The 456,788-nt window shown below is 71.4% G+C and carries 396 protein-coding genes and 9 pseudogenes (2 of these 405 only partly in view); 209 read left to right on the plus strand and 196 right to left on the minus strand.

The features are described from left to right. A protein-coding gene (locus tag ACFT32_RS09985; protein ID WP_382487765.1) for a peptidoglycan-binding protein crosses the window boundary here: on the plus strand, positions 1-733 show its 3' portion. The gene continues 164 nt to the left of window position 1, outside the view; 733 of the gene's 897 nt are visible here — the last part of the coding sequence; its start codon lies off the left edge, out of view; its stop codon occupies positions 731-733. Between the two features lie 37 nt (positions 734-770). Here the strand turns inward: ACFT32_RS09985 and ACFT32_RS09990 are convergent, their stop codons facing one another. The 6 genes from ACFT32_RS09990 to ACFT32_RS10015 form a co-directional block, all read right to left on the minus strand. Further along, on the minus strand, positions 771-2,021 hold the full coding sequence (locus ACFT32_RS09990) for a glucarate dehydratase family protein (protein WP_382487767.1): 1,251 nt from the start codon (positions 2,019-2,021) through the stop codon (positions 771-773). Next, a complete protein-coding gene (locus ACFT32_RS09995; RefSeq protein ID WP_382487769.1) occupies positions 2,018-2,926 on the minus strand; it encodes a 5-dehydro-4-deoxyglucarate dehydratase in 909 nt (302 codons plus the stop codon). Before ACFT32_RS09995 ends, ACFT32_RS09990 begins: the two co-directional genes overlap by 4 nt. Before the next feature lie 27 nt (positions 2,927-2,953). Then, positions 2,954-3,898, minus strand: coding sequence for a carbohydrate ABC transporter permease (locus ACFT32_RS10000; protein WP_382487771.1), 945 nt, complete (start codon positions 3,896-3,898; stop codon positions 2,954-2,956). Further along, complete coding sequence (locus ACFT32_RS10005) at positions 3,895-4,806, minus strand: carbohydrate ABC transporter permease (RefSeq protein WP_382487773.1); 912 nt, start codon at positions 4,804-4,806, stop codon at positions 3,895-3,897. The genes ACFT32_RS10000 and ACFT32_RS10005 overlap by 4 nt, the downstream gene beginning before the upstream one ends. Further along, positions 4,803-6,131, minus strand: coding sequence for an ABC transporter substrate-binding protein (locus ACFT32_RS10010; RefSeq protein WP_382487774.1), 1,329 nt, complete (start codon positions 6,129-6,131; stop codon positions 4,803-4,805). Before ACFT32_RS10010 ends, ACFT32_RS10005 begins: the two co-directional genes overlap by 4 nt. A gap of 182 nt (positions 6,132-6,313) precedes the next feature. Next, on the minus strand, positions 6,314-6,697 hold the full coding sequence (locus ACFT32_RS10015) for a DUF5997 family protein (protein ID WP_382487776.1): 384 nt from the start codon (positions 6,695-6,697) through the stop codon (positions 6,314-6,316). A 58-nt stretch (positions 6,698-6,755) separates the two neighbouring features. On the opposite strand from ACFT32_RS10015, the gene ACFT32_RS10020 reads away from it, so the two are divergent. Beyond that, a complete protein-coding gene (locus tag ACFT32_RS10020; protein ID WP_382487778.1) occupies positions 6,756-7,529 on the plus strand; it encodes a LysR family transcriptional regulator substrate-binding protein in 774 nt (257 codons plus the stop codon). 45 nt (positions 7,530-7,574) lie between these two features. Here the strand turns inward: ACFT32_RS10020 and ACFT32_RS10025 are convergent, their stop codons facing one another. From ACFT32_RS10025 to ACFT32_RS10040, 4 genes are all read right to left on the minus strand, one after another. Then, entirely contained in the window at positions 7,575-8,342 is a 768-nt protein-coding gene (locus ACFT32_RS10025; RefSeq protein ID WP_382487780.1) for a DUF4142 domain-containing protein, read from the minus strand. 151 nt (positions 8,343-8,493) lie between these two features. Then, positions 8,494-11,316, minus strand: coding sequence for a beta-L-arabinofuranosidase domain-containing protein (locus ACFT32_RS10030; RefSeq protein ID WP_382487782.1), 2,823 nt, complete (start codon positions 11,314-11,316; stop codon positions 8,494-8,496). Positions 11,317-11,452: 136 nt separating this feature from the next. Then, positions 11,453-12,148, minus strand: coding sequence for an HAD family hydrolase (locus ACFT32_RS10035; RefSeq protein WP_382487784.1), 696 nt, complete (start codon positions 12,146-12,148; stop codon positions 11,453-11,455). Positions 12,149-12,192: 44 nt separating this feature from the next. Continuing rightward, positions 12,193-12,669 carry an Lrp/AsnC family transcriptional regulator gene (locus ACFT32_RS10040; protein WP_382487785.1) on the minus strand — a complete coding sequence of 159 codons (477 nt, stop codon included), beginning with the start codon at positions 12,667-12,669 and terminating at the stop codon, positions 12,193-12,195. Between the two features lie 196 nt (positions 12,670-12,865). Between ACFT32_RS10040 and ACFT32_RS10045 the strand changes: the two genes are divergently transcribed. Together ACFT32_RS10045 and ACFT32_RS10050 are read left to right on the plus strand one after the other, a co-directional pair. Continuing rightward, positions 12,866-14,356: an FUSC family protein gene (locus ACFT32_RS10045; RefSeq protein ID WP_382488843.1), complete on the plus strand. Its 1,491-nt coding sequence runs from the start codon at positions 12,866-12,868 to the stop codon at positions 14,354-14,356. 116 nt (positions 14,357-14,472) lie between these two features. Beyond that, on the plus strand, positions 14,473-15,501 hold the full coding sequence (locus ACFT32_RS10050; protein ID WP_382487787.1) for a lactonase family protein: 1,029 nt from the start codon (positions 14,473-14,475) through the stop codon (positions 15,499-15,501). Positions 15,502-15,568: 67 nt separating this feature from the next. Here ACFT32_RS10050 and ACFT32_RS10055 read toward each other — a convergent pair whose 3' ends face one another. Further along, the gene (locus ACFT32_RS10055) at positions 15,569-16,492 is read right to left on the minus strand and encodes a hypothetical protein (protein WP_311129924.1); all 924 of its coding nucleotides are present in this window, start codon (positions 16,490-16,492) and stop codon (positions 15,569-15,571) included. 125 nt (positions 16,493-16,617) lie between these two features. Beyond that, complete coding sequence (locus ACFT32_RS10060) at positions 16,618-17,619, minus strand: N-acetylglucosamine kinase (RefSeq protein ID WP_382487789.1); 1,002 nt, start codon at positions 17,617-17,619, stop codon at positions 16,618-16,620. 116 nt (positions 17,620-17,735) lie between these two features. Between ACFT32_RS10060 and ACFT32_RS10065 the strand changes: the two genes are divergently transcribed. From ACFT32_RS10065 to ACFT32_RS10075, 3 genes are all read left to right on the plus strand, one after another. Continuing rightward, positions 17,736-18,413 (plus strand): uracil-DNA glycosylase, encoded by a 678-nt coding sequence (locus tag ACFT32_RS10065; protein WP_382487791.1) that lies wholly within the window; start codon positions 17,736-17,738, stop codon positions 18,411-18,413. 165 nt (positions 18,414-18,578) lie between these two features. After that, a complete protein-coding gene (locus ACFT32_RS10070; RefSeq protein ID WP_382487793.1) occupies positions 18,579-19,340 on the plus strand; it encodes a LamG domain-containing protein in 762 nt (253 codons plus the stop codon). Between the two features lie 140 nt (positions 19,341-19,480). After that, on the plus strand, positions 19,481-20,077 hold the full coding sequence (locus tag ACFT32_RS10075; RefSeq protein WP_382487795.1) for a sigma-70 family RNA polymerase sigma factor: 597 nt from the start codon (positions 19,481-19,483) through the stop codon (positions 20,075-20,077). Here ACFT32_RS10075 and ACFT32_RS10080 read toward each other — a convergent pair. Further along, positions 20,059-21,021 (minus strand): hypothetical protein, encoded by a 963-nt coding sequence (locus ACFT32_RS10080; protein WP_382487797.1) that lies wholly within the window; start codon positions 21,019-21,021, stop codon positions 20,059-20,061. The two genes, ACFT32_RS10075 and ACFT32_RS10080, sit on opposite strands and share 19 nt — an antisense overlap. 285 nt (positions 21,022-21,306) lie before the next feature. On the opposite strand from ACFT32_RS10080, the gene ACFT32_RS10085 reads away from it, so the two are divergent. Next, entirely contained in the window at positions 21,307-25,695 is a 4,389-nt protein-coding gene (locus ACFT32_RS10085) for an FtsK/SpoIIIE domain-containing protein (RefSeq protein WP_382488845.1), read from the plus strand. A 153-nt stretch (positions 25,696-25,848) separates the two neighbouring features. Here the strand turns inward: ACFT32_RS10085 and ACFT32_RS10090 are convergent, their stop codons facing one another. The 7 genes from ACFT32_RS10090 to ACFT32_RS10120 all read right to left on the minus strand — a co-directional run bounded on the left by ACFT32_RS10090 (position 25,849) and on the right by ACFT32_RS10120 (position 34,994). Next, positions 25,849-30,321 carry a DUF6531 domain-containing protein gene (locus ACFT32_RS10090; protein ID WP_382487799.1) on the minus strand — a complete coding sequence of 1,491 codons (4,473 nt, stop codon included), beginning with the start codon at positions 30,319-30,321 and terminating at the stop codon, positions 25,849-25,851. A 10-nt stretch (positions 30,322-30,331) separates the two neighbouring features. Further along, positions 30,332-31,057 (minus strand): hypothetical protein, encoded by a 726-nt coding sequence (locus tag ACFT32_RS10095; protein ID WP_382487801.1) that lies wholly within the window; start codon positions 31,055-31,057, stop codon positions 30,332-30,334. Positions 31,058-31,088: 31 nt separating this feature from the next. Next, the gene (locus tag ACFT32_RS10100) at positions 31,089-31,403 is read right to left on the minus strand and encodes a hypothetical protein (RefSeq protein ID WP_382487803.1); all 315 of its coding nucleotides are present in this window, start codon (positions 31,401-31,403) and stop codon (positions 31,089-31,091) included. Between the two features lie 75 nt (positions 31,404-31,478). Further along, complete coding sequence (locus ACFT32_RS10105; protein WP_382487805.1) at positions 31,479-31,778, minus strand: WXG100 family type VII secretion target; 300 nt, start codon at positions 31,776-31,778, stop codon at positions 31,479-31,481. 82 nt (positions 31,779-31,860) lie between these two features. Beyond that, on the minus strand, positions 31,861-32,346 hold the full coding sequence (locus tag ACFT32_RS10110) for a YybH family protein (RefSeq protein WP_382487806.1): 486 nt from the start codon (positions 32,344-32,346) through the stop codon (positions 31,861-31,863). A 42-nt stretch (positions 32,347-32,388) separates the two neighbouring features. Next, on the minus strand, positions 32,389-33,834 hold the full coding sequence (locus tag ACFT32_RS10115) for an MFS transporter (RefSeq protein ID WP_382487808.1): 1,446 nt from the start codon (positions 33,832-33,834) through the stop codon (positions 32,389-32,391). Continuing rightward, on the minus strand, positions 33,831-34,994 hold the full coding sequence (locus ACFT32_RS10120; RefSeq protein ID WP_382488847.1) for an FAD-dependent monooxygenase: 1,164 nt from the start codon (positions 34,992-34,994) through the stop codon (positions 33,831-33,833). The genes ACFT32_RS10115 and ACFT32_RS10120 overlap by 4 nt, the downstream gene beginning before the upstream one ends. 155 nt (positions 34,995-35,149) lie before the next feature. On the opposite strand from ACFT32_RS10120, the gene ACFT32_RS10125 reads away from it, so the two are divergent. Further along, positions 35,150-35,755 carry a TetR/AcrR family transcriptional regulator gene (locus tag ACFT32_RS10125; protein ID WP_382487810.1) on the plus strand — a complete coding sequence of 202 codons (606 nt, stop codon included), beginning with the start codon at positions 35,150-35,152 and terminating at the stop codon, positions 35,753-35,755. Between the two features lie 42 nt (positions 35,756-35,797). Here the strand turns inward: ACFT32_RS10125 and ACFT32_RS10130 are convergent, their stop codons facing one another. Then, on the minus strand, positions 35,798-36,379 hold the full coding sequence (locus ACFT32_RS10130) for a helix-turn-helix domain-containing protein (RefSeq protein ID WP_382487812.1): 582 nt from the start codon (positions 36,377-36,379) through the stop codon (positions 35,798-35,800). A gap of 87 nt (positions 36,380-36,466) precedes the next feature. Between ACFT32_RS10130 and ACFT32_RS10135 the strand changes: the two genes are divergently transcribed. Next, complete coding sequence (locus tag ACFT32_RS10135) at positions 36,467-37,093, plus strand: class I SAM-dependent methyltransferase (protein ID WP_382487814.1); 627 nt, start codon at positions 36,467-36,469, stop codon at positions 37,091-37,093. Positions 37,094-37,134: 41 nt separating this feature from the next. Next, positions 37,135-37,635: a DinB family protein gene (locus ACFT32_RS10140; RefSeq protein WP_382487816.1), complete on the plus strand. Its 501-nt coding sequence runs from the start codon at positions 37,135-37,137 to the stop codon at positions 37,633-37,635. Positions 37,636-37,862: 227 nt separating this feature from the next. On the opposite strand, the gene ACFT32_RS10145 is transcribed toward ACFT32_RS10140, so the two are convergent. Further along, complete coding sequence (locus ACFT32_RS10145; RefSeq protein WP_382487818.1) at positions 37,863-39,020, minus strand: WD40/YVTN/BNR-like repeat-containing protein; 1,158 nt, start codon at positions 39,018-39,020, stop codon at positions 37,863-37,865. A 212-nt stretch (positions 39,021-39,232) separates the two neighbouring features. Here ACFT32_RS10145 and ACFT32_RS10150 point away from each other — a divergent pair, with 212 nt between their 5' ends. Continuing rightward, entirely contained in the window at positions 39,233-39,817 is a 585-nt protein-coding gene (locus ACFT32_RS10150) for a hypothetical protein (protein WP_382487819.1), read from the plus strand. Positions 39,818-39,846: 29 nt separating this feature from the next. Here ACFT32_RS10150 and ACFT32_RS10155 read toward each other — a convergent pair whose 3' ends face one another. Together ACFT32_RS10155 and ACFT32_RS10160 are read right to left on the minus strand one after the other, a co-directional pair. Continuing rightward, a complete protein-coding gene (locus tag ACFT32_RS10155; RefSeq protein ID WP_382487821.1) occupies positions 39,847-41,877 on the minus strand; it encodes a HEAT repeat domain-containing protein in 2,031 nt (676 codons plus the stop codon). 151 nt (positions 41,878-42,028) lie between these two features. Further along, positions 42,029-43,705, minus strand: a complete 1,677-nt coding sequence (locus tag ACFT32_RS10160) for an acyl-CoA dehydrogenase family protein (protein ID WP_382487823.1) — start codon at positions 43,703-43,705, stop codon at positions 42,029-42,031. Positions 43,706-43,780: 75 nt separating this feature from the next. Between ACFT32_RS10160 and ACFT32_RS10165 the strand changes: the two genes are divergently transcribed. Continuing rightward, entirely contained in the window at positions 43,781-44,539 is a 759-nt protein-coding gene (locus tag ACFT32_RS10165) for a PaaX family transcriptional regulator C-terminal domain-containing protein (protein ID WP_382487825.1), read from the plus strand. 74 nt (positions 44,540-44,613) lie between these two features. Here ACFT32_RS10165 and ACFT32_RS10170 read toward each other — a convergent pair whose 3' ends face one another. Both ACFT32_RS10170 and ACFT32_RS10175 read right to left on the minus strand, forming a co-directional pair. Continuing rightward, positions 44,614-45,402, minus strand: coding sequence for a pectate lyase (locus tag ACFT32_RS10170; protein WP_382487827.1), 789 nt, complete (start codon positions 45,400-45,402; stop codon positions 44,614-44,616). 45 nt (positions 45,403-45,447) lie between these two features. Continuing rightward, positions 45,448-46,425, minus strand: a complete 978-nt coding sequence (locus ACFT32_RS10175; RefSeq protein ID WP_382487829.1) for a polysaccharide lyase family 1 protein — start codon at positions 46,423-46,425, stop codon at positions 45,448-45,450. A gap of 308 nt (positions 46,426-46,733) precedes the next feature. On the opposite strand from ACFT32_RS10175, the gene ACFT32_RS10180 reads away from it, so the two are divergent. Together ACFT32_RS10180 and ACFT32_RS10185 are read left to right on the plus strand one after the other, a co-directional pair. Continuing rightward, positions 46,734-47,816 (plus strand): non-reducing end alpha-L-arabinofuranosidase family hydrolase, encoded by a 1,083-nt coding sequence (locus tag ACFT32_RS10180; RefSeq protein WP_382487830.1) that lies wholly within the window; start codon positions 46,734-46,736, stop codon positions 47,814-47,816. A 130-nt stretch (positions 47,817-47,946) separates the two neighbouring features. Further along, positions 47,947-49,218: a PHB depolymerase family esterase gene (locus ACFT32_RS10185; RefSeq protein WP_382488849.1), complete on the plus strand. Its 1,272-nt coding sequence runs from the start codon at positions 47,947-47,949 to the stop codon at positions 49,216-49,218. 31 nt (positions 49,219-49,249) lie between these two features. Here the strand turns inward: ACFT32_RS10185 and ACFT32_RS10190 are convergent, their stop codons facing one another. Then, positions 49,250-50,329 (minus strand): NADH:flavin oxidoreductase/NADH oxidase, encoded by a 1,080-nt coding sequence (locus ACFT32_RS10190; RefSeq protein WP_382487832.1) that lies wholly within the window; start codon positions 50,327-50,329, stop codon positions 49,250-49,252. Positions 50,330-50,448: 119 nt separating this feature from the next. Here ACFT32_RS10190 and ACFT32_RS10195 point away from each other — a divergent pair, with 119 nt between their 5' ends. Then, positions 50,449-50,799: an ArsR/SmtB family transcription factor gene (locus ACFT32_RS10195; protein WP_382487834.1), complete on the plus strand. Its 351-nt coding sequence runs from the start codon at positions 50,449-50,451 to the stop codon at positions 50,797-50,799. Here the strand turns inward: ACFT32_RS10195 and ACFT32_RS10200 are convergent. Then, complete coding sequence (locus tag ACFT32_RS10200) at positions 50,796-52,139, minus strand: FAD-dependent oxidoreductase (RefSeq protein WP_382487836.1); 1,344 nt, start codon at positions 52,137-52,139, stop codon at positions 50,796-50,798. The genes ACFT32_RS10195 and ACFT32_RS10200 overlap by 4 nt on opposite strands. A 198-nt stretch (positions 52,140-52,337) precedes the next feature. Here ACFT32_RS10200 and ACFT32_RS10205 point away from each other — a divergent pair, with 198 nt between their 5' ends. Further along, positions 52,338-52,814 carry a DUF6214 family protein gene (locus ACFT32_RS10205; RefSeq protein WP_382487837.1) on the plus strand — a complete coding sequence of 159 codons (477 nt, stop codon included), beginning with the start codon at positions 52,338-52,340 and terminating at the stop codon, positions 52,812-52,814. Between the two features lie 54 nt (positions 52,815-52,868). Here ACFT32_RS10205 and ACFT32_RS10210 read toward each other — a convergent pair whose 3' ends face one another. Further along, positions 52,869-53,522 carry a DUF305 domain-containing protein gene (locus tag ACFT32_RS10210; RefSeq protein ID WP_382487839.1) on the minus strand — a complete coding sequence of 218 codons (654 nt, stop codon included), beginning with the start codon at positions 53,520-53,522 and terminating at the stop codon, positions 52,869-52,871. A gap of 190 nt (positions 53,523-53,712) precedes the next feature. On the opposite strand from ACFT32_RS10210, the gene ACFT32_RS10215 reads away from it, so the two are divergent. Beyond that, positions 53,713-55,215, plus strand: coding sequence for an LVIVD repeat-containing protein (locus ACFT32_RS10215; RefSeq protein ID WP_382487841.1), 1,503 nt, complete (start codon positions 53,713-53,715; stop codon positions 55,213-55,215). Here ACFT32_RS10215 and ACFT32_RS10220 read toward each other — a convergent pair. The 5 genes from ACFT32_RS10220 to ACFT32_RS10240 form a co-directional block, all read right to left on the minus strand. Beyond that, positions 55,203-55,889 carry a TetR/AcrR family transcriptional regulator gene (locus ACFT32_RS10220; protein ID WP_382487843.1) on the minus strand — a complete coding sequence of 229 codons (687 nt, stop codon included), beginning with the start codon at positions 55,887-55,889 and terminating at the stop codon, positions 55,203-55,205. The genes ACFT32_RS10215 and ACFT32_RS10220 overlap by 13 nt on opposite strands. 173 nt (positions 55,890-56,062) lie before the next feature. After that, positions 56,063-56,752 carry an HAD family hydrolase gene (locus ACFT32_RS10225; RefSeq protein WP_382487844.1) on the minus strand — a complete coding sequence of 230 codons (690 nt, stop codon included), beginning with the start codon at positions 56,750-56,752 and terminating at the stop codon, positions 56,063-56,065. Positions 56,753-56,761: 9 nt separating this feature from the next. Beyond that, the gene (locus ACFT32_RS10230; RefSeq protein ID WP_382487846.1) at positions 56,762-57,463 is read right to left on the minus strand and encodes a phosphatase PAP2 family protein; all 702 of its coding nucleotides are present in this window, start codon (positions 57,461-57,463) and stop codon (positions 56,762-56,764) included. A gap of 114 nt (positions 57,464-57,577) precedes the next feature. After that, positions 57,578-58,513 (minus strand): M56 family metallopeptidase, encoded by a 936-nt coding sequence (locus tag ACFT32_RS10235; RefSeq protein ID WP_382487848.1) that lies wholly within the window; start codon positions 58,511-58,513, stop codon positions 57,578-57,580. A gap of 111 nt (positions 58,514-58,624) precedes the next feature. Next, positions 58,625-59,158 (minus strand): DUF5134 domain-containing protein, encoded by a 534-nt coding sequence (locus ACFT32_RS10240; RefSeq protein WP_382487850.1) that lies wholly within the window; start codon positions 59,156-59,158, stop codon positions 58,625-58,627. A 162-nt stretch (positions 59,159-59,320) separates the two neighbouring features. Between ACFT32_RS10240 and ACFT32_RS10245 the strand changes: the two genes are divergently transcribed. The 3 genes from ACFT32_RS10245 (at position 59,321) to ACFT32_RS10255 (ending at position 62,737) form a co-directional block, all read left to right on the plus strand. After that, positions 59,321-60,985 carry an FUSC family protein gene (locus ACFT32_RS10245; protein ID WP_382487852.1) on the plus strand — a complete coding sequence of 555 codons (1,665 nt, stop codon included), beginning with the start codon at positions 59,321-59,323 and terminating at the stop codon, positions 60,983-60,985. A gap of 185 nt (positions 60,986-61,170) precedes the next feature. Further along, positions 61,171-61,704, plus strand: a complete 534-nt coding sequence (locus ACFT32_RS10250) for a MarR family winged helix-turn-helix transcriptional regulator (protein ID WP_382488851.1) — start codon at positions 61,171-61,173, stop codon at positions 61,702-61,704. A gap of 118 nt (positions 61,705-61,822) precedes the next feature. Further along, entirely contained in the window at positions 61,823-62,737 is a 915-nt protein-coding gene (locus ACFT32_RS10255; protein ID WP_382487854.1) for an N-acetyltransferase, read from the plus strand. Positions 62,738-62,739: 2 nt separating this feature from the next. Here ACFT32_RS10255 and ACFT32_RS10260 read toward each other — a convergent pair whose 3' ends face one another. Continuing rightward, positions 62,740-63,132 carry a VOC family protein gene (locus tag ACFT32_RS10260; protein ID WP_382487855.1) on the minus strand — a complete coding sequence of 131 codons (393 nt, stop codon included), beginning with the start codon at positions 63,130-63,132 and terminating at the stop codon, positions 62,740-62,742. A gap of 71 nt (positions 63,133-63,203) precedes the next feature. Between ACFT32_RS10260 and ACFT32_RS10265 the strand changes: the two genes are divergently transcribed. After that, positions 63,204-63,752, plus strand: coding sequence for a GNAT family N-acetyltransferase (locus ACFT32_RS10265; protein WP_382487857.1), 549 nt, complete (start codon positions 63,204-63,206; stop codon positions 63,750-63,752). On the opposite strand, the gene ACFT32_RS10270 is transcribed toward ACFT32_RS10265, so the two are convergent. Next, positions 63,749-64,432 (minus strand): glycerophosphodiester phosphodiesterase, encoded by a 684-nt coding sequence (locus tag ACFT32_RS10270; RefSeq protein WP_382487859.1) that lies wholly within the window; start codon positions 64,430-64,432, stop codon positions 63,749-63,751. The genes ACFT32_RS10265 and ACFT32_RS10270 overlap by 4 nt on opposite strands. Positions 64,433-64,682: 250 nt before the next feature. Here ACFT32_RS10270 and ACFT32_RS10275 point away from each other — a divergent pair, with 250 nt between their 5' ends. The 3 genes from ACFT32_RS10275 to ACFT32_RS10285 are packed head-to-tail and all read left to right on the plus strand — an operon-like array spanning position 64,683 to position 67,947. After that, the gene (locus ACFT32_RS10275) at positions 64,683-66,080 is read left to right on the plus strand and encodes a DUF6421 family protein (protein ID WP_382487860.1); all 1,398 of its coding nucleotides are present in this window, start codon (positions 64,683-64,685) and stop codon (positions 66,078-66,080) included. Positions 66,081-66,130: 50 nt separating this feature from the next. Then, positions 66,131-66,880 carry an SDR family NAD(P)-dependent oxidoreductase gene (locus ACFT32_RS10280; RefSeq protein WP_382487862.1) on the plus strand — a complete coding sequence of 250 codons (750 nt, stop codon included), beginning with the start codon at positions 66,131-66,133 and terminating at the stop codon, positions 66,878-66,880. Then, the gene (locus tag ACFT32_RS10285) at positions 66,877-67,947 is read left to right on the plus strand and encodes a threonine aldolase family protein (RefSeq protein WP_382487864.1); all 1,071 of its coding nucleotides are present in this window, start codon (positions 66,877-66,879) and stop codon (positions 67,945-67,947) included. Before ACFT32_RS10280 ends, ACFT32_RS10285 begins: the two co-directional genes overlap by 4 nt. A gap of 10 nt (positions 67,948-67,957) precedes the next feature. Here ACFT32_RS10285 and ACFT32_RS10290 read toward each other — a convergent pair whose 3' ends face one another. Continuing rightward, on the minus strand, positions 67,958-69,340 hold the full coding sequence (locus tag ACFT32_RS10290) for a hypothetical protein (RefSeq protein WP_382487866.1): 1,383 nt from the start codon (positions 69,338-69,340) through the stop codon (positions 67,958-67,960). Positions 69,341-69,514: 174 nt separating this feature from the next. Here ACFT32_RS10290 and ACFT32_RS10295 point away from each other — a divergent pair, with 174 nt between their 5' ends. Then, on the plus strand, positions 69,515-70,087 hold the full coding sequence (locus tag ACFT32_RS10295; RefSeq protein ID WP_382487868.1) for a transglutaminase family protein: 573 nt from the start codon (positions 69,515-69,517) through the stop codon (positions 70,085-70,087). A gap of 9 nt (positions 70,088-70,096) precedes the next feature. Here the strand turns inward: ACFT32_RS10295 and ACFT32_RS10300 are convergent, their stop codons facing one another. Next, on the minus strand, positions 70,097-70,825 hold the full coding sequence (locus ACFT32_RS10300) for a lysophospholipid acyltransferase family protein (RefSeq protein ID WP_382487870.1): 729 nt from the start codon (positions 70,823-70,825) through the stop codon (positions 70,097-70,099). Between the two features lie 186 nt (positions 70,826-71,011). Beyond that, positions 71,012-71,428 carry a DUF4395 domain-containing protein gene (locus ACFT32_RS10305; RefSeq protein ID WP_382487872.1) on the minus strand — a complete coding sequence of 139 codons (417 nt, stop codon included), beginning with the start codon at positions 71,426-71,428 and terminating at the stop codon, positions 71,012-71,014. Between the two features lie 78 nt (positions 71,429-71,506). Between ACFT32_RS10305 and ACFT32_RS10310 the strand changes: the two genes are divergently transcribed. The 4 genes from ACFT32_RS10310 to ACFT32_RS10325 all read left to right on the plus strand — a co-directional run bounded on the left by ACFT32_RS10310 (position 71,507) and on the right by ACFT32_RS10325 (position 74,531). Beyond that, positions 71,507-71,920 carry a TlpA family protein disulfide reductase gene (locus ACFT32_RS10310; RefSeq protein WP_382488853.1) on the plus strand — a complete coding sequence of 138 codons (414 nt, stop codon included), beginning with the start codon at positions 71,507-71,509 and terminating at the stop codon, positions 71,918-71,920. A 93-nt stretch (positions 71,921-72,013) separates the two neighbouring features. Continuing rightward, positions 72,014-72,505 (plus strand): flavin reductase family protein, encoded by a 492-nt coding sequence (locus ACFT32_RS10315; protein ID WP_382487874.1) that lies wholly within the window; start codon positions 72,014-72,016, stop codon positions 72,503-72,505. 219 nt (positions 72,506-72,724) lie between these two features. Next, positions 72,725-73,513, plus strand: a complete 789-nt coding sequence (locus ACFT32_RS10320) for an electron transfer flavoprotein subunit beta/FixA family protein (protein ID WP_184595137.1) — start codon at positions 72,725-72,727, stop codon at positions 73,511-73,513. A gap of 55 nt (positions 73,514-73,568) precedes the next feature. Further along, positions 73,569-74,531 carry an electron transfer flavoprotein subunit alpha/FixB family protein gene (locus tag ACFT32_RS10325; protein WP_382487876.1) on the plus strand — a complete coding sequence of 321 codons (963 nt, stop codon included), beginning with the start codon at positions 73,569-73,571 and terminating at the stop codon, positions 74,529-74,531. A 57-nt stretch (positions 74,532-74,588) separates the two neighbouring features. Here ACFT32_RS10325 and ACFT32_RS10330 read toward each other — a convergent pair whose 3' ends face one another. Beyond that, entirely contained in the window at positions 74,589-75,494 is a 906-nt protein-coding gene (locus ACFT32_RS10330) for an endonuclease/exonuclease/phosphatase family protein (RefSeq protein ID WP_382487877.1), read from the minus strand. 194 nt (positions 75,495-75,688) lie between these two features. Between ACFT32_RS10330 and ACFT32_RS10335 the strand changes: the two genes are divergently transcribed. Further along, positions 75,689-76,990 carry a DUF6986 family protein gene (locus tag ACFT32_RS10335; protein ID WP_382487879.1) on the plus strand — a complete coding sequence of 434 codons (1,302 nt, stop codon included), beginning with the start codon at positions 75,689-75,691 and terminating at the stop codon, positions 76,988-76,990. A 146-nt stretch (positions 76,991-77,136) separates the two neighbouring features. Further along, complete coding sequence (locus ACFT32_RS10340; protein WP_382487881.1) at positions 77,137-79,017, plus strand: serine/threonine-protein kinase; 1,881 nt, start codon at positions 77,137-77,139, stop codon at positions 79,015-79,017. On the opposite strand, the gene ACFT32_RS10345 is transcribed toward ACFT32_RS10340, so the two are convergent. Both ACFT32_RS10345 and ACFT32_RS10350 read right to left on the minus strand, forming a co-directional pair. Then, entirely contained in the window at positions 78,963-79,781 is an 819-nt protein-coding gene (locus ACFT32_RS10345; protein WP_382487882.1) for a hypothetical protein, read from the minus strand. The two genes, ACFT32_RS10340 and ACFT32_RS10345, sit on opposite strands and share 55 nt — an antisense overlap. A gap of 8 nt (positions 79,782-79,789) precedes the next feature. Next, entirely contained in the window at positions 79,790-80,776 is a 987-nt protein-coding gene (locus tag ACFT32_RS10350; protein WP_382488854.1) for a LacI family DNA-binding transcriptional regulator, read from the minus strand. 230 nt (positions 80,777-81,006) lie between these two features. Between ACFT32_RS10350 and ACFT32_RS10355 the strand changes: the two genes are divergently transcribed. From ACFT32_RS10355 to ACFT32_RS10415, 13 genes are all read left to right on the plus strand, one after another. Next, positions 81,007-81,960, plus strand: a complete 954-nt coding sequence (locus ACFT32_RS10355; RefSeq protein WP_382487884.1) for an ROK family protein — start codon at positions 81,007-81,009, stop codon at positions 81,958-81,960. Between the two features lie 105 nt (positions 81,961-82,065). Continuing rightward, positions 82,066-82,533, plus strand: coding sequence for a hypothetical protein (locus ACFT32_RS10360; RefSeq protein ID WP_382487886.1), 468 nt, complete (start codon positions 82,066-82,068; stop codon positions 82,531-82,533). A gap of 75 nt (positions 82,534-82,608) precedes the next feature. Further along, a complete protein-coding gene (locus ACFT32_RS10365) occupies positions 82,609-83,052 on the plus strand; it encodes a helix-turn-helix transcriptional regulator (protein WP_382487888.1) in 444 nt (147 codons plus the stop codon). Between the two features lie 10 nt (positions 83,053-83,062). Then, positions 83,063-83,476: a VOC family protein gene (locus ACFT32_RS10370; protein WP_215123247.1), complete on the plus strand. Its 414-nt coding sequence runs from the start codon at positions 83,063-83,065 to the stop codon at positions 83,474-83,476. Between the two features lie 97 nt (positions 83,477-83,573). Next, on the plus strand, positions 83,574-86,000 hold the full coding sequence (locus ACFT32_RS10375; RefSeq protein ID WP_382487890.1) for an ATP-binding cassette domain-containing protein: 2,427 nt from the start codon (positions 83,574-83,576) through the stop codon (positions 85,998-86,000). A gap of 50 nt (positions 86,001-86,050) precedes the next feature. Next, complete coding sequence (locus ACFT32_RS10380; RefSeq protein WP_382487892.1) at positions 86,051-86,275, plus strand: hypothetical protein; 225 nt, start codon at positions 86,051-86,053, stop codon at positions 86,273-86,275. 66 nt (positions 86,276-86,341) lie between these two features. After that, a complete protein-coding gene (locus tag ACFT32_RS10385) occupies positions 86,342-86,572 on the plus strand; it encodes a hypothetical protein (RefSeq protein ID WP_382487893.1) in 231 nt (76 codons plus the stop codon). Between the two features lie 147 nt (positions 86,573-86,719). Beyond that, positions 86,720-87,763, plus strand: a complete 1,044-nt coding sequence (locus ACFT32_RS10390; protein WP_382487895.1) for an NUDIX domain-containing protein — start codon at positions 86,720-86,722, stop codon at positions 87,761-87,763. A gap of 327 nt (positions 87,764-88,090) precedes the next feature. After that, on the plus strand, positions 88,091-89,122 hold the full coding sequence (locus ACFT32_RS10395; protein ID WP_382487897.1) for an ABC transporter permease: 1,032 nt from the start codon (positions 88,091-88,093) through the stop codon (positions 89,120-89,122). A 76-nt stretch (positions 89,123-89,198) separates the two neighbouring features. Then, entirely contained in the window at positions 89,199-90,875 is a 1,677-nt protein-coding gene (locus ACFT32_RS10400; protein WP_382487899.1) for an ABC transporter substrate-binding protein, read from the plus strand. Between the two features lie 78 nt (positions 90,876-90,953). Continuing rightward, complete coding sequence (locus tag ACFT32_RS10405) at positions 90,954-91,946, plus strand: ABC transporter permease (RefSeq protein ID WP_382487901.1); 993 nt, start codon at positions 90,954-90,956, stop codon at positions 91,944-91,946. A 27-nt stretch (positions 91,947-91,973) separates the two neighbouring features. Continuing rightward, on the plus strand, positions 91,974-93,065 hold the full coding sequence (locus ACFT32_RS10410) for an ABC transporter ATP-binding protein (protein WP_382487903.1): 1,092 nt from the start codon (positions 91,974-91,976) through the stop codon (positions 93,063-93,065). Beyond that, a complete protein-coding gene (locus ACFT32_RS10415) occupies positions 93,062-94,165 on the plus strand; it encodes an ABC transporter ATP-binding protein (RefSeq protein ID WP_382487905.1) in 1,104 nt (367 codons plus the stop codon). Before ACFT32_RS10410 ends, ACFT32_RS10415 begins: the two co-directional genes overlap by 4 nt. 16 nt (positions 94,166-94,181) lie before the next feature. Here the strand turns inward: ACFT32_RS10415 and ACFT32_RS10420 are convergent, their stop codons facing one another. Beyond that, positions 94,182-95,537, minus strand: a complete 1,356-nt coding sequence (locus ACFT32_RS10420; RefSeq protein ID WP_382487907.1) for a dipeptidase — start codon at positions 95,535-95,537, stop codon at positions 94,182-94,184. Between the two features lie 133 nt (positions 95,538-95,670). Between ACFT32_RS10420 and ACFT32_RS10425 the strand changes: the two genes are divergently transcribed. Beyond that, on the plus strand, positions 95,671-96,912 hold the full coding sequence (locus tag ACFT32_RS10425; RefSeq protein ID WP_382487908.1) for a geranylgeranyl reductase family protein: 1,242 nt from the start codon (positions 95,671-95,673) through the stop codon (positions 96,910-96,912). On the opposite strand, the gene ACFT32_RS10430 is transcribed toward ACFT32_RS10425, so the two are convergent. Next, entirely contained in the window at positions 96,896-97,345 is a 450-nt protein-coding gene (locus ACFT32_RS10430) for a nitroreductase family deazaflavin-dependent oxidoreductase (RefSeq protein ID WP_382487910.1), read from the minus strand. The two genes, ACFT32_RS10425 and ACFT32_RS10430, sit on opposite strands and share 17 nt — an antisense overlap. Before the next feature lie 152 nt (positions 97,346-97,497). Between ACFT32_RS10430 and ACFT32_RS10435 the strand changes: the two genes are divergently transcribed. From ACFT32_RS10435 to ACFT32_RS10445, 3 genes are all read left to right on the plus strand, one after another. Continuing rightward, a complete protein-coding gene (locus ACFT32_RS10435) occupies positions 97,498-98,202 on the plus strand; it encodes a TetR/AcrR family transcriptional regulator (RefSeq protein WP_382487912.1) in 705 nt (234 codons plus the stop codon). A gap of 110 nt (positions 98,203-98,312) precedes the next feature. Beyond that, positions 98,313-99,536, plus strand: coding sequence for a sensor histidine kinase (locus ACFT32_RS10440; RefSeq protein ID WP_382487914.1), 1,224 nt, complete (start codon positions 98,313-98,315; stop codon positions 99,534-99,536). Between the two features lie 37 nt (positions 99,537-99,573). Further along, positions 99,574-100,239, plus strand: coding sequence for a response regulator (locus tag ACFT32_RS10445; protein ID WP_382487915.1), 666 nt, complete (start codon positions 99,574-99,576; stop codon positions 100,237-100,239). Here the strand turns inward: ACFT32_RS10445 and ACFT32_RS10450 are convergent. Together ACFT32_RS10450 and ACFT32_RS10455 are read right to left on the minus strand one after the other, a co-directional pair. Next, positions 100,200-100,393 (minus strand): annotated as a pseudogene (locus tag ACFT32_RS10450) (DUF6332 family protein). The gene ACFT32_RS10445 and the pseudogene ACFT32_RS10450 sit on opposite strands and share 40 nt — an antisense overlap. Before the next feature lie 30 nt (positions 100,394-100,423). Then, on the minus strand, positions 100,424-101,341 hold the full coding sequence (locus tag ACFT32_RS10455; RefSeq protein WP_382487917.1) for an SAM-dependent methyltransferase: 918 nt from the start codon (positions 101,339-101,341) through the stop codon (positions 100,424-100,426). A 114-nt stretch (positions 101,342-101,455) separates the two neighbouring features. Between ACFT32_RS10455 and ACFT32_RS10460 the strand changes: the two genes are divergently transcribed. From ACFT32_RS10460 to ACFT32_RS10475, 4 genes are read left to right on the plus strand one after another with little or no spacing between them, the layout of a single operon-like run. After that, positions 101,456-102,451, plus strand: coding sequence for a branched-chain amino acid ABC transporter permease (locus ACFT32_RS10460; protein WP_382487919.1), 996 nt, complete (start codon positions 101,456-101,458; stop codon positions 102,449-102,451). Positions 102,452-102,461: 10 nt separating this feature from the next. Beyond that, positions 102,462-103,454 (plus strand): branched-chain amino acid ABC transporter permease, encoded by a 993-nt coding sequence (locus tag ACFT32_RS10465; RefSeq protein ID WP_382487921.1) that lies wholly within the window; start codon positions 102,462-102,464, stop codon positions 103,452-103,454. Beyond that, positions 103,444-104,349 carry an ABC transporter ATP-binding protein gene (locus tag ACFT32_RS10470; protein ID WP_382487923.1) on the plus strand — a complete coding sequence of 302 codons (906 nt, stop codon included), beginning with the start codon at positions 103,444-103,446 and terminating at the stop codon, positions 104,347-104,349. The genes ACFT32_RS10465 and ACFT32_RS10470 overlap by 11 nt, the downstream gene beginning before the upstream one ends. Further along, positions 104,349-105,089: an ABC transporter ATP-binding protein gene (locus ACFT32_RS10475; protein ID WP_382487925.1), complete on the plus strand. Its 741-nt coding sequence runs from the start codon at positions 104,349-104,351 to the stop codon at positions 105,087-105,089. The genes ACFT32_RS10470 and ACFT32_RS10475 overlap by 1 nt, the downstream gene beginning before the upstream one ends. A 22-nt stretch (positions 105,090-105,111) precedes the next feature. Here ACFT32_RS10475 and ACFT32_RS10480 read toward each other — a convergent pair whose 3' ends face one another. Beyond that, positions 105,112-106,359 carry an ABC transporter substrate-binding protein gene (locus ACFT32_RS10480; protein WP_382487927.1) on the minus strand — a complete coding sequence of 416 codons (1,248 nt, stop codon included), beginning with the start codon at positions 106,357-106,359 and terminating at the stop codon, positions 105,112-105,114. Between the two features lie 179 nt (positions 106,360-106,538). Next, the gene (locus ACFT32_RS10485; RefSeq protein ID WP_382487929.1) at positions 106,539-108,020 is read right to left on the minus strand and encodes an MFS transporter; all 1,482 of its coding nucleotides are present in this window, start codon (positions 108,018-108,020) and stop codon (positions 106,539-106,541) included. 86 nt (positions 108,021-108,106) lie between these two features. Here ACFT32_RS10485 and ACFT32_RS10490 point away from each other — a divergent pair, with 86 nt between their 5' ends. Continuing rightward, positions 108,107-108,502, plus strand: a complete 396-nt coding sequence (locus ACFT32_RS10490; RefSeq protein WP_382487930.1) for a MarR family winged helix-turn-helix transcriptional regulator — start codon at positions 108,107-108,109, stop codon at positions 108,500-108,502. Between the two features lie 21 nt (positions 108,503-108,523). On the opposite strand, the gene ACFT32_RS10495 is transcribed toward ACFT32_RS10490, so the two are convergent. The 3 genes from ACFT32_RS10495 to ACFT32_RS10505 all read right to left on the minus strand — a co-directional run bounded on the left by ACFT32_RS10495 (position 108,524) and on the right by ACFT32_RS10505 (position 111,707). After that, positions 108,524-109,252, minus strand: a complete 729-nt coding sequence (locus ACFT32_RS10495) for a maleylpyruvate isomerase family mycothiol-dependent enzyme (protein WP_382487932.1) — start codon at positions 109,250-109,252, stop codon at positions 108,524-108,526. 56 nt (positions 109,253-109,308) lie between these two features. After that, on the minus strand, positions 109,309-110,187 hold the full coding sequence (locus ACFT32_RS10500; RefSeq protein ID WP_382487934.1) for an SDR family oxidoreductase: 879 nt from the start codon (positions 110,185-110,187) through the stop codon (positions 109,309-109,311). A gap of 338 nt (positions 110,188-110,525) precedes the next feature. Continuing rightward, positions 110,526-111,707, minus strand: a complete 1,182-nt coding sequence (locus tag ACFT32_RS10505; RefSeq protein ID WP_382487936.1) for an MFS transporter — start codon at positions 111,705-111,707, stop codon at positions 110,526-110,528. 133 nt (positions 111,708-111,840) lie between these two features. Between ACFT32_RS10505 and ACFT32_RS10510 the strand changes: the two genes are divergently transcribed. Continuing rightward, complete coding sequence (locus ACFT32_RS10510) at positions 111,841-113,319, plus strand: glutamate--cysteine ligase (RefSeq protein ID WP_382487938.1); 1,479 nt, start codon at positions 111,841-111,843, stop codon at positions 113,317-113,319. A 19-nt stretch (positions 113,320-113,338) separates the two neighbouring features. Here the strand turns inward: ACFT32_RS10510 and ACFT32_RS10515 are convergent, their stop codons facing one another. From ACFT32_RS10515 to ACFT32_RS10525, 3 genes are read right to left on the minus strand one after another with little or no spacing between them, the layout of a single operon-like run. After that, the gene (locus ACFT32_RS10515; RefSeq protein ID WP_382487940.1) at positions 113,339-114,460 is read right to left on the minus strand and encodes a Gfo/Idh/MocA family protein; all 1,122 of its coding nucleotides are present in this window, start codon (positions 114,458-114,460) and stop codon (positions 113,339-113,341) included. Further along, positions 114,430-115,140, minus strand: a complete 711-nt coding sequence (locus ACFT32_RS10520; protein WP_382487942.1) for a ThuA domain-containing protein — start codon at positions 115,138-115,140, stop codon at positions 114,430-114,432. Before ACFT32_RS10520 ends, ACFT32_RS10515 begins: the two co-directional genes overlap by 31 nt. Positions 115,141-115,191: 51 nt before the next feature. Then, positions 115,192-116,052, minus strand: coding sequence for a class I SAM-dependent methyltransferase (locus ACFT32_RS10525; protein WP_382487944.1), 861 nt, complete (start codon positions 116,050-116,052; stop codon positions 115,192-115,194). Between the two features lie 91 nt (positions 116,053-116,143). On the opposite strand from ACFT32_RS10525, the gene ACFT32_RS10530 reads away from it, so the two are divergent. Continuing rightward, positions 116,144-116,575 (plus strand): helix-turn-helix domain-containing protein, encoded by a 432-nt coding sequence (locus ACFT32_RS10530; RefSeq protein ID WP_382487946.1) that lies wholly within the window; start codon positions 116,144-116,146, stop codon positions 116,573-116,575. Positions 116,576-116,649: 74 nt separating this feature from the next. Here ACFT32_RS10530 and ACFT32_RS10535 read toward each other — a convergent pair whose 3' ends face one another. The 3 genes from ACFT32_RS10535 to ACFT32_RS10545 form a co-directional block, all read right to left on the minus strand. Further along, positions 116,650-117,459, minus strand: coding sequence for a DeoR/GlpR family DNA-binding transcription regulator (locus ACFT32_RS10535; protein WP_382487947.1), 810 nt, complete (start codon positions 117,457-117,459; stop codon positions 116,650-116,652). Positions 117,460-117,526: 67 nt separating this feature from the next. Next, the gene (gene pdxA / locus ACFT32_RS10540) at positions 117,527-118,582 is read right to left on the minus strand and encodes a 4-hydroxythreonine-4-phosphate dehydrogenase PdxA (RefSeq protein ID WP_382487949.1); all 1,056 of its coding nucleotides are present in this window, start codon (positions 118,580-118,582) and stop codon (positions 117,527-117,529) included. Continuing rightward, positions 118,579-119,844 carry a four-carbon acid sugar kinase family protein gene (locus ACFT32_RS10545; RefSeq protein ID WP_382487951.1) on the minus strand — a complete coding sequence of 422 codons (1,266 nt, stop codon included), beginning with the start codon at positions 119,842-119,844 and terminating at the stop codon, positions 118,579-118,581. Before ACFT32_RS10545 ends, pdxA begins: the two co-directional genes overlap by 4 nt. Before the next feature lie 219 nt (positions 119,845-120,063). Here ACFT32_RS10545 and ACFT32_RS10550 point away from each other — a divergent pair, with 219 nt between their 5' ends. From ACFT32_RS10550 to ACFT32_RS10595, 10 genes are all read left to right on the plus strand, one after another. Beyond that, positions 120,064-121,677: an ABC transporter substrate-binding protein gene (locus ACFT32_RS10550; RefSeq protein ID WP_382487953.1), complete on the plus strand. Its 1,614-nt coding sequence runs from the start codon at positions 120,064-120,066 to the stop codon at positions 121,675-121,677. 3 nt (positions 121,678-121,680) lie between these two features. After that, on the plus strand, positions 121,681-122,610 hold the full coding sequence (locus ACFT32_RS10555) for an ABC transporter permease (protein WP_382487955.1): 930 nt from the start codon (positions 121,681-121,683) through the stop codon (positions 122,608-122,610). 3 nt (positions 122,611-122,613) lie between these two features. Further along, positions 122,614-123,528 carry an ABC transporter permease gene (locus ACFT32_RS10560; protein ID WP_382487957.1) on the plus strand — a complete coding sequence of 305 codons (915 nt, stop codon included), beginning with the start codon at positions 122,614-122,616 and terminating at the stop codon, positions 123,526-123,528. Between the two features lie 2 nt (positions 123,529-123,530). Further along, positions 123,531-124,364 (plus strand): ABC transporter ATP-binding protein, encoded by an 834-nt coding sequence (locus ACFT32_RS10565; RefSeq protein ID WP_382487959.1) that lies wholly within the window; start codon positions 123,531-123,533, stop codon positions 124,362-124,364. Then, the gene (locus tag ACFT32_RS10570) at positions 124,361-125,173 is read left to right on the plus strand and encodes an ATP-binding cassette domain-containing protein (RefSeq protein WP_382487961.1); all 813 of its coding nucleotides are present in this window, start codon (positions 124,361-124,363) and stop codon (positions 125,171-125,173) included. Before ACFT32_RS10565 ends, ACFT32_RS10570 begins: the two co-directional genes overlap by 4 nt. Further along, positions 125,170-126,150, plus strand: coding sequence for an aldo/keto reductase (locus tag ACFT32_RS10575; protein WP_382487963.1), 981 nt, complete (start codon positions 125,170-125,172; stop codon positions 126,148-126,150). The genes ACFT32_RS10570 and ACFT32_RS10575 overlap by 4 nt, the downstream gene beginning before the upstream one ends. Before the next feature lie 33 nt (positions 126,151-126,183). After that, positions 126,184-126,978: an HpcH/HpaI aldolase/citrate lyase family protein gene (locus ACFT32_RS10580; protein WP_382487965.1), complete on the plus strand. Its 795-nt coding sequence runs from the start codon at positions 126,184-126,186 to the stop codon at positions 126,976-126,978. Further along, positions 126,975-128,162 (plus strand): exo-alpha-sialidase, encoded by a 1,188-nt coding sequence (locus ACFT32_RS10585; RefSeq protein ID WP_382487966.1) that lies wholly within the window; start codon positions 126,975-126,977, stop codon positions 128,160-128,162. The genes ACFT32_RS10580 and ACFT32_RS10585 overlap by 4 nt, the downstream gene beginning before the upstream one ends. 150 nt (positions 128,163-128,312) lie before the next feature. After that, entirely contained in the window at positions 128,313-129,074 is a 762-nt protein-coding gene (locus ACFT32_RS10590) for a carbonic anhydrase (RefSeq protein WP_382487968.1), read from the plus strand. Positions 129,075-129,236: 162 nt separating this feature from the next. Beyond that, entirely contained in the window at positions 129,237-130,256 is a 1,020-nt protein-coding gene (locus ACFT32_RS10595; RefSeq protein ID WP_382487970.1) for a LacI family DNA-binding transcriptional regulator, read from the plus strand. Here the strand turns inward: ACFT32_RS10595 and ACFT32_RS10600 are convergent. Next, the gene (locus ACFT32_RS10600) at positions 130,253-134,221 is read right to left on the minus strand and encodes a glycosyl hydrolase (protein WP_382488856.1); all 3,969 of its coding nucleotides are present in this window, start codon (positions 134,219-134,221) and stop codon (positions 130,253-130,255) included. The genes ACFT32_RS10595 and ACFT32_RS10600 overlap by 4 nt on opposite strands. A gap of 209 nt (positions 134,222-134,430) precedes the next feature. On the opposite strand from ACFT32_RS10600, the gene ACFT32_RS10605 reads away from it, so the two are divergent. The 3 genes from ACFT32_RS10605 to ACFT32_RS10615 all read left to right on the plus strand — a co-directional run bounded on the left by ACFT32_RS10605 (position 134,431) and on the right by ACFT32_RS10615 (position 138,704). Then, complete coding sequence (locus tag ACFT32_RS10605) at positions 134,431-135,687, plus strand: MFS transporter (RefSeq protein ID WP_382487972.1); 1,257 nt, start codon at positions 134,431-134,433, stop codon at positions 135,685-135,687. A 31-nt stretch (positions 135,688-135,718) separates the two neighbouring features. Beyond that, positions 135,719-137,200, plus strand: a complete 1,482-nt coding sequence (locus ACFT32_RS10610) for an arabinose isomerase (RefSeq protein WP_382487973.1) — start codon at positions 135,719-135,721, stop codon at positions 137,198-137,200. Positions 137,201-137,444: 244 nt separating this feature from the next. Further along, positions 137,445-138,704, plus strand: coding sequence for a cation:proton antiporter (locus ACFT32_RS10615; protein WP_382487975.1), 1,260 nt, complete (start codon positions 137,445-137,447; stop codon positions 138,702-138,704). A 25-nt stretch (positions 138,705-138,729) separates the two neighbouring features. Here the strand turns inward: ACFT32_RS10615 and ACFT32_RS10620 are convergent, their stop codons facing one another. Both ACFT32_RS10620 and ACFT32_RS10625 read right to left on the minus strand, forming a co-directional pair. Beyond that, on the minus strand, positions 138,730-139,386 hold the full coding sequence (locus tag ACFT32_RS10620; protein ID WP_382487977.1) for a response regulator: 657 nt from the start codon (positions 139,384-139,386) through the stop codon (positions 138,730-138,732). Continuing rightward, on the minus strand, positions 139,383-140,348 hold the full coding sequence (locus tag ACFT32_RS10625) for a HAMP domain-containing sensor histidine kinase (protein WP_382487978.1): 966 nt from the start codon (positions 140,346-140,348) through the stop codon (positions 139,383-139,385). The genes ACFT32_RS10620 and ACFT32_RS10625 overlap by 4 nt, the downstream gene beginning before the upstream one ends. A 346-nt stretch (positions 140,349-140,694) precedes the next feature. Between ACFT32_RS10625 and ACFT32_RS10630 the strand changes: the two genes are divergently transcribed. The 4 genes from ACFT32_RS10630 to htpG all read left to right on the plus strand — a co-directional run bounded on the left by ACFT32_RS10630 (position 140,695) and on the right by htpG (position 144,594). Continuing rightward, positions 140,695-140,982: a DUF3040 domain-containing protein gene (locus ACFT32_RS10630; RefSeq protein ID WP_382487980.1), complete on the plus strand. Its 288-nt coding sequence runs from the start codon at positions 140,695-140,697 to the stop codon at positions 140,980-140,982. A 230-nt stretch (positions 140,983-141,212) separates the two neighbouring features. Continuing rightward, entirely contained in the window at positions 141,213-141,764 is a 552-nt protein-coding gene (locus ACFT32_RS10635) for a hypothetical protein (RefSeq protein WP_382487982.1), read from the plus strand. Positions 141,765-141,898: 134 nt separating this feature from the next. Next, complete coding sequence (locus ACFT32_RS10640) at positions 141,899-142,597, plus strand: class F sortase (protein WP_382487983.1); 699 nt, start codon at positions 141,899-141,901, stop codon at positions 142,595-142,597. 86 nt (positions 142,598-142,683) lie between these two features. Continuing rightward, the gene (gene htpG, locus ACFT32_RS10645; RefSeq protein ID WP_382487985.1) at positions 142,684-144,594 is read left to right on the plus strand and encodes a molecular chaperone HtpG; all 1,911 of its coding nucleotides are present in this window, start codon (positions 142,684-142,686) and stop codon (positions 144,592-144,594) included. A 12-nt stretch (positions 144,595-144,606) separates the two neighbouring features. Here htpG and ACFT32_RS10650 read toward each other — a convergent pair whose 3' ends face one another. The 3 genes from ACFT32_RS10650 to ACFT32_RS10660 all read right to left on the minus strand — a co-directional run bounded on the left by ACFT32_RS10650 (position 144,607) and on the right by ACFT32_RS10660 (position 146,177). Next, the gene (locus ACFT32_RS10650; RefSeq protein ID WP_382487987.1) at positions 144,607-144,858 is read right to left on the minus strand and encodes a twin-arginine translocase TatA/TatE family subunit; all 252 of its coding nucleotides are present in this window, start codon (positions 144,856-144,858) and stop codon (positions 144,607-144,609) included. Next, positions 144,846-145,520 (minus strand): hypothetical protein, encoded by a 675-nt coding sequence (locus ACFT32_RS10655; protein WP_382487989.1) that lies wholly within the window; start codon positions 145,518-145,520, stop codon positions 144,846-144,848. The genes ACFT32_RS10650 and ACFT32_RS10655 overlap by 13 nt, the downstream gene beginning before the upstream one ends. A gap of 81 nt (positions 145,521-145,601) precedes the next feature. Next, a complete protein-coding gene (locus ACFT32_RS10660; protein ID WP_382487990.1) occupies positions 145,602-146,177 on the minus strand; it encodes a TerD family protein in 576 nt (191 codons plus the stop codon). Positions 146,178-146,325: 148 nt separating this feature from the next. On the opposite strand from ACFT32_RS10660, the gene ACFT32_RS10665 reads away from it, so the two are divergent. Next, entirely contained in the window at positions 146,326-146,712 is a 387-nt protein-coding gene (locus ACFT32_RS10665; protein WP_382487992.1) for a BlaI/MecI/CopY family transcriptional regulator, read from the plus strand. A 6-nt stretch (positions 146,713-146,718) separates the two neighbouring features. Continuing rightward, complete coding sequence (locus tag ACFT32_RS10670; protein ID WP_382487994.1) at positions 146,719-147,702, plus strand: M56 family metallopeptidase; 984 nt, start codon at positions 146,719-146,721, stop codon at positions 147,700-147,702. Positions 147,703-148,821: 1,119 nt separating this feature from the next. Here the strand turns inward: ACFT32_RS10670 and ACFT32_RS10675 are convergent. Then, positions 148,822-149,808 carry a sporulation protein gene (locus ACFT32_RS10675; protein WP_382487995.1) on the minus strand — a complete coding sequence of 329 codons (987 nt, stop codon included), beginning with the start codon at positions 149,806-149,808 and terminating at the stop codon, positions 148,822-148,824. Between the two features lie 229 nt (positions 149,809-150,037). Between ACFT32_RS10675 and ACFT32_RS10680 the strand changes: the two genes are divergently transcribed. After that, positions 150,038-151,069: a hypothetical protein gene (locus ACFT32_RS10680; protein WP_382487997.1), complete on the plus strand. Its 1,032-nt coding sequence runs from the start codon at positions 150,038-150,040 to the stop codon at positions 151,067-151,069. Between the two features lie 73 nt (positions 151,070-151,142). Here ACFT32_RS10680 and ACFT32_RS10685 read toward each other — a convergent pair whose 3' ends face one another. The 5 genes from ACFT32_RS10685 to ACFT32_RS10705 all read right to left on the minus strand — a co-directional run bounded on the left by ACFT32_RS10685 (position 151,143) and on the right by ACFT32_RS10705 (position 157,882). Then, the gene (locus ACFT32_RS10685) at positions 151,143-153,608 is read right to left on the minus strand and encodes a CBM35 domain-containing protein (RefSeq protein ID WP_382487999.1); all 2,466 of its coding nucleotides are present in this window, start codon (positions 153,606-153,608) and stop codon (positions 151,143-151,145) included. An 88-nt stretch (positions 153,609-153,696) separates the two neighbouring features. Continuing rightward, positions 153,697-154,521: a carbohydrate ABC transporter permease gene (locus ACFT32_RS10690; RefSeq protein WP_382488001.1), complete on the minus strand. Its 825-nt coding sequence runs from the start codon at positions 154,519-154,521 to the stop codon at positions 153,697-153,699. Continuing rightward, a complete protein-coding gene (locus tag ACFT32_RS10695) occupies positions 154,518-155,438 on the minus strand; it encodes a carbohydrate ABC transporter permease (RefSeq protein ID WP_382488004.1) in 921 nt (306 codons plus the stop codon). The genes ACFT32_RS10690 and ACFT32_RS10695 overlap by 4 nt, the downstream gene beginning before the upstream one ends. Before the next feature lie 2 nt (positions 155,439-155,440). Beyond that, positions 155,441-156,772 carry an ABC transporter substrate-binding protein gene (locus ACFT32_RS10700; protein ID WP_382488005.1) on the minus strand — a complete coding sequence of 444 codons (1,332 nt, stop codon included), beginning with the start codon at positions 156,770-156,772 and terminating at the stop codon, positions 155,441-155,443. A 72-nt stretch (positions 156,773-156,844) separates the two neighbouring features. Continuing rightward, positions 156,845-157,882 carry a LacI family DNA-binding transcriptional regulator gene (locus ACFT32_RS10705; RefSeq protein WP_382488007.1) on the minus strand — a complete coding sequence of 346 codons (1,038 nt, stop codon included), beginning with the start codon at positions 157,880-157,882 and terminating at the stop codon, positions 156,845-156,847. Between the two features lie 106 nt (positions 157,883-157,988). On the opposite strand from ACFT32_RS10705, the gene ACFT32_RS10710 reads away from it, so the two are divergent. Further along, entirely contained in the window at positions 157,989-160,121 is a 2,133-nt protein-coding gene (locus ACFT32_RS10710; protein ID WP_382488009.1) for an alpha-galactosidase, read from the plus strand. A gap of 24 nt (positions 160,122-160,145) precedes the next feature. On the opposite strand, the gene ACFT32_RS10715 is transcribed toward ACFT32_RS10710, so the two are convergent. Further along, positions 160,146-160,619 (minus strand): NUDIX hydrolase, encoded by a 474-nt coding sequence (locus ACFT32_RS10715; RefSeq protein ID WP_382488011.1) that lies wholly within the window; start codon positions 160,617-160,619, stop codon positions 160,146-160,148. 204 nt (positions 160,620-160,823) lie between these two features. Between ACFT32_RS10715 and ACFT32_RS10720 the strand changes: the two genes are divergently transcribed. Further along, on the plus strand, positions 160,824-161,216 hold the full coding sequence (locus ACFT32_RS10720) for a hypothetical protein (RefSeq protein ID WP_382488013.1): 393 nt from the start codon (positions 160,824-160,826) through the stop codon (positions 161,214-161,216). Positions 161,217-161,270: 54 nt separating this feature from the next. Here ACFT32_RS10720 and ACFT32_RS10725 read toward each other — a convergent pair whose 3' ends face one another. The 3 genes from ACFT32_RS10725 to ACFT32_RS10735 all read right to left on the minus strand — a co-directional run bounded on the left by ACFT32_RS10725 (position 161,271) and on the right by ACFT32_RS10735 (position 165,439). Next, positions 161,271-162,422: an acyltransferase family protein gene (locus tag ACFT32_RS10725; protein ID WP_382488015.1), complete on the minus strand. Its 1,152-nt coding sequence runs from the start codon at positions 162,420-162,422 to the stop codon at positions 161,271-161,273. A 217-nt stretch (positions 162,423-162,639) separates the two neighbouring features. Beyond that, on the minus strand, positions 162,640-164,271 hold the full coding sequence (locus ACFT32_RS10730) for a cellulase family glycosylhydrolase (protein ID WP_382488016.1): 1,632 nt from the start codon (positions 164,269-164,271) through the stop codon (positions 162,640-162,642). Positions 164,272-164,320: 49 nt separating this feature from the next. Further along, the gene (locus ACFT32_RS10735; protein ID WP_382488018.1) at positions 164,321-165,439 is read right to left on the minus strand and encodes a GDSL-type esterase/lipase family protein; all 1,119 of its coding nucleotides are present in this window, start codon (positions 165,437-165,439) and stop codon (positions 164,321-164,323) included. Positions 165,440-166,191: 752 nt separating this feature from the next. Between ACFT32_RS10735 and ACFT32_RS10740 the strand changes: the two genes are divergently transcribed. From ACFT32_RS10740 to ACFT32_RS10760, 5 genes are read left to right on the plus strand one after another with little or no spacing between them, the layout of a single operon-like run. After that, positions 166,192-167,046, plus strand: coding sequence for an ABC transporter permease (locus tag ACFT32_RS10740; RefSeq protein ID WP_376384944.1), 855 nt, complete (start codon positions 166,192-166,194; stop codon positions 167,044-167,046). After that, positions 167,043-167,930, plus strand: a complete 888-nt coding sequence (locus ACFT32_RS10745) for a carbohydrate ABC transporter permease (RefSeq protein ID WP_382488020.1) — start codon at positions 167,043-167,045, stop codon at positions 167,928-167,930. The genes ACFT32_RS10740 and ACFT32_RS10745 overlap by 4 nt, the downstream gene beginning before the upstream one ends. A gap of 27 nt (positions 167,931-167,957) precedes the next feature. Further along, entirely contained in the window at positions 167,958-169,607 is a 1,650-nt protein-coding gene (locus ACFT32_RS10750) for an extracellular solute-binding protein (RefSeq protein ID WP_382488022.1), read from the plus strand. A 31-nt stretch (positions 169,608-169,638) separates the two neighbouring features. Continuing rightward, complete coding sequence (locus ACFT32_RS10755) at positions 169,639-170,706, plus strand: LacI family DNA-binding transcriptional regulator (RefSeq protein ID WP_382488024.1); 1,068 nt, start codon at positions 169,639-169,641, stop codon at positions 170,704-170,706. A gap of 22 nt (positions 170,707-170,728) precedes the next feature. After that, positions 170,729-172,648, plus strand: coding sequence for a DUF2264 domain-containing protein (locus ACFT32_RS10760; protein ID WP_382488025.1), 1,920 nt, complete (start codon positions 170,729-170,731; stop codon positions 172,646-172,648). Positions 172,649-172,706: 58 nt separating this feature from the next. Here the strand turns inward: ACFT32_RS10760 and ACFT32_RS10765 are convergent, their stop codons facing one another. Genes ACFT32_RS10765 through ACFT32_RS10775 form a run of 3 tightly spaced genes read right to left on the minus strand, consistent with a single transcriptional unit; the run spans position 172,707 to position 175,721 of the window. Then, a complete protein-coding gene (locus ACFT32_RS10765) occupies positions 172,707-174,200 on the minus strand; it encodes a tripartite tricarboxylate transporter permease (RefSeq protein WP_382488027.1) in 1,494 nt (497 codons plus the stop codon). 1 nt (position 174,201) lies between these two features. Next, positions 174,202-174,741 (minus strand): tripartite tricarboxylate transporter TctB family protein, encoded by a 540-nt coding sequence (locus tag ACFT32_RS10770; protein WP_382488029.1) that lies wholly within the window; start codon positions 174,739-174,741, stop codon positions 174,202-174,204. Then, positions 174,738-175,721 (minus strand): Bug family tripartite tricarboxylate transporter substrate binding protein, encoded by a 984-nt coding sequence (locus ACFT32_RS10775; protein WP_382488858.1) that lies wholly within the window; start codon positions 175,719-175,721, stop codon positions 174,738-174,740. The genes ACFT32_RS10770 and ACFT32_RS10775 overlap by 4 nt, the downstream gene beginning before the upstream one ends. A 250-nt stretch (positions 175,722-175,971) precedes the next feature. Here ACFT32_RS10775 and ACFT32_RS10780 point away from each other — a divergent pair, with 250 nt between their 5' ends. After that, positions 175,972-176,721 (plus strand): response regulator, encoded by a 750-nt coding sequence (locus ACFT32_RS10780; RefSeq protein WP_382488031.1) that lies wholly within the window; start codon positions 175,972-175,974, stop codon positions 176,719-176,721. A 185-nt stretch (positions 176,722-176,906) separates the two neighbouring features. On the opposite strand, the gene ACFT32_RS10785 is transcribed toward ACFT32_RS10780, so the two are convergent. Next, positions 176,907-178,448 (minus strand): alpha/beta fold hydrolase, encoded by a 1,542-nt coding sequence (locus tag ACFT32_RS10785; protein ID WP_382488032.1) that lies wholly within the window; start codon positions 178,446-178,448, stop codon positions 176,907-176,909. A 339-nt stretch (positions 178,449-178,787) separates the two neighbouring features. Between ACFT32_RS10785 and ACFT32_RS10790 the strand changes: the two genes are divergently transcribed. The 8 genes from ACFT32_RS10790 to ACFT32_RS10825 all read left to right on the plus strand — a co-directional run bounded on the left by ACFT32_RS10790 (position 178,788) and on the right by ACFT32_RS10825 (position 185,908). Continuing rightward, positions 178,788-179,912, plus strand: a complete 1,125-nt coding sequence (locus ACFT32_RS10790) for a Gfo/Idh/MocA family protein (RefSeq protein WP_382488034.1) — start codon at positions 178,788-178,790, stop codon at positions 179,910-179,912. Beyond that, a complete protein-coding gene (locus ACFT32_RS10795; protein ID WP_382488036.1) occupies positions 179,909-180,835 on the plus strand; it encodes a PmoA family protein in 927 nt (308 codons plus the stop codon). Before ACFT32_RS10790 ends, ACFT32_RS10795 begins: the two co-directional genes overlap by 4 nt. Continuing rightward, positions 180,829-181,590: a cupin gene (locus tag ACFT32_RS10800; protein ID WP_382488038.1), complete on the plus strand. Its 762-nt coding sequence runs from the start codon at positions 180,829-180,831 to the stop codon at positions 181,588-181,590. The genes ACFT32_RS10795 and ACFT32_RS10800 overlap by 7 nt, the downstream gene beginning before the upstream one ends. 74 nt (positions 181,591-181,664) lie before the next feature. Next, on the plus strand, positions 181,665-182,948 hold the full coding sequence (locus ACFT32_RS10805) for an ABC transporter substrate-binding protein (RefSeq protein ID WP_382488039.1): 1,284 nt from the start codon (positions 181,665-181,667) through the stop codon (positions 182,946-182,948). Continuing rightward, entirely contained in the window at positions 182,945-183,883 is a 939-nt protein-coding gene (locus tag ACFT32_RS10810) for a carbohydrate ABC transporter permease (protein ID WP_382488041.1), read from the plus strand. Before ACFT32_RS10805 ends, ACFT32_RS10810 begins: the two co-directional genes overlap by 4 nt. Continuing rightward, the gene (locus ACFT32_RS10815; RefSeq protein ID WP_382488043.1) at positions 183,880-184,740 is read left to right on the plus strand and encodes a carbohydrate ABC transporter permease; all 861 of its coding nucleotides are present in this window, start codon (positions 183,880-183,882) and stop codon (positions 184,738-184,740) included. Before ACFT32_RS10810 ends, ACFT32_RS10815 begins: the two co-directional genes overlap by 4 nt. After that, entirely contained in the window at positions 184,737-185,339 is a 603-nt protein-coding gene (locus tag ACFT32_RS10820) for a hypothetical protein (protein WP_382488044.1), read from the plus strand. The genes ACFT32_RS10815 and ACFT32_RS10820 overlap by 4 nt, the downstream gene beginning before the upstream one ends. 116 nt (positions 185,340-185,455) lie before the next feature. Further along, positions 185,456-185,908, plus strand: a complete 453-nt coding sequence (locus ACFT32_RS10825) for a phospholipase (protein ID WP_382488046.1) — start codon at positions 185,456-185,458, stop codon at positions 185,906-185,908. Between the two features lie 62 nt (positions 185,909-185,970). Here the strand turns inward: ACFT32_RS10825 and ACFT32_RS10830 are convergent, their stop codons facing one another. Next, entirely contained in the window at positions 185,971-186,669 is a 699-nt protein-coding gene (locus ACFT32_RS10830) for a phosphatase PAP2 family protein (RefSeq protein WP_382488048.1), read from the minus strand. Positions 186,670-186,847: 178 nt separating this feature from the next. On the opposite strand from ACFT32_RS10830, the gene ACFT32_RS10835 reads away from it, so the two are divergent. Then, a complete protein-coding gene (locus ACFT32_RS10835) occupies positions 186,848-187,504 on the plus strand; it encodes a class I SAM-dependent methyltransferase (RefSeq protein ID WP_382488049.1) in 657 nt (218 codons plus the stop codon). Positions 187,505-187,534: 30 nt separating this feature from the next. On the opposite strand, the gene ACFT32_RS10840 is transcribed toward ACFT32_RS10835, so the two are convergent. Then, positions 187,535-189,790 (minus strand): heavy metal translocating P-type ATPase, encoded by a 2,256-nt coding sequence (locus tag ACFT32_RS10840; protein WP_382488051.1) that lies wholly within the window; start codon positions 189,788-189,790, stop codon positions 187,535-187,537. A gap of 2 nt (positions 189,791-189,792) precedes the next feature. Next, positions 189,793-190,005 carry a heavy-metal-associated domain-containing protein gene (locus tag ACFT32_RS10845; protein ID WP_382488053.1) on the minus strand — a complete coding sequence of 71 codons (213 nt, stop codon included), beginning with the start codon at positions 190,003-190,005 and terminating at the stop codon, positions 189,793-189,795. Positions 190,006-190,196: 191 nt separating this feature from the next. Here ACFT32_RS10845 and ACFT32_RS10850 point away from each other — a divergent pair, with 191 nt between their 5' ends. Then, a complete protein-coding gene (locus ACFT32_RS10850; RefSeq protein WP_382488054.1) occupies positions 190,197-191,159 on the plus strand; it encodes a hypothetical protein in 963 nt (320 codons plus the stop codon). A gap of 3 nt (positions 191,160-191,162) precedes the next feature. On the opposite strand, the gene ACFT32_RS10855 is transcribed toward ACFT32_RS10850, so the two are convergent. Together ACFT32_RS10855 and ACFT32_RS10860 are read right to left on the minus strand one after the other, a co-directional pair. After that, positions 191,163-192,980, minus strand: coding sequence for a glycoside hydrolase family 15 protein (locus ACFT32_RS10855; protein WP_382488056.1), 1,818 nt, complete (start codon positions 192,978-192,980; stop codon positions 191,163-191,165). A 68-nt stretch (positions 192,981-193,048) separates the two neighbouring features. Further along, positions 193,049-193,828, minus strand: a complete 780-nt coding sequence (locus ACFT32_RS10860; protein ID WP_382488057.1) for a DeoR/GlpR family DNA-binding transcription regulator — start codon at positions 193,826-193,828, stop codon at positions 193,049-193,051. A 117-nt stretch (positions 193,829-193,945) separates the two neighbouring features. Between ACFT32_RS10860 and ACFT32_RS10865 the strand changes: the two genes are divergently transcribed. Further along, positions 193,946-194,827, plus strand: a complete 882-nt coding sequence (locus ACFT32_RS10865; protein WP_382488059.1) for an SIS domain-containing protein — start codon at positions 193,946-193,948, stop codon at positions 194,825-194,827. A 35-nt stretch (positions 194,828-194,862) separates the two neighbouring features. Beyond that, on the plus strand, positions 194,863-195,717 hold the full coding sequence (locus tag ACFT32_RS10870; protein ID WP_382488060.1) for a ketose-bisphosphate aldolase: 855 nt from the start codon (positions 194,863-194,865) through the stop codon (positions 195,715-195,717). 26 nt (positions 195,718-195,743) lie between these two features. Here ACFT32_RS10870 and ACFT32_RS10875 read toward each other — a convergent pair whose 3' ends face one another. Next, the gene (locus tag ACFT32_RS10875) at positions 195,744-196,880 is read right to left on the minus strand and encodes a methyltransferase (protein ID WP_382488062.1); all 1,137 of its coding nucleotides are present in this window, start codon (positions 196,878-196,880) and stop codon (positions 195,744-195,746) included. A 68-nt stretch (positions 196,881-196,948) separates the two neighbouring features. On the opposite strand from ACFT32_RS10875, the gene ACFT32_RS10880 reads away from it, so the two are divergent. Continuing rightward, positions 196,949-197,593, plus strand: coding sequence for an alpha-ketoglutarate-dependent dioxygenase AlkB family protein (locus ACFT32_RS10880; protein WP_382488064.1), 645 nt, complete (start codon positions 196,949-196,951; stop codon positions 197,591-197,593). A 36-nt stretch (positions 197,594-197,629) separates the two neighbouring features. Further along, positions 197,630-198,868 carry an ROK family protein gene (locus ACFT32_RS10885; protein WP_382488065.1) on the plus strand — a complete coding sequence of 413 codons (1,239 nt, stop codon included), beginning with the start codon at positions 197,630-197,632 and terminating at the stop codon, positions 198,866-198,868. Positions 198,869-198,893: 25 nt separating this feature from the next. On the opposite strand, the gene ilvY is transcribed toward ACFT32_RS10885, so the two are convergent. Continuing rightward, positions 198,894-199,739 (minus strand): HTH-type transcriptional activator IlvY, encoded by an 846-nt coding sequence (ilvY, locus tag ACFT32_RS10890; RefSeq protein ID WP_382488067.1) that lies wholly within the window; start codon positions 199,737-199,739, stop codon positions 198,894-198,896. Between the two features lie 88 nt (positions 199,740-199,827). Here ilvY and ACFT32_RS10895 point away from each other — a divergent pair, with 88 nt between their 5' ends. From ACFT32_RS10895 to ACFT32_RS10905, 3 genes are all read left to right on the plus strand, one after another. After that, entirely contained in the window at positions 199,828-201,300 is a 1,473-nt protein-coding gene (locus ACFT32_RS10895; RefSeq protein WP_382488069.1) for a ketol-acid reductoisomerase, read from the plus strand. A 114-nt stretch (positions 201,301-201,414) separates the two neighbouring features. Further along, complete coding sequence (locus ACFT32_RS10900) at positions 201,415-202,314, plus strand: NAD(P)-dependent oxidoreductase (protein ID WP_382488070.1); 900 nt, start codon at positions 201,415-201,417, stop codon at positions 202,312-202,314. A gap of 21 nt (positions 202,315-202,335) precedes the next feature. Next, positions 202,336-202,758: a PPOX class F420-dependent oxidoreductase gene (locus tag ACFT32_RS10905; protein WP_382488072.1), complete on the plus strand. Its 423-nt coding sequence runs from the start codon at positions 202,336-202,338 to the stop codon at positions 202,756-202,758. Between the two features lie 18 nt (positions 202,759-202,776). On the opposite strand, the gene ACFT32_RS10910 is transcribed toward ACFT32_RS10905, so the two are convergent. Genes ACFT32_RS10910 through ACFT32_RS10920 form a run of 3 tightly spaced genes read right to left on the minus strand, consistent with a single transcriptional unit; the run spans position 202,777 to position 204,849 of the window. Next, positions 202,777-203,685, minus strand: coding sequence for a phosphotriesterase (locus ACFT32_RS10910; protein ID WP_382488074.1), 909 nt, complete (start codon positions 203,683-203,685; stop codon positions 202,777-202,779). After that, the gene (locus ACFT32_RS10915; RefSeq protein ID WP_382488076.1) at positions 203,682-204,260 is read right to left on the minus strand and encodes a DUF4865 family protein; all 579 of its coding nucleotides are present in this window, start codon (positions 204,258-204,260) and stop codon (positions 203,682-203,684) included. Before ACFT32_RS10915 ends, ACFT32_RS10910 begins: the two co-directional genes overlap by 4 nt. 10 nt (positions 204,261-204,270) lie before the next feature. Beyond that, complete coding sequence (locus tag ACFT32_RS10920; RefSeq protein WP_382488077.1) at positions 204,271-204,849, minus strand: TetR/AcrR family transcriptional regulator; 579 nt, start codon at positions 204,847-204,849, stop codon at positions 204,271-204,273. A gap of 147 nt (positions 204,850-204,996) precedes the next feature. Between ACFT32_RS10920 and ACFT32_RS10925 the strand changes: the two genes are divergently transcribed. Continuing rightward, positions 204,997-205,287 (plus strand): SHOCT domain-containing protein, encoded by a 291-nt coding sequence (locus ACFT32_RS10925; protein ID WP_382488079.1) that lies wholly within the window; start codon positions 204,997-204,999, stop codon positions 205,285-205,287. A 65-nt stretch (positions 205,288-205,352) separates the two neighbouring features. On the opposite strand, the gene ACFT32_RS10930 is transcribed toward ACFT32_RS10925, so the two are convergent. After that, on the minus strand, positions 205,353-205,886 hold the full coding sequence (locus ACFT32_RS10930; protein WP_382488081.1) for an ATP-binding protein: 534 nt from the start codon (positions 205,884-205,886) through the stop codon (positions 205,353-205,355). A gap of 183 nt (positions 205,887-206,069) precedes the next feature. Beyond that, positions 206,070-206,393, minus strand: coding sequence for a hypothetical protein (locus tag ACFT32_RS10935; protein ID WP_261682162.1), 324 nt, complete (start codon positions 206,391-206,393; stop codon positions 206,070-206,072). A 396-nt stretch (positions 206,394-206,789) separates the two neighbouring features. On the opposite strand from ACFT32_RS10935, the gene ACFT32_RS10940 reads away from it, so the two are divergent. Next, a complete protein-coding gene (locus ACFT32_RS10940; RefSeq protein ID WP_382488083.1) occupies positions 206,790-207,914 on the plus strand; it encodes a PLP-dependent cysteine synthase family protein in 1,125 nt (374 codons plus the stop codon). Positions 207,915-207,953: 39 nt separating this feature from the next. Here ACFT32_RS10940 and ACFT32_RS10945 read toward each other — a convergent pair whose 3' ends face one another. Beyond that, positions 207,954-208,421, minus strand: coding sequence for an SRPBCC family protein (locus ACFT32_RS10945; protein ID WP_382488085.1), 468 nt, complete (start codon positions 208,419-208,421; stop codon positions 207,954-207,956). A 63-nt stretch (positions 208,422-208,484) separates the two neighbouring features. Next, positions 208,485-209,315 (minus strand): DeoR/GlpR family DNA-binding transcription regulator, encoded by an 831-nt coding sequence (locus ACFT32_RS10950; RefSeq protein ID WP_382488087.1) that lies wholly within the window; start codon positions 209,313-209,315, stop codon positions 208,485-208,487. A gap of 291 nt (positions 209,316-209,606) precedes the next feature. Here ACFT32_RS10950 and ACFT32_RS10955 point away from each other — a divergent pair, with 291 nt between their 5' ends. After that, positions 209,607-211,997: a hypothetical protein gene (locus tag ACFT32_RS10955; protein ID WP_382488089.1), complete on the plus strand. Its 2,391-nt coding sequence runs from the start codon at positions 209,607-209,609 to the stop codon at positions 211,995-211,997. Here ACFT32_RS10955 and ACFT32_RS10960 read toward each other — a convergent pair. From ACFT32_RS10960 to ACFT32_RS10975, 4 genes are all read right to left on the minus strand, one after another. Beyond that, the gene (locus ACFT32_RS10960) at positions 211,967-214,402 is read right to left on the minus strand and encodes a right-handed parallel beta-helix repeat-containing protein (protein ID WP_382488091.1); all 2,436 of its coding nucleotides are present in this window, start codon (positions 214,400-214,402) and stop codon (positions 211,967-211,969) included. The two genes, ACFT32_RS10955 and ACFT32_RS10960, sit on opposite strands and share 31 nt — an antisense overlap. A gap of 231 nt (positions 214,403-214,633) precedes the next feature. Then, positions 214,634-215,239: a hypothetical protein gene (locus tag ACFT32_RS10965; RefSeq protein ID WP_382488092.1), complete on the minus strand. Its 606-nt coding sequence runs from the start codon at positions 215,237-215,239 to the stop codon at positions 214,634-214,636. A 178-nt stretch (positions 215,240-215,417) separates the two neighbouring features. Further along, positions 215,418-216,242 (minus strand): MOSC domain-containing protein, encoded by an 825-nt coding sequence (locus tag ACFT32_RS10970; protein WP_382488094.1) that lies wholly within the window; start codon positions 216,240-216,242, stop codon positions 215,418-215,420. A 43-nt stretch (positions 216,243-216,285) separates the two neighbouring features. Continuing rightward, positions 216,286-216,717, minus strand: a complete 432-nt coding sequence (locus ACFT32_RS10975; RefSeq protein WP_382488096.1) for a DUF6643 family protein — start codon at positions 216,715-216,717, stop codon at positions 216,286-216,288. Between the two features lie 296 nt (positions 216,718-217,013). On the opposite strand from ACFT32_RS10975, the gene ACFT32_RS10980 reads away from it, so the two are divergent. Then, positions 217,014-218,312: a TerD family protein gene (locus tag ACFT32_RS10980; RefSeq protein WP_382488098.1), complete on the plus strand. Its 1,299-nt coding sequence runs from the start codon at positions 217,014-217,016 to the stop codon at positions 218,310-218,312. A 22-nt stretch (positions 218,313-218,334) separates the two neighbouring features. Here ACFT32_RS10980 and ACFT32_RS10985 read toward each other — a convergent pair whose 3' ends face one another. Beyond that, positions 218,335-219,528: a glycosyltransferase gene (locus ACFT32_RS10985; RefSeq protein WP_382488100.1), complete on the minus strand. Its 1,194-nt coding sequence runs from the start codon at positions 219,526-219,528 to the stop codon at positions 218,335-218,337. Between the two features lie 39 nt (positions 219,529-219,567). Here ACFT32_RS10985 and ACFT32_RS10990 point away from each other — a divergent pair, with 39 nt between their 5' ends. Further along, on the plus strand, positions 219,568-220,353 hold the full coding sequence (locus ACFT32_RS10990; RefSeq protein WP_382488101.1) for a glutamate racemase: 786 nt from the start codon (positions 219,568-219,570) through the stop codon (positions 220,351-220,353). A 110-nt stretch (positions 220,354-220,463) separates the two neighbouring features. Then, a complete protein-coding gene (locus ACFT32_RS10995; RefSeq protein WP_382488103.1) occupies positions 220,464-221,015 on the plus strand; it encodes a hypothetical protein in 552 nt (183 codons plus the stop codon). A 39-nt stretch (positions 221,016-221,054) separates the two neighbouring features. Here ACFT32_RS10995 and ACFT32_RS11000 read toward each other — a convergent pair whose 3' ends face one another. Next, positions 221,055-222,110, minus strand: coding sequence for an O-antigen ligase family protein (locus ACFT32_RS11000; protein WP_382488859.1), 1,056 nt, complete (start codon positions 222,108-222,110; stop codon positions 221,055-221,057). A gap of 288 nt (positions 222,111-222,398) precedes the next feature. On the opposite strand from ACFT32_RS11000, the gene lnt reads away from it, so the two are divergent. The 4 genes from lnt (at position 222,399) to ACFT32_RS11020 (ending at position 227,429) form a co-directional block, all read left to right on the plus strand. Further along, on the plus strand, positions 222,399-224,006 hold the full coding sequence (lnt, locus tag ACFT32_RS11005; RefSeq protein ID WP_382488105.1) for an apolipoprotein N-acyltransferase: 1,608 nt from the start codon (positions 222,399-222,401) through the stop codon (positions 224,004-224,006). Between the two features lie 67 nt (positions 224,007-224,073). Beyond that, entirely contained in the window at positions 224,074-224,553 is a 480-nt protein-coding gene (locus ACFT32_RS11010) for an NUDIX domain-containing protein (RefSeq protein ID WP_382488106.1), read from the plus strand. 54 nt (positions 224,554-224,607) lie between these two features. After that, positions 224,608-225,408, plus strand: a complete 801-nt coding sequence (locus tag ACFT32_RS11015; RefSeq protein WP_382488108.1) for a 3-hydroxybutyrate dehydrogenase — start codon at positions 224,608-224,610, stop codon at positions 225,406-225,408. A gap of 74 nt (positions 225,409-225,482) precedes the next feature. Further along, positions 225,483-227,429 (plus strand): helix-turn-helix domain-containing protein, encoded by a 1,947-nt coding sequence (locus ACFT32_RS11020; RefSeq protein ID WP_382488109.1) that lies wholly within the window; start codon positions 225,483-225,485, stop codon positions 227,427-227,429. A 72-nt stretch (positions 227,430-227,501) separates the two neighbouring features. Here the strand turns inward: ACFT32_RS11020 and ACFT32_RS11025 are convergent, their stop codons facing one another. Then, on the minus strand, positions 227,502-228,890 hold the full coding sequence (locus ACFT32_RS11025; protein WP_382488861.1) for an MFS transporter: 1,389 nt from the start codon (positions 228,888-228,890) through the stop codon (positions 227,502-227,504). 510 nt (positions 228,891-229,400) lie between these two features. Between ACFT32_RS11025 and ACFT32_RS11030 the strand changes: the two genes are divergently transcribed. After that, the gene (locus ACFT32_RS11030; protein ID WP_382488111.1) at positions 229,401-230,189 is read left to right on the plus strand and encodes a heparin lyase I family protein; all 789 of its coding nucleotides are present in this window, start codon (positions 229,401-229,403) and stop codon (positions 230,187-230,189) included. 32 nt (positions 230,190-230,221) lie between these two features. Here ACFT32_RS11030 and ACFT32_RS11035 read toward each other — a convergent pair whose 3' ends face one another. From ACFT32_RS11035 to ACFT32_RS11070, 8 genes are all read right to left on the minus strand, one after another. Beyond that, a complete protein-coding gene (locus ACFT32_RS11035) occupies positions 230,222-231,280 on the minus strand; it encodes a hypothetical protein (RefSeq protein ID WP_382488113.1) in 1,059 nt (352 codons plus the stop codon). 7 nt (positions 231,281-231,287) lie between these two features. Further along, the gene (locus ACFT32_RS11040) at positions 231,288-233,195 is read right to left on the minus strand and encodes a ferritin-like domain-containing protein (RefSeq protein ID WP_382488115.1); all 1,908 of its coding nucleotides are present in this window, start codon (positions 233,193-233,195) and stop codon (positions 231,288-231,290) included. A gap of 37 nt (positions 233,196-233,232) precedes the next feature. Beyond that, positions 233,233-234,681: a radical SAM protein gene (locus tag ACFT32_RS11045; protein WP_382488116.1), complete on the minus strand. Its 1,449-nt coding sequence runs from the start codon at positions 234,679-234,681 to the stop codon at positions 233,233-233,235. Continuing rightward, positions 234,678-236,096 carry a hypothetical protein gene (locus tag ACFT32_RS11050; RefSeq protein ID WP_382488118.1) on the minus strand — a complete coding sequence of 473 codons (1,419 nt, stop codon included), beginning with the start codon at positions 236,094-236,096 and terminating at the stop codon, positions 234,678-234,680. Before ACFT32_RS11050 ends, ACFT32_RS11045 begins: the two co-directional genes overlap by 4 nt. 37 nt (positions 236,097-236,133) lie before the next feature. Beyond that, positions 236,134-237,363: a Dyp-type peroxidase gene (locus ACFT32_RS11055; RefSeq protein ID WP_382488120.1), complete on the minus strand. Its 1,230-nt coding sequence runs from the start codon at positions 237,361-237,363 to the stop codon at positions 236,134-236,136. After that, entirely contained in the window at positions 237,360-238,622 is a 1,263-nt protein-coding gene (locus ACFT32_RS11060) for a hypothetical protein (RefSeq protein WP_382488122.1), read from the minus strand. The genes ACFT32_RS11055 and ACFT32_RS11060 overlap by 4 nt, the downstream gene beginning before the upstream one ends. Positions 238,623-239,139: 517 nt before the next feature. Continuing rightward, positions 239,140-239,547, minus strand: coding sequence for a VOC family protein (locus tag ACFT32_RS11065; RefSeq protein ID WP_382488123.1), 408 nt, complete (start codon positions 239,545-239,547; stop codon positions 239,140-239,142). Positions 239,548-239,630: 83 nt separating this feature from the next. Further along, positions 239,631-239,990 carry a hypothetical protein gene (locus ACFT32_RS11070; RefSeq protein ID WP_382488125.1) on the minus strand — a complete coding sequence of 120 codons (360 nt, stop codon included), beginning with the start codon at positions 239,988-239,990 and terminating at the stop codon, positions 239,631-239,633. Between the two features lie 530 nt (positions 239,991-240,520). On the opposite strand from ACFT32_RS11070, the gene ACFT32_RS11075 reads away from it, so the two are divergent. After that, complete coding sequence (locus tag ACFT32_RS11075) at positions 240,521-241,543, plus strand: ArsR/SmtB family transcription factor (RefSeq protein WP_382488127.1); 1,023 nt, start codon at positions 240,521-240,523, stop codon at positions 241,541-241,543. Positions 241,544-241,631: 88 nt separating this feature from the next. Here ACFT32_RS11075 and ACFT32_RS11080 read toward each other — a convergent pair whose 3' ends face one another. Further along, complete coding sequence (locus tag ACFT32_RS11080; RefSeq protein ID WP_382488129.1) at positions 241,632-242,009, minus strand: MerR family DNA-binding transcriptional regulator; 378 nt, start codon at positions 242,007-242,009, stop codon at positions 241,632-241,634. A 76-nt stretch (positions 242,010-242,085) separates the two neighbouring features. Between ACFT32_RS11080 and ACFT32_RS11085 the strand changes: the two are divergent. Further along, a pseudogene (locus tag ACFT32_RS11085) lies at positions 242,086-242,828 on the plus strand (SDR family oxidoreductase). A 59-nt stretch (positions 242,829-242,887) separates the two neighbouring features. On the opposite strand, the pseudogene ACFT32_RS11090 reads toward ACFT32_RS11085, so the two are convergent. Then, a pseudogene (locus ACFT32_RS11090) lies at positions 242,888-243,104 on the minus strand (IS630 family transposase); the annotation flags it as partial. A 173-nt stretch (positions 243,105-243,277) separates the two neighbouring features. Here ACFT32_RS11090 and ACFT32_RS11095 point away from each other — a divergent pair. Together ACFT32_RS11095 and ACFT32_RS11100 are read left to right on the plus strand one after the other, a co-directional pair. Next, a complete protein-coding gene (locus ACFT32_RS11095) occupies positions 243,278-243,766 on the plus strand; it encodes a GNAT family N-acetyltransferase (RefSeq protein WP_382488131.1) in 489 nt (162 codons plus the stop codon). A 140-nt stretch (positions 243,767-243,906) separates the two neighbouring features. Beyond that, a complete protein-coding gene (locus tag ACFT32_RS11100) occupies positions 243,907-244,566 on the plus strand; it encodes a hypothetical protein (RefSeq protein WP_382488132.1) in 660 nt (219 codons plus the stop codon). Positions 244,567-244,672: 106 nt separating this feature from the next. Here ACFT32_RS11100 and ACFT32_RS11105 read toward each other — a convergent pair whose 3' ends face one another. Then, positions 244,673-245,530 (minus strand): DUF4394 domain-containing protein, encoded by an 858-nt coding sequence (locus ACFT32_RS11105; RefSeq protein WP_382488863.1) that lies wholly within the window; start codon positions 245,528-245,530, stop codon positions 244,673-244,675. 314 nt (positions 245,531-245,844) lie between these two features. Between ACFT32_RS11105 and ACFT32_RS11110 the strand changes: the two genes are divergently transcribed. Further along, positions 245,845-247,116 carry a PucR family transcriptional regulator gene (locus ACFT32_RS11110; RefSeq protein WP_382488134.1) on the plus strand — a complete coding sequence of 424 codons (1,272 nt, stop codon included), beginning with the start codon at positions 245,845-245,847 and terminating at the stop codon, positions 247,114-247,116. Between the two features lie 27 nt (positions 247,117-247,143). Here ACFT32_RS11110 and ACFT32_RS11115 read toward each other — a convergent pair whose 3' ends face one another. After that, positions 247,144-249,834, minus strand: coding sequence for a SpoIIE family protein phosphatase (locus ACFT32_RS11115; RefSeq protein ID WP_382488136.1), 2,691 nt, complete (start codon positions 249,832-249,834; stop codon positions 247,144-247,146). Between the two features lie 193 nt (positions 249,835-250,027). On the opposite strand from ACFT32_RS11115, the gene ACFT32_RS11120 reads away from it, so the two are divergent. Continuing rightward, positions 250,028-251,155 (plus strand): PP2C family protein-serine/threonine phosphatase, encoded by a 1,128-nt coding sequence (locus ACFT32_RS11120; protein WP_382488138.1) that lies wholly within the window; start codon positions 250,028-250,030, stop codon positions 251,153-251,155. 110 nt (positions 251,156-251,265) lie between these two features. Here ACFT32_RS11120 and ACFT32_RS11125 read toward each other — a convergent pair whose 3' ends face one another. From ACFT32_RS11125 to ACFT32_RS11135, 3 genes are all read right to left on the minus strand, one after another. Continuing rightward, on the minus strand, positions 251,266-252,990 hold the full coding sequence (locus ACFT32_RS11125; RefSeq protein ID WP_382488140.1) for an acyl-CoA dehydrogenase family protein: 1,725 nt from the start codon (positions 252,988-252,990) through the stop codon (positions 251,266-251,268). Positions 252,991-253,081: 91 nt separating this feature from the next. After that, positions 253,082-253,654, minus strand: a complete 573-nt coding sequence (locus ACFT32_RS11130; RefSeq protein ID WP_382488142.1) for a PadR family transcriptional regulator — start codon at positions 253,652-253,654, stop codon at positions 253,082-253,084. 107 nt (positions 253,655-253,761) lie between these two features. Further along, positions 253,762-254,901, minus strand: coding sequence for a PP2C family protein-serine/threonine phosphatase (locus ACFT32_RS11135; RefSeq protein WP_382488143.1), 1,140 nt, complete (start codon positions 254,899-254,901; stop codon positions 253,762-253,764). Positions 254,902-255,263: 362 nt separating this feature from the next. Between ACFT32_RS11135 and ACFT32_RS11140 the strand changes: the two genes are divergently transcribed. Continuing rightward, a complete protein-coding gene (locus ACFT32_RS11140) occupies positions 255,264-256,679 on the plus strand; it encodes an NAD-binding protein (RefSeq protein WP_382488145.1) in 1,416 nt (471 codons plus the stop codon). A gap of 52 nt (positions 256,680-256,731) precedes the next feature. On the opposite strand, the gene ACFT32_RS11145 is transcribed toward ACFT32_RS11140, so the two are convergent. Both ACFT32_RS11145 and ACFT32_RS11150 read right to left on the minus strand, forming a co-directional pair. Further along, the gene (locus ACFT32_RS11145; RefSeq protein ID WP_382488147.1) at positions 256,732-258,519 is read right to left on the minus strand and encodes a SpoIIE family protein phosphatase; all 1,788 of its coding nucleotides are present in this window, start codon (positions 258,517-258,519) and stop codon (positions 256,732-256,734) included. Positions 258,520-258,572: 53 nt separating this feature from the next. After that, entirely contained in the window at positions 258,573-259,256 is a 684-nt protein-coding gene (locus tag ACFT32_RS11150; RefSeq protein ID WP_382488149.1) for a class I SAM-dependent DNA methyltransferase, read from the minus strand. Between the two features lie 74 nt (positions 259,257-259,330). On the opposite strand from ACFT32_RS11150, the pseudogene ACFT32_RS11155 reads away from it, so the two are divergent. Next, a pseudogene (locus ACFT32_RS11155) lies at positions 259,331-259,579 on the plus strand (hypothetical protein); the annotation flags it as partial. Between the two features lie 59 nt (positions 259,580-259,638). Beyond that, complete coding sequence (locus ACFT32_RS11160) at positions 259,639-260,412, plus strand: threonine aldolase family protein (RefSeq protein WP_382488151.1); 774 nt, start codon at positions 259,639-259,641, stop codon at positions 260,410-260,412. Positions 260,413-260,451: 39 nt separating this feature from the next. Here ACFT32_RS11160 and ACFT32_RS11165 read toward each other — a convergent pair whose 3' ends face one another. After that, positions 260,452-262,098 carry an alpha/beta hydrolase gene (locus ACFT32_RS11165; protein WP_382488153.1) on the minus strand — a complete coding sequence of 549 codons (1,647 nt, stop codon included), beginning with the start codon at positions 262,096-262,098 and terminating at the stop codon, positions 260,452-260,454. Positions 262,099-262,344: 246 nt separating this feature from the next. Between ACFT32_RS11165 and ACFT32_RS11170 the strand changes: the two genes are divergently transcribed. Beyond that, a complete protein-coding gene (locus tag ACFT32_RS11170; protein ID WP_382488154.1) occupies positions 262,345-263,007 on the plus strand; it encodes a TetR/AcrR family transcriptional regulator in 663 nt (220 codons plus the stop codon). A 233-nt stretch (positions 263,008-263,240) separates the two neighbouring features. Here ACFT32_RS11170 and ACFT32_RS11175 read toward each other — a convergent pair whose 3' ends face one another. Then, positions 263,241-263,504, minus strand: coding sequence for a hypothetical protein (locus ACFT32_RS11175; RefSeq protein WP_382488156.1), 264 nt, complete (start codon positions 263,502-263,504; stop codon positions 263,241-263,243). Between the two features lie 43 nt (positions 263,505-263,547). Here ACFT32_RS11175 and ACFT32_RS11180 point away from each other — a divergent pair. Next, positions 263,548-264,050, plus strand: a pseudogene (locus tag ACFT32_RS11180) (alpha/beta hydrolase); the annotation flags it as partial. Here ACFT32_RS11180 and ACFT32_RS11185 read toward each other — a convergent pair. Further along, on the minus strand, positions 263,990-265,030 hold the full coding sequence (locus ACFT32_RS11185; protein WP_382488158.1) for a LacI family DNA-binding transcriptional regulator: 1,041 nt from the start codon (positions 265,028-265,030) through the stop codon (positions 263,990-263,992). The pseudogene ACFT32_RS11180 and the gene ACFT32_RS11185 overlap by 61 nt on opposite strands. A 354-nt stretch (positions 265,031-265,384) precedes the next feature. Between ACFT32_RS11185 and ACFT32_RS11190 the strand changes: the two genes are divergently transcribed. The 3 genes from ACFT32_RS11190 to ACFT32_RS11200 are packed head-to-tail and all read left to right on the plus strand — an operon-like array spanning position 265,385 to position 268,475. Beyond that, a complete protein-coding gene (locus ACFT32_RS11190; protein WP_382488159.1) occupies positions 265,385-266,335 on the plus strand; it encodes a carbohydrate ABC transporter permease in 951 nt (316 codons plus the stop codon). Further along, positions 266,332-267,153 (plus strand): carbohydrate ABC transporter permease, encoded by an 822-nt coding sequence (locus tag ACFT32_RS11195; RefSeq protein ID WP_382488161.1) that lies wholly within the window; start codon positions 266,332-266,334, stop codon positions 267,151-267,153. The genes ACFT32_RS11190 and ACFT32_RS11195 overlap by 4 nt, the downstream gene beginning before the upstream one ends. 56 nt (positions 267,154-267,209) lie before the next feature. Next, on the plus strand, positions 267,210-268,475 hold the full coding sequence (locus ACFT32_RS11200) for an ABC transporter substrate-binding protein (protein ID WP_382488162.1): 1,266 nt from the start codon (positions 267,210-267,212) through the stop codon (positions 268,473-268,475). 74 nt (positions 268,476-268,549) lie between these two features. Here the strand turns inward: ACFT32_RS11200 and ACFT32_RS11205 are convergent, their stop codons facing one another. Further along, positions 268,550-269,599, minus strand: a complete 1,050-nt coding sequence (locus ACFT32_RS11205) for a Clp protease N-terminal domain-containing protein (RefSeq protein ID WP_382488163.1) — start codon at positions 269,597-269,599, stop codon at positions 268,550-268,552. 68 nt (positions 269,600-269,667) lie between these two features. Then, on the minus strand, positions 269,668-270,108 hold the full coding sequence (locus ACFT32_RS11210; protein WP_382488164.1) for a hypothetical protein: 441 nt from the start codon (positions 270,106-270,108) through the stop codon (positions 269,668-269,670). Positions 270,109-270,384: 276 nt separating this feature from the next. Here ACFT32_RS11210 and ACFT32_RS11215 point away from each other — a divergent pair, with 276 nt between their 5' ends. Next, the gene (locus ACFT32_RS11215) at positions 270,385-272,166 is read left to right on the plus strand and encodes a sensor histidine kinase (RefSeq protein WP_382488165.1); all 1,782 of its coding nucleotides are present in this window, start codon (positions 270,385-270,387) and stop codon (positions 272,164-272,166) included. A 140-nt stretch (positions 272,167-272,306) separates the two neighbouring features. Then, a complete protein-coding gene (locus ACFT32_RS11220; protein WP_382488166.1) occupies positions 272,307-272,969 on the plus strand; it encodes a response regulator in 663 nt (220 codons plus the stop codon). A gap of 15 nt (positions 272,970-272,984) precedes the next feature. Here the strand turns inward: ACFT32_RS11220 and ACFT32_RS11225 are convergent, their stop codons facing one another. From ACFT32_RS11225 to ACFT32_RS11235, 3 genes are all read right to left on the minus strand, one after another. Beyond that, positions 272,985-274,115 (minus strand): sensor histidine kinase, encoded by a 1,131-nt coding sequence (locus ACFT32_RS11225; RefSeq protein ID WP_382488167.1) that lies wholly within the window; start codon positions 274,113-274,115, stop codon positions 272,985-272,987. Beyond that, a complete protein-coding gene (locus ACFT32_RS11230) occupies positions 274,112-274,828 on the minus strand; it encodes a response regulator transcription factor (protein ID WP_382488168.1) in 717 nt (238 codons plus the stop codon). Before ACFT32_RS11230 ends, ACFT32_RS11225 begins: the two co-directional genes overlap by 4 nt. 66 nt (positions 274,829-274,894) lie before the next feature. Then, a complete protein-coding gene (locus tag ACFT32_RS11235) occupies positions 274,895-275,599 on the minus strand; it encodes a VanZ family protein (protein WP_382488169.1) in 705 nt (234 codons plus the stop codon). A gap of 242 nt (positions 275,600-275,841) precedes the next feature. Here ACFT32_RS11235 and ACFT32_RS11240 point away from each other — a divergent pair, with 242 nt between their 5' ends. Beyond that, positions 275,842-279,204, plus strand: coding sequence for a discoidin domain-containing protein (locus ACFT32_RS11240; protein ID WP_382488170.1), 3,363 nt, complete (start codon positions 275,842-275,844; stop codon positions 279,202-279,204). A gap of 38 nt (positions 279,205-279,242) precedes the next feature. Here ACFT32_RS11240 and ACFT32_RS11245 read toward each other — a convergent pair whose 3' ends face one another. Further along, a complete protein-coding gene (locus ACFT32_RS11245; RefSeq protein WP_382488171.1) occupies positions 279,243-280,280 on the minus strand; it encodes a LacI family DNA-binding transcriptional regulator in 1,038 nt (345 codons plus the stop codon). Positions 280,281-280,510: 230 nt separating this feature from the next. Here ACFT32_RS11245 and ACFT32_RS11250 point away from each other — a divergent pair, with 230 nt between their 5' ends. Both ACFT32_RS11250 and ACFT32_RS11255 read left to right on the plus strand, forming a co-directional pair. Beyond that, complete coding sequence (locus ACFT32_RS11250) at positions 280,511-283,612, plus strand: family 78 glycoside hydrolase catalytic domain (protein ID WP_382488865.1); 3,102 nt, start codon at positions 280,511-280,513, stop codon at positions 283,610-283,612. 128 nt (positions 283,613-283,740) lie between these two features. Next, positions 283,741-284,448, plus strand: a complete 708-nt coding sequence (locus ACFT32_RS11255; protein ID WP_382488172.1) for a GNAT family N-acetyltransferase — start codon at positions 283,741-283,743, stop codon at positions 284,446-284,448. Positions 284,449-284,473: 25 nt separating this feature from the next. Here ACFT32_RS11255 and ACFT32_RS11260 read toward each other — a convergent pair whose 3' ends face one another. Beyond that, entirely contained in the window at positions 284,474-287,311 is a 2,838-nt protein-coding gene (locus tag ACFT32_RS11260; protein ID WP_382488173.1) for a SpoIIE family protein phosphatase, read from the minus strand. A 54-nt stretch (positions 287,312-287,365) separates the two neighbouring features. Beyond that, complete coding sequence (locus ACFT32_RS11265; protein WP_382488174.1) at positions 287,366-288,454, minus strand: ABC transporter substrate-binding protein; 1,089 nt, start codon at positions 288,452-288,454, stop codon at positions 287,366-287,368. Between the two features lie 232 nt (positions 288,455-288,686). Between ACFT32_RS11265 and ACFT32_RS11270 the strand changes: the two genes are divergently transcribed. The 5 genes and pseudogenes from ACFT32_RS11270 to ACFT32_RS11290 form a co-directional block, all read left to right on the plus strand. Then, complete coding sequence (locus ACFT32_RS11270; RefSeq protein WP_382488175.1) at positions 288,687-290,120, plus strand: glycoside hydrolase family 43 protein; 1,434 nt, start codon at positions 288,687-288,689, stop codon at positions 290,118-290,120. Positions 290,121-290,157: 37 nt separating this feature from the next. Next, positions 290,158-290,394, plus strand: a complete 237-nt coding sequence (locus tag ACFT32_RS11275; protein ID WP_382488866.1) for a hypothetical protein — start codon at positions 290,158-290,160, stop codon at positions 290,392-290,394. Positions 290,395-290,402: 8 nt separating this feature from the next. Then, complete coding sequence (locus ACFT32_RS11280) at positions 290,403-290,912, plus strand: GNAT family N-acetyltransferase (protein ID WP_382488176.1); 510 nt, start codon at positions 290,403-290,405, stop codon at positions 290,910-290,912. 9 nt (positions 290,913-290,921) lie between these two features. Further along, positions 290,922-291,632 (plus strand): maleylpyruvate isomerase family mycothiol-dependent enzyme, encoded by a 711-nt coding sequence (locus ACFT32_RS11285; RefSeq protein WP_382488177.1) that lies wholly within the window; start codon positions 290,922-290,924, stop codon positions 291,630-291,632. Between the two features lie 173 nt (positions 291,633-291,805). After that, positions 291,806-292,875, plus strand: a pseudogene (locus ACFT32_RS11290) (MFS transporter); the annotation flags it as partial. A gap of 4 nt (positions 292,876-292,879) precedes the next feature. Here the strand turns inward: ACFT32_RS11290 and ACFT32_RS11295 are convergent. Continuing rightward, on the minus strand, positions 292,880-293,362 hold the full coding sequence (locus tag ACFT32_RS11295) for a GNAT family N-acetyltransferase (protein WP_382488178.1): 483 nt from the start codon (positions 293,360-293,362) through the stop codon (positions 292,880-292,882). 141 nt (positions 293,363-293,503) lie between these two features. Between ACFT32_RS11295 and ACFT32_RS11300 the strand changes: the two genes are divergently transcribed. Then, the gene (locus ACFT32_RS11300; RefSeq protein ID WP_382488179.1) at positions 293,504-294,409 is read left to right on the plus strand and encodes a trypsin-like serine peptidase; all 906 of its coding nucleotides are present in this window, start codon (positions 293,504-293,506) and stop codon (positions 294,407-294,409) included. 98 nt (positions 294,410-294,507) lie between these two features. Here ACFT32_RS11300 and ACFT32_RS11305 read toward each other — a convergent pair whose 3' ends face one another. The 3 genes from ACFT32_RS11305 to ACFT32_RS11315 form a co-directional block, all read right to left on the minus strand. After that, positions 294,508-295,938: an Nramp family divalent metal transporter gene (locus ACFT32_RS11305; protein ID WP_382488180.1), complete on the minus strand. Its 1,431-nt coding sequence runs from the start codon at positions 295,936-295,938 to the stop codon at positions 294,508-294,510. A gap of 111 nt (positions 295,939-296,049) precedes the next feature. After that, positions 296,050-297,003 carry a phosphoglycerate dehydrogenase gene (locus tag ACFT32_RS11310; RefSeq protein WP_382488181.1) on the minus strand — a complete coding sequence of 318 codons (954 nt, stop codon included), beginning with the start codon at positions 297,001-297,003 and terminating at the stop codon, positions 296,050-296,052. Then, positions 297,003-297,146, minus strand: coding sequence for a hypothetical protein (locus ACFT32_RS11315; RefSeq protein WP_382488182.1), 144 nt, complete (start codon positions 297,144-297,146; stop codon positions 297,003-297,005). The genes ACFT32_RS11310 and ACFT32_RS11315 overlap by 1 nt, the downstream gene beginning before the upstream one ends. Positions 297,147-297,529: 383 nt before the next feature. On the opposite strand from ACFT32_RS11315, the gene ACFT32_RS11320 reads away from it, so the two are divergent. Then, positions 297,530-298,384, plus strand: a complete 855-nt coding sequence (locus ACFT32_RS11320; RefSeq protein WP_382488183.1) for an endonuclease/exonuclease/phosphatase family protein — start codon at positions 297,530-297,532, stop codon at positions 298,382-298,384. An 8-nt stretch (positions 298,385-298,392) separates the two neighbouring features. On the opposite strand, the gene ACFT32_RS11325 is transcribed toward ACFT32_RS11320, so the two are convergent. From ACFT32_RS11325 to ACFT32_RS11350, 6 genes are all read right to left on the minus strand, one after another. After that, positions 298,393-299,505: an ABC transporter substrate-binding protein gene (locus tag ACFT32_RS11325; protein WP_382488184.1), complete on the minus strand. Its 1,113-nt coding sequence runs from the start codon at positions 299,503-299,505 to the stop codon at positions 298,393-298,395. 37 nt (positions 299,506-299,542) lie between these two features. Further along, positions 299,543-301,054, minus strand: coding sequence for an aromatic amino acid ammonia-lyase (locus ACFT32_RS11330; protein WP_382488867.1), 1,512 nt, complete (start codon positions 301,052-301,054; stop codon positions 299,543-299,545). Between the two features lie 113 nt (positions 301,055-301,167). Continuing rightward, a complete protein-coding gene (locus ACFT32_RS11335) occupies positions 301,168-302,661 on the minus strand; it encodes an FAD-dependent oxidoreductase (RefSeq protein WP_382488185.1) in 1,494 nt (497 codons plus the stop codon). Continuing rightward, the gene (locus tag ACFT32_RS11340) at positions 302,658-310,700 is read right to left on the minus strand and encodes an SDR family NAD(P)-dependent oxidoreductase (protein WP_382488186.1); all 8,043 of its coding nucleotides are present in this window, start codon (positions 310,698-310,700) and stop codon (positions 302,658-302,660) included. The genes ACFT32_RS11335 and ACFT32_RS11340 overlap by 4 nt, the downstream gene beginning before the upstream one ends. An 82-nt stretch (positions 310,701-310,782) precedes the next feature. Further along, the gene (locus tag ACFT32_RS11345) at positions 310,783-311,304 is read right to left on the minus strand and encodes a DinB family protein (protein WP_382488187.1); all 522 of its coding nucleotides are present in this window, start codon (positions 311,302-311,304) and stop codon (positions 310,783-310,785) included. A 49-nt stretch (positions 311,305-311,353) separates the two neighbouring features. Continuing rightward, positions 311,354-311,962: a DJ-1/PfpI family protein gene (locus ACFT32_RS11350; RefSeq protein ID WP_382488188.1), complete on the minus strand. Its 609-nt coding sequence runs from the start codon at positions 311,960-311,962 to the stop codon at positions 311,354-311,356. A 106-nt stretch (positions 311,963-312,068) separates the two neighbouring features. On the opposite strand from ACFT32_RS11350, the gene ACFT32_RS11355 reads away from it, so the two are divergent. The 5 genes from ACFT32_RS11355 (at position 312,069) to ACFT32_RS11375 (ending at position 317,736) form a co-directional block, all read left to right on the plus strand. Further along, positions 312,069-312,986 (plus strand): LLM class F420-dependent oxidoreductase, encoded by a 918-nt coding sequence (locus ACFT32_RS11355; RefSeq protein ID WP_382488189.1) that lies wholly within the window; start codon positions 312,069-312,071, stop codon positions 312,984-312,986. A 373-nt stretch (positions 312,987-313,359) separates the two neighbouring features. Further along, positions 313,360-314,307, plus strand: a complete 948-nt coding sequence (locus ACFT32_RS11360) for a glutathione S-transferase C-terminal domain-containing protein (RefSeq protein WP_382488190.1) — start codon at positions 313,360-313,362, stop codon at positions 314,305-314,307. A gap of 104 nt (positions 314,308-314,411) precedes the next feature. Next, positions 314,412-315,614 (plus strand): LLM class flavin-dependent oxidoreductase, encoded by a 1,203-nt coding sequence (locus ACFT32_RS11365; RefSeq protein ID WP_382488191.1) that lies wholly within the window; start codon positions 314,412-314,414, stop codon positions 315,612-315,614. A gap of 21 nt (positions 315,615-315,635) precedes the next feature. Further along, positions 315,636-317,033 carry an NtaA/DmoA family FMN-dependent monooxygenase gene (locus ACFT32_RS11370; RefSeq protein WP_382488192.1) on the plus strand — a complete coding sequence of 466 codons (1,398 nt, stop codon included), beginning with the start codon at positions 315,636-315,638 and terminating at the stop codon, positions 317,031-317,033. 277 nt (positions 317,034-317,310) lie between these two features. Next, positions 317,311-317,736, plus strand: coding sequence for a hypothetical protein (locus tag ACFT32_RS11375; RefSeq protein WP_382488193.1), 426 nt, complete (start codon positions 317,311-317,313; stop codon positions 317,734-317,736). 31 nt (positions 317,737-317,767) lie between these two features. Here ACFT32_RS11375 and ACFT32_RS11380 read toward each other — a convergent pair whose 3' ends face one another. Beyond that, positions 317,768-318,169 (minus strand): DUF5958 family protein, encoded by a 402-nt coding sequence (locus tag ACFT32_RS11380; RefSeq protein ID WP_382488194.1) that lies wholly within the window; start codon positions 318,167-318,169, stop codon positions 317,768-317,770. A 24-nt stretch (positions 318,170-318,193) separates the two neighbouring features. Continuing rightward, positions 318,194-318,382, minus strand: coding sequence for a hypothetical protein (locus ACFT32_RS11385; RefSeq protein WP_382488195.1), 189 nt, complete (start codon positions 318,380-318,382; stop codon positions 318,194-318,196). Positions 318,383-318,472: 90 nt separating this feature from the next. On the opposite strand from ACFT32_RS11385, the gene ACFT32_RS11390 reads away from it, so the two are divergent. Beyond that, positions 318,473-319,222 carry a hypothetical protein gene (locus tag ACFT32_RS11390; RefSeq protein ID WP_382488196.1) on the plus strand — a complete coding sequence of 250 codons (750 nt, stop codon included), beginning with the start codon at positions 318,473-318,475 and terminating at the stop codon, positions 319,220-319,222. A gap of 46 nt (positions 319,223-319,268) precedes the next feature. On the opposite strand, the gene ACFT32_RS11395 is transcribed toward ACFT32_RS11390, so the two are convergent. Further along, complete coding sequence (locus ACFT32_RS11395) at positions 319,269-320,777, minus strand: MFS transporter (RefSeq protein ID WP_382488197.1); 1,509 nt, start codon at positions 320,775-320,777, stop codon at positions 319,269-319,271. A gap of 223 nt (positions 320,778-321,000) precedes the next feature. Between ACFT32_RS11395 and ACFT32_RS11400 the strand changes: the two genes are divergently transcribed. Further along, positions 321,001-321,660, plus strand: coding sequence for a TetR/AcrR family transcriptional regulator (locus ACFT32_RS11400; RefSeq protein WP_382488198.1), 660 nt, complete (start codon positions 321,001-321,003; stop codon positions 321,658-321,660). Between the two features lie 7 nt (positions 321,661-321,667). Here the strand turns inward: ACFT32_RS11400 and ACFT32_RS11405 are convergent, their stop codons facing one another. Then, positions 321,668-322,012: a glycoside hydrolase family 97 C-terminal domain-containing protein gene (locus ACFT32_RS11405; protein WP_382488199.1), complete on the minus strand. Its 345-nt coding sequence runs from the start codon at positions 322,010-322,012 to the stop codon at positions 321,668-321,670. A 43-nt stretch (positions 322,013-322,055) separates the two neighbouring features. On the opposite strand from ACFT32_RS11405, the gene ACFT32_RS11410 reads away from it, so the two are divergent. Beyond that, positions 322,056-322,589, plus strand: coding sequence for an AAA family ATPase (locus ACFT32_RS11410; protein ID WP_382488200.1), 534 nt, complete (start codon positions 322,056-322,058; stop codon positions 322,587-322,589). Here ACFT32_RS11410 and ACFT32_RS11415 read toward each other — a convergent pair. After that, entirely contained in the window at positions 322,543-323,502 is a 960-nt protein-coding gene (locus ACFT32_RS11415) for a LysR family transcriptional regulator (RefSeq protein ID WP_382488201.1), read from the minus strand. The genes ACFT32_RS11410 and ACFT32_RS11415 overlap by 47 nt on opposite strands. A 95-nt stretch (positions 323,503-323,597) precedes the next feature. On the opposite strand from ACFT32_RS11415, the gene ACFT32_RS11420 reads away from it, so the two are divergent. Both ACFT32_RS11420 and ACFT32_RS11425 read left to right on the plus strand, forming a co-directional pair. After that, a complete protein-coding gene (locus ACFT32_RS11420) occupies positions 323,598-324,758 on the plus strand; it encodes a nuclear transport factor 2 family protein (RefSeq protein WP_382488202.1) in 1,161 nt (386 codons plus the stop codon). A 1-nt stretch (position 324,759) separates the two neighbouring features. Further along, on the plus strand, positions 324,760-325,191 hold the full coding sequence (locus ACFT32_RS11425; protein WP_382488203.1) for a cytidine deaminase family protein: 432 nt from the start codon (positions 324,760-324,762) through the stop codon (positions 325,189-325,191). 30 nt (positions 325,192-325,221) lie between these two features. On the opposite strand, the gene ACFT32_RS11430 is transcribed toward ACFT32_RS11425, so the two are convergent. Next, positions 325,222-327,408 carry an endonuclease gene (locus tag ACFT32_RS11430; RefSeq protein ID WP_382488204.1) on the minus strand — a complete coding sequence of 729 codons (2,187 nt, stop codon included), beginning with the start codon at positions 327,406-327,408 and terminating at the stop codon, positions 325,222-325,224. Between the two features lie 170 nt (positions 327,409-327,578). On the opposite strand from ACFT32_RS11430, the gene ACFT32_RS11435 reads away from it, so the two are divergent. After that, positions 327,579-329,612, plus strand: a complete 2,034-nt coding sequence (locus tag ACFT32_RS11435) for a glycoside hydrolase family 2 protein (protein WP_382488205.1) — start codon at positions 327,579-327,581, stop codon at positions 329,610-329,612. A 3-nt stretch (positions 329,613-329,615) separates the two neighbouring features. Here the strand turns inward: ACFT32_RS11435 and ACFT32_RS11440 are convergent, their stop codons facing one another. Genes ACFT32_RS11440 through ACFT32_RS11455 form a run of 4 tightly spaced genes read right to left on the minus strand, consistent with a single transcriptional unit; the run spans position 329,616 to position 334,855 of the window. Beyond that, a complete protein-coding gene (locus ACFT32_RS11440) occupies positions 329,616-330,479 on the minus strand; it encodes a carbohydrate ABC transporter permease (RefSeq protein ID WP_382488206.1) in 864 nt (287 codons plus the stop codon). Further along, positions 330,476-331,447 (minus strand): carbohydrate ABC transporter permease, encoded by a 972-nt coding sequence (locus tag ACFT32_RS11445; protein WP_382488207.1) that lies wholly within the window; start codon positions 331,445-331,447, stop codon positions 330,476-330,478. Before ACFT32_RS11445 ends, ACFT32_RS11440 begins: the two co-directional genes overlap by 4 nt. After that, on the minus strand, positions 331,444-332,787 hold the full coding sequence (locus ACFT32_RS11450) for an ABC transporter substrate-binding protein (RefSeq protein ID WP_382488208.1): 1,344 nt from the start codon (positions 332,785-332,787) through the stop codon (positions 331,444-331,446). The genes ACFT32_RS11445 and ACFT32_RS11450 overlap by 4 nt, the downstream gene beginning before the upstream one ends. 28 nt (positions 332,788-332,815) lie before the next feature. Then, positions 332,816-334,855, minus strand: a complete 2,040-nt coding sequence (locus tag ACFT32_RS11455; RefSeq protein WP_382488209.1) for a beta-galactosidase — start codon at positions 334,853-334,855, stop codon at positions 332,816-332,818. A gap of 116 nt (positions 334,856-334,971) precedes the next feature. Here ACFT32_RS11455 and ACFT32_RS11460 point away from each other — a divergent pair, with 116 nt between their 5' ends. The 5 genes from ACFT32_RS11460 to ACFT32_RS11480 are packed head-to-tail and all read left to right on the plus strand — an operon-like array spanning position 334,972 to position 339,315. Beyond that, the gene (locus ACFT32_RS11460) at positions 334,972-335,733 is read left to right on the plus strand and encodes an SDR family NAD(P)-dependent oxidoreductase (RefSeq protein WP_382488210.1); all 762 of its coding nucleotides are present in this window, start codon (positions 334,972-334,974) and stop codon (positions 335,731-335,733) included. Positions 335,734-335,788: 55 nt separating this feature from the next. After that, positions 335,789-336,535: a FadR/GntR family transcriptional regulator gene (locus ACFT32_RS11465; protein WP_382488211.1), complete on the plus strand. Its 747-nt coding sequence runs from the start codon at positions 335,789-335,791 to the stop codon at positions 336,533-336,535. After that, the gene (dgoD, locus tag ACFT32_RS11470; RefSeq protein ID WP_382488212.1) at positions 336,532-337,677 is read left to right on the plus strand and encodes a galactonate dehydratase; all 1,146 of its coding nucleotides are present in this window, start codon (positions 336,532-336,534) and stop codon (positions 337,675-337,677) included. The genes ACFT32_RS11465 and dgoD overlap by 4 nt, the downstream gene beginning before the upstream one ends. A 55-nt stretch (positions 337,678-337,732) precedes the next feature. After that, positions 337,733-338,353, plus strand: a complete 621-nt coding sequence (locus tag ACFT32_RS11475; RefSeq protein ID WP_382488213.1) for a bifunctional 4-hydroxy-2-oxoglutarate aldolase/2-dehydro-3-deoxy-phosphogluconate aldolase — start codon at positions 337,733-337,735, stop codon at positions 338,351-338,353. A 41-nt stretch (positions 338,354-338,394) separates the two neighbouring features. Further along, positions 338,395-339,315, plus strand: a complete 921-nt coding sequence (locus ACFT32_RS11480) for a sugar kinase (RefSeq protein WP_382488869.1) — start codon at positions 338,395-338,397, stop codon at positions 339,313-339,315. Between the two features lie 41 nt (positions 339,316-339,356). Here the strand turns inward: ACFT32_RS11480 and ACFT32_RS11485 are convergent, their stop codons facing one another. From ACFT32_RS11485 to ACFT32_RS11495, 3 genes are read right to left on the minus strand one after another with little or no spacing between them, the layout of a single operon-like run. Next, positions 339,357-340,043: a GntR family transcriptional regulator gene (locus ACFT32_RS11485; protein WP_382488214.1), complete on the minus strand. Its 687-nt coding sequence runs from the start codon at positions 340,041-340,043 to the stop codon at positions 339,357-339,359. Positions 340,044-340,098: 55 nt separating this feature from the next. After that, complete coding sequence (locus ACFT32_RS11490) at positions 340,099-340,809, minus strand: aspartate/glutamate racemase family protein (RefSeq protein ID WP_382488215.1); 711 nt, start codon at positions 340,807-340,809, stop codon at positions 340,099-340,101. After that, a complete protein-coding gene (locus tag ACFT32_RS11495; protein WP_382488216.1) occupies positions 340,806-342,149 on the minus strand; it encodes a dicarboxylate/amino acid:cation symporter in 1,344 nt (447 codons plus the stop codon). The genes ACFT32_RS11490 and ACFT32_RS11495 overlap by 4 nt, the downstream gene beginning before the upstream one ends. Before the next feature lie 105 nt (positions 342,150-342,254). Between ACFT32_RS11495 and ACFT32_RS11500 the strand changes: the two genes are divergently transcribed. The 7 genes from ACFT32_RS11500 to ACFT32_RS11530 all read left to right on the plus strand — a co-directional run bounded on the left by ACFT32_RS11500 (position 342,255) and on the right by ACFT32_RS11530 (position 350,673). After that, positions 342,255-343,751, plus strand: a complete 1,497-nt coding sequence (locus ACFT32_RS11500; protein ID WP_382488217.1) for an aspartate ammonia-lyase — start codon at positions 342,255-342,257, stop codon at positions 343,749-343,751. A 10-nt stretch (positions 343,752-343,761) separates the two neighbouring features. Beyond that, positions 343,762-344,460, plus strand: coding sequence for a TetR/AcrR family transcriptional regulator (locus ACFT32_RS11505; RefSeq protein ID WP_382488218.1), 699 nt, complete (start codon positions 343,762-343,764; stop codon positions 344,458-344,460). 78 nt (positions 344,461-344,538) lie between these two features. Continuing rightward, entirely contained in the window at positions 344,539-344,712 is a 174-nt protein-coding gene (locus ACFT32_RS11510) for a hypothetical protein (protein ID WP_382488219.1), read from the plus strand. Positions 344,713-344,756: 44 nt separating this feature from the next. Next, complete coding sequence (locus tag ACFT32_RS11515) at positions 344,757-344,888, plus strand: hypothetical protein (protein ID WP_382488220.1); 132 nt, start codon at positions 344,757-344,759, stop codon at positions 344,886-344,888. Between the two features lie 294 nt (positions 344,889-345,182). Beyond that, positions 345,183-347,504, plus strand: coding sequence for a Tat pathway signal sequence domain protein (locus ACFT32_RS11520; RefSeq protein WP_382488221.1), 2,322 nt, complete (start codon positions 345,183-345,185; stop codon positions 347,502-347,504). A 24-nt stretch (positions 347,505-347,528) separates the two neighbouring features. After that, positions 347,529-349,418 carry a glycoside hydrolase family 97 catalytic domain-containing protein gene (locus tag ACFT32_RS11525; RefSeq protein WP_382488222.1) on the plus strand — a complete coding sequence of 630 codons (1,890 nt, stop codon included), beginning with the start codon at positions 347,529-347,531 and terminating at the stop codon, positions 349,416-349,418. 19 nt (positions 349,419-349,437) lie between these two features. Then, positions 349,438-350,673, plus strand: a complete 1,236-nt coding sequence (locus ACFT32_RS11530) for a glycoside hydrolase family 88 protein (protein WP_382488223.1) — start codon at positions 349,438-349,440, stop codon at positions 350,671-350,673. Here the strand turns inward: ACFT32_RS11530 and ACFT32_RS11535 are convergent. From ACFT32_RS11535 to ACFT32_RS11565, 7 genes are all read right to left on the minus strand, one after another. After that, a complete protein-coding gene (locus ACFT32_RS11535; protein WP_382488224.1) occupies positions 350,654-352,075 on the minus strand; it encodes an aminobutyraldehyde dehydrogenase in 1,422 nt (473 codons plus the stop codon). The genes ACFT32_RS11530 and ACFT32_RS11535 overlap by 20 nt on opposite strands. Beyond that, a complete protein-coding gene (locus ACFT32_RS11540; protein WP_382488225.1) occupies positions 352,068-353,387 on the minus strand; it encodes a flavin monoamine oxidase family protein in 1,320 nt (439 codons plus the stop codon). The genes ACFT32_RS11535 and ACFT32_RS11540 overlap by 8 nt, the downstream gene beginning before the upstream one ends. Positions 353,388-353,418: 31 nt before the next feature. Continuing rightward, the gene (locus ACFT32_RS11545) at positions 353,419-354,489 is read right to left on the minus strand and encodes an ABC transporter ATP-binding protein (RefSeq protein ID WP_382488226.1); all 1,071 of its coding nucleotides are present in this window, start codon (positions 354,487-354,489) and stop codon (positions 353,419-353,421) included. Positions 354,490-354,492: 3 nt separating this feature from the next. After that, positions 354,493-355,374, minus strand: a complete 882-nt coding sequence (locus ACFT32_RS11550; RefSeq protein WP_382488227.1) for an ABC transporter permease — start codon at positions 355,372-355,374, stop codon at positions 354,493-354,495. Beyond that, positions 355,371-356,264, minus strand: coding sequence for an ABC transporter permease (locus ACFT32_RS11555; RefSeq protein WP_382488228.1), 894 nt, complete (start codon positions 356,262-356,264; stop codon positions 355,371-355,373). Before ACFT32_RS11555 ends, ACFT32_RS11550 begins: the two co-directional genes overlap by 4 nt. A 3-nt stretch (positions 356,265-356,267) precedes the next feature. Beyond that, entirely contained in the window at positions 356,268-357,392 is a 1,125-nt protein-coding gene (locus tag ACFT32_RS11560) for a spermidine/putrescine ABC transporter substrate-binding protein (RefSeq protein ID WP_382488229.1), read from the minus strand. 195 nt (positions 357,393-357,587) lie between these two features. Continuing rightward, positions 357,588-358,763, minus strand: coding sequence for an aromatic ring-hydroxylating dioxygenase subunit alpha (locus ACFT32_RS11565; RefSeq protein WP_382488230.1), 1,176 nt, complete (start codon positions 358,761-358,763; stop codon positions 357,588-357,590). A gap of 326 nt (positions 358,764-359,089) precedes the next feature. Between ACFT32_RS11565 and ACFT32_RS11570 the strand changes: the two genes are divergently transcribed. From ACFT32_RS11570 to ACFT32_RS11610, 9 genes are all read left to right on the plus strand, one after another. After that, positions 359,090-359,509, plus strand: a complete 420-nt coding sequence (locus ACFT32_RS11570) for a hypothetical protein (protein WP_382488231.1) — start codon at positions 359,090-359,092, stop codon at positions 359,507-359,509. After that, positions 359,506-360,729 (plus strand): NADH-ubiquinone oxidoreductase-F iron-sulfur binding region domain-containing protein, encoded by a 1,224-nt coding sequence (locus ACFT32_RS11575; protein ID WP_382488232.1) that lies wholly within the window; start codon positions 359,506-359,508, stop codon positions 360,727-360,729. Before ACFT32_RS11570 ends, ACFT32_RS11575 begins: the two co-directional genes overlap by 4 nt. A 55-nt stretch (positions 360,730-360,784) precedes the next feature. Continuing rightward, positions 360,785-360,976 (plus strand): ferredoxin, encoded by a 192-nt coding sequence (locus ACFT32_RS11580; protein ID WP_376385194.1) that lies wholly within the window; start codon positions 360,785-360,787, stop codon positions 360,974-360,976. Position 360,977: 1 nt separating this feature from the next. After that, positions 360,978-363,032: an acetate--CoA ligase family protein gene (locus ACFT32_RS11585; RefSeq protein WP_382488233.1), complete on the plus strand. Its 2,055-nt coding sequence runs from the start codon at positions 360,978-360,980 to the stop codon at positions 363,030-363,032. A 19-nt stretch (positions 363,033-363,051) separates the two neighbouring features. Beyond that, entirely contained in the window at positions 363,052-364,224 is a 1,173-nt protein-coding gene (locus ACFT32_RS11590) for an acyl-CoA dehydrogenase family protein (protein WP_382488234.1), read from the plus strand. A 37-nt stretch (positions 364,225-364,261) separates the two neighbouring features. Further along, the gene (locus ACFT32_RS11595) at positions 364,262-365,434 is read left to right on the plus strand and encodes an acyl-CoA dehydrogenase family protein (protein WP_382488235.1); all 1,173 of its coding nucleotides are present in this window, start codon (positions 364,262-364,264) and stop codon (positions 365,432-365,434) included. A gap of 34 nt (positions 365,435-365,468) precedes the next feature. Further along, positions 365,469-366,371, plus strand: a complete 903-nt coding sequence (locus ACFT32_RS11600) for a 3-hydroxybutyryl-CoA dehydrogenase (RefSeq protein WP_382488236.1) — start codon at positions 365,469-365,471, stop codon at positions 366,369-366,371. Positions 366,372-366,418: 47 nt separating this feature from the next. Beyond that, entirely contained in the window at positions 366,419-367,030 is a 612-nt protein-coding gene (locus ACFT32_RS11605; RefSeq protein WP_382488237.1) for a TetR/AcrR family transcriptional regulator, read from the plus strand. A 77-nt stretch (positions 367,031-367,107) separates the two neighbouring features. Further along, the gene (locus ACFT32_RS11610; protein ID WP_382488238.1) at positions 367,108-367,845 is read left to right on the plus strand and encodes an SDR family oxidoreductase; all 738 of its coding nucleotides are present in this window, start codon (positions 367,108-367,110) and stop codon (positions 367,843-367,845) included. Positions 367,846-367,855: 10 nt separating this feature from the next. Here ACFT32_RS11610 and ACFT32_RS11615 read toward each other — a convergent pair whose 3' ends face one another. Both ACFT32_RS11615 and ACFT32_RS11620 read right to left on the minus strand, forming a co-directional pair. Continuing rightward, positions 367,856-368,770 (minus strand): RNA polymerase sigma-70 factor, encoded by a 915-nt coding sequence (locus ACFT32_RS11615; RefSeq protein ID WP_382488239.1) that lies wholly within the window; start codon positions 368,768-368,770, stop codon positions 367,856-367,858. 70 nt (positions 368,771-368,840) lie between these two features. Next, positions 368,841-370,520: an NAD-dependent malic enzyme gene (locus ACFT32_RS11620; RefSeq protein WP_382488240.1), complete on the minus strand. Its 1,680-nt coding sequence runs from the start codon at positions 370,518-370,520 to the stop codon at positions 368,841-368,843. Positions 370,521-370,642: 122 nt separating this feature from the next. Between ACFT32_RS11620 and ACFT32_RS11625 the strand changes: the two genes are divergently transcribed. From ACFT32_RS11625 to hypA, 8 genes are all read left to right on the plus strand, one after another. Beyond that, entirely contained in the window at positions 370,643-372,199 is a 1,557-nt protein-coding gene (locus ACFT32_RS11625; protein WP_382488241.1) for a hypothetical protein, read from the plus strand. Position 372,200: 1 nt separating this feature from the next. After that, positions 372,201-373,292 carry a hydrogenase expression protein HypE gene (locus tag ACFT32_RS11630; protein WP_382488242.1) on the plus strand — a complete coding sequence of 364 codons (1,092 nt, stop codon included), beginning with the start codon at positions 372,201-372,203 and terminating at the stop codon, positions 373,290-373,292. 70 nt (positions 373,293-373,362) lie between these two features. Beyond that, on the plus strand, positions 373,363-375,156 hold the full coding sequence (locus ACFT32_RS11635; protein WP_382488243.1) for a nickel-dependent hydrogenase large subunit: 1,794 nt from the start codon (positions 373,363-373,365) through the stop codon (positions 375,154-375,156). After that, positions 375,149-375,700, plus strand: coding sequence for a NifU family protein (locus ACFT32_RS11640; RefSeq protein WP_382488244.1), 552 nt, complete (start codon positions 375,149-375,151; stop codon positions 375,698-375,700). The genes ACFT32_RS11635 and ACFT32_RS11640 overlap by 8 nt, the downstream gene beginning before the upstream one ends. Next, a complete protein-coding gene (locus tag ACFT32_RS11645) occupies positions 375,697-376,293 on the plus strand; it encodes a DUF5947 family protein (protein ID WP_382488245.1) in 597 nt (198 codons plus the stop codon). Before ACFT32_RS11640 ends, ACFT32_RS11645 begins: the two co-directional genes overlap by 4 nt. 42 nt (positions 376,294-376,335) lie before the next feature. Then, a complete protein-coding gene (locus ACFT32_RS11650; protein ID WP_382488246.1) occupies positions 376,336-376,542 on the plus strand; it encodes a hypothetical protein in 207 nt (68 codons plus the stop codon). A 34-nt stretch (positions 376,543-376,576) separates the two neighbouring features. After that, positions 376,577-376,774 carry a hypothetical protein gene (locus tag ACFT32_RS11655; protein WP_261683866.1) on the plus strand — a complete coding sequence of 66 codons (198 nt, stop codon included), beginning with the start codon at positions 376,577-376,579 and terminating at the stop codon, positions 376,772-376,774. A 7-nt stretch (positions 376,775-376,781) separates the two neighbouring features. Next, entirely contained in the window at positions 376,782-377,138 is a 357-nt protein-coding gene (gene hypA, locus ACFT32_RS11660) for a hydrogenase maturation nickel metallochaperone HypA (RefSeq protein ID WP_382488247.1), read from the plus strand. 50 nt (positions 377,139-377,188) lie between these two features. Here hypA and hypE read toward each other — a convergent pair whose 3' ends face one another. The 9 genes from hypE to ACFT32_RS11705 form a co-directional block, all read right to left on the minus strand. After that, a complete protein-coding gene (hypE, locus tag ACFT32_RS11665) occupies positions 377,189-378,259 on the minus strand; it encodes a hydrogenase expression/formation protein HypE (RefSeq protein WP_382488248.1) in 1,071 nt (356 codons plus the stop codon). Beyond that, positions 378,252-379,394: a hydrogenase formation protein HypD gene (gene hypD / locus ACFT32_RS11670; RefSeq protein ID WP_382488249.1), complete on the minus strand. Its 1,143-nt coding sequence runs from the start codon at positions 379,392-379,394 to the stop codon at positions 378,252-378,254. The genes hypE and hypD overlap by 8 nt, the downstream gene beginning before the upstream one ends. Further along, positions 379,391-379,672, minus strand: coding sequence for a HypC/HybG/HupF family hydrogenase formation chaperone (locus tag ACFT32_RS11675; protein ID WP_382488250.1), 282 nt, complete (start codon positions 379,670-379,672; stop codon positions 379,391-379,393). Before ACFT32_RS11675 ends, hypD begins: the two co-directional genes overlap by 4 nt. Positions 379,673-379,675: 3 nt before the next feature. Next, positions 379,676-382,000: a carbamoyltransferase HypF gene (hypF, locus tag ACFT32_RS11680; protein WP_382488251.1), complete on the minus strand. Its 2,325-nt coding sequence runs from the start codon at positions 381,998-382,000 to the stop codon at positions 379,676-379,678. Then, a complete protein-coding gene (gene hypB, locus ACFT32_RS11685) occupies positions 381,997-382,740 on the minus strand; it encodes a hydrogenase nickel incorporation protein HypB (RefSeq protein WP_382488252.1) in 744 nt (247 codons plus the stop codon). Before hypB ends, hypF begins: the two co-directional genes overlap by 4 nt. A gap of 49 nt (positions 382,741-382,789) precedes the next feature. Next, complete coding sequence (locus tag ACFT32_RS11690; protein WP_382488253.1) at positions 382,790-383,377, minus strand: hydrogenase maturation protease; 588 nt, start codon at positions 383,375-383,377, stop codon at positions 382,790-382,792. Then, positions 383,374-385,110, minus strand: a complete 1,737-nt coding sequence (locus tag ACFT32_RS11695) for an enoyl-CoA hydratase-related protein (RefSeq protein ID WP_382488254.1) — start codon at positions 385,108-385,110, stop codon at positions 383,374-383,376. Before ACFT32_RS11695 ends, ACFT32_RS11690 begins: the two co-directional genes overlap by 4 nt. A gap of 77 nt (positions 385,111-385,187) precedes the next feature. Continuing rightward, entirely contained in the window at positions 385,188-386,678 is a 1,491-nt protein-coding gene (locus ACFT32_RS11700) for a family 43 glycosylhydrolase (RefSeq protein WP_382488255.1), read from the minus strand. Then, positions 386,675-389,935: a discoidin domain-containing protein gene (locus tag ACFT32_RS11705; protein WP_382488256.1), complete on the minus strand. Its 3,261-nt coding sequence runs from the start codon at positions 389,933-389,935 to the stop codon at positions 386,675-386,677. Before ACFT32_RS11705 ends, ACFT32_RS11700 begins: the two co-directional genes overlap by 4 nt. A gap of 267 nt (positions 389,936-390,202) precedes the next feature. Between ACFT32_RS11705 and ACFT32_RS11710 the strand changes: the two genes are divergently transcribed. Next, complete coding sequence (locus ACFT32_RS11710) at positions 390,203-391,828, plus strand: glycoside hydrolase family 43 protein (RefSeq protein WP_382488257.1); 1,626 nt, start codon at positions 390,203-390,205, stop codon at positions 391,826-391,828. Here the strand turns inward: ACFT32_RS11710 and ACFT32_RS11715 are convergent. Genes ACFT32_RS11715 through ACFT32_RS11740 form a run of 6 tightly spaced genes read right to left on the minus strand, consistent with a single transcriptional unit; the run spans position 391,791 to position 399,632 of the window. Beyond that, positions 391,791-392,489 carry a TetR/AcrR family transcriptional regulator gene (locus ACFT32_RS11715; RefSeq protein ID WP_382488258.1) on the minus strand — a complete coding sequence of 233 codons (699 nt, stop codon included), beginning with the start codon at positions 392,487-392,489 and terminating at the stop codon, positions 391,791-391,793. The genes ACFT32_RS11710 and ACFT32_RS11715 overlap by 38 nt on opposite strands. After that, positions 392,456-394,462, minus strand: coding sequence for a CocE/NonD family hydrolase (locus ACFT32_RS11720; RefSeq protein ID WP_382488259.1), 2,007 nt, complete (start codon positions 394,460-394,462; stop codon positions 392,456-392,458). The genes ACFT32_RS11715 and ACFT32_RS11720 overlap by 34 nt, the downstream gene beginning before the upstream one ends. After that, positions 394,459-396,207 carry a dipeptide ABC transporter ATP-binding protein gene (locus tag ACFT32_RS11725; RefSeq protein ID WP_382488260.1) on the minus strand — a complete coding sequence of 583 codons (1,749 nt, stop codon included), beginning with the start codon at positions 396,205-396,207 and terminating at the stop codon, positions 394,459-394,461. Before ACFT32_RS11725 ends, ACFT32_RS11720 begins: the two co-directional genes overlap by 4 nt. Before the next feature lies 1 nt (position 396,208). Then, positions 396,209-397,093 (minus strand): ABC transporter permease, encoded by an 885-nt coding sequence (locus tag ACFT32_RS11730; RefSeq protein WP_382488261.1) that lies wholly within the window; start codon positions 397,091-397,093, stop codon positions 396,209-396,211. After that, a complete protein-coding gene (locus tag ACFT32_RS11735) occupies positions 397,090-398,046 on the minus strand; it encodes an ABC transporter permease (protein ID WP_382488262.1) in 957 nt (318 codons plus the stop codon). Before ACFT32_RS11735 ends, ACFT32_RS11730 begins: the two co-directional genes overlap by 4 nt. A gap of 2 nt (positions 398,047-398,048) precedes the next feature. Next, complete coding sequence (locus tag ACFT32_RS11740; RefSeq protein WP_382488263.1) at positions 398,049-399,632, minus strand: ABC transporter substrate-binding protein; 1,584 nt, start codon at positions 399,630-399,632, stop codon at positions 398,049-398,051. A gap of 202 nt (positions 399,633-399,834) precedes the next feature. Between ACFT32_RS11740 and ACFT32_RS11745 the strand changes: the two genes are divergently transcribed. Together ACFT32_RS11745 and ACFT32_RS11750 are read left to right on the plus strand one after the other, a co-directional pair. Continuing rightward, on the plus strand, positions 399,835-400,593 hold the full coding sequence (locus ACFT32_RS11745) for an IclR family transcriptional regulator (protein ID WP_382488264.1): 759 nt from the start codon (positions 399,835-399,837) through the stop codon (positions 400,591-400,593). A 115-nt stretch (positions 400,594-400,708) separates the two neighbouring features. After that, a complete protein-coding gene (locus tag ACFT32_RS11750; protein WP_382488265.1) occupies positions 400,709-401,917 on the plus strand; it encodes a PP2C family protein-serine/threonine phosphatase in 1,209 nt (402 codons plus the stop codon). A 9-nt stretch (positions 401,918-401,926) separates the two neighbouring features. Here the strand turns inward: ACFT32_RS11750 and paaK are convergent, their stop codons facing one another. Both paaK and paaI read right to left on the minus strand, forming a co-directional pair. Then, positions 401,927-403,234, minus strand: a complete 1,308-nt coding sequence (gene paaK, locus ACFT32_RS11755) for a phenylacetate--CoA ligase PaaK (protein WP_382488266.1) — start codon at positions 403,232-403,234, stop codon at positions 401,927-401,929. Further along, positions 403,231-403,644, minus strand: coding sequence for a hydroxyphenylacetyl-CoA thioesterase PaaI (paaI, locus tag ACFT32_RS11760; RefSeq protein ID WP_382488870.1), 414 nt, complete (start codon positions 403,642-403,644; stop codon positions 403,231-403,233). Before paaI ends, paaK begins: the two co-directional genes overlap by 4 nt. A gap of 198 nt (positions 403,645-403,842) precedes the next feature. Here paaI and paaA point away from each other — a divergent pair, with 198 nt between their 5' ends. The 5 genes from paaA to paaE are packed head-to-tail and all read left to right on the plus strand — an operon-like array spanning position 403,843 to position 407,593. Continuing rightward, a complete protein-coding gene (gene paaA / locus ACFT32_RS11765) occupies positions 403,843-404,829 on the plus strand; it encodes a 1,2-phenylacetyl-CoA epoxidase subunit PaaA (protein ID WP_382488267.1) in 987 nt (328 codons plus the stop codon). After that, positions 404,826-405,131 carry a 1,2-phenylacetyl-CoA epoxidase subunit PaaB gene (paaB, locus tag ACFT32_RS11770; RefSeq protein WP_382488268.1) on the plus strand — a complete coding sequence of 102 codons (306 nt, stop codon included), beginning with the start codon at positions 404,826-404,828 and terminating at the stop codon, positions 405,129-405,131. Before paaA ends, paaB begins: the two co-directional genes overlap by 4 nt. Before the next feature lie 10 nt (positions 405,132-405,141). Beyond that, positions 405,142-405,969: a 1,2-phenylacetyl-CoA epoxidase subunit PaaC gene (gene paaC, locus ACFT32_RS11775; protein WP_382488269.1), complete on the plus strand. Its 828-nt coding sequence runs from the start codon at positions 405,142-405,144 to the stop codon at positions 405,967-405,969. Further along, the gene (gene paaD, locus ACFT32_RS11780; protein WP_382488270.1) at positions 405,963-406,478 is read left to right on the plus strand and encodes a 1,2-phenylacetyl-CoA epoxidase subunit PaaD; all 516 of its coding nucleotides are present in this window, start codon (positions 405,963-405,965) and stop codon (positions 406,476-406,478) included. The genes paaC and paaD overlap by 7 nt, the downstream gene beginning before the upstream one ends. Further along, positions 406,478-407,593 (plus strand): 1,2-phenylacetyl-CoA epoxidase subunit PaaE, encoded by a 1,116-nt coding sequence (gene paaE / locus ACFT32_RS11785; protein WP_382488271.1) that lies wholly within the window; start codon positions 406,478-406,480, stop codon positions 407,591-407,593. The genes paaD and paaE overlap by 1 nt, the downstream gene beginning before the upstream one ends. A gap of 33 nt (positions 407,594-407,626) precedes the next feature. On the opposite strand, the gene ACFT32_RS11790 is transcribed toward paaE, so the two are convergent. Both ACFT32_RS11790 and ACFT32_RS11795 read right to left on the minus strand, forming a co-directional pair. Next, positions 407,627-407,929: a hypothetical protein gene (locus ACFT32_RS11790; RefSeq protein ID WP_382488272.1), complete on the minus strand. Its 303-nt coding sequence runs from the start codon at positions 407,927-407,929 to the stop codon at positions 407,627-407,629. Between the two features lie 80 nt (positions 407,930-408,009). Continuing rightward, positions 408,010-409,623, minus strand: a complete 1,614-nt coding sequence (locus ACFT32_RS11795) for a PucR family transcriptional regulator (protein WP_382488273.1) — start codon at positions 409,621-409,623, stop codon at positions 408,010-408,012. A gap of 222 nt (positions 409,624-409,845) precedes the next feature. Here ACFT32_RS11795 and ACFT32_RS11800 point away from each other — a divergent pair, with 222 nt between their 5' ends. From ACFT32_RS11800 to ACFT32_RS11815, 4 genes are all read left to right on the plus strand, one after another. Further along, positions 409,846-411,114, plus strand: coding sequence for an aspartate aminotransferase family protein (locus tag ACFT32_RS11800; protein ID WP_382488274.1), 1,269 nt, complete (start codon positions 409,846-409,848; stop codon positions 411,112-411,114). Beyond that, complete coding sequence (locus ACFT32_RS11805) at positions 411,111-413,978, plus strand: FAD-binding and (Fe-S)-binding domain-containing protein (protein WP_382488275.1); 2,868 nt, start codon at positions 411,111-411,113, stop codon at positions 413,976-413,978. The genes ACFT32_RS11800 and ACFT32_RS11805 overlap by 4 nt, the downstream gene beginning before the upstream one ends. After that, positions 413,975-415,414 (plus strand): NAD-dependent succinate-semialdehyde dehydrogenase, encoded by a 1,440-nt coding sequence (locus ACFT32_RS11810; RefSeq protein ID WP_382488276.1) that lies wholly within the window; start codon positions 413,975-413,977, stop codon positions 415,412-415,414. The genes ACFT32_RS11805 and ACFT32_RS11810 overlap by 4 nt, the downstream gene beginning before the upstream one ends. Positions 415,415-415,606: 192 nt before the next feature. Continuing rightward, a complete protein-coding gene (locus ACFT32_RS11815; RefSeq protein ID WP_382488277.1) occupies positions 415,607-417,574 on the plus strand; it encodes a heavy metal translocating P-type ATPase in 1,968 nt (655 codons plus the stop codon). 5 nt (positions 417,575-417,579) lie between these two features. Here ACFT32_RS11815 and ACFT32_RS11820 read toward each other — a convergent pair whose 3' ends face one another. From ACFT32_RS11820 to ACFT32_RS11835, 4 genes are all read right to left on the minus strand, one after another. Then, the gene (locus tag ACFT32_RS11820) at positions 417,580-418,647 is read right to left on the minus strand and encodes a LacI family DNA-binding transcriptional regulator (protein ID WP_382488278.1); all 1,068 of its coding nucleotides are present in this window, start codon (positions 418,645-418,647) and stop codon (positions 417,580-417,582) included. An 88-nt stretch (positions 418,648-418,735) separates the two neighbouring features. Then, complete coding sequence (locus tag ACFT32_RS11825; protein ID WP_382488872.1) at positions 418,736-421,126, minus strand: beta-galactosidase; 2,391 nt, start codon at positions 421,124-421,126, stop codon at positions 418,736-418,738. Next, the gene (locus ACFT32_RS11830) at positions 421,120-422,886 is read right to left on the minus strand and encodes a beta-galactosidase (RefSeq protein WP_382488279.1); all 1,767 of its coding nucleotides are present in this window, start codon (positions 422,884-422,886) and stop codon (positions 421,120-421,122) included. The genes ACFT32_RS11825 and ACFT32_RS11830 overlap by 7 nt, the downstream gene beginning before the upstream one ends. A 29-nt stretch (positions 422,887-422,915) precedes the next feature. Beyond that, positions 422,916-424,109, minus strand: a complete 1,194-nt coding sequence (locus ACFT32_RS11835; RefSeq protein ID WP_382488280.1) for an MFS transporter — start codon at positions 424,107-424,109, stop codon at positions 422,916-422,918. Between the two features lie 107 nt (positions 424,110-424,216). Here ACFT32_RS11835 and ACFT32_RS11840 point away from each other — a divergent pair, with 107 nt between their 5' ends. From ACFT32_RS11840 to ACFT32_RS11850, 3 genes and pseudogenes are all read left to right on the plus strand, one after another. Next, positions 424,217-424,876: a 1,4-alpha-glucan branching protein gene (locus ACFT32_RS11840; protein WP_382488281.1), complete on the plus strand. Its 660-nt coding sequence runs from the start codon at positions 424,217-424,219 to the stop codon at positions 424,874-424,876. Positions 424,877-424,916: 40 nt separating this feature from the next. Continuing rightward, positions 424,917-425,036 (plus strand): annotated as a pseudogene (locus tag ACFT32_RS11845) (peptidase E); the annotation flags it as partial. Between the two features lie 212 nt (positions 425,037-425,248). Then, the gene (locus ACFT32_RS11850; protein ID WP_184595591.1) at positions 425,249-425,650 is read left to right on the plus strand and encodes an SseB family protein; all 402 of its coding nucleotides are present in this window, start codon (positions 425,249-425,251) and stop codon (positions 425,648-425,650) included. A gap of 30 nt (positions 425,651-425,680) precedes the next feature. Here the strand turns inward: ACFT32_RS11850 and ACFT32_RS11855 are convergent, their stop codons facing one another. The 5 genes from ACFT32_RS11855 to ACFT32_RS11875 all read right to left on the minus strand — a co-directional run bounded on the left by ACFT32_RS11855 (position 425,681) and on the right by ACFT32_RS11875 (position 430,336). Further along, complete coding sequence (locus ACFT32_RS11855) at positions 425,681-426,070, minus strand: MarR family winged helix-turn-helix transcriptional regulator (RefSeq protein WP_382488282.1); 390 nt, start codon at positions 426,068-426,070, stop codon at positions 425,681-425,683. Between the two features lie 90 nt (positions 426,071-426,160). After that, positions 426,161-427,192, minus strand: coding sequence for a LacI family DNA-binding transcriptional regulator (locus ACFT32_RS11860; RefSeq protein WP_382488283.1), 1,032 nt, complete (start codon positions 427,190-427,192; stop codon positions 426,161-426,163). Further along, positions 427,189-428,097 (minus strand): carbohydrate ABC transporter permease, encoded by a 909-nt coding sequence (locus tag ACFT32_RS11865; protein ID WP_382488284.1) that lies wholly within the window; start codon positions 428,095-428,097, stop codon positions 427,189-427,191. Before ACFT32_RS11865 ends, ACFT32_RS11860 begins: the two co-directional genes overlap by 4 nt. Beyond that, positions 428,094-429,020, minus strand: coding sequence for a carbohydrate ABC transporter permease (locus ACFT32_RS11870; protein WP_382488285.1), 927 nt, complete (start codon positions 429,018-429,020; stop codon positions 428,094-428,096). Before ACFT32_RS11870 ends, ACFT32_RS11865 begins: the two co-directional genes overlap by 4 nt. Continuing rightward, positions 429,017-430,336: an ABC transporter substrate-binding protein gene (locus ACFT32_RS11875; protein ID WP_382488286.1), complete on the minus strand. Its 1,320-nt coding sequence runs from the start codon at positions 430,334-430,336 to the stop codon at positions 429,017-429,019. Before ACFT32_RS11875 ends, ACFT32_RS11870 begins: the two co-directional genes overlap by 4 nt. Positions 430,337-430,520: 184 nt before the next feature. Between ACFT32_RS11875 and ACFT32_RS11880 the strand changes: the two genes are divergently transcribed. The 14 genes from ACFT32_RS11880 to ACFT32_RS11945 all read left to right on the plus strand — a co-directional run bounded on the left by ACFT32_RS11880 (position 430,521) and on the right by ACFT32_RS11945 (position 446,333). After that, entirely contained in the window at positions 430,521-432,542 is a 2,022-nt protein-coding gene (locus ACFT32_RS11880) for a beta-galactosidase (protein ID WP_382488287.1), read from the plus strand. A 112-nt stretch (positions 432,543-432,654) separates the two neighbouring features. Next, positions 432,655-434,211 carry an arabinogalactan endo-beta-1,4-galactanase gene (locus tag ACFT32_RS11885; protein WP_382488288.1) on the plus strand — a complete coding sequence of 519 codons (1,557 nt, stop codon included), beginning with the start codon at positions 432,655-432,657 and terminating at the stop codon, positions 434,209-434,211. Positions 434,212-434,369: 158 nt separating this feature from the next. Next, complete coding sequence (locus ACFT32_RS11890; RefSeq protein ID WP_382488289.1) at positions 434,370-434,627, plus strand: ArsR/SmtB family transcription factor; 258 nt, start codon at positions 434,370-434,372, stop codon at positions 434,625-434,627. A gap of 50 nt (positions 434,628-434,677) precedes the next feature. After that, positions 434,678-435,637, plus strand: a complete 960-nt coding sequence (locus ACFT32_RS11895; protein ID WP_382488874.1) for an SMP-30/gluconolactonase/LRE family protein — start codon at positions 434,678-434,680, stop codon at positions 435,635-435,637. Between the two features lie 193 nt (positions 435,638-435,830). Continuing rightward, the gene (crcB, locus tag ACFT32_RS11900; protein ID WP_382488290.1) at positions 435,831-436,304 is read left to right on the plus strand and encodes a fluoride efflux transporter CrcB; all 474 of its coding nucleotides are present in this window, start codon (positions 435,831-435,833) and stop codon (positions 436,302-436,304) included. Then, entirely contained in the window at positions 436,301-436,648 is a 348-nt protein-coding gene (gene crcB, locus ACFT32_RS11905) for a fluoride efflux transporter CrcB (RefSeq protein ID WP_382488291.1), read from the plus strand. Before crcB (ACFT32_RS11900) ends, crcB (ACFT32_RS11905) begins: the two co-directional genes overlap by 4 nt. 100 nt (positions 436,649-436,748) lie before the next feature. Continuing rightward, on the plus strand, positions 436,749-437,585 hold the full coding sequence (locus ACFT32_RS11910) for an undecaprenyl-diphosphate phosphatase (RefSeq protein ID WP_382488292.1): 837 nt from the start codon (positions 436,749-436,751) through the stop codon (positions 437,583-437,585). A 161-nt stretch (positions 437,586-437,746) separates the two neighbouring features. Further along, complete coding sequence (locus ACFT32_RS11915) at positions 437,747-438,424, plus strand: FadR/GntR family transcriptional regulator (RefSeq protein ID WP_382488293.1); 678 nt, start codon at positions 437,747-437,749, stop codon at positions 438,422-438,424. Further along, positions 438,421-439,863: an amino acid permease gene (locus ACFT32_RS11920; protein ID WP_382488294.1), complete on the plus strand. Its 1,443-nt coding sequence runs from the start codon at positions 438,421-438,423 to the stop codon at positions 439,861-439,863. The genes ACFT32_RS11915 and ACFT32_RS11920 overlap by 4 nt, the downstream gene beginning before the upstream one ends. 32 nt (positions 439,864-439,895) lie before the next feature. Beyond that, positions 439,896-440,912: an asparaginase gene (locus ACFT32_RS11925; protein ID WP_382488875.1), complete on the plus strand. Its 1,017-nt coding sequence runs from the start codon at positions 439,896-439,898 to the stop codon at positions 440,910-440,912. 123 nt (positions 440,913-441,035) lie between these two features. Continuing rightward, on the plus strand, positions 441,036-442,445 hold the full coding sequence (gene aspA / locus ACFT32_RS11930; RefSeq protein WP_382488295.1) for an aspartate ammonia-lyase: 1,410 nt from the start codon (positions 441,036-441,038) through the stop codon (positions 442,443-442,445). A gap of 36 nt (positions 442,446-442,481) precedes the next feature. Further along, positions 442,482-443,414 carry a glutaminase gene (locus ACFT32_RS11935; protein ID WP_382488296.1) on the plus strand — a complete coding sequence of 311 codons (933 nt, stop codon included), beginning with the start codon at positions 442,482-442,484 and terminating at the stop codon, positions 443,412-443,414. 160 nt (positions 443,415-443,574) lie between these two features. Next, positions 443,575-444,969, plus strand: a complete 1,395-nt coding sequence (mptB, locus tag ACFT32_RS11940) for a polyprenol phosphomannose-dependent alpha 1,6 mannosyltransferase MptB (protein WP_382488297.1) — start codon at positions 443,575-443,577, stop codon at positions 444,967-444,969. Beyond that, a complete protein-coding gene (locus tag ACFT32_RS11945; protein WP_382488298.1) occupies positions 444,966-446,333 on the plus strand; it encodes a glycosyltransferase 87 family protein in 1,368 nt (455 codons plus the stop codon). Before mptB ends, ACFT32_RS11945 begins: the two co-directional genes overlap by 4 nt. Before the next feature lie 35 nt (positions 446,334-446,368). On the opposite strand, the pseudogene ACFT32_RS11950 reads toward ACFT32_RS11945, so the two are convergent. From ACFT32_RS11950 to ACFT32_RS11965, 4 genes and pseudogenes are all read right to left on the minus strand, one after another. Continuing rightward, positions 446,369-447,253: pseudogene (locus ACFT32_RS11950) on the minus strand (D-alanyl-D-alanine carboxypeptidase family protein); the annotation flags it as partial. Positions 447,254-447,363: 110 nt separating this feature from the next. After that, complete coding sequence (rho, locus tag ACFT32_RS11955; protein WP_382488299.1) at positions 447,364-448,506, minus strand: transcription termination factor Rho; 1,143 nt, start codon at positions 448,504-448,506, stop codon at positions 447,364-447,366. Between the two features lie 277 nt (positions 448,507-448,783). Continuing rightward, positions 448,784-449,610: pseudogene (locus ACFT32_RS11960) on the minus strand (class I SAM-dependent methyltransferase). 25 nt (positions 449,611-449,635) lie between these two features. Then, the gene (locus tag ACFT32_RS11965; RefSeq protein ID WP_382488300.1) at positions 449,636-450,034 is read right to left on the minus strand and encodes a nuclear transport factor 2 family protein; all 399 of its coding nucleotides are present in this window, start codon (positions 450,032-450,034) and stop codon (positions 449,636-449,638) included. 69 nt (positions 450,035-450,103) lie between these two features. On the opposite strand from ACFT32_RS11965, the gene ACFT32_RS11970 reads away from it, so the two are divergent. Both ACFT32_RS11970 and ACFT32_RS11975 read left to right on the plus strand, forming a co-directional pair. After that, the gene (locus tag ACFT32_RS11970) at positions 450,104-450,667 is read left to right on the plus strand and encodes a PadR family transcriptional regulator (RefSeq protein ID WP_382488301.1); all 564 of its coding nucleotides are present in this window, start codon (positions 450,104-450,106) and stop codon (positions 450,665-450,667) included. A 4-nt stretch (positions 450,668-450,671) separates the two neighbouring features. Beyond that, a complete protein-coding gene (locus ACFT32_RS11975) occupies positions 450,672-451,397 on the plus strand; it encodes a methyltransferase domain-containing protein (RefSeq protein WP_382488302.1) in 726 nt (241 codons plus the stop codon). On the opposite strand, the gene ACFT32_RS11980 is transcribed toward ACFT32_RS11975, so the two are convergent. The 6 genes from ACFT32_RS11980 to ACFT32_RS12005 all read right to left on the minus strand — a co-directional run. After that, on the minus strand, positions 451,394-452,140 hold the full coding sequence (locus ACFT32_RS11980; RefSeq protein WP_382488303.1) for a GntR family transcriptional regulator: 747 nt from the start codon (positions 452,138-452,140) through the stop codon (positions 451,394-451,396). The genes ACFT32_RS11975 and ACFT32_RS11980 overlap by 4 nt on opposite strands. Before the next feature lie 130 nt (positions 452,141-452,270). Then, a complete protein-coding gene (locus ACFT32_RS11985) occupies positions 452,271-453,437 on the minus strand; it encodes a serine hydrolase domain-containing protein (protein ID WP_382488304.1) in 1,167 nt (388 codons plus the stop codon). Positions 453,438-453,549: 112 nt separating this feature from the next. Beyond that, positions 453,550-454,518 (minus strand): acetylxylan esterase, encoded by a 969-nt coding sequence (locus tag ACFT32_RS11990; protein WP_382488305.1) that lies wholly within the window; start codon positions 454,516-454,518, stop codon positions 453,550-453,552. 139 nt (positions 454,519-454,657) lie between these two features. Continuing rightward, positions 454,658-455,242 carry a hypothetical protein gene (locus ACFT32_RS11995; RefSeq protein WP_382488306.1) on the minus strand — a complete coding sequence of 195 codons (585 nt, stop codon included), beginning with the start codon at positions 455,240-455,242 and terminating at the stop codon, positions 454,658-454,660. A gap of 277 nt (positions 455,243-455,519) precedes the next feature. Then, complete coding sequence (locus ACFT32_RS12000; RefSeq protein ID WP_382488307.1) at positions 455,520-456,275, minus strand: ferredoxin reductase; 756 nt, start codon at positions 456,273-456,275, stop codon at positions 455,520-455,522. After that, positions 456,268-456,788, minus strand: the 3' portion of a protein-coding gene (locus ACFT32_RS12005; RefSeq protein WP_382488308.1) for a sulfite oxidase-like oxidoreductase. 85 nt of this gene lie beyond the right edge of the window; 521 of the gene's 606 nt are visible here — the last part of the coding sequence; its start codon lies off the right edge, out of view; its stop codon occupies positions 456,268-456,270. The genes ACFT32_RS12000 and ACFT32_RS12005 overlap by 8 nt, the downstream gene beginning before the upstream one ends.

The raw sequence follows: 456,788 nt of genomic DNA on the forward strand, positions 1-456,788 counted from the left end.
CTCCTCCGTCGACATCTGCTACGACGGCTACTCGAATCTGCCCGGCCCGCTGTGCCACGGCGTCATCGACAAGAAGGGGCATGTGCACCTGGTCGGCAACGGCCGGGCCAACCACGCCGGTCTCGGCGACAGCGACGTCCTGCGCGCCGTGATCAACGAGTCGAAGCTGCCGGGCGACAACGAGGCCGACACCGACGGCAACCGGCACTTCTACGGCTTCGAGTGCATCAACCTCGGCAACGGCAAGGACCCGTGGCCCGAAGCGCAGAAGGAGGCCATCGAGAAGGTGTCGGCGGCGATCTGCCGGCACCACGGCTGGTCCGAGCGCTCCGTCATCGGTCACAAGGAGTGGCAGCCGGGCAAGGTGGACCCGCGCGGCTTCACCATGGACGGCATGCGCAAGCGCATATCCGACCGGCTGAAGGGCGCCGGGGGCGGCACCAAGCCGGACCCGGACCCCAAGCCCGCGCCCAAGCCGTCCTACGAGCCGTTCCCGGGCGCCGGGTTCTTCCACGTCGGGCAGCGCTCCCCGATCATCACGGCGATGGGCCGCCGCCTGGTCGCCGAGGGCTGCAGCCGCTACGAGGAGGGGCCCAGCCCCGACTGGTCCGAGGCCGACCGCCGGTCCTACGCGCTCTGGCAGCAGAAGCAGGGCTTCTCCGGCAAGGACGCCGACGGCATCCCCGGCAAGCTCACCTGGGACCGGCTGAAGGTGCCCCGGTCCGGGAAGTGAGAGCGTGCGCCCCTCCCAGCGGAGGGGCGCACGGGTGTCACCAGCGGGGGAGCAGCCGCTCGTACTCCGGCTGGAAGCGCTTCATGTAGCCGGTGTCGTCCCGGCTGCGCATCCCCGACTCCACGTACCGCCGGTGCAGCCGGTCGAGCTGGTCGTGGTCGAGTTCCACACCGAGACCAGGACCGGTGGGCACTTTGACTTCCCCGTCGCGCAGCTCCAGCACGCCCGGCACGATCACGTCGTCCGCCGAGTTCCACGGGTAGTGCGTGTCGCAGGAGTGGTCGAGGTTGGGAATGGCCGCGCCGACATGGGTCATCGCGGCGAGGCTGATGCCCAGATGCGAGTTGGAGTGCATCGACAGGGCGAGCCCGAACGCCTCGCAGACGGCGGCCAGTTCCCGGGTGCGGCGCAGTCCGCCCCAGTAGTGGTGGTCGGTGAGCAGGACCTGGATGGCGTTCTGCTCGACGGCCGGCTTCAGATGCTCCCAGGCGATCACGCACATGTTGGTCGCGAGCGGCATGGGCGAGTCCTTCGCCACCTCCGCCATGCCCTCGATGCCCTTGGCCGGGTCCTCCAGGTACTCCAGCACGCCGTCGAGTTCACGGGCGACGTACTTCGATGTCTCCACCGTCCACGCCGTGTTGGGGTCGAGACGCAGCGGCTGCCCGGGGAACGCCTCCGCCAGCGCCCGGATGGCGGCGATCTCCTCGTCGGGCGGAAAGACACCGCCCTTGAGCTTGAACGACTTGAAGCCGTACCGCTCCCGCATCAGCCGGGCCTGCTCGACGATCCCGGCAGGGTCCAGGGCCTCGCCCCAGTCGTCGGTGATGGCCGGGCGGCCGTCGAGCGCGGGGTGCTCGGCCCACTTGTAGAACAGGTACGCGGCGAACGGCACCGAGTCGCGGACCGTACCGCCGAGCAGATCGCTGACCGGACGGCCGAGCAGCTTGCCCTGTGCGTCGAGGCAGGCCACCTCGATCGCCGAGGTGGTCCAGCCGCGTTCGTGGGAGCTGGGCACGGTCGGCAGCAGGGCCGCGTCGATCGCGGCGGCGAGGGCCGTGGTGTCGAAGACGTCCATGCCGACGACCGTCTTCGCGGCCGTGTGCAGCCGCTCCAGGCGGGCCGTACCGCCCGGCGACTCGCCGAGGCCCACGGTGCCGTCCTCCAGCACCAGTTGGAGGATGATCCGCAGGGCGAGCGCCTCGTGCACACCGTTGGAGTTGAGCAGCGGCGGGTCGCCGAAGGCGATCGGGGTGACGATCAGCTCGCGGATGCGCGTGGAGGTCATGCGGCGGCCACCTTCAGTCCGTGGTCGAGGAGTTCGGAGAGCCGGGCGAGGTGTTCCGGCGTCGGATCGAGCAGCGGCGCCCGTACGCCGCCGACGTCCGGGCCGCGCAGCTTCACTCCGGCCTTGACGAGCGACACGGCGTAACCGGGGACCTCCTCGCGCAGGGCGACCAGCGGGCCGTAGAACTCGTCGAGGAGCCGGGAGACCAGGGCGTCGTCGTTCTCGGCGAGGGCCCGGTGGAAGGCCAGGGCGATCTCCGGGGCGAAGGCGAACACCGCCGAGGAGTACAGCTCGACGCCGATGCCCCGGTAGGCGGGCGCGGTCATCTCGGCGGTGGGCAGGCCGTTGAAGAACTGGAAGTCCTCCGTGTCCGGCACGGCACGCACCGCGCGGACGATGCGGTGCATCAGCTCGATGTCCCCGATGCCGTCCTTGAGTCCGACGACCCCGGGCAGGGCGGCGATCTCGGCGGCGGTGTCCTCGGTGAGCCGGGCGGTGCCCCGCTGGTAGAAGACGACGGGCAGCCCGGTCGCGGCGGTGACCTCCCTGACGTACCGCAAGAGGCCCTGCTGCGGGGCGCTCACCAGGTAGGGCGGCAGCAGCAGGATGCCGTCGGCACCGGCCCGTTCGATACGGGCGGCCTGGTCCCGGGCGACCACCGGCGGTCCGCCGGCGGCGGCGAGGACCGGAACGCGTCCGGCGGTCGTGCGGACGGCGACCTGGGTGGCCCGCTCGATCTCCTCGGGCGACAGCGCGTGGAACTCGCCGGTGCCGCAGGCGACGAACACACCTCCCGCGCCCGCGGCGACACCGGACTCGATGTGCTGGGCAAGCCGTTCCTCGTCCAGTGAGCCGTCCGCCGCGAACGGCGTGACCGGGAAGAACAGCACTCCGTGGAACTTCATGTCTCCCTCAGATGTGGGGGGCGGGGGTCAGCCCTTGGTGGCCCCGGCGGCGATGCCGGTGACCAGCGAGCGCTGGAGGAGCAGATAGACGATCAGGCTGGGGACGAGGGCGATGACCGCACCGGCCAGCACCACCCCGGAGCCGACCTCGGGGTCGGTGCGCAGGATGGACAGGGCGACGGTGACCGTGTAGTCGGTGGGGTCCTTGGCGGCGATCAGGGGCAGCAGGTACTGGTCCCAGATCATGATGAAGCCGAGCACCCCGGCCACGCCGAGCGCGGGCTTGCACAGCGGCAGGACGACCTGCCACAGCATCCGCAGCTCGCCCACGCCGTCGATACGGGCGGCCTCCTCGATCTCGGCGGGGATGTCCTTCATGAACTCGGTGAGCACCATCACCGAGAAGCCCCAGGCACCGAGCGGCAGGATCACACCCCAGACGGTGCCCTTCAGATCGATGCCGACCACGGGTACATGCCCGAGGACCAGGGACAGTGGGATGGCGATGACCTCCTCGGGAAGCATCATCGTCAGCATGAACAGGGTCAGGATCAGGGCCTGCCCACGGAAGCGGTGCCGGGCCAGCGCGTAGGCGGCGAGCGTGCAGACGACGAGCTGGAGCAGCAGTCCGCCGCCCGCGATGACCAGGGAGTTGCCGAAGTAGTCCCAGATGCCGCGCTCGCCCGCCACCTTGAAGTTGAGCAGGGTCGGGTGGTGGGGGAGGAACGACAGGGTGGAGCCGCTGGCCTTCTCGCTGAACGAGCCGGAGAAGACCGTCAGGAACGGCGCCGCGAAGACGCCCAGGGCGAGCACGCAGAGCAGGACGCGCAGCGCCCAGGCGGGGCCCGGCCGGTCGCTCCAGCCGAGGGCCGTGTCGAAGCGGGCCGGGGTGGTGCGCTGCTTCCCGGCGGACTTCCGCGCGGGAGAGGCGGTCACCGGGGTCCGGACGGGGTCGATGGCGGGAGCGCTCATCTCACGTCTCCCCTCTTGCGGAGGTAGTTGACCGTGACGGTGAGCAGCAGCGTCACGCAGAGCAGGACCACGGAGGCGGCCGAGGCGCCGCCGATGTCGTTACGGGTGAAGCCGAGGGTGTAGGCGCGGGTCATCCACACATCGGTGGACCCGGCCGGGCCGCCGCCGGTGAGGACGTACACCTCGGTGAAGACGCGCAGCCCGCGGATCGCGGCGAGGGTGAGGACGATGCCGAGGGCGGGGCGGATCGCGGGCAGCGTGATGTGGCGCAGCCGCTGCCAGAGGGAGACGCCGTCCATCGCGGCGGCCTCGTACAACGAGCGGTCCACCCCCGCCAGTCCGGCGAGGATGATCACCATGTTGTACGGGGCGAGCATCCAGATGCCCATGGCCATCGTCGCCCACAGCGCGGTGTCGGGGTTGTCCAGGTAGGGCACCGGCCCGAGGCCCAGCAGCCCGAGACCGCTGTTGATGAGGCCGTCGGAGGTCGGGTAGTACATCAGCCGCCACATCTCGCCGACCACCGCGGTCGCGGTGACGACGGGCAGGAACACGGCGGTGCGGATGATCTTCAGTGAGCGGGCCTGACCCTCCAGCAGCAGGGCCAGGAGGAAGCCGGCGACGATGCCGCCGAGGGACATCCCGACGCCCAGAAGCAGGGTGTGGCCGATGGCGTCCTGGAAGCGGTGGTCGGTCAGGACCCGGGTGTAGTTGTCGAGGCCGACCCACTTGTCACCGAGGAAGGGCCGCACGTCGAAGAAGCTCAGCCAGACGCCCTTGCCCATGGGCAGGAACTTGAAGACGAGGGCGAGCAGCAGGCCCGGGGCGAGGAACAGCCAGGGCAGTACGGTCTTCTTGCCGAGGAGCCGGGCTCTGCGCGGCCCGGGAGTCGTCACGGTCGCGGTCATTTCAGCAGGTCCTGGTCCTTGAGGTCACCGGCGAGTGTGTCGTTGAGTTCCTTCAGGCCGGAGCGGACGTCGCTGCCGCAGTACGTGAAGATCGCGTTGAGCGCGTCGGCGGTGTCCTGCTTGACCGGGGCGAAGTCGGGGGCGTTGGGGAACTGCACGGAGGCCGTCTCGTACGCCTTCTGCACGACACTCCAGCGCGGGTCGTCGCGCACCTTCGCCGCGTCCAGCGTGGAGTTGACGGGGATGCGCACGACCGGCTGGTGCTCGCCGGTCATGGCGAGCGTCTGGCCCTCGGGGGAGACGAGGAAGGCGGCGAGCGTCTGCTCCTGCTTCGCCTTTCCGGTCTTCGCCCCGAAGTAGACGTTCTCGCCGTCGGCCAGCACGTCGTTGTTCCCGGCCGGGCCCGAGGGCGCGGGCAGGACCTCGTACTTGTCCTTGCCGAGCGCCTTGTCGAACGTGGAGATGTTGTACGGGCCGGTGAGGTACATCCCGGCGTTGCCGTCCTGGAAGTTGGTGGTGTTCGCGGTGACGGAGGTCAGGGCGCTGGGCTGGATGACACCGCTGTCGCCGCAGAAGAGGTTCTTCTTCATCCAGGTGACGGTGCGCAGAGCCGCCGCCGAGTCCATGGCGGGCCGGTAGCCCGTGCCCTCCTTCTCCAGGATCCGCACGCCGCCCTGCCACAGCCAGCTCGAACCCCACCAGGCGACATAGCCGTTCTGGGCGCTGCCGGGGACCACCATGCCGTAGGTGTCCTTCTTGCCGTCCCCGTCCGGATCGCGGGTGGCGAAGGCCTGGGCGAGGGCGAGGGTGTCCTGCCAGGTCTTCGGCTGCGGCAGGCCGAGCTTCTCCCGCCAGTCCTTGCGGACGAACAGGGTCATGGCCTGACGGGAGTACGGGATGCCGTAGTGCCGGCCGTCGCGGCCCACGGTGGAGGACCAGGACTTGGCGGTGATCTCGTCATGTCCGGCGATCGAGGCCGGGGTGATGGGCTTGAGCAGGCCCTGGGCCTGGTAGCTGCCCATCAGGGCGGTGTCGTTGATCATGACGTCCGGCAGGTCCTTGGTGGACGCGCGGCTCTGCAGCTGCTGGTCGAAGTTCATGACCGGCTGGTAGTCGATCTTGATACCGGTCTTCTCGGTGAAGGCGGCGAACACCCTCTGATAGGTCTGGGCGGACTCCGGATCGCTCCGGGTCCACACCTCCAGCGTGTTCGGATCGCCGGCCCGGGCGCTGCCGGAACCGGAGCCGCAGGCGGCCGTTCCGAACAGGAGGCCCGAGGCGGCGAGCGCGGCAGCCAGGCGCGGACTTCGAAGGCGATCCCGCATGGTGGTTGCTCCGTTCATATTCGTGAACGTGTTTCACGAATCTAAATGATCGGCCAAGCTACGGATCGTCTCCTCGCCATGTCAAGACATGGCCGAAAACTTTGACGACATCCAGGGGTAACAGCGACGGCCCCCACCGGATGATCCGGTGGGGGCCGTCCTGAAAGGGAGTGCGCCGGGTGTCAGGCCTGGTGCTCGGCGTTCTTCTTCTTGATGCGGGCCGCCTCCTTGCGGACCTCCGCCTGGGTGGCGCGCTCCCGCTCCAGCCACTCGGGGCCTTCCTGCTTCAGTGTCTCGATCTGCTCGGTGGTGAGGGGCTCGGTGACACCGGCGCGGGCGAGCCCCGCGATGGAGACCCCGAGCTTCGCCGCGACCACCGGGCGGGGGTGCGGGCCGTTGTGCCGCAGGTCCTGGAGCCACTGCGGCGGGTTCGCCTGGAGCTCGTTCAGCTCGGCGCGCGAGACGACACCCTCCTGGAACTCGGCGGGTGTGGCCTCGAGGTACACACCCAGTTTCTTCGCCGCGGTGGCGGGCTTCATCGTCTGGGTGCTCTGGTGCGACGTCATGGCATCAAGCGTATCGAGCGTGTGCACGACCGCTGACCACGGCCGGTAACCTGGCGAGGTGACAGGCTCGGAAACTTCTCCCTCGTTCCGGCTCGTGTACGTACCCGGGGTGATGCCCGGCAAGTGGGTGCGTATCTGGAACGAGCGGCAGCCCGACGTCCCGCTGGATCTGACGCAGGTCGCCGCCGGGGCGGTGGCGGAGCGGCTGCTGGGCGGGGACGCCGACGCGGGGCTCGTCCGGTTGCCCGTGGACCGGACGGTCTTCAGCGCGATCCCCCTCTACACCGAGCAGACGGTCGTCGTGGTGCCCAAGGACCACCTGGTCACGGCGGTCGACGAGGTGTCCCCGGAGGATCTGGCCGACGACATCGTGCTGCATCCCCTCGACGACGTCCTCGACTGGGAGAGCCTCCCCGGACGGCCGGCCTTCGAACGTCCCGCCACCACGGCCGACGCCGTCGAACTCGTCGCGGCCGGGATCGGTGTCCTCGTCGTGCCCCTGTCGCTCGCCCGTCTCCACCATCGCAAGGACCTCACGCACCGGCCCCTCAAGGACGCCCCCGAGTCGAGCGTGGCGCTGGCGTGGCCCCAGGACGCGACGACGGACCAGGTCGAGGACTTCATCGGCATCGTGCGCGGCCGCACGGTCAACAGCACGCGGGGCCGCAAGCAGCCGGACGAGTCCGTGGCCGCCGACCGGGGCGGCGCCCGGCGGAAGCCGGTGCCGGGGAAGCCGGCGGCCGGGAAGTCCGCGGGTGCGAAGCGCACCGGCAAGGGCGGGCGTGGCGCCCCCAAGGGCGACAGGCGCGGCAAGCCCCGCCGCCGTTCCTGATCTCAGGGCCGCCGCAGGAGGGGGCGACCCCGACCCGTTCCTCGCTCAGCCGCCCGACTGAGTCGGCTGCGGCGCCGCCCCGTAGGACGGGTTGGGAGCGACCGTCTGCAGGTCCTTCAGGTTCTCCGGGACCTCCAGTACCCGGACCGGCGCGCCCTGCTGCGGCGGCGGGGGCGTCGTCTGGTCCTGGGGCAGCTTGGGCGGGGAGGTGATCTGGAAGCTGACCTGCTCGTGGTTGATCAGACCGGTCTTCTCCAGGACCGTGATGTGGTCGAGCACGGTGTCGTTGGTCGTGTCGGCGAGTTCCCGCACCATGCTGTTCCGGGTGGTCGCCCGGATCTTGGCGATGGTCGGGAAAATGCCTCCGTGCGCGATGCGCATGAGGGTCACGGCCGTGGACTCGAACTCCCTGCCGGTGCTGCCCTCCGCCGTCGCCACGAACTGCTGCTGCTGCGGCGATGGCTCGTTCGGCAGGGTGATGCCCAGGTCCGTGGAGACCTTGCGGCAGCCCGCGTCGAGCCGGCCATGCCCCACGAGCAGATGCTCCGCGACCTCGATCATCGCCGGCGACTTGCTCCGCTCCATGATCATTTGCCCCAGCGGCTGCTCCCACAGCCCGGCCGCGCGCACCTTTACCACGAAGTCGCGATCCGCCTCGGTCAGTGGCCCGTACTGGGTGTTGGCGATGATGCGGTCCTGGCCCGAAGCTGTGTTCTCCACGCCCAGCATGCTCGGGTATGCGAGCGCGGTGAGCGTCAGGATCATCGCACCGCCCACGAACGCGGTTCCTGCCGTGCTGCGCGAGATGCGCATCGTGCCTCCTGGGGTATGAACGGCCCAACACCGAGAAGTACGGATGCCGGACGCGAAACAATCACCCCTGCCGCAAAAAAGTTCCGGATGTGACGGGGCCCGGTGCCGGATCCGCACAGGACCGGGCCCACCCGAACGCGGCCCGGTCCGCTCAGGGTTCGTACGAGGCCGCTGCCGCCGTGCTCACCACCTTGTCCCCGTCGGCCCTGCTCAGCAGCCCGGCCGTCACCCACGCGTCCACCGTGGACCGCACCCGCGCCACCAGCGCCCTCTTGTTCCGGAAGGGTGCGCCGGCCCATATCTCGTCCAGCAGCGTGGTGCCGTCGGCCTTCGCCGGGTTGGTGACGCCCGAGTCCCGGCCGCCGAAGACGGCCTTCGGCTCCGTACGCCGGAAGTAGGCGTGCGTCGGATCCTCCGTCCCCTCGGAGAACGGCGCCCACTCGGTCCCGTCCAGCGTGAAGTGGAGCGGCTTGCCCGGTACCGGAGTGAGGGAGGCCGTCAGGTCGCCGGACAGACCTGCGGCGCGGTACAGCCCGGCCTTCAGGAACTCCGTCGCGGAGGAGCGGGCGATCAGGTTGACCGGACCGTGGAAGAGGGTCTGCAGGGACGGATCGTCGAGGGCCTTCTCCACCCGCGTCCGGAACGGCAGGGTGACCCGGACGGTGTCGCCTGCCCGCCAGGTCCGGGACACGGCGAAGTAGCTCCCCGGCGTCGGAGTGCCCGGCACCGCACTCCCGTTGACGGTCACCCGGAACCCGGTGGTCGCCCAGGACGGCACGCGCAGCCGCAGCGTGAAGGAGGCCCGAGCGCCGCCGAAGGTGAGCGTGCTGCCCTGCTCCCTGGGATAGCCGGTGGTCTGCGTGACCGTCACGCCCTTCTCGGCCCAGGTCAGCGTGGACGGGCTGTACAGGTTGACGTACAGCGCGCTGCCGTCGGACTTCGCGAAGTACACCGAGTCCTGGTACTTCGTGGCGCTCTCCATGCCGGTGCCCTCGCAGCAGGTCGTGCCCTGCTTGGGTGTGTAGTCACGGACATGACCGGGCGTCAGCCCGATGAAGTACGTGACGAGCGGCTTCTCGGCGTCAGGCTTGTCCTGCTTCGAGCCGAGCACCTGGTTGTACAGGGCCCGCTCGTAGTAGTCCATGTACTTCGGTTCCTGCGCGTGGAAGAACAGGGTCCGGCTCAGCTTGAGCATGTTGTACGCGCAGCAGGTCTCGGCGGTGGTCGCGCTCAGGGTGCCCGCGATCACGTCCCGGGCCTTCCAGAACTCCGCGGTGCTGGTGCCGCCGATGCCGTACATCCGGTGCGGGACGACCATGTCCCAGAAGTTCTTCGCCGAGGTGAGATAGCGCTCCTCGCCCGTCTCGTCGTACAGCCGCACGTACCCGGTGAAGATCGGGATGTGCTGGTTGGCGTGCAGCCCGTCGAGGATGTCGGTGTTCGCGGCGCACGCGTCGATCAGCCGGTCCAGGTCGAACAGCTTGGCCAGCGCGAGGTGTTCGGCCTTGCCGGTGATCGCGTGCAGATCGCAGATCGCCTCGACGATGCCGCCGAACTCCCCGCTGGAGAAGATCCCCCACATCCGCTGGAGCGTGGCCTCCGGCAGCTTGGACAGCCGGGAGTACATCCAGTCGCACATGCCCGACGCGAGGTCCAGGGCCCGGTCGTCGTCCGTGGCGGTGTACGCGTCGAGCAGACCCCTGAGGATCTTGTGCGCGGTGTAGTACGGCGCCCACACCTTCGTGTAGTCGGGAGAGGTCCTCGACTCCAGGTCGATGAACTGCGTCTCCGGGTACGCCGCGAGGAACCCGGGGTGGCTGGGCCCGCCCCAGGTGCGGCGCAGGGTGGCGGTCAGGCCCCGGCCGGAGGCGTCCGCGAAGGTCCCGCCGGCCGTCTCGTCGAAGGCGTACGACGCCAGATCGCCCCGGCCCGTCGAGGCGTCGGCGGCCCGGCGGCTCTGCAACTCGGTGATCTCGGCGGCGGTCAGGGCCCGCGAGAAGACGTTGAACTCCTCGAAGGCGCCCGCGAAGACGGGGTCGGCGGAGTAGTTCGAGCGGCCGAGCCAGTTGTTCTTCAGTGCGCCGAGAGCCGCCGGGGTGAGGCTCATCGCGGTGTTCCGGGCGACGGCGGTGCCGTTGACGTAGAGGGTGCCGGTGCCGCCCGCGATCGTCACCGCCAGATGGCTCCACTGGTTCAGCGGCAGCGGGGCCGTGCCGTCGAGACTCTGCTCGCCGCCCGCTCCTGACGTGGTGACGGCGAAGCGCGGCACTCCCGCCTGGTTGCGGGCGGCCAGATACAGGTACCGCGTGGTGTCGTTGCCGAAGTCGAGGACGCGGGTCCAGTCGGCGTCGTGCGTGGGCCGCACCCAGACGGAGAGGGTGAGCGCCGCGGCCCCGCCGAGCACGGCGGCCGGCAGATCCACGTACTGGTAGGAGCCCCGTACCTGGTCCGCGGCGGTCCCGAACTTCCCGGCGACGCTCAGCACCGCAGGATCTCGCCGCAGCGCCGCCCGCACCTCGGTCAGCGCCCCGACCATGGTGCCGATCCGGTCGGCGAACACCTGCTCCTTCGTGCTCCGGTACGCCTGCGCCAGCATGGTCAGGAAGTGGCCGGTGTAGTGCCCGCGCAGGTTGCCGTTGGCCTCCCCGTCCAGGCCCTCCCAGCCGCCCGGGGCGACCGCGCCGCCCGTGGCGAGACCGGCGTTGGCCCGGAACACCTGGAGCAGCCGGTTCACGTCGTAGCCGCGGGCGTGGTCCAGCATCAACCGCCGCTTGTCGGCGAAGACACCCCGGCCGAGGCTCACGTCCTCAAGACCGAAGGGCCGTACGGTCCAGGAGGCCGGAATGTCGGCGGCGGCCGCGGCCGCCGAGGGGGCCGCGACGGCCCGGCCTGTCGCCGCCTCGGAGAGCGCGGGTACGGCGGCGGCGAGGGTCGCCGCCTGGAGAAGGGTTCGTCTGGAGAGGGGCCGTGCCATGTGTGCTCCTCCACGGGGCCAACGGGTCCACGGACTCGACGCATTCGACCTATTCGATATATCGAACGCTGTGCGAGTGATCGACCAGACCCTAGGGAGGGGACGGGGGAGCGTCAACGGGTCGGGAGAGGCGAGTTCAGGAAAGGCCTGCCGAGCGGACCAGCCAGTCGAACGCCGCCTGTGCCGTGAACTCCTCCTGACCGCCCCGCAGGAGCAGTCCGGCGGTGGTGAACTCCGGGGCGTCCGCCTGCCCCGGGACGTACGGGATCGCGATGCACCGCATCCCCGCCGCGTGCGCGGCGGCGGCGCCGGGGGCGGCGTCCTCCAGCACCACGCAGCCTGCCGGGTCCGCCCCGAGCCGGCGGGCCGCCTCCAGGAAGACGTCGGGCGCGGGCTTGCCGTGCGCGACCTCGTCCGCCGAGACGACGGTCCGCAGGTGGGCGTCCAGGCCCGTGCCGCTCAGGACCGCCTGGATGGCCTCGGGCGAGGACCCCGAGGCCACGGCCATGGGCACGTCCTCGGCCGCCAGCAGCTCGACGAACCCGCGCATTTCGGGGTAGGCGCGCGTGGAGCTGCGGGCGAGCTCGAGATAACGGCGGTTCTTGACGGTGAACAGTTCCTCCACGGAAGCCCGCAGACCGTACCGCTCCTTCCAGTCCGCGACCGTCTCCTGCGTGCTGATGCCGACGTACCGCTCGTGGTCCGCCCAGCTGAAGCCGGGGACGCCGTGCTCGGCGAGGGTCTGCCGGCCCGCCTCGTAATAGTTCGGCTCGCTGTCCACGAGCGTTCCGTCGAGATCGAAGATGACCGATATGCCGCCGAGATTGCTCATGGCGTCAGCATGTCAAAGACCATGATCCAGGGAGCCTGAGGGGGTCAGGAGCGGGCCGCGCGACCGATCGACTCCACCAGCGGCAGCAGCCGCTGGGAGACGCGCTCCCGCAGGGCGATCTCGGTGCGCGTGCGGACGACCCCGGGCAGACTGATCAGCTTCTGCACGACGTCCTCCAGATGTGCGTTGTCCCGCGCCACGACCCGGGTCAGCAGATCCCCGCCGCCCGTGATGGAGAACGCCTCGACGATCTCCGGCACCGCGGCCAGCGCGTCGCCCACCTCGTCGAGATGACCCTGGGTGACCTCGATGTGCACGAACGCGAGCACCGGATGGCCGAGGGCGGCGGGGGAGAGGGCCGGCGCCGTGCCGGTGATCACGCCGTCGCGCTCCAGCCGGTCGAGCCGGGCCTGGAGCGTGCCCCGGGCCACGCCGAGGATACGGGCGTACTCGCGCACGCTCGTGCGCGGCTGCTCCAGCTGCAGCCGCAGGATGCGGGTGTCGAGCTCGTCCACGGGCATGCCGCGCCCTCCTCGTCCGTTGGCTCTGCCGCGGCCGTCCTCCGGCGGCTGTGGCTATACCAATGGCCCAGTCTAGAAGGAGCCAGTTGAGCCAGTGGTGTCCGGGATGCTCCTATGGGGGCGTCGATGGCGCTGCGGACCCCGCGGCGCCTTTTTCATGCTTTCCCATGCCTGCGCGCGAAGGAGGCGGTAAGTGGTGCTGAAGAGGGTGTTCATGGCTCCGGATCCGGGGCGGACGCGGTTGCGGTTCGCCACGCGTGCCGTGCTCGGCATCACGTTCGCGGTCGCCGTGTGCGGCCTCGCCGGACACTCCCTCACGGGGGCCGTCACCGGCGGTCTCGCCGCACTGCTCGCCCTGTTCACCGTCACCGACGCCACCGTCCGCGGCCAGGCGGTCACCACCGCGCTGCTGCCCGTCGTCGGGCTGCCCGTGCTCACCGCCGCTGCCGGACTGCACGACCATCCGGTGGCCCGCGACCTCACCTTCCTCGCCGTGGTCGGCGTGGGCGTGTACGCCCGCCGCTGGGGCCCGCGCGGGCACAGCCTCGGCGTCTTCGCCTTCATGACCTTCTTCGTGGCGCAGTTCCTGCACGCCACCACGGACCAGCTGCCCGAGCTGTACGCCGCGGTCCTGCTGTCCGTCCTCGCGGCCGCCGCCGTGCGCTTCGGCCTGTGGTGCTACGAGCGCCGCCTGCCCCCGCCCGCCGTGCCCGCCCCGCCGGGCGGTACCGGACTGGCCCGGGTGACCACCCGCCAGGCGATCCAGGCCACCGCCGGAGCGGGCTTCGCCCTCTTCGTGGGTCAGCTGGTGTCCGGCCAGCGCTGGTACTGGGCCGTCGGCGCCACCTGGTGGATCTTCGTCAACACCACCTCGCGCGGCGAGACCCTGGTCCGGGGCTTCCGGCGGCTGCTCGGCACGGTCATCGGCATCGCCCTCGGCCTGCTCGTCGCCCTGCCGGTGCACGGGAACCCGGCCGTCACGGCCCTGCTCGCGGCCGTCTGCGTCTTCGGCATCTTCTACACGGCCGCCGTGTCCTACACCTGGATGATGCTCTGCGTGACCCTGCTCGCCGGTCTGCTCTACGGCCTTCTCGGCGTGCTCGGCCCCGGCCTGCTCGCCCTGCGGCTCGTCGAGACCGGCGTCGGGGCGCTCGGCGCCGCACTCGCCGTCATCCTGCTCCTGCCCGTCACCACGCACAGCGTCACCGACGCCTGGATCCAGCGGGCCCTGCGCTGCGTCCACGCCTGCACGGCCGAGACGGCCCGGCGGCTGGCGGGCGCGGTGAACGCCGACCCGGCCCCGCGGGTGGCCGAGCTGGAGCAGCTGCTCGCCCGGGTACGGCTCTCGGTCGCCCCGCTGGTGCACCCGCTGAACCCGATGCTCGGCCGCAAGCGGCGGGCCCGGCATGTGCTCGCCCTCCTCGACGACTGCGCCCGGGAGGTCCGCGGTCTGGTCGCCGTCGCCGCCGACCCGGAGGCCTCCCACGACGCCCGCCTGGCCACCGCCTGCCGGCGCGTGGAGGCCGCGGTCCAGGCGCTCACCGAGGGCGGCGACGTCCTGGTCCAGCCGGACGGACCGTCCGCGACGGAACCGGTCCTGGCCCACCTGCACGGCCTGGAGCGGGCCCTCGCGGAGCTCGCCCGGCCACTGCGGACGCCGTCGGGCTCCCCGTTGGTCGGCGCCTGAGCGACTCGTGGCCGCCTGAGCGACGAGCCGCCACACCCTCTTGACCCTTTGGTCTAGACCGCGCATGATCGACCGCGCGGTCATTCCGGACGGCTCAGGGACGAAAGGGCACAGTGATGGCGGACGGCAGCAGGCGGCGGGCGTTCATCGGGTCGTTCACGGCGGCGGGCGGCCCCGGCGTCGTGACGGCGGCCGTCGATGCCGACAGCGGCGCGCTGACCTTCCTGAGCAGCGTGAACGTCGTCCCCGACCCGGCCTACCTCGCCCTCTCGCCCGACGGGGACACGCTGTACGCGGTCAGTGAGACGGCCGCGGGCGCGGTGGCCGCGTACCGCGTGACGGGGGACAAGCCCGAGCCGGCCGGACCGCCCGTGCCGGTCGACGCCGGCGGGCCGACCCACCTCGGCCTGTACGCCGGACACGTCCTGACCGCCAACTACGGCTCGGGCAGTGTCACCGCCGTCCCCGTCCGGCCCGACGGCACTCTCGCGCGGTCCGCGTCCGGCGTGCTCCAGCACACCGGCGGGGGCCCGCACACCCCGCGCCAGCACGGGCCGCACGCCCACCAGGTGCAGCCCGACCCGAGCGGGCGCTGGGCCGTCAGTGTCGACCTCGGCACCGACTCGGTGCGGGTGTGCACGCTGGCCGACGGCGCCCCGGCCCTGCACCGGGAGACCGCCCTGCGGCCCGGCTCCGGACCGCGCCACCTGGCCTTCCACCCGGAGGGCTCGTACGCCTACGTCGTCAACGAACTCAGCCCCTCCGTCACCGTCTGCCGCTGGGAAGCGGCGGAAGGCGTGCTGACACCACTGACCGAGACCCCGGTCCTGCCGGGCGCACCGGCGCGCGACGCCTACCCCTCGGGGATCGCCACCTCACCCGACGGCCGCTTCGTCTGGACCGCCACCCGAGGCGAGGACGTCCTGTCCGTGTTCGCCGTCGAGGGGGAGGAACTGCACCTGGTCGCCACGGTGCCCTGCGGCGGTCGCTGGCCACGCGCCCTGACCGCGTCCGACGGCTTCCTGTACGTGGCCAACGAGCGTTCCGGCGACGTGACCTGGTTCGCCACCGACCTGCGCTCGGGCGTCCCGCGACGAGGGGGCTCGATGAGGGTGACGGCGGCGTCGTGCGTGGTCATCGGCTGATCGACACCCCAACGGCGAAGGCCCGCCCCGAACCGGAGCGGGCCGTCTCAGCCATGCACAGGGCGCGTCAGCGAACCGGCGTCTGCTGAACCTGCTGCGGCGTGATGCCCAACGCCGTCGTGTACTTCGCCAGCGCCAGCTTCCCGATCGCCGGGTACGGCCCGAGCGACTCCGCCGCGGAGCAGCCCGCCTCCTTGGCCGCCTCCTCGACCAGCCCCGGCTCGATCTCCGGGCCGATCAGATACGGCGCGAGGGCGAGCTGCTGCGAGCCCGAGGAGCGGAGCTGCTCGGCGACGGACGCGATGGAGCCCTCCTGGTCCAGAGCCGCGGCCATGACCGGCACCGCCAGGCGCGCGGCCAGCAGCATGCCGGTGATCCCGGCCGCCTGCACGGCCTCGTCACCGCCCACGGAGGCCAGGATGATGCCGTCCGCGGCGGTCGCCACGGTGAACAGGCGGGCGCGGTCCGCGCGGGCCAGACCGGCCTCGGAGAGCCGCACGTGCAGCGCCTCGGCGAGCAGCGGGTGCGGGCCGAGGACATCGGTCAGCTCCGCGGCGATGTGGCTCTCCATGACGGCCTGGCGGACTCGGCGCAGCAGCGCGCTGTCCGGGCCGGCGAGCAGCGGCACGACGACGGCGACGGGCCCGTCGGGCTCCCTGACGTCCATGCCGGCGGCACGCGCCTGCTCGAAGCGGGCGGTGCGCTCCTCGGCGGCGTGCGCGAGCACGGCCTGGAGCGTGAAGAACTCCGCGTTGTCCCCGTCGAGGTACCCGATCCGGGCGTCGAGGCCGGGCAGCTCGGAGCGGGCGATGCTCACGACCTCCTCGGCGAGGCTGCGCGTGGCGCTACTGGGCGTGCCCGGCACGGCGAGGACGAGCGCGGGCGCGCCCTCGGGAGCCACCAGCGGCTCGGGGCGGCGGTGCCGTCCCGGCTGGCGGGGTCGCGGCATTCGTACTGGCAGGCCGGACTCGGGTCCAGTGGGGGAACTCATGGCGCCGCATGTTACTGGTTTCCTGGGCTCTCCTGTTCGGGGAGGGTGCAGGTGAGCGGTATACGTCCGGTTTTGTCTGATGAGTTACGTACGGATTGAGTTACGTACGGATCATGCGGGTCGGATTATTCACCCGAAAGGGTTGTCACGGACAGCATCTTCCCGTCACCCGGCAGCGTGAGGGGACCGATGCTCAGCTCGGTCGCCAGGCGCACGGAGCCGTGCAGCGGGTCGCCCTCGGCCGGTACCCGCCGCGCGTGCGGGAGCCGCTGCGCCAGTTCCTCGTCCACAGGCCCGAGGAGCGGGTCGCCCAGTTTGAACAGGCCGCCCGTGACGGCGACACGGGGCTCGCCGCCGGAGGGGCACACGGCTGCCGCGGAGTCGGCCATGTGCCGCGCGGCCGCGCGCAGGATGTCCGCCGCGACGGGATCCCCGTCCGCGCAGGCGGCCACCCGGGGTGCGAAGGAGGCGAGGACGGCGGGCCGGTCCGGCCGCGGATACAGCCGGCCGGGCAGCCCGGCCACGGGCCCGAAGACCTCCTCGGCGCTCGCCAGCAGCGAGGCGGAGCCGCCCTCGCGCCCGTCATGGGCGCGCAGCGCCGCCTCGAGACCGGCCCGCCCGATCCAGGCACCGCCTCCGCAGTCGCCGAGCAGATGCCCCCAGCCGTCCGCACGACGCCAGCCGGACAGGTCGGTGCCGATCGCGATCAGGCCCGTACCGCCGGCGATCACGGCCCCGGGACGCGGCCCGAGGGCACCCACGTACGCCGTCACGGCGTCGGCGGCCAGCGCGATCCTCCGTACGCCAAGCTCCCGGGCCAGGGCGCCCGGCAGTTCGGCGCGCAGCGCGTCACCCAGGGAGGCGAGCCCGGTGGCGCCGATGACGACGGCGGTCAACCGCACCGGCCCGGCCTCCGCGATCAGCGCGCGCACCAAGGGCATCAGCTGGGTCATGAAGTGCTCGGGGTCGATGCCCCGGTCGGCCGTGCGGACCGGCTCCGCCGACTCCCGCCGGGCCAGCGGCCCGCGCTCGGCGGTTCCCACCACGGCCCGCAGCCCGGACCCTCCGGAGTCCACGGCGAGAAACCCGGATTCCTCCGACGCCCCGGTCACGGTCACTGGACGCAACGGGCTCCCCTCTCCTTCTCGGAAGGAAGAGAAGAGTAGCCCCGAGGGCGGCGTCCGGGCGTGAGGCATTCTGTGCTTGTGCGGGGACCGGTTGTGTGCCAGTAGGGTGACGCGCTGTGGCACCACGACCCTTGCATGAACTTGTCGAAGCAGGCTGGGCGAAGGCCCTGGAACCCGTGGCCGAACGTATCGCCGTGATGGGGGACTTCCTGCGGGCCGAGATAGCGGCCGGCCGGACCTACCTCCCGGCCGGGGCGAATGTCCTGCGGGCCTTCCAGCAGCCCTTCGACGACGTTCGCGTCCTCATCGTCGGCCAGGATCCCTACCCCACTCCGGGGATGGCCATCGGGCTGAGCTTCGCGGTGGCGCCCGAGGTGCGTTCGCTGCCGGGCAGCCTGGAGAACATCTTCCGCGAAATGCATACGGACTTGGGGCTGCCCCGGCCGTCCAACGGCGATCTGACGCCGTGGTCGCAGCAAGGGGTGCTGCTCCTCAACAGGGCGCTCACCACCGCCCCGCGCAAGCCCGGCGCGCACCGGGGCAAGGGCTGGGAAGAGGTCACCGAGCAGGCGATCCGGGCCTTGGCGGGTCGCGGCAAGCCCCTGGTGTCCATCCTGTGGGGGCGTGACGCGCGCAATCTGCGGCCACTTCTGGGAGACCTCCCGGCGATCGAGTCCGCTCATCCCTCACCGATGTCGGCGGACCGCGGCTTCTTCGGTTCGCGTCCGTTCAGCCGGGCCAACGATCTGCTGCTGCGGCAGGGGAGCGCGCCGGTGGAGTGGCGCCTGCCGTAGGCCGCCCGGGGCGTTGCCGCGCGGTGCGGCGCACACAGGACATCCAGAGGCGCCCACAGTCGTGTTCACATAGGCCTGTCACACTTTGGTGGTACGTCAAACTACTTCCCGAATGGAAATTTGATCACCAGTGACATTCCTCCGCCGCACGGCCCAGGGGGCATCATGACGCGCAGATGGTCACTCATCACCGCGATCGCCGTACTGACCGTCGCCCTGGCCTTCGTCGTCGCCCAACTGGTGCGCGGTCAGGAATCCGGGGCGTCCAAGGAGCAACAGGCGTCGCCGGGTACGCCGGGTACCAGCGCCGAGTCGCTGCGCGGCGTCGGGTGGTGGCCCCTCCACCGGTCCGGCACCGCGAAGGCCGGTGAGGCCGATGCCGTCGTCAGCGGCGATGTGCAGTGGACCGACGACGGTCCCGAGGGCGGCGCCCTGCGGCTGGACGGCAACGGATACGTGGACGCCAGTTCCCGGATCGACACCACCGGCGCGGACTACTCGGTCGCCGCACGGGTGCGGCTCGCCTCCACGAACGGCTTCCACACCGCCGTTTCCCAGGACGGCCTCGGCATCAGCACGTTCTTCCTCCAGTACTCCGGCCAGGACGAGAACTTCGCGTTCAGTTTCCCCGGCGCCCGTACCGTCGCGGAGAAGTCCGAACGACCGCAGGCCGACCGCTGGTACCACCTGACCGGCACGTACAGCCAGAAGGACCACCGGATGCGGATCTACGTGGACGGCAGACTCGCGGGCAGCAGAGAGGCCTCCAGCAAGGAGAAGCCCAGCGGTGACGTCGTGATCGGACGCGGCAAGATCGGGGGGGAGGCGGCCGATCACTGGAACGGCGACATCTCCGATGTGCACGTTTACGACCGGGAACTGACGGCCGCTGAGGTGGACTCGCTTTCCGCCCGCGAACCGGACTGACATCCGCGATCCGGACTGACATCCGCGATCCGGACTGACATCCGCGAACCGGACTGACGCGCCCCGGCCGCCGGAACGACGGCGGTACCGGGGCGCGTTCACCGTCGCCGCCCCACAGGCGACAGGAGAGGAAAAGGCCCTTGTCGGCCAGCACTTCGACCGAAACCCCGACCGAAGACCGAATATCGCGTCCTCCCACCGCGGAACTCCGCCCCGAGGAGTTTCTCAGAGCCTTCTACCAGGTCCACGGCCGCGCGTTGCTGCAGTTCGCCGCCCGGCGACTGCACGGCGACTGGCACCGCGCCGAGGATGTCCTCCAGGAGGTCGCGATCCGCGCCTGGCGCCACGCCGGGGAGATCGACCCGACCACCGACGCGGCGCGGCCATGGTTGTTCACCGTGCTGCGCAACCTCGTCATCGACGACCTCCGGGCCCGCCAGGCCAGACCGGCGGAGACCGGCGACCCGGAACTCGCCCACCCGACGGTGTCCGACGATGTGGACCACATGCTCACCTCCCAGGTGCTCTTAGAGGCGATGTGGGATCTGCGGCCGCCGCAGCGCGAGGTTCTGATGCACGTGCACTACCTGGGGCGAAGCGTCAACCAGACGGCCAGAGTCCTCGGCGTCCCGCCGGGCACGGTCAAGTCGCGGACGTTCTACGCCTCCCGCGCCCTGCGGGAGGCGCTGTACAGCCGAGGGCTGTACGCGGACGGCCGTTACCGCGACGCCGGGTGAGACTCGGCGAGACGCCCCACATGCCGGGTGATCTCCAGGCCGAGCGGGCCGGTGTCGAGCGATCCGCCGTCACCGGCCCGCCAGCGCCACCCGGCGGGCGCGTCGCCGAGCACCAGCAGCGCGTCCCCGCGCCGCAGGCCGTCCAACGCGCCCTCCCGCCGCGGGAGCTGTGAGGCGTCCACGACGAACAGGTGCGGCGCCTCGCCCTGGACGGCGACCTGGCTGCCGCCCTCGATCAGCCGGAAGATCTGGGTGACGTCGGACGACCCGGGCTCCGGCCGGCCCGGGCCCGCCGCGGCCGCCACGGCGAACGCCTCCTCCAGGCTGGCAGCGGTGTGCAGACGCGAGGCCTGCGGCACGTCGTCGGCGATGAGCCCCTCGCCGGCCACCGATCCCACCAGGGTGACCTCGGCGAGAGCCCCCACCGGCCCGGCGAGCGCCTCGGTGACGACGGCCCGCGCCAGACTGCGCACCTCCTCGTCGGGGCCCGCCACGGAAACGGGCCCGGACGCCCGGGAGAGGTCGACCAGCACCCGGTCGGCGCCGTCCAGCCCCACGGTCACCGTCAGCGCGTACGGCAGGGACGGTTCGTCCTCCGGGCCGCGGCGGCGCAGGACGTCGGGCGAGACCGTCCAGCGCTCGCCGTCCGCCTCGGCGGTCCAGGGCGCGGGGGCGTTCTCCTCCGCGTCGGCCAGCAGCAGTCCGAGCCGCTCCTCGGAGTAGACGACGGCGTACATGTCGGGCAGCGACCGGCCGGAGCGCAGGCACTCGCCCGTCAGCCGGCGCAGGCCCGCGTCGACCACGTCCAGCGCCTCCTGCCCCTCGACGGCGGCCGAGGGGGCGACGGGCTTCGGCGGGCGGGGCTGCCGCTCGGTGACGACCAGCGCGGCCACCGCACCGATCAGCGCCAGCCCCAGCACCACGGCCAGGACGTACCAGATCATCTTCTGACTCCTTGTCGGGACCCCGGCGGCGGAGCCGGGACGGTCGAAAGCGAAGGCGAGGGGCGGCACCGCGGCGGAGTCGCGGCACCCTGCGGGCGCCCCGCACCCGATGGCACTACGGGGCGCGGCCACAGACGGTTCACGGGCGCGTGGGCGCAGGCCCGAGAACCGTCCGTGAACCATCCGCGGGCGGGCGCCGTAGGTCCCGTCAGTGGCGCGAGAGCTGCCGAGCACGGCTTGCGCGCCCCCGCAAACACGCTGGCTGGAGGACGTTTCGTGTCGTTGATGTTGACCGTGGTCGATGGGGAGAGTGATGCGTTCGACGTCCACCTCGACGCCGACCCCGACACGCCCGTGGGCGGCGTCGCGGAGGCGCTCGCCGGGGCGGGAGGCGTCCACCGGCCCCCGGAAGGCCTCGGCCTGTACGTCGGCGACCGGCTGCTGCCCGCGGACCTGCCGCTGCGGGACGCGCCGCTCCACCACGCCGCAGTCGTGGGCCTGGGCCGCCCGGCCGGTACCTCGTCGACCGAACCGGACGGGCTGGCGGAGGTCCGTGCGGTCGGCGGTACCGGGGCGGGCGCGGTGCACCGGCTCGACATCGGCGAGTACCGGATCGGGCTGGCATCCGACGGGGCCGCCCAGGTGCTGCGCACCGTACCGAAGCGTCCGATCGCCGTTCTGACGGTGGGTCCCGGAGGACGCTGCCGCGTGGCGCCCGACCCGTCCGCGCCGGACGGCGGCACCCTGCAACTGGACCGCGAGGACCTCGCCGAGGCCACCGCCTGGCCGGCCGGCGCACAGCTCCTCGTCGGCGGCTGCCTGCTCGAACTCGCCCTGCCTCAGCGGCCGGACGCGGCCGTGGAGCCGTCGGAGGACGGCACCGGCTGGGACTACAGCCGCCCGCCACGGCTGCGGCCGGCCGAGAACGCCACCCGCTTCACCCTGCCCTCCCCGCCCCCGCCGCCCGCCGCCCGGCCGCTCCCGTGGCTCGCGGCGGCCGCCCCGCTGGTGATGGCGGTGGCCGGGGCGCTGATTCTCGGCCGCCTGACGATGCTGCTGTTCGGGCTGCTCTCCCCGGTCGTGATCGTCGGCAACTACCTGATGAGCCGGCGCAACGGACAGGAGTCCCACTCCGAAGCGGTCGCCGCCTACGAGGAGAAGAAGGAGCGCATCGAGGGCGACGCGGAGAAGGCCCTGACGGCCGAACGCACCGCCCGGCGCCGTGGCTTCCCCGACCCGGCCGAAGTCGTGCTCACCGCAGTCGGCCCCCGGCACCGCCTGTGGGAACGCCGCACCACGGACGCCGACTTCCTGGAACTGCGCATCGGGACCGCCGACCTGCCCTCCGACGTGGTGCTCCAGGACCCGACCAAGGACGAACACCGCCGCCAGGACCCGTGGACAGCGTACGACGTCCCGGTGACCGTTGCGCTGCGTGAGCACGACGTCCTGGGAATCGCAGGCGAGGGCCCGGCCGCGCGCTCCGTGGCACGGTGGGCGGTCGCCCAGGCCGCCGTACTGCACAGCCCCCGCGACCTCCAGATCCACCTGCTGACGACCGGCGGCCCGGGCCGGGACGGCTGGTCCTGGCTGCGCTGGCTGCCGCACGTGCGGAAGAAGTCCGGCGACACCCCGGCCAGCATCGGTTACGGCACGGAGACCTGCGCCCGCCGCGTCGCCGAACTGACCGCGCTGATCGCCGAGCGCGCCGGACGGGAGAACCGGCGCAGCCGGCCCGCCGGACCCGACGTGCTCGTCGTCCTCGACGGCGCTCGCAGGCTGCGTTCGCTGCCCGGCGTGGCGCAGATCCTGCGGGACGGACCGTCCGTCGGCGTCCGCGCGGTCTGCCTGGACGCCGAGGAGCGGCTGCTGCCCGAGGAGTGCCACGCCGTCGTCGTCGAGGAGCCCGGCGGAACCGTACGGGTGGGGCGCTCCGGGCGGGACACCGTCGGGGGCGTCCGGCCCGACGCGGTGTCCCTGGACTGGTGCCGCTCGCTGGCCCGCGCGATGGGCCCGCTGCGGGACCCGGGCGGGGCCGACGAGGAGGCCGCGGTGCTCCCCGGTTCGGCGCGGCTGCTCGACGTACTCGCCCTCGACCCGCCGCAGGCGGCCGGCGTCCGGGCCCGCTGGACCGCCGGGGGCCGCTCGACCCGGGCGGCCGTCGGCGTCTCCCTGGACGGACCGTTCCATCTGGACCTGCGGCGCGACGGCCCGCACGGACTGGTCGCCGGTACCACCGGCTCCGGCAAGTCCGAACTCCTCCAGACGCTGGTCGCCTCGCTCGCGGTGGCGAACCGTCCGGACGCGATGACGTTCGTCCTCGTCGACTACAAGGGCGGCTCCGCGTTCAAGGACTGCGTGGACCTGCCGCACACCGTCGGCATGGTCACCGACCTCGACGCGCACCTCGTCGAGCGGGCCCTGGTGTCGCTGACGGCGGAGCTCACCCGGCGCGAGCACATCCTCGCCGCGGCCGGCGCCAAGGACATCGAGGACTACGTCGAGGCGCTGGAGCGGAACCCGGCGGACCAGACCCCGATGCCCCGGCTGCTCATCGTCATCGACGAGTTCGCCTCGATGGTGCGCGACCTGCCGGACTTCGTGAAGGGCCTGGTCAACATCGCCCAGCGGGGCCGCAGCCTCGGCATCCACCTGATCCTCGCGACGCAGCGCCCCAGTGGCGTCGTCTCCTCGGAGATCCGCGCCAACACCAACCTGCGCATCGCGCTCCGTGTGACGGACTCCGGCGAGAGCCAGGACGTCATCAACTCCACTGAAGCCGCCGGGATCTCGCAGAGCAACCCCGGCCGCGCATACGTACGGCTCGGCCAGAACTCCCTCGTGCCGTTCCAGTCCGGCCGGGTCGGCGGCCGCCGGCCCGGCGCCGCGGCGACCTCGCTGCCCGCACCCTGGGCGGTGACGGTCGGCTGGGAGCGGCTCGGCGAGCCGCTCCCGCCACGCCCCCGGGGCGCGGTCGCCCCCGCCGAGGTGGAGACCGACCTCACCGGCCTCGTCAAGGCGATCCGCGAAGCGGACCGGGAGATGGGCATCCCCGCGCAGCACAGCCCCTGGCTGCCGCCGCTGCCCGAGAGGCTGGTCACCGGCGAACTGCCGGCGGCCCCGCCCTCGGACTACGACCTCGCGCCCGTCGCCTACGGCGTGGTGGACCTGCCCGCCCAACAGGCCCGGCTGCCCCTGGTGATCGACCCGGCGACGCTCGGACACCTGCACGTCGTCGGCTCGCCACGGCAGGGCCGTTCGCAGACGCTGCGCACGCTCGCCGGCATGCTGGCCCTCGCCCACACCTCGGCCCAGCTGCACCTGTACGGCATCGACTGCGGCAACGGCGCGCTGCTGGCCATGGAGGGGCTGCCGCACGTCGGCGCCGTCACCCAGCGCACCCAGCCGGACCGGGTGGCCCGGCTGCTCGCCCGGCTGACGGCGGAGCTCGCCCGGCGGCAGGAGATGCTCGCCGCCCGCGGCAGCGCCGACCTGACGGAACTGAGGCGCGCGCTGCCCGAGGACGAACGGCCGCCGCACATCGTGCTGTTCATCGACCGGTGGGAAGTCTTCGACAAGCAGCTCGGCGAGTACGACTCCGGAAACCTGCTGTCCGGGGTGCAGACCCTGCTCCGGGACGGCGCGAGTGCCGGCATCCACCTGGTGATGACCGGCGACCGGGCGCTGTTCTCCAGCCGGGTCGGCAACTCCACCGAGGACAAGCTCGTCCTGAAGCTGAACGACAAGTCCGAGTACGGCATGATCGGCGTGACCCAGCGGAAGGTGCCCGACGAGATCCCGCCGGGCCGGGCACTGCGCGCCGCCGACAAGGCGGAGGTGCAGATCGCGCTCCTCACGGACGACCCCGGGGGCCAGGCACAGGCCGCGGCGCTCCAGCGGATCGCCGAGCAGTGCCGTGAAGGGGCGGCTCATCTGCCCGCCGCCACCCGGCCGTTCCGCGTCGACACCCTGCCGGACCGGCTCACCTGGGAGGAGGCTGCCGGGTACGCGCCGCAGCCGTGGCCGCACCCGCGCTGGGCGCCGGCCGGCGTCGGCGGCGACGAACTGACCGCCTTCGGACCGGACTTCTCGGTGACGCCGACCTTCCTGGTGGCGGGCCCCGCCCGGTCCGGGCGCAGCACCGTCCTGGCGACGCTGGCGCGGTCGCTGCTCGCGTCCGGCACCCCGGTCGTGATCGGGGCTCCCGCCCGCTCGCCGCTGCGCGCCCTGGCCGGACGGCCGGGAGTGCTCGCGGTGTTCGACGAGTCCGACATCGACCCGGCGGCGCTGGAGCAGGCGCTGGCCGCCGCGCCCGAAGGGGCCGTGGTGCTGTTGGACGACGCCGACCTGCTGCTGAAGACGAAGGCCGAGCCGGTCCTCACGCAGATCTCCAAGTCCGGTACGGAGACCGGCCGGGGGCTGGTCGTCGCCGGGCAGACCGACCGGCTCTCCTCCGGCTTCTCCGGCTGGCACACCGAGGCCCGCCGGAACCGGTGCGGACTGCTGCTGAAGCCGCAGAACATGAGCGACGGCGAACTGATAGGCGTCAAGGTCCCGCGCAGCCGGCTGGGCGCGGCCCGTCCGGGCCGGGCGATCCTGCACCTGGGCGACGGCGTGCTGCGCACGGTCCAGGTACCGGAGACGGTGATCGCGGAGCCGGACGCACCTGCCTGACCATCGCGCCGGACACACCGTCCGGACACTACAGAGGGCTCCCGCCGACGAGGTCGGCGGGAGCCCTCTCTCCGTGTCGGTCCCCGTCCGCGCGAAGGCGAATTGGTCGCCCGGCGCGAAGTTTGCCGCAAGACCTCCGGAATCGGGTGAACATCAGCGAACGGGCGGATCGAACTGTTTCCCGAACTTGTTGTCTATGTCCGTTGCCTTGTCGAGGAGATCTTGCTTGGTCGTCGGGGTCGTCGTGGGGTTGCTGTTGTAGAAGGAATTCCATTCCTTGCGTATGTCTCGCAGGTGTACCGTGCTGTTGATCTTCTTGGGGATTCCGCGCAGGTTCTCCACGGAGTTGATCTCGTCCTTCCTGAAGACGCCCGGGTACCTCTTGAAAGCCTGCTGTTCAACGGCGTGATGGATCACCAGCGGCTTCCCCTTCTGGGCGGGGTTGGCGTTGAAGAACGTCTTCCGGTAGGTGGACTTGCCGTTCTTGCCCACGGTCGCCGACTTGGACTTGGACTTGGAGCGCGTGCAGACGGCCAGACCCAAGGGGTCCATGGCCGTCCGGGGGGCGTCGACATAGGCGACGGGGTTGGGCGCGGGTGCCAGCCCCAGCGGATCCGGTGACGCGTACCGCCCCGTCTCCGGATCGTAGTGGCGGAAGTAGTTGTAGTGGAGTCCGCTTTCGGGGTCTTCGTACTGGCCGGGGAAGCGAAGGGGAGTGGTGGCGGTGGCGTCGCGGTTGCGGGTGGTGGTGCCCCAGAGGGTGGTTCGGGAGTACCAGGCGATGTGGCCGGTTTCGTCGACGAGTTCGGTGGGGGTGCCCACCAGGTCGGTGACGATCGCGAAGAAACGGGAGTCCCACTCGGCCTGGGTGAGGTCGTCGGCGGGGCGGGGTTTGCGTTCGAGCTGGGTGAGGGGGCAGTGGTCCTCGTAGTCCCAGGTGAGAGTGACACCGGTGGTGGTGTCGGTCTGTTCGGCGAGGCGGGTGCCGTCCCAGGTGAAAGTGACGGCCTCGGCCACCGAACCGTCGGTGTTCATGCGGTACTTGGCGGTGCGGCGGCCCAGCGGGTCGTAGGTGTAGCGCCACAGGACGCCATCGGGGGTGGTGCAGGACAGGAGCTGGTCTTCGGCGTCCCACTCGTAGCGCCATGTGTCGGGCTTCCGCGACAGACGCCGCTTCTGACGCAGCACCATGCGGCCCGCGGCGTCGTGTTCGTAACGCACCGCGCCGGCAGCGTCGATGCGGGTGCCGGTGTAGGAGCGCTCGCCGCGGGCCTCGGGGCGGCCGGCCTTCTCCGGCCAGCTCGCGGAGGTCTGGTTGCCCGCCTGGTCGTAGGCGTAGGACTCGCTCCATCCATCCGCCGTCACCGTCAGCGGGCGCCCGACAGGGTCGAGTTCCATCCGCTGGACCGTGCCGGCCACCGCATCGGTGACGGCCATGAGGTGATCGTCGGCCCGGTAGGTGTAGCTGCGGTCGCGGAGGGTACGGCCGGGGGTGACGAGACCCTGGGAGACGAGGCGTCCCGCCTTGTCCCAGGCAGTCGTCGCTCGCACGGGCGATGCGTCCGTGCCCCAGACGCGGGCCAGTTCCTGGCCGAGGACGTCGTGGCTGAAGTCCAGCCGGTGTCCCTCGGTGGTGAGGGACTCGCGATTGCCGGCTTCGTCGTAGCCGAATTCGGTGACGGCGCCCGTGGGTGTCACACGGGAAGTGCGGCGGCCGAGGAGGTCATAAGTGAAGCGGGTGGTGCGGCCGTCCACTGTCTCGGCCAGGAGGCGGCCCATGAGGTCCCGCTCGAACTCCACCGTCGAGTGGGGGGTAGCCGCTCGGACGAGTTCCCCGCCCGGGTCGTACGTGTACGACGTCTGCGCCCCCGCGACGTCCTTGGCCAGCAGCTCACCGACGGAGCCGTACTGGAAGGTGATCTCTTCGCCCAGGGGCGTGGTGTGGGAGACCACACGGTCCACGGCGTCGTGAGCGTAGGTGATTTCGCGGTCGTCGAAGTCGGACTCGCTGGTCAGCCGGCCAGCCCGGTCATAGGTGTAGTCCCAGCTCAGGCCCTGTGAGTTGAGCACCTGCGTGAGACGCAGCTCCGGGTCGTAGGCGAAGGTGTGGCGGACGCCGTCAGGGCCGGTGCGGGCGGCGAGCTTGTCGAAGTGCGTGTACTCGAAGGTGCTGACGCCGCCCGCCGGGTCGGTGCGCTCCAGGCAGTTGCCCTCACCGTCCCAGGAGAGGTGCTCGCTCCGGCCGTCGGGCGTGGTACGCGCCGATACGAAGCCCTCGACGGTCCACGTGGCGCGGGTGACGGCGCCCAGCGGGTCGGTCATCACCGTGGGCCGGCCGAACGCGTCGCGTTCGATGGTCGCCCTGTGCTCGGCCGGGCCGACGAGTGCCAGGGGGAGACCCGCGCCGTCGGCCTCGTACGTGACCACCGCGCCGGACGGGTCCGTCTCCGAGGCGATCGCGCCGGTGGGGTGATGGGTGAAACGGCTCGTGGTCCCGTCCGGGGCGATGACCGTGGTCAGGTTGCCCCACTCGTCGAACTCCTGCTGCCACGCCGTCCCGTCGGGGCCCGTCGACGAGGTGGGGAGGTTCAGCTCGTTGTACGACGCTGTCGCGGTGCTGTCGTCCGGGAGGTGGATGACGGTCGGATTGTGGGCTCGGTCGTACTCGTACCGGGTCGTGTTACCGAGGGCGTCGGTGTGAGCGAGGAGGTTGTCGTAGCGGTCCCACTCGGAGGTCGTGGTGTTGCCGAGGGGGTCGGTCTCGCCGATGACCTGGTGGAGGTCGTTGAGCTGGTAGACGGTCGTGGCGCCGCAGGCGTCGGTGTAGTGCGTCCGGTGCCGGTCGGGGTCGTAGCTCCAGTGTGAGGAGAGGTAGCCCTCGGGGCCGATGGTCTCCGTGACGCGGTTGTCGTCGTCGTAGACGTAGCGGTACGTGGAGTCGTTCCGATCCGTCCAGGAGGTGATGCGGGACCGGTCGTCATAGCCGAACACCAGCGACTTGCCCGACGAGTTCGCCACATGCGTGAGGTTCCCGGCCGCGTCATGGCTGTACGACATGACCTCGACCGGGCCCTCGGGCGTACTCACCGTCAGACGGGTCAGGACCCCGGCGAGGCAGTGCACGTCGACCCGGTAGCCGCCCGAGTGGTCCAGCCTCGTGGGGGTGCCGTCCTCCAGACGGGAGACGGTGACCTCGTTGCCGTTGCGGTCGTGCCACCCGGTCAGCCAGTACCAGGAGTTCTCGTCGTCACCGGGATGGTTCGCGAAGGCGCGGACGACGCCCGTGTGCGGATCGGTGACGCGGTAGGTGACCTCCCCGGCGCCCGTTTCCGCAGAGGTCAGCGGGAGGCGGGGGCCTTCCTCGGGCCACGCCTGATCGTCCGACCCGGCGGCGGGAAGCCTCGGGTAGGTCAGGATCGAGCCGTCCTCGCGGGCCCACAGCACGCGTCCCCGGCCGTCGACTTCGAGGCGCTCGTCCAGGGCGGAGGCCCAGGACGGGCCGAAGAACTGCCCGTAGCGGTACGTGGAGAGATGCGTGCGGCTGAGGGCCAGCGGAAGAACGCCGGGCAGCTCCAGATCGGTCTGCGTCAGCAGCATTTCACCGCTGGCCACATCGACCGGGTCGGTCTTGCAGGTACGGCTGTTCGCGCCCCGGCTGTTGAAGCGGATGCCGCCCTGCGGATTCTTCATCGAGGAGGGCTTGACTCCCTTGAGAGCCGAACCGATCCCCCCGACGCCCTTGAGGAGCGCGGCCCCGCCCGCGACCATGCCCACGACGCCGAGCACGATCTCGGCGATGTTCCACTCGCCGGTCTCCGCCATGATGGACATGTTGATGCCCAACGACGCCGCACCGGCCACGAGGCTGCCGATCGTCAGGGCGATTCCCAGCCCCTGCAGACCGGGTACCAGCAGGGCCACGACACCCAGCACCGCGCTGATGATGCCGAGTGCCGTACTCAGCGCCTTCTTGATCTTGTCCCACAGGCTGTAGCCCGCGACCGACTCGTCTTTCGCGTCGTCCAGCTTCTGGGCCGCGACGGAGGCGTCCTCCTCGCGCACCTGCCGTGCGTCCTCGGCGAGCATGCGGGCGGCGTCGAGGTCCGCCTGCGCGTCATCGGCCTGCGTCTGCGCCGTGGACTGCTTGCTCTGCGCCTCGTCGACCGCCCGCCGCGTGCTCGCCCGCGCCTCCGCGTCGTCCGGAGGATGTTCGGCCCCGTCCAGCCGGCCGATCTCGACACCGGCGGCGAGCACCACCGCGGTGGCCGACGCCAGCCGCTCCTTGGCCTCCCGCCCCTTCTCCAGCGCGTGATCGGCGTTCCGCTGCTGATCAAGCAGCGAATGGACGTAGGTGTCCAGCGCGCCGGCCGCCTGGTCGTACGAGCTGTGCAGCTTGCGCACCTGCTCGGCCAGGTCGCCCAGCTTGTCCCGGAGCTTCTCCATGGTCTTGCCCTCGCCCACCTGCTGGTTCTCCAGCCCGGAGACGAGGGGGAGGGCTTCGCCCGCGTTGTCCGCCACGGAGCGATAGCTCCTCGCGAGCTCTCCGAGCACCTCCGCATCACCCGGAGTCGGGTCGTCCGAGAACCCGAAGACCGATTCCCACTCGGACACCGCTGGACGCGCCACGTCCGCGACCTCACTTTCCCTTGTCTGCTTCGCCCATGGGGCCTCCACCGGCCGCTTCCGCAGCCGGATCCGCTGCGCCGGACGGGCCGGCCGGGTCTTCGAAGCGGAACGACTCCGCGATCGCGTCGAAGACCTCGTAGAACTGCTCCGCCAGATCCACGTTGGGGGTGGAGCTGGCGAGCACCAGATAGTCCCGGCTGTTCGGCACCGGGATCAGGGTGTGCCGCATCGCGGTGGGGACGGGCGTCCCCTTGTGGTCAACGTCCTCGATCCTGGTGATCCGTCCGGCTGCTCCGACCTGGGGCAGTTCCAGCAACTCCACCTCGCCGGGTGGCAGTCCGGTGCCTTCCGCCTGGGTGCCGAGCTGCATGCCGGCCGCGATGACGAGGTCCGCCAGATCCTCCGACTGCCCCTCGGGAACGGAGATCCGGAGCACGGCCGTCGTGGCGCTGAGCACCAGGGGTCCGCTGCCCGCCTTGAGGATCCTGAGCATCCCCGACGCCCGCAGCGCGCCCTGCGCGTGCGCCTCGCGGGCGATGCGCCGGGTACTGCGGATCAGTTCCTCCACCTGCTCACGGGAGAGCTGCGGTGCCTTCTCCACCTGGGACTCGATACGGCGGCGGATCGACGCGTCCCGGGTGTTGGGGTCGAGGTCGAGATGCCACCAGGAGTCGGGGAACCTCAGTGTGTAGCCGGCGGGCGCGCCCTCGGGCTGCTCCGTGACCGGGTGCGTCATGACGCTTTTCCCTTCCGCACGACGTCTCCTGTCACGCGTCCTTCTTCGACTCGTCCAGCGAGTTGGCGACGTCGTCGTCCGTCTTCGTGAAGTTCTCGGAGATCGCGTCCGCGTTCTCGGAGAACTTCTTCACGTTGTCGTGGACCCGCTCGTGACCCGCCACCCACGCCTTGTCGAACCCGTCGAGAGCCTCCGCGAGCCTGCTGTCGCCGACGAAGCTCTCGAAGTCCTCCCGGCCGCCCGCGGCGTGGAAGAGGGTCGCGCTGTTGCCGATCAGATCCCCGATGTTCTGGAGCTCCCTGGCCGTGTCCTTCAAGTCCTGCACGGGAACGCTGATGCGACCCATCGGCGTCTCCTCTCCTGCTACGGCCGTCCGGCCCCGCCCTCACAGGGAGGGTGGGGCCGGACCGTGCCGGGCACGTCAGCCGATGGAGCCGGACGTCTGGTCGTCGGTGTCGACGAACGCGTCGGCGGCCTGCTTGATGAACTCGCTGACGCCCTGCAGCCCTTCGATCGCCTCCTGGGTGCCGTTCTTGTACTCCTCCCAGAAGGGACGGAACTTGGTCTCGGAGCCCGGCGTCGCGTAGGCCGCCTCGACCATCTCCTCCATCTTGGTGTTGGCCTCGTGGAGGCTCTGCTGCATGTGCTCCTTCTGGTTCTGCAGCCAGGTCGAGGCCTCCTGCATCTCTTCCGGGCTGATCTGGATGTTGCCGCCGGCCATGCCGATTCCCTCCGTCGCTCCGTATTCGCCGCGGCCGTCGGGCCGCACACACCGGGCTCTACGGGGCACCTGCCGGGGTGGTTCACGCCTGTCGCGAAACGGAGTTGCGGCCCGCGCCGGGCAGCGTGTCGTCGAGGGTTCCCGCGGGCAGGACCTTGGTCGAGTTGTGCTCGCGGACGATCCGCCAGCCGTCCGGCGTTCGGCGCCAGACCAGTGAGGTCGTGGTGCGGATGTCCGTGGCGCCGTCGGGCAGGGTGATCCGCGCTACGAACGTCAGGGTGGACGCGGCCAGATCGTGGCCCGCGATGACGTGCGGCCCGTCGTCGACGGCATGATGCGCGGAGACCATCGCGCGAAAGCCGGGCTCCCAGATCGAGCCGTAGCCGGCGGCTGTGGTCGCCACACGCTGATCGGGGTCGAAGTCGTCGTAGAGGCGGACGTCCGGAGAGCCGAAGTCGTAGAGGTCGCCGAAGGTGCGCCGGAAGTCGAACGGCGCGTCCCCCGCGTGGCGTTCCCAGCCGAACACCCACCGGCCGTGCAGGTCCGCGATCAATTGTTCAGCGTTCATGACCCGACGCTAGGGCCGCGGGCGAAAGCCAGGGAGGGTCCGTCACACCCACCCACGTCGTGCCCGCCGGTCGCGTACCAGCATGATCGCGGGCACCGCGGCGAGGACGAAGAGCACTCCCGCCATCGCGACGTAGAGGTACACGCCGGTCGCCGTGCTCACCGGGGCACCGTCGGCGGAGGTCCCGGGAACAACCGTCGCCTTGAGCACCTCGCCCCCGGCGAAGTTGAAGACGACCGAGCCCAGGGCGAGTACGACCGACACCAGACCGGCGATCGTGCCCTGCCGCTCGGGCGCTTCGATGTCCGTCGCCAGGTTGTAGCCGGAGGCGCCGATCGCGCCGGCGGCCATACCCAGCATGGCGCCGCAGGCGACCGCCAGCGGGAGCACTGACACGCCCGCCAGCATCGCGAAGGTCGCCACGGTCCCGACGGCGATGCCGCCGAGGAGGGGCAGCGCGGGACCGAACCGTCCCGCGATCCATCCCGCGCACGTGCCGCCGATCACGATGCCGAGATTGGGCGCGGCGAGCAGCACCGCGACCGCCTCTCCGTCCCCCAGCCCGTACCCGAGCCCCAGTTCGGAGGGGACCTGGGCGATGATGCCCGTCAGTTGCAGCATGCTCCGGAAAGAGCCTGCCGCCAGCACCAGGGCCAGCAGCGTCAGCAGGATCGGGCGGCTGAGGCCCCGGACGTCGATGATGGGTTCGTCGACCCGCAGCGCGAGGAACGCCCAGCCGGCCAACGCGGCGGCACCGGCCGCCAGCAGCGCGAGCATGCCCCCGGACAGCCATCCGAGGTCACCCCCGAGGCTGGTGTAGGCGAGCACCGCGCCGAGGCCGCCGCCGAGCAGGAGCGCCCCGCCCACGTCGATCCGGCCGGTGCCGCGGATCGGCGACTCCGGGATGAAGGAACGCACGCAGAGCGCGGCCGCCGCGGCGAGCAGCGCCGCCACGATGAACACGCTCCGGTAGCCGAACACGTCGATGACGGGCTGCATCAGGAACGGCTCGATGATTCCGACGATCGACGAGCCTGACGTCACGAGCCCGACCAGGGCCATCGCCACCCGCGGGGTGCAGATCTGGCGTGCGAGGGCCACCGTGAGGAAGACCGCGGCGAAGGCGGCGCCTTGGAGGAAGCGCCCCACCAGGAAGATCCAGACGTTGGGGGCCGCGAGGCAGACCAGTGCTCCCGCGCAGGCGAGGAGCAGCGTGGCGATGAGGATCCGGCGCTTGCCGAAGATGTCGGAGCTCTTGGCGAGCAGCGGCGACCAGATGGCCCCGGCCAGCATCGCGCTCGCGTTCAGCCACGCCGCCTGGTCGGTGTCGAAATGCTCCAATAACTGGGGCAGGACCATCATGGGCGAGCCGATGACCACGTCGGCCAGGACATTGGCGAGGGTGAGAACGGCCGCCCAGAGGATGAGCTGCCTGCTCCAGCGTTGCTCCTGGGCGCGAGGGGCGGGCTTTTCCAGTGTGTCTTTCACTCTGCGTTCTCTCCAGCGCGTCGGGGGGTGGTCTGCTGAGGGCCGTCGGGCGTGGTGCGCATCGCTCGCAGCGCCTCGTTGCGGGCGGCGATGGCGGCCCAAGTGGTCGGCAGCATGCGGTCGCGACCGCTGTGGACACGGTTCTGGGCGAACGTGACATACGGACGCTGCCGGACCTCGTACCGTGCGAACGCGGCGGTGTGGTCATCGCGGCACCGGTCGAGTTCCTCGGCGAGGAAGCGGGCGCCGGTGAGCGCGAGTGAGGTGCCCCGGCCGGAGAGGAAGGCCGGGCTGTACCCGGCGTCCCCGACGAGGGCGACGCGGCCGCGGTGCCAGGAGGGCAGGTGGATCTGGCTCGCGGAGGTGAAGTAGAAGCCAGGATCGGCGAGGGCGGCATCGAGCAACTCCGGTATCCGCCAAGACCGGTGGCCCGCGAAGGCTTCGACGAGGATCTTCTTCTGGGACTCCAGGTCGTGGTGGTCGTAGTCGATCGGTTCCGAGCGGAACTGGAAGACCGCTACGGCCCTGCCGTTGTACCGGAAGACGCCCGCCATTCGGCTGGGGACGTTGTAGATCGAGTTGGCGCCTTCGGACAACGCCTCGCCGGGATGGTCGGCGAGGGCGAAATAGACACCCAGGTGCCGGAGATAGTCCTCCTCGGGCCCGAACACCAGTCTGCGTACCGCGGAGTGCTGGCCGTCGGCACCGAGCACCAGGTCGTACCGCCCGATGCGGCCCGACGCGAAGTGCACATCGACACCGGCCCCGCTCTCGCCGCCGTCGGTCAGTGTCTCGATCGAGTCGCCGAAGCGGATCGCCGCGGTGTCCGGGAGTGCTTCGGCGAGGATGCGCACGAGGTCCTCGCGGAGGAGCTCGATGTCGTCGTCGGAGTCGCTGATCTCCGCCATCGGGATCGGGGCCACCGGCTCGCCCGCGCTGTCGACGAACTGGGTGCGCTCGGACATCCGTACCCGTCGCTTCTGGATCTTCGCGAGCAGCCCCATTCTGTCCACGGTCTCGATCGCGTCACCGCGGATGTCGATGGGTGTGCCGGTGAGCCGGAGATGTCGGGCGTACTCGACGACGGTGACGTCGTGGCCGCGGGTGCCTAGCTCAAGTGCGCAGGCGAGCCCGGCGATACCGGCTCCGGAAACAAGCATGTTCACGTGGGCGCTCCAGGTTTCGCTGAGGTGGGCTGCGACTTAAAGAAACAATCTGTCGCTTTTAGCGAGCTTACTTACCACCGGCTTGCACCGCAACGCCGCACCTGACGACAATCGGCACCCGAGCAGAGAAACAGGAGGTGAGCGCGGCGATGGCCGACGGGACCGCTGACCGGTCGCCCGCACGGCGCCCCGGTGGCCGCAACGCGCGGGTGAGATCCCAGATCCTCGCCGCGACGGTCGAACTCGTTGCGCGCGACGGCATCGCGGGCTTCCGTTACGAGGAGGTCGCCGAGTTCGCCGGCGTCCACAAGACCAGCGTCTACCGCAACTGGCCCGACCGTGAGGAACTGGTGGTCGAGGCCCTGGTGCGCTACGCCGAGGAACTCGCCTCGGTCGCCGACACCGGCGACATTCACCGGGACCTGGCGGACTTCCTGCTGGCGCTCGCCGGTGGCCTGGAAACGCCGTTCGGCCGGACACTCGAACAGGCCCTCCAGCCCGCCCGCCAGAGCGCCACCGTCGAGGCTCTGACCAAGATCCTCGACCAGCGTGTGGCCGCCCTGCGGCGACGGGTGGACACCGCCGTCGACCGGGGCGAACTCCCCCCGGTAGACAGTGGCTTCCTCGGCGAGATGATCTCCGGCCCGGTGCACCTCATCGTCAACCGTGGCATGCGCCCGTTCACCCGCGAGGACGCGGAGCGCATCGTCGGTGTCGTGCTCGCCGGCATCCGGGCCACGGCATCGCACGCCTGAGCGCCCGTCATGTAGGTGCTCAGCGCAGCACTTCGAAGTGCCCTATCGCTGAGGGTCGTTGCGCACGTGCGCCCGCACTCCTTGCAGACCGAACAGGATGAGGAGCTCGACCACGCCGCCGTCGGCGCTGCCCAGCCAGTGGGGCAAGGACGTGTCGAACTCGGCTGCCTCACCGGGCGGCAGCGTCAGGTCGCGCTCGCCGATCACGAGCCGCAGGCGTCTGAGCACGTAGAGCCACTCGAAGCCTTCGTGGGTCTGCGGAGTCGGTTCGAGTGGTTCCGGCCGGGCAGGGATGATCATCTTGAACGCGTGCACCCCGCCCGGTCGCCGGGACAGGGGCACGAAGGTCATCCCGAACCGCGTGACCGGCTTGAGGTGTATCCGGGGGTCGCCGGTGCGCGGGGCGCCGACCAGGTCGTCCAACGGAACGTCATACGTACGAGCCAGCGGCAGCAGCAGTTCCAGGCTCGGCCGCCGCAGCCCGCTCTCCAGCCGGGAGAGAGTGCTCTCCGACACGCCGGTCGTCGCCGCGAGGTCGGCGAGGGTGATGCCGCGGGCACGACGCAGCGCACGAAGCCGCGGCCCCACCCCGTCGAGCACTTCGTGGTCCGTCTTGCGATCCATCGGGCCATCTTGCCGTAACCGCAAGAATTCGTGCCAGGTCGTGGGGTGCCTGGCGAGACTGAGCGCATCCCGACACAAGGAGCCCTGATGAGCAGCACCGATGCGGTCGCGTTCTGGGACGGCGTCTACGCGGCCCGGCCGGCAACCGGCGGTCCGCGGCCGAATGTCCGCCTCACCGAGACGGTGACGGGCCTGCCGCCCGGTGACGTGCTGGACCTCGGATGCGGCGACGGCGGCGACGCGCTCTGGCTCGCCCGGCTGGGGTGGCACGTCACCGCCGTCGACATCTCGGCCGTGGCGGTCGAGAGGCTCGCCGGCCTCGCCCGCTCACACCGCCTGGGCGACCGCGTCACCACCGTGCGAGCCGACGTGCACGAATCTTTCCCGCCCGGCGACTTCGACCTGGTCTGCGCCCATTACCTGCACACCCCCTTCGACCTGGACCGGGCCACGGTCCTGCGCTCGGCCGCGCACGCACTGCGCCCGGGCGGACGGCTGCTGGTCGTCGACCACGGCTCGACCGCGCCGTGGTCGTGGAACCAGGATCCCGGCATCCACTACCCGAGCCCGCGGGAAGTCGCCGCGGGTATCGACCTGGCCCCGCGGACATGGACGGTCGAGCGGGCCGACGCACCGCGCCGGATCGCGACCGGACCGGACGGGCGCACCGCCGAGGTCACCGACCACGTCCTCCTCATCCGCCGCACCGCCTGACACCGCGGCCGGCGCCGCCCGACGAAGGAAGGGAGACCACAGTGCCCGGCACCACGCGCCGCAACCGCCGCCGCGACACCCCGCCGCCCCGGACCGGCAGCGACGAGACCGAGGTCCTGCGCGGATTCCTCGACTACCTGCGGGTCTCTGTCGCCGCGAAGGTGGACGGCGCCCCCGAACCGCAGGCGCGAACAGCCGCCGTGCCCTCGGGCACGAACCTGCTCGGTCTGCTCAACCACCTGACACACGTCGAGCGCGCGATGTTCCTCGGGGACCACGTCACCGACTGGCAGGCGACGTTCCGAGCCGCACCGACGGACAGTGCGGCCGACGTCGTCGGCCGCTACCGAGAGGCGGTCGAGCGCGCGAACGACGTTCTCGACCGGTGCACCGATCTCGGCGCACCGGTTCCCCGACCACGGCCGGACCGCCCCGCTCCCAGCATCCGCTGGGCACTCACCCACATGATCGAGGAGACCGGCCGGCACGCGGGCCACGCGGACATCCTCCGCGAACTCATCGACGGCACGACCGGCCGCTGATCCATCGGCGCGCCGGCCGACTCCCTGACTCACAGGAGCCCTCAAACTGTGGTCCAAGGTGGACAGTCCGGACACGACACGGTCGGTCGGCCTCGACCCCGGCGGCGACGACGGCGTCGGTGCCGTCCGGGCCTTCCGAACTGTTCATGCGGGGCATGGCGGAAGGGCTGGCCCGCTACGCCGAGGTGCGCGAGCGGGCTCAGTGACGCCCAGGGCCCCTCCTTGGCTCATCCGACGGTCGCGGCCCGCACGCACAGCACGTCCGGCAGATGCGAGGCGAGCTGCTGCCATGTGTCGCCGTCGTCAGCGGACGCGAACACCTCGCCGTTGCGATTGCCGAAATAGACACCCGCCGGATCGCCGTCGTCCGCGCACATCGCGTCGCGCAGCACCGTGCCGTAATGGTCCTCCTGGGGCAGCCCCGCCGAGAGCGGCTCCCAGCTCTTGCCCGCGTCCGCCGTCCGGTAGACGCGGCACCGGTGGTCGGCCGGGACCCGGTCGGCGTCGGCGTTGATCGGGAACACATACGCCGTGTCACCCCGGTGCGGGTGCGCGACCGCCGCGAAACCGAACGTGGACGGCAGGCCCTCGCCGATGTCCGTCCAGTGCGCGCCCGCGTCGTCGCTGCGGTACACCCCCCAGTGGTTCTGCAGATACAGCCGGTCCGGGCTCACCGCGTCCCGCGCGACCTTGTGCACGCACTGGCCGAACTCCGGGTTCGGGTCGGGCAGGAACACCGCCGAGACACCCGAGTTGGAAGGCGCCCAGCTCGCGCCGCCGTCCAGTGTGCGGAACACACCGGCGGTCGAGACGGCGACCGTCACGGCCTTCGGGTCGCGCGCGTCGGTGAGCACCGTGTGCAGACCCTCACCGCCGCCGCCCGGCACCCACTTCGACCGGGTCGGGTGCTCCCACAGGGGCCGGACCAGCTCGAACGTCTCCCCGCGGTCCTCCGAGCGGTACAGCGCGGCCGGTTCCGTACCCGCGTACACCACGCCCGGCTCGGCGGCCGCCGGGTGCAGCTGCCACACCCGCTCCAGGGACGCCCCCGTGTCCTTGGGGAACTTGACGGCGGGGTGCGCCGGTTCGGTCCAGGTGCGGCCGAGATCGTCGGAGTGGAACACGGACGGGCCCCAGTGCGCGCTGTCGCCCCCGGCCAGCAGCCGAGGGGTCGCGCCCCGGGTGTCGACGGCGACCGAGTACACGGCTTGCGCGTTGAAGTAGGGACTCTCGTCGAACTCCCAGGCGCCACCACCCCGCCGGCGCCCGATGAACAGGCCTTTGCGCGTGCCCACGGCGAGCAGTACCTCGGCCATGCCGATCACCTCCGCGGCGTCGTCTTTGACGCCCTCGTCTCTGACACCGGCCAGTCTGCACCCCACCACTGACAGTCACCTCTGGAACCCGCTCCGATGCAGGTCAGGCGGGTGTCGAGGGCCGCCGCGGGGTTCGGCGGAGCGCGTGCCGGGGGCCGCTCGCAGGGGCCGGACGGCGTGGGGGCCGTCACGTCGGAGTAGGTGCAGTGAGCATCCAGGCGCCGTCTTCCGTATGCAGAGGGCGGCGGGATGGTCATGCGCGCATGAGGAGGATGCCTTCGATGGCGTTACGAGGTCCGAAGGTGTGGCTGTGGCGCTGGCGGCGCAATCCGCTCAAGCGCCGCGCCGACAGGGTGGAGGCCTGGGTCGTGCTGGGCGTGTGGACGCTCACCGCGTTCGTCGGGATGCTGGCAGGCACGACGGTGAGCCGGTCCGTCGAGGACGGGCTGGCCCGGGAGCGTGTCGAGTGGCGGCCCCTCGTGGCCCGGCTGGACGAGCAGGCTCCCGGGAGGGCTTCCGAGAACGGCGGCGTGTCCCGTACCGAGCAGGTGTGGGCGAAGGCGACGTGGACCGCTGTGGACGGCTCCGCGCACTCCGGACAGCTGCGGGTCCCGGCGGGCAGCGCCGCCGGGACACCGGTCACGGTGTGGACGGACCCCGAGGGCCGCCAGGTGACCCGACCCGTCACCGAGTCCCAGGCCCATGTGCGGGCCTTCCTGATCGGCTGCGTGGCGGGCATCGGCGCCGCGGCCCTGCCGCTCGTCGGCGGCCGGGCCCTGCGCCGCCGGCTGGAACGCGACCGGATGGACCAGTGGGACGCCGAGTGGTCCCGCTTCGGGCCGATGTGGGGACGTACGACGGGGTGAGGCCCTGGGAGGCCGTTGACGGATCTCACCTACCCGTGCCCCACCCCGGCCAGCGCCCCCCGGCACACCCGCAGCAACCCCTCGTCCTCGTGGATGTCGTGGCTGCCGTAACCGCGGGCGTCGGCCCGGTGCCGCCGCGGGGACGCGAGTTCCGCTCGGAGCAGGTCGTGCAGAGGCGCTCCCGCGGGCCCCAGGTCCGCCACGCACCCGGCGACCGTCGTCCGGGTGCGCGGGTCCTGAGCCCACGCGGAGCGGAGGACGGGAAGGAGCCGTTCCGGCTCCCCGGCGATCCGCCACACCGCGCACGCGGCTGCGGCCCGCTCCCGTGCGTCGCCGGAGCCGGCCATCCGCCGCAGCCCGGGCAAGGCAGGGTGGGCCGCCGTTCCCAGTCGTGCGAGCGCGTCCGCCGCGGCCGCGCGGCGACGCCGGTCGCCGCCGTTGTCCGTCAACTCCCGGAGCAGCGCGGGCAGCACGGCGTCCGGCTCGCCCGTGATCGACCACAGCGCCTCCGCCGCTGCGACGGCGCGGTCCGTCTCCAGCAGTCCGCGCAGGTCCGGTACCGCCTCGTACGCGGCCCTGCCAAACGCGCCGAGGGCACGGACCGCCGCTCCCGTGACGGCGTCGCGCGGGCGCGGCCCGTCCGGCATGCCGCGCAGGAGACGTAACACCGCCGGTATGGACTCGGCGTCGCCCAGTGCCGTGAGCGCCGACAGCAGGGGAGCGGCCCGCTCGTGGGTGTCGGGGCCGTTGAGCGGAACGCGGGCGAGCCGGCGCCGTAGAGCGGGAGCGAGTGGCGAGGCCGCAGGCCCCAAGTGGGGTATGGCGTAGCCCAGGTCGTCCGGCACGACCGGGCCGGCCAGCACCTCGGACAGCACCTGCGCGGCCCGTGGATCCCCCGTCCTGGCCAGGGCCTTGAGCGGACCGCCCAGCGTCGGCCCGCCCCGCTCCCCGTGCCGTACGCGAAACTCGGGACGGCAGGTCACCAGCGCGTTGAGATGGTCCGCAGCCGGCACGGCCAGCTCGAAGAGCTCCACCAGAACGGCGACCGCCGCATCGTGCAACCGGCCTTCCTCGGCGCCCAGTTGGGCACCTATGAGGGCGACCGGCTCCGCGCCGCCGGTACGCCACTCACGGAACAGCCCGGCCGACATCCACACGGCGTTGCACCGGTCGAGGGGATCCGGGCTGGTCAGCTGCCCGCACAGCAGGGCGACCCGGTCGGTGACCCGGCCTCCTAACGCGGAGTGCAGCGTGCGCATCAGCTGGGAGCCCTCCTCGTCCGAGGGGCGCAGGCGCCGCAGCCGGTCGGCGAGCGTGTCCGGGCCGGGACGGTCGCCCCCGTGGCCGGCGCGGGTGTGCTCCCCGGATCTGTCCCTGAGCAACCGGACGACGGCCGGTACGAGATTGGCGGGAAGTAGCCCCGGCGCGCATCCCGCCAGCTGGCCGAGCGCGGCGAGCCGCAGCCCCGGGCCGTACGGGGGGTTGCTCAACTCAGCCAGCAGGTCCACCGCCCCGGAAGCGTGCTCCTGGTGCCGCTCCACGAACAGGCCCAGGCTCGCGGCCAGGGCGAGCAGGACCCGGTCGTCCCGCTCCACGGTGATCCGCTCCCGGAACAGGGCGAGCACCCGGGCCGGTGGGCCCAGGAACCGCACGAGTGCGCCCGGAGCGGCCCGGCGAACCCCGGCGTCCGCGTCCCCCGCGAGCCGGACGAAGACATCGGCACCCGCGTGCAGCGCGGCACGGGCTCTCGCGGCGTTCTCCTCCGCGGAGGCACCTTCGTCATCTGCGATGTCACCGATGCTGACGAGGAGTTCCACGACCCCCGCCCGGTCCCGCACCTCCTCGCGGACGGCGAGCGAGAGGAGGAACGGAACACAGGCGAGCGTCGCGTCGTACACGCCTCCCTGGTGGTGCACGGCGCCGTACATCCCGTCGAGCGCGCTCTCCCGCTCGGCCGGGTCGGCGGAGGCCAGTCCCCGCAGTAGTCCGGGCACGTCCTCCGCGCTGCCGTACGCATGCCGCAGCGAGGCCCAGTCGACCTCGTCGATCCCCCTGAACACGTTGTCCTCCCCAGGCGAAGTACCAACTGACGGGGAGTCTGCACCACGGCACTGACAACGAAGCGGAATCGGGAGATGACGGTGCGCGATCTGTGCGCCGGTTGGCTGACGACAGCTCAGTCACTCGCCGAGAAGCGGTCGTTCGGTCCGTTCAGCCCTCGTCGGGCAGGGCGCGCTCCAGGATCGCGTCGAGGCCCGCCGTCTCCGGCAGCGTCCCGAACGCCTGCCCCCAGTCGCCCCCGAGCCGGCTCGCGCAGAACGCGTCGGCGACCGCCGGCGGGGCGTGCCGGACGAGGAGGGAGGCCTGGAGCGTCAGGGCCATCTGCTCCACGAGCCGGCGGGCCGTCGTCTGCGACGCCTCGGGCAGCCGGTTCTTGAGCCGGCTCACCGCCGCGTCCAGCCGGGCGTCCGCGCCCCGGGCGAGGTCCAGCTCGCCGAACAGCGCCTCGGCGGTGCCCGGTTCGCGGCTCAGCGCCCGCAGCACATCGAGCGCGTTGACGTTCCCCGAGCCCTCCCAGATCGACAGCAGAGGAGCCTCGCGGTAGTGCCGGGGCATGCCCGAGTCCTCGACGTAGCCGTTGCCGCCGAGGCACTCCAGGGCCTCCGCGGTGAAGGCCGGACCCCGCTTGGTCACCCAGTACTTGCCGACGGCGGTGGCGATCCGGCGGAACGCGGCCTCCGCCCCGTCCGCGTCGTCTCCGCGGACCGCCCGGTCGGCCGCCCCGGCCAGCCGCAGGGTGAGCGTGGTGGCCGCCTCGGACTCCAGCGCCAGGTCGGCCAGAACGTTGCGCATCAGCGGCTGGTCCACCAGCCGGGCGCCGAACGCGCTGCGGTGGCGCGCGTGGTGCCCCGCCTCGACGAGGGACTTGCGCATCAGCGCGGCCGACATCATCACGCAGTCGAGACGCGTGCAGTTGACCATCTCGATGATGGTCTTGACTCCGTGGCCCTCGGGCCCGACCAGCCAGGCCACGGTCCCGTCGAACTCGGGCTCGGAGGAGGCGTTGGAGCGGTTGCCCAGCTTGTCCTTCAGCCGCTGGATGCGGAAGGTGTTGCGGGTGCCGTCGGGCAGCACACGCGGCACCAGGAAGCAGGACAGGCCGCCCGGGGCCTGTGCCAGCACGAGGAACACGTCGCACATCGGCGCCGAGGTGAACCACTTGTGCCCGCGCAGGGTGTACACCCCGGGCTCGGCCGTGGGCGTGGCCGTAGTGGTGTTCGTCCGGACGTCCGAGCCGCCCTGCTTCTCCGTCATCCCCATGCCCGCAAGCAGGCCCCGCTTCTCCGTGGGCACCCGGAGGCCGGGCTCGTACTCCCGGCTCGTCAGCAGCGGCTCGTAGACCTTCGCCAGCTCCGGCTGCCTGCGCAGCGCGGGGACCGCCGCGTAGGTCATCGACGTCGGACAGCCGTGGCCGGCCTCGGTGTGCCCCCAGACCAGTCCGCCGGCGGACCGGGCGACATGCGCGCCGGGCCTGTCGTCAGCCCAGGGCGAGGCGCCCAGTCCCTCCGTGACCGCGGTGCGCATCAGGTGGTGCCAGCTCGGGTGGAACTCGACCTCGTCCACCCGGTTGCCGTACCGGTCGTGGGTGCGCAGCTCCGGCTCGTGACGGTTGGCCAGGTCGGCCCACTCCTGGGCCCGGGCGCTGCCGGCCTGCCTGCCGAGCCGGCGCAGGTCCTCCTCGGCCCACCCGGCGCCCTCCCGCCGCAGCCCTTCCAGCAGGGCCGTGTCGTCGGAGGCGTCGTACGGGGTGAGGGGCGGGGCCTGGTTGGTGACGTCGTGCGTGGCGGGTCCGCCGTACGCATGCTGTTCGTCCAGTGTCGAGACCATACGCCGAGTGTTGCACTCTGGCTGCGACCGCAGCAATACTGCAACACGGAATGCCGCCGCGTACAGTACGTGACCATGCCGATGAACGTCCCGGCGCGGCCCGGCGCGCTCGACCTGCGCCCCCTGTCCGCGCGGTCGGTCGTGCTGAGCCTGCTGCTCGGGACGCATCCCCCCGAACTGACGGCCAGGGAGCTCGTGCGGCTCGTGGAGGGCTTCGACGTCGGCGGCTCCACGCTGCGGGCGGCGCTCAGCCGGATGGTGGCCGCCGGTGATCTGCGGCGCACGGACACCGGCTACCGCCTCAGCGACCGGCTGCTGGAACGCCAGCGCCGCCAGGACGACGCCGTGCACCCTCGTACCCGCGCCTGGGACGGCGACTGGGAGATGGTCGTGATCACCGCGACGGGGCGCGGACCCGCCGAACGCGCCGACCTGCGGGCCCGGCTGGCCGGACTCCGCCTCGCCGAACTCCGCGAGGGGGTCTGGCTCCGGCCCGCCAACCTGGACCGAGCCCTCCCCGGCGATCTGGACCAGGTGTCCCAGCGCTGCACGGCCCGCCCCGACCGGCCCCCGCGCGACCTGGCCGCGTCCCTGTGGCCGCTGGACACCTGGCCTGCCACGGCCCGCGCGCTGCTCGGCCACATCGCCGACGCGCACCGCCCTGCCGATCGCCTGGCCGCCTTCGCCGCCGTCGTACGGCACCTGCTGGCCGATCCGGTCCTGCCGCCCGGGCTCCTGCCCGCCGACTGGCCCGGCGCCGAACTGCGCGTGGCCTACACCGGCTACCGGCAGGAGCTGATCGGGGAGGTCCGCGCGCGCGTGCGGGGCGCATGACGCGGACGGCCGTGCGCGGCGCCCGCCGGGACGCTGCGCACGGCCGCCTTCACCGTGGGGGGCTGTTCGAGGAACTACCTGTAGGTGACGTCCGAGGTGGAGTACAGGCAGTTCTTGCTGTCGGGTCCCGACCCGACAGCGGTGTTGTTGTTGTACTTCTGGCAGGGGACGACCTTGCGGCCGGAGTCGTTGCGGATCGTGATGCCCCGCAGCGTCGCCGCGTCGTTGCGGTTGACGTTGATGCCGACGATCCGCGCGGTGGAGCCCGTGCCGGTCACATCGATGGTGTTGAGGTTGACCTTGCGGGTGTACTGCGTGGAGCAGTCGCCGCAGGAGCGGTAGAGCGTCTTGAACTCCTGCACCGCGAAGTTGGAGATGTTCAGCGTGCCGCCGCCGTTGTGCTGGAAGACCTTGTCCGCCGCCTTCTTGGCGCCGCCGCCGATCACCTGGTACGTGGCGCCGTTGCCGCCGCGGAAGGTGGCGGCGTCCTCGCCGACGTCCTCCCACCAGACGTTCTGCAGCGTGCAGCTGCCCTCGCAGTGGATGCCGTCGGCCGCGGGGGCGCCGAGGATGACGTTCTTCAGCACCGCGCCGTCCGCGAGCTTGAAGATCGGGTCCTGGCCCTCCTCCTGGCCGTCACCGGCCAGGTCCCCGGTCCCGTAGTACCGCTTCATCCCGTAGTCCTTGGTGCCGGACACGGAGATGGTGGAGGAGGTCCCCTGGCTGCCGTTGGGGGTCGGCCAGGTGGCGGCGCTCGCCGTGGGCGCGTTGGTAGTCATGATCATGCCAACCGAGAGGCCGAGGGTGGCCAGTGCTCCGGTCAGTGCGCGCCGCCGGGCGCGCGGACGTGTCGCAGAAGTCATGTCCCGATTCCTTCTGTCGTTTGAGTGAGTGGGGGAGGTGGGGTGTCAGAGCTTTCCGGCGCCCGCACCCGACGTCACCGAGGTGACGACGGACGAGGCCGGCTCCGCCGAATAGCCGTACGGCGGACTGGTGAAGCTGCCCACGCGCGAGACCTCGGTCGCGGCTCCACCGAGATCGTTGCCGCGCAGATTGGCGTATCCGTCGACGTCGCTGCTGCGGTTGGTGGTGACCGCGATCTTCGTCGAGCGGAAGACGTTGTTCTCGACCAGTATCTGGGCGCCCATGCGCGAGTGGCAGGCGGTGTCGGCGCCCTCGACGTAGTTGTTGTAGAAGTGCCCGGTGCCGAAGCGCAGGCTGGGGATGCGCGAGTACACGTTGGCGAAGTGGTTGTGGTGGTACGTCACCTTCAACTTGCCGGTGTCCTCGCTCGCGTTGTTGTCGCTGTGGCCGGCGAGCGAGCCCTTGAAGTGGTTCTTGAAGGTGTTCCAGGACACCGTGACGTTGTCCGCGCCGTGATTGACGTCCAGCAGGCCGTCGTAGAAGTCCTTGTCGTGATCGCGGTCGGCCGAGAAGGAGTTGTGGTCGATCCAGACCTTGGTGGACGCCTCGACGGTGATGCCGTCGGCGGGCGCGACGGGCTTGCTGATGTTCAGGTTGCGGACGACGACGTTCGAGACCTTCTTCAGCCGCAGTCCGCCGCCGGTGAACCCGGACGCCGAACCCACGCCCAGGACGGTCGTGTTGGACCCGATGTCGACCTGACCGCTCAGCGGGATCAGGCCGTTGACCCGGACGACCTTGGCCGCGTTGCCGGTCACCGCCGACTTGAAGGCGCTCAGCGTGGAGACGGTGACCGCCGAGGCGCTGCCGCCGCCGGTCGTCCCCGCGCCGAACCCGATCGGCGAGGTCTCGGCGGCCCCGGCCGGCTGGGGAACGGCCAGGACCGCCATGGTCGCCAACGCGGACGCGGCGGCGACGGCCAGGGTGGATCTGTGTACACGTGTACGTGGGGGAGTACGCATGTGGGGTGCGTCCCTTCGTGGTGCCGTCATGGTGCAGGTCGGTCATGTACATGAATGACGTTCGCCATGTTGTTCACCGCGCGCGCTGCGTACGACTGGCCCGAAGGCCTCGGTCACACTGCTGAACGGAACGTAGGGGGCAAGCGCTTTCTAGTCAACGCCTCGCGCAGAACCCATTCGGCCGGTCCTGGTCAGGGCGGGGGTGTCTCGGGGGTGGCGTGGGAGCGCTTCCATGAAAGCCATGTGCATGTCACCATGCCGACGAACGCTTCCCTTCACGAGAGGGCGGGTCGATGAGGACTCCGCGCATGCGTACGTTCGTCAGTGGACTCGTGTTCATGCTGGTGGCCGTCGGCGCCCTGGCCGTAGCGCCGGGAGCGGCGGCCGCCGGCACGTCGCGGCCCGGCGACGAGAGATCGCTGCCGGGTTCGTTCACCTGGAGGTCCAGCGGCCCGCTGATCAGCCCCAGGCCGGACGCGGCCCACCCGATCCTCTCGGTCAAGGACCCGACGGTCTTCCGCTACCGGGACCGCTGGCACGTCTACTTCACGACCGCCGACACCGCCGGACGCTGGAGTCTGGGACACACGAGCTTCACCGAGTGGTCCGAGGCCGGTTCGGCGCCCCAGACGTTCCTGGACGCCAACCCGAACATCGGTGACCGGTACGCGGCCGCGCCCCAGGTGTTCTACTTCGCGCCCCAGCAGACCTGGTACATGGTCTACCAGACCGGCCCACCGTCCTACTCCACGACCAAGGACCCCTCGGACCCGCTCAGTTGGAGCGCGCCGCGGAACTTCTTCGACAGTGAGCCGCCGATCGTCACCGAGAACAAGGGCGACGGCGCCTGGCTCGACTTCTGGACGATCTGCGACCGGACGGACTGCTACCTGTTCTTCTCCGACGGCAACGGCCACCAGTACCGCTCGCGCACCAGCCTCGCCGCGTTCCCCAACGGCTTCCGCGACACCGCCATCGTGCTGTCCGAGCCCAACCGCTTCGACCTCTTCGAGGGGGGCAACGTCTACCGGCTCGGCGACGGCTCCGGCTATCTCATGCTCGTCGAGGCGCTCGCGACCGGATCCGACTGGCGGCGCTACTTCCGGGCCTGGCGCGCCGACAGTCCGGGCGGCGCCTGGACACCGCTCGCCGACACCGAGGCCAACCCCTTCGCCCGCTCGAACAACGTCACCTTCGAGGCCGGACAACCGGCCTGGACCAGGGACTTCAGCCATGGCGAGATGATCCGCTCCGGTGTCGACCAGACCCTCACGATCGACCCGTGCCGCCTGCGGTTCCTCTACCAGGGGATGGACCCCGCCTCGAGCGGCGAGTACTACCGGCTGCCCTGGCGGCTCGCCCTGTTGACCCAGACCGACTCCACCTGCTGAACCGCCGTACGACGTCCTGCGCGCCGCACCTCACAACGGAAGGGACACGGACGTGCCTGCCACCCCCCGCCCCACGGCGAGGAGACCGCTGCGGTCGTTACTCCTCGCGCTCGTCGCCGCGCTGCTGCCGATGCTCGCGGCCACCGTGCTCACCGCACCCGCGGCCGCCGCCCGTGAGCCGGCCGGGTCCGCCCGCGAGTCCGCCGGCGAGAGGGCGGTGCCCGCCGCGGCCCTCACCGAGGTCACGAACTTCGGTACGAACCCCAGCAATCTGCGGATGTACCTGTACGTGCCGGAGAGCGTCACTCCGAACCCGGCGGTCGTGGTCGCCGTGCACTGGTGCACCGGCTCCGGCCCGGACATGTACAACGGCACCGAGTACGACACCCTGGCCGACCAGTACGGGTTCATCGTGCTCTACCCGTCCGTCACCCGCAGCAGCAAGTGCTTCGACGTCTCCTCGCCCCAGGCGCTGCGCCGCGGCGGCGGCAGCGACCCCGTCGGCATCAAGTCGATGATCGACTGGGTCACCCGCACCTACGACGCCGACACCGGCCGGGTGTTCGCGACCGGCATCTCCTCCGGCGCGATGATGACGAACGTCCTGCTCGGCGACTACCCCGACGTGTTCGCTGCGGGCGCCGCGTTCTCGGGCGTCCCGTTCGCCTGCTTCGCCACCACCGACGGCTCCGAGTGGAACAGCAATTGCTCGGGCGGCACGCTGACCCGCACCCCGAAGGAGTGGGGCGACCTGGTCCGGAACGCCCACCCCGGCTACACCGGTCCCCGCCCGCGGATGCAGATCTGGCACGGCACCCAGGACGACGTCCTGCGCTATCCCAACTTCGGGGAACAGATCAAGCAGTGGACGAACGTGCACGGTGTCAGCCAGACGCCGACCGCCACGGACACACCCCAGTCCGGCTGGACCCGCACCCGCTACGGCGGCACGGGTGACCGGGCCCCCGTGGAGGCCATCAGCCTCCAGGGCGTCGGCCACAACCTGTACGCCAATGGAATGGCCTCCCGCGTGCTCACCTTCTTCGGCCTGGACAGCTCGGGCCCGGCGCCGCAGCCCCAGCCCGGCGCCTGCAAGGTGACGTCCACGGTCAACGCCTGGAACACCGGCCTGACCGCGTCCGTGACCCTCACCAACACCGGTACGACGACCGTCAGCGGCTGGAAACTCGGCTTCACGCTTCCCGCCGGCCAGACCGTCACGGGCGGCTGGGGCGCCACCTACGCGCCGTCGTCCGGGACCGTCACCGCCACCAACGTGTCCTACAACGGCACGATCGCGCCCGGCGCGAGTGTCGGCATCGGCTACCAGGCGAGCCATGGCGGCAACAGCGCCGCTCCGGCCGCGTTCACGCTCAACGGGACGGCGTGCACGGCCGGTTGACGCACCAGGTCCTCCGAGATCCGGGTGCCGGTCAGACCGACCGGTGGTACTGGTCAGGCACCCGGACCTCACCGCCGAGTTCCCGCGCCGCGTGCCGGGCCCACGAGGGGTTGCGCAGCAGTTCCCGGCCCAGCAGGACCGCGTCGGCCTCGTTGTTGGCCAGGATCTTCTCGGCCTGCTCGACGTCGGTGATCAGTCCCACCGCGGCGACCGGCAGGGGGGTCTCGGCCTTCACCCGGGCGGCGAAGGGCACCTGGTAGCCGGGGCCGGTGGGGATCCGGGCATCGGAGGCGTTGCCGCCGCTGGAGACGTCCAGCAGGTCGATGCCGTGGGCCCGCAGGTCGGCGGCGAAGCGGACGGTGTCGTCGGCGGTCCAGCCGCCGTCCGCGAGCCAGTCGGTCGCCGAGATACGGAAGAACAGCGGCTTGTCGTCCGGCCACACCTCCCGTACGGCGTCCACCACTTCGAGGGCGAAGCGGACACGGTTCTCGTACGAGCCGCCGTAGGCGTCGGTGCGGTGGTTGGAGTACGGGGAGAGGAACTCGTTGATCAGGTAGCCGTGGGCGCCGTGGATCTCGGCGACCTCGAAACCGGCGGCGAGGGCGCGGCGGGCGGCGGCCGCGAACTGCCCGACGATGTCCTTGATCTGGTCGGCGGTCAGCTCGGCCGGGACCGGGTGCTTCTCGTCGAACGCGAGGGGGCTCGGTGCCACGGAGTCCCACCCGTACGCGTCCGGGCCGACCGGGGCGCCGCCCTTCCAGGGCTGGTCCGTCGAGGCCTTGCGGCCGGCGTGTGCGAGCTGGATCGCGGGCACCGTGCCCTGCTCCGCCAGGAAGCGGGTGATGCGGCGGAACGCCTCCACCTGTGCGTCGTTCCAGATGCCGAGGTCGTACGGGGAGATGCGGCCCTCCGGGGAGACGGCGGTGGCCTCGACGATGATCAGGCCCGTGCCGCCGGCCGCGCGGGCGGCGTAGTGCGCAAAGTGCCAGTCGTGGGGGGCGCCGGCCTCCGGGCCCTCCGGTGCCGCCGAGTACTGGCACATCGGGGGCATCCACACGCGGTTCGGGATCGTCACATCGCGCAGGGTGTAGGGCTCGAAGAGCGCGGTCACGGCGGACTCCATTTCGTCACAGGGCCGGTGTCGACTCGTACGATAGGCATCGTAGTACGGTGGATGTCAAACTACGAGGGTTCTCGTACTATGGAGGTCCCCTAGGAAGTGGAGTCGCCGTGACGTCCCCCGCCGTGAGCAGCCGCGCCCTGCCGCATCCCGAGCGCGACGAGATCCGGCTGGAGGATGTGCTGCACGCGCTCTCCGATCCCATGCGGTTGCGGATCGTGCGGGAGCTTGCCGCGGTGAGCGGGGAGTTGTCCTGTTCGCACTTCGACCTGCCGGTGACGAAGTCCACGACCACGCATCACTTCCGGGTGTTGCGGGAGAGTGGGGTGATCCGGCAGGTCTACCGGGGGACGGCGAAGATGAACGGGCTGCGGTGGGATGATCTGGAGGGGCTGTTTCCGGGGTTGCTGGATGCGCTGCTCGACGCGGCGGGGAGGCAGGCCGGGAGGCTTGCGCCTTAAGGAACCCTGCTGTGCGCGGCCTCCATCAGGGACCGCCAGTCGGGGAGCTTGACCACTCCGCGTCCGAGTGACGCTCCCAGCTCCGCCTCCGCCCGCTCGATCGACTGCCAGCCCGTCCATTCGACCGGGTCGATTCCCTCCGCCCGCAGGGCCGTGAGCGTGTCCTCGGGGACATCCTTGGCGGCGAGGAGCGGGGCGTCCTCCAGGAGGGATGTCGCCGTCTCCTTCGCACAGGGGCGGTTCGTGCCGATCACACCCGTCGGGCCGCGCTTGATCCAGCCGGCCACGTACTCGCCCGGCGTGACGACACCCTCGCGCAGGACCCGTCCGGCCAGGTTCGGAACAGTGCCGGTCCTGGCGTCGAACGGCAGACCCTCCATCGGCACCCCGAGGTAGCCGACCGAACGCAGCACCAACTGCGCCTCGATGTCCTCGTACCGGCCCGTGCCCGTCATGCCGCCGTGCCCGTCCGGTGCCGTCCGCTCGAACCGCACCGCGCCCACGTGGCCCTGCTCGGCGAGCAGTTCGACCGGGCGGAGGAAGAAGCGCAGGCGGATCCGGTGCGGGGCGCCGGCCGGCGGGGACTCGGCCCAGCCGCGCAGCACCTCCACGTTGCGCCGCTGCGGGGCGGGCAGCTCGGACGGGTCCGTGTACCCCGGGTCCGCCGTCAGCTCCGCCGGGTCCGCGACGACGTCCGTCCCCGGCAGGGTGCCCAGCTCGCGCAGTTCCTTGGTGGTGAAGCGGGCCTGGGACGGGCCGCGCCGGCCCACCATGTGGATCTCGGTCACCCGGCTCGCCGCCAGCGCGGTGAGCGCCGCCTGCGGCATGTCGGTCGGGCTGAGCTCGGCCAGCCCCCGGGCCAGCATCCGGGTGACATCCACTGCGACGTTCCCCACGCCGATGACCACGGCCGACCGCGCGTCCCGCAGGAAACCACCGTCCACGGCGTCCGGGTGGGCGCTGTACCAGGACACGAACTGCGTCGCCGACCAGCTCCCCGGCAGGTCCTCCCCGGGAATGCCCAGATGCCGGTCGGTCGCGGCGCCCACGCAGTACACCACCGCGTGGTAGAGCTCCCGCAGCCGGGCGGCGGGGACCCCGCCGGGGCCCGCCTGTACACCGCCGAGGAACCGGACCCGGTCGTGCTCCAGGACCGCGCGCAGATTGTTCTGCAGCGACTTGATCTTCTCGTGGTCGGGTGCCACGCCGTAGCGGACCAGGCCGTACGGGCACGGCAGCCGGTCCAGGACGTCGACGCGAACCTCGGAGTCCAGCTGGACGAGGCTCTGGGCGGTGTAGCACCCGCTCGGCCCGGAGCCTACGACGGCGACTCGCAGCACGGCGGAACTCCTTACCCGTCAGATCCCGGGGGATCTCAGGAGAGCGCTGATGTCTCCAGCATCGCACCGGCCGGGCTCCGCTGACAGGGTGCAGTGCTCCGACCGGGGCGCGTGTCGGATCTATAGCGAATGTGATCATGCGGTTACGTTCCGTGTGTGCTGGAAGCATCCTTTCTTAATCTTTCTGATCGCTCTTCGGTGGACGGCGCGGTATCCGTGCGGCCCGCGTGGGAAGTGTGGGAGAACGAGGACGCCACGCGGTGGTTCGACGTCCGGCTCGCCTTCACGGACGGCGCCCACGTCGACGCGCTGGCGGTCGTGGCCGGCGGATGCGTCGGGGTCGAGGAGGTACGCGCCCAGCCCGCGCTGTCCCTCGACGACCTGGCGGTGCTCGCCGACTGGTTCGAGGAATCGCTGGCCGAGGCGTGCGGCGCCGGTGCGGGCCCGGACTCCGAGGACTGCGCCGGCCCGGGGCGCCGGGCCCGGCCGGTCTGGCCGCGCGGCGCGGAGGGGCGATGGCTGGTGGCCCAGGAGTACCGCGCGGCCCAGCAGGACGGTGCCGACCCGGTGCTCGCCGTGATGTGCGCGACCGGGCACAGCCGCCGCAAGTCGCTGAGGCTGATCGGCCAGGCCCGGGACGCGGGCCTGCTGGCACCGCGCCGCGCACGGCGCTGAGCGGGCCGGGCCCAGCGGGCCTGCCCGGGGCACGACCGCGGACCGGGAGTCCGCTCAGAGCATGTCCCGCATCCGCGTGATCTCGCTGGTCTGCTGGGCGATCACCTCGTCGGCCATCTCCTCGACGCGGATGTTGTTGCCCTGCCCCTTCACCTCCGTGGCCATGGTGATCGCGCCCTGGTGATGGGTCGTCATCAGGGTCAGGAAGAGGTGGTCGAAGGCCTTGCCGTCGGCCGCGCGGAGCTTCTTCAGCTGGGCCTCGGTCGCCATGCCGGGCATCGTGGCGTGCTCGTGCCGCTCGGCCTCCAGCGGCTTGCCGTGCGACTTCAGCCAGCCCTTCATGGCCTCGATCTCGGGCTTCTGGCCGCCCGCGACGCGCTCGGCGATCCGCTTCACGTCCTTCGACTCGGCCCGCTTCGGGACGAGTTCGGTCATCACCAGGGCCTGCGTGTGGTGCTCGATCATCATCCGGGCGTAGGAGACGTCCGCCGCGTTGGGGGAGTCGTTCTCCGGGTTCTGCTCGGCGGCTTCTTCGGCGGACAGGGTGCGGTTCGCTTCACCCGGCTCGCCCGGCGCGATCACGGCGGGCCCGTCGGCGGCGGCCGGCTTCCGGTCCGGACCGGAGTCACAGCCCCCGGCCGAGAGCACGGCCAGGGCGACCAGCCCCGTCGTGACGACGGACGCACGAGACACGCGGCGGAAGAGCACAACGACCTCCTGTGACGGGCGGGTTGGGACGCACCTCGTGTTGCGGACGGCGTACTGGCACGCTTCCGCGGGTCATTGATCTCAAAACTTCATTGCGATCCTGTTGCCCTCTATTGGTATGTGCATGGCGAAGACGATACTGCGTGGTGCGTGAACCGTTCCGCAGTGAACGGAACCAGGGAGGAAAACAGTGATCCTGTTGAACGACCGCAGAACACGCCGCAGACGCCTGGGCGTCCTCGCGGCCGCCGGTGGACTGCTGGCCGCGCTCCTCACAGCGGCACCGGCAGGGGCCACCCCCGACCCGGGGGACGCGCCGCCCGCGCCGAAGAAGGTCTCCAAGAGCGCCCAGGCCGAGGTCCGTGAGGCCATCGAGAAGGGCGAGATACCCGCCCAGGACGAGATCGTCCACTCCGACAACATCCAGCACCTGGCATTCGTCCCCAAGGACGTGCTCCAGGGCACGAACTCGGACCTCGCCTTCCAGGGCAGGTACGCGTTCGCGGGCAACTACGACGGCTTCCGCATCTTCGACATCAGCAACCCCAAGGCACCGAAGACCGTCGCCCAGGTGCTGTGCCCCGGCTCGCAGAACGACATCTCCGTCTCCGGCAACCTGCTGTTCCTGTCCACCGACTCCTCGCGCAGCGACAGCAGTTGCACCAGCACCACGCAGCCGGCGACCGAGAAGTCCTCGTGGGAGGGCATGAAGGTCTTCGACATCAGCGACAAGCGCAACCCGAGGTACGTCGCCGCCGTCGAGACCGCCTGCGGCTCGCACACCCACACGCTGGTGCCCGAGCGCCGGAACGTCTACGTGTACGTCTCCTCGTACTCGCCGAACGCGGCCTACCCCGACTGCCGGCCGCCGCACGACGGCATCTCCGTCATCAAGGTGCCGCGCAACGCCCCCGAGAAGGCGAAGGTCGTGGGCTTCCCCGTACTGTTCCCCGGTGAGGGGCCGGACGGCGGCGGCAACCCGGGCGGACCCACCAACCCGGGCGTCTCCAAGACTACCGGCTGCCACGACATCACCGTGCTGCCGTCGAAGGACCTGGCCGCGGGCGCCTGCATGGGCGACGGCATCCTCTTCTCCATCAAGGACCCGGAACGCCCGAAGGTCATCGACCGCGTTCAGGACAACGTCAACTTCGCGTTCTGGCACTCGGCGACCTTCAACCAGAAGGCCGACAAGGTCGTCTACACCGATGAGCTGGGCGGCGGCGGAGCGGCCACCTGCAACGCGGAGATCGGACCGAACCGCGGCGCCGACGGCATCTACGACATCGTCGGCAAGGGCGACAAGCGCAAGCTCGTCTTCCGCAGCTACTTCAAGATCCCGCGCCACCAGGCGGACACCGAGAACTGCGTGGCCCACAACGGCTCGTTGATCCCGGTCAAGGGCAAGGACCTGATGGTCCAGGCCTGGTACCAGGGCGGTGTCTCCGTCTGGGACTTCACCGACTCGAGCAACCCGAAGGAGATCGCCTACTTCGACCGCGGCCCGCTGACCACGGACACGATCAAGTCGGGCGGCTCGTGGTCGGCGTACTACTACAACGGCTACATCTGGTCGAACGAGTACGCCAGGGGCTTCGACGTCCTGAAGATCGACGACCGGCGCACGGACCCGGCCCGCAAGGTCCACATGCGCGAACTCAACGTGCAGACGCAGCCGGACTACTTCGACTGACCCTCCGGGCCGTGCCCCGATGCGGCCCCGGTCGCGAAGAACCGTGACAGATCCCTGTCACCCGTCCCGTCGGAGGCTCCGGTCTCCGGCGGGACACCCAGCTCCCAGTCGAGCCGGTAGCGCTCGAACAACTCCGCCCGCAGCACCGGGACCGGCATCGGCACCCCCGGCACCAGCGCCGCGTACACGGCGCCCATCAGCAGGGCGCGCAGCATCGGGTAGTCGCTGTCGACGTCCCGCGACCCGAGCCGGGCGACGGTGTCCCGCAGCAGTTCGGCCAGCCGCCGCTGCTCCGGGCAGGGCACGAAGCCCTCGGCCTGCAGCAGCCCGGCCATGTGCTGGCGCATCAGCACGGGCCGGTCCCCGGCCAGGCCCAGGATCGCGTCGATGGCCCGCGCCATCCGCTCCCGGCCGTCCTCGGTGCGCGGCTCGCGCTCCAGCGCCTCCTCCAGCGTGCGGTGCATCAGCCGGTGCACGGCGGACTGCACGAGCTGGCGCTTGCCGGGGAAGTAGTACGAGACCAGACCGCGCGCCGAACCCGCCCGGTCGGCGATGTCGCCGAGCGTCGTCGCCTCGAACCCGCGCTCGTCGACCAGCTCGACCGCCGCCTGCAGAAGCCGCTCCTTCGAACGTCTCCGCAACTCTTCATTGACCGAGGCGCTGCGCGGGGACATGCTGAAACTCCTGCGTTGACTGGCTGCCAGCCAACTATACTCGGAGCGTCCGGCCGGGGCCGCGCGGTCCCAGCCGGGGATGCCGTCTGCCTCGGGCGACACGGGGGATCGTCCGAGGCGGGCGAGCTGGACCGGATGGTCGCCTCGGGCTGCTTTTTCCGGCGGTGAAACCCTCAGCTCACCAGGTCCAGCACCGGGCGCAGCCCGTCCGGCCGGTCGGTCACCGGCAGATGGTCCACGAAGTGCACCCCGCAGCCCAGAGCCGTGGCACCGCCGTCCGCCCTGCGGTCGTCGCCGACCATCAGCGTCCGGCGGGGATCGGCGCCCAGCGCCTCACAGGCGGCGGCGAACAGCCGCGGGTCGGGCTTCTGGATGCCGTGCTCGTACGACAGGACGTACACGTCGATGTAGGGGTCCAGGCCGTGCGTGCGGAAGACCGGGCGCAGGTCCCAGCCGATGTTGCTGACCACCCCGACCGGGATGCCCCGCTCGCGCAGCGTACGGAGCACCTCGACGGCGTCCGGGTACGGGGCCCACGCGGCCGGGTCCATGTGGCGCTCGTACAGCGCGTCGTGCAACGCCGGGTCGGGCAGCGTGACCTGGCGGGAGACGCCGGTGTAGGCGGCCCGGTGCAGCTCGGCGCTCTGATCCCGGATCTGCCAGGCGTCGGCCAGTTCCTTGGGCACCCGGGCGGGATCGCCACCGCCCGGCAGCGCCCCCGCGGCCTCCAGCGCACGCGCCGCGGCGGCCATCTCCGCCTCCGCGAGCCGGATCGCGGTCCCGGCCAGGGTGCCGCGCAGCCAGGAGTCGGTGGACTCGACACGGAAGAGGGTCCCGGAGAAGTCGAACAGCACGGCGGTCATGGGGTGATCCTACGAGGGCGCTCCTGACTCCCGCGGGTGTTCTCCGATGCCGGCGCGCTGGTGCCCCCACACCGCCAGGGCCACCACCGTCGCGCCCAGCAGCCAGCCGCCCACCACGTCCGACGGCCAGTGGACACCCAGCCAGATCCGGGTCAGCCCGACCCCGACCACGGAGACGACGGCCACGATCAGGGCCGTACGCCACACGGCACGGCTCACACCGTGACGGTGCAGGAGCCACAGCAGGAGGCCGCACACGACCGTGGCGGTCATGGCGTGGCCCGACGGGTAGGCCGAATAGTGGGCCGAGTCGACGGGGTCGGGCCAGACCGGGCGGGGCCGGTCCACAGCCGCCTTGAGGCCCTGCTGCAGCAGTGTGCCCAGCGTGACGGCCAGTGCCAGCCACGCCGCCGTCCAGCGCGCCGCGAGCCGCACGAGGAGCCAGACGACGACCGCCGCGCACAGCAGACGCATCGTCCACGGATCCCACACCCAGTCCGTCAGGATGCGGAACGCCTGGGTGATGCCGGCTTCGTCGACCGCCCAGCGGTGGGTGGTGCCGGAGATGTCCTCGTCCGTGGTGATCAACGGGCTCCATCTGACCGCGACCAGGGTCAGAAGCAGAGCCGAGCACAGGGCCAGGACACCGGCGGAACCGGCGGCGGTGCGGTGCTCGGGACGGGGCGGGGAGTCCACGGACGGGGTGTGCATGATGCGATCCTCGCCGAACCCGGGGCTCCGGATCCAGTGCGGTGGTGATCTTCGGATCCAAAACCACGGACTTCGGCCACATCGAAAGCCTCGCGCCCGTGTCACATGCGCCGGCTATCCCAGCGCCCGCAGCCCCGGTACGAACGCCAGCAGCACCGGCACCACGGGCACCAGCGCGGCCGCCGCCGTCAGCCGCAGACGGTGTGCCGCGGTCAGCCGGTCCGGGGGAGTGAGCAAGCGGTGCACCCGCGCCGGGACATGGGCCTGCGGCGTCGGGCAGGGGCCGAACACACCGCGGTGCTCGTTCAGTTCGACCAGCGCCAGGGCCGTGGTGAGGCGTCCGAAGCGGCGGGAGGCCGTGTCGTCGGCGGCGAGTTCGACCAGGCGGTGCATCTCGTCGCGGAACGCGGCGAACACCGGCACCTGCGGAAAGCCGCCCGCCAGGGCCGAGGAACAGTTCAGCAGCCAGTCGTGCCGGGCCCGCGCGTGCCCCTGCTCATGGGCGAGCACGGCATCCAGCTGCCGTCCCTTCAGCCGGCGCAACGCGGCCGTGGTGACGACCAGTTGAGGCGGAGTGCCGGGCAGCCACCAGGCGTCGGGTCGCTCGCTCTCCAGGACGACGAGCCGGCCGGACAGGGCCACCTCGCCCGGCAGCAGCGGCGCCCCGACCAGCAGATCGGCGCGCCGGCTGCGGCGCCGGGCGCGCGCCCGGCCGACCTCGCGGACCAGCATCGCCGCGCTCCACAGACCTCCACAGGCCAGCGCCACCGCCGTGGTCGCCGCCCAAGGGCCCGCCGTACCGAGGGCATAGGCCTCGACGGCGGCGCTCGGCGCCGTCGCGAAGACATGCCCGCCGACCGCGTGCCAGGCCGCCGCAGCGCTGAGCGTCATGGACAGCGCACAGCACACGAGCACGGCCGCCACCGCGCACTGCCACACCCACAGCGCCACCACCGGCTCACGATCGGGCCAGTTGGCCCGGGCGAGCAGCCGGGGAGCCATCACGGCGGTCAGGGCGCCGAGCAGCAACAGTGCCGCGGGGAGCATCATGGGAGGCAGCCTATGAGCGCGGCGCCGCCCAGGGGTACGACTTGCGCCGCCGAAGTGACGCAGGCAACGGATCCGTACGGCGATCCGCGCGGTGCCACGAGGCGTTCCTGCTCACAGCGTCAGCAGCATGGTCACCATCGCGATCCCCATGGACAGCCGGCAGGCCCGTGCCAGCTCCGGCCGGTCGCCCCACCCGGCGGACCCGCCGCTCGCGGCCCCGCTCCCGGCCACGGCGGGCACCGGCACCAGCCGGACGCCGGTCAGCAGCACGTATCCGGCGAAGTACAGCAGCAACGCCCCCGTCAGCAGCGGAACTCCCGATCCGCCCTGACCGTGCGCGTGTGCGGGAGAGCCAGCCATGACGACGGACATGTAGACCATCGCGGCGGCTCCCGCCAGATGATGCAGATGGTGCGCCCCGGCACGCGCCGCCCACAGCGCGTGGACCGCTGCCGCCCCGAACACGAACGCGTACGCGAGCCACGCCCACGAGGGCGGGGAGAACACCGCCGCCGGAACCGCCATCGCCGCCATCCCGAACCCCATCAGCGCCTCGCCGCCGCTGCGCATCCGCACCAGGCAGTAGGCGCCGGTCGCCGCGCAGAGCGTCACCAGCAGCCAGCCGGACGAAGCCGGTCCGTGCACGCGCACCTCCCCGCTCGACAGTCGGTCATTCGATGCCCGGGCCATGCGGCGCGCACGCGAGCGCAAGGGTGTACACGGGGAGCATTCGACGGAGCACACCAGGTGAGCGCCTATGTCTGATGATTATGTTTCACGAGTAAAACACCTGCTAATCTTGTGGGAATGAGCAGCGCGAAACCCATACCCGTCTCCCCGCACGCCCGGCGACTCCCGCTGGCGGGTGTGCTGCGCGTCGGCCGGCCCTCCGAGATCTGGTTCAAGCCCGCGCTGAGCGTGGTCGCGGCGATCGCCCCGCCCAACCTCACCCTCCTGGCGCTCGGCCGGCTCGACCTGGCGATGTACACGATGGCCGGGTCCCTGTGCGCGCTCTACGCCCACAACCGCCCCTACGCCGCCCGGGCCGGGACCCTGGTGTGGGTAGTGCTCGGCATGCTCGGCGGGCTCGCCGTCGCCCTGGTCGCCGCCTCGCTCACCGGCAGCGCCGTCGTGCTGGTCACGGTCGGTGCCCTGCTGGCCGCCGCGCAGAAGGTGCTGTGCGACGCCACCCGGGTCGGCCCGCCGGGCAATGTCGTCCTCACATTCGTCAGCTCCGCCTCACTGTTCGCACCGCAGACGCTCGACCGGGTCCCCGGCCATCTGGCTCTGGCCGCCGCGACGGGTGCCTGGGCCTGGCTGGTCTGCATGGCGCCCGCACTGGTCCGGCCGCACGGCCCGGAGCGCCGTGCCACGGCCAGTGCGCTGAAGGCCGCGGCCGCCTACGCCGAAACGGGCGGCACGGGCGAGGGCCATGCCCGGGCCCGTGCCGCCGGCTACGCCGCCGTCCAGGCCGCCTGGCAGTCGCTGCTGTCCACCGGCGCACCTTCTCGGACCCGGCGCGCTCTCGAACGGCTCGTCGTGCGGGCCGAGGTCGCCCTCGCGGCACCGACGGAGTCGGATGCCGGCCGGCTGGGCGCGTGGGCCCGCGCGCTGCGCGGTACCGGTCCCGTCCCGCAGGCCGGTCTGCCCCGGGCGGCCGCGGACGAACTGCTCGGTGTGGACGCGGCCCGCTCCCTCTGGGCGCGGCTCGGCCCCCTGACCCCGCTCGCGGTGCGCACAGCGCTCGGCTGCGCACTCGCCGGCTACGCCTCCCTCGCCCTCGGAATCGGCCGCCCCTACTGGGCGCTGGTCACCGCCGCCTCGCTCTACCAGGCCAACATCGCCCTGACCTGGAGCCGGGCCGTCCAGCGGGTCGTCGGCAACGTCGTCGGCGTGCTCGTCTTCGCGGCCGTCGCACCGCTCGCGCACCTGGACCAGGCGGTCCTCGTGCTGTGCTGCCTCGTGTTCAGCTTCGGTGCCGAGGTGCTGATCAGCCGCAACTACTGGCTCGGCAGTGTCTGCGTGACCCCCATGGCTCTGCTCATCACCGAGTTCGCCGGATTCCAGAAGCCCGGCGAGCTGATGACGGAGCGCGTCGTGGACACCGTCGTCGGTGCCCTGGTCGGCTTCGTCGCCGCCGTGGCCGTCACCAACCGGCGCGCGGGCGACCGTGTCGAACGGGCCCTGGCCACCGCGGACCGGGCCCGCGAGTACGCCGCCCGCCTCCTGGCCGAGCCGGACCCCGGCTCCGCCGCCCTGGAGTCGGCCCGCCGCGGCCTCGCCGTCGCCCTGGCCGATCTGCGGGCCACAGCGGACGCCGCGGCCGGCGAATGGTGGCAGCGCGCCCTGCCCCAGGAGCGGGTCGTGCTCGCCGAGCAGTCCGGACACCGTACGCTCGCCGCTACGGCACGACGCCAGGGGCTGCTCCCGGAGCGGGGCACGGGCACGGAGACGGAGGACGCACGGCCATGACGGCGACGGAAGGACCATCGCCCACGGGGGACGACCCGGAACCCGGGCCGCAGCCGGCGTCCGGGGCCCGACGGCCGGGGGACGACCTCGCCGAGGGGCGTACGGCCGACCGGGCGCGGACGGCCGGAGGGGACCTGGCCGCCGGGGCCCACGAGGCCGGGGAGCAGCCTGCCGACGATGTCCCCGTGGTCGAAGGCGACCCGGCCGGTGGCCGGCGGGGCGACACCGTTGCCGGTGTCGTGCGGCAGTGGCAGGCCGTGCACCCCGGGCTCGACACCGGGCCGATGGAGGTCATCGGCCGGATCAACCGCTGTGCCGCCCTTCTGCAGCAGGCCGAGGACGCGCCGCTGCGCCGGGCGGGTCTGAGCCGTCCGGAGTTCGATCTGCTGGGCGCGCTGCGCCGCACCGGGCACGAACTGACCCCGGGGGAGCTGGCCCGGGAGACCTTCTCCTCGGGCGCCGCCGTCACCAAACGCCTCAAGCAGCTGACCGAACGCGGCCTGGTGGAACGCCGGATCGACAGCCGCGACCGCCGCGTCGCCCACCTCCGCCTCACCGACGCCGGACGTGAACTCGTCGACGGCGTCCTGCCCGCCCAGCTCGCCTACGAGACAGCGGCCCTGTCCGGCCTGGACGCCCCCGGGCAGGGCGAACTCGCAGCTCTGCTCGGTGAGTTGCTGAGCCAGCTGGAGGGACGCCTGGGCGCGCTGCGGGCTTGAACGGGACCGGGTGGGGGCGTCTGCCCCCACTGGCGTGCCGCACCGGCCCCGACGTAGCCTCACCCCGTACCGCACCGCGTGGCGGCCTCCAGCTTTTTCACCCGCCCGGAGGTACCCCATGCCCGCACTCGAGGTGCGCCCCTTCCGCCGAGCCGACCGCGACCAGCTCACCGACCTGGTCAACACGCACGTGGCGGCGGTCGTCCCAGGCGTCTCCGTCTCCGTGAACACCGTTCTCGGCGAGCTGGAGCGGCAGCCCGGCGAGTTCATCACCGACCCGTGGGTGGCCGAGCGGACGACGCTCGTCGCCGAGCAGCGCCGGTGCGTCGTCGCCGCGGCCCATCTGCTCCGCTACCGTGCGGACGCCGAGGTCGGCGAGACCTATCGGGACGTCGCGGAGATCAACTGGTTCGTCCACCGCCCGACGGCGTCGCACTGGCCGGACACCGACCGGGCCGCCGACCTGCTGATGCGGGCGTGCCTGGCACAGCTGGCCCGCTGGAACGTCCGCGTCCGGTACGCCGACGGCGCACTGCCCGCCCCGCTCGTCTACGGCCTGCCCCGCAACTGGCCCCACATCCGGGCCGTCTACGAACGCGCGGGATTCCAGCACATCGGCGACACCGAGGTCATCCTGATCGCCCGGGTCGCCGACCTGCCGGCGCACGAACCCCGGCCGGGCGTCACGGTCGAACGCACACTGGGGGAGTGCGGCACCCGATTCACGGCCTGCGCCGACGCGCGCGCCCTCGGCTTCGTCGAGGTGGACACGGCCCTGGCCCGCCCCGAACGGCACGCCCGCGCGGCGGGCCTGGCCGACATCGGCAACCTCCACGTCGACCCCGCGCAGCACGGCACCGGCCTGGAGCGCTGGCTTCTGGCCGAGGCCGCCGACTGGCTCCGCCTGTGCGGCGTGGACCGGCTCGTCGCCTACGAAACGGCCGCCGACAGCGCCAGGCTCGACCTCCTGACGGGCGCGGGCTTCCACGAATTGACCCGTACCGACCGGGGCTGGGAGCACCGCCCCGGGTGACCTCAGATGCCGGGCCGGTGCCGCATGGGGTGGTCCGCCGGGACCTCGACCAGCACGATCGGCGTCCCGTCCGGGTCCGCGATCCACATCTCGACCAGGCCCCACGGCTCCTTCACCGGCGGCCGCACGATCTCGACGCCCTTCGCCCGCAGCTCCTGCTCCGCCGAGGCCACGTCGTCGACCTGGAGCCAGAGCCGTACGGCGGGTGACGGGGGAGTCTCGGACCGGCCCGCGACCTCGAGGAAGCCACCGCCCGTGAAGTAGACCGTGCCGCGCTCGGCACCCGTGCCGAACTCCCGGTAGACGGCGAGGCCCAGCTGTTCGCCGTAGAAGGCACGGGACCGCTCGGGGTCGGACGGGCGGAGCAGGATCCGGCTGCTGAGTACATGCACCATGCACGAGAGCCTAGTGGCGGCGCTACTCTCTTCCCTGCCCGAGCCACGCCCCGAAACGGAGACGTACGCCCATGGACACCGCCGACACCGCCGACACCGGACTGACCTTCCGTGATGCCACCGACGCCGATGTGGACGAGCTGGTCGCGCTGATCGAGTCGGCGTACCGGGGTGACGACAGCCGGGCCGGGTGGACCACCGAGGCCGACATTCTCGAGGGGCAGCGGACCGACCCGGAGGGCGTGCTGGCCGTCATCAAGTCGGCCGACAGCCGGTTGCTGACCGTGGAGCGGGACGGCGGGATCGTCGCGTGCTGCCAGCTCGAGCACCGCGGCGACCACGCCTACTTCGGGATGTTCGCGGTCAGCCCCCGGCTCCAGGGCGAGGGCCTCGGCAAGGTGATCATCGCGGAGGCGGAGGGCCTGGCCCGCGCCACGTGGGGCGTGACGGAGATGCACATGACCGTGATATCCGTACGCGACGACCTCATCGCCTGGTACGAGCGGCGCGGCTACCGCCGTACGGGCCGGATGACCCCCTTCCCGTACGGCGACGAGCGCTTCGGCATCCCCCAGCGCGACGACCTGAAGTTCGAGCTGCTGGTCAAGAAGCTCGGCTAGGCCGTGAAGCGGCCCGTGCGCTTGATGTCCGGGTGGTCGGTGGTCGCGCCGTCCAGGCCGAACGCCCTCACGAGCCGCAGATGGTCCTGCGTATTGACCACCCAGCCGATGATCTTCAGGTCGGCCTTGCGGGCGCGCTCCACGGTCTCCAGGGTGAGCCGCCGGATGTTCAGGCAGACGGTCTCGGCGCCCACCGCGACGGCGCGGTCCACGATGTCGGTGCCGTAGCGGCTGGCGATCAGCGCGGTACGCACACCCGGCACCAGTGGCTTGATCTCGGCGATCGCCTCGTCGTGGAACGAGGACACCTCCACCCGGCCGGCCAGCCCGCGCCGGTTCATCACCTCGGCCAGCGCCCGCGCCGCCTGCGCGTCCTTGATCTCCGCCTGGAGCGGTGACTGGACGGCCTCCAGAACCTCCTCGAACACCGGCACCCGCTCGCCCCGGCCCGCGTCCAGGGCGCGCAGCTCGGCCAGGGTCTTCTCGGCGATGGGCCCGCTGCCGTCGGTCGTGCGGTCCACGTCCGTGTCGTGCATGACGACGAGCGCGCCGTCCTTGCTCAGATGCAGGTCGAGTTCGATGGCGTCGAGGCCGGCCTCCTGGGCGGCGACGAAGGACCGGAGGGTGTTCTCGGGTTCCACACCCATGATTCCGCGGTGACCGATGGTGAGGAAGTTCAAGACGCGACTCTCTTCCGTCGACAGGCGGCACTGGGGGCCTTACGGCCCACCTGGACCGTATCGCCTGTACCCGCCCTCTGCAGAGGGCGAGGGCATGGTCGGCGTACATACGGGCAGAAGCATGACCGGCAGGAAAAAGTGCGGCGAAGCCCAGGGTGAGGCAGGATAATTTTCGGAGACTGCCCTTGCTGGGAGGAACCTCGTGTGTATACGGTCGAGGTACGCGAGATTCTCCCGTGGAAGGTGGGACATGACGGAAATTCTTGTGCAGGTGGGTTCGGAGGACCTGGTTCCTCCCGTGGCCAGGGTGGTGGAGCACCCGGCATGGCCCGTGCTCAAGGATGCCGTGGAGCGGATCCGGCCATGGCAGTCCAAGGACGGGTCGATCGACTTCGACGCCGAGGGCGCGCCGGACCCCGGCGACGCCGAGCTGGCCGTCCGCGGGGCCGCCGACGCGGTACTGGAGCTCTCCCGGCTGCTCCCGCACGACGCCGCCTATCACGAGGCCCTGGTCAAGGACCTGCGCCGGTGGGCCGACGGCGGCTTCCAGGTGCCCGACTTCCTCGACTCCCTGCTGGCCTTCCAGCCCGCCGCGAGCCGCGCGGACGGCCTCCAGCACCTGGTCGTCTTCCCGATGTACACGCAGAACGGCAACCCGGACCGCAACCTCGAAGCGGTCGTGCTGCGCATGGTCTGGCCGGACTGGCTGGCCGAACTGGAGCGCACGCGCTACGACAACCCGCTGTTCTGCGGCATCAAGTTCGAGGACTTCACGGCCGGCTACGACACCAACTCCGCCGTCCTGTTCCCCGAGACCATCGCCGTGCGCGAGGCACCCGAGCGGTTCAGCTGGGGCGGCATCTTCTGCGACCGCGAGGCCGCCCGATTCCGCCGGGTGACCGACGCCGCGGTCGACATCCTGGGCCTCGAGCTGCCCGAGGACGTCGCCGCGATGGTCCACGACCAGAAGCGCTGCGAGGAGGCGTTCGTCCTGTGGGACATGGTCCACGACCGCACCCACAGCCACGGCGACCTGCCCTTCGACCCGTTCATGATCAAGCAGCGGCAGCCGTTCTGGATGTACGGCCTGGAGGAGCTGCGCTGTGACCTCACCGCCTTCAAGGAGGCCGTGAAACTGTCGGGCGAGGGCGTCCCGCAGGCCCGTGACGTGCAGGTCGCGGTGCTCTTCGACCGTATGTTCCGCTTCCCGGTCACCGGCGAGCGCGTGCGCAACTACGACGGCCTCGGCGGCCAGCTCCTCTTCGCCTACCTGCACAAGCACGATGTCGTCCGCTGGACCGACAACAAGCTGACCATCGACTGGGAGCGCGCCCCGCGGGTCACCAACGAGCTGTGCGCCGAGATCGAGCGGCTGTACCGCGACGGCATCGACCGCCCCAAGCTCGTCCACTGGTTCGCCGGATACGAGCTGGTCTCCACGTACCTCTCCCCGCACCCGGGCTCGAAGTGGGCCAAGGGCCCCGAGGCCCTGGATGTGACACAGCCGCCCCGGAAACTCGTCGATGACGTGCTTCCGGACGAGTTTCCGCTGAGCATGTTCTATGAGGCACTGTCCAAGAAGCTGAAGAACGTGATCGCCTCGACCAAGGGCATCACGGCGGACGGCGCCGAGCGGATCGCCGCGTGAGCGGCGGAAACCTCCGCGGAACCGAGAACACTGCTCAGGAGGCGAAGAAGATGGCGGGGAACGGAGCTCTCAGCGGTGCGGTGATCGCGGTGGCCGGCGCGGGCGGGCCCGCGGGCCGCGCGGCGCTGCTGCGACTGGCCGAGGCGGGGGCGACCGTCGCCGCCGCCGACAACGATCCCGAGCGGCTCGCGGAGGCCGTGGACGCGGCCCGCTACGCGTCGGGCGGCGCCACCGTCACCGGTGAGCCCGTCGACCTGCTGGATCTCCAGTCCACCCGGGACTGGGCCACGCACATCGAGAAGGACTTCGGCCGCGTCGACGGCCTGGTCCACCTCGTGGGCGGCTGGCGCGGCAGCGAGACCTTCATCAAGACGAGTCTCGACGACTGGGACTTCCTGGAACTGCTGCTGATCCGCACCGTGCAGCACACGTCACTGGCCTTCTTCGAGGCCCTGCAGCGCAGCGAGCGCGGACGGTATCTGCTGATCAGCGCGGCCGGTGCCACCAAACCGACCGCGGGCAACGCCTCGTACGCCGCGGCCAAGGCCGCCGCCGAGGCCTGGACGCTCGCGCTGGCCGACGCCTTCCGCAAGGCGGGGGGTGCCGAGGGCCCGACGTCCGCCGCCGCCATCCTGGTGGTGAAGGCGCTGGTGCACGACGCGATGCGCGCCGAGCGACCCAACGCGAAGTTCGCGGGCTTCACCGACGTCAAGGACCTGGCCGAGGCCGTCGTGGGTGTCTGGGACAAGCCCGCCGCCGAAGTGAACGGAAACCGTCTGTGGCTCACCGAGAAGCCGTGAACCCGCCGAAGACCGACGCGCGCCGCCATCACGACCCGGAAGTCCGCGGTTTCGCCAGCGACAACTACGCCGGCGCCCACCCGGAGGTGCTCGCCGCCCTGGCCCTGGCCAACGGCGGGCACCAGGTCGCGTACGGCGAGGACGCGTACACCGAGAACCTCCAGAGCGTCGTCCGCAGCCACTTCGGCGCCACGGCCGAGGCCTTCCCGGTCTTCAACGGCACCGGAGCGAACGTCGTCGCCCTCCAGGCGGTCACCGACCGCTGGGGCGCGGTGATCTGCGCCGAGAGCGCGCACATCAACGTCGACGAGTGCGGGGCTCCCGAACGGGTCGGCGGCCTGAAGCTGCTCACCGTTCCGACGCCCGACGGCAAGCTCACGCCCGAGCTGATCGACCGGCAGGCGTACGGCTGGGACGACGAGCACCGCGCGATGCCGCAGGTCGTCTCCCTCGCCCAGACCACCGAACTGGGCACGGCCTACACGCCGGACGAGATACGCGCCATCTGTGAGCACGCCCACGCGCACGGCATGAAGGTGCACGTGGACGGCTCCCGGCTGGCCAACGCCGCCGCCACCCTGAACGTCCCGATGCGGGCGTTCACGTACACCGCCGGCGCCGACCTCCTCTCCCTGGGCGGCACCAAGAACGGTGCCCTGTTCGGCGAGGCCGTCGTGGTCCTGAACCAGGACGCCGTCCGCCACATGAAGCACCTGCGCAAGCTGTCCATGCAGCTCGCCTCCAAGATGCGCTTCGTGTCGGTGCAGCTGGAGGCCCTGTTCGCCCGGGACCTGTGGCTGCGCAACGCCCGCCACTCCAACGAGATGGCCCAGCGCCTCGCCGCGGGCGTACGCGCCGTGCACGGGGTGGAGATCCTCTACCCCGTGCAGTCCAACGCGGTGTTCGCCCGCCTGCCGCACGAGGTGACCGAGCGTCTGCAGAAGCGGTTCCGTTTCTACTTCTGGGACGAGGCCGCGGGCGACGTCCGCTGGATGTGCGCCTTCGACACGACCGAGGAGGACGTGGACACGTTCGTGGCGGCGCTCAAGGAGGAGATGGCCCGCTGACCCGTGCGGTTCACCGGTTGACGACGATCTCCGTCCTGTTGTTGCGCAGGTTCGGGTCGAACTCCCTGATGCTCAGCTCGGGATCGTCGTTGACGGTGACGACCGTGGCGCGTGCCCCGCGCACCACACGGTCGATCCGCAAGGGAATCTCGAAGGTGTACGACGCCTTGTCGTGCAGGTAGACGGGAGTCCGGCAGAAGTAGGTCGTGACGGACCCCTCCTCCGGCTCTTCCGGCTGCGTCCAGCACTTCGCCTCCGGCGGGAGCACGACCGTGGTGCCCTCCGGCGCCCGGAACCTCACCGTGGCCACCGGCGCGCCCACGCCCAGCGACGCCACCCAGGCCGGGCCGCGGTTGTGCACGGTGACACGGGCGGTCACGGTGTCACCGGCGCCACCGCTCACCCTGCTGCCGGTGAGCTTCAGGTCGGCGGTGTTCCGGGCGTCGAGGATGACGGTCCGGTAGTTGTCCTGAGGATCGATGTCGGGATCCGTCGCCGTGGCCCCGGCGGCGGTCACCGGACGCAGGTCGAGCTCGGACCCCGCGCCCCGGGTCCACGTCCACTCGCCGCGCATCTCCGCGAGCGCCTCGTCCGAGTAGGGGTGGACGGAGTGGTCGAACCGCTCGTACATCGCCTTGTGCCCGATGCCCAGTCCGGTCTTCAGCGCGTACTGCTGCCCGGGCGCCACCGACTCGTCCAGCACGCACAGGGCGGACGTGCCGGTCTCGTGCTCCCGGTACTCGCAGTTCGCGTGCCGCTCCATGAAGCGCAGCCCGTACGAGGCGTTGAGCCAGAGCAGGGTGCGCTCCGCGGTGCGGTTGCCGCTGTTGGACAGCGTCGCCCGCACGCTCGTCCGCGAGCCCGGCCTGAGGTCCCGCTGCCAGTCGGCCTGGCTGAGCCCGAGGTCCGGCCCGTTGCCCACGCCCACCCGGGTCTCGCCCGGGTGGGAGGTCGCTTCTCCGGCGGTGGCCGAGTAGCGCACGTACCCCGAAGCGCTGACGTCCGCGCCCGGCAGCGCGCGCAGTTCGAACGTGGCGGCCGGCACGGTGTCCGTCCCCGCGGGCATCGCCGGGACGGCGCAGACCGCCCGCACATCCGACTCGGGCACGCAGTTCGCGGGCCACGACACCCGCGCGAACGAGGCGATCTCGCTCATGTCGACCGTCAGTCGCCCGGCCGGCAGGCTGCCGTCGGCGACATCGCGGCTGACCTGCACGGCCAGGGTGCGCGCCCGAGCGTCACCGTTCGCGTCCGCGCCGGGCAGCACCGTCTCGTACGGTGCGCTGATCCACAGCTGGTTCTCCATGGCGTACGCGGGCACGGCCCCGACTCCGGCCGCCGCCAGGGCGCAGGAGACGAGTGCGGCGCCCAGTAAGCGGTGTGGCTGTTTCATGTCTTCCCCCTAGTCACAGATCTGCGGAGGCCGAGACCGGTGGCGCGGGGGAAGGGTTGTGGTCGGGCAGGTGGTTGCGGCGGTGTTCAGCCGTTCTTCCCATCGGTGCATAGATATACGGACGATAGAAAATGCATTGACTTAGGAGTGATGCCGTTCCTACGCTCTGCCGGTATGCAGCTGATCCAGGAAACCCCAGACCTCTCCGCCTACTTGGCCGCTGACGAGGTGATCGACCATCACCATCCGCTCGTTCGCGCAACAGCGGCCGAGCTGGCCAAGGGTGTGGAGAACTCGTATGAGTATGCGCAGGCGGCGTTCGACTTCGTGCGCGACACCATTCCGCACTCGCAGGACTCGGGCGACCTCCGCGTCACCTGGCGCGCCTCCGACGTCCTGGAACAGGGCACCGGCATCTGCTACGCCAAGTCCCACGCGCTCGCGGCGCTGCTGCGCGCCGAGGACATCCTGACCGCGCTGTGCTACCAGGAGCTGGAGATGGTGCACGGCCTGGTCGCCGTGCGGTTCGACGGCGCCTGGCACCGGCAGGACCCGCGGGGCAACAAGCCGGGTGTGGACGCGCGGTTCTCCCTCGACGGAGAGCGGCTCGCCTTCACGCCGGATGCGGCGGTCGGCGAGAGGGACTGTCCGGTCCTGTATGCCGCGCCTCACCCGGTCGTGCTCGACACCCTCACATCGGCCCGCGACCGGCCCCACTTGTGGGAGACACTCCCCACCGTGCTGTGAGGCACCTGGTCAGTGCGCCTCCGCCGCGCGCACCTGCTCCGGCGTCGGCGCGGTGCCGCCGAGGTGGGCCGGCATCCACCAGGTGTCCTCCGGGCCCTTCGGGCGCACGGGGTAGGCGCGCTGGGCGGCCTCGAGGAGCTCCTGGACGCGCTCGCGCAGCTGACGTGTGATCGCACCCGCGTACTTGTCGCGGGAGGCCTCGATCGCCTCGCCGACCCGGATCGTGATGGGGATGTGGCTGCGCTTGAAGTTGCGGGGGTGGCCCTTGGTCCACAGCCGCTGAGTGCCCCACACCGCCATCGGGATCAGCGGGACTCCGGCCTCCTGCGCCATGCGCGCGGCGCCCGACTTGAAGCTCTTCAGCGTGAACGACTGCGAGATCGTCGCCTCCGGGAAGACCCCGACGATCTCACCCGAACGCAGCGAGTCCAGGGCGTGCGCGTAGGCCGTCTCGCCCTGCTTGCGGTCCACGGGGATGTGCTTCATGCCGCGCATCAGCGGGCCGGAGACCCGGTGCCGGAAGACGGACTCCTTCGCCATGAAGCGCACGAGACGTTTCTGCGGCAGGGCCGCCAGGCCGTCGAAGACGAAGTCCAGGTAGCTGATGTGATTGCTCACCAGCACGGCGCCGCCCGAGCGCGGGATGTTCTCCGAACCCTGGCAGTCGATCTTGAGGTCCCACGCCTTGAACAGCGTGCGGGCGAAACCGACGACGGGACGGTAGACGAGCTCTGCCATGGGCGGGCCGGACCCTTCCTGCTCTGCCTGGGAAGGGATTCCCAGCGGAAAGTTACGCAGCCGTAGGTTTACGGCTTGTCGCAGATCGTGCCCGAAGAACGGCCGGGTAGCCAGTCCTCGTGCCCGCCGGGGACGAGATTCTCGTCACGTCGCCGAGTGATCCCACCTCGTGCTTTTACGCCCGTATTACTCCGCGCGTACCGCCACCCGCCGTACGAGCAGGTACAACTCGCAGCCCAGGCAGTACCCGAACGCGGCGTTGAGGAAGGCCGCCGCGAGCGCCGCGCCGGTCGCCGCGAGTCCCAGCCAGTCGGGCCCCAGGGTGTAGCCGACGAGCCCGAGTCCGGCGAACAGCAGACCCACCGCCTGGGCGAAACGCGGCGGTTCGGGGGCCTCGAACTCGCTCGGCGGCCCGAGCCGCGGCCGTACGGCCTTCCGGAACAGCCAGCCGTAGGGGGACCGGCTCACCCCGCCCGCCGCGCCGAGCAGGAACGCCAGCGTCTGCCAGGCCAGCAGCCAGGCGCTTCCCGTGACCAGAACGACCGCCAGGACGACGGTCGTCACGGCCGCGCCGAAACGCGGCCCTCTTGCGTCGATGTCCATGGGAACCAAGCATTCCGCAACGCGGCCCCGTTGAGGGGGCGGGAATCTTTGCGGTCTCGTGAACGCTTGACGCAGGTGATGACCGGACTGGTGGTGTGTGTACTGGTGCTCGCGGCGGCGAGCGCCTACGGAGTGCTGCAACGGCGGCGGAGCGGGAGAGTGCGGGTGCGCGGGCGGGACGACGGCAAGCGGCTCGATGCGGCGGAGCTGGGCGCGGAACTGGGCGAGCGGGCCACCCTCGTGCAGTTCTCCAGCGCGTTCTGCGCGCCCTGCCGCGCGACCCGGCGGGTCCTCGGAGAGGTCGCCGGCGTGGTCCCCGGAGTGGCCCACGTCGAGATCGACGCCGAGGCCCGTCTGGACCTCGTACGGCGGCTGGACATCCTCAAGACCCCGACCGTGTTGGTCCTCGACGCCGACGGCCGGGTGGTGCGGCGGGCCACCGGGCAGCCGCGCAAGGCCGATGTGATCGCCGCGCTGGGGGAGGCGGTGTGAGGTGTCGGCACGGCCGGAGTGCGTCCAGTGAGCCATCTCCCACATCACGAAACGAACTTGACTGTGCACACCAATTATCGTCAGCCTGACCCCATGCCTTCGGACCTCCTCGCCACGCCCGACCTTCTGCGCTCGGTCTTCCGGCGGCACGCGGCGGGAGTCGCCGTGATCACCGCTCGTGGCGACACCGGTCCGGTGGGCTTCACCGCCACCTCCCTCGCCTCCGTCTCCGCCGAACCGCCCCTGCTGTCCTTCGGCGTCGGCACCGGCTCCTCCAGCTGGCCCGCGATCGCGGCGACCGATCATGTCGGCGTCCACATCCTCGGCGAGCACCAGCAGGAGCTGGCAGCCACCTTCGCCCGCAACGGAGCCGACCGCTTCGCCCCGCCCACCGTCTGGCGGGAGGGGCCCGAGGGCGTCCCCCTGCTCGACGGCGTGCTCGCCTGGCTGGTGACCCGGGTCGTCGCCCGCGTGCCCGCCGGAGACCACCGGCTCGTGCTCGCCGAGGTCCTGCACGGAGACCCCACGGGCGCCGGGCGGCCGCTCCTCTACCACCAGGGGCGTTTCCAGAGACTGCCCGACTGAGGGGCATGCCCCCCGGGCTGCGGGACCGTCGAGTTCCGGTTACGCTGCGTTGCGAAGGTCACAGTTCAAAGCGCTTGCTTAGCGGGAACGAACTAGGTGTACTGACGAGTAATATTTCGCTCGGAGCGTGGGTCGCCCCGACCGGAATCGGCCGCTTGAGGCGCCTATGCTGCCTGCAAGTAGGCAGCCGAGAAATGACGATGCAGTAGGAGAGCCGGCGTGAGCTTGAGGATCGTTGTCACTGTGAAGTACGTGCCCGACGCCACTGGCGACCGGCACTTCGCCGATGACCTGACCGTCGACCGGGACGACGTGGACGGTCTGCTCTCCGAGCTCGACGAGTACGCGGTCGAGCAGGCGCTGCAGATCTCCGAGAACTCCGACGACGACGTGGAGATCACCGTTCTGACGGTGGGCCCGGAGGACGCCAAGGACGCCCTGCGCAAGGCGCTGTCCATGGGTGCCGACAAGGCGATCCACGTCGAGGACGACGACATCCACGGCACCGACGCCATCGGCACCTCCCTGGTCCTGGCCAAGGCCGTCGAGAAGGCCGGCTACGACCTGGTCATCTCCGGTATGGCCTCCACCGACGGCACCATGGGCGTCGTCCCCGCGCTGCTCGCCGAGCGCCTGGGCGTCCCGCAGGTCACCCTGCTGTCCGAGGTGTCGGTCGAGGACGGCACGGTCAAGGGCCGCCGCGACGGCGACGCCGCCACGGAGAGCCTGGAGGCCTCCCTGCCGGCGGTCGTGTCGGTGACCGACCAGTCGGGCGAGGCGCGTTACCCCTCCTTCAAGGGCATCATGGCCGCGAAGAAGAAGCCGGTGGAGTCCTGGGACCTGTCCGACCTGGACCTGGAGGCCGAGGAGGTCGGCCTCGAGGGTGCCTACACCACGGTCGACAACGCGGCCGAGCGCCCGGCCCGTACCGCGGGCACGATCGTCAAGGACGAGGGCGAGGGCGGCAAGCAGCTCGCTGAGTTCCTCGCGGGCCAGAAGTTCATCTGAGCCCGGCATTCGCTGACCGCCCCTCATCTTTCGCAAGCAGGAGAGAAGAAGTCCCATGGCTGAAGTTCTCGTCTACGTCGACCACGTGGACGGCGCCGTCCGCAAGCCCACCCTGGAGCTGCTGACGCTGGCCCGCCGTATCGGTGAGCCCGTCGCCGTCGCGCTGGGTGCGGGTGCCGCCGACACCGCCGCCACCCTCGCCGAGCACGGCGCGGTGAAGGTCCTCACCCACGAGGCCGCCGAGTACGCCGACTACCTGGTCGTACCGAAGGTCGACGCCCTCCAGGCCGCGCACGAGGCCGTGTCCCCGGCCGCCGTGCTGGTGCCGTCCTCCGCCGAGGGCAAGGAGATCGCCGCCCGTCTGGCGCTGCGTCTGGGCTCCGGCATCATCACCGACGCCGTCGACCTGGAGGCCGGCGACGAGGGTCCGGTGGCCACCCAGTCGGTGTTCGCCGCCTCCTTCACCACCAAGTCCCGTGTCTCTAAGGGCACCCCGGTCATCACGGTCAAGCCCAACAGCGCCGCCGTGGAGGCCGCCCCGGCCGCCGGTGCGGTCGAGGCGCTGTCCGTGTCCTTCTCCGCGCAGGCCACCGGCACCAAGGTCACCGGCCGCACGCCGCGTGAGTCGACGGGCCGTCCGGACCTGACCGAGGCCGCGATCGTGGTCTCCGGTGGCCGTGGTGTCAACGGCGCGGAGAACTTCGCGATCATCGAGGCGCTCGCCGACTCCCTCGGTGCCGCTGTCGGTGCCTCGCGTGCCGCGGTGGACGCGGGCTGGTACCCGCACACCAACCAGGTCGGCCAGACCGGCAAGAGCGTGTCGCCGCAGCTGTACATCGCCTCCGGCATCTCCGGCGCGATCCAGCACCGCGCCGGCATGCAGACCTCGAAGACCATCGTCGCGATCAACAAGGACGCCGAGGCCCCGATCTTCGACCTCGTCGACTACGGCATCGTCGGCGACCTCTTCGACGTCGTCCCGGCGCTGACCGAGGAGATCAAGACCCGCAAGGGCTGATCGACCCCGGCTGAAGTAGGCCCCCGTGACCGCGCGAACGGTCACGGGGGCCTCTTCTCATCCCAGGGTCATCGAGGCCTGCACCGGCAGGTGGTCGCTCGGGTACGTCCCGTCCATGCTGAAGGTGTTCATCCCGGCCCAGTGCGTGGTCACCCCGGGCGTGGTGAGGATCCAGTCGATGCGCCGCCCGCCGGGCCTGAGCTCCCGGTAGCCGTGGTGCGTCCCGTACGCCGGGCCCCGCGAGGCCGCCGCGTCCCAGGCGTCCACCAGTCCGATGTCCAGCATGAGGTCGTACACCCGGTTGTCGTGAGCGGCCGCGTTGAAGTCGCCGGTGACGATGACCGGTAATGACCGGTCCCACCCGGAGATCGTCTCGCCGATGAGCCCCGTCGAGCGTTCCCGGGCGTACTGGCTGACGCTGTCCAGGTGGGTGTTGAGGACGTAGAACTCCCGTCTCCCGTGGGCGAGATCGGCGAAACGGACCCAGGTCACCATGCGCAGCCAGTCCGCGTCCCAGGTGTTCGAGGCGATCGTGTACGGAGTGTCGGACAGCCAGAAGTGATCGAATTCGATCGGCTCGAGTCTGCGCGTGTCGTAGAAGACCGCCATGAACTCGTCCTTGCTGCCGCCCCCGCGGCCGGTGCCGATCCAGTCGTAGTGCTCGCCGAGATCCTTCTCGATCGCGCGCACTTGCCGGTAGAGCCCTTCCTGGGTGCCGATGACGTGCGGTCGCTCGCGGCGCAGCAGTTCTCGCATCACCGGTCGGCGTACCTCCCAGCGCGGTGTCCTGTCGACGACGGTCCCGAAGCGGACGTTGAACGTCATGACGTCCAGGGCGCCCGGGTGCTCGCCGGCGGAAGCGGGCTGTGTGGGGCCCGCGGTGGTGAGCAGCGGTCCTGCGATGGCTGCGGCCGCCGCCGCCTTGAGTCCGTGGCGGCGCGTCACTCGGACCTCGTTCGGCACGTGGTCTCCCTCCCCTTGCACGTCAGGATGAAGCTTGCCTTCTGAATACGGAAGATGAGGGCGGGTCGGCAGTGATCAAGGGGGAAGGATGGAGAATCCCACTTCAAGACGGTGTTGACCAGGGCGAAGGTCGGCCGATAACTTCGCTCTACGGATTATTGATTCCGCACAGCGGAAAATAGGAGGGTCTCGGAATGGGTCAGGGCCAGCAGGAGAAGGTGGCGACCAGCCTCGCGGGCGCCATCAGCGAGGAGATCAGCGCCTCCCTCGCGCCGGTCGACGCGGAGCTGGAGCGCCGCTACCCCGGGGACCCCGGCACCCGCCAGCCCGTCCACACCGTCTACGTACCCGGCGACGTCTTCGCCGCCGACACCGTCCGCTCCTGGGGCGACCGTGCCCTGGCGGCCCTCGACGAGCACGCCCCGGACGCCGAGTCCTTCGCCGCCGTCCTCGGCCTCGCCGAGGAACTGGCCGAGCCCGTCCACGCGCGCGTGCGCGCCAAGCTGGAGCGCGAGCCGATCGAGGACCTGCGCGTCGACTTCGAGGACGGTTACGGCAACCGTCCCGACGCCGAGGAGGACGAGGCCGCCGCCCGCGCCGCCCGGCTGATCGCGGAGGCGTATGCGGACGGCACCGCGGCGCCGTACATGGGCATCCGGATGAAGTGCATGGAGGCGCCCGTACGAGACCGGGGCATCCGCACCCTCGACATCTTCCTCACCGGCCTGATGGAGGCCGGCGGCCTGCCCCGCGGACTGGTGCTCACCCTGCCCAAGGTGACGTACGCCGAGCAGGTCACCGCCATGGCGCGACTCCTGGACGCCTTCGAGAAGACCCACGGACTGGAGCCCGGCCGGATCGGCTTCGAGATCCAGATCGAGACCAGCCAGTCCATCCTCGCCGCCGACGGCACCGCCACCGTCGCCCGCATGATCCAGGCAGCCGAGGGCCGCGCCACCGGCCTGCACTACGGCACCTTCGACTACAGCGCCTGCCTCGGAGTCTCCGCCGCCCACCAGGCCAGCGACCACCCCGCCGCCGACCACGCCAAGGCCGTCATGCAGGTCGCGGCGGCCGGCACCGGCGTCCGCGTCTCGGACGGCTCCACCAACGTGCTGCCCGTCGGCCCCACCGAGAAGGTGCACGCCGCCTGGCGCCTGCACTACGGCCTCACCCGACGCGCCCTGGCCCGCGCCTACTACCAGGGCTGGGACATGCACCCCGGCCACATCCCGACCCGGTACGCGGCCGTCTTCGCCTTCTACCGCGAGGGCTACGAGCAGGCCGCCGCCCGTCTCGCCCGCTACGCCAACCGCACCGGCGGCGACGTCATGGACGAGCCCGCCACCGCCAAGGCCCTCAGCGGCTACCTGCTGCGCGGCCTGGACTGCGGCGCCCTCGACATCGGCGAGGTCGCCCGGCTGACCGGCCTGACCCGTGCCGACCTGGAGAGCTTCGCGACGCCCAGGCGGGCGGACCTGACGGCCTCTGCCTGACGGCTTCCCTCCCACGGTCGTGAAGGCACGTACCGGCCCTGTCACAGCCGTCACCGCCGACTTTCGATGTCATCGCCGCCCCGTACTCTGTACGCCACGTACTGACGTGTCGGTGGATCCAGTGGGGTCACAGGAACGGGGCAGCGGTGTCAACGGGGGAGCACGGGCAGACCGAGGGAGCCGGCCGGCTGCTGGCGGGCCGCTATCGCGTCACGGCCCAGCTGGGACGCGGCGGCATGGGCGTCGTCTGGAAGGCCGTCGACGAGGTCCTCGGCCGCGAGGTCGCCGTCAAGGAACTGCGCACCTACACCGACGTGGCCGGCCCTGAACTGGCCGCTCTGCGACTGCGGATGCAGCGCGAGGCGCGTGCGGCGGCCCGGGTGCGCCATTCCGGTGTCATCGCCGTGCACGACATCGCGGAGGTCGACGGCCGGCCGCTCATCGTCATGGAACTGGTCGACGGGCCGTCCCTGGACGACGTCCTGCGCGAACGGGGCACGCTGGACCCGAGCGAGGCGGCGGGGATCGGCGCCAAGGTCATGGACGCGCTGTCCGCCGCCCACCGGGCGGGTGTCCTGCACCGAGACGTGAAGCCCGGCAACATCCTGCTCGACCGCTCGGGCCGCGTCGTCCTCACTGACTTCGGCATCGCCACCATGGACGACCCGGGCGATGGTTCGGCCACCCATCTGACCCGCAGCGGCGAACTCGTCGGTTCCCTCGACTACCTGGCCCCCGAGCGTGCCCAGGGCGCCGACCCGGGCCCCGCCTCCGACATCTGGGCCCTGGGCGCCACGCTGTACGCGGCCGTCGAGGGGGCCTCGCCGTTCCGCCGTACGTCCACGTTCTCGACGCTCACGGCGATCGTCACCGAGCCGCTGCCGGAGCCCGTGCGGGCCGGCCCTCTCGGCCCCGTCCTCCAGCAGCTGATGGACAAGCGCCCCGAGGCCCGCCCGGAGGCCGACCGGGCCCGAGAGCTGCTCCAGTCGGTGGCGGACTCGGGTGGTACGGACACGCCGACCTCTCCACTGCGCGACCCTGCGGCGTCGCCCTCGCCCCCGCGCCCGGAGACGGAGCGCAGTGTTCCGGCGGTACCGCCGGGGTTCGGACCACCGCAGCACGTACAGCCGGGCACCGCCGGGCCCGACGAGGCCCCGGGCACCCCCGGCTCCGGGACGCCCGCGGCCTTCGGAGCCGCCACACCTGCCGGGGCGGCCGGCTCAGGGTCCGGCCCGTACGGCTCGGGACCCGGCCCGCACGGCTTCGGGCCGTCCGACCCGGACAGCACCGCCCCCGGCGCCTCCGCCCCCACAGGTCCGGTGAACTCCGGCCGCCCGTCCCGCCGTAGGTCCCGTGTCCTGCTCGCCGCCGCGGCCGCCACCGTCGTTCTCGCCGCCGCCGGTGTCACGGCCGCCGTGCTCAGCGACACCGGCGACAAGGAAGCGGGCGCCCGGACCGACGCCGCCCGTGCGGATGCCGCGGCCTCCTCCGAGCCGGGTCGCACCGACGACGGCTCGAACGCTCCCCGGCCCACACAGCAGGGCGACGAGAAGGGCAAGGCCCCGTCCCAGAGGCCCGGCGACAAGAAGGACCCCGAGCCCACCGGCCGGGCGGCCACCCCGGCCCCCGCCGAGTCCTCCGCCGGCGCGACGGGAGGGACATCGGGCACCTCAGGAGGCAGCGACACCGGAGGCGGTTCCGGCAATGGCGGGACGGGCGGCGGTTCGGCCACCCCCGCTCCCGAACCGGCCTGCCACGCCATCGGCGGCGGCAAGTACAACTGCCAGGTCTGGAAGACCGCCGACTCCTACACCGCCTCCGGCACCAAGGTCGGTGTCCTCAACGCGGGCACCAACTACTTCTACTGCCAGCAGAACCTGGGCCGCCGAGAGACGGACGGCCGGTGGACCAACGTCTGGTGGGCCAAGACCGACGACGACAGCGGCAACACGGACGTCTGGGTCAGCGATGTCTACGTCAAGGGCGGGGACAACGACGCGCCGGTCCCCGGGCTCCCGGTCTGCTGAGACCCCGTCGGCCCGGAGCCGACGTACCGCTCCAGGCCGGAGGCGGTCACCAGCTTCTCCTCGATGAACAGCCGCGTGCCCCGCTCGCACAACCGCCGGTCACCCCGGGCCCGCGCGCTGAACTCCTCGGGCACCACGCCGAAGAGCTGCCTGAACCGCGGCAGGCCGGAGAGCAGCTCGGTGAGCAGGGCCCGCTGGCCCGGGTGGGTGCGCGGCGCGCCGGTGCCGTCGTGCAGAACCCCGTGCCGGTTGACGTACGCGTACGCGCCCGGCAGCCGGGTGCCGTCCGCGAGGTCGATCCGCACATCGGGCGCGGGCAGCCAGGCACGGTTGAAGTTGCCGCTCGGCACGGGCGCGCCCTCGCTCGCGTCGATCACCGCGAGCTGCTCGTCGTCGAGCCAGAGGACGAACAGCTCCCGCACGGTCTCCGGGGCGCTGACGGGCGAGGCCGACATGTACCCCATGCGGCTCACATGCGCCGAGACGCCCGCGTCGACACCCCGCACCCGGGTCTTCACCATCGGCAGCGGGGACATGATCCCGAACTCGGCCATCTTGTGCCGCAGTTGTCCCGGACACGCGTTGGAGCCGATGGCGAGGACCGGGGTGCGGTCCTCGTACACCAGCCGTTCCAGCGGCAGGAAACAGTCCCCGTCGAGGAGCCCGGAGTCGGCCGGCCACGCGCCCGGATACAGCAACGGATGCTCGCGCGGCGCCTCGGCCAGGCCGAGTGCCCGCAGTGTGCGATCGGTGAGGTGATCCATGGGCCGCCTCAGTCCGCCGGTGGCAGCTCACCGGAGCCGCGGGTGATCAGCCGGGTCGGCAGCTCGATGCGCTCGGGGGTCAGCTGGGTGCCGTCCAGCTGCCGGAAGAGACGTTCCGCCGCGGTGCGGCCGATGTCCGCCGCGTCCTGGGCGACGACCGTGACGCCCGGCCGGAGCAGGTCGGCCAGCTCGATGTCGTCGAAGCCGACCAGGGCGACACGGCGGACGTGCTCGGCCAGCACACGGATCACGGTGACCGTCACCCGGTTGTTGGCCGCGAAGATCGCGGTGACCGGGTCCGGGCCGGACAGCATGTCCCCGGCCGCCCTGCGCACCCGCTCGGGATCGGTGACGCCGAGGGACATCCAGGAGTCCGCCACCGGTATGCCCGCGTCCTCCATCGCGGCCCGGTAGCCGCGCAGCCGCTCGGCGGCGGTGTGGATGCGGGGCATGTCGCCGATGAAGCCGATCCGGCGGTGCCCGTGCGCGATGAGATGGGCGACGCCGTCGCGGGCGCCGCCGAAGTTGTCCGACAGAACCACGTCGGCGTCGATGTACCCGGCCGGCCGGTCCACGAACACCGTGGCGACACCCGCCTTGAGCTCCGGCTCCAGATACCGGTGGTCGTCACCGGCCGGAATCACCACCAGCCCGTCCACCCGCCGCGCGCACAGGGCCAGCACCAGCTCCTGCTCGCGTTCCGGGTCCTCCGCGCTGGATCCGTTGATCAGCAGGGCGCCGTGCGCGCGGGCCACCTCCTCGACCGAGCGGCTCAGCGGCCCGTAGAACGGGTCCGCGAGATCCTCCAGGACCAGGCCGATGCTGGCCGTACGGCCCTTGCGCAGCACCCGCGCGCTGTCGTTGCGGCGGAAACCGAGGGCGTCGATCGCCTCCTGGACGCGCCGCTCCGTCTCCGGGGTGACCCCCGGTTCCCCGTTCACCACCCGGGACACCGTCTTGAGCCCGACTCCGGCGCGTGCGGCGACGTCCTTCATGGTCGGCCGGGTGCCGTAGCGCGTTGCGGATCGGAGGGGGGTCTGGGGCACGGTGCGGTGTCCTGTCCTGTCGTCCACGGGGGTGCGTAGGTCCTGGGTTTGTATGAGGATGTGGCGTCGAGCATAGAGCCTGGACAACGTTGTCAGGCTCGGGGGAGACTGTCCACCGCGATTCGATTCCCAGTATTTCTCGGCGTTTTTCTCATGGTTGACGGGGAGATCCGACACTGATGCACACCGACCTCGTGGCCGCGCTCGACATCGGCGGCACCAAGATCGCCGGCGCTCTGGTGGACGGCCACGGCCGGATCCTGGTCCGCGCCCAGCGGCCGACGCCCGCCCGGGAGGACGGCGACACCGTGATGCGGGCCGTGGAGGAGGTGCTCGGCGAGCTCACCGCCTCTCCGCTGTGGGAGCGCGCCGCGGCCGTGGGCATCGGCAGCGCCGGGCCCGTGGACGCCTCGGCGGGGACGGTGAGCCCGGTGAACGTGCCCGGCTGGCGCGGCTACCCGCTCGTCGGGCGCGTCCGGGCGGCGGCCGGGGACCTGCCCGTCGAGCTGATCGGCGACGGTGTGGCGATCACGGCGGCCGAACACTGGCAGGGCGCCGCCCGCGGCCATGACAACGCGCTGTGCATGGTCGTCTCCACGGGTGTCGGCGGCGGCCTGGTGCTCGGCGGGAGGCTGCACCCCGGGCCGACCGGCAACGCCGGCCATATCGGCCACATCAGCGTGGACCTCGACGGCGATCTCTGCCCGTGCGGCTCGCACGGCTGCGTCGAGCGCATCGCGAGCGGTCCCAACATCGCCCGGCGCGCCCTGGAGAACGGCTGGCGGCCCGGCCCCGACGGTGACACGTCCGCCGCCGCGGTGGCCGACGCCGCCCGTTCCGGCGACCCGGTCGCCGTCGCCTCCTTCGAACGTGCCGCCCAGGCCCTGGCCGCCGGGATCGCCGCCACGGCGACCCTCGTGGAGATCGACATAGCGGTGATCGGCGGGGGAGTGGGCAAGGCGGGCGACGTCCTCTTCACGCCTCTGCGCAAGGCTCTGAGCGCCTACGCGACCCTGTCCTTCGTCCGGCAGCTGACCGTGGCACCGGCCCAGATGGGCACCGACGCCGGCCTGGTGGGGGCAGCGGCGGCGGCGCTCGCGAAGCGGACGGACGCGGCCGCGGCGGGGGTGTGAGACCGGGCAGGAACGTTCAGGCGGTGGGGCCGGAGCGTCTCCGGGGCCCCGGCCGCCCCTGACACGGAAGGAACCACTCCGGCCCGGCGCGGCATCTGGCCCGGCGTGAGTGCCGGGATGATGTTCTTCGGGCTGGTCTTCATGGGCGGGTGGGCGGCGGCTCTCGGGGCGCTGGTGTTCGCCGTCGTCACGCTGGTGCGTGTCCGGCAGCGGGACTGGACACGCCGCCAAGGGGCCCTCGCGGTACGGCTGCTGCTGCCGGCGCCCGCGTTCCTGCGCTTCGACGTGGCGCTCGCCGCGGCGGCCCTCCTGGCCGACCTGTGGTTCGTGTCGGCGGCCATCGTGCTGGGGACGGAGGGCATCTTCACCGAGGACTGGATGGGCTACCCCGGCATGGCCGATTTCACCGGGCGGGGATACCAGGCCGGAGTCGTGAGCGCGCTGCGCGCCACCGCGTGGTGGACCTTCGGGATCGCGGTGCTCGGCCGCTGCTGGATCACAGCGGGCGTGCAGGTGTGCCTCCTGCCGCTCGCGGCATGGTGGATCGGAACCTTCGACACGTACTTCCCCTGACAGGCCCCGGCCCGGGATGCCGGCTCTTCCGGCGAAATCGACCGAATATCCGTGCGATGTGGCACGATCCGGCATGTGAGCAGCAGACCCACCTCGGCGCAGCGCCTGCGTGACCTCGCGCGCCTGCGCCGGGTCAAGGACCGGATCGACCGGGAGTACGCACAGCCGCTGGACGTGGAGGCGCTGGCCCGGGGCGTGCACATGTCGGCCGGGCATCTCAGCCGCGAGTTCCGGCAGGCGTACGGCGAGTCGCCGTACAGCTACCTCATGACGCGGCGCATCGAGCGCGCGATGGCCCTGCTGCGCCGTGGCGACCGCAGTGTCACCGAGGTGTGCTTCGAGGTCGGTTGCTCGTCGCTGGGCACCTTCAGCACCCGCTTCACGGAGCTGGTCGGCATGCCGCCCAGCGCCTACCGGCGCGAGGCGGCGCGGGCGACCGCGGGGATCCCGTCGTGCGTGGCGAAGCAGGTCACCAGACCGGTCAGGAATCGAGAAGCGCCTGCCCCGGGCCGAAACTAGCGTGGTGGCCATGGACCTCAACATTCACGCCAGTTTCCTGCCGCACGACGACCCGGACGCCGCTCTGGCGTTCTACCGCGACACCCTCGGCTTCGAAGTCCGCAACGACGTCGGGTACGAGGGCATGCGCTGGATCACGGTCGGCCCCGTCGGCCAGCCCGGCACCAACATCGTCCTGCATCCGCCGGCCGCCGACCCGGGCATCACCGAGGACGAGGGCCGCACCATCGCCGAGATGATGGCCAAGGGCACCTACGCGAGCATCGTCCTGGCCACCACCGACGTCGACGGCGCCTTCGAGCGGCTCCAGGCGGGCGACGCCGAGGTGGTCCAGGAGCCGGTCGACCAGCCGTACGGCGTGCGCGACTGTGCCTTCCGCGACCCCGCGGGCAACATGATCCGCATCCAGCAGCTGAAGCCGTGACGCCGTAGCAGCGGCCGGCCCCATGCGCATCCCCCGCGCCGCACCCCCACCGGTTCGGTGCGGGGGACAGAACGTCCGAGCGACAGATGGAGACACGATGAGCAAGGCCACGACGACGGACAGACGGTCGCCCGGGCCGCACGCTGCCGACAGCCATGACGTGATCCGTGTGCACGGTGCGCGCGAGAACAACCTCAAGGACGTCAGCATCGAGATTCCGAAGCGCAGGCTCACGGTGTTCACGGGCGTCTCCGGCTCGGGCAAGAGCTCGCTGGTGTTCGACACCATCGCCGCGGAGTCGCAGCGGCTGATCAACGAGACCTACAGCGCCTTCCTGCAGGGCTTCATGCCCAACCTCGCCCGGCCCGAGGTGGACGTGCTCGACGGACTGACCACCGCGATCACCGTCGACCAGCAGCGGATGGGGTCCGACCCGCGCTCCACCGTCGGCACCGCCACCGATGCCAACGCGATGCTGCGCATCCTCTTCAGCCGGCTCGGCACGCCGCACATCGGCCCGCCCGGCGCGTTCTCCTTCAATGTCGCCTCGGTCTCGGCGAGCGGCGGGATCACGGTCGACCGGGGTACCGACAAGACCAAGACGCAGAAGGTGACCTTCAGTCGTACGGGCGGCATGTGCACGCACTGCGAGGGCCGGGGCAAGGTCTCCGACATCGATCTCACCCAGCTGTTCGACGACTCCAAGTCGCTCTCCGAGGACCCGTTCACCATCCCCACCTACACCGGGGACGGCTGGGTGGTGCGGGTCATCGCAGAGTCGGGCTTCTTCGACAAGGAGAAGCCGATCCGCGAGTACACCAAGAAGGAGCGGCACGACTTCCTGTACCGCGAGCCGACCAAGGTGAAGATCAACGGCGTCAACCTCACCTACGAGGGGCTGATCCCGAAGATCCAGAAGACCTTCCTCGCCAAGGACCGCGAGTCGATGCAGCCGCACATCCGGGCCTTCGTGGACCGGGCGGTCACCTTCACCGAGTGCCCCGAGTGCGACGGCACCCGGCTCAGCGAACTGGTCCGCTCCTCGAGGATCGGCAAGGTCAACATCGCGGACGCCTGCGCGATGGAGATCCGCGACCTGGCCGAATGGGCCCGCGGGATCGACGATCCTTCGGTCGCTCCGCTGCTCGCCAAGCTCCGGCACACCCTGGACTCGTTCACGGAGATCGGCCTCGGCTATCTCTCGCTCGACCGCGCCTCGGGCACGCTCTCCGGCGGCGAGGCGCAGCGCACCAAGATGATCCGGCACCTCGGCTCCTCGCTCACCGACGTCACGTACGTCTTCGACGAGCCGACCATCGGACTGCACCCCCATGACATCCAGCGGATGAACAGCCTGCTGCTGCGGCTGCGCGACAAGGGCAACACCGTGCTCGTCGTGGAGCACAAGCCGGAGACGATCGCCATCGCCGACCATGTCGTGGACCTCGGCCCCGGCGCCGGCACCGCGGGCGGCACCGTCTGCTTCGAGGGCACCCTGGAGGGGCTGCACAAGAGCGGGACCGTCACCGGCCGTCATCTCGGCGACAGGGCGGCGTTGAAGGAGACGGTCCGCAAGCCCGCCGGTACGCTCGCGATCCGCGGCGCGACGGCGAACAACCTCCAGAACGTCGACGTCGACATCCCGCTCGGCGTGCTCACCGTCGTCACCGGCGTCGCCGGCTCCGGCAAGAGTTCGCTCGTGCACGGTTCGATCCCCACCGAGGACGGCGTGGTGTCGATCGACCAGACCGCGATCCGCGGCTCCCGGCGCAGCAACCCGGCGACCTACACCGGCCTCGCCGACCCGATCCGCAAGGCCTTCGCCAAGGCCAACGGCGTGAAGCCGGCGCTCTTCAGCGCCAACTCCGAGGGCGCCTGCCCCACCTGCAACGGCGCCGGTGTCATCTACACCGACCTGGCGATCATGCAGAGCGTCGCCACCCCCTGTGAGGTGTGCGAGGGCAAGCGGTTCGAGGCGTCGGTGCTGGAGTACCGCTTCGGCGGCCGCGACATCAGCGAGGTGCTGGCGATGTCCGTGGCCGAGGCGGAGAAGTTCTTCGGCGCCGGTGAGGCGCGCACCCCCGCGGCCCACCGGATCATCGAGCGGATGGCGGACGTCGGGCTCGGCTACCTCACCCTCGGCCAGCCGCTCACCACGCTCTCCGGCGGCGAGCGGCAGCGGCTCAAGCTGGCCACGCACATGGGCGACAAGGGCGGGGGCCGTTCCGTCTTCGTACTCGACGAGCCGACCACCGGCCTCCACCTCGCCGACGTGGAGCAGTTGCTCGGGCTGCTCGACCGGCTCGTCGACGCCGGAAAGTCGGTCATCGTCATCGAGCACCACCAGGCGGTCATGGCGCACGCCGACTGGATCATCGACCTCGGCCCGGGCGCCGGACACGACGGCGGCCGGATCGTCTTCGAGGGCACCCCGGCCGCACTCGTCGAGGCCCGCTCCACCCTGACCGGGGAGCATCTCGCGGACTATGTGGGCGCCTCGGAACAGGCACAGCGGGTCGGCTGAACGGCCCACCCCGGCGCGCGCCCGGTGCCGTCCGCGCGCACCCTGGTGCCATGGCGTCCGTGAAGCCCGTCGTGGTCTACCCGCCCGCCGCGGACGGTGGCCGGCGGGTCCGTGTGGACGACCAGTTCCTCGGGATCGCGTACGGGCTGCTGGACGTCGCCGAGTTCCTGCGGCGGGCGGGGATCGAGGACGCGGACGAGGCGTATGCGGCGGCGTCGGGGCTGATCGAATGGCGCGGCGGCGGGCCCGGGACCTGGAACACCGGTCCCGAGTGAGGCCGTCGCGTCGCCCGAACGGCCCAGTGGCGTGACCCCGGAGCGGGTCCGGCAGTTGAGTCGGTCATGAAGAAGCGCAGCATGCTCGCCATCGCCTCCCTGGCCACCGGCTTCGTCGTCGCGGCGGTCACCCCGTCGCACGCTGTCGGAGAGAAGCTCCCCGGGATCAACGTGGACGAGACTCTCAACACGCTCAACCAGGCCGTCGGCAAGGACGGCCTGTCCGTGGCAGGGAAGGACGGCGTCCAGAAGAAGAAGGGCGTCCAGAAGAAGGGCGTCCAGAAGAAGAAGGGCTGACGAGCCGCTCCGGCCTCGGCTCACGGCGCCGGCGCTCCCCGCGTGAGGGGGGCGCCGGCGCCGTCGTCATGCGCCCTCAACTGGGGCTGGTTTCCGTGGCAGGGTGGAGCGGGCAAGCCTCAGGGGGCCAACAGAAGAGGGGGACCTGTGACCGTCGTCTGGATCAACGGCGCGTTCGGTGCGGGGAAGACCACCACCGCACAGGAACTGATCGAACTGATCCCGAACAGCACGCTCTTCGACCCCGAGGTGATCGGCGGAGCGCTGCGGTATCTGCTGCCGCCCAAGCGCCTCGCCGAGGTCGGCGATTTCCAGGACCTGCCGATCTGGCGACGGCTCGTGATCGACACGGCGGCCGCGATGCTCGCCGAGCTCGGCGGAACCCTGGTGGTCCCGATGACGCTGCTGCGTCAGGAGTACCGCGACGAGATCTTCGGCGGCCTGGCCGCGCGCAGGATTCCGGTCAGCCACATCCTGCTCGCTCCGGCCGAAACGATACTGCGGGAGCGCATCGCGGGCCGCGAGGTTCCGCGGGACCTCCCCGACGGCGAGATACGAATACGGCAGTGGTCCGTCGACCACATCGAGCCGTACCGGGCCGCGCTCGCCTCCTGGCTCGCCGCGGACGCGCACCCGGTCGACACCAGCGACCTCACGCCGTACGAGACCGCCGCCCGCATCGCCGAGGCCGTGCAGGGCGGCTCCGTGCCCGTCTGCGACATCGTGCAGACGCCCGAGCCCACCGCCGAGACGCTCGCCGCCGGTGTGCTCCTCTTCGACGAGCAGAACCGGGTGCTGCTGGTCGACCCCACCTACAAGGCCGGCTGGGAGTTCCCAGGGGGCGTCGTCGAACCCGGTGAGGCGCCCGCGCGGGCCGGTGTCCGGGAGGTCGCCGAGGAGACCGGCATCCACCTCGACGAGGTGCCGAGCCTGCTCGTCGTCGACTGGGAGCGCCCCGCGCCCCCCGGCTTCGGCGGCCTGCGGCTCCTCTTCGACGGCGGTCTCCTCGACTCCGCGGAGGCCGGCCGGCTGGTACTGCCCGGGCCGGAACTGCGCGACTGGCGGTTCGTCACCGAGGAGGAGGCCGCCGACTTGCTGCCACCGGTGCGCTACGAGCGGCTGCGCTGGGCGCTGAGGGCGCGCGAACGCGGAGCGGCGTTCTACCTGGAAGCCGGGGTGCCCGTCGGCTGAGCCGGGGGTGCCCGTCGGCTGAGCCGGGGTCCGCGTGCGTGCCCTTTACCCGGCGCGGGGGATTCCGAGGGAAAAGCGAGAGGAAACGCGCCCGGAGGCAATGCCAATCACCGCCCAAGGAATCGCCCTCATTCCTTCACGCGGCGGGTAATCACATTCCCCGCTCTCGTCAACACTTTTCCATGACCGCAAACAATCCCTTTTCTGGCCCCTGCTCGGCTTGACCGGCCTCGCACGGCATTGCGAAAGTCCGCAATGTCTCACGGCGGCGCTCACGACCGCCACTCAATTTCCTTGCCTCAGGGGCAGATCCGGGATGTCCGTACGATGACCACGCAACACCAGCCGGTCGACACCGGCGGCGGCACCGCGCTGCTGACCGAGCCGTCGACGCAGGACAGCAGACCCGGCGGCCCGGTCGTCGCCGGCCGCTCACCGGCCCGGATGGCCTGGCGACGGATCAGACGGGACAAGGTCACCACGGCCGCACTGGCGGCCACCGTCCTGTTCATCGTGATCGCCCTGCTCGCGCCGGTCCTCACCGCGCTGACCAGCTGGGGACCGATCACCCCCGACAACAGGGCGATCAACCCGGACACGGGCAACTTCCCCTACGGATCGCTGGGCGGCATCAGCGCCCAGCATCTGCTCGGCGTCGAACCGGGCACGGGCTACGACCTGTTCGCCCGCATCGTCTACGGTCTGCGCACCTCCCTGTACGTGGGCTTCGCCTCGGCCGTGCTGTCCACCGTGGTCGGTGTCGTCGCGGGGCTCGCGGCCGGCTACTTCGGCGGCTGGGTCGACTCCCTGCTCTCCCGGATCATGGACGTGATGCTGGCGTTCCCGCAGCTGCTGTTCATCATCGCGCTCACCCCGGTGATCCAGAACGCGCTGCAGACCAACACCCATGGCGGCACCGACGAGAACCTCCGCCTCCTCGTCCTGGTTCTCAACATCGCCGTCTTCGCCTGGGCGTACACCGCCCGTCTGGTGCGCGGACAGGTACTGTCCCTGCGCGAACGGGAGTTCGTCGACGCCGCGCGGCTGATGAGCGCTGGCCGGCGGCACATCCTCTTCCGGCAGTTGCTGCCCAACCTGTGGGCGCCGATCCTGATCTCCTTCGCGCTGGCCGTCCCGCAGAACATCACCACCGAGGCGGCCCTTTCGTACCTGGGCGTCGGCGTCATCCCGCCCAACCCCGACTGGGGAGCGCTGCTCTCGGACGCCTCCCAGTTCTTCCTCCAGGACCCGATGTACCTCTTCGTGCCCGGCGTCCTGCTCTTCCTCCTGGTCCTGGCGCTCAACCTCCTCGGGGACGGCGTCCGGGACGCCCTGGATCCCCGCGCCCGGCGCGGCTGACAAAGCCACCCCCCGAGTATCGGCCCGGCGGTCCCACGAACGGCCGCCGCGCCCGTAGCAAGAAGGAGTTTCCTCAATGACGCGCAGCACGCGCAGATCGCGCACGGTCGCTCTCACGGCCTCCGCCGTGGTGATCGCCCTGGGGGCCACCGCATGCGGAGGTTCCTCCAGCGACAGCAGCAGCGGCGCCCCCGGAAAGGGCGGCACCCTGACCATCCTGAACAAGGCGGACTACGACCACCTCGACCCTCAGCGCGTCTACACGACCGAGGGTCAGAGCATGGACCAGGAGATCGTCCGGACCCTCACGGGCTGGGACGAGACGGGCCCCAAGCCGAAGCTGGTCGGCGACCTGGCCACCGACACCGGAACGCCGAGCAAGGGCGCCACGGTCTGGACCTTCCACCTGCGGCACGGTGTCAAGTACCAGGACGGCACCGAGGTCACCGCGGCGGACGTCAAGTACGGCGTGGAGCGCTTCTTCTCCTCCGACATCAACGGCGGCCCGCCCTACGCCTCCCAGTGGCTCGTCGGCGGGTCCGACTACAAGGGTCCCTACCAGGGCAAGCAGCTCGGCTCCATCCAGACGCCGGACAAGTACACCATCGTCTTCCACCTCGACCAGCCGGTGGCCGACTTCAACGAGACCACCACCATGACCGGCTGGTCCGCCGTGCCCAAGGCCCACGACACCGGCTCGACCTACGACACCAAGGTCTGGTCGGACGGCCCGTACATGATCAAGTCGTACACCAAGAACAAGGAACTCGTCCTCACGCGGAACACGCGCTGGTCGCAGTCGACCGACCCGATCCGGCAGCAGAACGTCGACGGGATGGACGTCAAGTTCGGCCAGGACGAGTCGGCCATCGACCAGCAGCTCAAGGCCGACGCCGGCGCCGCCCAGACCTCGATCCAGCAGTGGCCGATCGCCGGATCCGACCTGGCCCAGATGGCCAATGACCCCTCTCTGAAGGGCCGTTACTACAAGATCCCCGCGCCCGGCATCAACTACCTGGCGATCAACACCACCCGCGTCAAGGACCTCCGGGTCCGCCAGGCCATCGAGTACGCCATCGACAAGACCACAGTCCGCGGCGCCTTCGGCGGCTCGGCGTACGGCGACTACGCCACCACCATGCTGAGCCCCGGCATCGGCGGCTACCAGAAGTTCAACCAGTACAGCGCCAACCCGGCCGGCAACCTCGCCAAGGCCAAGGCCCTGATGAAGCAGGCGGGCAACCCGAAGCCGGCCATGTCCATCGCGGTGGAGAACACCCCCACCCAGGAGCACTTCGCCGACGCGGTGAAGACCGCGCTGGGGCGCATCGGCATCCACGTCAACATCTCCCCGATCGACGCGTCGAACTACTTCAGCACCATCAACAACACGAAGAACCAGTACGACCTGACCTGGGGCGACTGGATCGCCGACTGGCCGAACGCCTCCACGGTGCTGCCGACTCTCTTCGACGGCCGGCTGATCAAGAAGAATCCACAGGCCAATCAGGACCTGTCGTATCTGAACGACCCGAAGGTCAACGCGCTGATCGACAAGGCCGCCAAGCTGTCGGACGTCAAGCAGCGCAACGCCGCCTACGGGCAGATCGACCAGCAGGTCCTGAAGGACGCCGCCGTGGTCCCGCTGATGTACATGAACTTCACCGAGATGTCCGGCTCCAAGGTCGGCGGTGTCATCCCCGACACGATCGTGGCCGAGCCGAGCCTGGTCCACGTCTACGTCAAGCACTGACGGACGCACTCCCTCTGAACCCCGCCGGCGGCCCGGTCCGCCGGCGGGCTCCCCTCTCACGTCAGGTCCCGGCACCCCATGTTTCGTTACCTCATCAGACGCCTGCTGGCAGCGGCCGTGATCATGCTGGTGATCACCACGATCACCTTCTTCATCTTCTTCGCGCTGCCGTCCGACCCCGCACTCCTGGCCTGCGGCAAGACCTGCTCCCCCTCCCGTCTCGCGGAGATCAAGCACTCGCTGGGCCTGGACCAGAGCTACCTGACGCAGTACTGGGAGTTCCTCAAGGGGCTGTTCACCGGCCGCGACTTCGGCGACCAGAGCGTTCGCATCCACTGCGGCGCGCCCTGCCTCGGCGTCTCCTTCCAGACGGACACCCCGGTCCTGACCACGCTGCTCCAGGACTTCCCGGCGGACCTCTCCCTCGGTCTCGGCGCCGCGGTGGCGTTCCTGATCCTGGGCGTCGGCCTCGGCACCGTCGCCGCCGTCCGCAGGGGCAGGGCGGCCGACAAGGCGGCGGTCGGACTGGCCCTGTTCGGCGTGTCGGTGCAGATCTACTTCATCGGCCTGCTCCTGCTGTACCTCTTCGTCGACAAGTTCCAGATCCTGCCGACCTCCGGCTACACGCCGATCACCGAGGACCCGGCCGGCTGGTTCCAGGGGCTGATCCTGCCGTGGACCACCCTGGTCATCGTCTACCTCGCGATGTACACCCGGCTCACCCGCTCCTCCATGCTGGAGGTCTTCGCCGAGGACTACATGCGCACCGCCCGCGCCAAGGGCCTGCCGGCCGCCACCGTCGTCCTCAAGCACGGGCTGCGGGCCGCCATCACCCCGATCATCACCATCTTCGGCATGGACGTCGGCTCCCTGATCGGCGGTTCCGCGGTCATCACCGAGTCGGTCTTCGGCATCAACGGCATCGGCAAGCTCGCCGTCGACTCCGTCCAGAACTCCGACCTGCCGGTCATCCTCGGCACCACACTCTTCGCCGCGACGTTCGTCGTCCTCGCCAACGTCGTCGTCGACCTGGTGTACGGCCTCGTCGACCCGCGCGTACGCCTCGCCTGAGCCCTTCTTTCGTCCTTAGGAACATCCGTGTCCGTTCAGACCTCACCGCAGCCCGCGGACGTCACGCCCGCGCCCGCACCCTTCCTCGACGTACGCGACCTGAGGGTGCACTTCCCGACCGAGGACGGCCTCGTCAAGTCCGTCGACGGTGTCTCCTTCACTCTGGAGAAGGGCCGGACCCTCGGCATCGTCGGCGAGTCCGGTTCCGGCAAGTCGGTGACCTCGCTGGCCCTGCTAGGACTGCACAAGGGCACCCGCGCCCGGGTCTCCGGAGAGATCCGGCTGGAGGGCAGGGAACTCGTCGCCCTGCCCGAGGCGGAGATGCGCGAACTGCGCGGCCGTACCGTCTCCATGATCTTCCAGGACCCGCTCTCCGCGCTGCACCCCTTCTTCACCGTCGGCGCCCAGATCGCCGAGGCCTACCGCGTGCACCACAAGGTCTCCAAGAAGGAGGCCAGGGAGCGGGCCGTGGAGATGCTGAAGCGGGTCGGCATCCCGCAGCCCGAGCGCCGCGTCAGGGACTATCCGCACCAGTTCTCCGGAGGCATGCGGCAGCGCGCCATGATCGCCATGTCCCTGGTCTGCGACCCCGCCCTGCTCATCGCCGACGAACCCACCACCGCCCTGGACGTCACCGTCCAGGCGCAGATCCTCGACCTGATCCGCGACCTCCAGGACGAGTTCGGCTCCGCCGTCGTCATCATCACGCACGACCTTGGCGTGGTCTCCGACGTCGCCGACGACATCCTGGTGATGTACGGCGGCCGCCGCATCGAGTACGGCACCACCCGCGAGGTGCTCAAGCAGCCTCAGCACCCCTACACCTGGGGCCTGTTGCAGTCGATGCCGCACCTCACCGGCGACGTCGGTGAGCGGCTGAACCCGATCCCCGGCACACCGCCGAGCCTGATCAACCTGCCGGACGGCTGCTCCTTCAACCCCCGTTGCGCCTACAAGGGCTGGGTGCCGGAGGGGCGATGCACCGTGGACCGGCCCGAACTGCGCCTCGTCTCCGGCACCGCGGGGCACCTCGCCGCGTGCCATCTCACCGACGAGGCCAAACAGGAGATCCGCGGCGGGGCCGACGGGGACGAGCTGACGAAAGGGAGCAAGCCGTGAGCACCACCCAGCCCCTCACCGGGCAGACCACCGAACGCCCCACCGGCGAGAACCTCCTCGAAGTACGCGGTCTGCAGAAGCACTTCCCCCTCCGGCAGGGCATCATCTTCCAGCGGCAGATCGGGGCCGTACGAGCCGTCGACGGCATCGACTTCGCGGTCGGGCCCGGCGAGTCGCTGGGCCTGGTCGGCGAGTCCGGCTGCGGCAAGTCGACCACGGGCCGTCTGATCACCCGGCTGCTCGAACCCACCGGCGGCTCCGTCCTGTTCGACGGCGAGGACATCACCCACCGGCCCGCCGCACGGATGCGGGAAGCCCGCCGCAACCTCCAGATGATCTTCCAGGACCCGTACTCGTCGCTGAACCCCCGGCACACCGTCGGCACCATCATCGAGACGCCGATGCGGCTCAACGGCATCAACCCGCCCCAGGGCCACAAGCGGCGCGTCCAGGAACTCCTGGAGACCGTGGGCCTCAACCCCGAGCACTACAACCGCTACCCCAACGAGTTCTCCGGAGGCCAGCGCCAGCGCATCGGCATCGCCCGCGCCCTCGCCCTGCGGCCGAAGCTGATCGTCGCCGACGAACCGGTCTCCGCGCTGGACGTCTCCATCCAGGCGCAGGTCGTCAACCTGCTCCAGGACCTCCAGCGGGAGTTCGGCATCGCCTTCGTCTTCATCGCCCACGACCTCGCCGTCGTACGGCACTTCTCCGAACGGGTCGCCGTGATGTACCTCGGCAAGATCGTCGAGGTCGCCGACCGCGAGTCGCTCTACACCCGGCCCCGGCACCCCTACACCCACGCGCTGCTGTCCGCCGTGCCCGAGGCCGACCCGGACGCCACGGAGCGGCGCGAACGCATCCGGCTGGCCGGGGACGTGCCCTCCCCGATCGCCCCGCCCTCCGGCTGCCGCTTCCGCACCCGCTGCTGGAAGGCCCAGGACAAGTGCGCCGCAGAGGAACCGCCGCTGGTGCGCGTCGAGGGCAGCCCCACGGGCCATCTGACCGCCTGCCACTTCCCCGAGGAGCCGACGGTGGCCGCGCGCGCCGAGGACATCGTTCTGGACCCGGCGCTGGCGGAGCCGAAGGAGGGGTACTGACCGCAGGGCAGAGCGGTCAGCTCGACGCGTAGGTGCGCAGGAACAGCGCCTCGGCCACCGACAGCCGTTCCAGTTCCTCGGGGGACACGCTCTCGTTCACCGCGTGGATCTGTGCCTCCGGCTCGCTCAGCCCGATGAGCAGGATCTCCGCACTCGGGTAGAGGGAGGCGAGGGTGTTGCACAGCGGGATGGAGCCGCCCTGGCCCGCGTACTGCATCTCCTGGCCCGGGTACGCCACCGCCATCGCGGCGGCCATGGCCTGGTAGGCCGGGCTGGTGGTGTCGGCGCGGAAGGGCTGGCCCTCGCCGATCTGCTCGGTGCTCACCCGCGCGCCCCACGGCGTGTGCGCCTCCAGGTGCGCCTGGAGCAGCTTGGTCGCCGCGCCCGCGTCCACGCCCGGCGGCACCCGCAGGCTGATCAGCGCGCGGGCGCTCGACTGCACCGACGGGGTGGCGCCGACGACGGGCGGGCAGTCGATGCCGAGGACCGTGACGGCCGGGCGCGACCAGATACGGTCGGCGACCGTGCCGGAGCCGATCAGCTCGACGCCGTCCAGCACCTTGGCGTCCTGCCGGAACTGTTCCTCGTCGTACTGCAGTCCCTCCCAGGCCGAGTCCGAGGCGAGCCCCTCGACGGTCGTCGAACCGTCCTCGGCGCGCAGTGAGTCCAGGACGCGGATCAGGGCGGCGAGCGCGTCGGGCGCGGCACCGCCGAACTGGCCCGAGTGCAGATTGCCCGCGAGCGTGTCGACGCTGACGCGGACGAGGGTCATACCGCGCAGCGTGGAGGTCACCGTCGGCAGGCCGACGCGGAAGTTGCCCGCGTCTCCGATGACGATCGTGTCGGCCTCCAGCAGGTCCGGGTGTTCCTCGGCGTACCGCTCGAGACCGCCCGTGCCCTGCTCCTCCGAGCCCTCGACGATCACCTTGACGTGGACGGGCACGCCGCCGTTCGCCTTCAGCGCCCGCAGCGCCAGCAGGTGCATGATCACACCGCCCTTGCAGTCGGCGGAGCCACGCCCGTACCAGCGTCCGTCGCGCTCGGTCAGCTCGAACGGCGGAGTGGTCCAGCCGGCCTCGTCCAGCGGCGGCTGCACGTCGTAGTGGGCGTAGAGCAGGACGGTCTTCGCATCCGCCGGGCCGGGGAGGTAGCCGTAGACCGACTGCGTCCCGTCGGGGGTGTCGAGCAGGGCCACGTCCTGGAAGCCCTCGGCGGTGAGCGCGTCCGCGACCCAGCGGGCGGCTCCCTCGCTCTCGCTCCTCGGGAACTGGTCGAAGTCCGCCACCGACCGGAAGGCCACCAGATCGGTGAGCTCCTCCTTCGCCCCCGGCATCAGTGAGGCGACGGTCTCGGCGACCGGATTCGACGACATGGGCACGCTCCTTGTGGGTGCGACGTTGAAGAGTTGAGTGCTGTAGATCCTCCCACAGCGGGCCCTGACCAGGTCCGCCGTAGGATGCGGGAGACAGCAGGGCAGGCGGCTTGATCGGGAGCAGTAGACCATCGTGAGCAGCGAGAACTCTTCGGCGGACGACGTGCGGCAGGTGTGGGACGTCGTCGTGGTGGGCGCGGGACCCGCGGGAGCTTCGGCCGCGTACGCGGCGGCGGTCGCCGGGAGACGCGTGCTGTTGCTGGAGAAGGCGGAGCTGCCGCGGTACAAGACGTGCGGCGGCGGCATCATCGGCCCCTCGCGCGACGCCCTCCCGCCCGGCTTCGAGTTGCCGCTCAAGGACCGGGTGCACGCGGTGACGTTCTCGCACAACGGCCGTTTCACGCGGACCCGCCGGTCCAAGCAGATGCTGTTCGGGCTGATCAACCGGCCCGAGTTCGACCAGCAGCTCGTCGAGCACGCGCAGAAGGCGGGCGCCGAACTGCGTACGGGCATCACCGTCCAGCGGGTCGAGCAGCACGGCTCGACGGTGCCGGACCGGCGCACGGTCGCCGTCGTCCTGCAGGGCGGCGAGGTCGTGCTCGCGCGGTCGGTCGTCGGGGCGGACGGCAGCGCCAGCCGCATAGGGGCGCATGTCGGGGTCAAGGTCGACCAGGTGGATCTCGGCCTTGAGGCGGAGATCCCGGTGCCGGAGACCGTCGCCGAGGACTGGAAGGGGCGGGTGCTCATCGACTGGGGCCCCATGCCCGGCAGTTACGGCTGGGTCTTCCCCAAGGGTGACACGCTGACGGTCGGGGTGATCTCGGCCAGGGGCGAAGGCGCCGCGACGAAGCGGTACTTGGAGGAGTTCATCGGCCGGCTGGGCCTCGCCGGCTTCGAACCGAGCATCTCCTCCGGGCACTTGACCCGCTGCCGGGCCGATGACTCGCCGTTGTCGCGCGGCCGGGTGCTGGTCTGCGGTGACGCCGCGGGGCTGCTGGAGCCGTGGACCCGCGAGGGCATCTCCTTCGCGCTGCGGTCCGGCCGGCTCGCGGGGGAGTGGGCGGTGCGGATCGCCGAGGCGCACGACGCCGTGGACACCCGCCGGCAGGCCCTCAACTACGCGTTCGCGGTCAAGGCCGGGCTCGGGGTGGAGATGAGCGTCGGCAAGCGGCTGCTGACGGTGTTCGAGCGTCGCCCCGGTCTGTTCCACGCGGCGGTGACGGGTTTCCGTCCCGCCTGGAAGGGGTTCAAGGACATCACGCGGGGCGCGACGTCAATGGGCGAGATCGTCCGCACCCATCCGATGGCCCAGCGGGCCCTGACCGCCATGGACCGCCGTCCCGCGACGGGCGGCGAGGTCAGCTCGTCACCGTGATCTCGAAGACCGGGTGGTCAGGGGCGATCCGGCGCAGTTCGTCGTCCGGGGAGTCCGGCCCCACCCCGTTGAAGAAGACCCCGACCTCCGCCTTCCAGCACTTGAGGTAGGCGCGCAGGATCGGGGTCTTGTCGTCGTCGGCCACCTCGGTCGCGGTGAATGTATCCACGTGCTTGCCGAGGTGCAGCTCACCGCCGCCCGAGGCGCGCATGTTGTGCGTCCACTGGACATGGCCGCGGGGCGCGACCAGGTACTGCCGGCCGTCCAGGGTCATCAGGTTGACCGGGGTGGTGCGCCACTGACCGCTCTTGCGGCCGCGGACGGCGAGGACACGGGAGCCCCAGACGCTGATGCCGCGGCGGGTCATCCAGGCCACGAAACGGTTGAGGACGTTGACGGTGAGCCAGCCGGGCTTCTGGACGTGTGTGGACATGGGGTCCCCCTGTTTCCGATGGCGGAGCAGTGCACTCTTTTGTGAGCACTGCTCTCTCTCGCTGGGTACAGTCTGCCCGCGTGGGTGCCCCAAAGCAAGAGCACTGCTCTCGTTTGTGTGCACTGCTCTGCTTCCATGGCACACTTTTCCACATGAGCACCACACACGGCGCCCGGGCCCGGGCCAGGATCGAAGTCACCGCGGCCATCAAGGACGAGGCCCGCAGACAGCTCGCGGCCGAGGGCGCCGCCAGGCTCTCCCTGCGGGCCGTGGCCCGCGAGCTCGGCATGGTCTCCTCCGCGCTGTACCGCTACTTCCCCAGCCGTGACGACCTGCTGACCGCACTCATCATCGACGCCTACGACTCCCTCGGCGAGCGGGCCGAGGCGGCCCATGAGCCCACGGCCGACCCCTTCGGGCGCTGGATCGCGGTCTGTGAGGCGGTGCGGGGCTGGGCGCTGGACCACCCCCACGAGTACGCGCTGATCTACGGATCGCCCGTGCCCGGCTACACCGCCCCCGACACCACCGTCCCGCCTGCCGCCCGCGTCGGCCTCCTGCTCATCGGCATCGCGCGCGACGCCCACCACGGCTCCGGCCTGGCCGGACCCTCACTGCCGTCCGAGCTGCGCCCGGAGGCCGAACGGATCACCGCCGACCTCGCGCCCGACCTCCCCCCGGAGGCGGTGACAGCTCTCGTAGCGGCCTGGGCCCAGCTGTACGGCCTGGTCGGCTTCGAGCTGTTCGGCCAGTTCCATCGGGTCGTGGAGGACCGGGAGGTGTTCTTCCGGCACGCGGTGGGGCAACTCGCGCAGGGGGTGGGACTGGTGTCTCCGCAGCGCGGGCCGGCCTCATAGAGCCCGACTGGGGTCCGAGGCCCTGAGGCCTTCGTACTTCCCCAGGAGTACGCGTGATCACCACGCCTGGGTGACGCCGCTCCGGGCGGGCGGCGTCTAGCGTGGCCGGTATGGACGAGCAGCGCGCGCGGGGCGGTCCGCCGCAGTGGTGGCGCCACGGTCCTCCGTGGTGGGAGCGGTGGGGGGAGGGGGAGCGTGCGCCCCGGTGGCCCTGGCGGTCCACCGTCGCCGTCACGGTCTTTGTGCTGGTCGGTTCGAACTTCGCCGCCCACGGTCAGGAGGGCGAGCGGGCGGACCTGGACCTCTTCGCACGCGTGCTGCTGCTGGTGGCCGGGGGGCTGCTGCTGTGGCGGAAGCGGTATCCGGTGCCCGTGGTCTTCGGCACGGCGGGCGCCGTCATGCTCTACCTGGGGGCCGGTTATCCGTACGGGCCGGTGCTCTTCACCGTCGCTCTGGCGTGCTTCAGCGCGATCGTCGCCGGGCACCGCTGGGCGGCGTGGGCCGCGATGGGAACCCTCTGGGCCGGGCACGTCCTGGTGGCGCACTGGCTCTATCAGTGGCTGCCGCCGTCGGGGGACTCCGCCGTCTCCTGGGGCGAGGAGATCGTCGTCGCCACCTGGGTGGTGGCGATCGCGGCGGTGTCGGAGCTGTTCCGGGTCCGCCGCGAGCAGTGGGCCCGGGAGCGGGCCGAGCGTGCCGAGGCCGCGCGGCGGCGGGCCGACGAGGAGCGGCTGCGCATCGCGCAGGAGCTGCACGACGTCCTCGCGCACAGCATCTCCGTGATCAATGTGCAGGCGGGGGTCGGCCTCGCGCTCCTCGACTCCGACCCCGAGCAGGCCCGTACGGCGCTCACCACGATCAAGGACCAGAGCAAGGAGGCGCTCGGCGAGGTACGCCAGGTGCTCGACACCCTGCGCGCTCCCGGTGCAGCGCCCCGCGCTCCGGCGCCCGGGCTCGACCGGCTGCCCGAGCTGGTGGAGCAGGCGGCGAGCGCGGGTCTCACGGTCGAGGTGGAAGGCGAGCCGCCGCGCCTCCCGCCCGGCACGGACCTCGCCGCCTTCCGGATCGTCCAGGAGGCCCTGACCAATGTCGTACGGCACTCGGGTTCGCGGCACGCGCGCGTGCACCTCGCGCACGACGCGGACGCGCTGCGGCTGCGGGTCGACGACGACGGGCCCGCGACCGGCGCCGACGCGGGCGGTAGCGGCAACGGGCTGGTCGGTATGCGGGAGCGGGCCGCCGCGCTGGGTGGCACCATCGAGGCGGGGCCCCGCCCGGACGGCGGTTTCCGGGTGCTCGCCGTACTGCCGCTGACGGCGTCCGCCGGCACATGAGCCGCAAGCGGACCGGAGGACGACGCAAGGAGGACCGGTGATTCGGGTACTGCTCGCCGACGACCAGTCACTGGTCCGGGCAGGGTTCCGGGCGCTGCTAGACGCGCAGCCGGACATCGAGGTGGCCGCGGAGGCCGCCGACGGTGAGGAGGCCGTGCGCCGGATCCGCGAACTGCGGCCCGACGTCGTCCTGATGGACATCCGCATGCCCGCACTCGACGGCCTGGCCGCGACCCGGCGGGTCACGGGGGACGCGGGGCTGAAGGACGTCAAGGTGGTCATGCTCACCACCTTCGAGCTCGACGAGTACGTCTTCGAGGCGATCCGCTCGGGCGCCTCCGGCTTCCTGGTCAAGGACACCGAGCCGGACGAACTCCTGCGCGCGGTAAGGGCGGTGGTCGCCGGCGACGCATTGCTCTCGCCGGGGGTGACGCGTCGGCTGATCGCCGAGTTCGCGGCCCGCTCCAAGGAACCCGCGGCGGCCGATGCCCTGGCGGGACTCACGGAGCGGGAGCGGGAGGTGATGGCCCTGGTCGGCATCGGCCTGTCCAATGAGGAGATCGCCCGCCGTCTGGTCGTCAGCCCGCTCACCGCGAAGACCCACGTCAGCCGCACCATGGTGAAGCTCGGCGCCCGCGACCGGGCCCAACTGGTGGTGCTCGCCTACGAGTCGGGGCTGGTGCGGCCGGGCTGGCTGGGCTGAGCCGCAGACCGGAACCGGACCAGCACACTGACGACCCGGGCGAAGAAGAGCACGGGCGCGAGCACCGGCCCGGCGCGCGGCAGCAGGGTCTCCCGGCCACGGCCCCGAAGACGACCGCCGCCGCGAAGGCCGCGCTGCACAGCGCGTACCCGATCTCGACGGTGACCGCGTCCGGCCCAGAGCCCTACCTGGGGGCGACGTCGGCGAAGCCGCCCGCGGGTTTGTCGAGGACGTACGTCGTGTAGCGAAGGACGCGCCCGATGGCCCGGTGAGCTCGAACGACGGCGATGACCTCGTCCCAGTCCTGTGCGTCGAGTGTTCTGAGGCCGGGCCACCGCACGCACAGGGCCTGTCGGCCGGCCCGGGTGGACGCGGTGCCGGCGAACACGGCACAGAGTTGGGCGGCCCTGTGGAGTACGGGGGTGGTCCAGTCGAGGATCCGCCGTGTGGTGAAGCCGGCGGCGGAAGCCGCCAGCGGGTACCGCTCGTACGGTTCGATGGAGTCGAAGCGCCAGGTCCCGCGCACGAGGCCGTCCGGGTCGAGGGTCTCGATCGGCTGATCCGTACGGGACGTGACATCGACGAGGACGAGCCGGCCTCCTGGGCGGAGCAGCCGGAAGCTTTCGCTCAGGAACGACCTACGGCCCTCATGGCCGAAGTGGAAGGCGGCCTCCAGGCAGTGCACTCGATCGAAGGAACCGTCCGTCAGCGGGATCTCCGCTGCCTGGTCCGGCAGAGCCGTGGCGTCGGCGACGGCGAAACGCGCGCTGTCGCCGAAGCGGCGACGTGCCTGGTCGATCTGTGCGGGCTGGAGGTCCACCCCCAGCGCCCGGCATCCCGCGGCGCCCAAGCGCGCCGTGGTGTCACCGCGACCGCATCCGGCGTCCAGGACGAGCTGTCCCGGCCGCGCGTCCAGCAAGGCCAGTGACCGGCGGGCCAGGCGGCGCTGAAAGGGCACCGGCCCGGCCAGGACCACGAGGGGCAGGGTGGGCAGCGTGAAGTAGCCGATGTCGACCAGGCTGTCCCAGCCGAGGTGTCGCAGCACCCGGAAGAGCACGCTGTCGTCGTTGTACGCGCTCGCGAGGTCCCCGCTGTCAGCCATCCCGCATCCTCCGCTGTCCGTGGGCACCCACACCGGGCTCACTGTCCGTGTCACCGTCCCGACCTGCGCTTACACTGAGTGCATAAGGGACGTTCGTGACGTACCGGAACCACCGTGCGCTATCAGCGGATGCTCGTGACGGCCCTCGCCCTGGTCCTCGTGATGGTGCCCGCGATATCCACGCGTGCACAGGGTGAGGAAGTCCCGCGCGGCCCCACGTTCGCCGCGCGCGCTCTGCAGGCGCTGATCGACGGTATCCAGTTCGGGGTGATCATCGCGATCACAGCGGTCGGGCTCTCGCTGATCTTCGGCACCATCCACCTGATCAACTTCGCGCACGGTGAGTTCGTCACGATCGGCGCCACCTTCGCGTTCTTCCTCAACGTCTCCGCGGCGGGCCCGGGCTGGCACCTGATTCCCGCCGCCCTCGCCGCGGTGGTCTTCGGCGCCCTGCTGGGCGGGGCGGTCGAGCGCGGCATCTGGCGCCCGCTGCGGGCTCGGGGCACCGGCCTGATCAACATGTTCATCGTCACCATCGGGCTCTCGCTGCTCCTGCGCCACGTCGTGCTCGTGCTGTACGGAACCCGGCCCGCCTCCTACGCCCAGTACGACATCCAGAGCACGATCGGCCTCGGGCCGGCCGGCATCACCCCACGGGACCTCACCGTCACCCTGCTCTCCGTCCTGGTGCTGCTCGGCATCGCCGCGCTCCTGCAGAAGACGCGGATCGGCACGGCCGTGCGGGCCGTCTCCGCCAACCGTGACCTCGCGGAGGCGTCGGGCATCGACGTGCAGCGGGTGGTGCTGTTCGTGTGGATGCTCGCCGGCGGACTGGCCGCGCTCGGCGGGGTCTTCTTCGGCCTGGTGGAGATCGTCACCTGGGACATGGGCTTCAAGCTCCTGCTGCTCATGTTCGCGGGGATCATCCTGGGCGGTCTCGGCTCCGCCTACGGTGCGATGGTCGGCAGCCTCGTCATCGGCGTCGTCGCCCAGATGTCCACCCTGTGGTTCCCGGTCGACCTGCAGTACGCCTGGGCGCTGCTCGTCCTCATCCTCGTCCTCCTCGTCCGGCCGCAGGGCATCCTCGGCCGGGCCGAACGCGTCGGGTGAGGGGTGCGCCATGGACTTCTCGGCCATCCTCTCCGACGCCCTGCGCTCGGGAATCGGCCCCATCGCCGCCGTCTACGCGCTCGCCGCGATGGGGCTGAACCTGCACTTCGGATACACGGGGCTGCTGAACTTCGGCCAGGTCGGATTCATGCTGGTCGGCGGTTACGGGCTCGCCATCACGGTGTCGACGTACGACGGCCCGATGTGGCTCGGCCTCCTGGGCGGAATCGCCTGCGCGATCGTGCTGGCCCTGCTCCTCGGCCTGCCCACCCTGCGGCTGCGCGCCGACTACCTCGCGATCACCACGATCGCGGCGGGGGAGACACTACGGCTGTTCTACCGCTCGAGCTGGGCCGAGCCGGTCACCGGCGGGGTGTTCGGGCTGCAGAGGTTCGCGAACGACTTCTACGCGCTCAGCCCCATCGAGCCCGGCACCTACGGTGTGTGGCTCGTGAGGTTCAGCTCCCGCGACCTCTGGGTGATGATCGTCGGATGGGCGCTGGTGCTCGTGGTCGGAAGTCTGCTCGCGCTGCTGATCCACAGCCCGTGGGGCCGTGTCATCCGGTCGATCCGTGAGGACGAGGTCGCCGCGCGCAGCCTCGGCAAGAACGTCTACGCGTACAAGATGCAGAGCCTGGTGCTCGGCGGCGTCATCGGGGCTGTCGCGGGCATGATGCAGGCGATCCAGGTGCAGTCCGTGAACCCGGACAACTACGACCCGGCCGTCACGTTCTTCCTGTACACGCTCCTCGTGCTCGGAGGTGCCGGGCGGATCCTCGGGCCGGTCGTCGGCTCGATCCTGTTCTGGTTCGTCCTCAGCTTCCTCGACAGCGCGCTCCGCCAGGCCATCGACGCCGAGTACATCTCGCCGGACCTCATCAGCACGTCGGAGGTCGGCGCGGTGCGCTTCGCCCTGGTCGGGGTCGCCCTGATCCTGCTGGTCGCCTTCCGGCCACAGGGCATCCTCGGCAGCCGGAAGGAGATGCTGCTCAGTGGACGCTGACCGTGTCGTGTCCCACCCGGACCGGCTCTCCGCGATCGATCCCGAGCCGGGGGTGCGCAAGCCCGACCCTCTGCTGGTCCTGGACCAGGTGACCCGCACCTTCGGCGGCCTGGTCGCCGTGCGGGTCGAGCACCTGGAGGTGCAGCGCGGGGTCATCACGGCGCTCATCGGGCCCAACGGCGCCGGAAAGACCACGTTGTTCAACGTGGTGAGCGGGTTCGACCGGGCCGACGGCGGCAGGTGGTCGTTCGAAGGGCAGCCGCTCACCGGCTCCCCGGCACACCGGGTGGCGCGGCGGGGACTGGTCCGTACGTTCCAGCTCTCCAGGGCGCTCGCCCGGCTCACGGTGCTGGAGAACCTGCTGCTCGCCGCGCCCGGGCAACGCGGCGAGCGGGTGCTGCCCGCGCTGCTGCGACCGGTGTGGCGCGGTCAGGAGCGGGAGCTCGAGCGCCGGGCCGACGAACTGCTGGACCGGTTCCGGCTCGGGCCCCTGCGCGACGACCATGCCGGCACGCTCTCCGGAGGCCAGCGCAAACTGCTGGAACTGGCCCGCGCGTTGATGGCACGGCCGGTCATGCTCCTGCTCGACGAGCCCATGGCCGGGGTGAACCCCGCGCTGACCCAGTCGCTGCTCGGACACATCACCCAGTTGCGCGACGAGGGGCTGACGGTGTGCTTCGTGGAGCACGACATGGACGTGGTGATGGGCATCAGCGACTGGGTGGCCGTCATGGCCGACGGGCGCCTGGTGGCCGAGGGCCCACCGCACACGATCGGCCGGAACGCCGCCGTCGTGGACGCCTACCTGGGCAAGCGGCACGACGAACCGGATGCGACCGCAGAGAACGAGAAGGAGAAGGAAAACGAGAAGGGGAGGGGGAAGGAGGAGCAGTGATGTCCGCCGAGGAGCAGGCACCGGTGCTGACGGCTGACGACATCGTCGCCGGCTATGTCCCCGGTGTCGACGTGCTGCGTGGATGCAGCATCGAGGTGCGGCCGGGCGAGGTGGTCGGCGTGATCGGCCCCAACGGCGCCGGCAAGTCGACGCTGGTCAAGGCCGTCTTCGGGCTGCTGCGGGTGCGCGGCGGGACCGTGCGTCTGCGCGGTGAGGACGTGACCGGCCGGCCCGCGCACGAGCTGGTCCGGCGGGGCGTGGGCTACGTACCGCAGCTGCAGAACGTGTTCCCCACGCTGACCGTCGAGGAGAACCTGCGGATGGGCGTGTATCTGCGGCCCAAGGACCACGCGCGGCGGGTCGCGGCGGTCGAGGAGCTCTTCCCCGTGCTGGCCGACCGCCGCAAGCAGAAGGCCGGCGCGATGTCCGGCGGCGAGCGCCAGATGCTCGCGATGGCCCGCGCGCTGATGATGGAGCCGCAGCTGCTGCTGCTCGACGAGCCGTCGGCCGGCCTCTCACCGCTCCATCAGGACCACGTCTTCGACCGGTGCAGAATGATCAACAGCGCGGGCGTCGCCGTGCTCATGGTCGAGCAGAACGCCCGCAGGTGCCTGCAGCTCTGCGACCGCGGTTACGTCCTCGACCAGGGCCGCAACGCGTACACCGGCACGGGTACGGCCCTGCTGCACGACGAGAAGGTGATCGAGCTCTACCTCGGCACGCTCGCCCGTGTCCGTTGACTTCCGTTGTCGATTCCTCCGGTCACTCCTCGGCCGTGCTGGTCTCGGTACGCAGGGTCTGCAGCTTTCCCTCGTCGTTGTAGCCGTACACCTCGATCGTCGCCTGGCCGGGTTCGCCCTTGTCGGTGAAGTCGAGCGGCCCGCTCACACCGTTGTAGTCGATGTCCCTGCCGTCGGCGAGCAGCTCCTTGCAGGCGGCGAACGAGTTGCACTTCTCGCCGTCCTTGGTGATCCCGTTCATCTCCTTCACGTACTCGCCGGGGTCGTCGGACTCCGCCTTCTCGGCGGCGAGCGCGATCGTCGTCACGCAGTCGAACACCTGCGGTGCGAACTGCAGCTCCTTCAGATCCGGCGCGAATTCCATGAGGTCCTTCACGTACTGCTCGTTCGACGCCGACGCCGGCGCTGTCCCCTTCATCCCGGAGAGCTTCTCGGGCTGGCCGGGGGAGACCAGGGAGGGCAGCTCCTCGCTGCGCAGCCCGTCGGCGCCGTAGACGCCGATCCGGTCGGGCCCGAGTCCGGACTCGATCATGCCCTGCAGGATCTGGGTGCCTTCCTCGAAGGCGATCACCACGGCGGCGTCCGGCCTGGAGTTCTCCATCTGCTGGACGACCTGGTCGAAGTTGGTCGCCTTGGGGTCGTAGGTCTCGGCGAGCGTCACCGTCGCACCACGTTCCTCCAGCGTCTTGCGGGTGGCCTCCATCAGGCCGCGCCCGTAGTCGTCCGCCCGTGCGACCAGGGCCACCCGGTCGTGGCCGTCGTCACGGACGACGTCCGCCAGGATGGGCCCCTGCAATGCGTCGCTCGGGACGGTACGGAAGTAGAAGCCGTCGTCCTCGTAGTCGGTGAAGGTGGGAGCGGTGTTCGACCCCGAACACTGCACGACGCCCGCTCCGGTCACCCGGTCGATGAACGCCAGCGACATGCCGGAAGCCGCGGCGCCGACGATCGCGTCCACTCCTGCCGCGAGGACCCGGTCCGCCGACTGCGCGGCAACGGCCTCCTGGCCCGCCTCGTCACTGGAGACCACAGTGGGCACGGGCTTGCCCAGGACCCCTCCGGCGTCGTTGATCTTCTCTATCGCGAACTTCAACGACTCGATCTGGGGCGGGCCGAGGTAGGCCAGCTGTCCTGTCTCCGGCAGGACGTAGCCGAACTGAAGCTCACCATCGCCCGGCTCCGCCCGGGCAGTGCCGGTCGAACCGCAGACGGCAATCACAAGAGCAGCCGCGCTTGCGAAGATCGCGGACCGCCGTATCGACGCTTTCATCTCCGCCTCCGCTCGTTACAGGCCGCGGAGGGTCGACTGGCCGGCCCTCCGCCCGCCATCTGTACACGAGCGTAGAACTCTTTCGGAGTCCGGAAAAGTATGAAACGTACACTTTTTCGATTGATCGCGCGTGTGCGCTGCGGTCACGCGGGCGTCTTGATCGAGACTGACGACGCTCGCTAATCGCGTACGGTGACCCGCTCCACCTCCCGGGGATTGGACTTGGCGACCACGACGGACGGCCGGTCCCGGCGGGTCCGAAGGCCCGTGAGGGTGATGAGCAGGCCGGCGAGGGCGATGAGGGTCACGACCATGAGACCGGGCCGGTAGCTGTCGAGGACGGCCTGCGGGGTGGCGGCGCCCTTCGCCGGGCTGTTCGCGGTCACCACCGCCGTCACCACCGCGAGGAAGATCGCGCCGCCCACCTGGACCGAGGTGTTGAGCAGCCCGGAGACCATGCCCTGCTCGTGCTCGTCGACGCCGTTGGTGGCCTGGACGTTGAAGGACGGGAAGGTCAGTGCGAAGCCCGAGCCGACCAGCAGCATCGTCGGCAGGATCACCGACGCGTACACGGGGTTCAGGTCGATGCGCAGGAACAGGACGTAGCCGGTCACCATCAGGGCGAAGCCGAGCACCATCAGCCGGGCCGTGCCGAACCGGTCGATGACGGCGCCCACCTTCGTCGCGGACAGCGCCACCAGCGCGCCCGCCGGGAGGAACGCAAGCGCCGTGTGCAGTGCCGACCAGCCGAGCAACTGCTGCATGTACAGGGTGACCAGGAACTGGAAGCCGATGTAGCTGCCGACAAACGTGAACGCGCCCAGCTGGGCCCGCACTTGCGGCCCTGAGCGCAGCACTCCGAGCCGGATCAGCGGGCTGGGACTGCGCCCTTCGACGGCGACGAAGGCCGCCAGCAGTACGGCCACGGCGGCGAAGGACAGGACGGTCCGGGCCGTGGCCCAGCCCACCTCGGGCGCTTCGACGACGGTGAAGACGAGCAGCAGCATCGAGGCGGTGCCGAGGACGGTGCCGGGGATGTCGTAGCCGCCCTGGCCGCGCTCGCGCTCAGTGCGCGGCAGCAGCTTCAGGCCCACGAGCAGGGCGATCAGCGCGATCGGGGCGGGCAGCAGCATGGTGAGCCGCCAGCTGGCCTCCGTGAGCAGGCCGGAGAAGACGAGGCCCATCGAGTAGCCGGTGGCGCCGCAGGTGGTGTAGATGGCCAGGGCGCGGTTGCGCAGCGGGCCTTCGGGGAACGTCGTGGTGATGATCGACAGGCCGGCGGGGGCCGTGAAGGCCGCGCTCAGGCCCTTGATGAACCGGCTGGCGATGAGCAGCGGCCCGGAGTCGACGAGGCCGCCGAGCAGCGAGGCCAGCGCGAAGACGCCCAGCGCCACCAGGAAGACCTGACGCCGGCCCAGCAGGTCGGCGGCCCGTCCGCCGAGGAGCAGCAGACCGCCGTAGCCGAGGATGTAGCCGCTGACGATCCATTGCAGTGCCGAGGTCGACAGGCCGAGGTCGGCACCGATGGACGGCAGCGCGACGCCGACCATGGACACGTCCAGGGCGTCCAGGAACATCGCGGCGCAGAGCACGAGCAGGGTGCCCCAGAGTCGCGGAGTCCAACGTCCGTCGGACGTGGGGGCGATGAGCGGAGAGGTCATGCCCGAGACACTACATGCGCATGCATGAGATGCAAGTGCACTTAATTCAGGTGCAACGAACTCGGCTCTCTGTTACGGTGCGGCCCATGGCGGCGAAGCAGGCCGAGCAGGCGCTCGTGGAACAGTGGCGGGACATTCTGGCGCTGCACGCGCGAACACAGTGTGAACTCGACCGTGCTCTGCACGGCCACGGGCTGTGCGCCAGCGACTTCGAGGTGCTCGACGTCCTCGCCGGGTGCCGGACGCCGAAGGGCACTCCGTCCTACCGTGTGCAGGAGATCTCCGAGCGGGTCCATCTGAGCCAGAGCGCGCTGTCGCGGCTGATCGCCCGGCTGGAGAAGGAGGGGCTCGTGGAGCGCTGTATGTGCTCCGAGGACCGGCGGGGCGTGCAGGTCGCGCTCACGGCGAAGGGACGCGCGCTGCACGGCGAGGTGCTGCCGGTGCAGCGCGCGGTGCTGGCGCGGATGCTGACGGAGGACTGAGCCGCTCGGGGCGCAGGGCCGTCAGACCCCGGACGCCTCCCGCCACAGTGTGGCGAGCGCCTGGTCGCCCGTGACGTTCGGCAGGGGAGCCCGGTTCCACAGGGCCAGGTACAACTGCTCCGCCGGGCCGGACAGTTCGCACTCCGCCTCGTCCGTCGCGCCCCGCGTGGTCACAGGCGGTTCCGAGGACAGCCGTACGGTCCACACCGCGTCGGTGTCTTCCGTGCGCACACGCAGGACGCGTGGCTCGGGGGTGCGCACCCGGCTCCTGGAGCGGGCGTGGAAGCCGCGCAGCAGTTCGTCGATGCCGTCGGTCGCGAAGTCCGGGGCGACGGCGGACGGGGCGCCCCCGCGTGCGGACTCGGCGTCGATCCGGTGCACGGCCGTCTCGTGCGCCTGCCGCCGGGTCCAGAAGGCCAGCGGGGACGGCGCGGGCAGGAAGGCCCAGCACTCCACGTCGGGCGAGGCGCCGGCCAGGGTGCCGACGAGGTGGCGGTGGCTGTCGCGGTACCAGGCCACGAGCTCCGCACCGTCGAGGTCCGGGGCCTCACCCAGCGGGCGGCGCTCGGTGTGCCCCTCGGCTACGTACGACGCGGCCCAGCGGTGCACCGCGCCCGTGTGCCGCACCAGGTCGCGCACCTGCCACTCCGGGCAGGTCGGCACCTTCGCGTCCGTCCCGGCCTCCTCGGCGGCCGCGGCCAGCAGCAGGCCCTCTGACTCCAGTGCGCGCAGGAACTCGGCGGTCTCCATGACGCCGAGTCTGCCGCATGGAGTGCGCTCAGGGCCCGGGATATCCCTGGGGCGCGTCACGGCAGCGGTGTACCGCCCGTGGCGTTGACGATCTCGGCCGTGATGTACGACGCCTCCTGGGAGGCGAGGAAGACGTACGCCGGAGCCATCTCGGCCGGCTGTGCGGGCCGTCCGATCGGCGCCTGCTTGCCGAACTCCTGGGTGTCCGGCAGCGTCGCCGGGATCAGCGGTGTCCACACCGGGCCCGGCGCCACCGCGTTGACGCGGACGCCCCGGTCGATGAGCATCTGCGCCAGCCCCTGGGTGAACGTGACGATCGCGCCCTTCGTCGTCGCGTAGTCCAGCAGGTGAGGGCTGGGCTTGTAGGCCTGCACCGACGCGGAGTTGATGATGCTGCCGCCCTCCGGGATGTGCGGCAGGGCCAGTTTGCACAGCCAGAACATGCCGTACAGGTTGGTGCGCAGCACTCGGTCGAACTGCTCGGTGGAGATCGCCTCGATGCCGTCGGGCTGCGACATCTGGTATGCCGCGTTGTTCACCAGGACGTCGATCCGGCCGAACTCGGAGACGGCGCGGTCGATCAGCGCCCGGCAGTTCTCCTCCTCCCGTACGTCGCACGAGACGGTCACGGCACGCCGGCCGGCCTCCTCGACCAGCCGGGCCGTCCCGGCCGCGTCGTCCTTCTCGTCGTCCAGGTGGGTGAAGAGCACGTCGGCCCCCTCACGGGCGTACGCCAGAGCGACCGCACGGCCGATCCCGGAGTCCCCGCCGGTGATCACGGCCTTGCGGCCGGCCAGCCGGCCACTGCCCCGGTAGGACTCCTCACCGTGGTCCGGGGGCGGGTCCATCGGCCCTGTCCAGCCAGGATGCGGCTGCTCCTGGGAGCGAAACTCGGGGGTCGGGTGGAGTTCGCCGGGGTGCTGCTGTTCGCTCACGGGTCTGCCTCCTCGTCCATGAAGTACGCCCCGACGATCGCGACGGGCGTGGCCACGGGTACCCCGGAACACGGCAGTGCCGATCGGTCGGCTGCGGACGATCGACCTCCGACGCCCCGGGCGCTCGGCATCCGGTCGAGCCGTTGCCATCGGGTGGCCGCGCCCGGCTTCCGCGTCACAGCGAACGACGAGGCGTCACGAGCAGGACGGCACGTCCGGCTACCGGCGCCTTGGGCGAACGGCGAGGGCGTGACAAGTGCGGCGACGCGTATGCCGCCCCGGCATCCGGCCGGATGGGACCAGCGGCTTGGCCCGGGGGGTCGAAGCGGGCCGGAGCCTCAGCCTCCGGCCGCCCGCCGGGTCGTCGCCCCCACGAGCGCGCCGACCGCCGCCGCCATCGCCGCGAGCAGCGCCACGCTGGTCAGGGCGGTCGGCAGGGTGAACCAGTCCGCCATGAAGCCGATCGCGGGCGGTCCGAGGAGCATGCCGCCGTAGCCGAGGGTGGAGGCCGTGGCGACGCCGCTGGGGCCGGCGAGTGCGCCCGCGCGTTCCACGGCCACCGGGAAGAGGTTCGCGAGGCCGAGGCCCGTGACCGCGTAGCCGAGCAGGGCCGCCCACAGGGAGGGGGCGAGTGAGCCGAGCAGCATTCCGGCCGCAGCGGTGGTGCCGCCCGCGACGACGGTCCGGGTCCGCCCCAGGCGCTCCAGGAGCGTGGTGCCGGTCAGCCGCCCCACCGTCATGGCGAGCGCGAAGCAGGAGTAGCCGACGGCCGCGGCACCCGGCGAGGCGTCCAGGTCCTGTTCCAGATGCAGGGCGCCCCAGTCGGCCAGCGCCCCTTCGCCGTAAGCGGTGCAGCCCGCGATCACGCCGAAGACGATCACCAGTCCCCGGGTACGGCCGTCCAGCCGGCGCGGGGCGTCCTTCGCGGGGCGTTCCCGCTCCGGCGGCGTCGGCGGCTCGTGCCGCAGGAGCGTCGGTCCCGCCAGGGCCGTCACCAGCAGTCCGACGACGGTGAGCAGCAGCAGATGCCGGGTGGGGGAGAGGACCCCCGCGAGCAGCCCGCCCAGACCCGCGCCGATCATGCCGCCCAGGCTGAACGCGGCGTGGAAGCTGGGCATGATCGGCCGCCGCAGCGCGGCCACCAGCTCGACGGCCGCGCTGTTGAAGGCGACGTTGATCCCGCCGTACGCGGCGCCGAAGAACAGGAGCACGAGGCCGAGCGCGAGGACCGAGTGGGTCAGCGGGGGCAGGGCCACGCTGAAGGAGAGCAGGACGGCGCAGACGACGGTGACCTGGTGGTTGCCGTAGCGGCGGCACAGGCGTCCGGTGAGGGTCATGGTGATGACGGCACCGGCCGAGACGCCCAGGAGGGCGAGGCCCAGGGCGCTGGCGGAGGCGTTCGTCTGTTCCTTGATGGCGGGGATGCGCACGACCCAGCCGGCGAAGACGAAGCCGTCGAGGGCGAAGAAGACGGTGAGCGCGATACGGAGTCGGGTGAGGGAGCTGCCGTCGCCCGGCACGGCACTGTGCGTTCGGGGTTTGTTTATTTGCGGCACAAACTCAGGTTAGGTGGGTGCGGGGGCGGCGACAAGGTGCGACTCTGGGACGAGAGGCATCCGCCGAGAGGGAAGCCGAGGCGACTCGGGAGGACGCATGGGACGTGACGTGCCGGCCCTGGTGTTCACACGGGAGGACCGGCGTCGCTACCGGCAGAAGATGCACACCGACCTCGAGGTCCTGGCGCGGATGCTCCGCGAGTCGGGCTTCGAGAGCGAGCGGCCCCGCGTCGGGCTGGAGATCGAGCTCAACCTGGTGGACGACGAGGGACTGCCCGCGATGCGGAACACCGACGTCCTCCAGGCGATCGCCGACCCCGCCTGGTCGAGCGAGCTGGGCCGCTTCAACCTGGAGATCAACATCCCGCCCCGGGAGCTCACGACCGGCGGCCCCGGGGACTGGGAGCGGGAGATCCGGGACGCCCTGAACCACGCCGAGGACCGCGCCTCGGCCGTCGGCGCGCACCTGATCATGGTCGGCATCCTGCCGACGCTGGGGGAGACGCATGTGAGCGAGACCGCCCTGTCCGGCGACCCCCGCTACCAGTTGCTCAACGAGCAGATCTTCGCGGCGCGCGGCGAGGACCTGCGGATCACGGTCGACGGTGTCGAGCGCCTGGCGACGTACGCCGACACCATCACCCCCGAGGCCGCCTGCACCAGCACCCAGTTCCACCTCCAGGTCGCCCCCAAGGAGTTCCCGCACTACTGGAACGCCGCCCAGGCCATCGCGGGCGTGCAGATCGCCCTCGCGGCGAACTCGCCCTACCTCTTCGGCAGGGAGCTGTGGCGCGAGACCCGTATCCCGCTGTTCGAGCAGGCCACCGACACCCGGCCCGAGGAGATCAAGGCCCAGGGCGTACGGCCCCGGGTGTGGTTCGGCGAGCGGTGGATCACCAGCGTCTTCGACCTCTTCGAGGAGAACGTGCGCTACTTCCCGGCCCTTCTGCCGCTGTGCGACGACGAGGACCCGCAGCAGGCACTCGACGGGGGCGGCGTTCCGGAACTGGGCGAACTGACCCTGCACAACGGCACGATCTACCGCTGGAACCGCCCGATCTACGCCGTCACCGACAGCGGTCCGCATCTGCGCATCGAGAACCGGGTGCTGCCCGCCGGCCCCACCGTCGCCGACACCATCGCCAACGGTGCCTTCTACTACGGACTGACCCGCGCCCTGGTCGACGAGGACCGGCCGGTGTGGACGCGGATGTCCTTCTCGGTCGCCGAGGAGAACCTGCACACCGCGGCCCGCGACGGCATCGACGCCCGCCTGTACTGGCCGGGGGTGGGCGAAGTGCCGGTCACGGAACTGGTGTTGCGGCGCCTGCTGCCGCTCGCCCACCGGGGCCTGGAGCTGGCCGGCATGGACGACGCGTGGCGCGAACCCCTGCTCGGCATCATCGAGCAGCGCTGCGTCACCGCCCGCAACGGCGCCCTCTGGCAGGCCGAGACGGTCCACCATCTGGAGAAGGCCGGCATCTCCGACCGGCGCGAGGCGCTGCGGCAGATGACCAAGACGTACATGGACTACATGCACATGAACGCGCCCGCTCACACCTGGCCCGTGGACTGACCCCCGCGGCATCGCCCGGTCACGCCCGGCCGGGAGCGACCGGGCCCTGCCAGTCCCCGGCGGCCGTCCACGGCACCGGATCGGGCGCCTGCGCCGAGGTCGTCAGCTCGATCCGCCGTCCCTCGGCCGACGAACGGAGCAGGGCCGTCATCGTCTCCAGGACGTGCAGGGCGAGTTCGCCGTTCGCACGCGGCGCCCGCCGCCCGTCGGCGGCGATGAAGTCGAGCAGTCCGACGCCGCGTGCGCCGTCCTCGTAGCCCGCCGACACCGGCAGGGTGTGCCACCGGGTGTCGCCGAGCGCGTGCAGCCGGACCTCGCCGTCGAAGCGGTTCGGATCGGGCACCGAGAGGGTCCCCGTCTCGCCGTGGACCTCGATGGGCGCGGCCGTGGTGGCCACACCGTCGAAGCTCGTCGTGATCGTCGTCAGCGCCCCGCCCGCGTGTTCCAGCACTCCGGAGACATGGCTGTCCACCTCGACCGGGATCCGCTCGCCCGTGCGCGGCCCGGAACCGATGATCCGCTCGGCGCGCAGCCGGCCGGCCGCCCCGATCACGGCACGCACCGGGCCCAGCAGGTGGATCAGGGACGCGAGGTAGTACGGCCCCATGTCCAGCAGGGGACCGCCGCCCTCGGTGTAGTAGAAGTCGGGGTGGGGATGCCAGCGTTCGTGGCCCGGCGTGACCATCACGGCCGAGGCGAACTGGGGACGTCCGATGCTCCCCGCCTCCACGGCCGCCCGTGCCGTCTGGACCCCGGTGCCCAGGACGGTGTCCGGAGCGCACCCCACACTCACGCCCGCCTTCGCGGCGGCCTCCACGACGGCCCGGGCGTCGGCGAGCGTGGCGGCCAGCGGCTTCTCCCCGTAGACGTGCTTGCCGTGACCGATGGCGCCGAGGGCGATCCCGGCGTGGGCGGCCGGGGTGGTGAGGTTCAGCACCGTGTCCACGTCGGGGCTGCCCAGCAACTCCTCGACCGTCAGGGCCTTGACGTCGGGCAGTTCGGCCGCGACCGCGGCCGAACGGGAGGCGTCGAGGTCGGCGACCGCGGTGACGCGCACGGCGGGATGCCCGGCGAGCGTGTCGAGGTACGCGCGGGAGATGACGCCGAGTCCTACGACGCCGATGCGGTGCGCGTCGCCCACAGCATGCCCCTCTCGATGATGGTGCGGACGTCGGGGTGCTCCAGCACGTCGAGGCTGTGCCCCGGTGTCGTCACCAGGACGCGCCCGGCACCCCACCGGCGGGTCCAGACCGCCGGCGAGGTGACCGGCCGGTGCCAGGGCTGCCACGGCCGGGCGGGATGCGTGGTGGTGGCCAGGACGTCGATGAGGTCGTCGTGGAGCACCCAGTACTGCTCGGTGTCCAGCTCGAAGTCCTCGATGCCCGCCGTGACGGGGTGGGCGCGGCCGGCCTCGGTGAGGGTGATGGTGTGGGGCAGGAAGTTGTCCTCCGCCCCGCCCCGGCGCTCGCACGGTTCCTTGCCCGGGTGGGTGGCGAACTGGCCGCCGACCAGGTGGAGATAGTCGGCCGAGGCGCGGAAGGAGTCGGCGATGCCGCCGTGCCAGCCGGTGAAACCGGTGCCGGCCACGACCGCCGAACTCAGTCCGGCCACCTGCTCGCGCGTGATCTCCGACATCGTCACGCACTGCACGACGAGGTCGGTGCCCGCCATCTCGGCGGTGTCGGCGTAGACGTCGGTCGATTCCTCGACCCGGACGGCGTATCCGTTGTCCCGGAGGAAGGGCAGGAACAGCTCCGTCGCCTTGACCGGCTCGTGGCCTTCCCATCCGCCTCGGACAACCAGGGCTCTTTTCTGCGTCATCGTGATCTCACTATGCGCGGGGCGCCCGTGCTCCGAAAAGAGGGCCGGGCCTCACGAAAGTTTCGCGGCCGAAGCCCGGGCACCGATGGTCCAGCAGGCCGCGGTGAAGCGGACTTCCGAGCCGTGCACAAAGGGATCGAAGGCGGCGCGGACCGTCTCGACGACCCGGACACGCGTCTCCTCGTCCACCTCTGGCAGGAACATGCCGACGGCGCCGAGCCGGGTGAAGTAGCGGACCAGGTCCTTCTCGGGCATCGTGCAGACGATGTCGATCGGCCGGATGTCGATATCGGTCCACCCGCTCTCCGCCAGGATGCGGCTGACCTTGTCCTGGTCCGCGAAGGCGAACTGTCCCGGCTCGTCTGGCCGTCGGACGGGCAGGCCCGGAAGCAGAGGTGAGGCGGCGCGCTGGGCCGTCGTCATGAACGGGTTCTCGGCGGGGTCCCGCCAGACGACCGACCGGAGGGCGGCGTCGTCCCGGGCGGCGCTCCGGAGATTCGCGAAGGCCCGGACCGGGTCGTCGAAGAACATGACGCCGAACCGCGAGACGACGGCATCGAAGGTGCCGGGCTCGAAGGTGTGCTCCTGCGCGTCGGCGCGGAGGAAGGAGGCCGGTACGCCCTCCCGCTCGGCGCGCTCCCGGGCGGTGTCGATCAACGGTCCGGAGATGTCGACGCCGACACAGTGGCCCCCCGGCCCGAGCCGTCGTGCGACGGCCAGCGTGGTGCCGCCCGTCCCGCAGCCGACATCGAGCACGTGTTCCGCGCCTTCGGCGGACACGGCGTCGGCGAGCAGCTCCTCGATGGGCCTGAACATCTCGTCCAGCACCGGCTGGAGATCCACCCAGGCGTGACCGGCGCGCCCGTTCCAGCGGGCGGTCTGTGCTTCGTCGTTCCTGCGCTCGGCGTCCATGCTCGTCGGCTCTCCTTCTGCTTGCCTGCGTCTTGCCTTCGTCGGGGCGAGATGACAGCGTTCTACTTCAAGCCGACTTGAGGTCAAGGGAATGACGGACCTGGACATCGCCGAAGTGGCCCAGCGCGCCGGGGTGCCCGCCTCGACACTGCGGTTCTACGAGGAGAAGGGGCTGATCGCCCCGACCGGCCGGCGGGGGCTGCGCCGGCAGTTCGATCCCGGCGTACTGGAGCGGCTGGCGCTGATCGCGCTGGGGCGGACGGCCGGGTTCTCGCTCGACGAGATCGCGCACATGTTCGGGCAGGACGGACCGCCCCGGATCGACCGGCGCATGCTGGCGGACAAGGCGGAGGAACTGGACCGCAGGATCAGCGAACTGGGCGTGCTCCGCGACTCCCTGCGGCACGCCGCCGCGTGCCCCGCGCCGAGCCACATGGAGTGCCCCACATTCCGCGGCCTTCTCGACGCGGCGGCGTCGGGCGGTGGCCCCACGCCGAGAAGGCGGACGCCGCCCGGCGGCTAGCGGCCCGCTGGGACTCTTGCCGATCGAGGACCGGCGACGGGCGGGCCCTGCCCCCGCGCGCCGGGCAGGCGGCTCTACGCGGTGTCGCCGTGCGGGCCGGCCGTCACCCGCTCCGGCGTCGTGGCCACGGTCGCCACCCCGCGCGCCCGCAGCTCCGCGAGGACGGCCGGGTCGGCGGTGTCGTCCGTGACCAGGGTCCAGCCCTCGCACAGGGCCGTCCAGGCGTGGAAGGGGCGGCGGCCGAGCTTGGCCGCGTGGGCGAGGACGTAGACGTGGTCGGCGCGGCGGGCCATCAGCTCCTTGAGGCGGGTCTGGCGCAGATCCGCTTCGCAGATGCCCAGTTCGGGGGAGATGCCGTCCGTGCCGAGGAAGACCCGGTCGAACGTCATACGCTCCAGGGCGGCTTCCGTCAGCGGCCCGACGAAGCCCTGGCTGAGCGGGCGCAGGGTGCCGCCCAGGCACTCGACGTGCACCGTCTCGACATCGGACAGCGCCTGCAGGGCGGTGAGCCCGGTGGTCGCCACGGTGAGGTCCTCGGCCGTGCGCAGCTCGTGGGCGAGCGCCCCGACCGTGGAGCCGGCGTCGAGCAGCAGCGTCTCGCCGGGCCGCACCTGGGCCGCCGCCCAGCGGGCGATGGCCTGCTTGGCCTCGAAGGCCTCGCCCACGCGTTGCCGCAGGGACGCCTCGGGGTGCGCTGCCAGCGCCATGGCCCCGCCGTAGGTGCGGGCCAGACGCCCGTCGGTGGTGAGCTTGGCCAGGTCGCGGCGGATGGTCGAGGCCGTCACGCCGAAGAGCTGCGAGAGCTCCTCCACGCTCGCCAGGCCGGTGGTGGTGGCGAGGTGGACGATGCGGTCGCGCCGCGCCTTGGATCCGGTCACAGACATAGGTTCTTCATGTCCTCAATAGTCCTGGGCCGTCCTGGGTCGCACACGTGCCTGCCGCGAACCGCGGTCAGCGGGCGGCCGGAGCGGTCGACATCTCGGCGGCCTGGCGCAGAGCCTCGACCATGCTACCGGGCTCGGCCCGGCCGGTTCCGGCGATGTCGAAGGCCGTGCCGTGGTCGACGGAGGTGCGGATCACCGGCAGTCCGACGGTGAGGTTGACCCCGGCCTCGATGCCGAGGACCTTGACGGGGCCGTGCCCCTGGTCGTGGTACATCGCGACGATGAGGTCGTAGTCGCCGCGCGAGGCCAGGTAGAACGCCGTGTCCGCGGGCAGCGGGCCGCGCGCGTCGATGCCGTCGGCGCGGACCGTCTCCAGCGCCGGGACGATCTTCGTCTCCTCCTCGCCGTAGCCGAACAGGCCGTTCTCGCCCGCGTGCGGGTTGATGCCGCAGACACCGATCACCGGGTCGGCGGTCCCGGCCCGGACCATGGCCTCGTGGCCGCGGCGCACCGTGCGCTCCACCAGGCCGGGCTCGATGCGGTTCACGGCGTCGATCAGCCCGATGTGGGTGGTGACGTGGATGACCTTCACCCGGGGGGTCGACAGCATCATCGACACCTCCTCGACGTCCGTGAGATGGGCGAGGAGTTCGGTGTGGCCGGGGTAGAGGTGGCCGGCCGCGTGCAGGGCCCCCTTGTTGAGCGGGGCGGTGCAGATGCCGTCCACCTCGCCGCGCAGCGCGAGTTCGGCGGCGACCCGGACGTAGTGGTAGGCGGCGTCGCCCGCGACGGCCGACAGCTCGCCCCAGGGCAGGTCGGCGGGGAGCAGCCCGAGGTCGATCACGTTGACCCGGCCGGGCGTGAACTCCGCCTGGGCCGGATGGTCGACGGGCGCGATCTCGCAGGTGATGCCAAGGATGCCGGCGGCCTGCCGCAGGCGCTCGGCGTCGCCCACGACGACGGGGCGGCAGTCGCGGAGGGTGTCGGGGTGCAGCAGCGCCGGCACGATGACCTCGGGCCCGATGCCCGCGCCGTCGCCCATGGTCACCGCGATGACCGGGAGCGGCCGGGGGGCCGCGGAGGTCTGGCCGGCGGTGGCGGCGGAGGAGGGGGCTGCGTTCACGGGGCTACTCCTGTGGGGTCGGTCGGAACGTGGCGTACGGGTGCGGGGCGCAGGGCCCGGACGATGCGCCGCAGGGAGTCGGCCTCGCCGTAGCTGCCGGGCCGGGTGACGACCGAGCGGCCGTCGGGCGTGCGGGACAGGACCGCGCCGTGGTGGATCTGGCCCACCGGGCGCAGGTCGGTGACGCCGAGGGCGTCCAGGACGCGGCGGGCGGTCTCGCCGCCGGTGAGGACCAGGTCGCAGTCGTGCGCGGCGTCGGCGACGGTGTCGGCGAGCGCGGCGACGAGACGGCGCGCGAGGGCGGGGCCGGCCGCTCCGGTGATGCGGACGACCGTGACGGCGGCGACGGGAGGCGCGAGCCGTCGGGGGGAGTGCAGGAGTTCGCGGGTGCTGAGGGAGATCTGGTGCGCTCCGTCCGCCAGGAGATGCGCGACCTGTTCGCGGGCGGACGGCTCGGCAGTCCCTACGACGATCAGCAGCGGCCGGACGACGTCCCCGGGGGTGAAGGCGCTCTCCCCGGTCGCCCAGGCATCCCCGCTCTCCCCGGCCGTGCCCAGGAGCCGCCCCACGGCGCCCGCGAGTCCGCCGGTGCCCAACAGCCCTATCCCGGGACCCAGTTCGAGGGCCGCAGCGGCGATCGCGTCGAGGTCGGTCTCGGTCTCCGCGTCGCACACCGGATGCCGTCCCTGCGCGAAACACGCACGCAGCGTTTCCCGTAGCGCGCCGGGTGCGCCGCGTACGTCCGTGAGCGGCACCGGAGCTGACGGCAGGTCACCGAGGGCGGCGGCGACCGAGGTCGGGGCGGGCCGCGCCTCGGCACGCCAGGCGTCCGTCTCGTGCAGCGGCACTCCGTCGAGGTGGACGACCCCGCCCCGGACCGTGCGCCGGGCCGCCGGCAGCGCGGTCGCGATCACCACGCCCCGGCCGTCCCGCGCGTAGGCGTCCGCCTCGGCGGCGAGGTTGCCCCTGAGCAGCGAGTCGACCTTCTTGAAGAGCACCGTTCCGGCGGGCACCGCGTGCGTGACGTCCCGGACCGCCCGCGCCGCCTCGGCGCCGGGCAGCTGCCGTGAGTCGAGGTCGAGCACGAGGGACTCGCCGGGCGCGGACGCCACCGGCGCGGCGACCGGCGCCAGCAGGATCCGGGCGGGTGAGCGCAGCGCCACCGCGGTCTCGGCGGCACCGGACAGATCGTCGGCGAGAGCGAGTACGGGCCGGTGGGCGGTCTGGGCATGGCCGCCGGGGCCGGCTGCGGAGAGGGACACGGGTACCTCCTCGGGCGGCCCGGTCGGGCTGCCTCGGGAACCGATGATGACATGAGTTGCGCGAAATGCGCGAGACCTCTTGCGCACTTCGCGCAGTCGTGCCACCTTTTCCGGCGCGACACCTGTTCGTATCCCGCCGGCCGGGCCCCCGACCGGGCCGCGGCGAGAGCCGCACGAACACCACGAGCCGGTCGCCCCCGGAACGCGAGAAGGTCGACGATGACCCCAAGCCCCTATGACGCACCCCCGGACCACCGCCCCCAGCGGGAGCCCCTCGGCCGCCCCGTCCACCGCCGCACCCTGCTGCGTCTCGGCGCGCTCGGCGGCACGGGTCTCGCCCTCGGTCCCCTCTCCGCCTGCGCCGGACCCACCGGAGCCCCCGGCCCCGGCACCCTCACCCTCGGCCTGAACCGCTCCCTGGTGAGCCTCGACAACAAGCTGAACCAGTTCGACGCCGCCGTCACCGTGCAGCGCGCCGTCCGCCAGGCCCTCACGAGCATCGGCCCCGGCATGCGCGTCCAGCCGGTCCTCGCCGACCGGTTCGCGATGACCGGGCCGACCGCCTGGAGCGTGCGGCTGCGCGAGGGTGTGCGCTACTCCGACGGCAGCCCCGTCACCGTCGAGGACGTCGCCACCGCCCTGGAGATGTACGGCAAGGTCAACGGCTCCTTCCTCCTCGGCCTCTTCCCGGAGCTGCCCACCGTCGAGAAGACCGGCGAGCGCACCTTCGAGCTGCGCACGAAGCGCCCGGTGCCTGTGCTCGACCGCCTCATGGCCAACATCCACATCACCCCGGCCGCCGCCAACCGTCCCGAGGAACTCCAGAGCGGCGTCGGCTCAGGGCCGTACAAGGTGATCGAGGCCAACAGCGGCGCCGGCGAGTACACCCTCGCCCGCAACCCCCGCTACTGGGGCCGCCCGGCCCACGTCGACACCGTCCGGGTGCGCTTCGTGCCCGAGGAGTCCAGCCGGGTCATCGCCCTGCGCAGCGGCGAGCTGGACGTCGTCGACACCCTCACCCCTGACTCGGCCGAGCAGCTCACCGGCCTGCCGGGCGTCACCGTCGAGGAGAGGGCCGGCGCGCGCATCAACCAGCTCTTCTACAACTTCCGCAAGAAGCAGGGCGAGCCCCTCGCCGACCCCCGTGTCCGCCGCGCCCTCACCTACGCCGTCGACGGCGACGCCCTGGTCAAGGACGTCCTCACCGACTCCGCCGAAGAGGCCCAGGGTGTCGTCCCGCTCGCCCTGGAGGGTGCGATACGCACCGGCGGGTACACCTACGACCCGAGCAGGGCGAAGGCCCAGCTCAAGGCGCTGGGCGCCGAGGGCCTGCGGATCCGGATCATCTGGGAGTCGGGCGAGTTCGCCGCCGACAGCTCCGTCATGGAAGCCGTCGCCGACATGTTCCGCGACATCGGCGTCCGCGCCTCCCTGCTCCAGTTCGAACCGGGTGGCGACATCCTGAAGTGGCGCCAGGGCCGCGGCGGCGACTGGGACGTCATCGGCAACGGCTTCCCCGGCACCACCGGCCAGGCCCTCACCTCTCTCCAGGGCATGTACGGCGGCACCCCTGAGCGGGAACGCACCCGCGACACCTACATGGGCTACGTCATCCCGGACATCCAGCGCCGCCTGGAGGACGCCGCCACCGAGACCGACGCCGCCGCCCGCGACCGCAAGCTGGCCGCCGCGCAGCACGCCGTCTGGAACACCTGGCCCAGCCTGTGGGCCTTCGCCCCCAAGACGCTGCTCGCCCGCCGTGAGCGCGTGCACGACCTGGGCCTGCTCCAGCTCAACTCCTACGACCTGTCCGCCGTACGGCTGGAGGGCTGAGCCGTGGCCACCTACCTCGCCCGCCGCATCGGCCAGAGCCTGCTGGCCGTCTTCCTCACCCTCACCACGGTCTTCCTGCTGCTGCGCCTGGCCCCCGGCGACCCGGCCGCCGCCTACGCGGCGCCCAGCGCCACGGCAGCCGATCTCGCCCGCATCCGCGCCCAGTTCGGCCTCGACGAACCGCTGATCACCCAGTACGGGATCTTCCTGCGGGACCTGTGCACCGGGAACCTCGGCACCAGCTACTCCTTCCACGATTCCGCGTTCCAGGTGGTCATGGACCGGCTGCCGTACACGATCACCCTCGCGGTCTCCGCCATCGCGGTCACCACCGTCGTCGCCGTACCGCTCGGCGTGTGGATGGCCCGGCGCGCCGACACCAAGCGGGAGCTGGGCGCCAACGTCCTGACGATCACCGGGCAGTCGATGCCGGACTTCTGGACCGGCGTGATGCTGCTGACCGTCTTCGCGGTGCTGCTCCCGGTGCTGCCCGCCTCCGGGTTCACCTCCTGGAGCGGCCTGATCCTGCCCACGGTGACCGTGGCCGTCCTCCAACTCGCCCTGATCTCACGCCTGGTACGCCGCGAGATGAGCACCGCGCTCGCCGCTCCCTACACCACCGTCGCCCGCTCCCGCGGCGTCTCCGAACGCACCCTGACCTGGCAGTACGGCCTGCGCAACTCCGCCGTGCCGCTCGTCACCGCCCTCGGCACCCGTTTCGCGGCCCTGCTCAACGGTGTCGTGGTCGTCGAGGTCGTCTTCGGCTGGCCGGGCGTCGGCTCGCTCGTCGTCCGGGCGCTGGAGACCCGCGACTACCCGCTCATCCAGGCCACCGTCCTGGTGACGGCCACCCTCGCGATCCTCGTCCAGCTCCTCGTCGACCTCGCCTACCCGCTGTTCGATCCGCGCGTACGACTCGGAAAGGCGGCCTGACCCATGGCCGGTGTCATCTCCACCCCGGTCGCCGGTACCGAGCGGCCCAGCGCCGTCAGCGCCCGCGACCTCGCAAGGGCCACCGCGACCCGGCAGCGGCGCGGCTCGCGCTTCAAGATCTGGGCCGGGTCCGTGTGCACGGCCCTCGTGGTCCTGCCCGTCGCCCTGGCGAGCCTGCTGCCCCTGCCGGAGGCCAACGCGCAGGACCTCTCGGAGCGCAGGCTGCCGCCGCTCAGCGCGGGGCATCTGCTCGGCACCGACCAGCTCGGCCGCGACCTGCTGTCGCGCATCCTGCACGGCGGTCAGGTCTCCCTGTCGGTCGGTGTCCTCGCGGTGCTGGTGTCCGGGCTGATCGGCATCGTCGCCGGGTCGGCCGCGGGCTTCTTCGGCGGCTGGGTCGACGCGCTCGTCTCCCGCTTCCTGGAGGCCCAGCTCGCCCTGCCCCTGCTGATGATGCTGCTGCTCGTGGTTGCCCTCTTCGGGCCGTCGGTCACCGTCATCACCTGTGTGATCGCCGTCGCCCAGTGGCCCGAGGTGGCGCGGCTGACTCGCTCCCTCGTCCTGGTCGAGCGCGAGAAACCGTACGTCGCCGCCGCCCGCGTGCTGGGCCTGCGCGGCTGGCAGATCCTCACCCGGCACGTGGTGCCCAACGTCGTACGGCCGGTGAGCCTCGTCGTGCTGCTGCTGCTCGCCCAGGCCGTGCTGCTGGAGAGCGCGCTGAGCTTCCTCGGCGCCGGTCCGCAGCGGCCCTTCGCCACCTGGGGCCGGATCATCTCCGACGGCCAGGCCTACATCACCACCTCGTGGTGGCTGGTCACCCTGCCCGGCCTGGTCATCGCCCTCCTCGTGGTCGGGGTCAACCTGCTGGGCGACGGACTGCGGGACCGCACCCGCCGCCGGAAGGGAGCGGGAGCATGAGCATGAGCACCGATACACCCCTGCTGGACGTCCGTGACCTCCAGATCGAACTCATCACCGCGCACGGCGTCGTCCGGGCCGTCGACGGTGTGAGCTTCACCGTCGGCCACGGCGAGACCGTGACCCTCATCGGCGAGTCCGGATCCGGCAAGTCGACCACCGCGATGGGCGTACTGCGTCTGCTGCCGGAGGGCCTTGCCGTGCTGTCGGGCAGCGTCCGCGTCGGCGGCCGGGACGTCGTCGCCGATCCCGGCGCGGCCCGCGCGATACGCGGCCGGACGGTGTCCCTGATCCCGCAGGACCCGATGACCGCCCTCAGCCCCGTCCACACCATCGGCCGGCAGCTCGGCGAGGCGATCCGCCTGCGCCACCCCGAACTGTCCAGGGCCCAGGCGCGCGAGAAGGGCGTCGAACTGCTCGCCCAGGTGCGCATCACACGCCCCGAGACCCGCTGGAAGTCCTACCCGCACCAGTTCTCCGGCGGCATGCTGCAACGCATCCTCATCGCCATCGCCCTGGCCGGCGATCCGGAACTGCTGGTCGCCGACGAACCCACCTCCGCCCTCGACGCGACCGTGCAGGCCAGCGTCCTGGACCTGCTGATGGAACTCCAGGAACGCACCGGCATCGGCATGCTGATGATCACGCACGACCTGGGCGTGGCCCGGCTGGTCTCCGACCGCATCCACGTCATGAAGGACGGCCGCTTCGTCGAATCCGGCCCGGCCGAACGCATCGTCGACCAACCCGCCGAGCCCTACACCCGAGCCCTCCTCGCCGCAGTGCCCCGTCTGGGCGCCTGGGACGAGTCCGTCGTACCGGGAGCCGCCACATGACTCTGTTGTCCGTAGAGGACCTGGTCGTCGAATACCCGACCCCGAGCGGCCCCTTCCGAGCCGTCGACCAGGTCGGCTTCCAGCTCGACAAGGGCGGCTCGCTCGCGGTCGTCGGCGAGTCCGGCTGCGGCAAGTCGACCCTCGCCCGTGCCCTGGTCCGGCTGCTCACCCCACGCTCCGGCCGCATCGTCCTCGACGGCACGGACATCGCCACACTCCCGGAGCGCAGACTGCGACCGCTGCGGCGCCGCGTCCAGATGGTCTTCCAGGACCCCTACGGCTCCCTCGACCCCCATCTGACCGCCCAGCAGATCGTGGCCGAACCGCTGCGCCTCGGCGGTGTCCCGGACCGCGGCGAACGGGCCCGCCGTGCCGCCGAGCTGCTCGACCAGGTCGGCCTGCCCCCGTCCGCCCTGGAGCGCCGCCCGGCCGACTTCTCCGGCGGCCAGCGGCAGCGCATCGGCATCGCCCGCGCCCTCGCCTCCCGGCCCGACCTGCTGGTGTGCGACGAGGCGACCTCCGCGCTCGACGTCTCCGTACAGGCCCAGGTGCTCGCGCTGCTCAGGGAGTTGCAGGAGGAGACCGGCATCGCCTACCTCGTCATCGCGCACAACCTGGGAGTGGTGCGCCAGATGAGCACGGACGTCGTGGTGATGCGGGCCGGCCGGGTGGTCGAGGCCGGGCGGACCGAGACCGTGCTCGCCGCTCCGTCCGACCCCTACACCCGCGCCCTGCGCCGTGCCGCACTCGACCCGACCGCCATCCGCGGTGTGAAACCCCGCCGCGTACTGGAAGGAAGCTCCTCGTGACCACCGGCCTCACCCTGCCGAACGCCTCCGTACCACTGTCCCGTCTCGTCCTGGGCACGATGACCTTCGGCGACACCGTCGACCGCGGGGGAGCGGCGGCCATGCTCGACGCCGCGCTCGACGCCGGCATCACGGGCGTGGACACCGCCAACGGTTACGCGGGGGGTGAGAGCGAGCGGCTGCTCGGGGAGTTGCTCCCGGGCCGCCGGGACCGGATCGTGCTGGCGACCAAGGCGGGCATCCCGCACCCCGACCAGGGCGGTCACGCGCCGCTGTCACCCGCCGGGCTGCGCGCCGCGCTCGAGGGCAGCCTGAAACGGCTCGGCACCGACCACGTCGACCTGTTCTACCTGCATCAGCCGGACCGTGCGACGCCGTCGGCCGAAACCCTGGCGACCGTGGCCGAGTTCGTCGCCGAGGGGAAGATCGGCGCCCTCGGCGTGTCCAACTACGCCGCCTGGCAGATCGCCGAGCTCAGCCGTGTGGCCGACGAGGTGGCCGCGCCGCGCCCGGTGATCGCCCAGCAGCTGCACAATCTGCTCGCGCGGCGTATCGAGGAGGAGTACGTCGAGTACGCGGCCGTGACGGGCCTGCGCACCATGGTCTACAACCCGCTCGGCGGCGGTCTGCTGACCGGTCGCCATACCTTCGAACAGGCCCCGGACAGCGGCCGTTTCGGTGATTCCAAGCTGGCCGCGATGTACCGGCAGCGCTACTGGAACGAGGACCTGTTCCGCGCCGTCACCGACCTCACCCGTATCGCCTCCGACGCGGGCCTGCCGCTGACCGATCTCGCCCTGCGCTGGCTGCTGGAACGCCCCTCCACCGACGCACTGCTCCTCGGCGGCTCCAAGGCCGAGCACCTGCTCGCCAACATCGCGGCCGCCGCCGACGGCCCGCTGCCCGCCGACGTCACCGCGGCCTGCGACGAGGTCGGCGCCCGGCTGCGCGGCCCGATGCCCGCCTACAACCGCTGACCACGCCACGCCCCCCAGTTACGGAGACCTTCCATGGCAACCGGCCGCACCCCAGCCGAGTTCACCGCCGCCCTGCGCACCCGCGAGCAGCTCATCGGCTACTGGTCCCTGCTCGACTCACCCGTCGCCGCCGAACGCCTGGCCCGCCTCGGCTACGACTACCTCGCCTTCGACGCCCAGCACGGACTCTTCGGCTACCAGGGCATGCTCAACAACCTCCTGGCCACCGACACCAAGGGCAGCACCGCCGTCGGCATGGTGCGCGTGGAGGCCAACGACCTCACCTACATCGGCAAGGCGCTGGACGCCGGCGCGACCGCCGTCATCGTCCCGCTGATCGACAACGCCCAGGACGCCGCCGACGCCGTCGCCGCCGTCCGCTACCCACCGCTGGGACGCCGCTCCTACGGACCCATGCGCGCCCAGCTCCGCATCGGCCCCAACCCCGCCGACACGCACGCCCAGACCGCCGTCCTCGCCATGATCGAAACCGCCGACGGCCTCGCCAACGTCGAAGCGATCTGCGCCACCGACGGCCTCGACGGCATCTACGTCGGCCCCTCCGACCTACGCCTGGCCATCGGCGGAGCCACCTCCACCGACCCCTCCGTACAGGAGGAGTTCGAGCAGGCCCTGACCCGCATCAGGAAGGCTGCCGAGGCGGCAGGCATCGCGGCCGGCATCCACAACGCCGACGGTGCGAGCGCCGCCCGCCGTCTCGCCGAAGGCTGGACCTACGTCTCCATCGCCGCCGACGTCGTCCACCTTCAGCAGATCGCCGCATCCCACCTCGACGCCGCGCGTCAGGAGGGAGGAGAGTCCCGATGACCACCTCCGACGGCACCCTGCGCCCCCACCCCACCGAACCGGGCCGCGCCGAGACCCACCTGGCCGCCCCCGCCGTGCAGAACCACGCCGCCAACCTCACCGTCCTGCCCGGCGGCGACCTTGGCTGCGTCTGGTTCGGGGGCACCCAGGAAGGCGTCGCGGACATCTCGGTGTGGTTCTCCCGCCTCGCCCAGGACGCCGACACCTGGTCCCTCCCCGTGCGGCTCTCCGCGGACGACACCCGCTCCGAGCAGAACCCGCTCCTGTTCCCCGCTCCCTCGGGCGAGCTCTGGCTGCTGCACACCGCACAGCACGCCGGCCACCAGGACACGGCCGAGGTCCGGCTGCGCGTCAGCCACGACGAGGGCGCCACCTGGGGCCCGCCCCGCGTCCTGTTCCCGGCCACCGAGCAGGGCGGCGTGTTCGTACGCCAACCGGTCGTCCAAGTGCCGTCCGGCGAACGGCTGTTGCTCCCCGTCTTCCGCTGTGTCGCCACCCCCGGCACCTCCTGGTCGGGCGACCGGGACACCAGCTCCGTCATGATCAGCGACGACGGCGGACGCAGCTGGCGCGAACGCCCCGTCCCGGGCAGCACCGGCCTCGTCCACATGAACATCCGCCCGCTGCCCGACGGTTCACTCCTGGCCCTCTTCCGCAGCCGTCGCGCGGACGCCGTGCACAGCAGCGTGTCATCCGACGGCGGCGAGACATGGAGCGAACCGCACCCCCTGGACCTGCCGAACAACAACTCCTCGATCCAGTACACCGTGCTGGCCGACGGCAGGCCCGCCCTGGTCTACAACCACAGCAGCGCGGCCGACGCGGTCGCCCGCAGGGTCTCGCTGTACGACGAGATCGACGACGGGGGAGTGGCCGGGACACCCGCGGCACCTTCGGCAACCGCCCCCACGGGGGACGCGTTCTGGGGCGCCCCCCGGGCCCCGCTCTCCCTGGCCCTCTCCCCGGACGGCGGACGCACCTGGCCGCTGCGCCACGACCTCGAGACCGGCGACGGCCACTGCCTGACCAACAACTCCCGCGACGGCCTCAACCGCGAGCTGTCCTACCCCTCCCTCGCCCAGACACCGGACGGCACCCTCCACATCGCCTACACCCACCACCGGCGCACCATCAAACACATCCGTCTGGACGGCGACTGGCTGAAGCGGGAGTTCCCCGCCTGATCACCGAGAGTCCGGACCTCGGTGCGCTCCGCGTTTTGGATCAGCCCTTCCCCAGCCCTTCCCCTGCGCTGTACGGGCGCTAACCGGCCGCCCGCGACAGTGGCATCACCGGCTCCCACCAGGGGAGCGGCGACCACAGGGGACGGCAACATGGGTACCGCCGGAGCACCACAGCGCAGGGCCATACTCACCGGAGGGCTGGCTGCCACCACCGCGGCTCTGCTCACCGCCTGTTCATCGAAGACGGACTCCACGAGCAAGGAGCCGGCCGCAGGCACTTCTCCTTCTCCCGTCGCGGCCGCGCGACCGGACTCGCCCTGGGCGGCGTTCGCGCGGCTGATGGACGGCAACAAGCGCTGGGTGGACGGCAGGCTCCAGCACCCCGACCGCGACCCGAAGCGGCGCCAGTTCGTCGCCGAGGAGCAGAAGCCCTACGGCGTGATCCTGTCGTGCATCGACTCCCGGGTCCCGCCGGAGCTGCTCTTCGACACCGGGCTCGGCGACCTCTTCGTGATGCGCACGGGCGGACAGGTCGTGGGTCCGGTCGTCGTCGGCTCCGTGGAGTACGGCCCGATGACGTCGGGCACCCCGCTCATCGTGGTCCTCGGCCACCAGCGCTGCGGTGCCGTCAAGGCCGCGTACGAGGCGCTGCGCGACGGCAAGGCACTCCCCGGCAACCTCCAGTCGATCGCCGATGCCCTCAGGCCGGCGTACGAGGAGACGGCCAAGGGCAAGCACGCCGACCCGGTCGACGCCATGACCCGCGTCCACATCAACCGGACCGCCGCCGACCTGCGTTCCAACAAGGACCTCGCCCCGATGGTGAAGAAGGGCGACCTGGCCGTCGTCAGCGCCTACTACTCGCTCGACACCGGCCGGGTGGACGTCCTCACGGGCGCGCCCTCCGCCTGATCCGGAGCCTGCTTCGGAACCCGATTCGGAACCCGATTCGGAACCTGATTAGGAGACAACGGAGACCGGGCGGGAAAAACGTTCCACGCCCGGTCACGTTATACTTGCGGCGCTCAAGGAGGCCGCCGTCGTGCCTGGTCGCACGGCCGCAACAGCGAGGGGGTGGACGCCATTCCGGCACGCCCCGCCCGCATCCAGGACGTCGCGGCCGCCGCCGGCGTCTCGGTGTCCACGGTGTCGAACGTGCTCAACCGGCCCGAGCGGGTCACCGCACGGACCGCCGAGCGCGTCCGCGTCGCGGTCGCCGAACTCGACTACGTCCCCCACCCGGGAGCGGCGGGTCTGCGCACCGGCCACTCCTCCGCCATCGGGCTCGTGCTGCCCGACGTGACCAACTCCTTCTACGCGCGCATCGCACGCGGCGCGGCCGACGCGGCCTACGACCACGGCTACTCCCTCGTCCTCTGCCACAGCGGCGACGCCCCGGAGCGGGAGCAGGGCTACTTCAGCATGCTCGTCGAGCAGCGGGCCGTCGGCGTGGTCGTCGTGCCGCTCAGCGCCGACCCGGGGCGTCTGGCCCGGCTGCGCGAGCGGGGCATCCCGCTGGTCCTGGCCGACCGTGCGATGACCGACCGGGAGGGCTGCTCGGCGTCCGTCGACGACATCGCGGGCGGCCGCATCGCCGTACAGCACCTCCTCGACAGCGGGGCGCGCGACATCCTCGTCGTCAACGGCGAACGCGGCATACGCCAGTGCGCCGACCGCTACCAGGGCGCCCGGCAGGCCGTCCGCAGCCGGCGCGAGGCACGGCTGGACCAGGTCGTCGCCGAGCGGATGACCGTCGCGTACGGCACGCAGATCGCGCGCGAACTGGAGCAACTGCCCGACGGGGTCTTCTGCACCAACGACTTCCTCGCGGCCGGCCTGTGCCGGGGCCTGACCGAGCGGGGCGTGCGCGTCCCCGAGGACGTGCAGGTGGTCGGCTACGGCGATCTCGACGTCGCGAGCTTCGGGGCGACGACCCTGACGACGGTCCGGCAGCCGGTCGAGGACCTCGGCCGGGCGGCCGTGGAGATGCTGCTCGACGAGATCGAGGCCCGCGCGGACCACCTCCACGAGACCCGCGTCTTCGCGCCCGGCCTCGTCCTGCGCGACTCCACCCGGCCGCCCGCGGGCAACTAGACGTCGGACGGCACCCGCAGCGTCACCGGACCCAGCAGCCCCGACGACAACTGGGAGTCGAACGCCCAGGCGGTCGGTGTGGCCTCCGCGAGATACGGCGCCAGCGTGCCCCGGACCGTCACCTCCACCCGGACGGTACGCCCGGCGGCACCGCGCAACGGGAAACGGTACGGCGCGCAGAAGGCCTCACCGGCGAACTCCCCGTCGACCGACACCTCCACACTGCCCCGGACCCGCCCGAGATCCAGGACGGGATCGGGCCCCGGCGGCACCTGAAGCGCACGCGCGTACGTCACGCCGCCGCTCCAACTGCCCAGTCCCAGCTCACGCCAGTCGCCGAGCGGCAGCGGCGCCGGTACGGTCCGCACGCGCACCGGCCCCCGCCAGGCCGAGCCGCCCCGCAGGACCGCCGTCGGCTGGGTGACCACCTCGACCGGCGTGGGAGCCAAAAGTGGTTGACGCAGTGTCAGCCGCTGGTCGTCCAGGGGTGATTCGGGGCCGTCCCCGACGCGCACGCTCGCGGGAAGCGCCAGCGGCAGATCGAGCGACACCGTGCCCGCCGGCACGGTGAACCGGAAGCGTTGCGGGGCCGCGTGGACGTCGTCCGTGGACCGTGACGGCCATACGGTGCCGGAGAGCCCCGGCCGGCCGGTGAGCCATCCGGTGTCCGGCAGCGGATGCGGCCGTACCACGGCGTGGCAGTGCCGCAGCTCGCCCCGCCTGCGCTCGTCCTCGACGGTCCGCCCCCGCCACCCGCCCGTCCGGGCCTCCCAGCCGGCGCCGCTGACCAGGGCCGTCACCTCGGCCCCGGACCGCACCACCAGATCGACGAACACCGCGTCCCGTGCGTCGGCACTGTCGGACACGATCTCCAGGGTGTGCTCGCCCGCCCCGAGCACCGGTTCGTGGCGGAAGAACTGCGGCACGGCGCCCCAGTCGGCCTCGTAGTACTCCACCTTCTCCTGTCGCGCCACGACGTCCCCGTCGAGCAGCACGGTGACCCCCGAGGCGGCACCCACCACGAGCACCGCCCGCGCGCCCTCGCCCGGGATCCGCAGCCGCGCGCGGTACGTCACCCCGCCGTCCGGCCGCACACCGTCCGGCGGGCGCATGAACCGCGGACGCGGCCCGAGCCCGTCCGGCGCGGAGAGACAGAAGAAGCTGCCCAGCGGTGTGCCGTCCTCGGCCGAGATCGTCGAGGGCCGGCTCTGGGCTTCGGACAGTTCGTACTCGAGTACGTTCCGGCCGCCGGTCACCGTGATCCGGGCGGACGCCAGGTACCCGTCGCCGTCGGGGTCCAGCAACTCGCCGTTCCACCACACCCGCTTGCGGGCCTCCGCGCCGACGTGCAGTTCGGCGGGCCCCCGGTGCTCGGTCTCCACGATCGTCCGGACCCGGGCGGCCGTCGCGCCGACCGGCACGGGCACGCGGACGAACTCCTCGTTCACCATCCCCTTGAGGCCCAGCAGCCCGCCCGGGTCCGGGATGCCCCGGCTCGACGAGTACACGGCGAGGTCCCAGCCCGCGTCCGGCGGTACGAGGGGCAGCTCGCCCGCCACGACGCGCTCGGCGCCTTCCGCGTCCAGCGGCTCGGGCACCCGGCCGACGGGCACCGGGGGCAGGACACGGACCCGGTTGCCGTACGTGGCCCGGGCCCGCTCCCACTCCCCGCCCTCGGTCCACTCCATGGTCCAGAGCTGCGGCTCGTCGACGGATGTGCCCGGGGGCAGGGCCAGATCGCCCCAGGTGTTGTCCAGGGCGGGGATCAGCCGGCCGTGCCAGCCGGCCGAGAGGTCGAGCACCCGGTCGGGCGACTCCTGTTCCGGCGGCGTCGGTGCCGGGCGGCCTTCACGCCAGACGACCAGGGCCGCGGGGGCGCCGTCCAGCGGCACCTCGATGGTCGAGACGGTGCCGTCGGCGGAGTCGGAGAGGGTGATGCGCGCGGGACGGCGGGAGCCGGTCGCCGGGTTCCAGACCTCGGCCTCGGCGACCTCGGCCCGCACGGTGACGGACGTCGCGCCGACGGCAGCGCCCGCCGGGGAGGGGTCGTCGGTCCGCAGCGGATGCGCGCCGATCTCCGGGAAGGCCGCCGTGACCAGCGCCACCGCCTCGTTCCCCTGCCTCCTGACGAGCAGCGGCACCTCACCGGTCGCGTACCCGGCCGCGTCCGCCACCGCCGCCGCACCCGCCTCCGGGTCGCGCACCCGCTCCAGCCGCGGATGGGCCAGCAGGGCCGCCACCACCGCGTCGTCACCGGACCGGCCCGCGGCCGTTCCGGGCGGACGCCCCACGACCACGACCCGCCCACCCGCGTCGAGCAGTTCGGCCAGCCGCCGCGCCGTCTCCTCCTCCAGCACGCTCGCCGAGGGCAGCAGCACCGTGCTGTACGCCAGGTCCCTGATGCGCAGGGCGCCGTCGGTGGCCTTGGCGCGCTGGACCGAGTCGTCGTCGACGACGTCGAAGGAGATTCCGTGCCGGTCCAGGGTGCCGACGTGCGGGGCGAGCCAGTTGTTCGTGCCGCACAGGTCCAGGTAGTGGCGCTGCGTCTCGTCGGCGTCGGCATGGCCGTCGCCCAGCCGGCCGTCGCCGAAGTGCTGGACCGGCGCGTCCAGCGGGAGGAGCGCCTGCATGGTCGCGGTCGGGTGCAGGACCGCTACGTCGGCCGCGTAGCTCCCCCAGGACATGATCGAGCAGATCCGGGCCACGGCCCGGGAGAACGCCGGGTACTGCTTCCAGTAGGGCTGGCGCCAGTCGGTGGACGGCGGCGCCCACTCGAACCAGCCGCCCGCCGTGCCGAAGTAACTGGCGTGCGGGTTGTACAGATTGGCGCCGCTGCGCAGGAACGGCAGCAGCCAGTGGTAGGTGTCCTCCAGCGTGCCGCCCCAGCCGGAGGAGTGGAACGCCTCGATCCACACCCGCTCGTGGCCGTAGAGGTGCGCCATGGAGGAGTGCACCTTGGCGTCACCGTGGTGATCGCTCCCGGCGGCGCTGTACCAGCGGTGGGTCCGGAAGTAGTCGGTGTAGATCTGCGTCGACTGCGCCGGGTAGCCCGCGCGGGCCGGGTGGCTCTGGTCGCTGCCGAGCAGCATGCCGCGCTCGCGGTGCCAGTCGGCGAGCGGCCGGAACAGGGCCTCCTCGGTGAGCTCCGCCCGCACCGCGTAGTAGTCGGCGCGGATCTCTCCCTCCGGCACGGTGGCGTTCGTCCCGAACAGGGCCGGCAGGTGCTCGAGCAGGTCGTAGCCGCGCCGGGCGCGGAACTCGTCGGCGAAGCGGTGGCTCCACGCGTTCGTGCCCGGCAGTTCGTCCTGGAAGCTGCCCGCGATGACGCTGCCCAGGTACTCGGGCACACGACGGTCGTACTCGTGGTGGACGGTGTCCATCAACAGGCCCACGGCGTGCGGGTCGAGATAGTCGAACGCCGTGGGGACGGTGGTGACGAGCCGCACCTCGGTTCCGTCGGCGGCGGCGACACCCACGGGGCCCGGACCGTCCGTGGCCAGATCGAGGCGCCTGCCCTGCCGGGTGTACGCGGCCAGCGGGGTCTCGGCATCAGGGGCGGCGACCGTGCCCCGGACGACGGTGACGTCATGGCAGCGCAGCGCACGGCCGGCCGCCTCGGGATGACGCCGTGTCACACCGCCCTGCACATTGGCGCCTGAGAACCCGATCTGGTCGTAGAACCACAGGCGCGTGCCCAGTTCCGCGGCGATCTCGCAGGCGTCGGTGAAGCGCGCCCACCACTCCTCGCCGAACCACGCCGGATCGTCGGCCCGGGCACCGAACGTCGGGCCGGCCGGGGCCAGGTTGATCACGACGAGGTTGTGGACACCGCCCTGCGCGAACGCCCGCAACTGCCAGGCGAGGCGCTCACGGGTGACCTTCGCGCCCGACCACCACCACAGGGGAGTGGGGCCGAAGTCGCGGGGCGGGTCGTCGAACAGGCGCTGGAGCGCGGGGGAGATCACGGACACGGTCCTTCCCCTGAAACGTTTTTAGGCCATCTTCACCGTAGGGGACCTGGCACGGTGACGCCATAACCGTGCACGGTGGCGACGGCGCCGACGCCATGTCACACATCTGCGCGCGACATCTTGTTGCAACGTTTTTCTCGCCTTATATTCACTGCGACCAGGCCCCCCGGAACCGCGATGTCACCAGACGACGGAGTCGCATCATGGCCGGTACCCGCCCCATCCCCAAACAGCTCTGGAAGGCCGCCGCCCTGTCGGGCATGGCCTCCTATCTCGATGCCGGGCTGATCGTCAGCATCTCCGTCAACCTGGCCATCTACCGCGACAGTTACGACATGGGCGTGTGGATGGCCGGTGCGATCAGCGCGATCGTCACCGGCTGCATCGCCGTCGGGTCCCTGGTCGGCGGACGGCTCGCCGACCTCTTCGGCCGCCGCCGCGTCTACAACTGGGACATCTTCTGCTTCGCCCTCGGCGCGATCGTCATCACGCTGGCCCCGGACGACATCACGCTGCTGATCGGCGTCCTCGTCGCGGGGCTCGCGGCGGGCGCCGACCTGCCGACGTCCCTGGCCGTGGTCTCGGACGCCGCGCCCTCCTGGGCCCGGGGCAGGCTCGTCGCCTTCACCCAGGTCATGTGGATGCTGGGCATCGCCGTCGCCATCTTCCTCGGCTTCGTCCTGTCCACGACGGGCATGACCGGGGCCCGGCTCATCACCGGGCAACTGGCCGTCGCCGCGCTCGTCACCTGGGCCTTCCGCTCCCGTCTGAAACTGTCCGACGAGCCGTCAGAGGCCGAAACGGAGGCAGCGCCGGAGGGTATCTCCCTGAAGAACCTGTGGAAGCGCGCCGCTCTGCTGCCGATGGCCGCGACCTTCGTCTTCTACGTCACCTGGGGCCTGGGGGCCAACACCTTCGGCCAGTTCGGCACCTATCTGCTCGTCACCGTCAGCGACGCCTCGCAGAGCCTTGCCACCGGGATCAACCTGGCCTTCATCCCGATCGGGGTGCTGCTGACCATCGCTTTCGTCCGGGTCGCCGACACCCCGTGGCGCGACCGGCTGTTCCACGTGGCCGCTGTGGTGCAGATCCTCGCCTTCGTCATCGCGTCCCTGACCGCGGGCGCGCTCGTCGGCATGCTCGTCTTCTTCGTCCTCTACCAGCTCTCCCACCCCTTCGCCGGAGAGGCGAACTACAAGGTGTGGTCGCAGCTCACGCTGCCGGCCGACACCCGGGGCACCACCCAGGGCCTGACCTACGCCCTGTCGCGGGGCGTCTTCGCGGTCGCCGCCTTCTTCACCCCCGCCCTCGCCGACTACAGCCCGGCCGTCCTGCTCTGGACGATCACCGCCTGTATGACGGTGGCGGCGTTCGCGGGCGTGTTCATCATCCGCGTCCTGGTGCCGCGTTCCTCCGGTGCGGTGCGCGACAGAACGGACCTGCCTGTCCCCAGCACCTGAGCCGCAGCAGACCTGACAAGGAGCTTCGACCATGGCAACGACCGCGGAGACCGGGCCGGACGGCACCCGCACGGCCGTAGGGACCGCCGCCCTGCACGACCTGCTCCCGCCGGTCGCCCGGCGCCGCACCCGGATCGGACTGGTCGCCGGCGGACTGGGCACCTACTGGCCGCAGTTCCCCGGCCTCCTTCCGCAGCTGAAGGAGTCGGCCGCCTATGTCGCCGAGCGGTTCCGGGGGATGGACGCGGAGGTGACCGACGCCGGATTCGTCTCCGACGCGCAGGAGGGCGCCGAGGCCGCCGAGCTGCTGCGCCGGGCCGACTGCGATCTGATCGTGCTGTTCCTGACGACGTATCTGACGTCGTCGATGGTGCTGCCGATCGCGCGGCGCTCGCACACACCCGTACTGGTCATCGACCTCCAGCCCACCGAGCGGATGAACCACGCGACCTTCGACACCGGTGACTGGCTGGCCTACTGCGCCCAGTGCTCCGTCCCCGAGGTCGGCAACGTCTTCCGGCGCGCCGGCATCCCCTTCCGGTCGGTCTCGGGATGGCTGCGCCAGGAGTCCGCCTGGCGGCGCATCGAGCAGTGGATCCGGGCCGCGCACATCCGCGCCGCGCTCCGGCACGCCCGGCACGGCCTGATGGGGCACGTGTACCCGGGCATGCTCGACGTGCAGACCGATCCGACGCTGCTGGCCACGACGTTCGGCTCGCACGTGGAGGTGCTGGAGTTCGACGACCTGCGGCACCGGGTGGAGCGCGTGACCGAGGCGGAGACGAAGGAGCGCATGGCGCTCGCCCGGCAGGTCTTCACCCTCGACGACAGCGTGGTGGACGAGGACTTCGCCTGGGGCGCGACCGTGTCGGTCGCACTGGACCGCCTGGTCGAGGACTTCGGGCTCGACACCCTCGCCTACTACCACCGCGGGCTCGACGGCGAGCTGCACGAGCGGCTCGGCGCCGGCATGATCCTGGGCGCCTCCCTGCTCACCGCCCGGGGCGTTCCCGCGGCCGGCGAGTACGAGCTGCGCACCAGCGTCGCCCAGCTCGCCTCCCAGAGCGTCGGCGCCGGCGGCTCCTTCACCGAGATCCAGGCCCTCGACTTCGAGGACGGCGTCGTGGAGATGGGCCACGACGGACCCGCCCACCTCGCCGTCAGCGCCCGCGACCCCCTCCTGCGGGGACTCGGCGTCTACCACGGCAAGCGCGGCTGGGGAGTGAGCGTCGAGTTCGACGTCCGGCACGGGCCCGTCACCCTGCTCGGCCTCGGCCAGGACGCCGATGGCAGCCTGTCCTTCGTCACCTCCGAGGGCACCGTCGTCCCCGGACCGCTGCTGGAGATCGGCAACACCACCAGCCGTGTCGACTTCGGATGCGATCCGGGCGAATGGGTGGACGCGTGGAGCGCCACGGGCGTCGGCCACCACTGGTCCCTCGCCGTCGGCCATCACGCGGCCGACTTCCGGGCGGCGGCGAGCCTGCTGGGCATCGAGCACCGGGGCGTATGACGGGGAGATGGGTGTCGTCCCCGCCCGGAGATGGGTGCGGGCACCGATGGTGACGCCACCGGTGTGCGTGTGAGGGTGGCAGCGTCGCCGAGGCTTTCGTGCCGGTTGTCATGGCCGCGGCCTCGGTATGCGCCGAGAGGCGGACGACGCTGCCCGTTCAGAGTTCCCTCCGAAGGAGGAGCCCCTATCCATCCCCGCAAGGTGAAACGATCCGCCTACCGCGCTCCCACGAAGGCGGTGACCCGTGGGACACGCTGACAGCCTCCTCGCCATGGGCGGTGCCTTCCTGGCCGCCGCCTTCCTCGCCCGCCTCGGCGGCAGGATCGGACTCCCGACGATTCCGCTGTTCATGCTCGCGGGCATCCTGCTCGGCCCGCACACCCCGGGCCTGGTCATCGTCGAGGACGCACACGACTTCGAGATGCTCTCCGCGCTCGGACTGGTGCTGCTGCTGTTCTACCTGGGCCTTGAGTTCCACCTCGACGACCTCAAGAGCGGCGGCCGGCGCCTGCTGACCGCGGGCGGGATCTATCTGCTGCTCAACGTCGGCGCGGGTCTGGCCTTCGGGTTCGCCCTGGGCTGGGGCGTCCGGGAGGCGCTGGTGCTCGCCGGCGTCCTCGGGATCTCCTCGTCCGCCATCGTCACCAAGATCCTCATCGACCTGGGCCGCATCGGCCGCCCGGAGACCCGTCTCATCCTGGGCGTCATCGTGGTCGAGGACATCTTCCTCGCGCTGTACCTCGCCGCGCTCCAGCCGGTCATCAGCGGCGCCCAGGGCGTAGGGGACATGGTCCTCCAGGGCGCCAAGGCCTTCGGCTTCCTGCTGGTCCTGGCCGCCGCGGCCCGCTACGGCACGAAACTGGCCGGGCGCCTGATCGTGACCCGCGACAGCGAACTGCTCGTCATCAGCTTCCTCGGCGCGGCGGTCCTCGTGGCGGGGGTCGCCGAGGTCCTCGGAGTCGCCGACGCCATCGGCGCGTTCATGGTCGGACTGATCCTGGCCGGCACCTCCTCCGGCCCGCGCATCCGGGAACTGGTGCATCCGCTGCGCGACGCCTTCGCGGCGATCTTCTTCTTCGCCTTCGGTCTGTCCATCGACCCCGGCGACATCCTGTCCGTCGTCGGCCCGGTCGCCGCGGCCGCCGCGCTGACCGTCGTCATGAACATCATCGCCGGACTCCTCGTCGCCCGCGTGTACGGCTACGGCACCGAGCCCGCCGCCGAGATCGCCACCACCCTCGTGGCCCGAGGGGAGTTCGCGCTGATCCTGGCCGCCATGGCCGCCAGCGCCGGACTCGACAACCGTCTCGCCCCGTTCATCGCCGGATACGTCCTCGTCCTCGCGGTCCTCGGCCCCATCGCCGCCGGCCGCTCCGCCCTGCTCGCCCGCGCGCTCCGGTCCGCCCAGGACCTCCTGCCCAGCCGCACGGCCCCGACGTACGACATCGAGCCCCAAGCCGACCCCGTACCGTCCGCTCCCCAGCCCGCCGAGGCCGAGCGCTAGCCGGTCTCGGCCTGGGGCCCGGGCCTCAGGGCTCGATCAGCCCGACACGGATGGCGTAACGCGTCAGCTCCAGACGGTCCTTCAGACCGAGCTTCTGGAGCAGGTTGGCGCGGTGCCGCTCCACCGTCTTGGGGCTGATGACCAGCAGCTCGGCGATCTGCTGCGAGGTGTGGCCCTCGGCGACGAGCTTGAGGATCTCCTCCTCACGGTCGGTGATGGCCCGGGAGGGCGGTGCGCCGCCCTCCCGGGCGCGGTCGAGATAGTCGCGGACGAGCGCGTCGACGGCACCGGGATACAGGAAGGGCTCGCCCCGCATGGTGGCCCGGCACGCCTCGACCAGATCGCGGTCCGCGACGGACTTGAGCACATAGCCCGAGGCACCGGCACCGAGCGCCTCGAAGAAGAACTGCTCGTTGTCGTACATGGTCAGGATGAGGATCCGCGTCCCGGGACAGGTCCGGGACAGCTCCCGGGCGGCCTGGAGCCCCGTCAGCCGGGGCATGGCGATGTCGAGGACGGCCAGATCGGGCCGGTGCTCGCGGGCCCGGGCGACGGCCTCGGCACCGTCGTCCGCCTCGGCGACCACGGTGAGATCGGGTTCGGCGTCCAGGATCAGCCGGACACCCCGCCGCACCAGGGCGTGGTCGTCGGCGAGCAGGATGCGCGTGGGGGAGTCGGTCATGGTCGGCCGTTCCGGTCGGGATCGCGTACGGGCACGGGGACGGTCAGGCGTAGTTCGGTGCCCTTCTCCGGGCCGGGGCCCAGGCCGAGGTCGGCGCCGACGAGCAGGGCACGCTCCCGCATCCCACGGATGCCGGCCCCCTCCGGCGCGTCGCCGGTGCCGCGGCCGTCGTCACGGACGCACAGCCGCACGCCCGTGGCGGTCCGCCGCAGGGCGAGCTCCGCGTGCCGGGCGTGCGCGTGCCGGGCGACATTGGTGAGCCCCTCCTGCGCGACCCGGTAGAGGACGAGCTCGGCCTCCGGGCCCAGCGGCGGCAGATCCGCGTCCAGACGGTGCCGTACGGACAGACAGGGACCGCCGAAGTCGGTGGCGAGGGACTTCAGCGCACTCGCCAGACCGAGTTCGTCCAGCACACCGGGGCGCAGCCGGCGGGCGATACGACGGATCTCGTCCAGACCGGCCCGGGTGGTCTCCTGCACCTGGCGCAGCTCCTCCAGCAGGCCGGGCGGGGCATGACCGGCCACCCGCTCGAGTTCGAGCAGAACGGCCGTGAGGGTCTGCCCCACCTCGTCGTGCAGCTCCTGGGCGATACGGCGCCGCTCGGCCTCCTGGGCGGACAGGACCCGGGCGCTGCTCGTGGCCCGCTCGTCCTCCAGCCGGTCGAGCATCGTGTTGAAGGTCGTGATCAGCTCGGCGACCTCCGCCTGCCCGCCGACCGCGGGACGCCGCCCCGGACGCAGCAGGTCGGTCGTCGTCATGGCGCGTGTCAGGCGCTGGAGCGGGGCGAGCCCGACCCGCAGCAGCAGCGCGTTGGCGACGAGCATCGCGGCCAGCCCCACCGTCAGCACCGCGGCCTCGGTGAGCAGCACCGGCGTGGAGACGGTCACGGGCCCCAGCAGCAGCGCGGTCGCCGTGATCAGCACCAGGGCGTTCAGCAGGAAGATCCGCCAGAACAAGGGCACCGCGTACCGCCTCCACCGACCTGTCCGCCTCCGTCATCCCTCCAGCGTGTGCGCTGCCCGGCCCCGCCGCCATCCGTGCCACCACCCATCCTCGAGGCGAACACCGGCCTCCCGGCACGGCGTTCGTACAGTGCGGGCACCGGGAAGGATGAGGGTGGGGCCTGATGGCGGAAGCCGCTGGAGGGGGGAGAAGCTGAAGCCCTGGTGAGACCGGCCGCGCCGCGCACCGGCGGGCTGTCTCCCTCCGCACCGTCACGTGCCCCGACACCCCAGGACCTGCCATGGCCTCGGCCGTGCCATGCCCTGCCTCGAAGCGCTGTTCGGGTTCTTCCGGGAAGGAGAAGCCGTGCCCCAGTCCGGAGACGAACGTCTCGTCGACCTCGAAGCACGACTCGAGCGGGAGGACCCCAGATTCGCCCGGGCCCTGCGATCCGGCCGCCCGGCCCGGCCCCGGGAGTACCGGCGTACCGGAGCCTGGTGGGGACTGGCGCTCGGCGTGGCCGTCCTGGGCTCCGGCATCGCCCTGGCCCAGGGGCTGCTCATCGCGGCCGGGCTGGTCATGGTCGGCATGTCGGCCCAGCTGGTCGACCCGGACCCGAGCCGCCTCGGGCGTCAGGGCCCCTGGCGGCGCTGACGCCACGGTGAGCGGTGTGGCCGCCGTGCCGGGCGGGAGACGGCGGCCGGGCCCATCCGGAACAGACCGACCACGGCCACGAGAATGCCGCCGTCAGAGTGCGGCCGTAACCCGTGTGAACGTCCTGGATGGTGGGACGGCCCGGCATGACTGACGGTGGTTCACGTCGAGGCCGGGTCTCCTGAGCTGGCGTGGCGTCAGCTGCCCGGCCCGCGACGGAAGGACTACCGATGCGCTCTGCCCGCATTCTGCTCGCGACGGCAACCGCCACGGCGGCCCTCGCGATCGCCGCACCCACCGCCTGTGCCGAGGCCATGGGTGACCGGGACCACGACACCACTTCTAGCAGCAAGGAGCACCACAGAGACGGCAAGCACCACGAGCCGCGCGGCGGGGTACACACGGGTGGCGGAGCGCTGGCCGCCGTGAACGCCGACGACGACTGGGACAACCCCAAGCACGACCCGGACACCTACAAGGACGGCGAGCGCGGCGAGGACCCCTGGGGCGACAAGCACGACGACCCCTACGGGGACAAGCGCGACAAGGACTGGGACGACAAGCACGACGAGAACGGCCGGCACGACGAGCACGACAAGCACGACGAGAACGGCCGGCACGACGAGCACGGCAAGCACGACAAGCCGCGCGGCGGTGTCCACACCGGCGGTGGCGCACTGGCCGGGCCGGCTGTCACCGCCGGCGGTCTCGCCGTGCTCGCGGTGGCCGGCACCGGCGTGTACGCGCTGCGACGCCAGAGGGGCTCGCGGGGCACGGCATGACCGATGCCTGACCACATAGCCGCCGTGGCCGCCGCACGTGCCCCTCGCGTCGCGGCGGCCCGGCTCGTCGTCCACGCGTGTCGTGCCCGCTGCCCTGCCCGATGCGCTGCCGTGCCCGAATGAGGTGGTCCCCGATGGCAGCCAGCCCCCCTACCCCTGCCGACTCAAGTCCCGAGCCGCAGAAGTCGAAGCGGCGATTCCGCACCGCCGTGACGGCCTTCTGGGCGGTGGCCGCCCTGGTCCTGACCCTGTGCCTGGTCGGCGGCGGCGACGAGTCGTCCGACACCGCGGGCCCGCACGCCCCGCCGGCCGTATCGGCGGCCGCGCCGTCCACGTCCGCGGGACCCTACCGGTCCGGATCGTCCAAGGCCCGCCCGCATCTGCCCCGGTCCCGGCCGGTCCGCCTCCTCATCCCCAAGATCTCGGTCGACGCGCCGTTCACCGGCCTCGCCATCGACCGTTCGGGTCAGCTCGCGCCCCCGCCCCCCGACGAGACCAACCTCGTCGGCTGGTACGCCAAGGGCCACTCGCCCGGAGAGACCGGCACCTCGATCATCGCCGGGCACGTGGACACCGCGACGTCCCTGGCCGTGTTCGCCCGGCTCGGCGAGCTGCGGAAGGGCGACCGGTTCCAGGTGGTGCGAGCCGACGGCCGCCGGGCGACCTTCGCGGTCGACGGAACGGAGTCCTTCGAGAAGGACGGCTTCCCCAGCGAGCGCGTCTACGGCGACACCGCCGACGCCCAGGTCCGGCTCATCACCTGCGCGGGTACCTACGACCGCAAGGCCCGGGACTACACCGAGAACCTGGTGGTGTTCGCCCACCTCGTCTGACTTCCGGGTCTGCGGCCTGACTTGGTGTTTTACAGTTGCTGCCACGATTTCCGGCGACTGTGGGACCTGTGAGGTATACGCGAACCATGACGACCGAAACGTTTGAGTTCCAGGTAGAGGCCCGTCAGCTGCTCCAGCTGATGATCCACTCGGTCTACTCGAACAAGGATGTCTTCCTGCGGGAACTCGTCTCCAACGCTTCCGACGCGCTCGACAAGCTGCGTCTGGAGAAGCTGCGGGACGACTCGCTCGACGCCGACGTGTCGGATCTGCACATCCGGATCGACGTCGACAAGGAGGCCCGCACCCTCACGGTGCGGGACAACGGCATCGGGATGTCGTACGACGAGGTCGGGCAGCTCATCGGCACCATCGCCAACTCGGGCACCGCCACGTTCCTCCAAGAACTGAAGGAGGCCAAGGACGCGGCCGGGGCCGAGGGGCTCATCGGCCAGTTCGGCGTCGGCTTCTACTCCGGCTTCATGGCGGCGGACGAGGTGACACTGGTGAGCCGGCGCGCCGGCGAGAGCCAGGGAACCCGCTGGACGTCGCGCGGTGAGGCCACGTACACGCTGGAGAAGGTCGACGACGCACCGCAGGGCACGTCCGTCACGCTCCATCTCAAGCCCGCCGACCCCGAGAACCAGCTCCACGACTACACCTCGCCGTGGCAGATCAAGGACATCGTCAAGCGGTACTCGGACTTCATCACCTGGCCGATCCGGATGGTCCCGGAGGCCGCTTCCTCCGACGACGCCGGCGACAGCGTGCCCGAGCCCGAGACGCTGAACTCCATGAAGGCCCTGTGGGCGCGCTCGCGCGACGAGGTCTCCGACGACGAGTACCACGAGCTGTACAAGCACATCAGCCACGACTGGCGCGAGCCGCTGGAGACGATCCGGCTCCAGGCGGAGGGCACCTTCGAGTACCAGGCCCTGCTCTTCGTCCCCGCGCACGCCCCGCACGACCTGTTCACGCGGGACTTCAAGCGCGGCATCCAGCTCTATGTGAAGCGCGTCTTCATCATGGACGACTGCGAGGAGCTGCTGCCGCCGTACCTGCGCTTCGTCAAGGGCGTCGTCGACGCGGCGGACCTCTCGCTCAACGTCTCCCGCGAGATCCTTCAGCAGGACCGGCACATCCGGATGATGCAGCGCCGGCTGACCAAGAAGGTCCTGTCCACGGTCAAGGAGTTCATGACCAAGGACGCCGACCGCTACGCCACGTTCTGGCGCGAGTTCGGCACCGTCCTCAAGGAGGGCCTGGTCACCGACTCCGAGAACCGTGACGCCATCCTCGCCGTCTCCTCGTTCGCGACCACGCACGCCGACGACGAGCCGACCACGCTGGCGCAGTACGCGGAGCGGATGAAGGACGGCCAGGAGGACATCTACTACCTCACCGGCGAGTCCCGGCAGAGCATCGAGAACTCCCCGCACATGGAGGCGTTCCGCGACAAGGGCATCGAGGTCCTGCTGCTCACCGACGCCGTCGACGAGGTGTGGGTGGACGCCGTGGGCGAGTACGAGGGCAAGCGGCTGCGGTCCGTCGCCAAGGGCGAGATCGATCTGGACGCCCAGGGGGACGAGAAGGCCGAGGAGGAGCGGGAGAAGCAGGCCGAGGACCACGCCGGGCTGCTCGGCTGGATGCGGGAGCAGCTGGGCGAGGACATCAAGGAGGTGCGCCTGTCGGCGCGGCTCACCGTCTCTCCCGCCTGTGTCGTCTCGGACGCGCACGATCTGACCCCGGCCCTGGAGAACATGTACCGGGCGATGGGCCAGGAGGTGCCGCGCGCCCAGCGGATCCTCGAGCTCAACCCCGGTCATCCGCTGGTGAAGGGCCTGAACCAGGCGTACAAGGAGCGCGAGGACCGCTCGGGCCTCGTCGAGTCCGCCGAGCTGCTGCACACGCTGGCGGTGCTCGCCGAGGGCGGCCAGCCCAAGGACCCCGCCCGTTTCGTCAAGCTGGTGGCGGACCGCTTGGAGCGCACGCTGTAGTCACAGGACGGATCAAGGGCGGTCCGGCGCGCCCGTCGCCCGCGCGCCGGGCGGGGGCGTGCCGGTGCCCGGAGGGACGACCTCGCCCTGGAGCACCCGCGGTGCGGTGCCCGGCCCGGCCTCCTCGTCCTTCGCGGCGCGTGCCTCGGCCTTGAGGATGCGGGCCGACTTGCCGGCCGAGCGGGCGAGTTCGGGGAGCTTCTTCGCTCCGATCACGGCTATGACGACGATGAGGATGATCGCGATCTCGCTCAGTCCGAACATGGTGTCCTGTCCTTTCCCGCCCGGGCCGGGCACGGCGCGAGCGTATCGGGCGGGGAGCTCGGCGTCATCGCCGCCTCGGGTCGCGGGGCCAGCTGCCCGCGCAGGTGGGGCAGCACGCCGAGGTCGAGCAGCGCCTGCCGCCAGGCCAGCCGGGCGTGCTCCACTCGGCCGGCCGTCGCTGCTCCGCGTCGTCCCAGGGCCGTGCGCAACAGCGCGGCCAGGGCGAGGAGGCCGGTCACGGCCGCCACGAGCGCCAGGGTCCAGCCGGCCGCCAGGAGCGATCCGGGCAACGGGCCCGGGGCGTCGGCCACTTGGAGGAGGCCGCCGAGCAGGAGCAGGACCCCGGCGGACGTGGCCGCGACGAGGGGCGTGAGCACCGCGAGGGCGGGCAGCAGACTGCCGGTGCCGAGCGGGCCCCGCCCTTCGAACGACGCCTCGTGCCGGGCCGCCCTCCGTACGGCGAGATAGGCGCGGTACGGCTCACCGGCCGCCGCCGCGATGTCGTCGGCGTGGGCCAGTGCGTGGGCGCGCAGGCGCGCGGCCGTCCTGCCGGTCGGGTCGGCACCGAGGGCACCGCGGATGTCCGCGGTGCTCAGCGCCAGGTGCAGTACCGCTTCGAAATCCGCGCGGTCCTCGGGGCGGAGGCGGGACGATTCGGCCACATGGTCTCCCGGTAGGTTGCTGATGCGGCCCGCCGGGCCCGCCATGCGCTGGCGGTGCCCGGCGGTTGCGGTCGGTCCGGGTCAGACGCCGACGCCGAAGTCGGAGGCGATACCGGCCAGTCCGGAGGCGTATCCCTGGCCGACGGCACGGAACTTCCACTCCTCGCCGTGCCGGTAGAGCTCGCCGAAGACCATCGCCGTCTCGGTGGAGGCGTCCTCGGACAGGTCGTAGCGGGCGATCTCCTGACCGCCGGCCTGGTTCACGACCCGGATGAACGCGTTGCGGACCTGTCCGAAGCTCTGGCCGCGGTTCTCGGCGTCGTGGATGGACACCGGGAACACGATCTTGTCGATCTCGGCGGGCACGGCGGCGAGGTTCACCTTGACGGTCTCGTCGTCCCCCTCGCCCTCGCCGGTGAGGTTGTCGCCGGTGTGCTCGACCGAGCCGTCCGGGCTCTTCAGGTTGTTGTAGAAGACGAAGTGCTGGTCGGAGGGGACCTTGCCGGAGGCCTCGAGGAGCAGGGCGGAGGCGTCCAGGTCGTAGTCCGTGCCGGTGGTCGTGCGGACGTCCCAGCCCAGGCCGACCAGAACGGCGGTGAGGCCAGGGGCCTCCTTGCTGAGCGAGACGTTGCCGCCCTTGGACAGGGAAACTCCCACGGGTAACTCCTTCTTGACGTGTGCGTTCCGGGTCCGGGAAGCGGACCCAACTAAAATCTACAACACTGTAGAAGAGAAGGGGTGTGCTCCCGCGGATCTATACGATGTGCCCACGGGCAACGCAGGGCGGTGGAAGGGAGGCAGGGCGGTGACGGATCCCCGGCAGCGTCCCCGGCGGGGGCAGGGCGAGCTGGAGGCGCTGGTGCTGGAGGCGCTGCGGGAGGCGGACGGTCCGGCGACGGCCGGCTGGGTGCAGGAACGCCTCGGCGGTGACCTCGCGTACACGACGGTGATCACGATCCTGACCCGGCTGCTGGGCAAGGGCGCGGTCACCAGGGAGCGGGTCGGCCGGTCCTTCGTCTGGACGCCCGCCTCGGACCAGGCGGGCCTGGCGGCGCGGAAGATGCGCAAGGTGCTGGACGCCGAGAGCGACCGCGAGGCCGTGTTGGCCAGTTTCCTCACCGGCCTCGGCCCGGACGACGAACGGCTGCTGCGTGACCTGCTGGATCAGGCCCATGGCGAGGGGGAAGACTGAAGCCGCATGGGGGTCTTCGTCTTTATGCCACTGGTGCTGCCGCTCACGGCATGGCCGGTCGCGCGCCTGGCCGAACAGCATCTGCATCCGCGTACCGCGACCCGGCTGCTGACCGCGATGGCGGCGGTGCTGGCGCTGTGCAGCACCGTGTGCCTGGGGTTGGTCATGGTGGTCGGCACCGCCCAGCTCCCCGGCAACCCGCTGCCCGACGGCTGGTCGGACCCCGAGGTGCGGGCGGCGGTGCCGTACGACGAGGTGGTCGGCAAGGCCGCGATTCCCGCGCTGTGCGCGGTGCTCGTCGCCTGCGGCCGGACCCTGTGGCGGCATGCCCGGGTACGCCGCCGTGCCCACCGCGCACTGGCCGGGCTGCCGCACACGGAGGTGGCCGTACTGCCGGACGCGGCACCGTACGCGTACGCGCTGCCCGGAGGCCGGGGCGGTGGTGCTCCGCGCGGCGGTGCCGGTGGTCCTGCCCGCGGCCCGCGCGCGGGGCGTGTCGTGGTGACCACCGGGCTGCTGGACCAGCTGCGGTCGGCCGAGCGCCGGGCCCTGTTCGCCCATGAGCGGGCGCACCTCGCCGCCCGCCACGACAGGTTCCTGCTCGCCGTGCAGCTCGCCGCCCGGGCCAACCCGTTCCTGCGGCCGCTGCGCACGGCCGTGGCCTATACGGCCGAGCGGTGGGCCGACGAGGAGGCGGCCCGGGCGATCGGCAGCCGCCGCACGGTGGCGCGCGCGATCGGCACGGCCGCCCTCGTCTCCCGGGGTACCCCGGCCCCCACACTCGCGGGACTGGCCGCCCCCGGGCCGGTCCCCCGCCGGGTAGCGGCCCTGCTCGGCCCCGCACCCGCCGTCCGCACCTGGCCGTCGGTGTTCACCTCGGTCGGACTCGCGGCCTGGGGCGCGGCCGCGGGAACGGCCGTATCGGCGATGTCGTCCGCGAACTCGGCCGTCACGATGGTCCTCATCCTGCACGCGGCGACGCCCTTGTGAGACCCACGGGTGCGGGCGGGCCGCGGCCCGGGGTAGCCGGCCGGGGCCCCGCGACCCGGGCTGTCGCCCAGGGTGCCCATGTGAAACCCGCGGATGCGGGCCGACCGCGATCGGGGCAGCCGACCGAGGCCACCCGCTGAGGGCAGCCCGCCCAAGGGCCAGTGCCCCACGCCAGTGCCCAGGGGCAGCGCGCCAGGGGCAGCGTCCTGGGCCAGCGCCCGTGGCCGGGCGCTGGCCCGGGTGGCCTGCCTGCCTGCCGGGCTTCCGCCTCGGGACGCAGCAGCCGGGGCGCCGCGCTCTGTGCGGGTGCCGGGCGGCCCCGCCTCAGTCCGGTGTCACCGGCCCCTTGGCCAGTGCCCGGGCGGGCGTCCTGGGCAAGCGCCCCGGGCTAACGCCCTTGACCAGTGCCCGTGGCCGGGCGCTGGCCCGGGTGGCCCGCCTGCCTGCCGGGCTTCCGCCTCGGGACGCAGCGGCCCGGGCACCGCTTCCCTGTGCGGGTAGGGCGGCCCCGCCTCAGTCCTGTGTCACCGGCCCCGGGCGGGCGTCCTGGACCAGTGCCCAGGGGCAGCGCCCCAGGCCTGGGCGCTTGACCAGTGCCCGGGGGCGGGCGCCGGCCGGGGTGGCCTGTCCGCCGGGCTTCCGCCTCGGGACGCAGTGGCCCGGGCACCGCTCCCTGCGCGGGTACTGGGCAGCCCCGCCTGAGTCCGGCATCACCGGCCCCGGGCCAGCGCCCAGGGGCAGCGCCCCAGTTGACCAGTGCCCGGGGCGGGCGCCGGCCAGGGAGGCCTGTCCGCCGGACCCCGGCCCCGGGGCGCAGCAGCCCGGGCACCGCTCTCTGTGCGGGTATCGGGCTGTCCCGCCTGAGCCGGCATCACCGGCCCAGGGCCAGAGCCCTTGGATCAGTGCCCAGAGGCAGCGCCCCAGGCCCGGGCCCCTGGCCAGTGCCCGGGCCCCTGGCCAGTGCCCGGGTCCCTGGCCAGTGCCCGGGGCGGGCGCCGGCCAGGGAGGCCTGTCCGCCGGACCCCGGCCCCGGGACGCAGCAGCCCGGGCACCGCTCCCTGCGCGGGTACCGGGCCGCCCCGCCTCAGCCCCACGCCAGTCGGCAGCCTCAGCCCGGCCTCAGCTCTCCTCTTCCTCCTCGCCCTCGAAGAAGTCCCCGACCTCGTCGACGACTTCGCCGGCGACCATGCCGCCGACGACCCCGGCGGCGAGTCCGGTCGCGCCCGCGGCGACGGCGGTTCCCATGCCGGGGCCGGAGCGGTGGCTGTCGTGCCCGTGGCCGGCCGGGGCGAAAGCGGTGGAGGAGCCGAAACCGACGGGGGAGCCGTACGACGCCCGGTGTTCGACGAGTTGCCGGATCCAGCCGTCGACGATCGCGGGCCAGTCCTGCTGCTCGACACCCTCGTGGGAGACGTTGAAGCGGGTGAGCGCGTCATGGCCGGAGGACAGGAAGCCGCCGCGCTTGTCCGCCTCCAGTACGACCTCCATGCCGCCCGGGTTCGCCAGGAACGTCAGCTCGATCTCGTTGACCTGCTGCGCGTACCGGGGAGACGGGACGAGCTCGATCTCCTGGTAGAACGGCAGTTGCTGGCCGGTCCCGCCGATGCGCCCGTACTCGAGGTCGGCCGACTTGAAACCGAACCCGAGCCCGCCCAGCGCTTCCAGCACGGCCTCCTGCACCGGCAGCGGCGCGACGACCAGCTGATCCAGATCGCCCTTGTCCTTCGCACCCGCCACCGACAGCTCGGTGCGCACGCCGAGGACGACGCCCAGGCTCTGCCCGTGCAATTGGGTCGCCGGCGTCTCCCACGGCAGGGTCACGCTGAACGGCACACCGCGCTGCTCGCCCTCGGCGAGCCGGAAGCCGCCGCCGACGGTGAAGCGGTCGAAGGCGACGACCCCCTCGCTCTCGCCGCCCTCGTGCTCGGCCTCGACCCGGGCGACCAGCTCCAGGGTGATGGCCTCGATGTCGAAGTCGGCTTTACCGCCCATGAGTTGAACCTCGCCGGTGAGCGTGCCGCCGGGCCGGACGGGGGCCGGGTCGAGCACCGTGTCGACGGTCGGGCCGCCCACGCCGATCGCCCCGAGCAGTCGTTTGAACACCATGGTGGCGTCCACTCCTTCACATGCGTGTACTGACGTTCCGTAAGAATTTCTACAGGAATGTAGAAGCATAGGGGATGGTGCTGCTGAGGGGGTGTCAGGGAGGTGGGTCGGTGTCCCGTGCGCGACCGAGGTGGTACATCGTGCTCTGACTGCCGACCTCACGCCGATGCCTCTGCGTGTCCGTGTTGCTACTTTGCGTGCACGACCTCGGAGGGGTGAAGGAGCGGACATGTGTGCTTCATGGCAGCAGTACGAGGTGGCACCCGGGGGAAGCGCGGACGCGGACACCGGCGTCGCGGCGGTGTCCCGGATTCCGGGCAGCATGGAAGTGTGGTGGATCGGCCCGGGGACATCGGTCGAGGGGGCCTACTGGTACGAGGGCGGTGCGTGGACCCGCTACCAGCTCGCCCCGGACGGCAGCGCGAGAGAAGCTGGCTCCGTCACTGCCGTATCGCGGATTCCCGGCAGCATGGAAGTGTGGTGGATCGGCCCCAACGGGTCGGTGGAGGGCGCGTATTGGTACGACGGTCACCCCTGGGCCCGCTACCAGCTCGCTCCGAACGGCAGTGCCCGGATCGGCGCCGCCCTCACGGCGGTGTCCCGGATCCCCGGCAGCATGGAGATCTGGTGGATCGGCCCCAACCAGTCGGTGGAGGGCGCGTATTGGTACGACGGTCACCCTTGGGCCCGCTACCAACTCGCCCCGGACGGCAGCGCGGCCTTCAACGGAGGCATGACGGCGGTGTCCCGGATTCCCGGCAGCATGGAGGTCTGGTGGACCGGCCCGAACGGGTCGGTGGAGGCCGCGTACTGGTACGACGGCCATCCTTGGGCGCGCTACCAACTCGCCCCGGACAACAGTGCGTCCGTCGTAGGAGGCATCACCGCCGTGTCCCGTATCGAGGGCAGCATGGAGGTGTGGTGGCCCGGCGGCAACGGGTCGGTGGAGGGCGCGCATTGGTACGACGGTCACCCCTGGGCCCGCTACCGGCTCGCCCCGGACGGCAGCGCCTACCGCGGTACCGCCCTCGCCTCGGTCTCCCGCGTCCCCGGCAGCATGGAGGTGTGGTGGACCGCTGACAGCGGGTCGGTGGAGGGCGCGTACTGGTACGACGGCCATCCCTGGGCCCGCTACCGGCTCGCCCCGGACAACAGTGCCTCCGGCGACGGTCTCGCCGCGGTGTCGCGCATCCCGGGGAGCATGGAGGTCTGGTGGACCGGCTCGAACGAAGGGATCCGGGCCGCCTACTGGTACGAGTGAGAGCCGTCCCGAACGGCGGTTCCGGTTGCGGAGGAGAACACTCCTCCGCAACCGGCGCCCGTCATCGCACGGCTCAGCGCACGACCCGGCCGAGCTCGATCCGGTCGATGTTCGGTGCCCAGGCGCTCGCGTTGCCGAACGTTACCTTGTTGGCACCCTTCTTCAGATCGACCGGGACGCCGACCGTCCAGTAGTCGTCGAAGCTCCAAGTGTTCTTGAAGGTGACCTTCACCGGCTCCGCGGTTCCGACCGTGATGTCCGCCGTACGGGACATGATGTCCGTGTTGTAGGCGTGGCCGTTGTCCCTGCGGTCGTTGTGCGCGTAGTGGACGACCAGCACATGGCGGCCGGACCGGGGCGCGTTCACCGTGAACTCGGCGGTGCTGGACGGGCTGTTGCCCAGCCAGCCGAGGTAGGAGCCGGCGGACGCGTGCGGGGAGTCGACGAGCTTGGCGCCGCCCGCGAGCGCGGCCGAGGCGCCCTCGTAGGAGAGGGTGCCGGAGGCCGAGCCGTCGCCGGAGACGTCGAGGGAGCGCACGGCGGCGTGGCCCGACGTCATCGCGATCCGGTTGTTGCCCGCGACCAGGTAGAGCCGCAGCGGCCGGCCGGGCGCGGCCGTGACCGTCTCCCCGTGCAGCGCGAGCTTCACCGCCGCCGAGGCCCGCGGCGCCACCGTGTAGTAACCGTCACGCGGGGCGTAGACATCGAACACCGCCTTGTCGCCCGAGCGCAGCACCAGCGCGCCCGTGCCCGTCCCGGCCGAGGACGAGTAGTCGTACGACGGCTTGCCGCCGATGTCCGCCAGGGTGGCCTCGTACGACGCGGAGGCCGCGCCCGTCCGGGTGGTCAGGTCGATCCGGTCCAGGGTGACCTCGGCGTCGCCCTTGGACAAAGTCAACTGGTGCGTGCCCGCCTTCAGTTCGACGCTGACGTCCTTCTTGGCGCGGTACGTCCAGTTCTCAGTGGAGGGGTAGCCGACCGTCACCGGGTCGCCACCGTCGACCGAGAGTTTCTGAGTGGCGGGGCCGCCGGACTGGTTGCCGTACAGGATCGCCAGGTCGTACGTGCCGTCCTTCGGCACCGTCACCGTGAAGGCGACCTTGCTGCCGGGCTGGTTGAGGGAGCCGACGTCCTTGGTGCCTGAGGCCGCGTAGCCGTTGGCGTTCTGCACGGTGCCCTGCGTGTACACCTTGCCGTCGGTGATGGCCGCCTCCTCGGCCTCGTACGACGCCGACCACGGGACGGAGGCGGCGGACGGGGTGCCCGAGCCGCCGGGGGTGAGGACGATCCGGTACGCCGACATCTTGTGCAGGCCGCGCAGCGGGACCGTCACCGAACCGTCGTCCGCCACCTTCACCTTGGTGCGCGCCAGGACCTGCGGAGCCGCGTGCTGCCCCTCGTAACCGGACCAGGCGGCCTCGGCGACCGTCGCGGTGACCGTACGGCCGAACACGGACCGCGGGACGCCCCGCACGACCACGTCCGAGTCGCCGGAGGAACCGCCGAGCAGCACCTGCGCCTGGCGGCGGGAGGCGTCGAGGGAGGCGAGGCCCTGGAGCGTGTCGATGGAGTTGGGCTGCGGCGGCGTCACCTTCACGGTGTTCCCGGTCATGCCCGCGTACCAGCGGAACAGCCACCAGCCGCCGTTGGGGATGTTCGAGCGCACCACATGGCCGCTGAGATTGCCGGCGGCGTCCCAGTAGGCCATGTTGGCGTACACCTTGTTGCGCTCGAACATCGACACCCACTGCACCAGCTGCCCGGGCACGGACAGGTCGCGGCGGTTGGCGTACTCATCGATGTTGATCTTCAGCGGGGCGATGCCTGCCTCGCGCTCCAGCGCGCGGTAGTCGTCGTAGTGCGCCTGGAAGTCGCGGAGAGATCCCGAGCCGAGCTCGTGCCAGGTCATCACCTGGGGCAGCACGTTCTCCCGCTTGGCGAAGGCGAGGAAGTCCTTCAGCAGGCGGGTGTGGTAGGCGGCCTCGTTGGGGCCGGCTATGCGCGCGTCCGGGTCGATCGCGCGGATCCGCTGGTACACCGTCTTCCAGTCCTTGAAGAACCGGTCACGGTTCTTCTCGTACTGGGCCTGGTCCTGGACGTCGAGCTTGTACCAGATCTGGTCGGGCTCGTTGAACGGGATGTAGACGAAGCGGTCGCTGTTCGGGTCGGCCGAGACCTCCTTGACGATCTTGTCGACCTTGGGGAGGTAGTCGTCGATGCCGAGGTCCTCGTACGGCCACTTGGCGTAGATGTCCTGCATCATCACGTTGACTTCGCCGCCGCCGTTGCGGAAGAACGACTTGGAGACGGTGAGCGCGTCGCCGTTGGGGTGCTGGGCGCCGCCCTCCGGCTTCTGCGAGACGCTGGTGATCTTCAAGGGTGCCATCGCGGCGTCGCTGGGTACGCCGTCGTCGCTGAGCCCGTACAGCGAGCCGTTGGCGCCCAGCATCACCGGCCCCTCGGAGGCGTTGAGGTCGACGGTGAGGCGCTGGGGGTCGGCCGCGGCGGCGGGACCGGCCGCGGGGAGGGTGCCTGCCATGGCGGCTGCTCCAAGTAGTGCTGTGATCAGGGCGGTTCTGGTGCGGGATCTTGTGCGGGCGGGGGTGCTCACGCTGCTGGACCTCCAGTCACTTGACGGCTCCACTGGTGATTCCGGACACGATCTTTCGCTGGCCGACGAGGAACACGGCGACCATGGGCAGGCTCATCACCACGACGTACGCGAAGACGAGATGCCAGTTGTTGAGATAGAGCTGGGCGCTGGCGACCTGGTAGAGGTTGAGCGGCAGGGTCGCCCGCTCTCCGCCGCCGAGAACGAAGAACGCGTAGAAGACATCGCTCCAGGCGTAGAGCATCACCATGATCGTCGCGGTGGCGATCACCGGCCGCAGCAGCGGCAGGACGATCCGCCAGAAGATCCGTGACGGAGTCGCCCCGTCCATCCGGGCCGCCTCCTCCAGCTCCATGGGGATGGCACGGATGAAGCCGGTCATGAAGAAGATCGACGTCGACAGGTACATGCCGGTGTAGACGGCGATCATGCCGGGGCGGGTGTTGGCCAGGCCCAGCTGCCGCAGCTCCATCACGATGGTGATGACGGCGGGCGGCAGCAGCAGTCCGCTGATGCACAGCGCGTAGGCCGCCGAGACCAGCTTCGACTTGCGGCGGGCGAAGACCCAGGCGGCGCCCGCCCCCAGGATCAGCACCAGCACCACCGAAGGCACCACGACCAGCAGCGAGTTGAGGAAGCCGCGCAGCATCTCGCCCTCGCTGACGGCGTCCGCGTAGTTGCTCGCGGGCTGCCAGTGCCCGGGCAGGTCCAGATTCGGCTCGATCGCCTCGGCCTGCGGCTTGGCCGAGGTGACGGCCACCAGCCACAACGGCACGCCGACGGCCAGCGCGGCCAGCAGCACGACTAGGGAGGGGCGGCCGGACCGCCACACCGCGGTCACAGCAGCTGCTCCCTTCGCCGGAGCCCGACGACCAGCGGGATCGCCACGGCGACCACCACCAGGAACAGGACGAGGCTCATCGCGGAGGCCTGGGCGTACAGGCCCTGTCCGAAGATCCGGAACATATAGATGTTGAAGACCTCCGTGGAGGCCGCGGGCCCGCCGCCGGTCGTGGCCTGCACGATGTCGAAGGTGTTCATCGAACCGATCAGCGCCGTGGTGACGTTGAAGGTGACGGCAGGTGCGAGCATCGGCCGGCGCACCGACCAGAAGGTCCGCCAGGGCCCGGCCCCGTCGCACTTCGCGGCCTCCAGCATCTCGCCGGGAATGCCCTTGAGCCCGGCCAGATAGATCAGCATCGACAGGCCCATCCACTTCCAGCCGTGGATGAGCGTGACGATCACCAGCGTCCAGGTCGTCGAGCCCAGCCAGGGGATGTCCGTGCCCAGCAGGGAGTTGACGGCTCCGTCCTGGTCCAGCAGCGCCTGGAAGACGTAACCGGTCGCGAGGGCCGAGATCAGCACCGGCAGGAAGAAGACGGCACGGAAGAACCGGTTGAAGCGGCTGTCGTCCTCCAGCAGCAGCGCCAGTACGAGCCCGAAGCCGTTCTGGAACAGCGCCGCCAGCAGCGCGTACACCAGGGTCGTACGGATGGCGCGCAGCAGCGAGCCGTCGTCCGCGATGGTCTTGAAGTTGTCCAGGCCCGTGAAGGCGATGTCCGCGTGGTACGAGGACCAGTCGGTGAACGGGTAGTAGAAGTTGAGCAGGTTCGGCACCAGGAAGAAGCCCGCGAAGACGACGATCGCGGGCAGCGCGAACCACCAGGGGTGGTGCACGGCCGCGCGTGGCAGCCGCCCCACCTTCTTCGGCGCGCCCCTGACCGGCGCGGGCTTGGTACGTACGACCGTGTCCGCCATGGTCAGAACCCGGGGGCGCCCTGGGCCTTGGCCACCTGCGCGAACTGGTCCTGGATCGCCTGGGCGACCTGCTGCGAGCTCTTCTTGCCGAAGATCATGTCGGCCAGGTAGAGGTGGGTGTCCGGGGCGACGATCGCCTTGGCCTGGAAGACGCCGATGGCCTTGGGCAGGGCGGCCACCTGCGCCTTGGACGTCTCGGGCAGTCCGCCGGGGGTGGGCACGTCCGGCTGCACGGACGGGATCTTCATCGTCTTGATGTAGTCCGGGTAGTCCGGCCCGAGCCAGAAGGCGAGGAACTGCCGGGCCGCGTTCTGCCGCTTCTCGTCACCGGTCTTGAAGGCGACGACGCCGTTGGTCTGGTCGGGGGAGTACAGGCCGGTGGCCGAGGAGTTGGCGACCGGGAACCAGCCGATCTTCTTGTCGATCTCCGCCGTGGAGTACTTGGCCTGCAACTGGCTCTGGAAGGACGTGACGTTGAGGACCATGCCGGCCTCGCCCTTCCACAGCGCGTCGGCCTGCCCGGTGAACGTGCCGGTCCGGTAGTTCTTCTGGGCGAGCCCGGCGTCGAGCAGCTTCTCCTTGTACTTCTTGATCGCGCCGACGACAACCGGGTCGGTCCACTTCTTCTTGCCCGTGTTCAGATCGGCCCACCACTGCTGATCGAGGTCGGTGAGCTGGAGCTGCATCTGCCACTGGAGCGGCCACTTGTCGCCGCCGGCCTCGTAGAAGGCGGCGGCGTCGGACTTGTCGACGACCTTGCGGCCGAGGGCGAGCAGCTCGTCGTAGGACTTGGGGAAGTCCTTCTCGGCGATGCCCGCCTGCTTGAAGACGTCCTTGTTGTAGTAGACGCCGAGCATGGCGGGGCTGGTCACGATCGCCGCGTACCGCTTGCCGTCGATCATGCCGAGCGACTTCTCGGTCCCGCCGAGCTTGGCCTCCCACGGCTCCCCGTCCAGGGTCAGGAGGTTCTGCTTCGGCTGGACGAACGGCAGCGTGGAGACGGACGGCTGCCAGAACATCAGGTCGGGCCGGTCGCCGGACGCCAGCTTCGTCGGCACGTTCTGCTCGTAGAGGTCCGGGATCGCCTGGGTGTCGACGGTGGCGCCGGTGGCCTTCTCGAAGGCGTCGATGACCTGCTTGGGCGCGTTGACCGTGTTCTGCGCGGTCCACATGGTCAGCTTCACGCCGTCGAGGCGGGCGGTCGGATCGACCGCCGACCGCTTGGCGTCCGAACCGTCCGAACCGGAGTCCCCGGCGGTCGGGTCACTGCACGCGGTGGCGGCCAGGCCGGCGGCGCATATCAGTGCCAGGGCGGGGAGAGCTCTTCTCTTCATCTCGTGCCTTTCCGGAGCAGGCGGTGCGGTTCAGGAAGCGGGACTCACAACTGCTGTGCGGATGAGCGGTGTTCAGTGACCGGCGGGCGGCGGCCCCGAGCTCTCCCGCACCACCAGTTCGGGCACGGACACGGGATGCGGGGCGACCTGCGCCGACTCCTCCAGCACTCCGTGCAGCAGGGCGAACGCGGCCCGCCCGAGGCCGGTGAAGTCCAGGCGTACGGTCGTCAGGGACGGTGTGAGGAAGGCGGAGTGCGGGGCGTCGTCGAAACCGGCCACGCTGACCTCGCCCGGCACCGGGCGGCCGGTCTCGTGCAGGGCGCGGAGCACGCCGAGCGCGAGGTCGTCGTTGCCGCACAGGATCGCGGTGACGGACGGGTCGCCCGCCAGCTTCAGCCCTGCCGCGTGACCGCCCGCAGGTCCCCAACTGCTCTGTACGGGGCGGGGTTCCGGGGCGCCGGCCTCCTTCAGCGCCTGCCGCCAGCCGCTGGTGCGGGCGCTGGTGCGGCGGGTGCTGGACGGGATGGCGACGTAGTGCACGGTCTCGTGGCCGAGGGAGAGCAGATGCCGGGTCGCCTGGTAGGCGGCCTCGCGGTCGTCGGTCCAGACCCACGGGCGGTCGCCGCCGGGCGGGCTCGCCGGGGTCTCGACCACACCGACGACCGGCAGCGCCGCGGGCACGGCTTCCAGCGCCCGGACACCGGCCGGATCGTAGGCGATCACGATGAGCCCGCCGCCCGCGTCCGCCGCGCGCTGCACCTCCGCGGCGACGGCCGCGTCGTCGGCGGACTCCAGGACCCCTATCCCGACCGCGTACGACGCCGCGCGGGCGGCCTCCTCGATGCCCTGGAGGATCGAGGCGTAGCCGTAGTGGGTGGTGTTCGCGGTGAGCACGGTCACGGCCCGGCTGCGGCCGCTGGCCAGGGCGAGGGCGGTCGCGTTGCGGCGGAAGCCCAGTTCGTCGATGGCGGCGAGCACCCGCTCCCGGGTGGACGGCCGGACGCTCGGATGGCCGTTGATCACCCGCGAGACCGTCTGGTAGGAGACCCCCGCCGCGGTCGCGACGTCCCTGATGCTCGCCGGGCGCCTTGTGTGACCGGTCACATTCATGCGAGGATTGTGACCGGTCACACTTGGGTCGTCAAGAGACCGTAACGAGGGATTCACGCGGACCGCCGCTCCCGGAGAACGGGGCGGGGTCAGGAGGGGGAGCACCTTGACCGGCACGGCGGAAGCGGCGCACATAGCCTCCAACCAGCGGCAGGACGAGTTCACTTGGGGACATGAGGCCCTCCGGGCACGGTTCGCCGTCGCCGCCGACGGGACTCTGCGACTGGTCGGACTGACCGGGCTCGACGACGAGACCCCCGCCGCCCCCGACTCGGCGCTCCCGCTCGTGGAGCTCACCGCCCTCGGCCACGGCAGCGGCTGGTCCGGCCCGCGTTTCACGGGCACGGCCTTCGGCGCACGGCTCGCCTACCGGGCCCACCGCACGGGCAGACGCGACGGCTGGGACTGGCTGACCGTCGAACTCCACGATCCGAGCACCGGCCTGACGGCGTTCGCCGAGCTGACGTCACCCACCGGACTGCCCGTCCTGCGCTCCCGCGTCCGGCTGCGCAACGAGGGCCGGGAACCCCTCGTCGTCCAGTCCGTCAGCAGCCTGCTGCTAGGCGGCCTGCCCGCCCCGGACGCCCTCGACGTCCACCGGGCCCGCAACGACTGGCTCGCCGAGTGCCGGTGGTACGCCGAGCCGCTGCGCGCCTCCGTCGCCGACATCAACATGGACGTCCACGAGCACGACAGCCGGGCCGCCCTCGCTCTGACCGGGCGCGGCAGCTGGCCCACCGACGGCCATCTGGCCATGGGGGCGCTGACCGAGCGGGACGGCGGCCGGGCCTGGGTGTGGCAGGTGGAGTCCCCGGCAGGCTGGCGCTGGGACGCCGGCCAACGCGCCCACGGCACGTACCTGGCGCTGAACGGCCCCACGGACGCGGAACACCAGTGGCGGGTCCGGCTCGGCCTCGGCGAGGAGTTCACCACCGTGCCCGGGGCCCTCGCGCTCGGCTCCGGCCTCGACGCCGCGATGGGTGCCCTGACCTCCTACCGTCGGGCGATCCGCCGCCCCCACCCGGACCACACCGCCCTCCCCGTCGTCTTCAACGACTACATGAACACCCTCATGGGCGACCCGACCACGGCCAAACTCCTGCCGCTGATCGACGCCGCCGCGGACGCCGGAGCGGAGTACTTCTGCATCGACTCGGGCTGGTACGACGACGACACCCGCGGCTGGTGGGACAGCGTCGGCGCCTGGCAGCCCTCGCCGCGCCGCTTCCCCGACGGCGGCATCCGGGCGGTCCTGGACCGGATCCGGGAGCGCGGCATGGTGCCCGGGCTGTGGCTGGAGCCGGAGGTCGTCGGGGTACGCAGCCCGGTCGCGGCCGAGCTGCCGCCCGAGGCGTTCTTCCAGCGCGACGGCCTACGCCTGACCGAGCAGGGCCGCCACCAGCTCGACCTGCGGCACCCGGCCGCCCGGGCCCACCTCGACAAGACGGTCGACCGGATCGTCGGCGACTGGGGCGTGGGCTATCTCAAGCTGGACTACAACATCGTGGTCGACCCGGGCACCCAGGCCGCCGGCGACCTCGCACCGGGAGCGGGCCTCCTCGGCCACGCCCACGCCTACCTCGACTGGCTCTCCGCCGTCCTGGACCGCCACCCCGGCCTGGTCGTCGAGAACTGCGCCTCGGGCGGCATGCGCATGGACGGGGCCACCCTCGCCGTCGCCCAGCTCCAGTCCACCAGCGACCAGCAGGACCCGCTGAGGTACGCCCCCATCGCCGCCGCCGCGCCGACCGCGGTCCCGCCCGAGCAGGGCGCCGTCTGGGCCTACCCGCAGCCTGGATTCGACGACGACCTGATCTCCTGGACCCTGGGCGGGGCCCTGCTCGGCCGCATCCACCTCTCGGGCCATCTGAACCGCATGTCGGAACACCAACTGGCCCTCGTACGGGACGCGGTCACGGTCTACAAGTCGATCCGCGGCGACCTGGCCCGGGCCCTGCCCTTCTGGCCACTCGGCCTGCCCGGCTGGACCGACGAGTGGCTCGCCCTGGGCCTCAGGCTCCCCGGCGACCGCACGGCCTACATCTCGGTCTGGCGCCGAGGCGGACCGCCCGACCTCCGCATCCCGCTCCCACACCTGGCGGGCCGCACACTCCACACGGACATCCTGCACCCGACCTCCCCGGATGCGGGCCGAGTCACCTGGGACGGAACCGAACTGACGGTGTCGGTACCGCGCACGCCGGGCGCACTGCTGATCCGGCTCACGCAGAACGACTAGGGGGTTCGCGTCCTGACCCGCCGGTCAGGGCAGGACGATGGGACGCTCCGGGACGCGCCCTTCGACGACAGCGGCAACCAGATCAGCCAGGCCTTCGGGGTAGACCGCGTCCGGGGTGGTCAACAGCTCGGCAAGGGGCCACCAGCGGTACTCGCGGATGGTGTCGGGCTGTGTGGCCCGGGCCGGGTCGACAAGGGCCGCGGCGATCCGGATGAGGAAGTACTTCTCGAGCTGGCGGACTACGTGCCCGCCGACCAGGTGGTCCTTGCTGCGGTCCGCCAGCTGGGGTCCGAGTTCAACTACTCCCTCGTCGAGGCCGAGCTCTTCGCCCAGTTCGCGGAGCAAGGCCTCGGTGTAGTCCTCCCCGACCTCCAGCGAGCCGCCCGGCGTCGCCCAGAAGCCGCCGTTCTCGTCGTACCGCAGCAGCAGCACGCGGTCGTGGTCACCAAGGACGACAGCGCGGGCGGCTTCTCTCACTGCCGGAGGGGAGATCGTCATGTCCTCCAGTGTCCTGCGTGCCGTGGGTTGTTCAGGGTGGGGGAGCCGGTTTCTGAACAAACAGGTGGGCGCTGGAATCGGTGCAGCGGGGGAGTGGTCGGCCGGCTCGGATTCGAGGACAGCTGGATGTCCGGGCGCCGGCGCAGGTGCTCCCCGCCGTACCGTTTCGAGCGACCGAAGGACGATGACGTGAACCGTAATCGTATGGGGCGACTGGCTGACGCCACCCTGGTACCCACCGCCCGTATGGGCCGGCGGGCCGCGACCACTGCCGTGACGCTGACCATGGCGGGCACACTCGGGTTCGGCCTGATGGCGCCGGTGGCGTCTGCCGCCAACGGGCCCTGCTACGACGGGCGGTGCAAGACCACCGTGTCGGCGCCCAAGACCATCAAGGTCGACAGCCGCAAGTTCGGGTTCGGGAGTTTGAAGATCACGAGTGTCAGCTCGCGATCCGTGAAGATGTCGGCCGCCGGCGGGAGCCTCAGCGGCAGCACCAGCCCGGGCGGCACCGTCAAGTTCAACAACCTGAAGATCTGGGTGAAGTCGGTCTCCGGCAACAAGGCCAAGCTCCAACTGTTCCCCACGCGCTACTGAGCCGGTAGCCGAACCCCGGCGCGGTCGTCCCGCGCCGGGGTGCCGCGCCGCCCGTCACCGGCGTACGGCGGTCCGATCGCGTACGGCATTGCGTTCCCGGGCCTCGTCGCGTGCGTTCCGGCGGAACGCCCAGGCCATCTCGGGCTCCATCACCCAGCGGAACAGCCGCCGTACCGGCGGGGTGCACAGCGCGGTCACGACGACGGCCGCGACGGCCGTGACGACGAGCTCGCCCAGGGGCCGGTGGACCCACTCCGGCTCGTACCAGCCCCAGAACTTGGACCCCTGGGCGACGAAACCGTGCAGCAGATAGCCGTACAGCGTGCCCGCGCCCAGCACCGTGAACCAGGCCCGGCGCCCCGGCACCCAGGAGAGGAAGCACGCCACCAGGACCAGCGAACAGCCGAAGATCACCAGCGTCATGACAGGCCCGGACCAGGAGGGCGCCGCGAGCTCCTCCGCGCTGTCGCGGTGGTAGAACCAGGCGCCGGTCATCCGCGGCACCGCCCAGTAGGCCACGACGACCGCGGCGGAGAAGACCGGCACGGCGAGGATGCGCACCTTGCGCCGGCGCACCAGCCGGAAGTGCTCCGGCTTCAGACACAGGCCGAGGACGAAGTACGGCAGGAACTGCAGGGTGCGTTGCAGGTCGAGGTCGTTCCCGACGGACGGCGAGAGCGTCGCCAGCATCGCGATGACCAGGGCGACCGGCAGTGGCCACCGCACATGCCGCCACACCGGCGTGGTCAGCCGCCAGATGAACAGCGCCGCCAGGAACCAGGTCAGATAGAGCGGATCCAGCAGGCTGACCGGCCGGTCCGGCTCCTGGTCGGTCCACCGGGTGAACAGGGTGTACGCCGTCTCGAAGACGACATACGGCACGGCGAGCCCGGTGATCAGACGCCTGATCCGCCCCGGGCCGGCGTCGAAGGAGCGCGAGAAATAGCCGGAGATGATGATGAACGCCGGCATGTGGAAGGCGTACACCACCATGTACAGCGCGCTCGCGGCCCGGCTGCCGTCCCGCAACGGCTCCCAGGAGTGCCCCATGGCCACCAGCACGATCGCCAGATACTTGGCGTTGTCGAAGAAGGCGTCCCGCTGCCCGGACCGCTGCGCCGGGGCGGCGGCCTCGGACGTGTCCTTCCGGCCCCGCCCGCCGTCGGCCGGTGCCACGGCGCGCATGCGCAGGGTGTCCTCGCTCATCGCGCCTCCCGCGCACGGCGGGGGAAACCGGGACGGGAGGGGGCGCGTCTTGCCGGAGATACGGCAGTGGGGTGCCGGTGAGACATCCCCGCCGCCTCACCGCTACCCGGTGACATAAACCGCTCTCCGGTGTGGATGTTGCACGGATCACACCCACGACAACGGTGCCGCCCCGCCGTACGTCACGAAGCGCGCCGGCACCGTCGCACGGGGTACGTCAGCTCACCGAGCAGGCGGAGCCGTTCAGCGTGAACGCCGTGGGACTGGGGTTCGCGGTCGACCGGCTGGCCGTGAAGCCGAGGGTGACCGAGCCCGCCGCGGGGATCGTCGCGGTGTACGAGGCGGCCGCGACGCTGACCTCGGAGCCGCTCTGCGTCGCCGTGCCGCCCCAGAGGTTGGTGATGCGCTGGCTGTCGGGGAAGGCCCAGCGCAGCGTCCAGCCGTTGATCGCCGACGTGCCGGTGTTGCGCAGGACGATCTCGCCCTGGAAGCCGCCGGGCCAGCTGCTCGTCACCCGGTAGCCGACGCCGCAGGCCGACGGGGCGCCGCCGGGGGAGGTCGTGACCGTCACCGTGGCCGAGCGGGACGAACGGTTGCCCGCGGCGTCACGGGCGTAGACGGCGAAGGTGTGGGAGGTGGACGGGGCGAGGCCGGTGACGGTGGCGGAGGTGCCGGTCGTGGTGGTGGCGGTCGTCTCGGTCGCGCCGCTGACCCGGACGACGTCATAGCCCGTGACTCCGGTCGCGTCGGTGGCCGCGGCCCAGGCCAGCTTCACGGATGACGAGGTCACCTCCGAGGCGGTCGGTGTGCCGGGAGCGGTCGGGGGAGTGGTGTCGCCGCCGCCCGAGGAGTAGACGGTGGCTTCCTTCGAGGTCGCGGCGATGCCGTTGGCGCCGTTGAAGACGCGCTGGCCCCAGGAGCTGAGCCGGGTGCGGTCGAAGTCGATCGCCAGGTCCAGGATCGGGTCGGTGTTGCCGCTCCAGGACCAGGCCAGGTAGCCGAGCCGCAGCTGCTGGGCGACGGCCATCATGGTGTCCTCGTCCGGGTCGCCGTACTGGTCGGCCGGGCCTCCGAACTCGCCGATGAGGATGGGCAGTTTGGCGTTGACGAAGGCGTTCAGATAGTCGGTGATCTCCTGGGCCGTGTCGTACACGCTGTACATGTGGATCGAGAAGATCAGGTTGCCGGTGGGGTCGGCGTTGTACACGGACTGGGCGTTGGCGCGCATGACGCCCTGCCAGTCCTGGCCCCAGTTGGGCGCGTCCACCATGATCGTGTGCGCGAATCCGGCGTTGCGGAGCTTCTTGACGGCCGCGGTCGTGGGCTCGGTCCAGCCGGCGGGGTTGGTGTTGCCCCAGGGTTCGTTGCCGATGTTGATGATGACGTGGTTCTCCTGGCCGGTGAGCACGTCCTTCAGGCCGATCCAGTAGTCGGCCGCGTGGTCGAGGGTCCCGGCCGCGGCCTCCTCGCCGTAGCCGGTGGTGTCGTGCACCTCCAGTACGCAGATGAGCCGGTTGGCCTTGCACTGGGCGATGACGCCCGCGACGTCCTGCGCGCTGTTCTTGGTCCAGCGGTGGCCGTCGGAGAGGACGACGCGGACGGTGTTGGCGCCCAGCGCCTTGACGTCGGCCAGCGACTGCGTCTCGCCCGGGTACCAGGTGTGGGCGTGGTTGACGCCGCGCATCACGAAGTCGTTCCCGGAGGCTTCCAGGAGACGGCCGTTCTCGATGCGGAAGCCGGTGGGCGCGGCCTGCGCCGGTGTGCTGAAGGAGAGTAAGGAGAGCAGGAGTCCCAGGAGGGCGGCGGCCACGCCGGCCACTCGGGGGACTGAGGCTGTGCGGGATCTCATGGCGGCTCCAGAGAGGGGAGTTGACGGAAAGTCGGGCCCGCGCCGGGTGTCAGGCGGCCGGGGTCTTCGCCGTGCACGTGACGGTCGCCGCCGGGGTCCCGGCCGTTGCCGGGGCGGTGGCGACAAAGCCGAACGTGGCGCTCGCGCCGGGGGCCAGCGCGCCGTTCCACGCCGCGTTCGTGACGGTGGCCGTGCCGTCGGCGGCCGTCGTGTGGGCGCCGTTCCAGACCTGGGTGAGACGCGCGCCGCCCGCCGGTACGACGGTCGCGGTCCAGCCCGAGGCGGCGGAGGCGGACGTGTTCGTCACCGTCACCTCTCCCTGGTAGCCGCCCTGCCAGGAGGAGACGGCCCTGAAGCGGGCGGTGCAGGCCCCGGGTTCCTCACCGGGATCACCGGGATCACCGGGGTCGCCCGGGTCCTGCGGGACGCCCGCGTCGAGGACGGCCGCCAGGGCCGGGTACCAGCGCGCGGCGATCTTGTCGTCGCCTGAGGCGTTCGGGTGCACGCCGTCGTAGGTGTCGGCGGCGGTGCTGAACCCCGTCCACTGGTCGACCACGGTGACCGGGGAGCGGTCGGTGCCGGTCGCCCGGGCCCAGGCGGGAATCCGCGCGTTGAAGTCGACGACGCGCTGCGCACACGCCGCGCAGCTGCTCGGGTTCATCGGGATGAGCTGTGCGACGAGGATCCGCATGTCCGGATCGGAGGCCCGCATCTGCGCCACGAGCTTGGTGTAGGCGGCGAGGATGCGGTCGGGGGCGATGCTGCTCCACACGTCGTTCGTGCCGAAGTGCATGACAACGATGTCCGGGCGGGTGGCGGCGAGCCTCCCCGGCAACAGGTTCTGGTCGGCGACGTTCGTCACCAACTCACCGCCGTGCCCCTCGTTGTCGCCGTCGTGCGCCTGTCCGCACCCCTGCGTGGGGAGGGTGCCGACGAAGTCGATGTCCGTGTATCCGCTGTTCACGAGCCGGTTCCACAACAGCGCCCGCCAGCAGCCCGGCGAGCCGGTGATGGAGTCGCCGAGCGGCATGACCCGGACGGGATCCGCCGCCGGAGCGGCCGTCGCGCGGGGTGCGACGGTCATGCCGAGGGGGAGGAGCAGGGTGGCCAGGAGGCCGAGAACCGTGACGATCCGTAAGTGCGGGGACGAGTGGGGGGTTCTGCGCATGGTGGTCCCTTCCCTGAGTGAGGTGGGAGCGCTCCCATGACATCAAGCCATTGTTGTCATTGACGCGTCAAGAGGTCGGGCGGACCGGGCCGACCACTCGGAGGGCGGGCCCGGCGCGCCGAGAACGCGAGCCGTCCAAGCGGATGTGCCCGATGTGCCGCCGGGGGAGCGGCGGGTTCGTCGAGACCCCTCGGCATCGGTGGTCATCCGCAGCGAGACAAGCACGGCGCAGCGCATGGCGAGCCGAAGGAGCGGCATCGGCAGCGCCGGCAGCAGGGGCACGGCGATCGGCGGGGCGATCGTGGCGAGCAGGTTGAACCGGCAGGCCCATCGCGGCTTCGGGGGCCGGGGGGCGGCACCGATGAGGGCCTCGCGCCAGCGCTCGGGGGCACCGTCTCTTGCCCGGCGGCGCATGATCGCCTCGAACGGACCGTCCTGCGGCAGCACTTGTTCCCCCGTCACTCGCATGAAGTTCGCGTGTAGTCGGCAGGTCGCACTCAGTCATCACAGCTATAGGTTCAACTGCCGTTCCGCTCACTGTCCGGCGTGAAGTCCCGGCTGTGTCAGAAGTGTTGACCGCGTCGTGAAAACGTTTTAACTTCCCTTCACCGGACACGCCGAGGCGAGGGGGAGCGGTGGCAACTGCCTTACGGGAACGAGCAGGTGTGAAGGGGGTGAGTCCCTCCCGCCGTGGTTCCGACGGGGCGCGGCGCAAGCGTAAAGGTTTTCAGAGCCGCGCACTGTTCCTGCTCATGCTGCCCGGTGTCGCCTACTTCCTGCTGTTCCACTACGGCGCACTCGCCGGCAACGTCATCGCGTTCAAGGAGTACGTGCCGTTCGACGGGCTCCTGGGCAGCCCCTGGGTGGGTCTGGGCAACTTCCAGCGCATGTTCGAGGACGCGGCGTTCTGGGATTCGGTCCTCAACACCCTCTGGATCGCGGTCCTCCAGCTGGTCTTCTACTTCCCGGTGCCGCTCGGTCTCGCCCTGCTGCTGCACACCCTCACCTGGAGCTCGGTGCGCCGGTTCGTGCAGTCGGTGGCGTATCTGCCGCACTTCATCTCGTGGGTGATCGTCGTCGCCCTGTTCCAGCAGGTGCTCGGGGACACCGGCCTGCTCAACAGCGGCCTCAGCGGGGCCGGTCTGCACACCGTCGACATCATCGGCAACCCGGACGCCTTCCAGCCGCTCGTCGTCGCCCAGGTCATCTGGAAGGACGCCGGCTGGGGCACGATCATCTTCCTCGCCGCGCTCGCCCAGGTCGACGAGCAGCAGTACGAGGCGGCCGCCATCGACGGCGCCGGTCCCTGGCGGCGCTTCTGGCACGTCACCCTGCCCGCCATCCGCCCGGTCGTCGTGCTGCTGCTCATCATGCGGCTCGGCGACATCCTCTCCGTCGGCTTCGAGCAGATGCTGCTGCAACGCGACGCGGTCGGCCCGGAGACCGCCGAGGTCATCGACACCTTCGTCTACTACCAGGGCATCGTCGGCGGCGACTACGGTTTCGCGGCGGCCGCGGGCCTGTTCAAGGGGCTCGTCGGCGCCCTGCTCGTCTACGCGGCCAACAAGGCCGCCCACCGGCTCGGCGAACAGGGGGTCTACAGGTGAGCGCGTCCGCACGGCCCGGCTGGATGGAGAAGCCCCGGCCGCTCACGCAGGCCGCGAAGGCGCTCGCCCTGGCGACGGTCGTGCTGCTGGTGTGCGTGCCGTTCCTGGTGATCGTGTCGACTTCCCTGGCCTCCACCCGGGAGGTCGTCGACAACGGCGGCTGGGTGCTGTGGCCCAGCGAGCCCACGCTCGACGCCTACTGCGACATCTTCGACGGCGGCATCGTCACCCATGCCCTCGGTGTGAGTGCCGGGGTGACGATCGCGGGCACCCTGCTGAGCCTCGCCTGTACCGTGTCCCTGGCCTACGCGCTGTCCCGCCCGGGGGTCTTCGGCGGCAAACCCGTGCTGCTGCTGGTGCTGTTCACGTTCCTCTTCCCGCCCGGCATGATCCCGAGCTTCCTGCTCGTCAAGGAACTCGGACTGCTCGACTCGTACGCCTCGCTCGTGCTGCCCGTCCTGGTCAACGTGTTCAACCTGGTCGTGCTGCGCGGCTTCTTCCAGTCGATCCCTGAGGAGCTGTACGAGGCGGCCCGGCTGGACGGGGCGGGGGACTGGCGGGTGCTGGTGTCGGTGGTGCTGCCGCTGTCGAAGGCCGCTCTCGCCGTCGTAGGCCTGTTCTACGCCGTCGCCTACTGGAACTCCTGGTTCTACGCCTCGCTGTATCTGGAGAGCGACCACTGGCCGCTCCAGCAGGTGCTGCGCACCTATGTGGTGGCCGGGGCCGGGCTCACCGACGCGACGACCGGCGAGGCGACCGTCACGGCTCCGCAGACCGTGCAGATGGCGGTGCTCGTGATCGCCACCGTGCCGATCCTGCTGGTCTACCCGTTCCTGCAGAAGTACTTCACCAAGGGCGTGCTCACCGGCGCCATCAAGAGCTGACACAAGCCGACACGAGGTGATTCACCCATGCCCCGCATGTCCCGACGCACGCTCCTGCGCTCCATGGCCGCGGGCGGCGCAGCCGTCTCCGTCCCCGGCCTGCTGACCGCCTGCTCCTCGGGGTCCGGCGACGGCGACGTCTCCAACGCCGGGAAGAAGCTCGCCCCCTGGCCCGCCCAGCGTCCCGCCACGGGCCCGAAACCGGACCTCGCCCCCACGGAGGAGGGCGTCCAGGCCGGATACACCTCCTACCCCTCCGACCTGGTCAAGTCGGTCTCCCGCACCCCGGGCGACGGCTCCACCGTCCGTGTCATGACCGTCTCGTTCGGCACACCGCCCAAGCCCGCCTCGGCGAACCGGTTCTGGGCGGCCGTCGAGAAGGCACTCGGCGTGAAGATCGAGTACACGATCATCTCCCAGGCCGACTACCAGAAGAAGATGGCGACGGTCATGGCCGGCGACGCCGACGCCCTGCCCGACATCATCAACCTGTTCTCCGGCTTCGCCCTGCCCCGCGAGGCACAGTTCGTGCAGCGCCGCGCCCAGGACCTCACGCCGTACCTGTCCGGCGACGCGATCGCCGATTACCCGAACCTCGCCAACATCCCCACCCATGCCTGGCGCGACATGGGCCGCATCGGCGGACGCCTGTACGGCATACCCCTGGAGCGCCCGCTCCCCGGCTCGACCCTGTGGATCAACCAGGACATGTTCGCCGGCGCGGGCATGAAGGAGGGCTGGACGGCCGAGGACTTCACCGCCGTGGCGCGACGGGGCACCCGCGGCAGGACGTACATGCTGGGCGCCGCCGCCATGTCCCTGTTCGGCAACGCCTACCACTGCGCCGCCCACAACGCGCCCCAGGGCTGGGCCGTCACCGACAGCGGCACCTTCCTCCCGGCGGCGGCAGACGAACGGTACAAGGCGTCGATCGCCTTCCAGGCACAGCTGCGCAAGAACGGCTCCTACCACCCCGACGCCACGTCCATCTCGCAGATCGACCTGACGACCCTCTACTACAACGGCACCGTCGGTTCCATGCAGGACGGGTTCGGTGCCTACCTGCCCAAGTACCGTGAGTCCAAGGGCAAGATGAGCCCGGCGGCCGCCCTCCCGTACAGCGTCGGCGGCGAGCCCGGCGGAATCGTCGCCGCCCGCCGCTCCTTCGGCTACACGGTCCTGAAGCAGGCGAAGAAGGAGCGCATCGAACTCCTCCTGCGCATCCTCGACTACCTCGCCGCGCCCTTCGGCAGCGAGGAGTGGGAACTCGTCCACTACGGCGTCGAGGGCGTCCACTTCACCCGCGCCAAGGACGGCTCGCCCGAGTACACCAAGCTCGGCGAGGTGGAGAACAACACCAACCTGCCGCTGAAGTACCTTGCCGAAGGCCCCCAGGTGCTGTTCGTGCCCGGCATGCCGGACGCCGTACGCGCACTGCACACCTGGCAGCGGAAGGTCGTACCGCACGCCGTCCGCAACGCCTCGTTCGGGCTGCAGTCCGGGACGAACAACTCCCAGGGCGCCACTCTCAAGACCCTCCTCGACGACACCGCCACCGGGATCATCGCCGGGCGGCTGCCGCTGTCCGAGTGGGACGCGACGGTGAAGAAGTGGCGGAGCCGGGGCGGCGACAGAATGGCCGAGGAATACGCGAAGGACTACGCGGCCAACGCCTGAACAGCGGTGGGCGGAAGAGGAGACGCGGGGGATGGGGAACGACATGGTGTCCAAGGGGCGGGTCACGATCCGCGATGTCGCCGAGCGGGCGGGCGTGTCGACGGCCACCGCCTCCCGCGCGCTCAGCGGCAACCACCCGGTGCCCGCCGCGACCCGGGCCCGGGTCCTGCGCGCGGCCCGCGACCTCGACTACGTGGCCAACGCGCACGCCCGCGCCCTGGTCGGCGGCGGCCGCAAGATGGCCGCCGTCGTGGTCCGCCAGGTCACCAGCCCCTTCTACGCCCAGGTCGCCGAGGGCGTGGAGGCGGAGGCCGCCGACCGCGGCTGGCTCTGCGTGGTCGGCGCCACCGGCGGGGACGCGCAGCGCGAGATGGAGTTCGTGCAGCTCATGCGGGAGGAGGGCGCGCGCCTGGTGATCCTGGTCGGCGGGGTCGTCGAGGACGACGCCTACCGCGAGCGCGTCGCCCACTACGCTCACGCCCTGGACTCCTCCGGAGCCCGGCTCGTGCTCTGCGGCCGGCCCGCGCCCGACCCGGAGATCCCCGCCCTCGTGGTCGAGTTCGACAACGAGGCGGGGGCTCGCGCCGTCACCGCCCATCTCCTCTCGGCCGGGCACCGCGGGATCGTCTTCCTCGGCGGGCTGCCCGGCAACACCGCTCTCGACGCCCGTGTCGCCGGCTACCGGGCCGCCCTCGCCGAGCACGGGCTGCCGCCCGAGGCCGCCCATGTCGTCGACTGCGGGCTCGGCCGTGCCGCCGGGCACCGCGCGATGACCGAACTCCTCAAGCGCACACGGGAGTTCACCGCCGTCTTCGCCGGGGACGACATGGTCGCCGCCGGTGCCCTGCGGGCGATCGCCGACAGCGGGCTGAGCGTCCCCGGTGACATCTCCGTCGTCGGCTACAACGACATCCCGCTCGCCGAGGACTTCAACCCGCCGCTCACCACCGTCCGCACCCCCGCCGAGGAACTCGGCCGCGCCGCCGTGCGTATCGCGCTGCGCGACCCCGAGCACGCCGCCGGGGCCCACCATCTGCTCGGCACCCACATCGTCGTCCGCGACAGCGTCGGCGCGCCCCCGCCCGGGCGTGCCCTGTGACCAACGGAGGAACCGCACCCGCATGAGCGCGCCGCACGTGTCGCTCCCCGACCCGACGCACTTCCCCCACCTTCCCCAGCTGCCGCCCCCCGACCCGCTGACCTCGCCCCTCACCGGCTGGACCCGGGCCCACTGGGAGGCGATCGCCGACCGCCTCCTGGACGCCCTGCTGCCCTACGCCTCCCCGGGCCTGGCCCAGTACCGGCTCCCCGGGCCGCCCAGCCACTCCGGGCCCTGGTCGGACGGTCTCGAGGGCTTCGCCCGCTCGTTCCTGCTGGCGGCCTTCCGTATCGCCGGCTCGGGCGGACACCAGCCGGGACTCATCGACCGGTACGCGGCCGGGCTCGCCGCCGGCACCGACCCGCACAGCCCCGACCGCTGGCCGCCCATCACCGACCGGGGCCAGCCCATGGTCGAGGCGGCGTCCCTCGCGATCGCCCTGCACGAGACCCGCCCGTGGATCTGGGACCGGCTCGACGACCACGTACGACAGCGGGTCGCCGACTGGCTGGGCGGCTTCATTGGGGCGGTCGTCAACGACTCCAACTGGCGGCTGTTCCAGGTCATCACCGAGGAGTTCCTCGCCTCCGTCGGCGCCCCGCACAGCCGCCGCGAGATCGACGACGGGCTGGCACGCCTGGAGGACTGGTACCGGGGCGACGGCTGGTACACCGACGGCGACGGCCGCAAGTTCGACTACTACAACGCCTGGGCCCTGCACCTGTATCCGGTGCTCTGGGCCCGTATCGCCGGACCGCGCTCCGACCCGGGGCTGGTGGCCGCCCACCGGGCACGCCTGCGGTCGTTCCTCCACGACCACCAGCACTTCTTCGGCGCCGACGGGGCACCGGTCCACCAAGGCCGCTCGCTCACCTACCGATTCGCCACGACCGCGCCCCTGTGGGCGGGCGTTCTCGCCGACGCCACTCCGCTGCCGCCCGGCCGCACCCGACGCCTCGGCTCCGGCGCGCTGAAGCACTTCGCCGAGCGGGGCGTGCCCGACGAGCACGGACTGCTCACGCTCGGCTGGTACGGCCCCTTCCCGCCCGCCGTCCAGCGGTACTCGGGCCCGGCGTCCCCCTACTGGGCGAGCAAGGCCTTCCTGGGCCTGCTCCTGCCCGCCGACCACCCCGTGTGGACCGCGCCCGAGGAACCCGGCCCGGTCGAATCGGCCGACGTACGCCTCGCGTTACCGGGCCCCGGCTGGCTGCTGCACTCCACCGCTGCCGACGGGATCGTCCGGCTCGTCAACCACGGCAGCGACCGCCTCCCACCTCCACCCGCCGAGGCCCAGGACAGCCCGCACTACGCCCGGCTGGCCTACTCCAGTGCCACGGCCCCCGAGACCCCTCCGGCCCCGCAGACAGGCCCCGACAACCACATCGCCCTGCTCGCCCCCGACGGCACACCGACCCCACGCGGCCGTATCCACCCCCTCGGTATCGAGGGCGCCCGAGCCGCCTCCTGGCACCGCGCCCTCCTCCCGGGCAGCGGCCAAGGCCACCGCATCGAGACGGTCAGCGTGGTGCACGGCCCCTGGGAGGTCCGGGTGCACCGCGTCGACGCGCCGCCGGGCACACCGGTGCGCGAGGGCGGCTGGGCGATCGCCGACGACACCGCACCGCCGACCGCCCGCACCGGCCCCGGCTGGGCGCTGGCCCGGCGCGCGGACGGCCTGACCAGTGCGCTGGTCGCACTGCACGGCTGGAGCGACGACACGGGGACGGTCGTAGCGGCGGCGGGCAGCAACGCATACGGCCACCACTCGGCGACGCCGCAGTTGACCCTGCCGTCCCACCCGGGTGGGACGCGGCTCCTGGTGACGCTGGTCGTGCTCGGCACCGATCCGCGCGTACCGGTCACCGGGGCCCGTGCATGGGCCGCCGCCGACGGGTCAGTGGAGATCCGGTTCCCCGACGGCGCGCGGGAGTCGGTGCCCTAGGACAACATGCCGAGGGGGCGTGGCTCGGGTGAGCCACGCCCCCACGGGATCGAGCTTCTCAGGCCTCCACGCGCCCGCGTGTCACCGCCTTCTTCAGCAGCGGCCACGCCAGCAGCACCAGGATCACCGCGTACACGGTCACCGCGAACGGTGTGTTGACCAGGCCCGTCACGCTGCCGTCGCTGATCTGGAGGGCGCGCCGGAGTTGCTGTTCGGCGTTCGGGCCGAGGATGACGCCGATGACCGCGGGCAGCACCGGCAGGCCGTAGCGGCGCATGCCGAAGCCGATCAGGCCGATGATCAGCAGGATCACCAGGTCGATCACCTCGCCGCCGACCGCGTACGCGCCGACCGCCGCGAAGAACATGATCCCGGCGTAGAGGTACGGCCGCGGAATGCGCAGCAGCTTCGCCCACACCGGCGCCAGCGGCAGGTTGAGGGCCAGGAGCAGCACCATGCCGACGAAGAGGGAGGCGATCAGGCCCCAGACCAGGTCCGGTTCGCGTTCGAAGAGGAGTGGGCCGGGCTGGATGCCGTACTGCTGGAAGGCGGCCAGCATGACGGCCGCTACCGCCGTGGTCGGCAGGCCCAGGGTCAGCATCGACACCAGGGTGCCCGCCGCCGAGGCGGACGCCGCCGACTCCGGTCCCGCGACACCCTCGATGGCGCCCTTGCCCCACTCGTCCTTGTGCTTGGACAGGCGCTTCTCCGTCACGTACGACAGGAAGGTGGGGATCTCCGCGCCGCCCGCGGGGATCGCGCCGAACGGGAAGCCGATGAACGGGCCGCGCAGCCACGACTTCCAGGTCCGGTTCACATCCTCGCGCCCCAGCCACGGCCGGCCCACCGGGATCGGCTCCGGCGCCCTGCGCCGCAGATGGGCGGCGACCCACAGGGCCTCGCCGATCGCGAAGAGACCGACCGCGACGATCACCACGTCGATACCGTCGGCCAGTTGGAGCGAGCCGAACGTCAGACGCTGCTGGCCGGTCATCTGGTCCAGGCCCACCAGGCCCAGGGTGAGGCCGATGAGCAGGGAGGCGAGGCCGCGGATGCGGGACGAGCCCAGCACCGACGTCACCGCGATGAACGCCAGCACCATGATGGCGAAGTAGTCCGGCGCGCCGATGTCCACGGCCAGTTTCGCGACCGTCGGCGCGAGCGCCACCAGCAGGAGCGTGCCGATCAGGCCGCCCGCGAAGTGCCCGACGGCGGCCGCCGCGAGGGCCTGGGCGCCGCGCCCGGACTTGGCCATGGGGTTGCCCTCCATGGCCGCCACCACCGCCGCGCTCTCACCGGGCGTGTTGAGCAGGATGGAGGTGGTCGAACCGCCGAACATCGCGCCGTAGTAGATGCCGGCGAACATGATGAACGCGCCGATCGGGTCGAGCCCGTACGTCACCGGCAGCAGCAGCGCGACCGCCATCGCGGGGCCGATGCCCGGCAGTACGCCGATCGCCGTGCCGAGCAGCACACCGATGACGGCCCACAGGAGGTTGATCGGCGTGAGGGCCGTACCGAAGCCGTCCAGAAGGGAGTTGAAGGCATCCATGTCACAGCACTCCCATCAGCGGACCGCCGGGCAGGGGCACTCCGAGCAGATTGTTGAAGACGGTGTAGGTGACCAGGGACAGCCCGGCCGCGATGAGCGGATCGCGGTCGATCCGGCGGCTGCCGAGCGCGAACGCCGCGCCCCAGAACAGCAGCGCGCCCGCGACGGGGAAACCGAGCGGCTCGATGAGGACGGCCGCGCCGAGGAACACTCCGGCGAGCAGCAGCACCGTCCGCCAGTCGGCGGGCTCGGACAGGTCGACGTCCTCGCCGGTCTCGGCCTGCCCCCGGCCGCCGCGCAGCACGTCCACGGCGAGCAGCGCGGCGATCACCAGCAGCCCCGCGCCGACCACGATCGGCACGGTCTTCGGGCCGACCGGGCCGCGCTGGGCGATGTCGACGTCCATGGTGAGCGCGTCGGTCAGGACGAGCACGCCCAGGGCCAGCAGCAGCGCGCACACGCCGAGTTCGGAGTGCTCGCGCAGCCACGAGCGCCGTTCGCCGCCGGTCTCGGCGGGGGGAATGTCGGTCTGCGTCGTCACAGTCCCAGCTCCTTCAGCACCGAAACCACGCGCTTGTCCTCGGCGTCGAGGAACGCGCCGAACTTGTCACCGGTGAGGAAGGCGTCGTCCCAGCCGTTCTGCTTCATCGACTTCCGCCACTCGTCGGAGCCGTGCAGCTCCTCGACGAGCCGCACGAGCTTGGCCCGCTCGCCGTCGGTGAGGCCGGGCGGGGCGACGATGCCGCGCCAGTTGGTGAAGTTCACGTCGTAACCGGCCTCCTGGAGCGTCGGCCCGTCGAGCCCTTCGACCCGCTTCGGGCCGGTGACCGCGAGGAGGCGCAGCTCGCCCGCCTTGATCTGGTCCAGGTACTCGCCGACACCGGAGACACCGAAGGCGACCTTGTTGCCGAGGATGGAGGCGAGCAGCTCGCCACCGCCGTCGAAGGGGATGTAGTTCACCTGCTTCGGCGGGATCCCGGCGGCCCGCGCCATCAGCATCGGCGCGAGGTGGTCCGGCCCGCCGGGGGAGGACCCGCCGCCCACCGGGAGCTTGCCGGGGTTCTCCTTCCAGGCGCCGATCAGGTCGTCGATCGTCTTGTACGGGGAGTCCTTGGCGACCACGACGACGTCCTGCTCCTCGGTGAGCCGGGCGATCGGCGTGGTGTCGCCGAGCGTCTTCGGCGCGTCGTTGGAACGGACGGCACCCACGACCCCGAGGCCCATGGACATCGCGAGCTTGCCGTTGCCCTGCTCGCTCACCAGCCGGCTGAGGCCCACGGTGCCGCCGGCTCCGGGCAGGTTGAACACTTCGATGTTGTGGGTCAGTCCGGCGTCCTCGGCGTTCTTCGCGGCCGTACGGGCCGTGATGTCGTAGCCGCCGCCGGGCGTGTTGGGGACCATGAAACGCAGGCCCGGGATCTGTGTGCCGGTCTCGGTGCCGCTGCCGGTGGTCAGCAGCGGCGGTCCGACGAGCACGAGCACGGCGGCCCCGAGCAGGGCCAGGGGAGTGCGCAGGCGCACGAGTGCCACCACCTGTCGGTACGTCGATGCGGGTAGGTAAAGGCCCTGTGGGGGAGGGTGATGTGGGCCACATGCTGCACCGGGCGCCGACGGGCTGTCTCTCTTGCGGAACCAACGGAGGTTTTGGTCTTTGCGGTCGCACGGAACCGGCGTGCGCACCCCGGCCCCTCGGACCGCACCCCGCACATCCCTTTCCCTCGCCGCAGGTGGACGCCATGATGGGCGGCCCCGGCACGGAAGGAGCGACCCGATGACCAGCGAGTCCCGCACGTCCGCCGGCACCGGCACGATCGACGTCCTCGTGGTCGACGACGACTTCATGGTGGCCAAGGTCCATCGGGCCTTCGTCGAGCGCGTCGACTCCTTCCGCGTCGTCGGCGTCGCCGGTACCGGCGCCCAGGCCGTCACCGCCGCCGACGCGCTGCGCCCCGACCTGGTGCTGCTCGACCTGCATCTGCCGGACATCTTCGGCCTCGACGTCATCCCCCGGCTGCGTTCCGCGGGCCACGACTGCGACGTCATGGTCGTCAGCGCCGCCCGGGAGGCCGAGACGGTCCGCGGTGCCGTCCGGCACGGGGTCGTCGACTACCTCCTCAAACCCTTCGAGTCCGAGGAGCTGCGCGCCCGGCTGGAGCGCTACGCCGACCGGCGCGGGCGGCTGCTCGGCACGGTCGTGCGCAGCCAGGCCGACGTCGACCGGGTGCTGGCCGGAGCCGCCGGAGGGGCCTCGACCGTCGCCGCCCTGCCCAAGGGCATGAGCGTGGAGACCGCCGAGCTCGTCGAGCGGGCCCTGCGGGAGACGGACGGCACCCTGTCCGCCAGCGAGTGCGCCGCGATGACCGGCGTCTCCCGCGTGAGCGCCCGCCGCTACCTGGAGCACTTCCACACCGTCGGCCGCGTGGAGGTGTCCCTGCGCTACGGCGTGGCGGGCCGCCCCGAACGCCGCTACCGCTTCCGCGGCCCCACCGAGCTCCGGCCCGGGGGCGAGGTGCGCGCCTAGGTCCGGTGGGGCCTAGGTCCGGTGGCGCAGAGGGCCGGCGGCGCCGAGGGCTCTGACGAGCCGCGGGTTGCCCCCGACGGCCCGGGAACCGCTCGAGCGGCGCGGTGCTCGGGCTCGCCGAGCGCGCGGCACGTCCTCAGGCCGGTCCAGGGACTCGTCGGCGCCGGAACAGCCGCGCCCCCCTGCTACCTCGCCGCGCAGTCGACGTCCTTCGCCGGCAGGCGGCCCGTCGCGAGGTACGCGTTGACCGTGTCGTCGACGCACGGCGCACCGTAGACGCCGTACACCGCGTGCTGATCGGCACCGCTCAGCGTGACGAGGCGCGAGGAGGGCCACATGCCACGCACCGTCCTGGCGCCGTCGTGGTCGGTGCGCGGGTCCCCGGTGGCGTTGACGAGGAGGGCCGGCAGGTCGTCGCGGATCTTGGTCGGGCGCTCGCGCGGCCGGTCCCAGAACGCGCACGGGTTGATGTTGTGTGTGACGGGCGCGAACAGCGGGTCGTGCGTCCGGCCGCGCTGGACGTCGCGCCAGTAGACCTCCGGGTCACGGGGCGCGGTGCCGTCGCCGCACAGGATCGCCGTCTGCGCGCTGCCGTAGGGGGAGTCGGTGCCCGTGAGCGTGAACTCGAGCACCTCTGCGAGCCAGGGGGACGGCGTCACCCGCCGCCCCTCGGACGCCCGCAGCATGTCCCGCACGCCCTGCGCGAAGTCACCGTAGGCGGCGTCGTTGTGCTGGGAGAGGCCGTTGAAGACGACCATGGGCATCACATGCTCGTCCAGCCGGTGGTCGCCGAGCCGCAGCGGTGTACGGGCCGAGGCCGTCCGGACGCGGTCCACCGTGGCCAGCACCTCGGCGCGCGTCCCGCCCAGCCCGTAGGCGGCATCGCGCGCGGCCGCCCAGGACGCCCACCCCTCCAGCGCGTGCCGGTTGGCCCGCTCGACGCCCCGCAGCAGCCTCGGCCCGTACCGGTCCGGGTCGATCACTCCGTCCAGGACGACCCGGTCGGTGCGCCCGGGGAACATCGTGGTGTACACCTCGCCGAGGTAACTGCCGTACGAGTAGCCCAGATAGGAGATCCGCCGCTCACCCAGCGCGGCCCGGACGACGTCCATGTCGCGCGCGGTGTTGCGGGTCGTGGCGTGGGGCAGGGCATCGCCCGCGTTGGTGCGGCAGCGCTCGGCGAGGTCCTTCGAGAACGCGGTGACACGGTCGAAGCCGGCCCGGTCCTCGCCCGCTCCGCGCCACGCCGAGCCGGTCGGCCAGCGGCAGTCCAGCGGGGTGCTGCGGCCGATGAAGCGGGGGTCGACGCCCACCACGTCGTACCGTGCGGCGACGTCCTTCATCGCCTTGCTCACCCACGGCGGGTCGCCGAGCGACGGCCCGCCGGGGCCGCCGCCGTTGAGCAGCAGCGGGCCGACGCGCCGGCCGGTGTCGGTGGCGCGGATCCGGGATATCGCGACGGTGATCGTGCGGCCGCCGGGGTCCGAGTAGTCCAGCGGAACCGTCACGTCGGCGCAGCGGGCGCCTGCTTGCTGAAGCTCCTTGCCGGTCGTGTCCTGGGGTCCGAGTACACAGCTCTTCCAGGCGAGGCGCTGCTGGTGGTAGCGGGCGAGGGGGTCGGTGCCGGGGAGCGCCTCGGCCGTGGAAGGCAGCACGGTGAGGGCGAGGGCGGCGGCCGTCAGTGCCAGGGCGGCTCGTCCCGGGGCTGCCGAGGAACGGGGTAACACGTGGGTGTCCCTTCTGTGGCGAAACTCCCCTCGGCTGTCCGGCATGGACATGCAGAAGGGGCTGTCGTGCGACAGAACGCTAGGGAAGGACCGCCGTCCGATCACTCCGGCTGGCAGCCCGTCCATGGTGGGGCCAACCCCCGGGAGGAGGCGGGGGAATGCCGTTTCCATGGCGGCGGCAACGGCCGGAATATCCGCCCCAAGCTGGGAGAATGCTCGCGCAGACCTTGTGCAGGTCGTCGCAGGGGGGTTGTCCAGACATGGTCCCGCGCCTAGGGTCACCTTCCGAGTGCAAGCGCTTTCCAAGCGTGAGTCCACCGGCCGTCCGAGGAGCGCCGCATGTCCGTGTCCCCAGGGTCTCCCACCCGCCGTCGCGTGGCCGTCGTCGGCACCGGAGCCATCGTCAGCGGGAGCCACCTGCCCGCGCTGCGGGCCCACTCCGACCGGGTGGAGCTGGTCGCCGCCGTCGACGTGGACCAGGAGCGGCTCGACACCTTCCGCGAGCTGGCCGGCGACCAGGTCGCCGGGTACACCTCGGTGGACGCGATGCTGGACGCAGTACGCCCCGACCTGGTCCTGATCGGGACACCGCCCTCCCTGCACCGGGAACAGACGGTGGCCGCGCTCAAGGCCGGTGCGTGGGTGCTCTGCGAGAAGCCGCTGACCCTGTCACTCGCCGAGTACGACGAGATCGCCGCCGCCGAGGAGGCCTCCGGCGCGTACGCGGCGGTCGTCTTCCAGCACCGCTACGGCTCCGGCGCCGTGCACGCCCGCGAGCTGATCGCCGGCGGTGAGCTGGGCGCCCCGCTGGTCGCGCACTGCCAGACCACCTGGCACCGGGACGCCGCGTACTACGCGGTGCCGTGGCGCGGCAAGTGGGCCAGCGAGGGCGGCGGCCCCACCATGGGTCACGGCATCCACCAGTACGACCTGCTGCTGCACCTGCTCGGCGAGTGGGAGGAGATCCAGGCCATGGCGGCCCGGCTCGTCCATGACACCGAGAGCGAGGACGTCTCCACCGCGCTGGTGCGCTTCCGCGGCGGCGCCCTCGCGACCGTCGTGAACAGCGTGCTCTCCCCCGACGAGGTGAGCCGCATCCGCGTCGACTGCGCGGACGCCACGGTCGAGCTCACCCACCTGTACGGCCACAGCAACGACAGCTGGGCCTACACCCCGGCCCCGCACGTCGCCTCCGAGCGCGCCACCGCCTGGCGCACCCCCGCGAACGACGTGCCCAGTTCGCACACGGCCCAGCTCGGCGCGCTCCTCGACGCCTACGACACCGGCACCCGGCCACCGGGCAGCGGCCAGGACGCCCGCGCCACCCTCGAGTTCGCCGCCGCCCTGTACAAGGCGGCGTTCACCGGCCGGTCGGTGCACGCGGGGGAGATCGGCCCCGGCGACCCCTTCTACGAGGCCATGCACGGCGAGTACCCCGACTGGGCCCCCAAGGAGCGCGCATGACCATCCGAGTCACCCACACGCACGGCGAGGACATCGCCGTCACGGCGGCAGGCGGCACGGAGATCCTCCGCTACGTCTACCGCCCCGACCCGGATCCGTTCGAGTCCCGCAAGCCCTACGCGCACCCCGTGCGCACCCTCTCCGGCCGCACGATCACCGGCTACCGCCCGAACGACCACCGCTGGCACAAGGGCCTGCAGATGACCTCCAGCCATCTGTCCGGCCAGAACTTCTGGGGCGGCAACTGCTACGTCCACGGCCAGGGCTATCTGCCCCTGCCCGAGCGCGTCGGCTCGATGCGGCACGACGGCTTCCAGGACTTCACGGTCGAGGAAGACCGGCTCGCCTTCACCGAGAACCTCACCTGGGTCGAGAACGGCGGCGAGGAGTGGGCCCGCGAGGTGCGAGGGCTGACCGTCCACTCGGTGGACGAGGAGGCCGGATCCTGGGCCCTCGACTGGTCGATCCGCCTCACCAACCTGCGTTCCGAGCCCCTGGCCTTCGGCTCACCGACCACCGCGGGCCGTGAGATGGCCGGCTACACCGGACTGCAGTGGCGCGGCCCGCGCGACTTCACCGGCGGCACGGTCTTCGCCCCGGACACCGACGCCGACGCGGGCAAGCTCATGGGCACCCAGGGCCCCTGGCTGGCCTTCACCACCGAGCACGACGACGTCGACGGGCACTCCACGCTCGTCTTCGCGCACGCGCCCGAGAACCTCGACGAGACGTCCGCGATCCACGAGTCGCACTGGTTCGTCCGCGCCGAGCCCTTCCCGACGGTCGCCTTCTCCTGGGCGTTCTTCGAGGAGTTCGCACTCCCGCCGGGCGAGTCCTTCGGCTACCGCTACCGGCTGGTCGTCGCCGACGGCGCCTGGGACCGCGACCGGGTCGGCGCGCACCTGGAGGGCCTGCCGTGGTGAGCGACCCGAAGCCCGCCCTGCCGCACCCGCTGCCCGGCGCGATCGGCCTGTCCCATCTGAGCGGCTACGACTGGGAGGCCGCCGACGGTGTCTGCGGCGGCAGCCCGCATCTGCACCTGGTGTGCACCGAGGCGTACGTCGTCACCGGCGGCCGGGGCGCGGTCCAGACGCTGAGCCCCGACGGCTACCGGGACATCCCGCTCGCGGCCGGCTCCATCGCCTGGTTCACACCGGGCACCGTGCACCGCATGGTGCAGGGCGGCGACCTGCGCATCACCGTGCTGATGCAGAACAGCGGCCTGCCCGAGGCGGGTGACGCCGTGTTCACCTTCCCGCCCGAGGTGCTCGCCGACCCGGAGAAGTACGCCGCCGCCGCGAAGCTGCCGCCCGGGACGGGACCGGAGACGGCGGCGGCCGCCCGGCGCCGCAGGGACCTCGCCGTCGAGGGCTACCTCGTCCTGCGCGAGGCCCTCGAAGCCGGCGACAACGGCCCGTACCTGGAGTTCCAGCGGGCCGCCGCGCGGATCGTGCGCGACAAGGTCCCGACCTGGCGCGAGCTGTGGCGGGCGGGTGCGCTGGCCACCGCCGAACGCACCGGCGCCCAGCTCGACGCACTGGAGGCGGGGGAGCCCGTCCATCTCGGCGAGGCCACCGCCCACGAGGCCGCGCCCACAAGGCTCGGCGGCTTCGGCATGTGCGGCCGCCGGGACGAGTACAACCTGCCCGGGACGACGCTGCCCTACCAGGGCGAGTAACCGGGCAAGGGGGGCGGGGCAGCAGGCCGAGGGGGGCCAACAGGAAGTCCGAGGAAGGGAGAGGTGACCTCGGCATGCCCGGACACAGGACAAAGGGGTTCTGCGCGTCGGCCGCCGCACTGGCACTGTGCGCCGTGCTGGCAGGCTGCGGAGGAACCGGGGAATCCGCCGGCGGCGGCAAGGTCGTGCTGCGCTACACGTGGTGGGGCAACCCCGACCGCGCGGCACGCACCGAGCAGGCCGTCGCGCTGTTCGAGAAACAGCACCCGGACATCGACGTCACGACGTCGTTCTCCGGCTACGACGCCTACAAACAGAAGCTCGCCACCCAGGCCGCCGGCGGTGACGCCCCGGACGTCATGCAGCTCGACTACCGCCAGATCGACCAGTACGCCTCCGGCGGTGTGCTGCTCGACCTGGCGAAGCAGAAGCCGGTCCTGCGCACCTCCGAGATCGACCAGGGGCTGCTCGGCACCGGCCGCGTGGACGACGTCCAGTACGCGATCCCTCAGGGCCGCGGCACCGAGACCGTCGTCTACGACGTCGCGACCTGGAAGAAGTCGGGCGTTCCGCTCCCCGGCGAGAGCTGGACCTGGAGCCAGTGGGCCGACGCCATGCGCGCCCTCGCGAAGAAGACCGGCAGGCCCGGAGCCACCGACCCCGGCTGGAGCGAGGACGGTTTCGAAGTCTGGCTGCGGGGACAGGGCAAGTCCCTCTACACCGAGGCCGGCGGCCTCGGTTTCACCGCCGACGACCTCACCCGCTGGTGGACCTTCACGGACCGGCTCCGGCGTGAGGGGGCCGTCTCGCCCGCCGAGCAGACCACCCAGCTGGACGGCACCGTGGAGAACACCCCGCTCGGGCGCGGCGAGGCGACCTCCGACAACAACTGGGACGCCCCGTCCAGCGGCTACACGGCCCTGGTCAAGGGCGGAGTCGCCCTCGCCCCCATGCCGTCCGGCGAGGACGGCACACCCGGCCAGTACTTCAAGCCGTCCATGTTCCTCGGCGTCTCGGCCAACACCGGCCACCCCAAGGAGGCGGCCCAGCTCGTCGACTTCATGATCAACGACCGGCGGGCCGCGAAGATCCTCGGCGCCGGCCGCGGCATCCCCGTCAACGAGACCATCCGCGACGAGATCGGCCCGGAGCTCAAGGACTTCGACAAGACCATCGCCGACTTCCAGGCATCCCTGGACGGCAAGCTCAAGGACCCGCCCCAGGCCCCGCCCTCGGGCGACAACGCCCTGCAGACCACCTTCCAGCGCGACTACGACCAGGTGTCCTATGCGCGCATGTCGCCCCGCCAGGCGGCCGAGAACTACGTCACCGAGGCGAAAGCGGAGCTGAGGTCATGACCACCACCGCGATCCCCTCGGAGGCGAAGCGCGCCCCCGCAACCACCCCGAAGCGCCGCCCCAGGCGCGAACGCCAGGGCGCCGCCTGGGTGTTCCTCTCCCCGTGGGTGCTCGGGGCGACCGTCCTGACGCTGCTGCCGATGGCCGTGTCGCTGTACCTGTCGTTCACCGACTACGACCTGTTCAACCCGCCGAAGTGGGTGGGCCTGCGCAACTACGCGCAGATGTTCACCGAGGACCCGCGCTACTGGCGCTCGGTCGTGACGACCCTGACGTACGTCGTCATCGCGGTGCCCCTGCAACTCGCGCTCGCCCTCGTCGTCGCGCTCGCCCTGAAGGGCATGAAGCGCGGCAAGGGCTTCTACCGCTCCGCCTTCTACGCGCCCTCGCTGCTCGGCGCGTCGATGTCCATCGCCCTGGTCTGGCGAGCGGTCTTCAACGACGGCGGCACGGTCGACAACCTGCTCGGCACCGGCGGCTGGGTCAACAAGCCCGGCTTCGCGCTGCTGGCCGTCGCGCTGCTGACGGTGTGGCAGTTCGGCGCGCCGATGGTCATCTTCCTCGCCGGGCTCCAGCAGATCCCCGCCGAGCTGTACGAGGCGGCGGCGGTGGACGGGGCGGGCAAGTGGCGGCAGTTCCTGTCGGTCACCGTGCCGATGCTGTCCCCGGTGCTGTTCTTCAACCTGGTCCTGCAGACCATCCAGGCCTTCCAGGTGTTCACGCCCGCCTTCGCGATCAGCGCGGGCAAGGGCGGACCTGCCGACTCGACCCTCGTCTACACCATGTACCTCTACGACCGGGGCTTCGTCGCCTCCCACATGGGCTACGCCTCCGCCATGGCCTGGGTGCTGCTCCTCGTGATCGGCGTCGTCACGGCGGTGCTGTTCCGCACCTCGCGCTCCTGGGTCTTCTACGCCTCCGAGGGGGACCGGTGACCTCTACGACCGTTACGCACAGGCCCGTTCGCTGGGGCCGTGTCGCCGTGCACCTCGGCTGCCTGGCCGCGCTGCTGGTCATGCTGTACCCGCTGGCCTGGCTGCTGGCCACCTCGCTCAAGCCCGCCGACGAGGTCATCGCGAGCCTGAACCTGCTGCCCAGCCACCTGGAGTGGTCGAACTACTCCACCGCCCTGGACGGCGTCAACGACGTCTCCATCTGGCGGCTGCTCGGCAACTCGCTGCTGATCGCGGGCGGCGCGGTCCTCGGCAACGTCATCAGCTGCTCGCTCGCCGCCTACGCCTTCGCGCGCCTCAGGTTCCGCTTCCGCGGGCCGCTGTTCGCCTTCATGATCGCCACGATCATGCTTCCGCACCACGCGGTGCTGATCCCGCAGTACATCATCTTCAACCAGCTCGGCCTGGTGAACACCTACTGGCCGCTGATCCTGCCGAAGTTCCTCGCCACCGAGGCGTTCTTCGTCTTCCTCATCGTGCAGTTCATGCGCGGGCTGCCGCGCGAGCTGGAGGAGGCGGCCCGGATCGACGGCTGCGGGCCCTTCCGCAGCTTCTTCCAGGTCGTGCTGCCGCTCACCCGCCCGGCCCTGATCACCACGGCAATCTTCACCTTCATCTGGACCTGGAACGACTTCTTCACGCAGCTCATCTACCTCTTCGACCCGGAGAAGTTCACGCTGACCCTCGCGCTGCGCTCCTTCGTGGACGCCTCCAGCACCTCCGCGTTCGGCCCGATGTTCGCGTTGTCGGTGATCGCGCTGCTGCCGATCGTGCTGTTCTTCCTCGCCTTCCAGCGGTTCCTGGTGGAGGGCATGGCCAGCTCCGGAGTCAAGGGGTGAGCGGGGTGCGCACTCGTGAGGCCGGTGAGGTGTTCGGGCCGCGCATGGCCCTGTTCGCCGATGTGCTGAGCGTCGGCCTCGCCACGGCGGCGGCCTGTCTGCCGCTGGTGACCGCACCGGCCGCGCTGTCGACGGCCTGCGCCGTACTGCGCGGCGCGGGACAGGACCGGCCCGTCACGGCGGGGCGGTACTTCGCCCTGCTGCGGCGGCGGCTCCGGGCCGGTGACCTGCTGGCGGGAGGCGTGGCCCTGGCCGGCCTGCTGCTGCTCGCGGCCGACCTCGCGCTGGCCGGGGCGGGGCTGCCCGGGGCGCGGTTGTTCGCGGTGGCCGCCGCCGTCATCGGGGCCTGCGCGACGGTCGTCGGCCTGCGGGCCTGCGGACGTCCCGAGTCGCTCACCGACTGGCGCGCGGCGGTGCGCGGGGCCGCCCGGGACGCCGTCGGGGACGTGGGCGGCAGCGGGCTGGTCCTGCTCGCCGTCGCGACGGCCGCGCTGTGCGCGTGGATGCTGTTGCCCCTGGCCTTCCTGGTCCCGGGGCCGATGGCCCTCGCGCTCACCGCCGTCGACGTACGCCGGTCGGCTGCCGTTCTCGTTCAATAGCCAAGAATTAAGGGGCCATTGGGGCACCTCAGGTGTGAGCACCCTCGGGAGGTGGCGATGCTCTTGTCATGAACCTGCGGCTCGATCGGCGGGCCGCAGCCTCATGGAGGTGTGGGATGCACCGCAGACTCGCCACCGGTCTTGCCGCCTCAACCCTGTCCCTCGTCACCGTCGTCGGCACCGCGACCCTCGCGAGTGCCGCCCCCGCCGACAAGCCCCAGGTGCTCGCGAGCTGGACGCAGACCAGCGCTTCGAGCTACAACGCCTGGGCCGCCGCCCGCGCGAACCAGTCCACCTGGGCCGCGTACGCCTTCGACTGGTCGACCGACTACTGCTCCTCGTCGCCGGACAACCCGTTCGGCTTCCCCTTCTCGATGTCCTGCGCCCGCCACGACTTCGGCTACCGCAACTACAAGGCCGCAGGCACCTTCAGCGCCGACAAGTCCCGTCTCGACAGCGCCTTCTACGAGGACCTCAAGCGGATCTGCGCCGCCTACACGGGCGGCACGAAGAACGCCTGCGACAGCACGGCGTGGACGTACTACCAGGCGGTGAAGGCCTTCGGCTGAGGGTCTGCCGGTGTGCCGGGGCCGGGGCGCGGGGCGGCAGGCCGCACGCCCGGCCGACGGCCTCAACGGCCGGTGGAGCCGATGCTGATCCGCGGCCATGAACGGGCCGCCGTCAGGAGCGCCTGGGTCCGTGCCGACGGAGTGGCCGCCGCCGCGGCCAGCGCCGCGGCGGCGCTCGCGATGCCGAGGACCGCGCCGGCGGCCACGTCGCCCGGATAGTGCACGCCCGTGTGGATGCGGGAGTAGCCGACCGCACTTGCCAGCGCCCCGAGCGGCACCGCGGCGGGCGGCAGGACCACACCGACGGCGGTGGCGAACGCGACCGCCGACGCCGTGTGCCCGGACGGGAACGAGGCCGACGTGGGCATCCGGACATGCCGGTCCACCGTCACCCGGGCCGCCTCCCGGTCCGGCCGGGCCCGGCGCACCAGGCGCTTGCCGAGCAGGTTGGCGGAGGCCGACGCCACGGCGATCGCCCCGACGCCGACGATCGCGGCCCGGCGCGGGCGCTTCCCGGCCAGAGCAAGGGCGGCGGCGATGCCGAACGAGATCTTGGAGTGGTCGGCCGCGTGGGACAGATGGCGCAGCGTCCGGTCGAGGGTGGGCGTGGGGGTGGCCGCCACCGCCGCGTACAGGGCGCCGTCCACGGCCCTGAGATCGCCGAGTACGGCGGCCAGGAGCCGGCCGGGTCCGCTCGCGGGCTTCCCTCCGCCCGGCAGCGGACGGGGGGCGTCCGCGTCTGTGATCGTCGGATCGGTCATGTGCTTCTCCCCGCAGTGGCCTTTCCCCAGCAAGGTACCGGCTCACGCCGGGCGCACGCTCGGCGCCCCCGCGGGCCGGTACCTGCTGAGTGCCCACGCGGCGGACGGCCATCCGTGAGCCGTGAGCCGTGAGGCGGACTCGGGCACGGCCGTCCGGGCGACCTGGTGAACTTGCGGCATGACGTCACCGCCGCACCGGGTCCTGCGCGCACTCGAGAGCTTCCACGCCGCCCGCCCCTGGGACCACAACGCCCACTTCCACCGCTGGATCCTGCGGCGACTCCCCGCGCGTGCGGGAAGCGCCCTGGACGTGGGGTGCGGCAGTGGTGACCTCGCCCGGCTGCTGGCCACCCGGGCCGACCGGGTGCGGGGGATCGACGCCGACCCGGCGATCACGGCCCGGGCGCGGGAGCTGACCCCGGCGACGGCCCCGGTGACCTACGCGGTGGCCGACGCGCCGACCGGGCTTCCCGACGAGTCGTTCGACGTCATCACCTGCGTCGCCGTGCTCCACCACCTGCCGTTCACGGAGACCCTCCAGGCCTTCCGCGACCGTCTGGCACCCGGCGGCACCCTGGTCGTCGTCGGGGTCTCCCGGGAACAGACCCCCACCGACCACCTTCTCGGCATCGTGTCGGTCCCGCTCAACATCGTCATGGCCCTGGTGCGGAACCGGGGCCGCCGGGCAGCACGCCCGGCCTCGATGACGGCCCCCACGAGACCGGCGGACATGACCTTCTCCGAGATCCTCCGCGAGGCGTGTGCCGTCCTGCCCGGTGCCCGTCTGCGCCGCCGTCTGTTCTGGCGCTACACGCTGGTGTGGCGCCACCGCTGACCGGGCCGCCGTGCCGGTCCTGCGACCGCTTCAGCCGGCGGCCCGGAAGGTGCGCAGCCGCAGCGAGTTGCCGACGACGAACACCGAGGAGAAGGCCATGGCGGCCCCGGCGATCATCGGCGTGAGCAGTCCGGCCGCGGCCAGCGGCAGGGCCGCCACGTTGTAGGCGAAGGCCCAGAACAGGTTCGAGCGGATGGTGCCGAGGGTGCGGCGGGAGAGGCGGATGGCGTCCGCAGCGGCCCGCAGGTCGCCCCGCACCAGGGTCAGGTCCCCGGCCTCGATCGCGGCGTCGGTGCCGGTGCCCATGGCCAGTCCGAGATCGGCCTGGGCCAGGGCCGCCGCGTCGTTGACACCGTCGCCGACCATCGCCACCGAACGGCCCTCGGCCTGCAGCCGCTTGACGACGTCGACCTTGTCCTGCGGGAGGACCTCGGCGACCACATCCTCCGGAGCGATACCGACCTCGCGGGCGACGGACCGGGCCACCGCCTCGTTGTCGCCGGTCAGCAGGATGGGGGTCAGCCCGAGTGCGCGTAGCCGCCGGATCGCTTCAGCGCTCGTCTCCTTCACAGCGTCGGCGACCTCCAGCACCGCACGCGTCTCACCGTCCCAGGCGACCGCGATGGCGGTACGCCCGGCGTCCTCGGCCGCCGCCCTGGCACGGGCCAGGTCCTCCGGCAGCTCCATCGCCCAGTCGGCCAGCAGCCGCTCCCGCCCGACGAGCACCGCGTGGCCCTCCACGACGCCCTGGACGCCGAGCCCGGGCACATTGGCGAAGTCCTCCGGCGTGGGCAGCGCGCCGCCCAGCTTCTCCAGCGCCCCGTCGGCGACGGCCCGGGCGATCGGATGCTCGGAGGAGTGCTCCAGTGCCCCGGCCAGCCGCAGCACCTCGGCCTCGCCGGTGCCGTCGGCGGTGTGCACGGCGAGCAGGGTCATCCGGCCGGTGGTGACGGTGCCGGTCTTGTCCAGGACGACGGTATCGACCCGGCGCGTGGACTCCAGGACCTCCGGGCCCTTGATGAGGATGCCGAGCTGGGCACCCCGCCCGGTGCCTACCATCAGCGCGGTCGGCGTGGCCAGGCCGAGGGCGCACGGGCAGGCGATGACCAGGACGGCGACCGCGGCCGTGAAGGCGGCCGTCAGACCGGCGCCGTTGCCGAGCCAGAAGCCCAGTGTGCCCAGTGCGAGTGCGATCACGACCGGCACGAACACGGCGGAGATCCGGTCCGCGAGCCGCTGCGCCGCGGCCTTGCCGTTCTGCGCGTCCTCCACCAGCCGGGCCATGCGGGCCAGTTGGGTGTCGGAACCGACCCGGGTGGCGCGCACGACGAGCCGCCCGCCGACGTTGATCGTGGCGCCCGTGACCGGGTCGCCGGTGCCGACCTCCACCGGCACGGACTCGCCGGTGAGCATCGAGGCGTCCACGGCCGAGGAACCCTCGACGACCGTCCCGTCGGTGGCGATCTTCTCGCCGGGCCGGACCAGGAAGCGGTCGCCGACCCTCAACTCCGCGATCGGAACGGTCTGTTCACGGCCTTCGTCCCGCAGCACGGTGACGTCCTTCGCGCCCAGCTCCAGCAGCGCCCGCAGCGCTGCCCCCGCCTTGCGCTTCGCGCGGGCCTCGAAGTACCGCCCGGCCAGGAGGAAGGCCGTCACGCCCGCGGCGGCCTCCAGGTAGATGTTCCCCGCCCCGTCCGTGCGCTCGATGGTCAGCTCGAAGGGGTGCGTCATGCCCGGCGTGCCCGCGGTGCCGAAGAACAGCGCCCACAGCGACCAAAGGAACGCGGCCGAGGTGCCCACCGAGATCAGCGTGTCCATGGTGGCCGCGCCGTGCCGGGCGTTGGTGAACGCGGCCTTGTGGAAGGGCCAGGCCGCGTACGTCACGACAGGCGCGGCCAGCGTGAGCGACAGCCACTGCCAGTACTCGAACTGCAGCGCCGGGATCATGGCCATGGCCACGACGGGCACCGCCAGCACCACGGCCGTGACCAGCCGCTCGCGCAGTGGACGGAGTTCGTCGGTCTCCTCGGCGGGCTCGGTGTGCCCCTCGGCCGGTGCCGGTTCCTGGGCGGTGTACCCGGTGGCCTCGACGGTGGCGATCAGATCCCCGACCGAGACGTCATCGGAGTAGCTGACCTTCGCCTTCTCGGTGGCGTAGTTGACGGTGGCGGTGACCCCGTCCATGCGGTTGAGCTTCTTCTCGATGCGCGCCGCGCAGGAGGCACAGGTCATGCCTCCGATGGCGAGCTCCACTTCGGCGCCGGTCCCGACCGTTTCGGTGGTCATGGTCAGACCCGCCCGGTCAGCTCGTAGCCGGCCTCGTCGACGGTCTCCGCGATCACGGCGTCGTCGGGCTCGGCGGCACTGGTGACGGTGACGTGTCCGGCGCCGAGATCGACGTCGACGCCGCTGACGCCGTCCAGCCCGCCGATGGCCTCGGTCAGCGTGGCCCTGCAGTGACCGCAGGACATTCCGGCGACGGCGTAGGTGGTGGCGGGCATCGGTGCCTCCTAGGAATGCTTCCGAAGAATACGGGGCGGGGGTATCCCCTCGCCGAGTTCCTGTATACCCCCGAGGGGTATAGGATGCAAGCGCGAGAACAGCTTGACTCGTTACCCCCCAGGGGTATGGTGAGCTGCATGGAGTCCCCGCATCCGAGCGGGAGGCCCGCTTCTTGAAGGAGACGCCGGCCATGAATACCGGACTGAAGATCACCGCCTTCGCCGCCGCCCTGGCCGCGACGTTCGGCACGGCCTACGGCGTCGGGCAGGGCATCGACCCCGTCGTCGCCGACCGGCCGCCGAAGCACGAGGACGAGCACACCCGGCCCGCGCCGGAGCCGAAGGAGGACGGGGGTCACGCCGGACAGGAGACGCCCCCGGCCGGCGGACTCCAGATCTCCGAGGGCGGCTACACGCTCGACCTCGAGACCCCGCGCGTCACCGCCGGACAGCGGGCCGACCTGCGCTTCACCGTCCGGGACGGCAGCGGCCGGGCAGTCACCGCCTACCAGCGCGAACACGAGAAGGAACTCCACCTCATCGTGGCCTCACGCGACCTGGTCACCTACCGCCACCTGCACCCCGCCCGCGCCGCCGACGGCACCTGGAGCATCCCCGTCGACCTGCCCCGCGCCGGCGGCTACCGCGTCTTCGCCGACTTCACCCCGGCGAAGGAGAACGCCCGGAACCTCACCCTCGGCGCGGACCTCGCCGCCTCCGGCCGGTACCAGCCGGAGAAACTCCCGCCGGCGAGCACCACGGCCGAGACCGACGGCTACGAGGTCGAACTGGCCGGCGCCCTGCGCCCGGGCAGGGCGAGCGAACTGAAACTGCAGGTCTCCCGCGCCGGCAAGCCCGTCACCGACCTCCAGCCCTACCTCGGCGCGTACGGCCACCTGGTCGCCCTGCGCTCCGGCGACCTCGCCTACCTGCATGTCCACCCCAACGGCGAACCCGGCGACGGCACCACCCGGCCCGGCCCGGCCGTCTCGTTCACGGCCACGGCACCCAGCGCCGGTTCCTACCGCCTGTTCCTCGACTTCAAGCACGAGGGAAAGGTCCGCACGGCCGCGTTCACCGTCCGGGCAGGAGGGGCTGCGGCCGCTGAACCGGATACCCCTGAGGGGCATGCGGACGACGGCCACGGGCACTGAGCCTCAGCCGAGCGCCCGGTCCAGGTTGAAAGCCGCGCTGATCAGTGCCAGATGCGTGAACGCCTGCGGGAAGTTGCCCTGCTGCTCCCCGGTGTGGCTGATCTCCTCGGCGTACAGGCCGAGATGGTTGGCGTACGTCAGCATCTTCTCGAAGGCCAGGCGCGCTTCGTCGATCCGGCCGGCGTGCACCATGGCCTCGACGAACCAGAACGAGCAGATGGAGAACGTGCCCTCGTCACCGCGCACACCGTCGGGGCTGGACTGCGGGTCGTAGCGGTAGACCAGCGAGTCCGACACCAGTTCCTCGGTGAGGACGTCCAGCGTCGACAGCCACTTGGGGTCCGTCGGGGCGATGAACTTCGTCAGCGGCATCATCAGCACGGCCGCGTCCAGCACGTCGCCGTCCTCGTGCTGGACGAAGGCCCGGCGCTCCTCGGACCAGCCCCGGCTCATGATCCGCCGGTAGATCGTGTCGCGGCACTCCCGCCAGCGCGGCAGATCGGCGGGCAGCCCGCGCCGGGTGGCCATCCGGATGGCCCGCTCGATCGCCACCCAGCACATCAGCCGCGAGTACAGGAAGTTCTTGCGGCCGCCCCGGGTCTCCCAGACCCCCTCGTCGGGCTGGTCCCAGTGCGCGCACACCCAGTCCACCAGCGCGGTCACATCGTCCCACTGGCCGCTGGAGATGGGCTTGGCCCACTTGTCGTAGAGGTAGATGGAGTCGATCAGCGCGCCGTAGATGTCGAGCTGGAGCTGGTCGGCCGCCGCGTTGCCGACCCGTACCGGAGCGGAGTTCTCGTGGCCCTCCAGATGGTCGAGAGTGCGTTCGGGCAGGTCGGTGCGCCCGTCGATGCCGTACATGATCTGCAGCGGTCCGGAGTGCTTGCCCTCGCCCGGGCTGATGTGCCGGGACACGAAGTCCATGAACGCCTCGGCCTCGCCGGTGAAGCCCAGCCGCAGCAGGGCGTAGACGCAGAACGCCGCGTCGCGCACCCACACATACCGGTAGTCCCAGTTGCGTTCGCCGCCGAGCCGCTCGGGCAGGCTCGTCGTCGGCGCGGCCACGATCGCCCCGGTCGGCGCGTACGTCAGCAGCTTCAGCGTCAGGGCCGAGCGGTGCACCATCTCCCGCCAGCGGCCCCGGTACCGCGACGACGCCAGCCAGGCCCGCCAGTACGCCACCGTCGCCGAGAGCTGCTCCTCCGCCTCCGTGCGCGCACACCGGCGGGGCGACACCTCGCCGCCGACCTTGTCCAGCGCGAACACCGCCGACTCGCCCTCGCCGAGCTTGAAGTCCCCGCACACGTCAGGACCGTCGGCCTCCAGCGGCACGGTCGCGGTCAGCGCGAGCGCCATCCCGTCGGCTTCGAAGAGCGCCGTCTCGCCGTTCAGCCGGACGGTGTGCGGCCGGGTGCCGTAGTCGAACCGGGGAGCCACGCGTGTACGGAACGGGATCGAGCCGCGTACGCACACCACCCGCCGGATCAGCCGGTGCCGCTCGGCCTCGGCCGGCTCGCCGTCCACCGGCATGAAGTCCTGCACCTCGCCGACGCCGTCCTCGGTGAAGAACCGGGTCATCAGGACGTTGGTGTCCGGGAAGTAGAACTGCTTGGTCCGGGCCGGCACGGTCGCCGCCAGTTCGAAGCAGCCGCCGCGCTCCGCGTCCAGGATCGAGGCGAACACGCTCGGCGCGTCGAAGGCCGGGCAGCAGTACCAGTCGATGGTGCCGTCGGTCCCCACCAGTGCCACGCTGCGCAGGTCGCCGATCAGCCCGTGCTCGGCGATCGGCAGATACCGCCGGCCGTCCGCTGTTCCCCGCATGGCAGCCTCCCTGCCCTGGCGAGCGCCTGGCTATCAGCTTAGGCCCGCACAGGGAAAGCGGCCGAGTGTCACACCGTGACGACCCGCAGCCCGGCCTCCTCGAAGGGGCGCAGCGTCTCCGGGGCGGCCGCCGTGTCCGTGACCAGCGTGTCCACCGCCTCGGCCGCGCAGATCCGGGCGAACGCGCGCTGGCCCAGCTTGCTGGAGTCGGCGGCCACGACCACGCGCTCCGCGCGCTCGCACAGCAGCCGGTTGATCGCGGCCTCGGCCTCGTCGTGCGCAGCCGCCCCGTGCGTGACGTCGAAGGCGACCACGCCGAGCACCGCCACATCGACGGTGATCTGCCCGAGCACCCCGTCCGCGAGCGGCCCGACCAGCTCGTACGACTGTGCGCGGGCCACCCCGCCGGTCAGCACGATCTTGAACTGGGGGCGTACGGCCAGCTCGTTGGCGATGTTCAGTGCGTTCGTCACGACGGTCAGCGCGGGCGACCCGGACGCCAGATCCCCGCGCGCCGCCAGCGCCCGCGCCACCTCGGTGGTGGTCGTACCGCCGGTCAGCCCGACCGCCTCACCGGGCGCGACCAGATCCGCCACCGCCTTCGCGATGCGCTGCTTCTCCGAGGCGTGCCGAGCCGTCTTGTAGCGCAGCGGCAGCTCGTACGACACGCCGTGCACGACCGCGCCGCCCCGGGTGCGCACCAGCATCTGCTGCTCGGCCAGCCCGTCGAAGTCGCGGCGGATCGTCGCGGCCGACACTCCGAGCTCCCCGGCCGCCTCCTCGACGTCCAGCCGGCCGCGCTCCACGAGCAGGTCCAGCAGCGCCTTCCAGCGGGCGTCGCGCGACATCCGCACCTCCACATCTCGATCTCCGGGCGACCCTAGCGCACCCGATCTCACGTAATGCTTGATGTTGCTCGAAAGCTGGCGATATCTTGCAGGAGCAATCAGAGCGGAGGGTGCGGCATGACGCATGTCGAGGACGAGCTGATCAGCCAGCCCGAGTGCTGGACACGCGCCGCCTCGGAGGCGGCGGGATACGCGGAGGTGTTGCCGGCGACCGGGGAGCGGGTCGCGATCGTCGGCTGCGGCACCTCCTACTTCATGGCGCAGGCCGCCGCGGCCCTGCGCGAGGACTCCGGCCAGGGCGAGACCGACGCGTTCGCCGCCTCGGAATTCCCGTACGGCAGGGGCTACGACCGGGTCGTCGCCCTCACCCGCTCCGGCACCACGACCGAAGTCCTCGACCTGCTCGGCCGGTTGAAGGGCCGCACCCGCACCACCGCGATCACCGCCGACCCGGACACGCCCGTGATGACGGCGGCCGACGAGCTCGCGGTGCTCGACTTCGCGGACGAACGCTCCGTCGTCCAGACCCGGTTCGCGACCACCGCCCTCACTCTCCTCCGCGCCCATCTGGGACTCCACCCCGCCACGGCCGTCACCGACGCGCGCACCGCCCTGGCGGAACCCCTGCCCGAAGGCCTGGTGGAATGCGCCCAGTTCGCCTTCCTGGGACGCGGCTGGACCATCGGCCTGGCCAACGAGGCCGGGCTGAAGATGCGCGAGGCGTCGCTGTCCTGGGCGGAGGCCTACCCGGCGATGGAGTACCGGCACGGGCCCATCAGCGTCACCACCAGCTCCACCGCGACCTGGATGTTCGGGGACGCGCCGGACGGCCTCGCCGAACAGGTCCGCGGCACGGGCGCGTTGTGGATCGCCGGAACCCTGGACCCGCTCGCCGAACTCGTCCGTGCCCAGCGGCTCGCCGTCGCGGTCGCCGCGTCACGCGGCCTCGACCCGGACAGCCCCCGCCATCTCACCCGCTCGGTGATCCTCACTCACTGACCTCGGTGATCCTCGTCCCTGACCCTGGAGGCACCGTGCCCCTCACCACCACCGGCGAGCTCGTCACCCGCGCCGCCGAGGCTTGCTCGGCCGTCGCCTCGTTCAACGTCATCACGCTGGAACACGTCGAGGCGGTCATCGCAGGGGCCGAGTCCGTGCACGCCCCCGTCGTGCTCCAGGTCAGCGAGAACGCGGTCAAGTTCCGCGGCGGGCACCTGCTCCCGCTCGCCCGCGCGGCCGCCGCCGAAGCCGAACGCGCCGCCGTACCGGTCGCGTTGCACCTCGACCACGTACAGAGCGACGCCCTGCTGTACCAGGCGGCGGAGGCCGGCTTCAGCTCCGTGATGTACGACGCGGCCCGGCTGCCCTATGCCCAGAACCTCGCCACGACCCGGGCGGCCGTCGACTGGGCCCACGCGCAAGGACTCTGGATCGAGGCCGAACTGGGGCAGATCGGCGGCAAGAACGGCAGGCCCCCGCTGGACGCGCACGCCCCCGGTGCCCGCACCGACCCCGACGAGGCCCGGGCCTTCGTCGCCGACTCGGGGGTGGACGCCCTGGCCGTCGCCATCGGCAGCGCCCACGCCATGACCACCCGCACCGCGACCCTCGATCACGCCCTCCTCAAGCGCCTGTCGGCAACCCTGGACGTCCCGCTCGTCCTGCACGGCTCCTCCGGCGTCCCCGACGACGAACTCACGGCAGCAGTCGTGGGCGGCATCGCCAAGGTCAACATCGGCACGGCCCTGAACATCGCGCTGACCGGCGCCGTCCGGGACTTCCTCGCCGAGCATCCCGAGGCCGTCGACCCGCGCGGCTACCTCACGGTGGCGCGAGAGGCGATGACGCGGGCGGTGGCGAAAACCCTGAGGACCCTAGGGGCCCTCTGATGGATCTCCGCAGCGTCTAGGCCCGGCTACCGCTTGACGGCCTTCAGCACCACGAACTTCGGGTCACTGGCGACCAGTCGGCTGTTGCCGAAGATCCGCCGCAGCGTGACGTGGTAGCCCAGATGCCGGTTGCCGATCACCCACAGCTCGCCGCCCGGCCGCAGCGCGCGCCGCGCCCCTGTGAACATCCGCCGGGCCGTGGCGTCCGTCGTCGCCTGGTGGGAGTGGAACGGCGGGTTGTTGAGGACCAGGTCGACACTGCCCGACGGCACGCCGGCGAGCCCGTCGCCGACCCGGAACTCGGCGTGCCCCGGTACCCCGTTCGCCTTGTACGTCGCCTCCGCCGAGGCCACGGCCTGGAACGACTCGTCCACGAACAGCACCTCGGCCTCCGGGTCGGCCAGCGCCACCGCCGTACCGACCACGCCGTTGCCGCACCCCAGATCCACCACCCGCCGGCCGTCGCCCCGGCTGCTCGGCAGCTGCCCGAGGAAGAACCGGGTGCCGATGTCGAGCCGGTCGGCGCAGAAGACCCCCGCGTGGTTGACGACGGTGCCTCCCGAGGCCGGGCCGATGCCGTCCGGCAGCGTGTAGACGTACGGCCAGGGACTGGCGGGCCGCTCCAGTGCGGGATCCGGCGTGCAGAAGATCAGCCGGGCCTTCTTCTCGGCGAGCGAGGTACGGGTCGGGCCGAGGATCCGCTCGAACAACTGGAGCGTCGAGGTGTGGATCTCCTTCACCATCCCCGTGCCCACGACAACGGTCCCCGCGTGCACCGCCGGCGCCAGCCGCAGCAGCTGGTCCTCCAGCAGCGCCAGGCTCTTCGGCACCCGCACCACGAGCACGTCGACGCGGTCGGGCGGCGGATCCTGCGTGGTGAGCAGCCGGACCGCGCCGGGCTCGACACCGTGCCGCGCCAGGTTGGCCCGGGTCGCCTCCTGGGCCAGATGGGAATCCGTGATCTGCGTCGGCCGGTGCTCCGCGAGCGCCGTCACCAGCGCGCCCCACCGGTCCCCGAGCACCACGACCGTGCCCGACAACGGGACCCGCTCCCGCTCCAGATACCTCAGCACGTACTCGTCGGAAGCGTCCCAAGCGCGCAGCCTGTCACGCGGATCCTCGGGGAAACGGGTCAGCGCGAACTCGCCCCACGGCGTTGTCATACGGTCGTTCATCGTGCGTCAAGGCTAGCCGAGCCGCAGCTCAGGCCGTGTCGGGCAGGATGGGAAGCATGGACGGCGAGCTGTTCCCCAGGGCCCTTGCGCAGGTGGCAGCCGGGGCCGTGCACCTACCGGACTGGCTGGACGCCGAGCGCCAGCGGGAGCTGCTGGAGGCCTGCCGGGAATGGGCCCGCCCACCGGCCGGACTGCGCACGGTCCGCACACCCGGCGGCGGCACGATGACCGCCCGGCAGGTCTGCCTCGGCTGGCACTGGTACCCGTACGCCTACGCCCGCACGGTGGCCGACGGCGACGGGACCCCGGTCAAGCCGTTCCCCGAGTGGCTGGGCGACCTGGGCCGCCGAGCGGTCCAGGACGCCCTGGGCGCCCCAGCAACGGCTGCCTACGACATCGCACTGATCAACTTCTACGACGGCGACGCCCGCATGGGCATGCACCGCGACAGCGACGAGAAGTCGGACGCGCCGGTGGTGTCGCTGAGCCTCGGCGACACCTGTGTCTTCCGCTTCGGCAACACCGAGACCCGCACCCGGCCCTACACCGACGTCGAGCTGCGCAGCGGCGACCTGTTCGTCTTCGGCGGCCCGTCCCGGCTCGCCTACCACGGCGTTCCCCGGGTACACGGGGGCACGGCACCGCCCGGGCTCGGCCTGACCGGACGGCTCAACATCACGCTCCGGGTCAGCGGCCTGTAAGCCGCAGGCCCGGCGGATCATGGGAGACTCGCCCTCATGAGCGGGAAGGCGGACCCCCGGCAGGCGGGGGACGGGAGCACCTCGAGGACGCGGCTGGACCGGGGGCGCGCAGCGCTCGGACCCGCGCTGGAACTCGTCCACACCGGACGCGCGCCGACCCGGGCTGTACTCACCGCCGAGCTCGGAGTGACCCGGGCGACGGCCGGCGCGGTCGCCGCCGAGCTGGAGGCGCTCGGGCTGATCCGGGTCGACGCCCGGCCCGGCGCGGCGGCCGGCTCCCAGGGCAGGCCCTCACACCGGCTGGCCGTCGCCGAGAACGGCCCCGTCGCGCTCGCCGCGCAGGTGCACGCCGACGGGTTTCGGGCGGCGCTGGTCGGGCTGGGCGGCCGGATCGTCGCGACCGCGCCCGGCTGCGAGGTCGTCGACGCGGACCCGGCGAAGGTGCTCGCGTCCGTCGTCACGGCGGGCTCCGAGTTGCTGCGAGAGACAGGGCGCCGGTGTGTGGGCGCCGGACTCGCCGTCCCGTCCGCGGTCGCCGAACCCGAGGGCCTGGCGCTCAACCCGCTCCACTTGGCCTGGCCCGCGGGCGCGCCCGTCCGCGACATCTTCGCCGAGCAGGTGCGCGCGGCCGGCATCGACGGACCCGCCTTCGCCGCGAACGACGTCAACCTCGCCGCGCTCGCCGAGCACCGGCACGGCGCCGGCCGCGGCGCCCGCGACCTGCTGTGCGTGGCCACCGGCCACCGGGGCGTCGGCGGTGCGCTCGTCCTCGACGGCCGCCTCCACAGAGGCAGTTCGGGCCTCGCCCTCGAGGTCGGGCACCTCACCGTGCACCCCGAGGGCCGCCCCTGCCACTGCGGCAGCCGCGGCTGCCTGGACGTCGAGACCGACCCGCTGGCCTTCCTCACGGCGGCGGGCCGCGACCCGGGCCCCGAGGTGTCCCTGCTCCAGCAGTCCATCGACCTGGTCCGCCACCACTACGACGACCCGGGCGTACGCACCGCCACCGAGGCCCTCATCGACCGTCTCGGCCTCGGACTCGCCGGCCTGGTCAACATCCTCAACCCGGACCGCATCATCCTCGGCGGCCTGCACCGCACCCTCCTGGACGCCGACCCCGACCGCCTCCGCGCGGTCGTCGCCGACCGCAGCCTCTGGGGCCAGAGCGGCGGCGTCCCCATCCTGCCGTGCACCCTCGACCACAACAGCCTGGTCGGCGCGGCGGAACTGGCGTGGCAGCCGGTACTGGACGATCCCCTCGGGGCGCTTGCCTAGGGCGCAGGCCACGCAGCGCGCTCACCTAGGCCAGACTCCACAACGCCGCCACCGACGGACGCCGCAGCTCGGCCCGCCGCACGCACAGCCCGATCGGAAACGGCTCCGGCGCCGGATCGGCCGGGACCACCACCAGCCGGTCCCGCACCGCACTGTGCTCCAGCACCAGGCGCGGCACCACACCCGTGCCGCAGCCCAGCGCGACCAGCGTCAGCAGCCCTTCGTGGCCGTCCGGTTCGCAGGCCACGTCGGGTGCCGTACCCCGTGTGCGGAACCACCGGTCGGCGGCATCGCGGACCAGACCGCGGTGGGGGAGCACGAACGGACCGTCGAGTCCGGGATCGGGACGGTCCCGGGCCGTGACGAGGACCAGCTCCGTGACCGCGACCGTGCGGCTCACCAGCGCTTCCGGCAGCCTCGGCGGGATTCCCGCGACGGCCGCGTCCACCTCGCCCTCGTCCAGCCGGGCCAGGGCCGCCGCCGCGTCACCCGTGCGCAGATCGAGCCGCACCTGCGGATGCGCGGCACGGAAGGGACCCAGCAGGTCCGGCAGCAGCGCCTGGCACGCCGTCACCGTGGCGAACACGGCCAGGCGGCCGGTGAGCCGGGCCGGGTCGGGGTGCTCCTCGCGGAACGAGCGCCACAACTCCAGGGCCTGGACGGCGTACTCGCGGAACCGGTGCCCCTCCGCCGTGAGCGACACCCCGCGCGGTCCCCGGTCGAACAGCCGGTGCCCGAGGCCGGCCTCCAGCCGCTGCACGGTCCGGGTCAGCGTCGCCGGGCTGACGTGGCAGTCCAGGCTCGTCCGCCCGTAGTTGAGCGTCCGCGCCAGATGCAGGAACAGCCGCAGCTCCCGGTGCTCGTCCCGCACGGGGTGACCTGGCCCTTTCATTCAGTGCAACATCGCGCTGCACAAGTTGCGCTTGCTGCAAGACTCCCGCCGAGCCTACAACTCGACCATGACCTCGACGACCACGTACAAATCGCGCGTCTTCCCGCTCGACACCATGGACGTGCCCGGCGGCACCGAGACCGTGCTGCGCGGCGGACGGCACCTCTTCCCGCTCCTCCCGCAGGCCTTCGCCGGTGTCCGCCGCATCGGCGTCATCGGCTGGGGCCCTCAGGGGCGGGCGCAGGCCCTCAACCTGCGAGACTCCCTCGCCAGCACGGACATCCGGGTCACCGTCGGGCTGCGCCCCGGGTCCGGCTCCCGTGCCGACGCCCGCGCCCACGGCTTCACCGAGGACGACGGCAGCCTCGGCGACTGGCTCGAGGTCACGGCGGACAGCGACCTGGTGATCCTGCTGATCGCCGACGCCGCGCTCGCCGCGCACCACCAGGAGATCTTCGCCGCGTTGCGACCGGGCGCCGTCATCGGCCTCTCGCACGGCTTCCTGCTCGGCCATCTCCGGGAAACCGGCGGGGAGTTCCCGTCGGGGCACGGGGTGATCGCCGTGTGCCCCAAGGGCATGGGCGACTCCGTGCGGCGGCTCTACGAGCAGGGCGCGCACATCAACGGCGCCGGGATCAACAGCAGTTTCGCGGTGCACGCCGATCCCGACGGGCGGGCCGTCGACCTGGCGCTCGGCTGGTCCGTGGCGCTCGGCTCGCCCTACACCTTCCGCACCACCCTCGACAGCGAGTACCGCTCGGACATCGTCGGCGAACGGGCCATCCTGCTGGGCGCCGTCCACGGCATTGTCGAGAGCCTGTACACCCGCTGCCGCCTCGCCGGCGAAGACGAGGTGACGGCGTACGAGCGCTCCTGCGAGAACGTCACCGGCCCGATCGCCCGCACCATCTCCCAAGCCGGGCTGCGAGCCGTGCGCGAGGGCCTCGACCCGGCCGGCCGGGACCTCTTCGACCGGGCGTACACGGCCACCTACGCCCCCGCGCGCGAGATCGTCGCCGAGATCTACGACGAGGTCGCCGACGGCACCGAACTGTGCAGCGTGATCCTCGTCGAACGACGGCTCGGCGCCCGCCCGATGAGCGGGATCGGAGGATCCCCGATGTGGTCGGTGAGCGACCGGGTGCGGGCCCGGCGCCGCACCCGTGACCTCCCCGTCGACCCGTTCACCGCTGGCGTGTTCGTCGCCACCATGACGGCCCAGATCGACGAGTTCGCCGACCGAGGACACCCCTGGTCGGAGATCGTCAACGAGTCCGTCATCGAGGCCGTCGACTCCCTGCTGCCGTACATGCACGCCCGGGACGTGGCGTACATGGTCGACAACTGCTCCCGTACGGCCCGCCTCGGCGCCCGCCGCTGGGGTCCCCGCTTCCAGTCGGCGTACGAGCAGGTCGCCTACCCGGTCGCCGAGAGCTCGGCGGACGCGGACCTGCTGGACCGGTTCGACACCCACGCGGTGCACGAGGCGCTGGCCGCGGCGGCGAAGCTGCGACCGTCCGTGGACATCTCGGTGAGCTGAACCGGCACAAAGGCGTGGTGGGACAGGCGTGCCCGCGCCGCTTCCGGGCAGGCTCGCCGCTGAGCGGGCAGGCTGGTTCGCAGGCAGTACGCCCGCACCGCACCACCGAGGAAGTTGAGCGCAATGACCGACAAGCTCACCGTGAGCGTCCTGGGCACCGGCATCATGGGCGCGGCCATGGCCCGCAACCTCGCGCGGGCCGGACTCACCGTCCGCGCCTGGAACCGTACGCGTGCCAAGGCCGAGCCGTTGGCCGCCGAGGGCGTGCGGATCGTCGACACGCCCGCAGAGGCGGTGCGGGACACGGATGTCGTCCTGACCATGCTCTACGACGGTCCGGCCGCCCTGGAGACGATGCGCGAGGCCGCCCCGGCCCTGCGTCCCGGCATCGCGTGGGTACAGTCCACCACCGCCGGTGTCGAGGGCATCGCCGATCTGGCCGCCTTCGCCCGCGAGCACGGCCTGGTCTTCTACGACGCGCCCGTCCTGGGCACGCGTCAGCCCGCCGAGGCCGGGCAGCTCACCGTGCTCGCCGCCGGGCCCGCCGAAGGGCGTGACCGGGTGACGCCGGTCTTCGACGCCGTCGGCGCCCGCACCATGTGGACCGGAGAGGACGGGGCTGCCGGTGCCGCCACCCGGCTGAAGCTGGTGGCCAACAGCTGGGTCCTCGCCGTCACGGCCGCCGCCGGTGAGGCCCTGGCGCTGGCCAAGGCCCTCGACGTCGACCCGCACGGTTTCTTCGACCTGGTCGCCGGTGGCCCGCTCGACATGGGCTATCTGCGCGCCAAGTCCGAGCTGGTCCTCGACGACCGGCTCACACCGCCCCAGTTCGCGGTGACCACCGCCGCCAAGGACGCCCGCCTGATCGTCCAGGCCGGTGCGGGCAACGGCGTCCGCCTGGACGTCGCCGAGGCGGCCGCCACCCGTATGGAACGTGCCGCCGCCCAGGGCCACGGTGACGAGGACATGGTCGCCGCCTACTTCGCCAGCTTCGACGAGAAGCCGTCCACCTGATCGACCCAGGAGGTTCCCCCTATGTCCAAGCCGCCGCTGCCGCCCGAGGCCGACGCCCTGCTGAGCCGGCCCAACCCGTGCGTCATGGCCACGCTGCGCTCCGACGGCACGCCGGTCTCCACCGCCACCTGGTACCTGTGGAAGGACGGCCGTGTCCTGATCAACCTCGACGAGGGCCGCGTACGCCTCAAGCACCTGCGCCGCGACCCGCGCGTCACTCTCACCGTCCTCGCCGGCGACGACTGGTACACCCACGTCACCCTCATCGGCCGCGTCACCGAGATGTACGACGACGAGGGCTTGTCCGACATCGACCGCCTCGCCGGGCACTACATCGGCAAGCCCTACCCGGACCGCGTCCGCCCCCGGGTCAGCGCCTGGATCGAGGTCGACCGCTGGCACGGCTGGGGCGAACTGAAGGACAGTGACCAGGCCGGAGGCTGAGCCCGGCGACCACGCCGCTCAGCGCCACTCCACCGCGAACGCCCGGCCCGGGTTCTCCGTGAGGATGCGCCCCACCAGGTCCTCGCCCACGGCCTGGACCAGCCGGGGCCGCACCCTGCGCAGCAGATACGGCATCCCGGGGCCGCCGCCCACCGAGCGGGCGGCGGCCGTGGTGGTGTCCGCGCCCAGCAGCACCCGGTCCCCGAACCCGGCGTCGGCGAGAGCCCGTAGGGCGTCCGGCATCCGCCAGTCCGTGGCGTGGTGAGCGTGTGACGGCCCGTCGAAGGCCAGATAACAGCCGAACTCCGCCGCCTGCCGGTGCACCACGAGGTCGGGGGAGCGGTTGAGATGCCCGAGCACCACACGGTGCGGCGGCACCCCCAACTCCCCGCACAGCAGGTCCAGTACATCGAGCGCGCCCGTGCCCAGCTCCAGATGCACAGCGACGGCCGCCCCCGTGGCGTGATGTGCCTCGGCCGCCGCCGCCATGGTCCAGCGGGCGTGCGCGTCCAGCGCGTGGAACCCGCCCGCGACCTTGACGAGCCCCGCCCGCACCCCCGACACCCCGATGCCCTCGGTGAGTTCGGAGACGAAGACGTCGGCAAGCCGGCCCCGCAGCCCGGCGAGCGTGTCGTCGTCGTAGTGCACGGCCTGGTGCAGACCCGTCGCGGCGACCACATGCACGCCCGTCTCCCGGGACAGCGGCGGCAGATCGGCGGCCCGCCGCCCCAGCCCGTACGGCGTCCACTGCACCACGGCCCCGCCGCCCCGCTCCCGGAACGCGGCCAGCTCCGCCCGCGCCGCCGCCACGCTGCGCAGCTCCTGGCCGGGCAGCCGGGGACTGCCGAAGAACAGATGGTCGTGGGCGTCGCACACGCCCAGGTCTTCAGGGGCTACGTCCCCCAGCACCGTGCGTATCGCGGTCACCACTGGCGACCTCGGGGCAGCCGGTCCCGGCCGGGCGCCGAGAGGTGCAGCACCTCGAACACGTCACCGTCGGCCTTGGGCGTGTCGTGCTCCCAGAGCGAGAAGTGCACCAGCTCCCACCGGCTCGTGTCGACGGCGGCCGCCGCGAGCAGGGCCCCGTCCTCCGCCGCCAGCCGCCGGGCCTCACCCACCGCGTCCGCCGCCACTTCGGCCAACAGCCCCCCATCGGGGACCGGTCGGCGGTGCCGTACCGCGAACCGCGCCTGGGATCCGCCCCCTTCCTCGTACGCGAGCCCCGTCCACTGCCGCACGGACGGCCGACCGAAGTCGTCACCGAGCCGCTGGAACCCACCGCCCCACAGGAAGGAGTTCATGCCTTCCACGGTGTTCCACAGATAGAACGGCGCGTACTGATTGACCGGCGAGCCGCGCAGGCCGCGCTCGCGCATCAGATAGGCCTTGAGGCCGAGCCCTTCCCAGTCGTCGAGCAGCCGCCCCACACGGGCGACCCGGTCGCGGATGACGCCCATGTCGTAGTCGGCGGGCAGGGTGAGTTCGTACTGCATGGCGTGCACGGAAGCCTCCTCAGGCGGGACGGGGTGCCAGCAGCGAGAGCAAGCCCCGCACCCCCGCGTCGAACGCGGCGGGGGAGCCGGAGGCGCGGGCGAGGACATAGCCGCCCTGGACCGTGGCCACGACCGCCGTCGCGATCTCCTCGCCGTCCAGCGACGGCACGAACTGGCCCTGCTCCTTGCCCTCCTCGACGATCCCGGCGATCCGCCCCCGGAGCCAGTCCAGGGTCTCCTCGACCGGGGCACGCAGTTCGTCACTCGCGATCACGTCCGGGTCCATGGTCAGCCGGCCGATCGGACAGCCCCGCAGCGCATCGCGCTCCCGCCGCAGATATGCCTCGACGCGCTCGTACGGCGTTCCGGGGCCGTCGAGTACTCCCTCGGCGGCAGCCCGCATCTCCTCGGCGGTCCGCCGGATCGCGGCCAGTGCGAGATCGGGCTTGCCCTTGAAGTGGTGGTACATGCTGCCCTGCCCGGCGTCCGCGCGCTCCAGGATCGCCTTGGGGCTCGTCCCCACGTAGCCGCGCTCCCACAGCAGCTCGCGGGTGGACTCGATCAGCCGTTCCGAGGTGCTCATGCGCTCACTGTACATACCAGTAGTTACAGAAGTCGAGGCCGCGCCTACTACCCACGAAGTACGCAGACTGCCGCTGGCCGTACGACGACCGGTGCCCCCTTGCGGGGCGACTCTCGGAAGCACAGAAAACATCGCGGCAACGCATCCGAGGAGTTGGACGACATGCAGACCCTGGCGAACTTCGGCGACGGCGGCGGGCCCGGCCCGTGGATCCTGTTCTTCCCGTTGGTCTGGGCGCTGGTGATCGGCGGCGGCATCGCGCTGCTGCGCCGCACCGTGTGGCGCGGACGGCGGGGCGGCCCCTGGCGGCAGCCCGCCGTCGAGAACGACTCGCCCATCGCCGTGCTCGGCCACCGCTTCGCCTCCGGCGAGATCGACGAGGACGAGTACTGGCGCCGGCTGTCCGTGCTGAACGAGGAGTTCGGACGCTCGGCCAAGGGCGGTGGTGCGTGAGCATGCTGACTGACCGAACGAGTCAACTCGGAGTGACCGCCGTGCGAAGGGTGGTCACCGCCCGGTCAGCCGGCAACGGCGGACCGGGCGGGAGCATGGTCGGGCCGTAGCCCGTCGACGGAGGAGACCTCCGCGAACCTGCGCGCGGGCTTCTCCAGGACGGCGCGGCGCGCCCGGCGTGACGGCGCCGCCACCACGGAGGTCGGCAGGGTGAACCACACGACCTTGCCGGACTCGCCGTCCGGCCGGACGCCCCAGCTCTCGCTCATGGCGGCCACCATCGCAAGCCCGCGCCCGCAGGTCGCCAGCGGCGCGATGTCCTGAGGGTCCTCCACCACGGGCATCCGCGGGTCGTGGTCGTGCACCGAGACCGTGAGCCGGTCGAGGAGGAGCTCTATCTCCACCGTGCAGGTCTTGTCGGGCTGGGCATGCCGGTGGACGTTGGACAACAGCTCCGTCACGCCGAGCGAGGCCCGGTCGATCAGGGCGTCCAGATGCCAGTAGCGCAATTGCGCAGATACGATTCTGCGGACCTGGCCGATCCGCGACGGCAGAGCCTGAAGCTCCACCGTGCAGTGTCTGCTTGGGTAGCTGATCACGGCTGCGACTCCCCGACGTGAGGTCCGGAAGAACACGGAGTTCGGATCCAGCAGGGCGCCTTCATGACACCGCCGCCCGCTGACGTGGCCGGCGGGCTGGTTCGCAGCGTTATCGCCGGTAAACCCAGAGTGACGTGAGACCAGAGTGACGCAGGGGGTGAGGTACCGCAACTCGCGGACATCTCAGTCGCCACGCCCCGCCGCTCGGCGCACGGCTTCGATGAAGCGCCGTGCCGCGGGCGGCCCCGGCTCGCCCGGGGCGGGGTCGTGATCGCCCAGGGTGAGCAGGTACCGATTGCCGTTGAGATCCGCCGTGGCCCGGTCATCGGGGCCGAACCAGGGCTTGGACGCGCGCACCGCCTGTACCGGGGCGCTGTCGATCTCACTGCCATAGCTGGTCAGCAGCTCGAGCCGGCCGTCGCTGATCCGGACCTGTCCGGCCCGGGTGAGCGAACGCAGCCGCTTCCCGATCCGCACGCCCGTGGCCCTGAATTCCGGCTCCGCCATGCCACCCGCCCCCTTGTGCGCCTCGGTGTACCGGCCCGCGCTCCCCGCGGCGCCCGGTACGGCTCGTGTTCTGATCCAGTGTGCCTCGGAAGCCTGCTCCGGCGGTGCGTCGTACCCCTGCCGGTACCCCGTGCGGGGCCTTGGTCCCGCGGTGAAGTCTGCCCGCACCCGGCGTCGAGCACCAGTGCGTGCGACCCCCTCGCCGGGGGGCGCCCGCAGCACATACGGGAACGCGCCCCCGGGACCGCGCGCCCCCTTGCCCCGGCCTCTGCCCCAGGGGGCGCTTTGGGGGGCTCAAAGATGCGTTTATGCAGGTGAGAAGCGTGCACAAGCTGCATATCATCGAGGTGTCGGCCGCGCGACGTGCCGTCGGCGCGCAGCGTTAGGAGCCCCCTCGTGAGCACTCCCCAGCAGACCCGGACCGGCGTGACCCTCGACGTCGACCACAGCGACGCCGGCTACCGCGCGTGGCTGAAAGAGGCCGTCCGCAGGGTCCAGGCCGACGCCAACCGCTCGGCCGACACGCACCTGCTCCAGTTCCCCCTGCCGGAGCGCTGGGGCATCGACCTGTACCTGAAGGACGAGTCCACCCATCCCACCGGCAGCCTCAAGCACCGGCTGGCCCGCTCCCTCTTCCTCTACGGCCTGTGCAATGGCTGGATCCGGCCGGGCAGACCCGTGATCGAGGCCTCCAGCGGTTCGACGGCCGTCTCCGAGGCGTACTTCGCGAAGCTCATCGGCGTTCCCTTCATCGCCGTCATGCCGCGCACGACGAGCGCCGAGAAGATCCGTCTCATCGAGTTCCACTCCGGACGGTGTCACTTCGTGGACGACCCTCGCACGATGTACGAGGAGTCCGCCCGTCTCGCGGCGGAGACCGGCGGCCACTACATGGACCAGTTCACCTACGCCGAACGGGCCACGGACTGGCGCGGGAACAACAACATCGCCGAATCCACCTTCCGTCAGCTGCGCCTGGAGCGGTATCCCGAGCCGGCGTGGATCGTCGCCACGGCGGGCACCGGCGGCACCTCAGCGACCCTCGCGCGCTACATCCACTACATGCAGTACGACACCCGCGTCTGCGTGGCCGACCCGGAGAACTCGTGCTTCTTCGACGGCTGGACCACCGGCGATCCGGACGTCACCTACGACTGCGGATCCCGTATCGAGGGCATCGGCCGGCCCCGTATGGAACCGAGCTTCGTGCCGGGCGCCATCGACCGGATGATGAAGGTGCCCGACGCTGCCAGCGTCGCCGCCGTACGGGCACTGGAGCGCGCCATCGGCCGCAAGGCGGGCGGCTCTACGGGCACGGGTCTGTGGGGCGCGCTGAAGATCGTCGCCGAGATGGTGTCCGAGGGGCGGCAGGGGAGTGTCGTGACCCTGCTGTGCGACCCGGGGGACCGGTATCTCGACAAGTACTACTCGGACACCTGGCTCGCCGCCCAGGGATTGGACATCGCGCCGTACACGGCCGTGATCGACTCGCTGCTGGAGACGGGCGTCTGGCCGGACTGAGGCTGGCCGTCCGGCCGGACCGAGACCGGGCCCGCAGGGTCAGGCCGCCAGCCTCCGGTCCAGCGCCGAGACGGCATTCCGGAAGGCGCGCGCCTGGGCTGTCCGTATCGGCTTCATGGCGAGCCGGTAGGCCGCCGTCCCGTCGGTGGCGAAGGTCCACCGCACCCGGGTGCCGTCGCCGGCCGGCGCGAGCCGCCACTCCTCGACGATCGCCCGCACCCCGGGCACGTTGGTGACGTCGACGCGGTAGGCGTACACCTCGGGTTCCTTCGCCGCGATGATTGACTCACGGAATCGGACGCCCCCGGTGAGCGTGATGTCGCGGCCCGCGCCCCCGTCGATCTCGCGGGCGGCCGTCACCTGGGGAAACCAGTCGACCCAGCCGGGCACGTCCTCCAGCGCACGGTAGACCGCTTCCACGGGAGCCGAGATCACCAGCGCGGAGACATGCCGCACGGGCGCGATCCCGGCGAAGTCGAGCCCGACGGGGCGCAGACGGTGAGGCATGGACGAAGCCCTCCTCGCACGGAACGGGCGATGACCGGAAGCGTCACCCTAGCTGGCGGCCCGTCAGATGTCTGCCCCCTCCTCGGGCTCCCCGGCCACCACCAGTCGCCGCAGATGCTCCACGACCACGCCGCGCGCCTCGTCCGGCAGGCCGGCGTCCGTCACGAGCGTGTCGATCCGCTCCAGTGAGGCGAAGGAACTCAGGCCCACTTTGCCCCACTTGGTGTGGTCGGCGACCACCACCACCCGCCGGGCCGACTGCACAAGACGCCGGTTCGTCTCGGCCTCCGCGAGGTTCGGCGTCGACAGACCGGCCTCGACCGATATGCCGTGCACACCGAGGAACAGCAGATCGAAGTGGAGCGCCGCGATCGCCTGGTCGGCCACCGGCCCCACCAGCGAGTCGGACGGAGTGCGCACCCCACCGGTCAGCACGACCGTGGCCGCGCCCTGCCGGGGGCCCGAGGTGCGCTGCGCCGCGTGGAAGACGTCCGCCACCCGCACCGAGTTGGTGACCACCGTCAGATCCGGCACGTCCTGCAACTGGTGCGCCAGCGCGAAGGTCGTCGTACCGCCCGACAGGGCGATCGCCGCGCCCGGCGCGACCAGCTTGGCCGCGGCCCGCGCGATGTCCTCCTTGGCGGTGAGCTCCAGGCCCGACTTCGCCTCGAAGCCCGGTTCGTGCGTACTCGCCTCGACCACCGGGACCGCGCCGCCGTGCACCTTCTCCAGCACGCCCTGGCGGGCCAGCGCGTCCAGGTCGCGGCGGACCGTCATGTCCGACACGCCGAGCTTGCGGGTCAGCTCGTTGACCCGGACACCGCCCCGGCGGCGGACCTCGTCGAGGATCAGGGATCGCCGCTGCTCCGCGAGGAGGTTCTGATTCTCGCTCACGTACGCTCCGGTCCTTTCGCCTCAATGCCGTCCGACTCGGCCAGCACACCCGCCCCCACTAGGACATTCTCCCCGGGCTCCGGTGCGCGGACGTCTCATCCTCGCATGTCGCGGAGCCGGCGGCGCCACCGACCACTCGTCGCGCACATGTCACTCGGGGCTCATCCGTCGCTTCCCCGCATCACGGATCGGGGAGATTCCGTGACAGGAGGTGTGCGGCGCCGCAGAAGTGGAGATCCTTGTGCCCGCACGGACAGAGCCGACGGCGTGTCACGGGGGAAGTGCGAATCAGTGGAACGTGCGCAGGAACATGTCTCGACCGGCGGGCCGGACCAGCCCGCCCCGCGGCCCGGCGAGACCGGGACCGCCCTGGAACTCCTGGTCCACGGCGTGGGCGGCACCACGCCACAGGACATGCTCAACGATCCGCGCACGGTGCGGATCACCGGCGACAACATCGCGGCCGTCTTCCGCCGCGCCGACGACGTCGACGCGGAGAGCAGCCCCGACGCCCACCGCCGCGACGGACCGGTGCCCGAGGCCTACGTCTGGTGCAACCTCACCTCCGGAAACGGCACCCGCGCCCTGTGGCTGTTGCTGCTGCCGTTCATGGTCGTCAACCTCGCCCACTGGATGCGCCCCACCGCCCGTGGCCGAAGACGCACGGTGCGCCTCTACGGCCTCCTGGTGCGGCTGGCGGCACTCACCCTGACCGTGCTGCTCGTCGCGGCGGCCTGCGAGGTGGCCCTCGACCTGGCGGCATGGCAGTGCGCGGGCACCCCCGCGTGCGCCGACCGCCACTCCTGGCTGGGCTTCCTCTCGCCCACCGTCTCGGACGGCGGCTGGTGGAGCAGCCCCGGCCGCAGGCTCGCCCTCGCCGCCTTCGTCCCCACCGCCGTGACCGCCCTGCTCTGGTACCTGTCCAAGCGCACCTGGAGCGACTACGAGTCCCAGCAGCCGATCGAACGCGACCCCGAGCCCGACGAGGACGGCAGCCCGACCGCGCTGGGGCGTCCCGGGTTCTGGTACGGACGCCGGCTGGTCGCCCGGCTGCGCGCCGCGCACACCGCCGCCGGACTGATCACCGTCGCGGCCGCGGTCGCCAGCGCCGCCGCCCGCCGCGACCGTGAGCCCGGCGGCCCCGCCGTACTGAACATCCTGGGCCTGCTCCTGGAGGCGGCCCTCGCTGCCTGCGCGGTCGCCGTGGTGTGGGTCGTGTGCCGCCGGGGCCGCAGCGAGAAGCGCCTCGACCGGGAGCTCGACGAACGTTTCGTACGACGCCTGCCGCTCGCCGCGCTCGTCCTGCTCGGCCTCGCCCTGCTGTACGCCGGATGGGAGCGCCCCGGCTGGGAGTCGGCCGGGCGGCTGCCGGGCGACATGACCTTCGGCGGTATCGCTCTGGTCCAGGGCCTGCTCGTGATCGTCCTCGCCGGCGTCGCCCACGCCCTGCACCGCACCGACCCCGACCGGCGGGCCGTGCTGCGCGGCCTCGGCGGACCGGCCGTCGCGATGCTCGCCTGCGCCCTGGGCGGGGTGATGTCCGGCGGCGTGTCCCAGCGCGTGTCCGACTGGCTGGACGGCACCGGCATGTCGATCGACGGCCCACCGGTCCTGCTGACCTGGCAGGCGTCCGTCATCCCGCCCCTGATCGTGGTGCTCCTGGTGCTCTTCGGCTGGCTGGGCCGGCGCGCCTGGCAGATCGCCCGCGAAGAGCGCGAGGCCGTGGCACGCGACTACCCGGACGAAACCCAGGACCGCGCCCGGACCCGCCGCATCGCCTACACCCGCGCGATGGCCGCGCTCACCGACCGGGGACCCCGCATCGTCGCCGTCACCTCCGGTGTCACCCTGCTCCTCGGCGCCGGAGCCCTGGTGGGCGCCCTGACCACCGACGAGACACCAGGGGAGGCCGCGCAGGGCGCCTACCCCGTCGTCCACGGCGCCGCGGAGACCGCCCAGGCCCTCGGGTCCTGGCTGATCGGCCTCGGCTTCATACTGTTCGTCACCTGGGGCCGGCGCGCCTACAAGGATGCGGCGGCCCGCCGCACCATCGGCATCCTCTGGGACGTCGGCACCTTCTGGCCGCGCGCCGCCCACCCCTTCGCCCCGCCTTGCTACGCCGAACGCGCCGTGCCCGACCTGACCTGGCGGATGGCGACCTGGACCCGGACCACCGGCGGACGGCTGGTCATCTCCGGGCACTCGCAGGGCAGCGTGCTCGCCGCCGCGGCGGCCTGGCAACTCGCCCCGTCCGCCCGCAAACGCGTCGCGCTGCTGACCTACGGCTCCCCGCTGGAACGCCTCTACGGCCGCTGGTTCCCCGCACACTTCGGCCCCGCCGCGCTCAGCTCACTGCACCGGGAGGTCGACTGCTGGCGCAACCTCTACCGGCTCACCGACCCCATCGGCGGCCCGATGCGCCTGCCCGGCGACCGCGGCCACCAGGTCGACCACGGCCCCCTGAAGGACCCACTCGCCTACGGCCGCACAGACCTGCTGCCGCTGCCGGCGCCGATCCTCGGCCACTCCGACTACCAGGCCGACCCGGCGTTCGCCGAGGAACGCCGCACGCTGCTGGCCCGGCTGCGGCCGGGCCTGCCGGCACCCCGGCACTCCGGCGAGCCGCCCTGCCCGGGCACGGAGGAGGATCCTCAGAGCAGCTCGGGCAGATCCTCGTCGTAGAGCAGCGTCAGGTCGTCCGTGCTCGGCTCCGCGACCTGGGCGACCCGGCTCGCGTGCCGCTCCACCATCGCCTCGAACGTCTGCCGGGCGGTACGGCCGTTGCCGAACGCCGGGCCCTTGGGAAGCTCCGTGAAGTACTTCCCGAGGGCCTCGGCGGCGCCCGGCGCCAGCCGGTACTCGTGCTCCTCGGCCTGCTGCTCCACGATCCGCAGCAGATCCTCGGGGCCGTAGTCGCTGAAGGTGATGGTCCGCGAGAAGCGGGACGCCACACCCGGGTTGACCGACAGGAAGCGCTCCATCTCGGCCGTGTAGCCCGCGACGATCACCACGACCGCGTCCCGGTGGTCCTCCATCAGCTTCACCAGCGTGTCGATGGCCTCCTTGCCGAAGTCGCGGCCGGCGTCCTCGGGGGACAGCGCGTACGCCTCGTCGATGAACAGCACGCCGCCGCGCGCCTTCTCGAAGGCCTCCTGGGTGCGGATCGCGGTCGAGCCGATGTGCTCGCCCACCAGGTCGACCCGGGACACCTCGACCAGATGGCCCTTCTCCAGCACCCCGAGGGAGGCGAGGATCTCGCCGTACAGCCGCGCGACCGTCGTCTTGCCGGTGCCGGGGGAGCCGGTGAAGACCAGGTGCCGTTTGACCGACGCCGCCTTGAGGCCCGCCTGCTGCCGACGCCGGCCGACCTCGATCATGTCGGTGAGGGCACGCACCTCGCGTTTGACGCTCTCCAGGCCCACCAGCGCGTCCAGTTCACCGAGGACCGCCTTCGAGGTGCGGGAGGACTGCTCGGGCTCCACGGCCGGGGCCGGGGGTGCCGGCTCGGCGCGCTGCTCCGGGAGGGCGCCGAGCAGGCCGGGGGAGTGGCTCACCGTCTGCACGGCCGTCTCCCGTGCCGCGGGCGCCCTGAGCCCCGCACTCTCGTCGCTGGTGCAGTCCTCCACCACGGGGCCCGTCCCGGACGCCGCGTCCGCGCCGCTGTCCGCGAACTCGTAGCCCCCGCGCGTGCACCGCTCCGTGCGGCACTTCCTGAGCGTCGTACGGCTGCCGTCGATCACATGGAAGCCGTAGCCGCCGCTGCCCGTCACCCGGCAGTTCTGGAAGCTGCCGCGGCCGCCGGCCGAGACATAGACCCCGGCCTCCGCCGGCGAGTCGATCGTGCAGCGCTCCACGGTGGGGTCGGCGCCCTTGGTGACGATGACGCCGGTCTGGGTGCCGTCCAGCGTGCAGTTGCTGAGGGTGCCGCCGCTGCCGTGGTCGCGGAACCAGGCGCCCGTCGCCGCGTCCCGGATCCGGCAGTCGTCCAGCTGGGCGGTCGCGCCGTCGCTCACCGACACGGCCGTGTTGCGCACCTGCGACAGGTCGCTGTCGACGACGTCCGCGCGCGAACCGCGGTCGAGGACGAACAGCGCGTCCGGCACGTCGTGCACCCGGCACGAGTCGAGCACCGCCGTGGCACCGTCGCTCACCCACACCGCCGGGTAGTCGCCCGTGCTGTCGAAGATCTCGCACTGGTTGGCGTCCACGCGCGTGCCCGGGTCCCACACCGACAGGCCGTTGCGCCCGAACTGCCGCACCGTGGTGCGCGTCAGCGTGAGGACCGAACGCGAGCGCAGATCGACCGCGTTCTCCGGGATGTCGTGGATACGGCAGTCGGCGAGGGTCAGCACGGCGTCCGTGTCCAGCGTGACGCCGTCGGCCGTCGTCCGGTGCACATCACAGTCCGTGAGGTGCGCGGTGGCCCGGCCGGTGATCTGCACCCCGCTGCCCCGGACCTCGTAGATCTCGCAGCCCACCGCCTCCAGCGCCGAGTTCTCCCCGGTCGCCGACAGGCCCGAGCCCGAGGTGTGGTGCACCCGGCAGCGCTCCAGACGGGGGTGTGCGCCGCCGCGCACGGCCACACCGGACTGGCCGGCCGCGACGACCTCGCACTCCTCGAACACGCCGCCCGCGCCGTCGAGTACGGCGATGCCGACGCCCGCCGGATTGTCGACCGCGCAGCGCCGGACCGTGGGCCGGGCGCTGCCGCGCACCTCGATCCCCGCCGCCGAGCGCGTGACGACCCGCACGTTCCGCAGCTCCGGTGTGCCCTCCTCCACCAGGACGGCCGGGGCGGCCGAGTCCTGGCCCTCCACATGCAGGTCCTGCACCACCGCCGAGGCACGCACGGTCAGCGGCACCCCGTCCACCGGCGCGATCCGCACCGAGCCGGGGGAGCCCTCCGGCCCCCGCAGGGTCACCGCGCGCTGCACGACGAGGTTCTCCCGGTAGGTGCCGGGGGCGACGGTGAGGACGTCGCCGTCGGCCGCGGCCTCCAGGGCAGCGGCGAGCGATGCGTACTCACCCGTGCGGCGCCGCCACCGCGAGGTGCCGGTGTGCGTCACCTGGACCGTGCCCTGTGCCATGGTGTAGCTGTGCCCCCACCTCGGTCGTACTGATGGCTCGTTCGCCCTCGGGGCGCTTCAGCCCGTGTCGTGAGTCGCGGCCGTGCTCGGCCTCTCGGGCCTGCGCGCGCACGCGGCAGCGACACCGGCGCGCCCCTCCTGCTCGCTCGCGCGCGGGTTGTGCCGATCGTCTCGGCCGGACCACCGTAGCGTGCGCGCGGGTGGTGGGTTGACCAGAGTCGGAAGGCCGTCTCAGCTGCCGGTGCCCGTCCTGCCCCAGTCCGGGCCCGCCTTGTCCCATGCCTGGTCCCAACGGGCGTACCTGCGGCGGACCATGCGCCAGACGATCAGCCGCCTGCCGCCCTCCACGAGGCCGCCGGCCGCCAGTGCCGCGCCGATGCCGCCGAGGACCGCGTGCGTCGACGCCGTCGCGGAGTCGAGCGGGCGGGCCACCATCCGGCCGTGCCGGTCGGTCCATATCCGGAACTCGTCGCCCTGCTGCGGGTCCTTGAGGCCCGCCAGGACCGGGCCCTGGTGCGCGGTGCCGTCCGGGGCGGTCCAGTCCGCGAGGACGCGGTTGCGCAGATCCCTGCCCGTCGAGGTCTCCGGGTCGGCGTCGAGCGGGGAGCGGTCCAGCTTGCGGACCACCGTGGCCGTCACCGGATGCCGCGCCTCGTGCTGGGTCCGGACGGACTGCTGCAGCGTGTCCTGGGCGGCGCCTCCGACGAAGGCCCCGGCCACCGGGGCGACCAGGAGGATCAGCAGCAGGGCGGCCAGCGCCACCCAGGCCTCGGCCAGATCGGTCGCGCGGCACAGCGGATTGCGCCGCCAGCGCCAGAGCCCCCTGATCGCTCGCACCGACCGCACCCCCTTCCCGCTCCGTGATAACCCCCGGCGGAGCCGTCCACGCGCCGACCCGTCCAAGAGAGAGCCAAATCACCTCTCACGGGTCTCTCATGAACTTCTCACACAAGGCCAACGCCCGGGCCCGTGGGGCGGTTCCCGACCGCGTCGGAGACCTCTCACCCCCGCGCTGTCAGAGGACCCTGACAGGGTCCCCGACCCGGATCGTGCCCCGGGACAGGGGCACCAGGTTCTGCCCGAAGACCAGCTTGCCGCCGAGCCGCCGGTGCCGGCCCAGGCTGTACAGGGGCTCGCGGCCGCGCTCGCCCGTGCTCTGGTCGGTGGTGGTCACCACGCACCGGCCGCAGGGCTTCGCGACCCGGAACGACACCTCCCCGACGGTGATGCGCGACCACGCGTCCTCGGCCCAGGCGGCGGTGCCCGCCACGACCACGTTCGGCCGGAAACGATTCATGGGCAGCGGGCCCTCGTCCGCGTGGTCGCCTTGCGCGATCAGGGTGTTGAGGGCGTCGAGCGAGGCCGTCGTCGTGAGCAGCAGCGGGAAGCCGTCGGCGAAGGAGACGGTCTCGCCGGGCCGCGCGTACTCCGGGTCGACGGGACGGCGCGTGGCCGGATCGGGCATGTACACGAGGCGCACATCGATGCCGAGAAAGGCGCTGCACCAGGCGTGCGCGGCTTCGTCCTCGGCCGGGACCGCCTCGACCTTGTCGCGGAAGATCTGCACCGGCACCGTGCCGAGGGGGCGGGGAACGGGTACCGTCAGCGGCTCCATGCCGGGTGCGGACAGCCGGACGCCGCCGTCCGGCAGGAGGTCTGCGGCGGCGGGTGCCAGGCGCGGCTGCCGGCGTTGGGTGAGGACCGTTCCCCCGTCGTCGATCAGCACCCAGCGCCGGTCTCCGGCCAGCCCCCAGGGCTCCACGACGGCCTTCCGGGGCGCCAGGCCCCGGACCGCCTTGACCGGATGGACGTGAATCGAGTGCAGCTGTGCGATCCCCATGGGGTCATCGTGCCAGTCGGCACCGACAACCCCCGGGGGGCGCTCAGTAACCGCGGTACTGCTGGTTGTTGTACGGGTCCTGATAGGGAGCCGGCGCGGGCCGCGGAGCCGCGGGGCGCATCGCCTCGTAACCCCCGCCGGGTGCCGCCTGGCGCGGCTGCTGGGGCTGAGGGCCGGGATAGCCGCGCGGTGCGGAGGCCTGCTGCGGGATGTACGCCGCGGGCGCCTGCTGGAGCGGGGCGGGCTGCTGCGCCTGCGGATAGCCGTAGGCGGGCTGGGAGGGGGCTGCCGGCAGAGCGGGCAGCGCAGACGGGAGGGCGGGCAGGTTGCTGCCGGGCATGTCGTACTGCGCGGGGACCCGGATCGGGGCGATCTGCGGGGTGCCCCGCTCGGCGACGAGCCTGTCGTAGATCGGGGTGTCCGGGAAGGAGGCGGAGTAGTAGCCGCCGCCATAGGTGGAGCGGGGGGAGGTCATGCCACATAAGTTAAGCCAACGATGTGCTGGTTGGGGAGACCGATAAGAGGGTTGTTTTCCGCGTCCCCAGTGACCTGGGATCCCCAATGCGAGCGAACTCGCCAAAAAAGGGCACCGAACCGGGTTCTGATCGTGTAAAGGCCGAGTTCCGGGCGGGTTACCAGGGGTTGGCCGCCGGATCTTCCGGTGGCGGCGCATGGGAGTTCGCCGCGGGGAGGAATAGGTTGTGCGCAGGAACTCGACGGACGGCCGGGATGTGCCTGGCGCGGTGATACGCGATGGGGGCGGACATGCAAATGCTGAAAGGTTCAAACACTCCTGTGCCTACCGCGGCGCTGCGGGTGGAATTGGGCTGGCGGACCGGACCGGGTGTGCCCGACGCGGACGCCTCCGCTTTGCTGCTGGTAAGCGGGAAGGTGCGTTCCGACGCGGACTTCGTCTTTTACAACCAGCCCGCGCACTCCTCCGGCGCGATCAGTCACGAGGGCAAGCGGAACGCCGATGGCCAGGTGACCGACGCGCTCCTCGTCGACCTCACGCGCGTGGAGCCCGCCATCGAGACGGTCGTCCTCGCCGCCTCCGCCGACGGCGGCACCTTCGGGCAGGTCCCGGACCTGTACATCGAGGTCCAGGACGCCGACCGGAGCACCCCGATGGCCCGCTTCGACAACCCGGGCGCCACGAGTGAAACCGCTTTCGTGCTGGGCGAGTTCTACCGCCGCCAGGGCGCCTGGAAATTCCGGGCCGTCGGGCAGGGCTACAGCAGCGGGCTCGAAGGGCTGGCCACCGACTACGGCATCACGGTGGACGAGCCGCAGCAGACGGCCCCGGCCGCGGCACAGCACATGGCCGCCCCGCCGCCCGCCGCGCCCCCGGCGCCCACGCCCCCGCCGATGACGCGGCCGGCGGCCCCGCCCCCGCCCCCGCCCGCAGCGCCCCCGGCGGCACCGGCGCCGGTCCGTCTGACCAAGGTGACGCTCACCAAGGCGGCCCCCTCCGTCTCGCTCACCAAGCAGGGCGGCACCTCCGGCGCCCTCCGTGTGAACCTCAACTGGGAGGTGCGCAAGCAGTTCTCGGGGTGGAGCAGCAAATTCGGCCGCCCGGCCGCGATGCACTCCGACCTCGACCTCGACCTGTGCGCGCTGTTCGAACTCACCGACGGCAGCAAGGGCGTCGTACAAGCTCTCGGCAACACCTTCGGCGCGCTGCGTCAGCCCCCGTACATACACCTCGACGGCGACGACCGCACGGGCGCCGTGACGGCCGGTGAGAACCTCACCGTCAATCTCGACCACAAGGACGCCTTCCGGCGCATCCTCGTCTTCGTCACCATCTACGAAGGCGCCCGCTCCTTCGCCGACCTGAACGCCACCGTCACGCTCCAGCCGCAGTACGGAGCCCCCATCGAGTTCTCCCTCGACGAGTGCACGGTCCCCTCGCCCGTGTGCGCGCTCGCCCTGATCACCAACACCGGCGGCGACCTGGTCGTCCAGCGGGAGGCGCGCTATCTGGTGCCCGAGCGCGGGGTCAGCCCGCAGCGCACGGTCGACTACGCCTACGGGTGGGGCATGAACTGGACCCCCGGCAGGAAGTGACCCCCTTTCTCACCGGCGGCCGTCAGCCCTCGTCGGGCACGGCGTCCGGACGGGCGTAGGTGCGGCCCTTCCAGGCCGCACCGCGTCCCCGGTAGTGCCGCACCGCCGAATCGACCGTCATGAGGAGATAGAGGAGCGCGGTGAACGGCAGCAGGGGAGCGAGCCACAGCGGCTGCCGGTAGTAGCGGAGCATCGGGACGTACGTACCGGTCATCACGAGCCACGCCAGTCCGCCGGTGATCGCCGCCGCCGCGCTCCCCGCGGCCAGGCCGGCCACGACCGCCACCGGCGGCACCAGGTACACCAGCGCCAGCCCCGCGACCGTCCCGGCCAGCAGCAGGGGGTTGTGCCGCAGCTGGGCGTACGCGCTGCGCGACACCATCCGCCACAGGTCGTGCAGCCGCGGATACGGCCGCACGCTGTCCACCCGGTCGGCGAGCCCCAGCCAGACACGCCCGCCGCCGCGCTTGACGGCCCGGGCGAGGGCGACGTCGTCGATGACGGCGTGCCGGAACGCGTCCGGGACCCGCACCCGCTCGGCGGTCTCCGCCCGCAGCAGGACGCAACCGCCGGCCGCGGCGGCCGTCCGCGTTCCCTTCCTGCCGATCCGGCGGAAGGGGTAGAGCTGCGCGAAGAAGTAGACGAAGGCCGGCACGACGAGCCGTTCCCAGGTGCTCTCCACGCGCAGCCGGGCCATCTGCGAGACCACGTCGAATTCTCCCGCGCGGGCCGCCGCCACCAATTCCCGCAGACTGTCCGGCGCGTGGGCGATGTCGGCGTCCGTCAGGAGCAGATACTCGGGATCACGCGCGCGTGCCAGGCCGATGCCGTGGCGCACCGCCCACAGCTTCCCGGTCCAGCCCGCGGGCGGCTCGCCCGGCGAGCCCACGGTCAGCGGCAGCCCGCCGTGCCGGCGCGCCAGTTCCCGAGCGAGATCACCGGTGCCGTCCGAACTGCCGTCGTCGACGAAGAAGACCTCCGCCCGTCCCGGATAGTCCTGCAGGAGCAGCGACGGCAGCGCGGCGGGCAGTATCGCCGCCTCGTCGCGGGCCGGGACGACGACGCACACGGCCGGCCACGCGTCCGGGTCGCGGCGCGGCGGCAGTCGCACATCCGTGCGCCAGAAGAAGCCCTGACAGAGCAGCAGCCACAGCCAGGCGAGAAGTGATCCAGCGGCAGTCCACACAACGGCGCTCACGCGCGCAGTCTGCCCCACCGGACCTGGCCGAGAAGGCTCATCGTCTATCGTGATCGGGTGAAGATCGCGCTCATGGACTCCGGAATCGGCCTGCTGGCGGCCACCGCCGCGATGCGGCGGCTGCGCCCCGACGCCGATCTCGTACTCTCCCTGGACCCCGACGGCATGCCGTGGGGCCCGCGGACCCCGGAAAACCTGACGGAGCGTGCCCTGGCCGTCGCCGAGGCGGCCGCCGCGCGCCGCCCCGACGCCCTGATCGTCGGCTGCAACACCGCCACCGTGCACGCGCTCACCGCCCTGCGCGCCCGCCTCGAACCGGAGCTCCCGGTCATCGGCACCGTCCCGGCGATCAAGCCCGCCGCGGCCGGCGGCGGGCCCATAGCCATCTGGGCCACCCCGGCCACCACGGGCAGCCCGTACCAGCAGGCCCTGATCCGGGACTTCGCCGGCGGAGTGCCCGTCACCGAGGTGCCCTGCTGGGGCCTCGCCGAGGCGGTGGAGCACGCGGACGAGGCGGCGATCGACGCCACCGTGTCCGCGGCCGCCGCGCTCACCCCCGACGAGGTGACGACCGTCGTCCTGGGCTGCACCCACTACGAACTGGTCGCCGAGCGCATCCGGACCGCCGTCCAGCGCCCCGGCCGCCCGCCCCTCGTGCTGCACGGCTCCGCGGGCGCCGTCGCCGCCCAGGCCCTGCGCCGGCTCGGCGAGCAGCCCGCACCGGGGGCCACGCCCCACGGCACCCTGACCGTGCTGCTGAGCGGACGCGAGGGCACGCTGCCCGCGCCGGCCCTGGCGTACGACGAAGGGCGACTGCTCCAGGCGGTCACGCCCGCCGGCTGACCGGCACCGGTCACCGGACGCCGTCGCCCGTGCCGGGCCGCCGCCCGGTCGGCGCAGTCACGCTCCGCCATCAGCTACCGGCAGAGCGAAACCTGAGTAACCTCATATGCATGAGGGACCACCCCCACGGCGAGAACGCTCCCCACTCGCACCCCGATGTCTGGACCGGACGGGCCACCAACCGGGTCCAGTGGCTGCTGGCGCTCGTCGGCGCCGCCTGCATGGCGCTGGGCATCGAGCTGGCCGTCGACTCGGCGTGGACGTCCGGCGCCCCGCTCGTCATGGCCGTCGTCGGTTGCATCGCCGCCGGGCTGCTGGTCCTCTTCGGCACCCTCGCCTTCGTGCACGTCGCGCTGCGCGTCGACGACGAGCACCTCGAGGTGCGCTGCGGCCACATCGGCCTGCCCCGCCGCCGCATCCCGCTCTCCCATGTGGCAGGCGCCACGTACATCCCGCACGTCACCCCCCGGCACTGGGGCGGCTGGGGCTACCGCTGGCGGCCCGAGAAGGGCACTGCCGTGGTCGTACGACAGGGGGAGGGTGTCGTGCTGGAGCTGTGGGACGGACACACCTTCACGATCACCGTGGACGACGCGGAGGCGGCCGTACAGGTGATCGAGGCACGGCTGCGGCCCACGAAGCCGGGCGCTCCCGCGCACTGAGAGCGGAGGTACGCCGGCCGTGACCACCGGGGCGGCCGGTCACCAGGCAGGGGTGCGTCCGGCGCCGCGGGGGTGGGTGTCCGGGGCCCGGGTCGACTGCTCGTCGGCCCAGGGGCGTGCCGTGGCCATGCCCGCCAGCAGGCCCGCACCCACCGACACCGCGGTGAAGCTCAGCGCGTTGCCGATCGCGGCGATGGCGGCGAGCGCCGTCAGGGTCGCGCCCGCGGTGAGCACCACCGGCGTCGGGCGCGGGCCGCGCCACAGGGCGTACAGCACCCAGCCGAACGCCGCCGCCAGCAGGGCCACGCCGACGATGCCCTGCTCGGCCGCCTGCTGCAGGGGCGCCGAGTGGGGCTTGCCGTCGGACACCAGTGACTGGGCGGCCGTCGTGCTCAGCTCCCCGAAGCGGCCCGGGCCGACCCCCAGAACGGCGTCCTCGCGGAGCAGGTGCCACGCGTCCTCCCAGAGCTGTACGCGGTGCGGCGTCAGACGCCCTTCGAGGGCGGCCACGAACCCGCCCGGTACGGACCGCGCGGCGACCGCCCAGGCCAGGCAGGTCACCAGGGCGGCGACCGCGGCCAGTACGGCGAGGCCGGCGCCGCGGTGACGGGTGCGGCCGGCGGCGAGCGAGCACAGCAGTACCGCCGCACAGGTGACGCAGCCGGTGGTCGAGCCGAGCACGGCCGCCAGGACCGCGGTTCCGGCGGCCAGCAGGCGCAGGGCGATCCGGACGGCCGGAGCGGCGGCGGCCCAGGCCGCGCAGCACGCGGCACCGGCCGACAACGTCAGCACGGCCGCTGTGGCCCCGGCGTGTCCCAGGGGCGCGGTGATCTGCGGACCCGGGGCGAGGTGCGGAACGGCCACGGTCAGCGCGACACCGGCCAGCGCCCCGGCGCACGGCGCGCCGACCGGCAGCAGCGCCCCGCCGATCCGCCCCGCGGCGTACCCGGCCGCCACGGCCAGCACCGCGAGGAGCACGCCCTCGGGCCGGCCCTCGTGCACCGCGGCCGTGATCAGGGACCAGCCGGCGCAGGCCCCCAGCACCACGACGCCCGCCGCATCGGAAACGATTCTTCTCTCGCCGTCCGCGTCCAGCCCGGACGCGGACGTCAGCCCACGTGAACCCACCCCGCCCCGCCCCCCGCACCACGTCGCCCCCGACTTGTGAAGACCCCGGCCGCACGGGCCGCCACGGGCCGCACGACTGAGGCTTCGGCACACCGTAGCCGCTGGTGGGCGGTTTGTGGATGTGTCGTGACGAAATGAGCAGGAACGATGCTGCGGACGCGGGGCGACGCCGCGCTCGGTCGCCCGTACGGCCTGGTGCCGCCGCCTCGTGGACCGCGCTGTCGGCCTCAAGGTCACTCGCCTTAGACTCCGGGAGTGACCGTCACCGCAACCTCCGTCGGCGAGTCGGACCAGTTGGAGCCGCGGAACGCGCCCGGGGCGCGGACGTGGGCCCGGCGTCTCGTTCCGCCCGCCGCAGCCGCGCTCTCCGGCCTGCTCCTCTATGTCAGCTTCCCGCCCCGCACCCTCTGGTGGCTGGCCCTGCCGGCCTTCTCCGTCTTCGGCTGGGTGCTGCGCGGCCGGAGCTGGAAGGCGGGACTGGGCCTCGGCTATCTCTTCGGCCTCGGCTTCCTGCTGCCGCTGCTGGTGTGGACCGGAGTGGAGGTCGGGCCCGGCCCCTGGCTCGCTTTGGTCGTCATCGAGGCGATCTTCGTCGCTCTGGTCGGCGCGGGCGTCGCGGCCGTGTCGAAACTTCCCGGCTGGCCGGTGTGGGCGGCCGCTGTGTGGATCGCCGGAGAGGCGGCACGCGCGCGCGTGCCGTTCGAGGGCTTCCCCTGGGGGAAGGTCGCGTTCGGGCAGGCCGATGGGGTGTTCCTGCCGCTCGCGGCGGTGGGCGGTACCCCGGTGCTCGGCTTCGCCGTGGTCCTTTGCGGCTTCGGGCTGTACGAAGTCGTCCGCCTGGCCGTGCGGACCCGGCGCACCGGGACGGTACGACGGGCCGCCGCGGCCGTGGGCCTGCTGAGCGTGGCCGTCCCGGTCGTGGGCGCCGTGGCGGCCCGGCCGCTGGTCAGCGACAAGGCGGAGGACGGCAGCGTGACCGTCGCCGCGATCCAGGGCAATGTGCCCCGGGCGGGCCTCGACTTCAACTCCCAGCGGCGGGCCGTGCTCGACTACCACGCGCGCGAGACGGAACGCCTGGCCGCCGAGGTCAAGGCCGGCAAGGTCGCCCGTCCGGACTTCGTGCTGTGGCCGGAGAACTCCTCCGACATCGACCCCTTCGCCAATCCCGACGCCCGCGCCGTGATCGACAAGGCCGCCAAGGCCATCGGCGTGCCCATCTCGGTCGGGGGCGTCGTGGAGCGCGACGGCAAGCTGTACAACGAGCAGATCCTGTGGGACCCGGCGAAGGGCCCAGTCGACACCTACGACAAGCGCCAGATCCAGCCGTTCGGCGAGTACCTGCCGCTGCGCTCTTTCATCGGCGCGATCAACAAGAACTGGACGGCGATGGTCCGCCAGGACTTCAGCCGCGGCACCGAGCCGGGCGTGTTCACCATGGACGGCGCGAAGGTCGGCCTCGTCACCTGCTATGAGGCCGCCTTCGACTGGACCGTGCGCTCCGAGGTCACCGACGGCGCTCAGATGATCTCCGTGCCGAGCAACAACGCCACCTTCGACCGCAGCGAGATGACCTACCAGCAGCTCGCCATGTCCCGGGTCCGCGCGGTCGAGCACAGCAGGACCGTGACGGTGCCGGTGACCAGCGGCGTCAGCGCGATGATCATGCCGGACGGGAAGATCACACAGAAGACCGGCATGTTCGTCGCCGACTCGCTGGTGCAGAAGGTGCCGCTGCGTTCCTCCCAGACCCCTGCCACTCGGCTGGGGGTCCTGCCGGAGATCGCCCTCGTGCTCGTCGCGGCCGGCGGACTGGGGTGGGCCGTCGGCGCCGGTCTGCGCGGACGACGCGCCGGTGACGTGTAGCCGTACGCCCGTCGCACGCTGCCTGAATCGCGCGGGACACCGCGACCGGCCGATTAGGGTCGTCGTCATGGCTACTCCTGACTTCATCCGGACCCTCCGCGCATCGGCCGGCCATCAGCTGCTCTGGCTCCCCGGAGTCACCGCCATCGTCTTCGACGACGAGGGCAGAGTGCTGCTCAACCGCCGGTCCGACACCGGCAAGTGGTCCGTGATCGGCGGCATTCCCGACCCGGGGGAGGAGCCCGCGGCCTGCGCCGTGCGGGAGGTCCACGAGGAGACGGCCGTGCACTGCGTCGCCGAACGCGTCGTCCTCGTCCAGTCGCTCGACCCCGTCACGTACGACAACGGCGACACCTGCCAGTACATGGACATCACCCTCCGCTGCCGGGCCGTCGGCGGCGAGGCACGGGTCAACGACGACGAGTCGCTGGACGTGGGCTGGTTCGACGTCGACGCCCTGCCCGAACTGAACGAGTTCGGCCTGCTCAGGATCAAGCAGGCTGTGTCGGACGCCCCCACATGGTTCGACCCCACTGCCTCCGGCTGAACTATGGGGCGTGACCACATGGGGTCAGGTAGGGGCGCTTCCTAAGGTCGACGCATGACCGTGCCCCGTGTCTCCCCGGCTCCCCACGCCTCCTCGCTCGACCTCGGCGGCCGCACCGCGCTTGTCACCGGCGCCGCCGGCGGCATCGGCCGCGCCTGCGCGCTGCGGCTCGCGGCCGCCGGGGCCGAGGTGAGAGCCGTCGACCGCGACGCCGCGGGCCTGGAGACACTCGCCGAACATGGACACGACCTCGCGGGCACCGTGGAACCGCACGTCCTCGACCTCACCGACCTGGACGCGGCCGAACGCGCCGCCGCGGGCACCGACGTCCTCGTCAACAACGCCGGGCTCCAACTGGTGCGCCCCATCCAGGAGTTCCCGCCCGACGCCTTCCACATGGTGCTGACCGTGATGCTGGAGGCGCCGTTCCGGCTCATTCGCGGTGCCCTGCCCCACATGTACGGACAGGGGTGGGGCCGCATCGTGAATGTGTCGTCCGTACACGGGCTGCGCGCCTCGGCCTACAAGTCGGCCTATGTGGCCGCCAAACACGGCCTGGAAGGACTCTCCAAGACCGCCGCCCTCGAAGGCGCACCCCACGGTGTCACCTCGAACTGTGTGAATCCCGCCTATGTGCGCACCCCACTGGTCGAGAAGCAGCTCGCCGACCAGGCGCAGGCGCACGGCATCCCCGAGGGACGCGTCCTGTCCGAGGTGCTGCTGCAGGACAGCGCCGTCAAGCGGCTCATCGAACCGGAGGAGGTCGCCGAGGCCGTGGCGTATCTCTGCGGTCCGCAGGCGTCCTTCGTGACCGGCACCTCGCTCGTGCTCGACGGCGGCTGGACCGCCCATTGACCTCGTGGCCTCGTCGGTCCGCGAGATATCCACAGGGCTGACGGGACGGCCCGGTCATGGTGAATCCTGTGAGCATGTCCAGCGATCACACGCAGTCAGCCGAGCGCTCCACCGGCGCCGCCGAAGCACCGTCGGCCGACGTCGAGGCGCCGTTCCTCGAGCTGCTGGCCCGGGGCGCCTCCGCCGACGCCTACGAGCAGCCGGTGCTGCTCGCGCGCGCCGAAGGCCGGTCCGCGGAGTGGATCGCCGCGCTCGAGCGGGCCAAGCCGCTCGCCCTGCGCGTGCGCTCGGAGCTGGAGGGACGGCGCCGGCGCGAGGCCGAGCTGTCCGCCCTGTTCGAGACCGCTCACGACCTCGCCGGGCTGCGCGACCTCGACGCCGTGCTCCAGGCGATCGTGCAGCGCGCCCGGTCGCTGCTGGGCACGGACGTCGCCTACCTCAGCCTGAACGACCCGGCTAGAGGCGACACCCACATGCGGGTCACCGAGGGCTCGGTCGCGGCCCGGTTCCAGCAGCTGCGGCTCGGCATGGGGGAAGGCCTCGGCGGCCTGGTCGCGCAGACCGCCCGCCCCTACGTCACCGACGACTACTTCAAGGACGACCGCTTCCAGCACACCCTCACCATCGACGCGGGCGTGCGGGACGAGGGGCTCGTGGCCATCCTCGGCGTGCCGCTGATGCTCGGGCACCACGTCATCGGCGTGCTGTTCGCCGCGGACCGCCGTGCCCGGGTCTTCGAGCGTGAGCAGATCGCCCTGCTGGGCTCCTTCGCCGCCCTCGCGGCGGCCGCCATCGACACCGCCAACCTGCTCGCCGAGACCCGGTCGGCCCTCGCCGACCTGGAGCTGGCCAACGAGATCATCCGGGACCGCAGCGGCGTCATCGAGCGGGCCTCCGACGTGCACGACCGGCTCGCCGAGCTGGTCCTGCGGGGCGGCGGGGTGCACGACGTGGCCGCAGCGGTCTCCGAGGTCCTCGACGGCACGGTCGTCTTCGCCGAGGCCGCCACCGCACCGGCCGAGGCCCTGGAAACGTCCCGCGCGGAGGGGCACGCCGTGCGGTTCGAGGACGACTGGATCGCCGCCGTCGCCGCCGGCGGGGAACTGCTCGGCGCCCTCGTGCTGCGGGGCCACCCGGGGCTCGACCCCGTCGACCAGCGCACCCTGGAGCGGGCCGCCATGGTCACCTCCTTGCTGCTCCTCGCCCGCCGGTCCGCCGCCGAGGCCGAACAGCGCGTACGCGGCGAACTGCTGGACGACCTGCTGGACGCCCGCGACCGCGACCCGCGCCTGCTGCGGGAGCGCGCGGCCCGCCTGCACGCCGACCTCGACGCCGTCCACGTGGTGCTGGCCGCGCGCCTCGAAGGCACCGCGGCCGACGCCGACCAGGAGGCGGACGCGCGCAGACGCCTCGCGGCCGCGGCGTCCCACCTCGCCGCGACCCGGCACGGCCTGGCCGCCGCGCGCGACGGCGGCACCGTCCTGCTGCTGCCCCTCAGCCCCGGCGACAGCGCCACCGGCCTGGCCCGCCGCGCCGCCCGGCACCTGGGCACAGCGGTCCACACACCGGTCACCGTCGGTGCCTCCGCACCCGCCGAGGACCTCGCAAACCACGCCGAAGCCGTGGCCACGGCCTATGCGGAGGCCCGGCGTTGCCTCGACGCCCTGCGGCTGCTCGGCCGCTCCGGGGACGGGGCCGCCGCCGAGGACTTCGGCTTCCTGGGGCTGCTGCTGGCCGGCGACCAGGACATACCCGGCTTCGTCGACCGCACCATCGGCCAGGTCGTCACATACGACCGACGACGCGGCACCGAACTGCTGCGCACCCTCGACGCGTACTTCGCCTGCGGCATGAGCCCCGCACGCACCAAGGACGAACTGCACGTCCATGTGAATACGGTCGCCCAGCGCCTGGAGCGGGTCGGCCGCCTCCTCGGCGACGACTGGCAGACCCCGGCCCGCGCCCTGGAGATCCAACTCGCCCTGCGTCTGCACCGGTTGTCGGAGACGGGACAGCAGTGACGTGACCCCCGTACGTGGCCGGCACGGTCGTACACGGTCGTACGGGGGCTGGGCCGGCAGGATCCTGGAGGATCAGCTGGTCCGGGCGTCCGCCGCCGGGGCGGCCGTCGTCCGGTCCGTGTCGGCCGGAGGGGCGACGTCGGCCAGGTCCCGGTGACGGGTCTCCTCGGCCGCCGCCACAGCGACGACCGTGAGCACGGCGGCGGCGATGACGTACAGGGCGATCGGCGTGGAGCTGCCGTAGTCGGCCAGCAGCGCGGTCGCGATCAGCGGCGCGGGCGCGCCCGCCGCGACCGAGGCGAACTGCGCGCCGATGGACGCTCCGGAGTAGCGCATGCGCGTCGCGAACATCTCGGAGAAGAACGCGGCCTGCGGGGCGTACATCGCCCCGTGCAGCACCAGTCCCACCGTGACGGCGAGGATCAGGTTGCCGAAGCCGCCGGTGTCGATCAGTGAGAAGAACGGGAACATCCACAGCCCGACCCCCACGGCACCCATCACATAGACGGGACGGCGACCGATCCGGTCGGACAGCGCGCCCCACGCCGGGATGACCACGAAGTGCACCGCCGAGGCGATCAGCACCGCGTTGAGCGCGGTCTGCTTGGAGACACCGGCCGAGGTGGTGGCGTAGACGAGGATGAACGCGGTGATCACGTAGTAGCTGATGTTCTCCGCCATGCGGGCGCCCATCGCGACCAGGACGTCACGCCAGTGGTGCCGCAGCACGGCCACGAGCGGCAGCTTCTCCGCCTCCGCTCCCCGGTCCGCCTTGCGGGCCTCTGCCTGCGCCAACGCCTGCTTGAAGACCGGCGATTCATCGACAGACAGACGAATCCACAAACCGACGATCACCAGGACCCCGGAGAGCAGGAACGGGATCCGCCAGCCCCAGCTGCCGAACGCGGCGTCCGACAGGACGGCCGTCAGCAGGGACAGCACACCGGTCGCGAGCAACTGCCCCGCCGGCGCGCCGGTCTGCGGCCACGAGGCCCAGAACCCGCGCCGCCGCGCGTCCCCGTGCTCCGACACCAGCAGCACGGCACCGCCCCACTCACCGCCGAGCGCGAACCCCTGGACCAGCCGGAGCACGGTGAGCAGGACCGGCGCGGCCGTCCCTATCGTGGCGTGCGTCGGCAGCAGCCCGATCGCGAAGGTCGCCCCGCCCATCATCAGCAGACTCAGCACCAGCAGCTTCTTGCGCCCGATCCGGTCGCCGTAGTGCCCGAAGACCAGAGCACCCAGGGGCCGTGCCGCGAACCCCACCGCGTAGGTGAGAAACGACAACAGGGTGCCCACCAGCGGGTCGGAGCCCGGGAAGAAGAGCTTGTTGAAGACGAGCGCGGCGGCGGAACCGTAGAGGAAGAAGTCGTACCACTCGATGGTGGTGCCGATGAGGCTGGCCGTGACGATGCGTTTGAGGTTGGCGGGGGGTGGGGGAGCGGTCGCGGGGGAGGTCATCGGCACCACTTCCAGCAGTTGGCGGGGACGGTTGTGTGTCGCCATACCGTAGGAATCCGCAGGTCAGTGGCGTATGTGGTGGGACACCATAGTTCTGAGGGTGGGAGTGGGGCTGCGAGAGCACTGTTCGAGTTGCGTTACTCGGGCATGATTTGGTTCTCTCCGCGCGTGTTGGAGTCGGCGAGAGCTCTGGTGCCGTGGGTGTGCTTGTGGATGGGGGCAGCGAACTGCACTGAGGGCTAGCGGCTCGACTGCGCTCTCTTTGGCCCGCTGGCCTCGCACGCCCACGCGCCGTGCTGCGTCCGCACGCCCGAGTGGCCGGAAACGGTCCCGGGGGTTCAGATGTATCGGTCTGGACCATTGACCCGGCGTCGTCGCCACGCCACCCTGTGCTCCGCTGACGGGTTCGTGAGTGAACTCCGGTCACGTCCGTGAACTCAGTCGTGTGCTCGCGACCCGTCACGCCTCCTCGGACATCCACCCCCACAACTCACGATGAGGTGAACAGAAATGAGCACCACGCGAAGAAGCCTCCTCGGCGCCGCGCTCGGCGGTGCGGCCGCCGTGACGGTCGGTCAGCCCACCTTCACCGCGCACGCCGCCTCCTGGCAGCTGAAGTGGTCCCCGTCGGCGAGCAGTGACGGACTCGGCGCCTTCGAGACCATCGAGGACGACCGAGCGGACTCGCACACGTCCGCCGCACCGCACATCTACGCCACCGGCAGCAACTGGCGCTTCAACATGCACACCGTCGACCGGGACACCTCCACCGACCGCCAGCGCCACGAGGTCACCGGCCTGCGCAACGGCAGCGGCAGCAACTTCCTCAAGTGGACCGAGGGCCAGACCTGGCGGATCACGTACTCGATGTACATACCGAGTTCCCTGAAGGCGACCACCGGCTTCACCCACATCATGCAGATGAAGCAGCCTGGCACCGGCTCCTCGCCCGTTGTCGTGCAGTCGCTGCGCCGCGTGAACGGCGTCCAGACCATCGAGTTGAAGCAGTTCACCGACGACATCCTCATCGGCCGCACCGAACTGGATCCCCTGCACGACAGATGGATCGACGTCGACTTCCAGATCAAGGTCGGCAACGGCTCGGCCGGCTCCTTGCGCTGGATCCTCAAGAACGGCTCGACCACGGTCATCGACAAGTCCCGCACCGGCATCGACACTTTCCTGGCCGACCGTGTCCGCCCGAAATGGGGCATCTACCGTTCCCTGGGTGACACTTCGGGTTCCCTGCAGAACTGCTACCTGCTGCTCAGCAACATGCGCGGCTACCAACTCGTCTGAGGGCATCGCGAAGAAACCGGCCCGACCGGCCGTCACCCCGACCCGCAAGCGTCGACCTCGTACCGCCACGCGGGGGAGGGGAACGCCTGGCGGTAGAGCCGGGCGCAGGTGGTGAGGTGGTCGCGGAACGCGGCGCGCAGGCGGGCCGAGTAGTGGGCGCACAGCCGGTCCGCTGGGGTGCCTGCGGCGGCGGAGTCGATCACGGCGGTGGCCAGGACGGCCGTACGCATGGCCTGGGCGGTACCGGTGCCGCCCAGGGGGTCGTAGCGGATGGCGCCCGCGCCGACGAGGATCAGGCCCGGGGTCCGGCCCGTCGGCGGGGTCGCCGGGGCGCGGTGGAGGTGGGGCGCGGCGGGCAGGGCGACGGCGGTGGCGGGCGGTTGCGCAAGTCGTGCCGCCAGCGGGCTGTGCGCGAGGAGGTGGCCGAGGTGTCGCCTCGGGTGCTCGACCGGGCCGGGGACCATGGCCTGGAGCAGGGCGTTGCCGTCGCCGAGCGGGGTGAGGTGGAGCCAGGCGTCGTCGGTGCGCTCCAGGCGGGCGGTGGTGTCGTCCTGCCCGGCCGCGCAGGGCGCCTCCCCGGCCAGCAGGTGACGTCGCCCGGCTGTTCGGTACCCGGCGTCCCGGTCGGGCGGAACGGCGGTGACGGTCCAGTGCGGGACGTGCGCGTCAGGGTGAACGCCCGGGAGCCGCGCGTCGGGCCGTGCCTGCCGGTCGGGCCGTTCCGCCGGGTCCGTTTCCCGCGACACGGCGTCGGGGTAGCGGTCCGTGAGGCGGGCCAGCAGCCGCTGGGCGAGCCGGGCGCCGTCCACGACCGCCGCCGGCTGCGGCAGGGGTGGGTCGCTGTCGCGATCGGGCGTCCAGCGGGCGTGCCGGTGGGTGAGGCGGTGGCTGTCGGCGGTAGGCCCGTCCACCACCGCGGTGCCCCACAGCGCGTGAATCAGCGCGAGCGTGTCGTCGCCCAGGAGCAGCGGACGGGGCCCGCCGGCCGGGCGGGGCCGGAGCCGGACCCGGTGACCGCGCGCGGCGAGCAGCCAGGCGCAGGTCAGCTCGGCGAGTCCGGATCCGGCGATCGCGACGGTGGCCGGGCTCAACGGATCCTCACAGGATGAGGTCGGCGATCAGGGCCTCTGTGGCTGCCTGGTGACGGGTCATCATGACGCGCAGGTCGGAGCCGTCGAGCGAGCGGATGGTCTCTTGCAGATGCCGGGCGGCGCGCGCCGCGGCGAGGGTGGCCTGACCGTCGGCGAGTGCCGGGACGGCGTCTGGCTGCGGGATCTGGAAGCGGGGCGCGACATCGCGGGAGGCGAGGAGGTGGTTGACCTCGTGCAGGTTGGTCATGGCCCGCCGGGCGTGTTCGATCAGCACGCCCCCGGCGCGGTCGCCCAGGGCCAGGGTCTCCTTCATCGCGCCGAGCAGAACGGCGTAATTGAGGTCCGCGAGCTGCAGGAGCTGCTGGTCCATCGCGTCCGGGGTCTTGTCTAGCCCGCGCAGGTACTCGTCCTCGAGGAACTCCGCGAGGTGCCCCTTGACCGCCTTGAACCGCTCGAAGTGGTTCACGCCCTCGTCGATGATGAGTTTGATCAGGTGGGCGAGCCGGTCGGACTGCGGGAACAGGTCGGGGCGCTGGACGATGGTGTGGTGGAGCCGGACGTACATGCCGTCGATGCCGTCCGGATTCATCTCGTCGCTGATGCTCTCCACCCGGATGAACCAGTCCAGTTGGTCGGCCGTGAGCCGCTTCAGCTCGAATCTCTGCCCGGTCTGGCGCTGGATGATCATGCCGAGGGGTGGTGGGTCGAGCTGGTGCGGCCTGCCGAGTACGCCGAGCACCTCGTTGACCCATCTCAGGTGGCGCATCTCGTCCACCGCGACCGAGAACACCTCGGCCGCCGCGGCGTGAAACTGCGCGACGGGCGACTGGGGGTTCGTGCCGGGGGCGAGCGTGGTCGGCGCATCGATCGAGTAGTGCGCGTACAGGTACTCCAGGCACAGGGCGTGCTCGACGCTCGCGAGCCGCTCCAGTTCCTCGATCACCTTCTCGCGGGTCATCTCGTCGAGGTCGAACGGGGTGCCCGGGCCCAGGGCGTCGTCCTCGCGGCCGTTGAGGACGACGGGCAGCACATTCCAGTCGGTGATCAGTGCGGGGTGGTCGAGCTCGTCGGCTCCCCGTTCGGCGATGTTCGGGGTGTCCAGCTTGGGCGGGGGCAGGGTGCGGTCCGAGCGTTGGAAGTTGAGGGGGTGGAAACGGCCGTCGGGACTGGCGGAGATGTCGGGTTTGGAGGCGGCCCAGTAGTAGCAGCCGCATTCGCGGAAGTCGTACTGCCAGGGGGCGCACAGGCTGCGGGTGAGGTCTCCGGGCAGATAGACGTCCGGGTCGATGACTCCGTCGGCGTCCAGGTAGTCGGCGCGGTCGGCGATCAGGACGGCCGCCTCGACCCTCCCGTCGTCGTCGCGCTGCACCGTGGTGTCGTTGTTCATGCGCCTGGCGTTGAGGCCGCCGGGCACGATGTTCGCGCCCGGGGACCGGATGCCCGGGGTGGGTCCGAGCAGGATCGCGATCCGGCCCGGCAGCAGGTCGTGGACGCGGCGCCAGAGGGCGAGGCCGCTGCGCGAGGTGGCGTTGAACACGGGGGCCTGCGACTCCGTCTGGTCCACGGTGGTCCGCCCGCACACCGCCCACAGGTGGAGCCGCCACGGGTCCGTCTCGACGCCCGCGCCCAGGTCGGCGGCGGTGAGGTCCAGTACGGACGGGGCACCCTCGGTGACGCCGATCAGCCGCGAGCCACCACCGTGGTGGAAGTCGAAGAGAAGGCCGGGGAAGAAGGCCTTCTCCAGGTTGCGCTGGTCGAACTCGAGACCGGGGAAGCAGTTGTCCACGCCGCTTTCCGGGCGGGAGCCGGAAGGGTTTCCCGGGACCGCGTAGTCGGCTCGTGCGGTGAGGTTGCGGGGGAAGACCTTCCCCTTGGGGACGGGGAGGTCCACGCTGCCGGGGACGGGGTTGTTCACGGTCGGCTCCTTCGTCCGGGTGAGGGCACAGGCACGGTCAGCGGGCCAGTCCGGCAGGATCGCCGGGCAGGTCGGACGGAGTCGTCCGGTGGAAGAACTCCGGGGCGCGCTCGCTGAGTTCGACGTACGCGCGCAGGCAGAAGGACAGCCAGCCGCGGATGTAGTCGCAGCCCGGACGGCCGCGCCGGGCGACCTCGTGATAGCAGCCGCCGCCGCACAGATAGCGGGCCCAGCAGGACCGGCAGGGTTCCGCCCGGTCCACATGCCGGGCCGCGAGGTGATCGGCCCGCGCGGCCCGGTCGGGTCCGTCGGCGATGGAGCCCATCCGGAACGCCGGGTCGTCCACGAGCCGGTGGCAGGCGTACAGACCACCCTCGGCGGAGGCGCTGAGGTAGCCGGCGCCCGCCCCGCAGGGGTAGGGGCGGTGACCGCCGGTGTGGAGTTCGTACATTGCGGTCTGGAAGTTGCCGAAGGGGTACGGGCGGCCCGCGGCGAGTTCGGCCAGCGCCGCCTCGCCGCACTCGGTCATCTGCTCCAAGAACCCGGCGAAGGCGCTCGTGCCGATCTCGAAGGCCGGATCGGGGGCACTGACCACGGCCGCGAAGCCGACCTCGTCGAAGCCGAGGCCGATCCCGTGCTCCAGGACGTCCTTCAGCCGTCTGGTGTAAGGGGTGACACTGACCCGGGCCGACAGGTGGCGTGGTCGCCCGTGCCTGTCCAGTACGTCCAGCCCGGCGCGCAGCCGGTCGTACGCGCTGCCCCCGCCCGGGGCCGTGCGCAGCGCGTCGTGCCCGGCGCGGTCGCCGTCGAGGCTGACGGCCACGGTGAACGGGTGCGCGGCGAACAGCTCGGCGTCCTCCGGGCGGACGGTGGTGAGGTTGGTGGTGAGGGCGAAGCGGACCCCGTGCCCGGTGGCGGCGCCGGCCCGGGTCGCGTGGTCGACCACGTCGTGGACCAGCTCCCGGGCGAGGAGTGGTTCACCGCCCATGAAGCCGACGACGACCCCGGCTCCGGGCGCGGCTTCGGCGAGGAGCCGGTCCACGGCGGCGAAGGCGGTCGCGCGGGGCATGGCGCGGGCGGAGCCGCCGAACCGTCCCTCGTCCGCGTAGCAGTGGCCGCAGCTGAGGTTGCAGGCCTGCATCACGTTGAGCGAGAGGGAGGCGAGCGGGGGTACGGCGGCGGGGGTGCCGTCGATGCGAGCGGCCGGGACGCCTGCCATGCCCCAGAGAGGCAGTTCCAGTTCGGCGGCGAGCGCCGCGTCCGCCGCCGGATCGTGGGCCGCCGCGCCCGCGGCCGCCGTCCAGGCCTCCAGCCGGGCGGCGGTGGCCTCGGGCAGGTCGTAGATGCGGCTTCCGTCGGCCACGAACAGGTGGGCACCGTGGGCGCTGCGGAAGACCCTGGTCTCGGCGGGGAGTCCGGGCGGAGCGCTCTGGGGCCCTGGCTCCCGCTCCGGGGGACGGCGGCTGATCTGCAGCAGGACGCTCACGACCCCTCCTGCACGTTGGCGCGCACGGAGCGGGCCCATGCCACGAGCAGGTCGTACTGGCGGCGCGTCACGTGCATGGGGAAGGCGTCGGAGCCACGGACGGCCACGGGCATCCGGCGGTCGTACCAGGGGTCCTCGGTGGCCGGTGGTCTGACGAACTGCTGGATGAAGTCGGGCTGTTCGCGGATGAGGTCCTCCAGGACCTCCAGGGCCGGGAAGCGGCGGTGCTTGCGCCGGCCGCGCTCGGTGAGCGCGAGGGTGATCCCCGCCAGCGGCACCGGTGTGGGGAAGGTGCGGGCGCGCGCCTCGGCGATCGGGCTGCCCTCGTTCCGGGCGTTGCCGATGTTCTCGCTGGTCGCGCGCTGGTTCTGGGCGTCCACGTTGACGGCGTCCATGGCCTCCAGGGCCCGTTCGAACAGGTCGCGCACCTCCAGGGCGGTGAGCTGCGGGTTCTGGGAGATGTACGCAGGATCCCGGACCTCGGCGCGCTTGACCCGGTCGGTCAGGCCGTCGGCCAGGGACGTGAAGGGCCTGCGGTCGGGGGCGAAGTCGGGCGGGGTGACGACGACGCGGGCCCGCGCGGTGAACTCGCCGACGGTGACGGTGACCAGGCCGTCGCACACGTCGTCCACCAGACCGAAGCTGGTCCCGCCGTCCTCGTCGGACGCCCCGGCGTACAGGCCGGAGGGGGCGGTCCGCGGGTCGCCGTTGTCGTTGTCCTCCCTGAACTCGCACCAGCGGGAGTTCGTGGAGAGGAACAGCTGCTCGGTGGGGAGCGGATACCGGGTGGTGCGCTGAAGCAGGTTCGTGGGGCCGTACACCAGTCCGGCGGCGGGGGTGAACCGCAGCCGCAGTTCGGGGAACTCGGCGTTCGGGCGCGGAATCTGCACCGAGCCGAGCGGGATGTGCCGTCCCGGGGGTACCAGGGGCCGGGCCGCCGTCCGGGGGGAGCCTCCTTCCAGGGGCCTCTTCTGGTGCTGGTTCCCGGCGATTTCGACGGTGGCGTCGATGCGGTCGTCGTCGGCACGGGTGCACTGGTGCGCCTTGAGGTTGGCGACCTCCACCTTCCACCGCACGTCAGCCGTCGTGAGACCGAAGGCGTCAAGTACGTCGGTGGTGATCGGGCCTTCGGTGCGCTCCCCGTCGATGACCCAGGAGCCGTGCACCTCGAAGAACGGGCAGATGGGCCGGAATCCGCGCTCGTCCTTGAACCGGACCTGGTCGCCTCGGGGCGGGCGTTTCTCGAGGGTGCCGTCTGCGGCGAGGACGAGTGAGGGCGCGGGCACGGCCACGGTCTTGCCGGTGCCCCGGGGTGTCAGGTCGTTGGGGCCGTAGCGGTAGTTCTCGCAGGGCTCGGGGGACGGACCCAGCCGGGCGAAGGCCAGTGGCGGGTTGAGCCACATCTTCTCGATCACCGTGTGTCTCCGTTTCCATCGAGGAGAGGGGGCGAGTTCACCCGAAGACCTCGGCTCCCGGATAGGGAGCGGTGTCGCGCACCGGCGGGACGAGGTAGGTGCCACCGGCCCGTACGGTCAGCAGCCGGCCTGCCGGACCGTCCTGGCCGGGCTGCCCGCCGAAGTTGACGCCGCCCAGCCAGCCGCGCTGGGTGAGGGCGCGCAGCACCCGGTCGGGGTGGTCCTGGAAGCTGATGAAGTTCAGGCCGACGCTGAAGCCGGGCGCGGCGGCGATGGGCTGGAAGAACTCGTAGCCCTGCCGGAACATCCGCAGCGAGCCGGCCAGGTCGGGGGCGTCGCCGGCGCTCAGGTTGGCCCGGCGGACGTGGGTGGCGAGCAGGACGGGGTCGTCGGTGGGGCCCGGTTCGATGAAGTCCTCGTTGCCGGGCTGGGTGACCTCGGTGGTCCCGGCCACCGGACATCCGGCCGCCGGTACGGGCAGGCCGTCGGAGTCCGTGCCGGTGAGCGGGGCGCCCGTGAGCTTGTCCCGGCCGACCAGCAACTCCTGCTCGGAGCGTGGCAGTCGATGCCAGGGGCCGAGATCGACGGCGAGGCTGAGGAAGACGAGGTAGCTGCCGCCCACGGTCCAGGTGTCGGAGCCGGACTCGCCGTCGCTGATGGAGATGACGCCTTCCCGGGCACCGCTGTCCAGATTGGACACGCCGTCGTGGAAGCCGATCCAGCTGCGGTGGTCGTCACGCTGGAAGCCGGTATGGATGCCCGCGATCTCCAGCGGCGCCATCTGGGTACGGTCGTCCTTTCGGCCGTCGAGCAGCTTCCACAGCTCCACGACCGCGCGGGACACCGCGAGTTGAGTCCCGGCGGTGAGCTGGAGGCAGAACTCCTCAGTGGCGTCGTTGCGGACGACGTCCGAGGCGTACTCGAGGCCCGCGCCGACGAGTACGGGGCCGCCGCCGGTGGGCAGCGGGGAGCGGAAGCGATAGCGCGGGCCGAGCGCGGCGGGGCTCGGGAGGCGGGCGCCGGGGATGGCGAAGGCCTTGGGTCCGAAGCCGAGGAGGAACTCCAGATCGCCGGTCGGAACCGGGTGGCCGGGCAGCTCGTCGACGCGTCCTTCGGCGAGGTCGCCCAGCATCCCCGTCACCTCGCGCAGCGTGCCGTCCACGACGGCGGAGTCCGCCGCGGGGTCGGCGCGCAGGAACACCAGGGCGAGGTGTCTGGGTGGGCGGCGGCCGGGTGCGTGGTAGATCCCGTCCTGGAGGGTACTCATCGGCGGCCGCGGAGACCTGCGGGCTGGGCGGGTTGTCCGGCGGCCGCCTCGAACGCCTCCTTCAGCGGTCGTACGACACTGCTGCACACGCTTGCGTCGCGGCAGTGGATCGGACCGGGCGGATCGGGCAGGACCACGAAGTCGCCCGGCGGGACGTCCTTGGGTGCGCTCAGCGCGGCGACGGGGCCCACCTGCACATGGCGTAGGACTTGATAGCCGCCGGTGAGCGGGTCTTCCGCCTCGCCCTCGATCACGGTGATGTCGTCCAGGAAGTGCGGGTCCGCGTCCCCTGGGCCGAACTCCAGCCGCTGGTGCAGCCCTTGGCGGCCGCGGCTGAGCCGGATCCACGGATCGGGGACCGGTCCGCCCTGGAACTGGAAGACCTCGGAGGTGAATGCGTGGATGTACATGCCGATGGGATCGGCGATGGACACGGTCCGCCCGTCGAAGGCGGCGCCCGCGGCGGCCATCGCGGCGGCCGGGTCGGCGTTGCGGCAGGCCAGGCCCGCGAGAGCGGGATCCTGGCGGAAGATCTGGTCGCGTCCGGCCGCTTCCAGCACGCCGGTCGAGGTGCGGCGCGCGTAGGGCTTGGCGCCGAACATCACGATGTAGAGGAGGTCGTCGAGCCCGTTGATGGGGTGGGCCATGAAGAGGGCGTTGACGGCGTTGAGGGAGCCCACGGGAGCGGCCGGGACACCGGCTGCCTGGAGGTCGGGGTGTCCTCCGTGGCCGGTCATCTGACGGGCGAACGCCATCCGGCGCTGTGCAGGGCTGAGCACCTTCGGGTTGGCGACCGCGGGACCGTAGAGCTCCTCCCAGCGGGGAGGTTCGCCGCCGAGTGTGTCGGTGACGATGTCACGCAGCAGGTCCGGTGAGTCCTCGGCGAGCACCTGGTAGTACTCAGCCAGTTCGGTGGTCACCTGGACGCGCTTGGGGCGCAGGTTGCCCTGCGCGTCGGGGGCGGTCACGACCGCGTACTCGCAGTACTCGTTGTGGAGCGCGCGTCGTCCGCGGATGCCCCAGTCGGAGAGCTTGCGGGCGGTCGTCTCGTCGAAGCAGAACTCCGGCTCCGCCGGGTTCCCGAACCAGGTGACGGCCACCCGCTGGGCGTCCGGATCGCCGGGTTCGAGGGTGAAGTACGGGCTTCCGTTTTCGACCTCGAGGCGTTTGAACTCATCCTCGACCACCTGGTTCCAGCGGCCGAGGACACTGGGCGGCAGCTCGTCGGCGAATCCGGGTGCGGAGAACGATGAGGGCATGTCGGCACCTCCCGGCGGATCACGGGACCCGCAGGCGAGTAGAACACGAGTAGGATCGTCACGCATAGTATCGAAACGACCTCACTGCGTCACCGTTGCCTCGCCCGGGATCGCCGTCCGCATGTACGGGCCACACCTCCTCAGGAACCGCCGGACGGCCAGTCGCGGGGCCGGCAACCCGAATGGAGGCTTCGTCCCATCGGCGTAGCGTGCCATTGAGCCAGTCCAGTGACAGCAGGCGACGGCCACGGGCAAGGCCTGGCTTGAGCAGCTGGGTGAGCGCCTCCGGGGAGTGCAATCCAGTGGGTGGCAGCGAAAATGCTCGTCGTCGAGGAGCAGGGACCCGCCGCGGTTCGTGGCATGAGGGAACGCTACGGATCCAGGAGAGGAGTAACTCCAGCTGGGCGGTGTCCTGGCTCCTGCGGGTTGATCGATCCCGCGTCTACCGCCCGAACCAGCACGCTCCAGTTCCCGTGCTGGTTGGGTGCTGACTGAAGGCCCAGTGAGAGTGAGTTGTTCATCCCTGAGTTGCCGTCGGGTCCATCCACATGACCTCCCAGGTGTGCCCGTCGAGGTCGTCGAAGGCACGGCCGTACATGAAGCCGTGATCCTGAGGCTCACCGGTTGGTGAGCCTCCCGCAGCGATCGCCCTGTCGACCAGTTCGTCGACCTTCTCCCGGCTGGGGGCACTCAGTGCAAGGAGTACCTCGCTCGACGTTTTCGATTCGACGATCTGCTTCTTCGTGAACTCGGCGTACTTCTGGTGGGTGTGCAGCATGACGTTGACGGTGTCGCTGAGAGGAATCGCGGCCGTCGTGTCGTCGCTGAACTGGTCGTCGGCGGAGAACCCCAGCGCGGTGAAGAACTTCTTCGATGCGTCGAGGTCATGAGTGGCGAGGTTTACAAAGATCATCTGCTGCTGCATGAAGCTGAGCCTTTCCCATGGGTGCGATGGTGGGTGAGGAAAACCAGACGCTTGGGTTCGCGAGGCTGCCTGCCGGGACTGCGTCAGACGAAGCACGCGGACACGTAGCCGACGACGCGGGTACGCTTGTTGACCGCAAGATGCCAGGCAACGGTCGAGGACCCGTCAGGGCAGGTCACTCGCGGGCCGGAGTCCGTCTGGTAGATGTAGGCGCAGTCCCCGCGGTCGGCTCGTCCGATGACGGTGCCGCCAGGGCTGTTGCGCATATTGATGTTCGTGCCCTTGAAATAGGTGTGCCCGTCGCCGATCTGACAGGCCGCGGCCGGCCAGGCCAGGGACACGGAGGTCGTCGCGGGTGCCGCATGAGCGGAGGGGACACCCAGCACGGTCATCGTGGTCAAGACCGCCACCGGAATCAACGTCTTGGCTCTCGGGTACGTCATCTTTGCGCTCTCCATCGGGGGGGAAAACGGGCGAGGGCACTGGTTCAGTCCGCCGTGCAGGTGACCCTGGAACCACCAGTGGGAGTCCGTCCCCACCTGTGTGCCGGTCACGGTCATCAACTGGCCCTTGTGTACTTGCCGAGAGCGGTGTAACCGGGGCCGGGTCCGGTGCGGAAGCAGACGTTGATGTCGAGAAGCCGGTCGTGGCAGCGGTGCACAGTGATCGGCGGCGAGGCTGGTCAGCAAGGGGCTACCGGGTTGTACAGCCATCGACAGGGGTGGGGTCCGCCTACGTATCCGCCGTTGTCTACGCGGCAGTTGAACCAGCTGTACGTGGAGTACATGCATCCCTTTCCGGACAGGAGCATGGGCCCCGTCCCGCTCTCGAATAGCGAAGGGGCCCGCGTCATGCGCACCTCCTACGGCCTCTGGAGCCTAGGAACCGAGGCTCTGTCTCAGGCGTTGATTCGATCAGGTTCGAATGCTGGCCTGCGGCGTGACCGCGCAACTTGCAAAGGACGGGCGTATCCGTGATCGACCTGCACATGCCCGCCGGGCGGCTGGCCGGTCTACGCTGGGCCATCTCACCGGTGGGGGAGCTGGCCGCCGCCTTGGTCGCCGTCTCCGAGGCACCGAAGGCATCTCGCAGGCACCGCCACATCCGGACACTGTTGTCCTCGGGCCACCTGCCGACCCTCGCGGCCGTCGCGAGCGGATACACCACCTACCTGCCGGAACTCCTCACTCCGGCACCCCGTACCTTCCTGCCGACTGTCGAAGACCAGTTACATGCCGTCGCCACGACACCCGCGAGCACGGTAGGCACCCAGTTCACCGCCTTCCTCACTGGAGGGCAGGCACGCAGCAGCCGCTGCCCGTGGCTGCGAGGCGGGCAGCTCACACGCGCAGACGAACGGGTGCGGCCCCGCATCGAGGTCGGCGAGAGCGAACTGAGGGAGCGGCTCGCGTGCGAGCTGCACTGGCTCTGGTCGAAGGCGATAGCGCCGCACTGGCCGCAGATCACGGCGGGCTTCGAGGGATTCGTGGAACGGCACGGCGCGGTCGCGGCTCGTGAAGGGCTCGGCAGCGCCCTCGCGGCCATGCACTCCTCCTTGCTCTGGAAGGACGGTGCCTTGAAGGTCGCCTCCGATTCCGACGGGGAGGTAGGCGGTGATTACCCTGTCACCCTCATCCCGAGCCTCTTCTTGGACCGCGTGGGCCTGCACGCACCTCTTCTCTCCGGGGAAGCCCAACTCGCGATCCCTATCGCCGCCTCAGGCCACGCAGTTCCCCATACCGCCCCGGTTCTCGGTGCAACTCGGCTGGCGATCCTGCACAGTTTGGTCGAATCGCGCACTACTACGGCGCTGGCCACGCTGCACCACCTCGCACCCGCGACGGTCTCCTTCCATCTCTCCCGTCTCCTGGCCGCCGACCTGGTCGAACGCAAACGCGATGGACGGCACGTGTACTACCGCCACACCGCTCGGGCCCGCATCATCCTGCGCCCCGCACTTTTGACCACCCCACCCTCCGACCTGCCGAACCCATGAGCGACATGTCGGCGATCTAGACGACTCCTCATCGCCCTAACCAAGACAGCGAGGTTGGATCGCTGATGAGACGTCTGGCCGACCGCGCCTACGGGTGCGTGTCCGTGATCGCGATGACCTCGTCGAGGTGGTCCAGGGCGGCCTGCAGGTCGTCGATCTTGGCCTGGAGGCGCTCGCGCTCGGCTCGCAGCATGGCTCGTTGCCCGGCGTCGGTGTGCCCGGAGTCCCAGCACGGCAGGAGTTCGGTGATCCTTCGACTGGTGAGGCCGGCGGCGAACATCTGCTGGAAGAAGCGGACCAGGGGGATGGCGTCCTGCCCGTACAGGCGCTGGCCGGACGGGCTGCGCTCCGCGATGAGCAGCCCTTGCTGCTCGTAGTAGCGCACGGCGCGCACTGAGACGCCGGCGCCTCGTGCCACCTCGCCGATGCGGATCAACCGCTCGGCTGCGGCCCCTGTGACAGTCATGGTGCTTCCTCTCACCTCTGGCCCTGACGACCAGCACTTGCCTCTGACGTCAGCGTCAGGTTTTAGCGTACCGGCCATGGATATCAACAACTCCGTCGCCCTTGTCACCGGAGCCAACCGCGGCCTGGGCCGCGCCTTCGCCCAGCGCCTGCTGGAACGGGGCGCTCGCAAGGTCTACGCGACGGCCCGCCGACCGGAGACCGTGGACCTGCCCGGCGTCGAGGTGCTGCCCCTCGACATCGCCGATCCCGCATCCGTGAGGGCCGCCGCCGAGGCCGCCCCGGACGTCTCGCTACTCATCAACAACGCGGGAATCAGTACGGGGACCGACCTGGTGACCGGTTCGCTGGACGCGGTGCGGCACGAGCTGGAGACCAACATGTTCGGCCACCTGGGAATGATCCGGGAGTTCGCGCCGGCGCTCGCCAGAGACGGCGGGGGCGAGACGGCGGGGGCGCGATCGTCAACGTCCTCTCCGCCATGTCGTGGTTCGGGGGCAAGGGCGCCAATGCCTACCACCTGACCAAGGCCGCCGCCTGGGCCATGACCAACGGCGTCCGCCTGGAGCTCGCCGAGCAGGGCACGCTCGTCACAGCGGTACACCTCGGCCTGGCCGACACCGACATGGCCGCGGGCTGGCCCGTGGACAAGATCGCTCCGTCGGACCTGGCCGACGCGGCGCTCGACGGTGTCGAGGCGGGCTCCGCCGAGGTCCTCGCCGACCAGTGGAGTCGGGATGTCAAGTCCCGTCTTCCGCTGACTCCGGAAGAGTTCAACGCCGCAATGGACCGGGCCCTGACGGCGCTTATGGCGGCCTGAGGGGCCCCTCGGGCCGCACGGACTTCGGTCGGCTGCTTCTCCATCGGCCTCTCGAACTCCTCAATGAGGTGACTGCGGTACTGGATGAGGTGTAAGCCGCGTCGGATGCGCTGGTCGAGGTGTTCGGGGGTACTGAAGGCGACGTTGGAGAGCCAGTCACTCCCGGGCTGCCGCCCACTGCCGCAGGTTGGCGGCTTTGCGGACGTCGAGGTTGTCCCAGACCAGGACGATCGGGCCGCCGAGCTGCTGGTGGGCGGCGATCAGCAGGTCCCGGTGATGTTGACGGGGACTTCTGTGCTGAGCCGATGGAGTACCTCTTCCGCGGATGCTGACATGGCTCGTCGTGCGCGGATGTCATCGCCAGTTGTCGTACCACTCGATGGTGGTGCCGATGAGGCTGGCCGTGACGATGAGTTTGAGGTTGGCCGGGGGTGCGAAATACTCTCCCGATGAGTTCACGCACTTCCCCGGTCAGTCAGCCGATCACGATACGGAGGGCCGTCGCGCGGGATGCCAAACGGCTCACGCGGCTCGTGCGTGGTTCGGGCGCCTACGAGGGTAAGTACGCATCCGCAGTCGCGGGCTACCGGGTCGGTCCTGATTACATCGAGGCCCACCGCACCTTCGTGGCCGTGGGCGCCGACGAGCTTGGAGGCCGGGTCCTCGGGTTCTACTCGCTCGTCCTCGCGCCACCGGAGCTCGACCTGCTGTTCGTCGCCGACGAAGCGCAGGGACGGGGTATCGGACGACGGCTCGTCGCGCACATGCGGTCCGAGGCGCGTGCCGCTGGGATCGACCGTGTCAAGGTCGTGTCGCATCTTCCCGCCGAGGACTTCTACCACCGCGCCGGCGCCGTGCGGACCGGGACCGCGTTTGCGAACCCGCCGGCCGTGCCCTGGGACCGTCCCGAATTCGAGTTCCGCATCCCTTCGGAATGACGCGGTGCAGGTTCGCAGTGCACCGGCTTCGCCTGCGTGGTGGCCGGCATGCAGTTGCCGCTGACATCGGCCGCACTCCTTGTGCCTGCACTTGCCACCACCGGGACCGTCGCCAGTACCAGGTCGGTAATCTGACCCGCATGAGTGGCGGCATCACGTGGATAGGCGCACACCGCCACACCCCTTCATCGGCCGTGCCCGGCATGCTCGGCTGTATCTCGCTGACTCTGGCCCGAGGCGTGGAGACGGACGAGTTCCTCATCAACCTGGGTGCCGACCTCGACGAACTGGCCGCGCGCACCCCGTGCAGGGAGTTGCGCGTACCGGCCGGGCAGCCGGGCCAGCCCTTACTCCACCTCCACCGCGTCATGTACGGCATGTGCGGTGAGTGGACGTACGTGCTGGAGGACTGGGGCATGGCAACCTGGGCGACCGGCTACCGAGGCAAGGTCGAGTCGATGCTTCCCTGCGAGGATGAGGAGATCCTCTGCCTGACCGCCAACCGTTTCAGCCCTCCGGCCGTGCTCATCCATGCGCCCGATGCCTGCGCGTACCGGGCTGATTTCGGCGCCGACACCGGGCGGGGCTCGGCCCTCGATGCCGCCCTCGGCGCCGTGGGCGCGGTGTTCCCGTCGATGCCTGAGTCCAGCGAGGCCGATGTCGTCGCCTACTTCGAGGAGCATGGTGAGCGCCTGCCCGAGCTGGTGTTCACCGCCGTGGGTGCCTACACCGGCGTGGCCATCGACCAGGACGCCGTGAAAGCCGGTGACCTTCCCGGCGTGCTCATCGCTGCGGCCTGACCGCCTGCCGCGCGCATGAGGCCGATCCCCACCCTGATCGCAGGGTGGGGGCCAAGGCCTTTTCGCCGCGGGCCGGCGGTGGCCGGGCCGCGGCGAGGGCCGGGGGTCAGGATCCGGTGAGGGAGATGGCCAGGTCCGTGATGTTCAGCGGGAACTGGCCGATGGAGGTGGCCTGGCCGGTGAAGACGTTGATGCCGTACAGCGAGGGGGTGTTGGCGCCGTACGGGGTGAGGGAGGCGAACGCGGCGTTGTCGACCGTCTTCCCGCCGGACAGGGTGCTGTAGATGTCCATGCCGGCGTTGATTCCGGCGTCGATGCCGAGGTTGCCGGTCGGGGCGAGCGTGCCGTTGTTCGCCGGGGACTGGAGGACGACCTGGTCCGTGGTCGTGTTGATGTCGACGAGCGTGGTCGCGGTGGCCGCGTTGAGGTCGTTGTTCGTATAGGCGGCGGCCGAGACACCCTTGGTCGTGCCCTCGGTCGGCGGGGTGGTGAGGTTCAGATCCTGGATGGTGCTGTGGTCGTTGAGGTTGTGCCGCAGGTTCTGGCCGTTGTCACTGATCACGCGCAGGCGGTCGGCCGCGGGGTTGAAGTCGACGCCGAAGTTCGCGCCGTGCAGCGCGTACTGGAGTTGGGACACCTTGGTGACCACCACGTCCGTGGTGGTCGGCGGGGTCTTGATCGTGTAGATGCCGCCCTTGTTGCCGACGCCGTACATGAGGCCGTCCTGCACCCGGAAGTCGATCCCGATCAGGCCTGTGTCGCCGCTGAGGCCGGTGACGGCCCTGACCCAGTCGAGGACCTGCGGCCGGTCGGTCGTGAACGTGGCCATCAGGGTGCCGTCGCCGCTGATCCCGAAGGCGCGCAGGCTGGGCGTGGCGGCGGGGGCGGCGGGGGCGGCCGAGCCGGTGCCCGGTGCGCCGAGCATGAGCGCCGTCGATGTGACCACGACCGCGACCGCCGCCATGATTCTCTTTCTCGTGTCTGCCGTCATCGGAGTTTCCCTCCCGTTTGGGTGAGCGCCATTCGAGGCGCCCGGCTGCGAATTCCCCTGCTTCTGCTTGTACTGATCACCGCAGCCATGCCGAAGGCGGTTCTCATTAAGGCCGCTTCACAGTTCCTCCACAAGCAGAAGGAGTGACGGAAACACCCCGATCCGGGAATTTTGCGCACTGTGATAAAAGCCCTGTCGATACATCTGCCACCGTTTTGTGCGGAGTGATGAACGCCGTCCGGATCTCCCCTGTCGGCCGGCATGTCCTGAATGGCATGCTCGCGTTCATGGGGAGCCTCTTCGCCGAGCTGGCCCGTCAGGCGTCGACCAACGCCCGGCGTGAGGTCGAGGCGTACACACGTGAGATCCCGGAGTTCGGGTTCCTGGACAAGGACTCCCGGGCACGGGCCGAGACGCTGGAACACGCGATGTGGCTCCGGCGTCGTACCGTCGAACTCGCCCCGGACAACAGTGAGTTGAGCGAAGAGGATCTCGGCTACATCGCGACGATGGGGGAGCTGCGGGCCGGCGCCGGGATGTCGCTCGACGCGCGGCAGCGGGTGCTGCGCGTGCACACCGCCCTCATGCTGCGTGAGATCAATGAGGCGACCGATGCCCAGCGCGGCGGCGGTGTCGACGAACTCATGCGCATGATGACCTGGTTCGCCCCCCAGGGCGAACGAGGCATCGCTTCCTACCGTCAGGGATTCGTGCGCGTACTGCGCCGCCGAATGCCGTACACCGAGCAGGTCGCCCTGCTGACCCGGTCATTACTGAACGGAGATCCGATTTCGGCGGAACTCGCCGAGGCCGTCGACATGGAACTCCCGGACCGCTACGCGGTGACGGTTTTTCGTATTCCGGACCGGCCCACCATCGATCGTTTCCTGGAAAGCGAGATCGGGGCGCTCGTGAAGAGCCACCGTGCGCCGGTCATGTGGGGACCGGAGGGCGGCGACGGGAGCGGTGAGCTGATCACTTTGCTTCCGCTGTTCTCCGGCCCCGAGGCAGCGGAAAGCGCACCGCCGCACGCTGTTCCCGACCTCTCACCCGACCTCACCCCCGACCACCTGCCGGACCTCGTACAGGACGTCGCCCAGGCCCTCGGCCGCCCCTGCGCCGTCGGCATGTCCGTCGCTCCGCTGCCGGAGCTGGCCGACGCTCTGGACCGCGCCCGCCGGATCAGCCGGGCAGCCCCGCTGCGCCGGGCATCCGTCCGGCTGCGGCCGCACACCCTGGCCGATGTCTTCGTCGAACTCGCCGTCGGGGACGTGCCACTCGTCGACGACTGGCTCCGCACACTGGCCCGCCGCCTGGAGACCGGCCCCGACCTCCTCACCACCCTCGACGCGTACTACCGCCACGACATGCACCGCGGTGCCACGGCGACCTCGCTCAACGTCCACACCCGCACGTTGGACTACCGCCTGCGCCGGGTCCGTGAGCTCACGGGTATCGACCCTGGATCGACACGAGGCGTGCGCACCTTCAGTGCCGTGGTCACCCGGCGCCTGTCGGGAGCATGGCGCTGGAACGCGTCGGGCACGCGGGACCGGTGACAGTCCACGGGTCTCGGACCGCTGCGGTTACTCCCACCCCTGTATGACCTCGGGCAGGGCCAGTTCGGCCCAGATCACCTTGCCCTGCGGGGTGTACCGGGTGCCCCAGCGCTCAGCCATCTGCGACACCAGGAACAGGCCCCGGCCACCCTCGTCCGTCGACGCGGCGTACCGCAGATGGGGTGAGGTGCTGCTGCCGTCGGCCACTTCGCAGATCAGCGCACGGTCGCGGATCAGCCGCACGTGGATCGGCCCGGAGCCGTAGCGGATGGCGTTGGTGACGAGCTCGCTCAGGATGAGCTCCATGGTGAAGCCGAACTCCGCGAGGCCCCATGCTTCGAGCCTTTGGGACACGGCGTCGCGCATACCCGCGACGGCGGCGGGATCCGGCGGTACGTCCCAGTCGGCGATCCGGTCGTGCGGCAGTTGCCGCGTGCGGGCGACGAGCAGGGCGACGTCGTCCTTGGGACGCTCGGGGAGCACCCTGTCCAGCACGTCCTGGCAGGTCTCCTCGGGCGGCCGGCCGGGATGGCCGGTGAGCGCATCGCGCAGCAGCCCCAGTCCCACGTCCAGGTCGCGCCCGCGGTCCTCGATGAGACCGTCGGTGTACAGGACGAGCTGGGTCCCCTCCACGAGGCACAGCTCCGCGGTCTGGAACGGCATGCCACCGAGGCCCAGGGGTGGACCGGCGGGCACGTCCGGGAACGTGACGGTCCCGTCGGGCCGGACCAGCGCGGGCGCCAGATGCCCCGCCCGCGCCATGACGTAGCGGCGGGTCACGGGGTCGTAGATCCCGTACAGGCAGGTGGCGCCCACGACGCCCGCCGCGCTCTGAGCCGCCTCGTTCTGGTCGATGCTTCCGACCAGGTCGTCCAGATGGCTCAGCAGCTCGTCGGGTGGCAGATCGAGGGCGGAGAAGTTGTGCACCGCGGTACGCAGCCGTCCCATCGTGGCGGCGGCGTGGAGGCCGTGGCCGACCACATCGCCGACGGCCAGCGCCACCCGGCTGCCTGGCATGGGAATCACGTCGAACCAGTCTCCGCCCACGCCCGACTGGGCCGGGAGGTAGCGGTAGGCGATGTCGAGGGCATTCTGCTCGGGCATGGCCTGCGGCAGCAGGCTGCGCTGGAGGGTTACAGCCAGGGCGTGCTCGCGGGTGTAGCGGCGGGCATTGTCGATGCTTATCGCGGCACGGGCCACCAGCTCCTCCGCCAGCGACACGTCCTCTTCGTTGAAGCGCTCATGCTGTCGCGTGCGCCAGAAGGTGGCCATGCCCAGCACGACGCCGCGGGCCTGGATGGGGGCGGTGATGAGGGAGTGGATGCCGTAGTCGATGATCGCCTTGGCCCGCTCCGGGTCCTGCACGCGCCAGCCCGTGGCGGACGGCAGATCGCTCACCAACTGGGAGCGGCCGCTGCCGTAGCCGCGGGCCTGGGGTGTGGAGGGAAGATAGTCGAAAAGCCGGCCCTGTTCGGTGAGCGGATGGTTGTCCACGATGCCGGCCACGGCCGCGCGTCGCATGTCCGTCCCCGTGGGAGCAGGCTCCTCGCCGTGCAGGACCGCGTCGGCCAGGTCCACGGTGACGAAGTCCGCGAAGCGGGGAATGGGGACCCGCGCCAACTCGTCGGCGGTGCGCAGCACGTCCAGGGTGGTACCGATGTGGAGTCCGGCGTCGTACAGCAGCCTGAGCCGCTCCCGTGCCACCTCCGCCCTGCCCGTCACCGCCTGCAGCTCGGTGGAGTCGCGCAGTGTCACCACCGTTTCCCTGGGGCCGCCCTCGCGACCCGTGGGCCGCTGGTTGACCGCGATCAGCCGATCTCCCGCGAGGTGTACCTCGTCGGTGGCCTCGCGCCCGGAGGCGAGCAGCGCCTTCATCTCGGGATCGAGTCCCGGCAGTTCCGAGACAAGCCGCCCCTCGACGTCCGAGGGCAGCTCCAGCAGTCGTCTGGCCTCGTCGTTCACCAGCATCAGCCGCCCGTCGGCGGCCACGATCAGCACACCCTCCCGAACGGAGTGGAGCACTGTGTCGTGGTGCTCGTACATCAAGGTCATCTCGTCCGGGGCCAGGCTGTGTGTCTGCCGTCGCAGCCGCCTGCCCAGCAGTGCCGTCGCGCCGATGGACAACAAGAGCGCTCCGGCCCCCGCGCCCAGGATGATCGGTAGTTGCCGGTTCAACTGACTTTGGACGTTCTCGACCTTCATCCCGGCCGAGACGATCCCCACGACCTCGCTGTCGGCGTTCTTGATCGGCACCGTGGCCTGCACCTCGCGACCGAGCGGGCCGTCGACGCTCTCCACGTAGAGCCTCCCCGCCAACGACGGTCCGATCTCGCCCACGAACCGCTTTCCGATGCGGTCGGGCAGGGGGTGCGTGTACCGGATGCCCTCGGTGTCCATGACCACGATGAAGTCGACGTCGGCGGCCCGGCGTGCCGCTTCGGTGAGCGGCTGGAGGATCTTGCTCGGGTCCGGGGTCTGCAATGCCGCCAGGACACCCGGCGAGTGCGCGAAGGTCTGTGCCACGGCCGTGGAGCGGCGCCTTGCCTCGGCGCTGGTGTCCCGCTCCGACTGCAGAATGAGAGCGAAGACACCGCAGGCTACGAGCAGCACCACCAGAGCCACCTGGAAAACCAACACCTGCCCGGCCACGCTCCGCGTGCGCTTGCTGATCAGACGCTTAACCGACAGGCGTTGAAAACGGGCGAAAAGACTCGCCATGCGACCTTTTTAACACCGGTGATCCCAAGTGGCCAGGGCACGCCCGATCCTTGTTCAGTCGATCTCGAACATATGCTCGGTTGGGCGTCACATGGCCTCGATCCCTCCGGGCAGGCCGTACGCCGCGCAATCTCGCGTGCGGCACATGATCCCTCCGTGCCCTGTGTTCGATTAGACCGATATGATGCTTTTTGTGATCAAGTCTGCACGGCTGTGGCACCGTCGCCCCGCCCACAGCGGCCGATGGGAAGCTGCCCGGCTGTCACCCCTGGTCCTGACCGTTCTCATCGCCGGCCTGGCGTTCTCCACACCCAGGGAGATCGCCTTCAGCCGCCTACTGCCCGCCGCGCCCGCCCTTGCGGCCGCGATGTGGCCCGTGCTCCCCACGATGATGCTGGGGGCGTTCTGCCTCCTGCTCATGATCGTCCTCAGTCTCTTCCATACCGATCTGGGGACGCCGTACACGTCGGCCGCCATCATCGCGGTCACCTTGGCGGCCGCGTACGGCAGTCATGTCCGACTTCAGCGGGAGGAGATGCTCTTCCAGGTCCGCCTCGTCGCCGACGCGGCCCAGAAAGTACTGCTACGCCCCCTGCCACGCCGCATCGAGGACGTCGAGATCGAATCGCTGTATCTGGCAGCCCAGGAACAGGCCCGGATCGGCGGCGATTTCTACGAGGCGATCGGTACCCCGTACGGGGTCCGGCTGCTCATAGGCGACGTACGAGGCAAGGGCCTGTCCGCGGTGGGGGCGGCCTCGGCGGTGATCAGCTGCTTCAGGGAGGCCGCTTACGACGAGCCCGACCTGCGGGGCATCGTCCGCCGCCTGGAGGCCACCGTCACGCGCCACAGCGCCGCGTTTCCCGTCCAGGACCAGCCCGAGCACTTCGCCACCGCTCTCCTCGCCGAGATCCCGCACGGTGGCGAACGGCTACGACTTCTCAACTGCGGACATCCCCCGCCGCTGATCGCTCATTGCGGGAAGGTCCGGGTCCTGGTGCCCACCTTCCCCTCCCCGCCCCTCAACCTCGCAGCACTCATCGGTGACCGCTACTGGGTCGACACCGTCGACTTCGCCCCGGGCGAGCGGTTGCTCCTCTACACGGACGGCGTATCCGAGGCCCGGGACCACACCGGCCGGTTCTTCCCGTTGCCGGACTGGATGCGGCGGCCGGACACGGAGCACCCCCGCGAGCTGCTCGACCAGCTGCACCGGGATCTGCTCCGGCACAGCGGCGGAAGGCTCGGTGACGACATCGCGGCCCTCGCGCTCAGGCGCACCACCGTGCAGGACCGGGGAGCTGTCGGAGCCGAGGGCTGAATCACGGTGTCGGGATTACCGGACCGGTTCGGGGCGGTGAAGGGGAGCCGAACCTGGCCGACCGGTGGGTCGGGCCGCGGCCCGACCCACCGGTGATGGATGCGGCGCGCCTACTGGGCCATCTCGTACGTGCCGGACAGCGCTTCGACCCGCTGCCAGACTCGCTCCGTGCGCGCCTCGTCGACGACCGGCCGCCGGACCGAGGCCAGCGCCCACTCCTGCTGCTGCTCGGTCGCCGAGTCCTTGCCGTGCAGTTCGACGGCGTGCCCGGAGAAGTCCCGTACGAGGACGGCGAAGAGTTCGTCGAGTACGTCCTCGTCGAGTCCGGTCAGGCCGGCCTGCTCCAGGACGAGCTGCCCGTGCACGACGAGCGCGAAGAGCTGGCCGATCGAGAGGACGAGGTCGAGGTCGCGGCTCTGCTCCGCGTCGGGGGCGGCCGTGGCGACGAACTCGCAGAGCGCGTCGGCCTGTTCGCGCAGACGGGCGACGTTGGGCAGATGCGCGTACGCCTCGAAGGCCGGGCGCCAGTCGTGGAAGCGCACCGAGCTCAGGCCTCGGGCCGGCCCCTGCCGGAACAGGAAGTCGTCGTCGGCCGCGTCGAGACGGGTCGGCACACTCGGGTACTCGGCCGGGTCGAGGAGATGGCTGCGCATGAACTTCAAGATCAGCGCCAGGTTGACGTGGACCGTGCCCTCCAGCTTCGGCAGGCCACGAATCTCCACGGCCGCCTGGCTGAAGTAGTTGTCCTTCTCGAAGCCCTTGGCGGCGATGACGTCCCACATCAGGTCGATGACCTTCTCGCCCTCAGTGGTCACCTTCATCTTCGTCATCGGATTGAAGAGCAGGTAGCGGCGGTCGTCCGGGCCGGCGGAGCGGAAGTAGTCGACAGCGCGGTCGCTGAACAGCTTCATGCCGACGAGCCTGACGTACGCGTCGGTCAGCTCGCGTCGCACATGCGGGAAGGCGGTGACGGGGCGGCCGTAGAGGACGCGATTGCCGGCGTGGGTGACGGCCTCGTACATCGCGTGCTCGCAGATGCCGATCGAGGCGGTGCACAGGTTGAACTTGCCGACGTTGACCGTGTTGAGGGCGGCATCGAAGGCCGCGCGGCCGGTGTGCAGGACGTCATCGGACGTTACGGGATAGTCCTCCAGGCGGAACTCGCTGACGAACTTGGACGAGTCGACGACGTTCTGGACCAGGTGGTAGTCCGGGTGACGGCTGTCGGCGGCGAAGAACACATAGCCGTCGGGGCCCTCGACGTCGGTACGGCGGCCGAAGACGGAGACGAGTCCGGCGGCGTTGCCGTTGCCGATGTAGTACTTGGAGCCGGTGGCGCGGAAGCCGCCGTCGCCGTCCGGCTCGAGGAGCATGTCGGTGGAGTAGATGTCCGCGCCGTGCGCCCTCTCGGACAGGCCGAACGCGAACACCTCTCCCTGGGCGAGGAGTTCTGCGGCACGGGCGCGTGCGGCGGTGTTGTCGCTCTGCCAGACCGGCCCGAGGCCGAGAATGGTGACCTGCCAGGCGTACCAGTAGTCCAGGCCGTAGAAGCCGAGGATCTCGTTGAGCGCGGCGATACGGGCGGTGTCCCAGCGCTTGTCCGGCTCTCCTTGTGCGGCGGCGGACGACGGCGTCAGGAAGGTGGCGAACAGGTTCTCCTTCGCGGCGAAGGCGAGGAACTCCCCGAGCCAGGCGCGGGTCCGGTAGTCCTCGATCAACCGCCGCTTCCCACGCTCCTCGAACCAGTCGACGGTGGCACGCAGCAAGCGGCGTGTCTCAGGGTCGAAGTGCGCGGGGTCGTAAGTGCGCGGGTTGAAGAGCAGTTGGTCAGCCATGGTGAGGACCCCTTTCGGCTGTGGACGGATGGGAATCGAGAAGTAGGGCGGCCGGAGACGAGGAGCAGCTGTGGCCGGTGCGGTGGCGCGGTCAGTGGCCCGGGCCGAAGCGGGCCAGCGTGGCGAGCACGTCGTCCAGCCAGCCGATCATCATCCGCTCGTACGCGATACCGCCCCGCAGTACGACGTGCTGGAGCTCCCGCTCCGCGTCCGGTGGCGCATCCGGAGCGGCCGTTTCCGCTTCGGGCTTCGTGAAGTCCCGTTCCTCGCCTGCCAGATAGCGCGCCAGCCGGTCCCGGTGCGCATGTCGGTGCCGCTCCACCTCGCGGATCAGGGCAGCCGGGTCGTCGAAGGCGGCCCCCCGGATCTTCACCGCCAGGTCGTGGCGGACGCTCTCCGGCTCGATCGGGTCGTGCAGCCACGAGGACAGCGCGGCCCGGCCGAGGTCGGCGACGGAGTACTCCTTCTTGTCCGGCCGTCCTTGCTGCGGGATGTCCCGGACCTCGACCCAGCCGTCGTTCTCCATGCGCTTCAGTACGCGATAGATCTGTTGGTGTGTCGCGGTCCAGAAGTAGCCGATGGACCGTTCGAAACGCCGGGCCAGCTCATAGCCGGATCCCGGCTTCTCCAAGAGCGACACCAGGATCGCGTGCTCGAGCGCCATGACGACGATCGTGCTATGCAACTCGTTGCATAGCAAGTCCCGCCCATGTCGATGCGACGCGGCTCACGCTCGCACTGGCACCTCGTCATCCAGAGCGGCACGCGGGCTCAGGGCAGGTGCGGGGAGCGACGGACGGTCAGGACCGCGAAGTCGTCGTGGCGGCTGTCGTGACCGGTGAAGGCGCGGGCGTCTTCGAACAGGGCCCGGGGCAGCTTGGTGGGGGAGACCCTCAGGTGGCTCGTCAGCCGTTCCTCGACCGGGTAGAACGCGCCGTCGGGCGCGCGGGTCTCGGTGAGTCCGTCCGTGCCCAGCAGCAGCGTCGAACCGGCCGGGAAGTCGAACCAGTGCACGGTCGTGGGCTCGGCGGCCAGGCCGGCGAGACCGAGCGGCACACCGGAGTCCAGTGGCGGTGTGGTCACTTCGGCGTCGTGCATCAACCAGGGCGGAACGTGCCCGCAGTTGACGAGCTGGGCCTCGGGGCCGTCGTCGACTCCGATGATGAGCGCCGTGACGAACCGTTCGTCGTCGCCGGTCTGTTCGGCGTAGGAGTTGTGGCGAACGACCGCGGTGTCCAGGGCGTCGACGAGAGCCGTGAGTGTGGACTCGCGGTGCGCCGCCTCGCGGAAGGCACCGATCACGGCGAACGCCGCGCCCACGGCGGCCAGCCCCTTGCCCTGCACGTCCCCGATCAGCACCCGGGTCCCCCAGGGAGAGGCCACGACGTCGTAGATGTCGCCGCCGACGAGACGATCCTCCTGCACGGGCTCGTAAACACCGTTGACCAGAACGTCGTCGGTGACCAGGGGGAGGGGACGCAGAATGTGCCGCTGCATGGCCGCGGCGGTGGAGCGCAGGCGGAGCATCTCGTCCTCGCGCCTGATACGCCGCTCGCAGGCGTAGACCGAGGTCGTCCCCAGCGCGAGGGTGAACAGCACCAGCAGCGTCCGGTCGAGCCATCCGCCCCCTTCGTCGTGGCGGAGCAGCACGGTGAGGGTGACGACGAGCGTGGCCCACGCGGAGACGAACCGCGTCTGCCGGACCGTGCACAGGGCCGACGCCGTGCCCGGCAGGAAGACCAGCAGCCCGAGGAGCCACACCGGGGACCGGGACAGCGCGCCGAGGAGCTCGACCAGAACCGTCACGGCCAGCACGCTGACGACCAGCTCGGCGTTCCCCGGTGGCTCGATGGCCTGCGGGGCGTGAGCAGGCCTGCTCCGGCGGGTGCGGAGGAGGTGGGTACCGGTCATGGGGACTCCCGGGCAGGTGGTGCTCTCTCCGTTCTACAGGCCCTGGGGCACACCGGCCTTTCGTGTCGGCCGGTGCCGGGGACGCCGGTCTGCCGGTCGCGCGGGCGGCGCCAGGGGGTGGAAGGTCCTCCAAGGGGTGGAAGGTCCTTTCGACAGACGTACGAATCCGGCCGGGAGACTTCAGACAGCCGGACGAGTCGGCCCCGCGTGGGGGAGTGGTACAAAAAAGACCGCTTCGGCACCCACCCTCGACCGTGCCTCACCCCTGCGCACGCCTCGACCAGGCCATCCGCCGCGCCCTTGCCGATCATCGCCGATCACGGGGTACTCCGGGCCCCGGCAGCCGTAGAAAGGCCGAAGGGTTGAGTCCACGGACACCGCACGACGACGCCCACCCGCACGCGTCAGCCTCTGCCGCAGCTGCCGCCCCGGCCCCGGCACCAGGGCAGCACGTCGTCATCATCGAGGACGACGAGGCCCTGGGCGGCTCTGCCGCCGCGCGCATCAGCCGTTGGGGCAGCACCGCGGACCGCCTGAGCCGCCCCGACGACGACGCTCTGCGCAGGCGTCTGCGAGAGCCGGCCGACGGCATCGTCATCGTCTCCCGGGACGACATCGTCGCCCTGCGCTACGCGCTGCTGGCCGAGCATCTCAAGCCCGGCGTCCGTCTGGTCGTGACCATCTTCGACCGCACGGTCGCGGACGAGGTCTCACGGACGGTCCCGAACTGCACGGTGCTGAGCACGACCGACGTCATCGTGCCCAGCCTCCTCGCCAGCTGTCTCGCACCGCGGTACGCCATACTCCTGCCGGCCGGCGACGACGTGGTCGGGGTCCGCCGCGAAGGCCGGACCACCGTCGTCGAACGGGTCCCCAGGCGAGCCCTCACCGCCGGCGGGCGCTCCCGACCGCGCAGCACCTTCCCCGCCTGGTTCCGCTCGCTCGGCACCTCGGCCAGGGCACTCGTCGCGAGCTTCGCCGCCCTGCTCACGGTTCTCGCCGTGGATGTCACTCTGGGCGTCCTCGTGCTGCACGAGCACTGGACCGACGCCATCTGGCACGCAGCCCGTACGATCACCACGATCGGCTCGTCACCGGCCGCCGAGCACGGACCCGGGTGGTACAAGATCTTCTCTGCCGCCTCCATGCTCTTCGCCCTGATCCTGGCGGCCGTCTTCACCGCCAGTGTGGTCGACCGATTCACCGGGCACCGCATGACGACCATCCTGGGAGCCCGCTCGATCCCTCGCCGGGGCCATGTCGTCGTGGTCGGGCTGGGGCAGGTGGGCCTGCGGCTGTCGGCCCAGCTGCGCCGCCTCGGGCTGCGTGTCGTCGCCGTCGAGCGCAATCCGCACGCACCCTGTCTGCCCCTGGCCCGCGCCCTCGGCATCCCCGTCGTCCTGGGCCGTGGCGGCGACCGCTTCCTGCTCGAACGCCTCTGCGTCCGGCGGGCCAGCGCGCTGGCGGCCGTCGCCTCCGACGGGCTGGAGAACATCGCGGTCGCGGTCACCACCCGCGCGGTAGCCGCCGACCAGCGCATCGTCCTGCGGGCCGGGGGAGACGAGGTCACCACGGAGTCGCGGTCGCTGTTCCGTATCGGTGCCGTCTGCGACGTCACGCACATCGTCGCCACGTCCGTGGCCCTGTCCGTGCTGGACGCCGCCCCGCTCAGCGTCTTCGTGGCCGACGGTCGGACGTGCGCGCTCTTCCCGGACGACCGGGTCGTGGATCTCGCCGCCTGGGACGCCGACCGCGAACGGCAGCTGTCCCTGGACTGATCCTGCCCGGCGGACGATGCCGACCGGGCGCGCCACACGCGACCGCCCCCTGTCATTCCGGGCCGGGCAGCGCCTGCTCGAACCAGACGACCTTGCCCGTGCTCACCCTGGTCGCCCCCCAGCGCTCGGCCAGCTGGTCGACCAGGAACAGTCCCCGGCCACCCTCGTCACTCAGCCTGGCGTGCCGCATCCTCGGCACCTGCGGCGAGTCGTCGCCCACTTCGCAGCGGAGTACGTCCGTGCGGAGCAGGCGCAGGGTGATCGGCCGGGACGCGAAGCGTACGGCGTTCGCCACCACCTCGCTGACCAGCAGTTCGGCCGGCTCCACCATCGCGTCGAGGCCCCAGTGGCGCAGTGTCCTTCGCGTCAGCCGGCGTGCCTGCCCCGCGGTCTGCGGCCGGGGAGCCATGTACCAGTAAGCCACCGCCTCGGGCAGGATGCCCTCGAAACGGGCCGCGAGGAGCGCGATGTCGTCGTCCCGGTCGCGCGTGCCCAGCGTGCCGAGTGCCTGGTCGCACAGGACTTCCAGCGACGGGGGTTCCGAACCGGCAGTCGTAGCGCGCAGATGTGCGCACAACCGCTCCACGCCGGACAGCACGTCCGAGTCGCGGGACTCGACGAGCCCGTCGGTGTACAGCAGCAGAGTCGCTCCGGACGGCGCGTGCATCTCGGTGGACTCGAAGACGCTGCTGCCGACGCCGATCGGCGCCCCGGGCGGGATCGGCAGTACCTCCTCCCGGCCGTCCGTGTGGAGGAGCACCGGGGGCGGATGACCGGCGTTGGCGACCAGCAGCCGATGCAGTACGGGGTCGTACATCGCGTACAGACAGGTTGCCATGTGCTCACTGCCCAGCCGCTCCGCCTGCTCGTCGAGGTGGTGCAGGACCTCGTCGGGAGGAAGGTCGAGCCCGGCCAGGGTCTGCACGATGGTGCGCAGCTGGCCCATGATGGCGGCCGATGTCATGGAATGGCCCATGACGTCGCCGATCACCAGCGCTATACGGTTGCCGGGCAGAGGTATCGCGTCATACCAGTCGCCGCCCACCTGGGAGGCCCGCGAGGCGGGCAGGTATCGGCTGGCCAGCCGGACTCCGGTCGGCTGGGGCAGTGCCGGAGGGAGCATCGTGCGCTGCAGCGCGGCGGCGACCGATGTCTCGCGCAGGTAGAGCGCGGCCTTGTCGACGCCGAGTGCGGTGTGGGTGGCGAGCTGGGAGGCGACGAGCAGGTCGTCTTCGGTGAAGGCGGGCCGGTCGGGGCGGCGGATGAGGACGACGCTGCCCATGACGTGGCGGCGGCCGTGCAGCGGGGCGATGATCAGCCGCGGTCCGGGTCGCGCCGCTCCGGGAAGACTCACCGGTCCCAGCAACTCGGTCAGGGCGGGAGCGACTCCGGAGGCGTCACCCGAGACGGGCTGCCCGCTTTGCAGCAGCTCGGCCAGCCGGCCGTCGGCAGCCGGGCGTACGACGTCCGCCGGTCGCACGTCCGCCGAGGTCTCCGGGGGGAGACCGGGCCCGTGGCCGGCCGGATCCCTCGGCGGCGCCCGGTCCGTACTGTGCAGCCGCAGCATGGCGGGGGCGCCAGGACCTTCGTCCCCGACCGGCAGCGGATCGGACAGGTGAACGAAGGCCGTATCGGCGAAGGCCGGCACGGCCGCCCGGCACAGTTCGTGCAACGTCTCGTCGAGATCGATGCCGCGGGCGATCCGGCGCGTCGCCTCGTCGAGGTAGCGGAGCCGGTCGGTCTGCGGTCCGAGGAGCTGTGGCCGACGCGGGGTCGTGACATGTTCGCTCGCCCTGGCCTCCCTGCCGGGGTGTTCATGAGCTCCCAGGTGCTTCGTCACAGTGTCGCTTCCGTCTGGGGGTGCCCCTGCCGGTGCGGGCGGAGAGGGAGCCGTCAGCCGTGCCGCCTGCAGCGCAGGAAGATCTGCACCTCGGGCGGTACGTCGGCGCTCGCGGGTGCGTAGGTGTAGGAGGCCTCCTCGACGATCTCGAAGCCGGCCGCCTCGACGGTCTCCCTCAGCTCGTCCCGCAGGTAGCCGGACACCCGGATGGTCTTTCCGAGGAACGGGATCGAGAAGTCGTCCACGTCGGCCTCCACCATCGACAGCACGAACATGCCGTCCGGCGCCAGTAGTCGGTGGACGGTCCGCAGCGCGAGGGGGATCTCGGTGCGCGGCAGCATGAGCAGGGAGAAGAAGGCGGCCACCGCGTCGAACCGGCCGAGGTCGCAGGGTCCTCCCGGCCGCAGATCAGCGATGTCCATCTGGTGGAAGGTGCCGTCGGGCACATGCTCGCGGGCAAGATCGACCATGCCGCCTGACAGGTCGACGCCGACGACCTCGAAGCCCGCCTCCGCCAGCTGTCGGGCGGTCGGGAGCCCGGTGCCGCATCCCAGGTCCAGCACGCGCGACCCGGCCGGCAGGGAGTCCACGAGCCACGCGGCGGCCGCGACCTGCCCTTCCTTGTGCGGGAAGGCCTCGTCGTAGTGGTCGCCGATGGCGTCGAAGGCCTCGGCCTGGCCGGTGCGGTCAGGCCCTACGTCCTCGTAGCCCAGCTTGCCGGGAGGGCTGCTGCTCACAGGTGTTCCCCCTTGCCGGTTATGCGTAGTTTTCTCATACATCCTCCCCTATCGGGTCAGGGGGGACACCCCGCATGCGCACGGCATCCCTTGCGCTACGCAATGTAGTGGGCGGTCGTGAGTTGCCGTCGTCGAACCGGCGGCGCTCCCTTTGGGCAAGCGGGCACCCTCCGTCCACGAACAGCAAGGAACCCGACCATGAGCACCACCGTCCCCACGGCTCGCGTCTTCAGCAGCGACAACGTCGCCGGGTCTTCGAGCGTGACGTCGACGTGCTGCTCGTCTCCACCGGGTCGGCCGCCAACGCCCTGAGCCTGGCCGCGCTCACCCCGCCCTGGGGCAGCGTGCTGTGCCACCGCGAGAGCCACATCAACAACGACGAGTGCGGGGCGCCCGGTTCTACACGGCGGGCGCCAAGCTCGTCCCGCTCGGGGGCCAGGACGGGAAGATCGACCCCGCCGAACTGCAGGGGGCCGTGCGGCACAAGGCCGGGGACGTGCGCAGTGTGGAACCCTCGGTCGTGAGCATCACGCAGGCCACCGAGACCGGGTCCGGGTACACCCTCGACGAGTTGCACACCCTCGGTCCGATCGCCAAGGAGGCGGGCCTGCGTCTGCACATGGACGGTGCCCGCTTCGCCGGAGCCGTCGCCGCGCTCGGCTTCAGCCCGGCCGAGACGACGTGGCGGGCGGGGGTCGACCTGCTCTCCTTCGGTGCCACGAAGAACGGCACGATGACCGCCGACGCGATCGTCGTATTCGCCCGCTCCCTCACCGCCGAACTCGCCTTCCGCGCCAAGCGGGCCGGCCAGCTCGCCTCCAAGACGCGCTTCCACGCCGCCCAGTTCGAGGCCTCCCTGACCGACGAGCTGTGGCTGCGCAACGCGAGCCACGCCAACGCGATGGCCGCACGACTCCAGGAGGGCCTGAAGGCGATACCGGAGGTCGGTGCGCTCGGCGCGGCCGACGCCAACATTCTCTTCGGCCGACTCCCGCAGCAGGCCATCGACGGTCTGCCGGCCGACGGCTTCGCCTGCCACCTCGGGAGCGACACCCAGTCCAGAAACCACTTCTCAGTCCGCCGCTCATCCATACCCGCCATGCCGCGGCATGGTTGCGAACCGGCATGCGACCTGTCGGGGCAAGCCCGTGAGTGACCGGTACCGGCCGGGGCAGCTACGCCGGAGTCGAGCGTGTCACAGGCTGCAACGGGCGTCGGTGGGCGGGGATTCGAGGTCGAGGAGATATTCATTGACCACGTCGTCGACGCACTTGCTGCCGCCGAGGAGGTAGGCGCCGTGCTGCTTGCCGTCGACTGTGAGCAGGCTTCCGCCGAGAGCTCGCGCCAGCGCGATGCCGCCCTTGTGCGGCGTCACAGGATCGCCGGTGACCGACACGACGAGCGTCTCGGGGAGGCCTTCGACATCGGCGAGCCAGGGCTCGTCGCGTGTGGGCGGCGCGGGCCACGCCTCGCATTCGCTGTGGTAGTTCCCCGCCGTGAACACATCGAGGTCAAACATTGGCGCGACCTCTCCGATCTCGCGTGCGAGCGCAGTCTGTTCCTGCGGCGTCAGTCGGGGCGAGTCCATGCAGCGCACGGCGATGTTCGTGTCGAAGTCCATGCCGTAGGCGCCGTCCGCCGTGCGGGCGTAGAAGGTGTCGCGCAGGGCGAGCATCTCGTCGGCGTTCCCCGCTTCGAGCGCGGTCAGGGCGGAGATGACGTCGGGCCAGTTCTTCTCGGAGTACAGTCCGCCGCTGATGCCGAGGTAGACGTCCCAGACGCTCAGGTCCCGGCCGTCGGTGGTCGGTGCCGGTGTCTCGACGAGCGGCTGGACGATCTCGTGCAGGCGGTCGTTCGCAGCGGCGGGGTCGGGGCCGAGAACGCAGCCGGGCGATTCTGCGCAGTGTGCGGCGAGGTCGTCGAACCGTGCCTGCAGACCGGTGAATGAGGAGAGGCGGGACTCGCTCGCCGTCAGGTCGGGCGAGACGGCCCCGTCGACCACGATCGCGCGGACCTTTTCGGGGTAGGTCGCGGCGTACATGGCGCCGAGCTCGGAGCCGTAGCTGTAGCCGAGGTAGGTCAGCTGGTCGTCACCGAGCACCTGTCGCATGATGTCCATGTCGCGCACGACGTTGGTGGACCCGGCGTTCACGAGGTTCGCGATGCCGCCAGAGCCGGCTGCGCAGCGCTCTGCGAGCTCGCCCGCCTCCTCGGCGCTCGTGATGTCGTACACCGTGCCGAACCGCGGCACGTCGCCCGCGTCGTACTCTTTGTCGGTGTAGCAGTCGAGGGCCGGGGTCGACGACCCGATCCCGCGAGGATCGAAGCCGACGATGTCGAAGCGCTCGGCGACGGGGCTTGCCTTCCACAGGGGCAGGGTGGACGCGACGAGGCTGCTGCCGGATCCTCCGGGTCCGCCCGGGTTCAGCAGCAGCGAGCCCTCGGTCTTGCCCGCAGCGGGGAGGCGCGTGAGCGCGATGTGCGCCCTCTTGCCCTGCGGCTTGTCGTAGTCGAGCGGAACCTCGACCGAGGCGCACTCGAGCGCCGGGTTCGCGAACAGCTTGGCGTCCGCCGCGCTCGTCGCGGTGTCCTCGCACCCGACCCAGTCGAGCTCTTGCCCGAGATAGGCGCCGAGGTCCGCATCCGCGCCGGAGTCCGGTGGAGGAGCGGCGGGCGCGCATCCGGCGAGCAGGAGGAGCAAGGCCGTGGCGGCCGCGCCGAGCGCGGTCTCGCGGTATCGGGATCGAGGGTCTAAGCGCATGCGTTTCTCCTGTGTCGAGCCGCGGTCGTGCGCGAGGGTGCGGCGGTGGTTGATAGCTCTCGATCCCGTCGGTCTCGGCATCCAGGAGCCGGTGATGACGGACGGTGAGTGCTCGTTGGTAATCAGCTCGAGCAGCTGCGGGGCGAGGAGGATCAGATTGATCGTCAGGATCCTTCCGCGCCCTACCGGTCCAGGGGTCGTGCCAGTCGTTCATGTCTCGCCCTGTCCGGGGTCGTAACGGGGCGGGGCACCGCCACGAAGCCCATCTAGCATGCTCATGCTAGAAAAAGTAGCACACGCATGCCAAAAAATGACTAGGATGGTGTCATGCCCAAGAGAGCCAACCCGGATGTCCGCCGAGAGCAGGTCGCCGACGCCGTGATCGACGAGATCGCCGCGCACGGGATCCGCTCGGTGACCCTCGCCCGGATCTCCGCACGCACCGGCCTGGCCATCGGCAGCATCCGGCACTACTTCGGCGACACCGTCCGCGAGGTCATGCGCTTCACGTTGGGCGTCCTCATGCAGCGCGCCGTGCGTCGCGACACGACGATGTCCGACGACCCGGTTGCACGGATTGTGGACGTGATCGCATTCGCCGCGCCGACCAGCGAGCAGGAGCGCCAGGAGAACATTGCCCTCGTCGAATACCGTGTCCTGGCGCGCACGGACCCGGAGCTCGCGGCCGACATCGCTGCGACGTCCCTCGAGGGAGCGGAGGTGATCCGCTCGTTGCTGCGCGATGCGCTGGCCGACCGCATGATCGACGAGGAGGCGCTGCACCGCGAGGCGCTCCTGCTGTTCGCCCTGATCGAGGGCTTCTCGTTCAGTTCGGCGCTGTTCTCCGCCCCGTTGCACGAGACGGACGTCCGTGCCGTCGTCACGGCGACCGTGCAACGTCTGCGCGACGCCTATCCGCCTTCCGAAGAAGCCGTCGGGGGAGCGGCTGGAGCTCCTGAGGCCGCCGAGGAGTCACGGAGCTACAGCTAGCACGTCATCGACACAACGCTCATGTCCGAGCGCGACCTGCGTGAGGTTTGCCCGGAGGAATCGGAGTGCCTCCTCGCGCAGGAGCAGGTACCCGGACGAATCAACCGCCTCAAAACGGCATCGTGAACCGGCGGCGAGAGCCGGTTCAGGCGCTGAGCGCTTCCGAGAGGCGCTGCGTCTCGGACCTCGCCGGTCGACCCCGGAAGGGCGACGGAGCCGACCCCGGAGCAGGGTCAGACCGCCTGCCCCACCTCGGCCTCGTCGAGGCGCTTGGCCTTGGGGATGAGGGCGATGAGCAGCGTGGCCACGGCGACCACGCCGGCGAAGAGCAGGAGCCCGTCGGTGTAGCTGTCGTCGACGTGGAACGCGGTTCCCTTCATCACCTTGCTGTTCTGCGCGACGACCGCGAACGCCACCTGGGTGAGCACGGCGGCTCCTGGCAGCGTTTCGAGGAAGCCGTCGAAGCGGCTGCGCCAGTAACTGTGCAGGGTGGCCATCCGGAGGTCGATCTCGTGCAGAACGCGGCTGCGAGCATCCCCACCTTCTCCGGTGGAGGACTGCTGCGCGGGCCTGTTGTGGACGGCCGAGCACGCGAAGGAGATCGGAGGCGACCCTGACCGCATCGGCCTCGCGTGGGGCAGCGCGGGCGGCGGGCTCGCCGCGGCGGTGGCGCTGCCGGCCCGCGACCGGGTTCGACCGAGCGTCCAACGAGACCGGATGGAGCGCGCTGCCGGAGAAGCGCGCGGCACGGCGGACGACTCGTCCTGCGCCACGCCCGCTCGCACCGATGACCTGTCTCGTCTCACCGGCGTTCATCGACGTGGGCTCGGCGGAGACCTTCCGCGACGAGGACGTCACGTACGCGAGCCGCATCTCGCGGGCGGGCGGCATCGCCGAGTTGTGTGTGGCCGGGCGTCTTCCACGGGTTCGACAGCCTGGTACCCGAAGCGGCCCTCTCTGGGACGCTCGCGCGCCCGACCGGCTACGGGGGAGGAGCGGCGGTGGTCCGGCGCGGCATGAGCGAAGGGGCGAGCTTGACCTGAACCGATGACTTGCCCCGGTCGGCTATCCGCTCCAGGAGGAGGCGCGCGGCGTTGTCGCCGATCTCGCGGCCCGCCTGGTCGACGCTCGTGAGGGAGATCGGGCCGAAGGAGGCGAAGGTCGTGTTGTCGTAGCCGGCCACGGAGATGTCGCCCGGGGCCGACACCCCGGCTTCGGCGAAGGCCTCCAGCACCCCCATGGCGACGACGTCCGCGCCCGCGAAGACGGCCGTGGGGCGGTGAGGCCGCGCCAGCAACTGCCTCGCGCCCTCGTACCCGCCCTGCTGCGTGTAGCTGGTGGAGACGACGTCGATCTCCTCCCCGAGGCCGAGGGCTCGCATGGCACGCCGATAGCCCTCCGCGCGCTGGGCGTTGGGCATCTCCTCGATGCGGGTCCGGTCGGTTTCGTGGTGCTCGATGTGCGCGATCCGGCGGTGTCCGAGGCCGACCAGATGACGGACGAGCATGGACGCGCCCGCCACGTCGTCGTCCGTCACCGTGTCGTAAACGGGGGAGTGCCCGTGACGGCCGACGACCACGGTCGGTACGGCGGAGGCGACGCGCTCGAGACGGGCGCGCGACGACACGGGGGCGATCAGGACGACGCCGTCCATGCCGCGGTCGATCATGGCCTCGGTGACGCGGGCCTCCGTCTTCTCGTCGTTGCAGCCGCCAGGCCCGAGGAAGACCTGGTAGTCGGTGTCCGCGAGCCGGCCGGTGATCCCGTCGAGGATCTCGGGGAAGAAGGGATTGCGGATGTCGGGCAGCATCACGCCGATGGTGTACGTCTGACCCCGCAGGCCCCGGGCCGCCGCGAGCGGCCTGTACCCCAGCTCGTCGATCGCCCGGCGCACCTTCGCGCGCATCTCGGGACTGGCTCCGTAGGCGTTGCGCAGCACCTTGGAGACCGCTGTCGTGGACACCTGAGCGTGCCGTGCGACATCGATGATCGTGACGCGGCGAGTCGGTGCCGGCTGTTCCATCCCGGGGCCTCCGGCGCGATGGGGAACGTTGCCGGAGAGTGTACGGATCACGTCCCGCTTCAGTAAGGCAACGGCGTGATCCTCCTGAGTCGTCTCAGGGATCAAACCCCTGGGCACACGCAACGGCTATGCAGCGTGCGCGGCATCTTGACGACATGCGGGACGCTCTCTAGGGTCTGGCAACACCCGTTGGGAAACGTTACCCACGGAGCAGGGTCTCCAGGGGTGTCCGACCCCGGTGCCCGACCATACTCCTCCAGACCTGGAACACGGCCCGGTGGCCACACGTCGCCGAGTCGGCCGAACCTCGATCGCGCCGCGCGTTTTGAAACGTTTCAAGGAAGAGGTCCGCCCGTGACCCTCGCCCCGCACGAGCACCTGCCGGACCAGGACCGCATGCCCCGCACGGCGCCGGCGGTCAGGGCACCGCGCCAACCTCGCGCGAGACCCTCCTGGTGGTTCGCCGCTCCCGCCCTGCTGCTGTTCGCCTTCGTCGTCCTGGTGCCGAGTGCCCGCGGTGTGTACTACGCCTTCACCGACTGGGACGGCCTCGACCCCGACTTCTCGTTCGTCGGCCTGGACAACTTCACCGCCATGGCCGGCGACGCCGACGCCAAGCAGGCCGTCTGGCACACCCTGCTGATCGCCGTGTCGATCACGGTCTTCCAGAACGGCCTCGGCCTGCTGTTGGCCCTCGGGGTCAACACGGCCATCAGGTCCCGCAACGTGCTCAGGGTGTTCCTGTTCGCTCCGGCCGTGATCACCCCGATCGTGACGGCCTACCTCTGGCGCAACCTGCTCGGCCCGCAGGGCGCCGTCAACAGCCTGCTGGGCGCCGTGGGGCTGGACGGCTTGCGGCAGGACTGGCTGGGCAGCCCGGACCTCGCGCTGTGGGCCCTGGTCGCCGTCATCGTGTGGCAGTACGCGGGCTACTCCATGGTCATCTTCCTGGCCGGACTCCAGTCGGTGCCCAAGGAGATCCATGAGGCGGCGGCGATCGACGGCGCCGGTCCCGTACGGCGTTTCTGGTCGGTGACCCGTCCACTGCTCGCACCGGCGTTCACCATCAATCTGATGCTGTCGATCATCGGCGGGATCAAGCTCTTCGACCAGGTGTACGCGCTGACCGGCGGAGGACCGGGGCACGCCACCGAGACCATTTCGACGCTGATCTACAAAGACGCCTTCACACTGGGCGAGTTCGGCTACAGCATCGCGCTCGCGGTGGTGCTGACGATCATCGTCGCGGTCGTCTCCACCGGGCAGTACGTCGCGCTGTTCCGTAACGAGAGGGCCGCGTCATGAACCGCTACCGTCCCCGCACCCTCGCCCTCGAACTGGCGATGATCGCCGCCGCGCTGTTCATCGGTTTCCCGGTGTACGTCCTGGTCAACCTCGCCGTACGGCCGGCCTCGGACACCTCCTCACCCATCGCGCCGACGGCCTCGCCGACCCTGGACAACTTCACCCAGGCCTGGCAGCAGGGCGCGCTCGGCGGGGCGCTCGCCAACAGCGTGCTGGTGACGACGTGCAGCGTCGCCGTCGTGCTGGCCGTCTCGTCCCTCGCCGCGTACCCGCTGGCCCGTGTCACCGCCCGCTGGTCCCGAGGGGCGTACCTGCTGGTCCTCCTCGGTCTCGTACTGCCCTTCCAGCTCGCCTCGCTGCCGCTCTACCAGACCATGCGTGACATGGGCCTGCTCGGCACCCCGTGGGGACTGGTCCTCTTCTACTCCGGGCTCCAAGTGCCGTTCACGGTCTTCCTCTACACCGGCTTCCTGCGTGCCCTGCCCCGCGACTTCGAGGACGCCGCCCTGATCGACGGCTGCACACCTTGGCAGGGCTTCCGGTACGTGGTGCTGCCGATGCTCAAGCCGATCACCGTGACGGCGCTGGTGCTCAACGCGGTCGCCGTGTGGAACGACTTCTTCACTCCGCTGCTGTACCTCAGCGGCAGCGACCGGCAGACCCTGCCGGTCGCGATCGCCGGGTTCGTCGGCCAGTACGTCACCGACTGGAACCTCATCTTCGCCGCACTCGTGATCAGCGTCCTGCCCGTCCTGATCGTCTACTTCCTGCTGCAGCGCAGCATCATCAACGGCTTCGCGGGCGGGCTGCGGGGATGAACCCGCACCTTTTGGCCCGCCCGCACGGCCGCGGCCGTTCCTCCCAGGGAGACATCATGAAGACACGCATACCCACGGCCCTTCTGGCCGGTGTGACGGCGACGGCCTTTCTGGTCGCCTGCGGAGGCGGCACCAAGGCCGGAGACTCCGGCGGCGGATCGAAGACGCTGACGCTGGCCTCGGTCGACCAGGGCTCCGTCGAAGACGTCGTGAAGGCCTTCGAGAAGGCCAACCCGGGAGTCAAGGTCCGCTACACCACCAGCGGTGCCGACCAGTACCAGCAGCAGATCCGTACCCAGCTCGCATCGGGCACCGCACCCGATGTGATGTCGGTCTGGCCGGGCAACGGCAACCCGGGCGCCACCCACGTCCTGGCCAAACCCGGTTATCTGCGTGACCTCTCCGACCAGCCGTGGGCCGCCAGGATGCCCGAGGCGATCAGGACGGTCGCCCAGTACGACGGCAAGACCTACACCGCGATCTTCGGGCAGAACGGCATCGGCGCCGTCTACAACCAGCAGGCCATGGACAAGGCCGGACTCACCCCGCCGGACACCTGGAGCGAACTGCTGGACTTCTGCAAGGCCGCGAAGGCCGAGGGAACCCCCGCCTTCGCCCTGGGCAACCAGGACAACTGGGTGACCCAGCTCGTCCAGTACGCGCTCGTCGCCACGACCGTCTACGGCCCCGACCGCGACTTCGACCAGAAGATGCAGGCCGGTCAGGCCACCTTCGCGAAGTCGCCCTGGACCACCGCCCTGGACAAGTACCTGACGATGGAGAAGACCGGCTGCTTCCAGCAGAACCCCCTCGGCACCAACTACGAGGCCAGTCAGCAGCTCGCCGCCTCCGGCAAGACCCTCGGCATCGTCCAGGGCAACTGGGTGATAGCCCTCCTCAAGGGCAAGAACCCGAAGGGCACCTTCACCTTCAAGGCGCTGCCGGCCACCGACGACCCCTCGGCGACCCTCATCCCGGCCGCCGCGGGCGCCGGCTACGGCGTCAACGCCAAGACGAAGAACGAGGACCTGGCCCTGAAGTTCGTGAACTTCGTGATGTCGCCCGAGGGCATGAACCTGTTCGCGAAGAAGCAGGGCAGCCTTCCTTCCCTGCCCGACACGGGCTATGCGGTCGACCCGTCCCTGACCGAACTCGCCACGTTCGTCAAGGCGAACCGCACCGTGCCGTTCATGGACCAGCTGTGGCCCAACGCCAAGGTCCAGCAGACCATGCTCAGCGGCCTCCAGGAGGTCTTCAGCGGCCAGTCCACCCCCGGCAAGGTCCTCAAGGAAATGGACACCGACTACCGAGCCGGCAGCTGAGACACGTGAATCCCCTTGCAACTCGTGTCCATCACTGACGACTTGAATGCACGAGGGCCGACGTGGTTGCCCTGTCAGTCGCCGGGAGCGATGGTCAACGCGTCGATCAGCTGCCGGGCTCGTGTCTCCTCCCTCAGGAGGGTCTCGATCAGGGGGCCGGTGCCCGGGTCGTTCGTCGACGCGTTGCCGGAGTCGGCCGACCGCACGGCGCGGGGGCGTGCGGCCTCATCGAGGTACTGCTTGGCGGGCCGGGCGTCGGCAGTCAGGAGGACGCGGTCACCGGTCAGGGCATGGTGAACCGAGGCGTAGTCGATGCCCAGGCGGGCCAGCCGCTCACCGCCTGCGTACCGCGTGTCGGGACCAGGGGTACTCGCCTTAGCCAGGTGCGGATACTGCAGCGCGACCTCGTGGGTGGCCAGAACCGCCAGCAGGACATGCTCGGTGCCCACCTCCCGGGTGCCGAGACGGTGTGCTTGGTCGTACGTCTCCCTGCTGACCCAAAAGGCCGGCGTCGACGCCCAGTTGATCCCGCAGAACTTGAGTACCCACCGCTGCAAGAAGGGCATGTGCCGATAGTGGCTACGGCCGAGGAGAACGTCGCGGGTGGAGTGAAGCAGGGGAGTGAGGCCGTAGTCCTGTCGGCCTCCGGTTCCGCCGTCGAGTCGGGCGCGCACGGCCTGCGGTGAGACGCGGCATGCGCCCAGCAGTTCCACCGCGCGGTTGTCCTCCTCCAGCAACGCCCGCAGCAGATGCACGGCGGTGAGCTTCGCCGCGTCCTCCCGCTGTGCCCGCCTCATCGCCGCGGTCAGCGCCCTGGCCGCGGCGCCGGTCAGGCGGTCCCGGTCCCCGTCGTCGCCCAGCACGTCCCGCGCGGCAACGCTTGCCTCGGCGTCGTCGGCATCGCTCCAGGCACCGTCCCGGTCCATTCTGTCCCGCAGCACCGCCATCAGCGCGGTCTTGGTCGCTCCTTCGTCGTCGAGTGCTTTGCGCGCCGGCCCTTTGGCCGTGGTGATGCCGGCCAGCAGATGCTCGGTTCCCGTGGGTCCCTCGGCGGACCCCCGGGCGCCGCGGGCGGCCCCCAGGATTCCGATGATGTTCCAGTCGGGCTCCTTGATCGCTTCCATGCAACCTTTCCTCTTCGGGCGGTTCGGGTGGTTCTGCGGGGCGGCGGCTTCCGGCACCGGATTCCATGTCAGCGCGACTGCAAGGCGTCCAGCGCCACGGCCTGTGCGATGGCGAGGCGGCGGTCGAGTCCGGGGGCCGCGATGTCGAGCACGTACCGGTCGCGCAGCCCGAACCTCTTGTCGACCGCCATCAACCGCTTGTCGCCCTCGGTGAAATCGAAGTGGTATGGCCAGGCGAACGGCACGAAATCGATGACCGGCACAAACTCCCAGACGCGTCGCAGGAGGGCCACCAACCGGTTGCGCTCGCGCCCGGTGAGCTCCACCGTGCCTGGCTGCTCCAGGATCCACGTCGAGCGAAGCAAGGAGGCCACGGGCTTTTCGCGAAACGACCCGATGGGGTTCCCCTCCTCGTCCCGCACGGTGTAGGCGGCGCCGATATCGAGGACTTGGCCGGCCTCGAAGCTGCACAGGACGCGGTCCCTCGACTCGTCGGCGTAGATGGTCACCTGTTCCTTGAGCGCCAGAACCGATCGTGCGCCTGCAGTCGTGCGTTGCCCACGTGACGCCTCCCGCCTTTTCGTCTCTTGCGCGGCCTGCCGCACCATCGTCACCGCGACGGGTGGCCCGTAGCAGTCCCCGGAAGTCGTGGCTCGCAGCGACCAACGGCTACGGCGGCGGCGCGCCCGACAGCGCCTGACGCACCTGTGGTTGTCGACTTTCGTCGTTCGCCGTCACGACGCAGGGATGATGCCGTGCTCCCGGGCGCTGACTATCGTCGGCCCGTGGAACTGGACGAAGCACACACCACCCGCACCGTACGGTCGCTCCGCCTCCGGCTTGCCGCCGCGTCCCCCTGGAGCCGCAGAAGGATCGCCGGGGAGATCGTGCTCACCGTCGCCCTCGCCGGGTTCGCGGTGCTGTTCGAGGCAGTGAGGGCCGGTGATGGCCTGCGAACCTTCGCGGTCGTGGCGGGCATTGCCGTGCTGTCGCTGATCAGGCGTGCGCTGCCGGTGACGGTGCTGGTCGTCTCCGCCGGCGCGGCAGCGGTCTTGCTGTCCGCGGTGCCGCTGATGGTCTACGCGAGCTGGTCGGCGGGAAGCCGCATCACCAAACCCGGGCGCGTGGTCGCTGCCTACGCTGCCGCGCTCGTCCTCCATACCGTGCTGTCCGCCCACGAGGAGATCAGTGGCTCAGGCCTGTCGCTTCCGGTCACCGGCGCGCTGAGCGCGGCAGCGTTTCTCACGCTGGGAATCGTGCCGGGACTGGTGTCCCGCTACCGGGCGCAACGCCGCTCGCTGCTGGACGCGCTGCAGCGGAACAACGCCCAGCTCGTGCGCGAGCAGGCGATGGTGGCTCGACAGGCGCGCCTGCTGGAGCGAGGCCGCATAGCCCAGGACATGCACGACAGCCTCGGCCACCAACTCGCCCTGATCTCCGTGCACGCGGGCGCCCTCCAGGTCGATCCGGACCTGACCGACCGCCAGCGGGAAGGGGTCCGGATCCTGCGTGACGCCTCCGTGGCCGCGATGGGGGAGCTGCGCGAGGCCGTCGGCATCCTCCACGAAGACCGGGACGACCCGAACCGGCCCGACGACCACACCGAGCACGCCAGGCACTCTCCGGCCGCGGCCACCCACGCGGGCGGCGGGCGCCCGCTCTCCCGGGCCGTGTCCTCCATCGACGGCCTGGTGGCAACGTCCCGGGCCGCGGGCGCGACCGTGGAACTGCACCGGTCCGGCGCCGCCCGGCAGTTGGCGCCCGCCGCCGACCACGCGGCGTACCGCATAGCCCAGGAGGGCCTGACCAACGCCCACAAGCACGCCCCGGGCGCCTCGATCACCGTTGCCCTGCGCTACGAACCGGACAGCCTGGTGGTGGAGGTCGCCAACGGGCCCGCGCCGGCCGGGGCGCCGGGCACCCCGGCAGCGATCAGCGGCGGTCAGGGACTGGCGGGCCTGCGGGAGCGGGCCCGGCTCATCGGCGGCATGGTGCACACCGGCCCCACCGCGGACGGCGGCTTCCGCATCGCGGGGATGCTGCCCTACGGCACCGGGCACGGCGAGCACGGGCACCGTCCGGACGATGCGACCTCCGTCAGCCCGGACGACGACTTCGGAGGACAGCCAGAGGCCGGACCCGAGGGCAACGGTGGAACGGTCATCAACCGTTCCGACAAGCACGGGGAGTACGCCGCCATCATGAGCAGCAAGAAGAACGTGGCCATCGGCTGCGCCGTCACAGCCCTCGTCCTCGGCGTGAGTGTGATCGCCCTCGGCATATGGGGGGTGAGCGCGCTGATGGACGAGCTGGACAAGTCCACGATCCCGGTGAGCGTGTACGAGTCGGCGAAAGAGGGCGACCCCGAAGCCGATGTGCAGGCCGAGCTGCCCGATGAGGACTCCTTCCTGACGGCGGAACTGGCGGACCAGGGCCCGCGGATACCCAAGGACGCCACCTGCCGCCACTTCGCGTCCGACGACCCCGACGACACCTCGACCATCTTCCGGTTCTGCTTCCGCGACGGAAAGCTGGTCACGAAGCAGACCTTCAAGGACGGGAGTTGATCCGCAGGGCCGAGATCCGCAGGGCCGAGAAATGACCCGGCCCGCGATATAGCCCGTCCGCGCGATGAACCCCGACCGGATCAAGGCATGATGGCGAGGCCATGCCATCGCCTTCCGACCGACACCGCCCAGGAGGCCGTGTGATCCGGGTCCTCGTCGCCGACGACGAGCCGCTCATCCGAGCCGGCATCAGGATGATCCTCAACTCGGCCGACGACATCGACGTGGTCGCCGAGGCCGGCGATGGCCGAGAGGCGGTGAAGCACGCCCGCGGCACCGCCGTCGACGTGGCCCTGCTGGACATCCAGATGCCGGTGATGGACGGGCTGAAGGCGCTGGCCGAACTGGCCCGCGCCGCACCGCAGGTGCGGGTGCTGATCCTCACCACCTTCGGCGAGCGCGACAACGTACTGCGCGCGCTCGGCCACGGCGGCGCGGGCTTCCTGCTCAAGGACACCGCGCCCGACGAGCTGATTCACGCGGTGCGGGCGGCGGCGGCCGGGAACGCCTATCTCTCGCCTGCGGCCACCCGGCACGTGGCGGACGCCCTTGCCTCCCCCATGGCCACCGTCCGCGCGGAGGAGGCCAGGCGCCGCCTCGACGGACTGACCGCACGGGAGCGCGACGTCCTCGCCCTGCTCGGCGAGGGCCTGTCCAACGCGGACACGGGCAGGCGGCTGCACATGAGCGAAGCCACCGTGAAGACCTACGTCAGCCGAATCCTGACCAAGCTCGACTGCGACAACCGGGTGCAGGCGGCATTGCTCGCCCGCGACGCCGGGCTGCACCCGGACGCGGTGTGACCGCCGGTCAGCGATCTAGTGGTCCCCGCTCGGGGACGATGTCTGCGGTATGCCGGGGAGTCGGATCGTGACGAGGAGACCTCCGGTGGGGCGGGGTGTGAGGTCGAGGGTGCCGTCGTGGGCTCGGACGATGCTGTGCACGATGGCCAGCCCCAGGCCGACGCCGGGGTGCTCGTCGGCGCGTACGCGTTCCGTTCCGCGTCGGAAGGGTTCGGTGAGGGTCGGTACCAGTTCCGATGAGAGCGGGAGGCCCGTGTTCTCGACCCGCAGCACGCTCGCGTCGTGCTGCGGCTCGGTATGGATCGTTACGGTGCCGCCGGCGGCGAGGTTGTGGACGATGGCGTTCTGGACCAGGTTGGTCACCATCCGCAGGATGAGTGCCGGGGAGCCGACGGTCTGTGTGGTCTCGCCGGTGACATCGAGCGTGATCCGGCGTTTCTCGGCGAGTGGAAGCAGCGTTTCAGCGGCTTCTTCGGCGACGAGGGACAGGTCGACGGGCTCGCGGGTGAAGCTGTGGCGCTCACTGCGGCTGAGCAGCAGGAGCGCCTCGGTGAGGTCGATCGCTCGCGTGTTGACCGCGTAGAGGCGTTCGATGAGTTCGCCCTGATCCCGGGTGGGATCCTTGCGGGCTACGTCGAGGAGCGTCCGCGAGATCGCCAGCGGGGTGCGCAGCTCATGGGAGGCGTTCGCGGCGAACCTCTGCTGTTCGGCGATGTGGGACTCGAGTTGGTCGAGCATCGAGTCGAACACGTCGGAGAGCTCACGGAATTCGTCCTGCCGGCCCTTCATATGGATCCGGTGGGACAGCGACCCGTTCCCGGCCGCCCGTGCAGCGTCCGCGATCCGGGTGAGTGGTGCGAGCATCCGGCCGGCGAGGATCCATCCGCCCAGAAGGCCGAACACGAGCAGGAAGGCCAGTGCGATGGCCGCTGCGGGGGCGAAGCCGCGCAGGAGGTCGGCGCGGTTGGGCCCGATGAAGATCACGCCGCCGAACGTTCTCCTGATGGATCCGGGGTCGTCGGTCGGTAGCCAGCGCAGCACGAACACCCACACCACGGCCAGCAGGAGAGTGCCGGCGATGAGGAGGAATCCGGCATAGCTGATGGTGAGTTTCATTCGGGCGCTGAGCCCTGGGCGCCTGTTCACGGGGTACTGCCGGGGTGGGAGGTGTCCATACCGGTTTCCATGCCGGTTTCCATGCCGGTGTCGATCCGGTAGCCGACGCCGGGCACCGTGGCGATGATCCATGGTTCGCCGAGCCGTTTGCGCAGTGCGGAGACGGTGATGCGCACGGCGTTGGTCAGGGGGTCGGCGTTCTCGTCCCAGGCCCGTTCCAGCAGCTCTTCGGCGCTGATGACCCCGCCCTCGGCGGCGACGAGGACTTCCAGCACGGCGAATTGCTTGCGGGTGAGCGCGACGTAGCGTCCGTCACGGAAGACCTCCCGCCGGAAGGGGTCGAGCCGCAGTCCCGCGATCTCGCGGACCGGGGGCCTGGAGTGCGCGCGCCTGCGGTCGAGCGCTCTCAGCCGCAGGACGAGTTCCCGCAGCTCGAACGGTTTGGTGAGGTAGTCGTCGGCGCCGAGCTCGAACCCGGAGGCCTTGTCGTCGATCCGGTCGGCTGCGGTGAGCATGAGGATCGGGATGCCGCTGCCGGAGGCGACGATGTGCCGGGCGACCTCGTCGCCGGAGGGGCCGGGGATGTCCCGGTCGAGGACGGCGAGGTCGTAGGAGTTGACGCCGAGCAGTTCCAGGGCGGACTCGCCGTCGGCCGCGATGTCGGCGGCGATCGCCTCCAGCCGCAGACCGTCACGGACGGCTTCGGCCAGATAGGGCTCGTCCTCCACGATCAGTACGCGCATGTCCGAAGCCTAAGCAGCACAACATATCGCGGACATATCCAAAAATGTGTGCCGAGGACGCGCGACTCAGCCTGCCGGTGCCGGCGCCGGGCGAGGCTCGTCCGACGGGGCGTGCGCCGCAGTGCGCCACCAGCGGCGTGACGCCATTGCGGCCAGCACGGCTCCGGCGGCGTTGACCAGTACGTCGTCCACGGACGACACCCGGTCGAGGCGCAGGACGTACTGTGCGGTTTCGACCAGGACCGAGCAGCCCGCCCCGAGCGCCAGGATCCGCGGTACCGACGCCAGTGCCGCGAACCGCATGGGGGCGAAGAACCCCAGCGACGCGAAGACCAGCAAGTTGCCTACGATCCCGAGCGGCCCCATCGTGACCAGGTCCCGCAGCGGCACCAGACTCACCCGGGCGGGGGCGATGCCGGGCTCGGCGCCCGGCATCATGGTCAGCCACAGGAACGGCACCGTCCCGTGGACCATGCCCACCTCGGCCAGCGACATCCGCCCCGCCGATATGACGCCGGCGGCACGCCGACGCAGCGCCAGAGCCCACACCACCAGCGCGGCCAACGGCAGCGCGACCAACGTCATGAGCACCACACCGTTGAACGTGTCGAAGCAGCCGTGCCACCGCCCCGCCATGCACACCGGAGCAGACATCAAGAGCGGCCCCCGCACGACGAACGCGGCGCTCGCCAAGCCGAGGATCGCCATGCTGCCGAGCACGATCTTGCACATGCGGCGGAGGGGTATCGACCGGGCTGCGTCGCGATTCATGCCCCCATTGGAAGCGTTGGACCGTTGCCGCGGCGTAGGCGAATTTCGATACGCCCGCGATAGATGCCGCGCCGTTTCAGCCGCCAGTCCTTCACGTTCGCCCGAGCCCAACCCATTGACAAGCCCTTCCAGGGGGCTGAAGATCGCGCCTGCAAGACCAGAAATGAATCGATTCAAACGATCCGTCCCCACAGGTCTTGCCTCTCCTCCCTCCTCGACAGGCTCCCGGGAAGGTCCACTCGATGTATAACGTTTCCCGTCGAACAGCCCTGCGCTCGGCCATAGCCGTGGCCCTCGCTCCCACGATCGGTTCCCTCATCCTCCCCGGCCTCGCACCGGCGGTGTCCGCCGCGGAGTCCTGGTCCGCCAAGTGGATCTGGGCGGCGTCCAGTTCGACGAACCAGTGGGTCGCCTTCCGCAGGTCGTTCCGGCTGGCTTCCGTGCCTGACAGGGCCGTGACGCGGATCGCGGTGGACTCCAAGTACTGGCTGTGGGTGAACGGCACCCTGGTGGTCTTCGAGGGCGGCCTCAAACGCGGCCCCAACCGCACCGACACCTACTACGACGAGATCGACCTCGCCCCGTACCTCAACAGCGGCGGCAACACGATCGCGCTGCTCGTATGGCACTTCGGCAAGCAGGGCTTCTCACACAACAGCAGCGGCAAGGGCGGCCTGCTCTTCCGGTCGGAGATCCGGACCGGCACGACCACCACCCACCTGGTCAGTGACACCGACTGGAAGCACACCGTCCACCACGGCTACTCGCACGACACCAGCGGTCCGCAGGCGAACTTCCGGCTGCCCGAGTCGAACATCCACTACGACGCCCGGGACGCGACCGCCCTGGCGGGCTGGCGGTCCCCGGGATTCGACGACAGCGGCTGGACGGCGCCCACCGACTTCGGGGCCGCCGGCTCCGCGCCCTGGAACGACCTCGTCCGCCGGCCGATCCCGCTGTTCCGCCACTCCGGCCTGAAGCCCTACACCAACGCCGCAGCCCTCCCGGCCACCGGCCAGGGCTCCACCGCGATCTCGGCCGGCCTCCCGTCCAACATCCAGGTCACCCCGTATCTCAAGGTGGATGCTCCGGCCGGCGCGGTCATCGGCATCCAGACCGACCACTACGACGACGGCGCCAACCTGACCGGGATCGAGCCCGGCACCGGCTACAACGTCCGCTCCACCTACGTCTGCACCGGCGGAGTCCAGGAGTTCGAGTCGCTGGGCTGGATGAGCGGCACCGCGGTCCGGTACACCGTCCCGGCCGGTGTCACGATCCTGGATCTGAAGTACCGGGAGAGCGGCTACGACACCGACTTCGACGGGTCGTTCACCAGCAGCGACGCCTTCTTCGACACCCTGTGGTCCAAGGCCGCGCGCACGATGTACGTCAACATGCGGGACAACTACATGGACTGCCCGACCCGCGAGCGCGCCCAGTGGTGGGGCGACGTGGTCAACCAGCTGAAGGAGGGCTTCTACACCTTCGACACCAGATCCCACGCGCTCGGCGCGAAGGCCATCTCCCAGCTGGCCTCCTGGCAGGAGCCCGGCGGGGTGCTCTACTCCCCGATGCCGTCGGTGATCTGGACCGCCGAACTGCCCGTCCAGATGCTCGCCTCGGTCTGGTCCTTCTGGACGTACCACCTCTACACCGGCGATGTCGACGCCGTCACCGGCGCCTACCCGGCGGTGAAGAAGTACCTGAACCTGTGGACCCTGGACGGCGACGGCCTGGTCACCCACCGCGCGGGGGACTGGGACTGGGAGGACTGGGGCGGCGACATCGACGCCCGCGTCCTCGACAACTGCTGGTACTACCTGGCCCTGGACACCGCCGCCAAGCTCGCCGACCTCAGCGGCAACCGCGGTGATGTGGCCGGCTGGCGGGCCCAACGGGACAGCATCAAGGCCAACTTCGACCGCGTGCTGTGGAACGCCTCCCGCAACGAGTACCGCTCGCCCGGCTACGCCCGCGACACCGACGACCGCGCCAACGCCCTGGCCGTCGTCGCGGGTCTGGCGCCCGCCTCCCGCCACCGTGCCGTCACCGAGGTGCTGCGCACCCACCTCAACGCCAGCCCGTACATGGAGTTCTACGTCCTGGAGGCGCTGTACCTGATGGGCGCGGCCACCGTCGCCGAGGAGCGGATGCGCAACCGCTTCGCCGCCCAGGTCGCCGACCCCGCCTGCCACACCCTGTGGGAGCTGTGGGACAAGGCGGCCGGCACCGACAACCACGCCTGGAACGGGGGCCCGCTGTACGCGCTGTCCGCGTACGCCGCCGGTGTGCGCCCGACCCGGCCCGGCTGGACGACGTACGAGGTGATCCCGCAGACCGGCACGCTCACGAAGATCGACACGGTCACGCCCACCGTCAAGGGCGACATCCGCTTCCGTATCCGACGCGAGGGCACCCAGGCCACCCTGACGCTCACCTCGCCGAACGGAACGACCGCCCGGCTGGGCGTCCCCACGTACGGCGGCTCCCGGCCCGTCATCAAGGCGAACGGCACCACCGTCTTCAGCGGCGGCTCCGCCACGGGCGGCGTCAGCGGACTCGCCCATGACGGCCAGGACTCCTCGTACGTGTACTTCACCGTCCGGCCCGGCACCTGGACCCTCACGGCGACGGGCACCGGCCGCCTCGACAACCTCGCTCTCGCCAGGTCCGTCACCAGCAACAACAGTCTGGAGAACGGCGACTGGGGCAGAAACCGGCTCACCGACGGCAAGCTCACGAGCGTGAACGGGGCCAAGGGTTACACCAGCAACGAGTTCGCCTCCGCCGACGTCGGCGCGAACGCCGTGTGGGTGGAGATCGACCTCGGCGCGGACACCGACCTCGACGCCGTACGGCTCTTCCCCCGCACCGACACCTCCGCGGTGGGCGGCGGTACCGCGGGCTTCCCCGTCGACTTCACCTTCCAGACCCGGGGCGACGGCTCCAGCGCGTACACCACCGTCCGCACGGTCACCGGTCAGGCGAACCCCCGCGGGCTCGTCCAGACGTACGGCTTCAAGACGATCAGCGCCCGCTACGTCCGTCTGCGGGCCACCAGGCTCGGCGCGCACGCCGCCGACGAGTCCGCCAAGCACCGTCTTCAGCTCGCCGAACTCACGGTCCCCACCGCCGGCACCACGGTCACCAGCAACTACACCCTGGAGAACGGCGACTGGGGCAAGACCAGGGTCATGGACGGCGCCACCACCAGCGTGAGCGGTGCCAAGGGCTTCACCAGCATCGACTTCGCCTCCGCCGGCGTCAGTGACACGCCCGTGTGGATCGAGGTCGACCTGGGCGCCGACCGGGCGATCGGCACCGTCACCCTTCACCCGCGCACCGACACCCAGGGAGCCGGCGGCGGCACGGCGGGTTTTCCCGTCGACTTCACCTTGCAGACCCGCGCCGACGGCGGATCCGCCTACACGACCGTCCGCACCGTTACCGGCCAGGGCAACCCCGGAGGAGCCGCCCAGACCTACACCCTCACCTCCGCCACCGGCCGCCACCTGCGCCTGCACGTCACCGGGCTGGGGACGCCCGCCTCCGACGAGACGGCCAAGTACCGTTTGCAGCTCGCCGAGATGCACGTCGGGTAGCGGACCTCGTACACCCCGCCGGGCGTGCGCCGGCCGGCCTACGCCGACGGCGGGGCCGTGGTCCGGCGTGGCATGAGCGTGGGGGAGAGCATGACCCGGGTCGACGGCTTGTGACGGTCGGCGATCCGGTCCAGCAGAAGGCGTACGGCGTTCCTGCCCATTTCGTGGCCTGCCTGGTCGACGCTGGTCAGGGAGATGGGGCCGAACGCGGCGAAGGTGGTGTTGTCGTAGCCGGCCACGGAGATGTCGCCGGGGACGGTCAGTCCGGCCTCGGCGACCGCTTCCAGCACACCCATGGCGACGATGTCCGCTCCGGCGAAGACGGCGGTGGGCCGGTGCGGGCGGGCCAGCAGCTGCCGCGCGCCCTTGTACCCGCCTTCCTGCGTGTAGCTGGTGGACACGACATCGGTCCACTCCTCCAGGCCGTGCGCCCGCATGGCCTGCCGGTATCCGTCGGCGCGCCGGGCGTTGGGCATCTCCGCGAGGCGCGCGGGATCGGTTTCGTGGTGCTCGATGTGGGCGATCCTGCGGTGCCCGAGACCGGCGAGGTGGCCGACGACCAGGGACGCGCCCTCGATGTCGTCGTCGGCCACGGTGTCGAAGAGCGGGGACGTCCCGTGGCGGCCGATGACGACGGTCGGCACGGCGGAGGCGACGTGTTCGAGGCGGGCTCGCGAGGACACGGGGGCGACCAGGACGATGCCGTCCATGCCGCGGTCGATCATCGCCTCGGTGACGCGGGCCTCCGCCTTCTCGCCGTTGCAGCCAGGTCCGAGGAACACCTGGTACTCGGTGTCCTCCAGTGAACCCGTGATGCCGTCGAGGATCTCGGGGAAGAACGGATTGCGGATGTCGGGCAGCATCACGCCGATGGTGTACGTCTGACCGCGCAACGCCCTGGCGCCCGCGTGCGGCCGGTAGCCCAGCTCGTCGATCGCGCGCCGCACCTTGGCACGCATCTCGGGGCTGGCGCCATAGGCATTGCGCAGCACCTTCGACACGGCGGTCGTGGAGACCTGGGCGTGACGTGCCACGTCGACGATGGTGACCCTGCGACGCGGTGCTGGCGGCTCCATCCGGTCCCTTGCCTCTCTGGGAAACGCTGCCGCCGAGTGTATGCCCGGCATCTTGACGCCCCGCGGGGCGCTCTCTAGGGTCGGGCCCACATCTCTTCGTAAAACGTTATCCACCGCTGGCCGGGTGGTGACGTGATCTTAGTTTTTGAATCGATTCAGTACCGGAGGAAGCAGGCGTGAGTCATGATGCAGTGCGTCGTCGGACCGTGCTCGCCGCGACGGCCGGAGCCATGTCGGTAGGGGCCGGGGCCGGTGTCCCGGGAGGCGGAACGAGTGCCGCCGCCGCGGAGCCGTCCCCGCTTCCGAAGAGCCACGCGGTGGGGGCGCTGACCGTCGAACACCGCACCGATCCCCTGGGCATGGACGCGAGCAGGCCGCGCTTCGGGTGGCACATACGGTCGGCAACCCGTGGCCGGAGCCAGGGGTCGTACCAGATCCTCGTGGCCAGCTCGCCCGACAAACTGTCCGCCGCCCGCGCGGACCTCTGGAACAGCGGACGCGTCCGCTCCTCCGATTCCGTCGCCGTCCGCTACGCGGGCAAGCCGCTCGGCGCCTCCACCCGCTACCACTGGACCGTCACCGTCTGGGACGCCGAAGGCCGCCCGGTGGGCGTCGCGTTCCCGTCCACCTTCGAGACCGGCCTGATGAGCACCGACGGTGTGGCCGGGTGGGACGGCGCGCAGTGGATCGGGATGAAGGGGAAGGCGCCCCGCTCGGCCGGTGCTCCCATGCTGCGGAGGGAGACACCCCTCAAGACGTCCCTCAAGACGTCCCTCAGGACCGACGGCCGGCGGCGGGTCCGCGAGGCACGGCTGTACGTCTCGGCTCTCGGGGTCTACGACGCCTACGTCAACGGACGCCATGTGACCGTCCCGCAGGACGGCGGCACCACGATCGAACTGCTGCCCCCGGGCTGGACCAACTACGACGCGCGTATCAATTACCTGACGTACGACGTCACGGACCTCGTGACGCGGGAGCAGGCGGTCACCCTCGCCTTCGTCCTGGGCAATGGCTGGTACAACGGCCGGGTCTCCGAGGGCAGCACGTACTGGTCGAAGGACGGCAACGCCCTCGCGGTCAAGGCCAAGCTGCTGATCCGGTACGCCGACGGCACCTCGCAGTCGGTCGTCACCGAGCCGGACGGCACCTGGAAGGCCACGGACACCGGCCCCCACCGGGCCGACGACATCTACGACGGCCAGACCTACGACGCCCGGAAGGAGCTGACCGGCTGGACGGCGCCGGGATTCGACGACAGCGCCTGGGCCGACGTGGCACGCGTCGCCTTCGAGGACAAGTACCCGGGCGTCCAACTCCTCGCCTACCCGGCCGAGACGGCGCGCCTGATGCCGAAGTGGGACCGCCGGCCGCGGTCGATCACCGTAGCCACCGGAGTGACCGGCCAGGACGGCAGCCCCAACGGCAAGGGGCGCATCGTGGTGGACCCCGCCCGCACCGTGACCGACCCTGAGCAGGCGGCCTCCGCCTCCGTGACGATCGGCGGCGGCGAGACCGCCGTCTTCGACCTCGGCCAGAACATGGTCGGCGTCGCTCGCTACCGCCTGCGCGGCCCGGCCGGCGCGCGGGTCGAGTTCAGGTTCGGCGAGATGCTCAACGACGACAGTGCCGGCGCGGACGGCCCCGAGGGCTCCGTCTACCGGGCCAACCTCCGCAGCGCCAAGGCCACCAGCACCTACATCCTCAAGGGTGACCGGAAGGGCGAGACCCATCAGGACTCACTGACCTTCTACGGCTTCCGCTATGTGTCCGTCACCGCGACGGACACCGTCACGATCACCGGTCTGACCGGCAAGACGGCGACGTCCGCGATCCGCGAGACCGGCACCCTCACCACGAACGACCCCGACATCAACCGGCTGATGAGCAACATCCGTTGGGGCCAGCGCGGCAACTACCTCTGGGTGCCCACCGACTGCCCCCAGCGCGACGAACGCCTCGGCTGGACCGGCGACACCCAGGTCTTCGCCACGACCGCCCTCTACAACGCGGACGCCGGTGTCTTCCTCGGCCACTTCCAGGACACCGTCGTCGACTCCCAGACCATCTACGGCACGGACAAGGCACAGTTCACCGGAGTGGCTCCCGGCGGGCGGTACAACTTCCCCGATGGCGGCAGCGGTTGGGCCGACTGCGGCGTCGTCCTCCCGTGGACCGTGTGGCAGATGACGGGTGACGCGACCATCGTCGAGAGCAGCTGGCCGGCGATGACCCGCTATCTGGACTGGATCCGTGAGCAGACCGGTGACACCTACGCCGGCCAGGGGTCCCTCACCGGCGACTGGCTGGCACCGCAGAAGACCAGCGCGCAGCTCATGAGCGATGTCTACTACGGCTACTCCGCGCGGTTGATGGCGCAGATGGCCCGGGCGATCGGACGGACGGCGGAGGCCGAGGCGTACCAGCGTCTCTTCGGGCGCATCCGGCAGGCGTTCATCGCCAAGTACCTGAGCACCGGGGACGGCCGGGTCACGGTGAAGTCCAGCCTCGGCGACGCCTCCCCGATCGAACCCGGCGCCGACCCCAACCAGAAGACGGAGGACAACAGTCAGACCGCGCTGCTCTGGGTCCTCAAGCTCGGGTTCTACGAGACGCAGGCACAACGCCGCGCGCTCGTCGGGCACTTGGCCGACAACATCGGCAACGACGCGGCCTACAAGGCGGCACACCCGGACAGCAGCCGGGTCAAGTACGCCGAGAACACGCTGTCCGTCGGTTTCCTGGGCGTCAACGTCCTGGCCCCCGTCCTCGCCGACGAGGGCCGCGCCGACCTGGCGTACGAACTGCTGCACCAGGACGCCCTGCCGTCCTGGCTGTACTCGGTGAAGAACGGCGCCACCACCGTCTGGGAGCGCTGGAACTCCTACTCCGAGGACGCGGGCTTCGGCCCGGTCAGCATGAACTCCTTCAACCACTACGCCTACGGCGCGATCATGGAGTGGATGTACACGCACATGGCCGGCATCGCCCGCGACCCGGACAGCCCCGGCTTCAAGCACTTCCTGCTGCGGCCCCACCTCGACCCCACGGGCAGGATCACCCGGGTGGCGGGCTCGTACGAGTCGCCCTACGGCGAGATCCGAAGCGCGTGGGAGGTCGTCGAGGCGGGACGGGCCCTGGAATACGAGGCCGCGGTGCCCGCCAACAGCGAGGCGACCCTGCGCCTTCCCGCCAGCTCCGCCGATGCCGTCCGTGAGGGACGCACCCCGCTGGCGCAGGTGCCCGGAGTGCGTTACCTCGGATTCGCCGAGGGGGTGTGCGCGTACCGTCTGCCGTCCGGGCGGTACCGACTGACCGCGGCGCTGCGCTGACATCGCAGCCGGCGCATGCCCTGTCTTCTTGAAATCCGGGGCTGACTACGATGGTCCGTCGGTGTTCGATTGCACCGTGTCGGTCACGGGCGGCCGACCTCGACCATGAGCAGGAGCAGCGCAGCACGATGACAGGTCTCCGCGACGTCGTCGCACTGGACGACCCGGTGGGGGAATCGCTCCGCGGTCCCCACGGGCATCTCGCTCGCCGGCTCGGCCGGGCGGTCACCTATCTGCCGGGGGTCGCGACCTTTTCCGCGGTGTCCGCTGAGGCGGACTCGGAGGAGTGGGGCGAGCTCGCCGGGCTGCTGGGGCGGGGCGAGTTCGCTGACATGTTCAGCTGCCCGGCGACACCGCCGCCGGACTGGGAGCCGGTCTTCGTCCTCGAGGGCCGCCAGATGATCTGGACCGGCGACAGCCGCCCGGGTTCCTCTCCCCTCGAGCTCGACCCCGCGGTGGTCCGGTTGGGCGCTGAGAGCGTGCCCGGGATGCTCGACCTCGTCGAGCGGACCAAGCCGGGGCCGTTCTGGCCACGCACCCATGAACTCGGCACCTATCTCGGCATCCGCGACGGCGACACGCTGGTGGCGATGGTGGGGGAGCGGCTCCGGCCTCCCGGGTGGACCGAGATCAGCGCTGTCTGCACCGCTCCCGAGGCACGCGGACGAGGCCACGCCGCCCGTCTGGTGCGCGCGCTCGTCTCGCGCATCGTGGGCCGGGGTGAACGTCCCTTCCTGCACGTCGCCGAGGCGAACACCGGCGCGATCGCGCTCTACGAGCGGCTCGGGTTCGAGACCCGGAAGCACGTGACGTTCCGCGGGTTCCGCACTCCGTGAGGCATGCGGCCCCGGCGCCGTCGGCTCACCAGGCCGCGTCCTCCCATTGGTCCAGCAGGGCTTCGGCCGACACGTCCTCGGGATCGGCCGGCCCGCTCTGGGTGGACTGTTCGGTCCAGATCACCTTGCCCCGGGCCGTGTAGCGGGTGCCCCAGCGCTGTGCGAACTGGGCGACGAGAAACAGCCCTCGCCCGCCTTCGTCCGTTGCCGCGGCCCGGCGCAGGTGCGGCGAGGTGCTGCTGCCGTCGGCGACCTCGCAGATCAGGCTGTCGCGGTCGTGCACCAACCGCAGCCGAATCGGTTCCGTGCCGTAGCGGATGGCGTTGGTGACCAACTCGCTGATGATCAGCTCGGTTGTGAAGGCCATCTCCTCCAGCGCCCAGGACTCCAGCCGGCGAGCGACGTCCGACCGGATGCCGGCGACGACCGCCGGATCGCCGGGCACGTCCCATTCGCCCACGTGAGTGGGGTCCAGCAGACGGGTGCGGGCCACGAGCAGGGCGATGTCGTCGCTCGACCGGGCGGGCAGCATCGCGTCGAGGACGTCCTGGCAGGTCTCCTCCGGTGTCCGGTCCGGGTGGGCCAGGGCGTGACGCAGTCCCTCGAGGCCGGTGTCGGGACCGTGCTCCCGGTCCTCGATCAGGCCGTCCGTGTAGAGGACCAGCCGGGAGCCCTCGGGGAGGGTGAGTTCGGCGGTCTCGAAGGGCAGACCGCCGCCCAGACCCAGCGGCGGTGAACCGGGCACCCGAAGGTACTCCACGGTGCCGTCGGGGTGCACCAGGGCCGGCTCGGGATGCCCGGACCGTGCCAGTGCGCACCTCCCGGACGCCGGGTCGTAGATCGCGTAGAGACACGTGGCTCCCGAGACGCTCTCGTTGTCCCGCTCGACGTTCTCGTCGCTGTCGATCCGGGCGACCAGCTCGTCCAGATGCCCGAGGAGCTCGTCCGGGGGCAGGTCCAGGGCGGAGAAGTTGTGCACCGCGGTGCGCAGCTGACCCATCGTGGCCGCGGCATGCAGCCCGTGCCCCACCACGTCGCCGACCACCAGGGCGACCCGGGCGCCGGGCAGGGGAATCACGTCGAACCAGTCGCCCCCCACGCCTTCCAGGGCGGGCAGATAGCGGTGGGCGACCTCCACGGCCGAGTGGTCGGGCAGAGAGCTGGGCAGCAGGCTCCGCTGGAGTGTCTCGGCCAGAGTGTGCTCGCGGGTGTAGCGACGGGCGTTGTCGACGGCGACCGCGGCCCGGGCGGCCAGTTCCTCGGCGAAGGCCAGATCCTCCCCGCCGAAGGGAACCGCGTCCGAGCGCCAGAAGCTCGCCATGCCCAGCACCAGACCGCGGGCCTGGAGCGGCACAGTGATCAGGGAGTGGAAGCCGAGGGCCAGCAGTCGCCGGGCGCGTTCGGGGTCCTGGGCGGTCATCCACTTACTGGACGCGGTCAGGTCGGCGTCCAGGACCCCACGGCCGCGCTCGGCGCTGACGGCCACGGGCGAGGCGGGGACGAAGCGGATCAGCTCCCCCACCGGGTAGAGAGCCCGGGCACCGTCGACGCCGTGTACCGCCACCCGGCGCATCTCGGGGCCGGGGCCGCCCGACACCGCACCCCGCAGGATCGGATCCAGCAGATCGACCGTCGCGGCGTCGGCGAACCGGGGGACCGCCACCTCGGCCAGTTCCTGCGCGGTGCGCACCACGTCCAGCGTGGTGCCGATCCGTATCCCCGCCTCGTACAGCAGCCCCAGCCGCCCCCGGGCCACCTCCGCCCGGCCCGCCAGCGCCCGCAGTTCTGTCGTGTCGCGCAATGTGACGACGCTGCCGGCGGGGCGGCTGCCGGGGTCGACCGGCCGAATGTTGACCGCCAGCAGCCGGTCGCCCGCCAGGTGCACCACGTCCGTCACCGTCCGGCCCGAGCCCAGCAGCTCGGCGGTGTCCGCCGCCAGGCCGAGTTCGGTGACACCGCGTTCCTCGGCGTCCGCGGGCAGGTCCAGAAGCCGTCGTGCCTCGTCGTTGGCGAGCAGCAGCCGGGCGTCACCGCCGATGATCACTACGCCTTCCCGCACCGCGTGCAGCACCGCGTCATGGTGCTCGTACATCCGGGTCATCCCGGACGGATCCAGGGCGCGGGTCTGCCGCCGCAGCCGCCAGGAGACGAGCGCCGTGCCGATCGCGGCCACCGCGAGTGCCGCGCCGGCGAACCCCAGCAGCTGTGGCAGCTGGTCCTGCACCACGTCGTCCACGCTGGCGACGGTGACCCCGACCGATACGAAGCCGACGATGGTGATCCTGTTGGTGTCGTAGACGGGGACGGTGGTGTCCACGGCCAGGCCCAGGCTGCCCTCGAACGTCTTGGTGAAGGGCCGGTCGGCGGCGCCGCCCTCGCGCAGGGCGAAGATGTGCTTGCCGATCAGCTTCGGGTCGGGGTGGGTCCAGCGAAAACCCTGGGGGTCGAACGCGACCACGTAGTCGACCCCGGTGTTCCTGCGGGTGTCCTCGGCGCGCGGCTGCAGCAGCTTGGTGGGCTCGCCGGACTTCATGGCAGCCAGCGTCCCCGGGGCACGCGCGAAGGACTGAGCGACGCCCATCGACAGCTGCCTGGCCTCCTGCATCTTCGAGTTCCGGGCCTGCACCACGAGAGCCCCTCCCGCGGCGGCGGCGAACAGCACCATGATCACGAGCTGGAGCAGAAACACTTGGCCGGCGAGGCTGCGCACCCTTGGCAGGGCCTGCCGGCGTCTCCCAGGAGGCCGGACGTCGGCCTCCGGCTGCGATTCGGGTTCCCCGCCCCTTCGCGAGGCCCGCCGAGGGCGCCCTCCGCCGTGCGCGTGGGGCCGGAAGGCCGAGAGTCGACCAAGGTGCCTGGCCATACCGACTCTTTACCATGCGTATTCATATACAGCCATATGGCTGGGTTCAGTCGGTCAGCCGCGCGCCCACGCCTGCCAGCGCCTGGTGACGGAGTCTCCGTTCTCCAGCCACCACACGATGTCCAGGTCGAAGCCCGACAACAGGTGCCCAGGCGTGCTCGCCAGGTGCACGGCGGTGGATTCGGTGAGGAATCCGTAGGCAGCCGGCACCACGGGCCCCTCGGGGTAGATCCGGGCCATATGGGCCTGCACCTCGGGCCGCAGCGCGAAATCGATGAGCCGATAGGCGGCGTCGGTGTTGGCCGCACCCTTGGGAATGCCGTAGCCGTTGCTCTGCCGACGGGCGCCGTTCCACTCGTACGCGAGCGGAGACCCGCCCTTGATCAGGCTCTGGACACGGCCTGCCCAAGTGCTGGAGGCCACCACGCGATGGCGATCCAGCAACTCACCCGGTTCGGAGCCGTACTCCCAGAACGTCCGCACCGAGCCCTTGATCTCGTCGAGGACCTTGAAAGCACGGTTCACATCGAGCGGGTAAAGCCTGTCGAGCGATACTCCGTCGGCGAGCAGGGCGAACTCCAGCTCCGGCCAGTCCACCACGCCCTGAAGCGCCCGACGGCCCGGGAAGGCGCCGAGGTTCCAGAAGTCCGCCCACGACTCGGGCTTCCTCCCGCCGAAGGCGTCCGCGCCAAAGGCGAGGACGCTGGCCCAATAGCTCTTTCCCACGCCGTTGGGGGTGAGGAGAGACTCGGCGATTCCCGCGTTCCTGGTGTTCTTCAATCGGCCGTAGTCCAGCTCCTCGGAGGCGCCCTCATGCTCGAAGCGCACCAGGTTGGACATGTCGATGTCCATGACGTCGAATCGCGGACGGCCTTCCTTGATCTGGGCGAGGATCTGGGTGTTCGAGAAGTTCACGACCTTGATCCGGACGCCGGTTTCTTTGGTGAACGGGTCGTAGACGGCTTTGCGGTTCGCCTCGCCGTAAGAGCCGCCGAAGTCACGGACCACGAGCAATTTGCTGCTCTTGGTGGAGCTCCGGTCGGTGCGGCTGTCACACGCGGTGAGCGATACGGCAGCAGCACCGGCTGCGATTCCACCGACTCCGCTCAGGAAGGCCCTGCGGTCGATCCCGACGTCTCCCACCGGCTGCCTCCACAGTGTCTTCTGGATGATCCGTGACGGAGGGGGATTCCCGGCTGGCCCTGCTTCAAGCTTCAGTCAGTTCTTATCAAGAAAAGTCCTGTCTTTATAGGCGTGGGGTCCCTTTCGGATCCGCCGCATGTATTGACGCCTCCGGTTGCTCACCCTTAGCGTCTGCCCGGCTCTACGAACGGCGTCTGATATATCGAACGTTCCCTCGGAGCAGGAGATGCCCATGTCCACGGTTCTCAGCAGGCTGGCGGCACTGTTGGTCGCCGGCTGCCTGGTTCTCACGGGACAGGTCCTGATCAGACCCGACAAGGCGAGCGCGGCCGGGCCGGGCTATCTGATGACGCACTTCATCGGAGAGGGAGCCGCCGGTCAGCAGATCTACTTCTCGCACAGTGCCGACGGCCTGCACTGGAGCGACCTCAACGGCGGCGGGACGACCCTGCGCTCCACGGTCGGCACGCGCGGGGTGCGCGACCCCTCGCTGATCCGCTCACCGGACGGCGGCAAGTACTGGATCATCGCGACCGACCTGTGCATCGGCTGCGGGCAGTCGTGGGAGGACTCCACGTCCAACGGCAGCCGCAACCTCGTGGTGTGGGAGTCGACGGACCTGGTCACCTGGTCGCAGCCCTGGCTGCTGAACGTCGCCGGCGCGATCCCCGACGGGCGCAACGCCTGGGCGCCGGAAGCGATCTGGGACCCGGAGACCAAGGACTACGTCCTGTACTGGGCGACGAACGCGACGCTCAACGGCGTACTGAAGCACCGCATCTACTACGCCCGCACCACCAATTTCCGCACCATCAGCACCCCGCAGCTGTACATCGACCGCCCCGGCACGCAGGGCATCATCGACACCCAGATCATCGAGGCGCCGGCGGGCACCGGTACCCACCGCTATGTACGGGCCTCCGGCGACGGCCAGATCACCCTCGAAGGCAGCGACTCGATCCTCGGGACCTGGACCACCATCGGCAACCTCTCCGGCATCGGACTCACCGGATCTCAGGTAGAGGGCCCGATGTGGATGAAGTTCCGTGACCGCGACGAGTGGGCCCTCTACCTCGACCAGTACGCCGCCGGCCGCGGCTACATGCCCGTCCTGACGAGCAACCCGTCCGCCTCCGGCACGTACCACCTGCCGGCCCCGGGCAGCTACGCCATGGGCGGGACCAAGAAGCGCCATGGGGCGATCCTCGGCCTGACGGCCGCCGAGGAGAGCCGCGTCCTGACCCGCTGGGCCGACACCCCGGTCGATCGGCTCCAGTCGTACAACTACCAGGACCGGTACATCCGGCACGCGAACTTCGATGTGCGCGTCGACCCGAACGTCGACCCCGCCCAGGACGCCCGGTTCCGGCTGAGGCCGGGCCTCGCGGGCAACGGCACGGTCTCCTTCGAGTCGGCGAACTTCCCCGGGTACTACCTGCGCCAGGACGGAACTGACTTCCAGCTGGTCCACAACGACGGCACCGCCGCGTTCGCCGCCGACGCCACATTCCGCAGGGTCGCCGGTCTGGCCGACCCGACGTGGTCGTCGTTCCAGTCGTACAACCACCCCGACCGGTATATCCGCCACTTCGGGTTCCAGCTGAAACTCGACCCGATTACCACCGCGACGGGACGCGGCGACGCCACGTTCAGGGCCGTCCCGTGACTCAGCCGCTCGTCGACGCCTCGGGCTCCTGCCACACATCGTCACCGCGAAATCCGTCCGACGTGAGACGTTCCTCGGGCAGTCACGGCTCGACTTCCTCGTCAACGCCGATACCTACGTCGAGGTGAAGACCCCCTGGACAACCTCCACGTGTCCCTCGGCGACCACATCCGCACCTCCTGGTCTGCTTCCTCTACGACAACCCCCAAGTTCCTCACCTGACAGTTCACATACGCGGAATTGGATGGACACGGCACGGTTCCATGACCGATGATCTCCGGCATGATCCGTGCCGCCACTGTGAACGACGTCGCGGAGATCCGCGCGATGATCCGCGAACTCGCCGAGTACGAAAGGGCTGTTGATCAGGCCCGGGCGACCGAGGAGCAGCTCCGTGAGGCGATGTTCGGAGAGCATCCCGCTGCCTTCGCGCTGATCGCCGAGGACGACGAGACGGGCGAGGCAGTGGGCTTCGCCCTGTGGTTCCCCCATTTCTCGTCCTGGACCGGCACGCGCGGCATGCACCTGGAGGACCTCTTCGTGCGGCCGCAGGCCCGAGGTGGGGGACACGGCAAGGCTCTGCTCGCCTCTCTGGCCGCGATCTGCGAGCGGAGGGGCTACGAGCGCTTCGAGTGGTGGGTTCTGGCCTGGAACGAGCCGACGATCGACTTCTACAAGTCGCTCGGTGTGGACTTCCTCGACGAGTGGAGGGTGTGCCGGCTGGGCGGCGAGCCCCTCAGGGAACTCGCCGCCCAGGTCCCGGCCGTCCGTGACCAGACTCCGGCCCTCTAGGGCGGGGGCATGCAACCTCCGGTCGCAGCGGTGATCGAAGCCCACAGGATGCTGGAAAGGCTCGTGGCCGGGCTGGACGACCAGCAGGTGGCCGAGGCATCCGCCCTTCCGGGCTGGTCACGCGGCCACGTTCTGGCCCATCTCACCGACAACGCGAGAATGTTCGCCCGTCTCGCGGAGCACGCCCTGCGCGGTGAGCTCGTGGCGGGATACGACGGCGGGGTGGACGAGCGCAACGCGATCATCGAGGCCACGGCGGGCCGCAGTGCCGCCGAGCACCGTGCCGAACTCGCCGCGCACACGGCCGGGCTGGAGGCGGTCTGGGCGCGCGCCGGCGACATGGACTGGGCCCGGCCCGTCACCTTCCGCAACGCGGACCTTGCCGCCACGGTCTTCGCGCGCTGGCGCGAGGCGTGGATCCACATGGTCGACCTGGAATGCGGTGTGCGGCCGGACGACTGGCCCGAGGACCTGGCCGCACATGCCATCGCCTTCCTCCTCGGCCGCCTTCCGGCGGGCACCCGCCTGCGTGCCGAGGACGTGTGTCACCAATGGTCCGTCGGCGACGGACAACCGGGCACGGTGGTCACCGGACGCGTGCGCGACCTGGCGGCCTGGCTCGCCGGACGTACGCCCGCGATTGCACCGGTGGCGGCGGAGGGGCTGCCCGCTCTCGGGCCCTGGCCGCCCCACCCGCCACAGCGAACGGACCGCGGGTGACGTCTTCGCCGGGCAGCGGAAGTCGTCCGGCGACCTGCGGCCCGACCCGCCCGACCGGCGCGGCCCCATACGCTCCAGTAGCATCGGCGATATGTCTGGCGCTTCGTGCGCGGCTTGTGCCGCGGTGACGAGGACGCACCGCTAGCGACGGGGCGTTCATCACACCTCTGTTGAGGCGTCGCATCCTCCTGCTCGGCACCACGCTTTTCGGTGCCGCGTCCTTGCCGGCCGGGCTTGCGCCCTCCTTCGCCGTACTGGTGACAGCGCGGCTGCTGCAGGGTGCCGGTGAAGCGGTCGCGCTTCCGGCGGCGATGGCGGTGATCGTGCTCATGTTCCCCGAGGGGTCGCGCAGGTCACGGGCGCTCAGCGTGTGGGCGGCCGTCGTGAGTTGTGGCCTCGTCCTCGGATTCGTGGTCTACGGGATCATCACCGAGCTGCTCGGCTGGCGGTGGATCTTCCTGGTGTCCGTACCGTTCATCCTGGTCGTACTCGCTGCGGCGGCCGTGCTCGTGCCGGACGAACGGCCCGCCGAGCCCGTGCCTTTGGACCTTCCCGGTTCGCTCCTGCTGATCGCGGCTCCGCTGCTGTTCACCCTGGGCGTCGTCGAGGCGGGAGAAGCGGACAGTGCGTTGCCATGGCTGCCGCCCGTGGCCCTGGTCAGCGCCGTAGCAGCCGGATTCCTGTTCGTCAGGGTCGAGCGCCGTTCTCGGAAGCCGCTCGTGCGGCCACGCAGGACCGGTTGGGCGCCGGACCGCTCCAGGCCGGTCTGACGATGCTGCCTCTGGCGGCGTCCCTGATCGGGGCATCGGTGCTGGTTCCCCCGCTGATCCGGCGGTGGGGTGCCCGGGCCTGTGTCCTGTCCGGGATCGGCTTCACCGTGCTGGCGATGGCCGCCATCGCGCTGGTCTCGTGCCTCGGCGCCACCGGTCTGGCGATGGTTCCGGCCATGATGCTCATCGCCGCCGAGATGGGGTTCGGCATGATCGGGCCGCAGTACGTCGCGGTGACCGCCGTGACCGAGGACGACGCCGACATCGCCTGCGGCGTCCAGCGAGCCGCCGACCGACTGGGCGGTTCCACCGGTGTCACGATCTACGTCGGCATCGGGTTCGCCCCTGCCTTGAACGGCACCGACCCGTTCTTGGTCAGTAGCCTCCTGGCCATCGCCGGGCTCGCCGCGGCCGGGTGCGTCACCTGGCGGATCTCCATGCCCTCGACGGTGGTGGAGGACGAGCTCGGGTGATTCGTCAGTCGCTCCTTGCGGTCTTGACGTACTCGACCTTGGTCGGCCCCTCGCCCTCAAGCCGGTCCCCGTGCCGCCAACCGCACGCCTCATAGAACGAGTTGGCCGAGGTGTTGTCCGCGAAGCTCTCCAGCCGGATGGTCGTATACCGGGTGAGGAGCGTTTCCTCCGCGTGGCCAAGGAGGAGACGGCCAAGCCCTCGACGGTGATGGTCCGGGTCGATCATCATCAGGTCGATCGTGGAGCCATCGAGGATGGAGAAGCCGATGATCCGGCCCTCCAGGCTGAGGCATCGCACACCACCCGCCTCCAGATGGTTCTTGACGTGAGCATCCGAAGCCCCGCTACCGATGAACCGGTCCACTGCCTCGTCACCGAGGAACGCGCGGTAGCGGGCGTCAATCGTGCGACGCGCGAGCACCTGGAGATCATCGAGATCTGCCCCGGTCGCAGGCCGGATGACGGGAAGGTGTTGTTCGGTCGACAAGGAAATCCCAGCTCTGACGGGGGGATCGGGCTCCTGACCCTAGCCGTCCCGAGACAAAGATCAGACGGCGGATGCACCCCGATCGCCGAAACCGCATCCTTCCGGATGGTCGCCCGATCCCGATCATCCGAGAGGACCTCCATGTCGCACAGCCCGTCCCCAGGTGCGCGCCGCGCCGTCTCCGGTCTCGCCACCGCCCTGCTGGCCCTGGCCGGTCCGCTGGCGGCGCCGGCGGTACCCGCGGCGGCAGCGGCCGGAGCCGGGCAGGTCGGTACGGTCACCTACACGGCGGCGGAGCAGGCCGCCACCCTCTCGTACTGGACGCCCGCGCGCATGAAGCAGGTGGGCCGCACCGTCGACCTGGGGGCGACCGGACCGCTCAGCAAGCCCTGGACCGGCAAGGCCGTCCCCAGCATCGGCCGGCTCTTCTTCGTCAACTCCCGGGGGCAGGACACCTGGTGCACGGCCAGCGCCGTCACCAGCGCCAACCGCTCAGTGATCATGACTGCCGCCCACTGCGCGCGCCTCGGTTCCTCGCCGGTCAACACCTACAGCGACATCGTCTTCGTCCCCGGCTACGCCAAGGGCAAGGCGCCGTACGGCCGTTATGCCGTCAAGTCGACCATGACACCGCGTTCCTGGGCCGAGGAAACCGTCAACGACGTAGCGGCGATGGTCGTCTCCACCCCGGCAGGGGGGAAGCGGCTCACCGACGCGGTGGGGGCGCAGAAGGTCGCCTTCGGCCGTCCGGCCGGCGAGCGGGTCACCGCCTTCGGCTATCCCGGGACCACTCCCCAGCGGGGCGAGGAACTGCTGTACTGCACCGGTACCTCTCAGCGCGCCCCCGAGGGCGAACAGCGCGTCCCGTGCGACCTCGGCGGCGGCGCCAGCGGCGGTCCCTGGCTCGCCGGCTTCGACTCCGCCACCGGCAAGGGCACCGTGGTCTCGGTCAACAGCCACGGCGAGGGCGACGGCCGCTCCCCGATGTACGGGCCGACGCTCGACAAGTCCGCGCGGGCCGTCTACGACGCCGCCGTGCGCGGCTGAGCACTGCCGCTCCGGCCGACCGGAGCGGCGGGCATTCCCACGCGGCAACCGGACGGCGCCAAAGAGCCGTCCGGTTGCCGTGTGCGGGCGTGGCCGGTTCAGTCGCCCGGCATGAGGCCCAGCGTCTCGAGCACCCCGTACACCCCGAGGAAGAAAATCGCCGCGCTGCTGAGAACGAGGGCGGCGGTCATCCAGGGGTTGGCGCGGAAACGCGGCGGGACGCCGGTGTAGCGCAGGCGCCAGACCGCGATCACCACGGCGAGGAGGAAGACGCCGCCGCCGATACCGCCGATCTGCACCATGAGGACCGGGGACTGGACCCACAGGAAGAAGGACATCCACACCGGGGGCAGGCAGCAGGTGAGGATCCGGATCGTGCGGGTGCGGACGCGCATGTCGTTCCAGTCGATCGCGCCGAGCAGACCGAGGGTGTTGGTCCACAGCCGCGGGACGCTGGCCGACGAGGCGACGGTGACCGAGAAGAGCACGGAGATCGCGCCGCCCAGGAAGAGGTACTCGGCCCAGGGACCGAGCGTGTCGGTGTAGCTGTGCGACAGCGTGGTGATCATGTCGTTGCCCTCGGGCACCAGGCCCTGCGGATGCAGCACGGACGCGCCGATCACGTAGAAGGACAGGGTGCAGATGGTGCACACGAACCAGGAGACACCCACATCGAGCCGCATGACCTTGAGCCAGCCCTCGGCGCGCCGGGCGCGCTGCTCGGTCCCGTCGTCGGGGCCGGTCCAGCGGGCGTAGCCCTTCTCGAGGCACCAGTAGGTGTAGGTCGTCATCTCGTCGGCGCCGACGCCGGTGATGCCGAACATCGCGAGGGCGATGCCGACCGTACCGGCCGGGATCTGGAAGCTGAGCCCGTCGGCGAGCTGTTCGGTGCCGTAGCCGTACGCGGTGAGCGGCAGGGCGAGCGCCAGGCCGACGGTGATGACCGTCTTGAGGGTGATGCCGATGACCTCGACCCGCTCGACGACGTGATACTTGCCCGTCTGGAGGATGAGGACGGCGGCGGCGGTGACGAGCACGGCCCAGATCGTGAGGGACGTGCCGCTCAGCGATCCGCCGTGGATCGGGAAGAGGATGGAACAGGCGGCCGCGGTGCCGCCGATGATGCCGCCGCGCTGGAACATCTTGGCGAAGTCCATGCCGATCCAGAGCCAGTTGATCCAGCTGAGGCGGCCGATGCGCGGTCCGACGTCACGGAAGCCGTCCAGCGCGGGGCGGCCGTTGAGGATGGTCCAGCGGGCCAGCTCCATCTGCACCCAGACCTTGACCGCGGTGGAGATGATCACCAGCCACAGCAGGGCGAAGCCCGCCTTCGCGCCGAGCGAGGTGGTGGTGATCAGTTCACCGGAGCCGACGACCGCGGCGGACAGGATGAGCCCGGGACCGAGGTGGCGCAGGCGACCGCGTAAGCGTTCGGGTGCCGGGCGGGCGTCTTCGGCGCGCAGCGCGTACGGGTCGGGCTGCGCGGGGGGCGGCGCCGCGGCGGCGCCGTCGGTCGACGTGATGGCCATGTCAGGTCCTAGGGATCTTCCGGCGTCGTCACCGGTATCCGGTACGGGGACAGAGGTGTGTCGTGGTGGGGGAGGGCGTGATCGGGGTCGGCCCGCCGTCAAGGGCGGGGCTCAGCGGGCCTGGTGGTGCGGTGCCTCGCCTGCCAGTACGCGGACTACGTCCTCGGCCACCATCGCGCCCATGGCCTGGTTGGCCTCTGGAGTGCAGGCGGCCATGTGGGAGGTGAGGAGGGTGCGAGGGGCCTCGCGCAGGGGGTGGTCGGCGGGCAGGGGCTCGGTGCTGAAGGCGTCGAGGGCCGCGGCCCCGATGCTCCCGGAGCGCAGCAGGTCGGCGAGCGCGCTCTCGTCGACGAGGCCGCCGCGCGCCGCGTTGACCAGGATCGCGCCCGGCTTCATCGCCGCGAGACGGGTGCTGTCCAGCAGCGGTGTGCCGGACGGGTCGGGCGGGGTGTGCAGGCTGACGGCGTCGGCGCGGGCCAGCAGGTCGTCGAGAGCGGCCGGTTCGGCGCCGTGCGCGCGGACATCGTCGCCCGGGACGTACGGGTCGTGGGCGAGCACCTGCATCCCGAAGGCGCGGGCGTAGCCGGCGAGCAGACGTCCGATGCGGCCGAAGCCGACGATGCCGAGCGTCTTGCCGTGCAGTTCGGGGCCGAACAGCTTCGGCCAGCCGCCCGACTCCACCGCGGTGTGCGAGGCCGTGAGGGAACGCGTCGCCGACAGGAGCAGACCGAAGCTGTACTCGGCCACCGCACGGGAGTTGCTGCCCGGCGCGCACACGACCGGTATGCCACGGGCCTGGGCGGCGGCCACGTCGATGGTGTCCACTCCGACGCCGTGTTTGGCGATCACCCTGAGGCGGGGTGCGGCGTCCAGTACCTCGGCGGTGATGGGGTCCATGCCGACGATCAGGGCGTCCGCCTCGGCGGCGTGGGAGAACAGTTCGGCGGTGGGCAGGGCCGCGTCGGCGCACGGGCGGAGCGGTCCTGCCCCGTTCTCCTCGAGGATCTGCCAGGGGAGTGCCGAATGCCGCGCGAAGGTGGGCGTCGTGATGAGCGTGGTCGGCATCAGCGCGCTCCGCCGTGTGCCGCGCAGCCGTGGGCGGCGTCCACGCACGTAGCGAGCGCGTGCGGCATGGGGACGGCCATCGTGTCCAGGACGCGACGGGACAGCGGTACGGGGACGTGCGGGAGTTGGATGCCGACGGTCACGGCGGTTCCTTCCTGGGCGGGTGGTGCGAGCGGTGCCGGGACGGGGCGTGGGCGGGTGATGCCTCGTGATGGGCGCGCGGCTGTCGGACGCCGGATGTGCGTCTGCAGTGCGCCAGTTGCGCGGAATGCGCATGTGGTGTCGTCGTCCTGAGGTGACAGGCGTCGGCGCCAGGGGAACGCTCGCATGGCTGCGCGGATCGCGCAAGAGTTCACGCGCGCTTCGCGCACCACGTGTCATCGGCCGAGCGGAGTCGCGGAGCCCGCCGCGGTTGCTCGGATCGCGCACCCGCTGATGGATCAGAAGCGTGTGTCGCTCACAGCTCCGTCCCATAACCTCATGTGTGGAGACGTCAGATGCCACACGTGTCCACACGGAGGAGGCGATGGTGCTCGTCAGGGGTACGCGGTTGCTCGCGGGTGCCGTGGTCGCGGCCTGCATGGTGCTTGTCGGACCCAGTGCGCCCAGCGGTGCCCTCTTCGGCAGGTCCGTGCCCGTCGACGCCGTCAGGGATGTCGTACCGAACCGGGTCATGACGTGGAACATCTGCAATCCCTGCGATGCGAGCAACGTCGGCCGGGCGGCGGAGATCGCCACGTATGCGCCTCAGGTCATCGGCATGCAAGAAGCGTGCGTGCGGGACGTCGAGAGAATCCGGGAGTACCTGAAGAGCCTCCACGGGCTGGAGTACCACGTCGAGTACGGGACGGTTCTTCAGGATTGGGGGCGCTGCGGGGGAGTGCCGTGGAATCCGGGCGCCTTCGGCCAGGCGGTCCTCTCCGCGGCGCCGATGACAGACCCCGTCGAGGTGGAATACCCCGACGGAGGATCAGAGGACCGCGGGTACATGGCCGTCACCACCATGGTGGGCGGCCAGCCCGTCCGGGTCTACAACACCCACCTCGCCCAACGACGTCAGGAAGCGGTCCGGGCGGACCAGGCCCGCGTCCTCGCCACGGACGTAGCCCGGCACGACCGTGCGATCGTTGTCGGCGACTTCAACGCCGTGCCGGAGGCTTCCGAACTCGCCCCGATCTGGGCCCTGGCCGCGGACACGGATCCCGAGTGCCGTCCCTCGTCCGCCGGCACCTGCAGGCCGACCACCGACTGGCGCAGCAAGTTCGACTACGTCTTTCTCCGCGGCATCGCCCCGATCGGGCACCGAGTGCAGACCACCCCGTACTCAGATCACGACCTGCTGTACACCGACGTGGATCCGGCCTTCAGCGAGGGCCCCTGACCAGCCACTCAGCCGGTGTGAAGGATCCGAAAGCGATCGGTGTCCGCCGGATCCCGATCGACGACTTGGATGGGTGGCCCGGCCCATTGCCAGACGCTGATGCCCGGCGTGCGGGTGAACCGGATCTGCCCACGGGTGCCTTCGACCGCGACACGCGGCCAGGAGCCGGCGATGCGCCGCCGGTCCGTGCCGTGCGAACGCAGGGCGTCGGCCAGGACGGCGACCGTGTCGTAGCCCTCGAAGGCGACGAAGGAGGGCGCTTCGGCCAGCCGCTCGCGGAGGGCCGTACCGACTCGTGCGCCGAGCGGGGTGAGGTGCTCGGGCAGGTAGCGCAGGAACGGGATCCCGGCACCGTCGCCGCCCAGCGACTCCGCCCATTCAGTGAACTCCGGTTGTCCGGCCGGAGCGCCGATCGTCACCTCGGCGAGGCGCTGGTCGCCCCGGACGGACCGGACGATCGGCACGGCCGGCTCCGGGTGGCCGACCAGCAGCAGGAGGGCTGTCGCGCGATGGTCGACGAGCGCCTCGCACACGGCCGTGGGGGTGAGCGCGCTCATGTCGAGTTCGATGACGCTGCCGCCGCGCGGAGCGAGGCAGTCCCGCAGTATGCGGATCCCGGCTGCCCAGTAGACGCTCGGCTGGGTCGCCACGGCGATACGGGTGTGGCCCGCGCCGAGGAGAAAGTCCGCGTAGACCCGCCAGCCGCGGGACTGCGGCGGTGAGAGGCGCGCGACCCATTCCGTCGGCTGTTCGGTGAGCGCGTCGAGAACCGCCGACGAGCAGAGGAACGGCAGGCCGAGTGCGTCCGCGCCGGCCGCAGCGGCCCGAGCGACGACGCTGTGATACTCCCCGGCCACGGCCGCCACTCCCAGGCCGGCCAGTTCGTCCACGGCCGCCGCGGCCCTCTGCGGATCGGCGGCGGTGTCCCGGACCACCAGCTCGAGCGGTCTCCCGGCGATCCCGCCGAAGTCATTGACTTCGGACACACCCAGCTCGAGTCCGGCGAGCAGGTGCCGGCCCGCTTCCGCCCAGCCGGGCCGAGTCAGCGGAACGAGCGCGCCGATCCGGACGGGTGATCCGTCAGGCCGCTCCGCCGCGGGTGGCGATGGTGGCGTGCTCATGCGTTGGCATCTCCCTTGTGCCGGACGCGGAAATCCCTCATGCGCCCTTCCTCCAGATGTCCGTGAACCGGTCGAGCAGTGCGGCCGCCGCCGTCACATCGTCCGTGAGCGGCCGGTCGGCGTGGTCCTCGTCGAGCACCGATCCGGCGAGTTCCAGCGCGTGGGTCACCGGAAGCCCCGGCTCGGGCCTCAGCCCTCGTTGGCGCAATGCCCGTACGGCGGCGACGAGTTCACAGCCGACGACGAGCCGGTACGCGCGGCAGGCGCGCAGTGTCTGACGTGCGGCCAGGGAGGCGAAGCTGGCCTGTTCCTCGACGCCGCGGGAGAGTACGGCGTGGCCGAGCGACGCGGGCGCGGAGAACGCCCGCAGATCACCGAGTGCGGCCCCGGCGGCGTACTCCAGGATCATCACGCCGGAGGAGGCGGGCTCCTGGTCGGAGAGGAAGGGGCGCAGGCGGGTGTAGGCGGGCTCGTTGAGGGTCGCGAGGCGAGAGGTCGACAGGCGGGCCACCTGCGTCAGCGACAGTCGGAAGTGGTCCAGGGCGAGAGCGAGTTGGGCCTGGTAGAAGCCGCCGTGGTGGTAGGCGGCCATGTCGTCGGGAAAGATCAGCGGGTTCTCGGCGGCCGCGTTGATCTCGACGGCGACGACCTCTTCCAGGGCGTCCGCCGCGTCGTGGGCCGGGCCGTGGATCTGGGGCAGACAGCGGAAGCCGTACGGGTCCTGGAGACGGTCCAGCGGCGGGGTCGGACGATCCGCCGCCCCGATCAACCCCCGCATCCGGCGGGCGACGTCGGCGCAGCCGCGGTGCGGACGGGCGGCGTGTACAGGGGCGGCGTAGGCCTCGTGCGAGCCGTCGGTGGCCAGCAGTGACAGCGCGGCGACGACCTGGGTGGCCTCCAGCAGCCCGCGCAGCTCGTGCAGGGCGAGCGCCGACTGGCCGAGGGTGAGGGCGTTGCTGCTGATGAAGGCCAGCGCGTCGTTGTTGTCGAGCGGCAGGGGCTCCGGCGGGGTGCCCCCGCGCCAGGGATGCTCCCCAGCCAAGGCCAGCCCCGCCTGCGCCAGGGCCGCGATGTCGCCGGTCCCGACGGAGCCGAACTCGTTGACGACCGGGTACGCCCCGCTCTCCAGTGCCTCGCACAGCGCCGTCACGACGGTGGGCCGCAGCCCCGCGCCTCCGGCCAGCAGCTGGTTGGCCCGGATGGCGAGCATCGCGCGTACCTCACGGGCGGGGAGCTCCTCACCGATGGCGCCGGCGTGGCTGCGCAGCAGCCGCAGACCGTGCTCGGCGTCCGCCCCACTGGGTACGTCCTCGTTCCGTTTGGCGCCGACGCCGGTGGAGCGGCCGTAGACGCGGCCGGTCGCGGCGATCTGCCGGGCGGCGTTCCAGGACTCCTCCATACGCCGCAGCGCCTCGCTCCGGGCAGTCGGCCGCGCGGACCCACGGGCGAGCCGCGCGACCTCCGCCACACCGAGACCGGTGCCGTCGAGGGCGACCGGAGCCGAGCCGTGGCCGACACCTCTGGGAGTGTCCACAGTCTGAGACGAGATCAAGCCCAAACACCCCTCGATCCAGGCAGTTGACCGCTATTCATGCACCAAGAACTCTGCATGAGGCTATACATTCGGGCAAGGGGTATCTCATGGCGGTGACCGTGTGATTCCTACGGCTCGGGGTCGACCCAGGACAGCCCGTCCTCCGACGCCACCAGACCGCCCGGCCGCAGCGGCGCCTCGTCCTCCAGCGGGCCGCCGAACAGCCCGCGTTCCTGCAGGACGGTCCCTTCCTGGAACACCTTCCGGAAGGTCTCGGACTCGTAGAGCGGATTGCGCAGGTCGTCGGCGTCGGGAAGACGGCGCACCGCTCGCTCGAAGTCGTCGGCGGCCGCGGTCAGCCGTTCGCCCGCCGGTCCGGCCCCGGTGAGTGACGCGTCGCCGGACGCCAGACCGCCCACCAGCTCGACGAACGCCTCCAGTTCCGTCGTGCCGGTATGGGTGACCTTGCGCGCCTTCCAGAAGTACGAACGTTCGTCCTGGTGCATGTCGTAGAAGGAGACCAGGAACTCGTGGAACAGGCTGTACTCGTGCCGGTAGCGGGCCTCGAACTCGGCGAACAGCCGCTCCTCGTCCAGGGTTCCGGCGAGGCAGCCGTTGAGGGACCGGGCGGCGAGCAGTCCGCCGTAGGTCGCGAGATGGACCCCGCTGGAGAGCACCGGGTCGACGAAGCACGCCGCGTCTCCGACGAGTGCCATGCCGGGCCGCCACAGCCGCGACTTCCAGTACGACCAGTCCTTGCGGACACGGACCTGGTCGTAGGGCGCCTCGGTGGCCTGCGGGACACCCTCGAGCAGGTCGCGTATCTCCGGGCAGGCGTCGGTCAGCCGGCGCCAGGCGGTAGCCGGGTCCCCCTGGACGGCCTCGGCGTTCTCGCGGGCGACCACGGCTCCCACGCTGGTCAGATCGTCCCGGAGCGGGATGTACCAGATCCAGCCCTCGTCGAAGGCGGCGCAGAAGATGTTGCCCTCGTTCGGCGCCGGGAGCCGTGCGCCGCCGGCGAAGTAGCCGAACACCGCGATGTTGCGGAAGAAGTCGGAGTGGATCCGCTTTCCGCCGACGTGCGGGTGGATCCTGCTGCCGTTGCCGGAGGCGTCCACGACGAACCGGGCGCGGGCCTCGCGGACCTCGCCGTCGGGGCCGGTCCAGCGCACCCCGCGGACCCGCTCCTCGTCGGCGACCACGTCGGTCACACGGCAGCCCTCCCGTACGTCGACCCCGACCCGGCGGGCGTTGTCCAGGAGGATCGCGTCGAACCGGGACCGCTCCACCTGGTAGGCGAACGAGGTCGGGTCGGCCAGCCGGGGCGACAGCGCGAAGGAGAACTGCCAGGGGTCCCGGTTGCGGCCCCAGCGGAACGTGCCGCCGCGCTTCGGCTTGAAGCCCGCCCGCGCCACCTCGTCCTCGACGCCGAGGATCCGGCACACGCCGTGCACGGTGGAGGGGAGCAGGGACTCGCCGATCTGGTACCGCGGGAAGGTCTCCTTCTCGACGAGGAGGACACGATGGCCGTGCAGGGCGACGGCCGCGGAGACGGTCGACCCGGCCGGGCCGCCACCGACCACGATGACGTCGAAGTCCTGCGGGGGATGGGCCGGATTCACTGGTCTCCCTTCGTCGTACGCGCGTCGATCCAGGTGCGGATCGCCGACGCGGTGGTCTCCGCGTGCTCCCGCATCATCGTCAGATGGTCCCCGGGAACGTCCGCGGTCTCGTGTGCCGTGGGCCAGGACGTCCGCCAGCGGTCCGCGTCGGCGGAGGCCGCCATGGCGGGTGTGGGCCGCAGCGCGCGCACAAGGAGCGTGGGCGTGGCGACCGGCTCGGGATCCCAGCCGAGGAAGATCCGGTTGTAGGCACCGATCGCCGCCAGGGCGCTGTCGTCGTCCCCGGTGAAGAGCGGCCGTCCGGTGTCCTGCGGCGGTGGGGCGCCCAGGGACAGCAGCCAGTCCTTGGCGCTGTTCTCCGGCGTGATGTGGTAGGTGTCCAGCAGCACCAGCCCGGTCGCTGCCCGGCCCATGGTCTCCAGCTGATGGGCCACCAGGTGCGCCACATTGCCGCCCGCCGAGCGCCCTACGACCACGAAGGGCCCGTCCCCGACGTGCCGCAGCACGTTCTCGGCCTGCGTACGCGCCAGCGCGGCACGGTCCTCCGGTACGGCGGCACCGGCGCCGATCCCGGGGTGCGGGAACTCCAGAACGCCCAGGTCGTCCTGGAACGCGCGGTGGAAACGAGGAAAGTCCCCGTCGTCCGACGCGACCGAGGGATGGTAGGCCGGGAAGTAGACGACCGTCGGCCTGACGGAGCCGGAGCGGGCGTGGGAGCGGCGGATCGGGGGCAGCGCGTGCTCGCGCCCCTGGGCGGCCGGGAAGGTGGGCAGCGCCCAGGACGCCGTGACCAGCAGGTGCATGGCCGCCACCGGTTGGCCGGCCGCACTGACCATCCGGAACAGTGAGGAGAGGGTGTACGCCTGTGGCTCGGGCCCTGTGGTTTCGATTGGCTCGGGCCCTGTGGTTTCGGTGGCCGTCGCCGCGGCCGGTTCGCCGTCCAGCAGACCGAGCAGATGGCGTGCCAGTTCCTCGGCCGTACGGTGCTCGAACACCACCGCGGCCGACAGCCGGAGCTTCAGCGCGATGCTGATCCGGTTTCGGATCTGCACGGCGGTGAGGGAGTCGAACCCCAGGTCGGCGAGGGTCTTGCCGACCGGGAGCGCGTCGGCGTCCGGGTAACCGAGCACCGCGGCGACATCGGCCCGCAGCAGCTCCACGAGCGCCGCCTCCCGCTCACCCGGTGGTACGGAGGCCAGCCGCTTGCGCCAGGCTCCCGGCTCCAGCAGCTGCCCGGAGGACCCGGAGGACCCGGCCGAACCGGAGGACGTCGCGGCGACGGTCGGCCGGTTCTGACGGACGAGTCCGCGCAACGGCGGCGGCAGGTGCCCCGCACCGGACCGAAGCGCCGCCCGGTCCAGCAGGATCGGCGCCAGGACCGGCTCCGTCGAGCGCAGCGCGGCGTCGAACAGGGCCAAGCCCTGCTGTGTCGACAGAGGCACGAACACGTCACCTGCTCGCGGGCGCTGTGGGAGCTGCCCCGCCGCCATGCCATCGGTGTGCTCCCACGGGCCCCAAGCCAGCGACACCGCCGGGAGCCCCTCGGCGGCACGGCGCTGGACGAGGGCATCGAGGAACGAGTTCGCGGCCGCGTAGTTGCCTTGACCCGCCCGGCCCAGCAGACCGGAGACGGAGGAGAACACGACGAACGCCGAGAGGTCCATGTCCCGGGTCAGTTCATGCAGGTGCCAGGCCGCGTCGGCCTTCGGCCGCAGCACGGCCGCCATCCGCTCGGGAGTCAGGGAGTCCAGCACGCCGTCGTCGAGAACCCCGGCAGCATGCACCACCGCGATCAGCGGCGGCTCGCAACGCTTGACCACCTCGCCCAGGGCGGCCCGGTCTGCCGCGTCACAGGCGACGACGGCGACCCTCGCTCCCGACTCCTCCAGCTCGCGGCGCAGTTCCCGGGCGCCGGGTGCCAGCGGCCCACGGCGTCCGGTCAGCAGCAGATGCCGTACACCGTGCTCGGCGACCAGATGACGTGCCAGCTCCGCGCCGAGCGCGCCGGTGCCTCCGGTGATCAGCACCGTGCCGTTCGCGTCGAAGGGAGCCGCGGAGGCTGAGGCATCACCGGCCGCAGCCAGGCGCGGTACCGTCACCTGCCCCTCCCGCACGCGGAGTTGCGTCTCACCGGTGGCGATCGCCGACGGCAGCATCCGCAACGACTCGGGCCGGCCGTCCACGTCGACCAGGACCACCCGACCGGGCAGCTCCGACTGCGCCGCACGCACCAGCCCCCAGACCGCCGCACCCGCCAGGTCCGGCACCGGCCCGGTGGCATCCCGCGTCACCACCACCAGCGGTGAACCCGCCGTACCCGGGTCGTCCTGCCAGTCCTGGAGCGCCTTGAGCACGCGGCCGGTCAGCTCGTGTACGGGGGAGAGCGGATCGGCGCCGGTGGCACGGGCGATGGCGGTGACGGCGACGACCTCGGGGTTCGCTGGACCGGGCAGGAACCCGGCGAGGTTCAGCTCGTCGGGCCCACGTACCACCCAGGCGCGCTCATCGGTGTCGCCGGAGACGTCGAGGGCGGACCACTCAGGGCGTAGCAGAGCCCTTCGTACGAGGTCGTCAGCCGTGTCGTCCGTCATGCCGCCTGCCATGGCGGCCCGGTCGGCCGGGAGTTCCCTGGTGGCCAGCGAGTCCACGTGTGCCACGAGTCGGCCGGACGGGTCGGCCAGGGTCAGCGAGACCGTGTCCGGGCTCGTCGGCGTCACCCTGACCCGCAGCTCCGTGGCTCCCGAGGCGTGCAGGCTCACGCCGCTCCAGGCGAACGGCACGCGGACGGAGCTCGTGCCGGCGGACCGGCCCAGCAGCGGCGCGTGCAACGCGGCGTCGAACAGCGCGGGATGGAGTCCGAATCGGCCCGCTTCCGACGCGTGCGACGGGGGCAGCCCGACCTCCGCGAACACATCGTCGCCGCGCCGCCACACCGTGCGGACCCCCTGGAAGGCAGGCCCGTAGGCGAGCCCGGCCTCGGCGAGGGCGGCGTACGCGCCGGTGAGGTCCACCGCCTCGGCGCCCTGGGGCGGCCACTGGGTCAACTCGTCCCGTGCGGTGCGGCCCGGGCCCAGCTGTCCCGTGACATTCCTCGTCCATGAGGCGTCCTCGGCGGACTCCTCCGGCCGGGAGTAGATGTCGACCGTCCGCCGGCCCGAGTCGTCCCGCGCGCCCACCACGACCTGGATCCGCGCCCCCGCGGGACCGGGCAGAGCGAGCGGCGACAGCAGCACGAGTTCGTCGACCGTGCCGCAGCCCACCTCGTCTCCCGCCCGCACGGCCATCTCGACGCACATGGTCGCCGGCACGATGACCCTCCCGGCGACGACATGGTCCGCGAGCCACGGGTGGGCCGTGTGAGACAACAGCCCGGTCAGCACCGTCCGCTCGGTGTCCGGCACCGGGAACGCCGGGCTCAGCAGGGCCCCGCCGTCGGCCGCTGCCGGGTGCGGTGCGTCCAGCCAATACCGCTGCCGCTGGAAGGCGTACGTCGGCAGATTCACTCGGCGAGCGCCTGACCCCGCGTACACCGCCGCCCAGTCGACAGCGGCCCCGGCCGCATGCAGCCGTGCCACGGCCGACAGCAGCGTCTCCGGCTCGTACGCACCGCTTCGTGTCGCCACGGCGAGAACGGAGCCCGTCGTGGGCGCGTCGGACAGACAGTCGGTGGCCGCCGCGGTGAGGACGGGCCCGGGACCGAGTTCGAGGTAGGCGGAGATCCCGTCGTTCGCGAGTCGGCCGACGGCGTCGGCGAAGCGTACGGGCAGCCGGGCGTGCCGCGCCCAGTACTCGGGCGTGCACAGTTCGGCGGGCTCGGCGGGTCGGCCCGTCACGGTGGAGACGATCGGGATGCGCGGCGGACGGAAAGTCAACTCCCTGGCCACGCCCAGGAACTCGTCGAGTATCGGCTCGACCAGGGGCGAGTGGAAGGCGTGACTCACCCGCAGCCGTACGGCCCTGCGGCCCCGCGCCTCGAAGCGGGCCGCGACGGCGAGGACCGCGTCCCGCGCGCCCGAGATCACAACGGAACGGGGCCCGTTGACGGATGCGACGGCCGCCTGCGGCCCGAACTCCGTGAGCACTGCGCGGACTTCCTCCTCGGTCCCGTCCAGCGCCACCATCGCGCCGCCGTCGGGCAGCGCCTGCATCAGGCGGCCGCGAGCGGCGACGAGCGTCGCGGCATCGGGCAGATCGAGTACGCCAGCGACATGCGCCGCCGCCAGCTCGCCGATGGAGTGCCCCACCAGGCGGTCGGCTCGCACGCCCCACGCCTCGAGCAGCCGGAACAGCGCCACCTCGAAGGCGAACAGTCCGGCCTGGGCGAAGTCCGTACGGTCCACCAGAGCCGCCTCCGGCGAGCCCGGCTCGGCGGACAGCACCGCGCTGAGCGGCTGGGGGAGACGGTCGTCCAGGTACCGGCAGACCTCGTCGAAGGCCTCGGCGAACACGGGGAACGCGGCGCTCAGTTCGGCGCCCATCCGGGGGCGCTGGGCGCCTTGCCCGGTGAACAGGAAGGCCGTACGGATCTCCGGGTCCGCCAGTCCTCGTACGACTCCTGGTGCGTCGCGGCCTTCCGCGAACGCGGTCAGCGCGTCCAGCATCCGCGTCCGGTCGCCGGCCGGCACGAGCGCGCGGTGGGGGAGTGCGGAGCGCGATACCGCCAGCGAGTGGGCGACGTCGGAGAACGACAGTCCGGGCCGGTCCGCCATGTCGGCCGCGAGCCGGCGGGCCTGGGTGCGCAGGGCGGGTTCGTCAGCGGCGGAGAGCAACCATGGAACGGCAGCGGAGAGCAGCCACGGCGACGGCGGCGTCGCCACCGTCTCGGGAGAGGCCTCTGTCGTTTCCTCCTCCGGCGCCTCCTCCAGAATCACATGCGCGTTGGTCCCGCCGATCCCGAAAGCCGACACCCCCGCACGCCGCGGCCGGTCCGAGGCCGGCCAGGGCCGGGCGTCGGTCAGCAGCTCCACGCGGCCGGAGGACCAGTCGACATGAGGTGAGGGCGAGTCGGTGTGCAGGGTCCGGGGCAGTTCGCCGTGCCGCAGGGCCTGCACCATCTTGATGACGCCGGCTACTCCGGCCGCCGCCTGTGTGTGCCCGAGGTTGGACTTGACCGAGCCGAGCCACAGCGGCTGCTCGCGGTCCTGCCCGTACGTCGCCAGCAGAGCTCCCGCCTCGATGGGATCGCCCAGCCTGGTGCCGGTGCCGTGTGCCTCCACGGCGTCCACGTCACCGGCGCGCAGACCCGCGTCCGCCAGCGCCCGTGTGATCAGCCGCCGCTGTGCCGGCCCGTGGGGCGCGGCGAGTCCGTTGGACGCGCCGTCGGAGTTCACGGCGGAGCCGCGGAGCACGGCCAGGACCGGATGGCCGTTGCGCCGCGCGTCGGACAGCCGCTCCAGCAGGACGAGGCCCACGCCCTCGCCCCAGGCCGTACCGTCGGCCGCCGCCGAGAACGATTTGCAGCGTCCGTCCGGCGACAGCCCGCGCTGCCGGCTGAACGCGAGGAACGGCTTGGGCGTCGCCATCAGCGTGACCCCGCCGGCCAGCGCCAGCGAGCACTCGCCCGAGCGCAGCGCCCGCGCCGCCTGGTGCAGCGCCACCAGTGAGGACGAGCACGCGGTGTCGACCGTGATCGCGGGCCCGCGCAGGCCGTAGACGTACGAGATCCGCCCCGAGGCCACGCTGCCCGCCGAGCCCAGCCCCAGGTGCGCCTCCAGCTCGTGGGAGCGGCCGAACCGGGCGGAGTAGTCGCTGTACATCACGCCCACGAACACACCGGTGTCGCTCTCGCGCACCGCGGCCGGATCGATTCCGGCCCGCTCCCACACCTCCCAGGACGTCTCCAGGAGCAGCCGCTGCTGCGGATCCATCGCGAGCGCCTCGCGCGGCGAGATCCCGAACAGCCCTGCGTCGAACTCCGCGGCCCGGTGCAGGAATCCGCCGTGTCGCGTGTACGACGTGCCGATCCGGTCGGGATCCGGGTCGTACAGGGCGTCCAGGTCCCAGCCGCGGTCGGTCGGGAACTCCGAGATGGCGTCCCGCCCGTGCGTCACCAACTCCCACAAATCCTCGGGGGAGTTGACGTCACCCGGATACCGGCAGCCCATGGCGACGATCACGACGGGATCGTCGTCGGGGGACCGGTCCTGTGCACGGGGTGCACGGGGTGCCCGGGGGTGCTCGTCACGCACGCCCTCGAAGAGCGCCACGCACAGGTACCGGGCGACCTCGGCCGGTGTCGGATGGTCGAAGACCAGTGTCGACGGCAGGTCCAGGCCGGTCAGCTCGCCGAGGCGGTCCACCAGCTCGACGACGCCGACGGACGTCATGCCGAGATCGGCGAAGGGGCTGTCCGCGTCGGGCAGATCGCCGGGCGCGGGCCGGCGGACCTCGGCCGTCGTGGTGAGCACCGTTTCGCGGAGCGCGCGTTCCCGGTCCTCGGGCGAGAGGGGCAGGAGCCGCTCGCGCAGGGCGGTACGAGCGGTGCCGTCCGTGGCCGGAGCCGGGACGGCCAGCGCGTGCCGGGCGATCTTGCCGGACGCGGTGCGCGGGACGGCGGCGATCTCGTGGATCTCGGCGGGCACCTTGTAGTCGGCCAGCCGGGTGCGGCACTCGGCGAGCACTCGCCGTGCGTCGATCCCGTCCGGACCCGGTACGACGAAGGCGACCGGCACCTCGCCGAGCACGTCGTGCGGCACGCCCACGACGACGGCCTCGGACACGCCCGGACACTGCGCCAGGGCCTGTTCGATCTCCGTCGGGTGGATGTTCTCGCCGCCGCGGATGATCAGCTCGCTGACCCGGCCGGTGAGCCGGAGATGGCCGTGCTCGACCCGGCGGCCCAGGTCGCCGGTGCGGTACCAGCCGTCCCGCAGCGCGGCTGCCGTCGCCTCGGGCTGCCCGTGGTACCCGGTCATCAGGCTCGGCCCCCGCACCCAGACTTCGCCCTCGGCCCCGTCCGGGACGTCCTCGCCGCCGCGCGGGTCGACGAGGCGTACGTCCATGCCCGGGACGGGCGCCCCGCAGGAACCGTCGGCCCTGGGCCCGTCGGGGCGGTTCACCGCGATCATGCCGCAGGTCTCCGTACTGCCGTACGCGTCGAGCAGCGGCGCCCCGAGCGTCTCCTCCACGGCCGAGCGCAGAGCCGGACCGCTCGGCGCACCGGCCACCACGCACATCCGCAGCGCCTGCGGGAGTTCGCCCGGCGAGCCGACCAGTCGGTGATACGTCGTCGGCACGCCGGCCAGCATGGTGAAGGGCCCGCCGAGCCCTTCGTACGCCGTGAGCAGCTCCTGTCGCAGCCCGCCCGGCGGCAGCAGCTCACCCGCGATCCGGGCGCTCGCGCCCACAGCGGTCACGCCCAGGATCGCCAGCGAGTGGCTGAAGCTGTGGAACAGCGGAAGCGGCCAGAGCAGCCGGTCGTCGGGCGAGAGGCCGAAGATCGGGGCGTAGCAGGCGGCCACGGACCACAACGCCGCCCGCTGCGTGGACAGCACGCCCTTGGGCCGGTGCGTGGTGCCCGAGGTGTAGAGCATCCAGGCCGGATCGTCGAGCCCGAGCAGGTCGATCTCCGCGGACGCGTCGCTCTCGACCGCGCTGAGGAACAGCTCGGCGTTGTCCGGGACCGGTCCGGCCCCGGTGACCAGGACACCCAAGCGGTCGTACGGCGGTCCCAGGCGCCGCAGTTGTGCGAGGTGCGCGGCATCGGTGATGACGAACGCGGCGCCGCTGTCCTGGAGGAAGTGGGCCAGTTCGGCGTCGGAGGACCGCGGATTGAGCGGCACGCCGACCATGCCCGCCCGGAGCACAGCGAGGCAACTCTCCACTGTCTCCACACGGTTGCCGAGGCAGATCGCGACGCGGTCGCCGTCGCGCAGTGCTGTCCGGGATTTCAGGTACGAGGCCAGCGAGCGGGTGCGTCGCTCCAGCTCGGCGTAGGTGACGCCGCGCGCGGAGTCGGAGTAGGCGACCCGCTGCGGGGCCGCCTCGGCGTGCTGCCGCAACAGCTCCGGCACCGGCCGGATCAGCTCGTCACGCCCCATGTATCCGCCTCCCAAGTCCTGTGCGGTGCAACGATGTTGACCTTACGGGACCTGGGGGCGATGCCCTGGTCGGCGCCCCGGGTCAGCTCGGGCGCATCGCGGTGCCTGGCACGTCGCTGAGGAGCTGCTCGCGAAGGATCTCGGCGTGGCCGCAGTGCTGGGCCAGCTCGCGCAGCGTGTGGAGGTAGACCCAGCGCAGCGGCAGCGGGCCCCGGCGGTTGCCTTGCAGGACGTCGTCCAGCGTCAGCTTCTCCGTCGCTCGACGGGACGCCGCGCACGCCTGCTGATGGGCCTCCTGGATCGAGGCGATCGTGTCGTCGTCCTGGAGGTCGAACGACTCGTCGGGCGTGTCGGGAATGCCGATCTCGCTACGGGACCGGCAGGTGATCGCCTCGTCGAACCAGACCTTCTCGACGAACGTGGCGTGCTTGACCAGGCCGAGCAGGGTGGTCCTGGACGGGACCAGCGACCGGCGCGCCTGCTCCTCGGTCAGCCCGTTGAGACTGTCGTACAGAGCGGATCGATGCTCATCGAGGAAGACCTCGAACTGATCGCGGAACGCCGCGTGGAAGACGGTGGGATCTGTCGTTGACTCGAAGACCATGAGCGCAACGATAGGCCGGTCAGGAAGTGTGCCGTACGGCGTTGAGCGATCAGCGCACTGCGGCCTCGCCTGTCTGGACGGCACGCAGGGCGCGCTCGACCGTCTCCTGGTTCTCGCCGACCGGAGCCACGTAGTCGAGGACGCCGTGTGCGGCGTCCTGCCCGAGCGTGCGGGTGATCACCCACGTCGCGAGGTACTGGGACGCCAGACACCCGCCCGCCGTGGCGATGTTCCCCTCGGCGTGGAAGGGAGTGTCCAGCACCGTGACGCCGGAGCCTTCGACGAAGGGCCGGCTCTTGATGTCCGTGCACGCCGGCATGCCCTCCAGCAACCCGAGCCGGGCCAGTACCAGCGCCCCGGAGCACTGCGCACCGATCAGCTGTCGCGAAGGATCGAGCCGCAGCCGGGAAACCAGCCGGTCGTCGGCGACCACCTCGCGCGCCTTCACTCCGCTGCCGATCAGCACGACATCGGCCTCGGTCACGAACTCCATCGGGCGCTGCCCGGTCACCTCCACGCCGTTCATCGAGGTGACCACCGGCGTAGGCGTCGTGATGAAGGCCTCCAAGCCGTCCTTGCGGCACCGGTTGATCAGCGCGGAAGCGATGAAACTGTCGAGCTCGTTGAACCCGTCGAAGGTGACCACGGCTACCTGCATCACAACTGCTTCAGCCCCCTATGAGCACGGCGCGGCACGCCAGGCGTTCATGAGCCTGTCACAAGCGAGCAGGAATGCCGGTCGCGAGGAGGCCGGTTGCCCGGGTATGACCATCGGAGTAGCGCTTCCCCTTCACCACGAGATCGACGGCACGGTGCGGCTGGCGCGGGAAGCCCACGAAGCCGGATTACGGTCCGCCTGGTTCGGGCAGACCTTCGCCTACGACTCACCCACGCTGGCCGCGATCGTCGGCCGCGAGGTACCCGGGCTGCACGTCGGGACCTCCGCGATCCCCGTCTTCGGCCGCCATCCGCTCCTCATCTCCAGCCAGGCCCAGACCGCCCAGGCGGCGACCCGCGGCCACTACCACCTCGGGCTCGCGCTCGGCACCAAGTACTTGACGGAGACCGGCTTCGGCATCCCGCACGAGCGCCCCATCCGCCTGCTCAGGGAATTTCTCACCGCCCTGCGCCAACTCGTCGAGACGGGCAGCGCCGACTTCCACGGAGAGCTGCTGACCGCCACCACGCCCTTGCCGGGTGCCGTGCCGGGTGCCGAACCGCCCGTGCCGCTGCTGGTCGCGGCCATGGCGCCGCAGGCGCTGCGCGTCTCCGGTGAACTCGCGGACGGCATCCTCCCGTACCTGGCCGGCCCACGCGCCCTCGCCGAGCACATCGTCCCGGCCGTCACCGCCGCGGCCGAGTCGGCCGGCCGGCCCGCGCCCCGCATCGTGGCGTTCGTCCCCGGAGTGGTCACCGCCGACGCCGAGAGCGTGCGCGAGAAGGCGGCCGAGACGCTCGCCTTCTACGAGCGGTTTCCGTCCTACCAGCGCGTCATCGGGCTGTCCGGCGGCACCCGGGCCGTCGACCAGGCCGTGATCGGGGACGAGGAGACCGTCGCCGCCGAGGCCGCCCGATACCGGGAAGCGGGGGCGACGGAGGTGGTCTTCACGACGACGGACCTGGGCACCGAGGCCGACCGGCGCCGCACCTGGAAGCTGCTCGGAGAGCTGGCGAACGGCTGAGGCACCGGGCAGGAGGGAAGCGGCGGAGCCGCGGCGGGTGCAGGCCCTCTTGACGTGGCGGGAAAGCCGCCTGACACTCCAGAGCAGAGATCCCTAGTGCATCGGTAGGAAATGATGGAGAGACTGGAGCCGCCCGCCGACCGCGCGTCGCGCGCGGGCCGGTGGTCTCTGCTCCTCACCTCCCGCCGGCACATCGATCTCCTGCGCGTCTGCAGCGCGGCGAACCCCCTCCGCTGAATCGGCGGCGCCCCCGGCGCCGCGACCCCGCCGCGCACGGGTACGCGCCGACGCCGCCGCGCCCCCGTCCCCCACGTGCGCCGCCCTTCGCCGCACCTCCCAGAACCACAAGCCGGACCCGGACCCAGGGAGACACATGCCCGCCGCACCCCTGACCACCGTCCCGTCCCTCCCCACACCGCCGCCGTTCCGGGGCAGGATCGGCTGTGACGCCAACAGCGGCTACTACGCCGCGCCGCGCCGCTACCGCCTCCACCTCTCACTGTCCTGCCCCCACTGTCTGCGGATCGCCATCACCCACAGTCTGCTCGGCCTCGAGGACACCCTCCCGGTCGTGCTGCTGCCGGCCCTCCCGGACCGGCCCGACGGCGGACACTCCGAGCTGAGCCCCTTGTACGAGGCCAGCTCGCACCGGCATCCCGGGCCGGCCCTCGCACCGGTGCTGAGCGACACCTGGACCGGGCGGATCGTCACCACGCACTCCTCGCACATCCTCCGGGACCTGGCCCGGTTCTCCGGCGACGACGGCACCGACCGTCCCGTCCTCTACCCGCCCGGCGCGGAGGAGGAGACAGAGGCCGTCGAACGCCTCTGTGACCACAGCGTCAACGAGGCCGCACAGCGCGCCGGACAGGCCGACACCGACGCCACGGCACGCCACACCGCCCTCGGCTCCCTCCTCCGGGTCCTCGGCTCGCTGGAGTGGCGCCTCGCCGACCAGGCCTACGTCCTCGGCGATGAACTGACCGCCGCCGACGTGCGGTTGTGGGTGGCCCTGGTCCAGCTCGACACCGTGCACCGACTGCACCTGGACGCCGCAGCGGTCCACCGCGTCGCCGACCATCCGCACCTGTGGACCTACGCCCGACGGCTCGCCGCCCACCCCGCCTTCGGCCGCCATCTCGACCTGGACGGCATAGCCCGCAGGCACCACGCCCATTGCCAAGGGCTGGAGGCCGCCGGGGCGGCGGTACAGATCCTCGACTGGGCCGTTCACATCGCGGAAGGGCCCGCCCGGCAGGACCCGACCGGCTTCATGGAACCGCAATACGCCCTCCACCTTCGACCGCCCAACTCCGCCTAACCTGCGACGACATGGGGCCCGCCATACCGGAACATGGCGGGCCCCGTGCCCTCCCTCGGGAGGGCTGGTGATCCCGTACGGCCGACCTGGAAGGCACCCTTCTCGTGTCCGCACCTCCCCCTCTCCACCTTGCCGTCGCGCTGGACGGCACGGGCTGGCACCCGGCGGCATGGCGTGAGCCGGGCGCCCGCCCCCAGGACGTGTTCACCGCCGGCTACTGGGCCGGCCTCGTGACGGAGGCCGAACACGGCCTGCTCGACTTCGTGACCTTCGAGGACGCGCTCGGGCCGCAGTCCTCGCACCCCACAGAGCCGGACGAGCGCACCGACCAGGTGCGGGGCCGGCTGGACGCCGTACTGATCGCCGCCCGGATCGCACCGCTGACCCGGCACATAGGGCTGGTGCCGACCGTGGTCGCCACCCACACCGAGCCGTTCCACATCTCCAAGGCGATCGCCACCCTGGACTACGTCAGCACCGGCCGCGCGGGCCTGCGCGTCCAGGTGTCGGCACGGCAGAACGAGGCCGCGCACTTCGGCCGTCGCACCTTCCCGTCCCTCCGCACCGAGGACCGGGACACCCCGGCCGGCCGGGACCTGATCACCGAGCTGTTCGAGGAGGCCGCCGACCACATCGAGGTGGTACGCCGCTTGTGGGACAGCTGGGAAGACGACGCGGAGATCCGCGATGTCGCCACCGGCCGCTTCATCGACCGCGACAAGCTGCACTACATCGACTTCGAGGGCAGGCACTTCAACGTCAAGGGCCCCTCTATCACACCCCGGCCGCCGCAGGGACAGCCCCTCGTCAGCGCGCTCGCGCACCAGAGCGTGCCCTATCGACTCGTGGGCCGTTCGGCCGACATCGGGTACGTCACCCCGCACGACACCGACCAGGCCCGGGCCGTCGTCGCCGAGATCCGTGCCGCCCGGGCCGAGGCAGGGCGGGAGCACGAGCCGCTCCATGTCTTCGGTGACCTGGTCGTGTTCCTGGACGACGGCCCCACGGCGGCGGCGGATCGCAAGGCCCGTCTGGACGGCCTGGCCGGCTACGCGTACACCAGCGACGCCGAGATCTTCACCGGCACGCCCGGACAGTTGGCGGACCTGCTGCTGGAGCGCCGCCGGGCCGGCCTGAGCGGCTTCCGGCTGCGCCCCGGAGTGATCGGCCACGACCTCGAGCGGATCACCCGTGGCCTGGTACCGGAACTGCAACGCCGAGGCGCCTTCCGGCACGCCTACGAGGCGGACACCCTGCGCGGGCTGCTCGGGCTCGCCCGCCCCGCCAACCGCTACGCCGCGGCCTGAAGCCGGAGGAGTCCTACGACCATGAGCGAACCGACCAGGGGCGAGCGCGTGAAGCAGATCCATCTCGCGGCCCATTTCCCCGGCGTCAACAACACCACCGTATGGAGCGACCCACAGGCGGGCAGCCACATCGACTTCAGCTCGTTCGCGCACTTCGCACGCACCGCCGAACGCGCCAAGTTCGACTTCCTGTTCCTCGCCGAAGGACTGCGACTGCGTGAACAGGGCGGCAGGATCTACGACTTGGACGTGGTGGGGCGCCCCGACACCTTCACCGTCCTGACCGCCCTCGCAGCCGTCACCGAGCACATCGGCCTCACCGGCACCATCAACTCCACCTTCAACGAGCCCTACGAGGTGGCCCGGCAGTTCGCCAGCCTGGACCACCTGTCGGCCGGACGCGCCGCCTGGAACGTCGTCACCTCCTGGGACGCCTTCACCGGCGAGAACTTCCGGCGCGGCGGCTTCCTCCCCCAGGAGGAGCGCTACTCCAGGGCCAAGGAGTTCCTGGCCACCGCCACCGAGCTGTTCGACTCCTGGCACGGTGACGAGATCGTCGCCGACCGGGAATCCGGCATCTTCCTGAAGGACGCGCAGGCCGGGGCCTTCGTCCACCAGGGACAGCACTTCGACATCGCGGGCCGGTTCAATGTGCCGCGCAGCCCGCAGGGCCGCCCGGTGATCTTCCAGGCGGGCGACTCCGGCGAAGGCCGTGAGTTCGCCGCGTCGAGCGCCGACGCCATCTTCAGCCGGCACAGCACCCTGGAGGCCGGCCGGGAGTTCTACAGCGACGTCAAGGGACGCCTGGCCCGCCACGGCCGAACCCACGACCAGCTGCTGATCCTCCCCGCGGCGACCTTCGTGCTCGGCGACACCGACGCCGAGGCGCGGGACCTCGCACACGAGGTGCGACGCCGGCAGGTCAGCGGGCAGACCGCGATCAAGTACCTCGAACACGTCTGGAACCGGGACCTCTCCGGCTACGACCCGGACGGCCCGCTGCCCGACATCGACCCGGACCCCGGCGAGCACACCATCGCCCGCGGCCGGGCCAGTGTCCGCATGTTCCGCGATCCGATCGCCGTCGCCAGGCAATGGCGCGAGCGCGCCGCGGCGGAGAACCTGTCGATCCGCGAGCTGGTCATCGAGACCACCGGCCGACAGTCGTTCATCGGCTCCCCGGCCACCGTCGCCGAGACCATCAACGACTTCGTCCAGGCGGACGCCGCCGACGGCTTCATCCTGGTCCCGCACATCACCCCGGGCGGCCTGGACGAGTTCGCCGACACCGTCGTCCCGCTGCTCCAGGAACGCGGGGTCTTCCGCCACGACTACACCGGCACCACACTCCGCGACCACCTCGGCCTGTCCCACCCCGACAGCCACACGGAGCCGACGCTCCGGCGAGCGGCTTCGTAACGTCCCTGGCCGGCACGCCGACGCGGGCGGCTCCGGCGACGGGACACCCGGGGCCTCGGGGTGGCAGCGCCGCGCTGTCCCTCACCCTGGGCGATCGCGTGCGCGGCCAGCTGATGACGACGGACGGCACGGTCGGAGGCCGGCCACCGGCGGCCGCCGTCCTCCCGCTGCTCACGCGTTTGGCGGCCCTTCGCGAGAGTGAGTGCCGGGAGCGGTCGAGGATTGACACGACATACGCGGCAGAACAGCCGGCCGCTACCCCGGAGGAGGCATCCACATGCGCCGTGCAGGTTTCGTCGTCGCCGCCACGACCGCGCTCACGCTGGGGCCCGCCGGCCAGGGGTGGGCGGAGACCACCAGCGGCGACATCACGACCAGCTGGGGAGACCGGGCCCGCATCCAGCTGACCTGGGTCGACCGGAACTCCTTCCACAACGGCGCCCTGGCCGTCGCCGACCAGACCTGCGACGACCTGTCCGTCCACGCCACCCTCACCATCCAGACCGGATCCGGCGCCGCCCGCCCCCTGAGCGATTACCACAACACCGACGGCTGCGACACGACCGCCGACTTCCAGAACATCGCCGCCTCCGACCCGACCGGCATCAGAAGCCTCACCATGACCTTGTGCCGCAGCGCACCCGGAACACCGGAGGAGTGCGAGACCGGGTACATCGCCGCGAACCCCTACTACGGCTCCTGATCTCAGGCCGGCGTGGCGCCGGGCCGGAACCTCACTCGCGGCCGCGTCCCAACTGGTGCCATTCATGACAGCACCCGTCGGCACAAGCCCGCTCTCGCCGCCGCGCGTCCGCGAGTCCCAAGACCTGGAGCAGCAAACGAAACGCCCTGACTCGCTCGTACAGCGGCGTCAACCCGGCGACCTTTCCCAACTGCTCGTCGATTCGTCCCCGCGTGACCAGCACCGACGGGGTGTGCGTCGGCCTGAGCCCGGACCGCCGGATGCCCTCCAAGGCATCCTCGGCGGTGGCACGTGCCTGGACGCAGAACTGGTGCAGTTCCCGCAACACAGCGGACTGTTCCGCGTCGGCCAGCTCCTCGAACCATGCGAGCCCCTCGGCCGGCGGGCGCATGCCCTGGGCGAGCTCGTTGAGAATCAGAGAGCGCTCATTCACTTGCCGCACCTTCCGGCTCGGCTGTCAGTCTCTTGGCGTGTCCAGTACATAGGCGTCCTCGTCCTCCGGGAAGGGCTTCGGGCCGGTGACCCAGCCCGCCGCGAGGACTAGGCCCGATGGACGGGTGAGGAAGCCGAAGGGGCGGTCGAAGATCGCGTGGGCCTGGATCGTCTCGTGTCGCGGCTCGGGCCGGTCCTCCCAGCCCAGCCACACCGCCGTACTGTGCCGATCCCGCGATCCCGGTCGGCTTCACCGACGCCGCCGCGTTCCCAGTTCGAAAACTGCCTGTTCTAGCCTGGCCCGATGACGTACGAGGGGGATTTCCGGGTCGGTGACGTGCTGTCGGTCGCCTGCCCCTTCACGCCGACCAGAGTCGAACGAGGCGTGATGTGGGGCCACGTGTCGGTGCGGTGGCCGTGGTGGCGCATCGACACCGACAGCGACTTCTGTCACTGGAACGGGATCGTGGCCTTGGGCGTGGACAGCGGCAGGCAGGTCTCGCCGGAGGCCGAGGCGGAGTTGTTCCGGACCGACCCGCCGCCCGAGCATCTGGAGCCGGGGGACATCTGCCGGGTCGGGGTGCCGCCGACGGTGGTCCACGTGACGGCTGTTGACCACCACGACCCTCCCCTGGAGACAGGCTGGCTACCGCGCCCCGGGCTGACCGTGGCTGTGCTGCGCCGCGGTCTGTCGTACCGGGAGTTTCCGGACGGCAGCCATCTCGACGGTTCGGGCTACACCGTCCACCCGGGTGACGGGATCCCCTTCACCTTTGAGTTGTTGATGCGGCCCTACGCGTTTCTGCAGCTGGGCGACGAGATCGCCGACGCTGCGGGGCGGGCATGGCGATTCGACGGCCCTTGGGACTGGGCCGCTTTTGACGGAGCGGGGCCCGGTGCGGGCCCTGAGTGGCCGCTCGTCCTGCTGGCCCGTTCAGGGGCGCCGTGCTCCATCGTTGACGCGGCGGCAGTCGCCGAAAGCACGGCTACCGGTTCCCACCAGGAGACCGTCCGGCACTGGATGTCTCTCACCGAGGCATCGCCCACGCCCTAGTCCTTCCGCAGCCGTGCGACCGGGGCCGGAACGCCCCGGCCGGGCCTCACATGTGCACCACGGGTGCCGCGTCGGGGTCGGTGGCCGGTACGTCCCGCCGGTAGAGGACGACGCTGATGACCAGACCGGCGGCGAAGAAGGCGGCCGACCACCAGTAGGCGGTGGAGTAGCCCTCAAGACCGGCCTGCGCGAGGACGGCGGGGTCCTTGGGGTTGCGGCCGACCAGGTAGTCGGTGACGGCGCTGGTGGAGAGGGTGTTGAGCAGGGCCGTACCGAGTGAGCCGCCGACCTGCTGCATGGTGTTCACGGCGGCGGAGGCGACCCCGGCGTCCTCGGCCTTCACCCCGGCCGTGGCCAGGCTCATGGCCGGGGCCATCACCAGGCCGAGGCCGAGTCCCGCCACGATCAGCGGAGGCAGGATGTCGGTGGCGTAGCTGCTGCTGAGGCCGAGGCCGGTCAGCCACACCATGCCTGCCGCTGCGAGGCCCATGCCCAGCGGCACGACCGCCTTGGGCCCGATGCGGGGGATCAGCACGGTGGAGGCGAGCGTCGAGGACAGCATGAGCGCGCCGACCATCGGCAGGAAGGCCAGTCCGGTCTTGATGGGGGTGTAGCCCAGGCTCTGCTGCAGGTAGTAGGTGAGGAAGAGGAAGACACCGAACATGCCGGCGCCGGTGATCAGGATGGAGACGAAGGAGGCGCCGCGGTTGCGGTCGAGCAGGACGCGCAAGGGCAGCAGAGGGTGGGTGGAGCGGGTCTGCCACCAGGTGAACGCGGCGAGCAGGACGGCACCGGCGACCAGGAAGCCCCAGGTCTGCACGGAGCTCCAGTCGTGGCTCTCGGCGTTGGCGAAGCCGTAGACCAGGCAGAACAGTCCGCCGGAGACGAGGACCGCGCCGGGGATGTCGATGGTGGCGTTCTTGTCGCGGGTGGTGCGCTGGAGCAGGAGGATGCCGCCGACGCAGGCGACAGCGGCGAAGACCAGGTTGACGTAGAGGGTCCACCGCCAGTCGAGGTGCTCGGTCAGGAAGCCGCCGAGGAGCAGGCCGATGGCGCCGCCCGCGCCGGCGATGGCGCCGTACACGCCGAAGGCCTTGGCGCGTTCCTTGGCGTCGGTGAAGGTCGTGGTCAGCAGGGACAGGGCGGCCGGAGCGAGCAGGGCGCCGAACAGACCCTGCGCGGCACGCGCGACGATGAGCACCTCGAAGCTGCCGGCGGCGCCTCCCAGCGCGGAGGCTCCGGCGAAACCGACCAGGCCGACCAGGAAGGTCATCTTCCGGCCGAACAGGTCGGCTATGCGTCCGCCGAGCAGCAGCAGGCTGCCGAAGGCGAGCGCGTAGGCGGTGACGACCCACTGCCGGTCCCCGTCGGAGAAGCCCAGATCCTTCTGGGCCGAGGGAAGCGCGATGTTCACGATCGTCCCGTCCAGCACCACCATGAGCTGGGCCAGTCCGATGACGGCCAGGATCCACCAGCGGTGAGGCGATGGTGTGCCGGCGGACGGAAGTGAGGACACGGGGGCCGCGCCGGCCGTGTCGGTGGAGGTCTTGGGCATGACGGGACTCCAGAGGAAGCGGGGTAGGGGGTCGGACGGCCGGTGGTGATGCGGTGCGGGACGGCTGCGTCGATGGAGCGCGTCACGTGGAGCGGCCGATGCGAGGGGGCCGCTGCCTGACACCTGTCAGATTAGCCCTAATCTGACAGGTGTCAAGTAAGGTGGAGGGTCCCTAGGATGGCCCGGAGCACGAGCAGCGCAGAACGCACGTATGGAGGCAGTCGTGGGAGCAAAAGCCGGATCCGGTCGACGGCCGGGGCGCCCCGGCGCGGACACTCCCGCGGTCCCCGCCGAGGAGAGCATCCTGCGGCGCGGACTGGAGGCCTTCGCCGAGCTGGGCTACGACCACGCCTCCGCGCGCGAGCTGGCCCGTCGCCTGGGCGTCAGCCACAACTTCATCAACGACCGGTACGGCTCCAAGGCGGCTTTCTGGCGCGCGGTGGTGGACCACGCGCTGGGAGCGCAGCTGGCGCGCCTGCCGCAGGTGGACGACGCGGTCGACGACGCCGAGGCCCTGCGGCGGATCATCACCGGCTTCTATCTGACGGCCGTGGACGAGCCGTTGATCGGACGGCTCTTCGTCAGCGAGTTCGCCCAGGACTCCGAACGGCTGGACTACCTGTTCGAGCACTACATCGCGCCGACCCTGCAGCTCATGGAGCCCGGCATCGAGCGGCTCGTGGCCGCGGGGCGTATGGCGCCCGTCCCGATGCACGTGCTGTTCTTCGCGGTCATCCCGCCCGTCTCGGGCATGGTGGAGGTCCCTCTGGCGCGCCGCCTCGGCCGGCCCGACGCCGCCTCACCGGAACAGCTCACGGCCACGGCGGAGGCCCTGGCGGCGCTGGTGGTCAACGGCCTGCTGGCGTCGGGATCAGTGAATTGAACCGACGTCAGGACTCCCTGCGACGCACGGAGGGCCTGCCCGACTCGCGACTGCCCCTCGGCGTGCTGCGGCGCAGGGCGCGGTCGGTGCCGGAGGTGTCGGCGAACAGCCGGACCGTGGCGGGGCGGCGTATGCCGAGGTCGCGGAGGTCGAAGGAGAGCCGCTGCGCCCGGCCGGTGGGCGGCGTGTAGCCGGGCGCGGAGGAGTCGAGGCCGGGGGAGATGGTGAGGGTCCTGCCGTTGACGCCCGCGACGTACCAGGTATGGCCCTTGCGGCGGGCGACGACGACATGGCTGCCGGGGTCGGCGGCCAGGAAGCGTGTCTCGTCCCAGGCGACCGGGACGGTCCTCACTGCTCACTGCGTCGCGAGGGCACTCGCTAACCTGACCGCCGTGATGGTGGGCACCGAAGAGACCCGGCTGGTCGTCCTGCGGGGCAACAGCGCCTCGGGCAAGTCGTCCGTCGCGGCCGCGCTCCGCGAGAAGTTCGGCCGTGGCCTGGCGCTGGTCGGCCAGGACAACCTCCGCCGCATCGTCCTGCGCGAGCGCGACCGGCCCGGTGCCGCGAACATCGGCCTGATCGACCTGACGGCCCGCTACGCGCTGGACGCCGGATTCCACGTCGTGGTCGAGGGCATCCTCTACGCCGACCGCTACGGCGACATGCTCGCCCGGCTGCGCGCCGACCACCGGGGCCCGAGCCACAGCTACTACCTGGACGTACCGTTCGCCGAAACCCTCGCCCGGCATGCCACCAAACCGATCGCCGACGAGGTCGGCGAGGCACAGCTGCGCGACTGGCACCGGCCGCTCGATCTGCTGCCGGGCGGGATCGAGACCGTCATCGGCGCCGGCAGCGCCCTGCACGAGACCGTCGAACGCATCATGCTCGAGACGGGCCTGGACCGCCTTCCCGCACTGGACCGCTGACCGGCGCGGCGTGGGCCGCCGCCGGGCGGATCGAGGCGAACGCCGTGGCGAGATGGTCGAGCAGGGGCGTTGCGGCAGGGTGCGGGTCGCGGCGCGGGGTGATCGTGTAGATGCCGCGGGCCGGGGGGTCGACGAGGTCCACGGTGGTGACGTCGGTCCGCAGGGCGCGTGTCAGCACGCCGGGTATGAGCGCGATGGCGTGACCGGTCGCGACCAGGGCCAGCTTGCCGGGCAGATCGGCCGCGACGAGGTCGATGCGGGCGCTGACTCCGGCGCGGGCGGCGTGCTGGCGCAGCAGCGCCGCCGAGCCGTCGTTGTCCTCGGCCCAGCTCTGGTCGGCCAGGGCGTGGATGTGCACCGGTCCGCGCCCGGCCCGCGGATGGTCGACGGGCAGTGCGACGACCATGTCGTCCAGCCCGAGGAAGCGTCGTTCGACCCGCGGGTCCTGGGGCAGCCCCGGCGGGGCGTCGGTGACGACGGCGACGTCGAGATCGCCGTCGAGCACGCGGTGGTGCAGCTCCGGGCTCAGGGCGGGGAGCAGACTCCACCGGAGGGATCCGGTCTGCCGCAACAACGCCCGGATGGCTTCGGGCACGATCCCCGTGGCCAGAGATGGCGTGGCGCCGACGGCCAGCGGCCGGTTGAACGCCCCCTCATGGGCGTCCCGCACGGCACGAACGGCGCGGTCGGCCTCGTTCAGCGTGGTCTGGGCGTGGCGCCGGAACACCTCGCCGGCGGGCGTCGGACGGACGCCGCGCGCATGGCGTTCCACCAGGGGCACGCCGAGCTCCCGCTCCAGACCTGCGATCTGCCGGGAGACGGCCGACTGCGTGTGATGGAGCTCGGCGGCCGCCGCCGACAGCGACCCCAGACGGCACACGGTCACGAACGTTCGCCACACCGTCAGCTCCATGGCGCCAGTATGCCCAGCGGGTATGCGAGTTGCGCAGGGCAGGGCTGCGAAGTCTGCGCTTGTCGCAGCCGGCGCGGTGCACGAGTCTGGCGCGCATGACCACACCACACACGATCGCCGTCCTCGGCCTGGGGCGCATGGGCAACGCGATGGCGACCCGCCTGACGGCCCAGGGCCGGCACGTCGTCGGCTGGACCCGCTCAGGGCGCACGGAAGATGCCGTCGAGACGACCGCCGATCCGGCCGAGGCTGTGGCGAAGGCCGGCCTCGTGCTCCTGGCGTTGTTCGACGGCCCGGCCTGCCGACAGGTCCTCGACGAGGTCCGTGACGTGCTGCGCACGGACACGATCGTGCTGAACACCAGCACCGTCGCGCCCGCCGAAGCGTCCGAGCTGGCCCGGCGATCCGGCCCGTCCTACGTCCATGCGCCCGTGCTCGGATCCGTGCCGGCCGCCGCCGCGGGCGCCCTGCGGATTCTCGCCGCCGGCGACCACGACGCGGTCGACCGCGCCCGGCCGGTTCTGGAGACGCTGGGCACCGTGCGGCGCGTGGACGACGCCTCCACCGCCGCGGCGCTCAAGCTGATCGCCAACAACAGCCTCGCCGGTGCCGTCCTCGCGCTGCGTGACTCGCTGCGGCAGGCCGACGCCCTCGGCCTGCCCCGCGCCCAGGTGCTGGACGTCCTCGAACTCGGCCGGCTCGGCGGACTCGTGACCGCCAAGAGACCCTTCCTCGCCGGAGAAGCGGCCGCTGTCACGGCCGAGTTCACCATCGGTGCGCTGGCCAAGGACATGGCCCTGCTGGCCGCCGCGTCGAACACCCCGCTGCGCGGCGCGGCCGGCCTGGCCGATCCTCCCGCCGACCCCGAGGCCGACATCGCCGTCGCCGCCACGGTCCCCGCGGTGGCGGACGCCGTGCTCGAACCGCTCCGCGCCTACATGCGCGGACACGCCACCGGCGACCCCGCCCATTTCCGCGAGGCGTTCCTGCCCACCGCGCACATCGAGGGAATGAGAGACGGGGCGTTCGTCTCCTGGCGCCTGGACGAGTACTGCGCTCTCTTCCCGGGCCGGCCGGCCCCGGACGAAGCGACCCGCTCCCGTCGCATCGACGCCGTCGATGTCCACGGCACGGTCGCGACCGCCACCATGACGCTGCGGCACGGCGCTGACCTCTTCACCGACATCTTCCTGCTGGTCCGAGCCGACGGCGGCGGCTGGCGCATCGCCAACAAGGCTTATCACCGACACTCGTGACATGACGAAAGCGGAGAAGACGACCACGCGGACGCACCACGTCGACCACGAACTCATCGAGGCAGCGGCTGACATCGCCCGCACCCGTTGCCGTGGCGACAACCACACCATGGCGGCCGCGGCCCGTGCTCAGGACGGGCGGATCGTCACGGCGGTGAACGTCTACCACTTCACCGGAGGCCCCTGCGCCGAGCTGGTCCTCATCGGCGCGGCAGCCGCCCAAGGGGTCCACGAGCTGGACACGATCGTCGCCGTGGGCGACCGCGACCGGGGGGTCGTCCCTCCGTGCGGCCGGTGCCGTCAGGTTCTTCTCGACTACTTTCCCGCCCTCGAGGTGATCGTCGGCGAGGGCGACCGCGTCCGAGCCGTCCGTATCACCGACCTGCTCCCTGAGAGCTATGTCTGGGCCGACCACCAGGGCGACGCCGAGTAGGCCGCCGTTCGGGGCGAGTCGGCCCGGGGCTCAGGGCCACACCCCGGAGAAGTCGATCTCGCGGGCCCACTCGGGATGGTCTATCAGCGGATTCCGGTTGCCCTGTATCTCCGCGATGGCCGCGTTGCGGTGCAGTTCGTACTCGGTGACCGCCTCGCCCTCGTGCCACCGCAGCAGGACGGGCAGCCGGTCTTCGGGGAACTCCTGCGCGACGTCGCCGATCTGGCCCGGATACCGCAACAGGAAGTACAGGGTGGCGCGGGCGACCACGCCCCTGCACTTCTCCGGCTCGAATCCCACGCTCTCGCGCTTCCCGCACGCGTCCCGGACGGTCTCCTCGTAGTCGGGGAAGTCGAAGTACGGGAAGTTGCTGCGGTAGCTGTTGCAGCCGGGCTCGCACGCGAACAGATGATGCAGGTCGCCCCGCATGGGCTCCTTCTCGTGGAACCACGACTGCGGCACCACGTGCTCGCAATTGAACGGCAGCGACGCCTCCAGCGCGCGGAACTCGGCCTCGAATTCCGCCGGTCCCGCCGTCCGCTCCCGCAGCAGCAGTTCCTGCTCGCGGGCCAGCCGGGCCTCCTCCACGGCCGCGTCGGCCCGGATGAGCTCCTCGGCGGAGAAGGGCTGGCCGGAGTAGATGCTGCGCAGCCGCCCGTCCTTGTGCAGGTCGACCCACGGGTAGACCAGCCGCATCGGCTTGTACCTGGGCCTGGGCGTATGGGTCTCGGTCAGCAGCGTCGTCAGCGCGCGGCGCAGAGCGTCGCCGTCGTCGGTGCGGACGTTCGCGTAGTACGCGGTGCGTGCGGCGGCGTCCGCGGACCGGTCGTAGTACGCGCGTTCCCGGGCGAGCCGGTGGTTGGTCAGGGCCGCGTCCACGTCCTTCCCGACCGCTGAGACGACGTCCGGCCGCTCGGTCGGGGGCGGCTGTGGTGTCGGCGCGAGTGCGGGCAGGGGAGCCGAGAGGGTGGCCGAAGGAGGCGAGGAGGTGCCGAAGTCGAGGGTGATCCGCAGCGGGAGGACGACCTGGGCGGAACCGTCGGTCGCGGACGACCGGGCCTCGGCCCGTGAACCGTCGGCACCCGCCAGGGTGGGCCCGCCGTTGAAGGACGGCATCGGCGGCGTGCTCCGCTCGGGAGACGGGTCCAGCTCCGTGGTGAACACCTCGTCCCGCAGCCGTGCCGCCTCACCGGTCAGCGGTGCCTCGTGCAGGGACCGCAGCACACGGCTGATCCGCACCCCCTCGTTGGCACGCCAGGCCAGTTGCTGCTCGCCCGTCTCCGGCCGCCACACCGTGCCGTCGACGCTCAGCGGCCGGCCCTCGGCATCGGTCTTCGGAACGGCCGAGTGGTGCAGTGCGACGACTTCCCACTGGTCGTTGAAGACCGGAGAACCCGAGGACCCCTCCCGGGTGTCGGACTCGTAGTGCAGGAACCGCTCCAGCACGTCGACGATCTGGTTCTCGCGCAGCGCGATCTGCTTGGGCTCGCCTCTCGGGTGCTGGATGATGTTGACGAACTCCCCGATGACGGCCTTGCCTTGCGCCTCACTCAGGATCAGCCGGCCGAACGACGACAGCGCCTCGCCCTGCGCGCCGCGTGGGGCCACCGCGACGAGGGTGTAGTCCAGCGCCCGGTCGGTGACGAAGCACCGGAGCGGCTCGAGCTGGAAGACCGCCGGCACGAGCGGATTGCCGTCGGCGCCGTCCTGGAAGGCGAACGCGACCTTGCTGCGGCCCGCCTCCTGCGCGTCGCCCAGGACATGGTTGTTGGTGAGCAGCAGGGAGGGGGACACCATGAAGCCGGTGCCGTGTCCGCCTCCCGGCCCGGTGATGGTGATCCGGCCGACCGAGCGCGAGACCTGGACGCCCTCCTCCAGGAACGCGACCGGGGTGAGGTTGTTGCGCCCGATGAGGCGCTCCAGTCCCAGCGCCTCACTGGTGAAGCCCTCCGGAGGCAGACCGAGCGTGCTCCCCGCGCTGCTCGCGGGTTCGGTCGGTGTCCGCTCGATCGCCCGCGCCATGGCCCAGTCGGCACCGAGACGCGCCAGCCGCTTCTCGACCCGCTCGGGGGTGTCCGCGTACAGCACGCCACGCGTCTCGAGGACGGACCGGTTTCTTTCACGCTGTTCGGTGCGATTCCCGAAGCGTGCTGCGGCCATCGTCAGTTGCGACAGATAGTCCGACTCTCGTTCCGAAGCGAGTTCCGCCGTGGCCATGATCCGCCTCCCGGCCGTCATCCCCATATACCGATGCTTTCAGACGTGAGATACATGTGCAAAAGGGGCAAAAGGCGCTCGCATTCGGCTCGATGGGAAGCCACCTCGGCTCAATTCATTATTTATGAATAATCCTTGACAGGGTTGTGGCGGCTCCCCAGGCTTCTGCCATGACCGAACCCAGTCACGGACTCCCCACCCGCCGCACCGTCGTCACGGCACTCGGCGCGGCCGGCCTGGTCGCCCTGCCGGCCTGGCCCCAGACGGCCCGTGCCGCGGACGGCGGCCCGGTGCTCGACACCCACCCGGCCACCGAGCCGTCCGGCACCCATGTGCGCGAGGTCGGCGGCACCGACGTCGTCTTCCAGTACGGCGCTGTACTCCCCGCCTTCGACGGCTGGCGCACCCGTGAGCCCACCCGTGACTACCTGTCCCTGGACCGGCGGTGGCGCTTCCGCTTCGACCCCGGCAACCAGGGACTCGGCGAAGGCTGGCAGTCCCCGGACCTCGACGACCGGGCCTGGGGCCTCATCGACGTGCCGTCCGCCTGGGATCTGCTGGACACCCCCGGATTCGGCTCGGAGACCGCCCCCTTCGGCAAGGGCACGGCGTTCACCGACGGCTACGCCTGGTACCGGACCGCCGTCGACGTGCCCGGGTCCTGGCGTGCCCGGCATGTGCGCATGGCCTTCCTGGCCGCCGGCTACAGCGCCGAGGTCTGGCTCGACGGTGTGCGTCTCGGCAAGCACGAAGGGGCCAACTCGCCCTTCGCGCTTCCGGTGTCGGGGGCGCTCCGGCCCGGCAGGCGCCAGACGATCGCCGTGCGGGTCTTCCGCCGGGCGAGCTACACCGACTACACGGCCACGCCGCCCCAGCCGGTCACCGACGACCACGAGATCCCGTACAAGCCCGTCGACTACTGGCCTTACGCGGGCCTGACCCGCTCGGCTTGGATCGAGGCGGTTCCGCGGGTCACCATCGCCAAACTGCTCGCGGTCGGCGCGAACGGACGCCTCGAGGCGCGCGCGGTCGTCGAGAACCACGGGACCTCCGCCTTCGACGGCTGGCTCACTCTGGACCCCGGCCGGGAGAGCGGCGGCCGGCCCGTCGAAATCCCGGCCCGGATCGCCGCCCGGTCGGCCGGTGTCGTACGCGCGTCGATCCGCGTCCCTCACGCCCCACGATGGAGCCCGGACTCACCGCACACGCTCACCGCCCGCGCCACCCTGACCGCCAAGCGGCCCTCGGGACCGCGGGTGGACACCCTGTCCACCGTCTACGGCGTACGCGAACTGACCGTCGCGGACGCCAAGTTGCGGTTGAACGGCAAGCCCCTCTTCCTCAAGGGCCTCAACTGGCACGAGGAGACGGCCGCACACGGCAGGGCCATGACGACCGCCGACTACGACCGGGAACTGGGCCACATCACGGCACTGGGCGCCGACTTCATCCGCAACTGCGTCTACAACCGCCACCCCTACGTCTACGACTGGGCCGACGAGCACGGCGTGCTGGTGATGGACGACATCGACACCATGTGGCTCAACACCGCCCAGGAGAAACTGCAGACCGAACGCTACGGCCTCGCCCGGGCCCAGGCCCTGACCATGGCCTGGAACCAGCACAACCACCCCTCGGTGATCCTCTGGGGACTGCAGAACGAGTCCGAGATCGACGCCGACGGCGCTCCCGTGTACCGGGCCTGGCTCGCCGACCTCAAGGCGGCCGTGAAGGCGGTCGACCTCACCGCCCGGCCCGTGACCTGGGCGTCCAGCACCAGCAACGACCCGGCCTTCGACCTCGCCGATGTCATCGGCTTCAACGAGTACTTCGGCTACTTCTACGGCAAGGACGCCGACCTCGGCCCCACGCTGGACGCGGTGCACGCGAAGTATCCCGGCAAGCCGATCCTGATCACCGAGAACGGCACCTGGTCCCTGGCCGGCAACCACGGCCCCGGCACCACCGAGGGCACGGAGGAGTGGCAGGCGGCCGGTTTCACCGCCCACTGGACACAGGTGGTCGCGCGCAGCGAGTTCGTCGCCGGTTTCACCTACTGGGTCCTCAAGGACTACAAGCAGCGGGCCGGGTACAACCAGGCCTACAACGGCATCTCCGTCATGGGCCTGCTCACCTTCGGCGAGGAGCGGCCCAAGCTCGTGTACGAGGCGTTCCGGAAGGCGACCGGCCCGCGGACCGGGTGAAACTCAGCCCTTGACGCTGCCCTGGGTCAGGCCCGACCGCCAGTAGCGCTGCAGGACGAGCATCGCGGCGGCCAGCGGGAGGATCGAGAGAAACGCGCCGCCCACCGTGAGCTGGTAGAGGTCGGGATCGCGCTCGGCCGCCGACTGCCAGGTCGTCAGGCCCAGGGTGATGGGGTACTTCCGGTCGTCGGAGAGCATCACCAGCGGCAGGAAGTAGTTGTTCCAGATGCCGACGAACTGGAAGAGGAAGACGGTCACCAGCGCGGGCGTCATCGTGCGCAGGACGAGGGTGCCGAAGATCCGCCACTCGCCGGCGCCGTCGACCCGTGCCGCCTCCAGCATCTCGGCGGGCACCGCGGCCTCGGCGTAGATGCGGCACAGATACACCCCGAACGGACTGACCATGCTGGGGATCAGCACGGCCCAGTACGAGTCGGCCAGGCCCACCTTGCTGAACAGCAGGTACATCGGCAGGGCGAGCGTGGTGCTGGGGAGCAGCACACCGGCGAGTACGCCCTTGAAGACCGTCTCCCGGCCGCGGAAGCGGTAGACGGCGAGGGCGTAGCCGGCGGCACACGCGAGCAGCGTGGCCAGCGCACCGCCGACTCCGGCGTACAGGAGGCTGTTCGCGGTCCAGCTCCAGAACATGCCGTCGCCGTAGGAGAAGACGTTCGCCATGTTGTGCAGCCACCGCGGATCGGAGAACCACAGCCCGAAGGTGCCGAAGAGGCCGGCACTGCTCTTGGTGGAGGCCACCAGCAGCCAGTAGACGGGCAGCAGGAAGTAGAGCGCAGCGACGGACAGCAGCGCGACCAGCAGAATGCGTGAGGCCGCCGGCTTCTTGACGTGCGGTGTGGACACGCTCACCGTGCATCCCTTCCCTTCCCGCGGTTCACCAGACTGAGGAAGCCGAAGGACAGCACGCTCGCGACGAGGGCGAGGATCACCGACTCGGCCGCGGCGAGGTAGATGTTGTTGTTGGCGAACGCCTCGTTGTAGGCGCTCAGGTTCGGTGTGTACGAGCTGGTGACCGTCGATGTCAGCGGCTTGATGACCAGGGGCTCGGCGAACAGTTGAAGCGTGCCGATGATGGAGAAGACACCGGTGAGGACGAGGGCGGGCCGGGCCAGTGGCAGCTTGATCCGGATCGCCGTCTGCCAGGCACCGGCCCCGTCGATGCGCGCGGCCTCGTAGAGCTCCTGCGGGATCGCCTTCAGCTGGGCGACGATCACCAGCATGTTGTAGCCGGCGAACTCCCAGATCACGATGTTGGCGATGGACCACAGCACGCTGTCGTAGCCGAGGAAGTCGGGGGCGAGGCCGATCCTGCCGAGCAGGTCGACGATCGGGCTGACGCCCGGTACGTAGAGGAACCCCCAAAGGATCGAGGCGATGACGCCGGGCACGCCGTACGGCAGGAAGTAGGCGGCACGCAGGACGCCCGCCCAGCGGTGGGAGACGGTGTCGAGTGCCAACGCCAGCGCGGTGGACAGCAGCAGCATCACAGGGATCTGCACGAGGCCGAAGAGCAGCACCCGCGCGAAGCTCTCCAGGAACGCCGACTGCTGCAACGCGAGGGCGTAGTTGTCCAGCCCGGCGAAGCCGACGGTGGCCGGTCCGAGGCCCAGCGGGCCGGAGCGGACCGGCTTGAGCAGGCTCTGGTAGACGGCGTAGCCGAGCGGAAGGACGAAGGAGAACAGGAAGAGGGCGACGAAGGGGAGGACGAACCCCCATGCCGCCCGGTCCGGGCGGGCGGACCGCCGGCCGCGCGGTGCGGACTCCTTCGTACTGCTGAGCGGCGCGGAAGTCCGCGTCCTGGTGGTCGCGGTGCTCATCGCGCGCTCCTCGCCTTCAGGCCCTTGGCTCGCAGGTTGTCCACGGAACTTCGCTGCGCGTCGGCGAGCGACGAGGCGAGCGTGCCGTCCGAGGCCATGGCTGCGCCGAAGGCGTCCCCGAGCCTGGAGAAGTCGGCGTCCGTGGTGGGGGACCACTTCCAGGAGGTGTCGATGGCCCGGTCGGAGGCGGTGAACACGTCGTTGTACCGCTGTCCGCCGAAGAACGGGTCGGGCTTGTCGAGTGCCGATCCGCGGAAGACGCCCGTGGCGGCGGGCCAGCCGTAGCCCACCGAGATGTTCAGATCGACGGCCCGGGGGTCGGTGTTGAGCCAGTGCGCGAACCGCAGCGCCTCACGCGGGTGGCGGCTGCCCTGGAGGACGGCGGTGGAGGATCCGCCCCAGTTGGCGGAGGCGTTGTCGCCGGCGGTCCACTGGGGAAGCGGGGCGACCCGCCACTTCCCCTCGGTGCCCGGCGCGTTGCCGCGCAGCAGGGCGTCGCCCCACTGCGGTCCGACCCAGGCGGCGATCTGTCCGGTCTGGACCTGCCGGTACCAGGCGCTGGACATGTCGGGTCCGACGAAGACGAGGTCGTCGCGGACCAGCCTCTCCCAGTAGTCGGCGACCTCACGCGACAGGCCGCCGTCCATGTCGACGACCCAGGCATCGCCCTGGGTGCGCACCCACCGCGCACCCCGCTGCCAGCACATCGCGGCGAACCAGGTGGGCTGGTTGGGCGCGAACGTGCACAGCCGGGCACCGCCACCGCGTTCCTTGACGACGCGGGCGGCCCGCTCGAACTCGGCCCAGGTGCCGGGCGCCCGGATGCCCCACTTCTCGAAGAGGTCCCGGCGGTAGAAGAGCCCCATCGGGCCCGAGGCCTGCGGGATCGTACGGACCCGCCCTCCGAAGACACCCTGGTTCCACTGCCACGGCACATAGCTCTCGCGCAGCTCGTCGGCACCGTATGCGCTCAGGTCCGTCAGGCCGTTGACCAGCATGAAGCCGGGCAGCTCGTGATATTCGACCTGCGCCAGGTCCGGCGGGTTGCCGGCCGCCAGCGAGGAGTGCATCTTCTGGTAGCCGCCCTGGGTGTTGGCGGGGATGTTCTGCAACTCGACGTGGATGCCGGGGTGCGTCCGGTTCCACAGGTCGACCGTCTTCCGCATCGGCACCCACGTCCAGAAGACCAGCTTCACCGGCCGGCCGGGCCGGGCGGGTTCCTGCCGGGTCGTGCGGGCGGCTCCGACGGTCTGGCCGCAGGCGCTGAGGGCCGGGAGCGCGGCGAGTGCCCCGGCACCCCATCCGAGCACAGACCTCCGCGAGGGTGGTGAGCTGTTCATATACGTCCCCTGTCCGGAGCTCGGTTGTCTACGGCTCGACCAGTACGGCCACTCCGGCTGCCGGCAGCGTGAGGCGGTCGGCGGGAGCGGCCCCTTGGCCCAGGGCATCGGTCATCGGCTCCGGGAGCCTGATCTCCACCCCTTCCGGGCCGTGGTTCAGCAGGAAGACGAACCGTCCGCCGTCGCCTTCGCGCACGGTCGCCTGGACCTGCTCGGGAAGTCCCGGAAGCACGGGCCGGACGGACGCCGTCCGGCACACCTCCTCCGTCAGGGCCCGCATGGCCTCCGGTGCCAGCCGGGTCGCGACGTACCAGGCGTCTCCCTCCCCGAAGGAGTGACGGGTGACGGCCGGCTGACCGGACAGCGGCCCGGAGCCGAAGTCGGCGACCGACCGTGCCCCTTCCGGCACGACGGCTTCGGACCACAGGTCGGCGCGGCTGACGCTGCCGTCCGAGTGCCGGACGTCGACCGTCTCCCGCTCCGCCAGCGGCCAGAACTCCTCGACACGCAGGCCCAGCACCTCGCGCAGCGGTGCGGGGTACCCGCCCAGGTGCACCCGGTCGCAGTCGTCGACAATGCCGGAGAAGAACGACACCAGCAGCCGGCCGCCGCCCCGGACGAACTCTGTGAGGCGCTCGGCGTCCGGCTGCTTCAGCAGGTAAAGGCTGGGCACGACGACGAGGCGGTAGCCGGAGAGGTCCCGGTCGGGGGGTACGACATCGCAGGAGATTCCGGCTTCGAACAGCGGCCGGTAGTGGGCGAGCGTGATTTCCATCTGGTCCAGCGCGGTGGACGGGTGCGAGTCCAGCTCCAGCGCCCACCAGCTGTTCCAGTCCAGCACGAGGGCGGCATCGGCGGTGGACCGGGTGCCGGCGATACTCGGCACGGACGCCAACTCGCGCCCCAGCTCGCTCACTTCGCGGAAGGTTCGGGTGCCGGTGCCGCCGTGCGGGACCATCGCCGAGTGGTACTTCTCGGCGCCGCCCCGGGACTGCCGCCACTGGAAGTACAGCACCGCGTCCGCGCCCTGGGCGACCGCCTGCCAGCTCCACAGCCGCATCCGCCCCGGCGGCTTGGGCCCGTTGCGGTCCCGCCAGTTCACGGCGCTGGGGGCCTGCTCCAGCAGCATCCACGGCTGACCGGCGCGGGCGGACCGGGTGACGTCGAAGATGAAACCCGCCGAGACATGCGTGTTCTCGTCGTGCGGGTCCTGGTAGACGTCGACCGAGACGACGTCCTCGTGGGCGGCCCAGCGGAAGGCGTCGACGGGCTTGTGCACCCCGATGAAGTTCGTCGTGACGGGCACGTCCGGGGTGATCCGCCGCAGGACGTCCTTCTCCGCCAGGTAGCACCGAAGCAGCGCGTCGTCGGAGAACCTGGCGAAGTCCAGCTGCTGGGCGGGGTTGGGGAAGGTCGGCGCGAGCCGCGGGGGCAGCACCTCGTCGAAGCTGTCGTAGCGCTGGGCCCAGAAGGCCGTCGACCAGGCGTCGTTGAGCGCCTCGACGTCGCCGTACCGTTCGGACAGCCAGCGCCGGAAGTCGGCCGCCGATTCGTCGCACCAGCACATCGGGGTGTGGCAGCCGTACTCGTTGCCGATGTGCCACAGCTCCAGCGCGGGGTGGTCGGCGTACCGGGTGGCCAGCCGCTCGACCAGGCGCACGGCGTGTTCGCGGTAGACGCGGCTGGAGGGACAGTAGTGCTGGCGTCCGCCGGGCCACAGGCGCCGGCCGTCGGCGGTCTCGGGGAGGATCTCCGGGTGCAGACGGGACAGCCACGGGGGCGGGGACGCCGTCATGGTGGCCAGGCAGACGGCCACACCCGCCCCTGCGAGGTTGTCCATCACCCGGTCGAACCAGTCGAAGTCGTACTCACCGGGCCTCGGCTCCACCTTGGCCCAGGAGAAGATCCCGGCCGTCACCAGGGAGACGCCGGCTTCCTTCATCAGCGCCATGTCCTCGGCCCACACCTCCTCGGGCCACTGCTCGGGGTTGTAGTCGCCGCCGAAGGCGATTCCGGCCGGGCGCAGGTGCCGCCGGGCGTCGGTCGGTACTGAGTCTGGCTGTCGCATGGCGGTCAGTCTCGGAGCGTCCTCACCACCCCGTCAAGATATATTCATTATTAATTGAAACAGCTAGAATGAACGTAGGCCACATGGGTGCGGGCAGCGGAGGGGAGAGGCGCACGATGACGGAATGCCACAGGATGGCGGGGCGCGTGGCGGTGATCACCGGCGCGGCGCACGGGATCGGCGCGGCCACGGCGCGCAGACTCGCGGCCGAGGGCGCGACGGTCGTGGTCACGGACGTGGACGACACCGCGGGCAAGACGGTCGTGGCGGACATCGAGGCCGGCGGGGGACGCGCGGAGTACCTGCGCTGCGACGTGACCTCGGCCGCCGACTGGGAGCACCTGGGCCGCCATGTCCAGGAGCGCCACGGACGCCTCGACGTGCTGCACAGCAACGCCTTCGCCCAGCTGAACAAGCCCGCGCACGAACTGAGCGAGGCCGAGTGGGACGGCCAGATGGCCGTGCTGCTCAAACCGGCCTGGCGGGGGATGAAGACCTTCGCGGCACTGCTGCGGGAGACGGCGGGGTCGGTCGTCCTCACCTCCTCGGTGCACGCGGTCATCGGCCTGCCGGGCCACGCCGCCTACGCCGCGGCCAAGGGCGCCCTGTGCTCGCTGGGGCGTCAACTGGCCGTCGAGTACGGACCGGAGATCCGGGTCAACACCGTGCTGCCCGGCCCCATCCTCACCTCCGCCTGGGAGGGGATCCCGGAGCCCGACCGGGCGCGCAGTGTGGCGGCCACGGCGGCCAAGCGGTTCGGGCAGCCGGAGGAGGTGGCCGCCGCGGTCGCCTTCCTGGCGTCGCCGGACGCCTCCTATGTGACCGGTGCGAGCCTCGTGGTCGATGGAGGATGGAGCGTCATGAAGGAGTCCTCGTGAGCGGCGCCCACCGTGCGCGCCATCAGCGACCAGGACCGGAGCGGAAACGGAGAACGTGGTGACCCATCCCGGAAAGGGGCTGCACGGCCAGGCCGTGGAGGAGCTGGGCCGGCGCATCATCCGCGGCGACTACCCACCGGGCTCCGTGGTGGACCCGGTCAGGTTCGAGACGGAGCTCGGGGTCAGCAAGACCGTGGTCCGCGAGGCGATGCGCGTGCTGGCGTCCAAGGGCCTGCTCGAGTCGAAGCAGAAGCGCGGTACGACCATCCGGCCCCGGGCCGACTGGAACCTGCTCGACAGCGACCTGCTGCGCTGGCAGGGCAGCAGCGCCCCGACCGACGGCTTCCTGGAGGACCTCGCCGAGGTGCGGGCGATAGTCGAGCCCGCCGGAGCCCGGCTCGCCGCGACCCGCCGCACACCGTCCGACCTGGACGCGATGCGACAGGCGATCGAGGCCATGGCCGCGGCGGGGACGGACGCGGAGGCCATGGTCGAGGCGGACCTGGCCTTCCACCGCGCCCTGCTGGACGCCGCCCACAACGAACTGCTGAGCCGCATGGAGGTCGTCATCGAGGCCGGTCTGCGCGTCCGCGACCGGATCGTGCACGGCGCCCGGCACTTCTCCGACTCCATACCCGTGCACCAGGAACTGCTGGACGCGGTCGAGGCGGGCGACCCGGACGCCGCCGTGGCCGCCGTCGCGTCCCTCCTGGCCCAGGCCTCCGACGACCTGGCGGCCGTACGGGCCGGTGAAGACCGCGACGACCTCGCGAACGACACGCCGTCTAAGGAAACTCGTTGAAGATAACCGGACTTGAGACGTTCCTGGTGGCCCCGCGCTGGCTGTTCCTGCGCATCGCCACCGACGAGGGCATCACCGGCTGGGGAGAGCCCGTGGTCGAGGGACGCGCCGACACCGTGCGCGCCGCCGTCCACGAACTGGCCGACTATCTCGTCGGCCGCGACCCGCTGCGCATCGAGGACCACTGGCAGGTCCTCACCAAAGGCGGCTTCTACCGCGGCGGCCCCATCCTCTCCAGCGCCGTCGCCGGCATCGACCAGGCACTGTGGGACATCGCCGGCAAGACCTACGGGGCACCCGTACACCGCCTCCTCGGCGGCCCCGTGCGGGACCGCGTCCGGATGTACGCCTGGATCGGCGGCGACCGGCCGAGCGACGTGGCGGAACTCGCCGAGGAGCAGATGAAGGCGGGCTTCACCGCCGTGAAGATGAACGCCTCGGCCGAACTCGCCCCGATCGACACACCGGCACGCACCGCCGAGGTCGTCGAACGCGTCGCGGCCGTCCGCGAGGTGCTCGGCGACGAGCGGGACATCGCCGTCGACTTCCACGGCCGCGTCTCCACCGCCATGTCGCGCCGCCTGCTGCCCCTCCTCGAACCACTGCACCCCCTGTTCGTCGAGGAACCCGTCCTGCCCGAACACTCGGGCCACCTGCGCAGCCTGGTCGAGTCGACGAGCATCCCGCTCGCGACCGGTGAACGCCTCTACTCCCGGTGGGACTTCCGCGAGGTACTGGCCGGCGGCATCGCCGTCGCCCAGCCCGACCTGTCGCACGCCGGCGGCATCTCCGAGGTCCGCCGCATCGCGGCCATGGCCGAGACGCACGACGTCGCCATGGCGCCCCACTGCCCCCTCGGCCCGATCGCCCTGGCCGCCAGCCTGCAGATCGCCTTCTCCGTGCCGAACTTCCTCATCCAGGAACAGAGCATGGGCATCCACTACAACCAGCAGTGCGACCTGCTGGAGTACGTGATGGACCCCGAACCCTTCCGCTTCGAGAACGGCTACGCCGCCCGGGGATCCCGCCCCGGTCTCGGTGTCGAGATCGACGAGAAGGCCGTACGCCGCGCCGCCGAGACCGGGCACCGCTGGCGCAACCCCGTATGGCGGGGCGCCGACGGGGCGTTCACCGAGTGGTGACACCGTCGACTCCGTCGCGCCGCACGCACCCCACGCACAAGGAGAGCCCGCTCCCATGAACCTGGTGGAATCGCTCCGAGCCCACCGCCTGCTGGCGATCGTCCGCGGCAAGGATCCCGCCGCGGCCCTGCGCACCGTACGCACCCTCGCCGAGGAAGGCGTCGCCGCCGTCGAGGTCTCACTGACCACCGCCGACGCCCTGAACGTGATCAGGCAGGCGCGCACCGACCTCGGCCCCGACGCCCTGCTCGGCGCGGGCACCGTGCGCTCGGCGGCGGACGCCGCCCGCGCCGTCGACGCCGGTGCCTCCTACCTCGTCACCCCGGCACTGGTCGACGGGCTGGCGGCGTACGGCGTACCCGTGCTGATGGGCGCCCTGACCCCGAGCGAGATCGAGGCCGCCCTCGCACGGGGAGCCGACGCGATCAAGCTCTTCCCCGGCTCCCTCGGCGGACCGGGCTATCTGCGGGCCCTGCGCGACCCGTTCCCCGAGGTGCCCTTCGTCCCGGTCGGGGGAGTGGACGCGTCGGCCGCCCGTGCGTACCTGGACCGGGGCGCCCTCGCCGTCGGCGTCGGCTCACCGCTCGTCGGGGACGCGGCCGACGGCGGTGACGTAGGGCAACTGCGCGCCCGCGCGGCCGAGTTCCGCAAGGTGGTCGCGGGGGAGGGGCCGTGACGGCAGCGGCCGCACCGGACGTGGTGACCTTCGGCGAGACGATGGCGGCGCTCCGGGCCCAGGGCGCGCTGCGGCTGGGCGGCAGCCTCGGACTGTCCGTGGCGGGAGCCGAATCGAACGTCGCCATCGGCCTAGCCCGGCTCGGCCACCGGGTGCGCTGGGCCGGCCGGGTCGGTGCGGACGAACTAGGCGCACTGGTGCTGCGTACGCTCCGCGCCGAGGGCATCGACACCGGCCACGCGTCCGTCGACGACTCGGGCCGGCCCACCGGACTGCTGCTGACCGAGCCCCGCCTGGGCACGCTCACACGGGTCAGTTACTACCGCGCCGGTTCGGCGGGTTCGGCCGTCTCACCGGCCGACGTCCTGCCCGCACTGGCCGCCGGATCCCGGGTCCTGCATCTGACCGGCATCACCCCGGCGCTCGGCCCGTCGGCTGCCGAGGCGGTCCAGGCCGCCGCCGCGGCCGCCCGAGACGCCGGCATCACCGTCTGCCTCGACGTCAACTACCGCTCCCGGCTGTGGTCCCACGACCGGGCCCGCGCTGCCCTCAGGCCGCTGCTGGCCCACACCGACCTGCTCATAGCCTCCGAGGACGAGCTGCCGCTGGTGCTGGAACGGCCCCCCGCGGCCGAGTCGGAGGCCGTGCGCGGCCTTCTGTCCGCGGGTGTCGGCGAGGTGGTCGTCAAACGTGGCGCACGCGGCGCGACCGGATTCACCGCCGAAGGGGCGACCGACCGCGCCGCTCGCCGGGTCGACGCCGTCGATCTGGTCGGCGCGGGCGACGCCTTCGTGGCCGGATACCTCTCTGGACTCCTCGACGGCGCGGACCTCCCCGCCCGTCTGCACCGGGCCGTCACCACCGCGGCCTTCGCCGTCGCCACCCGGGGCGACTGGGAAGGACTGCCGACACAGGACGAACTCGGCCTGCTCGACCGGCCCGACGGCACGACCATCCGCTGACCCAGGGGCTGAACACGACATCCACGGCGGCAGCCGCTAGGTCAGGCGGGCGCGGCTTCCGTGAACTGGTTGGTGTCGAAGAGCCGGTTGATGTGGCCGCCGAGCTCCGACCAGTGCTGTCCGGACAGTTCGGCGGCCGCGCGGGCGTCACCGCCGGCGCACACGTCGACCAGCTGGTCGTGGTGCTCGATGGTGTTGCGGCCGCCGAGGAGCGTGGAGAACTTGCGGTAGAGGATGCGGTGGATCTGCGGGTGGAGCTGCTCGACGATCCGGCTGAGGACGGGGTTGTCCGCCGCCTCGATCGGGACGGCGTGGAAGCGGTCGTCGGCTGCGAGGGCGGCGTCGGTGTCGTTGGCGGCGACGGCCCGTTCGAAATCCCGGTTGGCCTGTCGCATGAGCTGCCGGTCCTGCTCGGTCATGACCGGCACGGCCGTCTCGATGGCGAGCTGGTCGAGGGAGCGCAGCACGGCGAGGGTCTTCTCGACGTCGCGGCGGTTGAGGGTGGTGATCCGGGTGTAGACGCCGGGCTTGGCCTCGACCAGACCGATGTCGGCGAGCCGGGCGAGCGCCTCGCGCACCGGGGTGCGGCTGAGACCGAGACGCTCGGCGAGTTCGCCGTCCTTGACCTTTTCCCCGGGGGCGAGTTCTCCGCGCACGATGGAGTCGCGCAGCCGGTGGAAGACCTCGTCGCTGAGGAGACGGCGGGAGACAGGGCTGTCGAGTGACATATTGCGTACAGTACATCGATCGCTGCGCGGCATTCCCGTTCACCCGCCCTCGTCCTCATGTCGTGCGTATCCGGCGGACCAGGGCCTGAGCCAGGACGACGGCCGGGTCGACGAGGGGGACCTCGACCGTTCCGGCGGACAGCCCGAGAGGGATCTCCGTGCAGCCCGCGATGATCACTTGCGCTCCCCGCGCCGTGAGTCCGTGCGCGGCTCGCACCAGCGGCTCGGTGGCCGTGGCGTCCCGCCGCCCGGCCTTCACCGCCTGGATGGCGGCCATGACCTCGTCCCGCTGGCTGTCGGGCCCGGGCAGCACGAGGCTGATGCCGAAGCGGTCCAGCCACTCCTGATAGAGGCCGGCACGGACGGTTCCGGTCGTGGCGAGCAGTCCGGCGGTGTGCACATGGGGCCGCAGGGCGGACAGGTGACGGGCGACCTCGCCGATCATATGGACGATGGGCAGGCCCACATGGCCGGCGATGCGGGGGACGAACGCGTGCGCGGTGTTGCAGGGGATGGCGATGACGGTGGCGCCCGCCTCGCGCAGGACCCGCCCGCCGTGCAGGAGCCAGGGGGTCGGGTCGGGACCGTCGCCGATCAGGGCCGCGGTGCGGTCCGGGATGGTGGGGTCGGACCAGATGACCGTCCTGAGGTGGTCCTGGTCGCTGCTGCCCGGCGTCATCGACACCAGCTTGGCGTAGAAGTCGGCGGTGGCGGCCGGGCCCATGCCGCCGAGGATGCCGATGATCTCCGAGGGGGCGGTGGTCACTGGACGGGTTCCTTCTGGAGGGCCGTGGCCTCGGTCTCGGCGGGGGTGCGGGGGAGGTCGTCGGCGCCGCGCTTGGCCTCGCGCCGTTTCTCGGAGCTGTCGACCACGGCGGCGGCGAGTGAGTTGCCGATGACGTTCACGCCGGTGCGGGCCATGTCCACGATGAAGTCGACGCCGAGGAGCAGGGCGATGCCTTCGGCGGGCAGGCCGATGGAGTTGCCGGCCGCGATGAGCACGACGATGGAGGCGGAGGCGACACCGGCCATGCCCTTGGAGAGGATCACCAGCACGCCGACCATGAGGAGCAGGGCGGGCAGCGAGGTGTCGGCGCCGTAGGCGTTGGCGAGGAAGACCAGGGCGGCGGCCTGGTAGAGGACCGAGCCGTCGGTGTTGAAGGAGTACCCGAGGGGGACGACGAACGAGGTCGTCGACCGGCTGAGGCCGAACGCCTCGAGCTTGCCCATCAGCGGGGCCAGCACCGATTCGGAACTGCGGGTCACGAAGGCGATCCCGGCCAGCCCGGCGATCGACTTCATCAGCGCGACGTAGCGGATGCGGTAGAACGCGGCGATCAGCGGGAACAGCACGCCGATGACGATGGCCAGGCCCGCGTAGACCACGGCGATGAAGCCCATCAGACTGCGCAGATTGCCGAAGCCGTAGTGGGCGACGTCGTAGGAGATGAACCCGAGGACGCCCAGGGGTGCGATGCGGATGACATAGCCGACGACCTTGAACATCACCGAGGCGACGGACTCCAGGACGTCGGCGAAGGGCTCGGACTTCTCCCCGATCGCGGCCATGGCGACGCCCACGAGCAGGGCGAAGACGATCGCGCCCAGCAGATTGCCCTCGCCGAACGCTTCGAAGATGTTCTTCGGGAAGGCGTGCAGGACCAGTTCGTGGAAGTCGATGCCCTGGCTCATGCCGTCCAGGTCTTTGGCGTCGGCCCCCTGGACGGGGGCGCCCTTGCCGATGCCCGTGAACTTCGCCAGGCCGACCGCGATCAGCAGGATGACGGTCGTGACGATCTCGAAATAGAGGATGGCCTTGCCGGCGATCCGGCCGACCTTCTTGACCGACTCCATGCGGGCGATGCCCAGCACGATGAGCGGGAAGACCAGCGGCAGGACCACGACCTGCACCAGGTTCAGGAACACCTCCCCGAGGATCTTCATCTGCTCGCCGGCCGATGGGGCGAGGGTTCCGACGAGGGCTCCGAGGCCGACGGCGATGATCGACTGAACGCCGATCGGCATCTTCAGACAGCGCCGCCAGAACCCAGTGCGCCGGGTCGGTGGGGTGTCTGTGCTGGTGGGACGGGGGTGAGCGGTGTCCATGGGACCTCCTGCCGCATGCAATATATTGCGTTCTGCGTTTTGGCGGGTAACACTGGCCCGGAAGCGGGGGCCTGTCAAGGGGCCCGCAAGGACGAGGAGCATCGGATGCCGCGGAGCACACGCATCGAGCACGACCTGGTCGGAGACAAGGAGGTCCCCGCCGACGCCTACTACGGCGTGCACACCGTGCGGGCCGTGGAGAACTTCGCGATCACCGGATCGACCATCGCCCGCTTCCCCGACCTGATCGCCGCACTGGCCGCCGTCAAGCAGGCCGCCGCGCAGGCCAACCGTGATCTCGGCCTGCTGCCGCCGGACATCGCCGGGGCGATCATCAGTGCGTGCCAGGAGATCGGATCCGGACGGCTCGTCGAGCAGTTCGTCGTCGACCCCGTCCAGGGCGGGGCCGGCACGTCGACGAACATGAACGCCAACGAGGTCATCGCCAACCGGGCCCTGGAGATCCTCGGCCACCCGCGCGGCCGCTACGACGTGATCCACCCGCTCGACCACGTCAATCTCGGGCAGAGCACCAACGACGTCTACCCCACCGCCGTACGTCTCGCTCTGGTCGCCTCACTGCGCCGGCTCGGTGACTCCCTCGCGGCGCTGGCCACGGCCTTCACCGGCAAGGCGACGGACTTCGGCGACGTACTGAAGATGGGCCGCACCCAGCTCCAGGACGCGGTCCCCATGACGCTCGGTCAGGAGTTCACCACCTACGCCGTCATGATCGAGGAGGACCGCCAACGGCTCGCCGAGGCCGCCGCCCTGCTGCTGGAGTCCCACCTCGGCGGCACCGCGATCGGCACCGGCATCAACGGCCACCCCCGCTACGCCGAACTCGCCTGCGCGTATCTCGCCGACATCAGCGGCGAACCCGTCCGGCCCGCGGGCGACTTCATCGAAGCCACCCAGGACTGCGGTGCCTTCGTCCAGCTCTCCGGCGTCCTCAAGCGCGTCGCGGTGAAGCTCTCCAAGACGTGCAACGACCTGCGGCTGATGTCCTCAGGCCCCACGGCCGGACTCGGCGAGATCAACCTGCCGCCGGTGCAGGCCGGTTCGTCCATCATGCCCGGCAAGGTCAACCCGGTGATCCCCGAGGTCGTCAACCAGGTCGCCTTCGAGGTCATCGGCAACGACCTGACCGTCACCATGGCCGCCGAGGCCGGACAGCTCCAGCTCAACGCGTTCGAACCCGTCATCGCCTACAGCCTGCTGCGCTCCCTGACCCATCTGCGGGCCGCCTGCGACGCGCTCGCCGTCCGCTGCGTCCCGGGCATCACCGCCAACCGCGAACACCTCCGCGGCACGGTCCACCGCTCCATCGGTCTCGTGACCGCCCTCGCCCCGCACATCGGCTACGCCGCCGCCACCACGCTGGCGGGCCAGGCCCTCGCCACGGGCCGGGGCGTCAAGGAGCTGGCCGCGGAGGCGGGTCTGCTCACCGCCGGAGAACTGGAGACGATCCTGCGCCCGGAGAACCTCACCGGGCAGGCACCCGTGCCGGACGCCCCGGCGGCGCTGCGTGCCCAGGAGCCGTGCTGCGTGCCTGGAAGCCGCGCTGCGGGCCCCAAATGGATAGGCCATACCGGTAGCTAGACTGGCCGGTATGACCCGCCGCGACCAGCAATCCGATGGCCCCGCCGCGCAGCCGCTGCGCAGCGACGCCGAGCGCAACCGGGAGCGGATCATCGCCGCCGCGCGCCTGGTGTTCGCGCGGGACGGCCTGAACGCCTCCATGGCGTCCGTGGCCCGTGAGGCGGGGGTCGGGATCGCCACGATGTTCCGGCGCTTCCCGACGAAGGAGGAGCTGGTCGCCGCGGTCTTCTCCGACCGCATGGACGCTTATGCCGACGCGGTCGCGGTCGCCCTGGAGGACCCCGACCCCTGGAACGGGTTCGTCGGCTACATCGAGCAGGCCTGCGCGATGCAGGCCGCCGACTTCGGCTTCGCCGACGTCCTGACCATGACCTTCCCCACCGCCAAGGCGCTGGAGCGGCGCCGCGACGAGGCGTACACGTCCATGGTCGAGCTCATCGGCCGTGCCAAGGCCGCCGGGCGGCTGCGAGAGGACTTCGACCCCTCGGACCTGGTGCTGATCCACATGGCCAACGCCGGTGTCGTCAACGCCACCGGCGAGGCGGCGCCCGACGCCTGGCGCCGTGTCGTCGCCCTGCTGATCCAGTCCCTGGAGGCCCCTGCCCGCGGCGCACTGCCCGACTCGCCCGAGCACGACGCCCTCTACAAGGCCATGCTCCGCGCCGGCCCCGGGGGTCCCACCGCTGTGGCCCCGGACGAGAGCAGCTGATCTCCGGGACCGGATCAGCCCATGGCCACAAGGGAGTTGACCGACACATGGCCCTGGTCCTGGTGACCGGAGCGGCCGATGGACTCGGGCGCCGGGTTCGGCCGTTTCGACGCCGTCATCCACAACGCCGGGGTCATGAACCGCCCGGAGGACGTCACCGTCAACACCGTCGCGCCCTACCTGCTGACGGCCCTGATGGAGAAGCCGGGCAGGCTCGTCTACCTCAGCAGCTCCATGCACCGGACGACCTGACCGCCGGGCATCGGACCCAGGTCTGGCTCGCCGCGCACCCCGACGTGACCCCGGGCACCGGCGGCTACTGGTACCACCAGCGGGTACAGACACCGCACCCCGCCTCGCAGGACGATGAGTTCCAGGCTCGCCTCATCGAAACCCTGGAGCGCCACACGGGCGTCCCGGTCGACTGACGGGGGCTCATGGCCGACCGCCTTCCGCCGTGGCGGCGGCGACGACCCCCGGACGCCGGTGCGGTCCTACCACCCGGAGCCCGACCGGCAGTGGTCTCCATGCCGGAGCCGTCCATGGAGGCGGGGCAGGGGACGCTGACGTCGAAGGACGCGACCTGGCTGCGTGGCTGACGTTCCACTCCGTGAACATACATCGGATGAGTCGTGCTACTGGGGTCATTGACAGGTGCACGAGTGCTGCTAGGTTCCGCGATACACCCGATGTATTGATGAGCCGTCAGCTCTGGAGGACGCATGACCTCACAGCCGGAGCACCATTCGAAGGTGGCCCGCAGAGCCGTACTCGGCACCGCCCTCTCCGGCGCGGCAGCAGCCGCCCTGCCCGGAACAGCCCACGCGGAGGAGCCCGAACCGACGCTGCCGTCCGCCGCCGACGGGGGTGCCGGACGCCCCTGGAGACTCCGCGACACCATGACCACCGACGGAGCCTGGGCGACGTTCCTGCGCGGCCAGGACCTGCTGTGGACCAGGCTGCCCACCCGCTGGTACGAGGGCCCGTTCCTCGGCGACGGGCTGCTCGGCAGCATGATCTACCGGGAGCCGGACGCCAACCGCGTCCGCTTCACCGTCCAGCACGGCCGGGTCCAGGACCACCGCCCCGAGTTCGGCAGCGGCTGGGGCACCTGCCGGCTGCCGGTCGGGCACCTGACGCTCGACCCGGTCGGCACCATCACCGCCGTCGACTGGCGGCTGAGCCTGTGGAACGCCGAACTCACCGGCACCGTCACCACCACCGCCGGCACGCTCACCCTCTCCGCCCTCATCCACGACGAGGTACTCGCCGTCCGGGTCCGGGCCTCCGGCGGCGAGCGCACCGTCTGGACCTTCCACCCCGAGGAGGCCATCAGCCCCCGGAAGATCCAGGAGGCCCCGCCCGCCGACTACACCCCCAACCCGCCCTGGACCAGCCGGACCGCCGCCGACGGCACCGAGCAGGTCCTCCAGCCCCTCACCGGCGGCCAGACCGCCACCGCCTACCGGCGCGACGGCGACGAACTGCTGCTCAGCGTCGGGCACAGCGCCCCCTCCACCACCGCCGCCGAGGCCCAATCGCTCCGCAACCTGCGGCGAGCGGCCTCGTACGGCGCCCTCAGACGACGGCACACCCGCTGGTGGCACGCCTTCTACAAGAAGAGCTTCGTCTCCTTCCCCGACCAGCGGCTGCAGAGCTTCCACTGGATCCAGCTCTACAAGGCCGCCTCCGCCAGCCGCGCGGACGGCCCCGTCATGGCCACCTGCGGGCCGTGGCTGGAGCCCACCCCATGGCCCGCGGTCTGGTGGAACCTCAACATCCAGCTGGAGTACTGGCTCGTCCACGGCTCCAACCACCTGGAACTCGACGCGCTCGCCACCACTCTGCGCCGCAACCAGGAACAGCTCATCGCCAACGTGCCCGCCGCCTACCGCGCCGACAGCTCCGGCGTCGGACGCAGCTCCGACATGTTCGCCAACCGGGAGGTCGGCAGGCCCGGCTCCGGCTCCGAGGTCGGCAACCTCACCTGGGCGCTGCACAACGTGTGGCTGTCCTACCGGCACTCCATGGACGAGGCCCTCCTGCGCGACACCGTCTTCCCGTTGCTCCGCCGGGCCGTCGCCTACTACCTGCACTTCCTCACCCCGGGCAGCGACGGCAAGCTCCACCTGCCGAGCACCCTCTCGCCCGAGTACCCCGTCGTACCGCCGCAGGACACCACCTACGACCTGGCCCTGATCCGCTGGGCCTGCCAGACCCTCATCGACTCCGCCGAACTCCTCGGCATCGACGACCCGTCGGCCCCGCGCTGGCACGAGGTGCTGGCCAAGCTCACGCCCTACCCGGTCGACGGCAACGGCTTCATGATCGGTGCCGGCACCCCGTACGCCCAGTCCCACCGCCACTACTCGCACCTGCTGATGGTGTACCCGCTGTACCTCGTCAACTGGGACCAGCCCGAGAACCGCGACCTGATCACCAGGTCCATCGAGCACTGGCACGCGCTGACCGGCGCCCACCGCGGCTACAGCTACACCGGCGCCGCCTCGATGTACGCGATGACCGGCGACGGCGACACCGCGATCACCTATCTGCGGAAGTTCTTCGACACCTCCACCCGCTACCCCTGCCAGGCCAACACCCACTACACCGAGGCCGGACCGGTCATCGAGACGCCGCTGTCCGCCTCGCAGTCCCTGCACGACATGTTGTGCCAGAGCTGGGGCGGAGTGATCCGCGTCTTCCCGGCCGTCCCCACCGCGTGGGCGGACCTCACCCTGCACGACTTCCGTACCCAGGGCGCCTTCCTGGTCAGCGCCGTCCGCAAGGAGGGCAGGACCCGGTTCATCCGGATCAGAAGCCTGGCGGGCGAGCCGCTCAAGCTGAAGCACGGGCTGGGCGGCCGGCTCACCGTGCTCCTCGACGACGGCCGCCCAGCCCGCACCCGTGACCTCGGCGACGGGATGCTCTCCATAGAGCTGCCCAAGGGCCGCGAGGTGCTGGTGCACTCCGGCTCCCGCCCCGACCTCGTCATCGCGCCGGTCACTGTCAGCGAACCGGGCCCCGCCTGGGGACTGCCGTAAAGCCCGCACACCTCGGAGGGTTCCATGGCTGTTCCGATCAGAACCGCGGTCGCCGCGCTGTGCACCGGCCTCGCGGCCACACTCCTCACGACCGTTCCCGCCCGGGCCGAGAAGCAGGAGCACACCTGGGCGGTGTCCGCCTCCGCACACGCACCCCGCGCACGGATCTCCCTGGACGACAGCGCCGGCACCCTGAGCCTGTCCGTGACCCGGGCCGGGCGTACGGTCATCGAGCCGTCGCCCGTCGGCATCGTCACCGAACAGGCCGACCTCTCCCAGGACCTGCGCTTCCTGCACCGCGAGAGCCGGACGATCGACGAGCGGTACCGCACGAAGTCCGGCAAACGTCTGGACCGCCGGGTCCGCATGAACGAGACCCGCCTGTCGTTCGCCACCCCGAGGGGTGCCCGGCTCGACCTCGTCGTCCGCGCCTCCGCCGACGGCGTCGCCTACCGGTACGTCCTGCCCGCCGCGTCCGGTGACGTGCTCGGCGAGACCTCCGCCTTCCACCTGCCGCCGGACGCGAGCGCGTGGCTGGGCACCTACCGGGCCGACAACGAGGGCCAGTTCGTCCAGTACACGGCCGCCACGGCACCCACCGGCGAGTACTCGGACCAGGCGCTGTTCGCGACCGACGGCGGCTACACCCTGCTCGCCGAGTCCGACCTCACCGGCGCCTACTCCGGTGCCCGGCTCGCCCACGACCAGGGCACCGGCACCTACCGCGTCAAGCTCGCCGACGACCGGGTCCGCACCGACGGCCCCCTCGCCACCCCCTGGCGGGCCATGGTCACCGGCGACCTCGCCACCGTCACCCGCTCCACCTTCACCGACGACCTTGCCCCCGCCTCCAAGGCCGGCCACACCTCCTGGATCAAGCCCGGCACCGCCCTGTGGACCTGGCTCGCCGGCGGGCGCCCGGCCGGGCAGAGCCTCACCGCGCAGAAGGCCTACGTCGACTACGCCGCCGAACGCGGCTGGCCCTACGAGGCCGTCGACGCGGGCTGGTACTTCAAGGCCGACGCCTGGGACACCACCGACCCGGACTGGCAGACCAACAGCTGGATGCCCGAACTCGTCGACTACGCACGCGCCAAGGGCGTCGGCATCATCGTCTGGATCCACCAGCGCGACCTCGACACGGCCGAGGAACGCGCCCGGTGGCTGCCCACCCTGGAACGCTGGGGCGTGAAGGGCGTCAAGATCGACTTCATGGACTCGGAGGCACAGTCCACGCTCCGGTGGTACGACGCGATCCTCCCGGAGACCGCCGCCCACCACCTCCTGGTCAACTTCCACGGCTCCACCATCCCCAAGGGAATCCAGCGCACCTGGCCGCACGTCATGACCCTGGAGGGCGTCGCCGGCGAGGAGAAACGCACCAACACCGCCGCCCACCTCACCACCCTGCCCTTCACCCGCAACGTCATCGGCTCCATGGACTTCACCCCCGGCGCGTTCCAGCGCGTCGGCCTGCGCCCCAACTCGGACGCCGCCGAGGTCGGCCTCACCGTCGCCTACGAGTCGGGCCTGCAGATGTTCGCCGGCACCCCCGAGTCGTACGACGCCCGTCCGCTCGCCCGGGACTACTTCGACCAGGTCCCCGCGGCCTGGGACGACACCCGGCTGCTCGCCGGGAGTCCAGGTCAGGAAGCCGTGCTCGCCCGCCGCGGCGGCGACCGCTGGTTCCTGGGCGGGGTGTACGCCGGTGCCGCCCGCCGCGCCGAGGTGCCGCTGACGATCGGCCCGGGACGCTGGCTGGTCGAGACGGTCGAGGACGGTACCGGCGGTCTCGTCCAGAGGCGTCAGGTACTGCGCGGCGGCGCCACGCTCGCCGTGGATGTCCTGGCCAACGGGGGCTTCGCGGGCATCGCCTGCGCCTGGCGCCCGGGCCTGACCAGCTGTCACCGCTGAGCTTTCCTGGAGGACCAGCATGAGTGTTTCCCGACGTACGGTGCTGGCCACGGCGGCCGGTGCCGTGGCGACAGGCGCATCCTCGACACCGGCCGCGGCCACCGGCACCACCCCGGCACCGACCCTGAGCAAGCTCCGCGCGGCCGCCGACTACGCCGTGGAGAAGCTCCACGCCGTCGCACCGACCGTGACCGCCTTCCCCGTCGGCACGAAGTTCGAGAAGTGGACCTACTCGCAAAGCGGCGACTGGGTCGGCGGGTTCTGGCCGGGCACGCTGTGGATGGCATGGCTCTACAGCGAGGACGAGGCCTTCCGCACGCTGGCATCGGCCTCGGCGCGGAAGCTGGCCCCGCGCCAGTACGACACCGGCACCCACGACCTCGGTTTCCTCTTCTGCCCGTCCTGGGTCACCGCCTGGCGGCTGACGGGCGAAGAAGCCTGGCGGGCGGGCGCCTTGCGGGCGGCCGACTCCCTGATCCGGCGGTACAACCCGCAGGGCCGCTTCATCAGAGCGTGGGGCGCGCTGAACGACGAGAAGAACGCCGGCCGGGTCATCGTCGACACGATGATGAACCTCGACCTGCTGGCGTTCGCGAGCCACCAGACCGGCGATGCGAAGTACCTGGACATCGCCGTGGAGCACGCGAAGACGACCCGGCGGGTCTTCCCGCGCCCGGACGGATCGACCCCGCACGTCTACGACTTCGACCCGAAGAGCGGCGCGCCGCTCGGCCCGAACACCGTGCAGGGGTACAGCCCCACCTCGTGCTGGTCGCGCGGGCAGGCGTGGGGCCTGTACGGATTCACCACGATGTACCGGAGGACCGGGAACCGGGACTTCCTGGCCACCGCCCGCAAGCTCGCGGACTTCGCGATCGGAGCACTCACCCCGGACCACGTCCCCGTGTGGGACTACCGCGCTCCGCAGCAGCCCCACGACATCAAGGACGCTTCCGCCGGAGCGATCACGGCCTGCGGCCTTCTCGACCTGTCCGCCGCCACCGGCCGACAGGCCTATCGCGAGGTGGCGTTACGGCTGCTCACCGCCCTCTCGGAGACCTGCCTGACGAGGAGATCGGCCCGCGCGGAAGCGGTGGTGGCCCGCTGCACCCGCCACCGCCCCAACGAGGACGGCATCGAGGTCTCCCTCCCGTACGCCGACTACTACCTGCTGGAGGGCATCCTGCGGGTCCTGCGGCCACAGGACGTCGACCGGGCGATCGACCTCTCCTCGGTCACAGCATCACGTGCTTGACCTGCGTGTAGTCGAGCAGACCGGTGAGCGAGAGATCGCTGCCGTACCCGGAATGCCGCACGCCGCCGTGCGGCATCTCCGACACCGTCGTGCCATGGGTGTTGACCCAGACGATGCCGGTCCGCAGTACGCGGCTCGCCCGCATGGCCCGGTCGTGGTCGCGGGTCCAGACGCTCGCCGCGAGCCCCTGGGGCACGCCGTTGGCCAGGCGGAAGGCCTCGGACTCGTCGGCGAAGGGCTGGACGGTGACGACCGGGCCGAACACCTCGCTCCGTACGATCTCGTCCTCCTGCCGCGCTCCGGCGACCACCGTGGCCTGGTGGAAGTAGCCGGGGCGGGCCAGGGCCGCGCCGCCGGTGACGATCTCGGCGTGGTCCGGAAGCCTGTCCAACAAGCCGCGCACATGGGCTAGTTGAGCTGAATTGGCGAGCGGGCCGAACGCGGCCCGCTCGTCGTCCGGCGCTCCGGGCCGCAGGCCGGCGGCCCGTTCGGCGAAGCGGGCCAGGAAGCCGTCGTGGATCCGCCGATCGACCAGGATCCTGGTCGCGGCCGTGCAGTCCTGCCCCGCGTTGTAGAACGACAGCGACGACAACTGCTCCACCGCGTCGTCGAGATCGGCGTCCGCGTGGATCAGCACCGGCGCGTTGCCGCCGAGTTCCAGGTGCAGCCGCTTCAAATCCGTGGCCGCCGCGGCGGCGATCTCCTGCCCCGCGCGGACACTGCCCGTGACGGCCACCAGCCGTACATCGGGGTGGCCGACTAGGGACCGCCCGGTGTCGCGGTCGCCGCACACGACGTTGAGCACACCGGGCGGCAGGTGCTCGGCGGCCAGCCGGGCCAGGAGCAGGGCCGAGGACGGTGTGGTGTCGGACGGTTTCAGGACGACCGTGTTGCCGGCGGCCAGCGCCGGGGCGATCTTCCACACGGCCATCATCAGCGGATAGTTCCACGGGGTGATCTGGGCACAGACGCCGACCGGCTCACGGCGCAGCACGGAGGTACGGCCCGGCGTGTACTCGGCGGCCGCCGCGCCCGGCAGGTTCCGGGCGGCACCCGCGAAGTACCGCAGCACGTCCACGATCGCGGGCAGTTCGTCGCCCAGGAACAGGACGCGCGGCTTGCCCGTGTCGGCCACCTCGGCGCTCGCCACCGCACCGGCCTCCCGTTCCAGCGCGTCGGCGATCCGCAGCAGCGCGGCCTGCCGCTCCGCCGGAGTCGTCACCGACCAGCCGGGAAAGGCATCTTCGGCCGCCCGGCAGGCCGCGTCCACGTCCTCGGGGCCGGAGAGCGGGGCCGTGCCGTGCGGGAGTCCGGTGCCCGGGTCGATCAGCCGCAGGGTGGCGCCGGAGGCCGCCGGTACCTCCTTGCCGCCGATGTGGTTCAGGCGGTCGTTGTCACCCACGGCGCAGTGCCTCCTCGGCGGCGGCGCGGCCGGTGCGGACGGCGCCCTCCATGTATCCGGCGACCCACTGGTCGGAGCCGCAGACGTAGAACGGCGGTTCATGGGTGCCGTGCAGCGGGCCGACGGCCATGACCTCGCCCGGCGGCCACTGGGTGACATAACCCTGGGTCCAGGGGTCGGTGCCCCACAGCCGCAGATGGCAGGAGGTCGGGCGGAGCGCCTCGTCGCCGAACATGCCGGCCATCTCGGCGAGCAGCTCGGGCGTGCGGAGCCGTGGCGGGGTGCCGAGCAGGACGCCGTAGCGCTCGGGCGGGATCAGCGCCGACAGGACGCCCTCGTTCTGCGGCCAGGTGCTGCCCAGCACGCCCTCGGCCTCGGACAGTCCGTTCAGATCGGCGTCCCGCCAGAAGGGACGGTCGTAGACGGCGGCGAACTTCGCGGCCGTCGCGTGGCGTTGGCGGTGCAGGGAGGCGAGCCGGGCCTCGCTGACCCCGCTGATCGCGACGGACCGCAGCGGGCCCACCGGGAGGGCGCTCACCACGGCGTTCGCGGTGAGGATCTCGCCGGTGGCCAGGCGTACGGTGCAGCGGTCCGGGCTGATGTCCAGGGCGGCGACGGGGGAGCCGAGCCGGATGCGCCCTCCCAGCTCGCGGCCCATGACCTCGGCGAGCGTCGCCGAGCCGTCGGCCGGCCGCAGTCCCTCCCAGTCCTCGTAGTCGTAGTCGCCCGTGCCCGATCCGGGGACCGCCGCGCTCTTGCGCAGCGCCGCCAGCAGGGAGATCCGCTCGTAGGAGCCGCCGGCCAGGGCGAGCTGGCCGATGTCCCACAGGCGTACCACGGCGGGCGTGGCCTGCCGGGAGCGCAGCCAGTCGGCGACCGACAGCCGGTCCAGGGAGGTCGCGTCCGGATGCGACCAGGGATCGTCGGGGTCGACGGTGGCGGCCAGGCCGGTGAACTCGGTGCTCAGGCGCTCGTGCAGGGCCGTCTCGCCGGGGCCGAACCAGTGCGGCGGATCACCGGCCGAGCGGCCCTCCGGAGTGGCCCGGGTCATGCGGCCGGGTTCGGCGACATAGCTGGGAACCAGCTTCAGGCCCAGCTCCTCGGCGAGCCGGAGATAGGCGGTGTGCCCGTGGCCGACGACCTCACCGCCCAGCTGGACGGTGCGGCCGTCGGGCGTGCGGGTCTGCTCCACCCGGCCGCCGACCCGGTCGCGGGCCTCCAGGACGAGCACGTCGGTGCCGGCGGCTGCCAGGTCCCGGGCGGCGGAGAGCCCCGCCAACCCGGCACCCAGCACGATCACGTCGTGATGCATGGGTTCGCTTTCCTCAGAGATGTCGGGGCGTTCAGGCCAGGACCAGGCAGTGCTCCGGCCGCCAGCCGAACTCCACCGTCTCGCCGCCGCACCAGCGGTCCTCCATGCGCGCACGGTCCGTGTTCTGCTCCAGCACCGACAGCGTGACGCCCGGGGCGAGTTCGATCAGATACGTCGTGGTCGGGCCGCTGTAGACGGTCTCGCGGACGACACCGCTCAGCATCGACATGCCGGGCTCGAAGTCCGAGAGCCAGATCTTCTCGGGGCGTACGGACACACTGACGGCGGTGCCGTCCGCGATCTCGGAACGGGGACCGACGGGCAGGGCGGGCCCCTTCTCCAGTGCCACCTCACCGCCCCGGTAGGTGCCGGTCATCAGGTTGGACGTCCCCATGAAGGAGGCGGCAAAGCTGGTGGCGGGGTGCTCGTAGATGTCCTCGGGCGTGCCGCACTGCTCGATGCGGCCCCCGTTCATCACGGCGATCCGGTCGGACATGGTCAGCGCCTCGTCCTGGTCGTGGGTGACGAAGACGAAGGTGATGCCGACCTCGCGCTGGATCTGCTTCAGCTCGACCTGCATCTGCCGGCGCAGCTTCAGGTCGAGGGCGGCGAGTGGTTCGTCGAGGAGCAGGACGGCCGGACGGTTGACCAGCGCGCGGGCCAGCGCGACGCGCTGCCGCTGACCGCCGGAGAGCGTGCCGGGCTTGCGGTCGGCCAGCCCGGCGAGCTGGATCAGCTCCAGCATCTCGCCGACCCGCTGCCGGATCTCCGCCCTGTCGACGCCCTTGCGCTTGAGGCCGAAGCCCACGTTGTCGGCGATGCTCAGATGGTCGAAGAGGGCGTAGCTCTGGAAGACCGTGTTGACGTTGCGCTTGTTCGGCGGCAGCGCCGTCACGTCCTCGCCGCCGAGCAGCACCGATCCCTCGGTCGGGTCGCTGAACCCGCCGATCATGCGCAGCGTCGTGGTCTTGCCGCAGCCGGACGGGCCCAGCAGGGAGAAGAAGGCGCCGGCCTCGATGTCGAGATCGAGCTGGTGGACGGCGTAGGAGTCGCCGAACTGCTTGGAGACGCCGTCGAGCCGGACGGCGGGGGTCGCGTCCATGGATCACTTCCCGGAGAAGAGGTCGAGGCCGCCGCGGCGGCCGAAGAGGCGCGGGATGAACAGGGCCAGGGCGATCAGGGCGATGGATCCCGCGAGCATCAGGGTGCCGACCGCGTTGATGGTGGGCTGCACCCCGAAACGGATCGCCGAGTAGATCCGCACCGACAGCGGCTGCGGGTCGACACCGGTGGTGAAGTAGGCGAGCACGAAGTCGTCGAAGACCAGCGCGAAGATCAGCACGGCACTCGCCAGCACGGCGGGCAGCAGCGCCGGCAGGGTCACCAGCCGGACCGCCTGCCACCTTGTGGCACCGAGGTCCATCGCGGCCTCCTCCACCTCCGGGTTCAGCGCGGCGACCCGCGAGCGGAGAACGACCGTGACGTACGAGATGGAGAAGGTGATCTCGGCGAGCATCACCGTGCCGGTGGACAGCGGCACGCCCAGTCCCTTGAACAGCAGCATCGACGCCACGCCCGTGACGATCTCCGGCGTGATCAGCGGCACCAGCATGATCAGGCCGGCCAGCGAGCCCAGCCGGGTGCGGCACCGGACCAGGCCGAGCGCGAGCGCCACCCCGAGGAGAAGCGAACCGGCCATCGCCACCAGGGAGATGCGCAGGCTGGTGGTGAGGGACGCGATGAGGACGTCGTCGTGGGCGAAGGCGCGGTACCAGCGCAGGCTGAACCCGTCGAACACCGTCAGCGACTTCACGGAGTTGAAGGAGAACAGCGCCACCACGGCGATGGGCAGATAGAGCAGCGCGAAGAACAGCCCGGTGACCGCGACCAGGACACGGGGCCTGCGCTGGGCCCGGCCGCGCCGCGTACGGTTCCCGGCAGCCGGACGGGCCGGGGCGGTGGGGGAGGGGAGCCGGAGCAGGGTCATCGGCGTGCCTCCGCCTCGTCCTTGCGGGTCCGCCGCAGATAGCCGAGCATCCCGACCAGCAGGACCAGCATCAGCAGCATGGTGAGGGCGGAGCCCAGCGGCCAGTTCTGGCCCTGGAAGAACTTGTCCTGGATGAGATTGCCGATCATGATCTGGTCCGGGCCTCCCATGAGCTGTGCGCTGACGAAGTCACCCATCGCGGGCAGGAAGACCAGGACGAGCCCGGCCGCCGCGCCCTGCCGGGTGGCTGGCAGCGTGACGAAGAAGAAGGTGCGGACCGGGCCGCCGTACAGATCGCGGCCGGCCTCGATGAGGGAGACGTCCAGCCGTTCCAGGGCCGCGTACAGCGGGATGATCATGAAGACGACGAAGCCGTAGACGAGTCCCGCTACCACGCCGAAGCCGCTGTTGAGGATCTTCGTGCCGGCGTCGGCGAGACCTATCGCGCGCAGGGTGCGCAGCACGGGCCCGTCGTCGGACAGGACCACCGACCAGCCGTACATCCGCACCAGGTAGTTGGCGAAGAACGGCACCACGATCGCGGCGATCAGCGCGTGCTTGTACCGCCCGCCGTGCAGGGCGATGGTGTACGCCACCGGATAGGCGATCAGCAGACTGATCAGGCAGGTCAGCAGCGCGTAGCCGAGTGAGCGGGCCAGGACCTCCGTGTAGGCGGGGTCCGCGAGGGCGCGGATGCCGGCGAGGTCGAAGCCGAAGCGCGGGTTGCCCAGCTCGTCGGTGGTGCCGACCGCGAGGACGGCGACGAGGACCAGCGAGGCGATCAGGAAGCCGGTCATCCAGATGGTGCCGGGCAGCATGAGCCAGGTCCAGATGCGGGTGCCGTCGGCATCCCGGCGGCGGGTGCGGGAGGAGGGGCGGAGCAGTGCCATGGCTCAGCCCGCCTTCACATGGGTCCAGGCGGTGTCGCGGGCGTCCTCCGCCGCGCGGCCGCCGTTGCGGAAGAACAGGTCGGCCTTCAGGTCCGCCTCGGTGACGAGGCACTCGGGGAAGGGTTCGACCAGGTCGGCGTAGACCTTCTCGGAGCCCGCGACCGGCATCGGGTAGCCGATGTACTCGATGTTCCTCTTCACGTTCTCCGGCCGCAGCATGTAGTCGATGAACAGCATCGCGGTGCCGGGGTGGGGCGCGTTCCAGGGGATGGCGTAGCAGTCGGAGTTGATCGGCGTGCCCTCCTTGGGGGCCTGGAAGCCGAACACGGAAGGGTCCTCGGCCTGGTTGAGCATGGCGGCCATGTCGCCGCTCCACGCCTGCTGGATCAGCGCGTTGCCGTTGAGGAGGTTGTTGTAGCTGTCGCTGGAGAAGCCGCGCAGCCGCGGTCGCAGGGTGCCCAGCAGCGAGGTGATCCGGTCGAGGTCGCCGGTGTCACCGGAACTGACGTCGAGACCGAGCGCGAGGGCACCCATGCCGAGGACCTCGTCACGGTCGTCCAGCAGGAAGACCTTGCCCTTGGCCCGGTCGCTCCACAGGTCCCGCCAGCTGTCGGCGAGTTCACCGATCCGGTCGCGACGCCAGCCGATACCGGTCTTGTACGTCGTGAACGGGATCGTGTGCGCGGAGCCCGGGTCGTACCACGGGTCGGCGAAGTAGCTGTACGAGCCGAACACGGCCTGGGAGTTGGTGAGGTGGGAGTGGTCGATACGGCGCAGCCGGCCGCCGCGGACCAGGCGCTGGGCCCATTTGGCCGAGGGAAAGACGATGTCGTAGCGGTTGCCGGCGTTGAGCTTGGCGACCATGCCCTCCATCGAGTCGAAGTTCGACTGGACGACCTTGACTCCGTACTCCTTCTCGAAGCCCTTGAACACGGCCGGGTCGACGTAGTCGGCCCAGTTGAAGTAGACGAGATCACCGTCGACGCGCGGCTCGACCGGGGCGAGCCGGTCGGCGTCGGGTTTCTTCGCGGGCATGAACCCGCAGCCGCCGGCCGCGGCGCCCAGCAGGCCGCAGGCGCCCGCCCGCAGCACGGCACGGCGGGACGGCGGTATTGCCTCGGGGGACATGAAGCGTCCTCTCCGTCGAGGAACGGCACAACTCCAGGGCGGGACCGGCTGGTCGGCTCACTTCAGGCCCTGATTCCGCAGTGAAGACCGGTCTGGGGAGGTGCGTACGCGCAGGTCAGAGGGCGCGCGATAAGGACGACGGAAGCCGGAAGGCGGCGTCGCGCGGATGTGGTGAGTTCGCTGCTCCGAAGGGCTTCACTCGGTGATTCCCTCCAGGTCCTCCCGGACCCGGCGGGCGAACCAGCCGACCGCGGCCTCGCGCTGCGAGAGCGGACCCGGCTCGAAGCCGGGGGTGCGCATCCCGGCCTGCACCCGCTCCACCAGCTCGGCGTCCTCGTCGTTGGTGACCCAGCCGATGTGGATGTTGAGCCGCCGGGCCAGCCGGGTGCGGACGTCCTCGCCGAGCTTGGTGTAAAAGGCACCGGGGATCGCCGCCCGGTCCTGGGCGGTGGGCAGGGCGGTCCACGCGAGCACGTGGTCAGGGTAGAAGTCGATGAGCGTGTTGGGATAGATCACGGCGTACCGCCATACCCGCCGGTCCGCCTCGGCCAGCCCCGGCATGGGAGCCGCCAGCCGCTGGTAGAGCCGCTCGGTCCAGTTCGAGGACGGCTTGTCGCGCAGCGGGGACTCGAACAGGACGTAGTTCTCCCGCACGTCCACCGTGTACGCCTGGTAGTCGAGCAGTCGCATGAGGGAGGGGTGGGCCACGGGGACGTGGTAGCCCTCCAGATAGTTGTCGACGATCACCTTCCAGTTGGCGTTCTGTTCCTCGCCGCCGGCCAGATCGTGGATGCGGTGCTTGCCGACGGGCACGAGACCGGGCCCCGCGTAGTGCCCGACGGCCTCGGCGAGCCCGGCACAGGTCTCGGAGAGCGGAGTCGCCTCGAGGTCGAGGTTGACGAAGACGAAGCCGAGGAAGGACTCGACATTGACCGGGTGCAGCCCGAGCGCGGGCTTGTCCAGGCAGGGGATCCTTCGGGCCTCGGGGGCGCCGACCAGCTGTCCGTCCAGTTTGTAGGTCCAGCCGTGGTACGGGCAGCGGATCGCCTTGCCCGACGGCTCGGGGGCGGAGACCAGGCGGGTACCGCGGTGCCGGCAGACATTGAGGTGGGCCGCGAGGCCGCCGTCCTCGGTGCGGACGACCAGTACCTCCCGGCCGGCGGCGGTGGCGGCGAGCCGGGCGCCGGGCCCCGGCAGGTCGGACTCATGGCAGACGAGCTGCCAGGACTTGGCGAAGATGCGGTCGGTCTCGGCCTTCGCGATGGCCGGATCGGTGTAGTAGCGGGCGGGCAGCGCTTCCCCGGGGTGCTCGAGCGGCGACTCCGGCGGGGGAGAGGTGACGGTCTCTGCCCGGGTGGTCGAGGGGTGCATGGGGTCCTCCTCCGCGCCGCTGCGGCGGCGATGGGCGGTGAGGCTGTGGCCGGTGCGGTTCCAGGAGCTTGCCGCAGTCGGCTGACTGATTGGTTAGTCAGACTGCGACCACCGCGGAGGCAAGTCAAGACTTGTGGGCTGACTAATTAGTTAGTTAGTCTCGTGGCAGGCGGATGGCCGGGACCCGACGACGGATGCCCACGCACACCCCGCCCGTACAGCTCCCCCGCCCTTCTCGCCACGGCGCCGGAGCATCCCCACTCACGTCATCGCCGCGCCACCCCCGTCTCCGGATCACCGGAGACGGCGCGACCCCGGAGGCACGCATGAGCGCTCGCCGAAGTCTGGTTTGGCTCGGCCTCACGCCCGAGCCCGAACAGGAGCTGCCCACCGCGGTGGCCGCCCTGCGGGCCCGGGCGGACGGCCGCCCGCCGTCGCCCCTCGTCGCCGCCGAGCGGCGGCGGGTCGAGCGGCTGGTGCTGCGCGGCACACAGCGCGGCTGGCTGCGCTACCTCGGCGAGGTCACCGAGCTGGTCGTCGAAGCCGCCACCGGATCCGGGACCGCCGATCCACGAGCCGCGCTGCTGGCCGGCGAGGTCGTCCTCGACCACCACCGCATGCTGATCGGCCTGCCCGGGGCCGGCTACGAGCGCACCGCCGGACAACGGCGAGAGCTGGAGGGGGCGTTGGTCCGGCTGAGGTCTCGCGCACCCCTGGGACACTCCGAGCTCAGGAGCACCCTGTGACCGGCGTGTTCTCCCTCCTCCCGGAAGCCGTCCTCGTCCCGTCGCCTTCCGGCGCCGAGGACCTCTCCCGATATCTCGCCACGGGCGGCTACGCGCCGTCGCCCGCGCCCGACCGGTTGCTCGACCTGATCGGCGCGGCGGGGCTGCGCGGCCGCGGCGGCGCCGGTTTCCCCGCCGCCGTCAAGCTCCGCGCCGTCCGTGACGCACCGGGCCCCCACGTCGTCGTCGCCAACGGCGAGGAGGGCGAGCCCGGCTCCGTCAAGGACCGCTGGCTGCTGCGGCACCGGCCGCACACGGTCCTGGACGGACTGCGGCTGGCCGCGGCCGTCACCCGGGCCGGACGTGCCTGTGTGTACCTCTCCGACGACCTGGCCGAGCAGGCCGTGCGGCGCGCGCTCGCCGAGCGTCCCTTCGGCCTGCGCCTGGACGTCGTACGGACCGAGCACACCTACGTCGCGGGGGAGGAGACCGCGGTCGTACGCCGCATCGACGGCGGTCCGGCCCTGCCGACCGCGAAACCACCGCGCCCGTTCGAAAGCGGTGTCGGCGGTGCGCCCACCCTCGTCGCCAACGTGGAGACCCTGGCCCGTATCGCGCTGATGCACGCGCGGCCCGACGCCGCGGCCCTAGTCGCCGGCGCGCATCTGGTGACCCTCTCGGGTGCCGCCGACGCGGCGCTCGTCGAGGTGCCCGCCGGTACGCATCTGAAGGTCCTCGCCGACCTCCGCGGATACGGCAGGGCGGAAGCGGTCCTGCTGGGCGGCCTGTTCGGCGGTCTGTTCGGCGAGGGCTGGACGGACCTGCCGCTCGACCAGGACCACCTGCGCGCGGTCGGCGGTGCGCTCGGGTGCGGGGCGCTGCACTTCCCCGGTCCGGAGGACTGCCCGGTCGCCGTGGCCGTCGAGGCCGTCGCCTATCTCACGGCACAGAGCGCCCGGCAGTGCGGGGTGTGCGTCTCCGGCACCGGGGCGCTGGCCAGGACCCTCGCGGCCGTCGCACGCGGCGAGGCCGGCCATGACGCGGTCGGCAAGCTGCGCCGCTGGTCGGAGCAGCTGCCGGGCCGCGGGGCCTGCGGGCTGCTCGATGCCGCCGCCCGTATCGCGGGCACCCTCCTCGCTCACTTCCCGGACCGGATCGACACCCACCGCCGCCCCGGCTGCCCCGCCTGCGCGGGCACCGCACCGGAGGACGGTCGCCGCTTCACCGTGCCGGTGCCCTGAACCCCACCCCGCTCCCTCTACGGCCCCGGCTCCCGCCGCTCTGAAAGGACCCGCCATGAAACTCCTGCTGGACTCCACCCGCTGCCATGGCTACGGCCTCTGCCAGGAACCCGCACCCGAGCTGATCGAGCTCGACGAGTGGGGCTACGCGCAGGTCCGCCCGGCCGAGGTGCCGGACGGCGACGAGGAGGCCGCCGAGGCCGCTGTCGCCGCCTGCCCCAACTCCGCGCTGCGGCTGGAGAAGTGACATGGGACGTGACCTCTCCGCCCTCTTCGACCCCGTCTCCGTCGCCGTCGTCGGAGCCAGCGACGACCCGGCCAAGTACGGCCATGCGATAGCCGCCCAGGCCGTCCGCGCCGACGGTCGCCGCCCCGTTCACCTGGTCAACCGCCGCGGCGGCACCGTGCTCGGCCGAACCGTCGCCCCCAGCCTGAGCGCGGTCGGCGAACCCGTCGACCTGGCGGTGGTCTCCGTGCCCGCCGCCGGTTTCGAGGACGCCGTCGACGAGGCCCTGCGGTGCGGGGCCCGGGCGATCGTCGCCATCACGGCCGGATTCGCCGAGACCGGCGAGGCGGGGCGGACACGGCAGCAGGCCGTCGCCGAACGGGTCCGTGCCGCCGGTGCCGTGATGGTCGGGCCCAACTGCCTGGGGATCGCCGACAACACCACCGACCTCTTCCTGGCCTCCGACACCTTCACCCCCGGCGGTGTCGCGCTGCTCAGCCAGAGCGGCAATCTCGCCCTCGAACTCCAGCTCCGCTTCCGTCCGCACGGCCTCGGCTTCTCCCGGTTCGTGTCGCTCGGCAACCAGGCCGATGTCACCCTCGTCGACCTGCTCGCCGACTGCGCCCGCCACGAGGGCACTCAGGCCATCGCGGTCTACGCCGAGGACTTCGGCGACGGACGCGCCTTCGCCGAGGCGGCCGCCGACGCAGGCAAACCCGTCGTGCTGCTCACCGCCGGACGCGGCGACGCCTCCGCACGCAGCGCGCAGTCGCACACCGGCGCGCTCACCACCTCGGCCGACGTGGTGAGCGCGGCCTGCCGGGACGCCGGTGTGGAACTGGTCGCCACCCCGCGCGAACTCACCGTCGCCCTGGCCGCGTCGAGCGGCGGACGCCGGGCTTCCGGAGACAGGGTCGCCGTGCTCACCGACGGCGGCGGGCACGGCGTCGTCGCCGCCGACGCCGTCGAGTCGGCCGGGCTGGCCGTGCCCGAACTCCGGGAGCCCACCAGGCAACAGCTTCGCGAAGCCCTGTGGGAACAGTCGGCCGTCGCCAACCCGGTGGACCTCGCCGGGATGGGCGAGCAGGACCCCGGCTCCTATGCGGAGACCCTCGCCGCGCTGCTGGCGGCCGAGGAGGTCGACGCCGTGCTGATGACCGGCTACTTCGGCGGCTACGCGGCCGCCGAGGGCGGGCTCGGCGGTGGCGGTGCGGCGCTCGCGGCCGGGGAACAGGAGGCCGCACGCCTCATCGCCGCCCGGCACCGCGCCACCGCCAAACCCATCGTGGTGCAGTCGATGTACCCCGAGTCCCCCAGCTGCCGCACGCTCGCCGCCGCCGGCATACCGGTCTTCGCCGCCACCGAGGACGCGGCCCGCGCCCTCGCCGCGACGGCTCCCGCCGGACGGCGCACCGGCGTCACCCCTCTTCCCCGGCCGGCCTCCCCGCTCCGCGAGAGCGGCTACCTGGAGACCCGCAGAGCCCTGGAAAAAGCCGGACTCGCCTTCCCCGCCGCCCGTGAGGTCCACGACGAGGCAGAACTCCTGGACGTCGCCGAGGAGTTCGGAGGACCGTATGTCCTCAAGGCGCTCCACCTCCTGCACAAGTCCGACGCCGGGGGAGTGGCACTCGGCCTGGCCGGACCCGGCGAACTGCTCGCCGCCTTCCGCGAGATGCACGCCCGGCTCGGCGCCACCTCCTACTCCGTGGAGGCCATGGCCGATCTGACCGACGGCATCGAGCTGATCGTGGGCGTCAACCAGGACCCGCGCTTCGGCCCCGTCGCCATGGTGGGTCTGGGCGGCGTGCTGGCGGAGGCACTGCACGACGTCGCCTTCACCCTCGCCCCCGTCTCCGCGGACCGGGCCGAGAGCCTGCTGCGCGGACTGCGCACCGCCGCCCTGCTCGACGGGGTGCGGGGCAAGCCCCCCGTCGACGTCGCGGCCGCCGCGAAGGCCGTCGAGACGATCACGGCGTTCGCCGCTGCCCACCCGGAGATCGCCGAGATCGAGGTCAACCCCCTTCTCGTACGCCCCGACGGCGTGCTCGCCCTCGACTCCCGAGCCGTACTCGCCTGACCCACCGGAAGAGGCCCCCATGGACATGCGCTACACCCCCGAGCAGGCCGACCTCAAGCGTCGCGCCGCCGACTACGCACGGCTGCTCATGCGGTACGAGGACCAGTCCGAGCAGGCCGGCGGACCCCTGCCGCTGCAGCTCGTGACCGAACTGACCCGGGCCGCCATGGACACCGGCGTCTACGCCATCAACATGCCCGCCGAGTGGGGCGGCGCCGGACTCAGCCTGCTCGACCAGGTCATCGTCGAGGAGGAGTTCGGCAAGGTCACCAACTGCCTCTGGGACATTCCCTGGCGGCCCGCCAATGTGCTGGCCTACGGCGACGAGCGGCAGCGCGAGAAGTATCTGCTGCCCGTGATCCGCGCGGAGAAGTTCGACGCGTTCGCGGTGACCGAGCCGGGCGCGGGATCCGACCCGTCCTCCGGCACCTCCACGGCCGACCGCACCGACGGCGGCTGGGTGCTCAACGGCGAGAAGTGGTTCGTCACCTGCGGCGACATCGCCGACTTCCTGCTGGTGCAGGCGGACGCCGGACCCGAGCGGCAGCCCACGCTGTTCTTCGTGGACCGGGCCGCGCCCGGCGTCGAGATGACCCGGGTCCCGCACTTCATGCACTCCGCCGTCAACGGGCACCCCGAGTTCACCTTCACCGACGTCTTCGTCGCCGACGAGGACGTGCTCGGCGGCGTCGGCAACGGCTACGAGCTCACCAAGGAATGGTTCACCGACGAACGCCTGATGATCGCGGCCCGTACGGTCGGCGCGGCCGAGCGTGCTCTCCGACTCGCCCGGGACTGGGCCGTGGAGCGTGAGCAGTTCGGGGCGCCCATCGCCTCGTACCAACTCATCCAAGGCATGCTCGCCGACTGCGCCGTCGACATCGCCGTCAACCGTGCCTACACGCACCAGGTGGCCTGGGAGGCGGACCAGCCGGGCACCGACCGCAAGACGCTGCACGCCAAGGCCTCCACCGCCAAACTCGCCGCCAGCGAGGCCGCAGGCCGGGTCGCCGACCGCTGCCTCCAGATCTTCGGCGGCCGGGGCTACGACCGCACCTACCCCGTCGAGCGCATGTACCGCGAACTGCGTGTCGACCGGATCTGGGAGGGCACCTCCGAGATCCAGCGGCTGATCATCGCCAACGAGCTCATCAAGCGCGGCACGCGCGCCCTTGCCCTGCCCACGCCCTGACTCCCTACCTTCATCACCTTCATCAGCGAGGACTCCCATGGACTTCCGTCTCACCCCGCGCCAGGTTCAGCTCAAGGCCGACGCGCGTGCCCTCACCGACTTCATCGCCACGTACGAGACGCAGTGCGAGGAGGACAACGGCCTGCCCGCCGACGCACACGCCAAGGTCCGTGACGCCGTCCTCGACGCCGGACTCCAGGCCGTCAACATGCCGGCCGAGTGGGGTGGCGCCGGGCTCACCATCGCCGAGCAGGTCACCGTGCAGGAGGAGTTGGGGCGGCTCACCGGCGCCCTGTGGGACATGGTGTGGCGGCCCGCCAACGCACTCCGGTTCTGCACCCCCGAGCAGCGCGAGCGGTTCCTGATCCCGGTGATCAACGGCGAGCGGCGCGACTGCTACGCCGTCACCGAGCCCGGAGCCGGGTCCGATCCGCAGAACTTGGCCACCACGGCGACGAAGAACGACCAGGGCTGGGTGCTCGACGGCGAGAAGTGGTTCGTGACCGTCGGCGACCACGCCGACTTCATGATCGTGCTCGCGGCGGCCGGCCCGGAGCGCGCACCGACCCTCTTCCTGGTCGACAAGGACACCCCCGGCATCGAGATGACGCGGGTCCCGCGCTGGATGCACACCTTCGTCTACGAGCACCCCGAGTTCACCTTCACCGACGTCCAGGTCGGCGAGGACGCCGTGCTCGGCGGCGTCGGCGAGGGCTACGACATCACGCGCTCCTGGTTCACCGAGGAGCGTCTGATGATCGCCGCCCGCACCATCGGCGCGGCCGAACGGGCGCTGGAGCTGTCCCGGGACTGGGCCGTGGAGCGGGAGCAGTTCGGGGCGCCGATCTCCTCGTACCAGCTGATCCAGGGCATGCTCGCCGACTGCGCCGTGGACATCGCCGTCAACCGCGCCTACACCCACCAGGTCGCCTGGGAGATCGACCAGGCCTCGGCCGAGGACCGCAAGACCCTGCACGCCAAGGCGGCCATCGCCAAGCTCTCGGCGAGCGAGGCCTCGGGCCGGGTGATCGACCGGTGTCTCCAGATCCACGGCGGGCGCGGCTACGACCGCTCGTACGCCGTCGAACGGCTCTACCGCGAGCTGCGCGTGGACCGGATCTGGGAGGGCACCTCCGAGATCCAGCGGCTGATCATCGCCAACGAACTCACCAAGCGCGGCACGGGCGTCCTGGACCTGCCCACCGCCTGACCCGCACCGCCGCAGACCGGAGAGAGGGATACGGATGACCGACATCAAGCGCGTGGGAGTCGTCGGCTGCGGGCTGATGGGCGCCGGCATCGCCGAGGTCTGCGCACGGGCCGACGTGCCGGTCACGGTCGTGGAGCGCGACGCGGAGGCGGCCCGGGCCGGCCGCCTCCGCATCACCCGCTCGCTCGACCGGACCACCGCACACGGCAGACTGACCGACGAACGACGGGAGAACGCCGACTCCCTGATCACCGTCGTCCATGAACTCGAAGCGCTGCACGACCACGACCTGGTGATAGAAGCGGTCGCCGAGGACGAGGCCCTCAAGATCGACGTGTTCACCCGCCTCGACTCGGTGATCACCGGCGACGACACGATCCTGGCGACCAACACCTCCTCCATCCCGGTCATCAGGCTCGCCGCCGCGACCACCCGGCCCGACCGGGTCGTCGGCGTGCACTTCTTCAACCCCGTGCCCGTCCTGCGCCTCGTCGAGCTGGTGCCGTCGCTGCTCACTTCGCCCGCCACGGCTGCACGGGCCGAGGAGTTCGTGACCGGGGCCCTCGGCAAGGAGGTGGTCCGGACCCGGGACAAGGCCGGGTTCGTCGTCAACGCGCTGCTCGTGCCGTATCTGCTGGCAGCGATCCGCATGGTCGAGTCGGGCAGCGCGACCGTCGAGGACGTCGACCGGGGCATGGTCCTCGGCTGCGCGCATCCGCTCGGCCCGCTGGCCCTGACGGACCTGATCGGCCTCGACACCACGCGGGCCATCGCCGAGTCGCTGTACGCCGAGTTCCGCGAGCCCCAGTACTCCCCGCCCCCGTTGCTGTCCCGGATGGTGGAGGCCGGTCTGCTGGGCCGGAAGTCCGGTCGGGGCTTCCACACGTACGACGAGGAGCCGCGGCATGAGGCCCCGGTACCGGCGGGGCGGGCGTGAGGGAAGATGGTCATGGCCCACGACCACCGAACGAGGGGAGCCGCAGGGTGTCCACCAAGGTGCGCACGGCAGACACGCGCGAGCGCATCCTGACCGCGGCGTGCGAGGTCATCGCCGACATCGGCTTCGAGAAGATCCGCATGCGGATGGTCGCCGAGCGCGCCGGAGTGTCGACGGCGCTGCTCCACTACCACTTCGACACACGCGAGAAGCTGTTCACCGAGGCGATGACCCACTCCTTCGCCCACACGGCAGTCGACCTCGAGCGTGACGCGGAAACGGCTCCGGCGGCGGTCATCCTGGCCCGCATCCTGCGCAATCTGCTGCCGACCGATCCCCAGCTCCACCAGGACTGGCGGCTCTGGCAGGAACTGTGGGTCAGGGCGCTGCGCGACGAGGCCACCCGGGTCTTCGCCGTGGACCTCTACGCGCAGCTGCACACCTGGGTGGGGGACGCGGTACGGCGCGGCATCGACTCCGGCGAGTTCACCCCGACCGACGTCGACGACCTCAGCACGCTCGTACTGTCCCTGAGCGACGGCTACGGCATTCGCCTCATGCTCCGCGACCCGACGGTCACCCTCGACTCGGCGCTCACCTCCGTATGGCGCCATGTCTCCACCGCACTCGGCCTGCCGGACACCGTGCCGACGGAGTAAATCCCCGCCGGCTGTCACAGACCCGGGCGCCGCCCTGTCTCTCTGGTGAGTCAGCCAACCAGCGAACGGAGACAGTGATGAAGATCGTGGTCGTCGGCGGTACGGGCCTCATCGGCTCGCAGGTGGTCGCGCTGCTGCGCGACAGGGGTCACGAGGCCGTGCCCGCCGCCCCCTCCACGGGCGTCGACACCCTCACCGGCGAGGGCCTTGCCGAGGTCCTCAAGGGCGCGGACGTGGTCGTGGACGCGTCGAACTCGCCGTCCTTCGACACCGAGCCGGCCCTGGACTTCTTCACCCGCTCGGCGCGGAACCTGTTCGCCGCCGAGAAGGAGGCCGGCGTCCGGCACCATGTCGGACTGTCCATCGTCGGTGTCGACCAGGTGCCCGGCTACGGTTACTACGAGGCCAAGGTCGCCCAGGAGAACGCCGTACGCGGCAGCGGCGTGCCCTACAGCATCGTGCGCGCCACCCAGTTCTTCGAGTTCATCGCCCCGGTGATGGACATGTCCACCGAGGACGGGGAGGTGCGTTTGCCTTCCCTGCGACTGCGTCCGATCGCCTCCGCCGAGGTCGCCGCCGCCGTCGCCGAGGCGGCGCAGGGCGAGCCGTCTAACGGCGTCCGTGACATCGCCGGCCCCGAGACGCACGGCCTGGACCGGCTCGGCATGCTCACCCTCGCGGCGAAGCCGGACGGCCGGACCGTCGTCACGGACGAGACCGCCGGCCTGTTCGCGGGCATGCCCGACGTACTCACCGGCGACGAGACCGCGCACCTCGCGGCCACCCGTTACGAGGAGTGGCTCGAGCAGCACTGAGGCCGGGAGGCTACGGGCGGTCGGTGAGCCTGCGTGCCGACCGCTCGTACGCCCTCAGCTTGTCCGGCGTCAGGACCCAGTAGAGCCCGTCGATGCCGTCCGGACCCACGGTGGCGCTCACCAGCGCCACGGCGGTCCCGTCCTGGGCGAGCAGCACACTGGGCTGCCCGTTGGCCTCGACGATGCCGTAGTCGGCCCCGGGGAAGAACTTCCGGGCGAAGGCCGTCACCTTGGCCACGCGCCCGGCTCCCACGATCTCCAGCCGCGCCACGCCGCGCATCCCGTTGCCGTCCGCGTAGGCGACGACGTCGGCCGACAGCACGTTCTCCAGCGCGGCCACGTCACCGTGCCGCGCGGCGGCCACGAAGGCGTCGAGCAGACGCCGGTGCTGAGCCGTGTCGACCGGTTCCCGGCGCTCGGCGGACAGGCGCTTGCGGGCCCGGCTGACGATCTGCCGCGTGTTGGCCTGGCTCAGCTCCAGCATGCCCGCGATCTCGTCGTACGCGTAGTCGAATGCCTCGCGCAGCACGTATGCCGCCCGCTCCACCGGATTCAGCCGCTCCAGGACCAGCAGCACGGCCAGCTCCAGCGCCTCGCCGCGCTCCGCGCCGACCTGCGGATCGACGCTCGTGTCCACGGGCTCCGGCAGCCACGGCCCGACGTAGGCCTCGCGGCGCACCCGCGCCGACTGCGCCACATTGATCGCCAGACGGGTGGTGATCTTCGCCAGGAAAGCCCCGTGATCCAGCACCGATCTCCGGTCGGCGCCCTGCCAGCGCAGCCACACGTCCTGCACCACGTCCTCGGCCTCGGACACGCTGCCCAGGACGCGGTAGGCGATACCGAACAGCCGTGGTCGCAAGCGCTCGAAGGCGTCCGCCGCCGCGTTCAGCGCGTCGTCGGTGGGGGACTCTCGCTGCTCCATGGCGTGGACGCCTCCGGGGTCGACCGTCGTGTCTTCGACAGTACGTCCCCCGGAGCGCCCGGATCCGTTCCTAGCCCTCGTAGCGGGGCGTCCACTGCGCCTGCGCGACCGCCTTGCGCAGTTCCTCCCCCGTCGCTTGCGGGGCCACCCCGTCCTCGACGGCGGCGAGGGCCGCGGCCATGGCGATCTCACGGGCGGAGTCCCGCATCCCGGTCAGGGGCGGCAGCAGCGGCACGGGCCCGTCCTCGCCGTCCGCCGCCCGCACCGCGCACTCGGCGACGGCACGCGCGGCGGCCACGAGCATGCGGTCGGTGACGCGCGTGGCGCGGCTCGCGGTCACCGCGAGCCCCATGGCCGGGAAGACGTACACGTTGTTCGACTGCGCCACCGGCACCTCGTGCCCGTCCACCGTCAGCGGCGGGAAGGGCGAGCCGGTGGCGATCAGGGCCCGGCCGTCGGTCCAGCGGGTGAGGTCGGCGGGCTCCGCCTCGGAGTGGGAGGTGGGGTTGGAGAGCGGGAAGACGACGGGCCGCTCGCAGGTCGAGGCCATCTGCCGCACGATCTCCTCGGTGAACGCGCCATGAGCCGTCGACAGCCCGATCAGCGCCGTCGGCTCGACGCGGCGCACCACCTCGGCGAGGCCGGTGCCGTCCCAGCCGGCCACCTCGCTGTCGTCGCGGGCGAACCTCCGCTGCTGCGGGGTCAGTTCGCCGCGGGAGCGCACCAGCAGGCCGTCGACGTCGAGGATCCAGAACCGTGCCGTGGCCTCGTCCTCCGGCAGCCCCCCGTCGACCATGGCCGTACGGATCATGTCGGCGACGCCGATGGCCGCCGACCCCGCGCCCAGGATCACCAGCCGCTGCTCGGGCAGCGGGGTGCCCGCCACGTCCGCCGCGGTGGACAGGGCGCCGAGCGCGACGGCCGCGGTGCCCTGGATGTCGTCGTTGAACGTGAGCAGCCGGTCGCGGTAGCGGGCGAGGATCGGATGGGCGTGGGCGGTGGCGAAGTCCTCCCACTGGAGCAGCGTGCCGGGCAGCTCCGCCTCGACCGCCGACACGAAGGCCTCGATCATCTCGTCGTACTCGGCGCCGGTCAGCCTGCGGTCACGCCGGCCCAGATAGCGCGGGTTGTCCAGCAGGGCCTCGTTGTCCGTGCCGACGTCGAGCAGGATCGGCAGCGTACGCGCCGGGTGGATACCGCCGATCGCCGTGTAGAGGCTGAGCTTGCCGATCGGGATGCCCATGCCGCCGACGCCCTGGTCGCCCAGTCCCAGGATGCGCTGTCCGTCGGTGACGACGATGACGTCCACGTCGTGGTCCGGGTACGGGCGGTTGCGCAGGATGTCCCGGAAGCGGTGGCGGTCCTCCCAGCTCAGGAACAGTCCGCGCGGACGCCGGTAGATCTCGCTGAAACGCCGGCAGGCCTCACCCACCGTCGGCGTGTAGACGACGGGCAGCAGCTCCTCCAGGTACTCGGTGACCAGACGGTAGAAGAGCACCTCGTTCGTGTCCTGCAACTGCCGCAGATAGATGTGCCGGTTGAGGGGCTTGTCGTAGCCGTGGAACGCCTCGTAGGCGCGGGCGACCTGCTCGTCCAGGGTCTCCACGGCGGGCGGCAGCAGCCCGTCGAGCCCCAGCTCCGCGCGCTCCTGGCGGCTGAAGGCGGTGCCCTTGTTGACCAGCGGGTCGGCCAGGGTCGTGACGGCGGGGCTCGTGGTCGTGCGGGGGTGGTGATTCATGGGCTGGTCCATGAGGTGACGACTTCCCCACCCCGAACGGCCCAACCGAATGGGCCGGAGGAGGCGGGGGTGGATGAGCGGTGTGACCGTGGTGGAAGGGATGCGCGTACACACACGGACGACGAGGAGGCGCGATGGCGGAGGGACTGGTCGAGGGCGGCAGGGCGCGCCCTGCCACCACGGGCGCGGCGGAACAAGGGCCGCCGGAACGGTCCCGGGGCGTCTTCGAGCAGCTGAGCGCCGTCGCCGACGCCGTCCTCTACGAGGGCTACCTCCTCTACCCCTACCGCCGGTCCTCGGCCAAGAACCGCGTCCGATGGCAGTTCGGGGTGCTGTTCCCCCGGGACTGGGTGGAGGCGGACGGCCCCGTCGTTCCCGGTGTGTCGGGCTCCGCCGACTCCTGGTACCAGCAGACCGAGTGTCTGCTGCGGATCCGGCGGCCCGGCGACGCCTCCGTCCGCGTGCGGATCCGCTACCTCCAGACGCAGCGCAAACAGGTGGAGGAATCCGCGGACTCCGAAAGCTCCGGCCACCGTCCCGTCGCATCGCTGCGCACCGACGACGGCACGGTGCACCTGACCTTCGACGAGGCCGTGCCGCGCGAACACGACATCGTGGTCCCCCTCGACGAACTCCTCGGCACGGGACGCACCGTCCCCGTGGGCGCGGCCGCCGGCGTGGACGTCGAGCCGCTGCCCGCGGGTGCCGGGCGGGTGGTACGGCACCGCGACGAGGTACGGGCCGACACCACCCTCACCGCCGAGCGCCTCACCGACGACCTCTGCCGGCTTCGGGTCCGCACGGCCAACACCGGGCCCGCACCGGCAGCGCGGAGCGCGCGTGACGAGGCACTGCGCCGGGCCCTCGTCGCCACCCACACCCTCATCGGCGGCGACGGAGTGGAGTTCGTCTCGCTGACCGATCCGCCGGCGGACCTGGCGGCACCCGCGCGCGACTGCCGGAACGAGTTCACCTTCCCCGTCCTCGGCGGTGAAGCCGAGGACGCCGGGCGCATCCTGCTGTCCGCGCCGATCATCCTGCCCGACCACCCCCAGGTCGCCCCCGAGAGCCCGGGCGACCTGCACGACGCCGCCGAGATCGACGAGATCCTCACCCTGCGCACCATGCTGCTGACCGACGAGGAGAAGCGCGAAGCGCGGGCCACCGACCCCAGGGCGGCCGCGATCCTCGACCGCGTCGACACCATGCCGCAGGAGGTCTTCGAACGGCTCCACGGCGCCGTCCGCTCCCTGGCACCGGTCGCCCCGGCGACCGCTCCGGCGACCGCCGAACGCCCCGCCTGGTGGCAGGAGGGCGCCGACGACGGTCTCTCCCCGGCCACCGACACCGTGCTCGTCGACGGCGTGCCCCTCGGCGGCGGCAGCCGCGTCCGGCTCCGTCCCCGCGTACGGGGCGCCGACGCCCAGGACATGTTCCTGGCCGGCCGGACCGCCGAGGTCGCCGCCGTCTTCCACGACGTGGACGGCAGCGTGCACCTCGCCGTCACCCTCGACGACGACCCCGCGTCCGAACTGCACACCTGGTACGGCCGCTTCCACTACTTCCGGCCCGACGAGCTCGAACCCCTCGAGCCCGCCGGAACCCCGGACGAGCCGTCGGCACCGGCTCCCGCCGCGGCACCAGCCCGGCATACGACCGACTCCGAGACCCCCGCAGCGGAGGCCGAGTGACATGACAACGAACAGCAGTACAGCCGAGGTCAGCAAGGAACCCGATCGCGCCGAGGACCGTCAGGGCTTCGACGAGATCACCATCCTCTGGATCTCCGAGGGCATGAGCTGCGACGGCGACACCGTGTCGCTGACCGCCGCCGACCAGCCCTCCATCGAGGACCTGGTGCTCGGCCTGATCCCGGGCCTGCCGAAGGTGAACCTGGTCAACAAGGTGCTCTCCCCGAGCCTGGGCGGCGAGGACTTCCTCGCCCCCTACCGGGCCGCCGTCCGCGGCGACCTCGCCCCGTTCATCCTCGTCATCGAGGGCTCGGTCCCCAACCAGAACATCATCGAGGGCGAGGGCTACTGGACGTCCTTCGGCAACGACCCGGAGACCGGCGAGCCGCAGCCCCTGAACTGGTGGATCGACCAACTGGCCCCCAAGGCCTGGGCGGTGGTGGCCGCCGGCACCTGCGCCACCTTCGGCGGCATCCACGCCATGTCCGGCAACCCCACCGGCTGCATGGGCCTCGCCGACTACCTGGGCTGGGACTACACCTCCCGGGGCGGGCTGCCCATCGTCAACGTGCCCGGCTGCCCGATCCAGCCCGAGAACTTCATGGAGACCCTGGTCTGGGTCCTCTACCACGCGGCCGGCTCCGCGCCGCCGCCGCCGCTGGACCACATGCTGCGCCCGCAGTGGCTGTTCGGGAAGACGGTCCACGAGGGCTGCGACCGCGGCTCGTACTACGAGCAGGCCAGCTTCGCCAAGGACTACAACTCGCCCAAGTGCCTGGTCAAAACGGGCTGCTGGGGTCCGGTCGTCAACTGCAACGTGCCCAAGCGCGGCTGGATGGCCGGCATCGGCGGCTGCCCGAACGTCGGCGGCATCTGCATCGGGTGCACGATGCCCGGCTTCCCCGACGCGTTCATGCCGTTCATGGACGAGCCCCCGGGCGGAACCCTGTCGTCCCTGGCCATCAGGCCCTATGGGGCCGTCATCCGCCGCCTGCGCGGCATGACCAACGAGTTGGTCAACCACGAGCCCAGGTGGCGCCACAACAAGCGCAAGCTGACCAGCGGCTACGACCCGCACTGGCGGTCCTCGTGACGCCCGCCGCGCGCACGGGCGCGCACCCCACCACCCACCGGAACACCGACAGCGAGGGGCAGTACCACAGATGACCACCACCGAGGCCCGGCCCACGGAGCGCAAGCCGCCACAACTCGTGGACATGTCCTGGGATCCGATCACCCGGATCATCGGCAACCTGGGCATCTACACGAAGATCGACTTCGCCAACCGGGAAGTCGTGGAATGCCACAGCACCTCGTCGCTCTTCCGCGGCTACTCGGTGTTCATGAAGGGCAAGGACCCGCGCGACGCGGGCTTCATCACGTCCCGGATCTGCGGCATCTGCGGCGACAACCACACCACCTGCTCCGACTACGCCCAGCAGATGGCCTACGGCGTCAAGCCGCCCCCGCTCGCCGAGCACATCGTCAACCTCGGTGAGGCGGCGGAGTACATCTTCGACCACACGATCTTCCAGGACAACCTGGTCTTCGTGGACTTCTGCGAGGCGATGGTCAAGGCCACCACCCCCAGTGTGCTGGCCCGTGCCGAACGCACCGAGGCGCCCCGCGGCGAGACCCACGGCTACCGCACGATCGCCGACATCATGCGCGCCTTCAACCCCTTCGAGGGGGAGGTCTACAAGGAGGCCCTGAAGGTCAGCCGCATCACCCGCGAGATGTTCTGTCTCATGGAGGGGCGGCACGTCCACCCGTCCACGCTGTACCCGGGCGGTGTCGGCACGATGCCGCAGCCGACCGCCTTCACCGACTACCTCAGCCGGCTCATGCGGGTCATCGACTTCGTGAAGAAGTCCGTCGCCATGAACGACGACGTCTTCGACTTCTTCTACGAGGCGATGCCCGGCTACGAGGAGGTCGGCCGCCGCCGCACCCTGCTGGGCTGCTGGGGCGCCTTCCAGAACCCCGCGACCGTCGACTACCGCTACGAGACGATGAACTCCTGGGGCAAGGACATGTACGTCACCCCCGGCATCATCGTCGACGGCGAACTGGTCACCAACAACCTCGTCGACATCAACCTCGGCCTGCGCATCATGCTGGGCAGCTCGTACTACGAGGACTGGGTGAACGAATCGCCCTTCGTCACGCACGACCCGCTCGGCAACCCCGTCGACATGCGCCACCCGTGGAACCAGACCACCGTCCCGGTGCCGCAGAAGCGCGACTTCGACGACAAGTACAGCTGGGTGATGAGCCCGCGCTGGTACGACAAGCGGACCGACGCGCATCTCGCCCTCGACACCGGCGGCGGCCCGCTCGCCCGGCTGTGGTCGACCGCGCTCAGCGGCATCGTCGACACCCCGTACGTCAAGTCCACCGGCCACAGCGTGCGCATCTCGCTGCCCAAGGGCGAGTCGCTGCCGGAGACCACCCTGGAGTGGCGCATCCCGAAGTGGAGCAACACCATCGAGCGCGACCGCGCCCGGCCGTACTTCGTCGCGTACGCGGCCGCGATGGCCCTCCAGTTCCTGGAGGAGGCCATGGGGATGGTCCGCGCCGGCGAGACCAAGGTGTTCGAGAACTACGAGGTGCCCGACGAGGCGATCGGCTGCGGCTTCCACGAGGCGGTACGCGGCGTCCTCTCCCACCACCTGGTGATCAAGGACAAGAAGATCGCCAACTACCACCCGTACCCGCCCACCCCGTGGAACGCCAGCCCCCGCGACATCTACGGCACCCCCGGTCCGTACGAGGACGCCGTCCAGGGCCAGCCCATCTTCGAGGAGAACGGGCCGGACGACTTCAAGGGCGTCGACATCATGCGCACCGTCCGCAGCTTCGACCCCTGTCTGCCGTGCGGTGTGCACATGTACGTCGGCAAGGGCAAGACGCTGACCACCCTGCACTCGCCGACGTACGGGGCGAACCATGGCTGAGGCCACCGGCGCGCGGCTGGCCGACCCGGACGTCGAGGCCCGGCTCGCCCGGCTCGACGACCTGCTGGAAGGCCTCGAGTCCGCGCCCGGCCCCACCACCCGCTCCGCCACCGAGGCGGTCGCGCTCCTGACCGAGGTCTACGGCGAGGCACTGGCCCGCGTCATGGACCACGCGGACGGGACGCTGGCCGGGAACCTGGCCGGCGACGAGTTGCTGGGCCATCTGCTGGTCCTGCACGACATCCACCCCGAGCCCGCCGAGCGCCGGGCGGCCCGCGCCGTCGAGCGGCTGCGCCCCGCCGTCCAGGAGCGCGGCGGCGACGTGGAGTGGGCCGGAGTGGAGGGACAGGTCGCCCGGGTGCGCCTGACGGCGGGCGGCGGGTGCGGCTCCGGCTGCGGCGGCGGAGGCTCCGAGGTCACCGACGCGGTCCGCGCGGCGGTCCTCGCGGTGGCTCCCGAGCTGACGGCGGTGGAGCCGCTGCCGAGCACGCCGGCCCCCGCCTTCGTACCGCTGACCACACTGACGACCCGGGACGCACGGTGACCACCGAAGGGGCCCTGGCCCGCCTCATCCGCTCCTCGGCCGACCGCACGGCGGCGGCCGCGGAGGAGGTGTGCGACCTGTGCGCCGCGCCCCTCGCCGAGGAGCACGCCCACCTCCACGACGCCGGGCAGGAGGAGGTGCGCTGCGCCTGCCGGCCCTGCTCGGTGCTGTTCGCCGAGGCCGGGGCGGGTGACGGCCAGTACCGGCTCGTGCCCCGGCGCCGGGTCCGGCTGCCGCACGTCGACACGGCGGTGCTGGGCGTACCGGTCGGTCTGGTTTTTTTCGTGCCCCGGGCGGACGGCACCGTCACCGCGCAGGGCCCGAGCCCGGCGGGGGCCATGCGGTGGGAGGTGGACGCGGCGGCCTGGCGGGAACTGGCCGGTACGGTTCCGCAGCTCGCCACCGTGGAACCCGAGGTGGAGGCCCTGCTGGTGAACACCGTCCACGGTCTCGATCACCACTGGATCGTGCCGGTCGACGACTGCTACCGGATGGTCGCCGTCGTACGCCGGGAGTGGCGCGGCCTCTCCGGCGGCGGCCGGGTCTGGCCGGTCGTCGAACAGTTCTTCGAGGACCTCACCGAGCGGCCATGAGCACGCACTCCGCAGGTCGGAGGCGAGGAAGGAGAGCACCCCATGGGCAGCATCAGAGTGGGCCGGCCCCAGGCGAAGCCCGACACCCCCGGGCACGTCGCCGGCATGCACCAGGGCAACAAGGGACGGTACGCGGAGCAGAAGGGTCACCACGAGGACGGCACCGCCGACGCGCGCCGCTCCACGGGGATCCACTGGAAGCGGCATGACGCCCTCGTGGAGGGCATGCCGAACATCTCGCCGGGATGACAGCCGGTCTCGGACAGAGCAGGGAGTCGCCGCAATGAAGGTCAAACGAGTACGCAGACCCGTCGCGCGCAGGCGAGGCGGGATGAGCGGACAGCGGGTGCTGAAGGCCGAGGCCGTCCTGGTGGGCGGTGTGGCCCTGGCACTGCTGTGCTGGGAGTGGCCCAGCCTGAGGCGGGAGGCGCGGATCTGGCGGATGGCCGGCGGTTTCCGCGCGGGCAACAGGTATCCGTGATCCGGCCGTGCACGAACTGTCGATCGCGACCGCGATCATCGAGCGGGCCGACGAGCTGGCCCGGGCGGACGGGACGGACGCCGTCTCGACCGTGACCGTCCGGGTCGGCGAACTGGCGGGCGTCGTCCCCGACGCCCTCGGTTTCGCCTTCGAGGTGGCCCGCGACGGCACCGCCCTCGCCGGGGCCAGGCTCGTGGTCGAGCAGATCCCCGGACAGGCCTGGTGCGGCCCGTGCGCCGAGGAGTTCCCGGTGGGCATGCCCCCGTTCTTCTGGTGCCCGCGCTGCGATCAGCCCTCCAACGATCTGCGGAGCGGCCGGGAGCTGGAGATCACGGGCATCGAGCCGTCACCGGCCTCCGCATAGCGCGAGTGGGCCCCGCCGAGACCTTCGGCGGGGCCCACTCGCACGCCCGGTCAGCAGATGCGCGGCAACTGCTCACCGAGCGGCAGATCCACCACCCGCGTCCCGCCCAGGCCGGTGGCGACCACCACCATCCCGGGGTGCTCGGCGACGCACTCGCCGATCAGCGTGGCCCCGGTGCCCTGCGGATGGGCGCGCATCGCCGCGAGCACCTCGTCCGCCGCCGACGGGGGCACGAAGGCGACCAGCCGGCCCTCGTTGGCGACATACAGGGGATCGAGCCCGAGGAAGCCGCAGGCGTTCGCCACGGCGTCCGGCACCGGAACGGCCCGCTCCTGGAGCCGGACCCCGGTCCCGGAGGCGCGGGCGATCTCGTTGAGGGACGCCGCCAGGCCACCCCGGGTGGGGTCGCGCAGCACATGGATGTCCGGCGTGACGGCCAGCATCGCCGCCACCAGATCCGCCAGCGGCGCGGTGTCGCTGGCGACCTCGACCCCGAACTCCAGCCCCTCCCGCACACTCATGATCGCCACCCCGTGCAGACCGATCGGCCCGCTGACGATCACGGCGTCACCCGGCCGCGCGCGCTGAGGCCTGATGTCCACGCCATCGGGCACGAGCCCCACCCCGGCGGTGGTGACGTACACCCCGTCGCCGTGCCCGGACTCGACGACCTTGGTGTCACCGGTGGCGATCGTGACCCCGGCGGCCTCCGCCGCCGCCCCCATGGCGCGTGCGATCCGTCCGACGACGGTCAGCTCCACGCCCTCCTCCAGTACGAAGGCGGCGGACAGGTAGGCCGGCCGGGCACCGCTCATCGCGAGATCGTTGACCGTGCCGTTGACCGCGAGGTCGCCCAGACAGCCGCCGGGGAAGAACAGCGGCCTGACCACGTACGAATCGGTGGAGAACGCCAGCCGCGCGCCGCCCAGTTCGAGGACGGCGGAGTCGGCCAGACCGGCCAGGGTTGCGTTGCCGTAGGCGGGGACGAAGACCTGCTCCATCAGCTCCGCCGACAGCGCTCCTCCGCCGCCGTGGCCCATCACCACGACCGGCTGGTCGCGCAGGGGGGCGGGGCAGGTCCAGTTCGCCGGGTCGACGGTGTCGGCGAGTTGTTCAGGCAACGGGGTTCATCTCCTCCCGCGCGGCCCGCTCGGCCTGCGGTGTAGCGGCGTTCATCCGGCGGTACAGGTAGTAGGCCGCGCAGGCACCCTCGCTGGAGACCATGGTGGCGCCGAGCGGGTTGCGCGGAGTGCAGGTGGTGCCGAACGCCTCGCACTCGGTCGGCTTGATCAGCCCCTGCAGCACCTCGCCGCTGCGGCACTCGGCGGGCTCCTCGGTGCGGATCCCGCTGACGTCGAAGCGGTGCTCGGCGTCGTACGAGCGGAAGGCGTCGGTCAGCCGCCAGCCGCTCAGCGGGATCGGCCCGATGCCGCGCCAGTTGCGGTCGGTGACCTCGAACACCTCCTCGATCATGCGCACCGCGGCCGGATTGCCCTCCTCGCGCACGGCACGCGGATACGCGTTCTCCACCCGGTGCTCACCGCGCTCCAGCTGCCGGACCGCCAGGCGGATCCCCTCCAGGATGTCCAGCGGCTCGAAGCCGGTCACCACCATCGGCACCCGGAACCGCTCGGCCAGCTCCGGGTACTCCGCCATGCCCATCACGCTGCACACATGTCCCGCGGCCAGGAAGCCCTGTACCCGGCAGGCGGGCGCCGTCATGATCGCCTCGACGGCCGGGGGAACCCGCACATGGGACACCAGGAGGCTGAAGTTGGTCAGCCCCAGACGCCTCGCCTGGTGCACGGCCATCGCGTTGGCCGGGGCCGTGGTCTCGAAGCCGATCGCGAAGAACACCACCTCCCGGTCCGGGTGGCGGCGGGCCAGTTCCAGGGCGTCGAGCGGCGAGTAGACCACCCGTACGTCGCCGCCCTCGCCCTTGACCCGGAACAGGTCGCGGTCGGTGCCCGGCACCCGGAGCATGTCGCCGAAGGAGCAGAAGATCACGCCGGGCCGCGAGGCGATCTCCAGCGCCTTGTCGATGACCTCCAGCGGCGTGACACAGACGGGGCAGCCGGGGCCGTGGATCAGCTCCACCTGCTCGGGCAGCAGCTGGTCGATGCCGTGCCGGATGATCGAGTGGGTCTGCCCGCCGCACACCTCCATCAGGGCCCACGGCCGGGTGGCCGTGGCACGGATCTCGTCCAGCAGCCGCCGGGCCAGATCGGGGTCGTTGAACTCGTCGATGTACTTCACGCCGTTCCCGCCTCCTTCGCCGCCTGCTCCCAGGCGTCCCCGAACTCCTCCTCCAGCAGCCCCAGTTCCTCGAACAGCTTCAGCGAGGCCAGGGCCGACTCCTCGTCCAGACGCTGGAGCGCGAAGCCGACGTGCACGATGACGTACTCACCCACCCGCACATCGGACACGTACTCCAGGCACGCCTTCTTCTGCACACCGCCGAAATCGATCAGCCCGGTGAGCGGTTCCGCGCCGTCGTCGATGGCCACGACCTTGCCGGGCACTGCCAAACACATGGGTCACTCCTCCTGTCGTAGGTGCGCCGCGACCACCAGCTGGCCGAGGGCCAACCCGCCGTCGTTCGGCGGGACTTCGCCGTGGCGGAGCACCGCGAAGCCGTCTTCGGACAGCAGCCGCGCGCACTCCTCCTCCAGCAGCGCGTTGGCGAACACCCCGCCGCTGAGGGCGACGGTGGCCAGGCCGGTGTCCTGACGCGCGCGCCGGCAGATCTCCGCGACGGCCCTCGCCACCGCACGGTGGAAGCGGGCGGCGAGCACGGGGGCCGGGGTGCCGCGCCGCAGATCGGCGACGAGCGCGTTCAGCACGGGCGCCGGGTCGTACGTACCGGCGGTGAAGCCGAAGTCGTAGGCCGAAGTGCCCTCGCCCCAGGCCGAAGCGGCGGCGGCCTCCAGTTCCAGGGCCGCCTGGGCCTCGTACCCGGCGCGATGGCACACGCCCACGAGGGACGACACGGCGTCGAAGAGCCGGCCCATGCTGGAGGTCGCCACACAGGCCACCCCTCGCGTCAACTGCCGCCGCAGCACGGCCAGTTCGTCGGCAGCGCAGGCGGTCACACAGGGCAGATCCGCGTCCCACGCCAGACCCGCCGCCCACAGCCGGGCCAGGGCCAGCCGGCACGGGTTGGCCACACCCGCGTCCCCGCCGGGCAGCGGGGCGGGGGCCAGGCGGGCGAAGCGCCGATAGCCGGCGTAGTCGGCGAGCAGGATCTCGCCGCCCCAGACGGTGCCGTCGTCGCCGTAGCCGGTGCCGTCGAAGGCGACGCCGATCACGGGCGCGGTCCCGGTGAGGCCGTGCTGGGCCATCGCCGAGGCGATGTGCGCGTGGTGGTGCTGGACGAAGACGGGCGCGACCCGGTGGGCCCGCCGACGGGCCCACCGCGCGGACTGGTATCCCGGATGCCGGTCGGCGGCGACGAGTTCGGGGGTGACGCCGGTCAGCGACCGCATGTGCGCCTCGGCCCGCCGGGCCGCCTCCAGGGTGGTCAGATCGCCCATGTCGCCGATGTGCGGGCCGAACCAGGCGTGGTCGCCCTCGCCGAGGCACAGGGCGTTCTTCAGGTCCCCGCCCACGGCGAGCGCCGGCCGCACCGGGATCGGCAGCCGCAGCGGGCGGGGCACGTACCCCCGGGACCGGCGCAGCACCTGCTCGGTACCGTCGGCGCGTACCCGCAGCAGCGAGTCGTCGCAGGGCGAGGAGATGGGCCGGTCGTGGGCGAGCCAGGCGTCGGCCAGACCGGCCAGCCGGGTCAGAGCCTCGTCGTCGTCCGTGACGATCGGTTCGCCGGAGCGGTTGCCGCTCGTCATGACCAGCACACGCGGGCCCGGCGGATCGCCGGGCAGCCCGAACAGCAGGGTGTGCAGGGGCGTGTAGGGCAGCATGACGCCGAGGTGCGGGCTGCCGGGACAGACGCCGGGCGCGAGGCCCGCCTGCTCCGCTCGCCGCCGGAGCAGGACGATGGGGCGGCGAGCGCTGGTGAGGGCGGCCAGTTCGGCCGTGGAGGGGGCGGCGATCCGCCGTACGGCGTCGAGGTCCGCGCACATCACCGCGAACGGTTTGCCGCCACGCGCCTTGCGGGTGCGCAGCGTCTCGACGGCCCGTGCGTCGGTGGCGTCACACGCCAGGTGGTAGCCGCCGAGGCCCTTGACGGCGACGATCCGCCCGGCGGCCAGCAGCGCCCGCGCCCCGGCCAGTGCGTCGGCGTCCCGCGCCGGGCGGACACCGCCGCCGGAGCCGGGCACCAGGCGCAACCGGGGGCCGCACGCGGGGCAGGCCACGGGCTGGGCGTGGAAGCGCCGGTCGGCGGGATCGCCGTACTCCCGGGCGCAGTCGGCACACATCGGGAAGCCGGCCATGGTCGTGATGGCCCGGTCGTACGGCATGCCCGTGGCGATGGTGTAGCGGGGCCCGCAGTGGGTGCAGGTGACGAACGGGTGCCGGTGGCGGCGGTCGGCCGGATCGGCCAGTTCCCGCAGGCAGTCCGGGCAGGCCGCCGTGTCGGGCGGGAGGAGGGTGCGGCCGGGGGAGCGGTCGGTGGAACGGATGCGGAAGGTGTCGTCGGCGCCGCTGACGGGCAGGTCCTCGAACCCGACGCCGGTGACCGTGGCCAACGGCGGCGGCTGCTGGGCCAGCCGGTCGCAGAAGTCGGCGATGCCCTGCGGCGGTCCCTCCACCTCGATGAGGACACCGCTCGCCGTATTGCTCACGAACCCCGCGAGCGCGAGATCGGTGGCCAGGCGGTGCACGAAGGGGCGGAACCCCACGCCCTGCACCGTGCCGCGCACGGTGACGCGGCGGCGCACCGCCTGAGCGGCGGGTGCCGTCACGAGACGAGGCCGGCTTCGGTGCCCTCGTGGGAGTGAGAATGGGAATGCGGCCGGGGCGCCAGGGGAGGCCGGTGCACGGCGGCACCGTCCCGTACGGCGAGCACCCGCTCCAGGAGCGTGTCCACACCGTCGTCGGTCCGGGCACAGGAGAACAGCAGCTCCACCCCGGGGTTGACGCGCTGTACGTTGGCGGCGAAGGCCGCCTGGTCGAACCCGGCGGGCCCGGCCAGATCGACCTTGGTGAGCACCACCAGATGGGCGGACCCGAAGGCCGTCGGGTACTTCAGCGGCTTGTCCTCGCCCTCCGTCACCGCCATGAGCACGATCCGCAGACTCTCACCGAGGTCGTAGGAGGCCGGGCAGACGAGGTTGCCGACGTTCTCGACGAACAGCAGCGAGGTGCCCTCGGGCAGCCAGCTCTCCACATGGCCGCGCAGCTGCCGGGCCTCCAGATGGCACAGCCCGTCCGTCAGCAGCTGCTTCACCGGGGCTCCCGAGCGGGCGAGCCGGTGGGCGTCGTTCTCGGTGGCCAGGTCGGCCGTGAGCGCGGCCACCGGAAGACCCCGCTCCACCGCCCTGGCCAGCACCCGCCCGAGCAGCTCCGTCTTGCCGCTGCCCGGGCTGGACAGCAGGTTGACCACGCTCACGCCCCGCCGGGCCAGCTCCTCGCGCAGCCCCGCGGCCAGGGAGTCGTTCTTCGCCAGGACGGCCTGGGTGACCTCGTCCACGGAATCGCACATGGGGCCGCTCCTCGCGGTCGGTAAGGACATCGGTAGGGAAATCAGTCCGCTACCGATCCTCCGCGCCGCCGCTCACCGTGCCCGGCAGCCCGGCCGACGACAGGGCTGCGGATTCGTCCGGGCGGCTCAACGCGGGCGTGGCCGCCGGGTCCGCGAGCAGCTCCGGGACCATGGTGTGCAGCGCCGTGACGGCCCGCCCGACCGCCTCGCGCACCGTCGCGCTGATGCCCGGCGCGATGTCCTCGTCGGCGGGTGCCCGCAGCTCGGGCTCGCAGGCGAGGACGAGGACACGCGGCAGCGGCTCGTCGCCCAGGTGGGCGGCCAGGGCGAGGACCTTCGCCGGGTCCATGCCGTGCGCCTCGGGCGGGGCGCCCGCCGAGGCACCGTCCGGCAGGTCCGGCTCGACCAGCGACAGGGTGCCCGGCTCGTGCCCCCGCACCGCCGCGTCGACCAGGACGGCCGTGTCGTAGCCGTCGAGCAGTTCGTACGCCAGGTCCATCCCGCGGATACCGAAGTCCCGCACCCGTACCTGAGGCGGCAGCGGGTTCCGCTCCAGGGCGCGGATCACCTCGGGGCCGAAGGCGTCGTCCGCGAGGAAGATGTTGCCGACACCGGCGACGAGCAGCCGCTCACTCATCGCGCACCTTCCAGCGGCCTGGGGGAGCCGGTCGGGAGCTTGCGGACGAAGGCGGACCGCAGCGCGTGGTACGGGGCGTTCCGGTCGAAGAGGATGGCGCGCATACGGGCGAGTTCGGTCCGCCGGTACTCGGCGAGGGGGCGCTGGAGCTCGTCCGCGTGACGTGCCGTGGTCTTGACGGTGATCCGGGTCGCCAGGTCCGGGTCGTCGGCGAGTGCCGCGGCCCGCCGCTCGACCTCGGCCGAGAACTCCTGTGCCTGGACGGGCACCAGACGGTCCACCAGCCCGATCCGCTCAGCCGTCGCGGCGCTCACCGGCAGCGCCTCGCTCGTCAGCCGCTCGGCCGTCTCGGCTCCCACCCTGCGCGGCAGCGAGTACGTCCAGTACTCCGAGCCGTACAGGCCCATGTTGCGGTAGTGCGGATTGAGGACGCTGCCCGTGCGGCACCAGACCTCGTCCGCGGCCAGGGCGAGCATGACACCGCCGGCCGCCGCGTTGCCGCCGAGCGCCGCCACCACCAGCCGGTCGGTGGTGCGCAGCACCGCCTCGACCAGGTCGTTCATGGCGTTCAGGTTGGACCAGGACTCGCCCGCCGGGTCGCTCGACGCCTCGATGACGTTGAGATGGATGCCGTTGGAGAAGAAGTCGCGGGCGCCGCCGAGCACCAGCACCGAGGTGGGGCGGCTGAGCGCGTACCGGTAGGCGGCGAGCAGCCTGCGGCAGTGGGTCGTGCTCATCGCCCCGCCGGGGAACGAGAAGGTCACGAAGCCGACCTGACCGTGCTGCCGGTAGCGGATGTCGGTCCAGGTGGTGCGGTCCGGGGGCAGTTCGAGCGGGGCGGCGATCTCGGGCAGCCAGTGCGGGCGTTCGCTCGAGTTCGGCAGGCCGTGGGATCCGGGCGGGGCCGGGAACGTGGCGAGGACGGAGGCCGCCGGGCGGCGGAACGGCGCCGGGTCGCCGGAGCTCTTGCGGGGGCGCAGCTCCGGGATCCACACCGCGCCGTCCCGGGTGGCCCGGCAGACCGCGCCGGACCGGGTCGCGAGCAGTTCCCCGGGCTCTCCCCGCAGCCGGTCCTCGGGGTGCCCGCCGTGCAGGAACACCTCCCGGCCGCAGATCTCGTCCCGGACGCCGGGCTGCGAGTCGGCCCCGCGGAGCTTGCGCAGCACCGTCTCCGTGCTGTCCCGCTCCCAGTCGATCCGCCGCTGCTCCTGGCGGAAGAAGTCCCGCCACACCACGTTGATCCCGGGCTCGCTCTGCGGGCGCGGTTTGTACGAGCCGTCGGCGTAGCGCCGCACCGCCTGGAGGACCGCGGCCGCCGCGGCGTCGGCGACCTCGTTGCGGTACATGTTGCTCTTGCCCGCAGGCGGCACGGGGAAGACCCCGTCCGCCCACACGTCGCCCGCGTCCATCGCCGCCTCGGCCTGAAGCACCGTCACGCCCCACTCGGGCGCCTCCCCGGCGATCGCCCAGTCCAGGGAGGACGGCCCCCGGTCGCCGGGTGGCCCGGGGTGCACGATCAGACAGGTGTGCTCCCGCCACACATCCTCCGGCAGGGCCGACTTCAGCATCGGGGCGACGACCAGGTCCGGGCGCACCTCCTGTACGGCGGCCCGGACCGCGTCGGAGCCGTGCGAGGCGAGGACGACGTCGACCCGGTGCCCCTCATCCGACAGTTCCGCGTACACACGCTGGGACAGGCTGTTGAACGCGCTGACGACGAGCAAGATGTCCATGACATGGCATGCTCGCCGTTCGGACGAGGGCCGAGAAGGACCACCGCGGCGTTTCGCGGCCCTCGTCCGCTTGTGGGCTACTCTCCCGACGGTGCCGTCAGCGGGACGCCCAGGCCCACCGGAGTGCCGAAGTTCGGCGTCCCGTCGGCGTTCCAGGTGAACTTCTGTGCCCTGGTCGAGCGGTTCATGTCGCAGCCGCCGCCCGCGGAACTGTTGGCGTGGTACACCATCCAGTCCTCCGTGCCGTCCGGCGACTTGAAGAAGCCGTTGTGGCCGGGGCCGTACACCCCGTTGGCGTTGGACCGCTGGAAGACCGGGTTCGGTGACTTGACCCAGGAGGAGGAGCTGAGCGGGTCGCCGCCGTTGTGCGTGAGCATGCCCAGCTTGTAGTCGGGCGTGGAGCAGTGGCTGGCGGAGTAGACGATGAAGGTCTTCCCGTTCCGCTGGAGGACCTCGGCGCCCTCGTTGACGGCGCCGCCCACCGTCTCCCAGCCGTAGGTGGGGGTGGAGAGGATCCGGCGGGTGCCGCTCGCGGTCCACGGGTTGGACAGCGGCCGGATGAACATCGGCTGCGAGCCGTTGTAGAAGGTGCCGAGCAGATACAGCTTGCCGTTCAGCTGGAGAATGCCGGGGTCCAGCTCCCAGGTGTTGTCCTGGGACGGGTCGAGCAGGTCGGCTTTGAAGGTGTAGGGGCCCATCGGGTCCTGGCCGGCGCTCTCCAGGACATGGATCCGCTGGGTGCCCAGGTCGAACGGCTCCCGCCCCGCGGTGTAGTAGAAGTACCACCGCTTGCCGTTGGGTCCGTCGAGCAGATGGAACTCCGGGGCCCACATCGTGCCCGCCCCGTTGGGCCGGGTCAGAGTGAAGATCACCTGTTCGGCGGCCGTGGCGAGGCCTCCCAGCGTGCGGGACTTGCGCATGGTGACCGTCGAGTTCCAGGTCGTGGTGGCCAGGTAGTAGTAGCCGTCGTGGTAGGTCAGCCAGGGGTCGGGGCCGCGCTGGGCGATCGGGTTGGTGAAGGTGTTCGGGCTTGTGCCGCCGCCGCTGAAGCCGGACAGGCGCCACACCCTGCCGTTCGCGGCCGAGCACGGCAGCTGCACCAGTCCCGCGCCCGAGGCCGACGAACCTCCGCTCGGCGTCACGCACTTGCCCGAGGCCGTGGAGACCAGGTTGAAAGCCTTGTCGGCGCCGCTCACCGGCACCAGCCGCCACTGCTGGTTGGTGCCGCCGTGGCAGGGCCACTGGATGACCGTGGCGTTGTCCGCGGTGGACGCGCCGGAGACGTCGACGCACTGGCCGGACTGCGTGGTGATCGTGTACGTGTCTCCCGAACCGGAGACCGGCGCGAAGCGGAAACTCTGGTTCGCTCCGGAACCGCAGGAGAAGGCACGCAGCTGCGTGCCGTTCGTCGACGAACCGCCCGGCAGGTCAAGGCAGTTGCCGCCGCTCTGGTTCACCCCCGTCGACGTGAACGCGACGGCGGCGGCAGCGGGCTGCGGCGCGGCCAGGATGGCGACCACCATGGTGAGGACGCCGATGAGCGCGGACAGACATCTGAAACGAGTCACGGGCCGTACACCTTCGCTTCGAGGAGGCCGACGGAGCTGCTGCCGTTGCTGGTGAGCTGCACACGCAGCCGTGTGGTGTTCGTCGCGGTGAACGTGACCGCGTTGTACTGGTTCTTCGCCACCGGGTAGCCGTTCGCGCCGGGCACGTCGACGTAGGCGCCGCCGTTCCAGTACTGGAGCTTCCATGAGGCGGGCATGTCGATGCCCTGGTCGTCGTCGAAGAAGTAGACCTCGGCCCTGTTCAGCGTCTTCGCCGACGGCCAGGTCAGTTCGGCCCACTGCTGCCCGCTCTCCGGCCAGGTGCCCCAGCGGGTGTTGACGGTGTCGTTGGACGAGGGCGGGTCGACCCCGTCGTTGATGGCGGTGACGCTCTCCCAGGAGGAGGTGTACGAGGCGGACGCGGTGGCCGATGTCGCCAGGTTGGCGGGTGGCTGGGCGCCGCCCCGGTTGTGGACCTTGATCTCGGTGAGGCCCGTCTTCGCCCCGGAGGCGTTGCTCGCCAGGACCCGGATGCGCTGGGCGCTGATCGCCGGGAACCGCACCAGGTTGTAATTGGCACGGGGCGCGGCCGGGCTCTTGGTCTGCCCGCCGGCGTCCACCCAGGAGGTGCCGTTGTGGTACTGGACCGAGTACGAGGACGGCGCCCGGTAGGTCGTACTGGCGGGGCGGCTGTCCTTGAAGTACAGGCGCACCTCGTTGAGCGTCCGGGCGGTGCCGAAGTTCAGCTCGTACCAGTCCTGGCTGTTCGAGGAACCGCCCGCGCCCCAGAACGGCTCGTTGGTGGGGAGCCCGTCGACTGCGCCCGAGACGCTGCTGCCCGACCCGGTGTGGGAGGCGGACGCGGTCGCCCCGCTGGCGAGGTTGGCCGTGTCGCCGGTCAGATCGACACCGGCCTTGGCGAGCATGTCGACCATGCGGGGACTGTCCTGCACGACCTGGTTGGGGGCCTTCAGCCCGGCGGCGGTCGTGCGGTAGGTGACCGTGCCCTTCGTGGTGACCTCGCCGGTGGCCGGGTCCCAGGTGAAGGGCACCAGGGAGCTCACGGTGGCGGCCCGGGTGCCGTTGACGTAGATCGAGTAGCCCTCCGGGATGCCGGGGTAGCGCGTCACCCCGTCGGCCGGGTCGTCCCAGACGACGGACAGGTCGGCGCCCCGGTAGCGCAGGTTGTTGACCGTGAAGTGGGACCAGCCGATGTCGATGGGGGACAGCTCCACCTTCGCGTCGCTGCGCGGCCGCAGCCCCGCAACGTCCTCGATCACCGTCCAGTTGCTGCTGCCCAGGATGTTGTGGTGGATCCAGGAGCGGTAGTTGATGGAGCTGCCGTTCCAGTCGGCCCAGAACTCGTTCGCGTCCGGCCACTGGGTGTTGCCGCCGACGTACTGCGCCCAGGTGTTCCAGTAGAGGAGCTTCTTGTAGTCGGTGGCGTTCATCCAGGTGTTGGAGTAGTTGCGCAGCACCGAGGAGTACAGCCGGAACTGGACGGTGGAGTTGATGGTGGAGAAGTTGTTGGAGCCCGGCTCCCCGGCCTCGGCCGCCGCCTTCTTGTCGACCTGGTTGGCCGTGTAGAACGGGAAGACCGGATACTGCGCCGGGTCGTCGAACAGCCGCAGGGCCTGCTTGTACGTCGCCGTGTCGGGGACGGCGCCGACCGAGAACGGGTAGTAGTTGTTGATCTCCTTCCAGGGCACCCACTCGTTGGTCGACTTCAGCCGGTGCTCGAACAGCTGCCGGTTGGGGTTCCACAGGACGTTGACGATGGCGTCCTTGATCTGGTTGGCGAGGGTGCGCATCTCGGTCGCCTTGGCCGTGTTGCCGGTCGCCTCGTAGGCCCCTGCGGCGGCGAGGGCGCCGCTGTACTGGTAGGCGGACTCGGCGCGGTCCATGTTCCCGGGCTTCCAGTGGAAGGAGACGGCGTCGGCGTCATTGCCGGTCAGGGCTCCCCAGTCGTACTCGATGAGCTTGTTGTTGTCGCGGTCGTAGTGCGCGAGCTGGCCCTTGACATCACCCTCCGCGTAGCGGGCGAGGCTCGCGGCGATGCCCGGCTGGCCGCCGTGGATCTGGTAGCTCTTCCACGCCGCCTCGGCGATGTACTGGGTGTAGCTGTTGGACCAGTTCTCGGGGTCCCCCGGGTTGTCCAGGAAGCGGCCGCCCTTGGAGGTCTGGCCGACGCTCAGCCAGTCCCCGTAGGCGTAGGACGGGTCGCGCAGGTACTTCAGGTCGTCGATGTGCATCGGCTGGGTGAGCGCGATGGCGTTGTTGTAGCCGAGGACGCCCTCGGTCGAGGTCGGGAACTGGAAGGTCTGCCCGGGGATGTCGGCGTCGAGGTGGTTGAAGCGCATCAGCCACCAGCGGTAGTAGATGTTCTTCTTGATCGCGGGCTCGGGCACGTCGATGTACGGCACGTTCTGTGCCCACCACCGGTTGTAGGCCCTGACGTGGGTGGCGAACGCGGTGGCGGCCGAGTAGCCCGCGTAGGCGTCGTACTCGGTCCGTGACTCGGGGATCTCGTCGGTGACGAAGCCCATCACGACCTTCGCGGTCACCGTGGCACCGGCCGCGACCGTCACGGACCGGTTGAGACCGCCGCCGGAGACGGCGAACCCGTCACCCGTGAGCCGGGGGCGCAGCGTCGTGAGGTTGTTGTAGGCGTTGACCTGCCCGGTCAGCTCGCCGCCGCTGCCCGAGGTGGCGTAGGGCGACGTCGCCCGCAACTGGAGCGTGGTGGAGGACGAGCCGTTGTTCTTGATCGACAGGTTGGTCACGGCCACGTTGTTGTCCGTGATGAACTTCGTCTGGTCGACCGTGACCGAGCCGCTGGTGTGCACGCTCTTCCAGTGGCTGGGCGTCTGCCGGCGCTGCGCGACCTGTTCGGTGAAGGTCCCCGGGGTGACCGCCACGGTGTAGGCGCTGTTGCCGTTGATGTTCTCCCAGTAGGCGACCTTGCCGCCGAAGCCGAACCGGGCCGGGTCGTGCTCCTTCATGAACAGTGCGCGTCCCCGGCTCATCAGCCAGGGTCCGGCCGGGTCGTTGCCCGAGCGGGCGAGCAGACGGTCCATCCAGAAGTCGGTCCCCGAGCTCTCCGCGTCGTAGATCGCCCGCATCATGTCGCCTGATGTGTGCGCGACGGGCGGGGCGGGGATCGGGGGGCCGCTGAAGCTCGGAAAACCTATGGTCTGCGCCGCCGCGGCCGGGGTGGCGGGGACGACGCAGCAGACGGCGAGTACCAGTGCGGCCAGGAGGATCTGCGGTCTTCTCATCGGAGCTCCCTGTCCGGACCTGCAGAGCACGGAAACGACCTAAAAGGTTTTCGCAACGTAAGAGCGAGCTGATGAGGTGTCAAGAGAGGTGCGTGATAACGGAGTTGGCCGACTCGGTGAAGGGGCCCGCCCTGCGAGTGGGTAAACGGCACGTTCGGAGGCCCGGAAAACCTTTCAGGCCGGCGTTGCTCGCGAACGTATTCGACATTACGGTCCTGCGGTGATCACCCGGCGCATGCCGGAGCGGGCGTCACGAGGGGACATCGCATGCGAAACCGGCCGGCAGGCGTCATCCGCAACCCGGTGCTGCCCGGGTCGCACCCGGACCCGTCGATCCTCCGCGTGGGGCCGGACTTCTACCTGGCCACGTCGACGTTCGAGTGGTATCCGGGCGTGCGCCTGCACCACTCCACGGACCTGGTGCACTGGCGCCCCCTCGGCGGCGCCCTCGACGACACCCGCCTGCTCGACCTGACGGGCTGCCCGGACTCGGGCGGCGTGTGGGCGCCCAGCCTCACCCACGCCGACGGCCTGTTCCACCTCGTCTACAGCAACGTCTCCACCTACGTCGGCGGCTTCACCGACTGCCCCAACCACCTGGTCACCGCCCCCTCCGTCGAGGGCCCCTGGTCGGATCCGGTACCGCTGCACGCCCGGGGCTTCGACGTCTCCCTCTTCCACGACGGCCCAGACAGCCGGCTGCTGAACCTGGTCCACGACTGGCGCCCCGGCCACGGCGGTTCGGCGGGCCTGGAGGCCCGGCGCTACGACCGTGCCGAACGCCGCCTGACCGGCGACCCCGAGCGGATCGAACTGCCGCCGCAGGCCGGCTGGATCGAGGGCCCGAACCTCTACCGCCGGGGCGACTGGTACTACCTGCTCACCGCGGACGGCGGCACGGGCTACGACCACCAGGTCACCGTCTCCCGCTCGCGCACCCTCACGGGCCCCTACGCCCGCGACCCCGACGGCCCGCTCCTCACCGCCCGCGACCACCCCGACCTGCCCCTGCAGAAGGCCGGGCACGGCAGCCTGGTGGAGACCGGGGAAGGCGACTGGCACCTGGCCTACCTCGTGGCCCGGCCCCTCGGGCGCCGAGGGCCGTGCGTCCTGGGCCGGGAGACGGCACTGGCGCCCGTGACCTGGACCGCCGACGGCTGGCCGCGCGTCGAGGGCGGGCTACCCGCCCTGGAGGTGCCGGCCGGTACTTCCACGGCGGGCAGGGACCACGCGGACGGGGACGACACCGACGGATTCGACGGCCCGGCCCTGGGCCCCCATTGGTCGACACTGCGCCGCCCCGCGACCCCCGACTGGGTCTCGCTCACCGAACGCCCGTCCCACCTGCGGCTTCGCGGCGGCCGGTCACCGCAGAGCCTGGTCGAGCCCAGCCTGGTGGCCCGCCGTGTCACATCGGCGCGCTGCACGTTCGAGGCGACGATGGAGTACCGGCCCCACGCGTTCCAGCACCTGGCCGGGATCACCGCGTACTACAACACCCGCAACTGGCACTACTTGTACGTCACCGTGGACGACGAGGGGCAGCCCGTCCTGCGCGTCGCGAGCAGCGACCGGGGTGTGCTCAGCGTCGACGAAGCGGGTGAGGCACCGCTCGGCGACATCACACGACTGCGGCTCGGCCTGGACTTCGAAGGGGCCGGCCTGCGCTTCCGGTACGACACCGGCCGGGGCTGGGAGCCCTTCGGCCCCGTCCTGGACGCGACGGTTCTGTCCGACGAGCACGCCGAGCACATCGAGGACGGCCAGATCCGCGCTCTCGGCTTCACTGGCGCGTTCGTCGGCCTGTGGGCCTGGGACCTCACCGGGGGCGGTCACCCTGCCGACTTCGACGAGGTCACGTACCGGGCTGGGGAACGAGCTCCCGTTCGATGAACCGGTTGAGGTGGTGCCGTGCCTGCTGAGTGGTCAGGGGAGGTGCCTGGCGCAGGCGCTGCAGGGCGAGGCCGTCGGCCAGGGCGGCGAAGCGGGCCGTGAAGCCGTCGAGGTCGTCACCGCTGAACTCGCCGTCGGCGACGCCCCGTTCGGCCAGGGCACGGATCTGCCGGTGCCATGCCGCGTACCGGTCGGCCTGCCCCCGTGCGAAGGCCTCGTCGGTGCTCTGCTCACCCACGTGCCAGAAGTCGAACCACATCCGCCAGTGCCGGTCGGTGTCCTCGGTGAACAGCGCGTCGACGAGCAGCCTGAGCGCCTCGGCCCCGCTGGTCGCGTGCTCGGCGGCCTCGCTGAGCGCCGCGTAGTACTGCTCGATGTGCAGCACCATGGCCTCGGAGAGGACCTCCTGCACGCTGTCGAAGTGGTAGGTGACCGTGCCGACGGACACCCCGGCCGCGGCCGCCACGTCGCGCACGCCCACCGACTTGTAGCCGCGCTCCGCGATCAGCGGTACGGCCGCGTCGACGATGAGGCGCCGCCGCACCTCGGTGGGCTGCCGGGTCCGGTCGCGGGCGGCGACGGCACGGCGCGGGCTCTTCGCGCCCTGCCGCGGCTGCCCGGCGCCCGTCATCCCGACGTCCTCGGGGTGGTGCGGTGCCATGCGCGCTCGGCCACTGTCTCTCCGTTCCCCCGTGCCTCGATACGGCTGTCCATGATGAACTCCGCGGCCGTGGCGCGCAGCTCGGTCCGGGCCATGATCTCAGCGTCCCAGTCGTCCCCGCGCCGCAGCCGGATGCGCCACTCGGAGACGGCCCGCGCCGACAGCGGGTCGTCGGTGCGGATGGTGTACGTCTCGCGGGCGCTCTCCTCGTAGCGCAGCCCGTCCGGGTACGTCCGCGACCCGCCGTACCCGGGGTCGACGTCCAGAGTCCACTCGCCCTCGGCGACGTCGTGCGTGACCAGCCGCTCGGGGCGGGGGTCCGGGAGAGTGTCGTAGGTGACCGGCATCGGTACCGCCTGCTCCGGTTCCTCGAAGCGGACGGTGACCTCGTCGGCGGCCTCGCGCACCGGCAGCAGGACGGAACTGTCGGCCGGGACGACGTGCAGTGCCCCGCGCTCGCCGTGCGGCCAGACCCAGGGCCAGTACGCGTCGGAGACGGCGACACGGACGCGGTGGCCGGGCGGGAAGGCGTAGCCGATGCCGTTGAGGTCGAACTCGACGTCCTCGTACGTCCCCGGAGTCCATTCGACGGCGTGTTCGCGGCCCTTCCTGCTCAGCAGGTTGAGCACGCCCCGGGTGACGAGCGTGGACGAGCCGTCGGGAGCGACATCGCACACGCGGGCGATGACATGGGCCCGCGGGGTGTCGCTGTCGAGGCGGAGCCGGACACGCGGCCGGCCGAGGATCTCCACGCGCCCGTCCAGGGGCGCGGAGTCGAAGCAGACGGACCTGCCGTCCTCCTCGCGCTGGTCGGGCGGCAGGTCGGCGGCGTTGCCGAACGGGAAGAAACGGCCGGCGTCCAGGCCGGTGTGCTGCGGAGAGCGCACGAGGACCGGGTCATGGCTGTCGCCGAGCGGACGGGTGTCCCAGGTGACGTCCGGGCTGGGCCACTCGGCGTCGCTCACCCAGCGGCCGGGCATCTCCTGGCGCGAGGGGGCGGGCGGTACGGGGTCGTTGAGCCAGGAGCGCAGCAGCGGCTCCGCCATGACGCCTGTGTCGATGCCCTTGAGGTGCTGGTCCCACCAGCGCAGGGTCTCCTGGAGGAACCCGATGGCCGGGCCGGGCGGCAGTCCGCGGTCGGGGTACTGGTGCGACCAGGGGCCGACGATGCCCCGCACCTGATCACCGGGGAGGTGCTCCACGAGCCGCAGCACGGTGTCCCGGTACGGGTCGTTCCAGCCGCCGACCGCGAGCACGGCCGCGTCGATCGCCGTGTAGTCCTCGCAGACGCTGCCGTGCCGCCAGTAGTCGTCCCGCTGCTGGTGCTCCAGCCAGGTGTGCAGGAAGGGTTCGAGCGAGTCGAGGCGCTCGCGCCACAGGGGCAGCCAGCGGTCCGCGCCGACGTTCGCGGGGTCCGGCGGGCGTGCGGTGAAGGCGAGCATGGTGCCGGCCCAGGCGAGCATGTCGATGCCGAGGACGGCGCCGCCCGTGTAGTGCACGTCGTTGTCGTAGCGGTCGTCGGTGGAGCAGACCGTCACGACGGCCTTGAGCGGTTCGGGGGCGAGGGCGGCGATCTGGAGGGAGTTGAAGCCGCCCCAGGAGATGCCGAACATGCCGACCTTGCCGGTGCACCAGGGCTGCGCGGCGAGCCAGTTGACGACGTCCACGCCGTCCGCGAGTTCCTGGGCGTCGTACTCGTCGCCGGGCGTGCCCTCGCTGTCGCCGTGGCCGCGGACGTCGACCCGGACGGAGGCGTAGCCGTGACCGGCGTACCAGGGGTGGCGCTGGGCGTCGCGCGGGGCGGTCCAGTCGCTCTTGCGGTACGGCAGGTACTCGAGCAGCGCGGGCACGGGGTCCGACCCGGCGTCGGCCGGGCGCCAGATGCGGGCGTGCAGGCGGGTCGTGCCGTCCCGGGTGGGGATCCACACGTCCTCGCGGACGACCTGGCGTGCGAACCGGTCGCGGTACTTCACGAAACTCCTTCTGCGACGGGAGCGGTCGGGTTGTCGTCGGGGGTGCCGGCGGGCCGCCAGCGGCGCACGCGGTGGCCGTCGCCGTGGTCGGTCCACACCTCGCCCTCCTGGGCGGCGTCGGCCCAGTCGGGGGCCGCCTCGACCGTCGGCCGGGCGTCGGGGTCGGGTTCGAGCGCGGCCGCCATCAGCTGCCGCGTGTACGGGTGCTGAGGATCCGAGAAGACAGCTTCCGTGGGGCCCTCCTCGACGACGACACCGCCGCGCAGGACCACCACGCGGTCCGCGATGCCGCGCACGACGGCCAGGTCATGGCTGATGAAGAGACAGGCCAGGTCGCGTTCCCGGCGCAGGTCGTCGACCAGGTGCAGCACCTCGGCCTGGACGGAGACGTCCAGCGCGGTGGTGATCTCGTCGGCGATGAGGACGTCCGGCTCGCCCGCCAGCGCCCGTGCGATGCCGATGCGCTGCCGCTGACCGCCGGAGAGCTGGGCGGGCAGCCGGTCGGCGAAGGCCGGGTCCAGCCGTACGTCGGCGATGAGCCGCCGGGCGCGCTCGGCCGACTCCGCCCGGCCGCCGGCCGTGCCGAAGAACCGCAGCGGACGCCGGATGGCGTCGCCGACCGAGCGCCGGGGGTTGAGCGAGGTGTCCGCGTTCTGGAAGACCAGCTGCACCCGCCGCCGCAGGGACATCGGCCGCCGCTGCGCGGGCCGGGCCAGATCGCCCGACTCGTGGGTCATGGCGCCGCCGGACGGTGTGCGCAGCCCCGCGAGGGTCCAGGCCAGCGTGGACTTGCCGCTGCCCGACTCGCCGACGAGGGCCAGGACCTCACCGCGCCGGACCTCGAAGGAGACCCCGTCCACGGCACGAGAACTGCCGTAGTCGACGGTGACGTCACGGGCCGAGACGGCGACCGGCGCGTCCTCGGGCACTACGGCCCTCGGGCGGATCTCCCGCTCGCCGGTCTCCCTGACGAGGGCGAGACCGGCGTCGTCCAGCCGCGGCACGCTCGCCAGCAGCCGTTTCGTGTACGGCTCCCGGGGCAGCGCGAACAGCTGCCGTGTGGGAGCCGACTCCACCACCCGGCCCGACTTCAGCACACACACCTCGTCCGCCAGGTGCGCGACGACGCCCAGGTCGTGACTCACCAGCACGGCCGCCAGGCCCAGTTCGTCGCGCAGGGCGGCGATCAGGTCCAGCACGCCCCGCTGGGTGACGACGTCGAGGCCGGTCGTCGGCTCGTCGAGGACCAGCACCTTGGGCCGGGCGGCGATCGCCATGGCGAGGGCGACGCGCTGCTGCTGGCCGCCGGACAGCTCGTGCGGATAGCGGCGGGCCAGCTCGGCGGGGCGCGGCAGCCGGACCTGGTCGAGCAGGTCGGTGACGGGAATGTCGCCGCCCGCCTCCGCGATCTGCCGGCCGACGCGCATGGACGGGGTCAGCGCCTGGCCCGCGTTCTGGGCGACCATGGCGACCGTCCGGCCGCGCAGCCGACGCAGCTCGGGCGCGGACAGGGCGAAGACGTCCCGGCCGTCCACCGTCACCGAGCCGCCGGTGACCCGGGAGCCGTGCCGCAGATGCCCGAGCAGGGCGGCGGCGAGGGTGGACTTGCCGCTGCCGGACTCGCCGACCAGCGCGAGCGTCCGCCCGGCGGCGGCCTCCAGCGACACCTCGTGCACCACGGGGACCTGACGGCCGCCGGAGCGGTAGGCCACGGACAGGGAGTTCACGGAGACGAGCGGGGTCATATCAGGAGCCCTCCCTGATCCGGTCGACGCCCCAGGCCTTGGAGAGGCCGTCGGCCGCGAGGTTGAGCCCGATCACGAGCGTGGCCAGGGCGATGATCGGCGCGACGCTCGCCATCGGCACGACGGTGATGGCGGTGCGGTTCTCGGCGACCATCAGGCCCCAGTCCGGCGTCGGCGGGTCGGCGCCGAAGCCCAGGAAGGACAGCGAGGAGATCAGCAGCACGACCCACGACGCGCGCATCGCGAACTCCACGCACACCACGTCCACGATGTTCGGCAGGACCTCCCGGCGCAGGATCGACCAGGTGCCCTCCCCGCGGGCCCGGGCGGCGGTCACGTAGTCGGCGGGCACGACCGCCAGGGCGGCCCCGCGCACCACCCGCACCACCTGCGGGACGAACACGACGGCGACGGCGAGGACGATGACGGCAGGTCCGGTACCCAGCGCCGTCACGACCACGAGCAGCGCCAGCACCGCCGGAACGGCCAGCACGGCGTCCAGCACCCGCCCGATCAGGTCGTCGAACCAGCCGCCGCGCAGCGCCGTGGCGCAGCCGATGACCGTGCCGAGGGCGACGCTCACGACGGTGGCGGCGACGGACACGCCGAGCGCGTACCGGCCGCCGTACAGGACACGCGCGAGGACGTCGCGGCCGTACTGGTCGGTGCCCGCCCAGTGCTCCCCGCCCGGACCGAGCAGGGCCTGCGAGGCGTTGCCGGCGATCGGGTCGTAGGAGGTGAGCAGCGGGGCCAGCAGCGCGATCACGACATGGACGGCGACGATCGCGAGCCCCACGACGGCCGCGCGCGAGGAGCGCAGCGTGCGCCACGCACGGACGGCGCGCGAGGCGGGGGCGTCGGCACGGACGGTGTCGACCGTGGTCATCGGGTCCTCCCTCGGGTGCGGAGCCTGGGATTGAGGGCCATGGCGCCGAGGTCGGCGGCGAGGTTGCACGCGACGTAGACGACGGCGCTGATCAGGGCGATGGCCTGGATGACGGGCAGGTCCCGGTTCTGCACCGAGGAGAGCATCAGCTTGCCGATGCCCGGGTAGTTGAAGACGTTCTCGACGACGGCGACGCCGCCCAGCAGCCAGGCCACGTTGAGCGCGATCACGTGCAGGACGGGGAGCAGGGCGCTGGGCAGGGCGTGCCGGGTGACGACCCGCCAGGTGGACAGGCCCTTGAGGCGGGCGGTGGTGACGTACTCGCTCGCCATCACGTCGATCACCGAGGTGCGGGCCATGCGGACGATGTAGGCGGCCATCACCACCGCGAGGGCGAGGGCCGGGAGCCAGACGGCGGGCAGCAGCTGGCCGACCGTGGCGTCGGGGCCGTAGAGGACGACCGCGGGGAACCACGGCAGCGCGACCGAGAAGCACAGCACGAGGACGGTGGCCACGACGAACTCGGGGACGCTCATGCCGACGAGACTGACCGTCGAGATGAGGTGGTCGGGCCAGCGGTCGCGGTAGAGCCCGGCGAGGATGCCCAGCAGCAGCGAGCCGGTCACCGCGAACAGGATGGTGATGGCCGCGATGAGCATGGAGTTTCCCAGGTACTGGGTGACCTCACCACCGACCGCCGTCCCGGAGACCAGGGACGCGCCGAAGTCGCCGTGCAGGGCGCCCCACATCCAGTCGCCGTAGCGCTCGAAGGCGGGCCGGTCCAGGCCGAGGCTGCCGCGCAGCTCGGCCACCGCCTGCGGGGTCGCGTCCTTGCCGAGGACCTGGGTGGCGACGTCCCCGGGCAGGGCCTGGACGGCGAGGAAGACCAGCAGCGAGGAGAGCAGGAGCGTGCCGAGCGAGGCCGCGATCCGGCGGGCTATGAAGGAGAGCATGGTCAGGCCCCCTTCAGGCCGATGCCGAGGTAGTCGAACTCGAAGCCGTGCTCCGCGTAGCCGCGCACCTTGCGCGAGATGCCCACGAGCCGGTCGGCGAACATCGGGGTCATCGCGCCGCCCTTGTCGATCACCCAGGACTGCGCCTCGCCGTACAGGTCGCGGCGCCTGGCGTCGTCGGTCTCGGCACGCGCCCGGTCGAGCAGCGCGTCGAAGCCCTTGTCGGACCAGGCGGTCTCGTTGTACGAGGAGCCGCCGCGGAAGACCTGGTTGAAGAGCTGGTCGACGGGCCGGCCGGTGTACCAGTAGGTGGCCATCAGCGGCTGCTTCATCCAGATCTGCGTGTAGTAGGAGTCAGCCGACGCCGTCTTGACGCGGATCCGGATGCCGGCCCGCTTCGCCGACTCCTGGTAGGCGAGCGCCATGGGCGTGAAGAGGGGGTCGTACGCGGAGGTGTACAGGTCGACGGCCAGGTCCTCGTGGCCCGCCTTTCTGAGCAGGTACCGCGCCTGCTCCGGATCGTGCTCGGGGTGCGCGGAGATGTGCGCCGGGTCGTCCGGGGGCACCGGGTTGTCCCAGCCGGGCCTGCCCGCGCCCTGCAGCGCGGCCTTCACGATGTGCTCGGGGTCGTAGGCGAGCTTCATGGCCCGGCGGACCCGGACGTCGGTGAAGGGCTTGTCGGTGGTGAGCATCGGCAGCACGTACCACTGGGCGTTCTTCACCCGGGCGATGGTGGCGCGGTCGGAGGCGGCCACCACCCGGGCGGTCGCGAAGTCCAGGTTGGTCTGGGACAGCAGGTCGACCTGCCCGGCGAGCAGGGCGTTCGAGCGGGCGGACATGTCCGCGACCGAGTAGAAGGCGATCGCGTCGAGCACCGGGCGGCCCGCCCAGTGGTCCCGGTAGGCGGTGATGCGGCCGGGGCCGGCCGGTGCGAAGGACTCCAGCTTGAAGGGGCCGGTGCCGATGCCGGTGCGGCCGATGGACTTCCCGCTGCCCTCGGGGACGACGTAGCAGTTGTAGTGCGTGAGCAGGCTCGGGAACTCGGCGTTCGGGGCCTTCAGCGGCACGACGAGGGTGTGGGCGTCGGGTGTGCGCAGCCGCCCGGGGTCGACGAGCGGGGCGAGGACGCCGGCCTGCGGGGACGCCGTCGCCTTGTCCAGGATGTGCCGCAGCGTGTAGGCGGCGTCGGCGGAGGTGAAGGCGCGGCCGTCGTGGAAGGTGACGCCCTTGCGCAGCCGGAAGGTCCAGGTGCGCGCCGCGCCGTCCGGCTCCCAGGACTCGGCGAGGTCGGGAGCCACTTCGCCCCCCGCGCCGACGCGGACCAGCCGGTTGTAGAGGGCGCCCAGGTATTCGTAGGCGGACAGAGAGCTCGCCGGGTCGAGGGTCTCGGCATCGGAGGCGGGCGGACGGGCGATCCGCAGGGTCCCGCCGCGGTCGGGCGCGCCGCGCTGGGCGGCGGTCGGCAGGACCGGGGCGGCGGTGGCGCCCGAGCAGCCGGACAGCAGCCAGGACGCGCCGAGCGAGGCCGCACAGGCGGTGCCCGCGGCGAGCACCGAGCGGCGCCCTGGGTGATGGGTGCCGGACATGAACCGACCTTCCCTGTCGCTATTCGTACGCTGAACGATTGAGTGAAGTCCGTGAACGATAGCGAGCAGGTGGTTTCAGGCCAACCCTTCGGGCTGTGAAGAAGTCGTCACAAACGCCCCGGCTCACCCCGGGCTCCGGGGTGAGCCGGGCCGGATGTCCGGCCGCCTTGCCCCCTTCGTACGCCTGACGCAGGCTGGTCCTATGGCTGAGCAAGCCGGCCCTACCCTGATCACGTCCGTCCAGCGGGCCATGCGGCTGCTGGAGGTGGTCAGCGCGCACGAGAACGGCGCACCGGCGAAGCAACTGGCGCGGGAGACGGGCCTGCCCCTGGCCACCGCCTATCACCTGCTGCGGACCCTCGTCCACGACGGGTACGTGCGGAAACTGGACGACGGCGGGTTCGTCCTCGGCGACAAGCTGCAGACGCTGAAGACCACCGGCCGTGCCCAGGCGCTGCTGAACCGGGTCCGGCCCACGCTCGCCGCGCTGCGGGACGAGCTCACGTCCGCCGCCTACCTCACCTTCTACGAGGACGGCGAGATCCGGGTCGCAGAGATCGTCGACGGCCCCGGGACACCCCGCGTCGATCTCTGGGTGGGCTTCGAGGACGCGGGGCACGCGACCGCGCTCGGCAAGTCCGTGCTGCGGGAACTGGACGTCGAGGCCCGCAAGGACTACCTCTCCCGCCACCAGCTCGCCGACCTCACGCCCCGGACGATCACCAGCCTGCCGGAACTGCTCCGGCGGCTGGAAACCGCCCCCATGGCCCCGGCCGTCACGGACCTGGAGGAGTACGCCCTCGGCACGGTCTGCGTCGCCGTCCCGGTCTACAGCGGGGACACCATCGGTTCCCTCGGCGTCTCACTCCCGGTGAACCGGCTCTCCCGGCTGACGGAGGCTCGGGAGCGGCTGCTGCCGACCGCGAGCCGGGTGACCCGGAGCCTCTCGCTCACTATCTGAAAATCCACTTCTTGCCGGTGCCCCAAGCCACCCCTTTATCTGGATAAAGCAGACATTTCAGGGGTGCGCTTCCAGACTCGCACCCCGCGCACAGGTGAGGGACCCGGATACCAACATGAGCCATGCGCGTGACCTTGGTGCCGACCACCGGCCCGCGGGGCCATCCAGCAGTCGAGTGGCCGGTGCCGAGGATTCGGCCCGCAAGCGCGCCTTCGCGCAGCTGGCCGCCGGTATGCCCGTCCTGCCCGTACTGGTCGTCACAGCCGTCCTGCTCGCCGATCTCGCCGACGGCGCGGGGATGATCTGGCTGCCCCTGCTCGCCGCCGGGCCCGCCCTCGCGGCCACGACCAACGGGCCGCGAGGCGTCGTCTGCGTGGGTCTGCTCGCCTCGGTGCTCGGCGCGCTGCTCGGCGTCCGGGACGGCGTTCCGAGCCGTGAGCTGGCCGCGGTGCTGTCGGCCCTGATGGCCGTCACGCTCGCGAGTGGTCTGGCCAGTGTCCTGCGCGGGCGCCGCGAACGGGTGCTCGCGGCCGTCCGCTCGGTCGCGGAGACCGCCCAGCACGCGCTGCTCAGGCCCGTACCGGCGAACGTCGGTCCCTTCCAGGTGGCCGTCCGCTACAGCGCCGCGGCCGCCGAGGCCCGCATCGGCGGCGATCTCTACGCCCTGATTCCCACCCGGCACGGGGTGCGGCTGATCGTCGGCGATGTGCGCGGCAAGGGGCTGCCCGCCGTGGGGACGGCCGCGCTGGTGCTGGGTGTCTTCCGCGAGGCCGCTCATGACGAGGCCGACCTGCTCGCCGTGGTCGAGAGGATCGAGCGCAGTCTGGCGCGCAATCTCGGCCACGACGACTTCGTGACCGCCATCGTCGCCGGATACCCGGAGCCCGGACAGCTGGAGGTGGTGAACTGCGGGCACACGCCCCCGCTGCTGGTGAGCGCCTCGGGGAGCGTCACGCCGGTCGAGCCCGACCTGCCGTCCCCGCCCCTCGGGCTGCGCGCCCTGGCCGGCCACGCTCCCGGCCTCCAGGCACTCCCCTTCGCCGACGGCGACCAGCTGCTCCTCTACACCGACGGCGTCACCGAGGCCCGCGACCACGGCCGGGCCTTCTACCCGCTCGCCGAAGGGCTGGAGCGCCATGTCTCCCACGAGCCGGCCCGCACCCTCGGCGCCCTCCACGACGAACTGCTGGCCCACGTCGGCGGACGGCTGCACGACGACGCGGCCCTGCTTCTGATCCGCAAGCCGGCGGCAGCCGAATCGGGTGTGGCCGGTCCCGTCACGACTGCTCCCGCCCCGCATGCCGAGGCCCGGTGCTGCTCGTGAGGGGGGTTCTCAGTCCTCGCGCAGATCCTTCACCCGACGCAGCTTGCCGACCGACCGCTCCAGCGTCTCCGGCTCGACGATTGTCACGTCGACCGTGACGCCGACGCCGTCCTTGACGTCCTGCGCGATCGTGCGGGCGGCGGCCTCGCGTAGTTCGGCGGGCGTGCCCGGGCGGCTCTCGACGTGGACGGTCATGTGGTCCATGCGGCCGCGCCGGGTCAGCTGGATCTGGAAGTGCGGGGCGACACCGGGCGTGCGCAGGACGATCTCCTCGATCTGGCTGGGGAAGACGTTCACCCCGCGCAGGATGATCATGTCGTCGCAGCGGCCGGTGATCTTCTGGATGCGGCGGAAGGCGGGCCGGGCCGTGCCGGGCAGCAGCCGGGTCAGGTCGCGGGTGCGGTAGCGGACGACCGGCAACGCCTCCTTGGTCAGGGACGTGAAGACCAGCTCGCCCTCCTCGCCCTCGGGCAGCACCTCACCCGTGATCGGGTCGACGACCTCGGGGAGGAAATGGTCCTCCCACACGTGCAGCCCGTCCTTGGTCTCCACACACTCCTGCGCGACTCCCGGGCCGATCACCTCGGACAGGCCGTATATGTCGACCGCATGGATGTCCATGCGCTCCTCGATCTCGCGGCGCATCTCCTCCGTCCACGGCTCGGCCCCGAAGATGCCCACCCGCAGCGAGGTGGAGCGCGGGTCGACGCCCTGACGCTCGAACTCGTCGAGGAGCGTCAGCATGTAGGACGGCGTGACCATGATGATCTCGGGCTCGAAGTCCTGGATGATCTGCACCTGGCGGGCGGTCATGCCCCCGGAGGCCGGGATCACCAGACAGCCGGCGCGCTCCGCGCCGTAGTGGGCGCCGAGGCCTCCGGTGAACAGGCCGTAGCCGTAGGAGATGTGCACCTTGTGCCCCGGCCGCCCGCCGGCGGCCCGGATCGAGCGGGCGACGAGGTCCGCCCACATCGACACGTCGTTCTCGGTGTAGCCGACGACCGTGGGGCGGCCCGTGGTGCCGCTGGAGGCGTGGACCCGGCGGACCTGGGCCATGGGGACGGCGAACATGCCGAACGGGTAGGTGTCGCGCAGATCGGCCTTGGTCGTGAAGGGGAACCGTGACAGGTCGTCCAGCGACCGGCAGTCCTCGGGCGTGACCCCGGCGGCCTCGAACTTCTTCCGGTACGCCTCCACGTTGTCGTAGGCGTGCCGCAGGCTCCGGCGCAGCCGGTCCAGCTGGAGCTCGCGCAGCTCCTCGCGGGTGAGGCGCTCGGCGTCGTCCAGCAGATCCTGGGGGAGGGGCTCGCCGGTCATCGCGACTCCTTCGACGTCGTGCCGGCGCTCGTACTCGCGCTCGTGCTCCCGATGGTCCGGCTGCGGCCCCGGAACTCCGCGATCACCTCGTCACCCCGCAGCACGCTCACGTCGTAGAGGCCGCTGCGGCCGAACCGGGTGCGTTCCTCGGCCCGCGCCACCAGCAGGTCGCCCTCGTACGCCGGGGCCACGAAGGTGACGTCGGCCCCGGCCGCGACGGTCACCGGGCCGTGGCTGTTGCAGGCGCAGGCGAAGGCGCTGTCGGCGAGCAGGAAGACGTAGCCCCCGTGGGCGATGCCGTGCCCGTTCACCATCCCCGGGGTCACTGTCATCCGGAGCACGGCGGTTCCTTCGCCCTGCTCGAGCAGCTCGACACCGAGCCCGCGTGAGGCCTGGTCCGCGGCGAACATCGCCTCCGCGGCCGGTGTCGCGTCAGCGGTATGGGTCACCTCTCGCACCACCTTGTCTACCGACCGAACATTCGGTTAGCTTCGGCTTTGCCAAGTAATCCCATCGGCTCCGCGCATGTCAAGGGCCGGGGGCTTACCAAGGTGCCCGGGCCTGTCCTATCATGGACCGAACGAATGGTCGGTTGGGAAGTGGGACGGATGGATACGACACGCTCCAGCCCCGCGGGGGCGGACGGCGCCGAGCCGGTTCTCCAGCAGCACTTCGAGGCGACGATCGCGCGGGACCAGCGGATCGAGCCGCGCGACTGGATGCCGGAGGGCTACCGGAAGACACTGATCCGTCAGATCGCGCAGCACGCGCACTCGGAGATCATCGGCATGCAGCCGGAGGGCGAGTGGATCACGCGCGCTCCGTCGCTGCGCCGCAAGGCCATTCTGTTCGCGAAGGTCCAGGACGAGGCCGGGCACGGGCTGTATCTGTACTCGGCGGCGGAAACGCTGGGCGCGGACCGCGCGGATCTCACGGACCGGCTGATCGAGGGCCGCCAGAAGTACTCGTCGATCTTCAACTACCCCACGCTGAGCTTCGCGGACGTCGGGGTGATCGGCTGGTTCGTGGACGGTGCCGCGATCTGCAACCAGGTGCCGCTGTGCAGGTCCTCGTACGGGCCGTACGCGCGCGCGATGGTGCGGATCTGCAAGGAGGAGTCCTTCCACCAGCGGCAGGGCTACGAACTGCTGATGACGATGATGCGCGGCACCGCGGCCCAGCGGGAGATGGTGCAGGACGCCGTGGACCGCTGGTGGTGGCCGTCCCTGATGATGTTCGGCCCGCCCGACGACGCCTCGCCCAACTCCGCGCAGTCGATGGCCTGGAAGATCAAGCGGCACAGCAACGACGAACTGCGTCAGCGTTTCGTCGACATGACGGTCCCGCAGGCCGAGAAGCTCGGCGTGACGCTCCCGGACCCGGAGCTGCGCTGGAACGACGAGCGGGGACGCCATGACTTCGGCACCCCCGACTGGGACGAGCTGATGCGGGTCATCAAGGGCGACGGCCCGTGCAACGACCAGCGGATGGAGCGGCGCAGAAGCGCCCACGACGAGGGCGCCTGGGTCCGCGAGGCGGCCACCGCCCACGCGGCCAAGCAGGCCGCCCGTGCGGAGAAGGGAGCGGTGGCATGAGCGCCGACAAGCCGTCCGAGAAGCAGGACTGGCCGCTGTACGAGGTGTTCGTGCGCGGCAAGCGCGGTTTGAACCACGTCCACGTGGGCTCGCTGCACGCCGCCGACGACCGCATGGCCCTCACCCACGCCCGCGACCTGTACACCCGGCGCAACGAGGGCGTGAGCATCTGGGTGGTGCGCTCGGAGCACATCGCCGCCTCCACCCGCGACGAGAAGGACCCGTTCTTCGCGCCCAGCGCCGACAAGGTCTACCGGCACCCGACCTTCTACGACATCCCCGCCGACGTCCCGCACATCTGAAGGAGAGGGCATGAGTGACGACCACGTCTACATGACCCTCGCCGAGGGGCACGAGGACGACACCCGCTGGGCCTACGGCACCGGCTTCGAGGACCCACTGCACGGCGTGGACACGACCGTACCCGAGGGTGTCGACGCCGGTGAACTGGCCGACCTCTGCGTCACCCTGGCCGACGACGCCCTGGTCTCGGCCCAGCGGCTCGCCGAGTGGACCACCCGGGCCCCCGAGCTGGAGGAGGAGGTGGCCCTGGCCAACATCGGACTCGATCTGCTCGGCCAGGCCCGTCTGCTCTACGCCCGCGCGGGCCAGGTCGACGGCACCGGCCGCGGCGAGGACGCCTACGCCTACTTCCGGGACGCCGGCGACTTCCGCAACGTACGCCTGGCCGAACTGCCCAACGGCGACTTCGCGTTCTCGACCGTACGGCTGCTGGTGTTCGCCGGCTGGCGTCTCGCGTACTTCGAGCGGCTCACCGCCCACCCGGACCCGGTGCTCGCGGCGATCGCCGCCAAGGGAGTGAAGGAGCTGGCGTACCACCGGCAGTACGCGGCCGAGTGGGTGGTGCGCCTGGGCGACGGCACCGAGGAGTCGCACCGCCGGACGCGCCGGGCGCTGGAACAGGCGGCGCCCTACCTGGGCGAGCTGTTCACGGCGCACGACGTACGGGACGAGGTCGTCGCAGTCCTGCGCCAGGTCACCGAGGCGGCCGGACTGCCCATGCCCGTCTACCGGCCGCTGCCCGGCTCGGGCCGCACCGGGGAGCACACCGAGCATCTCGCCCCGCTGCTGGCCGAGTTGCAGGGCATCGCCCGCGCACACCCGGAGGCGACATGGTGACGACGCTCCTGGACGCGCGGCGGGCCCTGCGCATCGCCGAGCAGGTGCCCGATCCCGAGCTGCCCATGCTCACCCTGGCCGACCTCGGAGTGCTGCGCGATGTGTCCCTCACCCCGGACGGGACGGTGGTCGCGAGTCTGACGCCGACCTACTCGGGCTGCCCGGCGATGGCGGAGATGCGCGCAGGCGTGGCCGCCCGGCTCCGGGACGCGGGCTACGCGCGCGTGGAGATCCGCACCGTCCTCGACCCGCCGTGGACCAGCGACTGGATCACGGCGGACGGCCGGCGCAAGCTCGCCGAGCACGGCATCGCCCCGCCCGGGGCCGCGCCCGCGCGCACCACCGGCCCGGTTCCGCTCGTGCTGTCGCCGACCCGCCGCTCGGTGCCCTGCCCGCGCTGCGGGTTCCACGACACCGAGGAGACCTCCCGCTTCGCCGCCACGTCCTGCAAGTCCCTGTGGCGCTGCCTCGCCTGCCGCGAGCCGTTCGAGTACGTCAAGGAGATCTGATGGACGACCTGATGGAGCCGGCCCCCGTCCCGGCGGCACGCGCTCGGGCCCGCCGGCGTCCGGTCTTCCACCGCCTGCGGGTCGCCGCCGTGCAGCCGCTGTGCGAGGACGCGGCGGCCGTCAGCTTCGACATCCCGGCCGAGCTGGCCGAGGAGTTCGCCTTCGAGCCGGGCCAGTCGCTCACCCTGCGGCGCGAGATCGAGGGCCGGGACGAGCGCCGCTCGTACTCGATCTGCTCACCCGCCGGCACCGCCCCGCGCATCGGCGTCCGGGTCGTACCGGGCGGCCTGTTCTCCTCCTGGCTGGTGAGCGACGTACGCCCCGGCGACACCGTCGAGGTCATGGCACCCACCGGCGCCTTCACACCCGACCTCAGCGCCCCCGGCCACCACGTCCTGATCGCGGCCGGCTCCGGCATCACACCCATGGTCTCCATCGCCGAGTCGGTCCTGGCCGCCGACTCCCGCTCGACGGTCACCCTCCTCTACGGCAACCGCCGCACCGGCACCGTGATGTTCGCCGACGAACTGGCCGACCTGAAGGACCTCCACCCGACGCGGTTCCAGCTCGCCCATGTCCTCTCCCGCGAGCCCCGTGAGGCCGAGGTCCTCTCCGGCCGCCTCGACGCCGACCGGCTGTCGGCCCTCGTCGACGCGCTGGTGGACGTGGACTCCGCCGACCACTGGTGGCTGTGCGGCCCGCACGGCATGGTCCGCGCCGCCCAGCAGGTCCTGGCCGGCCTCGACGTTCCCGCCGACCGCGTCCACCAGGAGCTGTTCTACGCCGACGACGAGCCCGTCCGCGAAGTCCACCACGCCGAGGCCGGCCCGACCGGCCCGGTCAGCCAGGTCACCGTCACCCTCGACGGCCGCTCCACCACCTCCGCCCTCCCCCGGGAGCGGAGCATCCTCGAAGGCGCCCAGCAGACCCGCCCGGACCTGCCGTTCGCCTGCAAGGGCGGCGTCTGCGGCACCTGCCGCGCCCTGGTCACCGAAGGCAAGGCCGACATGCGGCGCAACTTCGCCCTCGAACCGGCCGAGGTCGACGCGGGCTACGTCCTCACCTGCCAGTCGTTCCCGGTCTCCGACGCGCTGACGGTGGACTACGACACCTGAGCCGCCGGTCGCCTTCTAGCAAGTGGGTGTTTCTCAGCGGGACTTCACTTCGCCGAAACACTCCTCCGGCACGGCCACGTCCCCCACGATGACCGACTGGTACGCGACGTCCGGCGAGGCGTCGATCATGTCCTGCTGCTCGCGCCTGGCCTCGGCCCGGGCCTGCTCGATGGAGTCGTGGATCTCCTGGCAGTCGTACGTGCCGGCCGGTGTGGCCTCCCGAGCCGGAGAGTTGGAATCGTCCGTATATGAAACGGAGTTGAGAGTGAAGGTGGCGGCGAGCCCGGCCAGGCACGCCCCCGCCCAGGCGACGGCGATCCGCCGACGGGTACTCAAGTGCCGACCCTTCCACCGTGCTCGACCTTCATCGAACCCCCTCAGGAGACGGTGCCGACGTCCTGGCACTGAGGCATCCTTCACCCGGCGCGCAGCACGCGCAACGCCGTGAGCGCCACGTGGAGTTCGGTGCGCCGCTCCCCGGATTCCAGGTCGGAGTCCAGGAGGCGTTCGATGGTGCGCAGGCGCTGGTACATGGTCTCCCTGGACAGACCGCCGCGACGGGCCGCGGTGGTCTTGTTGCCGGCCGCGTCGAGGTAGTGCCCCAGCGTGGTGAGCAGGTCGGTGCCGTGCCGGGTGTCGTGGTCGATGAGCCGGCCGAGGCGGCGCTCGGTGTAGTCCTGGACGCGCGTGTCCTCCCGCAGGGCGTACAGCAGACGGCGCAGGTCGATGTCCGGCAGCTCGTGGAAGGAACGGTCCGGCGGGAGGGGCTGGCCGGGCGGGGTGGCCTCTATGACACGGGCCGCCTCCCGGAAGGAGCGTGCCGTGTCGGCGAGGTCCGCCACCTCCGAGCCGACGCCGACGATCGCCCCCGGGACCAGACCCAGCGCGGTGCGGCACAGCCGTTCCGCCATCGGGCGCCAGGGCAGGTCGGGACGCAGGGCCGGCAGGATGCCGAGGCGGCCGGAGGCGAGCTCGCCGACCAGGGCCGGAACCCCCGCCGACCGGAGCTCGCCGTGCAGCCGGGCCTCCAGCTCGCCTCCCTCGACCCCCGGACCCAGGTCGACGAGGATCGCCAGGTAGCGGTTGTCCTCCGTGGGCAGGCCCAGCGCGGCACAGCGGGCGCGGGCGTCCTCGGGGGAGTGGTGGCGCTGCTCCGCCAGCTCCCGCAGGGCGGTGCGGTGGGCCGTGTGCTCCCAGGGCGTGGAGTGGATGAGCCGGGCGACGGTGAGGGCCATCGCCGTCCGCTCCAGGACGGTGATGTGCTCCGGGCCGAAGGGCGGGCCGTCGGCGGGGGCCCGGAGCATGGCCAGCCGGCCCCAGCGTTCGCCCTGGTAGGAGACGGGCGCCGTGAGCCAGCCCTCCGGGCCGCCCGCCTCGGTGTGGTCGCCGGGATCGGTGGCCCGGGAGCGCTGTTCCCAGTCGCCGAGCGCCTCCTCCACCGTGCTCCCCGACGGCTCGCAGATCAGCGCCTGGTGCACCAGGTTCTCCAGGACGACCGTGCGGCCGCTCATCTCCGCCGCCGCCCGCACCACCTCCTCGGGCCCCGCGCCGCGCAGCGTGAGGGCGGTGAACGCCTCGTGGATCCGCTGCGTCCGGCGCATCGCGTCGGCCTGGCTGCCGAGGATGAGCGCGTGGACGACCTGTGTGACCTCCAGGAAGTTGACGTCCCGCGCGAGGGTGACCAGGGGCAGCCCCCGGGCGCGGCAGGCCTGGACGAGGGCGTCGGGCGGCCGGTGGTAGCGCCGTACCAGCTCGATGACCAGGGCGGCCGCGCCCACCTCCGTGAGTTCGTCGACGTACCGGCGGACACCCGCCGCGTCGTCGGGCAGGGGCATGCCCGTGGTCAGGACCAGCTCGCCGCCCTTGAGGAAGGACGCCGGGTCCGTCAGCTCGGTGATGTGCACCCAGCGCACCGGCCGGTCCAGCCCGGCCGGCCCGGTGACGACCTGGGGCTGCCCGGCGGCCAGGACGGGCAGGGCCAGCACGTCGGCGACGCTCGGCGGGTGTGGGTTCACGGTGGCTCCCTGCATTCCTGGTCACTCTGACAAGCGGCACTGACCTGCGCAACAGCTGTCCACGGGAGGGGCGGGCGGTGCCAGGGGGGTCCGGAGGTTGACACAACGTCCGAACAACGCGTTCCGGCTGGACAGATCACGCGTTGTGGCGCTTCGCGGCGGCCCGGATGCTCGGGGTGTCGGACCAGTACCGCGGATCACCGCGAGCAGACCTCGACGTACGGCCGGGAGACGAACATGACCGCACTGTCGCCGCACCTTCGCCAGGCCACGCCCGTGGTGGCCGCCCGGGGCGAGGGCGTCCATCTCTACGGTGAGGACGGCCGCCGCTACCTCGACTTCACCGCCGGCATCGGCGTCACCAGCACCGGGCACTGCCACCCCAAGGTCGTGGCGGCGGCGCAGGAGCAGGTGGGCACGCTGGTGCACGGCCAGTACACGACCGTCATGCACCAGCCGCTGCGCCGGCTCGTCGACAAGCTCGGCGAGGTGCTGCCGGCCGGCCTGGACAGCCTGTTCTTCACCAACTCCGGCAGCGAGGCCGTCGAGTCGGCGCTGCGGCTGGCCCGCCAGGCCACCGGCCGGCCCAACGTCCTGGTCTGCCACGGCGGTTTCCACGGCCGTACGGTCGCCGCCGCCTCCATGACGACCTCCGGGATCCGCTTCCGGTCCGGTTTCTCCCCGCTGATGAGCGGAGTAGTCGTCACGCCGTTCCCGACGGCCTACCGGTACGGCTGGGACGAGGAGGCCGCCACCCGCTTCGCCCTCCAGGAACTCGACTACACCCTCCAGACGATCTCCTCGCCCGCCGACACGGCCGCGATCATCGTCGAGCCGGTGCTCGGCGAGGGCGGCTACGTGCCCGCGAACCGCGCCTTCCTCGAAGGGCTCCGGGAGCGGGCGGACCGGCACGGCTTCCTGCTGATCCTCGACGAGGTGCAGACCGGAGTCGGCCGCACCGGACGCTTCTGGGGCCACGACCACTTCGGCGTCACCCCCGACATCCTCATCACCGCCAAGGGCCTGGCCAGCGGCTTCCCGATCTCCGGCATCGCCGCCTCCGAGGAACTGATGGCCAAGGCCTGGCCTGGCTCACAGGGCGGCACCTACGGCGCCAACGCCGTCGCCTGCGCCGCGGCCTGCGCCACCCTCGACGTCGTACGCGACGAGAAGCTCGTCGAGAACGCCGACGCGATGGGCCGGCGCCTGCGCCAGGGCCTGGAGGCGGTGGCCGACCGCACCCCGGGCATCGGCGACGTCCGCGGCCTCGGTCTCATGCTCGCCAGCGAGTTCGTCACCGAGGACGGCAGCCCCGACCCCGAGACAGCCGCCCGGGTGCAGCGCGCCGCCGTCGACGAGGGGCTGCTCCTGCTGCTGTGCGGCGCCTGGAACCAGGTGGTCCGTATGATCCCGGCGCTCGTCATCGACGAGGGCGGAGTGGACGAAGGCCTGCGGGCCTGGGCGAAGGCGGTCGAGGCCGGCACCTCGGGAGCCGGCGACCGATGACCACCGCCACCCGCGACCTGGCGGGTCTCACGGCCCGTATCGCCGAGATCGCGCCCGGCCTGCGGGTGGAGACCGGCCCGGGAGCGACGGGCCCCTACGCCTACGACGCCTCCAACTACCGGGTGCTGCCCTGGGCCGTGGCCTTCCCGCGCACCGCCGCCGACGTGGTCGCGGTGCTGCGGGCCTGCCGGGAGGCGGGCGTGCCGGTCACGGCCCGGGGCGGCGGCACCAGCATGGCGGGCAACGCCGTCGGACTCGGTGTCGTCCTGGACTTCTCCCGGCACCTGAACCGGATCCTCGACATCGACCCCGAGGCCCGCACCGCGCGGGTCGAGACCGGTGCCGTCCTCGACGCGCTGCGCACCGCGACCGCCCCGCACGGGCTCGACTTCGGTCCCGACCCGTCCTCGCACAGCCGCTGCACCCTCGGCGGCATGATCGGCAACGACGCGTGCGGCAACCGGTCGGTACGCGACGGTCGGACCAGCGGCCATGTCGACGCCCTGGAGATCGTCACGGCCGACGGAGTGCGGGCCGTCGCCGACCGCTCCGGACTGCACCCGGTCGAGCCGGGCGACGCCGAAGTCATCGCGCGGCTCGAATCCGACCTCCGGAAGCTGATCGCCGACAACCTGAAGCCGATCCGTACCGAACTGGGCCGGATCCCGCGCCAGGTCTCCGGCTATCAGCTGCACCGCCTCCTGCCGGAGAACGGCTTCGACATGGCCCGCGCGCTCGTGGGCACCGAAGGCACCTGTGCGGTCGTCACCGCCGCGACGGTCCGCCTGGTGGCGACCGCACAGGCCTCCGCGCTGCTGACCCTCGGCTACGACGACGTCGTCGACGCGGCCGAGGACGTGCCGGAGATCCTGCGCTTCTCGCCCAGCGCCGTGGAGGGCATGGACGAGGCGATCGTCGCCACCATGCGCGTCCGCCGCGGCCCGGACTCCGTCACCGGCCTGCCCGAGGGCCGCGCCTGGCTCTACGTCGAACTCGAAGGCGAGGACCAGGCCGCGGTCGACGGCCGCGCCGCCGAACTGCTCGACGTGCTGAAGGCCCAGGGACGGCTGACCGGCGGACGGGTCGTCGAGAGCCCGGCCGAGCGGCGCTCGCTGTGGCGGGTCCGCGAGGACGGGGCAGGGCTCGCCGCCCGGCTGGTGGACGGCGGGGAGTCCTGGCCCGGCTGGGAGGACGCGGCCGTCGCCCCCGAGAACCTCGCCGCCTATCTGCGCGACTTCCGCAAGCTGCTGGCCGCGCACGGGTTGACCGGTGTGCTGTACGGGCACTTCGGCGCGGGCTGCGTCCATGTACGGGTCGACTTCGACCCGGCCACGGACACCGGCCGGGCCGTCATGCGGCGCTTCCTCTCCGAGGCGGCCAAGCTGGTCGTCTCGCACGGCGGCACCCTGTCGGGCGAGCACGGTGACGGACGGGCCCGCAGCGAACTGCTGGAGGTCATGTACAGCCACCGCATGATCAGCGCGTTCGCCGCGTTCAAGCGGATCTTCGACCCGGACCGGCTGCTCAACCCCGGGGTCATCGTCGACCCGGCCCCGCTGGACGCCGACCTCGCGCTGCGTGAACTCCCGCTCGTCGACACGTCGTTCACCTTCCCGCACGACACGGACGGTTTCACGGGCGCGGTGCGCCGCTGTGTCGGCATCGGCCGCTGCCGCAGCGGCTCCGGCGGGGTGATGTGCCCGAGCTACCGGGCCACGGGGGAGGAGAACGACTCCACCCGCGGCCGGGCCCGCATGCTCCAGGAGATGGTGCGCGGCGAGGCCGTCCAGGACGGCTGGCGCTCGACCGAGGTCAAGGACGCCCTCGATCTGTGCCTGTCCTGCAAGGCCTGCTCCAGCGACTGTCCGGTCGGCGTCGACATGGCGACCTACAAGGCGGAGTTCCTGCACCAGCACTACAAGAACCGCCTCCGCCCCCGCTCCCACTACTCGCTCGGCTGGCTGCCCAGGACCTCCGCCCTCGCCGGATACGCGGCCCGCCCCGTCAACCTCCTGCTGCACGGACCGCTCGGCAGGCTCCTCGCCCGTCTCGGCGGCGTGACGACAAAGCGCAGCATCCCCGCCTTCGCCTCCCGGCGCGCCCTGCGCAAGACCCTGCGTGCGGCGAAGACCCCGGGACCGGCGAAGGCCCTGCTCTTCGTCGACAGCTTCACCCGGGCCTTCCGCCCCCGGGTCGCGGGAGCGGTGAGCCGTGTGCTCGCCGACGCCGGCGTTCCCTGCACTCCCCGGGACGGCCTGTGCTGCGGACTGACCTGGGTCAGCACCGGCCAGCTGTCCGTGGCCCGCAGGGTCATGGCCCGTACGGTCGCCGCCCTCGACGACGGCGACGACCGGCCGATCATCGTCGCCGAGCCCAGTTGCGCCGCCGCCCTCAAACGCGACGTGCCCGAACTGCTCGGCACCGAGGCCGCACAGCGTGTCGCCGACCGCGTCCACACCTTCACCGGGGCCCTCACCGACCTCGCCGACCAGGGCTGGACCCCGCCGCCGCTGCCCGGGGACGTCGTCCTGCAGACCCACTGCCACGAGTACGCCACCTTCAAGGGCCGCCGTCCCGCCGACCTGCTGCGCCGCCTGGGCGTACGGAAGGTCGACGAGGCCGAGGGCTGCTGCGGACTCGCCGGGAACTTCGGCTTCGAGGCGGAGCACTACGACACCTCCATCGCCGTCGCAGACCTCGCCCTCAAACCCCGGCTCGACGAACTCGACGGACGCCCCGTCGTCGCCGACGGCTTCAGCTGTGCCACCCAGATCGACCACCTCGCCGGTGACCGGGGCATCCGCGCCCTGCACCTCGCGGAACTCCTCGACCCCGGCGCCGATCGACCAGGAGAGACATCATGACCGAGGTACTGAACCAGCTGTTCATCGGCGGTGCCTGGGTGGACGCCGCGGACGGCGCCACCATGCCCGTCGACGACCCCGCCACCGGCGAGATCATCGGCCATGTCGCCGACGCGGGTGCCAAGGACGCCAGGCTCGCGGAGGAAGCGGCCGTCCAGGCCCAGGCCGCATGGGCCCGTACGGCACCCCGGGCACGCAGCGAGATCCTGCGCCGCGCGCACGAGCTCATCCTCGAACGCACCGACGAACTCGCCCGCCTGATGACCTCCGAGATGGGCAAGCCCCTCGCCGAGGCCAGGGGAGAGGTGGCGTACGCCGCCGAGTTCTTCCGCTGGTTCTCCGAGGAGGCCGTGCGGATCGACGGGGGATGCGGCACGCTGCCCGACGGCCGCAACCGCATGCTGCTCTCCCGCCGCCCGGTCGGCCCCTGCCTGCTGATCACGCCGTGGAACTTCCCGCTGGCCATGGGCACCCGCAAGATCGGCCCGGCGATCGCGGCGGGCTGCACGATGATTCTCAAGCCGGCTCCGCAGACCCCGCTGTCCAGCCTCGCCCTCGCCGGGATCCTGAAGGAGGCGGGCCTCCCGGACGGTGTGCTGAACGTCGTCACCACCTCCCGGGCCGGGGAGGTCTGCGAACCGCTGCTGCGCGGCGGCCGGATCCGCAAGCTGTCCTTCACCGGCTCCACCGCCGTCGGCAGGCTGCTGCTCGCGCAGTGCGCCGACACCGTCGTACGGACGTCGATGGAGCTGGGCGGCAACGCGCCGTTCATCGTCTTCGACGACGCCGATCTGGACGTGGCCGTGGACGGCGCGATGGTCGCCAAGATGCGCAACATGGGCGAGGCCTGCACCGCAGCGAACCGCTTCTTCGTCCACCGGCCGGTCGCCGAGGAGTTCGGACGGCGGCTCGCCGAGCGGATGGGCGCGCTCGAGGTCGGCCCCGGCACCAGGGACGGCGTGGACGTCGGCCCGCTGATCGACACCGGCGGGCGTGCCAAGGTCGAGGAACTGGTCGCCGACGCGGTGGAGCGCGGCGCCCAGGTACTGGTCGGCGGCCGTACGCCCGAAGGGCCCGGCTGTTTCTACCCGCCGACCGTGCTCGCGGACGTCTCCCCCGAGAGCCGCCTGATGGACACGGAGATCTTCGGCCCGGTCGCCGCGATCCTCACCTTCGACGACGAGGACGAGGTCCTGCGCCGGGCCAATGACACGCCCTGGGGTCTCGTCGGCTACGTCTTCACTCAGGGGCTCGACCGGGGCCTGCGTGTCAGCGAGGGCCTGGAGGTGGGCATGGTGGGCCTGAACACCGGACTCGTCTCCAACCCGGCCGCGCCCTTCGGCGGGGTCAAGCAGTCCGGTCTCGGCCGCGAGGGCGGCAGGGTCGGCATCGACGAGTTCCTGGAGTACCAGTACATCGCCGTGCCCGTCCGCTGAACGCCCTCCCGCCCGGCGCGTGTCCGGGCGGGACGAGCGCCTGACTCCGTGACGTGCCACGCCCCAAGGCCAAGGACAAGCTGCGCTGACGCTCGTTCCCGGCTGTCGTTCGAGGTACATGAAGGTATGAAGGGGTCTTCATGTGTTCCTGTATGGTGAGGGCCCCCAGCGTCCCCGCCAGAAGGACCCCTGTTGACTTCCACCCTCACGCCGCGGCCGGTCCGGGAGGCACAGCCCGCACGCCCCGGCACCGTGCCGCGACGCCGCACCCGTGTCCTCGCGCTCCCCGAGGCCCGCTGGGCCGCGGCGGCCACCGCCTTCTTCCTGCTCGCGCTGCCGCTCCAGCTGACCGGCGCCCCCGCCTGGACCTGGGGACCGCTGTACGCGGCGGCATACGTCACGGGCGGCTGGGAGCCGGGGTGGGAGGGGCTGAAGGCGCTCAAGGAACGCACCCTCGACGTCGACCTGCTGATGGTGGTCGCCGCACTGGGCGCGGCCTCGATCGGGCAGGTCATGGACGGCGCCCTGCTCATCGTCATCTTCGCCACCTCCGGCGCCCTGGAGGCGCTGGCCACGGCCCGCACCGCCGACTCCGTCCGCGGCCTGCTCGACCTGGCCCCCGCAACGGCCACCCGGCTCTCTCCCGACGGCGGCGAACAGCTCGTCCCCGTCGAGGAGCTGACGGTCGGCGACACCGTCCTCGTACGCCCCGGAGAGCGCGTCGGCGCCGACGGCCGGGTGCTGGACGGGGCGAGCGAGGTGGACCAGGCCACCATCACCGGCGAGCCGCTCCCCGTGCCGAAGGAGCCGGGCGACGAGGTCTTCGCGGGCACCCTCAACGGCACCGGCGCCCTGCGGGTCCGGGTCGAGCGCGACGCGTCCGACTCGGTGATCGCCCGGATCGTCCGGATGGTGCAGGAGGCGTCCGAGACCAAGGCGCCGACGCAGCTGTTCATCGAGAAGGTCGAACAGCGCTATTCGCTCGGCATGGTGGCCGCGACCCTGGCCGTCTTCCTGGTGCCCCTCGCCTTCGGGGAGCGGCTCACCGACTCGCTGCTGCGCGCCATGACGTTCATGATCGTGGCCTCGCCCTGCGCGGTCGTGCTGGCCACCATGCCGCCCCTGCTCTCGGCCATCGCCAACGCCGGGCGGCACGGTGTGCTGGTGAAGTCGGCCGTGGTGATGGAACGGATCGGCCAGGTGGACGCCGTCGCGCTGGACAAGACCGGCACCCTGACCGAAGGCAGCCCGCGCGTCACCGACGTCCGGCCGCTGCCCGGATCCGGCTTGGACGAGGGCGGGTTGCTGACCCTCGCGGCGGCCGCCGAGCGGCCCAGTGAGCATCCGCTGGCCCGGGCGGTCGTCGACGCCGCCCGTGAGCGCGGCCTCGATCTGCCCGAAGCGGAGGACTTCGCGTCCGCGCCCGGCGTGGGGGTGACCGCCCTCGTCGACGGCCGTGCGGTCGCGGTGGGTGCCCCGGCCCGGCTGAAGGACGACGCCTTCGAAGGTATCGCGGAGCTGGAGGAGTCCGGCCGTACCGCCGTGCTGGTCGTCGTCGACGGCGCCCCCGCCGGGCTGCTCGGCATCGCCGACCGGCCGCGCCCCGACGCCGCCGCCACGGTCACCGCCCTGACCACACTCACGGGCGCCGCCCCGATACTCCTCACCGGCGACAACCCCCGGGCCGCCGCGCACCTTGCCGCCGAGACCGGCATCGACGACGTGCGCGCCGGGCTGCTGCCGCAGGACAAGCTGACCGCCGTCCAGGAGATGGAGAGCGCGGGCCGCAAGGTGCTGGTCGTCGGGGACGGCGTCAACGACGCACCCGCCCTGGCCGCCGCCCACACGGGGGTCGCCATGGGCCGGGCGGGCTCCGACCTCGCCCTGGAGACCGCCGACGCCGTGATCGTGCGAGACGAACTCGCCGCCGTCCCCGCCACCGTCGCCCTCTCCCGCCGCGCCCGTCGGCTGGTCGTCCAGAACCTCGTCATCGCCGGGGTGTTCATCGCCGGCCTCGTCGTCTGGGACCTGGCAGGCGACCTGCCGCTGCCTCTGGGCGTCGCGGGCCACGAGGGCTCCACGGTTCTCGTCGGACTGAACGGCCTGCGGCTGCTGAGGGAGTCTGCCTGGCAGAAGGCCGCCGCCGAGGGGAGTGCCTGAGCCCGTCAGCGCACCGGAGGCGGACCGCTGCTCGCGCGCACGACGAGATCGACGGGGACGAGGCTGTCCACGCGGGGCCGCTCGCCCGGGCCGTCGATGCGGTCCAGGAGCAGCCGCAGGGACCGGGTGCCGATCTCGGCGAAATCGGTGCGGACGGTGGTCAGCGGGGGCAGCAGATGCGCGGCCTCGGGGATGTCGTCGTAGCCGACGACACTGACCTCCCCGGGGACGGACCGCCCGGACTCGTGCAGGGCGTGCAGCAGGCCCAGCGCCATCTGGTCGTTGGAGGCGAACACCGCCGTCACCTCCGGGCGCCGGGCCAGCCGGCGGCCCAGTTCGTAACCGGAGTCGGCGCCCCAGTCCCCGACCAGAGGAGCCGGGACGTCGGCGCCGGCCGCCTGGAGCGTCGCCTGCCAGCTCGCCAGCCGGTGATCGGCGGAGGTCCAGCCGGTGGGACCCGCGATGTGCCACACGGTGGCGTGCCCCAGGCCGAGGAGATGCTCCGTGGCCTTGCGGGCGCCGGTGCGGGAGTCGCCGGTGACCAGGGGAGTGCTGTCGTCGAGGGCGCTCTCCAGCACCACCAGGGGAGTGCTGAGCTCGGTCTCCGCCAGTGCCCGGCCCACCCACTGCTGCGGGGCGATCGCGATGACGCCGTCCGCGCCCTCGGCCGACAGCCGGTTCACGGCCTCGACGACGGTCCCGTGGTCGGCCGTGTCCAGGGCGATGGAGCTGACGAGGTAACCGGCCTCCTGGGCGGCGGTGTTGATCGCGGTCAGGATGGAGGCGGGCCCGTACCGTGCGGCGTCGAAGGAGATCACCCCGAGCATCCGGGTCCTGCCGCTGGCCAGGGACCGCGCGCTGCGGCTGGGCCGGTAGCCGAGCGTGCGCATGGCCTCCAGGACCGCCTCGCGGGTCTCGGCGCGGACTGCCGGGTGGTCGTTGAGCACGCGGGAGACGGTCTGCTTGGAGACCCCGGCCAGCCGGGCCACGTCGGCCATCACCGGCCGCGTCCCCGCGAAGTTGCGCCTGCTGCGGCCCTTGGGAACCGGGCCGTCGGTGGCGCTCGGTGTCATGGCGGGGGATTCCTCGACGTCGGACAACGGCGGTCCTGAACCCGCCCGGCAGGAGCACAGCATAGGCCGCGCGGTGCCCGTGAGGGCCTCAGCCGGTCCGGACCGCCCACACGCGCCTGACCACCCACTCGGCCTGCCCCACCCCGGCCGCCCGCCAGGCGTCACCCAGCTGCCCCGCCACATGCACCGGCGCGTCGGCGGCCAGTGGCAGCACCTTCAGCCGCAGCCCTCGAGCACGCAACTCCCCGGCGGGCAACCGGTCCAGTCCGATGTCCCAGACCCGCCCCGAGTAGAACTGGTCGGCGACCAGGACGTCCCCCACGTAGGCCCGTGCCAGATCACCGGTCCAGTGCAGCCGCAGCAGAACACCGGCGGGCGCCCGCAGCAGTTCCTCCGGTACGTCGACCCGGTACTCGGCGGCCACGGTGTCCACGTACGTGGCGGCGGGCATGCTCGCCCGGCCCTGCACGCCGGTCACGGGCTCGGGGGCCGGACCGGCGGGCCTGACCAGGGCGACGTGCGCGGCTGTGCGACCGAGGGCCCCGGCCTCGACCGTGTAGCGCGTGCACACCCCGTCCGCCTCCTCCCGCACCCGTTCCCCCTCCACCACCAGGGCGGAATCGGGCGCGGGCAGCACCGCGAACGACGGGTCGGCGGCCGGGCTGTGCAGCCGTACCTCGTCACCGTCGAAGACGACTCCGTCCCCGCTGAGCACCAGCCGCTCGGCACCCCACGCGAGTCCCCGGTAGGCGGTACGGGCCGTCGCCGCGTCCAGGACCAGCAGACCGACGCGGGAGCCGTCGGCGGCGTCCACCTCGACCAGGGCGTCGGTGCCCGGCCGCAGACCGGTGACCAGGACCCGGCCGTCGACGGGCGTGACCTCCCCGCCCCCGGCCGGCACGGCGACGGCCGCCACCGTGTCCGCGTCCAGGGCGAGTTCGGGCGCGATGCCGTCGGCAGCGGCCAGCACCAGGACCGTACGGCCGTCCGCCTCGACCGTGCACACCGGCTGCGCGGTGGCCCACTCCAGGCGCAGCCCGGCCACGTCCAGCCGCAACGGCCAGCAGAAGAAGGCGCCGGAGGGCACCGTGACGGGAGCGCTCGGCAGGGTCAGCGACGGCGCGTTCGGGAAGTCGACCCTGAACGTCGTCTCCGGGTGGTCCGGCAGCGGCTCGTGCGGCTGGTGGTTGGTCACGAACAGGAAGCCCGAGATGCCGTCGGTGCGGACGGCCCAGCGCAGGGTGTCACGGTCGTGCTGACCGGCAGGCAGCCGCTCGGGCAGCACGGACTCCATGGGCGCGATGCGGTGCCCGAAAGCGGCCAGCAGCAGGTGCTGGAGCCGCAGTTCGTGGTACGAGGGCCGCACCTGGCCGTACTCGCCGAGCGGGGCCTGGAAGTCGTAGCTCAGGAGCGGCAGGTCGTTGGGGTAGCCGGTGGCGTGCGACTCCTGGAGGGTGGTCAGCTCCCCCGGCGGGTTCGTGCCGCCGTGGAACATGTAGTAGCCCTGCCACACCGAACCGCAGCCGATCTTGGTCAGCCCGAGCGCGCCCACATCGGCGGCCTCCACACGAGGCCGCCGGTGATAGGCCACCGCCATACCCCCTCCCAACTCGCAGGTGGCCCAGGGGAACCGGTCGGTCGGGGCCGGGTCGGTGCCGCGCACGGTCGTGGGCCGCAGGTCGGCGCCGATGCCCTCGTCGTCGCGCTCGTGCGTGAAGAAGTAGTGCTTGCGGCAGGTGTCGGGCCAGCCGCCGTCCGCCTCCGTCCAGAACGCCTCGGGATAGCCGCCGTACAGCGGAAGCAGTTCCTCTCCCGGAAGCCGCACCCCGCCCCAGGCGGTCGACGTCCACAGCGGTGCGCTCAGCCCGGCCTCCTGAGCGAGGCGCTTGAGCGTGCGCAGGTGGCCGGGCTGGTCGTAGAGCTCGTTCTCGATCTGGATCGCCAGGATCGGGCCGCCGTGCGCCCGGTCCAGGCCGCGCAGTTGCTCCGCGACGGCCGTGAACCAGGTGCGTACGGGCTCCAGATAGGCCGGGTCGTCGGTGCGTGGCGTACAGGCGTGGGCGAGCAGCCAGTCGGGCAGGCCCCCGTTGCGCACCTCGGCGTGTGACCAGGGGCCGATGCGCGGGATGAAGTCCAGGCCGTGGCGGGCGCACAGCCCGGCGAAGCGCCGGAGGTCACGGTCGCCGTCGAAGCGGACCCGGCCCTCGATCTCCTCGTGGTGGATCCAGATGACGTAGGAGGCGACGGCGGTCACCCCGCCCGCCTTCATCTTCAGCAGCTCCTCCTCCCACTCCCCGTGCGGATAGCGGGAGTAGTGGAACTCGCCGGAGACCGGGAACCAGGGGAGGCCGCCCCTGGTGAGCCAGCGGCTGGTCACCTCGACCGGGTCGGGCACGCCCGGCGCGTCCGCGAAGGGCAGATGGCCGGTGAGCGGGGGAGCGGAGGGCGCGGGAACACGCAGTCGGTGCGGGGTCACCAGGTGTTCTCCGGGCCGAGGTCGGGAGTGTCGGTGAGCTGCGCGCGGGTGGCGGTGGTGCCGTGCAGCTCCAGCAGGACCAGCTCGTTGCTGCCTGGCCGCAGCACCGGGGCGGGGAGGTACAGGGTGTGCTGCGGGCCCCGGTTCCAGTAACGGCCCAGGTGGAAGCCGTTGACCCACGCCTGGCCCTTCGTCCAGCCGGGCAGGGAGAGGAAGGCGTCGGCGGGCGTGTCCACCTCGAAGGTGCCGCGGTGGAAGGCCGGCACGGTGACCGCGGCCCCGTCGGCCGGTACGAACGGCAGCCCGTCCACGCCGTCCAGCGGCAGCGGGCGGCAGTCCCAGCCCCGCAGAACGGTGCCGTTGAAGGAGACGGGCCCGAGCAGACCCTTGGGCGCGCCGATACGGGGTCCGTAGTTGACGCCGCCCATGTTCTCGACGAGTACCTCCAGCGTCGCGCCGGAGCGTGGGACGCGCACGGGCACTGTCTCGTCGTGGCGTTCGCGCTCCAGTACACCGGCCGGGGCGCCGTCGACGAAGACCTGGGCGCGGTCGCCGACACCGCCGGAGAAGTGCAGCAGGCCGTCACCGGCAGTGGGAAGGGTGGTGCGGTAGAGCGCGTAGCCGGTGCGCTGCCCGAGCTCGTCCATGGTCACCGGGTCGTCGGCGTGCACGGGGGCGGCGAGCGTGCCGGCGAGCGGAAGCAGAGGTGCCCGGCCGTCCAACTCGACTTCGGCGGGCGGGAGTTTGGGTCCCGGCGCCGGGACGGGCTCGTCGGGGACACCTGCGTGGCGGGCGATGACCTCGCGGAAGGCGTGGTACTTCGGCCCCGGGTCGCCGCACTCGGTGAGCGCGGCGTCGTAGTCGTACGAGGTGACGGTCGGGGTGTAGGCGTGCTTGTGGTTGGCGCCGTTGGCGAAGCCGAAGTTGGTTCCGCCGTGGAACATGTAGATGTTGACAGACGCCCCGGCGGACAGCAGCCGGTCCAGGTCCGCGGCGGCGTCGGCCGCGTCCCGCACATGGTGCGGACCACCCCAGTGGTCGAACCAGCCGATCCAGAACTCCGCGCAGAACAGGGGCCCTTCGCTCCGGTGCTCGCGCAGCCGCCCGAGGCACTGCTCGACGCGGCTGCCGAAGGTGCTGGCCGCGAGGACGCCCGGCAGACTTCCGGCGGCCAGATGTTCCGGGTCGGCCTGGTCGCAGGTGAACAGCAGCTCCTCGACACCCCGGGAACGGAACGCGTCGGCCAGGTGCTTCAGATACGCGCTGTCGTCGCCGTAGGCCCCGTACTCGTTCTCCACCTGCACCGCTATGACGGGACCGCCCGCCCCGGCCATGTACGGACGGAGCGCGGGGAGCAGCAGGTCGAGATAGCGGTCGACGGCCCCGGTGAAGCGCGGATCGCTGGTCCGCAGCCGGATGCCGGTGTCCGAGGTCAGCCAGTCGGGCAGACCGCCTCCGTCCCACTCGGCGCAGATGAACGGACCGGGGCGCAGCAGCACGCACAGCCCCTCGTCCTGGGCGAGCCGCAGGAACCGGGGCAGGTCGAGGAAACCGTCGAGCACGAGGGGCCCGTCGGGATCCGGCTGGTGGTGGTTCCACGGAAGGTACGTCTCCACCGTGTTGAGGCCCATCAGACGGGCCTTGCGCAACCGGTCGGCCCACAGGTCGGGGTGGACACGGAAGTAGTGCAGCGCGCCGGAGAGGATGCGGAACGGCTCGCCGTGCAGCAGGAATCCGTCGGACGTCGTCGTCAGAGCGGGCATGCGGAGGCTTCCCTTCGAGGTAGGGGCAGTCACTGAGATCGGGTGGCGCGGATGAGCCAGAGCGTGGCGGCCAGGCACAGCGCGGAGATCCCGCACAGCAGGAGCGGCACGGCGCGGATCCCGGACCATTCGATGGCCTTGCCCAGCGCGGGCCCGGCGGCGACACCGCCGACCATGGAGGCCGCGATGACCACGGCACCGGCCCGCCGGGCCTGGGGCGCGGCGCGGCTCAGCCAGGGCAGGCCGGTGGGGAAGATCGGCGCGATGAACAGACCGACACCGGCGTACGCGTACGGGGCCAGCGCGGGCACGGACGCGGCCAGCAGACACACCGTCATGCCCGCGCACGAGACGGTGATGATGGTCTGGGCGGAGAACCGCAGCGCGAGCGGGGCGACCAGAAAGCGCCCGACGGTCATCATCAGCCAGTACACCGAGGTGGCGGTGGCCGCGACGCCCGCGCCGTAGCCGACGGTCTCCAGATGGGTGGGCTCCCAGCCGCCGACACCGGCCTCGACGGCGACGTGCAGGACGTAGAGCGCGACGAAGACGGAGAGCACGGAGCCGAGGCTGCGGCCCAGAACCTGCCCACGGCCGTCCTCGGCCCTGTCCGGCAGGGGCACGTCGTTCCGGACTCCCCTCAGACACAGCAGCAACGGCAGATTGGCGAGGGCGAAGCAAAGGAAGACGGCCGGGTAGTGCTCCGAGCCGACCACGCCGATCAGGGCGGGGCCGAGGATGGCGCCGATGCCGAAGTGGGCGTTGAGGATGTTCAGCATCGCGGTCGAACGGTGGCCGAAGCCCACGGCGAACAGCTGGTTGAGGCCGTAGTCGATGCCACCGAAACCGAGCCCCGCGAGCAGGGCCGCCGCGAGGGCGGTGGGCCAGTCGGGCGCCAGCGCGAAGCCCGTGGCGCCTACGGCCATCAGCAGATAGGAGCTGCCGAGGATGTGCCGGTTGCCGACCCGGCCGTAGAGCCGGTCGAACAGCAGCACACCGGCCACACCGCCGACGAAGTGGGCGCTCAGCCCCAGCCCCGCGGCGGAGGGCGACAGCCCGAACTCCTCACGGAAGGCCGGGATCGCGGGCCCGTACAGCGCCTGCAACGCACCGATGAGCACAAAGCCGACACAGGAGGCCACGACGGCAGCCCTGCTGAAGGCCGGGGCGGACGAGGCGGGGGAGGGGCTGGGGGCGAGCCGTGCGATCGGCTGGTCGGTCACGCGAACTGATGTTACCGGTAACATTCCGCGCGTCAACATCCCTGGATCTCCACGAACGTATGCTGCGTGTTCACGGCTCGCATCGACCCGAGGGGGAAGGGACCGGCATGGCCGTCATCCACCGCACCACGCTCACACCGACCAAGCTGGAGCTCCTCACCTCCTGGCTGCCCACCCGCCCCTGGTACCGCGCCGGCGAGGCCGAACCCAAGCTGGTCAAGGCCGGCGGGTTCCGGCTGGACGATCCGCGCGGCGAGGTCGGGATCGAGTTCCTCGTCGTCACCGACACCTCCGGCCCCCGCCCGGCCGGCTACCTGGTGCCGCTCACCTATCGCGGCGCCCCGCTCGACGGTGCGGACCACGCTCTCGTCGGCACCATGGAGCACGGCGTGCTCGGGCCGCGCTGGGCCTACGACGGCTGCCACGACCCCGTGCTGCTCGCCCAGTTGGCGGCCCTGATCGAGGGACGGGCGCAGGCCCAGGACCAGAACACCAGCGGCGTCCCCGACCGTGAGGTCACCGCCTCCTACACCGGCGAAGGACCCCTGCCCACGGGCTTCACCGCAACCGACGACCGGGACGGCACCCGACTGACCACGCCCCACGGCCCGACCCTCCACCTGCACCGAGTCCTCCAGCCCGCCCCGGACGGCCCGTTGACTCCCGCCCAGGGAGCGACCGGCCACATCACCGGCTCCTGGCAACTGCCGGACGGCACCCGCGCCCGGGGAGTGCTGGCAGTGCTGCACAGCGGCCCCAGGGCCTAGCCCTGCTCAGCTGTCGGATGCCCCGGACTGCCGGCCGCGCTGGGCCGAGGGCTCGCACACCGACTCCTTCGGGCCGCTGACGTACCTCCCCGACGGCTTGGGGCTGCTGCCCGGCTCCGTCTGCCCGCACTGCGGCGGTGAACCGGGCCGGCGGCCCTCGTCGGCGCCCCGAGCGGTGATCGGTACCGCGTACGGATCCTCGCCCGTCCGTCCGCTCACCCCGGGATGTTCTGACCGCATCCGGCAGATCCGCTGAACCTCAGTGATCCACCAGGATTGCCCCGGGCCCGATCGGGTACGCGAGCAGGACCGTGCCCGGGGCGGATCATGTCCCGGGTGGGCCGCAAGACCGCCGCTAACAGGGAATCTGCCATGGAGACACCCGCGAACAACCCCACGCCCACGCCCGCCCAGCGGGCTCTGGACGTCCTCGCCGAGAACACCGAGGACGCGGCGGCTCTGAACGCGCTCGCCGACAGCGACGTGCTCATCCCCGTGCCCGACGACGCGAACGACGCCGACGCCGCGAACCCGTCGGCGGTGGCGCTGCCGGTGCTGGAGCAGCCGGGCGGCGAACCGGTGGTGCCCGTGTTCACCTCCGAGGTGGAGATGGCCGGGCTGCTGCCGTTCGTCTCCCGCTACCGCATGGTGCCGCTCGGCGCCCTCGCCGCGCAGTGGCCGGCCGACGACCTGTCGCTCACCATCGACGGCAGCTCGGAGCACCGCCTGACGCTCACCTCGGAGGGAGTCCGCACCCTGCTGGCACGCCCCTAGGGCGACCGGCCAGGTCCGGGCCTGGGCCGCTCACGCGCCCAGCGTCCGGGCCAGCGCCGCCCGCTGCAGCGGCAGCACCTCGGCGTGCAGGTCACGGCCCCTGGAGGTCAGGGAGACCCACACGCCGCGCCGGTCCTCCACACACACGGAACGCGTCACCAGACCGTCCTTCTCCAGCCGGGCGATCAGCCGCGACAGCGCGCTCTGGCTCAGATGGACCCGCCCGACCAGATTCTGCACCCGGCACTGCTCGCCCTCCTCGGGCGCGGCGGTCACGAGCATGTCCAGGACCTCGAAATCGGAGGCGCCGAGGCCGTGCGGATGCAGCGCGCGGTCGATCTCGCACATCGTGCGCGCGTGCGCCGACAGGATGTCCCGCCACCGTTCCTCGAGCCCCGCACCAGCCGTTTTCGCTGCCATAACCGAACGGTACACCGGTCCGAGGTTCAATGACTGTGCATGGAGCGGCCGCTTTACGGCGCCCTCTGCGGCGGGGTTCCGGGACCGGGCTCACGTCGACTCCCGCTTCACCAACTCCGTCGGAAGGATCACCGCCGCCGGATCCTCGCCGCCGATCTGCGCGAGCAGCACCCGCACCATCTCGGCGCTGATGCGGTCATAGGGCTGCCGAATGGTCGTGAGCTGGGGGCGGGCGGCGAGCGCGGCGGACGAGTCGTCGAAGCCGCCGACCGCGACGTCCTGCGGCACCCGCCGCCCCGCCCGCTGCAGCGCCGCCAGAACCCCCTGGGCCATCAAGTCCGAGGCGACGAACACCGCGTCCACGTCCGGGGCCTGTGCCAGCAGCCGCTCGGCCCCCGCCTCGCCACTGGACCGGCTGTAGTCGCCCGAGACGATGAGCCGCTCGTCGAACTCCATGCCCGTGTCCGCGAGCACCTCCTTGTAGCCGGCGAGGCGCTCCACACCGCCCGGCGTGTCCAGCGGACCGGTCACCATGCCCACCCGCTGCCGCCCGAGCGACAGCAGATGACGCACCATGTCGCGTGCACCGTCACGGTCGTCGGCGGCCACGTAGCTCACCTTGGAGGCCAGCCCGATCGGCTTCCCGCACGCCACGAGCGGCACCCCGGCCCCACGCAGCTGCTCGGCGACGGGATCCCCGGAGTGGCTGGAGACCAGCAGCACCCCGTCGACATGCCCGGCGGTGATGTACCGCGTGATGCGCCGCCGTTCGTCCTCGGTGCCGGCCAGCATCAGCAGCAGCGGGATGTCGTGCGCGGCGAGCGCCTGGGTGCAGCCGCGCAGGAGGACGTTGAAGTTGGGGTCCTCGAAGAACCGCTCCTGCGGCTCCGTGAGCAGGAAGCCGATCGAGTCGGACCGCCCGGTGATCAGGGAGCGGGCATGCCGGTTGACGACGTACCCCGTCCTGCGGATGGCCGCGTTGACCGCCTCCTGGGCGGCCGGGCTGACGTAGTGGCCGCCGTTGAGGACCCTCGAGACGGTGCCGCGCGACACCCCCGCCTCGCGCGCCACGTCGTGGATCGTGGGCGGCCTGCGCCTGCCTCCCGCAGCGTTCATGGTCATGACTTTACGGCTCCGGACAGCAGATCCAGACTCCAGAAGCGCTGGATGACCAGGAAGAGGGCGACCAGCGGGAACACCGCGAGGAACGCGCCCGTGATCACCAGCGTGTACAGGGCCGGCGAGTTGGCGCCCTGCTCCAGCAACGTGAACAGACCGAGCGTGATCGGGAACTTCTCGTCGTCGCTGAGCATGATGTAAGGCAGCAGGAAGTTGTTCCAGATCGCCACGAACTGGAACAGGAACACCGTCACCATGCCGGGGACCATCATCGGCAGCGCGATCCGCGTGAAGATCCGCCACTCGCTCGCCCCGTCCATCCGCCCGGCCTCGACCACGTCGGCGGGCACAGCGGCGGCGGCGTAGATCCGCGCGAGGTAGACGCCGTAAGGGAAGAGGATCTGCGGCAGCAGTACGGACAGGTAGGAGTCGGTGAGCTCGACCTTGGCCAGCAGCAGGTACTGGGGGACGGCCAGGATCACCGGTGGCATCAGCACGCCCGCGAGCAGCACGTTGAAGATCGTCTCGCGGCCCCGGAAGCGGTAGGTCGCCAGGGCGTAGCCGCTGATCGCGGACACGCAGGTCGACAGCAGGGCACCCAGCCCGGCGTACAGGGCGGAGTTGCCCATCCACGCCCAGTACACGCCGTCGCGGTAGGCGCTCAGGTCCCGGACGTTGTCGGCGAATCCCGAACCCGGCAGGAACGTGAACGTGGAGAACAGCTCACGTCCGGACTTGGTGGCCGCGATGATCACCCAGGCCACCGGCAGCAGGCAGTAGACCGCACCCAGGAGCAGGGTGACCGTCGGGATCAGGGCGATCCGGCGGCGCAGCGGCGGGCGGCCCCGGTCGGTGCCGGACGTGCTGCCCGCCACCGGCTCGGCCTTCGGGACGGCAAGGGAACTCATCGAGCTGCCTCCTGCTTCTGACGACGGTTCGCGGCTCGCAGGAAGCCGAAGGACAGCAGGAGCGTGGCGAAGGCGATGATCACGGCCTGCGCCGCGGCTCCGTAGATGTCACCCTCGCCGAACGCGTCCCGGTACACCTTCATCAGCGGACTCCACGTCGTGGACACGGAGTTGGTGAGCGGCTTGAGGGTGGTCGGCTCGTTGAACATCTGGAGCGTGGCGATGATCGAGAAGAAGAAGGTCAGCACCAGCGAGGGCGCCACCATCGGGATCTTGATCCGCAGTGCGATCTGCGTCGGCGTGGCACCGTCCAGCTTCGCCGCCTCGTAGACCTCCGCCGGGATCGCCTGGAGCGAGGTGTAGATGACGATCATGTTGAATCCGGTGCCGCCCCAGACCGCGATGTTGGAGAGAGCGAGATACAGCGGCCCGCCGTCCAGCAGATCCGGCTGGGGCATGCCCAGCTTGTCGAGCACGAAGTAGAAGGGGCTGACGTCCGGCAGGTACAGGAAGCCCCACAGCAGCGCCGCCACCACCCCGGGGATGGCGTACGGCAGGAAGATCGCGAGCCGGGTGAACGGCGCGAGGCGCACCTTCTCGGAGTCGAGCATCAGCGCGAACAGCAGGGCGAGGCCGAGCATGACGGGTACGACGATGCAGCCGTAGCCCAGTACGCGCAGGGCCCCGTGCATCAGCTCGCTGTCGGTGAGGGCGTCGGTGTAGTTCTCCAGACCGGCCCAGACCTCCTTGCGGGCGCCGGACCCCAAGCCGAGGCCGGAGACCTTCACCTTGCGGAAGCTGAGCCACACCGCGTAGCCGATGGGCAGTGCGAAGAACAGCGCGAACAGGATCGTCGCGGGGAGGAGGAAGGCGTACGGGGCGCTCTTGGCCCCGTACGACTGCCGGTGTGCCGTGCTTTTCACGGAGCGACCTCGAAGCCCTGCTTCTTCATGTCGGCGACGGTGTCGTCCTGCATCTTCTTCAGGGCGGTGTCGAAGCCGGACTTGCTCTTGGCGGCGGCGCCGAAGGCGTCCTTGAAGGTGGTGTAGGCGACGTTCACGTTCGGGCCCCAGGCGGACGGCGCCGTGGTCTCCGCGATGTCGGCGGCCTTGGTGTAGAAGTCGGCCTGGTTCGAGAAGTAGGCTGGCGGCTTGAGGAAGGCGCCGCTGGTCTGGGCGTTCGTGGCGGCCGGGTAGATGCCGCTCTCCTTCGCCAGTGCGTTGAGGGCCTCGCTGTCGGTGTTCAGCCAGGCGGCGAACTTCGCGGCGGCCCCCTGGTGCTTGGAGTCCGTGGTGACGGCGGTGGAGGAACCGCCCCAGCTGCCGGTGCGGGTCTCGCTCGAGGACCACTGGGGGAGCGGGGCCATGGCCCACTTGCCCTTGGTGTCGGGAGCGGCGGTGGTGAGCGTGCCCGGCGCCCACACGGCGCTGACCCAGGCGATCTGCTTGCCGGTGTTGAGCGCCTTGTTCCAGGCCGGCGTGTACATCGGCTGGTTGTCGACGGCGCCCTCCTCGACCAGGCCGCCCCAGAACTTCGCGACCTTCTGCGTCGCCGCGTCGTCGATGGAGACCTTCCACTGGTCGCCCGAGGTCGTCCACCACTTGGCGCCCGCCTGCTGTGCGAGGCCCGCGAAGAGGCCGGAGTCGTTGGCGGAGAAGGTGGTCAGGTCCTTGTCGGGAGCCGCCTTCTTGAGCCTGCGGGCGGTCTCGGCGAACTCGTCCCAGGTCGTCGGCACCGTCAGGCCGTACTCCTTGAACAGGTCCTCGCGGTAGTAGAACATCATCGGCCCGATGTCCTGCGGGACCGCGTAGACGGCGTCCGTGCCCAGCGTCGTCTGCTGCCAGACGCCGTCGGCGAAACTGCCCTTCGCGTCGTCCACGTTCTTCGATATGTCCGCCAGCGCGTCATTGCTGACCAGGGTCGGCAGCGCCTGGTACTCCGCCTGCACCAGGTCGGGCGCCTTGCCCGCCTTGTGCGCGGTGAGGATCTTGGTGACCAGCGTGTCGCCGGACGCCTGCTTCTTCACCGTGACGGTGATCCGGTCCTTCTTGCCCGGACCCTTGTTCCACAGGTCCACGACCTTGTCCATGCCGGGCGTCCAGGTCCAGTACGTCAGCGAGGCCGGACCCGACTCGGTCCCGCTGTCCGCGTCTTCCGTGCCGCAGGCGGCGAGTGTGGTGGCGCCGAGCGCGACGGCGACGGCGGTTCTCACGAGGCGGCGGCGCTTCGTGTACGGCATGGATCTCTCCCCTGACCTGGGGTCCTCGCCTGCTGCGAAGACCTGCCATGCTTCTGTGAGCGTTCACAGTAGAGAAACATCCCGGACACTTGTCAATGGTTGTTGCTGTGCGGTTATGTTGGGCTCCGCACTGCGCCGCTGTGTGTGCACGTTCCCATTTGATCGACCGACCGGGAGACCATCCATGCCGGAGACCACCCCCAGGGGCCTCACCAGGCTCGCCTTCGGCGGGGACTACAACCCCGAGCAGTGGCCGGAGAGCGTCTGGCAGGAGGACGTCCGGCTGATGCGGGAGGCCGGCGTCACGATGGTGAGCGTCGGGATCTTCTCCTGGGCGCTGCTGGAGCCGTCGCCCGGCGTCTACGACTTCGGCTGGCTCGACCGCGTGCTCGACCTGCTGCACGAGAACGGCATCCGCGTCGACCTCGGTACGCCCACCGTCTGCCCGCCGGTCTGGTTCTACCGCGCCCACCCCGAGGCCCTGCCCGTGACGCCGGAGGGCGTACGCCACGAGTTCGGCTCCCGCGCCGCGATCTGCCACAGCAACGCCGACTACCGCTCCGCCGCCGCGGCCATCACCACCCAGCTCGCCGAGCACTACGGCGACCACCCGGCCCTGGCGATGTGGCACGTGCACAACGAGTACGGCGTCCCCGTCTCCGCCTGCTACTGCGACGCGTGCGCCGCGCACTTCCGCCGCTGGCTCGCGACGACGTACGGCACGGTCGACGCCGTCAACGAGGCCTGGGGCACGGCCTTCTGGGGCCAGCGCTACGCGGACTTCGGGCAGATCAACCCGCCCCGGCTCACCCCGACGTCCGTCAACCCCGGCCAGGCGCTGGACTACAAGCGGTTCGCCGACGCCACCATGCGCGAGAACTTCGTGACGGAGCGGGACATCCTGCACCGCCTCTCACCGGGCGTCCCGGTCACCACCAACTTCATGACGGCCCTGAGCCAGTGCGACTCCGTCGACTACTGGGCCTGGGGCCGCGAAGTCGACATCGTCACCAACGACCACTACCTGATCACCGACGGCCGCCGCACCCACGTCAACCTCGCGATGGCCGCCGACCTCACCCGCTCCGTCGCGGGCGGTGCCCCCTGGCTGCTCCTGGAGCACTCCACCTCGGGCGTCAACTGGCAGCCCCGCAACCCCGCCAAGGCCCCGGGCCAGCTGGCCCGCAACTCCCTCGCCCATGTGGCGCGCGGCTCCGACGGCGCCATGTTCTTCCAGTGGCGCCAGTCCCGGCGCGGCGCCGAGAAGTTCCACTCGGCGATGCTCCCGCACGGCGGCACCGACACCCGCGTCTGGCGCGAGGTCACCGATCTCGGCGCGGCCGTCGAGACGTTGAGCGAGATCCGCGGCACCCGCACCGAGGCCGACGTGGCCGTGCTGTGGGACTGGCACTCCTGGTGGGCGCAGAACCTCGACTGGCGCCCCAGCGAGGACCACGACGCCCGCGAACGCGCCGACGCCTTCTACGAGGTCCTCTACGACCGCCACCTCACCGTCGACTTCGCCCACCCGGAAGCCGACTTGTCGAGGTATCCCCTTGTCGTCGTACCGGCCCTGTACCTGATGACGGAGACGGCCGGGAACAACCTCAAGGCCTACGTCGAGAACGGCGGAACACTGGTCGTCTCGTACTTCTCCGGCATCGTCGACGAGCACGACGCCGTCCACGAGGGCGCCTACCCCGGCCCGCTCCGGGACGTCCTCGGCGTCACGGTCGAGGAGTTCTCACCGCTGCTGCCCGGTGAACGGGTCCGCGTCACCGGCACCGACGGCTCCGAACCGGTCGCCGATGTATGGACCGAGTTCGTGGTGCCGCGCGGCGCCGAGACCGTCTGGACGTACGCCGACGGCCTCACCGCGGACCGCCCGGCCGTCACGCGGCACCGCCTCGGCGAGGGCACCGCCTGGTACGTCTCCACCCGGCTCGACACCGACGGCCTCGACGCGCTGCTCGGCCGGGCGATCGAGGACGCCCGCCTCGCCCCGCGCGCCGACCTGCCCCGGGACGTCGAAGTGGTGCGCCGCTCCGGCGACTCGGGCACCTATCTGTTCGCCTTCAACCACACCGGCTCGGACACCAAGGTGCCGCTGGAGACCCCCGGCACCGAGCTGCTGACCGGCGAACCCGCGGCCGGCCGCCTCGCGGTCCCGGCCGGCGCCGTCCGGGTCGTCCGGCTCGACGGCTGAACCGACTCCCTCCGCCCGCGCGAGCCCACGAGCCGCGGGCGGAGGGGCCCCTCACCGGCCCCCCCGGTGAGGAGCACCCCCATCCCCGACGTCGAAGGGACGACGGACGACGATGTTCCATCCCAGACGCACGCTCAGAGCCCTGCTGCCGCTCGCCGCAGGGCTCGCATTCACCGCCCTGCCCGCCCAGACCGCCCAGGCCGCGAGCACCCTCACCAACGGAGGCTTCGAGACCGACGGTTCGGGCGCGGCCACGCCGAGCGGCTGGTCCGAGTACGGCGACACCGGCGCCTCGTTCGTCGAGGCCGGCGGCCACGGCGGGAGCCACCGGCTGAGCCACTGGGCCTCCACTGCCTACAAGGCGGAGACCTACCAGTACCTGTCAGGACTCACCAACGGCAGCTACAAGCTCACCGCCTGGGTGCGCTCCGGCGGCGGGCAGAAGTCCGCGTACCTGGCGCTGAAGAACTGCGGCGGCGCCGAGCAGCGCACCGATCTGCCGGTCTCGGCCAGTGGGTGGATCCGGATCGTCGTGCCGGTCAATGTGACCGGCAACCAATGCACCATCAGCATCAACAGTGACGCGAACGCGGGCAACTGGATCAATGTTGACGACCTGACCTTCACGTCGGGCACATCCGGTACGTCGATCAAGGGCGCCGACATCTCCTCCCTGGCCAAGAGCGAGGCCAAGGGCGGTGTCTACCGCACCAGCTCCGGAACGGCCGGCGACGCCCTGGCCGTCCTCAAGTCGTCCGGCATGAACTACGCGCGCCTCAAGGTGTGGGTGAACCCGGCCGACGGCTACAACAACAAGGCACGCGTCCTGGCCATGGCCAAGCGGGTCAAGGCGCAGGGCATGAAGCTGCTGGTCGACTTCCACTACTCGGACTTCTGGGCCGACCCGGGCCGTCAGGACAAGCCCGCAGCCTGGGCCGGACACTCGTACGGTCAACTCAGGACGGACGTGTACAACCACACGTACGACGTGTTGAACGCCTTGAAGGCGCAGGGCACCACCGCCGACATGGTCCAGGTGGGCAATGAGATCAACGGCGGCATGCTGTGGAACGAGGGATCCACGTCCAACTGGACGCAACTGGCCGGTCTGCTCAACTCCGGCTACGACGCCGTCAAGGCGGTCAACTCGTCCACCACCGTCGCCCTGCACCTCGCCGAGGGCGGTGACCTGGCCGGCACCCGCTGGTGGTTCGACAGCGCGCGGTCCAACGGTGTGAAGTTCGACGCGATCGGCCTGTCGTACTACGGCTACTGGCACGGCACGCTGGCCGACTTCCAGACCACCCTCGACGACGCGGCCACCCGCTACGGCAAGCCGGTGTATGTCGCCGAGACCGCCTACCCGTTCCGCCTGGACAGCGAGGACGCGCACGAGAACATCATCGACCTCACCGGCGAGCTGGTCCCCGGCTATCCGGCGAGCGTGGCCGGCCAGACCCGGTGGATGAACGACGTGGCGAGCATCGTGGAGGCCGTCCCGAACGGCCGGGGCCTCGGCATCTTCTACTGGGAGGCCACCTGGACCGCGGTGGGCGGCAACGGCTGGGACCCGACCGACGCGTCCTCCGGCAACGGCTGGGAGAACCAGGCGCTGTTCGGCTACGACGACCGGGCGCTCTCGTCGATGTCCTGGTTCCGCCACCGCTGACCTCACCGGGCGGAACGAGGCCCCGCCTTGAACTTCGCCAGGGCGTATGGCAGTTCGGTATCGGTCAACGGTGCCGACTGCCGGACGCGGCGGCTTGGGCTGCGAGACAGTGGGAAGAACGCGGTAAGAGAGCGAGAGCCGCGAGGCAGGGGCACGACATGCTGAGGACTCCCACGGACGAGACGCGGTTGCGCATCCTGGCCTGGCTGAAGGAACCCGGCCCCGCCGAGGGCGGGGTCACCGCGGACGCCGTCGCCGAGAGGTTCTCGCTGGCCCGCCCGGTCGCCGTCACCCACCTCCGGCTGCTCGAAGCCACCGGCATGCTGCGCACCAGCCGGTCCGCGGGCCGCGTGCGATACCACCGCGACGAGATGCGGATCGCCGAGGTCGCCCGCATGTTTGAAAAGGGCTGGTAGGCGACTCGGTACCGCGGTATCTCCTCCTGAGGATGAAGGGCATGCGCACCATGGACCGTCCCCCGGCACTCGTCCCACGCCACTACATCGCCATGGGCCACGGCCCCGAGGACGTGGTCGCCGATCCGCGCGGCCGTGTGCTGACCGGCGTCGCGGACGGGCGCATCCTGCGTCTCGACGGCCTGGCGGACCCGGTCACGGCCCGTACCGAGGTGATCGCCGAGACCGGTGGCAGGCCGCTGGGGCTCGAACTCCTCCCGGACGGCGACCTGCTGGTGTGCGACGCCGAACGCGGACTGCTGCGCGTCGACACCGGCGACGGCACGGTCCGCATCCTCGCCGACTCGGTCGCGGGGGAGCCGCTGCGGTTCTGCAGCAACGTCGTGTCCCTCTCCGACGGCACCGTCTACTTCACCGTCTCCAGCCGCCGTCACCCCCTGGAGCACTGGATCGGCGACATCGTCGAGCACATCGGAACGGGACGGCTGCTGCGCCTTGCTCCCGGCGACGACACCCCCGAGGTGGTGCTGGACGGGCTGCAGTTCGCCAACGGCCTCGCCGTAGGCGCCGACGAGTCCTTCCTCGTCGTCGCCGAGACCGGCGCCTGCCGGCTCGTCCGCCACTGGCTCACCGGGCCTCAGGCCGGACGCAGCGAGCCCTTCGCAGAGAACCTCCCGGGCATGCCCGACAACCTCTGGCGCGGCGCCCCGGACGGGCCGGTCTGGGTCGCGCTGGCCGGACCCCGCGTTGCGCCCCTCGATCTGCTCCACCGCGGCACGCCCTCGGTGCGCCGCGCCGCCGCCCGCGTGGCCGTACGCGCCCCGTTCCGCCCCACCGGCACGATCGCCGTAATGGCCTTCGACGACCAGGGCCGTGTCGTCCACCACCTCGCCCGCCGCCGCTCCGGCTACCGCATGGTCACCAGCGTGTGCGAAGCGGCCGGGCACCTGGTGCTGGGCAGCCTCTGGGAGCCCGGCGTGGCCGTCTGCGAGCCGCCCGCGCCGAAGTGACCCGAGCCACCCGCCCGGACCTCACACCGGCACACCGCACGGGGTTAACCTGAACCCGGCCGCGACACCGCTCGCGGCGCGGCGGTGGGGCCCGCCGTACCCGAACCGCGGCGAGGACGCCGCCAACGGTCCCTACTTGCGACGGCACGCGCCCGTACGATCCCGGGCCCCGGCGAGTAGGAGACGGACCCCTGTGACAGCCCCCGAGAGCCTCCGCGTTCAGACATCCGCTCCACCTCCGCCGCCCTGGCGGGCCCAGACGCTCGTCGTCACCGTGGTGGCGCTAGGCGGGGGAGCGGGGGCGGCCGCCCGGTACGCGGCCTCCCTGTGGTGGCCCTCCGCCGCGGGCGGCTTCCCCTGGACGACCCTCTGGGTCAACGTCGCCGGCTGTGCCGTGATCGGTGTGTTCATGGTGGTCATCACCGAGATCCGGGCCGTCCACCCCCTCGTCCGGCCCTTCTTCGGCACCGGCGTCCTCGGCGGCTTCACCACCTTCTCGACGTACGCGGTCGACATCCGGAAGCTGCTCGAGACCGGCCACGTCGGCACCGGCCTGGCCTATCTCGCGGCGACCCCGCTCACGGCCCTCGCGGCGGTGTGGCTCGGGGCCCTGTCGACCCGCCGGCTCCTGGGCACGACGGACACGAAGGGTAAGGAGTCGTTGTGAACTGGCTGCTGGTCATCGGCGGCGCGATCGTCGGCGCCCCGCTCCGTTACCTCACCGACCGGGCGGTCCAGGCCCGGCACGACTCGGTCTTTCCCTGGGGCACCTTCACGGTGAACGTCACCGGCTGCCTGGTCCTCGGCCTGCTCACCGGTGCCGCCTCGCACCTCCAGCTGCTGCTCGGCACCGGTCTGTGCGGGGCCCTGACGACGTACTCGACGTTCTCCTACGAGACGCTGCGGCTGGCGGAGACGGGGGCCCGCCTGCACGCCGCCGTCAATGTGGCGGCGAGTGTGGTGGCCGGTCTCGGGGCGGCATGCGCGGGGGCCGCACTCGCGCGTATGTGAACCGCGCGCAGACGGGCCGCGTGGCTGAGATCCGTTCTCGCCCGCGTGTAGTAAGACGGTCCTCTCCGCTCCCGCCTCCCCCCGAGCAGAACTGGATCCCATGAGCGTCATCAGCGTCGGTCAGGCCGTCGTCCTCGGAGCCGTCGAGGGGGTGACCGAGTTCCTGCCCGTCTCCTCCACCGGCCATTTGAAGATCGTCGAGGGGCTCATGGGCATCCCCGTGGACGACCATGCCGTGGTCGGGTTCTCGGCCGTCATCCAGGTCGGCGCGATCGCCGCGGTACTCGTGTACTTCTTCAAGGACATCGTGCGGATCGTCTCCGCCTGGTGGCGGGGTCTGTTCGACCGTGAGGAGCGGTACCACCACGACTACAAGTTCGCCTGGTGGGTCATCTGCGCCACGATCCCGATCGTCGCCGTCGGACTCGCCGCCAAGCCGCTCATCCAGGGCCCGCTCGCCTCGCTGTGGGTGGTGGCCGGCTCGCTGATCGCCGGCAGTGGGGTGATGTGGGCCGCGGACCAGATGGGCCGGCACAAGCGCGGCGAGGACGACACCTCCTTCAAGGACGCCATGCTCGTCGGCAGCTCCCAGATCCTCGCGCTGCTCTTCCCCGGCTTCTCCCGCTCCGGCGCCACCATGTCCACCGCGCTGATGCTGGACCTGGACCGCGTCGCGGCCACCCGGCTCTCCTTCTTCCTGGGCATCCCCGCCCTGACCGGCGCCGGCATCTACGAGCTCAAGGACGCCCTCGGCACCGGCGTGGGCGCCGCTCCGCTCGCGGTCGGCACGATCGTGTCCTTCATCGTCGCCTACGCCTCCATCGCCTGGCTGCTGAAGTTTGTCGCCAAGCACTCCTTCAACGCGTTCGTGATCTACCGGATCATCGTGGGAGTGCTGCTGTTCGGCCTGCTCGGAGCGGGTGTGATCAGCAGCTGAGCGCTCCGCCGGTAGGCGCCGTCGTTCGTCTGCGGCGCCTTCGTGGCTCGTCGCGCCGTTCCCCGCGCCCCTTGACAGCACCCGCCGTCGCCCGGAGTATCTCTCCCGTGAACCTGTCAGACAGCCGGACAGCCGGACAGCCTGTGCGTCGGGTCAGTGCCATGGAAGCGGTGCTGGCGCACCTGCGCGATGCCATCGAGCGAGGCGAGTACGCCATCGGCGACAAGCTCCCCTCCGAGGCGGAGCTGTGCCGCACCCTGGAGGTCTCCCGGCCCGTGCTGCGCGAGGCGCTGCGAGCGCTGCAGACCATGGGCCTGACCGTGTCCCGGACCGGCAAGGGCACCTTCGTCGTCGCCAGCACCGTCGAGGACCCCACCTTCGGCGACTACGCGGCGAGCGACCTGCTGGAGGTGCGCCGCCACGTAGAGATCCCGGTCGCGGGATACGCGGCCCGGCGCCGTACCCCGGAGAACCTCGACCACCTGGCCCACATCCTGGACCGGATGGAAAGGGAGACGGACACCACCGCGTGGGTCGCCATGGACACGCTGTTCCATCTCGCCGTGGCCGAGGCCGCCCAGAACCCGGTCTTCCGCCGGGTCATCGAGGAGATCCGGGACGCGCTGGCCCGCCAGTCCGCCTTCCTCAACGAGCTGGGCGGCCGCCGCGAGCAGTCCAACCGCGAGCACCGCGCCATCGTCGAGGCGCTGATCGACGGTTCCGAGAACGACGCGGTGGAGGCCATGGCCCACCACCTCGACCGCGTCGAGACGACCCTCACCGACATCGTGCGTTCCCCCCGCACGGACACCCCCACGGAAGGCGGCACCGAGGCGTGAGTGAGCAGTCCCTGCACGAAGGAGTGCAGAAACGTTCCGTCCATGTCGATGCCGGAGACGCCGGCTACAGCAAGTCCCTGAAGTCCCGGCACGTCAACATGATCGCCATCGGCGGTGCCATCGGCACCGGCCTCTTCCTCGGTGCCGGCGGCCGCCTCGTCGACGCCGGCCCGTCCCTCTTCATCGCCTACGCGGTCTGCGGCCTCTTCGCCTTCCTCGTCGTACGCGCCCTCGGCGAACTCGTGCTGTACCGGCCCTCCTCCGGTGCCTTCGTGTCGTACGCCCGAGAGTTCATGGGGGAGAAGGGCGCCTACACCGCGGGCTGGATGTACTTCCTGAACTGGGCGACCACCGGCATCGCCGACATCACCGCCGTCGCCACCTACACCCACTACTGGGGCATGTTCTCCGACATCCCGCAGTGGGTGATCGCGCTCATCGCGCTGGCCGTGGTGCTCACCGTGAACCTGATATCGGTGAAGATCTTCGGCGAGCTGGAGTTCTGGTTCGCGATCATCAAGGTCGGCGCGCTCGTCCTCTTCATGTGCATCGGCATCTTCCTGCTGGTCACCCAGCACCCCGTCGACGGCCACAGCCCCGGCCCGTCCCTCATCAGCGACAGCGGTGGCCTCTTCCCGAACGGCCTGCTGCCCATGCTGCTGATCATCCAGGGCGTCGTCTTCGCCTACGCCTCCGTCGAGCTGGTCGGCGTCGCCGCCGGTGAGACCGAGAACCCCGAGAAGATCATGCCCAAGGCGATCAACTCGATCATGTGGCGCGTCGGCCTGTTCTACGTCGGCTCGGTCGTCCTGCTGTCGATGCTGCTGCCGTGGAACAAGTACACCGCCGGCGAGAGCCCCTTCGTGACCGTGCTGGGCAACATCGGCATCCCGGCCGCCGGCGACGTGATGAACCTAGTCGTCCTCACCGCCGCGATGTCCTCCCTCAACTCCGGCCTCTACTCCACCGGCCGCATCCTGCGCTCCATGGCCATGGCCGGATCCGCGCCCAGGTTCACCTCCGTGATGAGCCGCAGCCAGGTCCCCTACGGCGGCATCCTGCTCACCAGCGGCGTCTGCGTCCTGGGCGTCGGCCTCAACTTCGTGGTGCCCGCCGAGGCGTTCGAGATCGTGCTGAACTTCGCCGCGATCGGCATCCTCGCCACCTGGGGCCTGATCATGATCTGTCACCTCCTCTTCTGGCAGAAGACCCAGAAGGGCGAGCTGACCCGCCCGGGCTACCGGCTCCCGGGCTCCCCCTGGACCGAGATCGTGACGCTGGCGTTCCTCGCCTCCGTCCTGGTCCTCATGTACGCCGACGGCGGCGCGGGACGCACCACCGTGCTGTGCCTGCCGCTGATCGTCGGGGCACTGGTCGTCGGATGGTTCGGCATCCGCGGCCGTGTCGCACGCAAGTCCACCACCGGAACCGACGCGTGACCGACGCGCCGCTCCCCGAGAAGCAGGCAGTGATGTACAGCAGTTCCCCTGCGGACGCACCCCTTGTCCGTGAACCCGTCCACGCCCCCGTCGCCCACCTCATCCGCGGTGGCATCGTCGAAGGCATCCACTACGGCTCCGTCGTCGTCCTCGGCGCCGACGGAGAGGTACAGCTCCAGCTCGGCGACATCGAGGCCGCCTTCTACCCGCGCTCCGCGCTCAAGCCCCTACAGGCCGTGGCCATGGCGCGAGCCGGGCTCCCGCTCGACGGCGAACTGCTGTCGCTGACCGCGGCCAGCCACTCCGGCGAGGAACGCCACCTCGCCGGCTCCCGGCGCATCCTCGAACTCGCCGGGCTCACCGAGGGCCAGTTGCGCAACGTCCCTGACCTGCCGTACGACCCGGTAGTGCGGGACGCCTGGGTGCGCGAGGGCCGAATGCCCTCACGGCTCGCCCAGAACTGCTCCGGCAAGCACGCGGCCATGCTCTACACCTGCATGCTCAACGGCTGGTCCCTGGAGGACTACCTCGACCCGGGCCACCCGCTCCAGCAGGCCATCGCCGAGATCGTCGAGGACCTCACCGGGCAGCGGATCGCCCGGGTGACCGTCGACGGCTGCGGCGCGCCCCTGTTCTCCATCTCCCTGCACGGCCTCGCCCGCGCCACCGCCCGCGTCATCACCGCGGCACCGGGCACGCCCGAGGCCCGGGTGGCCGACGCGATGCGCGAGCACGCCGAGATGGCCTCCGGCTCCGGCCGGGACGTCGCCGCGCTGATGCGGGCCGTGCCCGGGCTGCTCTCCAAGGACGGCTTCGAAGGGGTGCAGGTCGCCGCGCTGGCGGACGGGCGGGCCGTGGCAGTCAAGATCGCCGACGGTGCGAATCGGGCTCGTGTCCCGGTCACCGCCGCCGCGTTGGCCCGGGCCGGCGTCGACCCGGAGCTGCTCACCGAGTTCGCGGGTGAGCCGCTGCTCGGCGGTGGCGAACCGGTGGGCTGTGTGCGGCCGGTGCGTGCACTGGATCCGGTTCCGTCCACGGCGTGCGTGTAACCGCGCCGAACCGATGGGGGACTGCGGGTGGTAGCCGGTCCGCGGGCTGTTCGTGGTTGATCGCGCAGTTCCCCGAGCGCCCCTAGGGGCGCTCACCCACCCCTTACCTCAGAAAGAACTCTCATGACCGCCGCCACCCGCTCCGAACACGATCTGCTCGGCGACCGTGACGTGCCCGCCGACGCCTACTGGGGTGTCCACACCCTGCGTGCCACCGAGAACTTCCCCATCACGGGCACGCCCATCTCCGCCTACCCGCATCTGATCGACGCCCTCGCCGCCGTCAAGGAGGCCGCCGCCCTCGCCAACGAGGAACTCGGTCTGCTGGACCCGAGGAAGGCCGCCGCCATCGTCGCCGCCTGCCGTGAGATCCGCGACGGCAAGCTGCACGACCAGTTCGTGGTCGACGTCGTCCAGGGCGGCGCCGGCACGTCCACCAACATGAACGCCAACGAGGTCGTGGCCAACCGGGCGCTGGAACTCCTGGGCCACGCCAAGGGCGAGTACCGGTACCTGCACCCGAACGAGGACGTCAACCTCGGCCAGTCCACCAACGACGTCTACCCGACCGCAGTCAAGATCGCCACGGTCTTCGCGGTGCGCGGGTTGCTCGACGCGATGTCCGTGCTCCAGGACACGTTCGCCCTCAAGGCCGTCGAGTTCCGCGACGTGCTCAAGATGGGCCGTACACAGTTGCAGGACGCGGTCCCGATGACGCTCGGGCAGGAGTTCTCCGCATACGCGGTCATGATTGACGAGGACCGGTCCCGTCTTGCCGAGGCCGTCGAGCTGATCCATGAGATCAACCTCGGCGCCACGGCGATCGGCACCGGCCTCAACGCCCCAGCCGGATACGCCGAGTCGGCCCGCCGCCATCTCGCGACCCTCACCGGCCTGCCCCTGGTGACCGCGGCCAACCTCGTCGAGGCGACCCAGGACTGCGGCGCCTTCGTCCAGATGTCGGGCGTGCTCAAGCGCATCGCGGTCAAGCTCTCCAAGAGCTGCAACGACCTGCGGCTGCTGTCCTCCGGTCCGCGCGCCGGCCTGAACGAGATCAACCTGCCGCCGGTTCAGGCCGGTTCGTCCATCATGCCCGGCAAGGTCAACCCGGTGATCCCCGAGGTCGTCAATCAGGTCGCCTTCGAGGTGATCGGCAACGACGTCACCATCACCATGGCCGCCGAAGCCGGACAGCTCCAGCTCAACGCCTTCGAGCCGATCATCCTGCACTCCCTGTCGGAGTCCATCACCCATCTGCGCGCGGCCTGCCTCACGCTCGCCGAGCGCTGCGTGGCCGGCATCACCGCCAACACCGAGGCGCTGCGCGCCACCGTGGAGAACTCCATCGGCCTGGTCACCGCCCTCAACCCGCACATCGGCTACACGGCGGCCACCGACATCGCCAAGGAGGCTCTCGCCTCCGGCCGGGGCGTGGCCGAACTCGTCCTGGAGAAGGGTCTGCTGCCCGCTGAGACACTCGCCGGCCTGCTGCGCCCGGAGGTCCTGGCGGGCAGCGGCCCGGCCCAGGCCTGACCCGTGCGAGCGCACCGGGACCGGCGCGGAGGGACAATGGTGATCATGACATCGCCGACGACCTTCCAGCCGGTCCTGGAGCGCATCGCCGAGGAGATCGAGCGGACCCCGGGCCGCGGCCGGCCCGCCGACTACATCCCGGCGCTCGCCGCCCGCGACCCGCGCCGGTTCGGCATGGCCGTCGCCGAACCCGACGGCAGTGTGTACGGCGTGGGTGACTGGCGGGAGCCGTTCTCCGCGCAGTCCCTCACCAAGGTCTTCACCCTCGCCCTGGATCTGGCCCGCGAGGGTGACGCCCTGTGGGAGCACGTGGGCCGCGAGCCCTCCGGCAACCCCTTCAACTCCCTCGTCCAGCTGGAGTACGAGAACGGCATCCCGCGCAACCCCTTCATCAACGCGGGCGCCCTCGTCGTCACCGACCGGCTGCACACCCGTACCGGCGACGCCTCGGGCGAACTGCTTGCGTTCCTGCGGGCGGAGAGCGGCAACCCCGGCCTGGCCTTCGACGAGGAGGTCGCCGCCTCCGAGACGGCGCACGGCGACCGAAACGCAGCCCTCGGCCACTTCATGGCCGCCTACGGCAACATCGACAACCCCGTGCCGGTCCTGCTCGACGAGTACTTCCGGCAGTGCTCGATCACCGCGTCCTGCGCCGACCTCGCCCTGGCCACGACTTTCCTGGCCCGCCACGGTGTCCGCGCCGACGGAACCCGACTGCTCACCCGCAGCCAGGCCAAGCAGATCAACGCGATCATGCTGACCTGCGGCACGTACGACGCGGCGGGCGACTTCGCCTACCGTGTCGGGCTGCCCGGCAAGAGCGGCGTGGGCGGCGGCATCATCGCCGTCGTCCCGGGCCGCTGCACGCTGTGCGTGTGGAGCCCGGGTCTGGACGAACGGGGCAATTCGGTGGCGGGTGTGGCGGCCCTCGACCGATTCACGACGCTGACGGGCCTTTCGGTGTTCTGAAGGCGGCTGTCGCATGTTTCCCTTCAAGCGAGCGGTGCCCTGCACGCCGAGCCCACCGGCCGGCACCTGATCACCGGCCGGTCACGCCGCCGCTTCCTCCTGGAACAGACCGCGTCAACTTCCGGCCACCCGACGTCGACACCCTGACTGAGTGTTGGCCATGGCTTTCCCCGTCGATCTCCGCCGCTGCCAGATACTCGGTCTGGCCGGTACCGCCTTCCTCGCGGCGGGCGGTGAGACGGCCGGCGCCCTGCCCGTACGGGAGCTCCTCCACCCTGCCTCCGCCGGCGCGGCCCTCGGTCTGGTCGGTGTCTACTTCGGCGTCGTCCTGCTGATCGCGGCCTGGGCGCTGCTGGGCCGGCTGGTGCGCGGGCCGCGGCCGCCCACTCCCCGTGCCCTGCTGCTCGTCCTCGCCGTCTGGGCGGCACCGCTGCTGCTCGCCCCGCCACTGTTCAGCCGGGACGTCTACAGCTACCTCGCCCAGGGGGCGATGGTGGACGCGCACATGGACGTCTACGCGCACGGGCCGTCCCGGCTCGGCGGCCCGCTCGCCGACGAGGTCGCCCCGCTCTGGCGGCACACCGGAGCCCCGTACGGCCCGGTGTTCCTCGCCGTCGCGGCGGCCCTGTCCGGGCTGACCCGGGGGGAACTGCCCGCCGGGCTGTTCGGGATGCGCCTCGTCGCGCTCGCCGGGGTGGCCCTGATGGCGGCCGCACTGCCCCGGCTCGCCCGCCACAGCGGCGCCGACCCGTCCGCCGCGCTGTGGCTGGGCGCCCTCAACCCGCTCGTCCTGCTGCATCTGGTCGCGGGCGCCCACAACGACGCCGTCATGCTCGGTCTGCTCGGCGTCGGCCTGGTGGCGGCGCTCGGCCGGTGGCCGATCCTCGGCGCCGTCCTCGTCACGCTCGCCGCCCTGGTCAAGGCCCCCGCCGTCCTCGGACTCGCCGCCGTCGTCGTCCTCCAGGTCCGCGCCGGCCGCGGTCCGGCCAAAGCGCTCCTGACCACCATCGTCGCCGCCGCGGGGACGACCGTCGCCGCCACGGCCGTGGCCGGCACCGGATACGGCTGGATAGGCGCCCTGAACACCCCCGTCTCACCCCAGAACTGGGCCCTGACCACCCTGCTCGGCCGAGCCACCGGGGCCCTGCTGGAACACCTGGGCAGCGATCTCGCGCCCCTGGCGATCCCCGCCTGGCACGCGCTCGGCATCGCGGCGGCCGTGGTCGCGATCGTGCTGATCTGGCTCCGGCTGCGCCCACGACCGGTCTACGCGCTCGGCCTGAGCCTCGCGGCGGTGGCCGCCCTCGGCCCGGCGATCCGCCCCTGGTACGCCCTGTGGGGTTTGTTCCTCATCGCCGCCGCCACACCCAGCACCTCCGTACGCCACCGCATGGCGGCCGTGACCGGGGTGCTCGCGCTCTGTGTCCTGCCCAGCGGCGGCGCGGCGGACACGGGGCAACTCGTCCTCGCCGTCTCCGGCGGCGCACTCGCGGTGGTGGTGCTGTGGCAGGCCCGCCAGGCCGAACTCGCCCCGGCGCTGGGACGCGCGGCATGATCCCGGCCCTGCCGCGCACCGACCGCGGACGGCTGCTGCTCCTGCTCGCCCTCGCCACGGTGGTGACCGTCTTCACCGCCACCGTGCCCCTGCTGCGCGACTGGTTCGACCTGCGCGTCTACTACGGCAGCATCGACACCTGGGTCCATCACGGCGGCCGGATCTACGACTACCGGGTGCCCGGCACGACGTACGGCTTCACCTACCCGCCCTTCGCCGCGGTCGCCATGCTGCCGATGGCCCTGCTGGACCTGCGCACCGCGATCGCCGCCGCGCTGCTGCTCAACCTGGTGGCCCTGGCCGTGATCCTGCGCCTGCTCACCGGCCGCGGATGGCGGCGCCACGGCTGGTACGGCTGGGCCCTGATCGCCTGCCTGCTCGTACTGTTCGAACCGCTGCGTGACACCTTCAGCTTCGGTCAGGTCAACCTGCTGCTGCTGGCTCTCGTGCTCACCGACGCGGCGCTGCTCGCCACCGGACGCGGACGCCTGGCGGGCATCGGCATCGGGCTCGCCGCCGCGATCAAGCTCACGCCGGCGCTGTTCATCGGACTGCTGCTGGTGGCCCGGCGGTGGCGCGCGGCGGCTCTCGCCACGGCCGTCGCCCTGGGGGCCACGGCCCTCGCGGCCTGGGTCGACGTGGACGCCTCGCGCTTCTACTGGACCGACGCGCTGTGGGACACCAGCCGCGTCGGGCGCCTCGGCTACGTCTCGAACCAGTCGGTGCAGGGCATTCTGGCCCGGCTGGGGGAACCGGACCGGGCGGTGTGGGCGGTGGCGGTGCTGCTGATCCTCGGCGTGTGGGCGCTGCGGGTGCGGCGGGCGGTCGCCGCGGAGGACTGGACGGCCGCGTTCGCCCTGACCGGCCTCGCCGCCTGTCTCGTCAGCCCGATCACCTGGGTGCACCATCTGGTGTGGCTGCTGCCGTCCTTCGCCGTGCTGGTCCGTACGGGGCACCCGCGGATCGCGGGCGCCCTGTACGCGGTGCTGTGCACCAGCGTGGTGTGGCTGTGGTTCGACGACGCGTCCGGCGTCGACGGGTTCCTGGGCAGCAACACCTACGCCTGGATCACCCTGGGCCTGCTGCTGTGGCTGCCGGTCGGTCAACTCCCTTCCGACCGGCGGACCGGGAGTCGCAGCACCAGCACCACGACCGCCGCGCCCAGCCCGACGGCACCCACGATCAGGCCCGCCTCGGTCCAGGCGGAGGCGGGTTCTTCCGGCACGGCCGCGGCGGCGGCCGCGGGCAGTGTCGTCGCTCCCGGCCGCGCGGAGGCCCGCTGCGAGGTCTCGAGCGAGCCCACCGGTTCGACCCTCGCGGCTGACCGGAACCCCCAGTCGAGCAGCGAGCGTGCCTCCTCGTAGACGGCGGCCCCGCCGCCCTGCTGAGGGTTCATCACCGTCACGACGAGGGTGCGCCCGCCCCGGCGCGCCGCCGCGACGAGCGTGCTGCCCGCCTTGCTGGTGTAGCCGTTCTTGATGCCGATCAGACCCCGGTACGGCTTCACGCCCCGGGTGCCGCTCAGCAGCCGGTTGGTGTTGTGGATCGCGTACGACCAGCCGCCGCCGCCCGGGAATCTCGCCTCGACCGTGGCGCAGTACCGGGCGAAGTCCGGGTTGCGCAGCCCCACCCGGCCGAAGATCGCCAGGTCGAACGCCGACGACACCTGGCCCGGCGTGTCGTAGCCGTCCGGCGACAGCACGCGTGTGTCGTGGGCGCCCAGGGAGCGGGCCTCGGCCTGCATCCGCCGGGCCGTGGCCCGCCAGCCGCCGTTCATTTCGGCCAGGACGTGCACGGCGTCGTTGCCGGAGTTGAGGAAGACACCGCGCCAGAGGTCGGCGACCCGGTAGGTACGGCCCTCCGCGACCCCGACGAGGCTGCTGCCGGCACCGATGCCCCGGAGTTCCTCCGCACGGACCGTGTGCCGGACGCGCCCCGGCAGCGCGGGCAGCACCGTGAGGGCGAACAGGGTCTTCAGGGTGCTGGCCGGGGGCAGTCTGCGGTGCGCGTTGCGGGCGGCGAGCACCTCGCCGCTGCGGGCGTCGGCCACCAGCCACGACAAGGCGGAGACCTCCGGGAGACGGGGCACGCCGGCACGCGGGCGGACATGGGTACCGGGGCGGTGCAGCAGCGAGGGGTGCGGGGCCGCCGCCCTCGGCCCGGCCGGCGCACTGGGCTCCGCCCTGCCGGAGACGTCCGCCGCGGCGGGCACCACCGCCAGGAGCCCCACCGCACAGAGCACACCGGCCGATACGGCCATCCGGAAAGAAAGTCCGAGGATCATATGATTAACGTAGAAACGGATGCGCTCTGCATGGCGACGACCGGGCCGTACGCCGTCGGCGAGCACCCGGATGCCACACCCGTGGCTTCCTGGCAGGGGGCCGGGCTCCGTCAGCCCGAGGGCAGGGTCGGCTGGACGCGCCGCAGGAACGTCGCGTTGTCCGGTGTCTCGCGCATCCGCTCCAGGAGGGTCTCCAGACCGCTCTGGCCGTCCCTGTTCTGCAGTACGCGCCGCAGGCCGTGCATGGCAGCCAACTCGGCCGGGGGCAGCAGGAGTTCCTCACGGCGGGTGCCGGAGGGGGTGATGTCGACGGCCGGGAAGACACGGCGGGACGCCGGTTCGCGGCTCAGGCGCAGCTCCATGTTGCCGGTGCTCTTCAGCTCCTCGAAGTAGAAGTCGTCGGCCCGGGAGCCGGTCTCCACCAGGGCGGTGGCGAGGATCGTGAGGGAGCCGCCCTCCTCGGCGGCCCGGGCGGCGCCGAAGAACCGCTTGGGGCCGGTCAGCGCGGACGCGTCGACGCCTCCGGTGAGGATGCGGCCACCGGACGCGGCCGCGTTGTTGTGCGCCCGGCACAGCCGGGTCAGCGAGTCGAGGAGGACGACGACGTCCTCGCCGGCCTCGACGCGCCGCTTGGCCCGTTCGATCACGAGCTCGGCGAGCGCGATGTGCTGTTTGGCGCTCCGGTCGAACGTCGAGGCATACACCTCGCCCCGTACGGAGCGCCGCATGTCGGTGACCTCCTCGGGCCGCTCGTCGAGCAGCAGCATCATCAGCCGGCTCTCGGGATGGTTGCCGGCGACAGCGGCCGAGAGCTGCTGCAGGAGGACGGTCTTGCCGGTCTTGGGCGGGGCCACGAGGAGCCCGCGCTGGCCCTTGCCGACCGGCGCGATCAGGTCGACGACCCGTCCGGCCAGCCCGGCGGCCGGGTGCTCCAGGCGCAGCCGCTCGTGCGGATGCAGTGGTGTCAGGTCCCGGAAGTGACGTCGGCCGCGCAGTTCCCCGGGAGCGCGGCCGTCGACCAGTACCACGTCGGTCAGGGCGCGCCGGTCGCCGCACACCCCCTCGACGTAGTCGCCCTTGCGCAGGCCGTACCGGCGGATCAGCGCGGGGGAGACCGGGGAGTCGGCGGGTGTGGGAAGGCAGTTCTCGGCGCGCAGATGCCCCTTCCCGGCGGCGTCGATGTCGAGGACGCCGGTCGCGGTCCGGGCCTGCGGCTGCCGCTGGACGGGTGGGTTTTCGAGTGTGGTGGTCATGGTGGTGTGTCCTTTCACGGACGGAAGGCATGGGACATGCGAAGGGAAGGGGGGAGAGCCGCGAAGGGAGGGGCCTTGGGCACGCCTCCGGGCGGCGAGAACAGCACAGCACCGTGGCTACGACGAAGAACGTCCTGCTCAGCGAGGTGGTGCTGGATGAAACGAGAATGAGAAGAAATGAACTGGCACCGGCGCCCGAGACCCGGGCGTGCACAAGTGCTGTTCGCAGTTTACCACCGAACGTGATGCCGGGGGAGTGAAATGGGCCTCAGAAGTCTCAGCGGCCGGCCAGCAGCCCGTACAGCAGCGGGATTCGAGGCTCGGGCAGCCGCCACCAGCCGGACTCCGTACGGACCATCTGCGGCCAGCGCGGCCAGGGAAGTTCGTCGCCTTCCCGCAGTCGCCGCACGGTGAGTCCCGCCCCGGTCAACGCGTTGACGACCTCGCCCATTCCGTGCATCCACTCGTAACTGTCCGTGGCGCCCTCGACGGCCGGGCCGTCCGTGTAGGTGCGGGTCGCGTCCCGGCGCACCGGACCGCCACCGCTCAGGTAGTCATGGCGCAGAAGCAGTTCGGGCCCCTCGCCCGGAGCGGGCTTCGGGCCGAGGGAGTTGAGCAGGGGGTGGAACTCGACGATGTACAACCGGCCGCCGGGCCGCAGCAGCCGGCCGACGACGTCCGCCCAGCGGTCCAGGTCGGGCAGATAGCACAGGGCGCCCTTGCCGGTGTAGACGACGTCGAACCGCCGCCCGTCCAGCGCCTCGACGGCGTCGTACACGTTCGCCTGTACGTACGTCACGTCCGCGCCGGCCTTCGCGGCGATGCCGTTCGTCGCCGCCACCGACGCCTCGGAGAAGTCGAGGCCGACGGCACGGGCTCCGCGCCGGGCGAAGGCGATCGTCTCCGTGCCGAGATGGCACTGCAGGTGCAGCACGTCACGCCCGGCCAGCTCGCCGAGGTCCTCCCACTCGAACGGGGCGAACCAGCGCTCGGGGTCGAGGTCCTGGTCGAGACCGTAGAACCGGCTGGCGAGATGGACGGGCGTGCGGGCGTCCCAGTGGCCTGGTTGGCCCGCATCAGCGCGTCGTGCTCGGCGGACGTCATGGGGCCATCCAACCAGAGGAGTTGCTCACACGGAGCGTGCTCGCGCCTCCTCGGCGATCCGCTCGAACTGCGCGCCCATGGCCGCCGCGAGCGCCTGTGCGCCTGACAACGGGCGCACCATCACGGTGAATTCGTCGATCAGCCCGTCCTCGCCGACGTGGATGAAGTCGCAGCCGCTGATCTCGCGGTCGCCCACCCGCGCGGTGAAGACGAGGGCGTGGTCGCGGCCGTCCGCGTCGTTGATCTCGCGCACGTAGCGGAAGTCCTCGAAGACACCGGAGACGGCGCGCAGGATCGCCGCCGTGATCGCCTTCCCGGTGTACGGCTTGAACACGACCGGGCTGGTGAACACGACGTCCGGCGCCAGGAGCGCCTCGGCGGCGTCGAGGTCGTCTGCCTCGATGGCCTCGCGGAATGCACGCATCGAACCTGCCTTAATCAATTAGTTGAGTAGGTGCGGATGAGATTAGTCAACTGCTGTTACCGTGTCCATATGTCTCTGAAGTACGCCGTTCTGGCCGCCCTCCTGGAAGGGGAGGCCTCGGGCTACGAGCTGTCCAAGGTGTTCGACGTGTCGTTCGCGAACTTCTGGGCCTCGACGCCGCAGCAGCTCTACCGGGAGCTGGAGCGGCTCGCGCGGGACGGGCTGATCGAGGCCAGGGTCGTACGCCAGGAACGGCGGCCCGACAAGCGGATGTTCACGCTCACCGAAGCGGGGCGTGAGGATCTGTCCGCGTTCGCCGTCACACCGCCCCGGCGGCCCACAGCCATCCGGGACGAACTCCTCATCAAGATCCAGGCCATGGACGGCGCGGACCCCGAGGCCACCCGCGCCCTGGTCGAGGAGCGCGAGACATGGGCCCGTGGCAAGCTCGCCCGCTACCTGCGCGTCCGCGAACGCCTCCTGGCCGGCCGCAGTGAGGAGGAGTACCTGCGGGAGACCGACAGCGTCGGCCCGTACCTCACCCTGATGGGAGGCATCGGCTTCGAGGAGGAGAACCTCCGCTGGTGCGAACGCGTACTCACGGTCCTCGAGCAGCGAGCTCCCCTAGGCTGAGCCGATGTTCAGCCCCGAAGGTCCCAGTCTGCGTGAACTCGCCGTCCAGGCGCTGTCGTCCGTCGAGCGCGGCTACGACCTCCTCGCGCCGAAGTTCGACCACACCCCCTTCCGGACACCCGAAGCGGTCCTCGACGCCGTAGGGTCGGCACTGCGGCGCATGGGGCCCTTCGATACCGGCCTCGACCTGTGCTGCGGCACCGGCGCGGGCGTCGGCGTGCTGGCGGGGGTGTGCCGGGAGCGGGTCACGGGCGTCGACTTCAGCGCGGGCATGCTCGACATCGCCCGGGAGCAGGTCGGGCCCGAGGGGCCGCCGGTCTCCTGGGTCAGGGCGGACGCCCGCGCCCTGCCCTTCGCTCCCGCCTTCGACCTGGTGGTCAGCTTCGGGGCCTTCGGCCACTTCCTGCCCCGTGAACTGCCCGGTCTGTTCAGCCAGGTCCGCTCGGTCCTGCGGCCGGGCGGCTGCTTCGCGTTTCCGCTGGTCGCCCCGCCCCGCCCGGGCTCTCTCGGCTACTGGATGCTGCTCGGCTTCGACACGGTGATGCGGGTGCGCAACGCGCTGTGGCGGCCTCCGTTCGTCATGTACTACCGCGCGTTCCGCTTCGGGGACGTACGGCGCGAGCTGGCACGCGCCGGCTTCCGGGTGGACCTCCACGCCCTGCCGGAGTTCGGACCGCGACGGGACGGCAGCCCGCGCGTACGGCTCGTCGTGGCCCGGTCGCCGGTCTAGTCGGCGCGGCCCGGCAGGGTGAACTCGTAGACCAGCGCGTCCTGTTGGGCATCCACGACAAGGTCGGTGATCTCCAGCGGGCGCGCGTACTGGTCGTGCACCTGCCGGGTGACCCGTACCGACGGCGTGCTCGCGAGGCGGGTGATGGCGTCGCGGTGGTGCAGGGTCAGACCGGCCCGGCGCATCCAGTCGTAGGCCCGCCGCAGGTGCGCGGTGGCGGTGCCGTCGGCTCGGTCGCGGTAGCGGGCCAGCTCCTCCACCTCCGCGAGTGCCACGGCGGAGAAGGACGTCACGGCGGTCCGCAGTCCGCGTCCGTCGGCGGTCGCGTACCGGTAGTTGTGGACGAGGGTGGGCCGGCCCGGGGTGAGCCCCAGGGCCTCGGCGTGGTCCGGCGGGGGCGGCTTCCAGGTCACGGTGGCGCGGGCGACGGTGCCCGGAGTGGCGGCGGCCGCGCCGACCGGGAAGGCGAGCGAAGCCGGGGTCTCCACCGGCAGGCCGGGCAGGGTGGCGTGGGTACCGCGCCGGTCGGTGGTGACCAGACCGTCACGGCGCAGCAGCTCCAGCGCCTGCCGTACGGTCTCCCGGCTGACCCCGAAGTGCTCGGCGAGCCGCCGTTCGCCCGGCAGCCGTTCACCGGGCGGGACGGTGCCGTCGCGCAGTTCGCCGAGCAATCGCGTCGCGATCCGCCGGTACAAGGGCTCTTCCTCGGCCGGCGGGTGGTCGTGCGGGGTGGTGCGGTCCATGCCGCGCCTCCTGGTGGTGACGTGCGGTAGTGGTACGGACTCGGTGCGCCACCAGATCTAGCATTGGTCTAAACCAGACGGGAAGGGCGGCCGGGCGGTTCGGCCGAAACCGGACCGCGCCGGCCCGCCGTCACAGCGCGCTGTACAGGGCGTCGACCAGTGCCATCTTCCGCGGGTCGTCCGCGATATGAGGCCCCATACGGTTCATCACATACCCCAGGGACACCTCCGCCTCCGGGTCGGCGAGCCCGCAGGAACCGCCGAAGCCGTCGTGACCGAAAGCGCGCGGGTTGGGTCCGTAGGAGCCATTGGCTCCGCTGAGCCACAGCCCGAGCCCCACCTCCGTCTCGTTCTCGAACCCGGCGCCGAGCACCAGATCCCGGCAACTTCCCTGCCCCTCGCGCACCCGCTCGGCCGCCTCGGGGGACAAGACGCGGTGGTCTCCGTACGACCCGCGCCCCGCGAAGACGCCGTAGAGCTCGGCGATCGCACGCGCGGTGCCGTGCCCGTTCGCCGCGGGGATCTCCGCGGCCCGCCATCCGGGGGTGTTGGCCCCGGCGGCGGCCACCGACGGGTTGGTCAGCGCCGCGATCGCCGCCGGTGCCAACTGGGCGAAGACGGCGGCCTGTTCACTGCTCGCCGTCACCGGCGGCTGCACCAGCTCGGCCACCCGGCCGGAGTCCTTCGCCGGCAGGCCGATGCGGAAGTCGATCCCGAGCGGCGCGGTCACCTCCCGCTCCAGGAAGGCCCCGGGGCGCAGCCCCGAGACCCTCCGTACGACCTCGCCGACCAGATGGCCGTAGGTCAGCGCGTGATAGCCGGACCGGGTTCCCGGTTCCCACCAGGGCTGCGTCGCCGCGAGCCGCTGCGTGGTCAGCTCCCAGTCGCAGAGTTGCTCCAGCGAGTGCGGCTCGCGCAGCCCGGCCAGACCGGCGCGATGGGACAGAAGATGCCGTACGAGGATCTTCTCCTTGCCCGCCGCCGCGAACTCGGGCCAGTACTCGGCGACCGGGGCATCGAGGTCCAGCAGCCCCCGGTCGGCGAGGATGTGCGCGCACAGCGCCACCGGGCCCTTGGTCGTGGACCACACGTTGACCAGAGTGTCCCGCTCCCACGGCCGGGAGCGCTCCGCGTCGGCCCAGCCGCCCCACAGCTCCACCACCGTCGCGCCCCCGACGGTGACGGCCACCGCGGCGCCCAGCTCGCCCCGCTCCCGGAAGTTCTCCTCGAACGCCGCGCGTACCGCGGCGAACCGCGCGTCGCAGTGCCCGCGCACCTGTGTCTCGTTCTCGGACATGAGCCCCTCCGCCGACCGTCTCGGGGCCGGGTCGCCGTGGAGCGGCCCGGGCGCGAAGAACGTACCGACTGGTCGGGAGCGTGCGGAAGCCCGCCGGAGGTGAACGGCCGGATCAGATGTACGAGCGCATCCAGCGCAGCTTGGCCGCCTCCTGGAAGGGGCCGCCGCCCTCGTGGTCGTTGAAGTCGTACACCTCGATCTCCTTGTCCTCGTGGCTCCAGGCGTTGAAGACCGCGAAGACCGTCGAGGGCGGGCAGGTCTGGTCCTCCAGGGCCGCCGAGAAGAGCGCCGGGGCCCGGCCACGGGCGGCGAAGTGGACGGCGTCGAAGTAGGAGAGCGTGCGCAGGGCGTCCGCGGCGCGACCGCGGTGCGTCTTGAGGTACAGGCCGATCTCCCGGTACGGGTGCCGGTCCGTGAGCGTGGCCGCGCGCGGGTAGTCGCACAGGAACGGCACGTCCGGTGCGATGGCCGCCAGGTCGGGGACCAGGCCGCCCACCGCGATCGTGATGCCGCCGCCCTGGCTGGCGCCGACGGCCACCGTGCGCGTGGCGTCGGTGAGGGGGTGCGAACGGGCCGCCTCCACGGCCCGCACGGCGTCTGTGAACACCCGGCGGTAGTAGTAGTTCTCCGGCGCGTCGATACCGCGCGTCATGAAGCCCGGGAAGGCCGGCGCGCCGCCGACCGGGTCCGCCGTGCCGCCGCCCGCGCCCCAGGCGCTGCCCTGCCCTCGGGTGTCCATCACGAAGTGCGCCCGGCCCGAGGACGCCCACAGCAGGTGCTCGTGCGGCAGTCCGCGGCCTCCGCCGTAGCCGATGAACTCCACGACCAGCGGCAGCGGTGCGTCCGCCCCGGCCGGCAGCGTCAGCCAGCCCTTGACCGGATGGCCACCGAATCCGGCGAACGTCACGTCGAACACCTGCACGGTGGACAGGCCCGTGTCGACCGGTTCGAAGCGGGCGTCCAGGTCGTGCTCGCGCGCCTCCTGGAGCGTCTTGGACCAGAACGCGTCGAAGTCCTCGGGCTCGGGGGACGCGCTGCGGTACTCGCGGAGTTCATCGAGAGGAAGGTCGAACAGGGCCATGCAGGACCGCCTTGGGTGAGGAAGAGCTGCGGAGACAGAGCGGATGATCACACTACGGGGGCGCTCGGAGGACTCGCCAGGCATTTTGTCGTCGCCCGGATCCGGGGCGGTGCCCGTCACCTGCCGTCCATCGGGTGCGTCACGCGCGGCGGTGCGTCCACTCCGGTTCCGTACGGGCCCACGCCCGGTCCCACTCCGCCATCCTGCGGCGCAGCGCCACCCGGCGCACGGCGAGGTGGCCGAGAAACACCACGAGCACCGCACCGCCCGCGGCACATGTGCCGATGGTGAGGGTGTGCTGCCAGACCGCGGTGCCGTCCACCGGCGGGGGCACGTTCCGCCCCCGGGAGTCGAACCAGACGTCCACGACCTCGCCCTGCCGGGTACCCGCCGCGACCGGTGCCGTCGCGGTGCGTGTCCCCTCGCCCGGCTCCGTCCAGCGCACCGTCGCACGGAACGCGTGCTGCCCGCCGGACTGCGCCGACGGCAGCGAGTCGCCCTTCCTGCCGACCACCTCGGCACGGACGCGATGCCGCTCGGCGCGCTGTTCCGCCGACACCGACGTCGCCTCGTCATGGGCCCACCAGGCCGCCGCCGCTCCCGCCAGAGGCGCGCCCACGAGCATCAGGACGGCGACCACCAGCGCCGTCCACGCCTCGACGACATCGGACCGGCGCCGCAGCGGACTGCTCCGCCAACGCCAGCCGCGCACCCGGGTTCGCATGTCGACCTCCCGCTCCCTCCGCGTCATGCCACGCGTGCGAGTGCCCACACAGATCGGGTACCCCTCCGACGCGCATCGATCGCTCGTCGTGGCCGGGCCGTCGGTCCGCTCCCCGGGCAGCGTCTCGCGTGCGCGGGGAGTCACCGGCGGTCGTGTGCCGAAGCCCTCCGGCTGGGTGCCCGGGCCGACCCGGGCGAAACACCGGGGGAGAGGGGGCGCCTTCGAGGTCAGCGCGCTTCGAGGTCAGCGCGCCTTCGAGATCGCCGCGCCTTCGAGATCAGCCGAAACGCTCGATCCGGATGCGGTCCACGGGCTGACCGGCCGTCACCAGCAGCCGGGAGGCGTGCTCGGCGAAGGAGTTGGAGCCGCACACATAGGTCTCCCACCCACCGGACGGCCGCTCGGCCAGGAGAGGCGCCACATGTGCCGCGGCCATACGTCCCACCGGCACACCCTCAGGCGCGACGCGGGTGAAGACGGGCGTCGTCTCCGCGCCGAACTCGCGGGCGTAGATGAGCTCTTCGGGGCCGCGCGCGGACACCACAAGCCGCAGCGGCACGGTCAGGTTCCGCACCCGGTGGTGCCGGACCATCGACATCAGCGGTACGACGCCGGAGCCGGCGCCGATCAGCAGCGCGGGCCGGTCGCCGGGCCAGGCGAAGAAGCCGCTCACCGGGCCCCGTACCTCGACCCGGTCGCCGGGCCGGGCGACGGTGTGGAACCAGCCCGAGACCTCGCCGCCGTCGACGTGGTCCAGGGTCAGCTCGATGTGCCCGGAGTCGTCCGGGGCGGACGCGATCGAGTAGTGGCGCTGCGCCGCGTAGCCGTCCTCGGCGGTCAGCCGCACCATCAGGTGCTGGCCGGGCAGATGCCCCGGCCAGCCGGGCACGGCCAACCGGAAGGTGGCGGCACGCGCGGTCTCGCGGCGGATCTCGGTCAGCGTGGCGGTCTGCCACTCGGAGGCGGCCTGCTCGCTCACGGCGATGCGCCCGGGCACGGCGAAGCGCGTGGGAGGCACGAAGGTCTCAGTCACCGGAGTACCTCTGCTCCTGCCAGGGGTTGCCCCGCTCGTGGTAGCCGTTCTGTTCCCAGAACCCCGGCTCCTCGTGGTCGAGGATCCGCAGGCCCGCGATCCACTTGGCGCTCTTCCAGAAGTACAGGTGCGGCACCAGCAGTCGCGCCGGGCCTCCGTGCTCGGCGGCGAGCGGCCTGCCGTCGTACTCCCAGGCGATCCACGCCCGCCCGCCGGTGAGGTCGGCGAGCGGGAGGTTCGCGGTGTAGCCGGTGTGCGAGTAGGCGACGGCATGGGTCGCCGACCCATGGGGCCGGACCACGTCCAGGAAGGCGTCCAGGGAGACGCCCGCGAACCGCACCCCGAACTTCGACCAGCTCGTCACGCAGTGGATGGCACCCTCGTACGCCGACGGCGGCAGCCGGTGCGCCTCGTCCCAGTCCCAGGTGCGGGGCTCGTCCACCAGGCCGTCCACGCGGAACGTCCAGTCGGCGGGTGCCAGGTCGGGAGTGACCTCGGCGGACAGGACGGGCC

The organism is Streptomyces sp. NPDC057002 (genome assembly GCF_042673825.1).
Lineage (GTDB): Bacteria > Actinomycetota > Actinomycetes > Streptomycetales > Streptomycetaceae > Streptomyces.

Excerpts from the sequence above, each read along its gene's own strand:
- ACFT32_RS09990 (WP_382487767.1), bottom strand. The coding sequence starts at position 2,021 with ATGACCTCCACGCGCATCCGCGAGCTGATCGTCACCCCGATCGCCTTC.
- ACFT32_RS09995 (WP_382487769.1), bottom strand. The coding sequence starts at position 2,926 with ATGAAGTTCCACGGAGTGCTGTTCTTCCCGGTCACGCCGTTCGCGGCG.
- ACFT32_RS10000 (WP_382487771.1), bottom strand. The coding sequence starts at position 3,898 with ATGAGCGCTCCCGCCATCGACCCCGTCCGGACCCCGGTGACCGCCTCT.
- ACFT32_RS10005 (WP_382487773.1), bottom strand. The coding sequence starts at position 4,806 with ATGACCGCGACCGTGACGACTCCCGGGCCGCGCAGAGCCCGGCTCCTC.
- ACFT32_RS10010 (WP_382487774.1), bottom strand. The coding sequence starts at position 6,131 with ATGCGGGATCGCCTTCGAAGTCCGCGCCTGGCTGCCGCGCTCGCCGCC.
- ACFT32_RS10015 (WP_382487776.1), bottom strand. The coding sequence starts at position 6,697 with ATGACGTCGCACCAGAGCACCCAGACGATGAAGCCCGCCACCGCGGCG.
- ACFT32_RS10025 (WP_382487780.1), bottom strand. The coding sequence starts at position 8,342 with ATGCGCATCTCGCGCAGCACGGCAGGAACCGCGTTCGTGGGCGGTGCG.
- ACFT32_RS10030 (WP_382487782.1), bottom strand. The coding sequence starts at position 11,316 with ATGGCACGGCCCCTCTCCAGACGAACCCTTCTCCAGGCGGCGACCCTC.
- ACFT32_RS10035 (WP_382487784.1), bottom strand. The coding sequence starts at position 12,148 with ATGAGCAATCTCGGCGGCATATCGGTCATCTTCGATCTCGACGGAACG.
- ACFT32_RS10040 (WP_382487785.1), bottom strand. The coding sequence starts at position 12,669 with ATGCCCGTGGACGAGCTCGACACCCGCATCCTGCGGCTGCAGCTGGAG.
- ACFT32_RS10050 (WP_382487787.1), top strand. The coding sequence starts at position 14,473 with ATGGCGGACGGCAGCAGGCGGCGGGCGTTCATCGGGTCGTTCACGGCG.
- ACFT32_RS10055 (WP_311129924.1), bottom strand. The coding sequence starts at position 16,492 with ATGAGTTCCCCCACTGGACCCGAGTCCGGCCTGCCAGTACGAATGCCG.
- ACFT32_RS10070 (WP_382487793.1), top strand. The coding sequence starts at position 18,579 with ATGACGCGCAGATGGTCACTCATCACCGCGATCGCCGTACTGACCGTC.
- ACFT32_RS10080 (WP_382487797.1), bottom strand. The coding sequence starts at position 21,021 with ATGATCTGGTACGTCCTGGCCGTGGTGCTGGGGCTGGCGCTGATCGGT.
- ACFT32_RS10085 (WP_382488845.1), top strand. The coding sequence starts at position 21,307 with ATGTTGACCGTGGTCGATGGGGAGAGTGATGCGTTCGACGTCCACCTC.
- ACFT32_RS10095 (WP_382487801.1), bottom strand. The coding sequence starts at position 31,057 with ATGACGCACCCGGTCACGGAGCAGCCCGAGGGCGCGCCCGCCGGCTAC.
- ACFT32_RS10100 (WP_382487803.1), bottom strand. The coding sequence starts at position 31,403 with ATGGGTCGCATCAGCGTTCCCGTGCAGGACTTGAAGGACACGGCCAGG.
- ACFT32_RS10105 (WP_382487805.1), bottom strand. The coding sequence starts at position 31,778 with ATGGCCGGCGGCAACATCCAGATCAGCCCGGAAGAGATGCAGGAGGCC.
- ACFT32_RS10110 (WP_382487806.1), bottom strand. The coding sequence starts at position 32,346 with ATGAACGCTGAACAATTGATCGCGGACCTGCACGGCCGGTGGGTGTTC.
- ACFT32_RS10120 (WP_382488847.1), bottom strand. The coding sequence starts at position 34,994 with ATGCTTGTTTCCGGAGCCGGTATCGCCGGGCTCGCCTGCGCACTTGAG.
- ACFT32_RS10125 (WP_382487810.1), top strand. The coding sequence starts at position 35,150 with ATGGCCGACGGGACCGCTGACCGGTCGCCCGCACGGCGCCCCGGTGGC.
- ACFT32_RS10130 (WP_382487812.1), bottom strand. The coding sequence starts at position 36,379 with ATGGATCGCAAGACGGACCACGAAGTGCTCGACGGGGTGGGGCCGCGG.
- ACFT32_RS10135 (WP_382487814.1), top strand. The coding sequence starts at position 36,467 with ATGAGCAGCACCGATGCGGTCGCGTTCTGGGACGGCGTCTACGCGGCC.
- ACFT32_RS10150 (WP_382487819.1), top strand. The coding sequence starts at position 39,233 with ATGGCGTTACGAGGTCCGAAGGTGTGGCTGTGGCGCTGGCGGCGCAAT.
- ACFT32_RS10160 (WP_382487823.1), bottom strand. The coding sequence starts at position 43,705 with ATGGTCTCGACACTGGACGAACAGCATGCGTACGGCGGACCCGCCACG.
- ACFT32_RS10165 (WP_382487825.1), top strand. The coding sequence starts at position 43,781 with ATGCCGATGAACGTCCCGGCGCGGCCCGGCGCGCTCGACCTGCGCCCC.
- ACFT32_RS10170 (WP_382487827.1), bottom strand. The coding sequence starts at position 45,402 with ATGACTTCTGCGACACGTCCGCGCGCCCGGCGGCGCGCACTGACCGGA.
- ACFT32_RS10175 (WP_382487829.1), bottom strand. The coding sequence starts at position 46,425 with ATGCGTACTCCCCCACGTACACGTGTACACAGATCCACCCTGGCCGTC.
- ACFT32_RS10180 (WP_382487830.1), top strand. The coding sequence starts at position 46,734 with ATGCGTACGTTCGTCAGTGGACTCGTGTTCATGCTGGTGGCCGTCGGC.
- ACFT32_RS10185 (WP_382488849.1), top strand. The coding sequence starts at position 47,947 with ATGCTCGCGGCCACCGTGCTCACCGCACCCGCGGCCGCCGCCCGTGAG.
- ACFT32_RS10220 (WP_382487843.1), bottom strand. The coding sequence starts at position 55,889 with ATGTCCCCGCGCAGCGCCTCGGTCAATGAAGAGTTGCGGAGACGTTCG.
- ACFT32_RS10225 (WP_382487844.1), bottom strand. The coding sequence starts at position 56,752 with ATGACCGCCGTGCTGTTCGACTTCTCCGGGACCCTCTTCCGTGTCGAG.
- ACFT32_RS10230 (WP_382487846.1), bottom strand. The coding sequence starts at position 57,463 with ATGCACACCCCGTCCGTGGACTCCCCGCCCCGTCCCGAGCACCGCACC.
- ACFT32_RS10235 (WP_382487848.1), bottom strand. The coding sequence starts at position 58,513 with ATGATGCTCCCCGCGGCACTGTTGCTGCTCGGCGCCCTGACCGCCGTG.
- ACFT32_RS10245 (WP_382487852.1), top strand. The coding sequence starts at position 59,321 with ATGAGCAGCGCGAAACCCATACCCGTCTCCCCGCACGCCCGGCGACTC.
- ACFT32_RS10255 (WP_382487854.1), top strand. The coding sequence starts at position 61,823 with ATGCCCGCACTCGAGGTGCGCCCCTTCCGCCGAGCCGACCGCGACCAG.
- ACFT32_RS10260 (WP_382487855.1), bottom strand. The coding sequence starts at position 63,132 with ATGGTGCATGTACTCAGCAGCCGGATCCTGCTCCGCCCGTCCGACCCC.
- ACFT32_RS10265 (WP_382487857.1), top strand. The coding sequence starts at position 63,204 with ATGGACACCGCCGACACCGCCGACACCGGACTGACCTTCCGTGATGCC.
- ACFT32_RS10275 (WP_382487860.1), top strand. The coding sequence starts at position 64,683 with ATGACGGAAATTCTTGTGCAGGTGGGTTCGGAGGACCTGGTTCCTCCC.
- ACFT32_RS10280 (WP_382487862.1), top strand. The coding sequence starts at position 66,131 with ATGGCGGGGAACGGAGCTCTCAGCGGTGCGGTGATCGCGGTGGCCGGC.
- ACFT32_RS10290 (WP_382487866.1), bottom strand. The coding sequence starts at position 69,340 with ATGAAACAGCCACACCGCTTACTGGGCGCCGCACTCGTCTCCTGCGCC.
- ACFT32_RS10295 (WP_382487868.1), top strand. The coding sequence starts at position 69,515 with ATGCAGCTGATCCAGGAAACCCCAGACCTCTCCGCCTACTTGGCCGCT.
- ACFT32_RS10300 (WP_382487870.1), bottom strand. The coding sequence starts at position 70,825 with ATGGCAGAGCTCGTCTACCGTCCCGTCGTCGGTTTCGCCCGCACGCTG.
- ACFT32_RS10305 (WP_382487872.1), bottom strand. The coding sequence starts at position 71,428 with ATGGACATCGACGCAAGAGGGCCGCGTTTCGGCGCGGCCGTGACGACC.
- ACFT32_RS10310 (WP_382488853.1), top strand. The coding sequence starts at position 71,507 with ATGACCGGACTGGTGGTGTGTGTACTGGTGCTCGCGGCGGCGAGCGCC.
- ACFT32_RS10315 (WP_382487874.1), top strand. The coding sequence starts at position 72,014 with ATGCCTTCGGACCTCCTCGCCACGCCCGACCTTCTGCGCTCGGTCTTC.
- ACFT32_RS10325 (WP_382487876.1), top strand. The coding sequence starts at position 73,569 with ATGGCTGAAGTTCTCGTCTACGTCGACCACGTGGACGGCGCCGTCCGC.
- ACFT32_RS10335 (WP_382487879.1), top strand. The coding sequence starts at position 75,689 with ATGGGTCAGGGCCAGCAGGAGAAGGTGGCGACCAGCCTCGCGGGCGCC.
- ACFT32_RS10345 (WP_382487882.1), bottom strand. The coding sequence starts at position 79,781 with ATGGATCACCTCACCGATCGCACACTGCGGGCACTCGGCCTGGCCGAG.
- ACFT32_RS10350 (WP_382488854.1), bottom strand. The coding sequence starts at position 80,776 with ATGAAGGACGTCGCCGCACGCGCCGGAGTCGGGCTCAAGACGGTGTCC.
- ACFT32_RS10355 (WP_382487884.1), top strand. The coding sequence starts at position 81,007 with ATGCACACCGACCTCGTGGCCGCGCTCGACATCGGCGGCACCAAGATC.
- ACFT32_RS10370 (WP_215123247.1), top strand. The coding sequence starts at position 83,063 with ATGGACCTCAACATTCACGCCAGTTTCCTGCCGCACGACGACCCGGAC.
- ACFT32_RS10375 (WP_382487890.1), top strand. The coding sequence starts at position 83,574 with ATGAGCAAGGCCACGACGACGGACAGACGGTCGCCCGGGCCGCACGCT.
- ACFT32_RS10380 (WP_382487892.1), top strand. The coding sequence starts at position 86,051 with ATGGCGTCCGTGAAGCCCGTCGTGGTCTACCCGCCCGCCGCGGACGGT.
- ACFT32_RS10385 (WP_382487893.1), top strand. The coding sequence starts at position 86,342 with ATGAAGAAGCGCAGCATGCTCGCCATCGCCTCCCTGGCCACCGGCTTC.
- ACFT32_RS10395 (WP_382487897.1), top strand. The coding sequence starts at position 88,091 with ATGACCACGCAACACCAGCCGGTCGACACCGGCGGCGGCACCGCGCTG.
- ACFT32_RS10400 (WP_382487899.1), top strand. The coding sequence starts at position 89,199 with ATGACGCGCAGCACGCGCAGATCGCGCACGGTCGCTCTCACGGCCTCC.
- ACFT32_RS10405 (WP_382487901.1), top strand. The coding sequence starts at position 90,954 with ATGTTTCGTTACCTCATCAGACGCCTGCTGGCAGCGGCCGTGATCATG.
- ACFT32_RS10420 (WP_382487907.1), bottom strand. The coding sequence starts at position 95,537 with ATGTCGTCGAATCCGGTCGCCGAGACCGTCGCCTCACTGATGCCGGGG.
- ACFT32_RS10430 (WP_382487910.1), bottom strand. The coding sequence starts at position 97,345 with ATGTCCACACACGTCCAGAAGCCCGGCTGGCTCACCGTCAACGTCCTC.
- ACFT32_RS10435 (WP_382487912.1), top strand. The coding sequence starts at position 97,498 with ATGAGCACCACACACGGCGCCCGGGCCCGGGCCAGGATCGAAGTCACC.
- ACFT32_RS10440 (WP_382487914.1), top strand. The coding sequence starts at position 98,313 with ATGGACGAGCAGCGCGCGCGGGGCGGTCCGCCGCAGTGGTGGCGCCAC.
- ACFT32_RS10455 (WP_382487917.1), bottom strand. The coding sequence starts at position 101,341 with ATGGCTGACAGCGGGGACCTCGCGAGCGCGTACAACGACGACAGCGTG.
- ACFT32_RS10465 (WP_382487921.1), top strand. The coding sequence starts at position 102,462 with ATGGACTTCTCGGCCATCCTCTCCGACGCCCTGCGCTCGGGAATCGGC.
- ACFT32_RS10475 (WP_382487925.1), top strand. The coding sequence starts at position 104,349 with ATGTCCGCCGAGGAGCAGGCACCGGTGCTGACGGCTGACGACATCGTC.
- ACFT32_RS10480 (WP_382487927.1), bottom strand. The coding sequence starts at position 106,359 with ATGAAAGCGTCGATACGGCGGTCCGCGATCTTCGCAAGCGCGGCTGCT.
- ACFT32_RS10485 (WP_382487929.1), bottom strand. The coding sequence starts at position 108,020 with ATGACCTCTCCGCTCATCGCCCCCACGTCCGACGGACGTTGGACTCCG.
- ACFT32_RS10490 (WP_382487930.1), top strand. The coding sequence starts at position 108,107 with ATGGCGGCGAAGCAGGCCGAGCAGGCGCTCGTGGAACAGTGGCGGGAC.
- ACFT32_RS10495 (WP_382487932.1), bottom strand. The coding sequence starts at position 109,252 with ATGGAGACCGCCGAGTTCCTGCGCGCACTGGAGTCAGAGGGCCTGCTG.
- ACFT32_RS10510 (WP_382487938.1), top strand. The coding sequence starts at position 111,841 with ATGGGACGTGACGTGCCGGCCCTGGTGTTCACACGGGAGGACCGGCGT.
- ACFT32_RS10520 (WP_382487942.1), bottom strand. The coding sequence starts at position 115,140 with ATGACGCAGAAAAGAGCCCTGGTTGTCCGAGGCGGATGGGAAGGCCAC.
- ACFT32_RS10525 (WP_382487944.1), bottom strand. The coding sequence starts at position 116,052 with ATGGACGCCGAGCGCAGGAACGACGAAGCACAGACCGCCCGCTGGAAC.
- ACFT32_RS10530 (WP_382487946.1), top strand. The coding sequence starts at position 116,144 with ATGACGGACCTGGACATCGCCGAAGTGGCCCAGCGCGCCGGGGTGCCC.
- ACFT32_RS10535 (WP_382487947.1), bottom strand. The coding sequence starts at position 117,459 with ATGTCTGTGACCGGATCCAAGGCGCGGCGCGACCGCATCGTCCACCTC.
- ACFT32_RS10550 (WP_382487953.1), top strand. The coding sequence starts at position 120,064 with ATGACCCCAAGCCCCTATGACGCACCCCCGGACCACCGCCCCCAGCGG.
- ACFT32_RS10560 (WP_382487957.1), top strand. The coding sequence starts at position 122,614 with ATGGCCGGTGTCATCTCCACCCCGGTCGCCGGTACCGAGCGGCCCAGC.
- ACFT32_RS10565 (WP_382487959.1), top strand. The coding sequence starts at position 123,531 with ATGAGCACCGATACACCCCTGCTGGACGTCCGTGACCTCCAGATCGAA.
- ACFT32_RS10570 (WP_382487961.1), top strand. The coding sequence starts at position 124,361 with ATGACTCTGTTGTCCGTAGAGGACCTGGTCGTCGAATACCCGACCCCG.
- ACFT32_RS10580 (WP_382487965.1), top strand. The coding sequence starts at position 126,184 with ATGGCAACCGGCCGCACCCCAGCCGAGTTCACCGCCGCCCTGCGCACC.
- ACFT32_RS10585 (WP_382487966.1), top strand. The coding sequence starts at position 126,975 with ATGACCACCTCCGACGGCACCCTGCGCCCCCACCCCACCGAACCGGGC.
- ACFT32_RS10590 (WP_382487968.1), top strand. The coding sequence starts at position 128,313 with ATGGGTACCGCCGGAGCACCACAGCGCAGGGCCATACTCACCGGAGGG.
- ACFT32_RS10605 (WP_382487972.1), top strand. The coding sequence starts at position 134,431 with ATGGCCGGTACCCGCCCCATCCCCAAACAGCTCTGGAAGGCCGCCGCC.
- ACFT32_RS10610 (WP_382487973.1), top strand. The coding sequence starts at position 135,719 with ATGGCAACGACCGCGGAGACCGGGCCGGACGGCACCCGCACGGCCGTA.
- ACFT32_RS10620 (WP_382487977.1), bottom strand. The coding sequence starts at position 139,386 with ATGACCGACTCCCCCACGCGCATCCTGCTCGCCGACGACCACGCCCTG.
- ACFT32_RS10635 (WP_382487982.1), top strand. The coding sequence starts at position 141,213 with ATGCGCTCTGCCCGCATTCTGCTCGCGACGGCAACCGCCACGGCGGCC.
- ACFT32_RS10640 (WP_382487983.1), top strand. The coding sequence starts at position 141,899 with ATGGCAGCCAGCCCCCCTACCCCTGCCGACTCAAGTCCCGAGCCGCAG.
- htpG (WP_382487985.1), top strand. The coding sequence starts at position 142,684 with ATGACGACCGAAACGTTTGAGTTCCAGGTAGAGGCCCGTCAGCTGCTC.
- ACFT32_RS10650 (WP_382487987.1), bottom strand. The coding sequence starts at position 144,858 with ATGTTCGGACTGAGCGAGATCGCGATCATCCTCATCGTCGTCATAGCC.
- ACFT32_RS10670 (WP_382487994.1), top strand. The coding sequence starts at position 146,719 with ATGGGGGTCTTCGTCTTTATGCCACTGGTGCTGCCGCTCACGGCATGG.
- ACFT32_RS10675 (WP_382487995.1), bottom strand. The coding sequence starts at position 149,808 with ATGGTGTTCAAACGACTGCTCGGGGCGATCGGCGTGGGCGGCCCGACC.
- ACFT32_RS10680 (WP_382487997.1), top strand. The coding sequence starts at position 150,038 with ATGTGTGCTTCATGGCAGCAGTACGAGGTGGCACCCGGGGGAAGCGCG.
- ACFT32_RS10685 (WP_382487999.1), bottom strand. The coding sequence starts at position 153,608 with ATGGCAGGCACCCTCCCCGCGGCCGGTCCCGCCGCCGCGGCCGACCCC.
- ACFT32_RS10695 (WP_382488004.1), bottom strand. The coding sequence starts at position 155,438 with ATGGCGGACACGGTCGTACGTACCAAGCCCGCGCCGGTCAGGGGCGCG.
- ACFT32_RS10700 (WP_382488005.1), bottom strand. The coding sequence starts at position 156,772 with ATGAAGAGAAGAGCTCTCCCCGCCCTGGCACTGATATGCGCCGCCGGC.
- ACFT32_RS10705 (WP_382488007.1), bottom strand. The coding sequence starts at position 157,882 with ATGAATGTGACCGGTCACACAAGGCGCCCGGCGAGCATCAGGGACGTC.
- ACFT32_RS10715 (WP_382488011.1), bottom strand. The coding sequence starts at position 160,619 with ATGACGATCTCCCCTCCGGCAGTGAGAGAAGCCGCCCGCGCTGTCGTC.
- ACFT32_RS10720 (WP_382488013.1), top strand. The coding sequence starts at position 160,824 with ATGGGGCGACTGGCTGACGCCACCCTGGTACCCACCGCCCGTATGGGC.
- ACFT32_RS10725 (WP_382488015.1), bottom strand. The coding sequence starts at position 162,422 with ATGAGCGAGGACACCCTGCGCATGCGCGCCGTGGCACCGGCCGACGGC.
- ACFT32_RS10730 (WP_382488016.1), bottom strand. The coding sequence starts at position 164,271 with ATGAGATCCCGCACAGCCTCAGTCCCCCGAGTGGCCGGCGTGGCCGCC.
- ACFT32_RS10735 (WP_382488018.1), bottom strand. The coding sequence starts at position 165,439 with ATGCGCAGAACCCCCCACTCGTCCCCGCACTTACGGATCGTCACGGTT.
- ACFT32_RS10740 (WP_376384944.1), top strand. The coding sequence starts at position 166,192 with ATGCTGCCCGGTGTCGCCTACTTCCTGCTGTTCCACTACGGCGCACTC.
- ACFT32_RS10750 (WP_382488022.1), top strand. The coding sequence starts at position 167,958 with ATGCCCCGCATGTCCCGACGCACGCTCCTGCGCTCCATGGCCGCGGGC.
- ACFT32_RS10755 (WP_382488024.1), top strand. The coding sequence starts at position 169,639 with ATGGGGAACGACATGGTGTCCAAGGGGCGGGTCACGATCCGCGATGTC.
- ACFT32_RS10760 (WP_382488025.1), top strand. The coding sequence starts at position 170,729 with ATGAGCGCGCCGCACGTGTCGCTCCCCGACCCGACGCACTTCCCCCAC.
- ACFT32_RS10765 (WP_382488027.1), bottom strand. The coding sequence starts at position 174,200 with ATGGATGCCTTCAACTCCCTTCTGGACGGCTTCGGTACGGCCCTCACG.
- ACFT32_RS10780 (WP_382488031.1), top strand. The coding sequence starts at position 175,972 with ATGACCAGCGAGTCCCGCACGTCCGCCGGCACCGGCACGATCGACGTC.
- ACFT32_RS10790 (WP_382488034.1), top strand. The coding sequence starts at position 178,788 with ATGTCCGTGTCCCCAGGGTCTCCCACCCGCCGTCGCGTGGCCGTCGTC.
- ACFT32_RS10795 (WP_382488036.1), top strand. The coding sequence starts at position 179,909 with ATGACCATCCGAGTCACCCACACGCACGGCGAGGACATCGCCGTCACG.
- ACFT32_RS10805 (WP_382488039.1), top strand. The coding sequence starts at position 181,665 with ATGCCCGGACACAGGACAAAGGGGTTCTGCGCGTCGGCCGCCGCACTG.
- ACFT32_RS10810 (WP_382488041.1), top strand. The coding sequence starts at position 182,945 with ATGACCACCACCGCGATCCCCTCGGAGGCGAAGCGCGCCCCCGCAACC.
- ACFT32_RS10825 (WP_382488046.1), top strand. The coding sequence starts at position 185,456 with ATGCACCGCAGACTCGCCACCGGTCTTGCCGCCTCAACCCTGTCCCTC.
- ACFT32_RS10830 (WP_382488048.1), bottom strand. The coding sequence starts at position 186,669 with ATGACCGATCCGACGATCACAGACGCGGACGCCCCCCGTCCGCTGCCG.
- ACFT32_RS10835 (WP_382488049.1), top strand. The coding sequence starts at position 186,848 with ATGACGTCACCGCCGCACCGGGTCCTGCGCGCACTCGAGAGCTTCCAC.
- ACFT32_RS10840 (WP_382488051.1), bottom strand. The coding sequence starts at position 189,790 with ATGACCACCGAAACGGTCGGGACCGGCGCCGAAGTGGAGCTCGCCATC.
- ACFT32_RS10845 (WP_382488053.1), bottom strand. The coding sequence starts at position 190,005 with ATGCCCGCCACCACCTACGCCGTCGCCGGAATGTCCTGCGGTCACTGC.
- ACFT32_RS10850 (WP_382488054.1), top strand. The coding sequence starts at position 190,197 with ATGAATACCGGACTGAAGATCACCGCCTTCGCCGCCGCCCTGGCCGCG.
- ACFT32_RS10855 (WP_382488056.1), bottom strand. The coding sequence starts at position 192,980 with ATGCGGGGAACAGCGGACGGCCGGCGGTATCTGCCGATCGCCGAGCAC.
- ACFT32_RS10860 (WP_382488057.1), bottom strand. The coding sequence starts at position 193,828 with ATGTCGCGCGACGCCCGCTGGAAGGCGCTGCTGGACCTGCTCGTGGAG.
- ACFT32_RS10865 (WP_382488059.1), top strand. The coding sequence starts at position 193,946 with ATGACGCATGTCGAGGACGAGCTGATCAGCCAGCCCGAGTGCTGGACA.
- ACFT32_RS10875 (WP_382488062.1), bottom strand. The coding sequence starts at position 196,880 with ATGACAACGCCGTGGGGCGAGTTCGCGCTGACCCGTTTCCCCGAGGAT.
- ACFT32_RS10880 (WP_382488064.1), top strand. The coding sequence starts at position 196,949 with ATGGACGGCGAGCTGTTCCCCAGGGCCCTTGCGCAGGTGGCAGCCGGG.
- ACFT32_RS10885 (WP_382488065.1), top strand. The coding sequence starts at position 197,630 with ATGAGCGGGAAGGCGGACCCCCGGCAGGCGGGGGACGGGAGCACCTCG.
- ACFT32_RS10895 (WP_382488069.1), top strand. The coding sequence starts at position 199,828 with ATGACCTCGACGACCACGTACAAATCGCGCGTCTTCCCGCTCGACACC.
- ACFT32_RS10905 (WP_382488072.1), top strand. The coding sequence starts at position 202,336 with ATGTCCAAGCCGCCGCTGCCGCCCGAGGCCGACGCCCTGCTGAGCCGG.
- ACFT32_RS10920 (WP_382488077.1), bottom strand. The coding sequence starts at position 204,849 with ATGTACAGTGAGCGCATGAGCACCTCGGAACGGCTGATCGAGTCCACC.
- ACFT32_RS10925 (WP_382488079.1), top strand. The coding sequence starts at position 204,997 with ATGCAGACCCTGGCGAACTTCGGCGACGGCGGCGGGCCCGGCCCGTGG.
- ACFT32_RS10935 (WP_261682162.1), bottom strand. The coding sequence starts at position 206,393 with ATGGCGGAGCCGGAATTCAGGGCCACGGGCGTGCGGATCGGGAAGCGG.
- ACFT32_RS10945 (WP_382488085.1), bottom strand. The coding sequence starts at position 208,421 with ATGCCTCACCGTCTGCGCCCCGTCGGGCTCGACTTCGCCGGGATCGCG.
- ACFT32_RS10960 (WP_382488091.1), bottom strand. The coding sequence starts at position 214,402 with ATGGCACAGGGCACGGTCCAGGTGACGCACACCGGCACCTCGCGGTGG.
- ACFT32_RS10970 (WP_382488094.1), bottom strand. The coding sequence starts at position 216,242 with ATGGGGATCGCACAGCTGCACTCGATTCACGTCCATCCGGTCAAGGCG.
- ACFT32_RS10975 (WP_382488096.1), bottom strand. The coding sequence starts at position 216,717 with ATGACCTCCCCCCGCTCCACCTATGGCGGCGGCTACTACTCCGCCTCC.
- ACFT32_RS10980 (WP_382488098.1), top strand. The coding sequence starts at position 217,014 with ATGCTGAAAGGTTCAAACACTCCTGTGCCTACCGCGGCGCTGCGGGTG.
- ACFT32_RS10995 (WP_382488103.1), top strand. The coding sequence starts at position 220,464 with ATGAGGGACCACCCCCACGGCGAGAACGCTCCCCACTCGCACCCCGAT.
- ACFT32_RS11010 (WP_382488106.1), top strand. The coding sequence starts at position 224,074 with ATGGCTACTCCTGACTTCATCCGGACCCTCCGCGCATCGGCCGGCCAT.
- ACFT32_RS11015 (WP_382488108.1), top strand. The coding sequence starts at position 224,608 with ATGACCGTGCCCCGTGTCTCCCCGGCTCCCCACGCCTCCTCGCTCGAC.
- ACFT32_RS11020 (WP_382488109.1), top strand. The coding sequence starts at position 225,483 with ATGTCCAGCGATCACACGCAGTCAGCCGAGCGCTCCACCGGCGCCGCC.
- ACFT32_RS11025 (WP_382488861.1), bottom strand. The coding sequence starts at position 228,890 with ATGACCTCCCCCGCGACCGCTCCCCCACCCCCCGCCAACCTCAAACGC.
- ACFT32_RS11030 (WP_382488111.1), top strand. The coding sequence starts at position 229,401 with ATGAGCACCACGCGAAGAAGCCTCCTCGGCGCCGCGCTCGGCGGTGCG.
- ACFT32_RS11055 (WP_382488120.1), bottom strand. The coding sequence starts at position 237,363 with ATGAGTACCCTCCAGGACGGGATCTACCACGCACCCGGCCGCCGCCCA.
- ACFT32_RS11060 (WP_382488122.1), bottom strand. The coding sequence starts at position 238,622 with ATGCCCTCATCGTTCTCCGCACCCGGATTCGCCGACGAGCTGCCGCCC.
- ACFT32_RS11065 (WP_382488123.1), bottom strand. The coding sequence starts at position 239,547 with ATGCAGCAGCAGATGATCTTTGTAAACCTCGCCACTCATGACCTCGAC.
- ACFT32_RS11070 (WP_382488125.1), bottom strand. The coding sequence starts at position 239,990 with ATGACGTACCCGAGAGCCAAGACGTTGATTCCGGTGGCGGTCTTGACC.
- ACFT32_RS11080 (WP_382488129.1), bottom strand. The coding sequence starts at position 242,009 with ATGACTGTCACAGGGGCCGCAGCCGAGCGGTTGATCCGCATCGGCGAG.
- ACFT32_RS11095 (WP_382488131.1), top strand. The coding sequence starts at position 243,278 with ATGAGTTCACGCACTTCCCCGGTCAGTCAGCCGATCACGATACGGAGG.
- ACFT32_RS11100 (WP_382488132.1), top strand. The coding sequence starts at position 243,907 with ATGAGTGGCGGCATCACGTGGATAGGCGCACACCGCCACACCCCTTCA.
- ACFT32_RS11105 (WP_382488863.1), bottom strand. The coding sequence starts at position 245,530 with ATGGCGGCGGTCGCGGTCGTGGTCACATCGACGGCGCTCATGCTCGGC.
- ACFT32_RS11110 (WP_382488134.1), top strand. The coding sequence starts at position 245,845 with ATGGGGAGCCTCTTCGCCGAGCTGGCCCGTCAGGCGTCGACCAACGCC.
- ACFT32_RS11115 (WP_382488136.1), bottom strand. The coding sequence starts at position 249,834 with ATGGCGAGTCTTTTCGCCCGTTTTCAACGCCTGTCGGTTAAGCGTCTG.
- ACFT32_RS11125 (WP_382488140.1), bottom strand. The coding sequence starts at position 252,990 with ATGGCTGACCAACTGCTCTTCAACCCGCGCACTTACGACCCCGCGCAC.
- ACFT32_RS11130 (WP_382488142.1), bottom strand. The coding sequence starts at position 253,654 with ATGGCGCTCGAGCACGCGATCCTGGTGTCGCTCTTGGAGAAGCCGGGA.
- ACFT32_RS11135 (WP_382488143.1), bottom strand. The coding sequence starts at position 254,901 with ATGACCGGTACCCACCTCCTCCGCACCCGCCGGAGCAGGCCTGCTCAC.
- ACFT32_RS11165 (WP_382488153.1), bottom strand. The coding sequence starts at position 262,098 with ATGCCGAGACCGACGGGATCGAGAGCTATCAACCACCGCCGCACCCTC.
- ACFT32_RS11170 (WP_382488154.1), top strand. The coding sequence starts at position 262,345 with ATGCCCAAGAGAGCCAACCCGGATGTCCGCCGAGAGCAGGTCGCCGAC.
- ACFT32_RS11175 (WP_382488156.1), bottom strand. The coding sequence starts at position 263,504 with ATGGCCACCCTGCACAGTTACTGGCGCAGCCGCTTCGACGGCTTCCTC.
- ACFT32_RS11185 (WP_382488158.1), bottom strand. The coding sequence starts at position 265,030 with ATGGAACAGCCGGCACCGACTCGCCGCGTCACGATCATCGATGTCGCA.
- ACFT32_RS11195 (WP_382488161.1), top strand. The coding sequence starts at position 266,332 with ATGAACCGCTACCGTCCCCGCACCCTCGCCCTCGAACTGGCGATGATC.
- ACFT32_RS11200 (WP_382488162.1), top strand. The coding sequence starts at position 267,210 with ATGAAGACACGCATACCCACGGCCCTTCTGGCCGGTGTGACGGCGACG.
- ACFT32_RS11205 (WP_382488163.1), bottom strand. The coding sequence starts at position 269,599 with ATGGAAGCGATCAAGGAGCCCGACTGGAACATCATCGGAATCCTGGGG.
- ACFT32_RS11230 (WP_382488168.1), bottom strand. The coding sequence starts at position 274,828 with ATGCGCGTACTGATCGTGGAGGACGAGCCCTATCTGGCCGAAGCCGTC.
- ACFT32_RS11235 (WP_382488169.1), bottom strand. The coding sequence starts at position 275,599 with ATGAATCGCGACGCAGCCCGGTCGATACCCCTCCGCCGCATGTGCAAG.
- ACFT32_RS11240 (WP_382488170.1), top strand. The coding sequence starts at position 275,842 with ATGTATAACGTTTCCCGTCGAACAGCCCTGCGCTCGGCCATAGCCGTG.
- ACFT32_RS11245 (WP_382488171.1), bottom strand. The coding sequence starts at position 280,280 with ATGGAGCCGCCAGCACCGCGTCGCAGGGTCACCATCGTCGACGTGGCA.
- ACFT32_RS11250 (WP_382488865.1), top strand. The coding sequence starts at position 280,511 with ATGTCGGTAGGGGCCGGGGCCGGTGTCCCGGGAGGCGGAACGAGTGCC.
- ACFT32_RS11255 (WP_382488172.1), top strand. The coding sequence starts at position 283,741 with ATGACAGGTCTCCGCGACGTCGTCGCACTGGACGACCCGGTGGGGGAA.
- ACFT32_RS11260 (WP_382488173.1), bottom strand. The coding sequence starts at position 287,311 with ATGGCCAGGCACCTTGGTCGACTCTCGGCCTTCCGGCCCCACGCGCAC.
- ACFT32_RS11270 (WP_382488175.1), top strand. The coding sequence starts at position 288,687 with ATGTCCACGGTTCTCAGCAGGCTGGCGGCACTGTTGGTCGCCGGCTGC.
- ACFT32_RS11280 (WP_382488176.1), top strand. The coding sequence starts at position 290,403 with ATGATCCGTGCCGCCACTGTGAACGACGTCGCGGAGATCCGCGCGATG.
- ACFT32_RS11285 (WP_382488177.1), top strand. The coding sequence starts at position 290,922 with ATGCAACCTCCGGTCGCAGCGGTGATCGAAGCCCACAGGATGCTGGAA.
- ACFT32_RS11300 (WP_382488179.1), top strand. The coding sequence starts at position 293,504 with ATGTCGCACAGCCCGTCCCCAGGTGCGCGCCGCGCCGTCTCCGGTCTC.
- ACFT32_RS11305 (WP_382488180.1), bottom strand. The coding sequence starts at position 295,938 with ATGGCCATCACGTCGACCGACGGCGCCGCCGCGGCGCCGCCCCCCGCG.
- ACFT32_RS11310 (WP_382488181.1), bottom strand. The coding sequence starts at position 297,003 with ATGCCGACCACGCTCATCACGACGCCCACCTTCGCGCGGCATTCGGCA.
- ACFT32_RS11320 (WP_382488183.1), top strand. The coding sequence starts at position 297,530 with ATGGTGCTCGTCAGGGGTACGCGGTTGCTCGCGGGTGCCGTGGTCGCG.
- ACFT32_RS11325 (WP_382488184.1), bottom strand. The coding sequence starts at position 299,505 with ATGAGCACGCCACCATCGCCACCCGCGGCGGAGCGGCCTGACGGATCA.
- ACFT32_RS11340 (WP_382488186.1), bottom strand. The coding sequence starts at position 310,700 with ATGGGGCGTGACGAGCTGATCCGGCCGGTGCCGGAGCTGTTGCGGCAG.
- ACFT32_RS11345 (WP_382488187.1), bottom strand. The coding sequence starts at position 311,304 with ATGGTCTTCGAGTCAACGACAGATCCCACCGTCTTCCACGCGGCGTTC.
- ACFT32_RS11350 (WP_382488188.1), bottom strand. The coding sequence starts at position 311,962 with ATGCAGGTAGCCGTGGTCACCTTCGACGGGTTCAACGAGCTCGACAGT.
- ACFT32_RS11355 (WP_382488189.1), top strand. The coding sequence starts at position 312,069 with ATGACCATCGGAGTAGCGCTTCCCCTTCACCACGAGATCGACGGCACG.
- ACFT32_RS11360 (WP_382488190.1), top strand. The coding sequence starts at position 313,360 with ATGCCCGCCGCACCCCTGACCACCGTCCCGTCCCTCCCCACACCGCCG.
- ACFT32_RS11370 (WP_382488192.1), top strand. The coding sequence starts at position 315,636 with ATGAGCGAACCGACCAGGGGCGAGCGCGTGAAGCAGATCCATCTCGCG.
- ACFT32_RS11375 (WP_382488193.1), top strand. The coding sequence starts at position 317,311 with ATGCGCCGTGCAGGTTTCGTCGTCGCCGCCACGACCGCGCTCACGCTG.
- ACFT32_RS11390 (WP_382488196.1), top strand. The coding sequence starts at position 318,473 with ATGACGTACGAGGGGGATTTCCGGGTCGGTGACGTGCTGTCGGTCGCC.
- ACFT32_RS11395 (WP_382488197.1), bottom strand. The coding sequence starts at position 320,777 with ATGCCCAAGACCTCCACCGACACGGCCGGCGCGGCCCCCGTGTCCTCA.
- ACFT32_RS11410 (WP_382488200.1), top strand. The coding sequence starts at position 322,056 with ATGGTGGGCACCGAAGAGACCCGGCTGGTCGTCCTGCGGGGCAACAGC.
- ACFT32_RS11415 (WP_382488201.1), bottom strand. The coding sequence starts at position 323,502 with ATGGAGCTGACGGTGTGGCGAACGTTCGTGACCGTGTGCCGTCTGGGG.
- ACFT32_RS11420 (WP_382488202.1), top strand. The coding sequence starts at position 323,598 with ATGACCACACCACACACGATCGCCGTCCTCGGCCTGGGGCGCATGGGC.
- ACFT32_RS11425 (WP_382488203.1), top strand. The coding sequence starts at position 324,760 with ATGACGAAAGCGGAGAAGACGACCACGCGGACGCACCACGTCGACCAC.
- ACFT32_RS11430 (WP_382488204.1), bottom strand. The coding sequence starts at position 327,408 with ATGGCCACGGCGGAACTCGCTTCGGAACGAGAGTCGGACTATCTGTCG.
- ACFT32_RS11435 (WP_382488205.1), top strand. The coding sequence starts at position 327,579 with ATGACCGAACCCAGTCACGGACTCCCCACCCGCCGCACCGTCGTCACG.
- ACFT32_RS11445 (WP_382488207.1), bottom strand. The coding sequence starts at position 331,447 with ATGAGCACCGCGACCACCAGGACGCGGACTTCCGCGCCGCTCAGCAGT.
- ACFT32_RS11450 (WP_382488208.1), bottom strand. The coding sequence starts at position 332,787 with ATGAACAGCTCACCACCCTCGCGGAGGTCTGTGCTCGGATGGGGTGCC.
- ACFT32_RS11455 (WP_382488209.1), bottom strand. The coding sequence starts at position 334,855 with ATGCGACAGCCAGACTCAGTACCGACCGACGCCCGGCGGCACCTGCGC.
- ACFT32_RS11460 (WP_382488210.1), top strand. The coding sequence starts at position 334,972 with ATGACGGAATGCCACAGGATGGCGGGGCGCGTGGCGGTGATCACCGGC.
- ACFT32_RS11475 (WP_382488213.1), top strand. The coding sequence starts at position 337,733 with ATGAACCTGGTGGAATCGCTCCGAGCCCACCGCCTGCTGGCGATCGTC.
- ACFT32_RS11480 (WP_382488869.1), top strand. The coding sequence starts at position 338,395 with ATGGCGGCGCTCCGGGCCCAGGGCGCGCTGCGGCTGGGCGGCAGCCTC.
- ACFT32_RS11485 (WP_382488214.1), bottom strand. The coding sequence starts at position 340,043 with ATGTCACTCGACAGCCCTGTCTCCCGCCGTCTCCTCAGCGACGAGGTC.
- ACFT32_RS11495 (WP_382488216.1), bottom strand. The coding sequence starts at position 342,149 with ATGGACACCGCTCACCCCCGTCCCACCAGCACAGACACCCCACCGACC.
- ACFT32_RS11500 (WP_382488217.1), top strand. The coding sequence starts at position 342,255 with ATGCCGCGGAGCACACGCATCGAGCACGACCTGGTCGGAGACAAGGAG.
- ACFT32_RS11505 (WP_382488218.1), top strand. The coding sequence starts at position 343,762 with ATGACCCGCCGCGACCAGCAATCCGATGGCCCCGCCGCGCAGCCGCTG.
- ACFT32_RS11510 (WP_382488219.1), top strand. The coding sequence starts at position 344,539 with ATGGACTCGGGCGCCGGGTTCGGCCGTTTCGACGCCGTCATCCACAAC.
- ACFT32_RS11520 (WP_382488221.1), top strand. The coding sequence starts at position 345,183 with ATGACCTCACAGCCGGAGCACCATTCGAAGGTGGCCCGCAGAGCCGTA.
- ACFT32_RS11525 (WP_382488222.1), top strand. The coding sequence starts at position 347,529 with ATGGCTGTTCCGATCAGAACCGCGGTCGCCGCGCTGTGCACCGGCCTC.
- ACFT32_RS11530 (WP_382488223.1), top strand. The coding sequence starts at position 349,438 with ATGAGTGTTTCCCGACGTACGGTGCTGGCCACGGCGGCCGGTGCCGTG.
- ACFT32_RS11540 (WP_382488225.1), bottom strand. The coding sequence starts at position 353,387 with ATGCATCACGACGTGATCGTGCTGGGTGCCGGGTTGGCGGGGCTCTCC.
- ACFT32_RS11545 (WP_382488226.1), bottom strand. The coding sequence starts at position 354,489 with ATGGACGCGACCCCCGCCGTCCGGCTCGACGGCGTCTCCAAGCAGTTC.
- ACFT32_RS11550 (WP_382488227.1), bottom strand. The coding sequence starts at position 355,374 with ATGACCCTGCTCCGGCTCCCCTCCCCCACCGCCCCGGCCCGTCCGGCT.
- ACFT32_RS11555 (WP_382488228.1), bottom strand. The coding sequence starts at position 356,264 with ATGGCACTGCTCCGCCCCTCCTCCCGCACCCGCCGCCGGGATGCCGAC.
- ACFT32_RS11560 (WP_382488229.1), bottom strand. The coding sequence starts at position 357,392 with ATGTCCCCCGAGGCAATACCGCCGTCCCGCCGTGCCGTGCTGCGGGCG.
- ACFT32_RS11565 (WP_382488230.1), bottom strand. The coding sequence starts at position 358,763 with ATGCACCCCTCGACCACCCGGGCAGAGACCGTCACCTCTCCCCCGCCG.
- ACFT32_RS11570 (WP_382488231.1), top strand. The coding sequence starts at position 359,090 with ATGAGCGCTCGCCGAAGTCTGGTTTGGCTCGGCCTCACGCCCGAGCCC.
- ACFT32_RS11580 (WP_376385194.1), top strand. The coding sequence starts at position 360,785 with ATGAAACTCCTGCTGGACTCCACCCGCTGCCATGGCTACGGCCTCTGC.
- ACFT32_RS11585 (WP_382488233.1), top strand. The coding sequence starts at position 360,978 with ATGGGACGTGACCTCTCCGCCCTCTTCGACCCCGTCTCCGTCGCCGTC.
- ACFT32_RS11590 (WP_382488234.1), top strand. The coding sequence starts at position 363,052 with ATGGACATGCGCTACACCCCCGAGCAGGCCGACCTCAAGCGTCGCGCC.
- ACFT32_RS11595 (WP_382488235.1), top strand. The coding sequence starts at position 364,262 with ATGGACTTCCGTCTCACCCCGCGCCAGGTTCAGCTCAAGGCCGACGCG.
- ACFT32_RS11600 (WP_382488236.1), top strand. The coding sequence starts at position 365,469 with ATGACCGACATCAAGCGCGTGGGAGTCGTCGGCTGCGGGCTGATGGGC.
- ACFT32_RS11610 (WP_382488238.1), top strand. The coding sequence starts at position 367,108 with ATGAAGATCGTGGTCGTCGGCGGTACGGGCCTCATCGGCTCGCAGGTG.
- ACFT32_RS11615 (WP_382488239.1), bottom strand. The coding sequence starts at position 368,770 with ATGGAGCAGCGAGAGTCCCCCACCGACGACGCGCTGAACGCGGCGGCG.
- ACFT32_RS11620 (WP_382488240.1), bottom strand. The coding sequence starts at position 370,520 with ATGGACCAGCCCATGAATCACCACCCCCGCACGACCACGAGCCCCGCC.
- ACFT32_RS11625 (WP_382488241.1), top strand. The coding sequence starts at position 370,643 with ATGGCGGAGGGACTGGTCGAGGGCGGCAGGGCGCGCCCTGCCACCACG.
- ACFT32_RS11630 (WP_382488242.1), top strand. The coding sequence starts at position 372,201 with ATGACAACGAACAGCAGTACAGCCGAGGTCAGCAAGGAACCCGATCGC.
- ACFT32_RS11635 (WP_382488243.1), top strand. The coding sequence starts at position 373,363 with ATGACCACCACCGAGGCCCGGCCCACGGAGCGCAAGCCGCCACAACTC.
- ACFT32_RS11640 (WP_382488244.1), top strand. The coding sequence starts at position 375,149 with ATGGCTGAGGCCACCGGCGCGCGGCTGGCCGACCCGGACGTCGAGGCC.
- ACFT32_RS11650 (WP_382488246.1), top strand. The coding sequence starts at position 376,336 with ATGGGCAGCATCAGAGTGGGCCGGCCCCAGGCGAAGCCCGACACCCCC.
- ACFT32_RS11655 (WP_261683866.1), top strand. The coding sequence starts at position 376,577 with ATGAAGGTCAAACGAGTACGCAGACCCGTCGCGCGCAGGCGAGGCGGG.
- ACFT32_RS11675 (WP_382488250.1), bottom strand. The coding sequence starts at position 379,672 with ATGTGTTTGGCAGTGCCCGGCAAGGTCGTGGCCATCGACGACGGCGCG.
- hypB (WP_382488252.1), bottom strand. The coding sequence starts at position 382,740 with ATGTGCGATTCCGTGGACGAGGTCACCCAGGCCGTCCTGGCGAAGAAC.
- ACFT32_RS11690 (WP_382488253.1), bottom strand. The coding sequence starts at position 383,377 with ATGAGTGAGCGGCTGCTCGTCGCCGGTGTCGGCAACATCTTCCTCGCG.
- ACFT32_RS11695 (WP_382488254.1), bottom strand. The coding sequence starts at position 385,110 with ATGGACATCTTGCTCGTCGTCAGCGCGTTCAACAGCCTGTCCCAGCGT.
- ACFT32_RS11705 (WP_382488256.1), bottom strand. The coding sequence starts at position 389,935 with ATGAGAAGACCGCAGATCCTCCTGGCCGCACTGGTACTCGCCGTCTGC.
- ACFT32_RS11710 (WP_382488257.1), top strand. The coding sequence starts at position 390,203 with ATGCGAAACCGGCCGGCAGGCGTCATCCGCAACCCGGTGCTGCCCGGG.
- ACFT32_RS11715 (WP_382488258.1), bottom strand. The coding sequence starts at position 392,489 with ATGGCACCGCACCACCCCGAGGACGTCGGGATGACGGGCGCCGGGCAG.
- ACFT32_RS11725 (WP_382488260.1), bottom strand. The coding sequence starts at position 396,207 with ATGACCCCGCTCGTCTCCGTGAACTCCCTGTCCGTGGCCTACCGCTCC.
- ACFT32_RS11730 (WP_382488261.1), bottom strand. The coding sequence starts at position 397,093 with ATGACCACGGTCGACACCGTCCGTGCCGACGCCCCCGCCTCGCGCGCC.
- ACFT32_RS11735 (WP_382488262.1), bottom strand. The coding sequence starts at position 398,046 with ATGCTCTCCTTCATAGCCCGCCGGATCGCGGCCTCGCTCGGCACGCTC.
- ACFT32_RS11740 (WP_382488263.1), bottom strand. The coding sequence starts at position 399,632 with ATGTCCGGCACCCATCACCCAGGGCGCCGCTCGGTGCTCGCCGCGGGC.
- ACFT32_RS11745 (WP_382488264.1), top strand. The coding sequence starts at position 399,835 with ATGGCTGAGCAAGCCGGCCCTACCCTGATCACGTCCGTCCAGCGGGCC.
- ACFT32_RS11750 (WP_382488265.1), top strand. The coding sequence starts at position 400,709 with ATGAGCCATGCGCGTGACCTTGGTGCCGACCACCGGCCCGCGGGGCCA.
- paaK (WP_382488266.1), bottom strand. The coding sequence starts at position 403,234 with ATGACCGGCGAGCCCCTCCCCCAGGATCTGCTGGACGACGCCGAGCGC.
- paaI (WP_382488870.1), bottom strand. The coding sequence starts at position 403,644 with ATGTTCGCCGCGGACCAGGCCTCACGCGGGCTCGGTGTCGAGCTGCTC.
- paaA (WP_382488267.1), top strand. The coding sequence starts at position 403,843 with ATGGATACGACACGCTCCAGCCCCGCGGGGGCGGACGGCGCCGAGCCG.
- paaB (WP_382488268.1), top strand. The coding sequence starts at position 404,826 with ATGAGCGCCGACAAGCCGTCCGAGAAGCAGGACTGGCCGCTGTACGAG.
- paaC (WP_382488269.1), top strand. The coding sequence starts at position 405,142 with ATGAGTGACGACCACGTCTACATGACCCTCGCCGAGGGGCACGAGGAC.
- paaD (WP_382488270.1), top strand. The coding sequence starts at position 405,963 with ATGGTGACGACGCTCCTGGACGCGCGGCGGGCCCTGCGCATCGCCGAG.
- paaE (WP_382488271.1), top strand. The coding sequence starts at position 406,478 with ATGGACGACCTGATGGAGCCGGCCCCCGTCCCGGCGGCACGCGCTCGG.
- ACFT32_RS11795 (WP_382488273.1), bottom strand. The coding sequence starts at position 409,623 with ATGCAGGGAGCCACCGTGAACCCACACCCGCCGAGCGTCGCCGACGTG.
- ACFT32_RS11800 (WP_382488274.1), top strand. The coding sequence starts at position 409,846 with ATGACCGCACTGTCGCCGCACCTTCGCCAGGCCACGCCCGTGGTGGCC.
- ACFT32_RS11805 (WP_382488275.1), top strand. The coding sequence starts at position 411,111 with ATGACCACCGCCACCCGCGACCTGGCGGGTCTCACGGCCCGTATCGCC.
- ACFT32_RS11810 (WP_382488276.1), top strand. The coding sequence starts at position 413,975 with ATGACCGAGGTACTGAACCAGCTGTTCATCGGCGGTGCCTGGGTGGAC.
- ACFT32_RS11820 (WP_382488278.1), bottom strand. The coding sequence starts at position 418,647 with ATGACACCGAGCGCCACCGACGGCCCGGTTCCCAAGGGCCGCAGCAGG.
- ACFT32_RS11830 (WP_382488279.1), bottom strand. The coding sequence starts at position 422,886 with ATGCCCGCTCTGACGACGACGTCCGACGGATTCCTGCTGCACGGCGAG.
- ACFT32_RS11840 (WP_382488281.1), top strand. The coding sequence starts at position 424,217 with ATGGCCGTCATCCACCGCACCACGCTCACACCGACCAAGCTGGAGCTC.
- ACFT32_RS11850 (WP_184595591.1), top strand. The coding sequence starts at position 425,249 with ATGGAGACACCCGCGAACAACCCCACGCCCACGCCCGCCCAGCGGGCT.
- ACFT32_RS11855 (WP_382488282.1), bottom strand. The coding sequence starts at position 426,070 with ATGGCAGCGAAAACGGCTGGTGCGGGGCTCGAGGAACGGTGGCGGGAC.
- ACFT32_RS11860 (WP_382488283.1), bottom strand. The coding sequence starts at position 427,192 with ATGACCATGAACGCTGCGGGAGGCAGGCGCAGGCCGCCCACGATCCAC.
- ACFT32_RS11865 (WP_382488284.1), bottom strand. The coding sequence starts at position 428,097 with ATGAGTTCCCTTGCCGTCCCGAAGGCCGAGCCGGTGGCGGGCAGCACG.
- ACFT32_RS11875 (WP_382488286.1), bottom strand. The coding sequence starts at position 430,336 with ATGCCGTACACGAAGCGCCGCCGCCTCGTGAGAACCGCCGTCGCCGTC.
- ACFT32_RS11880 (WP_382488287.1), top strand. The coding sequence starts at position 430,521 with ATGCCGGAGACCACCCCCAGGGGCCTCACCAGGCTCGCCTTCGGCGGG.
- ACFT32_RS11885 (WP_382488288.1), top strand. The coding sequence starts at position 432,655 with ATGTTCCATCCCAGACGCACGCTCAGAGCCCTGCTGCCGCTCGCCGCA.
- ACFT32_RS11890 (WP_382488289.1), top strand. The coding sequence starts at position 434,370 with ATGCTGAGGACTCCCACGGACGAGACGCGGTTGCGCATCCTGGCCTGG.
- ACFT32_RS11895 (WP_382488874.1), top strand. The coding sequence starts at position 434,678 with ATGGACCGTCCCCCGGCACTCGTCCCACGCCACTACATCGCCATGGGC.
- ACFT32_RS11910 (WP_382488292.1), top strand. The coding sequence starts at position 436,749 with ATGAGCGTCATCAGCGTCGGTCAGGCCGTCGTCCTCGGAGCCGTCGAG.
- ACFT32_RS11915 (WP_382488293.1), top strand. The coding sequence starts at position 437,747 with ATGGAAGCGGTGCTGGCGCACCTGCGCGATGCCATCGAGCGAGGCGAG.
- ACFT32_RS11925 (WP_382488875.1), top strand. The coding sequence starts at position 439,896 with ATGTACAGCAGTTCCCCTGCGGACGCACCCCTTGTCCGTGAACCCGTC.
- aspA (WP_382488295.1), top strand. The coding sequence starts at position 441,036 with ATGACCGCCGCCACCCGCTCCGAACACGATCTGCTCGGCGACCGTGAC.
- ACFT32_RS11935 (WP_382488296.1), top strand. The coding sequence starts at position 442,482 with ATGGTGATCATGACATCGCCGACGACCTTCCAGCCGGTCCTGGAGCGC.
- mptB (WP_382488297.1), top strand. The coding sequence starts at position 443,575 with ATGGCTTTCCCCGTCGATCTCCGCCGCTGCCAGATACTCGGTCTGGCC.
- ACFT32_RS11945 (WP_382488298.1), top strand. The coding sequence starts at position 444,966 with ATGATCCCGGCCCTGCCGCGCACCGACCGCGGACGGCTGCTGCTCCTG.
- rho (WP_382488299.1), bottom strand. The coding sequence starts at position 448,506 with ATGACCACCACACTCGAAAACCCACCCGTCCAGCGGCAGCCGCAGGCC.
- ACFT32_RS11965 (WP_382488300.1), bottom strand. The coding sequence starts at position 450,034 with ATGCGTGCATTCCGCGAGGCCATCGAGGCAGACGACCTCGACGCCGCC.
- ACFT32_RS11970 (WP_382488301.1), top strand. The coding sequence starts at position 450,104 with ATGTCTCTGAAGTACGCCGTTCTGGCCGCCCTCCTGGAAGGGGAGGCC.
- ACFT32_RS11975 (WP_382488302.1), top strand. The coding sequence starts at position 450,672 with ATGTTCAGCCCCGAAGGTCCCAGTCTGCGTGAACTCGCCGTCCAGGCG.
- ACFT32_RS11980 (WP_382488303.1), bottom strand. The coding sequence starts at position 452,140 with ATGGACCGCACCACCCCGCACGACCACCCGCCGGCCGAGGAAGAGCCC.
- ACFT32_RS11985 (WP_382488304.1), bottom strand. The coding sequence starts at position 453,437 with ATGTCCGAGAACGAGACACAGGTGCGCGGGCACTGCGACGCGCGGTTC.
- ACFT32_RS11990 (WP_382488305.1), bottom strand. The coding sequence starts at position 454,518 with ATGGCCCTGTTCGACCTTCCTCTCGATGAACTCCGCGAGTACCGCAGC.
- ACFT32_RS11995 (WP_382488306.1), bottom strand. The coding sequence starts at position 455,242 with ATGCGAACCCGGGTGCGCGGCTGGCGTTGGCGGAGCAGTCCGCTGCGG.